At 70.5% G+C, this 444,404-nt stretch carries 408 protein-coding genes, 8 tRNA genes, 1 other RNA gene and 2 pseudogenes; 237 read left to right on the forward strand and 182 right to left on the reverse strand.

The features are described 5' to 3' along the window. Nucleotides 1-396: 396 nt before the first annotated feature. Nucleotides 397-1,017 carry a TetR/AcrR family transcriptional regulator gene (locus MK786_RS04005; RefSeq protein ID WP_241110957.1) on the reverse strand — a complete coding sequence of 207 codons (621 nt, stop codon included), beginning with the start codon at nucleotides 1,015-1,017 and terminating at the stop codon, nucleotides 397-399. A 182-nt stretch (nucleotides 1,018-1,199) separates the two neighbouring features. Here MK786_RS04005 and MK786_RS04010 point away from each other — a divergent pair, with 182 nt between their 5' ends. The 11 genes from MK786_RS04010 to MK786_RS04060 all read left to right on the forward strand — a co-directional run bounded on the left by MK786_RS04010 (nucleotide 1,200) and on the right by MK786_RS04060 (nucleotide 11,898). Then, nucleotides 1,200-1,937 (forward strand): enoyl-CoA hydratase/isomerase family protein, encoded by a 738-nt coding sequence (locus MK786_RS04010; RefSeq protein ID WP_241110958.1) that lies wholly within the window; start codon nucleotides 1,200-1,202, stop codon nucleotides 1,935-1,937. Beyond that, nucleotides 1,934-2,812, forward strand: a complete 879-nt coding sequence (locus MK786_RS04015) for a 3-hydroxyacyl-CoA dehydrogenase family protein (protein WP_241110959.1) — start codon at nucleotides 1,934-1,936, stop codon at nucleotides 2,810-2,812. Before MK786_RS04010 ends, MK786_RS04015 begins: the two co-directional genes overlap by 4 nt. Then, the gene (gene paaZ, locus MK786_RS04020; RefSeq protein WP_241110960.1) at nucleotides 2,812-4,920 is read left to right on the forward strand and encodes a phenylacetic acid degradation bifunctional protein PaaZ; all 2,109 of its coding nucleotides are present in this window, start codon (nucleotides 2,812-2,814) and stop codon (nucleotides 4,918-4,920) included. Before MK786_RS04015 ends, paaZ begins: the two co-directional genes overlap by 1 nt. A gap of 229 nt (nucleotides 4,921-5,149) precedes the next feature. After that, nucleotides 5,150-5,536, forward strand: coding sequence for a hydroxyphenylacetyl-CoA thioesterase PaaI (gene paaI, locus MK786_RS04025; RefSeq protein WP_241111331.1), 387 nt, complete (start codon nucleotides 5,150-5,152; stop codon nucleotides 5,534-5,536). Nucleotides 5,537-5,580: 44 nt separating this feature from the next. Continuing rightward, the gene (gene paaA, locus MK786_RS04030; protein ID WP_374200416.1) at nucleotides 5,581-6,573 is read left to right on the forward strand and encodes a 1,2-phenylacetyl-CoA epoxidase subunit PaaA; all 993 of its coding nucleotides are present in this window, start codon (nucleotides 5,581-5,583) and stop codon (nucleotides 6,571-6,573) included. Continuing rightward, a complete protein-coding gene (paaB, locus tag MK786_RS04035; RefSeq protein ID WP_191765915.1) occupies nucleotides 6,573-6,878 on the forward strand; it encodes a 1,2-phenylacetyl-CoA epoxidase subunit PaaB in 306 nt (101 codons plus the stop codon). The genes paaA and paaB overlap by 1 nt, the downstream gene beginning before the upstream one ends. After that, nucleotides 6,875-7,711, forward strand: a complete 837-nt coding sequence (gene paaC / locus MK786_RS04040) for a 1,2-phenylacetyl-CoA epoxidase subunit PaaC (RefSeq protein ID WP_241110962.1) — start codon at nucleotides 6,875-6,877, stop codon at nucleotides 7,709-7,711. Before paaB ends, paaC begins: the two co-directional genes overlap by 4 nt. Further along, the gene (paaD, locus tag MK786_RS04045; RefSeq protein WP_241110963.1) at nucleotides 7,705-8,226 is read left to right on the forward strand and encodes a 1,2-phenylacetyl-CoA epoxidase subunit PaaD; all 522 of its coding nucleotides are present in this window, start codon (nucleotides 7,705-7,707) and stop codon (nucleotides 8,224-8,226) included. The genes paaC and paaD overlap by 7 nt, the downstream gene beginning before the upstream one ends. Then, entirely contained in the window at nucleotides 8,226-9,422 is a 1,197-nt protein-coding gene (paaE, locus tag MK786_RS04050) for a 1,2-phenylacetyl-CoA epoxidase subunit PaaE (protein WP_241110964.1), read from the forward strand. Before paaD ends, paaE begins: the two co-directional genes overlap by 1 nt. Nucleotides 9,423-9,433: 11 nt before the next feature. Further along, nucleotides 9,434-10,195 (forward strand): enoyl-CoA hydratase/isomerase family protein, encoded by a 762-nt coding sequence (locus tag MK786_RS04055; RefSeq protein ID WP_241110965.1) that lies wholly within the window; start codon nucleotides 9,434-9,436, stop codon nucleotides 10,193-10,195. Nucleotides 10,196-10,506: 311 nt separating this feature from the next. Continuing rightward, the gene (locus MK786_RS04060) at nucleotides 10,507-11,898 is read left to right on the forward strand and encodes a glyceraldehyde-3-phosphate dehydrogenase (protein WP_241111332.1); all 1,392 of its coding nucleotides are present in this window, start codon (nucleotides 10,507-10,509) and stop codon (nucleotides 11,896-11,898) included. A gap of 445 nt (nucleotides 11,899-12,343) precedes the next feature. Here the strand turns inward: MK786_RS04060 and MK786_RS04065 are convergent, their stop codons facing one another. Continuing rightward, nucleotides 12,344-13,996, reverse strand: coding sequence for a thiamine pyrophosphate-binding protein (locus tag MK786_RS04065; RefSeq protein WP_241110966.1), 1,653 nt, complete (start codon nucleotides 13,994-13,996; stop codon nucleotides 12,344-12,346). Nucleotides 13,997-14,140: 144 nt separating this feature from the next. Between MK786_RS04065 and MK786_RS04070 the strand changes: the two genes are divergently transcribed. Next, nucleotides 14,141-14,443, forward strand: coding sequence for a hypothetical protein (locus MK786_RS04070; protein WP_241110967.1), 303 nt, complete (start codon nucleotides 14,141-14,143; stop codon nucleotides 14,441-14,443). Nucleotides 14,444-14,562: 119 nt separating this feature from the next. On the opposite strand, the gene MK786_RS04075 is transcribed toward MK786_RS04070, so the two are convergent. Next, nucleotides 14,563-15,273: an IclR family transcriptional regulator gene (locus MK786_RS04075; RefSeq protein ID WP_241110968.1), complete on the reverse strand. Its 711-nt coding sequence runs from the start codon at nucleotides 15,271-15,273 to the stop codon at nucleotides 14,563-14,565. Nucleotides 15,274-15,414: 141 nt separating this feature from the next. Here MK786_RS04075 and MK786_RS04080 point away from each other — a divergent pair, with 141 nt between their 5' ends. The 5 genes from MK786_RS04080 to rplL all read left to right on the forward strand — a co-directional run bounded on the left by MK786_RS04080 (nucleotide 15,415) and on the right by rplL (nucleotide 21,272). Continuing rightward, entirely contained in the window at nucleotides 15,415-17,325 is a 1,911-nt protein-coding gene (locus MK786_RS04080; RefSeq protein ID WP_241110969.1) for an FAD-binding monooxygenase, read from the forward strand. Nucleotides 17,326-17,478: 153 nt separating this feature from the next. Then, nucleotides 17,479-18,951 carry an NAD-dependent succinate-semialdehyde dehydrogenase gene (locus MK786_RS04085; RefSeq protein WP_241110970.1) on the forward strand — a complete coding sequence of 491 codons (1,473 nt, stop codon included), beginning with the start codon at nucleotides 17,479-17,481 and terminating at the stop codon, nucleotides 18,949-18,951. 35 nt (nucleotides 18,952-18,986) lie between these two features. Further along, entirely contained in the window at nucleotides 18,987-20,066 is a 1,080-nt protein-coding gene (locus tag MK786_RS04090) for a winged helix DNA-binding domain-containing protein (RefSeq protein WP_241110971.1), read from the forward strand. 255 nt (nucleotides 20,067-20,321) lie between these two features. Further along, a complete protein-coding gene (gene rplJ / locus MK786_RS04095) occupies nucleotides 20,322-20,837 on the forward strand; it encodes a 50S ribosomal protein L10 (protein WP_241110972.1) in 516 nt (171 codons plus the stop codon). 42 nt (nucleotides 20,838-20,879) lie between these two features. Further along, nucleotides 20,880-21,272 carry a 50S ribosomal protein L7/L12 gene (gene rplL / locus MK786_RS04100; RefSeq protein ID WP_183533632.1) on the forward strand — a complete coding sequence of 131 codons (393 nt, stop codon included), beginning with the start codon at nucleotides 20,880-20,882 and terminating at the stop codon, nucleotides 21,270-21,272. A gap of 117 nt (nucleotides 21,273-21,389) precedes the next feature. On the opposite strand, the gene MK786_RS04105 is transcribed toward rplL, so the two are convergent. Continuing rightward, a complete protein-coding gene (locus MK786_RS04105; protein WP_241110973.1) occupies nucleotides 21,390-22,427 on the reverse strand; it encodes a LacI family DNA-binding transcriptional regulator in 1,038 nt (345 codons plus the stop codon). Between the two features lie 248 nt (nucleotides 22,428-22,675). On the opposite strand from MK786_RS04105, the gene MK786_RS04110 reads away from it, so the two are divergent. The 3 genes from MK786_RS04110 (at nucleotide 22,676) to MK786_RS04120 (ending at nucleotide 26,462) form a co-directional block, all read left to right on the forward strand. Further along, entirely contained in the window at nucleotides 22,676-24,007 is a 1,332-nt protein-coding gene (locus MK786_RS04110; protein WP_241111333.1) for an ABC transporter substrate-binding protein, read from the forward strand. Between the two features lie 125 nt (nucleotides 24,008-24,132). Beyond that, complete coding sequence (locus tag MK786_RS04115) at nucleotides 24,133-25,488, forward strand: carbohydrate ABC transporter permease (protein WP_241110974.1); 1,356 nt, start codon at nucleotides 24,133-24,135, stop codon at nucleotides 25,486-25,488. Then, entirely contained in the window at nucleotides 25,485-26,462 is a 978-nt protein-coding gene (locus MK786_RS04120) for a carbohydrate ABC transporter permease (protein WP_241110975.1), read from the forward strand. Before MK786_RS04115 ends, MK786_RS04120 begins: the two co-directional genes overlap by 4 nt. A gap of 61 nt (nucleotides 26,463-26,523) precedes the next feature. On the opposite strand, the gene MK786_RS04125 is transcribed toward MK786_RS04120, so the two are convergent. Further along, complete coding sequence (locus MK786_RS04125) at nucleotides 26,524-27,201, reverse strand: DUF305 domain-containing protein (RefSeq protein WP_241110976.1); 678 nt, start codon at nucleotides 27,199-27,201, stop codon at nucleotides 26,524-26,526. Nucleotides 27,202-27,209: 8 nt separating this feature from the next. Further along, entirely contained in the window at nucleotides 27,210-27,926 is a 717-nt protein-coding gene (locus tag MK786_RS04130; RefSeq protein ID WP_241110977.1) for a DUF3105 domain-containing protein, read from the reverse strand. A gap of 304 nt (nucleotides 27,927-28,230) precedes the next feature. Here MK786_RS04130 and MK786_RS04135 point away from each other — a divergent pair, with 304 nt between their 5' ends. Then, nucleotides 28,231-29,580 carry a multidrug effflux MFS transporter gene (locus MK786_RS04135; RefSeq protein ID WP_241111334.1) on the forward strand — a complete coding sequence of 450 codons (1,350 nt, stop codon included), beginning with the start codon at nucleotides 28,231-28,233 and terminating at the stop codon, nucleotides 29,578-29,580. A 1-nt stretch (nucleotide 29,581) separates the two neighbouring features. On the opposite strand, the gene MK786_RS04140 is transcribed toward MK786_RS04135, so the two are convergent. Next, nucleotides 29,582-30,085 (reverse strand): nitroreductase family deazaflavin-dependent oxidoreductase, encoded by a 504-nt coding sequence (locus MK786_RS04140; RefSeq protein WP_241110978.1) that lies wholly within the window; start codon nucleotides 30,083-30,085, stop codon nucleotides 29,582-29,584. A 90-nt stretch (nucleotides 30,086-30,175) separates the two neighbouring features. On the opposite strand from MK786_RS04140, the gene MK786_RS04145 reads away from it, so the two are divergent. The 5 genes from MK786_RS04145 to MK786_RS04165 all read left to right on the forward strand — a co-directional run bounded on the left by MK786_RS04145 (nucleotide 30,176) and on the right by MK786_RS04165 (nucleotide 36,840). Beyond that, the gene (locus MK786_RS04145) at nucleotides 30,176-30,850 is read left to right on the forward strand and encodes a phosphatase PAP2 family protein (RefSeq protein ID WP_241110979.1); all 675 of its coding nucleotides are present in this window, start codon (nucleotides 30,176-30,178) and stop codon (nucleotides 30,848-30,850) included. After that, nucleotides 30,847-32,919 (forward strand): helicase HerA-like domain-containing protein, encoded by a 2,073-nt coding sequence (locus tag MK786_RS04150; protein WP_241110980.1) that lies wholly within the window; start codon nucleotides 30,847-30,849, stop codon nucleotides 32,917-32,919. Before MK786_RS04145 ends, MK786_RS04150 begins: the two co-directional genes overlap by 4 nt. Nucleotides 32,920-33,333: 414 nt before the next feature. Beyond that, a complete protein-coding gene (locus tag MK786_RS04155) occupies nucleotides 33,334-35,913 on the forward strand; it encodes an FdhF/YdeP family oxidoreductase (RefSeq protein WP_241110981.1) in 2,580 nt (859 codons plus the stop codon). 19 nt (nucleotides 35,914-35,932) lie between these two features. Beyond that, on the forward strand, nucleotides 35,933-36,412 hold the full coding sequence (locus MK786_RS04160) for a molybdenum cofactor biosynthesis protein B (protein ID WP_241110982.1): 480 nt from the start codon (nucleotides 35,933-35,935) through the stop codon (nucleotides 36,410-36,412). Then, nucleotides 36,412-36,840 carry a molybdenum cofactor biosynthesis protein MoaE gene (locus MK786_RS04165; RefSeq protein WP_241110983.1) on the forward strand — a complete coding sequence of 143 codons (429 nt, stop codon included), beginning with the start codon at nucleotides 36,412-36,414 and terminating at the stop codon, nucleotides 36,838-36,840. The genes MK786_RS04160 and MK786_RS04165 overlap by 1 nt, the downstream gene beginning before the upstream one ends. Nucleotides 36,841-36,896: 56 nt before the next feature. On the opposite strand, the gene MK786_RS04170 is transcribed toward MK786_RS04165, so the two are convergent. From MK786_RS04170 to MK786_RS04195, 6 genes are read right to left on the reverse strand one after another with little or no spacing between them, the layout of a single operon-like run. After that, nucleotides 36,897-37,130, reverse strand: a complete 234-nt coding sequence (locus MK786_RS04170; RefSeq protein WP_241110984.1) for a MoaD/ThiS family protein — start codon at nucleotides 37,128-37,130, stop codon at nucleotides 36,897-36,899. Further along, on the reverse strand, nucleotides 37,130-37,402 hold the full coding sequence (locus tag MK786_RS04175; protein WP_241110985.1) for a DUF6457 domain-containing protein: 273 nt from the start codon (nucleotides 37,400-37,402) through the stop codon (nucleotides 37,130-37,132). The genes MK786_RS04170 and MK786_RS04175 overlap by 1 nt, the downstream gene beginning before the upstream one ends. Next, nucleotides 37,399-38,016: a molybdenum cofactor guanylyltransferase gene (locus MK786_RS04180; RefSeq protein WP_241110986.1), complete on the reverse strand. Its 618-nt coding sequence runs from the start codon at nucleotides 38,014-38,016 to the stop codon at nucleotides 37,399-37,401. The genes MK786_RS04175 and MK786_RS04180 overlap by 4 nt, the downstream gene beginning before the upstream one ends. Nucleotide 38,017: 1 nt before the next feature. Continuing rightward, nucleotides 38,018-38,494, reverse strand: a complete 477-nt coding sequence (gene moaC, locus MK786_RS04185; protein WP_241110987.1) for a cyclic pyranopterin monophosphate synthase MoaC — start codon at nucleotides 38,492-38,494, stop codon at nucleotides 38,018-38,020. Further along, nucleotides 38,491-39,738: a gephyrin-like molybdotransferase Glp gene (gene glp, locus MK786_RS04190; protein WP_374200419.1), complete on the reverse strand. Its 1,248-nt coding sequence runs from the start codon at nucleotides 39,736-39,738 to the stop codon at nucleotides 38,491-38,493. Before glp ends, moaC begins: the two co-directional genes overlap by 4 nt. Then, nucleotides 39,735-40,853 carry a HesA/MoeB/ThiF family protein gene (locus MK786_RS04195; protein ID WP_241110988.1) on the reverse strand — a complete coding sequence of 373 codons (1,119 nt, stop codon included), beginning with the start codon at nucleotides 40,851-40,853 and terminating at the stop codon, nucleotides 39,735-39,737. The genes glp and MK786_RS04195 overlap by 4 nt, the downstream gene beginning before the upstream one ends. A 120-nt stretch (nucleotides 40,854-40,973) precedes the next feature. Between MK786_RS04195 and MK786_RS04200 the strand changes: the two genes are divergently transcribed. The 6 genes from MK786_RS04200 (at nucleotide 40,974) to MK786_RS04225 (ending at nucleotide 46,448) form a co-directional block, all read left to right on the forward strand. Next, nucleotides 40,974-41,366, forward strand: a complete 393-nt coding sequence (locus MK786_RS04200) for a molybdopterin-binding protein (protein WP_241110989.1) — start codon at nucleotides 40,974-40,976, stop codon at nucleotides 41,364-41,366. A 2-nt stretch (nucleotides 41,367-41,368) separates the two neighbouring features. Beyond that, complete coding sequence (modA, locus tag MK786_RS04205) at nucleotides 41,369-42,181, forward strand: molybdate ABC transporter substrate-binding protein (protein WP_241110990.1); 813 nt, start codon at nucleotides 41,369-41,371, stop codon at nucleotides 42,179-42,181. Then, complete coding sequence (locus MK786_RS04210) at nucleotides 42,178-42,996, forward strand: ABC transporter permease (protein WP_241110991.1); 819 nt, start codon at nucleotides 42,178-42,180, stop codon at nucleotides 42,994-42,996. The genes modA and MK786_RS04210 overlap by 4 nt, the downstream gene beginning before the upstream one ends. Continuing rightward, a complete protein-coding gene (locus MK786_RS04215) occupies nucleotides 42,993-44,093 on the forward strand; it encodes a sulfate/molybdate ABC transporter ATP-binding protein (RefSeq protein ID WP_241110992.1) in 1,101 nt (366 codons plus the stop codon). Before MK786_RS04210 ends, MK786_RS04215 begins: the two co-directional genes overlap by 4 nt. Before the next feature lie 59 nt (nucleotides 44,094-44,152). Next, on the forward strand, nucleotides 44,153-44,752 hold the full coding sequence (locus MK786_RS04220) for a GNAT family N-acetyltransferase (RefSeq protein ID WP_241110993.1): 600 nt from the start codon (nucleotides 44,153-44,155) through the stop codon (nucleotides 44,750-44,752). 73 nt (nucleotides 44,753-44,825) lie between these two features. After that, entirely contained in the window at nucleotides 44,826-46,448 is a 1,623-nt protein-coding gene (locus tag MK786_RS04225) for an SDR family oxidoreductase (protein ID WP_241110994.1), read from the forward strand. On the opposite strand, the gene MK786_RS04230 is transcribed toward MK786_RS04225, so the two are convergent. Genes MK786_RS04230 through MK786_RS04250 form a run of 5 tightly spaced genes read right to left on the reverse strand, consistent with a single transcriptional unit; the run spans nucleotide 46,423 to nucleotide 52,909 of the window. Continuing rightward, nucleotides 46,423-46,974 carry a GNAT family N-acetyltransferase gene (locus MK786_RS04230; RefSeq protein ID WP_241110995.1) on the reverse strand — a complete coding sequence of 184 codons (552 nt, stop codon included), beginning with the start codon at nucleotides 46,972-46,974 and terminating at the stop codon, nucleotides 46,423-46,425. The two genes, MK786_RS04225 and MK786_RS04230, sit on opposite strands and share 26 nt — an antisense overlap. A gap of 49 nt (nucleotides 46,975-47,023) precedes the next feature. Next, complete coding sequence (cydC, locus tag MK786_RS04235) at nucleotides 47,024-48,697, reverse strand: thiol reductant ABC exporter subunit CydC (protein ID WP_241110996.1); 1,674 nt, start codon at nucleotides 48,695-48,697, stop codon at nucleotides 47,024-47,026. Continuing rightward, nucleotides 48,694-50,391 (reverse strand): thiol reductant ABC exporter subunit CydD, encoded by a 1,698-nt coding sequence (gene cydD, locus MK786_RS04240; RefSeq protein ID WP_241110997.1) that lies wholly within the window; start codon nucleotides 50,389-50,391, stop codon nucleotides 48,694-48,696. The genes cydC and cydD overlap by 4 nt, the downstream gene beginning before the upstream one ends. A 30-nt stretch (nucleotides 50,392-50,421) precedes the next feature. Next, the gene (gene cydB, locus MK786_RS04245; protein ID WP_241110998.1) at nucleotides 50,422-51,453 is read right to left on the reverse strand and encodes a cytochrome d ubiquinol oxidase subunit II; all 1,032 of its coding nucleotides are present in this window, start codon (nucleotides 51,451-51,453) and stop codon (nucleotides 50,422-50,424) included. Nucleotides 51,454-51,463: 10 nt separating this feature from the next. Beyond that, a complete protein-coding gene (locus tag MK786_RS04250; RefSeq protein WP_241110999.1) occupies nucleotides 51,464-52,909 on the reverse strand; it encodes a cytochrome ubiquinol oxidase subunit I in 1,446 nt (481 codons plus the stop codon). 263 nt (nucleotides 52,910-53,172) lie between these two features. Between MK786_RS04250 and moaA the strand changes: the two genes are divergently transcribed. Next, nucleotides 53,173-54,228, forward strand: a complete 1,056-nt coding sequence (gene moaA / locus MK786_RS04255) for a GTP 3',8-cyclase MoaA (RefSeq protein ID WP_241111336.1) — start codon at nucleotides 53,173-53,175, stop codon at nucleotides 54,226-54,228. 4 nt (nucleotides 54,229-54,232) lie between these two features. Then, entirely contained in the window at nucleotides 54,233-55,105 is an 873-nt protein-coding gene (gene fdhD, locus MK786_RS04260; protein WP_241111000.1) for a formate dehydrogenase accessory sulfurtransferase FdhD, read from the forward strand. A gap of 170 nt (nucleotides 55,106-55,275) precedes the next feature. Here the strand turns inward: fdhD and MK786_RS04265 are convergent, their stop codons facing one another. The 3 genes from MK786_RS04265 to MK786_RS04275 form a co-directional block, all read right to left on the reverse strand. Continuing rightward, on the reverse strand, nucleotides 55,276-56,685 hold the full coding sequence (locus tag MK786_RS04265; RefSeq protein WP_241111001.1) for an HNH endonuclease signature motif containing protein: 1,410 nt from the start codon (nucleotides 56,683-56,685) through the stop codon (nucleotides 55,276-55,278). Nucleotides 56,686-56,808: 123 nt separating this feature from the next. Next, complete coding sequence (locus tag MK786_RS04270; protein ID WP_241111002.1) at nucleotides 56,809-57,426, reverse strand: winged helix-turn-helix transcriptional regulator; 618 nt, start codon at nucleotides 57,424-57,426, stop codon at nucleotides 56,809-56,811. Nucleotides 57,427-57,475: 49 nt separating this feature from the next. Further along, the gene (locus MK786_RS04275; RefSeq protein ID WP_241111003.1) at nucleotides 57,476-57,844 is read right to left on the reverse strand and encodes a hypothetical protein; all 369 of its coding nucleotides are present in this window, start codon (nucleotides 57,842-57,844) and stop codon (nucleotides 57,476-57,478) included. A gap of 69 nt (nucleotides 57,845-57,913) precedes the next feature. On the opposite strand from MK786_RS04275, the gene MK786_RS04280 reads away from it, so the two are divergent. Beyond that, nucleotides 57,914-59,206 (forward strand): MFS transporter, encoded by a 1,293-nt coding sequence (locus MK786_RS04280; RefSeq protein ID WP_241111004.1) that lies wholly within the window; start codon nucleotides 57,914-57,916, stop codon nucleotides 59,204-59,206. 27 nt (nucleotides 59,207-59,233) lie between these two features. Here MK786_RS04280 and MK786_RS04285 read toward each other — a convergent pair whose 3' ends face one another. The 3 genes from MK786_RS04285 to MK786_RS04295 all read right to left on the reverse strand — a co-directional run bounded on the left by MK786_RS04285 (nucleotide 59,234) and on the right by MK786_RS04295 (nucleotide 65,381). Next, nucleotides 59,234-60,181, reverse strand: coding sequence for a phosphotransferase family protein (locus tag MK786_RS04285; protein ID WP_241111005.1), 948 nt, complete (start codon nucleotides 60,179-60,181; stop codon nucleotides 59,234-59,236). A 70-nt stretch (nucleotides 60,182-60,251) separates the two neighbouring features. Next, nucleotides 60,252-64,607: a family 43 glycosylhydrolase gene (locus MK786_RS04290; RefSeq protein ID WP_241111006.1), complete on the reverse strand. Its 4,356-nt coding sequence runs from the start codon at nucleotides 64,605-64,607 to the stop codon at nucleotides 60,252-60,254. A gap of 189 nt (nucleotides 64,608-64,796) precedes the next feature. After that, complete coding sequence (locus MK786_RS04295) at nucleotides 64,797-65,381, reverse strand: Dps family protein (protein ID WP_374200422.1); 585 nt, start codon at nucleotides 65,379-65,381, stop codon at nucleotides 64,797-64,799. 227 nt (nucleotides 65,382-65,608) lie between these two features. On the opposite strand from MK786_RS04295, the gene MK786_RS04300 reads away from it, so the two are divergent. After that, entirely contained in the window at nucleotides 65,609-66,169 is a 561-nt protein-coding gene (locus MK786_RS04300; protein WP_241111007.1) for an NYN domain-containing protein, read from the forward strand. Nucleotides 66,170-66,257: 88 nt separating this feature from the next. Continuing rightward, the gene (locus MK786_RS04305; protein ID WP_241111008.1) at nucleotides 66,258-66,731 is read left to right on the forward strand and encodes a VanZ family protein; all 474 of its coding nucleotides are present in this window, start codon (nucleotides 66,258-66,260) and stop codon (nucleotides 66,729-66,731) included. An 8-nt stretch (nucleotides 66,732-66,739) separates the two neighbouring features. Here the strand turns inward: MK786_RS04305 and MK786_RS04310 are convergent, their stop codons facing one another. Both MK786_RS04310 and MK786_RS04315 read right to left on the reverse strand, forming a co-directional pair. Then, on the reverse strand, nucleotides 66,740-67,870 hold the full coding sequence (locus MK786_RS04310; protein ID WP_241111009.1) for a HAMP domain-containing sensor histidine kinase: 1,131 nt from the start codon (nucleotides 67,868-67,870) through the stop codon (nucleotides 66,740-66,742). Then, entirely contained in the window at nucleotides 67,857-68,534 is a 678-nt protein-coding gene (locus tag MK786_RS04315) for a response regulator transcription factor (protein WP_241111010.1), read from the reverse strand. Before MK786_RS04315 ends, MK786_RS04310 begins: the two co-directional genes overlap by 14 nt. Nucleotides 68,535-68,621: 87 nt before the next feature. On the opposite strand from MK786_RS04315, the gene MK786_RS04320 reads away from it, so the two are divergent. Further along, nucleotides 68,622-69,215, forward strand: a complete 594-nt coding sequence (locus tag MK786_RS04320; RefSeq protein WP_241111011.1) for a M15 family metallopeptidase — start codon at nucleotides 68,622-68,624, stop codon at nucleotides 69,213-69,215. Between the two features lie 50 nt (nucleotides 69,216-69,265). On the opposite strand, the gene MK786_RS04325 is transcribed toward MK786_RS04320, so the two are convergent. Continuing rightward, the gene (locus MK786_RS04325) at nucleotides 69,266-70,777 is read right to left on the reverse strand and encodes a SulP family inorganic anion transporter (protein ID WP_241111012.1); all 1,512 of its coding nucleotides are present in this window, start codon (nucleotides 70,775-70,777) and stop codon (nucleotides 69,266-69,268) included. Between the two features lie 155 nt (nucleotides 70,778-70,932). On the opposite strand from MK786_RS04325, the gene MK786_RS04330 reads away from it, so the two are divergent. Further along, nucleotides 70,933-71,679 carry a sulfurtransferase gene (locus tag MK786_RS04330; protein ID WP_241111013.1) on the forward strand — a complete coding sequence of 249 codons (747 nt, stop codon included), beginning with the start codon at nucleotides 70,933-70,935 and terminating at the stop codon, nucleotides 71,677-71,679. A 14-nt stretch (nucleotides 71,680-71,693) separates the two neighbouring features. Continuing rightward, nucleotides 71,694-72,086, forward strand: coding sequence for a DUF3054 domain-containing protein (locus MK786_RS04335; RefSeq protein ID WP_241111014.1), 393 nt, complete (start codon nucleotides 71,694-71,696; stop codon nucleotides 72,084-72,086). Nucleotides 72,087-72,196: 110 nt separating this feature from the next. On the opposite strand, the gene MK786_RS04340 is transcribed toward MK786_RS04335, so the two are convergent. The 4 genes from MK786_RS04340 to MK786_RS04355 are packed head-to-tail and all read right to left on the reverse strand — an operon-like array spanning nucleotide 72,197 to nucleotide 75,360. Next, entirely contained in the window at nucleotides 72,197-73,111 is a 915-nt protein-coding gene (locus MK786_RS04340; protein WP_241111015.1) for an ABC transporter substrate-binding protein, read from the reverse strand. A 25-nt stretch (nucleotides 73,112-73,136) separates the two neighbouring features. Next, the gene (locus MK786_RS04345; protein WP_241111016.1) at nucleotides 73,137-73,868 is read right to left on the reverse strand and encodes an ABC transporter permease; all 732 of its coding nucleotides are present in this window, start codon (nucleotides 73,866-73,868) and stop codon (nucleotides 73,137-73,139) included. After that, complete coding sequence (locus tag MK786_RS04350) at nucleotides 73,865-74,539, reverse strand: ABC transporter permease (protein ID WP_241111017.1); 675 nt, start codon at nucleotides 74,537-74,539, stop codon at nucleotides 73,865-73,867. Before MK786_RS04350 ends, MK786_RS04345 begins: the two co-directional genes overlap by 4 nt. Continuing rightward, the gene (locus MK786_RS04355) at nucleotides 74,536-75,360 is read right to left on the reverse strand and encodes an ABC transporter ATP-binding protein (RefSeq protein ID WP_241111018.1); all 825 of its coding nucleotides are present in this window, start codon (nucleotides 75,358-75,360) and stop codon (nucleotides 74,536-74,538) included. Before MK786_RS04355 ends, MK786_RS04350 begins: the two co-directional genes overlap by 4 nt. A gap of 180 nt (nucleotides 75,361-75,540) precedes the next feature. On the opposite strand from MK786_RS04355, the gene MK786_RS04360 reads away from it, so the two are divergent. Beyond that, nucleotides 75,541-76,977, forward strand: a complete 1,437-nt coding sequence (locus MK786_RS04360) for an NAD(P)/FAD-dependent oxidoreductase (RefSeq protein WP_241111019.1) — start codon at nucleotides 75,541-75,543, stop codon at nucleotides 76,975-76,977. Here MK786_RS04360 and MK786_RS04365 read toward each other — a convergent pair. After that, nucleotides 76,962-77,564: a flavodoxin family protein gene (locus MK786_RS04365; protein WP_241111020.1), complete on the reverse strand. Its 603-nt coding sequence runs from the start codon at nucleotides 77,562-77,564 to the stop codon at nucleotides 76,962-76,964. The genes MK786_RS04360 and MK786_RS04365 overlap by 16 nt on opposite strands. A 111-nt stretch (nucleotides 77,565-77,675) precedes the next feature. Between MK786_RS04365 and MK786_RS04370 the strand changes: the two genes are divergently transcribed. From MK786_RS04370 to MK786_RS04380, 3 genes are read left to right on the forward strand one after another with little or no spacing between them, the layout of a single operon-like run. After that, complete coding sequence (locus MK786_RS04370) at nucleotides 77,676-78,176, forward strand: DUF427 domain-containing protein (RefSeq protein ID WP_241111021.1); 501 nt, start codon at nucleotides 77,676-77,678, stop codon at nucleotides 78,174-78,176. A 34-nt stretch (nucleotides 78,177-78,210) separates the two neighbouring features. Further along, nucleotides 78,211-78,825, forward strand: coding sequence for a GyrI-like domain-containing protein (locus MK786_RS04375; RefSeq protein ID WP_241111022.1), 615 nt, complete (start codon nucleotides 78,211-78,213; stop codon nucleotides 78,823-78,825). Next, nucleotides 78,822-79,316 (forward strand): metallophosphoesterase family protein, encoded by a 495-nt coding sequence (locus MK786_RS04380; protein WP_241111023.1) that lies wholly within the window; start codon nucleotides 78,822-78,824, stop codon nucleotides 79,314-79,316. The genes MK786_RS04375 and MK786_RS04380 overlap by 4 nt, the downstream gene beginning before the upstream one ends. A 29-nt stretch (nucleotides 79,317-79,345) precedes the next feature. Here MK786_RS04380 and MK786_RS04385 read toward each other — a convergent pair whose 3' ends face one another. After that, a complete protein-coding gene (locus MK786_RS04385; RefSeq protein ID WP_241111024.1) occupies nucleotides 79,346-79,756 on the reverse strand; it encodes a gamma-glutamylcyclotransferase in 411 nt (136 codons plus the stop codon). A 171-nt stretch (nucleotides 79,757-79,927) separates the two neighbouring features. Between MK786_RS04385 and MK786_RS04390 the strand changes: the two genes are divergently transcribed. Next, nucleotides 79,928-81,541: a molybdopterin-dependent oxidoreductase gene (locus tag MK786_RS04390; protein WP_241111025.1), complete on the forward strand. Its 1,614-nt coding sequence runs from the start codon at nucleotides 79,928-79,930 to the stop codon at nucleotides 81,539-81,541. Between the two features lie 28 nt (nucleotides 81,542-81,569). Here MK786_RS04390 and MK786_RS04395 read toward each other — a convergent pair whose 3' ends face one another. The 3 genes from MK786_RS04395 to MK786_RS04405 all read right to left on the reverse strand — a co-directional run bounded on the left by MK786_RS04395 (nucleotide 81,570) and on the right by MK786_RS04405 (nucleotide 83,576). Beyond that, a complete protein-coding gene (locus MK786_RS04395) occupies nucleotides 81,570-82,052 on the reverse strand; it encodes a DUF2510 domain-containing protein (protein ID WP_241111026.1) in 483 nt (160 codons plus the stop codon). Nucleotides 82,053-82,186: 134 nt separating this feature from the next. After that, on the reverse strand, nucleotides 82,187-83,266 hold the full coding sequence (locus MK786_RS04400) for a DNA polymerase IV (protein ID WP_241111027.1): 1,080 nt from the start codon (nucleotides 83,264-83,266) through the stop codon (nucleotides 82,187-82,189). Nucleotides 83,267-83,372: 106 nt separating this feature from the next. After that, the gene (locus MK786_RS04405) at nucleotides 83,373-83,576 is read right to left on the reverse strand and encodes a cold-shock protein (protein ID WP_241111028.1); all 204 of its coding nucleotides are present in this window, start codon (nucleotides 83,574-83,576) and stop codon (nucleotides 83,373-83,375) included. A gap of 386 nt (nucleotides 83,577-83,962) precedes the next feature. Between MK786_RS04405 and MK786_RS04410 the strand changes: the two genes are divergently transcribed. Beyond that, on the forward strand, nucleotides 83,963-84,532 hold the full coding sequence (locus MK786_RS04410; protein ID WP_241111029.1) for a PadR family transcriptional regulator: 570 nt from the start codon (nucleotides 83,963-83,965) through the stop codon (nucleotides 84,530-84,532). A 52-nt stretch (nucleotides 84,533-84,584) separates the two neighbouring features. Further along, a complete protein-coding gene (locus MK786_RS04415; protein WP_241111030.1) occupies nucleotides 84,585-86,258 on the forward strand; it encodes an AarF/ABC1/UbiB kinase family protein in 1,674 nt (557 codons plus the stop codon). Here MK786_RS04415 and MK786_RS04420 read toward each other — a convergent pair. The 3 genes from MK786_RS04420 to MK786_RS04430 form a co-directional block, all read right to left on the reverse strand. Continuing rightward, nucleotides 86,255-86,875 (reverse strand): LON peptidase substrate-binding domain-containing protein, encoded by a 621-nt coding sequence (locus MK786_RS04420; RefSeq protein WP_241111031.1) that lies wholly within the window; start codon nucleotides 86,873-86,875, stop codon nucleotides 86,255-86,257. The two genes, MK786_RS04415 and MK786_RS04420, sit on opposite strands and share 4 nt — an antisense overlap. A gap of 60 nt (nucleotides 86,876-86,935) precedes the next feature. Continuing rightward, nucleotides 86,936-87,508: a DUF2510 domain-containing protein gene (locus MK786_RS04425; RefSeq protein ID WP_241111032.1), complete on the reverse strand. Its 573-nt coding sequence runs from the start codon at nucleotides 87,506-87,508 to the stop codon at nucleotides 86,936-86,938. Nucleotides 87,509-87,575: 67 nt separating this feature from the next. Beyond that, nucleotides 87,576-88,079 carry a helix-turn-helix domain-containing protein gene (locus MK786_RS04430; protein WP_241111033.1) on the reverse strand — a complete coding sequence of 168 codons (504 nt, stop codon included), beginning with the start codon at nucleotides 88,077-88,079 and terminating at the stop codon, nucleotides 87,576-87,578. A 74-nt stretch (nucleotides 88,080-88,153) separates the two neighbouring features. On the opposite strand from MK786_RS04430, the gene MK786_RS04435 reads away from it, so the two are divergent. Continuing rightward, nucleotides 88,154-88,765, forward strand: coding sequence for a dihydrofolate reductase family protein (locus MK786_RS04435; protein WP_241111034.1), 612 nt, complete (start codon nucleotides 88,154-88,156; stop codon nucleotides 88,763-88,765). A 66-nt stretch (nucleotides 88,766-88,831) separates the two neighbouring features. Here MK786_RS04435 and msrA read toward each other — a convergent pair whose 3' ends face one another. After that, nucleotides 88,832-89,386, reverse strand: a complete 555-nt coding sequence (gene msrA / locus MK786_RS04440) for a peptide-methionine (S)-S-oxide reductase MsrA (RefSeq protein WP_241111035.1) — start codon at nucleotides 89,384-89,386, stop codon at nucleotides 88,832-88,834. Between the two features lie 194 nt (nucleotides 89,387-89,580). Between msrA and MK786_RS04445 the strand changes: the two genes are divergently transcribed. After that, a complete protein-coding gene (locus MK786_RS04445; protein ID WP_241111036.1) occupies nucleotides 89,581-90,540 on the forward strand; it encodes an NAD(P)-dependent alcohol dehydrogenase in 960 nt (319 codons plus the stop codon). Between the two features lie 67 nt (nucleotides 90,541-90,607). Here MK786_RS04445 and msrB (MK786_RS04450) read toward each other — a convergent pair whose 3' ends face one another. Together msrB (MK786_RS04450) and MK786_RS04455 are read right to left on the reverse strand one after the other, a co-directional pair. Further along, nucleotides 90,608-91,075: a peptide-methionine (R)-S-oxide reductase MsrB gene (msrB, locus tag MK786_RS04450; protein WP_241111037.1), complete on the reverse strand. Its 468-nt coding sequence runs from the start codon at nucleotides 91,073-91,075 to the stop codon at nucleotides 90,608-90,610. A gap of 125 nt (nucleotides 91,076-91,200) precedes the next feature. Further along, nucleotides 91,201-91,350: a hypothetical protein gene (locus MK786_RS04455; RefSeq protein ID WP_241111038.1), complete on the reverse strand. Its 150-nt coding sequence runs from the start codon at nucleotides 91,348-91,350 to the stop codon at nucleotides 91,201-91,203. Between the two features lie 104 nt (nucleotides 91,351-91,454). Between MK786_RS04455 and MK786_RS04460 the strand changes: the two genes are divergently transcribed. Beyond that, nucleotides 91,455-92,276 (forward strand): SDR family NAD(P)-dependent oxidoreductase, encoded by an 822-nt coding sequence (locus tag MK786_RS04460; RefSeq protein WP_241111039.1) that lies wholly within the window; start codon nucleotides 91,455-91,457, stop codon nucleotides 92,274-92,276. Between the two features lie 41 nt (nucleotides 92,277-92,317). Further along, complete coding sequence (locus tag MK786_RS04465) at nucleotides 92,318-92,794, forward strand: hypothetical protein (RefSeq protein WP_241111040.1); 477 nt, start codon at nucleotides 92,318-92,320, stop codon at nucleotides 92,792-92,794. Nucleotides 92,795-92,888: 94 nt separating this feature from the next. Here MK786_RS04465 and MK786_RS04470 read toward each other — a convergent pair whose 3' ends face one another. After that, entirely contained in the window at nucleotides 92,889-94,160 is a 1,272-nt protein-coding gene (locus tag MK786_RS04470) for an HNH endonuclease signature motif containing protein (RefSeq protein WP_241111041.1), read from the reverse strand. A gap of 129 nt (nucleotides 94,161-94,289) precedes the next feature. Here MK786_RS04470 and MK786_RS04475 point away from each other — a divergent pair, with 129 nt between their 5' ends. Then, nucleotides 94,290-94,553: a GNAT family N-acetyltransferase gene (locus MK786_RS04475; RefSeq protein ID WP_308220021.1), complete on the forward strand. Its 264-nt coding sequence runs from the start codon at nucleotides 94,290-94,292 to the stop codon at nucleotides 94,551-94,553. 65 nt (nucleotides 94,554-94,618) lie between these two features. On the opposite strand, the gene MK786_RS04480 is transcribed toward MK786_RS04475, so the two are convergent. Continuing rightward, nucleotides 94,619-95,602 carry a lytic transglycosylase domain-containing protein gene (locus MK786_RS04480; protein ID WP_241111042.1) on the reverse strand — a complete coding sequence of 328 codons (984 nt, stop codon included), beginning with the start codon at nucleotides 95,600-95,602 and terminating at the stop codon, nucleotides 94,619-94,621. 177 nt (nucleotides 95,603-95,779) lie between these two features. On the opposite strand from MK786_RS04480, the gene MK786_RS04485 reads away from it, so the two are divergent. The 3 genes from MK786_RS04485 to MK786_RS04495 are packed head-to-tail and all read left to right on the forward strand — an operon-like array spanning nucleotide 95,780 to nucleotide 97,999. Continuing rightward, a complete protein-coding gene (locus MK786_RS04485) occupies nucleotides 95,780-96,529 on the forward strand; it encodes a CoA pyrophosphatase (RefSeq protein ID WP_241111043.1) in 750 nt (249 codons plus the stop codon). A gap of 22 nt (nucleotides 96,530-96,551) precedes the next feature. After that, nucleotides 96,552-96,902, forward strand: coding sequence for a DUF2200 domain-containing protein (locus tag MK786_RS04490; protein ID WP_241111044.1), 351 nt, complete (start codon nucleotides 96,552-96,554; stop codon nucleotides 96,900-96,902). Next, nucleotides 96,902-97,999, forward strand: coding sequence for a DNA glycosylase AlkZ-like family protein (locus MK786_RS04495; protein ID WP_241111045.1), 1,098 nt, complete (start codon nucleotides 96,902-96,904; stop codon nucleotides 97,997-97,999). The genes MK786_RS04490 and MK786_RS04495 overlap by 1 nt, the downstream gene beginning before the upstream one ends. A gap of 41 nt (nucleotides 98,000-98,040) precedes the next feature. Here the strand turns inward: MK786_RS04495 and MK786_RS04500 are convergent, their stop codons facing one another. Further along, the gene (locus MK786_RS04500; RefSeq protein ID WP_241111046.1) at nucleotides 98,041-100,809 is read right to left on the reverse strand and encodes an AAA family ATPase; all 2,769 of its coding nucleotides are present in this window, start codon (nucleotides 100,807-100,809) and stop codon (nucleotides 98,041-98,043) included. Nucleotides 100,810-100,928: 119 nt separating this feature from the next. Here MK786_RS04500 and MK786_RS04505 point away from each other — a divergent pair, with 119 nt between their 5' ends. The 4 genes from MK786_RS04505 to MK786_RS04520 are packed head-to-tail and all read left to right on the forward strand — an operon-like array spanning nucleotide 100,929 to nucleotide 104,550. After that, a complete protein-coding gene (locus MK786_RS04505; protein WP_241111047.1) occupies nucleotides 100,929-102,005 on the forward strand; it encodes a class I SAM-dependent methyltransferase in 1,077 nt (358 codons plus the stop codon). A 32-nt stretch (nucleotides 102,006-102,037) separates the two neighbouring features. Then, nucleotides 102,038-103,288 (forward strand): glycosyltransferase, encoded by a 1,251-nt coding sequence (locus MK786_RS04510; protein ID WP_241111048.1) that lies wholly within the window; start codon nucleotides 102,038-102,040, stop codon nucleotides 103,286-103,288. Continuing rightward, nucleotides 103,288-104,172, forward strand: coding sequence for an alpha/beta fold hydrolase (locus MK786_RS04515; RefSeq protein ID WP_241111049.1), 885 nt, complete (start codon nucleotides 103,288-103,290; stop codon nucleotides 104,170-104,172). The genes MK786_RS04510 and MK786_RS04515 overlap by 1 nt, the downstream gene beginning before the upstream one ends. A 9-nt stretch (nucleotides 104,173-104,181) precedes the next feature. Next, entirely contained in the window at nucleotides 104,182-104,550 is a 369-nt protein-coding gene (locus tag MK786_RS04520) for a VOC family protein (protein ID WP_241111050.1), read from the forward strand. Here the strand turns inward: MK786_RS04520 and MK786_RS04525 are convergent. Further along, nucleotides 104,547-105,578, reverse strand: a complete 1,032-nt coding sequence (locus MK786_RS04525) for an LLM class flavin-dependent oxidoreductase (protein ID WP_241111051.1) — start codon at nucleotides 105,576-105,578, stop codon at nucleotides 104,547-104,549. The two genes, MK786_RS04520 and MK786_RS04525, sit on opposite strands and share 4 nt — an antisense overlap. A 155-nt stretch (nucleotides 105,579-105,733) precedes the next feature. Between MK786_RS04525 and MK786_RS04530 the strand changes: the two genes are divergently transcribed. Together MK786_RS04530 and MK786_RS04535 are read left to right on the forward strand one after the other, a co-directional pair. Then, nucleotides 105,734-106,225, forward strand: coding sequence for a bifunctional nuclease family protein (locus tag MK786_RS04530; protein WP_241111052.1), 492 nt, complete (start codon nucleotides 105,734-105,736; stop codon nucleotides 106,223-106,225). 92 nt (nucleotides 106,226-106,317) lie between these two features. Then, nucleotides 106,318-106,731, forward strand: a complete 414-nt coding sequence (locus MK786_RS04535; RefSeq protein ID WP_241111053.1) for a CBS domain-containing protein — start codon at nucleotides 106,318-106,320, stop codon at nucleotides 106,729-106,731. Between the two features lie 8 nt (nucleotides 106,732-106,739). On the opposite strand, the gene MK786_RS16270 is transcribed toward MK786_RS04535, so the two are convergent. Further along, the gene (locus tag MK786_RS16270; protein WP_277397268.1) at nucleotides 106,740-106,871 is read right to left on the reverse strand and encodes a hypothetical protein; all 132 of its coding nucleotides are present in this window, start codon (nucleotides 106,869-106,871) and stop codon (nucleotides 106,740-106,742) included. 91 nt (nucleotides 106,872-106,962) lie between these two features. Between MK786_RS16270 and MK786_RS04540 the strand changes: the two genes are divergently transcribed. The 6 genes from MK786_RS04540 to MK786_RS04565 all read left to right on the forward strand — a co-directional run bounded on the left by MK786_RS04540 (nucleotide 106,963) and on the right by MK786_RS04565 (nucleotide 111,435). Further along, on the forward strand, nucleotides 106,963-107,793 hold the full coding sequence (locus MK786_RS04540; protein WP_241111054.1) for a hypothetical protein: 831 nt from the start codon (nucleotides 106,963-106,965) through the stop codon (nucleotides 107,791-107,793). Further along, a complete protein-coding gene (locus tag MK786_RS04545; protein ID WP_241111055.1) occupies nucleotides 107,771-108,184 on the forward strand; it encodes a phage holin family protein in 414 nt (137 codons plus the stop codon). Before MK786_RS04540 ends, MK786_RS04545 begins: the two co-directional genes overlap by 23 nt. Continuing rightward, nucleotides 108,181-108,744 (forward strand): DUF3618 domain-containing protein, encoded by a 564-nt coding sequence (locus MK786_RS04550; RefSeq protein WP_241111056.1) that lies wholly within the window; start codon nucleotides 108,181-108,183, stop codon nucleotides 108,742-108,744. Before MK786_RS04545 ends, MK786_RS04550 begins: the two co-directional genes overlap by 4 nt. A gap of 71 nt (nucleotides 108,745-108,815) precedes the next feature. Continuing rightward, nucleotides 108,816-109,310 carry an SRPBCC family protein gene (locus MK786_RS04555; protein WP_241111057.1) on the forward strand — a complete coding sequence of 165 codons (495 nt, stop codon included), beginning with the start codon at nucleotides 108,816-108,818 and terminating at the stop codon, nucleotides 109,308-109,310. Further along, the gene (locus MK786_RS04560) at nucleotides 109,307-110,791 is read left to right on the forward strand and encodes an NAD(P)/FAD-dependent oxidoreductase (protein WP_241111058.1); all 1,485 of its coding nucleotides are present in this window, start codon (nucleotides 109,307-109,309) and stop codon (nucleotides 110,789-110,791) included. Before MK786_RS04555 ends, MK786_RS04560 begins: the two co-directional genes overlap by 4 nt. Then, on the forward strand, nucleotides 110,788-111,435 hold the full coding sequence (locus tag MK786_RS04565; RefSeq protein WP_241111059.1) for an SDR family NAD(P)-dependent oxidoreductase: 648 nt from the start codon (nucleotides 110,788-110,790) through the stop codon (nucleotides 111,433-111,435). The genes MK786_RS04560 and MK786_RS04565 overlap by 4 nt, the downstream gene beginning before the upstream one ends. Here MK786_RS04565 and MK786_RS04570 read toward each other — a convergent pair. Next, nucleotides 111,425-111,913 (reverse strand): MarR family winged helix-turn-helix transcriptional regulator, encoded by a 489-nt coding sequence (locus tag MK786_RS04570; protein WP_241111060.1) that lies wholly within the window; start codon nucleotides 111,911-111,913, stop codon nucleotides 111,425-111,427. The two genes, MK786_RS04565 and MK786_RS04570, sit on opposite strands and share 11 nt — an antisense overlap. Before the next feature lie 131 nt (nucleotides 111,914-112,044). Between MK786_RS04570 and MK786_RS04575 the strand changes: the two genes are divergently transcribed. From MK786_RS04575 to MK786_RS16420, 4 genes are all read left to right on the forward strand, one after another. Next, nucleotides 112,045-112,407 carry a hypothetical protein gene (locus tag MK786_RS04575; RefSeq protein WP_241111061.1) on the forward strand — a complete coding sequence of 121 codons (363 nt, stop codon included), beginning with the start codon at nucleotides 112,045-112,047 and terminating at the stop codon, nucleotides 112,405-112,407. Nucleotides 112,408-112,603: 196 nt separating this feature from the next. Beyond that, nucleotides 112,604-113,779, forward strand: a complete 1,176-nt coding sequence (locus MK786_RS04580; RefSeq protein WP_241111338.1) for an alcohol dehydrogenase catalytic domain-containing protein — start codon at nucleotides 112,604-112,606, stop codon at nucleotides 113,777-113,779. A gap of 28 nt (nucleotides 113,780-113,807) precedes the next feature. Continuing rightward, the gene (locus MK786_RS04585; protein ID WP_241111062.1) at nucleotides 113,808-114,533 is read left to right on the forward strand and encodes a DUF72 domain-containing protein; all 726 of its coding nucleotides are present in this window, start codon (nucleotides 113,808-113,810) and stop codon (nucleotides 114,531-114,533) included. Nucleotides 114,534-114,741: 208 nt separating this feature from the next. After that, a complete protein-coding gene (locus MK786_RS16420; protein WP_241111063.1) occupies nucleotides 114,742-116,400 on the forward strand; it encodes a VWA domain-containing protein in 1,659 nt (552 codons plus the stop codon). A gap of 58 nt (nucleotides 116,401-116,458) precedes the next feature. Here MK786_RS16420 and MK786_RS04595 read toward each other — a convergent pair whose 3' ends face one another. From MK786_RS04595 to MK786_RS04605, 3 genes are read right to left on the reverse strand one after another with little or no spacing between them, the layout of a single operon-like run. Beyond that, the gene (locus tag MK786_RS04595; RefSeq protein ID WP_241111064.1) at nucleotides 116,459-117,610 is read right to left on the reverse strand and encodes an MFS transporter; all 1,152 of its coding nucleotides are present in this window, start codon (nucleotides 117,608-117,610) and stop codon (nucleotides 116,459-116,461) included. Beyond that, entirely contained in the window at nucleotides 117,610-118,293 is a 684-nt protein-coding gene (locus MK786_RS04600; protein WP_241111065.1) for an MIP/aquaporin family protein, read from the reverse strand. The genes MK786_RS04595 and MK786_RS04600 overlap by 1 nt, the downstream gene beginning before the upstream one ends. Then, nucleotides 118,290-118,634 (reverse strand): metalloregulator ArsR/SmtB family transcription factor, encoded by a 345-nt coding sequence (locus tag MK786_RS04605; RefSeq protein ID WP_241111066.1) that lies wholly within the window; start codon nucleotides 118,632-118,634, stop codon nucleotides 118,290-118,292. The genes MK786_RS04600 and MK786_RS04605 overlap by 4 nt, the downstream gene beginning before the upstream one ends. Before the next feature lie 86 nt (nucleotides 118,635-118,720). On the opposite strand from MK786_RS04605, the gene MK786_RS04610 reads away from it, so the two are divergent. The 6 genes from MK786_RS04610 (at nucleotide 118,721) to arsA (ending at nucleotide 124,436) form a co-directional block, all read left to right on the forward strand. Next, complete coding sequence (locus MK786_RS04610) at nucleotides 118,721-120,037, forward strand: FAD-dependent oxidoreductase (protein ID WP_241111067.1); 1,317 nt, start codon at nucleotides 118,721-118,723, stop codon at nucleotides 120,035-120,037. Nucleotides 120,038-120,051: 14 nt separating this feature from the next. After that, nucleotides 120,052-120,546, forward strand: coding sequence for a GNAT family N-acetyltransferase (locus MK786_RS04615; protein WP_241111339.1), 495 nt, complete (start codon nucleotides 120,052-120,054; stop codon nucleotides 120,544-120,546). Between the two features lie 26 nt (nucleotides 120,547-120,572). Then, complete coding sequence (locus tag MK786_RS04620) at nucleotides 120,573-121,451, forward strand: metalloregulator ArsR/SmtB family transcription factor (RefSeq protein WP_241111068.1); 879 nt, start codon at nucleotides 120,573-120,575, stop codon at nucleotides 121,449-121,451. 72 nt (nucleotides 121,452-121,523) lie between these two features. After that, nucleotides 121,524-121,940, forward strand: a complete 417-nt coding sequence (locus tag MK786_RS04625) for an arsenate reductase ArsC (protein ID WP_241111340.1) — start codon at nucleotides 121,524-121,526, stop codon at nucleotides 121,938-121,940. Next, nucleotides 121,937-122,638: an arsenate reductase ArsC gene (locus MK786_RS04630; protein ID WP_241111069.1), complete on the forward strand. Its 702-nt coding sequence runs from the start codon at nucleotides 121,937-121,939 to the stop codon at nucleotides 122,636-122,638. The genes MK786_RS04625 and MK786_RS04630 overlap by 4 nt, the downstream gene beginning before the upstream one ends. Before the next feature lie 34 nt (nucleotides 122,639-122,672). Then, nucleotides 122,673-124,436, forward strand: a complete 1,764-nt coding sequence (arsA, locus tag MK786_RS04635) for an arsenical pump-driving ATPase (RefSeq protein WP_241111070.1) — start codon at nucleotides 122,673-122,675, stop codon at nucleotides 124,434-124,436. Nucleotides 124,437-124,516: 80 nt separating this feature from the next. Here arsA and MK786_RS04640 read toward each other — a convergent pair. From MK786_RS04640 to MK786_RS04655, 4 genes are all read right to left on the reverse strand, one after another. Continuing rightward, nucleotides 124,517-124,604 (reverse strand) — tRNA-Ser (locus MK786_RS04640). Nucleotides 124,605-124,630: 26 nt separating this feature from the next. Then, the gene (locus tag MK786_RS04645; protein WP_241111071.1) at nucleotides 124,631-126,901 is read right to left on the reverse strand and encodes a DUF3488 and transglutaminase-like domain-containing protein; all 2,271 of its coding nucleotides are present in this window, start codon (nucleotides 126,899-126,901) and stop codon (nucleotides 124,631-124,633) included. Beyond that, nucleotides 126,888-128,135, reverse strand: coding sequence for a DUF58 domain-containing protein (locus MK786_RS04650; RefSeq protein ID WP_241111072.1), 1,248 nt, complete (start codon nucleotides 128,133-128,135; stop codon nucleotides 126,888-126,890). Before MK786_RS04650 ends, MK786_RS04645 begins: the two co-directional genes overlap by 14 nt. Nucleotides 128,136-128,142: 7 nt before the next feature. Beyond that, nucleotides 128,143-129,156 (reverse strand): AAA family ATPase, encoded by a 1,014-nt coding sequence (locus MK786_RS04655; protein ID WP_374200424.1) that lies wholly within the window; start codon nucleotides 129,154-129,156, stop codon nucleotides 128,143-128,145. 175 nt (nucleotides 129,157-129,331) lie between these two features. On the opposite strand from MK786_RS04655, the gene MK786_RS04660 reads away from it, so the two are divergent. The 11 genes from MK786_RS04660 (at nucleotide 129,332) to MK786_RS04710 (ending at nucleotide 143,651) form a co-directional block, all read left to right on the forward strand. Then, nucleotides 129,332-129,793: a hypothetical protein gene (locus MK786_RS04660; protein ID WP_241111073.1), complete on the forward strand. Its 462-nt coding sequence runs from the start codon at nucleotides 129,332-129,334 to the stop codon at nucleotides 129,791-129,793. Beyond that, a complete protein-coding gene (locus tag MK786_RS16425) occupies nucleotides 129,790-131,430 on the forward strand; it encodes a DUF5671 domain-containing protein (protein ID WP_241111074.1) in 1,641 nt (546 codons plus the stop codon). The genes MK786_RS04660 and MK786_RS16425 overlap by 4 nt, the downstream gene beginning before the upstream one ends. 47 nt (nucleotides 131,431-131,477) lie before the next feature. Then, nucleotides 131,478-131,574, forward strand: an RNA gene (gene ffs / locus MK786_RS04670) — signal recognition particle sRNA small type. A 77-nt stretch (nucleotides 131,575-131,651) separates the two neighbouring features. After that, a complete protein-coding gene (gene pta / locus MK786_RS04675; RefSeq protein WP_241111075.1) occupies nucleotides 131,652-133,784 on the forward strand; it encodes a phosphate acetyltransferase in 2,133 nt (710 codons plus the stop codon). A 2-nt stretch (nucleotides 133,785-133,786) separates the two neighbouring features. Then, nucleotides 133,787-135,013, forward strand: a complete 1,227-nt coding sequence (locus MK786_RS04680) for an acetate/propionate family kinase (RefSeq protein WP_241111076.1) — start codon at nucleotides 133,787-133,789, stop codon at nucleotides 135,011-135,013. Between the two features lie 20 nt (nucleotides 135,014-135,033). Continuing rightward, complete coding sequence (locus MK786_RS04685) at nucleotides 135,034-135,807, forward strand: HAD-IA family hydrolase (RefSeq protein ID WP_277397294.1); 774 nt, start codon at nucleotides 135,034-135,036, stop codon at nucleotides 135,805-135,807. Continuing rightward, nucleotides 135,804-138,320 (forward strand): glycoside hydrolase family 65 protein, encoded by a 2,517-nt coding sequence (locus MK786_RS04690; RefSeq protein WP_241111078.1) that lies wholly within the window; start codon nucleotides 135,804-135,806, stop codon nucleotides 138,318-138,320. The genes MK786_RS04685 and MK786_RS04690 overlap by 4 nt, the downstream gene beginning before the upstream one ends. 43 nt (nucleotides 138,321-138,363) lie before the next feature. After that, nucleotides 138,364-140,556, forward strand: coding sequence for a DNA polymerase III subunit gamma and tau (locus MK786_RS04695; RefSeq protein ID WP_241111079.1), 2,193 nt, complete (start codon nucleotides 138,364-138,366; stop codon nucleotides 140,554-140,556). Nucleotides 140,557-140,559: 3 nt separating this feature from the next. Next, a complete protein-coding gene (gene recR, locus MK786_RS04700) occupies nucleotides 140,560-141,153 on the forward strand; it encodes a recombination mediator RecR (protein ID WP_241111080.1) in 594 nt (197 codons plus the stop codon). A 137-nt stretch (nucleotides 141,154-141,290) separates the two neighbouring features. Continuing rightward, the gene (locus tag MK786_RS04705; RefSeq protein WP_241111081.1) at nucleotides 141,291-142,241 is read left to right on the forward strand and encodes a DMT family transporter; all 951 of its coding nucleotides are present in this window, start codon (nucleotides 141,291-141,293) and stop codon (nucleotides 142,239-142,241) included. Between the two features lie 123 nt (nucleotides 142,242-142,364). Next, nucleotides 142,365-143,651 (forward strand): aspartate kinase, encoded by a 1,287-nt coding sequence (locus MK786_RS04710; RefSeq protein ID WP_241111082.1) that lies wholly within the window; start codon nucleotides 142,365-142,367, stop codon nucleotides 143,649-143,651. Nucleotides 143,652-143,666: 15 nt separating this feature from the next. Here the strand turns inward: MK786_RS04710 and MK786_RS04715 are convergent, their stop codons facing one another. Next, nucleotides 143,667-144,248, reverse strand: coding sequence for a TetR/AcrR family transcriptional regulator (locus MK786_RS04715; RefSeq protein ID WP_241111083.1), 582 nt, complete (start codon nucleotides 144,246-144,248; stop codon nucleotides 143,667-143,669). A gap of 72 nt (nucleotides 144,249-144,320) precedes the next feature. Here MK786_RS04715 and MK786_RS04720 point away from each other — a divergent pair, with 72 nt between their 5' ends. The 6 genes from MK786_RS04720 to galE all read left to right on the forward strand — a co-directional run bounded on the left by MK786_RS04720 (nucleotide 144,321) and on the right by galE (nucleotide 151,563). After that, on the forward strand, nucleotides 144,321-144,920 hold the full coding sequence (locus MK786_RS04720) for a dihydrofolate reductase family protein (protein ID WP_241111084.1): 600 nt from the start codon (nucleotides 144,321-144,323) through the stop codon (nucleotides 144,918-144,920). A gap of 118 nt (nucleotides 144,921-145,038) precedes the next feature. Then, nucleotides 145,039-146,109 carry an aspartate-semialdehyde dehydrogenase gene (locus MK786_RS04725; RefSeq protein ID WP_241111085.1) on the forward strand — a complete coding sequence of 357 codons (1,071 nt, stop codon included), beginning with the start codon at nucleotides 145,039-145,041 and terminating at the stop codon, nucleotides 146,107-146,109. Between the two features lie 150 nt (nucleotides 146,110-146,259). After that, complete coding sequence (locus MK786_RS04730) at nucleotides 146,260-147,735, forward strand: malate:quinone oxidoreductase (protein WP_241111342.1); 1,476 nt, start codon at nucleotides 146,260-146,262, stop codon at nucleotides 147,733-147,735. A gap of 70 nt (nucleotides 147,736-147,805) precedes the next feature. Next, nucleotides 147,806-149,845, forward strand: a complete 2,040-nt coding sequence (locus MK786_RS04735) for a DUF2207 domain-containing protein (protein ID WP_241111086.1) — start codon at nucleotides 147,806-147,808, stop codon at nucleotides 149,843-149,845. 18 nt (nucleotides 149,846-149,863) lie between these two features. Then, nucleotides 149,864-150,523, forward strand: coding sequence for a thymidine kinase (locus MK786_RS04740; protein ID WP_241111087.1), 660 nt, complete (start codon nucleotides 149,864-149,866; stop codon nucleotides 150,521-150,523). Between the two features lie 20 nt (nucleotides 150,524-150,543). Further along, a complete protein-coding gene (gene galE / locus MK786_RS04745; RefSeq protein WP_241111088.1) occupies nucleotides 150,544-151,563 on the forward strand; it encodes a UDP-glucose 4-epimerase GalE in 1,020 nt (339 codons plus the stop codon). A 21-nt stretch (nucleotides 151,564-151,584) separates the two neighbouring features. Here galE and MK786_RS04750 read toward each other — a convergent pair whose 3' ends face one another. Further along, complete coding sequence (locus MK786_RS04750; RefSeq protein ID WP_241111089.1) at nucleotides 151,585-152,436, reverse strand: DUF1295 domain-containing protein; 852 nt, start codon at nucleotides 152,434-152,436, stop codon at nucleotides 151,585-151,587. A 67-nt stretch (nucleotides 152,437-152,503) separates the two neighbouring features. Between MK786_RS04750 and MK786_RS04755 the strand changes: the two genes are divergently transcribed. Both MK786_RS04755 and MK786_RS04760 read left to right on the forward strand, forming a co-directional pair. Further along, on the forward strand, nucleotides 152,504-153,211 hold the full coding sequence (locus MK786_RS04755; protein WP_241111090.1) for a FadR/GntR family transcriptional regulator: 708 nt from the start codon (nucleotides 152,504-152,506) through the stop codon (nucleotides 153,209-153,211). 36 nt (nucleotides 153,212-153,247) lie between these two features. Further along, nucleotides 153,248-154,609, forward strand: a complete 1,362-nt coding sequence (locus MK786_RS04760; RefSeq protein ID WP_241111091.1) for an alpha-hydroxy acid oxidase — start codon at nucleotides 153,248-153,250, stop codon at nucleotides 154,607-154,609. 46 nt (nucleotides 154,610-154,655) lie between these two features. On the opposite strand, the gene MK786_RS04765 is transcribed toward MK786_RS04760, so the two are convergent. The 5 genes from MK786_RS04765 to MK786_RS04785 form a co-directional block, all read right to left on the reverse strand. Then, nucleotides 154,656-155,438 carry an HAD-IIB family hydrolase gene (locus MK786_RS04765; RefSeq protein ID WP_241111092.1) on the reverse strand — a complete coding sequence of 261 codons (783 nt, stop codon included), beginning with the start codon at nucleotides 155,436-155,438 and terminating at the stop codon, nucleotides 154,656-154,658. A 60-nt stretch (nucleotides 155,439-155,498) separates the two neighbouring features. Continuing rightward, nucleotides 155,499-155,572, reverse strand: a tRNA-Pro gene (locus MK786_RS04770). An 18-nt stretch (nucleotides 155,573-155,590) separates the two neighbouring features. Further along, nucleotides 155,591-157,546 carry a hypothetical protein gene (locus tag MK786_RS04775; protein ID WP_241111093.1) on the reverse strand — a complete coding sequence of 652 codons (1,956 nt, stop codon included), beginning with the start codon at nucleotides 157,544-157,546 and terminating at the stop codon, nucleotides 155,591-155,593. A gap of 195 nt (nucleotides 157,547-157,741) precedes the next feature. Continuing rightward, a complete protein-coding gene (locus MK786_RS04780) occupies nucleotides 157,742-158,683 on the reverse strand; it encodes a metallophosphoesterase (protein WP_241111094.1) in 942 nt (313 codons plus the stop codon). After that, on the reverse strand, nucleotides 158,683-161,448 hold the full coding sequence (locus MK786_RS04785; protein ID WP_241111095.1) for a transglycosylase domain-containing protein: 2,766 nt from the start codon (nucleotides 161,446-161,448) through the stop codon (nucleotides 158,683-158,685). The genes MK786_RS04780 and MK786_RS04785 overlap by 1 nt, the downstream gene beginning before the upstream one ends. A gap of 111 nt (nucleotides 161,449-161,559) precedes the next feature. Here MK786_RS04785 and MK786_RS04790 point away from each other — a divergent pair, with 111 nt between their 5' ends. Together MK786_RS04790 and MK786_RS04795 are read left to right on the forward strand one after the other, a co-directional pair. Next, nucleotides 161,560-161,775, forward strand: a complete 216-nt coding sequence (locus tag MK786_RS04790) for a DUF4177 domain-containing protein (protein WP_241111096.1) — start codon at nucleotides 161,560-161,562, stop codon at nucleotides 161,773-161,775. 4 nt (nucleotides 161,776-161,779) lie between these two features. Continuing rightward, nucleotides 161,780-162,247 carry a RidA family protein gene (locus tag MK786_RS04795; RefSeq protein WP_241111097.1) on the forward strand — a complete coding sequence of 156 codons (468 nt, stop codon included), beginning with the start codon at nucleotides 161,780-161,782 and terminating at the stop codon, nucleotides 162,245-162,247. Nucleotides 162,248-162,409: 162 nt separating this feature from the next. Here MK786_RS04795 and MK786_RS04800 read toward each other — a convergent pair whose 3' ends face one another. Beyond that, entirely contained in the window at nucleotides 162,410-163,075 is a 666-nt protein-coding gene (locus MK786_RS04800; protein ID WP_241111098.1) for a TOPRIM nucleotidyl transferase/hydrolase domain-containing protein, read from the reverse strand. Continuing rightward, nucleotides 163,075-165,039 carry an acetate--CoA ligase gene (gene acs / locus MK786_RS04805; protein WP_241111099.1) on the reverse strand — a complete coding sequence of 655 codons (1,965 nt, stop codon included), beginning with the start codon at nucleotides 165,037-165,039 and terminating at the stop codon, nucleotides 163,075-163,077. The genes MK786_RS04800 and acs overlap by 1 nt, the downstream gene beginning before the upstream one ends. Nucleotides 165,040-165,447: 408 nt before the next feature. On the opposite strand from acs, the gene MK786_RS04810 reads away from it, so the two are divergent. The 9 genes from MK786_RS04810 to MK786_RS04850 all read left to right on the forward strand — a co-directional run bounded on the left by MK786_RS04810 (nucleotide 165,448) and on the right by MK786_RS04850 (nucleotide 174,790). Beyond that, a complete protein-coding gene (locus MK786_RS04810) occupies nucleotides 165,448-166,524 on the forward strand; it encodes a TadA family conjugal transfer-associated ATPase (RefSeq protein ID WP_241111100.1) in 1,077 nt (358 codons plus the stop codon). After that, a complete protein-coding gene (locus MK786_RS04815; protein WP_277397269.1) occupies nucleotides 166,509-167,627 on the forward strand; it encodes a type II secretion system F family protein in 1,119 nt (372 codons plus the stop codon). The genes MK786_RS04810 and MK786_RS04815 overlap by 16 nt, the downstream gene beginning before the upstream one ends. A gap of 130 nt (nucleotides 167,628-167,757) precedes the next feature. Then, nucleotides 167,758-167,964 carry a DUF4244 domain-containing protein gene (locus tag MK786_RS04820; protein WP_241111101.1) on the forward strand — a complete coding sequence of 69 codons (207 nt, stop codon included), beginning with the start codon at nucleotides 167,758-167,760 and terminating at the stop codon, nucleotides 167,962-167,964. After that, a complete protein-coding gene (locus MK786_RS04825; protein WP_241111102.1) occupies nucleotides 167,961-168,296 on the forward strand; it encodes a TadE family type IV pilus minor pilin in 336 nt (111 codons plus the stop codon). Before MK786_RS04820 ends, MK786_RS04825 begins: the two co-directional genes overlap by 4 nt. Beyond that, nucleotides 168,296-168,613, forward strand: coding sequence for a helicase (locus MK786_RS04830; protein ID WP_241111103.1), 318 nt, complete (start codon nucleotides 168,296-168,298; stop codon nucleotides 168,611-168,613). The genes MK786_RS04825 and MK786_RS04830 overlap by 1 nt, the downstream gene beginning before the upstream one ends. 67 nt (nucleotides 168,614-168,680) lie before the next feature. Continuing rightward, a complete protein-coding gene (topA, locus tag MK786_RS04835) occupies nucleotides 168,681-171,383 on the forward strand; it encodes a type I DNA topoisomerase (protein WP_241111104.1) in 2,703 nt (900 codons plus the stop codon). Next, the gene (tmk, locus tag MK786_RS04840) at nucleotides 171,380-172,015 is read left to right on the forward strand and encodes a dTMP kinase (RefSeq protein ID WP_241111105.1); all 636 of its coding nucleotides are present in this window, start codon (nucleotides 171,380-171,382) and stop codon (nucleotides 172,013-172,015) included. Before topA ends, tmk begins: the two co-directional genes overlap by 4 nt. A 49-nt stretch (nucleotides 172,016-172,064) precedes the next feature. After that, complete coding sequence (locus MK786_RS04845; protein ID WP_241111106.1) at nucleotides 172,065-173,240, forward strand: DNA polymerase III subunit delta'; 1,176 nt, start codon at nucleotides 172,065-172,067, stop codon at nucleotides 173,238-173,240. Beyond that, on the forward strand, nucleotides 173,237-174,790 hold the full coding sequence (locus MK786_RS04850; protein WP_241111107.1) for an alpha/beta hydrolase: 1,554 nt from the start codon (nucleotides 173,237-173,239) through the stop codon (nucleotides 174,788-174,790). Before MK786_RS04845 ends, MK786_RS04850 begins: the two co-directional genes overlap by 4 nt. 24 nt (nucleotides 174,791-174,814) lie before the next feature. Here MK786_RS04850 and MK786_RS04855 read toward each other — a convergent pair whose 3' ends face one another. From MK786_RS04855 to MK786_RS04865, 3 genes are all read right to left on the reverse strand, one after another. Then, on the reverse strand, nucleotides 174,815-175,474 hold the full coding sequence (locus MK786_RS04855) for an ABC transporter permease subunit (protein ID WP_241111108.1): 660 nt from the start codon (nucleotides 175,472-175,474) through the stop codon (nucleotides 174,815-174,817). Then, entirely contained in the window at nucleotides 175,467-176,504 is a 1,038-nt protein-coding gene (locus MK786_RS04860) for a methionine ABC transporter ATP-binding protein (RefSeq protein WP_241111109.1), read from the reverse strand. Before MK786_RS04860 ends, MK786_RS04855 begins: the two co-directional genes overlap by 8 nt. Nucleotides 176,505-176,569: 65 nt before the next feature. Next, entirely contained in the window at nucleotides 176,570-177,469 is a 900-nt protein-coding gene (locus MK786_RS04865; RefSeq protein ID WP_241111110.1) for a MetQ/NlpA family ABC transporter substrate-binding protein, read from the reverse strand. 217 nt (nucleotides 177,470-177,686) lie between these two features. Between MK786_RS04865 and MK786_RS04870 the strand changes: the two genes are divergently transcribed. Further along, nucleotides 177,687-177,759, forward strand: a tRNA-Thr gene (locus MK786_RS04870). Nucleotides 177,760-177,821: 62 nt separating this feature from the next. Continuing rightward, nucleotides 177,822-178,217: a hypothetical protein gene (locus MK786_RS04875; RefSeq protein WP_241111111.1), complete on the forward strand. Its 396-nt coding sequence runs from the start codon at nucleotides 177,822-177,824 to the stop codon at nucleotides 178,215-178,217. Nucleotides 178,218-178,241: 24 nt separating this feature from the next. Here the strand turns inward: MK786_RS04875 and MK786_RS04880 are convergent, their stop codons facing one another. Then, a complete protein-coding gene (locus tag MK786_RS04880) occupies nucleotides 178,242-179,207 on the reverse strand; it encodes an EamA family transporter (RefSeq protein ID WP_241111112.1) in 966 nt (321 codons plus the stop codon). Nucleotides 179,208-179,263: 56 nt separating this feature from the next. Here MK786_RS04880 and MK786_RS04885 point away from each other — a divergent pair, with 56 nt between their 5' ends. Genes MK786_RS04885 through MK786_RS04895 form a run of 3 tightly spaced genes read left to right on the forward strand, consistent with a single transcriptional unit; the run spans nucleotide 179,264 to nucleotide 182,716 of the window. Further along, nucleotides 179,264-181,612 (forward strand): efflux RND transporter permease subunit, encoded by a 2,349-nt coding sequence (locus MK786_RS04885; protein ID WP_241111113.1) that lies wholly within the window; start codon nucleotides 179,264-179,266, stop codon nucleotides 181,610-181,612. Then, a complete protein-coding gene (locus tag MK786_RS04890) occupies nucleotides 181,609-182,187 on the forward strand; it encodes an isochorismatase family protein (protein ID WP_241111114.1) in 579 nt (192 codons plus the stop codon). The genes MK786_RS04885 and MK786_RS04890 overlap by 4 nt, the downstream gene beginning before the upstream one ends. Further along, nucleotides 182,180-182,716 carry a GNAT family N-acetyltransferase gene (locus MK786_RS04895; protein ID WP_241111115.1) on the forward strand — a complete coding sequence of 179 codons (537 nt, stop codon included), beginning with the start codon at nucleotides 182,180-182,182 and terminating at the stop codon, nucleotides 182,714-182,716. The genes MK786_RS04890 and MK786_RS04895 overlap by 8 nt, the downstream gene beginning before the upstream one ends. Nucleotides 182,717-182,825: 109 nt before the next feature. Here the strand turns inward: MK786_RS04895 and MK786_RS04900 are convergent. The 3 genes from MK786_RS04900 to MK786_RS04910 form a co-directional block, all read right to left on the reverse strand. Then, nucleotides 182,826-182,898 (reverse strand) — tRNA-Lys (locus MK786_RS04900). Between the two features lie 46 nt (nucleotides 182,899-182,944). Next, nucleotides 182,945-184,396 carry a serine/threonine-protein kinase gene (locus tag MK786_RS04905; RefSeq protein ID WP_241111116.1) on the reverse strand — a complete coding sequence of 484 codons (1,452 nt, stop codon included), beginning with the start codon at nucleotides 184,394-184,396 and terminating at the stop codon, nucleotides 182,945-182,947. A gap of 195 nt (nucleotides 184,397-184,591) precedes the next feature. Next, complete coding sequence (locus MK786_RS04910; RefSeq protein WP_241111117.1) at nucleotides 184,592-185,257, reverse strand: fasciclin domain-containing protein; 666 nt, start codon at nucleotides 185,255-185,257, stop codon at nucleotides 184,592-184,594. Nucleotides 185,258-185,516: 259 nt separating this feature from the next. Between MK786_RS04910 and sigK the strand changes: the two genes are divergently transcribed. The 6 genes from sigK (at nucleotide 185,517) to MK786_RS04940 (ending at nucleotide 189,928) form a co-directional block, all read left to right on the forward strand. Next, on the forward strand, nucleotides 185,517-186,119 hold the full coding sequence (gene sigK, locus MK786_RS04915) for an ECF RNA polymerase sigma factor SigK (RefSeq protein WP_241111118.1): 603 nt from the start codon (nucleotides 185,517-185,519) through the stop codon (nucleotides 186,117-186,119). Then, complete coding sequence (locus MK786_RS04920) at nucleotides 186,119-187,021, forward strand: anti-sigma factor domain-containing protein (RefSeq protein ID WP_241111344.1); 903 nt, start codon at nucleotides 186,119-186,121, stop codon at nucleotides 187,019-187,021. The genes sigK and MK786_RS04920 overlap by 1 nt, the downstream gene beginning before the upstream one ends. A gap of 73 nt (nucleotides 187,022-187,094) precedes the next feature. Next, entirely contained in the window at nucleotides 187,095-187,442 is a 348-nt protein-coding gene (locus MK786_RS04925) for a helix-turn-helix transcriptional regulator (RefSeq protein ID WP_241111345.1), read from the forward strand. A 78-nt stretch (nucleotides 187,443-187,520) separates the two neighbouring features. Next, the gene (locus MK786_RS04930) at nucleotides 187,521-187,928 is read left to right on the forward strand and encodes a VOC family protein (RefSeq protein ID WP_241111119.1); all 408 of its coding nucleotides are present in this window, start codon (nucleotides 187,521-187,523) and stop codon (nucleotides 187,926-187,928) included. A gap of 258 nt (nucleotides 187,929-188,186) precedes the next feature. Next, nucleotides 188,187-188,825, forward strand: coding sequence for a DNA-directed RNA polymerase subunit beta (locus MK786_RS04935; RefSeq protein WP_241111120.1), 639 nt, complete (start codon nucleotides 188,187-188,189; stop codon nucleotides 188,823-188,825). A gap of 215 nt (nucleotides 188,826-189,040) precedes the next feature. Next, nucleotides 189,041-189,928 carry an aminodeoxychorismate lyase gene (locus MK786_RS04940; protein ID WP_241111121.1) on the forward strand — a complete coding sequence of 296 codons (888 nt, stop codon included), beginning with the start codon at nucleotides 189,041-189,043 and terminating at the stop codon, nucleotides 189,926-189,928. 53 nt (nucleotides 189,929-189,981) lie between these two features. On the opposite strand, the gene MK786_RS04945 is transcribed toward MK786_RS04940, so the two are convergent. Then, nucleotides 189,982-190,434 (reverse strand): DUF2867 domain-containing protein, encoded by a 453-nt coding sequence (locus MK786_RS04945; RefSeq protein ID WP_241111122.1) that lies wholly within the window; start codon nucleotides 190,432-190,434, stop codon nucleotides 189,982-189,984. Between the two features lie 76 nt (nucleotides 190,435-190,510). On the opposite strand from MK786_RS04945, the gene MK786_RS04950 reads away from it, so the two are divergent. Then, entirely contained in the window at nucleotides 190,511-191,083 is a 573-nt protein-coding gene (locus MK786_RS04950; RefSeq protein WP_241111123.1) for a TetR/AcrR family transcriptional regulator, read from the forward strand. Nucleotides 191,084-191,321: 238 nt separating this feature from the next. On the opposite strand, the gene MK786_RS04955 is transcribed toward MK786_RS04950, so the two are convergent. The 8 genes from MK786_RS04955 to MK786_RS04990 form a co-directional block, all read right to left on the reverse strand. Continuing rightward, complete coding sequence (locus MK786_RS04955) at nucleotides 191,322-192,149, reverse strand: endonuclease domain-containing protein (RefSeq protein WP_241111124.1); 828 nt, start codon at nucleotides 192,147-192,149, stop codon at nucleotides 191,322-191,324. Nucleotides 192,150-192,372: 223 nt separating this feature from the next. After that, nucleotides 192,373-193,152 carry a phosphate ABC transporter ATP-binding protein PstB gene (gene pstB, locus MK786_RS04960; protein ID WP_241111125.1) on the reverse strand — a complete coding sequence of 260 codons (780 nt, stop codon included), beginning with the start codon at nucleotides 193,150-193,152 and terminating at the stop codon, nucleotides 192,373-192,375. 36 nt (nucleotides 193,153-193,188) lie between these two features. Continuing rightward, nucleotides 193,189-194,304 carry a phosphate ABC transporter permease PstA gene (gene pstA / locus MK786_RS04965; protein WP_241111126.1) on the reverse strand — a complete coding sequence of 372 codons (1,116 nt, stop codon included), beginning with the start codon at nucleotides 194,302-194,304 and terminating at the stop codon, nucleotides 193,189-193,191. A 1-nt stretch (nucleotide 194,305) separates the two neighbouring features. Beyond that, nucleotides 194,306-195,250 (reverse strand): phosphate ABC transporter permease subunit PstC, encoded by a 945-nt coding sequence (gene pstC, locus MK786_RS04970; RefSeq protein ID WP_241111127.1) that lies wholly within the window; start codon nucleotides 195,248-195,250, stop codon nucleotides 194,306-194,308. 73 nt (nucleotides 195,251-195,323) lie between these two features. Then, nucleotides 195,324-196,436 carry a phosphate ABC transporter substrate-binding protein PstS gene (gene pstS, locus MK786_RS04975; protein ID WP_241111128.1) on the reverse strand — a complete coding sequence of 371 codons (1,113 nt, stop codon included), beginning with the start codon at nucleotides 196,434-196,436 and terminating at the stop codon, nucleotides 195,324-195,326. Nucleotides 196,437-196,603: 167 nt separating this feature from the next. Beyond that, nucleotides 196,604-197,542 (reverse strand): NUDIX domain-containing protein, encoded by a 939-nt coding sequence (locus tag MK786_RS04980; protein ID WP_241111129.1) that lies wholly within the window; start codon nucleotides 197,540-197,542, stop codon nucleotides 196,604-196,606. Next, nucleotides 197,539-199,701 carry an RNA degradosome polyphosphate kinase gene (locus MK786_RS04985; protein WP_241111130.1) on the reverse strand — a complete coding sequence of 721 codons (2,163 nt, stop codon included), beginning with the start codon at nucleotides 199,699-199,701 and terminating at the stop codon, nucleotides 197,539-197,541. Before MK786_RS04985 ends, MK786_RS04980 begins: the two co-directional genes overlap by 4 nt. A gap of 45 nt (nucleotides 199,702-199,746) precedes the next feature. Then, nucleotides 199,747-200,445, reverse strand: coding sequence for a response regulator transcription factor (locus MK786_RS04990; protein WP_241111131.1), 699 nt, complete (start codon nucleotides 200,443-200,445; stop codon nucleotides 199,747-199,749). Nucleotides 200,446-200,592: 147 nt separating this feature from the next. On the opposite strand from MK786_RS04990, the gene MK786_RS04995 reads away from it, so the two are divergent. From MK786_RS04995 to MK786_RS05010, 4 genes are all read left to right on the forward strand, one after another. Then, nucleotides 200,593-200,883, forward strand: coding sequence for a hypothetical protein (locus tag MK786_RS04995; RefSeq protein ID WP_241111132.1), 291 nt, complete (start codon nucleotides 200,593-200,595; stop codon nucleotides 200,881-200,883). A 168-nt stretch (nucleotides 200,884-201,051) separates the two neighbouring features. Then, nucleotides 201,052-201,648 carry an FABP family protein gene (locus tag MK786_RS05000; protein ID WP_241111133.1) on the forward strand — a complete coding sequence of 199 codons (597 nt, stop codon included), beginning with the start codon at nucleotides 201,052-201,054 and terminating at the stop codon, nucleotides 201,646-201,648. Beyond that, nucleotides 201,645-202,754 (forward strand): folate-binding protein YgfZ, encoded by a 1,110-nt coding sequence (locus MK786_RS05005; protein WP_241111134.1) that lies wholly within the window; start codon nucleotides 201,645-201,647, stop codon nucleotides 202,752-202,754. Before MK786_RS05000 ends, MK786_RS05005 begins: the two co-directional genes overlap by 4 nt. A gap of 25 nt (nucleotides 202,755-202,779) precedes the next feature. Continuing rightward, nucleotides 202,780-203,880, forward strand: a complete 1,101-nt coding sequence (locus MK786_RS05010) for an FUSC family protein (protein WP_241111135.1) — start codon at nucleotides 202,780-202,782, stop codon at nucleotides 203,878-203,880. Between the two features lie 13 nt (nucleotides 203,881-203,893). Here MK786_RS05010 and MK786_RS05015 read toward each other — a convergent pair whose 3' ends face one another. After that, on the reverse strand, nucleotides 203,894-204,736 hold the full coding sequence (locus MK786_RS05015) for a class I SAM-dependent methyltransferase (protein WP_374200427.1): 843 nt from the start codon (nucleotides 204,734-204,736) through the stop codon (nucleotides 203,894-203,896). A 95-nt stretch (nucleotides 204,737-204,831) separates the two neighbouring features. Here MK786_RS05015 and MK786_RS05020 point away from each other — a divergent pair, with 95 nt between their 5' ends. Further along, nucleotides 204,832-205,581, forward strand: coding sequence for a phosphoglyceromutase (locus tag MK786_RS05020; protein WP_241111137.1), 750 nt, complete (start codon nucleotides 204,832-204,834; stop codon nucleotides 205,579-205,581). A gap of 74 nt (nucleotides 205,582-205,655) precedes the next feature. On the opposite strand, the gene phoU is transcribed toward MK786_RS05020, so the two are convergent. Further along, the gene (gene phoU, locus MK786_RS05025) at nucleotides 205,656-206,333 is read right to left on the reverse strand and encodes a phosphate signaling complex protein PhoU (protein WP_241111138.1); all 678 of its coding nucleotides are present in this window, start codon (nucleotides 206,331-206,333) and stop codon (nucleotides 205,656-205,658) included. 165 nt (nucleotides 206,334-206,498) lie between these two features. Here phoU and MK786_RS05030 point away from each other — a divergent pair, with 165 nt between their 5' ends. Further along, the gene (locus MK786_RS05030) at nucleotides 206,499-207,722 is read left to right on the forward strand and encodes a cell wall metabolism sensor histidine kinase WalK (RefSeq protein WP_241111139.1); all 1,224 of its coding nucleotides are present in this window, start codon (nucleotides 206,499-206,501) and stop codon (nucleotides 207,720-207,722) included. After that, nucleotides 207,719-208,402, forward strand: a complete 684-nt coding sequence (locus MK786_RS05035) for a response regulator transcription factor (protein WP_241111140.1) — start codon at nucleotides 207,719-207,721, stop codon at nucleotides 208,400-208,402. Before MK786_RS05030 ends, MK786_RS05035 begins: the two co-directional genes overlap by 4 nt. Before the next feature lie 73 nt (nucleotides 208,403-208,475). Here the strand turns inward: MK786_RS05035 and MK786_RS05040 are convergent, their stop codons facing one another. After that, nucleotides 208,476-208,976 carry a DNA modification methylase gene (locus tag MK786_RS05040; RefSeq protein WP_241111141.1) on the reverse strand — a complete coding sequence of 167 codons (501 nt, stop codon included), beginning with the start codon at nucleotides 208,974-208,976 and terminating at the stop codon, nucleotides 208,476-208,478. A 146-nt stretch (nucleotides 208,977-209,122) separates the two neighbouring features. Here MK786_RS05040 and MK786_RS05045 point away from each other — a divergent pair, with 146 nt between their 5' ends. Together MK786_RS05045 and ispD are read left to right on the forward strand one after the other, a co-directional pair. Further along, nucleotides 209,123-209,605, forward strand: coding sequence for a CarD family transcriptional regulator (locus tag MK786_RS05045; RefSeq protein WP_191765721.1), 483 nt, complete (start codon nucleotides 209,123-209,125; stop codon nucleotides 209,603-209,605). Between the two features lie 56 nt (nucleotides 209,606-209,661). Further along, entirely contained in the window at nucleotides 209,662-210,867 is a 1,206-nt protein-coding gene (gene ispD, locus MK786_RS05050) for a 2-C-methyl-D-erythritol 4-phosphate cytidylyltransferase (RefSeq protein ID WP_241111142.1), read from the forward strand. Between the two features lie 19 nt (nucleotides 210,868-210,886). On the opposite strand, the gene MK786_RS05055 is transcribed toward ispD, so the two are convergent. Both MK786_RS05055 and MK786_RS05060 read right to left on the reverse strand, forming a co-directional pair. Then, the gene (locus tag MK786_RS05055; RefSeq protein ID WP_241111143.1) at nucleotides 210,887-211,354 is read right to left on the reverse strand and encodes a GNAT family N-acetyltransferase; all 468 of its coding nucleotides are present in this window, start codon (nucleotides 211,352-211,354) and stop codon (nucleotides 210,887-210,889) included. Between the two features lie 43 nt (nucleotides 211,355-211,397). Continuing rightward, a complete protein-coding gene (locus tag MK786_RS05060; RefSeq protein ID WP_241111144.1) occupies nucleotides 211,398-212,330 on the reverse strand; it encodes a DMT family transporter in 933 nt (310 codons plus the stop codon). 42 nt (nucleotides 212,331-212,372) lie between these two features. Here MK786_RS05060 and cysS point away from each other — a divergent pair, with 42 nt between their 5' ends. The 3 genes from cysS to MK786_RS05075 all read left to right on the forward strand — a co-directional run bounded on the left by cysS (nucleotide 212,373) and on the right by MK786_RS05075 (nucleotide 215,680). Next, the gene (cysS, locus tag MK786_RS05065; RefSeq protein ID WP_241111145.1) at nucleotides 212,373-213,905 is read left to right on the forward strand and encodes a cysteine--tRNA ligase; all 1,533 of its coding nucleotides are present in this window, start codon (nucleotides 212,373-212,375) and stop codon (nucleotides 213,903-213,905) included. A 39-nt stretch (nucleotides 213,906-213,944) separates the two neighbouring features. Next, entirely contained in the window at nucleotides 213,945-214,934 is a 990-nt protein-coding gene (gene rlmB / locus MK786_RS05070) for a 23S rRNA (guanosine(2251)-2'-O)-methyltransferase RlmB (RefSeq protein WP_241111146.1), read from the forward strand. Nucleotides 214,935-215,038: 104 nt separating this feature from the next. Continuing rightward, the gene (locus MK786_RS05075) at nucleotides 215,039-215,680 is read left to right on the forward strand and encodes an NAD(P)-dependent oxidoreductase (RefSeq protein WP_241111147.1); all 642 of its coding nucleotides are present in this window, start codon (nucleotides 215,039-215,041) and stop codon (nucleotides 215,678-215,680) included. A 179-nt stretch (nucleotides 215,681-215,859) separates the two neighbouring features. On the opposite strand, the gene MK786_RS05080 is transcribed toward MK786_RS05075, so the two are convergent. Both MK786_RS05080 and MK786_RS05085 read right to left on the reverse strand, forming a co-directional pair. Further along, nucleotides 215,860-217,170, reverse strand: a complete 1,311-nt coding sequence (locus tag MK786_RS05080; RefSeq protein ID WP_241111148.1) for a DUF4032 domain-containing protein — start codon at nucleotides 217,168-217,170, stop codon at nucleotides 215,860-215,862. A gap of 72 nt (nucleotides 217,171-217,242) precedes the next feature. Then, the gene (locus MK786_RS05085) at nucleotides 217,243-218,346 is read right to left on the reverse strand and encodes a sn-glycerol-3-phosphate ABC transporter ATP-binding protein UgpC (protein ID WP_241111149.1); all 1,104 of its coding nucleotides are present in this window, start codon (nucleotides 218,344-218,346) and stop codon (nucleotides 217,243-217,245) included. A 224-nt stretch (nucleotides 218,347-218,570) separates the two neighbouring features. Between MK786_RS05085 and MK786_RS05090 the strand changes: the two genes are divergently transcribed. From MK786_RS05090 to MK786_RS05100, 3 genes are all read left to right on the forward strand, one after another. Then, nucleotides 218,571-219,518, forward strand: coding sequence for a thioredoxin domain-containing protein (locus tag MK786_RS05090; RefSeq protein WP_241111150.1), 948 nt, complete (start codon nucleotides 218,571-218,573; stop codon nucleotides 219,516-219,518). Nucleotides 219,519-219,564: 46 nt separating this feature from the next. Then, a tRNA-Thr gene (locus MK786_RS05095) sits at nucleotides 219,565-219,637 on the forward strand. Between the two features lie 2 nt (nucleotides 219,638-219,639). Continuing rightward, nucleotides 219,640-220,599 (forward strand): DMT family transporter, encoded by a 960-nt coding sequence (locus tag MK786_RS05100; RefSeq protein ID WP_241111151.1) that lies wholly within the window; start codon nucleotides 219,640-219,642, stop codon nucleotides 220,597-220,599. 202 nt (nucleotides 220,600-220,801) lie between these two features. On the opposite strand, the gene MK786_RS05105 is transcribed toward MK786_RS05100, so the two are convergent. Together MK786_RS05105 and msrB (MK786_RS05110) are read right to left on the reverse strand one after the other, a co-directional pair. Beyond that, on the reverse strand, nucleotides 220,802-221,359 hold the full coding sequence (locus tag MK786_RS05105) for a nitroreductase family protein (protein WP_241111346.1): 558 nt from the start codon (nucleotides 221,357-221,359) through the stop codon (nucleotides 220,802-220,804). Nucleotides 221,360-221,361: 2 nt separating this feature from the next. After that, on the reverse strand, nucleotides 221,362-221,772 hold the full coding sequence (msrB, locus tag MK786_RS05110) for a peptide-methionine (R)-S-oxide reductase MsrB (protein ID WP_241111152.1): 411 nt from the start codon (nucleotides 221,770-221,772) through the stop codon (nucleotides 221,362-221,364). A 99-nt stretch (nucleotides 221,773-221,871) separates the two neighbouring features. On the opposite strand from msrB (MK786_RS05110), the gene MK786_RS05115 reads away from it, so the two are divergent. From MK786_RS05115 to groL, 5 genes are all read left to right on the forward strand, one after another. Further along, the gene (locus tag MK786_RS05115) at nucleotides 221,872-222,861 is read left to right on the forward strand and encodes a DUF2332 domain-containing protein (RefSeq protein ID WP_241111153.1); all 990 of its coding nucleotides are present in this window, start codon (nucleotides 221,872-221,874) and stop codon (nucleotides 222,859-222,861) included. A 9-nt stretch (nucleotides 222,862-222,870) separates the two neighbouring features. Continuing rightward, nucleotides 222,871-223,122 (forward strand): DUF3263 domain-containing protein, encoded by a 252-nt coding sequence (locus MK786_RS05120; RefSeq protein ID WP_241111154.1) that lies wholly within the window; start codon nucleotides 222,871-222,873, stop codon nucleotides 223,120-223,122. 57 nt (nucleotides 223,123-223,179) lie between these two features. Next, a complete protein-coding gene (locus tag MK786_RS05125) occupies nucleotides 223,180-223,749 on the forward strand; it encodes a LytR C-terminal domain-containing protein (protein WP_241111155.1) in 570 nt (189 codons plus the stop codon). Nucleotides 223,750-223,895: 146 nt separating this feature from the next. Continuing rightward, on the forward strand, nucleotides 223,896-224,093 hold the full coding sequence (locus MK786_RS05130) for a cold-shock protein (protein ID WP_191765706.1): 198 nt from the start codon (nucleotides 223,896-223,898) through the stop codon (nucleotides 224,091-224,093). Between the two features lie 172 nt (nucleotides 224,094-224,265). Next, complete coding sequence (gene groL, locus MK786_RS05135) at nucleotides 224,266-225,885, forward strand: chaperonin GroEL (protein WP_241111156.1); 1,620 nt, start codon at nucleotides 224,266-224,268, stop codon at nucleotides 225,883-225,885. 147 nt (nucleotides 225,886-226,032) lie between these two features. Here groL and MK786_RS05140 read toward each other — a convergent pair whose 3' ends face one another. The 4 genes from MK786_RS05140 to MK786_RS05155 form a co-directional block, all read right to left on the reverse strand. After that, entirely contained in the window at nucleotides 226,033-226,320 is a 288-nt protein-coding gene (locus MK786_RS05140; protein ID WP_241111157.1) for a WXG100 family type VII secretion target, read from the reverse strand. 140 nt (nucleotides 226,321-226,460) lie between these two features. Beyond that, nucleotides 226,461-228,110, reverse strand: coding sequence for a cell wall metabolism sensor histidine kinase WalK (locus MK786_RS05145; RefSeq protein ID WP_241111158.1), 1,650 nt, complete (start codon nucleotides 228,108-228,110; stop codon nucleotides 226,461-226,463). 123 nt (nucleotides 228,111-228,233) lie between these two features. After that, nucleotides 228,234-228,926, reverse strand: a complete 693-nt coding sequence (locus MK786_RS05150) for a response regulator transcription factor (protein ID WP_191765703.1) — start codon at nucleotides 228,924-228,926, stop codon at nucleotides 228,234-228,236. A gap of 63 nt (nucleotides 228,927-228,989) precedes the next feature. Continuing rightward, nucleotides 228,990-229,646, reverse strand: a complete 657-nt coding sequence (locus MK786_RS05155) for a metalloregulator ArsR/SmtB family transcription factor (protein WP_241111159.1) — start codon at nucleotides 229,644-229,646, stop codon at nucleotides 228,990-228,992. Nucleotides 229,647-229,747: 101 nt separating this feature from the next. Here MK786_RS05155 and folE point away from each other — a divergent pair, with 101 nt between their 5' ends. The 5 genes from folE (at nucleotide 229,748) to MK786_RS05180 (ending at nucleotide 233,908) form a co-directional block, all read left to right on the forward strand. After that, the gene (gene folE, locus MK786_RS05160; protein WP_241111160.1) at nucleotides 229,748-230,350 is read left to right on the forward strand and encodes a GTP cyclohydrolase I; all 603 of its coding nucleotides are present in this window, start codon (nucleotides 229,748-229,750) and stop codon (nucleotides 230,348-230,350) included. Between the two features lie 26 nt (nucleotides 230,351-230,376). Further along, nucleotides 230,377-231,597, forward strand: coding sequence for an NAD(P)/FAD-dependent oxidoreductase (locus MK786_RS05165; RefSeq protein ID WP_241111161.1), 1,221 nt, complete (start codon nucleotides 230,377-230,379; stop codon nucleotides 231,595-231,597). Continuing rightward, entirely contained in the window at nucleotides 231,594-232,508 is a 915-nt protein-coding gene (gene folP / locus MK786_RS05170) for a dihydropteroate synthase (RefSeq protein ID WP_241111162.1), read from the forward strand. Before MK786_RS05165 ends, folP begins: the two co-directional genes overlap by 4 nt. After that, entirely contained in the window at nucleotides 232,508-233,227 is a 720-nt protein-coding gene (locus MK786_RS05175; RefSeq protein WP_241111163.1) for a pyrimidine reductase family protein, read from the forward strand. Before folP ends, MK786_RS05175 begins: the two co-directional genes overlap by 1 nt. A 195-nt stretch (nucleotides 233,228-233,422) precedes the next feature. Further along, nucleotides 233,423-233,908: an SRPBCC domain-containing protein gene (locus MK786_RS05180; RefSeq protein WP_241111164.1), complete on the forward strand. Its 486-nt coding sequence runs from the start codon at nucleotides 233,423-233,425 to the stop codon at nucleotides 233,906-233,908. Nucleotides 233,909-233,951: 43 nt separating this feature from the next. Here the strand turns inward: MK786_RS05180 and MK786_RS05185 are convergent, their stop codons facing one another. After that, nucleotides 233,952-234,500 (reverse strand): TetR/AcrR family transcriptional regulator, encoded by a 549-nt coding sequence (locus MK786_RS05185; RefSeq protein ID WP_241111165.1) that lies wholly within the window; start codon nucleotides 234,498-234,500, stop codon nucleotides 233,952-233,954. Between the two features lie 74 nt (nucleotides 234,501-234,574). Between MK786_RS05185 and MK786_RS05190 the strand changes: the two genes are divergently transcribed. Beyond that, on the forward strand, nucleotides 234,575-235,447 hold the full coding sequence (locus tag MK786_RS05190) for an alpha/beta fold hydrolase (RefSeq protein ID WP_241111166.1): 873 nt from the start codon (nucleotides 234,575-234,577) through the stop codon (nucleotides 235,445-235,447). 73 nt (nucleotides 235,448-235,520) lie between these two features. Here MK786_RS05190 and MK786_RS05195 read toward each other — a convergent pair whose 3' ends face one another. The 3 genes from MK786_RS05195 to MK786_RS05205 form a co-directional block, all read right to left on the reverse strand. Beyond that, a complete protein-coding gene (locus tag MK786_RS05195) occupies nucleotides 235,521-237,179 on the reverse strand; it encodes a DNA repair helicase XPB (RefSeq protein WP_241111167.1) in 1,659 nt (552 codons plus the stop codon). Between the two features lie 77 nt (nucleotides 237,180-237,256). Next, nucleotides 237,257-238,972: a helicase-associated domain-containing protein gene (locus tag MK786_RS05200; RefSeq protein ID WP_241111168.1), complete on the reverse strand. Its 1,716-nt coding sequence runs from the start codon at nucleotides 238,970-238,972 to the stop codon at nucleotides 237,257-237,259. Beyond that, nucleotides 238,973-239,239, reverse strand: a complete 267-nt coding sequence (locus MK786_RS05205; RefSeq protein WP_241111169.1) for a multidrug ABC transporter ATPase — start codon at nucleotides 239,237-239,239, stop codon at nucleotides 238,973-238,975. Nucleotides 239,240-239,374: 135 nt separating this feature from the next. On the opposite strand from MK786_RS05205, the gene MK786_RS05210 reads away from it, so the two are divergent. Beyond that, nucleotides 239,375-239,758: a cold-shock protein gene (locus tag MK786_RS05210; RefSeq protein WP_241111170.1), complete on the forward strand. Its 384-nt coding sequence runs from the start codon at nucleotides 239,375-239,377 to the stop codon at nucleotides 239,756-239,758. Then, nucleotides 239,742-240,674 carry a DUF3027 domain-containing protein gene (locus MK786_RS05215; RefSeq protein WP_241111171.1) on the forward strand — a complete coding sequence of 311 codons (933 nt, stop codon included), beginning with the start codon at nucleotides 239,742-239,744 and terminating at the stop codon, nucleotides 240,672-240,674. Before MK786_RS05210 ends, MK786_RS05215 begins: the two co-directional genes overlap by 17 nt. A gap of 25 nt (nucleotides 240,675-240,699) precedes the next feature. Here MK786_RS05215 and MK786_RS05220 read toward each other — a convergent pair whose 3' ends face one another. The 6 genes from MK786_RS05220 to MK786_RS05245 form a co-directional block, all read right to left on the reverse strand. Beyond that, the gene (locus tag MK786_RS05220; protein WP_241111172.1) at nucleotides 240,700-243,000 is read right to left on the reverse strand and encodes a glycoside hydrolase family 3 N-terminal domain-containing protein; all 2,301 of its coding nucleotides are present in this window, start codon (nucleotides 242,998-243,000) and stop codon (nucleotides 240,700-240,702) included. Further along, nucleotides 242,997-244,064, reverse strand: a complete 1,068-nt coding sequence (locus MK786_RS05225) for an ABC transporter permease (RefSeq protein ID WP_241111173.1) — start codon at nucleotides 244,062-244,064, stop codon at nucleotides 242,997-242,999. Before MK786_RS05225 ends, MK786_RS05220 begins: the two co-directional genes overlap by 4 nt. 2 nt (nucleotides 244,065-244,066) lie before the next feature. After that, entirely contained in the window at nucleotides 244,067-245,146 is a 1,080-nt protein-coding gene (locus MK786_RS05230; RefSeq protein ID WP_241111174.1) for an ABC transporter permease, read from the reverse strand. Beyond that, complete coding sequence (locus tag MK786_RS05235) at nucleotides 245,143-245,952, reverse strand: ABC transporter ATP-binding protein (protein WP_241111175.1); 810 nt, start codon at nucleotides 245,950-245,952, stop codon at nucleotides 245,143-245,145. The genes MK786_RS05230 and MK786_RS05235 overlap by 4 nt, the downstream gene beginning before the upstream one ends. After that, a complete protein-coding gene (locus tag MK786_RS05240; protein WP_241111176.1) occupies nucleotides 245,949-246,773 on the reverse strand; it encodes an ABC transporter ATP-binding protein in 825 nt (274 codons plus the stop codon). Before MK786_RS05240 ends, MK786_RS05235 begins: the two co-directional genes overlap by 4 nt. A 183-nt stretch (nucleotides 246,774-246,956) precedes the next feature. Then, entirely contained in the window at nucleotides 246,957-248,612 is a 1,656-nt protein-coding gene (locus MK786_RS05245; RefSeq protein ID WP_241111177.1) for an ABC transporter substrate-binding protein, read from the reverse strand. Nucleotides 248,613-248,790: 178 nt separating this feature from the next. Here MK786_RS05245 and MK786_RS05250 point away from each other — a divergent pair, with 178 nt between their 5' ends. Further along, entirely contained in the window at nucleotides 248,791-249,423 is a 633-nt protein-coding gene (locus tag MK786_RS05250; RefSeq protein ID WP_241111178.1) for a TetR/AcrR family transcriptional regulator, read from the forward strand. A gap of 8 nt (nucleotides 249,424-249,431) precedes the next feature. Here MK786_RS05250 and serC read toward each other — a convergent pair whose 3' ends face one another. Beyond that, nucleotides 249,432-250,544 carry a phosphoserine transaminase gene (serC, locus tag MK786_RS05255; RefSeq protein ID WP_241111179.1) on the reverse strand — a complete coding sequence of 371 codons (1,113 nt, stop codon included), beginning with the start codon at nucleotides 250,542-250,544 and terminating at the stop codon, nucleotides 249,432-249,434. Between the two features lie 137 nt (nucleotides 250,545-250,681). Here serC and MK786_RS05260 point away from each other — a divergent pair, with 137 nt between their 5' ends. The 7 genes from MK786_RS05260 (at nucleotide 250,682) to MK786_RS05290 (ending at nucleotide 260,087) form a co-directional block, all read left to right on the forward strand. Further along, on the forward strand, nucleotides 250,682-251,383 hold the full coding sequence (locus tag MK786_RS05260) for a metal-dependent transcriptional regulator (protein WP_241111180.1): 702 nt from the start codon (nucleotides 250,682-250,684) through the stop codon (nucleotides 251,381-251,383). Between the two features lie 293 nt (nucleotides 251,384-251,676). Continuing rightward, entirely contained in the window at nucleotides 251,677-252,573 is an 897-nt protein-coding gene (locus tag MK786_RS05265; RefSeq protein ID WP_241111181.1) for a M23 family metallopeptidase, read from the forward strand. 361 nt (nucleotides 252,574-252,934) lie between these two features. Continuing rightward, the gene (locus MK786_RS05270; protein ID WP_241111182.1) at nucleotides 252,935-253,432 is read left to right on the forward strand and encodes an HNH endonuclease; all 498 of its coding nucleotides are present in this window, start codon (nucleotides 252,935-252,937) and stop codon (nucleotides 253,430-253,432) included. A 138-nt stretch (nucleotides 253,433-253,570) separates the two neighbouring features. Then, nucleotides 253,571-254,344 (forward strand): hypothetical protein, encoded by a 774-nt coding sequence (locus tag MK786_RS05275; RefSeq protein WP_241111183.1) that lies wholly within the window; start codon nucleotides 253,571-253,573, stop codon nucleotides 254,342-254,344. Between the two features lies 1 nt (nucleotide 254,345). After that, nucleotides 254,346-256,001, forward strand: coding sequence for a DNA polymerase Y family protein (locus MK786_RS05280; RefSeq protein ID WP_241111184.1), 1,656 nt, complete (start codon nucleotides 254,346-254,348; stop codon nucleotides 255,999-256,001). 66 nt (nucleotides 256,002-256,067) lie between these two features. After that, entirely contained in the window at nucleotides 256,068-259,580 is a 3,513-nt protein-coding gene (locus MK786_RS05285; RefSeq protein ID WP_241111185.1) for an error-prone DNA polymerase, read from the forward strand. 120 nt (nucleotides 259,581-259,700) lie between these two features. Beyond that, nucleotides 259,701-260,087, forward strand: coding sequence for a glucose-6-phosphate dehydrogenase (locus tag MK786_RS05290; protein ID WP_241111186.1), 387 nt, complete (start codon nucleotides 259,701-259,703; stop codon nucleotides 260,085-260,087). A 126-nt stretch (nucleotides 260,088-260,213) separates the two neighbouring features. Here MK786_RS05290 and MK786_RS05295 read toward each other — a convergent pair whose 3' ends face one another. Further along, nucleotides 260,214-260,807, reverse strand: a complete 594-nt coding sequence (locus MK786_RS05295; RefSeq protein ID WP_241111187.1) for a fasciclin domain-containing protein — start codon at nucleotides 260,805-260,807, stop codon at nucleotides 260,214-260,216. Nucleotides 260,808-261,062: 255 nt separating this feature from the next. On the opposite strand from MK786_RS05295, the gene MK786_RS05300 reads away from it, so the two are divergent. From MK786_RS05300 to MK786_RS05310, 3 genes are read left to right on the forward strand one after another with little or no spacing between them, the layout of a single operon-like run. After that, nucleotides 261,063-261,626 (forward strand): sigma-70 family RNA polymerase sigma factor, encoded by a 564-nt coding sequence (locus MK786_RS05300; RefSeq protein WP_241111188.1) that lies wholly within the window; start codon nucleotides 261,063-261,065, stop codon nucleotides 261,624-261,626. Beyond that, a complete protein-coding gene (locus tag MK786_RS05305) occupies nucleotides 261,607-262,392 on the forward strand; it encodes an anti-sigma factor (RefSeq protein ID WP_241111189.1) in 786 nt (261 codons plus the stop codon). The genes MK786_RS05300 and MK786_RS05305 overlap by 20 nt, the downstream gene beginning before the upstream one ends. A 13-nt stretch (nucleotides 262,393-262,405) precedes the next feature. Beyond that, nucleotides 262,406-262,834, forward strand: coding sequence for a DUF6855 family protein (locus tag MK786_RS05310; protein WP_241111190.1), 429 nt, complete (start codon nucleotides 262,406-262,408; stop codon nucleotides 262,832-262,834). Between the two features lie 28 nt (nucleotides 262,835-262,862). On the opposite strand, the gene MK786_RS05315 is transcribed toward MK786_RS05310, so the two are convergent. The 4 genes from MK786_RS05315 to MK786_RS05330 all read right to left on the reverse strand — a co-directional run bounded on the left by MK786_RS05315 (nucleotide 262,863) and on the right by MK786_RS05330 (nucleotide 268,346). Then, entirely contained in the window at nucleotides 262,863-264,359 is a 1,497-nt protein-coding gene (locus MK786_RS05315) for an aminotransferase class I/II-fold pyridoxal phosphate-dependent enzyme (RefSeq protein ID WP_241111191.1), read from the reverse strand. Then, nucleotides 264,356-265,549, reverse strand: coding sequence for a M20/M25/M40 family metallo-hydrolase (locus tag MK786_RS05320; protein ID WP_241111192.1), 1,194 nt, complete (start codon nucleotides 265,547-265,549; stop codon nucleotides 264,356-264,358). Before MK786_RS05320 ends, MK786_RS05315 begins: the two co-directional genes overlap by 4 nt. 58 nt (nucleotides 265,550-265,607) lie before the next feature. Next, nucleotides 265,608-267,782: a heavy metal translocating P-type ATPase gene (locus MK786_RS05325; RefSeq protein ID WP_241111193.1), complete on the reverse strand. Its 2,175-nt coding sequence runs from the start codon at nucleotides 267,780-267,782 to the stop codon at nucleotides 265,608-265,610. Nucleotides 267,783-267,860: 78 nt separating this feature from the next. After that, a complete protein-coding gene (locus MK786_RS05330; RefSeq protein ID WP_241111194.1) occupies nucleotides 267,861-268,346 on the reverse strand; it encodes an ATP-binding protein in 486 nt (161 codons plus the stop codon). A 235-nt stretch (nucleotides 268,347-268,581) separates the two neighbouring features. On the opposite strand from MK786_RS05330, the gene MK786_RS05335 reads away from it, so the two are divergent. After that, nucleotides 268,582-269,166, forward strand: coding sequence for an alpha/beta fold hydrolase (locus MK786_RS05335; RefSeq protein WP_241111195.1), 585 nt, complete (start codon nucleotides 268,582-268,584; stop codon nucleotides 269,164-269,166). Then, nucleotides 269,142-269,306, forward strand: a complete 165-nt coding sequence (locus tag MK786_RS05340; RefSeq protein ID WP_241111196.1) for a hypothetical protein — start codon at nucleotides 269,142-269,144, stop codon at nucleotides 269,304-269,306. Before MK786_RS05335 ends, MK786_RS05340 begins: the two co-directional genes overlap by 25 nt. Before the next feature lie 10 nt (nucleotides 269,307-269,316). Here the strand turns inward: MK786_RS05340 and MK786_RS05345 are convergent, their stop codons facing one another. Beyond that, the gene (locus MK786_RS05345; RefSeq protein ID WP_241111197.1) at nucleotides 269,317-269,931 is read right to left on the reverse strand and encodes an HNH endonuclease; all 615 of its coding nucleotides are present in this window, start codon (nucleotides 269,929-269,931) and stop codon (nucleotides 269,317-269,319) included. Between the two features lie 109 nt (nucleotides 269,932-270,040). Further along, nucleotides 270,041-270,322 (reverse strand): hypothetical protein, encoded by a 282-nt coding sequence (locus tag MK786_RS05350; protein ID WP_241111198.1) that lies wholly within the window; start codon nucleotides 270,320-270,322, stop codon nucleotides 270,041-270,043. Nucleotides 270,323-270,382: 60 nt separating this feature from the next. Here MK786_RS05350 and MK786_RS05355 point away from each other — a divergent pair, with 60 nt between their 5' ends. Next, complete coding sequence (locus MK786_RS05355; protein ID WP_241111199.1) at nucleotides 270,383-271,153, forward strand: alpha/beta fold hydrolase; 771 nt, start codon at nucleotides 270,383-270,385, stop codon at nucleotides 271,151-271,153. Between the two features lie 372 nt (nucleotides 271,154-271,525). Here the strand turns inward: MK786_RS05355 and MK786_RS05360 are convergent, their stop codons facing one another. Beyond that, on the reverse strand, nucleotides 271,526-271,762 hold the full coding sequence (locus MK786_RS05360; protein WP_241111200.1) for a hypothetical protein: 237 nt from the start codon (nucleotides 271,760-271,762) through the stop codon (nucleotides 271,526-271,528). A 165-nt stretch (nucleotides 271,763-271,927) separates the two neighbouring features. Further along, nucleotides 271,928-272,944: a DUF6615 family protein gene (locus MK786_RS05365; RefSeq protein ID WP_241111201.1), complete on the reverse strand. Its 1,017-nt coding sequence runs from the start codon at nucleotides 272,942-272,944 to the stop codon at nucleotides 271,928-271,930. 296 nt (nucleotides 272,945-273,240) lie between these two features. Here MK786_RS05365 and MK786_RS05370 point away from each other — a divergent pair, with 296 nt between their 5' ends. From MK786_RS05370 to MK786_RS05385, 4 genes are all read left to right on the forward strand, one after another. Beyond that, the gene (locus tag MK786_RS05370; RefSeq protein WP_241111202.1) at nucleotides 273,241-274,491 is read left to right on the forward strand and encodes a hypothetical protein; all 1,251 of its coding nucleotides are present in this window, start codon (nucleotides 273,241-273,243) and stop codon (nucleotides 274,489-274,491) included. A 285-nt stretch (nucleotides 274,492-274,776) separates the two neighbouring features. Then, entirely contained in the window at nucleotides 274,777-274,965 is a 189-nt protein-coding gene (locus MK786_RS05375) for a hypothetical protein (RefSeq protein ID WP_241111203.1), read from the forward strand. A 458-nt stretch (nucleotides 274,966-275,423) separates the two neighbouring features. Next, nucleotides 275,424-276,227 (forward strand): hypothetical protein, encoded by an 804-nt coding sequence (locus MK786_RS05380; protein WP_241111204.1) that lies wholly within the window; start codon nucleotides 275,424-275,426, stop codon nucleotides 276,225-276,227. 3 nt (nucleotides 276,228-276,230) lie between these two features. Next, nucleotides 276,231-277,823 (forward strand): DUF262 domain-containing protein, encoded by a 1,593-nt coding sequence (locus MK786_RS05385; RefSeq protein ID WP_241111205.1) that lies wholly within the window; start codon nucleotides 276,231-276,233, stop codon nucleotides 277,821-277,823. 80 nt (nucleotides 277,824-277,903) lie between these two features. Here the strand turns inward: MK786_RS05385 and MK786_RS05390 are convergent, their stop codons facing one another. Continuing rightward, complete coding sequence (locus tag MK786_RS05390; protein ID WP_241111206.1) at nucleotides 277,904-278,128, reverse strand: hypothetical protein; 225 nt, start codon at nucleotides 278,126-278,128, stop codon at nucleotides 277,904-277,906. Nucleotides 278,129-278,286: 158 nt separating this feature from the next. After that, a complete protein-coding gene (locus MK786_RS05395; protein WP_241111207.1) occupies nucleotides 278,287-281,034 on the reverse strand; it encodes an AAA family ATPase in 2,748 nt (915 codons plus the stop codon). A gap of 290 nt (nucleotides 281,035-281,324) precedes the next feature. Here MK786_RS05395 and MK786_RS16520 point away from each other — a divergent pair, with 290 nt between their 5' ends. Beyond that, on the forward strand, nucleotides 281,325-282,011 hold the full coding sequence (locus tag MK786_RS16520; RefSeq protein ID WP_374200428.1) for an HD domain-containing protein: 687 nt from the start codon (nucleotides 281,325-281,327) through the stop codon (nucleotides 282,009-282,011). A gap of 85 nt (nucleotides 282,012-282,096) precedes the next feature. Here MK786_RS16520 and MK786_RS05400 read toward each other — a convergent pair whose 3' ends face one another. From MK786_RS05400 to MK786_RS05415, 4 genes are all read right to left on the reverse strand, one after another. Continuing rightward, nucleotides 282,097-284,283: a DGQHR domain-containing protein gene (locus MK786_RS05400; RefSeq protein WP_241111208.1), complete on the reverse strand. Its 2,187-nt coding sequence runs from the start codon at nucleotides 284,281-284,283 to the stop codon at nucleotides 282,097-282,099. Nucleotides 284,284-285,029: 746 nt separating this feature from the next. After that, the gene (locus MK786_RS05405) at nucleotides 285,030-286,658 is read right to left on the reverse strand and encodes an McrC family protein (protein WP_241111209.1); all 1,629 of its coding nucleotides are present in this window, start codon (nucleotides 286,656-286,658) and stop codon (nucleotides 285,030-285,032) included. After that, nucleotides 286,658-288,382 (reverse strand): AAA family ATPase, encoded by a 1,725-nt coding sequence (locus tag MK786_RS05410; protein WP_241111210.1) that lies wholly within the window; start codon nucleotides 288,380-288,382, stop codon nucleotides 286,658-286,660. The genes MK786_RS05405 and MK786_RS05410 overlap by 1 nt, the downstream gene beginning before the upstream one ends. A 3-nt stretch (nucleotides 288,383-288,385) precedes the next feature. Continuing rightward, nucleotides 288,386-289,321, reverse strand: coding sequence for a DNA adenine methylase (locus MK786_RS05415; protein ID WP_241111211.1), 936 nt, complete (start codon nucleotides 289,319-289,321; stop codon nucleotides 288,386-288,388). A gap of 52 nt (nucleotides 289,322-289,373) precedes the next feature. Between MK786_RS05415 and MK786_RS05420 the strand changes: the two genes are divergently transcribed. Beyond that, nucleotides 289,374-290,681: a site-specific DNA-methyltransferase gene (locus MK786_RS05420; RefSeq protein WP_241111212.1), complete on the forward strand. Its 1,308-nt coding sequence runs from the start codon at nucleotides 289,374-289,376 to the stop codon at nucleotides 290,679-290,681. A 220-nt stretch (nucleotides 290,682-290,901) separates the two neighbouring features. Next, nucleotides 290,902-292,032 (forward strand): site-specific integrase, encoded by a 1,131-nt coding sequence (locus MK786_RS05425; protein ID WP_241111213.1) that lies wholly within the window; start codon nucleotides 290,902-290,904, stop codon nucleotides 292,030-292,032. A gap of 219 nt (nucleotides 292,033-292,251) precedes the next feature. Here MK786_RS05425 and MK786_RS05430 read toward each other — a convergent pair. Continuing rightward, nucleotides 292,252-292,323 (reverse strand) — tRNA-Arg (locus tag MK786_RS05430). A 59-nt stretch (nucleotides 292,324-292,382) separates the two neighbouring features. On the opposite strand from MK786_RS05430, the gene MK786_RS05435 reads away from it, so the two are divergent. Next, nucleotides 292,383-293,192 (forward strand): endo alpha-1,4 polygalactosaminidase, encoded by an 810-nt coding sequence (locus MK786_RS05435; protein ID WP_241111214.1) that lies wholly within the window; start codon nucleotides 292,383-292,385, stop codon nucleotides 293,190-293,192. Between the two features lie 63 nt (nucleotides 293,193-293,255). Here the strand turns inward: MK786_RS05435 and MK786_RS05440 are convergent, their stop codons facing one another. After that, nucleotides 293,256-293,537, reverse strand: coding sequence for a Fe-S cluster assembly protein HesB (locus tag MK786_RS05440; protein ID WP_191767194.1), 282 nt, complete (start codon nucleotides 293,535-293,537; stop codon nucleotides 293,256-293,258). Between the two features lie 321 nt (nucleotides 293,538-293,858). On the opposite strand from MK786_RS05440, the gene MK786_RS05445 reads away from it, so the two are divergent. Then, on the forward strand, nucleotides 293,859-295,406 hold the full coding sequence (locus MK786_RS05445) for a Re/Si-specific NAD(P)(+) transhydrogenase subunit alpha (RefSeq protein WP_241111215.1): 1,548 nt from the start codon (nucleotides 293,859-293,861) through the stop codon (nucleotides 295,404-295,406). After that, a complete protein-coding gene (gene pntB / locus MK786_RS05450) occupies nucleotides 295,403-296,827 on the forward strand; it encodes a Re/Si-specific NAD(P)(+) transhydrogenase subunit beta (RefSeq protein WP_241111216.1) in 1,425 nt (474 codons plus the stop codon). The genes MK786_RS05445 and pntB overlap by 4 nt, the downstream gene beginning before the upstream one ends. A 20-nt stretch (nucleotides 296,828-296,847) precedes the next feature. Here the strand turns inward: pntB and MK786_RS05455 are convergent, their stop codons facing one another. Together MK786_RS05455 and MK786_RS05460 are read right to left on the reverse strand one after the other, a co-directional pair. Further along, nucleotides 296,848-297,204 carry an Lsr2 family protein gene (locus MK786_RS05455; protein ID WP_241111217.1) on the reverse strand — a complete coding sequence of 119 codons (357 nt, stop codon included), beginning with the start codon at nucleotides 297,202-297,204 and terminating at the stop codon, nucleotides 296,848-296,850. 141 nt (nucleotides 297,205-297,345) lie between these two features. After that, nucleotides 297,346-298,227 (reverse strand): LuxR C-terminal-related transcriptional regulator, encoded by an 882-nt coding sequence (locus MK786_RS05460; protein ID WP_241111218.1) that lies wholly within the window; start codon nucleotides 298,225-298,227, stop codon nucleotides 297,346-297,348. 141 nt (nucleotides 298,228-298,368) lie between these two features. Between MK786_RS05460 and MK786_RS05465 the strand changes: the two genes are divergently transcribed. Together MK786_RS05465 and MK786_RS05470 are read left to right on the forward strand one after the other, a co-directional pair. Continuing rightward, nucleotides 298,369-298,722 (forward strand): DUF485 domain-containing protein, encoded by a 354-nt coding sequence (locus tag MK786_RS05465; RefSeq protein WP_241111219.1) that lies wholly within the window; start codon nucleotides 298,369-298,371, stop codon nucleotides 298,720-298,722. Further along, the gene (locus tag MK786_RS05470; protein WP_241111220.1) at nucleotides 298,719-300,332 is read left to right on the forward strand and encodes a cation acetate symporter; all 1,614 of its coding nucleotides are present in this window, start codon (nucleotides 298,719-298,721) and stop codon (nucleotides 300,330-300,332) included. The genes MK786_RS05465 and MK786_RS05470 overlap by 4 nt, the downstream gene beginning before the upstream one ends. 124 nt (nucleotides 300,333-300,456) lie before the next feature. Here MK786_RS05470 and MK786_RS05475 read toward each other — a convergent pair whose 3' ends face one another. Further along, nucleotides 300,457-301,026 (reverse strand): methylated-DNA--[protein]-cysteine S-methyltransferase, encoded by a 570-nt coding sequence (locus MK786_RS05475; RefSeq protein WP_241111221.1) that lies wholly within the window; start codon nucleotides 301,024-301,026, stop codon nucleotides 300,457-300,459. 171 nt (nucleotides 301,027-301,197) lie between these two features. Here MK786_RS05475 and MK786_RS05480 point away from each other — a divergent pair, with 171 nt between their 5' ends. Together MK786_RS05480 and MK786_RS05485 are read left to right on the forward strand one after the other, a co-directional pair. After that, entirely contained in the window at nucleotides 301,198-304,926 is a 3,729-nt protein-coding gene (locus MK786_RS05480) for an AAA family ATPase (protein WP_241111222.1), read from the forward strand. Further along, entirely contained in the window at nucleotides 304,913-305,101 is a 189-nt protein-coding gene (locus MK786_RS05485) for a hypothetical protein (protein ID WP_241111223.1), read from the forward strand. Before MK786_RS05480 ends, MK786_RS05485 begins: the two co-directional genes overlap by 14 nt. A gap of 104 nt (nucleotides 305,102-305,205) precedes the next feature. On the opposite strand, the gene mscL is transcribed toward MK786_RS05485, so the two are convergent. The 3 genes from mscL to MK786_RS05500 are packed head-to-tail and all read right to left on the reverse strand — an operon-like array spanning nucleotide 305,206 to nucleotide 306,575. Next, nucleotides 305,206-305,619 (reverse strand): large conductance mechanosensitive channel protein MscL, encoded by a 414-nt coding sequence (gene mscL, locus MK786_RS05490; protein WP_241111224.1) that lies wholly within the window; start codon nucleotides 305,617-305,619, stop codon nucleotides 305,206-305,208. Between the two features lie 32 nt (nucleotides 305,620-305,651). Then, nucleotides 305,652-305,963, reverse strand: coding sequence for an FmdB family zinc ribbon protein (locus MK786_RS05495; RefSeq protein WP_241111225.1), 312 nt, complete (start codon nucleotides 305,961-305,963; stop codon nucleotides 305,652-305,654). A 15-nt stretch (nucleotides 305,964-305,978) separates the two neighbouring features. Next, nucleotides 305,979-306,575: a 5-formyltetrahydrofolate cyclo-ligase gene (locus MK786_RS05500; protein WP_241111226.1), complete on the reverse strand. Its 597-nt coding sequence runs from the start codon at nucleotides 306,573-306,575 to the stop codon at nucleotides 305,979-305,981. Between the two features lie 113 nt (nucleotides 306,576-306,688). Between MK786_RS05500 and galU the strand changes: the two genes are divergently transcribed. From galU to MK786_RS05515, 3 genes are read left to right on the forward strand one after another with little or no spacing between them, the layout of a single operon-like run. Next, the gene (gene galU, locus MK786_RS05505) at nucleotides 306,689-307,576 is read left to right on the forward strand and encodes a UTP--glucose-1-phosphate uridylyltransferase GalU (RefSeq protein WP_241111227.1); all 888 of its coding nucleotides are present in this window, start codon (nucleotides 306,689-306,691) and stop codon (nucleotides 307,574-307,576) included. Between the two features lie 23 nt (nucleotides 307,577-307,599). Further along, nucleotides 307,600-308,229: a GNAT family N-acetyltransferase gene (locus MK786_RS05510; RefSeq protein ID WP_241111228.1), complete on the forward strand. Its 630-nt coding sequence runs from the start codon at nucleotides 307,600-307,602 to the stop codon at nucleotides 308,227-308,229. A 56-nt stretch (nucleotides 308,230-308,285) separates the two neighbouring features. After that, nucleotides 308,286-309,329 (forward strand): large exoprotein, encoded by a 1,044-nt coding sequence (locus MK786_RS05515; protein WP_241111229.1) that lies wholly within the window; start codon nucleotides 308,286-308,288, stop codon nucleotides 309,327-309,329. Nucleotides 309,330-310,139: 810 nt separating this feature from the next. On the opposite strand, the gene MK786_RS05520 is transcribed toward MK786_RS05515, so the two are convergent. Next, entirely contained in the window at nucleotides 310,140-311,345 is a 1,206-nt protein-coding gene (locus MK786_RS05520) for an amidohydrolase family protein (protein WP_241111230.1), read from the reverse strand. 87 nt (nucleotides 311,346-311,432) lie between these two features. On the opposite strand from MK786_RS05520, the gene MK786_RS05525 reads away from it, so the two are divergent. Beyond that, nucleotides 311,433-311,505, forward strand: a tRNA-Ala gene (locus MK786_RS05525). Between the two features lie 465 nt (nucleotides 311,506-311,970). Here MK786_RS05525 and hemL read toward each other — a convergent pair. The 6 genes from hemL to hemE all read right to left on the reverse strand — a co-directional run bounded on the left by hemL (nucleotide 311,971) and on the right by hemE (nucleotide 318,397). Beyond that, nucleotides 311,971-313,311, reverse strand: a complete 1,341-nt coding sequence (gene hemL / locus MK786_RS05530) for a glutamate-1-semialdehyde 2,1-aminomutase (RefSeq protein WP_241111231.1) — start codon at nucleotides 313,309-313,311, stop codon at nucleotides 311,971-311,973. Further along, nucleotides 313,308-314,273: a porphobilinogen synthase gene (hemB, locus tag MK786_RS05535; RefSeq protein ID WP_241111232.1), complete on the reverse strand. Its 966-nt coding sequence runs from the start codon at nucleotides 314,271-314,273 to the stop codon at nucleotides 313,308-313,310. The genes hemL and hemB overlap by 4 nt, the downstream gene beginning before the upstream one ends. After that, complete coding sequence (hemC, locus tag MK786_RS05540) at nucleotides 314,270-315,187, reverse strand: hydroxymethylbilane synthase (RefSeq protein ID WP_241111233.1); 918 nt, start codon at nucleotides 315,185-315,187, stop codon at nucleotides 314,270-314,272. Before hemC ends, hemB begins: the two co-directional genes overlap by 4 nt. Then, entirely contained in the window at nucleotides 315,184-315,873 is a 690-nt protein-coding gene (hemQ, locus tag MK786_RS05545) for a hydrogen peroxide-dependent heme synthase (protein ID WP_241111234.1), read from the reverse strand. Before hemQ ends, hemC begins: the two co-directional genes overlap by 4 nt. A 270-nt stretch (nucleotides 315,874-316,143) precedes the next feature. Beyond that, nucleotides 316,144-317,346, reverse strand: coding sequence for an NAD(P)/FAD-dependent oxidoreductase (locus tag MK786_RS05550; protein ID WP_241111235.1), 1,203 nt, complete (start codon nucleotides 317,344-317,346; stop codon nucleotides 316,144-316,146). Further along, nucleotides 317,339-318,397 carry a uroporphyrinogen decarboxylase gene (gene hemE, locus MK786_RS05555; RefSeq protein ID WP_241111236.1) on the reverse strand — a complete coding sequence of 353 codons (1,059 nt, stop codon included), beginning with the start codon at nucleotides 318,395-318,397 and terminating at the stop codon, nucleotides 317,339-317,341. Before hemE ends, MK786_RS05550 begins: the two co-directional genes overlap by 8 nt. 80 nt (nucleotides 318,398-318,477) lie before the next feature. Between hemE and MK786_RS05560 the strand changes: the two genes are divergently transcribed. Further along, nucleotides 318,478-319,734 (forward strand): glutamyl-tRNA reductase, encoded by a 1,257-nt coding sequence (locus MK786_RS05560; protein ID WP_241111237.1) that lies wholly within the window; start codon nucleotides 318,478-318,480, stop codon nucleotides 319,732-319,734. Nucleotides 319,735-319,780: 46 nt separating this feature from the next. Next, nucleotides 319,781-320,614, forward strand: coding sequence for a MerR family transcriptional regulator (locus MK786_RS05565; RefSeq protein ID WP_241111238.1), 834 nt, complete (start codon nucleotides 319,781-319,783; stop codon nucleotides 320,612-320,614). Between the two features lie 22 nt (nucleotides 320,615-320,636). On the opposite strand, the gene MK786_RS05570 is transcribed toward MK786_RS05565, so the two are convergent. Beyond that, a complete protein-coding gene (locus MK786_RS05570) occupies nucleotides 320,637-321,398 on the reverse strand; it encodes a ZIP family zinc transporter (RefSeq protein ID WP_241111239.1) in 762 nt (253 codons plus the stop codon). Between the two features lie 159 nt (nucleotides 321,399-321,557). Beyond that, on the reverse strand, nucleotides 321,558-322,634 hold the full coding sequence (locus MK786_RS05575; RefSeq protein ID WP_241111240.1) for a Glu/Leu/Phe/Val dehydrogenase family protein: 1,077 nt from the start codon (nucleotides 322,632-322,634) through the stop codon (nucleotides 321,558-321,560). A gap of 190 nt (nucleotides 322,635-322,824) precedes the next feature. Here MK786_RS05575 and MK786_RS05580 point away from each other — a divergent pair. Together MK786_RS05580 and MK786_RS05585 are read left to right on the forward strand one after the other, a co-directional pair. Next, nucleotides 322,825-323,259: pseudogene (locus MK786_RS05580) on the forward strand (class I SAM-dependent methyltransferase); the annotation flags it as partial. A 14-nt stretch (nucleotides 323,260-323,273) separates the two neighbouring features. Further along, complete coding sequence (locus MK786_RS05585) at nucleotides 323,274-323,756, forward strand: YbaK/EbsC family protein (protein WP_241111241.1); 483 nt, start codon at nucleotides 323,274-323,276, stop codon at nucleotides 323,754-323,756. 27 nt (nucleotides 323,757-323,783) lie between these two features. Here the strand turns inward: MK786_RS05585 and MK786_RS05590 are convergent, their stop codons facing one another. The 4 genes from MK786_RS05590 to MK786_RS05605 are packed head-to-tail and all read right to left on the reverse strand — an operon-like array spanning nucleotide 323,784 to nucleotide 329,062. Continuing rightward, nucleotides 323,784-325,697 carry a glycogen debranching N-terminal domain-containing protein gene (locus tag MK786_RS05590; protein WP_241111242.1) on the reverse strand — a complete coding sequence of 638 codons (1,914 nt, stop codon included), beginning with the start codon at nucleotides 325,695-325,697 and terminating at the stop codon, nucleotides 323,784-323,786. After that, nucleotides 325,694-326,605, reverse strand: coding sequence for a carbohydrate ABC transporter permease (locus tag MK786_RS05595; RefSeq protein ID WP_241111243.1), 912 nt, complete (start codon nucleotides 326,603-326,605; stop codon nucleotides 325,694-325,696). The genes MK786_RS05590 and MK786_RS05595 overlap by 4 nt, the downstream gene beginning before the upstream one ends. Continuing rightward, nucleotides 326,602-327,786, reverse strand: a complete 1,185-nt coding sequence (locus tag MK786_RS05600; protein WP_241111244.1) for a carbohydrate ABC transporter permease — start codon at nucleotides 327,784-327,786, stop codon at nucleotides 326,602-326,604. The genes MK786_RS05595 and MK786_RS05600 overlap by 4 nt, the downstream gene beginning before the upstream one ends. A gap of 4 nt (nucleotides 327,787-327,790) precedes the next feature. After that, complete coding sequence (locus MK786_RS05605; protein ID WP_241111245.1) at nucleotides 327,791-329,062, reverse strand: extracellular solute-binding protein; 1,272 nt, start codon at nucleotides 329,060-329,062, stop codon at nucleotides 327,791-327,793. 193 nt (nucleotides 329,063-329,255) lie between these two features. Between MK786_RS05605 and MK786_RS05610 the strand changes: the two genes are divergently transcribed. Then, nucleotides 329,256-330,266, forward strand: a complete 1,011-nt coding sequence (locus tag MK786_RS05610) for a LacI family DNA-binding transcriptional regulator (RefSeq protein ID WP_241111246.1) — start codon at nucleotides 329,256-329,258, stop codon at nucleotides 330,264-330,266. Nucleotides 330,267-330,486: 220 nt separating this feature from the next. Here the strand turns inward: MK786_RS05610 and MK786_RS05615 are convergent, their stop codons facing one another. Further along, a complete protein-coding gene (locus MK786_RS05615; RefSeq protein WP_241111247.1) occupies nucleotides 330,487-331,257 on the reverse strand; it encodes an IclR family transcriptional regulator in 771 nt (256 codons plus the stop codon). 73 nt (nucleotides 331,258-331,330) lie between these two features. Here MK786_RS05615 and hutH point away from each other — a divergent pair, with 73 nt between their 5' ends. The 3 genes from hutH to hutI all read left to right on the forward strand — a co-directional run bounded on the left by hutH (nucleotide 331,331) and on the right by hutI (nucleotide 336,136). After that, nucleotides 331,331-332,986, forward strand: a complete 1,656-nt coding sequence (gene hutH / locus MK786_RS05620; protein ID WP_374200431.1) for a histidine ammonia-lyase — start codon at nucleotides 331,331-331,333, stop codon at nucleotides 332,984-332,986. A gap of 87 nt (nucleotides 332,987-333,073) precedes the next feature. Beyond that, on the forward strand, nucleotides 333,074-334,750 hold the full coding sequence (gene hutU, locus MK786_RS05625) for a urocanate hydratase (RefSeq protein WP_241111248.1): 1,677 nt from the start codon (nucleotides 333,074-333,076) through the stop codon (nucleotides 334,748-334,750). Between the two features lie 93 nt (nucleotides 334,751-334,843). Then, nucleotides 334,844-336,136, forward strand: a complete 1,293-nt coding sequence (hutI, locus tag MK786_RS05630; RefSeq protein ID WP_241111249.1) for an imidazolonepropionase — start codon at nucleotides 334,844-334,846, stop codon at nucleotides 336,134-336,136. A 10-nt stretch (nucleotides 336,137-336,146) separates the two neighbouring features. On the opposite strand, the gene MK786_RS05635 is transcribed toward hutI, so the two are convergent. The 4 genes from MK786_RS05635 to MK786_RS05650 are packed head-to-tail and all read right to left on the reverse strand — an operon-like array spanning nucleotide 336,147 to nucleotide 339,206. Further along, nucleotides 336,147-336,617 (reverse strand): histidine phosphatase family protein, encoded by a 471-nt coding sequence (locus MK786_RS05635; RefSeq protein WP_241111250.1) that lies wholly within the window; start codon nucleotides 336,615-336,617, stop codon nucleotides 336,147-336,149. Beyond that, nucleotides 336,614-337,504 (reverse strand): arginase family protein, encoded by an 891-nt coding sequence (locus MK786_RS05640; protein WP_241111251.1) that lies wholly within the window; start codon nucleotides 337,502-337,504, stop codon nucleotides 336,614-336,616. Before MK786_RS05640 ends, MK786_RS05635 begins: the two co-directional genes overlap by 4 nt. Before the next feature lie 27 nt (nucleotides 337,505-337,531). After that, nucleotides 337,532-337,882, reverse strand: coding sequence for a gamma-glutamylcyclotransferase family protein (locus tag MK786_RS05645; RefSeq protein WP_241111252.1), 351 nt, complete (start codon nucleotides 337,880-337,882; stop codon nucleotides 337,532-337,534). A gap of 52 nt (nucleotides 337,883-337,934) precedes the next feature. Next, nucleotides 337,935-339,206 (reverse strand): DUF445 domain-containing protein, encoded by a 1,272-nt coding sequence (locus tag MK786_RS05650; protein WP_241111253.1) that lies wholly within the window; start codon nucleotides 339,204-339,206, stop codon nucleotides 337,935-337,937. A gap of 91 nt (nucleotides 339,207-339,297) precedes the next feature. Between MK786_RS05650 and MK786_RS05655 the strand changes: the two genes are divergently transcribed. Next, complete coding sequence (locus MK786_RS05655; protein WP_241111254.1) at nucleotides 339,298-340,287, forward strand: AraC family transcriptional regulator; 990 nt, start codon at nucleotides 339,298-339,300, stop codon at nucleotides 340,285-340,287. 6 nt (nucleotides 340,288-340,293) lie between these two features. On the opposite strand, the gene MK786_RS05660 is transcribed toward MK786_RS05655, so the two are convergent. After that, the gene (locus MK786_RS05660; RefSeq protein WP_241111255.1) at nucleotides 340,294-341,466 is read right to left on the reverse strand and encodes an acyl-CoA dehydrogenase family protein; all 1,173 of its coding nucleotides are present in this window, start codon (nucleotides 341,464-341,466) and stop codon (nucleotides 340,294-340,296) included. A 73-nt stretch (nucleotides 341,467-341,539) separates the two neighbouring features. Between MK786_RS05660 and MK786_RS05665 the strand changes: the two genes are divergently transcribed. After that, nucleotides 341,540-342,538: a TIGR00341 family protein gene (locus tag MK786_RS05665; protein WP_241111256.1), complete on the forward strand. Its 999-nt coding sequence runs from the start codon at nucleotides 341,540-341,542 to the stop codon at nucleotides 342,536-342,538. Between the two features lie 73 nt (nucleotides 342,539-342,611). Here the strand turns inward: MK786_RS05665 and MK786_RS05670 are convergent, their stop codons facing one another. Next, a complete protein-coding gene (locus MK786_RS05670) occupies nucleotides 342,612-343,382 on the reverse strand; it encodes an alpha/beta fold hydrolase (protein WP_241111257.1) in 771 nt (256 codons plus the stop codon). A gap of 55 nt (nucleotides 343,383-343,437) precedes the next feature. Between MK786_RS05670 and MK786_RS05675 the strand changes: the two genes are divergently transcribed. Next, nucleotides 343,438-343,842, forward strand: coding sequence for a pilus assembly protein CpaE (locus tag MK786_RS05675; protein WP_241111258.1), 405 nt, complete (start codon nucleotides 343,438-343,440; stop codon nucleotides 343,840-343,842). A gap of 139 nt (nucleotides 343,843-343,981) precedes the next feature. Here the strand turns inward: MK786_RS05675 and MK786_RS05680 are convergent, their stop codons facing one another. After that, nucleotides 343,982-345,187, reverse strand: a complete 1,206-nt coding sequence (locus MK786_RS05680; RefSeq protein ID WP_241111259.1) for an MFS transporter — start codon at nucleotides 345,185-345,187, stop codon at nucleotides 343,982-343,984. A gap of 410 nt (nucleotides 345,188-345,597) precedes the next feature. Here MK786_RS05680 and nrdH point away from each other — a divergent pair, with 410 nt between their 5' ends. From nrdH to MK786_RS05710, 6 genes are all read left to right on the forward strand, one after another. Then, a complete protein-coding gene (nrdH, locus tag MK786_RS05685) occupies nucleotides 345,598-345,831 on the forward strand; it encodes a glutaredoxin-like protein NrdH (protein ID WP_019181042.1) in 234 nt (77 codons plus the stop codon). Nucleotides 345,832-345,835: 4 nt separating this feature from the next. Beyond that, the gene (nrdI, locus tag MK786_RS05690) at nucleotides 345,836-346,300 is read left to right on the forward strand and encodes a class Ib ribonucleoside-diphosphate reductase assembly flavoprotein NrdI (protein ID WP_241111260.1); all 465 of its coding nucleotides are present in this window, start codon (nucleotides 345,836-345,838) and stop codon (nucleotides 346,298-346,300) included. Beyond that, complete coding sequence (gene nrdE, locus MK786_RS05695; protein ID WP_241111261.1) at nucleotides 346,282-348,438, forward strand: class 1b ribonucleoside-diphosphate reductase subunit alpha; 2,157 nt, start codon at nucleotides 346,282-346,284, stop codon at nucleotides 348,436-348,438. Before nrdI ends, nrdE begins: the two co-directional genes overlap by 19 nt. Nucleotides 348,439-348,468: 30 nt before the next feature. Continuing rightward, nucleotides 348,469-349,443, forward strand: a complete 975-nt coding sequence (gene nrdF, locus MK786_RS05700) for a class 1b ribonucleoside-diphosphate reductase subunit beta (RefSeq protein ID WP_191767155.1) — start codon at nucleotides 348,469-348,471, stop codon at nucleotides 349,441-349,443. A 363-nt stretch (nucleotides 349,444-349,806) separates the two neighbouring features. Next, nucleotides 349,807-350,937: a site-specific integrase gene (locus MK786_RS05705; protein WP_241111262.1), complete on the forward strand. Its 1,131-nt coding sequence runs from the start codon at nucleotides 349,807-349,809 to the stop codon at nucleotides 350,935-350,937. Then, nucleotides 350,931-352,223 carry a hypothetical protein gene (locus MK786_RS05710; RefSeq protein ID WP_241111263.1) on the forward strand — a complete coding sequence of 431 codons (1,293 nt, stop codon included), beginning with the start codon at nucleotides 350,931-350,933 and terminating at the stop codon, nucleotides 352,221-352,223. The genes MK786_RS05705 and MK786_RS05710 overlap by 7 nt, the downstream gene beginning before the upstream one ends. Before the next feature lie 169 nt (nucleotides 352,224-352,392). Here MK786_RS05710 and MK786_RS05715 read toward each other — a convergent pair whose 3' ends face one another. Genes MK786_RS05715 through MK786_RS05735 form a run of 5 tightly spaced genes read right to left on the reverse strand, consistent with a single transcriptional unit; the run spans nucleotide 352,393 to nucleotide 358,432 of the window. Beyond that, a complete protein-coding gene (locus MK786_RS05715; protein WP_241111264.1) occupies nucleotides 352,393-353,202 on the reverse strand; it encodes a CPBP family intramembrane glutamic endopeptidase in 810 nt (269 codons plus the stop codon). Nucleotides 353,203-353,231: 29 nt separating this feature from the next. Then, complete coding sequence (locus tag MK786_RS05720; RefSeq protein ID WP_194397133.1) at nucleotides 353,232-354,683, reverse strand: MFS transporter; 1,452 nt, start codon at nucleotides 354,681-354,683, stop codon at nucleotides 353,232-353,234. Continuing rightward, nucleotides 354,676-357,192 (reverse strand): ABC transporter permease, encoded by a 2,517-nt coding sequence (locus MK786_RS05725; protein WP_241111265.1) that lies wholly within the window; start codon nucleotides 357,190-357,192, stop codon nucleotides 354,676-354,678. The genes MK786_RS05720 and MK786_RS05725 overlap by 8 nt, the downstream gene beginning before the upstream one ends. Continuing rightward, nucleotides 357,189-357,941 carry an ABC transporter ATP-binding protein gene (locus MK786_RS05730; RefSeq protein ID WP_194397131.1) on the reverse strand — a complete coding sequence of 251 codons (753 nt, stop codon included), beginning with the start codon at nucleotides 357,939-357,941 and terminating at the stop codon, nucleotides 357,189-357,191. Before MK786_RS05730 ends, MK786_RS05725 begins: the two co-directional genes overlap by 4 nt. Nucleotides 357,942-357,961: 20 nt before the next feature. Beyond that, nucleotides 357,962-358,432 carry a GNAT family N-acetyltransferase gene (locus MK786_RS05735; protein ID WP_241111266.1) on the reverse strand — a complete coding sequence of 157 codons (471 nt, stop codon included), beginning with the start codon at nucleotides 358,430-358,432 and terminating at the stop codon, nucleotides 357,962-357,964. A gap of 96 nt (nucleotides 358,433-358,528) precedes the next feature. On the opposite strand from MK786_RS05735, the gene MK786_RS05740 reads away from it, so the two are divergent. Next, the gene (locus MK786_RS05740; protein ID WP_194397129.1) at nucleotides 358,529-359,182 is read left to right on the forward strand and encodes a TetR/AcrR family transcriptional regulator; all 654 of its coding nucleotides are present in this window, start codon (nucleotides 358,529-358,531) and stop codon (nucleotides 359,180-359,182) included. Nucleotides 359,183-359,380: 198 nt separating this feature from the next. On the opposite strand, the gene MK786_RS05745 is transcribed toward MK786_RS05740, so the two are convergent. Continuing rightward, a complete protein-coding gene (locus tag MK786_RS05745) occupies nucleotides 359,381-359,809 on the reverse strand; it encodes a hypothetical protein (protein WP_241111267.1) in 429 nt (142 codons plus the stop codon). Nucleotides 359,810-360,762: 953 nt separating this feature from the next. On the opposite strand from MK786_RS05745, the gene MK786_RS05750 reads away from it, so the two are divergent. From MK786_RS05750 to MK786_RS05755, 3 genes are all read left to right on the forward strand, one after another. Next, a complete protein-coding gene (locus MK786_RS05750) occupies nucleotides 360,763-361,515 on the forward strand; it encodes an SDR family NAD(P)-dependent oxidoreductase (protein ID WP_241111268.1) in 753 nt (250 codons plus the stop codon). Between the two features lie 29 nt (nucleotides 361,516-361,544). After that, nucleotides 361,545-362,039 (forward strand): flavodoxin domain-containing protein, encoded by a 495-nt coding sequence (locus MK786_RS16525; RefSeq protein ID WP_374200429.1) that lies wholly within the window; start codon nucleotides 361,545-361,547, stop codon nucleotides 362,037-362,039. 102 nt (nucleotides 362,040-362,141) lie between these two features. Next, nucleotides 362,142-362,819 (forward strand): hypothetical protein, encoded by a 678-nt coding sequence (locus tag MK786_RS05755; protein ID WP_241111269.1) that lies wholly within the window; start codon nucleotides 362,142-362,144, stop codon nucleotides 362,817-362,819. Nucleotides 362,820-362,838: 19 nt separating this feature from the next. Here MK786_RS05755 and MK786_RS05760 read toward each other — a convergent pair whose 3' ends face one another. Further along, nucleotides 362,839-363,948, reverse strand: a complete 1,110-nt coding sequence (locus tag MK786_RS05760) for a class I SAM-dependent methyltransferase (protein ID WP_241111270.1) — start codon at nucleotides 363,946-363,948, stop codon at nucleotides 362,839-362,841. 111 nt (nucleotides 363,949-364,059) lie between these two features. Between MK786_RS05760 and MK786_RS05765 the strand changes: the two genes are divergently transcribed. Next, nucleotides 364,060-364,524, forward strand: coding sequence for a DUF3817 domain-containing protein (locus MK786_RS05765; RefSeq protein ID WP_241111271.1), 465 nt, complete (start codon nucleotides 364,060-364,062; stop codon nucleotides 364,522-364,524). Nucleotides 364,525-364,539: 15 nt separating this feature from the next. Here MK786_RS05765 and MK786_RS05770 read toward each other — a convergent pair whose 3' ends face one another. The 5 genes from MK786_RS05770 to MK786_RS05790 form a co-directional block, all read right to left on the reverse strand. Further along, nucleotides 364,540-367,470, reverse strand: coding sequence for an aminotransferase (locus tag MK786_RS05770; RefSeq protein ID WP_241111272.1), 2,931 nt, complete (start codon nucleotides 367,468-367,470; stop codon nucleotides 364,540-364,542). Between the two features lie 63 nt (nucleotides 367,471-367,533). Further along, on the reverse strand, nucleotides 367,534-367,905 hold the full coding sequence (locus tag MK786_RS05775; RefSeq protein ID WP_241111273.1) for a VOC family protein: 372 nt from the start codon (nucleotides 367,903-367,905) through the stop codon (nucleotides 367,534-367,536). A 92-nt stretch (nucleotides 367,906-367,997) separates the two neighbouring features. Then, nucleotides 367,998-370,310, reverse strand: coding sequence for a LuxR C-terminal-related transcriptional regulator (locus MK786_RS05780; protein ID WP_241111274.1), 2,313 nt, complete (start codon nucleotides 370,308-370,310; stop codon nucleotides 367,998-368,000). A 98-nt stretch (nucleotides 370,311-370,408) separates the two neighbouring features. Beyond that, nucleotides 370,409-370,588, reverse strand: coding sequence for a hypothetical protein (locus MK786_RS05785; RefSeq protein ID WP_241111275.1), 180 nt, complete (start codon nucleotides 370,586-370,588; stop codon nucleotides 370,409-370,411). 27 nt (nucleotides 370,589-370,615) lie between these two features. Then, nucleotides 370,616-371,452, reverse strand: coding sequence for a class I SAM-dependent methyltransferase (locus tag MK786_RS05790; protein ID WP_241111276.1), 837 nt, complete (start codon nucleotides 371,450-371,452; stop codon nucleotides 370,616-370,618). A gap of 216 nt (nucleotides 371,453-371,668) precedes the next feature. On the opposite strand from MK786_RS05790, the gene MK786_RS05795 reads away from it, so the two are divergent. From MK786_RS05795 to MK786_RS05845, 11 genes are all read left to right on the forward strand, one after another. Further along, complete coding sequence (locus MK786_RS05795; RefSeq protein ID WP_241111277.1) at nucleotides 371,669-374,239, forward strand: ATP-dependent Clp protease ATP-binding subunit; 2,571 nt, start codon at nucleotides 371,669-371,671, stop codon at nucleotides 374,237-374,239. A 307-nt stretch (nucleotides 374,240-374,546) separates the two neighbouring features. Next, the gene (locus tag MK786_RS05800) at nucleotides 374,547-375,422 is read left to right on the forward strand and encodes an LLM class flavin-dependent oxidoreductase (protein ID WP_241111278.1); all 876 of its coding nucleotides are present in this window, start codon (nucleotides 374,547-374,549) and stop codon (nucleotides 375,420-375,422) included. Further along, nucleotides 375,419-376,198, forward strand: a complete 780-nt coding sequence (locus MK786_RS05805) for an LLM class flavin-dependent oxidoreductase (protein WP_241111279.1) — start codon at nucleotides 375,419-375,421, stop codon at nucleotides 376,196-376,198. The genes MK786_RS05800 and MK786_RS05805 overlap by 4 nt, the downstream gene beginning before the upstream one ends. Before the next feature lie 78 nt (nucleotides 376,199-376,276). Then, entirely contained in the window at nucleotides 376,277-376,723 is a 447-nt protein-coding gene (locus MK786_RS05810) for a hypothetical protein (protein ID WP_241111280.1), read from the forward strand. After that, nucleotides 376,720-377,742, forward strand: coding sequence for an epimerase (locus tag MK786_RS05815; protein WP_241111281.1), 1,023 nt, complete (start codon nucleotides 376,720-376,722; stop codon nucleotides 377,740-377,742). The genes MK786_RS05810 and MK786_RS05815 overlap by 4 nt, the downstream gene beginning before the upstream one ends. A 26-nt stretch (nucleotides 377,743-377,768) precedes the next feature. Beyond that, complete coding sequence (locus MK786_RS05820) at nucleotides 377,769-380,450, forward strand: FtsX-like permease family protein (RefSeq protein ID WP_241111282.1); 2,682 nt, start codon at nucleotides 377,769-377,771, stop codon at nucleotides 380,448-380,450. Then, the gene (locus MK786_RS05825) at nucleotides 380,447-383,170 is read left to right on the forward strand and encodes an FtsX-like permease family protein (protein ID WP_241111283.1); all 2,724 of its coding nucleotides are present in this window, start codon (nucleotides 380,447-380,449) and stop codon (nucleotides 383,168-383,170) included. Before MK786_RS05820 ends, MK786_RS05825 begins: the two co-directional genes overlap by 4 nt. Continuing rightward, complete coding sequence (locus MK786_RS05830; RefSeq protein ID WP_241111284.1) at nucleotides 383,170-384,132, forward strand: ABC transporter ATP-binding protein; 963 nt, start codon at nucleotides 383,170-383,172, stop codon at nucleotides 384,130-384,132. Before MK786_RS05825 ends, MK786_RS05830 begins: the two co-directional genes overlap by 1 nt. After that, nucleotides 384,129-384,830 carry an ABC transporter ATP-binding protein gene (locus tag MK786_RS05835; RefSeq protein WP_241111285.1) on the forward strand — a complete coding sequence of 234 codons (702 nt, stop codon included), beginning with the start codon at nucleotides 384,129-384,131 and terminating at the stop codon, nucleotides 384,828-384,830. Before MK786_RS05830 ends, MK786_RS05835 begins: the two co-directional genes overlap by 4 nt. 276 nt (nucleotides 384,831-385,106) lie before the next feature. Next, the gene (locus MK786_RS05840; RefSeq protein WP_241111286.1) at nucleotides 385,107-386,633 is read left to right on the forward strand and encodes an ATP-dependent DNA ligase; all 1,527 of its coding nucleotides are present in this window, start codon (nucleotides 385,107-385,109) and stop codon (nucleotides 386,631-386,633) included. A 61-nt stretch (nucleotides 386,634-386,694) separates the two neighbouring features. Continuing rightward, entirely contained in the window at nucleotides 386,695-387,387 is a 693-nt protein-coding gene (locus MK786_RS05845) for an NAD-dependent deacylase (protein WP_241111287.1), read from the forward strand. Between the two features lie 70 nt (nucleotides 387,388-387,457). Here MK786_RS05845 and MK786_RS05850 read toward each other — a convergent pair whose 3' ends face one another. From MK786_RS05850 to MK786_RS05895, 10 genes are all read right to left on the reverse strand, one after another. Further along, nucleotides 387,458-388,729 carry an ABC transporter permease gene (locus tag MK786_RS05850; RefSeq protein ID WP_241111288.1) on the reverse strand — a complete coding sequence of 424 codons (1,272 nt, stop codon included), beginning with the start codon at nucleotides 388,727-388,729 and terminating at the stop codon, nucleotides 387,458-387,460. Beyond that, nucleotides 388,726-389,535: an ATP-binding cassette domain-containing protein gene (locus tag MK786_RS05855; RefSeq protein WP_241111289.1), complete on the reverse strand. Its 810-nt coding sequence runs from the start codon at nucleotides 389,533-389,535 to the stop codon at nucleotides 388,726-388,728. The genes MK786_RS05850 and MK786_RS05855 overlap by 4 nt, the downstream gene beginning before the upstream one ends. 88 nt (nucleotides 389,536-389,623) lie before the next feature. After that, on the reverse strand, nucleotides 389,624-390,709 hold the full coding sequence (locus MK786_RS05860; protein WP_241111290.1) for a sugar ABC transporter substrate-binding protein: 1,086 nt from the start codon (nucleotides 390,707-390,709) through the stop codon (nucleotides 389,624-389,626). Nucleotides 390,710-390,996: 287 nt separating this feature from the next. Continuing rightward, nucleotides 390,997-392,193 carry a sugar ABC transporter permease gene (locus MK786_RS05865; protein ID WP_241111348.1) on the reverse strand — a complete coding sequence of 399 codons (1,197 nt, stop codon included), beginning with the start codon at nucleotides 392,191-392,193 and terminating at the stop codon, nucleotides 390,997-390,999. 47 nt (nucleotides 392,194-392,240) lie between these two features. Further along, on the reverse strand, nucleotides 392,241-393,167 hold the full coding sequence (locus MK786_RS05870) for an ATP-binding cassette domain-containing protein (RefSeq protein WP_241111291.1): 927 nt from the start codon (nucleotides 393,165-393,167) through the stop codon (nucleotides 392,241-392,243). A 32-nt stretch (nucleotides 393,168-393,199) separates the two neighbouring features. Continuing rightward, nucleotides 393,200-394,291 carry a sugar ABC transporter substrate-binding protein gene (locus MK786_RS05875; RefSeq protein ID WP_241111292.1) on the reverse strand — a complete coding sequence of 364 codons (1,092 nt, stop codon included), beginning with the start codon at nucleotides 394,289-394,291 and terminating at the stop codon, nucleotides 393,200-393,202. Nucleotides 394,292-394,301: 10 nt separating this feature from the next. Then, nucleotides 394,302-395,489 carry an ROK family transcriptional regulator gene (locus MK786_RS05880; RefSeq protein WP_241111293.1) on the reverse strand — a complete coding sequence of 396 codons (1,188 nt, stop codon included), beginning with the start codon at nucleotides 395,487-395,489 and terminating at the stop codon, nucleotides 394,302-394,304. Nucleotides 395,490-395,612: 123 nt separating this feature from the next. Beyond that, nucleotides 395,613-396,971 (reverse strand): MFS transporter, encoded by a 1,359-nt coding sequence (locus MK786_RS05885; protein ID WP_241111294.1) that lies wholly within the window; start codon nucleotides 396,969-396,971, stop codon nucleotides 395,613-395,615. 121 nt (nucleotides 396,972-397,092) lie between these two features. Then, the gene (locus MK786_RS05890; protein WP_241111295.1) at nucleotides 397,093-397,968 is read right to left on the reverse strand and encodes an NYN domain-containing protein; all 876 of its coding nucleotides are present in this window, start codon (nucleotides 397,966-397,968) and stop codon (nucleotides 397,093-397,095) included. 1 nt (nucleotide 397,969) lies between these two features. Next, nucleotides 397,970-398,971: a Gfo/Idh/MocA family protein gene (locus MK786_RS05895; RefSeq protein WP_241111296.1), complete on the reverse strand. Its 1,002-nt coding sequence runs from the start codon at nucleotides 398,969-398,971 to the stop codon at nucleotides 397,970-397,972. 83 nt (nucleotides 398,972-399,054) lie between these two features. On the opposite strand from MK786_RS05895, the gene MK786_RS05900 reads away from it, so the two are divergent. Beyond that, nucleotides 399,055-400,383: a M20/M25/M40 family metallo-hydrolase gene (locus MK786_RS05900; protein WP_241111297.1), complete on the forward strand. Its 1,329-nt coding sequence runs from the start codon at nucleotides 399,055-399,057 to the stop codon at nucleotides 400,381-400,383. On the opposite strand, the gene MK786_RS05905 is transcribed toward MK786_RS05900, so the two are convergent. Then, entirely contained in the window at nucleotides 400,356-401,735 is a 1,380-nt protein-coding gene (locus tag MK786_RS05905; protein ID WP_241111298.1) for an O-acetylhomoserine aminocarboxypropyltransferase/cysteine synthase family protein, read from the reverse strand. The genes MK786_RS05900 and MK786_RS05905 overlap by 28 nt on opposite strands. Nucleotides 401,736-401,815: 80 nt before the next feature. Here MK786_RS05905 and MK786_RS05910 point away from each other — a divergent pair, with 80 nt between their 5' ends. Next, nucleotides 401,816-402,658, forward strand: a complete 843-nt coding sequence (locus tag MK786_RS05910; protein ID WP_241111299.1) for a sulfurtransferase — start codon at nucleotides 401,816-401,818, stop codon at nucleotides 402,656-402,658. 245 nt (nucleotides 402,659-402,903) lie between these two features. On the opposite strand, the gene MK786_RS05915 is transcribed toward MK786_RS05910, so the two are convergent. Both MK786_RS05915 and hrpA read right to left on the reverse strand, forming a co-directional pair. Beyond that, entirely contained in the window at nucleotides 402,904-403,845 is a 942-nt protein-coding gene (locus MK786_RS05915) for an NADP-dependent oxidoreductase (RefSeq protein WP_241111300.1), read from the reverse strand. Between the two features lie 29 nt (nucleotides 403,846-403,874). Next, on the reverse strand, nucleotides 403,875-407,789 hold the full coding sequence (hrpA, locus tag MK786_RS05920; protein ID WP_241111301.1) for an ATP-dependent RNA helicase HrpA: 3,915 nt from the start codon (nucleotides 407,787-407,789) through the stop codon (nucleotides 403,875-403,877). A 115-nt stretch (nucleotides 407,790-407,904) separates the two neighbouring features. Between hrpA and MK786_RS05925 the strand changes: the two genes are divergently transcribed. Beyond that, nucleotides 407,905-408,744 (forward strand): aldo/keto reductase, encoded by an 840-nt coding sequence (locus MK786_RS05925; protein WP_241111302.1) that lies wholly within the window; start codon nucleotides 407,905-407,907, stop codon nucleotides 408,742-408,744. Between the two features lie 10 nt (nucleotides 408,745-408,754). Then, entirely contained in the window at nucleotides 408,755-410,599 is a 1,845-nt protein-coding gene (locus tag MK786_RS05930) for a thioredoxin domain-containing protein (protein ID WP_241111303.1), read from the forward strand. A 4-nt stretch (nucleotides 410,600-410,603) separates the two neighbouring features. On the opposite strand, the gene MK786_RS05935 is transcribed toward MK786_RS05930, so the two are convergent. Further along, nucleotides 410,604-412,262, reverse strand: coding sequence for a dolichyl-phosphate-mannose--protein mannosyltransferase (locus MK786_RS05935; protein ID WP_241111304.1), 1,659 nt, complete (start codon nucleotides 412,260-412,262; stop codon nucleotides 410,604-410,606). A gap of 82 nt (nucleotides 412,263-412,344) precedes the next feature. Between MK786_RS05935 and MK786_RS05940 the strand changes: the two genes are divergently transcribed. The 6 genes from MK786_RS05940 (at nucleotide 412,345) to MK786_RS05965 (ending at nucleotide 417,440) form a co-directional block, all read left to right on the forward strand. Next, nucleotides 412,345-412,860: a MarR family winged helix-turn-helix transcriptional regulator gene (locus tag MK786_RS05940; RefSeq protein WP_241111305.1), complete on the forward strand. Its 516-nt coding sequence runs from the start codon at nucleotides 412,345-412,347 to the stop codon at nucleotides 412,858-412,860. Between the two features lie 9 nt (nucleotides 412,861-412,869). After that, nucleotides 412,870-413,688: a 16S rRNA (cytidine(1402)-2'-O)-methyltransferase gene (rsmI, locus tag MK786_RS05945; protein WP_241111306.1), complete on the forward strand. Its 819-nt coding sequence runs from the start codon at nucleotides 412,870-412,872 to the stop codon at nucleotides 413,686-413,688. A gap of 167 nt (nucleotides 413,689-413,855) precedes the next feature. Further along, the gene (gene metG / locus MK786_RS05950; RefSeq protein ID WP_241111307.1) at nucleotides 413,856-415,436 is read left to right on the forward strand and encodes a methionine--tRNA ligase; all 1,581 of its coding nucleotides are present in this window, start codon (nucleotides 413,856-413,858) and stop codon (nucleotides 415,434-415,436) included. Further along, nucleotides 415,436-416,347 (forward strand): TatD family hydrolase, encoded by a 912-nt coding sequence (locus tag MK786_RS05955; RefSeq protein WP_241111308.1) that lies wholly within the window; start codon nucleotides 415,436-415,438, stop codon nucleotides 416,345-416,347. Before metG ends, MK786_RS05955 begins: the two co-directional genes overlap by 1 nt. Before the next feature lie 3 nt (nucleotides 416,348-416,350). Next, complete coding sequence (locus MK786_RS05960) at nucleotides 416,351-416,866, forward strand: NUDIX domain-containing protein (protein WP_241111309.1); 516 nt, start codon at nucleotides 416,351-416,353, stop codon at nucleotides 416,864-416,866. A 211-nt stretch (nucleotides 416,867-417,077) separates the two neighbouring features. Continuing rightward, nucleotides 417,078-417,440, forward strand: coding sequence for a YciI family protein (locus tag MK786_RS05965; protein WP_241111310.1), 363 nt, complete (start codon nucleotides 417,078-417,080; stop codon nucleotides 417,438-417,440). A 153-nt stretch (nucleotides 417,441-417,593) separates the two neighbouring features. Here MK786_RS05965 and MK786_RS05970 read toward each other — a convergent pair whose 3' ends face one another. Together MK786_RS05970 and MK786_RS05975 are read right to left on the reverse strand one after the other, a co-directional pair. Beyond that, nucleotides 417,594-418,898: an MFS transporter gene (locus MK786_RS05970; RefSeq protein ID WP_241111311.1), complete on the reverse strand. Its 1,305-nt coding sequence runs from the start codon at nucleotides 418,896-418,898 to the stop codon at nucleotides 417,594-417,596. Nucleotides 418,899-418,984: 86 nt separating this feature from the next. After that, nucleotides 418,985-420,421, reverse strand: a complete 1,437-nt coding sequence (locus MK786_RS05975) for a sugar porter family MFS transporter (protein WP_241111312.1) — start codon at nucleotides 420,419-420,421, stop codon at nucleotides 418,985-418,987. A 174-nt stretch (nucleotides 420,422-420,595) separates the two neighbouring features. Here MK786_RS05975 and rsmA point away from each other — a divergent pair, with 174 nt between their 5' ends. Both rsmA and MK786_RS05985 read left to right on the forward strand, forming a co-directional pair. Next, on the forward strand, nucleotides 420,596-421,444 hold the full coding sequence (gene rsmA / locus MK786_RS05980) for a 16S rRNA (adenine(1518)-N(6)/adenine(1519)-N(6))-dimethyltransferase RsmA (protein WP_241111313.1): 849 nt from the start codon (nucleotides 420,596-420,598) through the stop codon (nucleotides 421,442-421,444). 101 nt (nucleotides 421,445-421,545) lie between these two features. Continuing rightward, nucleotides 421,546-422,463 (forward strand): phosphodiesterase, encoded by a 918-nt coding sequence (locus MK786_RS05985; RefSeq protein WP_241111314.1) that lies wholly within the window; start codon nucleotides 421,546-421,548, stop codon nucleotides 422,461-422,463. On the opposite strand, the gene MK786_RS05990 is transcribed toward MK786_RS05985, so the two are convergent. Further along, a complete protein-coding gene (locus MK786_RS05990; RefSeq protein WP_241111315.1) occupies nucleotides 422,411-423,997 on the reverse strand; it encodes a stealth family protein in 1,587 nt (528 codons plus the stop codon). The genes MK786_RS05985 and MK786_RS05990 overlap by 53 nt on opposite strands. 182 nt (nucleotides 423,998-424,179) lie before the next feature. Between MK786_RS05990 and MK786_RS05995 the strand changes: the two genes are divergently transcribed. From MK786_RS05995 to MK786_RS06010, 4 genes are all read left to right on the forward strand, one after another. Further along, the gene (locus MK786_RS05995; protein WP_308220022.1) at nucleotides 424,180-425,247 is read left to right on the forward strand and encodes an aldo/keto reductase; all 1,068 of its coding nucleotides are present in this window, start codon (nucleotides 424,180-424,182) and stop codon (nucleotides 425,245-425,247) included. After that, nucleotides 425,244-426,170: a 4-(cytidine 5'-diphospho)-2-C-methyl-D-erythritol kinase gene (locus tag MK786_RS06000; protein ID WP_241111316.1), complete on the forward strand. Its 927-nt coding sequence runs from the start codon at nucleotides 425,244-425,246 to the stop codon at nucleotides 426,168-426,170. The genes MK786_RS05995 and MK786_RS06000 overlap by 4 nt, the downstream gene beginning before the upstream one ends. 46 nt (nucleotides 426,171-426,216) lie before the next feature. Beyond that, a complete protein-coding gene (locus tag MK786_RS06005; RefSeq protein ID WP_241111317.1) occupies nucleotides 426,217-427,578 on the forward strand; it encodes a GNAT family N-acetyltransferase in 1,362 nt (453 codons plus the stop codon). Between the two features lie 103 nt (nucleotides 427,579-427,681). Next, the gene (locus MK786_RS06010) at nucleotides 427,682-429,511 is read left to right on the forward strand and encodes an ABC-F family ATP-binding cassette domain-containing protein (protein ID WP_241111318.1); all 1,830 of its coding nucleotides are present in this window, start codon (nucleotides 427,682-427,684) and stop codon (nucleotides 429,509-429,511) included. A 6-nt stretch (nucleotides 429,512-429,517) separates the two neighbouring features. Here the strand turns inward: MK786_RS06010 and MK786_RS06015 are convergent, their stop codons facing one another. After that, nucleotides 429,518-430,015 (reverse strand): MarR family winged helix-turn-helix transcriptional regulator, encoded by a 498-nt coding sequence (locus MK786_RS06015; protein WP_241111319.1) that lies wholly within the window; start codon nucleotides 430,013-430,015, stop codon nucleotides 429,518-429,520. Between the two features lie 114 nt (nucleotides 430,016-430,129). On the opposite strand from MK786_RS06015, the gene MK786_RS06020 reads away from it, so the two are divergent. From MK786_RS06020 to MK786_RS06055, 8 genes are all read left to right on the forward strand, one after another. Continuing rightward, nucleotides 430,130-430,201 (forward strand) — tRNA-Gln (locus tag MK786_RS06020). Between the two features lies 1 nt (nucleotide 430,202). Then, nucleotides 430,203-431,675: a bifunctional UDP-N-acetylglucosamine diphosphorylase/glucosamine-1-phosphate N-acetyltransferase GlmU gene (glmU, locus tag MK786_RS06025; RefSeq protein WP_241111320.1), complete on the forward strand. Its 1,473-nt coding sequence runs from the start codon at nucleotides 430,203-430,205 to the stop codon at nucleotides 431,673-431,675. Next, nucleotides 431,650-432,684 carry a ribose-phosphate diphosphokinase gene (locus MK786_RS06030; RefSeq protein ID WP_241111321.1) on the forward strand — a complete coding sequence of 345 codons (1,035 nt, stop codon included), beginning with the start codon at nucleotides 431,650-431,652 and terminating at the stop codon, nucleotides 432,682-432,684. The genes glmU and MK786_RS06030 overlap by 26 nt, the downstream gene beginning before the upstream one ends. An 8-nt stretch (nucleotides 432,685-432,692) precedes the next feature. Beyond that, nucleotides 432,693-435,404 carry an HAD-IC family P-type ATPase gene (locus MK786_RS06035; RefSeq protein ID WP_241111322.1) on the forward strand — a complete coding sequence of 904 codons (2,712 nt, stop codon included), beginning with the start codon at nucleotides 432,693-432,695 and terminating at the stop codon, nucleotides 435,402-435,404. An 88-nt stretch (nucleotides 435,405-435,492) separates the two neighbouring features. Next, entirely contained in the window at nucleotides 435,493-435,972 is a 480-nt protein-coding gene (locus tag MK786_RS06040; RefSeq protein ID WP_241111323.1) for a hypothetical protein, read from the forward strand. 1 nt (nucleotide 435,973) lies between these two features. Next, a complete protein-coding gene (locus MK786_RS06045) occupies nucleotides 435,974-436,879 on the forward strand; it encodes an FAD:protein FMN transferase (RefSeq protein WP_241111324.1) in 906 nt (301 codons plus the stop codon). Further along, nucleotides 436,876-437,433, forward strand: coding sequence for an MOSC domain-containing protein (locus MK786_RS06050; RefSeq protein WP_241111325.1), 558 nt, complete (start codon nucleotides 436,876-436,878; stop codon nucleotides 437,431-437,433). The genes MK786_RS06045 and MK786_RS06050 overlap by 4 nt, the downstream gene beginning before the upstream one ends. A gap of 4 nt (nucleotides 437,434-437,437) precedes the next feature. Continuing rightward, on the forward strand, nucleotides 437,438-439,006 hold the full coding sequence (locus MK786_RS06055; RefSeq protein WP_374200432.1) for an FAD-dependent oxidoreductase: 1,569 nt from the start codon (nucleotides 437,438-437,440) through the stop codon (nucleotides 439,004-439,006). Between the two features lie 183 nt (nucleotides 439,007-439,189). Here MK786_RS06055 and MK786_RS06060 read toward each other — a convergent pair whose 3' ends face one another. The 3 genes from MK786_RS06060 to MK786_RS06070 all read right to left on the reverse strand — a co-directional run bounded on the left by MK786_RS06060 (nucleotide 439,190) and on the right by MK786_RS06070 (nucleotide 442,637). Then, nucleotides 439,190-440,842, reverse strand: coding sequence for a cell wall metabolism sensor histidine kinase WalK (locus tag MK786_RS06060; RefSeq protein WP_241111327.1), 1,653 nt, complete (start codon nucleotides 440,840-440,842; stop codon nucleotides 439,190-439,192). Next, complete coding sequence (locus tag MK786_RS06065) at nucleotides 440,839-441,567, reverse strand: response regulator transcription factor (protein ID WP_241111328.1); 729 nt, start codon at nucleotides 441,565-441,567, stop codon at nucleotides 440,839-440,841. Before MK786_RS06065 ends, MK786_RS06060 begins: the two co-directional genes overlap by 4 nt. A gap of 74 nt (nucleotides 441,568-441,641) precedes the next feature. Continuing rightward, nucleotides 441,642-442,637, reverse strand: a complete 996-nt coding sequence (locus MK786_RS06070; protein ID WP_241111329.1) for an SDR family oxidoreductase — start codon at nucleotides 442,635-442,637, stop codon at nucleotides 441,642-441,644. 87 nt (nucleotides 442,638-442,724) lie between these two features. On the opposite strand from MK786_RS06070, the gene MK786_RS06075 reads away from it, so the two are divergent. Further along, nucleotides 442,725-444,050: an FAD-binding oxidoreductase gene (locus tag MK786_RS06075; RefSeq protein WP_241111330.1), complete on the forward strand. Its 1,326-nt coding sequence runs from the start codon at nucleotides 442,725-442,727 to the stop codon at nucleotides 444,048-444,050. 55 nt (nucleotides 444,051-444,105) lie between these two features. Here MK786_RS06075 and MK786_RS06080 read toward each other — a convergent pair. Further along, nucleotides 444,106-444,404, reverse strand: a pseudogene (locus tag MK786_RS06080) (NADP-dependent phosphogluconate dehydrogenase); the annotation flags it as partial.

Consider the following 444,404-nt stretch of genomic DNA (forward strand, 5'->3'; position numbering starts at 1 on the left):
GTCACGATGTGCTCGCCCAGGCGGCACTTTGTGACAGGTGAGCTTCTGTCGACTCAGACCCTCTGCTCGCCTGTCACGATGTGCTGGGCCAGGCGGCACTTTGTGACAGGTGAGCTTCTGTCGACTCAGACCCTCTGCTCGCCTGTCACGATGTGCTCGCCCAGGCGGCACTTTGTGACAGGTGAGCTTCTGTCGACTCAGACCCTCTGCTCGCCTGTCACGATGTGCTGGGCCAGGCGGCACTTTGTGACAGGTGAGCTTCTGTCGACTCGGACCCTCTGCTCGCCTGTCACGATGTGCTCGCCCAGCAGACACTTCGTGACAGTTGAGCGGTCGTCGGTGCAGATCAGCTCGGGGACCGAAGCTGGGGCCGGAATGCAGAGCGGATGCCGCGGCTCAGCGCGTGCGCATGCCGTCGAGCGCGACCGCCACGACGTCGTGCGCCAGGCGCTCGCCGTCGACCGGGCCGCCGGGGCGGTACCACTCCACGAGGGAGTTGACCATGCCGAAGATGAGGCGGGTCGCGACCGGGCCGTCGATGTCGTCGCGCACCTGGCCGGCGGCCTGCGCCGCTTCGACGAGCGCGGTCACGCGGTGGTCGAACGCCCGCCGACGCTCCAGGGCCGCGCGCTCGACGTCGCTGTTGCCGCGCACCCGCAGCAGCAGGGTCACGTAGGGGAGCCGGTCGACGAGCACCCGCACGGCCCCGCGCAGGACCGCGTCGAGGCGCTCGGCGGCAGATCCGTGCTGGGCGCCGGGCTCATCGAGCACGCCCTCGAGCGCGCTCAGCGCCTCGTCGAGGGCGAGCGACAGCAGCTGCTCCTTCGAATCGAAGTGGTGGTACAGCGCCGACTTCGTCAGGCCCAGTCGCGTCGCGAGATCGGCGACCGAGGTCGCGTCGTACCCCTGCTCGTTGAAGAGGGAGACAGCGATCTCGAGCACCTGTGCACGGTCGTAGCCGGGACGACCGCGGCGCGGGGGTGCGCTGTTCGCTGAGTCGACGTCGAGGGCGGGCACGGCTCCAGTGTCGCATGCGGGATTGGAATACTGAACGATCGGTTAGGTATCATCTGTACCGGTGCCGCGCCGATGCGGCCGCGGAGGGATGACGATGTCCGACGCCTACCTGGTCGGTGGAGTCCGCACGCCCGTGTGCGTCGGCGTGGGGCAGGGCACCGCGATGATCGTGGAGCGGGTGGATGCCTGAGCCGCTGCGCATCGAGAGCGCCGACGATCGCGTCGTCGCGACGCTGACGCGCCCCGAGGCGCGCAACGCGATCCACCAGGCGATGATCGACGCCCTGCACGATCTGTGCGCCGAGCTCGAGGCGACGCCGCGCACGCTCATCCTGATCGGCGCCGACGGGGTCTTCGCCTCGGGCGCCGACATCGCCCAGCTGCGCGAGCGCCGCGCCGCGGATGCCCGCCGGGGCATCAACACCCGCGCGTTCCAGCGCATCCGCGCGCTGCCGATGCCGGTGATCGCGGCGATCGACGGCTACGCACTGGGCGGAGGCGCCGAACTGGCCTACGCGGCCGACCTGCGGATCGGCACGCCACGGCTGAAGATCGGCAACCCCGAAACCGGACTCGGCATCATCGCCGCGGCGGGCGCGACCTGGCGGCTGCCGCAAATCGTGGGAGAGGCGCGCGCCGCCGAGCTGCTGCTCACCGGCCGCATCCTCGACGCCGGCGAGGCGCTCGCCTGGGGTGTGGTCTCCTCGCTGCACGAACCCGACGAACTGCTGGCCGCAGCCCACGCGATGGCCGACCGCATCGCCGCCAACGACCCCCTCGCCACGCGCCACACCAAGACGGCGCTCACCGCTGCGCCGGGCGCCCATCCCGCGCTCGAGCTCGAGCTGCAGGCCGAGCTCTTCGAGAGCCCCGAGAAGGAGCGACGCATGACCGAATTCCTCGAGAGGCGCACGCGATGACCGAGCACGATTCGCCCCGGAAGACGCCGGTCCCCGCGCGCGTCGGCGTGATCGGCGGCGGCCGGATGGGCGCGGGCATCGCGCACGCGTTCGCCCTCGCCGGGGCCGACGTGGTCATCGTCGAACGCGACGAGCACGCGGCGGGCGCGGCATCCGCCCGCGTTCTCGAGGCGGTACGGCGCAGCATCGACCGCGGCGCGACCTCGCGCCGATTCGAGGTCCTCGAGGCCGCGGTCGAGACGGCGACCGATGCTGCGGCCCTCACCGGCTGCGGACTCGTGGTCGAAGCTGTTCCCGAAGACCGCGAACTCAAGGCTGCCGCACTCGGGCGGGCCGAGCGCGTGCTCGACGCGAGCGCCGTCCTCGCGACGAACACGTCGTCCATCTCGATCGACGACCTCGCAGCCGGCCTCGAGCGCCCGGGCCGGTTCGTCGGCCTGCACTTCTTCAATCCCGTGCCGGCGTCGCAGCTGGTCGAGGTCGTCGTCGGACCGGCGAGCGACGACGACGTGGTCGCTGCGGCGAAGGACTGGGTGGCGGCGATCGGCAAGACGCCCGTCGTGGTGCGTGATTCCCCCGGCTTCGCGTCCAGCAGGCTCGGCGTCGCGCTCGGACTCGAGGCCATCCGCATGGTCGAGGAGGGCGTCGCCTCCGCGGCCGACATCGACGCGGCGATGGAGCTCGGGTACCGGCATCCCGTCGGTCCCCTGCGTACGACCGATCTGGTCGGCCTCGACGTGCGCCTCGGCATCGCCGAAGAGCTGCACGCGCGACTGGGCGATCGGTTCGCGCCCCCCGAACTGCTGAGGCGCATGGTGGCCGACGGACAGCTGGGCCGCAAGACCGGCCGCGGTTTCTACGAATGGAGCGAGTGATGACCGAGATCCTTCCGAGCTATGTGCGAGGCGAGTGGTGGACGCCGGCGGATGCCTCGTCCGCCGTGACCGTCGCCGACGCGTCGACCGGCGAGGCGATCGCACGGGTCAGCACCGAGGGCCTCGATCTTGCCGGCGTGCTCGACTACGCGCGCACCGTCGGGCAGCGGAGTCTGGGCGCGCTGACGTTCCATCAGCGTGCGCTGCTGCTGAAGCAGTTCGCCCTCGCGCTGACCGAGCGCAAGCAGGAGCTCTACGACCTCTCGAAGCGCGCGGGCGCTACCGCGCGCGACTCGGCCGGCGACATCGACGGCGGCATCGGAGTGCTCTTCGCCTACTCGTCGAAGGGGCGCCGCGAGCTGCCCAACGGGCAGGTCTACCTCGACGGCCCGGTCGAGCCGCTGTCGAAGGACGGTTCATTCCTCGGACGGCATGTGTACACGCGGCTGCCCGGTGTCGCAGTGCAGATCAACGCCTTCAACTTCCCGATGTGGGGTGCGCTCGAGAAGCTCGCGCCCGCGTTCCTGGCGGGCGTGCCCAGCGTGGTCAAGCCTGCGACGCCCACCGCGTACGTCGCCGAGGCGTGGGTGCGCATCCTCGTCGACACGGGGCTTCTGCCGGAGGGCTCGCTGCAGCTCGTGAGCGGCGGCGTGCCCGGGCTGTTCGACCACCTGCGTCTCGGCGACCTCGTCGGATTCACCGGCAGTGCGTCGACGGCGGAGCGCCTGCGCTCGCACGAGAGCGTGCAGACCGGCGGGGTGCGGTTCACGAACGAGACCGACTCGATCAACGCGAGCGTCCTCGGACCGGACGCCGTCGCCGGCACCCCCGAGTTCGACGCGTACGTGAAGCAGCTGATGGTCGAGCTGACCACGAAGGCCGGGCAGAAGTGCACGGCCATCCGACGGGCGATCGTGCCGGAGGGCGCGGTCGACGACCTCGTCGAGGCCGTTCGCGCGAAGGTGGCCGAGCGGGTCGTGCTCGGCGATCCGCACGCCCCCGATGTGACGATGGGTCCGCTGGTGTCGGTGGCGCAGCGCGATGAGGTGCTGCGCGCCGTGAGCGCGCTCGAAGCCGCAGGGGGCCGGCTGCTGCTCGGGTCGACCGGCGCGCCGCAGGTCGTGCGCGCCGACGGGTCGGTCGGCCCCGCACCGGACGGTGCATTCGTCGAGCCCCTGCTGATCGGGTTCGCGGATGCCTCGGCCGACGCCGTGCACGAGGTCGAGGCGTTCGGTCCGGTCGCCAGCGTGCTGACCTACCGCACCGTCGACGAGGCCGCCGACCTTGTCGCCCGCGGCGGGGGATCTCTGGTCACGAGCGTGGCGACGAACGACCCGGCGGTCGCGACGACGCTGCTGACGCGCGTCGCGGCGTTCAACGGGCGTCTCCTCTTCCTCGATCGCGCCGACGCGCGCACGTCGACGGGTCACGGCGCACCCGTGCCGCACCTCGTGCACGGCGGTCCGGGCCGTGCCGGCGGCGGCGAGGAGCTCGGCGGCATCCGCGCGGTGCTGCACCACATGCAGCGCACCGCCGTGCAGGGCTCGCCCGAGATGCTGACAGCGCTGACCGGCGTGTGGCATCAGGGCGCAGCATCCCGAACCGACCGTCATCCGTTCCGCAAGTCGCTCGCCGAACTCGCGATCGGCGACCAGCTCGTCTCGGCCACGCGCGTCGTGACGCTCGATGACATCGAGACATTCGCGAACTTCACCGGCGACCTGTTCTACGCCCACATGGACGAGGAGGCAGCGGCCGCCAACCCGTTCTTCCCCGGACGCGTCGCCCACGGCTACCTCCTCGTCTCATGGGCCGCGGGCCTGTTCGTCGATCCTGAGCCCGGTCCGGTGCTGGCGAACTACGGGCTGGAGAACCTCCGCTTCATGACGCCGGTGTCGCCGGGCGACGAGATCCGCGTCGTGCTCACGGCGAAGCAGATCACCCCGCGCGAGACCGACGACTACGGCGAGGTGCGGTGGGACGCCGTCATCCACAACCAGTCCGATGAGATCGTCGCGACCTACGACGTGCTGACCCTGGTGGCGAAGGAAGCGGAAGCCGCTGCCGACTCCTCAGGTCCGTCCGCGCCCGCCGAGGTCGGGGCATGACGCCCTCCGTCGCCGCGCGCGGTCGGAATCGGCATCCGCTGGCTCGGGGTTCTGCCGCGGATGCAGGTTTCGACCGCGTGGAGGGGACGCCGTGACCGAGCCCGCCGAGCCCGCCGAGCCCGCCGGGCACGCCGAGCCCGCCGGGCACGCCGAGCCCACCGAGCCCGCCGAGCCCGCCGGGCACGCCGAGCCCACCGAGCCCGCCGAGCACTTCGCCGGCCAGCGCCGCATGCTGCAGCGCGACCGCGCGTCGGCGGCGCTCGGCATGGTCGTCGAACGCGACGAGCCGGGGGAGGCCGTGGTGTCGATGCGCGTGCGCGACGACATGACGAACGGCTTCGCGATCACCCACGGCGGCATGGTGTTCGCGCTGGCCGACACCGCCTTCGCCATGGCGTGCAACGAGGACGACGGGGTGACGGTCGCCGCCGGCGCCGACATCGCCTTCCTCAAGGCGACGCGCGCGGGACAGACGCTGACCGCGCACGCGCGCCGGCGCGCGGCATGGGGTCGCAGCGGCCTGTACGACGTGACGGTCACCGACGAGTCCGGTGACGTGGTCGCCGAGTTCCGAGGGCGCTCGTTCACCACCCGCCGCGAGCACCTTGCGGACTGACCGTAGTAGACTTACTGAACGAATGGTCTGTAATTGAGGAGTCGATGATGACGACCGCACCCGAACCGACCGTGGTCGAGGCCGACGCGCCGGACGAGGCCGCCGAGCAGGCCGCGTTCGACGCGCTCATCGCGGCCGAGCAGCGCATCGAGCCGCGCGACTGGATGCCGGATGGGTACCGCAAGACGCTCATCCGGCAGATCTCGCAGCACGCCCACTCCGAGATCATCGGCATGCAGCCGGAGGGCAACTGGATCACCCGGGCACCGAGCCTGAAGCGCAAGGCGATCCTGATGGCGAAGGTGCAGGACGAGGCGGGCCACGGGCTCTACCTGTACTCGGCCGCCCAGACCCTCGGGATCACCCGCGACGAGATGACCGAGCAGCTCATCGCCGGGAAGGCGAAGTACTCGTCGATCTTCAACTACCCCACGCCGACGTGGGCAGACATGGGCGCGATCGGCTGGCTCGTCGACGGCGCTGCGATCTGCAACCAGGTGCCGCTGTGCCGCGCCTCCTACGGGCCCTACGGCCGGGCGATGGTGCGCATCTGCAAGGAGGAGTCGTTCCACCAGCGGCAGGGGTTCGAGATCCTGCTCGCGCTCATGCAGGGCACCGCGGCGCAGCGGGAGATGGCGCAGGATGCCGTGAACCGCTGGTACTGGCCGAGCCTCATGATGTTCGGCCCGCCCGACGACGAGTCGCCCAACTCCGCGCAGTCGATGGCGTGGAAGATCAAGCGCTTCTCGAACGACGAGCTCCGACAGCGATTCGTCGGGATGCTGGTGCCCCAGGCAGCGGTGCTGGGCGTTACGCTGCCCGATCCCGAACTGCGCTGGGATGAGGACTCCCAGCGCTGGCACATGAGCGACATCGACTGGACCGAGTTCCACGAGGTGCTGCGCGGGCGCGGGCCGATGAACGCGGAGCGTCTGCGCAGCCGCCGGAACGCGCACGAGGACGGCGCATGGGTGCGCGAGGCCGCGGCGCAATACGCCCGCACGCAGGCCGCCCGCGCGGAAGGGAAGGTGGCGTGATGGCTGCTCCGGGATACTCCGACCGCGAGACCTGGCCGCTGTGGGAGGTCTTCGTGCGCGCGAGCCGCGGGCTGAGCCACGTGCACGCCGGCTCGCTGCACGCGCCCGACGCCGAGCTCGCCCTGCGCAACGCGCGCGACCTGTACACGCGCCGCGGCGAGGGCACGTCGGTCTGGGTCGTGCCCGCCGACGCGATCACGACGAGCGACCCGGACTCGAAAGGCGCGTTCTTCGAGAGCCCGGCAGGCAAGAACTACCGGCACGCGGTGTACTACACGGCGTCGGAGGGGGTGCCGCACCTGTGAGCACGGAGACGATCCACGACGACCCGCACGGCGAGGTCAGCGTCGACCGCATCGAGCTCTCCGCCGAGCTCGCGGGCGAGGGCGGCCGTGCGGCGACCGCCGACATCGCCGAGTACGCGCTGCGCCTCGGCGACGACGCGCTGATCCTGTCGCAGCAGCTCGGCGCCTGGATCGCGCGCGCACCCGAGCTCGAGGAGGACGTCGCGCTGGGCAACATCGCGCTCGACCTGCTCGGGCATGCGCGCTCGTTCCTTCGCTACGCCGGCTCCTTCGACGGCCGCACCGAAGACGACCTCGCGTTCTGGCGCGACGAGCCCGAGTTCCGCTGTGCCTGGCTCTTCGAGCAGCCGAACGGCGACTTCGCACAGACGATCGCGCGGCAGTTCGCGGCATCCACCTACCAGTTCGAGCTCTACCGCGCGCTCGCCGGATCCAGCGATGCCACCTTCGCGGCGATCGCGGCCAAGGCCGTGAAAGAGGTCGAGTACCACCGCGACCACGCCGTGCAGTGGACCCTGCGCCTGGCAGGCGGCACCGAGGAGTCGCGCGCGCGCATGATCCGCGCCGTGGGCGACGTGTGGCCGTACGTCGACGAGCTCTTCCGCGACGACCCGCTGATCGAGCGGCTCGGGGCGGCTGCCGTGCGTCCTGCGGGCCTGCGCCCTGCCTTCGACGCCGTCGTCGGCGCGGTGTTCGCCGAGGCGGAGCTCGACGTGCCGCAGGGGTTCGTGAGCGCGGGCGGCGGCCGCGACGGCCGGCACTTCACGACGCTCGCCTACATCCTGGCCGAGATGCAAGTGCTCGCGCGGCAGCATCCGGGGGCGACATGGTGACGCTCAGCGACCTGCAGTCCCGCGATGCCGTGGCCGCGGAATCCGCGCGCGCCTGGCGCATCGCCGCGGCCGTGCCCGATCCGGAGGTGCCGGTGCTCACCGTCGAGGACCTCGGGGTGCTGCGCGACGTGTCGGTCGACGGCGACCGGGTGACGGTGACCATCACGCCGACGTACTCGGGGTGCCCGGCCGTCGACGCCATCCGCGACGACATCGTGCTCGCGCTCACCGAGGCCGGGTTCACCGACGTCGACGTGCGGCTGACCCTCACTCCCGCGTGGACCACCGACTGGATGAGCGACGAGGGCCGCGACAAGCTGCGGTCCTATGGCATCGCGCCGCCCACGGGGAAGGCGTCGGTCGGCGGACCGATCCGGCTGCAGCTCGCGGTGAAGTGCCCGCGCTGCGGCTCGCTCGACACGCGCGAGCTTGCGCGCTTCGGGTCGACCTCGTGCAAGGCGCTCTACGAGTGCCGGGAGTGCCTCGAGCCCTTCGACCACTTCAAGGTGCACTGATGGCCGCAGAGAACATCGGGGCCCGCGAGCGCGAGCGCATCGCCGAGGCCCTCCTGACGAGCGCCGTCGGCGGTCCGCGCGAGGCGAAGCGCCGTGCCCGCTTCCATACGCTGCGCGTCGCGGCGGTGCGGCCGCTGACCGACGCCGCGGTCGAGGTGACGTTCGCCGTGCCGGAAGAGGCGCGCGGCGACTTCGACTACCTCGCCGGCCAGCACGTCGCCCTGCGCACCACGCTCGACGGCCACGAGGTGCGGCGCTCGTACTCGCTGTGCCGCGCGGTCGACGCCGGCGGCGGAGGGGACGGCCCGCTCACGATCAGCGTGGCCATCAAGCGCGACCAGGGCGGGAGGTTCTCGACATGGGCGCACACCGAGCTGAAGCCCGGCGACCGCATCGACGTCATGAGCCCGCAGGGCACGTTCACGTCGTCACTCGCCGACCTCGACGGCGCGCATGTCGCGGGCATCGCCGCGGGTTCGGGGATCACTCCGCTCATGGCGCTCGCCGCGACGGTGCTCGCACGGTCCGAGACCTCGCGCTTCACCCTCGTCTACACGAACCGATCGACCTCCGATGTGATGTTCCTCGAGGACCTCGCCGATCTCAAGGACCGCTACCCCTCGCGACTTGCCCTGCACCACGTGCTCTCGCGCGAGCAGCGGGCAGCGCCGCTGCTCTCGGGACGCATCGACGAAGAGCGGCTCCGCCGCATCCTCGACGCGCTCGTGCTTCCCGACACAGTCGACGAGTGGTTCCTGTGCGGCCCGTTCGAGCTCGTGCAGCTGTGTCGCGACACGCTCGCCGACATCGGCGTGGCCCCCGAGCACGTCCGCTACGAGCTGTTCACGACGGGCGAGGGCGGCCGGGCGGAGGCGCCGTCCGGACGCCGGGTCGAGGTCAAGGCCGACGAGCCCGTGCGTCGGATCGAGGTCACGCTCGACGGCCAGTCGGCGACGATCGAGAGTCCGGTCTCCGCGCACGAATCGATCCTCAATGCCGCGTTGCGCGTGCGCCCCGACGCACCGTTCGCGTGTGCGGGCGGCGTCTGCGGCACGTGCCGGGCGCTGCTGCGCGAGGGGTCCGTCACGATGACCGAGAACTACGCGCTCGAGCCCGACGAGCTCGAGCGCGGCTACATCCTCACCTGCCAGTCCCACCCCACGACCGACCGCGTCGTGGTCGACTACGACGTCTGAGAGAGGTTCCCGTGATCACCAGCTCCGTCGACGAGGGCGTCGCCGAGATCGTGCTCGATGCCCCCGAGAAGCTCAACGCCCTGTCGTTGGAGGCGATCGGGGAGGTGGATGCCGCGTACGCCGAGGCCGAGGCATCCGGCGCCCGCGCTCTCGTCCTGCGCGGCGAAGGACGCGCGTTCTGCGCCGGGCGCGACATCGCCGGCGTCGATCCGGCGACCGACGACGTGGGGGAGTACCTCGGCGCGGTCGAGGCGCTGATGCGGCGGATGGCCGCGTTCCCGGCGCCGACGTTCGCGGCCGTGCAGGGGGCGTGCCTGGGCGTCGGACTCGGGCTCGCCATCGCGACGGACGTGGTGTACGTCGCCGAGACAGCCAAGGTCGGGTCGCCCTTCGCGAACCTCGGGGCGCTGCTCGACTCGGGCGGTCACGCGCTGCTCTACGAGCGCCTCGGGGCGCACCGCGCTCTCGACCTCATCTACACCGGCGAGCTTCTCACCGGAGCCGATGCCGTGGCGGCGGGCCTCTTCAGCCGCAGTGTTGCCGCCGACCAGCTGCTCGACTTCACGCGTGAGCGCGCCGCACGGGCCGCAGCCGGGCCCACGCAGGCGTTCCTCGCGTCGAAGCGCCTGATCGACAAGCTGAGGGACGAGCGGCTGTGGCGCGTCGTCGCCGACGAGACTCGCGGACAGGCCGAGCTGCGTGACACCGCCGACTACCGCGAGGGGTTCGCGGCGTTCCAGGAGAAGCGCAAGCCGACTTTCACCGGCGCCTGACCCGCACGACGCCCGGTCGCCGACGGTCGTCGAGCGGTTGCGGAGCGGTCGGGGAGCGGTCGGGGAGCGGTCGAGGTGAGCCGGAATGCGCCGCGTCGCGAGCAGATCTGCACGTCCGTTAAGAACCGCATTTCTTGACGCGCCGCGGCGGGGCAAGGACGGCGGATCACTGCACAGCGGCAGGTATTTTTGATCGTCGGTGTCACGAACACCCCGCACTCCCGCGACACGCGCTCCGCAACGAAAGGCACCACGTGGTCGACGCACAGCAGACCGAGGACTGGGCAACGCGAGAAGAGCTCGCGGAGCAGATGATCCCGATCATCGGCCGGCTCTACCGCAAGGGCGTGGTGACGTCGCTGCATGGACACCGCATCATCAACCTGTCGACCACGGGCCTCCTAGGCGTCCACGAGCGGGTGAGTCAGCTCGGCCACGACGAGCTCGACCCGGCCGAGACGCTCGCCGTGCTCACCGAGCTCGAGGCGCTCGCGCCGGGTGCGGCGTCGATCGACGTCGGCCGTCTCGCGACCATCGCCCGCGGGTGCTCCGAGTCGCTCGCCGAGCAGCTCGCGGCAGAGCTCGCCGACGTGGCGGGCGCCGGCGGCGCGATCCCGGCCGGTGCGGACGTCGTGCTCTACGGCTTCGGCCGTATCGGGCGCCTGCTCGCCCGCATCCTGATCTCCCACGCGGGCGGCGGCAGCGGCCTGCGCCTGCGTGCGATCGTGGTGCGCAAGGGCAGCGCGAACGACCTCCAGAAGCGCGCCAGCCTGCTGCAGCGCGACTCGGTCCACGGTCCGTTCGCCGGCTCCGTCTCGGTGGACGAGGACGCCCAGCAGATCATCGCCAACGGCACGCGGATCCAGGTCGTCTACGCGGACGACCCCGCAGCCGTCGACTACACCGCCTACGGCATCGACGACGCGATCGTCGTCGACAACACCGGCCGCTGGCGCGACGAGGCCGGGCTGTCACAGCACCTGCGGGCGAAGGGCGTGGCACGGGTGCTGCTCACGGCGCCCGGCAAGAGCCCGCTGAAGAACATCGTCCACGGCATCAACGACGACGCCATCGCACCCGACGACCGCATCCTGTCGGCGGCGTCGTGCACGACGAACGCCATCACCCCGGTTCTCGCTGCGATCGACGAGGCCTACGGAGTCGTGCGCGGCCACGTTGAGACGGTGCACTCGTTCACCAACGACCAGAACCTCATCGACAACTTCCACCGCGGCGATCGTCGCGGCCGGTCGGCGGTGCTCAACATGGTGATCACCGAGACCGGAGCCGCTACGGCGGTCGCCAAGGCGCTGCCGCAGCTGGAGGGCAAGCTGACCGGGAGCTCGATCCGGGTTCCGACGCCCGACGTGTCGCTGGCCGTGCTGCACCTGACGCTGGAGCGCCCGGCGTCGAAGGACGAGGCGAACGACTACCTGCGGCGGGTGTCGCTGCACTCGAAGCTGCGCCAGCAGATCGACTACGTCGAGTCGCCCGAGGTGGTCTCGACCGACTTCGTCGGATCGCATCGCGCCGGCATCGTCGACGGCCTGGCGACCATCGCCGCCGGCGACAACCTCATCCTGTACGTCTGGTACGACAACGAGTTCGGATACTCGTGCCAGGTGATCCGGGTACTCGAGAAGATGGCCGGCGCGCACCCGGTGGTCCGTCCCGCACGCCGCGAGGTCACGCTCGAGGCGTAGGCCCGAGCCGGCGCACTCCGCCCGGCCGGGGCCCGCGTACGTCGCAAGATCGGACATCTCGTCGGACATGCCGGTCGATCGATGCTGCGCCCCGGCGTGTCGCCAGGATCTCCGACGTTGTGGCGGTCATCCACCGTGGGAAACGACCGGGGCATCCCAGGGATCTCGATGCACGCGCTGCGCGCGCACTCGATCGGCGGTGTGGAGCGCCCGGGTGGTCAAACGGTCGGGCGAAACGCCGGCCGGAAGCTTTCCATCGCCCCATTGAGGGCGAAATCTCCCGACGCCTTGACGGAGCCGGGACGGGCTATGCCGGCGGCCGGGGTCGCGGTACGGTGCCGGCGCGCGCCTGCAGGCCTCCGAACAACGCGCCGGGCGGAGCTCACCGCGTTGGGTCTCGCTGTGCTCGCTCAACGACCGGGACGCGCCCGATCGACGGCCTTCGTCAGGAGTTCACGCGGATGATCTCCTGCTGGTAGGGCGCGATGACGGCGCCCGAGATGCGGCAGTCGAGCACCAGGAACCGGCGGGCTGCCGGGTCCTCGGCCGCCCACGAAGCGAGGCGCTCCAGGTCGGCCATGGTCCTCACGACCACGCCCTCGGCTCCGACGCCGGCGGCCAGCGCGGCGAAGTCGACCTCGGGGATGAGCATCGGCTCCTTCGCGAGGCCCTTGAGCCCGTAGAGGTTGACTTCGGCGCCGTAGGCGGCGTCGTTCCACACCACAGCCATGCCGCGGCCGCCTGCCACCCGCACCGCCGACTCCAGGTCGGACAGCGCCATGAGCCCGCCGCCGTCGCCAGTGGTGAGCACGACGGTCGCCTCGGGCCGGGCGAGCGCCGCACCGGGCACCGACGGCCAGCCGAGGCCGATCGACTGGAACGCCGTGCCGACCATCATCATGCGGTCGGGAGACGCGACCGGCCAGAACATGTTCGCCCAGCCGATGAAGTGCCCGCCGTCCGAGACGACGACGCGGTCCTCGGGCAGAAGCTTCGCGATGCGCGCGGCCACCGAGCGGGGATCCAGGTGTCCATCCGCGGCGACCCCCTCCCCCCTGTCGTAGCCGCGGGCCGCGGCGACATCGACCGATTCGCGCCACCCGCTGCCCTCGGTGCGCAGCTGGCGCACGGCCGTCACGAGCCGGCCGGCGACGGTCGCGGCATCCCCCCGCACGAATCCGCCGACGTGCGGATGCGTCGCCGCGGGCGTGACGTCGACCTGGAAGATGCGCGTCCCGGGGGCGAACAGGTCGCCGAACCGCATCGTGAACTGGTTGAGCGAGGCGCCGAAGACCACGGCCACGTCGGCCTCGCGCACGAGCTCCATCGCACCCTCGGCGCCGAATCCGCCCGTCACCCCGAGGTCGAACTCGGCGCGGGGGAAGATGCCTCGGCCGAGGGCCGTCGAGGCGGTGAGGGCTCCGGTGAGGTCGGCGAGCTCGCCGAGCGCGTCGCCCGCGCCGGAGATCCATGCCCCGCGCCCGGCGAGCAGGAAGGGGCGTTCCGCACCGGCGAGGGCCGCGGCGATGTCGGCGACGGCCCCCTCCGCGAACGGGCCGGTCGGCGTCAGCGGGCCGGGCAGGCGCGGTTCGGGCGCCTCGGGAACGGGTCCGGCATCGCGCGCCGCGACGTCGTACGGGATGGCGAGCACGGTGGGCACGCGGTAGGTCAGGGCGTGCTCGATCGCGATGACGGTCGTGGCTGCGGCATCCGCTCGTCCGACCGTGTACGTGCGCGCCCCCACGGCCGACGCCATGGCAATCTGGTCGACGTCCCACGGGCGCGGGCCCGAGGTGGGCTCGTCACCCACCACGAGCACCAGGGGCACGTGCGCCTGCACGGCCTCGGCCAGTGCGGTGAGGGTGTTGGTGAAGCCGGCGCCGTAGGTCGCCGTGGCGGCGGCGAGCCTGCCCGAGGCGCGGTGGAAGGCGTCGGCGGCGACGACCCCGCCGGCTTCGTGCCGCACGGCGGTGAACGAGACGGCGGTCGAGCTCTCGAGGGCATCGAGGAAATAGGCGTTGCCGTTGCCCATGACCCCGAAGACGTGGTCGATGTGGCGGGCGAGGGTGAGCGCGACGTGCGCGGAGACGGTCGGCATGAGGGAACTCCTGCAAGACGGGACGGTGGGAGGCCGTATATGTCTCGCGCGTTCGCGCTGCGTGCCCATTTTTCGAGCACCGGCGGACTCGTTCCCGCCGGACGACTTCGAGTATAGGACTCCGCGCCGGGCATGATGGAGGCCATGAGGACCATCCAGCTGCGCCGGTACACGCTCGTCGACGGAGAGTACGACGCCTTCGTCGCGTGGTGGGAGGGCTGCATGCCGCGCGTGCGTCCGGCCGCCGGGTTCCGGATCGAGTTCGCGTACGGCCTGCCCGCGTCGAACGAGTTCGTCTGGGCTGTCAGCGCCGAAGGCGACGAGGAGGCGTTCGTCGCCCTCGAGCAGGAGTACATGGCATCGGATGCCCGCGCCGAGGCGTTCGCCGGAGTGCCGCAGCGTGTCGCGGTGTACGACATCGCGTTCGTCGGGCAGCAGTTCGCCTGAGTCCGTGCGGCGCCGGAAGCGCCCGCGGCGAGCCGGAAGCGCCCGTGGCGCCGGAACCCCCGCGGCGCCGGAAGCGCCCGCGGCGAGCCGGATGCGCCCCACGGCGATGACCCGGGTCGTCAGGCGCCGAGCGCCTCGCGGATCGCGCTCGCGGAGCGATGCAGTCGCTGCGCGATAACCTCGGGCTCGACGGGGCTGGCGACGTAGACCGCCGCGATCGCCGCAGGACGCTGGCTGCCGCGCAGGCGGAGCGGCACCGACACCGACTGCACGGTCGGGATGACCTCGTCGTGGCTGGTCGCGTAGCCGCGCAGTGCGGTCTCGGCGATCTCGGCGCGCAGGCGATCGTCGACGGCGGTCGGCCACTCGGCCGGATCGAGGGTTGACAGGATCGCCTTGCTCGGCGCTCCGACGGTGATGGAGTGGCGAGCTCCCGGGCGCTGTGCCACCGCGGCCACCGCGTGCCGCGGTTCGACGCTCGCCAGCGTGATGCACTCGTCGCGATCGAGGACCGCGAGGAAGCACGTCATGCCGAGCTCGTTCGCGATCGCCGTCAGCTCCGGCAGCGCCTCGGCATGCAGGTCATGGGCGACCCCCGCGGCAAGGGCGGCGAGCCGCGCGCCGAGCTGCACGCGCCCGGCCGTGTCGCGGGTGATGAGTCCGTGGTCCTCGAGTGTGCGCAGCAGCCGGTAGACCACGGAACGATGCAGGTCGAGCCGGCGTGCGAGATCGTCGATCGAGAGCGGCTCGCGGGCATCGGCGAGGACTTCGAGCACCCGGATGCCGCGGCTCAGCGTCTGCGACGCGGGCGCTGTGGTCGTCGTGGTCATCGGGGTCCTCTCCGCACAGGGGGTTGTCGCGCGGCATCCGCTTCGTATACGATCTGTTCAATAGTAGAACTTTGTGTTCGAATATAGAACGCACCGGATGCGAGCACAACCCCGACGAAGTCGTCAGGAAGGACCAGGACGATGCAGTTCCACCACCACGGATACGTCTCCGGAGAGCCCCGCGTGCAGAACGCCGCGGGCACGGGCATCGATCGCCCGGCCGAGCTCCCTGACGAGATGGACGTGCTGATCGTCGGCTCCGGTCCTGCGGGCATGCTGCTGGCGGCGCAGATGTCGCAGTTCCCGAGCGTGACCACGCGTCTCATCGAACGGCGCGACGGCCGCCTGCCCCTGGGTCAGGCCGACGGCATCCAGCCGCGGAGCGTCGAGACCTTCCAGGCCTTCGGCTTCGCCGAGCGCATCATCGCCGAGGCCTACAACATCGGCTACATGAACTTCTGGAACCCCGACCCGGAGAACCCGCGCAACATCATCCGCACCACGCGCACCGAGGACTACGGGCTCAAGATCAGCGAGTTCCCACACCTGATCGTCAACCAGGCGCGCGTCCTCGACTACTTCGCCGAGGCCGCCGCCTACGGGCCCGCCCGCATCGCGCCCGACTACGGCATCGAGTTCCTCGGCCTCACCGTGCACGGCGACGGCGAGTACCCCGTCGAGGTCCGCGTGCGCTACGCGGCGGGGGAGCGCGCCGGCGAGGAGCGCACCGTGCGTGCGAAGTACGTCGTCGGCTGCGACGGCGCGCGCAGCGGCGTGCGCGAGGCTATCGGCCGCAAGCACGTCGGCAACTTCGCCGCCCATGCCTGGGGCGTGATGGACGTGCTCGTCAACACCGACTTCCCCGACTGGCGCACCAAGTGCGCGATCAACTCGGCGGCCGGCAACATCCTGCACATCCCGCGCGAAGGCGGCTACCTCAGCCGCGTCTACGTCGACCTCGGCGAGGTCGCCGCCGACGACAACCACCAGGTGCGCCAGACGCCGATCGAGGAGATCATCCGCAAGGCGAACGAGATCCTCCACCCCTACACGCTCGACGTGAAGGAGGTCGCCTGGTCCAGCGTCTACGAGGTCGGCCACCGGGTCACCGACAAGTTCGACGACGTCGACGTCGACCAGGGCCACGACCCGCGCGTGTTCCTCACGGGGGATGCGTGCCACACGCACAGTGCGAAGGCCGGCCAGGGCATGAACGTCTCGATGCAGGACGGCTTCAATCTCGGCTGGAAGCTCGGGCACGTGCTCACGGGCCTCAGCTCCGCGTCGCTGCTGTCGACGTACTCGGCCGAGCGTCAGCCCGTCGCGCAGCAGCTCATCGACTTCGACCGCCAGTGGTCGAGCCTCATGGCGCGCAAGCCCGAGGAGATCTCCGATCCGCAGGAGCTCGCGACCTTCTACCTCGGCACCGCCGAGTTCCCCTCGGGCTTCATGACCCAGTACGGGGCGTCGCCCATCGTGGGCGGCGCCGAGCACCAGGAGCTCGCGTCGGGCTTCCCGGTCGGCAAGCGATTCAAGTCATCCGAGGTGGTGCGGGTGTGCGACGGCAACGCCGTGCACCTCGGCCACCACGCCACGGCCGACGGTCGCTGGCGCATCTACGCTTTCGCCGACGCGCCGACGGCCGGCGAGCCGTCCGCCCTGACCGACTGGGCCGCGTTCGTGGCCTCGCCCGAGGGCCCGATCGCCCGGCACACGCCCGCCGGGACCGACATCGACGCCCTGTTCGACGTGAAGGTCGTGTACCAGCAGAGCTACGAGGACGTCGAGATCACGCGCGCGCCCGGTCTCTTCCTGCCGAAGGTCGGGCCGCTCGCCCTCACCGACTGGGAGAAGGTGTACGCCGCGCAGCCGAACGCGTGGACGCGCACCGACATCTTCGAAGAGCGCGGGCTGTCGCGTGACGGCGTCGTGATCGTGGTGCGTCCCGACCAGTACGTCGCCGCAGTGCTGCCGCTGACCGCCACCGAAGAGCTCGCCGAGTTCTTCTCGCAGGCGCTTCTCGATCAGCGCGCGGTCGCCGCCGCCCGCTGACCCTGTCCGCGTGGGCGATGCGAGCCCTCGTGGTGTACATCACGTATATCGGCCGCTCCGGCGGCTGCGGGCAGAATGGCCCGCAAGACCATGAACTGATCGGATGCCGCGGGGCCGCGGCATCCCGAACCGTCATCGACAAGGGGAGTCCCCGTGACCGACAACCGTGAGACCGAACTGCTGGCGTCCGTTCCGGACGGCCTGTTCATCGGGGGCGAGTGGCGTGGCGCCCAGGGCGGCAAGACGCTCAAGGTGTACGACCCGGCCACGGGCGAGGTCGTGAAGGTGATCGCCGACGCGTCGCCAGAAGACGGCAAGGCCGCTCTCGACGCCGCCGTCGACGCGTTCCCGGCGTGGGCCTCGACCCCCGCGCGGGAGCGGGCGGAGATCCTGCGGCGCGCGTTCGACCTGCTGCAGGAGCGCAAGGAGGACTTCGCGCTGCTGATGACGATCGAGATGGGCAAGCCGCTGGCCGAGGCGCGCGGCGAGGTCGCCTATGGCGGCGAGTTCCTGCGCTGGTTCAGCGAGGAGACCGCCCGGGTGCAGGGCCGCTACGGCGCGAACCCCGAGGGCACCGGTCGCATGATCGTCTCTCAGCACCCGGTCGGGCCGTGCTTCCTGATCACGCCGTGGAACTTCCCGCTCGCGATGGCGACCCGCAAGATCGCGCCGGCGCTGGCGGCCGGCTGCACCGTGGTCATCAAGCCCGCCGAGCTGACGCCGCTCACGACGCTGGCATTCGCGAAGCTGCTCGAAGACGCCGGGCTGCCGAAGGGCGTCGTGAACGTGTTCACGACCTCGACGTCGGGCAAGGTGTCCGAGCCGATCATCCGCGACCCGCGCCTGCGCAAGCTGTCGTTCACCGGCTCGACGTCGGTCGGCCAGCGCCTGATCGAGCAGTCGGCGCAGGGCGTGCTGCGCACGTCGATGGAGCTCGGCGGCAACGCCCCGTTCGTCGTGTTCGACGACGCCGACCTCGACAAGGCTGTGGACGGGGCGATGCTCGCGAAGTTCCGCAACATCGGCCAGGCGTGCACGGCGGCCAACCGCTTCATCGTGCAGCGCAGCGTGGCCGACGAGTTCGCCCGCCGGGTCACCGAGCGCGTGCAGGGGATGAAGATCGGGCGCGGCACCGAGGACGGCGTGGCGATCGGACCCCTCATCAACCAGGACGCCGTCGACAAGGCCGCCTCGCTCGTGGCCGACGCCGTCCAGCGCGGCGCTCAGGTGCGCACCGGCGGCAGCGAGGTCGAGGGTGCGGGCACGTTCTACGAGCCGACCGTCGTCACCGACGTGCAGCCGGGCAGCGAGATCCTCCGCGAGGAGATCTTCGGGCCGGTGCTCGCGATCATCCCGTTCGACACCGAAGACGACGCCGTGCGCATCGCCAACGACACCGAGTACGGCCTCGTCTCGTACGTCTTCACCGAGAGCCTCTCGCGCGGACAGCGCATGATCGACAAGCTCGAGACCGGCATGATGGGCCTCAACGTGGGCGTCGTATCGAACGCCGCCGCGCCGTTCGGCGGCTGGAAGATGTCGGGCCTGGGCCGCGAGGGCGGCGCGGAGGGCATCCACGAGTACCTCCAGACGAAGTACACCCTCACCGCCAACCCCTACGCCTGACGCCTCGCGTCCGCGGTGCACGCCATGATGGGGGCATGGATGCGGCATCCGTGCGTCACGAGCGGCTGCGGTCGCATCGGCTGAGCGCCCCGGCGGCGACCGTCCTCGAGGCCGCGACCCACATGCTCGCCACGCAGGCGCAGGAGTTCTGGGGTGGCCGGTGGGCGATCGCGGCGCGCACGCGCGGCCGCACGACCGTGCACGACGTCGACGCGGCGTTCGACCGCGGCGAGATCGTGCGGTCGTGGACGCAGCGCGGCACGATCCACCTGATCCCCGCCCGCGACCTCGCGTGGGTGCTCTCGATCACCGGCGAGCGCCAGGGGCGCCAGGCTGCGGCCGTGCGACGCGCCGAGTCGATCGACGACGATGAGCTCGGCAAGGCCGAGCGTCTCGCGCGTGCGGCGCTCCGCGGCGGCAACCGTCTCACCCGCAAAGAGCTCTTCGACGTGCTCGAGACCGGGGGAGTGAGCACCGCCCGCCAGCGCGGCTACCACCTGCTCGTCGCGCTGTCGCTGCGAGCGGCGGTCTGCCAGGGCCCGGTCGTGCCTCGTCCGGTCGGGCCGACGCGCGAGCAGTTCCTCGTGCTGACCGAGGAGTGGGTGACGGATGCCGCGTCCCCCGCCGATCCCCTTGCCGAGCTGTTCTTCCGCTACATCTCATCGCACGGTCCCGCCGGCGCGCGCGACTTCGCGTGGTGGACGGGGCTGCCGCTCGGGGTTTCGCGGAGCGCGGCGGATGCCGCATCCGATCGTCTCGTCGTCGTCGACGACCAGCCCGAGCCGCAGTACGTCGCCGCCGGCCCGGCGCCGCGGCGCAGTCCGGCGGCCCCCGCCGTACTCGCCCTGCCGCCGTTCGAGGAGTACTACCTGTCGTACGTCGACCGCACCGTGCCGTGCGCCCCCGAGTTCCTCGCGGCCATCGGCCCCAGCATGAACGGCATCGTGCGTCCGATCATCGTCGCGCAGGGGGAGGTGGTCGGCGTCTGGACCCACTCGATCGCCGTCGGCCGTCATGCCGACGCTCCGATCCCCGAGCTCTTCACTCCCGGCATGGCCGGCCGCGCCGACGTCGGCGCGGCGCTCGACCGGTACCGCGAGTTCATCACGGGCTGACCCGGGCTCGATTTGGCAGGTGCGGAGGGCTCACGTACACTGGGTGTCAACCGAAGACCGCCGGTCATCGACGTGCGCGCAAGCGAACGAAGATCGAAGCACTGCATCGCAGGGGCCCGCGCAGGTGACACGAACTTCTGAAGCTCCGTGCGCTTGCGCCGGAGCTTTTCTCTTTGCCGTGACGAGAGCAGATGAGCGGATGTCGAGGCCGACGTCCCGCCATCGCGGAGCGTCACGTACACACAAGGAGTGGCCATGGCGCAGAAGGAAGCATCGGTCGCCGAGCTCACGAAGCACTTCGAGGACTCGACCGCCGTTCTGCTGACCGAGTACCGCGGTCTGACGGTTGCCCAGCTCAAGGAGCTGCGCAACAGCATTCGTCAGGACGCGGAATACGCCGTGGTGAAGAACACGCTGACCAAGATCGCCGCGAACAACGCGGGGATCACCTCGATGGACGACGACCTCAAGGGTCCGTCGGCCATCGCGTTCGTGCACGGTGACCCGGTCTCCGTCGCGAAGGGTCTCCGTGCCTTCGCCAAGGCACACCCTCTTCTCGTGATCAAGGGCGGCTTCTTCGACGGAAAGCCCCTGACCGCGGATGAGGTCACCAAGCTCGCCGACCTCGAGAGCCGTGAAGTCCTGCTGGCGAAGCTCGCCGGCGCGATGAAGGCGACGATGACGAAGGCAGCCTACGTCTTCAACGCACTGCCGTCGAAGGCCGTTCGCACGGTCGACGCACTGCGCGAGAAGCAGGAGTCCGCGGCCTGAACCGGCCCCGGCTAAGCAAAACCCCAATCAAGGAGAATCATCATGGCAAAGCTCAGCACTGAGGAGCTGCTCGACGCGTTCAAGGAGCTCACGCTCATCGAGCTCAGCGAGTTCGTCAAGGCGTTCGAGGAGACCTTCGACGTCACCGCCGCCGCCCCGGTCGCGGTTGCCGCTGCGGGCGCCCCCGCCGGCGGTGCCGGCGACGCTGCCGCCGAGGAGGAGAAGGACTCGTTCGACGTCGTCCTCGAGGCCGCTGGCGACAAGAAGATCCAGGTCATCAAGGTCGTCCGCGAGCTCACCTCGCTCGGCCTCGGTGAGGCGAAGGCCGTCGTCGACGGTGCTCCCAAGGCTGTCCTCGAGGGCGCCAACAAGGAGACCGCCGACAAGGCGAAGGCCGCTCTCGAAGAGGCCGGCGCGACGGTTACCCTCAAGTAATCTCGCTCTTCCACGAAGGCCCCGGGTGCTCGCACCCGGGGCCTTCGTCATGCCCATGCGCACCGCGGGCCGACGCAGCGCGGACGTGCGCTGCGCGGGTCGACACAGCTCGGGCGGTCAGGTGCGGACGCCGACGATGGCCGAGGCCTCATCATCGATGGCCGCGGTCGAGCTGCGCACGATGAGGGGCGACGACTCGTAGATGCGATGCGTCGGCGCCTCGGGGTCGTCGAGCTGCCACATGAGCAGCTGAACCGCCGCGCGACCCTGCTGGTGCGGCTTCTGCTGGATCGTCGTGAGGGAGAACATGTCGGCGTACGAGTGGTCGTCGATTCCCACCACGCTCAGCGTGTCGGGGACGCGGATGCCGAGCCTTCGTGCGGCGATGATCGCGCCGACCGCCACCTCGTCGCACACCCCGACCAGTCCGGTCGGACGGGTGCGGCGGTCGCCCAGCAGGTCGGCCGCCGCGCTGTAGCCGCCGGGCATGGTCGCCTCGGAATGGGAGTGACGAGCGGATGCCTCGAGCCCCGCGGCCCGCATCGCTCCGAAGTATCCGTCGAGTCGCTGCCGGTCGCCGAAGCTCGTGCGCCGGCCGTCGGGATCACCGCCGATGAACGTGATGGAACGGTGCCCGAGGCCGATGAGGTGCTCGGTTGCAATGCGGCCCGCGGCGTGGTCATCGATCGACACGGCGTTCGTGCCCACGTCGTAGCCGCCGACGCTCACGACCGGCTTGCCGAAGGCCACGAGACGCTCGAGCTCGTGGGCGCTCGGCTCGATGCCCACCGCGATGAGGCCGTCGAACCGCTTGCGCGCGAGGAAGTGCTCGAACATCTCGCGCCGTGCCTCCGACTCGGGCGGTGCGCCGTAGAGGGCGAGGTCGTACCGACGCTCGAGGAGCGCGTCCTGGATCCCTTCCAGCACATGCGCGAAGAACCACCGGTCGAGGGTGGGCATGACGACGCCGATCGTCTGGGTGCGCCCGGTGACGAGGCTCACGGCGCTGGTCGTCGGCACGTAGCCGAGCGCCGTCGCCGCTGCCTGCACCCGCGCTCGAGTCTCGTCCGAGACATACCCGGCGCCGGTCAGCGCGCGGCTCGCGGTCGACTTCGACACGCCTGCGGCGCGAGCGACGTCGGCGATGCCCGCCATCGGCCCTCCTCGGCAGTCAGGCGGCTCCACCTGCATCGGCGAGGTTTGTGGAACCGGTTCCGTGCACATTGTGCCGTGCGCACGCGCAATCCGCCACCGTCGATCCCGGGTTATCGACTTGTGACCAACGATGATTGTGCGGCCCATCCCGCATCCCCTAGCGTGAGCATGGAATCGGTTCCCGACGTTCGTGCGGAATGCGTGACCGCGGTTCCGCAGAACTCAATGAGGAGGCACACATGACTGCAATGCGAACGCCGAGGCGGCGCCATCTGCTGGCCGCACTCGGAGTCACAGCCGTCGCGACCCTCGCCCTTGCCGGATGCGCCGAAGGCGGCGGCGACGAGGGTGACGACGGCAACATCGAAGGCGAGACGGTCACGATCGCCGGCGGCATCACCGGTATCGAAGCCGAGAACATGCAGAAGTCCTTCGACCAGTTCACCGAGGAGACGGGGGTCATCGTCGAGTACTCGGGTGACAAGGCGTTCGAGGGCAACATCGTCACGAAGGTGCAGGGCGGCGACGCCCCCGACATCGCGATCGTCCCCCAGCCGGGTCTGCTGCGCACGCTCGTCGGCACCGGGGAGGTCAAGGAGGCGCCGGAGGCGGTCGAGGCGAACGTCGACGAGAACTGGTCGCCCGACTGGAAGGCCTACGGCACCGTCGACGACGTGTTCTACGCCGCGCCGATGCTCGCGAACATCAAGGGCTACGTGTGGTACTCGCCCGCGAAGTTCGAGGAGTGGGGCGTCGAGGTGCCGACGACATGGGACGAGCTGATCGAGATCTCGGGCACGATCGCCGAGGCGACGGGCGGACCGTCGTGGTGCGCCGGCTTCTTCTCGGAGGCCGCGTCCGGTTGGCCTGGCACCGACTGGATCGAGGACCTCGTCCTGCGTCAGTCGGGACCGGAGGTCTACGACCAGTGGGTCGCGAACGAGGTCGAGTTCACCGACCCGCAGATCCGGGAGGCATTCGACGCCGTCGGCGAGATCCTCCTCAACCCCGAGTGGGTGAACGCCGGATTCGGCAACGTGGCGAGCATCAACGACGTCGCCTTCGCGGACGTCGCGGCGAAGGTCGCCGACGGCTCGTGCCCGATGACGCACCAGGCCTCGTTCCTGTCGGCGAACTTCCTCGACGTGCAGACGGCCGAAGGTGCGACGCCGGACGTGGCTCCCGATGGCGATGTCTACGCATTCGTCCTCCCGGGCTATGACGAGGGTGCCGCCACGATCGAGGTCGGCGGCGAGTTCGTCACGGCGTTCTCCGACGACGCGGCAACGCAGGCCGTGCTCGAGTACATGTCGACACCGGAGTGGGCCGACACCCGCGTCGAGCTGGGCGGCAACATCTCGGCCAACCTGAACGCCGACCCGAGCCTCGCGTCGAGCGAGTTCCTCACCGAGGCGATGACCCTGCTGCAGGACCCGAACACGACGGTGCGCTTCGACGCCTCCGACCTCATGCCGGCGACCGTCGGTGCGGGATCGTTCTGGCGCGGCATGGTCGACTGGGTCGATGGCAAGGACACCGAGACGGTGCTGAGCGACATCCAGGCCGGCTACGACGACTGATCGCCGGCTCCGAGGACAATGGGGCCGCTCGCGGCCGCGAGCGGCCCCATCGTCCCTCCGGCCAGGACGAGCGGTGTCCCGGCCACGGTTCCATCCCAGTTCGGTGAAGCGCTCGGAAGGCATCCATGACCGATACAACGAAGGTGTCGGAGGCGACTGAACCGCCCCTGACCGGCACCGCTCACTCTGATGCGAAGGAGGCCGGCATCGCCCGCCGACGCCGCCTCACCGTCATCGTCGTCACGATCGGGTTCATCCTCATCGCGGCGCTGGTCCTCCTCATGGTCACGCGACCGCCGGTGGAGGACGCCCGGCCCACGTCGCTGGGCTTCTCGTTCAACAGCTTCATGCGCTGGCTGGGCGACCTCAACCCGATCCTGCAGATCCCCATCGTCCTGGTGGTCTTCTTCGCAGTGGTCGGGATCATCCTGCTGCTGATCGAGTACGCGCCCCGTCCGGGGAAGTTCTACTTCTGGCTGCGCCTCGTGACCTGCTTCGCGATTCCCGTGGTGGCCTTCATGCTGCTGCGGCCGTACCAGAACGCGGTGATCTACGTCATCGGGATCGCGGTGCTCCTCGGCGCACTGCTGTTCTGGGCGGACTACCGGGCGCGGGAGGGCGCCGGTCACCTCTACCAGCTGATCCTGTTCGCTACCCCGGCACTCACGCTGCTGGTCGTGGGCCTCCTCTATCCGGCGGTGGCGACCTTCGTCCAGTCGTTCTTCGACAAGACCGGCGCGGAGTTCGTCGGCATGGAGAACTACGTCTGGGTGTTCACGAACCCTCAGGGCTTCTGGTCGGTGATCAACTCGATCATCTGGGTGATCGTCGCACCGACCTTCGCCACGATCATCGGGCTCGCCTACGCGGTGTTCATCGACCGCGCGCGGGGAGAGAAGGTGCTGAAGGTGCTGATCTTCATGCCCTTCGCGATCTCGTTCGTGGGCGCGGGCATCATCTGGGGCTTCATGTACGACTACCAGCAGGGCAACCAGCTCGGCCTGCTCAACGCGATCGTGACGGCGTTCGGGTTCGAGCCCGTCGCATGGCTGTCGATCACGCCGCTGGTGAACACGCTCCTGCTGCTCGTGGTCTTCATCTGGAGTCAGACCGGCTTGGCGATGGTGATCCTGTCGGCAGCAGTGAAGGCGGTGCCGACCGAGCAGATCGAGGCCGCCGCACTCGACGGCGCGAGCGCGTGGCAGCGCTTCCGCAACGTCACGGTTCCCGGCATCCGCTCGTCGATCGTCGTCGTCGTGACGACCATCGCCATCGGGGCGCTGAAGATCTACGACATCGTCGCGGTCATGACCGGCGGACGCAACGACTCCACGGTCCTCGCGTTCGAGATGGTCAATCAGCAGCAGCGGTTCCAGAGCTACGGCCATTCCGCGGCTCTCGCCGTCGTGCTGTTCATCTTCGTGGTCCCGTTGATCGTGTTCAACGTGATCCAGATCCGGAAGCAGAGGGAGATCCGATGACTGTCGGAGTGGAGGTCATCGAGCCGAACCCCGACGCGCGGACGGCTCGCGAAGTGGCGCGCGAGACGCGCAAGCACGAGAAGCTCGCGCAGAAGCGACTGTCGTCGAAGGGTGCGACGATCGCCGCGATCGTTATCGCGTTCTTCTGGACGATCCCGACCCTCGGACTGCTGGTCACCTCGTTCCGGCCGCCTGCCGATGTGCAGTCGACCGGCTGGTGGACGGTGTTCGTCGACCCGGCGTTCACGCTGTCGAACTACGAGGCGGCGCTGACCGCGGGCGGCACCACGCTCACGCTCGCGCAGTCCTTCGTCAACTCGCTGGCGATCACGATCCCGGTGGCGTTCTTCGCGATGACCGTGTCGTCGATGCTCGCCTACGCGTTCGCCTGGATCGACTTCAAGGGCAAGGGCTTCCTGTTCGTCGCGGTGTTCGCGTTGCAGATCGTCCCATTGCAGATGGCCCTGGTGCCGTTGCTGAGCCTGTTCTCGCGCGGTCTCACCATCAACGATGTGACGATCTTCCCGGGGCTCGATATGAGCGACGTCGATCGCAGCTTCGCCACGATCTGGATCGCGCACGTGATCTTCGCGATTCCGCTCGCCGTGTTCCTGCTGCACAACTTCATCGCGGAGATCCCGCACGAGGTGATCGAGGCGGCTCGGGTCGACGGTGCCGGGCACGGGCAGATCTTCTTCCGCATCATCCTCCCGCTGGCTACGCCCGCGCTGGCGTCGTACGCGGTGCTGCAGTTCATCTGGGTGTGGAACGACCTGCTCGTGGCGACGATCTTCGCGCCATCCTCGTCGTTGCCCATGACGCAGTCGCTCGCGTCGCTGTCGGGCACGTGGGGCAACCAGTGGTTCCTGCAGGCTGCAGGAACCTTCCTGACGATCCTGTTCCCGCTCGTCGTGTTCTTCGCGCTGCAGCGGTTCTTCGTGAGGGGCCTGCTGGCTGGAGCGACGAAGGGCTGAGATGGCCGAAGCGGCGTCCGTACCGGGGGGCACGGACGCCGCTTCGTCGTGAGAGGGGGCGTCAGCCGCAGCCGAGCCGCGCCTGCATCGACTGCATGGCGTCGATCTCGGCGGTCTGGCCGTCCTTCATGGCCTGGGCGACCTGCAGGGCACGCGGGTCGCTGCCGAGTTCGAGAAGGGCCTCGGTCATGGGGATCGCGCCCTCGTGATGCCGGATCATCAGGTCGAGGAACAGGCAGTCGGCCTCCTGGCCGGTGGCGTCCTGGAGGGCGGTCAGCTCGTCGGCCGACGCCATGCCCATCGCGGCGTGCGCCTCGTCGTCGGTCATCGGCTCGTCTGCGGTGCCGCCGTGGCCGTGGCCGGCCTCGGAGCCGCTCATCCAGCTCATCATCGGCTCGCCCGACTGGGGGAGCCCCCACTTCACGAGCCAATCGAACATCTCGCCGCGCTGCGCGGCCTGCCCGGTGGCGATGTCGTACGCGAGCACCCGCAGTTCGGCATCCTCTGTCTTGCGGTAGACCTCCATGGCCATCTCGATGGCCTGACCGTGATGAACCTGCATGTCGCGCGCGAAGCCCGCGTCAGGCGAAGTCTGCCCAGGCGCGGTGCTCGGGCTCTGTGCCCCGAACGTCGAGAAGCGGCCGATCGCGAACGCGAGGGCGGCGACGGCGAGCAGGACGAGCGCGATCGCCCACCAGGGCCGCGAGGGCGCGGCGCCGGGGGCTGATACGTCGCTCATCATCGGACTCAGCGCTGGCCGGGTGCGTCGAGCGCGCCGGAGCACGAGGCGCCCGGCTCGGGCACGTCGGCGCTGCGCCAGTACTCCTCGAAGAACTGCTCGATGCGCTCGTCATCGGCCGAGTCGACCTTGAGCTGGTGGTTCCAGTTCGTCACGGCGATCGGCGCGTCGAGGCCCTCGTACGGCGATAGGATGACGTAGGTCGACGGCAGGTGCGATTCCAGCGTCGCCAGGTCGTCGCCCGCGATGTCGTCGGGGTTGTAGGTTACCCAGACGGCACCGTGCTCGAGCGAGTGGACCGCGTTCTCGTTGGGAACGGGCTGATCGTAGAGGCCGCAGTTCAGCCAGACGGCGTTGTGCGGGCCACCGGCCGGCGGGGTCTGCTCGTAGTCGACCGTGCCCTCCACGTGCTGAGTGGCGTTCTCGTACGTCTCGACGCCCTCGATCTCGACGCCTTCGCCGCCCGGGGTGTACGCCTTGGGCGGCGCCGGGGCGAAGACGATGGAGGCCACGATCAGGCCGATGATCACCACCGCGGCGGTGGTGCCGACGACCCACCACACGAGCTTGCTGCGACGGCGCTTGGCGAGCTGCTTCTGGTACTCGGCGAGCTTCTCCTGCCGCTTCTGCTCGCGCTGCTGCTTCACGGTGAGGTTGATCTCGGCCTGCTTGGCAGGATTGCCGCTGCTGCGCTTGTCGGAGGGGCTCGGGGGTGTCGGGGTCATGTGCGTGATCTCGGCTCGGGCACCCGGCGTGGCGCGCGAGAAGCGCCGCGGGCAAGAAACAGGACACCGCAATCCTATGCGAGCGCATGTGCTGACTGCTGAGAGGGCGCCCACAGAGCGCCGAGATGACGCCGAGGGCGAGCCGACGCCTCACGCCCCGGTTGCGGGCCGGGGCGGAGCATCCGCTATCATGGGGTCTCGAATCGATTCGATATCTTCGCGATTCCCTCCTCCCTCTCTGCGCGCCTGAGCCGTTCCATCGGCGTCGACGCCTCCCGCATCGCCGCCGAAACGAAGTGTGACCGTGCTCGACACCGCCTCCATCCCCACCCAGCAGTCCGCCGACGCCGCTCCGCGCGTGCCCGCCGTCTCGCCCACCGGCGCCATCCGCACGCTCGGCGCCAACCCGGCGACTGCGCCGATCGTCCTGCACCCCGGCGACTCGATCCCGCACCGCAAGCGCGTCCTGTACATCGTGCTGCTCGGTGCTCTGACGGCCCTCGGACCGTTCACGATCGACCTCTATCTGCCGGCCTTCCCGGTGCTCGAGTCCGAGTTCCAGACGACGGCCGCGGCGATCCAGCTCACGCTCACCGGCACCATGGTCGGGTTCGCGCTCGGCCAGCTCGTCGTCGGCCCGCTCAGCGACAAGGTCGGCCGGCGGGTGCCGCTCCTCGTCGTGACCGCGCTGCATGTCGCAGCGAGCGTCGGTGCCGCCCTCGCCCCGAACCTCGAGCTGCTCTCGGTGGCGCGCGTCTTCATGGGCGCCGGTGCCGCGGCCGGCGGTGTCATCGCCGCCGCCGTCGTGCGCGACCTCTTCGGCGGCCGCCGTCTGGTCGTGATGCTCTCGCGTCTGGCCCTCGTCTCGGGCGTCGCGCCCGTGCTCGCCCCCCTCGTCGGTTCGGCGCTGCTCGTGGTCATGCCGTGGCGGGGGATCTTCGTGGTGCTCGGCGTGTACGGCAGCATCATGCTGATCGCCGCCGCGGTCTTCATCCCCGAGACCCTGCCCCCGGCGCGTCGACACGAGCGGGGAGCGACGACGGTGTGGCAGCGCTACCGGAGCGTCTTCTCGGACCGCGTGTTCATCGGGGTGCTGATCATCGGCGGCATGACGTTCAGCGGCCTGTTCTCGTACCTGTCGGCCTCGTCGTTCCTGTTCCAGCAGACGTACGCGTTCAACGCCCAGCAATACGGTCTGCTCTTCGCCGCGAACTCGCTCGGTGTCGTGCTGGGCGTGCAGGTCGCGGCGCGCCTCGCGGCCCGCTTCGGCCCGCAGTGGGTGATGGCGTGGTCGACCGCCGTGCTCGTGGTCGCGGCATCCGCCATCATCGTCACCGACCAGCTCGGCCTCGGCCTCTGGGGCACCGTCGTGCCGCTCTTCTTCTTCATGACCGCGTGCGGGTTCACATTCCCGTGCGTGCAGGTGCTCGCCCTCGACCGCCACGGCAAGGCGGCCGGCACCGCGCAGTCGATCATCGGCGCGACGAACTTCGGTGTTGCGGGCATCATCACCCCCATCGTCGGGTGGATCTCGGCCGGTTCGGGCATCACCGCCACCACGATGGCCTCGGTCATGGTCGGCTGCGCCGTCATCGGCGTGCTGTCGTTGTGGCTGATCGTGCGCCCGCGCACGGTGGAGCGCCTCGCGCCCTGATTCAGGCGAGGCCGTCAGCTCGTACCGGCTGCAGGCGGAACAGGCGCACCGTGCGGCCGGACTCGCGCTCGTAGTTGCGGTAGCCCGGCCACTGCGCCTCGATGCGCGCCCACACGGCGTCGCGTTCGTCGTCGGGCACGAGGCTCGCCCGCACCGGCATGCGCCGGCCACGGACCGTGATCGCCGCGTCGGGATGAGCGAGCAGGTTGGACGTCCATGCGGGATGCCGCTCGCCGGCGAAGTTCGTGCCGGCGACGATCGCCCGTCCTCGACCGTCGGGGCAGTACATCAGCGGAGCATCGCGCGGCTCGCCCGACTTCGCGCCGATCGTGTGGAGCACGAGCGACGGAACCAGGAGCGCGCTCACCTGCACGCGCCCGCGCGAGGCCCACGAGACGACGCGCTCGATCGGTGGGAGCAGCACCGGACCGAGGAATCTCCGGAACACGCGCGTACGCGTGAGGGGCGCGATGAGCGCGCGGACGGTGTCGACGACGCGGGGCATGCCGCCATCATCCACCGTCCGGGACTAGCAGGGGCGGCGCCCGGCCGCAATGCAATGCGGGCCGCGGATTCCGCCGGGCACAATGGGGCGATGACCGACCGGCGAACCGAAGGTGTCCGCCCGGCGATGGCCTACCTCGTCGCAGGGCTCGTCCTCATCACGCTCGCGTGCGGGCTCGGGTGGTGGATCCTCACCCACGGGGAACCGCCCTTCGCTGTGGATGTGTGGTGGAACACCACGACGGCGGAACTCTCGTCCGCGTTCCTCACGGGATTCTCGCGAGTCATGAACTGGGTGGGCGGCGGATGGTTCGGGGTGCTCGTCGTCCCCATCGGCGGGGCGATCGGGCTGATCCTGCTGCGTCGGCCGTGGGCCGCGGCCTACTTCCTCGCGGCGGAGGCGGTGTCGGCCGGGGGCGTTCAGGTGCTCAAGCACCTCTTCGGACGCGTGCGCCCTGAGGACATCATCGTAGTGTCGGACTACGGCTCATACCCGTCGGGGCATGTGGCGAACGCCGCAACCATCGCGGTCGCGGCGGCCGTGATCTTCCCGCGGGTCTGGGTGATGATCGTGGGCGCGTGCTGGGTGCTGCTCATGGCGTTCAGCCGCACCTATCTGCACGCGCACTGGCTCAGCGACACCGTCGGCGGCGTGCTGATCGGAGCCGGAGCCGCCCTCGTCGTCGCCGCCGCCTTCGCCGTCCCGATGGCCCGCGAGCACATCGCCGCCGACCGGGGAGAGGGCGTCGCTAGGCTGAGCGCATGATTGCGCCCGAGACGCCCGATCCCGCCGCCGCTGGCGCGTCGCCCGGAGCCTCCGGGCGCGTGGGCCCAGCGCCCGAGACGCCCGATCCCGCCGCAGCCGCCGCCGAGGCGGAGTTGGCACGATTGCGGGCCGAAGCTGAAGCGGCCGAGGCGCAGCTCAAGGCAGCCCAGGCCAAAGCGGCCCTTGCGGCCGCCGAGGCGGAGGCGGCCAAGGCCCGAGCCGCGGTCGGCAATGCGCGCGTTGCGACGGCAGAGGCGCCCGCGGCTCCCGAGCCCGAGCCCGAGCCCGAGCCCGAGCTGGCGCCCGAGCCGCCCACGGGGTCCGAGCCCGAGCCCCAGCCGGCGCCTGCCGCCGGGGCTGCGGCACCCGCCCCCGGACCCACCACGACCGACGCACCCGCTCCCGAGGTAGCGACCACCCCCGCCGCATCCGCCCCGTCCGACGGTCCGCTGTCGGCCGACGACGTGTCGAAGATCGTCGCAGGCTACACGTTCGAGTCCGAGACGCTCGACGTCGGCGCTCTCGTGAACGGCGATGCCGTGCCCGAGGCGCAGGTGCGCATTCCGCTCGGCATGATGAACCGCCACGGGCTCGTCGCCGGCGCGACCGGCACGGGCAAGACCCGCACTCTGCAGGGCCTGGCCGAGCAGCTCGCCGCCAAGGGGGTGCCGGTGTTCGCCGCCGACATCAAGGGCGACCTGTCGGGTGTCGCGACGCCGGGCGACGGCAACGAGAAGCTCCTGGCGCGCACGCGTGCCATCGGCCAGGACTGGAAGGCCGAGGCATCCGTCACCGAGTACTTCGCCCTGGGCGGGATCGGCAAGGGCGTCCCCGTGCGCGCCACGGTGTCGGGCTTCGGGCCGCTGCTGCTGAGCAAGGTGCTGGGCCTCAACGAGACGCAGGAGTCGAGCCTCGGACTCGTGTTCCACTATGCCGACCAGCAGGGCCTCGCGCTCGTCGACCTGTCCGACCTCCGGGCAGTGCTCACCTATCTCACGGGCGACGAGGGCAAGGCGGAGCTCAAGAACCTCGGCGGCCTCTCCGCCGCGACCGCGGGCGTGATCCTGCGTGAGCTGATCACCTTCGCCGACCAGGGTGCCGACGTCTTCTTCGGCGAGCCCGAGTTCGAAGTCACCGACTTCCTCCGGGTCGCAGCCGACGGTCGCGGCATCATCAGCCTGCTCGAGGTGCCCGGGGTGATCGACAAGCCCGCGCTGTTCTCGACGTTCCTGATGTACCTGCTCGCCGAGCTGTTCGAGCTGCTGCCCGAGGTCGGCGACCTCGACAAGCCCAAGCTCGTGTTCTTCTTCGACGAGGCGCACCTGCTGTTCAAGGATGCCTCGAAGGACTTCCTCGCCGCGATCGTGCAGACCGTGCGGCTCATCCGCTCGAAGGGCGTCGGTGTCTTCTTCGTGACCCAGACGCCGAAAGACGTGCCGTCCGACGTGCTCGCGCAGCTCGGGTCGCGCGTGCAGCACGCCCTCCGCGCGTTCACGCCCGACGACGCCAAGGCGCTGCGCGCGACCGTCGGCACGTACCCGAAGTCGGGGTACGACCTCGAGCGCGTGCTGCAGGAGCTCGGCACCGGCGAGGCGATCGTCACTGTGATGAGCGAGAAGGGCGCGCCCACCCCCGTGGCGTGGACCCGGCTGCGCGCTCCGCAGGGGCTCATGTCGCCGACGCCCGACCCGCAGATCGAGGCCGCGGTGAAGGCATCCCCGCTCCTGGCGAAGTACGGCACCGCGATCGACCGCGAGTCGGCCCGCGAGATCCTCACCGCGAAGATGAAGGCCGCCGACGACGCCGCCGCGGCGGAGGAGGCCGCGCTGGCGAAGGCCAAGGCCGACGCCGAGTACGCCAAGCAGAAGGCGGCGATCGACAAGGCGCAGGCGGCGGCTGACAAGAAGGCGCAGCAGGAGTACGAGCGGCTGCTCAAGAAGACGCAGGGGACGAGCCGCACGAAGCGCAGCACCGAGAAGTCGGCGATCGAGCAGGTGCTGGGTTCCAAGGCAACGCAGACCATCCTCGGGGGCGTCATCCGGGGGATGTTCGGCACCGGGCGCCGCTGACCGGCGCGGCGCCCCCGGCGCGAGCCCGGCGCGCTCTCGCGCGAGCCCGGCGCCGCGATGCTCTACCGCGACCTCGGTCGCGCTGTCGTTTCCTGCATGCGCGCCCGAAGTCGCCATGACGCTCACCGCCGACGCTCTCGATCGCGCTGTCGTTTCCTGCATGCGCCCCTGATCCGCCGACGACGCTCTCGATCGCGCTGTCGTTTCCTGCAAGTGCGCCCGTCGATTACTAGAGCGCGTGCAGGAATCGACAGCGCGAGGGAGCGATGGCAGGAATCGACAGCGCGAGGGAGCGATATGAGGAATCGACAGCGCGAGGGAGCTGAGGGGAGGAAACCGCGCCGACCGCGCCAAACGCCGCTCGAAGAAACCGCGCCTGACCCGGCGCGGCGCCGAGGGGCCTAGCCTGGACGTATGGCGACGAAGCCTCCGAAAGCCGACATCGACGAGTCCCGCGTGCGCGTCACGCAGACCAAGCGCGTGGCCGTCGGCGTGCCCGCGGTGCTGCACGCGCTGCAGATCGCGAACGAGCAGATGGGCGTCACCCGTTCGGTGCAGACCCTGCTGCGGGTGAACCAGAAGGACGGTTTCGACTGCCCCGGCTGCGCCTGGCCCGAGGAGGACAAGCGCCACATCGCCGAGTTCTGCGAGAACGGAGCGAAGGCGGTCGCCGAGGAGGCGACGCTGCGCCGCGTGGATCCCGAATTCTTCGCCGCCCACTCGATCGACGAGCTGCGCGCGCACGACGACTGGTGGCTGGGGCAGCAGGGGCGGCTGACGCACCCGATGATCCTCGACGAGGGAGCGACGCACTACCGGCCGATCTCGTGGGATGACGCGCTGCGCGAGATCGCCGGAGCCATCGCCCAGGTGGCCGACCCCGACGAGACGGTGTTCTACACCTCGGGGCGCACCTCGAACGAGGCGGCCTTCCTGTACCAGCTGCTCGTACGAGGGATCGGCACGAACAACCTGCCCGACTGCTCGAACATGTGCCACGAGTCGTCGGGCTCGGCACTCACAGAGACCATCGGCATCGGCAAGGGCACGGTGTCGATCGAGGACATCCACGAGGCCGACCTGCTGATCGTCGCAGGGCAGAACCCCGGCACCAACCACCCGCGCATGCTGTCGGCGCTCGAGAAGGCCAAGGCGCGCGGAGCCACCATCATCGCGGTGAACCCGCTGCCCGAGGCGGGTCTCATGCGGTTCGAGAACCCGCAGACCGTGAAGGGCGTCGCCTTCCGCGGAACGAAGCTCGCCGATCAGTTCGCGCAGATCCGCCTCGGCGGCGACCAGGCGCTCTTCCAGGCCATCGGCAAGCATCTGCTCGAGGCCGAGGAGCGTGACGGCGGCGTGCTCGACCACGACTTCATCGCGGAGCACACGAGCGGCTTCGAGGCGTATCGACAGGCGAGAGCGGATGCCTCGTGGCGCGAGCTCGTCGAAGCCACGGGCCTGCCCGAGAAGACGCTGCGCCGCGTCGGCGAGGCGGTGCGCACCTCGAAGGCGACGATCGTGTGCTGGGCGATGGGCCTCACGCAGCACAAGCACTCGGTGCCGACGCTGCGCGACATCGTCAACGTGCTCCTGCTGCAGGGCAACATCGGGCGCCCGGGAGCCGGCGTCTGCCCGGTGCGCGGCCACTCCAACGTGCAGGGCGACCGTACGGTCGGCATCTACGAGAAGCCGTCCGCTGCGTTCCTCGACGCCCTCGACGCCGAGTTCGGCTTCGCCGCACCGCGGGAGCACGGCTTCGACACCGTCGGAGCGATCCGCGCGATGCGTGACGGCGGGGTGCGGTTCTTCATGGGCATGGGCGGCAACTTCGTCTCGGCCACGCCCGACACCGCGGTCGTCGAGGCGGCGATGGCCCGAGTCGACCTCACCGTGCAGGTCTCGACCAAGCTGAACCGGTCGCACGTCGTCACCGGGCGGCGCGCGATCATCCTGCCGACGCTCGGCCGCACCGATCGCGATCAGCGCGGCGGGCGCGAGCAGCGGGTCACGGTCGAGGATTCGATGGGCGCCGTGCACGCGTCGCGCGGACGGCTCGCTCCGCCTTCGCAGGAGCTGCTCAGCGAGGTCGCGATCGTCGCGCGGCTATGCGGACTCCTCTTCGGGGACGCGGATGCCGCGGCATCCCCTCGCCTTCCGCTGTCGATCCCGCGAGGCGGGACGCCGCAGCAGGACGTCGATCGCGGGCAGGTCGAGCGCACCCCGGAGGAGGAGGCCGGCGGCTCCGACCCTGCCGAGGAGTCCGGCGCGGGCCCAGAACAGGTGGTCCGGCGAGCACAGGCCCCATCCGGCGTCGATCGTCCTGCCTACGCCGGAACACCTGTTCCGGGCAACGCGGGGTGGGGCAACGGGGAAGAGATGGCGGAGCTGCGGCATCCGCTCAACGTCCCCCGCGCCGACTGGACGGCACTCGAGGCCGATTACGCGCTGATCCGCACGCACATCGAGCGGGTCGTCCCGGGCTTCGACGACTACGAGGCGCGCATCGACAAGGGGCGCACGCTGCACCTGCCGAACGGTCCGCGCGACGCCCGACGGTTCGCCACGGCTGACGGCAAGGCCCGCTTCACGGTGAACCCGCTGGAGTACCCGCGCATCCCGCGCGGGCGCCTGCTGCTACAGACGCTGCGCTCGCACGACCAGTACAACACCACGATCTACGGCAAAGACGACCGCTACCGGGGCATCCACGGCGGGCGGCGGGTCGTGCTCGTCAACGCGAAGGACATCATGGCGCTCGGCTTCGCGCCGGACGAGATCGTCGACCTCGTGTCGGAGTGGACCGGCACCGACGGCCGGATCGAGGAGCGGCGCGCGGAGCGGTTCCGCATCGTGCCGTACCGGACACCGCGGGGCAACGCCGCCGCCTACTATCCCGAGACGAACGTGCTGGTGCCACTGGACTCCGTCGCCGACGTCAGCGGCACGCCGACCTCGAAGTCGGTGGTCGTCCGTCTCGAGCACCGCGACCGCTGACGCTCTCTAGGCTGGAGCAATGAGCCGAGCCGCCGTCATCACCGTCTCCGACCGGTCGTCCTCGGGCGAGCGGGGCGACGCGAGCGGTCCGGTCGCCGTCGCCGCTCTGCGCGAGGCCGGGTTCGATTGCGCGGACGCGGTCGTCGTGCCCGACGGCGCCGACAGCGTCGAGCGCGCGCTGGTGGCCGAGATCCTGGCGGGAGCGAAGCTCATCGTGACCTCCGGCGGAACGGGCGTGGGCCCGCGCGACGAAACCCCCGAGGGCACGCGCCGCGTGGTGACGCGCGAGGTCCCCGGCATCGTCGAGGAGCTCCGTCGCCGCGGTGCCGCCGAGATGCCCGCCGGCATGCTGTCACGCGGGGTCGCCGGCGTCGCCGATCCGCACGGGGCGCTCATCGTGAATCTGCCCGGCTCGCCGAAGGGAGTCGTGTCGGGGATACCCGTGGTGCTGTCCGTCGCGCGGCATGTGCTCGACCAGCTCGGCGGGAGCGACCACTGATGTCGGCTGTGCGGCTCGCCGTGATCAGCCCGGAGCCCCTCGACCTGGCGGCGCATCTCGACGCCGTCGGCGACCCCGCGATGGGCGCGCTCACGACTTTCGTCGGTCGCGTGCGCGACCATGATCCGGATGCCGCGACCTCGGTCGTCGCCCTCGAGTACTCCGCGCACCCCGATGCCGCGACCGCGCTGCAGCGCCTCGCCGAGGAGGCGATCGGCACGGGTGACGCGCTCGTCGCGGTGTCGCACCGCATCGGCACGCTCGCGGTGGGCGACGCCGCCGTGGTGATCGCGGTCGCCGCCCCGCATCGCGCCGAGGCCTTCGAGGTCTGTCGCGCGCTCATCGAGACGATCAAGACGGGGCTGCCGGTCTGGAAGCGCCAGGTCGAGGCGGATGGCACCGCCACCTGGCTCGGCCTCGGCGGCTGACCCATCGTCGTGACCCCGTCGTTCAGCGGGCGGGGGGTCAGCCGGCCGGGGGCGCGTCAGCCGCCCGCGAAGGGCGGCAGCACGTCGACCAGGTCGTCGTGGCCGAGCGTCGTCGCGTCATCGACGCGCGAGCCGCCGACGAGCACGGCGCAGCGCGGCAGGATCGTGCCGAGCCCGGGATGGTCGGCGGCAACGGCGCGTCTCAGGTCGCCGAGGGTCGCCTCGATCCGGCGCTCGGCGTCGCGGCCGGCGGCCTCCTGGGCCGCGGCGAAATAGCGGACGAGCGGCACTACTGCTCCTCCCACACCGCCGCGAGCGCAGCCACGGCGTCGAGAGCCTCACGCACCTGGGCGGGATCGTCACCTGCGCGGCCGGCGACCAGCCCGGCGACGAACGCGCCGAGCGGGGCGGCCGGCCGTGCGACGCCGTTCGCGACGTCGCGCGTGAGGTCGAGCACCGCGGAGACGGGCACGTCGGCTTCGGCGAGCCCGAACTGCTGGCGCAGGGTGGCGGCCCACGCGTCGAGGGCTTCGGGCGGAAGGGTGCGGGACTGCTCGGTCATGATGTCTCCTCGGCCTGGGCGGCCCGTGCCCGGGCCTCCTCCAGATCCTGCCATGTGTCGACGTCGCGGGTCAGGTCGTCGGGCGCGGCGACGACGACGATGGACAGCTCGTCCAAGAGGGCGCGGACCGGTGCGTCCCGGCCCGCGTCGGGGAGGGCGGATGCCGCCGCCCGCAGAGCCCGGGTGCGGTAGACACCGATCAGCCACTGCGGCCGGCTCGAGGCATCCGCCAAGCACATCCCGTCGCTCCCGGAGGGCACCAGCGGCAGATCCGTGACGAGCCGGCGCACCGCTGCTCCGACCGCCGGAAGGTCGCACGCGAGCAGGAGGGTCCACTCCGGGTCGGACGACGGGTCCCACGACGCGAGAGCCGCGACCACGCCCGCCGCCGGTCCGCCGAACGGCGGGCTCTCGCGGATCCAGCGGACGCGGAGCCCGGGATCGAGCACCGGTCCGACGACCGAGACGGGCTCGGCCCCGGCATCGGCGACAGCGGCCACGGCGGCGCCGATCAGGGTGGTGCCGCCCACGTCGAAGAGCGGCTTCACCGCGCCACCGACGCGCGATCCCCGGCCGCCCGCGAGCAGGATCGCGCCCAGCGAGCCCGTGCTCACGTCAGGCCTCGCCCGGACGATGCCAGGCGCCGCTCTTGCCGCCGGTCTTGGCGACGATGCGCACATCGTGGATCGCGGTGCCCTTGTCGATGCCCTTCACCATGTCGACGATCGCGAGGCCGGCGACGGACACCGCAGTGAGCGCCTCCATCTCGACGCCGGTGCGGTCGGCGGTGCGGACGGTCGCCTCGATCTCGACGCCGTCGTCGACGATGCGGAGGTCGACGGCCGCCCCGTGCACGCCGATGACGTGCGCGAGGGGGAGGAGCTCCGGGGTGCGCTTGGCCGCCTGGATGCCCGCGATGCGCGCGACGGCGAGGACGTCGCCCTTCGGCACGGTGCCGTCGCGCAGTGCTGAGACGACCTCGATCGAGCAGCGCACGAACCCGCGGGCGGTCGCCGATCGCACGGTCGGCTGCTTCTGGGTGACATCGACCATGCGCGCGCGGCCGGCGTCGTCGAGATGAGTGAAGCTCATGTGATCAGCATGACATCGACGGGGTCCCCGGCGTCGACCCGGCCGACCTCGGCGGGCACCACGGCGTAGGCCTCGGCCCGGCCGAGACCGCCCGCGAGGTGCGAGCCGCCGCTCGTGGCGGGCACCGCGCGCCACGAGCCCGGGTCGCTGCGGTCGATCGTGACGGGAAGGTACTGCGCCCGGCCGGGCGGCGTGCGCCACGCGGTCGCGGCGGGAAGCCGCAGGACCGGTCTCCGCAGGTCGCGGCGACCCTGCATGCGCAGGAGTGCCGGGCGCACGAACACTTCGAACGACACGGCGGCGCTCACCGGGTTGCCGGGGAGGCCGAACAGCAGCGTCCCCGACGGGGTGCGCCCGAAGCCCTGAGGCTTGCCGGGCTGCATGCGCACCCTGCGGAAGGCCATGCGGTCGCTCAGGGTGTTCTTGACGGGCTCGTACGCGCCGGCGCTGACGCCGCCGGTGAACACGACCAGGTCGGCGCCGAGGGCCTCCGCGGCGGTGATCGCCTCGCGTGGGCCGTCGCCTTCGTCGGACACGCTCGCGCGCAGCACGACCTCGGCGCCCGCGCCGGCGGCGAGCCCGGCCAGCAGCTCGCTGTTCGACTCGGGGATCTGGCCGCGCTCGAGCGGCGCCCCGGGCGCGACGAGCTCCGACCCGGTGGAGACGATCGCGACGCGCGGCATTCGCGCGACGGTGAGCCGTTCGACGCCCGCCGCGGCCGCGGCAGCCACCTGCAGCGCGCCGACGAGGATGCCCGCCGGCAGCACGACATCGCCGACCACGGCGTCTTCGCCGCGACGGCGGATGTGGGCTCCGGCTCGGGCGGGCGCGGCCAGGACCGTGATGTCGCCCAGCGAGTCGGCCAGGCCGCCCGCCGTGTCTTCGAAGGGCACGATGGCGGTGGCATCGGAGGGCACCGGCGCTCCCGTCATGATCCGCGCGGCTTCGCCGGGAGCGAGCGCGGGGTCGAGGGCCGTGCCGGCGGGGAGGTCGGCCACGACGCGGAGGCGTGCGGGAGACTTCGGGTACGCACCGGCGACGTCGTCGAAGCGCACGGCGAACCCGTCCATCGCCGAGTTGTCGAACACCGGGATGTCGACGGCGGCCCGTACGTCCTCGCACAGCGTCCGTCCGAGCGCGGCGGCAAGCGGCACGTCGGCCGTGTCGACGGCCGGCGTCGTCTCGAGCACCGTCGCCAGGTGCTCCTCGATGTCGATGAGCGCGTCGTCGGCGTTCCCGGTCACGCGTGCTCCCGCACGACGACGGCCTCGGGCCAGGCATCCATGCCTCCGCTGAGGACGGATGCCTCGATCCCCGCGTCGCGGAGCGCCCGCGCGGCGCGCTCGGCTCGCACGCCCACCTTGCACACGACCACGACGGGTCCGGCGCCCACGGATGCAGGGTCGGCGAGCACGTCGCCGAGCGGCCGCTCGACGACGCCGGGCAGCACGCCCAGCGCCGTCTCCGACGGCTCCCGCACGTCGAGCAGCACCGCGCCCGCCTCGTGTGCGGCGACCGCGGCGTCGAGGCTCACGTGGGGGATCGGAGCGGCGGCCGCGGGCTCGGTTGTGGCCGGCGCTGCCGCGCTCGCTCCGGCCGGTCGCAGGGGGATCTCGTCGGTGCGGCCCCGCAGCGCGTCGATCACCATCACGCGACCGAGCAGGGGGTCGCCGACGCCCGCGATGAGCTTGATCGCCTCGGTGGCGAGCAACGACCCGGTCTGCAGGCACAGCGACCCGAGCACGCCGACCTGGGAGCACGTCGGCACCTCGCCGACCGTCTCGGGCGGATACAGGTCGCTCAGCCGTACGGCGGCCACGCCCGCGGGCGGCGCCGTCCAGAACACGGTGGCCTGAGCGTGGAACTCCTGCACGACGCCCCACACGAGCGGCACGCCGAGCCGCTCGCAGGCGGCGGCGACGGCATCCCGCGTCTGGAACGTGTCGGTGCCGTCGATGACGACGTGCGCGCCTTCCAGCAGCCGGGCGGCGTTGTCGCGCGTGAGGTGTGCGGAGACCGGAAGCACGACGGTCGTGGGCGAGAGATCGGCCGCGATGCGCACGGCCGAGTCGACCTTGGGCCGGCCCACGTCGCCGACTCGGTGCATGACCTGACGCTGGAGATTGGATGCCTCGACCCCGTCGTCGTCGATGACGGTCAGGGTGCCGACTCCGGCGGCTGCGAGCGCGAGGACGACGGGCGACCCGAGTCCGCCTGCGCCGACGACGGCCACATGGGCGGCGGCGAGGCGGCGCTGAGCGATCTCGCCGAAGCCTGCCAGCACGCGGTGCCGCGCCGTGCGGATGCGCTCGTCGTCGTCGAGCTCCGCGACGGGCTCGACCAGCGGAGGAAAGGCCATGCCCTCAGGCTAGCCGTGCACAGGAAAGCTGGGGCGTCCCACCCGAGGAGCGACCGTAGCATCCGCGGATGCGGCGATGGAAGGCTTTCTCATCCGCAAGCGCGGTGATAGCGTTCGCGCATGCCCAGCTTCAAGATCGCTGACGCCGCGCGGCTGCTCGGCGTGAGCGACGACACCGTGCGTCGGTGGGTCGATGCAGGGACGCTGCCCACCACCGGAGCGACTCCGGCGGAGATCCCCGGTGACGCGCTCGCCGCCCGCGCCGTCGACCTCGCCGCCGCCGCGCCGGGCACGACCGACGTGCCGTCGAGTGCGCGCAACAGGTTCGTCGGCCTGGTGACGCGCGTACAGCGGGACGGACTCATGGCGCAGGTCGACATCCAGTCCGGGCCGCACCGGGTCGTCTCTCTGATGTCGTCGGAGGCGGTCGACGAACTGGGGCTCGAGGTGGGCTCGCTCGCCGCCGCTGTCGTGAAGGCCACGCACGTCATCGTCGAGACTCCGAGAGTGTGAGGATGCCTCGCCCCGGTCTCCGTCCCGTCGTGGCCTCCCTGCTCGTTGCCGCGCTGGCCCTCGTCGGCTGTGCCGGTGCGGCGCGCGACGCGGCGCCCGGCTCCTTGTCCGCTCCTGCGCCGGGCGTGGCCGCGCCCGAGCTGTCCGGCGAGCTCACCATCTTCGCGGCGGCTTCCCTCCGCGCCGCGTTCGACGAGCTGGCGATGAAGTTCGAGCAGCGGCATACGTCGGTCGAGGTCCTGCCCATCTCGTACGACGGCTCGAGCACGCTCGCCACGCAGCTCATCGAAGGGGCGCCCGCCGACGTCTTCGCCTCCGCCGATGAGGCGAACATGCAGAAGATCGTCGACGCCGGTCTCGCCGACGAGCCGCGGTTGTTCGCCTCGAACACACTCGTCATCGCGGTGCCGGCCGGCAACCCGGGCGGCGTGACCGAGATCGACGACCTCGCGGCTGACGCCCTCACGGTGGTGCTGTGCGCCCCCGAGGTGCCGTGCGGCGCGGTATCCGCCATTCTTCTGGAACGGAACGAGGTGGTCGTGACCCCCGCGAGTCTCGAGCAGAACGTCACCGGCGTGCTGACGAAGGTCGCAGCCGGCGAGGCCGACGCCGGTCTCGTCTACGTCACCGACGCCCGCGGGGAACCGCGGGTCGAGGCTGTCGACGCCGAGGGTGCGGCCGATGTCGTCAACCGGTACCCGGTCGCCGCGCTCACCGAGGCGGGGAACCCCCCTGCCGCGGCGGCGTTCGTGGAGTTCGTGCTGTCGGGCGAGGGCCGCGCGGTGCTCGACGAGCTCGGCTTCGGGGCGCCGTGACCGAGCTCCGAGCCGGACGCGATCGCGTGGGGTTCGCCCCGCGCGTGCTCGCGATCCCCGCCGTGATCGGGCTGGCGCTGCTCATCCTGCCGCTCACCGCACTCGTGCTGCGGGTGGAGTGGTCGACGCTGTGGCAGGACATCACCTCCCCGGAGGCGCTGTCGGCGCTCGGTCTCTCGCTGACGACCGGGCTCGCTGCGACCGTCGTCTGCGTGGTGCTGGGCGTGCCGCTCGCGCTCGTCATCGCCCGCAGCCGCGCGCGCCCGGCGGCGGTGCTGCGTGCGCTCGTGACCGTGCCGCTCGTGCTGCCGCCGATGGTCGGCGGTGTCGCCATGCTCTTCCTGTTCGGTCGCACCAGCTGGCTCGGGGGAGTGCTCGCCGAATGGGGGATCCGGGTGCCGTTCACGACCGGCGCGGTCGTGCTCGCCCAGACGTTCGTCGCTCTGCCGTTCCTGGTGCTGGCGCTCGAGGGATCGCTGCGCACGACGGGCGTCGGCTACGAACAGGCCGCGGCCGGTCTGGGCGCGGGCCGCTGGACGATCCTCGGCCGCGTGACGCTGCCGCTCGCGGCCCCCGGACTCATCGCGGGCATCGTGCTGTGCTTCGCCCGCGCGGTCGGCGAATTCGGCGCCACGGCCCTGTTCGCGGGGAACGCGCCCGGTGTGACGCAGACCATGCCGCTTGCGATCTACACCGCGTTCAACGGCGCCGGCGTGTCGCAGGGCTCGGCGGTCGCGCTCTCGCTGCTGCTGCTGGTGACGGCGATCGGCGTGCTTCTGCTCGTGCGCGCCTGGCGGCCGGAGGCGCCCCGATGACCGCCCTCGACGCGCATGTCGTCGTGGAGCGACCGGGTTTCCGTCTCGACGCGACTGTGCAGGCCGCGCCGGGCGAAGTGGTCGCCGTCATGGGCCCGAGCGGCGCGGGCAAGTCGACGCTCCTCGGCGTTCTCGCCGGGCTGGTGGCCCTCGACGCCGGCCACGTGCGGCTCGGCGACCGCGAACTCGACACGGCACCTCGGCCGCGCGTGCGCACGACGCCGTCGCGTCGCGGGATCGTCTTGCTGGGTCAGGAGCCGCGCCTTTTCCCGCACCTGTCCGCGCATGAGAACATCGCCTTCGGCCTGCGTGCGCACGGCGCGACGAAGCAGGTCGCGGCGTCGGAGGCCGACCAGTGGCTCTGGCGCGTGGGGCTCGACGGCATGGGGTCGCGCCGGCCGGCTCAGCTGTCGGGCGGGCAGCAGCAGCGGGTCGCGCTCGCGCGGGCCCTCGCGACGAGCCCGGACGCCCTGCTCCTCGACGAGCCGCTGACGTCCCTCGACGCCGAGACCGGCGGCGACGTGCGGGCGCTCCTGCACGATCAGCTCGCCGCGACGCGCTCCACCGCGATCGTCGCGACGCACGACGCCGTCGACGCGGTCGCACTGGCATCACGGCTGCTCGTGCTCGAGGAGGGCCGCGTGACCCAGACCGGTCTCGTGCGCGAAGTGCTCGCGGCGCCCGCGACGCGCTTCACTGCCGCCGTCGCAGGCCTGAACCGCGTCGAGGGAGAGGTGCGCGAGGGTCGCTGGCAACGCGATCACGTCGTGCTGGCTGCCGGGCAGGAGGCATCCGCTCATTCCGACGGCACGGCTGTCGCGGCGGTCTTCCGGCCGTCGGCGGTCGGGATCGAGCGCACCGAGGCCGACACCTGGACCGGCGCGCTGCGGCTCGCCCCGTCGATCGTCGAGGGCGAGTGGCTGGCGCGCGTGACGCGGCTCGAGCAGACGCCGGGCGGCGTGCGCGTGCGCACCGCCGACCCCGAGGTCGCCGTCGACCTCACCGCCGACCGCGCGGCCGAACTGGGCCTGACGTCGGGGCTCCCGGTGCGACTGCGCCTGGACGCCGGTGACGCGCGCTTCGTCCCGCTCGGCTGACGCGCGCGGCTGACGCCCTCGGCTCACGCGTGCTGCCGGGCCGCTCCTAGACTCGTCGGGTGACCCGCATCCGCCCCTTCCGACCCGGTGACGAGCCGGCGCTCGCCGACATCTGCCTCAAGACGGCGGATGCCGGCGCCGACGGGACGGGGGTTCTCGACGACGACGAGCTGTGGGCCGAGATCTTCGTCCTCCCCTATGTGGTCCGGCACCCCGAGCTGGCGTTCGTCGTCGAGACCGACGACGAACGTGTCGTCGGCTACATCGTCGGGGCGCCCGAGACCGCCGCGTTCGAGGAGTGGTTCCGCACCGAGTGGTGGCCGCGCCACGCCACGCGCTGGCCGCATCCCGAAGCCGAGACGTCGCGTCAGGACGGCATCGTGCGATACGCGTACGGCCGGCGCGGCGGAGCCGAGCCCTACGGAGACGCGTACCCCGCGCACCTGCACATCGACCTCCTCCCCGAAGCCCAGGGGCGCGGGATCGGGCGGCTGCTCATCGCGACGCTCGCCGACGCGCTGCGCGCGCAGGGCGTGACGGGCCTGCACCTGGTCACATCGGCCGACAACGCGGGGGCCATCGCGTTCTACCCGCGGGTGGGCTTCGCGCCGCTGCCGTCGCACGACGGCGCGCAGGCCTTCGGCATGAGCCTCGTCTGACGCGCGGGCGACCACAGCGTCCGCGCGAGCGCAACCCCTTCGGCATGCGCGACGGTCCGCGTAGCCTGCCGGGATGGACGACCTCTCCGCACCCACCGGACGCGAACCCGAGCTCGCCGCGGTGCCGCGCCCCGACGGTGCCCCGCCGCGGGCGCTCGTCATCGGGGCGACGGGCTACATCGGCGGCCGGCTCGTGCCGCGGCTGCTGGCCGCGGGCTACGCGGTCCGGGTGCTGGCCCGCGACCCCGCCCGCCTCGGCGCGTTCGAGTGGGGAGACCGCGTCGAGGTGAGGGCGGGAGATGCGACGGATGCCGCGGCCGTGGCATCCGCGGTCCCCGACGTCGACGTGCTGTACTACCTCGTCCATTCGATGTCGTCGGGCAAAGGCTTCGCCGACGCCGACCGGACGGCCGCCGAGACGGTGGCGAGGGAGTCGGCTGCGGCCGGGGTCGGGCGGATCGTCTACCTCGGCGGACTGCACCCCGACGGCGTGGAGCTGTCGCCCCACCTGCGCTCGCGCGTCGAGGTCGGCGAGGCGTTCCTCGGCAGCGGAGTGCCGACGCTGGTGCTGCAGGCCGGCGTCGTGATCGGGTCGGGGTCGGCGTCGTTCGAGATGGTGCGCCACCTCACCGAGGTGCTCCCGTACATGCCGGCGCCCAAGTGGGTGCGCAACCGCATCCAGCCGATCGCCGTGCGCGACGTGCTGCACTACCTCCTCGGCGCCGCGCGCGTGCCCGCCGACGTGAACCGTGCCGTCGACATCGGCGGGCCGGACGTGCTGCGCTACGGGCAGATGATGAACGGCTACGCCGTCCAGGCCGGCCTGCGTCAGCGGCCCATCGCGACGCTGCCCGTGCTCACGCCGCGCCTCGCGTCGCACTGGGTGAATCTCGTCACGCCGATCCCACGGTCGATCGCGCGGCCTCTCGTCGAGTCGCTGCAGAACGAGTGCGTGATGAAGGATCACGACGTCGACGCCCTTATTCCGCGTCCCGGCGACGGGCTGACCGGGTACCGCGCCGCCGTGCGACTGGCACTCGGCCGCGTCGAGGGCGATGCGGTCGAGACGAGCTGGCAGGACGCCGAGGTTCTCGGCGTTCCGAGCGACCCGCTGCCCAGTGACCCGGAGTGGGCGGGGCGCGTCGTGTTCACCGACCGCCGGTCCGCCGTCACCTCGGCGCCGCCGTCGGCGCTGTGGCGCGTGATCGAGGGCATCGGCGGCGAGAACGGCTGGTACTCCTCACCGGTGCTGTGGGCGATCCGGGGCTGGATGGACCGCATCGTCGGCGGGATCGGACTCGCTCGCGGCCGGCGTTCGAAGGGGCGGCTCGCCATCGGCGACGCGCTCGACTTCTGGCGCGTCGAGGCCCTCGAGCCAGGGACGTTCCTGCGACTGCGGGCCGAGATGAAGGTGCCGGGTCTCGCGTGGCTCGAGTTGCGGGCGGTCCCGGATGCTGCGGGCTCGCGCTACGAGCAGCGGGCGGTGTTCTTCCCGCTCGGGCTGGCGGGGCGGCTGTACTGGCTGGCGGTGCTGCCCTTCCACGGGTTCATCTTCGCGGGCATGGCGCGGCGCATCGCCGACGCGGCGGAGACGGTGGCGGGATCCGGGGCGCCGGCAGACGTCGTCGCCGGCGATCCGGAGGACGTCGGCTCGGCGGCGGGCCCCGCGGTCACGGCGTCGGCAGCGGCTCCCTGAGGTCGCGGATCCGGCGTCGCTCGAGCAGAGTGTGGCCGGTGCCCGCGATGCGCCGCTCGTCGGTCATGGTCGCGCCGTCCTCCCGCCAGCCGTGGCGCTCGTAGAACGCGGCCGCGCGCTCGTTGCCGTCGAGCACCCACAGGTGCGCCTTGCGGAACCCCGACGAGCGCAGCCGCCGCTCCGCCGTGACGAGAAGTGCATGGCCGACGCCGCGCGACCAGTGCTCGGGCCGCGCGTAGATCGCATACACCTGACCGTCGCGGGGACGATCGCTGTCGATCGACGGGCCGATCGATGCCCAGCCCGCGGCGACCCCGTCGATCTCGGCGAGCAGGTCGCACGCGTGCAGCTCCCCGTGCATCTCGTCCCACCGAGCCAGCCGTCGCTCGGTCTCGCGCTCGGAGTCCATCGCATCGAGGATCTCCTGCGCCATGAGCCCCGCGTACGCCGCTCGCCATGTGTCGATGCGCACCCGCGTGATGCTCGCAGCGTCGTCGCGCGTGGCGACGCGGACCCTCAGCGTCATGCCTCCGACGCTAGCCGAGTCGTCTGCCGGTCACAGGCGCGTTCGGGGTTCAGCCCGAGACGAGCCGCCCGTGCTCCAACCGCACCACGCGGTCGACCAGCCCGGACGGCACGGTGACGTGCGAGATGAGCACGACGGCCTGGTCGTCGCCGACCGCGCCGAGGAGGTCGGCGAGCAGGGCATCGGATGCCTCCGGGTCGACGCCCGCGGTCGGCTCGTCGAGCACCAGCACCGGAAAGCCGCGCAGCAGGGCACGGGCCAGGGCGATGCGCTGCGCCTGGCCGCCCGATACGAGCGCGCCGCGCTCGCCGACCCGTGCGTCGAGCCCGCCGCGCTCGCGCAGCCAGTCACCGAGACCGACGCGTGCGAGCGCGGACTCGAGGTCGGCATCGCTCGCGGTGTCGCGCGCGAACAGCAGATTCTGGCGGATGTCCTCGTCGAAGAGCATGGGCTGCTGCTCGCACAGCCCGACGGTGCGCCGCACGTCGTCGCCGGCGAGTTCGCGCACCGGTCGTCCGCCGATCTCAAAGCGGCCCTCCGTCTCGAGGAAGCGCACGAGGGCGTGAGCGAGCGTCGTCTTGCCGGCGCCGCTCGACCCGACGACGAGGACGCGCTCGCCGGGCCGGACGTCGAGGTCGACGTCGTGGAGGGAGGCCTCCGCTCCCTCCGGCCAGCGCACCGAAGCGCCGCGCAGCCGGATCCCGCGGCCGAGCGCCGGGCCTTGGCCGGTGGCCGCGGCGGTCTCGTCCACGAGCGCGTCGGGAAGCCGATTCGGCAGCACGCCGGCGATGCGATCAGCGGACGCCGCCACCTGTCGCCACGCAGCGGCCGCCAGCGGCACGGCGGTGAACACCTCGAATACGGCCATCGGCACGAGCACCACGACGGCGAGGGCCGGCCCGCCGAGCGCTCCGGACGCCACGCCGGGCAGGGCCGTGAGGACCGCCAGGATCGAGGCGCCGCCTGCGAGGAGCGAGACGATCGCCGTCGTGCCCGCCTGCGCACCGGCCCGCCGTACGACGGCGCGGCGCACCGCGGCGTCCGCCGCCGCGACGCGGGCGCGGCTCTCGGCTTCGGCGCCGAACGCGGTCAGCACGTCGAGGCTGCCGAGATGGTCGAGCACCGCATCGGCGAGGCGGGCGCGCAGCGGGGCGATGTCGCGCTCCGCGCGAGCGCCGGACGCCCAGCCCCACAGGGTCGCCGCCAGTCCGGCCGCGACGACGCACGCGAGGAGCACAAGACCGGCCGGCCACCATACGATCGACACGAGCACGACCGCCCCGACGGCGACCGCCGCCGACGCGACGAGCGGCTGCACCACGCGAAGCGGCAGGTTCTGCAGATCGTCCACGTCGTCGACCAGTGCGCCGAGCACCGAGCCGCGCGCGGTGCGCGCGAGGCCGTCGGGCGCGAGCGGGACGAGGCGGCGCACGAGCGTCGCGCGGGTCGTCGCGAGCTGGCGCAGGGCGGCGTCGTGGCCGGCCAGCCGCTCGAGATAGCGGAAGGTCGCGCGGGAGAGGGCGAAGAGGCGCACGCCCACGACCGCCGCCGAGAGGTAGAGCACCGGCGGCTGCTCGCTCGCCCGCACGATGAGCCACGCGCTCACGGCGAGGAGGGCGACCGCGGATGCCTCGGACGCGAAGCCCGCCGCGAGCGTGGGCCAGAAGCGGCGGACGGGCGGCATCGCACCGCGAAGCACATCGGTGCGGGTGACCGACGTCATACGACCACCCCCGCGGGCTCGAGGCGCACGACGGCGTCGGCGATCGCGCGTGCGCTCGTGCGGTGCGACACGAGCAGGACGGTCGCGCCCGCGTCGGCCAGTCTGCGCACGCTGCGCCACAGCTGCGCCTCCGTGTCGGGGTCGAGCGCGGCGCTGGGCTCGTCGAGGGCGATCACCCCGGCCCTGCCGCGGAGCCGCCGATAGAACGCTCGCGCGACGGCCACGCGCTGCGCCTGACCGCCCGACAGCCCGGCGCCCTGCACGCCGAGCGCACGGTCGGGCGCGAGTTCCTCCGCGCACGCCAGTGTCAGTGCGCGCCGCACCAGCGCGGCGTCGGGCTCGCTGTCGCCGAGGGTGATGTTGGCGGCGATCGAACCGGCGATCAGACCGGGCTGCTGTCCGGCCCAGGCCAGCCAGGTCGAGGGCGCCACCGCGCGCACATCCGCGCCGTCGTAGGTCGCGACGCCCTCGAACGCGGCGGCGCCGCGCAGCGCCGCGAGGACGCTGGACTTGCCGGCGCCGCTCGGTCCCTCGATCAGGGTCACGGTACCCGGTGTCGCGACGAGCGACATGGGCGGCAGCATCCGCTCGCCTCTTCGAACCCGGACGTCGTGCAATCGCAGCTCAGCGCCCGCCCGGACGTCCGCGGCCTGCTTCGCGGAATCAGGGTCGGCGAAGGCGGCGGGGGAGGGGAGGGCCGAGGCGGCGGCATCGAGAACCTCGAACACGTCGCGGGCCGCGGCCACGCCCTCGGAGGCCGCGTGGAACTGCACACCGACCTGCCGCAGCGGGAGGTAGGCCTCGGGTGCGAGCAGCAGGACGAACAGCCCGACGCCGAGGACGAGGGCGCCGTCGATCAGGCGGAAGCCGATCGAGACGGCGATGATCGCGACGGAGATGCTCGCAAGGAACTCGAGGGCGAAGCCCGAGAGGAACGACACGCGCAGCACCCGCATCGTCTCGCGGCGGTACTCGCCGGTGACCCGCTCGATGGATGCCGCTGCCCGGTGCTGCCGGCCGAACACCTTCAGCGTCGATAGTCCCTGCACGGTGTCGGCGAAGCGCGCTGCGAGGCGGTGCAGCGTGTTCCACTGCCGCTGCTGCACGGAGCGCGTCGCGAGCCCGATGAGCACCATGAAGATCGGGATGAGGGGGAGGGTCAGGACGACGGTCAGGCCCGAGATCCAGTCCTGCCACCACATGACGGCGATGATGATCGGCGTCGCGACGACCGTCTGCACGAGCTGCGGCAGATAGCGGCCGAAGTACGCCTCGAGCGCGTCGAGTCCGCGGCCGGCGGTGACGGCGAGCTGGGCGGAGTTGCGCCCGTCGAGCCATCCGGGACCGAGAGTGACGACGGCGTCGACGAGGGCCGACCGCAGCTGCGATTGGACGCGTGCGGCGGCGCGCGCGGCGGTCGCCTCGCGGGCCCAGAGCAGCACGGCGCGCAGGGCGACGACGACTGCGAGGGCGATGAGGGTCACGGCGAGGTCGGGCGGCGGCATCCCGTCGATCGCTCCCGTGATCGCGCGCGCGAGCAGCCACGCGAAAGCGACGATGACCGCCGTCTGCGCCACCGCGACGGCTCCGATCGCGACGAAGAACCCGCGCGAAGCGGAGGCGTACCGCAGGAGCCGGGGATCGACGGGCCCGCCCGACCGTCTGCCGGGCTCGGTGGGGTCGTCGTCGCTCATGGCCCTTCGACCCTACCTACCGCGCCCGGGTCAGTGGACGAGCGCGGCCGCCTTCTCGATGCGCGAGCGCGAGACGCGCTTGCGGAAGACCCAGTACGTCCACCCCTGGTAGAGCAGCACGAGCGGGAGGAAGATCGCGGCCGCCCAGGTCATGATCGTGAGGGTGTAGTCGGTGCTCGACGCGTTCTCGATCGTGAGGCTGTGCGTGATGTCGGTCGACGACGGCATGACGTACGGGAACAGCGCGAACCACAGGGTCAGCACGGCGGCCACGATCGTGGCCGCGCCGAATCCGAACGCCCAGCCCTCGCGGTCGCGCAAATTGAACACCAGCGACATGAGCAGCGTCACCGCGGCGACTCCGGCGCAGCCGATGACTGCCGCCATCAGCGGCGCCCCGTGACCGGCCGCGATGAAGATGGTCCAGATCAGGAACGCGGCGGCCACGACCACCGTCAGCAGACCCGCGCGGCGCGCGAGGCGCCGGGCGTCCTCGTGCACCTGGCCGTCGGTCTTCAACGCGACGAAGTACACGCCGTGCGTGAAGAACAGCAGCAGCGTCGTGAGGCCGCCGAGCAGGCCGTACGGGTTGAGAAGGGTGAGGAGCGACCCCGTGAACTCATGGTCGGCGTCCAGCGGCACGCCCTGCACGATGTTGGCCACCGCGACGCCCCACAGCAGCGCGGGCACAGCCGACCCGACCACGATCATCGTGTCGAAGCCGCGCTTCCACCGCAGACTGTCGCGCTGGTGGCGGTACTCGAACGAGACGCCGCGCAGGATGAGCGCGAGCAGGATCAGCAGCAGCGCGAGGTAGAAGCCGCTGAAGAGCGTGGCGTACCACTCGGGGAACGCCGCGAACAGGCACGCGCCGGCGACGATGACCCACGTCTCGTTGAGGTCCCAGACCGGACCGATGGTGTTGATGATCTGGCGGCGCCCGATGTCGTCCTTGCCGAGGAAGGGAAGCGACATGCCGACGCCGAAGTCGAAGCCGTCGAGCACGAAGTAGCCGACGAAGAGGAATCCGACGATCCAGAACCAGAGGTATGCGAGGTCCATGTCGATGCTCCTAGTAGACCGTCGTGGGGGTGTCTTCGACCGCGCGCTCCCGGGGGCCAGGATCGTCGGGTCCGGGCAGCGGCTCCGGCCCCTTCTTCGAGGTCTTGATGATCAGGCCGACCTCGACGACCGCCAGCGCGGCGTAGATCAGGGTGAAGGCGACGAGCGAGATGAGCACCGTCCAGCCGGGAACGCTGGGCGAGACGCCGTCCTCGGTCAGCATGAGGCCGAACACGATCCAGGGCTGCCGGCCCATCTCGGTGAAGACCCAGCCGACCAGGATCGCGAAGAGCGAGGCGGGCCACGCCCAGACCGCGAGCTTCCACGCCCACTGCGGCACGTCGCGCTTGGCCTTCTTGCGCGTGAGCCACAAGCCGACAACTGCGGTGAGGGCCGCGATGCCGCCGAGGCCGATCATCCAGCGGAACGACCAGTACGTCACCCACAGGATCGGGGCGAAGTTGCCGTCGACCTGGTCGGCGAACTGCGGGAACAACTCGGTCGTGTACTGCATGTTGAGGTCGTTGATGCCCTCGACGCAGCCGTCCAGCGTGTGGGTCGACAGGAACGCCAGCAGATACGGCACGCGGATCGAGAACAGCTCGGTCGAGCCGTCGGGTGTGCCCAGCGTGAAGATCGAGAAAGAGGCATCCGCTCCGCACGCGCTGTCGAACATCGCCTCGGCGGCCGCCATCTTCATCGGCTGCGTCGAGACCATCACGAGGCTGAGCTGGTCGCCCGAGATCGCGACGCCCGCGAAGGCGACGATCATGCCCCACAGCCCGTAGCGCAGCGAGGACCGCATCATCTCGACGTTCTGGCCGCGCATCAGGTGCCAGGCTGAGATCGAGATGATCACGCCGGCGGTCATCATGAACGCCGCGAACAGGGTGTGGGGGAGCGCGGCCAGCGCGACGGGGTTGGTGAGCACTGCGAAGAAGTCGGTCATCTCGGCGCGGGAGCCATCATCGGCCATCCGGAAGCCGACCGGGTTCTGCATGAATGCGTTCGCCGCGAGGATGAAGTACGCCGAGAACCAGGCGCCGATCGTCGCGATCCAGATGCTCGCGAGGTGCAGGGCGCGGGGCAGGCGGTCCCAGCCGAAGATCCACAGGCCGATGAACGTCGCCTCGAAGAAGAACGCCATGAGTCCTTCGAAGGCGAGCGGGGCACCGAACACGTCTCCGACGAAGCGGGAGTACGCCGACCAGTTCATGCCGAACTGGAACTCCTGCACGATGCCCGTGACCACGCCCATGGCGAAGTTGATCAGGAAGATCTTGCCGAAGAAGCGGGTGAGATGCAGCCACTTCACCTTGCCGGTGCGGTGCCACGCGGTCTGGAAGATGGCCACGGTGAGCGCCATTCCGAGCGTGAGGGGCACGAACAGGAAGTGGTACAGCGTCGTGAGGCCGAACTGCCAGCGGGCGAGCAGCAGAGGGTCCAGCAGATCCACGAGGCGTTCTCCGATCGCTCGAGCGGGAGGTGTGGTCTGACCACGTTAGCATGTGGTCAGACCACAGGGAGACATCGATCCGAAGCGTGATCCCGCCACCCAGCGTTCCAGGCGCGACGCAGTGCCGCTCGTGCGGGAGCCGTGAAAAAGACCGTCCCACCGCGGCCGGGCGTGCACGCCGCGGGCTACCCTCGAACCATGGAGGCCGGGCCGGAGCGAGGGAGGGCGTCGTGAGCGCGATTCCCGTCACCATCGCGCCCCGGATGCCTCGCCCCGACCCGCGCTCGTCGCATGCGCTCGCGGGCGGTCCGGGCGACCCGCTCGTCGACACGCACGGTCGCGTCCACCGCGACCTGCGCATCTCGCTCACCGACCGCTGCTCGCTGCGCTGCACGTACTGCATGCCCGAGCAGGGGAATGAGTGGCTCGCACGCTCGAGCATCCTGTCGACCGATGAGATCGTTCGCATCGCCACCGTCGCCGCGGCCGACGGCATCACGACGTTCCGGCTCACCGGCGGCGAGCCCCTGCTGCGCACCGACATCGGCGACGTCGTGCGGCGCCTCGCCGCGATCACCGCACCGGACGGGCGCCCGGTCGACATCGCGATGACGACGAACGGCATCCGACTGCGCGAGCTGCTCCCCGAACTCACGGACGCGGGCCTGCGCCGGCTCAACATCTCGATCGACACGCTGCGGCGCGCCCGCTTCCACGAGCTGACGCGCCGGGACCGCCTCGACGACGTCCTCGACGGGATCGCGGCGGCCGCGGCATCCGCTCTGCGCCCCTTGAAGCTGAACGCGGTCGCCATGCGCGATGTCAACGACGACGAGCTGGTCGACCTCGTCGAGTTCGCGGTCGCGCACGATGCGCAGATGCGGTTCATCGAGCAGATGCCGCTGGACGCCGGCCACACGTGGGATCGCGCGCGCATGGTCACGCAGGACGAGATCCTCGGGACGCTGTCGGCGCGCTGGTCGCTGACGCCGGTGCCCGGACGCGGCGGCGCCCCCGCCGCACGCTGGCTGCTCGACGGGGGACCGCACACGGTCGGCGTCATCGCGTCGGTGACGGCGCCCTTCTGCGGCGACTGCGACCGCCTGCGTCTCACCGCCGACGGCCAGCTGCGCAACTGCCTGTTCTCCACGACCGAGTACGACCTGCTGCCGATCCTGCGCAGGGCGGGGTCGGGTGACGGCGAGGAGGAGATCGACCGGATGCTGCGCTCCTGCGTGCACGGCAAGCTCCCGGGGCACGCGATCAACGATCCGAGCTTCCTCCAGCCAGCGCGCGGCATGAACGCGATCGGCGGCTGACGTCGTGGGTCGGCTCACCGTCCATCGCCCTATCGTCAAGCTCGTGAGCGCCGACGACGGTGTCGGTGAGCGTCGGCGCAGCGACACCCTCGCCGTCGAGGAGCCCCTGGAGATCCGTGTCGGTGGCACGCCGCTCGCGGTCACCATGCGCACGCCCGGTCACGACGTCGAACTCGCCGCAGGATTCCTGGTGTCGGAGGGTGTGATCGCGCGCGGCGATCAGTTCCGCTCGGCGATCCACTGCGGCGGGCCGGCCACCGGCGCCGTCGGCGTCGCCGGCAGCGCTGAGAACACCTACAACGTGCTCGACATCACCCTCGCCCCCGGCGTAGCGCCGCCGGACCCCGAGCTGGCGCGCAGCTTCTACACGACGAGCTCATGCGGGCTGTGCGGCAAGGCGTCGATCGATGCGGTCGAGACGGTCTCGTCCCATGAGGTGGGGTCGGATGCCGCGACCCTCGGCGCCGCGGACCTCCTGGGGCTGCCCGATCGGCTGCGCGCGGAGCAGGCGGTCTTCGGGAAGACGGGCGGTCTGCATGCCGCCGCACTCTTCGACGCCGGCACCGGCGAGCTGCTCGTCGTGCGGGAGGACGTGGGGCGCCACAACGCCGTCGACAAGGTCGTCGGGTGGGGTGTGCTGAACGACCGCCTGCCGCTGCGGGGGACCGTGCTGCAGGTCTCGGGGCGGGCGAGCTTCGAGCTCGTGCAGAAGGCCGTCATGGCCGGCATCCCGATCCTGTCGGCCGTGTCCGCGCCGTCCTCGCTCGCGGTGGAGCTGGCCGAGGCGTCGGGGCTGACGCTCGCGGGCTTCGTGCGCGGAAAGTCGCTGAACCTGTACACGCGCCCGGACCGCGTGCTGCGCGGTTCGTCGGACTGACGGCGACGGAACGGCGGCGCGTGTCCGGCGTCGCGCGCCGCTCGTGCGCAGTTGCGTGACACGCAAGCGTCTCGACGCGCCGCGTCTGCACGCGGCGCGTCTCCGCGCGCCGGCTCCGCGCGCCGGCTCACGAGCACCGCTCCGAGCGCCCCGCGCGGACATGACCACTGTCACGCCAGACGCCGCGAGTCCCGCCGATCGAGCAGCCGGGTCGGAGACTTCGTCGCGGGATGCCAGCGGGCTGAGGGATCCCACCACGACGGCCCGCGGATCTCGGGCACACCTCGACTCATCCGCACCTTCCACCCGCCGCTGTCGATCGTGCGGTGGTGGAACCAGCAGAGGAGGACTCCGTTGTCGGTGTGAGTGGGGCCGCCCCGCGCCGCCTCTTCCACGTGGTGGATCTCGCACCAGGCGGACGGCACGCTGCAGCCGGGAATGACGCAGCCGCCGTCGCGCAGCGCGATCGCCTTGCGTTGGTGGGCGGCGAACACGCGGTCCGCGATGCCGATGAAGAGGATGCGGCCCCGCTCGTCGACGCTCACCCGCTGCACGGCGCCCGTGCACGCGACCTGGCGCGCGACGGAGAGGCCGACCGGCTCGTCGCAGTCGTCGAGGTGCGCGTAGCCGCGATCCTGCGCCAGGTCATCGGACCGGACGGAGACGACGAGTGTCGGCGCGGAGCCTCCGATGGTCGGCAGCTCGCCCGAACGCGCGGCGACCGTCAAGGCGGTCGCGAGAGCATCGTGCTGCTTCTGCACGCGGCTGCGGCGGTCGTGGTCGTCCGGTGAGACCGTCTCGCTCTCCACGAAGACGGGCCCTGTCGCCGACGCGGTGACCTTCGGGTTCAGGAGGCTGTCGAAGATGCGGCTGAGTTGCCCCGCGACCTCGGGAAGCAGCGAGCCGTGGAGCGGGACCAGTCCGTCTCGGCACACGCCGAGGGTGAGCCCGCGATTGCGGAGCGCACGCGCCTCGCGTGGCTCGGCGCCGTCGGGGTCGAGGTACATCGCCCACACGCTCGCCTGGAGGCGCAGCTCATCGGCGCACGGCTGCGCACCCTTGTCGTCCCCGCGTGCGGCGATGGCCAGCTCGTCGTCGGCGCTGCGCAGTTCCGTCCCCTCGCAGTCAGCGGCGTCGAGGGTGTCGATGACGGCGAGAAGCGCATCGATCCCGACGACGCCGTCGGCGGCTGCCGTGCGCATGGCGGGGTAGGTCGCCTCGAGCACCGCGCCGGTCGTGTGCGCGGTTTCCTGCGCGATCCCGCGTCCGGCCCGGAGCAGTTCCCCGGCGGTGCGGCGCGAGACGAGCGTCACGCGCTGCACGAGCTCGTTGACCGATCGGCAGCCGTGAACCGTGGTGATGCGTTCGGCGTGGGGTGCGGCATCCGCTCGCTCATCGACCTGCGCCACGAGCTCGGCCAGCAGCGCGTCGGTCTGGCGGCGGAGGCGTGACAGGGTGGCGAGTGCTGCGAGGAGGTCGTCGTCTTGCAGGCGCGCGGCGGCGTGGGAGCTGAAGGCCGCGGTGACGAGGGCGCCGAGCTTGTGACAGATCGCACTGAGCGGTGCGGCAAGGTCTGTCATGACTCCATCCTGCCGACCCCCTTCGACATCGATGTCGACACGAATTCCCAGATCAGATAGCGAAATCGTTGTGGATGGCCGACCCCTCGACCTGCTTGTGGAGGAACCGGCAGCCCCCCGCGATCACTGCACGGAGAGGTGCACCACGCACTGCGAAGGATCGCACGACGGCGCGATGCCGTCGACCTTCAGTGGCCCGCCAGCCTGGGCGAGCACGGAATCCATCAGGCCGATGTGCACGTGGCAGAGGGTGCCGCGGTGGTCGGCGGCGGGCGCGTGCGGGCATGGAGTGAGGTCGACGGTGAGGGCGTCCTCGTCCACGAGCGGGTCGAACCCGGCCTCGGCGAGATCTTCGACAAGGGCGTCGAGCTGGTGCAGAGCGCCGGCCGGGAGCATCTCGCTCGCCTCGGTCGGGTAGACCCGGCGCAGCAGGTCGCCGCGACGCGCGGCATCCTTCGCCCTCCGGACGGCGACCGGACTGTACGCCGCAGCCTCGCCGGCCGCAGCCTCTCCGGTCGCCGCGGTGTAGAGCACGCGGGGGCGCCCCCGTGTGGTGCGGCGCTCGGTCTCGGCGATGACGTACCCGGCTTCGATCAGCCGCTGCAGGTGCTCGCGCACGGTGTTGGGATGGAGTCCGGTCGCCTCGACGAGTTCCGCGATCGGCCGCCGGGCGCGCTGCTGGATCAGATGCATGATCTCGACGCGTGAGTAGCTCGAGATCGCGCTGTATCCGGCGGTCATGTCTCCATTATTCCGGGGCGGCGGGGGATGCCGCCGCCCACCGCTCACGTCAGAAGACGAACAGCTGCCCCATGATCAGGATGGCGATGAAGAACGCCGCGAGGATCGCGCCGACGATGGCGAGCGTCTTGCCCGACAGCTTGGCGACGGCCCAGCCGACGAGGAACGGCAGCGCGAAGAGCAGGATCGCGACGATCCACCAGAAGGCCACGTAGCCGCCGGTGGTCGCCTCCGAGAGACGGCCGCCGAAGAGCTGCTGCGTGGCGGGGTGCGTGGCGAAGCGCACGGCCGCCGAGATCGGCACGGCGACGAACGCGAAGATGATGAGTCCGAGCAGCGCGCCCCAGAGCGCCGGGCTGCCGTTGCCGCTGAGCACACCGCCGTGCGGTGCCTCCTGCTGGTGATGTCCTGATGCCATGCGCACGACTTTATCGACAGGGATACGGGTGCGCGCGTCATCCGAACAGGATGAGACGGCGGGTCGTCGATGTCTCTTCGGACAGCCGCCGCGCCGTCTGACAGTCTGGACAGACGACGACGTACCGAGCGCGAGGAGGGACTCTTCCGCCGCCCGGCGTTCGCCCGCTACTTCTCCGCCGTCGCAATCGGCGCCTTCGGAACGGCGCTGACCGCTGTGGCGATGCCGGTGCTCGTCGTCGGCGTGCTCGAGGCCGATCCGTTCGAGGTGGGGATCGTCGCGGCAGCGCAGTTCGTCCCCTACGCGCTTCTGGGCCTGGTGGCCGGGGTGTATGTCGACCGGTGGCGTCGCCAGCGGGTCCTGGTGTGGGCGAGCATCGGCCGGGCCGTCAGCCTGGCGCTCATCCCGGTGCTGTGGCTGGCGGGGCTCCTGCACGTGTGGGTGCTCGTGGGGCTGCTCCTGCTCTTCGGTTCGTTCGCGGTGTTCGGGTTCGCCGCGACCCAGTCGCTTCTGCCGCAGATCGTCGAGCGGCGCGCGCTCCTCGCCGCCAACGCCCGGCTCGATCAAGCCGAGGCTGCCGCGCAGACCGCCGGACCCGCGCTCGGCGGTGGGCTCGTCGGCCTCATCGGCGCACCGCTCGCGATCGCGGTCGATGCCGTGACCTATATCGTCGATGCCGTGCTCATCGCCGGCGCGCGCATCTCCGAGAGCCTCGAGTGTGGCCGCGCCGAGCGCTCGCTGCGCCGCGAGATCGCCGAGGGACTGCGCTGGTCATATCGGCACCGCACACTGACGCCCCTCGCGTGGTCGACCCACGTCTGGTTCTTCGCGAACGCCGCGGGCCTCACGGTTCTCGCGGTCTTCGCACTGCGGGCTCTCGGACTGTCGCCGTTCGCCTACGGGCTGCTCTTCGCGGCCGGCGGTGCGGCGACTCTGCTCGGCGCGGCGATCGCGTCGAGCACCGGCAGTCGCTTCGGCGCCGGAGCGGTGGTCACGTGCGCCCGCGGTCTCTACCCGGTGGCGTGGGCGACGATCGCGCTCATCCCCGACACCGGGGCGGCCGGAACGGGTGCGCTGGTGGCGCTCTTCGCCGCATTCGCACTGCAGGGCTTCGCGGCGGGAGTGGAGAACGCGAACGAGATGAGCTTCCGGCAGATCGTGACGCCGGACGCCCTGCTCGGACGGGTGAACGGCACGCTGCGTTCCGCGAACCGCACGTTCGCCGCACTGGGCGCGATCGCGGGCGGGACGGCGGCGTCCTTGGCCGACCTGAACGCCGTGCTCTTCGGGATCGCCGCGGTCTTCGCGACCGCCTTCCTCATTGCGCTCCTGTCGCCGGTGCGCACCGCGACGGCGGAGTGAGACCCCGGACGCAGCGGTGACGCCACCTCAGCTGAGCCCGGCGTCGACGCGCTCGCGCAGCCAGGCGGCTGCGACGACACCCTGCTCCCGTTGGAAGTTGCGCAGGGCCGGCAGCTGGGGCACGACCGGGCGCACCGAGGAGCGCAGGAAGTAGGCCGCGACGGCGGCGACCATCGACGTGACGCCTGCCGCGGGCGCGGTGGCTGCGAGCGTCGACTCCGCGAACACCGAGTCGGGCGACGGCGTGCCGGGGAACAGGCACACGCTCGGCACTGCGAGCGCCCAGTCCAGCCACGGTGCGCCGACGCAGACCTCGGTCCAGTCGACGATCACCACGTCGTCGCCCGACATCAGCATGTTGTCGGCTCGAAGGTCGCCGTGCACGAGAGAGGCGCCGGCCGCGGCATCCCGCCATCCGTCTGCCAGGGTCCGCACGGCCTCGAGATTCGCGGAGATCCACGGGTCGATGCGCGCCGCCGGGTCGTCCGGTTCGGTCCTCGCCCAGCCGTCGAGGTCGTCGGGGGCCCTGGCCGCGAACGTCTCCGCCTCGATGGGGGACGGGGTGAGGGATGCCGCAGCCTCTTCGAACGCCCGGATCATCCGCGCGCGTTCGCCTGGGACGGAAGGATTCGGCGCCCGGCCGGTGACGTGCTCGAACACGACGGCGACCCAGTCGCCGTCGTCGCTCGACGCGATCATGCGCGAGGCGCACGGGAGCGGGCCGAGTCTCGCGAGGTTGTCGCGCTCGCGGCGCAGCAGATCGGCGCTGCCCGGTCCGGTCGCCGTGCCCACCGCCTTCACGAACACGGTACGTCCGTCGGAGAGCGCCGCGCTGGCGGCGAGGCCGGGGGAGAAGCCGCCGGCCGCAGTCGTCGTCGCGATCACCGACGCGCCGACGATCTCCTCGATGCGCGTGCGAACGAAGACCGGCACGTCGGTCCAGGCGAGGCGGCTCCCGCCGCCGTGCACGTCCATCGCAACAGAGTAGCGACGGGCCGGGTGCCGTCTCGACGACGGCACCCGGCCCGTGATCACCGCCGCGCGCTCAGCCGCAGGTCTGCAGTCCGTACGACGCCTCGGTCACCGAGGTGACCGGTTCGCCGTCGCGTGTCGCATCCGCCGTGACCGACACCGTGCCGGCCTCGATGTTGGCGAGGCGCGTGGTGAACGCCTGCGACGTCGTCTTGCCCGGCTGGACCACGACGGTCTTGCTGCCGTAGGTCGTCCGGACGGCGAGGGTCGCGGCGACGTCGTCGACGTTCTTCGCCTGCACGACGAGCGTCACCTTGCCCGCGATGCAGCGCGAGGTCGTGGTGACCTCGATCTGCGGTCCGGTCTCGGGCAGGTCGATCGTCTGCGGTGCGACGCTCTCGAGCGTCGGGACCACCGGCTTGATGAGGCCGTCGGCGCCGAACTCGAGCTTGTCGATCGTCGTCTCGCGATGGTTGCCGTCGCCGCCCGGGATCGCGAAGCGATGGTAGGCGATGTACCAGTCGTCGGTCCCCGGCACATTGATGATCGAGCTGTGGCCGGGTCCCTTGATGCCGAGCGACAGGTCCTTCTGCAGGATCACGCCGCGATAGGTCCACGGCCCGTTCATGCTCGTCGCCGTGGCGTACCCGACGCGGTAGTTCTCCGACCCGGTGTCGTCGATCGCGTACGTCAGGTGGTAGAGCCCCTGGCGGTAGTTGAAGAAGACACCCTCACGGAAGTTCGTGAGGCCGTTGATGCGCTGATACGTCCCGGTCTTGAGCGAGATCATGTCGTCGTTCAGCTCGGCGAGCACGGCCGCGTTGCCGCCGTTGCCCCAGCCGAGATACCAGGTGCCGGTCACCGGGTCGTGGAAGGCGGCCGGGTCGATGGCCTGGCCTGACGTGACCTCCTCGTTGTTGAGGATCATCGCGCTGGGCTGGGCCACGAACGGCCCCTCGGGGCTGTCACCCACGGCCACGCCGATCGTCTTGCGGTTCAGCGCGGCGTTGTGCCCGCTGAAGTAGAAGTAGTACTTCCCGTCCCGCTGGATGATCGTGGGCGCCCAGGCATTGCCGGTCGCCCACGGCACGTTGCCGTTGGCGCCGTCGAGCGTGAGGAAGGGCTCGTCCGAGCGCTCCCAGTCGACGAGGTTCTTCGAGCTCCACACGTAGAAGTCCTTGCCGCCCCAGCCGGCGTAGCCGTCCGTCGTGGCGTAGATGTAGTAGGTGTCGCCGAAGACCGCGATGTTCGGGTCGGCGTAGAGACCGGGCAGCACAGGGCTGTTGACGACCCGCGCCTCGATCGTCCACGTGGTCGTCCCGCCGTCCGGCTCGGACAGCGTGTAGGTGACCGGGCTGCTCAGGTCGACCACGGTGCCCGACGTGGGCGAGACGGTGACGCCCGGTGCCGTGCTGAAGGTCGGTGCCAGCGCGGTGAGGTCGGTTCCCTTCACGACGGGGATCACGGCCGTGTGCGCGGTGGAGTCGACGAACGGCGCGACCTTGAGCTTCGACGGGTCGGACAGCGACACCTCGAGCAGCTGGTCGGTGACGCCGGCGTTGGCGAGCACTTCGCCCGCCGACAGCGCCCGGTTGTAGACGCGCACGTTGTCGAACCAGCCCTGGAAGTACCCGTCCGCCGAGTAGAGCGACTTGCCGAGGTAGCCCACGAGGTTCTCGCCGAGGTCGGCCACCGTGGCACCGAGGGTCGCATTCTCGCCGAGCTTGACGCCGTCGGAGTACACCGTCATCTTCGCGCCGTCGAACACGACATCGATCCGGTGCCACTGGCCGCTGCTGACGGTTCCGGTGACGGCCGACTCGTTCTGCCACGACGTCTGCGTGATGGCGCTGCGCACGTCGCCGCCGCGGAGCCGCAGGAAGTAGTACTTGCTGGTGTCGGCGCCGAACGCGAAGGTGAAGAAGTTGCCGCTGGTCTTCTCGGACTTGACGTCCATCGACACGGTCATCGTGCTGCGGCCGTCGAAGAAGCCGGTCGGGAACGCGGCGAAGCCGTTGGTCGAGCCGTCCAGCTTGAGGGCCTGGCCCTGAACGGCGTCGGTCGCGACGGCGGCCGTGCCGCTCTTCGTCAGGTCGGCGTCGCCGATCGAGTCCGCCAGCGTCCCGTCGTCGAAGGTGTACTCGGCGATCGGCTGCTCCTGGGGCTCCTCCGGCTCCTCCGGGTCGACCGGCTCGTCGCCGTACGCCTCGAGCAGGCGCTCCTCCTCCGCGGCCGACAGGCGAAGCACGGAGCCGTGGCGGAACCGCTGGTCGAACGAGTACTGGTCGGCCCCGCTGCCCACGGTCAGCTGACGGAACTGCAGACTGTCGAGCGTGTCGGCGATGTGACCGTAGTACCCGCTCTGGTCGCCCATCGCGGCCCAGCGGCCGTCGGGCAGCTGGTAGACGGTGAGCCCTTCCATCGAAGCGCGCAGACCGTGAGCGGATGCCTCGCCCCGAGCGATCTCGCGGGTCCACGGGCCGTCCAGGCTGGGTGCCGTGTCGACGACCGTGTGCCAGTCGGAGGTGGAGAAGCGGTAGTAGGTGTCGCCCTCCTGCGCGATGGTGGAGTCGATGATGTTGGGCCCGGTGAGTCCGTCGCCCTTCTCGTTGAGCGACGTCCAGATCTCCGGCTCGGTGAACGTGACGAAATCGCGGGTCTTCGTGAGGTACATCCGCAGCGCCCAGTCAGGGGTGCCGTCGTCGGTGCGGTCGCGCGCTGCCCAGTACACGTAGTACTCGCCGGTCGCCTCGTTGTAGGTCGCCTCGGGCGCCCACACGCAGCCGGCCTGGTCGAAGCCGGCGAACACGATGCGCTGGTCGCTCCAGTTCACCAGGTCGGTCGACTCCCACACCACCAGGTTCTGGCTGGCGTTGAGCTGGTCCCACCCGGAGCCGCCGGGGCCGCCGCCCTCGGCGTGCAGGTCGGTCCCGATGATCCAGTACTTGTCGCCATCGGGGGAGCGCACGAGGTGCGGGTCGCGCACGCCGAGGTCGCCACCCAGGTTGGCGAGGATCGGCTTGTTGTCGTTGAGCTTCGACCAGTGCAGGCCGTCCTCGCTGTAGCCGTAGAAGATCTTCTCGTAACCGCCCTCGGCCGCGAAGTGCGTCCACAGGTAGCCGGCGGTGTAGTCGGTGTCGAGGTCGACGGGCGCGGCGGTGACGGTGACGGGGATGCTGCGGGTCGCGGCGGTGCCGGGGACGGAGGCGGTCAGCGTGACCGCCGTGTCGGTGGCCCCGCGCGTCACGACGCCGGCGGGTGTGCTGCCCTGCGCGCTCGTCGTGATGACGCCTGCGGGCGAGGCGCTCCAGGTCACGTCACTGCCGTTGACGGTGCCCGACGTGGGCAGCGTGATGTTGCCGCGGATGTCGTCGGCGTTCGGGATCACGATCGCATCCAGGTCGGCCTGGGCGAGCTGGTCACCGCCGGGGAGAGGCAGGACGGTCGCGGTGAAGGAACGGGTCGCGGATGCCGCACCCCGTGTGAGCGTGGCGGTCAGCGTGACCTCGGCCGGGGCCTGGCCGGCGGCGGGGCGGGTGACGGCGCCGGTGGCGGAGACGGTCGCCGAGTCGCTGGAGGCCCACGCGATCACGGCGCCGTTCGCGCCCTTGGCCGGCAGCGTGAGGTTCGCGGTGACGCCGCTCAGGTCACCGAGTGACAGAGCCGCAGCATCCCGCTGCAGGCGAGTGTCGTCGCTCGGAACCAGAGCCGACACCTCCGACGCGCTCAGCGCGGCGTCGTAGATGCGCACATCGCGCAGGCTGCCGGCGAGGCGCTTGTCGGCGTCGTAGACCGACCTGCCGAGGTAGTTCGCCGTCGTCACGCCGCCGCCGATCGATCCCGGTGTGATCGTGACCCCGGTGTTCTGGGCGACCTGCACACCGTCGAGGTACACGCGGGCCGTGTCGGTCGCGTCGTCCAGCGTGTAGGTGATCGTCTTCCACACGTCGCGCTCGAGGTTCGCGCTGCTGTTGGCGGTCTGCTCAGTGGACCAGTTGCCCGACGCGATCGAGGTCTTGTAGGTGTTGCCGGTCGAGTAGAGGTAGCCGTTGCCCACGCCGGCGGAATCGGTGTTGCCGAAGCCGTAGATGAAGTACGGCGTGCCCTGCGCAGCCCGCACGAGGACCTCGGCGCTGACGGTGATGGACGTGAGGCCGGCCAGCAGACTGTCGGGCAGCTTCACGTGGTCGTCTGCACCGTCGAGGCGCACCCCTTCGCCGCCGGTGAGGGCGGGCGAGCCCACGAAGGTGCCATCTCGCCCCGAGCCGCTGGCATCGACCGCGATCGTTCCGGTCGTCTCGGTCAGCGGGTAGTGGGCCACGAGCGTCGTGGCGGCGACCGCCGGCTGGGTCGCGGCGATCACGCCGGTCAGGCCGAGGGCGATCGCCGTGAGGCTCGTGAGCGTGCGTCGGACAAGGGGCTGCTTCATCGCACATCCTTCGTTCGCCGCGTCGGCGCGGCGTGTGGGGAAGAGGTTTCCGTGCGATGTTAGCGCTCACCACATGGATGGGCAAGGGTTGAGTTACCGCTCACACCGGCGTCGTGCGGCGAACGGCGTCGGAAATAGCGCTGCCCACCGTCCCGGAGGAGAGTGGGCAGCGTCGAGCGCCTGATGTGGTCACCGCTTCGGCGTGCGGTTCTCCGCGCTCACCATCCACGAGAGCTGCTCCACGCGCTCAAGGATCGCGTGGAGGATGTCAGCACTGGTGGGGTCTTCTTCGTCGACGTCGTCGTGGACGTCGCGACAGGTCATGGCGACGGCATCCAGTCGCTCGGTCATGAGGTCGACCACCTCGGTGGTCGCGATCTCGCCCTGGGGGAACTCGGGCAGCGTGGTGGTCTCGGCCACGACGTCGCTGCGCCCGTCGGGCAGGGCGTGCAGCGAGCGCATGCGCTCGGCGACGGTGTCGGCGAAGTCGCGGGCGGCCTCGATGATCTCGTCGAGCTGCAGGTGCGTGTCGCGGAAGTTGCGGCCGACGACGTTCCAGTGGGCCTGCTTGCCCTGGAGCGACAGCTCGATCAGATCGATGAGCACTTTCTGCAGGTTCTCGCTGAGGGATTCGGAGGCCGTGAACCCGTGCTCCGCGTTCTGCTCGCTCGTCAGCTCGGCGCCGACTCCGCCTCGGGCCGTGCGCCGCTTGTTCTTGGAGGTCGCTGCGGCGGTCTTCGTCGGGGCGGTCTTCTTCGCGGTGGTCGTGGCCACGATGTCTCTCCTTTTCGTCGGGACTCTTCGAAGCTAATGAGCCTGCTCGCTGCACGCCTGGGGATTGCACTGTCCGGGACGACGTGCTACCGCCGGGCGCAGCCGTCGTCGCGCCGGAGGTGGGCGCGCACGCGGGCCTCGACCCGGTCGCAGATGCAGCGGGCTGACCCCGCACGTAGGATCGTGCTCGGGTTCCCGACCGCTCGGACCCGGTGAGGGGGCCCGTGGTGGGCGACGACGGACGGACGACCTGGATCCTGGTCGACGGCGAGAACATCGACGCGACGCTCGGGGGCTCGATCCTCGGACGGCGTCCCCAGCCGGACGAGCGCCCCCGGTGGGACCGGCTCATGTCGTTCGCGTCGCGCACGTGGCGACAGCCCGCCCGTGGCCTGTTCTTCCTCAACGCGACGACCGGCATCCCGATGGCGTTCGTTCAAGCACTGAAGGCGATGGACTACCAGGTCGTGCCGCTGTCGGGCGCACCCGACGAGAAGGTCGTCGACATCGCGGTGCAGCGCACGCTGCGCGCGATCGTCGACCGGCCCGACGACGTCATGCTGGTGAGCCACGACGGCGACTTCCTCGATGACGTCGCCGCGCTGGTCGACGGTGAGCGGCGGGTCGGAGTGCTCGCGTTCACCGAGTTCCGCAACGCCGGATTCGCGACGCTGCCGGGCATCGAGAAGTTCGACCTCGAGTACGACGCCCGGGTCTTCGACGCGCCGCTGCCACGGGTGCGCGTCATCCCGATCGAGGAGTTCGACCCCGCGATGTTCCTGCGCTGACCGCAGCGGGCGCGGAGCATACGCTCCCGCAACATCGGTTCCGCTGGGCTGAACCTGTCGGCACATGAGCCGGCGGGAAGCAGGAACCGTGTCGAACACCGCTCCGACCGCGCCCACCCGCGCCGCCCGCGCCATCGCGGCGGCGCTCGCCGTCACGGCCGTCGGCATCCTCACGCTCGGCCCGCGCGCCCTGGTCGCGCCGGCGCGCGGCGCGTTCCTGAGCGCGGTGGATGCCGCCTCCGCGCCGCTGCTCGCCTGGTTCCCGTACGGCGATGCCGAGCGCGTGCTCAACACGATCATGTTCGTGCCGCTCGGTGCGACGATCGCCCTGCTGCTGGGGCGACGGTGGTGGCCGCTCGCCATCCTCGGCGGGTTCGCGCTGTCGGCGTGCGTCGAGTACGCGCAGCGGTCGATCCCCGGTCGCGTGCCCGACCCGGCGGACGTGCTGTGGAACACCGTCGGCGCGGCGATCGGTGTGATCGTCGTCACGGCTGTGCGGCTGGTGTGCGCGGCGGTGCGCGCCCTGGCACGGCCGGACCGGATGCCGCAGCCCACGCGCTGATCGCGGGGTCAGTCGCGGCGGGGCATTGAGCGGGGGAGTTCCACGCGCACGTGCAGCCCGCCGCCGGGACGGGCGGTGATGTCGAGCACACCGTCGTGGGCGCGCACGACGGCCGCGACGATCGCGAGTCCGAGGCCCGCGCCGCGCTCCGTCTCGGCGCCGCGCGCGCGTCCGGCGCCGCGGACGAACGGCTCGACGAGGGTGTCGGCGACGGCGGGATCGAGGACCGGGCCGGTATTGGCGACGATGAGCTCGGCCGACCGAGCGGTGCGCCCCGTCGTCACCGACACCCAGCCGCCCGGCTCGTTGTGCACGACGGCGTTGCGCACGAGGTTCGCGGCCAGCCGCCCGAGCAGAGTGCGGTCGCCCAGCGCGGTCGCCGGCGTGAGCGACGTGTCGATGCGGATGTCGGCGGCCGCGGCATCCGCTGTCTCCTCCTCCACCGCTCCGGCGACGATCGACGCGAGGTCCACCGCTTCACGCGTCCAGGTTCCGCCGCGTCCGGCGCGGGCCAGCGCGAGCAGGGCCTCGGTCGTCGCGATCGCGCGGTCGTTGGTGTCGCCGATGCGCCGGAGCACCTCGTGGACGTCGCGGCCGTCGGGGTCGGCCCGCGCGACCTCCACCATCGTGCGGATGATCGCATGCGGCGTGCGCAGCTCGTGCGAGGCGTTGGCAGCGAAGCGGCGCTCCTCATCGAGCGTCTGCTGCACGCGGCCGAGCATCGCGTCGAAGGCGTCGGCGAGCTCGGTCAGCTCGTCGCGGGCGCCGGGCAAGTCGATGCGGTGGTCGAGTGACCCGTCGCGCGCGCGGCGGGCGGCGTCGGTGACGCGGTCGAGCGGTCTGAGCATGCGTCCCGCGAGCAGCCAGCCGCCCACGAGCCCGAATGCGGCGAGCCCGGCGAGAGCCCACCACGCGTAGCGCACGAAGACCTCGACGAGGTTGGTGCGATTCGGCGCCCAGCCGCCGCCCACGACGTAGACGTTCCCCTCAGGCACGAAGCGCAGCAGCAGGAAGCCGACGGCGAACAGCGCCGCCCCCGCGACGACCAGGAAGCCGGCGTAGCTCAGCGTCAGCTTCACCCGCACCGACAGCCCGCGCGGACGCCCCGTGCGGGGAGCGGATGCCTCACCCCGCGGCATCCGTCACCTCACTCACCCGGTAGCCCACGCCGGCAACCGTCTCGATCGCCCACGGCTCGCCCAGGCGCTTGCGCAGTGTCGAGATCGTGATGCGCACGGCGTTGGTGAAGGGGTCGGCGTTCTCGTCCCACGCGCGCTCGAGCAGGTCCTCGGCGCTGACGACGCCGCCCTGCGCGGCCAGCAGCACCTCGAGCACCGCGAACTGCTTGCGGGTGAGCGAGACGTAGCGCCCGTCGCGGTAGACCTCTCGGCGGAACGGGTCCAGCCGCAGGGCGCCGAACTCGAGCACCGGCGGAGTCCCGGCGGCCGGCCGTCGCCCGAGCGCGCGAAGCCGCAGGACGAGTTCGCGCAGCGCGAAGGGCTTGGTGAGGTAGTCGTCGGCGCCGCTCTCGAAGCCGGTCGCCTTGTCGTCCAGCCGGTCGGCCGCGGTCAGCATGAGCACGCGCGGACCCGCCGGCAGGGCCGCCAGGTGGCGGGCGATCTCGTCGCCGTTCGGGCCAGGTATGTCGCGGTCGAGCACGACCACGTCGTACAGGTTGACGGCGAGCAGGTCGAACGCGGTGTCCCCGTCGCCCGCGAGGTCGGCGGCGATCGCCTCCAACCGGAGTCCGTCGCGGATGGCCTCGGCGAGGTACAGCTCGTCCTCGACGATCAGCACGCGCATGGCGACCAGCCTAGGTCGCCGCCTATATCGCGGGTGTATGCGAATCCGCGTACGCCGTCGCAACACACGCCCGCGTGGGATGGTCGCATGTCACTCCTCACCGCATCCCCCGTGCGTCCGCCCGCTCGTCGCGGCCGCGCGTCCTTCGTCGCGACCGGCGTGATCGCTGCCGTGCTGCTCGCCGCTGGCGCCGTGACCGCGGCCTACCTGTGGAGCCCCGCACAGGCGCTGTCCGCGCGGTTCGTGCCGAGTTCGGCCGCGGGCGAGCTCGCGTCCGCGGCCGCCATCGACGACGACTCGCTGCCCGCGATCGCCCACCTCGACCCCGTCCTGCGCGATGCGGTGCGCGGGGCCGCCGCCGCTGCGGCGGCTGACGGGGTGAGGTTCGAGATCACCGGCGGGTGGCGGAGCCGGGAGTACCAGCAGTGGCTGCTCGACGACGCCATCACGACGTACGGAAGCGAGGAGATCGCGCGGCAATTCGTCGCCACCCCCGACCGCTCGCACCACGTGACCGGCCACGCCGTCGATGTCGGCCCACTCGATGCCCAGTTCTGGCTCATCGAGCACGGCGCCGGGTGGGGGCTGTGCCAGATCTATGCCAATGAGCGCTGGCATTTCGAGATCGCGACCGACCCCGGCGGCGAATGCCCCGCGCTGCTTCCCGATGCGGAGGGGTGACGCCTCGCCCGCGCGTTCGTCGGAGCGACCAACCTGACGCCCACGCTGACTCAGCTGCTGGCGAGGCCACCGCTCAGCCGGCGGTGGAAGGCGGTGGTCGCCTCGTTCATGCCGACCAGCTCGACGGTGGTGCCGCGCTGCTCGTACTTCGTGACGATCGCGTCCAGGGCAGCGACCGTCGAGGCATCCCACACATGCGAACGCGTCATGTCGATGACCACGTCCGACGGATCGGACGCGTACTCGAACTGCGTCGTCAGGTCGTTGCTCGACGCGAAGAACAGCTCGCCGTCGACCCGGTAACGGGCGACGTCGCCGTCGACGGTGCGGGTGACGGTCGTGAAGTGGGCTACGCGGCGCGCGAAGAGCACCATCGCCGCGAGCACGCCGGCGATGACGCCGACCGCGAGGTTGTGCGTCCACACTGTGAGCGCGACGGTCACGACCATCACGAGCGTCTCGCTCAGCGGCATCCGCTTCAGCGTGGAGGGGCGGACGCTGTGCCAGTCGAACGTCGCGACGGAAACGGCGATCATCACGGCCACCAGCGCGGCCATCGGGATGATCGCGACGACGTCGCCGAGCGCGACCACCAGGACGAGCACGAAGACGCCGGCCATGAAGGTCGAGATGCGAGTGCGGGCGCCCGACGCCTTCACGCCGATCATGGTCTGGCCGATCATCGCGCAGCCCCCGGTGCCGCCGAAGAACGCGGAGGCCAGGTTCGCCACGCCGAGCCCCCACGCCTCGCGGGTCTTGCGCGAGTGCGTGTCGGTGATGTCGTCCACGAGCTTCGCCGTCATCAGCGACTCGAGCAGGCCGACGAGGGCGACCGCGAACGCGTAGGGCGCGATGATCTGCAGCGTCTCCCACGTCAGGGGCACATTCGGGATCAGCAGCTCCGGCAGGCTGCGCGGCAGGTCGCCCTGATCGCCCACGTCCGGCACGGAGATGCCGAACACCACGACCGCGGCGGTCAGCAGCACCACCGTGACGAGCGGGGCGGGCACCGCGCGGGTGATGCGCGGCCAGAGGACGAGGATGCCGAGCCCGACCGCGACGAGCACGTAGACCGCCCACGGCACGTCGATGAGCTGCGGCAGCTGCGACACGAAGATCAAGATCGCGAGCGCGTTGACGAAGCCGACCATGACGCTCCGGGGGATGAAGCGCATGAGCTTCGCGACGCCGAGCACGGCGAGGAGGATCTGCAGGATGCCCGCGAGGATGACGGTCGCGATGAAGTAGTCCATGCCGTACTCGCGCGAGACCGGCGCGATCACGAGGGCCACGGCGCCGGCGGCCGCCGTGATCATCGCCGGCCGGCCGCCCGTGAAGGCGATGACGACGGCGAGCACGAAGGACGAGAAGAGGCCGACGCGAGGATCGACGCCCGCGACGACCGAGAATGCGATGGCTTCGGGGATGAGCGCGATCGCGACGACGAGGCCGGCGAGCAGCTCGCGCGTGAGGATGCGCGGACTGCGCAGCGCCTGCAGCACCGTCGGCTCGATGCGGTAGCGGGACGGGCTGTCGGGCGTGGTGACGGGTGCAGCGGGCATGGCTATGCTCCGGGAGTCGGGGGCGGGCGCTCTCCGTTGCGCGCGGGAACCGGGCAGAACCGGCGGGAGGGGCCGCGAGCGCGACGTGGCGAGTCTACCCGCGCCCCCGCGGCTGCCCGGATCGTGCGGTGCCGGGCGGAACGTAGGCTTGTGGCGTGGCATCCGTCCTGAACATCTCGGCGTATCTGTTCACGCGGATCGACGACCGCGAGGCACTGCGCCCGGTGCTGCGTGCCGGTGCGGAGTCGGCCGGGCTCAAGGGCACGATCCTGCTCGCGGAGGAGGGCATCAACCTCTTCCTCGCGGGCGGCCCCGACGCCGTCCGCGGCTTCGTCGACGACCTGCGCGCCGACCCGCGCTTCGCGGCGTTGACGACCAAGGAGAGCTGGTCGGATGCCCAGCCGTTCCGACGCCTGCTCGTCAAGCTCAAGCGGGAGATCATCCGCATGGACCACCCGGCCATCCGGCCCGAGGCGGGGCGCGCGCCGGCGGTCACGCCCGACACGCTGCGCCGCTGGCTCGACGAGGGGCACGACGACACCGGCCGCGAGGTGGTGCTGCTCGACACGCGCAACGCCTTCGAGGTCGACTACGGCACGTTCGCGGGCGCCGTCGACTGGCGCATCGAGCGCTTCACCGAGTTCCCAGGAGCCGTCGCCGCGCACCGTGGGGATCTTGCGGGCAAGACCGTCGTGAGCTTCTGCACCGGGGGGATCCGCTGCGAGAAGGCGGCGATCCACCTGCGCGAGAACGGCGTCGACGCGCTGCAGCTCGAGGGCGGCATCCTCGGCTACTTCGAGAACGTGGGCGGCGCCCACTGGAACGGCGAGTGCTTCGTCTTCGACGAGCGTGAGGCGCTCACGCCCGACTTGCGTCCGCGGACGACCGCGATGGCTTCGTGATGACCGAGGATCGGATGCCGCAGCCGGCTTGGCGCGTCGTCGCCGGCTCTTTCGCGCTCGACGTGATGCTCGTGGTGGCGTTCGCCGCCATCGGGCGCGCGAGCCACGGCGAGGACTGGCTGATCGGCCTCGGCATCACCGCGTGGCCGTTCCTCGTCGGCCTGGTGGCCGGCTGGCTCATCACGCTCGCGTGGCGCGCCCCGGCGGCTCCGGTTCGCACCGGGCTCGGAGTCTGGGCGGCGACGGTCGTCGGAGGGATGCTGCTGCGCGCGGCCTCCGGCCAGGGGACCGCGGTGGCGTTCATCGTGGTCGCCACCCTGACGCTCTGTATGTTCCTCGTCGGATGGCGAGTGATCGCCGGGCTCGTGGCGCGCTCGCGGTCGCGCCGGCAGGTGACCGCGCGCTGACGCGTCCGCCGACGCGCCCTTCGCACCAGACGGGCGGGCCGGCGGCGCCCGACGGCTGGCGGCTGGCGGAAGGGCCGGGCGAATCCGCCCGACCCTTCCGCGTGGTCAGATCAGTCGAGCCCGTTCTCGGCGAGCCAGGCCGCCGCGATGTCGTCGGACGACATCTGGTCGACCGTCGACTGCACGTTGAGCGCGACCAGTCCCTCGGGGGTGAGAGCGGCGCTGACGGCGTTGATCACGTCGGCGATCTCGTCGGCGAGGTCGGCGCTCACGACCGGGACGACGTTCGACGCCAGGAACAGGCCCTCGGGGTCTTCGAGCGTGACGAGGTCCTGCGTCTCGATGAGCGGGTCGGCGCTGTAGACGTTCGCGACCTGGATGTTGCCGGCGACGAGCTCGTCGACGGTGGTGTCGCCGGTCGCCTGGAACGCGACGGTCACGCCGTAGACCTCCTCGAGGCCGGACGGACCGTAGGGGCGCTCCTCGAGCTCGGGAGCGCCGCCGAGCACGAGGCCGTCGATGCCGGCCAGGTCGGCGATCGAGACGAGGTCGTTCTCCTCGGCGAACGCCGCGGTCACGTTGTACGAGTCCTGGTCGGTCGCGGACGACTGGTCGAGCACGGTGATTCCCTCAGGCAGCGCCTCCTGCAGCGCGGCGTAGACGTCGTCCGACGTGGTGGCCGTCGTGTCGGGCTCGAAGAACTGCAGCAGATTGCCCGTGTACTCGGGGAACAGGTCGATCGACCCGTCCTCGATCGAAGGCATATAGGCGTCGCGCTGCCCGATGTTGAAGTTGCGCTCGACCTCGAAGCCCGCGCCTTCGAGCGCCTGCGCGTAGATCTCGGCGATGATCTCGTTCGAGTAGTACGCCTGCGAGCCGATGACGATCGGACCCGACGTGCCGGGCTCGTCGGTGGTGCCGTCGTCCCCCGTGAGGGGGTCGCTCGAGGCGCAGCCGGCCAGCGCGAGGGCGGCGATCGCCGTCGCGCTGAGGGCGAGCGCGAGGCGGGTGCGTGCTGTGGACATGTGGAACCTCCGGTTGTGGTGAGGGTCAGGCGGGCGTGCTCGCGACGGTGCGCGTGCGCATCCCAGGGGATTGCTGAGGGGACTGGAGTCGTGCGGCCACGCCGTGCGGCACGACGAGGCGCTGCACGACGGCGAAGACGCCGTCGAGCGCCAGCGCGAGGGCGATGACGACGATCGAGGCGCCGAGGATCTGCGGGAAGTCCCGCAGCGGGATGCCCTGGATGATGTAGTAGCCGAGGCCGCCGAGGCCCACGTACGCGGCGATCGTCACGGTCGCGACGACCTGGAGCGTGGCGGTGCGGAGACCTCCGATGAGGAGCGGCAGCCCGAGCGGCACCTCGATCTTCCAGAGGATCTGCCACGGCGTCATGCCCATCGCGCGGCCGGCGTCGATCACCGTGCGGTCGATCGCCTCGAAGCCCGCATACGCGCCGGCGAGGATGGACGGGATCGCGAGGAGCACGAAGGCCGTGACCGCGGCCTCGGTCTTGAGCGAGACCCCGAGAACCAGGTAGAGCAGCACGATCAGGCCGAGCGAAGGCAGTGCGCGGGCGGCGCCCGACAAGAACACCGCGATCTCGCGGCCCCGGCCGGTGTGGCCGATGATCCATCCGGCGGGGATCGCGATGACCGACGCGATGACGACCGACCCGAAGGTGAAGAGGAGATGCTGCATGATCGCGGTCGGCAGCGGCAGTCCGTTCGGCCACTCGGCCGGGGAGAGGATCCAGGCGAACGCTTCGAGGAAGTAGTTCACGCCGTCACCGCCCGCAGAGCGCGCTCGGCGCGGGTCGGCCGGCGCCGGTTCCAGGGCATGAGCAGCCGGCCAGCCACGACGAGCAGCAGGTCGATGAGCACCGCGATGACGACCACGGCCACGACACCGGCGAGCACCTCGGGGATGATGCGGCGCTGCGAGCCGTTCGTGAACAGGTAGCCGAGGTTCTGCACCCCGATGAGGATGCCGACGGTGGCCAGCGAGATGGTCGAAGAGGCCGTCACCCGGAGTCCCGCCAGCAGCACGGGACCGGCAAGCGGGAAGTCGACCGTCCAGAAGCGCCGCCACGCGCCGAATCCGACCGCGACGGCCGCTTCACGCGTGACCGGGTCCACCGATGCCAGACCGTCGGTGACCGAGCGCGTCATGATGGCTACCGCGTAGATCGTGAGCGCGACGACGAGGTTGGCTTCGGACAGGAGTGGGATGCCGAACACGGCGGCGAGGACGGCGAAGAGCCCGAGCGACGGGATCGTGTAGAGCAGGCCGACGGTGGCGAGAGTGGGGCCGCGCACCGCGGTGTAGCGGAACGCCGCCCAGCCGATCGGCACCGAGATGACGAATCCGAGTACGATCGCGATCAGGCTCTGCCGCAGGTGGTCGAGCGACAGGCCCCAGATGAGGTCCAGGTTGCCGAGCACCCAGCTCACGACGCGTCCTCCACCAGCACCCCCTGTGTGCGGCCGGACTCGTCGACCACGACCGCGCCGTGCGGCGTCTCCTTGCGACGCAGTGCCCTGGCCCCCTTCTCGGCCCCGATGAAGCTGGCCACGAAGTCGCTGGCAGGGTTCTCAATGATCTCGTCGGGCGTGCCGACCTGGGCGATCTTCGCGCCCTTCTGCAGGATGACGACCTGATCGCCGAGCAGGAACGCCTCGTCGATGTCGTGCGTCACGAACACGATCGTCTTGTCGAGCTCGCGCTGCAACCGCAGCGTCTCGGCCTGCAGCTCTTTGCGCACGATCGGGTCGACGGCGCCGAACGGCTCGTCCATCAGCAGGATGTTCGGATCGACGGCGAGCCCGCGGGCCACCCCGACGCGCTGCTGCTGACCGCCCGACAGCTGGCTCGGGTAGCGCTCCGCCAGCGTGCGGTCGAGACCGACGACATCCATCAGCTCGAGCGCGCGCTCGTGCGCCGTCTTGCGCGGGACGCCGCTGAGCACGGGCACCGTCGCGATGTTGTCGATCACCGTGAAGTGGGGGAGGAGGCCCGCGTTCTGCAGCACGTAGCCGATGCCGCGCCGCAGCTTCACGGGGTCGCGGCCCGAGATCGGCTCGTCGTCGATGGCGATCACGCCGCTCGTCGGCTCGACGAGGCGATTGATCATGCGCAGCAGCGTGGTCTTGCCGCACCCCGAGGATCCGACCAGCACGGTCGTCTTGTGCGCGGGCATGACGAGGCTGAAGTCGTCGACCGCCAGAGTGCCGTCGGCGAACCGCTTGGAGACGGATCGGAACTCGATCGCCATGCTGTCCTTTCCGCGGGTTTCCCAGCCAACCACAGGTCTGCGACATCGGGGGCGGAACCCGCGAAGCGTGATCCGGCCGTTGCCCTGCGCAATCTTCGGCGCCGAGCGGCCAGCGGATGGGTGCGACCGCGATTCCGACGAGTCGGCCCTGGCGCCACAGGGCGCCGCTAGCGTGGGCGCATGACCACTCGGGAGTTCGATCTGATCGTCATCGGTGCCGGACCCGTCGGCGAGAACGTCGCCGATCGTGCAAAGCAGGGCGGTCTCTCGGTCGTCGTCGTCGAGAGCGAGCTGGTGGGCGGGGAGTGCTCGTACTGGGCGTGCATGCCGTCGAAGACTTTGCTGCGCAGCGGGGCGGCTCTCCGCGCCGCGCGTGACGTCGACGGCGCGAAGCAGGCCGTCACGGGCGGTGTCGACGTCGCGGCGGCGCTGCGCCGACGCGACGCCATCGTCTACGACTGGAACGACTCGTCGCAGGTCGAGTGGCTGCAGGGCGCCGGCATCGAGCTCGTCCGGGGCCGCGGACGTCTCACGGGTGAGCGCGCCGTGACGGTCGATTCCGCCGACGGCACCACCGCCGACCTCGTCGCCCGGCATGCCGTGGTCGTCTCGACCGGTTCGGCCGCCCTGCTCCCCGACATTCCGGGACTCGTGGATGCCGCGCCCTGGACGAGCCGCGACGCGACCGGAGTGCGCGAGGTCCCTTCCTCGCTGGCGATCCTCGGCGGCGGGGTCGTGGGCAGCGAGATGGCCACGCTCTTCACGTCGTTCGGCACGCAGGTCACGATCCTCGCCCGCTCCGGGCTGCTGGGCGGCATGGAGCCGTTCGCCGGCGAGGCCGTCGCGGCCGCGCTGCGCGAAGCCGGAGCCGTCGTGCGCACCGGGGTCGAGGTCGAGAGGGTCGCTCGCGTCGACGGCGGAGACGTCGTGCTGAGCCTGTCGGACGGCTCGGAGGTGAGAGCCGCCGAGCTGCTCGTCGCCACCGGCCGGGTGCCGCGAACGGCTGACATCGGCCTCGAGACGGTCGGCCTCACACCGGGCGAGTGGCTCGACGTCGACGACACGCTCCGCGTGCGCGGCGTCGACTGGCTTTACGGCGTCGGCGACGTCAACCATCGCGCGCTGCTCACGCACCAGGGCAAGTACCAGGGCCGTGCCGCGGGCGACGTGATCGCCGCCCGCGCGCTCGGGCGCGCCGTCGACGATGCTCCGTGGGGGGCGCACGTCGCCACGGCCGACCACGACGCGGTTCCGCAGGTGACCTTCACCGACCCGGAGGTCGCGTCGGTCGGGCATACCGAGGCCTCCGCGAGGACGGCAGGGCTCGGCATCCGGGTCGTCGACTACGACCTGTCGTGGATCTCCGGCGCGAGCACCCACGCCGACCACTATCGCGGCCAGGCGCGAGCCGTGATCGACACCGACCGCCACGTTCTCGTGGGCGCGACGTTCGTCGGCCCGGATGTCGCGGAGCTGCTCCACTCCGCCACGATCGCGATCGTGGGGGAGGTGCCGTTGCACCGCCTGTGGCACGCGGTCCCGTCGTATCCGACGGTGAGCGAGGTGTGGCTCCGCTGGCTCGAGGAGTACCGTCGCGACACTCAGGGCGCGGGGTAGGGCTGCTCGGCGAGCACCTTCGCGAGGTGCGCCGCGTGCCGCGCGAGTGTCTGGGTGGTGCTCGCGACCTTCTCAGGCGTCTCCGGGAGGTCCTTGTAGTCGGTCGTGTGCATCGCCTCGCCGTTCCAGTAGACGCCGCCCTGTGACGGGATGCTGAAGCCGACGTCCCCGAGGCCCTGATAGGCGTCCGCGATGATGGCGTGGGCCCCGTCCTCGTTGCCGACGACGGCCACGACCGCCACCTTGCCCGCGAGGATGGGCCTGCCTTCGTCGTCCGTCTCCGACAGCTCCGCGTCGAGTCGCTCGAGGACCCGCTGCGCGACGCTCGACATGTGGCCCATCCAGGTCGGGGTCGCGAAGACCAGGATGTCGGCCGCCATGACCTTCTCACGGATGCCGGGCCATTCGTCGCCGTCGCCCATGTCGGCCTCGACGCCCGGCTTGACGTCGAAGTCCACGACACGGACGATCTCGCCCTCGACGCCGTAGGGCGCGAGGGCGTCGAGCACCTGCTGGGCGAGGAGGTCGCCGCTGGACTCCGAGGGAGAGGGCTTGAGTGTGCAGTTGAGCGCGAGCGCATGGAGCATGATGGTCCCTTCGTCGATCCGGGCAGGCTACGGGGGCCGCCGCAGCGGCGTCAGGGTCTTGACGTTCCCCGATCGCGCCCCTACCCCCGCGGGCGTGCTTACGCTGGGGCGATGAGCCGTCATCCTGTTCCCGACCCCGTCGCGCCAGGCCAGGAGTCGGTGTGGGACTACCCGCGTCCTCCTCGGGTCGAGCAGATCGACGCGCGCGTAGTGATCCGGCTGGGCGGCGAGGTGATCGTCGACACCGATGACGTGGTGCGCGTGCTCGAGACCAGCCACCCGCCCGTCTACTATCTGCCGATCGCGGAGTTCGCCGAGGGTGCGCTCGTGCCGGCGACCGGTGGGTCGTTCTGCGAGTTCAAAGGCAGCGCGCGGTATTTCGATGTGCAGGGAGGGGATGCCGCGGCCCAGCGCGCCGCCTGGAACTACCCCGATCCGTCGCCGGGCTTCGATCTGCTCGCCGATCGCGTCGCGGTGTACGCCCGGCCGATGGACGCGTGCGAGGTCGACGGCGAGCTCGTCGAGCCGCAGCCGGGTGGGTTCTACGGCGGCTGGATCACCTCGACGGTGGCCGGACCCTTCAAGGGCGTGCCGGGGTCGATGGGCTGGTGACCGCGTCCGTGACGCCCGCTAGCCTGGTCGCGCCATGAAGACCGACCTCAAGAGAGAGATTGCCGCCTATTCGGCGCGACGGGGCATCTTCGACGTCGTCGAGCTGCCGCTGCTGCGCTACCTGATGATCGACGGCCACGGCGATCCGAACGAGCAGGCCTATGCCGATGCGGTGTCGACGCTCTTCCCTGTCGCCTACAAGCTCAAGTTCATGAGCAGGAAGGAACTCGACCGCGACTACGTCGTGATGCCGCTCGAGGCGCTGTGGTGGTCTGACGACATGACGACGTTCACGTCCGATCGCGACAAGTCGCGCTGGGACTGGACCGCGATGATCCTCGTTCCCGACTGGACGCCCGCTGATCACCTCGAGCGCGCCCTCGCGGCGGCTTCCGGCGCCCCCGCGCTCGATCGGCTCCGGCTCGAGACGCTCGACGAAGGGCGCTGCGTGCAGACCCTCCACCTCGGCCCCTTCGACGAGGAGGGGCCGGTGCTGGCGCGCCTGCACGACGAGGTCATCCCTTCCCGGGGGCTGCGCATGACGGGCCGACACCACGAGATCTACCTGAGCGACATCCGCCGCACCGACCCCGCGAAGCTCCGCACGATCCTGCGGCAGCCCGTGACCGATGCGGTAGGCGACGCGTGACGACGCGCCTCCTGCTCGTCTCCGACACCCACATCCCGGGCCGGGCGCGTCGGCTGCCCGATGCGCTCCTGCGCGCGGCGGATGCCGCCGACCTCATCATCCACGCCGGCGACTGGGTCGCGGCATCCGTTCTCGACGATCTCGAGCAGCACGGCGAGGTGCTCGGCGTCTTCGGCAACAACGACGGGCCCGACCTCCGGGCGCGGCTGCCCGAGGTAGCCCGCCGAGACATCGAGGGCGTGCGGTTCGCGGTCGTGCACGAGACCGGCGATGCCCGTCGTCGTGAAGCACGCTTGGACGACGCGCACCCCGACGCCGACGTGCTCGTGTTCGGGCACAGCCATATCCCGTGGGACACCACGACGCCGCGCGGGCTCAGACTGCTCAACCCGGGCTCGCCGACCGACCGTCGCCGCCAGCCGCACCATACGATGATGACGGTCGTGGTGGACTCCGGTGCCCTGCGCGCGGTCGAGCTCGTCGTGCTCTGAGCGGGCTCAGGTCTGACTCCGAGCGGGAGTCAGGTCTGGGCGGCCGCCCGCTCGGCGGTTGCCCGCAGAAAGTCGCCGTGCGCGATCTCCGGCCCGAGTCCCTGGGGGCGGTTCCACACCAGCACGAGCGCGTCGTGCTCGCCCGCGTCGGTCGCGACCGGCAGCCAGCGGGCGTCGTAGCCGTAGAGCAGCTCCTCGTCGACGATCACCCGGTTGACCGCGTCGCCAGGCTGCAGCGAGAGCAGTTCGCCGCGCACGAGCCCGGCGGCGTCGTCGAGCACGAGCACCGGCCATTCGCCGCCGGCATCCCAGAACAGTCGCCCGCGCAGCGTGGCCGGACGCGAGCGGAGGACGTGCGCGCTGATCGCCTCCCACAGCGCCATCCCCGGTCGCAGGCTGCCGTAGACGAACAGGGGCACGGCGGACGGCGGGAAGGTCACGGCATCCACCGTAGTCAGATGAGCGGATGCCGCGCCGCGCGGTTTCGTCGCGAGCCCCGCCGCGGCGCGCCGCAATCCGTCCGGGTCGCCGCCCCGAACAAGCACGTCGGGGATGACCCCGGAGACCGGGGATGCCCCCGGGGATCGGGGATGACCCGGGGAGGAGTGGCCATGCCGGACCGAGGCCGTGCCGCGGGATTCATGGCGCTGAGCGCGCTCGCCGGTGTCGTGAGCGCGGGCGTGTTCCTCGCCGTCGCCGAAGTCGTGGCCCTCCTGGTCGCACGCGAGAGCAGCCCGATCCTGGCGGTCGGCTCCTTCGTGATCGACGTGGTGCCGCAGCCGCTCAAGGAGCTCGCCATCTCGACGTTCGGCGCGTACGACAAGATCGCGCTCCTCGTCGGGCTGGGGATCGCCGTCGTCATCGCCTCCGCTGTCGCCGGTGTGCTGCAGTTCCTCCGCCCGCCCCTCGGCGTGGTCGCGCTCGGCCTCGCGGCGGCACTGTCGACCGCTGCCATCGTCACGCGGCAGGGAGCGTCCGCCTGGGCCTGGCTGCCGCCGCTGGTCGGCGCGGGGGCCGGAGCTGCCCTGCTGGTGCTCGCCGTGGGACGCCTGCGTCGCTGGGCGGACGTGGAGGCGTGGACGGCGGCGCAGGGGTGGCTCGGCTCGACCGAAGACGTGGAGTCGGAGCGCGAGGCCACGGCGACCCGCTCTCCGCGGCTCGACCGCCGGCGCTTCTTCCAGATCGTCGGTGTGGCCGGAGCCGGCGCGCTGGTCGCCGGGGTCGCGGCACGCGCGACGAACGTCGCCGTCACGTCCATCGCGTCCGTGCGCAGGGCGCTGCGACTGCCCGAGCCTCGGACGAGGGTGACCGTGCCCGACGGTGCGGAGTTCGATATTCCCGGCCTCTCGCCTCTCTACACGCCGAACGCCGACTTCTACCGCGTCGACACCGCGCTGACGGTTCCCGCGATCGATCCTGCGACGTGGCGCCTGCGGGTGGGCGGTCGCGTGGACGAGCCCGTCGAGCTGAGCTTCGACGACCTCGTCGCCATGGGCCTCGACGAGTACTCGATCACGCTGACGTGCGTCTCGAACGAGGTCGGCGGCGACCTGCTCGGGACGGCGAAATGGCTCGGGGTGCCGGTGCGGGACGTGCTGGCGCTCGCCGGTCCGCGCGCCGGGGCCGACATGGTGCTGTCGCGCAGCGTCGACGGGTTCACGGCGAGCACCCCGCTCGAGGCGCTGACCGACGAGGGTCGCGACGCGATCCTCGCGGTCGGGATGAACGGCGAGGCGCTGCCGCTCGAGCATGGCTTCCCGGTGCGCATGGTGGTGCCGGGGCTCTACGGCTACGTGTCGGCGACGAAGTGGCTGACCGAGCTGAAGGTCACGACCTTCGCCGCGGACGAGGCCTACTGGACGCCGCGCGGCTACAGCGCCCGGGCGCCGATCAAGTTCTCGTCGCGCCTCGACACTCCGCGCACCGGGCAACCCGTGGCCGCCGGCACCGTGGTGCTCGCGGGTGTCGCCTGGGCGCAGACCGTGGGCATCGACAGCGTCGAGGTCAGGATCGACGACGGCGACTGGCAGCAGGCGACGCTTTCATCGGCCGTCAACGACGACACCTGGGTGCAGTGGTTCCTCGAGTGGGACGCCGCGCCCGGCAACCACGACGTCGTGGTCCGCGCCGTCGATCGTGCCGGGCAGCTGCAGATCGAGGAACGTGCCGCCATCGCACCCGACGGGTCGTCCGGCTGGCAGCGCACCCTCGTGCGCGTCGAGTAGCGAAGCGGATGCCGCCACCCGGCGTGTGTCAGGCGGAGAAGCCGTCGAGCAGGCGAAGCATCAGCAGGCTGAGCAGCAGCGACGACGCGACGAGGGCGACGATCGCGAGGATCTTGCCTGTCTGGCGCTGGATCGCGATGACGAGCGCCGCGATCGCCACCACGAACGCCACCGTCACGAGGAGTCTGGTGGCGACCGCGAGCACGGCGACCGCCGACGGGTCGAGGCTGCCGGTGAGCCAGTAGCCGGCCGCCAGTGCGAGCGCGGTCATCACGACCAACAGCACGGCGGCGGTGGAGGTGCCGTTCCGCGGCGACGAAGGATGGCCCGAGAAGGTCACCGCCGACCCCGGTACGCGCGCGTACGCCGTCGGGGTGCGGACGACGATGGGATCGAGCGGCTTCGCCAGGTCTGTCCATCGCACGCCGTCCCACCAGCGGGTGCGTCCCGTCTCGATGTCGTACAGCCAGCCAGGCGGCGGAACCTGCTCGCCGAAATCGCGGTCGCTCATCGTCTCCCCAGTACGAATGATCATGATCTCCCCAGTGCGAATGATCATGGCGGTTCCCCAACCGCTCTGAACGGGAGACTAGCGGATGCAGTCGACGCGGCACCACCCGAGATCCCGACGCCGCGGCGCGGCGTTCACCATCCGCTCCGGGTGGGCGTGTGGCCCTTCCTCGCGTGGTCGGGCATCTCCATCTCGGCGCGCACGCCGAGCAGTCGCAGCGGGCGACCAGGCTCGATGCGCTCGACCAGCGCGAGCACCTCGGCCACCACGGTCCCACGGTCGAACGTCGCCGGGATCTTGTGCACGAACGTCTTGGTGAGGAACGGCGCGTAGCGCACCTTCAAGCCCACACCCACGACGGGGCGGCCCTCGGCGACGACGTCCTCGAGCACCTGGGCCGCCAGTTCGCGGGCGGCGTTCTCGATCTCGGCGGGCTCGACGATGTTCTGCTGGAACGTGGTCTCGCGGCCATGGCCGCGCGCCACCCACGGCGAGTCGTCGACCACGGCGGAGCCGTCACCGCGTCCGAGCTGCCGGTACCACGGCCCCATCTTGGGGCCGAACTCCGCCGCGAGCACGGATTCATCGGCGCGTGCGAGGTCGTCGACCGTGACGATCCCGTGCGCCGCGAGCCGCCGGGATATCTTGCTGCCGACGCCCCAGAGCTCGATCGTGGGGCGCTGGCCCATCACCTCGAGCCAGTTGTCGGCGGTGAGGCGGAAGGTCCCACGTGGCTTGCCGAAGTCGGTGGCGTTCTTGGCGCGGACGAGGGTGTCGCCGATGCCGACGCTGCAGTGCAGTGACGTGCGCGCGAGCACGGCGCGCTGGACGTCCTGCGCGTACGCCTCGGGGTCGTCGCTCGTGATGCCGACGAAGGCTTCGTCCCAGCCGAGCACCTGCACGACGGCGCCGGGCCGCTCGCGCAGGGTGGCCATGACCTCGTCGGATGCCGCGGTGTAGGCGGGCGCGTCGACGGGAAGGATGATCGCGTCGGGGATCTTGCGGGCGGCGATGCGCAGCGGCATGCCGGAGCCCACTCCGAACTCACGCGCCTCATAGGACGCAGTGGAGACCACGGCGCGCTCGGAGGGATCGCCTCGGCCGCCGACGATGACCGGCTTGCCGGCGAGCTCGGGTCGCCGCAGCACCTCGACCGCAGCGATGAACTGGTCGAGGTCGACGTGCAGCACCCACGGGCGGGGCGGGTCGCTCATGCGCTCCAGTGTGGCGCGCACGTGCGACGTTCGGCGAGCCCTGATGTCGGTCGGGGCCGCCTGGCCGGCCGGGACGCGTTTCGCGCGCCCCGGCGGACCGGTGGGATCAGAGCGGGCGGATGTTGGCGGCCTGCATGCCCTTAGGGCCGCGCTCCGCCTCGAACTCGACCTTCTGGTCTTCGCGGAGCTCCTTGTAGCCCTCGCCGGCGATCGCGCTGAAGTGCGCGAACAGGTCGGCGCCGCCGTCATCGGGAGCGATGAAGCCGAAGCCCTTTTCGGAGTTGAACCATTTCACGGTGCCAGTGGCCATCGTGTCTTTCCTTCTATTCTGCGGGCCGCCAGAGGCGACCGGTGTGCCGCGCCAACGTGTTCGGTGCGGACGTCTGGGTGGTGGGTCGCTCCCGACCGAAGCGGGGAGCAAGTGATGAGGCGAGCGCTGGGTGCTCGCGAACGGGGAGGCCATCGGACGACGAGGTCGGTCCGGGCGTCAGGCTGTTGCTGCTGCGCAGTGAGGCAGAGTGGAAAACGACGCATGACCCGAGTGGGCGTCTCACCCTAGCACGGCAGATCTCCCCGAACCTGACGGTCGCCCCTCGTGTGTCGGTCGAATCAGCGCCAAGGGTGGCTTCATCGCGTTCAGCGATATATCGTTGACTATCGCCGGTATGTCGGTGATGCCATTCCAAGGAGGTCGTCATGAGCGATTCGTTCACGGGAGATTGGTTCGGTCCGCGCGACCGCGGCCAGGGCGGATCCCGCCCGGGCGGTGGCCTGTTCGATGCGATGGACCAGCTGCGTGAGATGTTCGAGCAGCGCGTCGGTCCGCGCATGGGGCGCGGCGATGTCCGCACGGCGGTGCTCGCCGTGCTCGCCGAGCGCCCGATGCACGGTTACCAGATCATCTACGAGATCGAGGAGCGCAGCGGCGGCACCTGGAAGCCCAGTCCGGGCTCGGTGTACCCGACGCTGCAGCTGCTCGCCGACGAGGGGCTCATCACCGCCGAGGAGGCGAACGGCAAGAAGACGTACTCGCTGACGGAGGCCGGCCGCGCCGAGGCCGCCGCGGCCGAGGGCACGTCACCGCCGTGGGAGAGTTCGAGCAGGCGGGATGCCGCGCGCGCGACGGTGCTGCCCAAGGCCGGGGCGAAGCTCGCGCAGGCCGCAGCCCAGGTGGCGACGAGCGGATCGCCCGAGCAGGTGCAGCAGGCCGTCGAGGTGCTCGACGAGGCCCGGCGTAAGCTCTACTCCATCCTCGCCCAGGACTGACCGGATGCCGACCGACCGTCGGCCCGGATCGATCCCGATTCAGGGAGCCCCGATGGCCGACGCCGGCAGTTCGCGCGCCCGCTACCGGCGCATCCTGCGCTTCGCCGCCCGCTACATGGTGCAGGCCTGGTGGTTCGAGCTCTTCCTGCCCCGGATCGGCCTCTCGCGCCTCGCCGCCCGCGGCCGAGCTGCCCGGCTGCAGCGGCTCGCCCGTCGCTTCCACGCCCTCGCGGTGTCGCTCGGCGGTCTCATGATCAAGGTCGGCCAGTTCATGTCGTCGCGCCTCGATGTGCTGCCCCCGGAGATCACGAAAGAGCTCGAGGGGCTGCAGGACGAGGTGCCGCCCGTCGAATTCGCCGCGATCCGCGCCCTCGCCGAGGCGGAGTTGGGTGCTCCGCTCGAGTCCGTGTTCGCGTCGGTCGATCCGGTGCCGGTGGCCGCGGCATCCCTGGGTCAAGCGCACCGCGGGCGGCTGTCGCCGGCCGATGCGGCCGACGCGGGGTTCGCCGACGTCGTGGTCAAGGTGCAGCGGCCGGGCATCGAGAAGATCGTCGACGTCGATCTGGCGGCACTGCGGCGGGTCGCGGGCTGGCTGGACCGTGTGACGGTGGTCGCCGCCCACGTCGATCTGCCGGTGCTCATCGAGGAGTTCGCGGCGACGAGCCTGGAGGAGATCGACTACTTCCACGAGTCGCGCAACGCCGCCCGGTTCGCCGAGAACTTCGCCGACGACCCGCGCGTCCGCGTCCCGGAGGTCGCGTGGGAGCGAACCACACGGCGAGTGCTGACGCTCGAAGACGTCACGGCCGTGAAGATCATCGACCTCGACGGCCTTCGCGCGGCCGGCATCGATCCCGCCGAGGTCGCGTCCGAGTTCGCGACCGTCATGTTCGACCAGCTCTTCCGCGACGGCTACTTCCATGCCGATCCTCACCCGGGCAACCTCTTCGTCACCCCGACGCCCGGCGGTCAGCGGCCGTGGCGGCTCACCTTCGTCGACTTCGGCATGATGGGCGAGGTGCCCGACCGGCTGAGGCGCGACCTGCAGGCTGTGATGATCGCCGTGGCGTCGCGCAACGGCAAGCAGCTGATCGACAGCATCCGCGATGTCGGCGTGCTGCTGCCGTCCGCCGACACGGCTGAACTCGAGCGGGCGATGACGGCGTTGTTCGCCCGCTTCGGCGGAATGGGCTTCGCCGAGCTGCAGAAGGTGGATCCGCGCGAGTTCCAGGCCTTCGCCACGGAGTTCGGCGACGTCATCCGCTCGCTCCCGTTCCAGCTCCCCGAGAACTTCCTGCTGATCGTGCGCGCCGTATCGCTCACCTCGGGGGTGTGCAGCTCGCTCGAACCGGACTTCAACATGTGGGATGCCGTCGAGCCTTACGCCGCGCAGCTGGTGCGCGACGAGCGCGGAAACGTGGTGCAGGGCTTCGCGCGCGAGGCGGTCACCGTAGCGGGCATCGCCGCACGGCTTCCGCGCCGGCTGGACGACGTCGTGACACGACTGGAGGAGGGGCGGCTGACGGCGGAGTCGCCGAAGGCGGAGCTGCGGATGCGCGCCCTGGAGCGCGTGGTGCGCCGCGCGGTGTCCGCCGTGCTCTTCGCCGGTCTCTTCATCGGCGGCGCAGTCCTGCGGCCCGACGAGCCGGTCGCGGGCACGACGCTGATGGTCGTCTCGGTGCTGCCGCTGCTGCATGCGGTGTTCTCGGGCTTCGGGCGGCGCTAGAAGTCCGGGTCCATCGGGGCGGTGAGCAGCCCCTCGATGTCGAGCGTCAGATCGATGGTCTCGCGCAGCAGCCCGCCCGCAGTGGTCGATTGCAGGAGGCGGTAGCGGTCGAAGTCGCCCAGAGGCGCGATGGCCGCCAGCTGCCACGCCGATTCGATCGGGTCGTCGGAGAGCTCGACGTCAGGCTGCCACCGGGTGTCCCCTCGCTCCGCCGCACGCCCGAGGACGCGTCGGACGACGCGCTCCGCCTCGGTGCGAAGCGGAGCGAGATCGTCGTTCCACGTCAGCGGCGGCACCGGTGTGACATCGGCGGCGGGGTGCGGATCCTCGTCGAGCCAGCGGTCGACGGAGAACCGCTCCGCCCCGACGGCGATGAGGTGAAGGTCGTCCGCGCCGACCTGAACCTGGGCGATCCGCGCCATGGTCCCGATCGTGTTGCGCTGGTCGCCGCCGCCGGCTTCGTGGCCCCGCGCGATGAGGACCACGCCGAAGTGGGGGTCGTCCTCATCGAGCAGCCGGCCGAGCATGACGAGGTAGCGCGGCTCGAAGATGCGCAGCACCAGCGGTGTGTGCGGGAACAGCACCGAGCCGAGCGGGAACATCGGAACCGCGTCCATCGCAACAGTCAACCACCGCCCGCAAGGGCAGGGACGCGGAGCGCGACCGTCGTCGTCGGCTCAGCGGTAGTGGTCCGAGACGGTGTTGATCCAGATCGCGAAGCGGCCGGCCGCGGCCTCCTGTCCGGCTGGGACGGTCGCCAGCCAGACCTCACCGGCGACCTGGACGACCAGGTACAGCGCGGTGGGTGCGACGGCGCGCTTCAGCAGGCGGGGCGTGATGGGGCCGAACGGGCCGAGCAGCGTGCGCGCGGTCGCGGGGGCTGCGAGAGTGCCGCGCTTGAGCAGCTCGGCGCCGGCGACGCACGCGGCGTTCGCTCCCGCGACCGGCTGACTCGACGCGCCGAAGTGCATCCAGCGCCCGTCGACCGTGACGCCCGCCAGCGTCTCCTCCTCGCCGCTGAATCGCGCGGCATCCGTCCAGCGCGTGCCGTCCCACCAGCGCAGGCGGCCGCGGCCGTCGTCGTACCAGCCCGGGGCGGACGCGATGCTCACGGGCGGTGTCGCGTCGGTGTGCAGCTCGATGTCGCGTTCGCCCAGATCGACGAAGTGCGCGGTCCAGCGCGTGCCGTCCCACCAGCGCTGTCTGCCCGTGCCGTCGTCGTACCAGCCCGGCTCCGCCTGCGTCGCCATGCGTCGAGCGTACGGCGGCGGCGGAACAGGTGCGAGGGCAGGGGACCGTGTCAGCGGCCGTCGCGGGTCAGACGGTCCGCCTCGCCTGCACTTCGGCGAGGTACGCGGCTGTCAGCTCGCCGAGCACCGAGCGCGCTTCGGGCTTCGGGGTGGCGCCCAGGTGCTGCACGCGCAGGTCGTCCATGAGCGCATCCCACATCTCGCTGCCGCCGCGCTCGAGCAGCTCGGCGCGGATGGACAGCTCGCGCGACGCCGGGCGGTGACGGCGGCCCCACGAGCCGAGGGCCGCCATGACCGGGACGAGCTGGATCGCGGGCTCGGTGAGCGAGTACACGACCTTCTGCTTGTGGGTCGGGTCGGGAGCGCGCGTCACGAGGCCGGCGTCGGAGAGCCGCTGCAGGCGGTCGGCGAGGATGTTCGAGGCGATGCCTTCTTCCGAACCGGCGAGCAGTTCGCGGAAGTGCCGACGGTTGCCGAACATCATGTCGCGCAGCACGAGCAGCGACCACTTGTCGCCGATCACCTCCACCGTGAGGTTGATCGGGCATCCGGAGCGCTGCATCTCGGCCATACTGCTTGCACTCTACAACCAGACGAGGCTAGGGTGAGGCACCAGTTGCAAATCGCAATCAGTTGGAGGTCGTCATGCAGCCTGTCATCGGCACCATGTCCATCTCGCTCGACGGCGTCGGCGCCGGGCGCAACCAGACCGAGGACCGCCCGTTCGGCGACGTTCCGGTCGGTGTCCTGCACCGCTGGATGTTCGAGGCGCCTGAAGAGAGTCGCCCGGAGATCGACCTCATCCTCGGTGCCGGGGCGTACGTGATGGGTCGCAACATGTTCGGTCCCGTCCGCGGCGAGTGGGATCTCGACTGGCGCGGGTGGTGGGGTCCGAATCCGCCGTACCACACCCCCGTCTTCGTGCTCACGCACCACCCCCATGAGCCCATCGAGATGGAGGGCGGCACCACGTTCCACTTCGTCACCGACGGCATCCACGCCGCGCTCGACCGGGCCCGCGATGCGGCCGGCGACCTGCCCGTGCACATCGCCGGCGGGGTCAGCACGCTCAACGCGTTTCTGCGCGCCGGGCTCGTCGATGAGCTCCGGCTGCAGATCGCGCCATGCATCCTCGGCGAGGGCCTCCGCCCGTTCGAAGGACTGAGCGATCTCGCGCTCGAGCCGATCGCGGCGAGGGGAGTCCCGCTCGCGACGCACGTGCGCTATCGGGTGCTGCAGTCGGGTCTCGAGGGCTGACGCCGGATGGTGAAGACAGTGGATGCCGCGACCCGTGGGGCCGCGGCATCCGCTGTTCTTCACTCTTTACGCCGTCGCGTCAGCGCGCTTTGGCAGCACCCACCCGGCGCGCGGGAAGTGGCACGTGTACCCGTTCGGGTAGGTGATCAGGTAGTCCTGGTGCTCGGGCTCGGCCTCCCAGAACGGGCCGGCCGGCTCGATCGTCGTGACCGCCTTGCCGGGCCAGAGACCCGACGCGTCGACGTCGGCGATCGTCTCGCGCGCGACGTGCTCCTGCTCGGGCGAGAGGGGGAAGATCGCGGAACGGTAGCTCGTGCCGATGTCGTTGCCCTGACGGTTCAGCGTCGACGGGTCGTGGATCTGGAAGAAGAACGCCAGGATGTCGCGGTACGTCGTCTCGGTCGGGTCGAAGACGATCTCGACGGCCTCGGCGTGACCGGGGTGCTTGCGGTAGGTCGCGTGGTCGTTCTCCCCGCCGGTGTAGCCGACGCGCGTGTCGAGAACGCCCGGCTGGCGGCGGATGAGGTCCTCCATGCCCCAGAAACAGCCGCCGGCGAGGACGGCGGTCTCGGTGCCCGGAGTGCGCGTGATCTCTCCGGAGTCGAAAGGTCCGCTGGTCATGTGAAGCTCCTTCGTGGAGTGGTTCGTGGCCCGGAGACCAGTGTCTCAGGGATCCGACGGACGCGGCTGGCTGCGGCGTCATAGAGGGACAACGGGCGAGCGGCGCGTTTTGGTCCCGCCAGCCTGGGAGCGGGCCGTGAGTTCGCGCTGCCGCGTGCTCGCGCCGGGCGTCGGCGCCTCTCTAGAGTGAGCGGATGCGGGCGATGGTCTACGAGCGGTACGGCGGACCCGAACGGCTCGAGCTGCGGGACGTGCCGCGGCCGGTGCCGTCGACCGGTCAGGTGCTCGTCGAGGTGGTCGCGACGGCGATCAACCTCTCCGACTGGGAAGGTCTGCGGGGGAATCCGGGCTACGCGCGGATCGGCGGCCTGTTCCGGCCGAAGCGCACCGTGCTGGGCTCCGACATCGCGGGAAGAGTCGCCGCGATCGGTGCGGGTGTGAGGCGGTTCGCCGTCGGCGACGAGGTGTTCGGTGACAACCTGGCGCTGATGGGCGGTTTCGCCGAGCACTGTGTGGCGCCCGAGGGTGCGCTCTCACCGAAGCCGGCCGCGCTGTCGTTCGCAGAAGCCGCCACGATCCCTCAGGCAGGCGCGATCGCGGCGCAGGCCGCGGCGCTCGCCGCACCAGGATCGCGGATGCTGGTGAACGGGGCCGGCGGCGGCTCGGGGTCGTTCTTGGTGCAGTTGGCGAGGTCCGCCGGAGTGCACGTCACGGCGGTCGACAACGCGGGCAAGCTCGGCTTCTTGCGTGCCCTCGGAGCGGACGAGGTCCTCGACTACCGGGAGGCCGACTTCACACGCACGGGGCCTTACGACCTCATCGTCGATCTGGTCGCCCGTCGCTCGATCTTCGCCTACCGGAGGGCGCTCGCCGCGGGCGGCCGCTGCGTCGTCGTCGGCGGGACCAGCCGCACCGTGCTGCGCATGGTCACGGTCGGCCCGCTGCTCGGGCGACTCACCGGGCGGCACCTCGGACTGCTCCTCGTGCGACAGGGGCCCGCCGGGTTCGCGCCGGTGGCGGACCTCTGCGCTCAGGGAAGGATCAACATCCACATCGATCGGACGTTCCCGCTCGATGAGGTCGGCGAGGCGCTCGCCTGGCACGGCGAAGGCCGCGCGAAGGGCAAGGTCGTCGTAATGGTCGGGAGCGAGTGAGGTTCTCCGCGGCGGCGAAGCCCGGCCGAGCTGAGGGACCGGGCTTCGCGTGCGGCGCCGATGTCCGTCAGGCGTTCGAGTCCTGCGCCCGCTCGAACAGGGGCAGGTACTCCGCGTAGCCCTGCTCGGCGAGCTCGGCCACCGGGACGAACCGGAGCGCGGCGGAGTTCATGCAGTAGCGCAGGCCACCGGCATCCCGCGGTCCGTCGTCGAAGACGTGGCCGAGGTGGCTGTCGGCGCCGGAGGACCTGGCCTCGGTGCGCGTCATCCACAGTGAGCGGTCGGTCTTCGTCGTCACGGCGTCGGGCTGGATGGGCCGAGTGAAGCTCGGCCAGCCGGTTCCGCTGTCGTACTTGTCGGTCGACGAGAAGAGCGGCTGACCCGAAACCACGTCGACGTAGATGCCGGGCTCGTGGTTGTTCCAGTAGGCGTTGCGGAACGGCGGCTCAGTCGCGTCGCTCTGCGTGACGCGGTACTGCGTGTCGGTGAGGCCGCTCAGGGCCTCGGGGGTCTTGCGGTAGTCATCGGGGCTCATGGGTGTTCCCTTCGCTTCGGCGTCGCTGGCTGCGGCGTCACAGGAGAGAACCGCGGCGGCGGCCGGTTTGGTCCCGTGAACCTGGGAGCGGGCTAGGAGTTCTGCCCCGGCGCTCGCCTGGGTCGTCAGGCCGGAGTCTCCTCGACCCGGTCTTCCTCGATCATCACCGGGGCGTCTTCGGGATCGAGCTCGTCGTCGATGTCGTCGGCCTCGGCGGCGTCGGTCGTGTCGGGCTCGGGGCCGGGTGCGTTGGGCGGCAGGCTGGCATCTGTCATGACTCCATCCGACGCGACCCTGGGAGTGTTGTGAAGGGGGTTGACCCGGTCGGCTACCACGCCGGGCCACGCGACTAGCCTGAACGGACGACCGAGGAGGCCACGTGCCACGCACCATCGTCATCACCGGCGCGAGCGACGGGATCGGCGCCGCCGCCGCGCGCCAGCTGCACGAAGCGGGGGAGCGGGTGGTGGTCGTCGGCCGCAATCCCGGCAAGACGCAGCGGATCGCCGACGAGCTGGGCGTCGAGCACCATGTCGCCGACTTCGCCGATCTCGGTCAGGTGCGCGCGCTCGCCGCGGCACTGCTCGAGACCTGCCCGAGGATCGACGTGCTTGCGAACAACGCCGGCGGCATCTTCGCCGAGCGGACGACGACGGTCGACGGCTTCGAGCAGACCTTCCAGGTCAATCACCTCGCCGGCTTCCTGCTGACGAATCTGCTGCTCGAGCGCTTGGTGGAGAGTGACGCATCGGTCATCCAGACCTCGAGCGAGGCGTCCCGCACCATGGCTCGATTCGACATCGACGACCTGCAGGCCGCGCGCCGCTACTCCGCGGGCGCCGCATACGGCAACGGCAAGCTGGAGAACGTGCTGTTCACGAAGGAGCTGCATCGCCGATACGGCGAAGCAGGCGTGAACGCCGTCGTGTTCCATCCCGGCGTGATCGGCAGCGGATTCGGCGGCACGGCGCGAGGCGCGGTCCGGTGGTTCTACACCAGCCGGCTCACGCGGCCATTGCTCGACTCCAACGACGTCGGCGGGTCGCGCCTCACCTGGCTCGCGCTCGGCAAGCCCGGCGTCGACTGGCAGCCGGGCGCGTACTACGTCCGCAATCGCGTCTCGCGGACGAACCGCCTCGCCGACGATCCGGCGCTCGCGAAGCGCCTGTGGGACGAGAGCGCAGAGATGGTGGGGCTGTAAAGCGGGCTCCTGTGCGCGATGCCGGTGGGTAGGGTCGGCGCATGGCAGCGATACCGGGCCCGGTCGGCGAAGGCGTCATCATGGGCTGGAACCCGAGCCTCTGGGATGAGTGGCCGGGATCGTACGCCGCTGTGGTGGCGGGCGTCGCCGGCGGAGAGCGGTTCGTCACGCAATGGTCGGTGGGGGCGCGCAAAGCGGTCGCCCCCGGAACCGACGCGTGGCTGCTGCGCCAGGGCGGGTCGTACGGCATCATCGGCCACGGTACTGTGCTCACCGACACCTACGAGGACGTGCACTTCGCCGATCCGCGCCGGATGGCGAACTTCGTCGATGTGGCCTTCGACTCGCTCGTGACCGAGGCCGATCGCATCCCCCGCGAACTGCTCGAAGTCGTCGTGCCCGAGATCGCGTGGCGGTTCCAGTTCCGCTCGGGCAACCGGGTGCCACGCGACGCCAACGCGCGGCTGCACGATCTGTGGAGCCACGCCGCGGGGCAGGACGAGCAGGGTCTCGACTGATCGCGTCAAGCGGTGGTGGTGGAGACGGTCGTCGGTCGACGCCGCCGTCGCTCTGACATGTGCGGACCTTCCGGTCACCCGTACTCACCCGGACTCAGAAGGGGGCGTCGGCGGCCGCCGAAGGATGGAACATCGGATAGCGGCGCTCAGGGTTCACCGTGTACTCACGCCCTGCGGGGGACGTCCACGCGACGGCGCCCCCGCCGTCGGGCACCTGTCTCACCCGCCAGCCGCCGTGATGTTTCACCCGATGGTGACCGCGGCAGATCGGGGCGAGGTTGTCGAGCCCGGTCGTGCCACCCTCGACCCACGCCAGCGTGTGGTCGATCTCGCACCGTGACGCCGGCATTCCGCACCCGGGAGCCATGCAGCGGTCGGCGCGCCACTTCACCAGCCTCGCCAGCGCCGCGGGAGGCCGGTACAGCTCGCGGCCGACCGACAGCACGGCACCGATCTCAGGATGGGTGAGGATGCGCATCCAGCCACCGTCGCCGCCACACAGTTCACGCGCGCGCTGGAGCGGAATCGGTCCGACGCCTTCGACCGATGCCGGAGCGAGGCCGGCATCGTCTCGCTCGCGGTCGTCGGCTGCGAGCAGCGCCAGGGCGGGAACGGTCACGACCACACTCGCACGGATCCCCCGAGCATCGCAGTCGAGTGACGCGGTGTCGCCGTCGATGAGCAGGTCGCACAGCACGTCGGCGCGCACCTGATCGAGCGTGCGCGTCTCCTCCTCGTTCGTGATCATCGCCTTCGCCATAGCGGTCGCGCGCCCGAAGAGCGCCTGCGCCTCGACGGCCGGGAGGTAGGCGTGCAGCCACGCCATCGCATCGTCTGCGGGTTCGACGACGATCCGACGACGCGCGAGGGCCTCCTCGTGTCGTTCGGCCAGCGTGACCGAGCGGACGGTGTCGATCAGACGCCGCAGATTGCGGCGGAACGAGCCGATCGGGTGATGCTCGGCGAGTCGAATCGCCTGCGGCACGAGGTCGGACCGCAGTTCGGGTTCGACCTGCTCGATGAGGTCGACGAGGATCTCGGCGTGCCGCTCGGTCATGCGGGCACCACCGAGGGAATCGAGCACTGCCGGATAGCGCTCCACGAGTGCCGCTGCCTGGGCGATCATCTCACCGGCGGCGTTCTCCGTGATGCGCAGCGCCGCCGCCAATTCGAGCCGCACCCCGCGCTCGATCACGTCGGTCAATGCGCGCCCATGCACGGCGGCATCTTCGAGTGCCTCGCGGCGCATCGCGTTGACCTGCAACAGCCGCTGCGCCGCGAAGACCGCGATCATGTCGGCGACCTCGACGACCCGGTCGAGCGCGTCCGGGATCGGAGCTCCCTCCCAATCGGCGTCGTCGTCCATACCCAGAAACTACCGGCAACCTCGGACATTCCAACGAGGGAGATGTCGCCCAGAAGGCAGTGAGTATCGAAACTATGCAGGACCGCGCGAGCAGCTCCGTCGTGACGGCGCGTTCGCTATCGTGCTGGGGTGCTTCCCCGTGACACGGCGAGACTCCGCTTCCGCCAGATGGCACCGACGGACTTCGAGGCGATGGCCGGACTGCTGGGCGATCCCGAGGTCGTGCGGCTCTACCCCGCCCCGAAGAATCGCGAAGAGGCGGCGGCATGGATCGCGTGGAACCAGCGGAACTACGCCGAGCACGGCTACGGGCTGTGGGTCATCGAGACGCACGGGGGTGAGTTCGTCGGTGACTGCGGCCTCACCTGGCAGGCGGTCAACGGGATGTGCTAGCGATCCGCCCCTTCATCCCGGCAGGGGAGGAGGGGGCGGACGGCGTCAGATCGTGCCGGGCTGGATCAGTACCAGCCGACCGACTGCGAGTGACCCCACGCGCCGCACGGAGTGCCGTAGCGACCTGAGATGTAGCCGAGGCCCCACGCGATCTGGGTCGCGGGGTTGGTCTGCCAGTCGGCGCCTGCGCTGCCCATCTTGCTGCCGGGCAGGGCCTGGGGGATTCCGTACGCACCGCTGCTCGCGTTGTACGCGCGGTAGTTCCAGCCGGACTCCTTGTTCCAGAGCGACACGAGGCAGCCGAACTGGTCGTCGCCCCAGCCGTAGCGGCTGAGCATCGATCGGGCCGTCGCCTGCGCATCGGCCGGACTGGTGCCGCCGACGGCGCCGCCGGTGGCGAACACCGGCGCCGGAGCGGACGGCTGGGACTGTGCCTGCTCGGCGGCCCGGGCAGCGGCTGCCTCGGCGGCCGCCTTCGCTGCAGCCGCGGCCTTCGCCTTCGCCTCTGCCTCCTGCTTGGCCTTGAGCGCCTTGGCGGCGTCGAGCTTGCCGCGCAGTTCGGCGACGCGCTCGTCGACGGCGTCGGCCAGGACGGTGACGTCCTCGATGATCGAGGGCAGCATCAGGGTCGGGAGCGCCTTGGCGCCGTCGAGCCGCTCGACCGCGGCCGCGAGCTCGGCGGTGTCGACGGTCGTCTCGGCGTCTCCGATGTCGAGCTTCGAGGCCGTGATGTCGGTCGTGACCTGCGATGCCGCGGCGATCGAGGCATCCGCCGACTCGACGGTCGCCCGAGCAGCGGAGAGCGCCTCAGACTCGGCCGGAGACAGGGCAGCAGCCAACGGCTGAGGCGCGGTGAACGAGGCGAGCGCGAAAGTGGGAGTCGAGCCGGATGCCTCGGCCAGGCTGGTCGGCGTCGTCACGGTCATCCCCGCGGCGACGATCATGCCGAGTGACAGTCCGGCGACGGCCAGGACCGGTCGGCGGCGGAGGCGTCGCGCGGCGGCGCGGGTGTTGCGGCGGGCGGAATGGGCTGACGTGATCGAACGCATGAAACCGGTTTCGTATGGGGCAGAGGCGTCGACAGCGCGACGCGAAAGGTCCGTTCGGGCGGACACAAGTCCCCGAGTCTGCCGAGGCACCCTGGACGGTTCCGGTGCGTTACCTGAACGTTACATGGGAGGCGCTGGGCCGGCCGGAGGGTCGGAGACCGCGGCTAACCTGGACGAATGCCCGCCGAGCCGACCCCTGAAAGCGCCCGTTCGCAGCTGGCCGCACTGGTCGCAGATGTCGCCGCCTCCGGCCCCGGTCATCAGGGATTTCGGCGGTTCGCCGGGCTCGAAACGACGCCGGATGCACGTCCCGCGGCCGTCCTCATCCTGTTCGGGATCCTCGACGGTCACCCCAGCGACCACGACGCCGACGCGCGCGCCGTCTCGCGCGACCTCGACGTGCTCCTCCTCTCGCGCGCCTCGACACTCCGCTCGCACGCCGGCCAGATCGCGTTCCCCGGCGGGCGCGTCGATCCCGCCGACGACGGGCCGATCGCCGCCGCCCTCCGCGAGGCGCGGGAAGAGACCGGCATCGACCCTGACGGCGTCGAGGTGCTCGGCGCCCTCGAGGACATCCCGCTCGCCTACTCGCAGCACCTCGTGACGCCCGTGCTGGGCTGGTGGCGGCATCCCTCGCCCATCCGCGTCGTCGACGAGGCTGAATCCTCCGCGGTGTTCCGTGCCCCCGTCGCTGACCTGCTCAACCCTGCCCACCGCGGCTCCACCGTCATCCGCCGCGACGGTCAGGTATGGCGCGGACCGGGGTTCCTCGTGCCGCACGCCGACGGGCACCACCTCGTGTGGGGCTTCACGGGCATGGTGCTCGAGGGACTCTTCGACCGCCTCGGCTGGACCGAGCCGTGGGATCGGAACCGCGAGCTGCCGCTCACCGGCCCGGGATTCGACGAATCCGAAGCGGCGTCCTGACGCGGGGTCTACGCTGACCCACGTGCATCAGATCTACGGCCTGAGCGTCGCCAAGCTCTATCCGCTCTATGTCGCGAAGGTCGAGCGGAAGGGGCGGACGACCGCCGAACTCGACGAGATCATCGAATGGCTCACGGGGTTCGACGACGCCGAGCTGCGCCGCCACATCGATGCGGGCACCCCGCTGGACGAGTTCTTCGCGGCGGCGCGGATGAACCCGAGCGCCTCGCTCATCACCGGCGTCATCTGCGGGGTGCGCGTCGAAGACATCGAGGAGCCGCTCATGCAGCAGATCCGCTATCTCGACAAGCTCGTCGACGAGCTCGCACGCGGCAAGGCGATGGAGAAGATCCTGCGGCAGCCGGTCGCGTGATGACCGCCCGCGCGCTGACGAGAGATGAAGCGCGCCGCATCATCGTGCGCGCGCAGCTCCTCGATGCCGATCGCCCAGGAGACGTCGTCGAGGTCGCGGAACAGCTCGGCTACATCAAGATCGACCCGACAGCGGTGATCACGCCGTGCGAGCACACCGTCCTGTGGTCGCGCATCGGGTGGTCCTACGAGGCCGGGCAGCTGCAGAAGGCGGTCGAGATCGACCGGCTGCTGTTCGAGTTCGACGGCGCGTTCCGCCCCATCAGCCTGCTGCCGCTCATGCTGCCCGCCATGCGCACATGGCCGCGACGCGAGAGCAGCCGGCAGTGGCTCGAGGCGAACGCGACCTTCCGAGCCGACGTCCTGGCTCGCCTGCGCGCCGAAGGCCCGCTGTTCACGAGCGACATCCCCGACACCGCGGAGGTGGATCGCGCTCCCGACGGCTGGTACGGCCGAAACCAGGTGCCGCATATGCTCGACTTCCTCACCCGGCAGGGCGAGGTGGCCATCGTCGGACGCGAGGGCCGGCACCGCCGCTGGGATCTCGCCGAGCGTGTCTACCCGGCGCACATGCCGGAGTACGACGCGAACGAGGCGGCCGAGATGCTCGCCGAGCGTCGCCTGCAGGCGGCCGGGCTCGCCAAGCAGAAGTCGCCATGGTCCCTCACCGACATGGCCGGCGAACCTGTGACCGTCGAGGGGAGCAAGTGGCGGTTCCGCGTGGACCCGGCAGCGCTCGCCGCCCTCGATGCCGCCGACGCCGACGACGGCGGCCGCGTCGCGTTCCTCAATCCGTACGACAGCATGCTGTTCGACCGTCCGCGCCTGAGCGAGGTGTTCGAGTTCGACTACGTACTGGAGCAGTTCAAGCCCGCCGCGCAGCGCCGGTACGGATACTTCGCGCATCCGATCCTGATGGGCGATCGATTCGTCGGGATGCTGGACGCTGAGGTCGACAGGAAGAACGGCGTGCTGCAGGTCAACGCCATCCACGAGTTCCTGCCGTTCGAGGCCGAGGAGCACGAGATGGTGCGGGCGGAACTCGACGAGCTGGGGGAGTGGGTGGGGCTGCCGGTCACCGGCGTGCCCGAGCGCTGAGCGCGTCCTGCAAGCGCCGGGTACGCCGGACCCCGCGACCGTCATGGCGGCGGAGCCTGCCCAGCCAGCGCTGCGGCGAGCTCTGCGCGTGAGCCGATACCGAGCTTGGCGTAGACCTTGCGGAGGTGGTATTCGATGGTCTTGGGACTGAGGAACAGCGCGGCCGCCGCCTCACGCGTCGTCCGTCCGTCGGCGAGGAGAAGGCACACCTGCAGCTCCTGGGGCGTGAGCTCGCGCGTCGCATCCTCACCGGGGGCGCGCACATGGACGCCGGTCGCGGTCAGCTCGACCGCGGCGTGATCGCGCCATAGCACCGCGCCGAGTTCCGCGAACGTGTCGAACGCCTCGCGCAGCCGTGGGCGCGCGTCCACCCGACGCCCGGCCCGCCGCAGCCGCGACCCGTAGGCGAGACGCGTGCGTGCGTCCTCGAACCGGTCGAGCGTCTGGGCGTGCCACTCGAGTGCGGACTCGAACCATGGCTCGAAGTCCTCGCCGGCGGCGAGCCCTCGCGCACGGCCGGCTCTCGCGCAGGCCCATGGCTGCCCCTTCGCCGCTGCCTGCGCGTGGAACCTCGCCGCGACGGCCAGGGCGCTGTCGCGGCGGCCGATACGCAGCAGGGCATCGGTGAGCTCCGGCGCGGGAGAGAGGTCGGCGTCGTCGAGATCCAGCTCGCCGAGCAGCGCCATGAGTCGCTCGAACCGCTCCGTCGCTCCGGCCGCGTTCCCGAGCGAGAGCTCCAGGTCGCCGAGCGCGTGCGCGACCCACACCTCGCCGACGTGGATGTCACGCGCAGCGCATAGGGCGATCGCCTCCTCGCCGTGCGCATGGCACGCGTCGGCCCGCCCGGCCCGGGCGTCCAGGCGAGCGAGACCTGCCAGCGACATCGCGCGCTCGGTGTCCTGCCCGGTCTCCGACGCCAGGCGGATCGACTCCGCGTAGTCCGCTTCCGCTCTCGCCCAGGCCGCGCCGGTCGTGGCCTCGTCGACCGCCACGTGGAAGAGCACGACGGGAAGCACGCCGACGTCGGCGGACCCCCGCACCTCGTCGACGAGCGCGCGCAGCCGTGCGCCGCTGGAGGCGTCGCGCAGGTACAGCGGAGCGAGCATCAGCCAGGCGAGCCGCCGCGGATCGCGTTGCAGCTCCGCGTCGGACTCGAGCAGCGGCACCGCCGCGCGGATGTCGTCCGCGCCGCCGCGTCCGGCGAGCGTCCGGGCCATGCCCGACGCCATCAGCCCCAGCGCTCGGGACGTCGGGGTCGTCGCTGCCGGCAGCAGATCGGCGATGCGGTCGGCGAGTGCCGATGCGGTGCGGGCGTCGCCCAGGTAGAACGTCGCGTGCACCGCGTCGGCCAGCGAGACGAGCGTCTCGTCGGGCGAGCGCCGACGGTCGGCGGCCGCCATCAGCAGCTCCAGTGCCGTACGCAGTGATCCCGTTCGCGCCGCGATGGCGGCACGCAGCCCGAGGTCATCCTCTCGCGGCGTCGCCGGGCCGTCCCGCATCCGTTCGTCCAGCAGACCGATCGCCCGCCCGCCGTCGCCCGCCGACCAGGCCGTGTCGGCCGCGCGGAGCAGCAGGGCCGCGCGCTCGTCGTCGCTCGGCGAGAGCTGCGCCGCGCGCTCGAACGCGCGCGAGGCGACGCCGTGGGCGCCGCGGGACACCGCGTTGCCGCCCGCCGCCGCCAGCAGCCCGGCGACCTCGGCGTCGGGGTGCCACGTCGCCTCCGCCAGATGCCACGCCCGGCGGTCGGCATCGGCCTCCGGGATGGCCGCAGCCGCGGCGCGGTGCGCGGCGTGGCGATCCTCTGCGGACGCCTCGGAGTACACGGCGGCGCGCAGCAGAGGATGCCGGAACTCGACGCGTCCCCCCTGCAGCGCGATGAATCCGCGATCCTCCGACTCCCCGAGCAGGGACGCGTCGACGCCGAGGCGGGCGCACGCGGCGGTGATGAGCCGGAGCTCGGCGCCGCAGACCGCAGCGACGAGCAGGACCATCCGGGGCGCGGCATCCAGTTCCGTCAGCTGCCGGCCGAACGCACGTGTCACCGCCCGAGGCACCCGCAGGGGGAGGCCCGCGTCGACGCTGTCGACGACGTCGGTGTCGGCGCTATGGAGCTCGAGCAGGGCGAGCGGGTTTCCCGCCGTCGCGCGGTGCAGCCGTCCGAGCTGCTCCTCGGTGATGCGGGGGCCGTCCGCGGCCCGCAGCAGCTCCTGCGCAGCCGCGAGGTCGAGGCCTCCGACGCGCAGCGAGGGGAGCCCCGAGACGACGTCGTCGCCCTCGGGGGAGCGCACGCCCAAGAGCACCACGACCGGATCGGCAGCGAGCCGGCGCGCGGCGAACACGAGAGCATTCGCCGAAGCTGCGTCGACGAGATGCAGGTCGTCGACGACGGCGGCGACGGGACCGTCCTCGGCATAGCGGCACAGCAGGCTCAGCACCGCGGCGCCGACGGCGAAGCGGTCGCTCGCGTCCCGCCGACCAGGACCGGCCGCACCCTCCGCATCGTCGTCGCCGTGCGGCAGCGCGAGCGCGCCCGCGAGTGCAGCGGCCTGCCGCGGCGGGATGCCGTCCAGCGAGCCCAGCGTCGGACGCAGCAGCTGCAGCAGTGCCGCGTAGGGGACCTCGCGCTCGGATTCGTGGCCGGTCGCGCGCAGCACGCGCGTTTCGGTCAGTCGCGAGACGGCGTCGTCGAGGAGGGCGGTCTTGCCGACGCCCGCCTCGCCGCAGATCGCGAGCACGCCGCTCGTCCCCAGGCGCGCGGCTGCCACGAGCCTGTCCAGCGCCTGCTGCTCGGCCTGCCGACCCACCAGCATGCCCCGATCCTACGAGGCCGCCGGACGACTAGGGGGGTCCCCGGATGCGGTCGCCGCGCGCTGGTTCATACCGTCGAGGCATCCGCTGGTATCCCATCTCGAACCGAAGGAGCAGGACCATGTCCACCCTCACCGAACCGGCCGCGATCGACACCGACAAGCTCATGAGCTTCGTCTTCCGTGCCGTCGACGAGGTCGGCGCGACACTCAACGCCGCGCTCGTCGTCATGGGCGACAAGCTCGGGTACTACCGCGACCTCGCCGCCCACGGGCCGACGACCCCGGCGCAGCTCGCCGAGCGCACCGAGACCGCCGAGCCGTACGCGCGGGAGTGGCTCAACGCGCAGGCCGCGGGCGGGTACGTCACCTACGACCCGCAGAGCAAGCGGTACACCCTGCCGCCCGAGCACGCGCTCGCGATGACCGATCCCGACAGTGCGGCATTCCTGCCGGGGTTCTTCCAGATCGCGCTGGGCACCGTGCACGACACCACGCACATCGTCGACGCGGCCCGCAGCGGCGCCGGCTACGGCTGGCATCAGCACGACACCGACGTGCACATCGGCTGCGAGCGATTCTTCCGGCCGAGCTATCACGCCAACCTCGTCGACGCCTGGATCCCCGCGCTCGACGGGGTTCGCGAGAAGCTCGAGACCGGCGCGCTCGTCGCCGACGTCGGCTGCGGTCACGGCGCCTCGACCATCCTGCTCGCGCAGGCGTTCCCGAACTCGACGTTCGTCGGTTCGGACTATCACGCCGAGTCGATCGAGACGGCGCGGGAACGAGCGGCCGCTGCGGGCGTGACGAACGTGCGATTCGAGGTCGCGTCGGCCCAGGAGTTCGGCGGAACCGGATACGACCTGGTCGCGATGTTCGACTGCCTCCACGACATGGGCGATCCGGTGGGTGCAGCCCGGCACGTGCGCGAGGCGATCGCCGACGACGGCACGTGGATGATCGTCGAGCCGATGGCCGGCGACCACGTCGAGGACAACCTCAACCCGGTCGGCCGCGCCTACTACGGGTTTTCGACGCTGCTGTGCACGCCGTCGTCACTGTCGCAGGACGTAGGGCTCGCGCTCGGAACGCAGGCCGGACCGGCGCGCATCCGCGACGTCGCGTCTGCGGGCGGATTCACCCGATTCCGCAGCGTCGCCGAGACGCCGTTCAACCGCGTCATCGAAGCACGGCCCTGACGACCGGGCACGGGCAGGAGCAGACTGGGGCCATGGCCATGCCGGGTCGCAGCCACACGTGGGTCCGGGCGCAGCGCCGTCCGCGGCGGGCGCTGTTCCTGTCCTCCCCGATCGGGCTCGGTCATGCCCGGCGTGATGTGGCGATCGCGCAGGAGTTGCGGCGCCTGCACCCCGACCTGCAGATCGACTGGCTGGCGCAGCATCCCGTCACACGCGTCCTGGCCAAGGCCGGAGAGCCGGTCCACCCGGCATCCGCCTTCCTGGCCAACGAGTCGGCCCACATCGAGGACGAGTCCGCAGACCACGATCTGCACGCGTTCCAGGCCATCCGGCGCATGGACGAGATCCTGGTGAACAACTTCATGGTCTTCAACGACGTGGTCGACGAGACCTACTACGACCTCGTCATCGGCGACGAGGCCTGGGACGTCGACTACTTCCTTCACGAGAACCCCGAGCTCAAGCGATTCGCGTTCGCGTGGCTGACCGACTTCGTGGGTTGGCTGCCGATGCCGGAGGGCGGGGACGCCGAGGCCGCCCTCACTGCGGACTACAACGCCGAGATGCTCGAGCAGCGCGCGCGCTACCGCCGGCTGCGGGATCGGTCGATCTTCGTGGGCAACCCCGACGACGTCGTCGACGAGCCGTTCGGCGCCGGGCTTCCCCGCATCCGCGAGTGGACCGAAGCGCAGTTCGACTTCGCCGGCTACGTGACGGGGTTCGAGCCGCCGTCCGCCGAGGAGCGTGTCGGCGCCCGGCGACGGCTCGGCGTCGGCGCCGACGAGCTCTTGTGCGTCGTCACGGTGGGCGGTTCCGGCGTGGGGCGCGCGTTGCTCCATCGCGTGATGGATTCGATCCCCGCGGCGCGCCGCCTCCGCCCTGAACTGCGGTTCCTCGTGGTGACCGGGCCGCGGATCGATCCCGCCGAGCTGCCACGCCGCCGGGGCGCGTCCGTGCGCGGCTTCGTTCCCGACCTCTACCTCGCGCTCGCCGCGTGCGACGTCGCCGTCGTGCAGGGCGGTCTGACGACCTGCATGGAGCTCACCGCCGCCCGGCGGCCGTTCCTCTACGTCCCGCTCGAGAACCACTTCGAGCAGAACTTCCACGTGCGCCGCCGACTCGACAACTACGGCGCCGGCCGGTGCGTGCGCTACGCCGAGGCGAGCGACCCTGAGACGCTCGCCGCCGCCCTCGTGGCGGAACTCGGCCGCGAGGTGGCGTACCGGCCCGTCGAGACCGACGGCGCCGCACGCGCCGCGGCGATGCTGGCGGAGCTGCTCTGATGCGTGCCCTCCAGCCCACGGCCACCGGATCCGTCGACAACGACGGCCTGGCGGTGCACTACGAGGTCTACGGCGACGGGTCGCCGACGGTGTACCTGCTGATGCCCGACGTCATCGTGCACAGCCGCGCGTGGAAGGCGCAGATCCCATTCCTGGCCCGCCACTTCCGCGTCGTGGTCAGCGACCCGCCGGGCAACGGCCGCAGCGGCACCCCCGTCGTGGCGCGGCAGATGGACGACACGGTGCAGCTCGCCGGCCAGTGGGTGGTGCTCGACGCCGTCGGCGCGGAGCGGGCGGTCCTCGTCGGGCTCTGCAGCGGCGCAGGTCATGCGCTGATCATGGCGGGGGAGCGCCCCGAGCGGGTGCTCGGGGCGTGCACCATCAATCCCGGTGTGCGGCTGACCGAGCCGCTGCCGCACCGGATCGAGTTCGACTTCGACGAGCCGCGTGAGTCGTACGAGGGGTGGCAGAAGCAGAACCGCCACTACTGGAAGCAGGACTGGCGCGGCTGGTCCGAGTTCTTCTTCCGCGAGATGTTCCCCGAGCCGCACTCCAGCAAGCAGGTCGAGGACTGCGTGGAGTGGTCGATGGGCGCCGGCGCCGACATGCTGCTGCTCGAGTACGCGTCGGTATACCGGGCGCAGGACATCCCGACCTCCCGCGCGATCTGCGAAGCGGTGCGCTGCCCGGTCCTGGTGATCACGGGTTCGCTCGACATGTGCCAGAACCCCCGGCGCGGCCCGCTCGTCGCCGAGCTCACCGGCGGCGACCTCGTCGTCATCGAGGGAGGCGGTCACCTCCCGCAGGCGCGCGATCCGGTGAAGGTCAACCTGCTGCTGCGCGACTTCGTGCGCAGGGTGGGCGGCGTCCCGGCGAAGTCGTAGGGTCGGGATATGGACAGGGCTGTTCCGAATCTCCCCTCCCGCGACTTCGATGCCACCGTCACGTTCTACGGCGGCTTCGGGTTCGAGGTGACCTATCGCGACGGCGGCTGGATGATCCTCGGCCGCAGCGGCATCGTGCTCGAGTTCTTCCTCGCGCCCGAGCACGACCCGTACGAGAGCTGGTTCATGACGAGCATCCGCGTGTCGGATCTCGACCGCCTCTACGCCGACGTCCGCGCGAGCGGCGTGCCCGAGAAGACCGTCGGCATCCCGCGGCTGATCCCGGTGTCGCTCCAGGAGTGGGGCCAGCGCGCCGGCTACCTGATCGATCCCGATGGCACGCAGCTCCACCTCATCGAGGACGACGGATCGCGCTAGGCGTGCGTGCCCACCCAGCCGAGCGCCGGGGCGACCTGCGTCGCGAACGTCTCCACGACCCGCAGGTTGAACTCGACGCCCAGCTGGCTCGGGATCGTGAGCATCAGGGTGTCCGCGGCCTGGACCGCGGCGTCGTCCTTCAGCTGCTCGATGAGCACGTCGGGCTCGGCCGCGTACGTCTTGCCGAACGTCGAGCGGATGCCGTCGATCACGCCGATCTGGTCGCCGTCCTGGCGCCCGCCGAAGTAGAGGTGGTCCTCAGCCGTGACGAGGGGGAAGATCGAGCGGCTCACCGACACCCGGGGCTCGCCGGCATGACCGGCCTCGCGCCAGGCTGCCCGGAACGCGTCGATCTGCTCGGCCTGCAGGATGTCGAAGGGGCGCCCGTCGGCCGACGTCAGCAGCGTCGACGACATGAGGTTCACGCCGACCCGACCCGCCCATTCGGCCGAGTCGCGGTTGCCCGCTCCCCACCACACCCGCGAGCGAAGCCCGGGGGAGTGCGGCTCGATGCGCTGCAGCCCCGTCGCTCCGGTGCCGAACGGCGACGAGGCATCCCGCTCCGCCAATCCCTCACCCTCGATGGCGCGCAGGAACAGGTCGAAGTGCTCACGCGCGAGGTCCGCACCGCGAGGGTCGTCGGACCCGGTGTAGCCGAACGCCTCGTAGCCGCGTACGACCGTCTCGGGTGAGCCTCTGCTCACGCCGAGGGCGAGACGGCCGCCGGAGATCAGATCGACGGATGCCGCTTCCTCAGCCAGATACAGCGGGTTCTCGTAACGCATATCGATGACCCCGGTGCCGACCTCGATGCGCTCGGTGCGGGCGGCGATGGCCGCGAGCAGCGGCATCGGCGACGACTGCTGGCGCGCGAAGTGGTGCACGCGGAAGTACGCGCCGTCGACGCCGAGATCGTCCATCCCCTGCGCCAGATCGATCGCCTGCAGCATCGAGTCGGCCGCGGTGAGCTGACGGCCGCCGCCGAGGGGGCCGTAGTGACCGAAGGAGAGGGTTCCGAAGCGCTTCATGCTTGCGTGCAACCGTACGCCCGCGACATCCATTCCGGTGAATGAACAGGCTTCGGAACCGACCTCTGGTGGTGCCGATGCGTTCCGTCTCCACCGGCCGCGGGCGCCGCGACGTGCCTACGATGGCAGGAGGGGATGCGATGGGAGGCGAAGCGATGGTGCAGGTCCGTGTGGCGGGTGTCGCCCTCGACGCCACGGGGCAGCATGTGGTGCTGCTCAAGCCCATCGACGAGATCCCCGGCGACGGCCAGGTGCTCCCGATCTGGATCGGGCAGCTCGAGGCGACCTCGATCCTCGTCGCGATCGAGCAGGCGCCCGTGCCGCGCCCGCTCGCGCACGACCTCATGCGCTCGCTGATCGAGACGCTCGGTGCGGAGGTCACACGCGTCGAGGTGACGCGCATCGACGACGGCACCTTCTACGCCGAGGTCACGCTGTCGACGGCGCTGGGCGACCGCGTGGTCGACGCCCGGCCCTCCGACGCCGTGGCGCTGGCCACCCGTGTCGGGGCGGGGATCTGGGTGGCCGACCAGGTGATGGAAGAGGCGGGCGTGCCCGACGTGCTCACCGAGACCGACGCCGCCGAGAGCCTGGACGAGTTCAAGCGCTTCCTCGACGACGTCGAGCCCGAGGACTTCGAAGGCTGACTCTCGCGACGGTCGCTCCGCGGCAGCCTGTCAAGCCCCTCCGTGCGCCCTGCCCCCTCGCCTAGATTCGGCGGCGGGGAGAGGAGTTTCACATGACCACTGCACGAGAGATCATGACGCCGGACCCGCGGTGCATCGGCGAGTCCGAGAGCCTGCAGGAGGCCGCACGGCTGATGGCCGAGTTGGACGTCGGAGCGCTGCCGATCTGCGGCGCGGACGGCAAGCTCCGGGGGATGCTCACCGACCGGGACATCGTCGTCAAGTGCGTCGCGCGCGGCGGCCGGCCCGCGATCGAGACCGCGGGCCTGCTCGCCGAGCGCACTCTGGTGCTGGCGAACGCCGACGACGACATCCGCGAGGTCCTGACGTCGATGGAGCGGCACCAGGTGCGTCGGGTGCCCGTGCTCGACGGCCACGAGCTCGTCGGCATCATCAGTCAGGCCGACATCGCCCTGACGCTGTCGGCGACGCAGACCGGCGAGGCCGTGGAGGCCATCTCCGAGTGACGGGGCCCTCAGCCCTTCAGCCCGCCGGCGCTGATCCCCCGGATGGTCTGCTTCTGGGCGACCAAGAAGATGAGGATCATCGGGATCGTCTCCCCTGCGCGCATCCATTCATCGCCCGCGCGAAGCACATGCCTCCTCATCGCACAACCCCCTCTGACGTGCGAACGAGGTTGCTTTCAATGGAGAACCTCCACCGGCCCCGCGGTGGAGGTCGAAGGGAAGGGAGACCCCATGTCACAGGGTTATGCAGCCGGAGGTGCCGACCCCTACGTCGCCGATTCCGGTCAGGAGTCGAGCACGGTGGACACCGCGAAGCACGAGGCCGGTGAGGTGAAGGATGCCGCGACCGGCGCTGTGAAGGACGTCGCCGCCACCGCGAAGCAGGAAGCCGGCGGGGTGGCCCGCGAGACGAAGCATCAGGCGCGCGCTCTCCTCGACCAGGGCCGCCAGGAGCTCCGCGACCAGGCGTCCAAGCAGCAGCAGCGACTGGCGTCCGGCCTCACCTCGGTCGGGGACCAGCTCGGATCGATGGCGGCGGGATCGCAGACCTCGGGCGTCGCGGCCGACTTGGTGCAGCAGGCGTCGGATCGCGTCGGCGCCGTGGGGTCGTGGTTCGCCGAGCGCGACCCGGCGATGGTCCTCAGCGAGGTGAAGGCGTTCGCACGCCGTCGCCCCGGCGTGTTCATCACGGCGGGTGTGGTCGCCGGAGTCGTCGTCGGACGACTGGCGCGCGCGCTCGCCTCGAACTCAGGCCAGGGATCGGGCAACGGCAGCGACTCCGGCGCGACGGGAACCGCACGACCGGCACTGCCGGCGTCCACCGGCTACGACACCGCAACAGGTCTGGGCGTATCGGGTGGAAACGGTGCGACCGGTGCGACGGGCATGACCGGCGCGACCAATGCGGGTACGGCCTCAGCCGGTGACGGTATGAACGACACCCCGATGGGCGATGCCTCGATGGACGCCACGGGAGCGGACGCGCCGATCTACTCGCAGTCGGCCGCGCGCTTCGACGGCAATGGAATGGAGGGCACCGATGAGCGATCAGACTCCCTCTGAGCAGCGCGCCGCGACGGCGTCGCTCGGCGAGCTGCTCGGCGAGGTGACGCGAGACCTGTCGACGCTGATGCGCCAGGAGATCGCGCTGGCCAAGGCGGAGCTGAAGGAGTCGGCGACAGCGACAGCGAAAGGCGCGGGCCTGCTCGGCGGGGCGGGATATGCCGCGGCGATGGCCGTGCTGTTCCTGTCGATCGCCGCGTGGGCGGGCCTCGCGAACCTCATCGGCGGCGGCTGGTCCGGGCTGGTCGTCGCGGTGGTGTGGGCCATCATCGCGGCCGTGCTCTACTCCGTAGGCCGTAAGCAGATGAAGCAGGTGAAGGGCGCCCCGCAGACGGTCGAGACGCTCGAGGAGATTCCGCAGGCATTCAAGAGAAACGAGGAGAACCGATGACTGATTCACCCGACGTGATCCGCGCCGACATCGAGCGGACGCGAGAAGAGCTGGGCGCCGACGTCGATGCGCTCGCCGACAAGGTGACGCCGTCCAAGATCGTGGGCCGCCAGACCGACAAGGTGCGCGGCGCCTTCGGCTCACTGCGTGACCGCGTCATGGGAGTCGCGGACGACGCCGGATCGTCGGCGTCCGACATGGCTCACGGTGCGGCGGGTGTCGCTCGCGACGTGAAGGCGAAAGCCGAGGGCAACCCGCTGGCAGTCGGACTCATCGCCTTCGGCGTCGGGCTGGTCGCAGCATCCCTCATCCCTGCGTCCGACCGTGAGAAGCAGCTCGCCGAATCCGTGAAGGAGCAGGCACAGCCGCTCGTCGACCAGGTGAGCTCGGTCGCCAAAGAGGTCGCCTCCGACCTGAAGGAGCCGGCCCGACAGGCCGCCACCGCCGTCAAGGACAGCGCCCAGGGCGCATTCGACACGGTCAAGGGCGAGGCGACGGATCAAGCCGGCACGGTCGCCGACCGTGCGAAGGACGCGCGAGACACCGTCTCCGGCGTCTGACGCGAGTCGATCGGGTGCGGGGCGGACGCCGAGTCCGCTCCGCACCCTCACCGCGAACGGAGGAATGACCGATGTCCCGCAACGTGAGAGAGCTGCGCTGCTCCCCGGAGGATGTGTTCCGGGTGCTGGGCGACGGCTGGCTGTATCCGTCGTGGGTGGTGGGGGCGTCGCGCATGCGTGATGTCGACGACGCCTGGCCTGCTGCAGGTGCGGAGCTGCACCACTCGTTCGGCACGTGGCCGCTGCTGATCGACGACAGGACGGTGGTAGAGGCGTGCGACCCGCCGCACACGCTCGCGCTTCGTGCGCGAGGCTGGCCCATCGGCGAGGCGCGCGTCACGATCGACGTCAAGCCTCGAGGCGACCGGAGCGTCGTGCGCATCCAGGAGGAGGCCGTCGCTGGCCCTGGCCGATTCGTGCCGGACGCGATCATGGACGTGCTGCTGCACTGGCGCAACACCGAGACGCTCCACCGGCTGGCGTACCTCGCCGAGGGCATCGCTGCCCGCACGCCGGGTGACACCACCGCGGAGCAGGAGATCGGCGCCGACGCCGCTTCGTCATGAGCGCAGCGGCCGTCGGCAGTACCGAGTGCGACGCCGTGGTGGTGGGCGCCGGCCCGAACGGTCTCGCCGCCGCCGTCACGCTCGCCCGTGCCGGCCTCAGTGTGCGCGTCTACGAACGCGCGGACAAGGCGGGCGGCGGCGCGTCGACGCGCGAGCTGACGCTCCCCGGACACCGACATGACGTGTGCTCGGCCGTGCACCCGATGGCCTTCGAGTCGCGCTTCTTCCGCGAGTTCGGCCTGCGGTCGCGCGTGCGCTTCGTCACTCCCGACCTGTCCTTCGCACATCCGCTCGACGGCGGCAGGGCGGCACTCGCCCACCGCGACCTGAGCCGCACGCGCGACGGCCTGGGCCGGGACGGACGAGTGTACGAGCGGCTGATGCGTCCGCTGGCCGAGAGGGCGACGAGCATCGCCGAGTTCACCGGGTCGTCTCTGCTCGCCGTTCCGGCGGACATCCCGACCGCTGCCGCCTTCGGCGTGCGCGCGCTGGAGCAGGGCTCGCCCGCATGGAGCGCCAGATTCCGGGAGGACGCGGCGCCGGCGATGCTCACCGGTGTCGCAGCGCACACGATCCTGCCGCAGCCGAGCATCGCCGCGGCGGGGGCGGGCCTCGCACTCACCGCGTACGCCCACGCCCGCGGCTGGCCGATCCCCGTCGGCGGCAGCCAGGCGATCGTCGACGCCATGGTGGACGATCTGCGCGCCCACGGCGGGGAGGTGGTGCTGGACCACGAGGTGCGGTCGCTGCGCGAACTGCCCCGCGCCCAGGCCACGCTGCTCGACGTCACGCCCCGCGCGTTCCTCCGCATGGCGGCAGAGGCGATGCCCGTCGGCTACCGCCACGCCCTCGAGGCGTTCCGCTACGGCGGCGGCGTTGCGAAGATCGACTTCGCCCTGAGCGGCCCGGTGCCCTGGTCCCACGCCGAGGTGCGCCATGCCGGAACCGTGCACGTCGGAGGAACCCGGGCCGAGGTGGCGGCGGCCGAGAACGCGGTCAACGCGGGGAGGCTGCCCGAGCGGCCGTATGTGCTCGTCTCGCAGCCGTCGGTGTTCGACGGGACGCGTGCACCGGCCGGCCATCACACGCTGTGGACCTACACCCACGTACCGGCGGGAAGCGTGGCTGATCGCCGCGAGGCGGTCATCGCGCAGATCGAGCGGTTCGCACCCGGATTCCGCGACCTCATCCTCGCGACCAGTTCCAGAACCGCCCTGGACGTGGAGCGCCACAACCCGAACTACCCGGGCGGCGACATCGCCGCGGGTGCGCCGACGCTCTGGCAGATCATCCGCCGGCCCGTGCTCACGCCCGACCCGTGGCGCACGCCGATTCCCGGGGTCTACCTCGCCGGTGCGTCGGCGGTGCCCGGCCCCGGCGTGCACGGCCTCGCAGGATGGTTCGCCGCCCGCAGTGCACTGCGCCATGAATTCGGCACTCGGACGCTGCCGGATCTCAGTCCGCCGAAGGGGATGACGTGACCGCTGAAGGACGGGTGGTCGTGATCACCGGGGCGTCGAGCGGGATCGGCCGCGCGACTGCCGGCGCCTACGCCAGGCGCGGCGCCCGGCTCGTGATCGCGTCGCGGAGCGCGGCCGCTCTGGAGACCGTGGCCGAGGAGTGCCGCGCGCACGGCGCCGAAGTGCTGGTCGTCCCGACGGACGTGACGGAAGAGGGCGAGGTTCGGGCGCTGGCTGCCGCGGCCGCAGGGGATTACGGCCGCATCGACGTCTGGGTCGGCAACGCGGGGCTGTTCAGCTACGGCGGATTCGAGGAGACGCCGGCGCGGCTGTTCCGCGAGGTCGTCGCCGCGGTCGCGCGGGCCATCGTGCGCGCACCGGCACGACGGCGCTTCGCGACGTCGGTCGGACTGCTGCAGCGCGTCGTCGTGCCCTTGCACCGCGCGTCGCCGTGGGCATACGACTTGCTGACCCGCTTCGTGAAGAAGAGGATCGAACTGCGGGGCGACGCGCCGCTGAGTGATGGCACGGTGTTCGACGCACCGCCTGGGGCTTCGCCGGTCACGGGGGGCTGGCGGTCTCGCGGTGCGCGGCTGCTGGTGTGGGGCGCGGGGGTGCTGCTCCTCACGGGCACCGTGCGAGGGCGGGGGAGTCTCAGGGGCTGACGGTGGTGGCGGTCGCCGTGTCGGACACCACAGCTCGCACGCTCTCGAGGAATGCTGCGATGATGCGCGCATCGTGATCGGTGAGGCGCGAAGCGAGTTCGCGCAATCGTGTCGTCAGCGGATCGAGGTGGTCCGGGTCGGCGCTGCGATCGAATGGCCGCACCAGCTTCTTCCGGCGGTCGCGAGGATGGGGCTCGACGTGGACCATCCCGCGCGCGACAAGCCGGTCGATGAGCGCCGTGCCCGCAGCCGGCGAGAGGTGCACTGCGTGGGCCACCATCGTCGGGGTGACCTCGTCGGCGTCGACGCGCCCGAGAAGAAACCGCATCGCGGCGCGATCCGTCTCGGCGAGGCCGGACTCGTGCTGACGGCGCCGCGCCAGACGCGCTTCGGCGAGGCGGAGCTGCTCCAGGACGCCGGCGACATCGGGCGCATCGGCGGCCACCATGTCGGCAGTTGCCCCGGTGGTCTGCGTCATGACGTCCCCAATCGATCGTGTCCTGGAGAGTATGCCCTATTGTCAGCGAATAATTCAGTGAGAGAGATATCTCACTATCTAAATATTTGGTCTCGAAGTATTATGAGTTCACCAGAACGGATGGTCGAACCATGGCGAAACTCTTCTACGGCGCCCAGCAGGAGCCGATCGAGATCCCGGATCTCCTGCTCGCCCACGTCAAAGTGGTCATCGCCACGAAGCTGCGGCGCAACGAGTGCTTCATGATGTCGTGGGCGCACGCCGACGGCTCCGGTCGCTCGTCGATCTGGGTGCAGCCCTCGATTCCGATGCGCTTCGTGTTCGAGTCGGCCGAAGCCCCTCAGCTCGATCGGGCGCTGCTCGCGTCGCTCGCGGTGGCCGCCAGTTCGAACAGCGGCCTCGTCCTGCGCCTCGACGACCTCGGGCTGACGGAGTCTTTCGCCTCCGCGCCCGCCCCGTCGCCTGACCGCGAGCGCGTGCTGACCGCGGCCTGACACCCCGCCGGCGGGTCAGAGCCTCCCGAAGGTCGCGTCTGCGGGGGCGAACTGCGAAGAGTTCATGTCTGCGCCAGCGCCCGCGGGATGTCAACCCCCGCGCGGTGACGTCCCTCCCCTGCCCAGAATCGAAGGGGTGCCCCACCTCGGGGATCTGCGAGCGACGCCCGCGGCGACGGGCCGGGAGGACGGGACGATGAAGGCGCTGACGTGGCAGGGACGACGCGAGGTCACCGTGGAGGATGTGCCCGATCCTCGGATCGAACAGCCCACCGATGCGATCGTCCGGATCACCTCGACGGCCATCTGCGGCTCCGACCTCCACCTCTACGAGCTCTTCGGGCCGTTCATCGACAAGGGGGACGTGCTCGGCCATGAGCCGATGGGGATCGTTGTCGAGGTGGGCGACGACGTCTCGCAGCTCGCCGTCGGCGACCGCGTCGTCATCCCCTTCAACATCGCGTGCGGGCAGTGCTTCATGTGCGTGCGCGGACTGCAGTCGCAGTGCGAGACCACACAGGTGCGGGAGTACGACAGCGGCGCCGCTCTGTTCGGCTACACCAAGCTCTACGGCCAGGTTCCCGGCGGTCAGGCCGAATACCTGCGTGTCCCGCTCGCCGACCACAACCACATCCGCGTCGGCGATGACCTTCCCGACGATCGCTACCTCTTCCTCAGCGACATCCTTCCCACGGCGTGGCAGGGGCTCCAGTACGCCCATGTCCCCGACGGCGGGACGGTGGCGGTCATGGGGCTGGGGCCGGTGGGCCAGTTCGTCGCCCGTGCCGGCGTGCACCTCGGCTACCGGGTGCTCGCGGTCGATCCGGTGCCCGAGCGTCGGGCGATGGCCGAGCGCCACGGTGCGTCGGCCTTCGACCTGACCGACGACATCGTCGCCGAGCTGCGTGATCTCACCGAGGGGCGGGGCGCCGACGCCGTCGTCGATGCGGTCGGTCTCGAGGCCCACGGCGATCCGATGATCGCGTTCGCCCAGCGCGCGGCGGGCATGCTGCCGGATCCACTCGCCCGGAAGGTGATGGACACCGCGGGCATGGACCGGCTCGCCGCCGTCTACGCCTCGATCGACCTCGTGCGCCGCGGCGGCACGGTGTCGATCAGCGGCGTCTATGCCGGTGACGCCGACATCCTGCCGATGAAGACCATGTTCGACAAGCAGATCTCGCTGCGCATGGGGCAGTGCAACGTGAAGCGGTGGGTGGATGCGCTCCTCCCGCTCGTCGAGGACCCGGGCGATCCGCTCGGGGTCATGGATCTGACGACGCATCGCGTGCCGCTGAGCGATGCGCCCCTGATGTACAAGACGTTCCAGAAGAAGGAGGACGGATGCATCAAGGTCGTGCTCCAGCCGTGAGCGGGCACGCGGCATCCGATTCCCCCTCATGGCACGCATCGGCACCTCGGGATGGAGCTACGACCACTGGAAGGACGTGCTCTATCCTCCGCGGCTGCCCGCCGGCGCACGGCTCGAGACGTACTTCCGGGAGTTCGACACCGTCGAGCTGAACGCCTCGTTCTATCGCTGGCCGCCGCCGGCGCGGTTCGCGTCGTGGCGTGAGCGGCTGCCGCACGGCTTCGAGATGGCGGTCAAGGCGCCGCGCGGACTGACCCACGCACGACGGCTGCTGCATCCGGAAGCGTGGATCGAGCGCATCGAGGCGGGCCTGCACGAATTGGGTGTTCGACGCGGTCCGCTTCTCATCCAGCTGCACCCGTCGCACCAGCGCGACGACGCCCGGCTCGACTGGCTCCTGCGGCACCTGCCCGCGTGGGTTCGGCCGGTGGTCGAGTTCCGCCACGACTCGTGGGCGACGGAGGAGGTATTCCGGCTGCTCGAGCACCGGGGCGCGGGCTACTGCGTCATGAGCGGTGCGCGGCTGCCGTGCATGCTTCGGGCCACGGCCCCGGTCGTGTACGTGCGGCTGCACGGACCGGATCAGGAGCACCTCTACGGCGGCTCCTACTCCGACGACGACCTGGCGTGGTGGGCGGCGCGCATCCGGGAGTGGGAGGGATCGGGTCACTCGGTCTACGCCTACTTCAACAACGACGGCGAGGGTCACGCGGTGCGCAACGCCCGCACTCTGCGCGGGATGCTCGGCACCTGACGTCGGTGAGGTGGCCTCCCTGCTGCGGTCGCGCGCATCAGGAGCCCTTTGACCTCTCAGGCCTGTCACCTAAACTCCACTGGAGTATTCCCCCCGAAGTACGGCGCAGTCTTCCCCCGGGACGACGCCGTATCCCCGATGCGGGCCCCACCCGCCGTTCATCGGAGTGCCATTGGTCCGAGTTCAGCCGTCTACGCCCTCCGGCACGGTGCCCACACGCGCCGCGGTCCGCGCGGCGCAGCAGAAGAAGCGCTCGCTGATCCTGGCGGGCGTGATCCTGCTCCTGGTCGTCGCCCTTGTCGCCGTGCTCGGCGTCATGTTCGTACGAGGATTCCCCGGCCCGTCCGCGCAGCAGCCCGCGCCCGAGGGCACGTGCCTCCCCGCGTCGCTGCGCATCACCGCCGACCCGGCCGTCGCCCAGGCGCTCGAGTCGATCGTCGCCGATCTCACCGGGCCGCGCACCGACTGCCCCCAGGTGTCGATCCGGGCCGAGGACAGCGCGGTCACCGCCGCAGCGATCACTGAGGGCACGGTGCCCGACTTCGACGTGTGGGTGCCCGACTCCGCGATGTGGCCCGCGCGGGCGACCGGCATGGCAGAGCTGCGGGAAGTGGATGCCGCGGACCTCGTCGTCACCGGCACGGTGGCCAGCACGCCGGTGGTCTTCGCGACGACGGAGGACACCGCGGCCGCGCTAGAGTCCGAGGGAGCCGGATTCGCGAGCCTCGCCGGCGGAACGGTGTCGGCGGTCGTGCCGGACCCCGCGGCGGTGGCCGGCAGTTCGGCGGCACTGCTCGCGCTGCAGACCGCGGTCGGCGGCGATGCGCGAGTCTTCACGGCGCTGGCGCTCGGCCTCGAGCGGGGTGTCGTCGCGACGGCCGCGGACGCGCTCGCCGCGGCATCCGCCGCTACCACTCCGACCATCGCGGTGACGACCGAGCAGGCCCTCCTCGCATACGGAACCGCCGCTGACGCTCCGCTCGTGCCGGTCTTCCCCACCGATGTGAAGCCCGCCGTGAGCATGCCGCTCGTGACGCTCGGCGACGCCACGGTCGACACGCTCGAGGCCGTCGACGTGCTGTCCGAGGCGGTGGCCGGCGCATCCGAGCGGCTCGCCGAGTACGGACTGCGGGATGCCGCCGGCCACGCGGCCGGTGCCACGGGCGGCGACGCCGCCGTGGTGGCGGCCGACCCCGCCGACGGCGCCAACCAGGCGGAGGCGCTGCGCACCTGGCAGATGCTCACCGCGCCGTCGCGCATGATCGCGCTCAACGACGTCTCGGGATCCATGAACCAGCCCGCGACCGCCGACATGCGCCGCATCGACCTGTTCGAGCAGGCCGCGGTCCGTGCCATCAACTCGCTCTCGGACGACTCCTCGATCGCGAACTGGGTCTTCTCCAGCCGTCGCATCGGCGGCCAGGACTGGCAGGAGATCGTGCCGTTCGGCGAGCTGGGCGACCCCGCGCACAAGCAGCGCATGATCGACTCGGCGAACGGTCTCGACAGCCTCGTCGGCGGGGGCACCGGCCTCTACGACAGTGTTCTGGCCGCCGTGACCTATCTGCGCGAGACGTACGTCGCGGGGCAGGTCAACCTCGTGCTGCTCAACACCGACGGCTTCAACGAGGACGATGAGGGTCTCGACCTGCCTGGTCTGCTCGTCGAGCTGGAGAAGCTGCGGGATCCGGCGAAGCCGGTCGCGGTGATCGCGATCGGCTACGGTCCCGACACCGACCAGGCCGCGCTGGAGCAGATCGCCGCAGCCACGGACGGCGCGGCGTATCAGGCGCTCAAACCGACGGACATCGGCACGGTGCTGATCGACGCGGTCACGCAGCGCGGCTGCCGCCCGAACTGCGGGTAGTGAACGAGCGGATGCCGCGACGGGATGGCATGCGGAGGGTTGCGTGCGCATGCACGGCTCATCGCCTGACAGCGAGGAGACCGCCCACGCCACAGAGCGCGGCCATCGCGAAGGCGAGCGCTTGGTACGAACCCATCGCGCCCGCGATCGCCGAGGCCGCTCCCGGCGCCAACGCGGTGAGCGCGATGACGGGCAGGGCGAGCGCGCCGTTGAGGCGTCCGTACTGCGCGTGGCCCCACCGGTCAGAGATCGCGGAGGCCTGCACCAGAGTGTGGACTCCTCGCAGTGCACCCGTGATCACCGCAGCGAGGAAGATCCCCACGGTGCCCTGTGCGGCACCGAAGCCGGCCAGCGCAACCGCCCCCGCGAGCCCGACGGCGACCGTTGCCACCCACGGCGCCGCGGCATGCGGGAGTGCGAGGTAAACGAGGCGGCCGAGCACCGAGCCGGCCCCGATGACGCCGAGGACCCACGCCGCCGCCTGGAGGTCGAGGCCCTTCTCCAAATACGCAGGCACAGCGGAGAGCGTGACCGCGTATAAGGCGAACGACATCGTCGCGAAGGAGAGGCCGAGCAGCCAGAACCTCGCCGACGACAGGACGCCGGTCGAATCCTCGGCCGACCGCGTCTCCACGATCGGCTCCCATCCGTCCTCGATGGCGATCGTGTAGATCGGCACCACGACCAGGGTGATGAGCCCGGCGAGAATCGCGAAGGTGATCCGCCATCCGAACACGTCCACGAGTGCTGCGGTCAGTGGTGCGAAGATCGTGGACGCGAGGCCGCCGGCCAGAGTCACGATCGTCAGCGGTCCGTGCCGAGCGCCGCGGTAGCGGTGCGTGATGACGGTGAAGACGGCCTGGTAGAGCACGGCCGACTGAGCGGCTCCCACGAGAAGCCATGCGGCGGCGAAGACCAGGACATCCTGCGCGGCGGCCGCGCACAAGAGGGCGCCCCCGGAGGCGACGGCTCCGACGACCATCACGACCCGGGGCCGGGCATCGAGCCAGCGTCCGACGACAACGCCGCACGCAGCGGAGACCATCAGCCCACCCGTCACAGCGAGGAAGATGCTCTGCTCATCCCAGCCGGTCTCCGTGGCGATCGCAGGCGCCGCCACCAGGACGGCGTAGTAGAGGGCGCCCCATGCGACGACCTGGGCCACGGCCAGCAGGGCGAGCGCGACCCGCGGTCGCGACCCGGCGAGCATCAGGCCTCGACGGTGACGCGCTTGCCCTCGATCCGGAACAGCGCGCGGACTGCGATCCAGCCCAGGGCCGCCCCGACGATCTGAGCGGCGATGAACGGGAGCGCTGACGCGGGGGAGATGCCGGCGAAGGTGTCGGTGAACATCCGGCCGACGGTGATCGCCGGGTTCGCGAAGCTCGACGATGACGTGAAGAAGTACGCCGCGCCGATGTAAGCGCCTACAGCGGGAGCGGCCAGGTGCGAGCGTCCGGTGCGCACCAGGGCGAAGATGACCACGACGAGCCCGGCGGTCGCCACCACCTCGCCGAGAAGCAGGGGCCATCCGGCTCGCTCGGTGGTGCTCCACGCGACGGCGGGCTCGTCGAACATCAGGTTGGCGAGGATGGCGCCGGCGATGCATCCGATCACTTGAGCAGGGATGTAGACGGCGGCGATCGACCACTTCTCGCGGTGGAGGGTGATGTCGGCGAGGGTGACGACCGGGTTGAAATGAGCGCCCGAGACCGTCGCGAACACGAGGATGAGGACCGTGAGGCCCAAGGCGGTCGCGAACGCGTTCTCGAACAGTTGCAGGCCGGTGTCGCCGGGGGAGAGCCGCTGTGCGGCGATTCCCGAACCGACCACCACGGTCGTCAGGCCCGCGCTTCCGAGGAACTCGCCCGCCACGGCGCGTGCGCTGCTCACGAGGTGACGAAGAGCTGTGCCACGCGGTCGAGCGCTCCCGGCACGAGTGCGTAGTACGCCCACGTGCCTCGCTTGGTCCGCGAGAGGAACCCGGCCTCGCTGAGCACCTTCAGGTGGTGGGATACCGTCGGCTGGCTGAGACCGACGGGCTCGATCAGGTCGCAGACGCATGCCTCGGCGTCTTCCGATGCAGCGACGATCGAGAGCAGCCGCAAGCGCGTCGGATCGGCGAGGGCCTTCATGGTGTGCGCCAGCTGCTCTGCATCCTCCGGCGAGAGCGTGTCGCGGACGAGCGGCGCACAACAGGTGGCGGTCACATCGGTCACCTCGAGCGTGATCATGCATCGACAATACTCGATATTGACACTCGTCGATAGATGGGTGCAGACTGCGATATCGAAAGTCATCGATATTACGGAGGCACACCGTGACCCTGCTCGATCTCACCCCCCGCGTCGCCACGAACGATCGCCTCTCGACGCTTCCCGTCGTCGTGGTCGGAGCCGGTCCGATCGGCCTCGCCGCTGCAGCGCATCTCATCGATCGCGGCATCGACGTCGTGGTCCTCGAATCCGGTGAGAGTGTCGGCGCCAGCATCCGCTCGTGGGGCCACACGCGGCTGTTCTCGCCGTGGAAGCATCTGGTCGACCCCGTAGCCCGCCGCATGCTCGAAGCATCCGGGTGGGAGCTTCGCGACCCCGAGCGAGCGCCGACGGGTGCCGAACTGGTCGAGCACTACCTGGAGCCGCTGGCCGCCCTCGCCCCGATGGCATCAGTGATCCGGACCGGCACCCGGGTCGTCGCCGTGACTCGCGAGGGGATGGACCGAACGCGTTCCCGGGCACGCGCGGCCACACCGTTCGTCGTCCGCGTCACGACCGACAACGGCCTCGAGGAACTCTCGGCACGGGCGGTGATCGATGCATCCGGTACCTACTCGACGCCCAACCCACTGTCCTCGAACGGGCTCGGGCTCCTCGGCTCCGAGGAGATCGCGGATGCCGTCACGCCGGCTCTTCCAGACGTGCTCGGTCGCGACCGTGCGCAGTTCGCCGGGCGGCACACCACGGTGGTCGGTGCGGGCCACTCAGCGGCGAACACGCTGCTGGGCCTTGCCGAGCTCGCGCGCCAGGAACCGGGCACCTCCGTGACCTGGTTGATCCGCAATGCCCAGGCCGTGCGGGTGTCCTCCGCTCCCGACGACGAACTCGCCGACCGCGCCAAGCTCGGCAGCCGCGTCGACCAAGCCGTCGCCGCGGGAACGGTCACGGTGGTCGACGGGTTCGAGATCCTTCGTGCACGGCGCATCGACGGTCATGTCGAGCTGGTCGGTCACCGCCGTGGCGAGGTCGTCACGCACGAGACCGATCTCGTGGTCAACGCCACCGGATTCCGCCCTGACCTCGAAATGCTGCGCGAGATCCGCCTGGAGCTGGACGACATCGTCGAAGCGCCCAAGCGGCTCGCACCTCTGATCGACCCGAACGTCCACTCCTGCGGCACCGTCGAGCCGCACGGCTTCCGCGAGCTCACGCACCCTGAGAACGGGTTCTTCATCGTCGGCATGAAGTCCTACGGCCGCGCCCCCACCTTCCTCCTCGCGACCGGGTACGAGCAGATTCGCTCGGTGGCCGCGTGGCTGGACGGCGACCTCGCCTCTGCCTCGCAGGTCGAGCTGGTGCTGCCGGCGACCGGCGTGTGCTCCACCGACCTGGCGGACGCAGCAGGAGGCTGCTGCTCGTGACACGGATCCGGCCGATGGTTCCCGAGGACTGGACCGACGTCGAGCGGATCTACGCGCAAGGCATCGAAGACGGCGAAGCCACGTTCGAGACGACGACCCCCACCTGGGAGGCCTTCCACGCCGGCAAGCTCCCCTACGCGCGCCTGGTGGCTGTGGGCGACGCCGGCCAGGTGCTCGGGTGGGCGGCAGCATCGGCCGTCTCAGGTCGGCCCGCGTACTCCGGGGTCGTCGAGCACTCGGTCTACATCGACCGCGATGCGCGTGGTGGCGGCATCGGGCGCGCTCTCCTCGACGCGTTCATCCAGGCGGCGGAGGATGCCGGCGTCTGGACGATCCAGTCCAGCGTCTTCCCCGAGAATTCCGCCAGCCTGCGCGTCCACGAGAGGGCGGGATTCCGAGTAGTGGGCCGTCGCGAACGGATCGCGCGATCCGGCCTCGGGCCGCACGCGGGCCGGTGGCGCGACACGGTGGTGATCGAACGACGCAGCGATCGCAACGGGACCGATTGAATCAGCCGGTCGATAGACTCCGATCTATGAGTTCGGACGGGTCACGGGGGATGGCTGCACTGGCCGATCCGACCCGGGCGAAGATCCTCCGGCTCATCCGCGATTCCCCCGATGGCCGTCAGCTCGTCGGGCGCCTGGCCGAGGCCCTCGCCCTCCGGCAGCCCACCGTCAGTCATCACATGAAGGCTCTGCTCGCCGAAGGTGTCGTCGTCCGCGAACCCGACGGGCGACGGGTCTGGTACTCGATCGCGCCCGATCAAGCCGCGCGCGTCGACGCACTCCTCGGCGGCGGGCCCCCGGTGCGCCCACCCGACCTCGAGCGCATCGTCGCCGACCTCTCGACGCGCTACCGCGGGACCTTCAGCCCTGAGACGGTCCGCGCACAGGTCTCCGAGAGCTACGAATTGCTCGCCGGGGTCACTGCTCCGCCTCTCGTGGCCTCGCGGACCGCGGGATTCGCCGCCACCCGGCTCGACGCGTTGAGCCGAGTCGCGGGTGATCGCACCGACCGACCGGAGGTGCTCTTCGTCTGTGTGCAGAACGCCGGGCGCTCGCAACTGGCGGCGGGGATCCTCCGGCAGCTGGCCGGGGACCGGGTGGCAGTCCGAACGGCAGGCTCCGCCCCCGGGCCGGAGGTGCGGTCGTCGATCGTCCACGCTCTCGATGAGATCGGCATCTCGCTCGGCGGCGAGTTCCCGAAACCGCTCACGGACGAGATGGTGCGCGCCGCGGACGTGGTCGTCACCATGGGCTGCGGCGATGCGTGCCCGATCTATCCGGGGCGCCGTTACCTGGATTGGGATCTGGAAGACCCCGTCGGAAAGCCGGCCGCGGTCGTGCGCGCCATCCGGGACGACATCGAGCGGCGCGTGCGCTCCCTCCTGATCGAGCTGCTCCCGACCTGACCGTTCATCGGCTGTTCATTGTCGACCAATAGATGAACATCTATGCTTTCCGTGAGAGAAAGCGAGACCTCGATGGCCGAGAAGCCCACCGTCCTCTTCGTCTGCGTCCACAACGCCGGTCGCTCCCAGATGGCCGCCGGCTACCTGCGCGCGCTCGGCGGCGACCGCGTCGAGGTGCTCTCTGCAGGCTCGGCGCCGAAGAGCGAAATCAACCCCGTCGCTGTCGCGGCGATGGCCGAGGAGGGCATCGACATCGCAGGGAACTCGCCGAAGGTGCTGACCGTGGAGGCCGTGAAGGAGTCCGACGTCGTCATCACCATGGGCTGCGGCGACGCGTGCCCCATCTTCCCGGGCAAGCGCTACGAGGACTGGGAGCTCGACGACCCTGCGGGGCAGGGAATCGACGCGGTGCGTCCCATCCGCGACGACATCCGGCGCCGGATCGAGACGCTGCTCGACGAGATCCTCCCGGATGGGCGGGCGGCGTGAGCATCCCGCCGGTCCAGGCTGCTCTGCTTTCGCCTGACTCAGTTCTCCGTCGCGCCGCGGAGCGCCTGGCACAGCGGTTCGCGGGCATGGTCGGGGAGGAGACCGTGGAACGCGTCGTCTTCGAGTCCTACGTCGCGCTCGGCCGGACTGCCAAGGTTCAGATGCACCTTCCCGCTCTCACCGAGCGCTTCGCCGAGGATCGTCTCACCGCGCTCGCGCAGACCAAGGGGCTCGTCGTCAAAGCGGTGCCCGAGGTGCTGTACATCTGCGTGCACAACTCCGGCCGCTCGCAGATGGCGGCCGCCCTCACCCGGCATCTCTCCGATGGCCGGGTGCACGTCCGCTCGGCGGGGTCGAAGCCGACCGGCGAGGGCATCCTCCCGTCGGTGATCACCGTCCTGGAGGAGATCGGCATCCACGTCGACCAGGAGTTCCCCAAGCCTCTCACCGACGAGGTCGTGCGCGCGGCCGACGCCGTCGTGACGATGGGCTGCGGCGACGCGTGCCCGCTGTACCCCGGCAAGCGCTACCTGGACTGGGAGCTCGCCGATCCGGCGACGCTCGACCTCGACGGAGTGCGGCAGGTGCGAGACAGCATCCGCGGCCGAGTCATCGACCTCTTGTCTGAACTCGCGCCGCCGTTCTCGATCTCCCCCAGGGGTGGGTCCACCCGGGAGCGGGGGACCTTCGGCCCGTAGCGTGGGGCGGGTTCCGCAGAAGATGGTTCGTGAGATGAGATTCCTCGACAACGTTCCACGGTTCCTGTTCTTCACCGGCAAGGGCGGCGTCGGCAAGACATCGGTCGCATGTGCCACAGCGGTCCGTCTCGCGGCCCTCGAGCGGCCCGTGTTGCTCGTGAGCACCGACCCGGCATCCAACTTGGGCCAGGTGTTCGGCCTCACGATCGGCAACCACGTGACGGCGATCCCTGCTGTGCCGGGATTGGCCGCGTTGGAGATCGACCCCGAGCAGGCGGTCGAGGCGTACCGGGAGCGCATCATAGGACCTGCGCGCGGCTTGGTGCCCGATGAGGAGCTCGCGAGCATCACCGAAGGGCTCTCGGGCTCGTGCACGACCGAGATCGCCTGCTTCGACGAGTTCACCCAGCTCCTCACGGACGACACCGCGTACGGGCAGTACGACCATGTCCTCTTCGACACCGCACCTACCGGCCACACCATTCGACTGCTGCAGCTGCCAGGGTCCTGGACCGAGTTCCTCTCCACCGGCGGCGAAGCGTCGTGTCTCGGCCCGCTGGCCGGACTCGACAAGCACCGTGCGACATACGCCGCCGCGGTGGAAGCCCTCACCGACCCCGCCCGAACCAGGCTCATTCTGGTCGCACGCCCGCAGCCATCGGCGCTGAAGGAGATCCAGCGGACGTTCTCCGAACTGGCGGCGATCGGCATGAGCAACGGATTCGTCGTGATCAACGGCGTTCTTCCCGAGAGTGCTGGTGAGGAGCCCATCGCGAGCGCGTTGCGCGCGAGGGAGGCATCCGCGATGTCGGACATGCCCACGGCGATTGCGAACCTGCCGCGCGACGTGCTGGACCTCAAGGCCGAGAATGTTGTCGGCCTCGACGCCCTTCTCGCGTTCTTCGTGTCGAGTTCTGCTGACATGACGGATCCCGGATCAACGGATCTCGCGGATGCGGGCGATGCACCCCTGGTGACGCTGATCGATGAGATCGAGCGAGACGGCCACGGACTCGTGATGTGCATGGGCAAGGGTGGCGTCGGCAAGACGACGATCGCGGCTGCCGTCGCACTCGCCCTGGCTGAGCGCGGCCATGAGGTGCTCCTCACGACGACCGATCCAGCCGCCCACCTCACAGACACGCTCGGTGCAGAAGTCGACGGGCTCACCGTGACGCGGATAGACCCCGACACTGCGCTCGAGCAGTACAGAGCTCGCGTCATGGCGACCAAGGGAAGGGACCTGGACGAGGCGGGCCGCGCGGCACTTGCCGAAGATCTGATGTCGCCGTGCACGGCGGAGGTCGCCGTCTTCCAGCAGTTCTCGCGGGCCGTGCACGACTCCCGCCGCACTTTCGTCGTCATGGACACAGCCCCCACCGGTCACACGCTGCTGCTGCTGGATGCCGCCGGCTCCTACCACCGTGAGATCGCACGACAGATGGGCGCCGCGAACCTGGCGTACTCCACGCCGTTGATGCGTCTGCAAGATCCCGCTCAGACGAAGGTCATTCTGGTCACCCTCGCTGAGACGACCCCGGTCCTCGAGTCGGCGAGTCTGCAAGACGACCTGCAGAGAGCCGGCATCCACCCCTGGGCGTGGGTGGTGAACAACTCGATCGCCGCCGCCCAGCCGGAATCGGCGTTTCTGCGCGTGCGCGCGCGCAACGAGGTGGCACAGATTGCCCGCGTTCGGGAGCTGGCGGACCGCGTGGCTATCGTCCCGCTGCTGGCGGAGGAGCCGATCGGAGTAGCCCGACTTTCTGCATTGACTGGTGGCATCGCCCAGTTCACGTGAGTCCTGACGCCGAATCAGCAGCACAGACGGCCGCCAGCACGGGCTGAGCGAGCGATCCCTTGAACACATCGGGATCGGGGTGGCGGAGGATAGGGGATTCGAACCCCTGAGAGCTTTCACTCAACACGCTTTCCAAGCGTGCGCCATAGGCCACTAGGCGAATCCTCCACGGCCCCGGAGGGCCACAGGCCATCCTACCTGGTCGCGGGAGCGCCTCCTGCGTACACGCTCCCGGGCCGCACGATGAGCGATCGCGGGGCGATGACGGCAAGGATGCGGCGCGCCGGAGGGGCCGCCGCCAGCAGCTGCGCGCGCACGGCGGTCGCAGCATCCATCGCCGCATCTCCCATCCAGTAGTCCCGCCCACCGGCGGGCGCATACGAGGCCCGCTCGATCGCGACCACCAGCGTGTACATCTCGTCGGCGGAGGCGCCGTGCTGGTCGATGAGCCGCTGCGCGAACGCGCGCGGGGTCTCGCTCGCCGGCACGGTGATGCCGGCGTCGATCGCGGCATCCTGCACGATCATCCACGCCGCTGCGGCGTCGCCGCCCCGCGCCGCGAGCGTGAGCTGCCGGCGCCGCAGCTCGCGTGCCAGGAACGGCAGGGAGAGGACGAACAGGATCAGCAGAACGACGCCGAGCATCGGCAGCGGGTTCGCGGTGCCGAGCGGGGTGCCGGGCAGGGCGTCGTCGCGCGGGTCGAGCGGGCCGTTGGGTCCCTGCTCGGAGCTGGGCGTGGGTGAGGGCGTCGCGCCGGGGGTGGGGGAGTTCGGATCGTCGGTCTCGCCCGGCAGCGACGCGGCGGGGGAGAAGGATGTCGGCACGCCGAGCCCTGCGGTCGGCTCGAACGGGATCCACCCGGCGTTGTCGAAGTATACCTCCGGCCACGCGTGCAGCAGCGAGCTCGAGACCGAGTAGACGACCTGGTCGCCGACGGAATCCGTGGTCGCGACGCCGGGCAGGTACCCGATCACGATGCGCGTCGGCATGTGGAGGGTGCGGGCCATGAGTGCGAACGCCGACGCGAAGTGGATGCAGTAGCCCTGTCGCCGCTCGAGGAACTCGGCGACCGCTTCGGCGCCGCTGCCGTCGAAGCCCTCTTCGACCGGGGCTTCGAGCGAGTAGCGGAACTCGCCGCCGCGGAACCAGCGCTGCATCGCGATGAGGCGGTCGTAGTCGTTCGTGGCGCCCGCGGTCACCTCAGCGGCCAGCTCCGTGACGATCGCGGGTGTCTCGGGCGGGACCTGGGTGGTTTCGTCGCGAAGCTCGGGTCCGCCCGCGTTGTACGACCGGATCTGCTCGAGCGTCGGACGCGCCTGGTTCGAGACGACCGTGTACGCCTGGCCCTGCGTCGTGCCCGACTGCGAGATGACGGTGCGGTTGTAGGGAACGGCCGCCCAGCGTCCGTCGAGGCCGGTGACGTCGACCGCCGGGTACGGGACAGGCAGCCACACCGAGGCGAGGCTCATCACCTCGACGTCGGTCGTGTACTCCGCCAGCCGCACGTCTTCGGCGACGCTCACCGAGCCCAGGCCGAACTCGCTGTCGAGTGGCACGGTGCGCACCCGGTCCGGCTCCCACACGCCGCCCTCGAACCGCGACAGCGTCGTCGCCCGAAGATACGGCGGCGACGGGGCGTTCGAGCGCACCCGCAGCACCTCGATCTGCTCCGGCCGGCGGAGGTCGTCACCGAGCTGCAGCGTCGCGTCGATCCCGGGGCCCCCGCCGAGGCCGGTCCCGGCGCGCATAAGGGGCTGGGGCAGGAGCGGCGTCGCGACGAGGGTGACCACAACCGCGATCGCACCGATCCCGAGCGCTGTCGCGGGCACGCCGGCGGTGCGTTCGGCGTCGCGTTCGAGCGGGCGCTCGCGCGATCGGGTCTCGGCCCGGATGAGGAAGAGGATCGCGACGGCCAGGAACACGAAGGCGACCACATCGACTTCGCGCGGCACCGCGATCGCCGGGATGAGCGATACCGCGACGATCCCGATCGACGCCAGCAGCGGCATCCGCGCGGTGAGCACGACGTGATCGACGATGATCGTGAGCAGTCCCATCGAGCCGACGATGAGGAACGCGAGCGGGACGGTGCCTTCGAGCGGCGCGGCGCCGAGGATGATCTCGTCCATCGCGTCGTCGAACAGGGGCGGCACCGCGCGGATCGTCTCGGGGGTCGGGATGACCCACAGCAGGGCTGTGTCGCGAAGGAAGACCGCGGTCATCACGGCTACCCAGACGCCCGCCTCGATGAGGCTCACGGCGACGGCCGGCAGGCGGAGACGCCGCGCGCCGTAGCCGGCGGCGAGCACGAGGGTCGCGATGGCGACCGAGCCGAGCAGCCAGCCGCCCGGCTTGACGACGCCGATGACCGGCATGAGCGCGGCCAGCAGCGCCACCAGCAGAGAGAGGGTGAGCAGCCACTCGCCGCCGCGCCGCGTGCGCGGGGAGTCGTCAGAGGACGGCATGGCTCACTCCTCGGCCGACCGCATTGCCCCACGCCGCCGCGAGATCGCCGTCCGGGTCGATCGCCGCGACCCTCCAGCCGTGGTCGGCCGCTCGGTCGAGCGCGTCGCCGAGCGGTCCGACCGCGAGCACCATCGGCAGCGTGCTGTGGTGCGCGACCGGTGCGATCGCGTCTGCGTCGGACGGATCGAACCGCCCCACGATGAGGATCACCGGCCCGGTCATGACGCCGGCGAACAGCCGGGTGAGCCGGGCGAGGCTGTCGTCCCGGCGCGCCGTGAGGGTCGCGAAGTGGCTGAGGAGCGCCTCGACCTCGACCATGTCGCCGCCGTCGATCCGCTCGGCCAGGACGGTGCCGTCGGAGTCGAGCACCTCGACCGCGTAGCCGTCGTGCACCAGGCGCGCCACCGCTGACACGCACGCCGACACCCCCATCTCGAACCCCGGGTCCGTGCCAGGTGCCTGCATCGCCTCGGCCGCCCAGCGCAGCACGCCCCGGTCGAGGACGACGCTCGCCTCGGGCGTCGACTCCTGCTCCTCCTGCCTCACCATGAGCTCGTCGCGGTGGGCCGTCGCGCGCCAGTGGATGCGGCGCATCGAGTCACCAGGGATGTACGGCCGGGCGACGAGGTTGTCCGCCCCCTGGCCCAGCTGGTTCGTCGTGGTGTGCAGCGTGCCGCCGGTCTCGCCGGCGAAGTCGGTCAGTGGCGGCAGGTCGATCAGCGCGGGGGCGACCGTCACCGCCGTGCGCTCGCCGAACAGGGTGCGGCGCCGCGCGAGTCCGAACGGATCGGTCGAGCGCACCGAGAGCGGTCCGATGGAGTGCACACCGCGCCTCACGCCGGTCACCGTGTAGGAGAGGTCGACCACCCTCTCGCCGCCGCGCAGCCCCGATCCGAGCGCGGGAAACACGCCCTCCGAACGGCCACGGAGTCCCTTCGGGAGCGCGTCGTGCCACGTGCCGGGCGGGGTGGGAACCGCAGTGCGCACGCCCACGCGCACGGCGACGGTCGACGTGCGGCCGACGGTCACGACGTCGGGCGTGAACGACCGCGTCACGACATCGGTGCGCCGGGTGAGATAGAGCGACGCGATGCTCGCGCCGGCCACCGCCAGCAGCAGGATGCCGAAGTACATGAGCTCTGTGATGCCGAACTCGTTCGCCATCACGAAGCACGTGATCGCCAGGATGAGCGCTCCGGTGCCTCGCACCGTCAGCGGCCACAGGCGTCTCATCGCGGACTCACTGACGTGGCGCGATGGGGACGCGCACGTTCGAGGCGATGCGCTCCAGAATCGTCGTGATGGCGTCGGCTGCCCCGCGCGCACGCGCGCCGCCGGCCGAGCGGGTCGGGATGAGACGGTGCGCGAACACCGGCGCGAGCAGGGCCGTGATGTCGTCGGGGATGACGAACCCGCGTCCGTCGAGCGCCGCCCACACCTTGGCCGCCCGCACGAGCTGCAGGGTCGCCCGGGGGCTCGCGCCGAGCCGCAGGTCGGAGTGGGTGCGTGTCGCGTGCGCCAGGGCGACCGCGTAATCCTCGATGGAGGGAGCGACATGCACCGCGCGCGCCCACGAGATGAGCTCCGTCACCTGGTCGGCCGAGACGACCGCCGACAGCTGGTCGAGGGGGTTCAGCGTGTCGCGCTGACGCAGCATGAGCGCCTCGGACCGCTCGTCGGGGTAGCCCATCGAGATGCGCATCATGAAGCGATCGCGCTGGGCCTCGGGAAGGGCATAGGTGCCTTCCATCTCGAGCGGGTTCTGCGTCGCCACGACGAGGAACGGCTCGGGCACGTAGTGCGTGTGACCGTCGACGGTCACCTGGCGCTCCTCCATGGCCTCGAGCAGCGCGGACTGGGTCTTGGGGGACGACCGGTTGATCTCGTCGGCGATGACGATGTTCGCGAAGATCGCTCCCTGCTTGAACTCGAACTCCCGCTCGACGGGATTGAACACGCTCACGCCGGTCACGTCACCGGGCAGCAGATCGGGAGTGAACTGGATGCGGCGCACCGTCGCGTCGACGGAAGCGGCCAGAGCCCGCGCGAGCATGGTCTTGCCGACGCCCGGCACGTCCTCGATGAGGAGGTGCCCCTCGGCCAAGAGGCACACCAGCGCGCTGCGCACCGCTTCCGGCTTGCCGTCGATCACGCTGCCCACGCCGCCGAGGATCGCGTCCGTCGTGCGGGCGAAGTCCTCTGCCGTCAGCGCCCCGCGCGCACGCGCCTGCTCCGTCATCGCGGTATCGACCATCGCAGACTCCTGTCGCGCCCTGGAACGAGCGTGTCGGGTGGTGCGGGCATCCTCGCCCCGCGACCGATCCTAACCGCGGGGAAATGGGAGCGGTATGGCCGCCGCTGGGAGAACGCTGGGCGCGCGGACCGCTCTCTTGCTGTGACGCGGGGCGCCCCGGTGCCATGATGTGGCCATGACCGACCACGACAAGCGCACGCGCGGCGTGCTGATCGCCCTGCTCGGCGGTGTCGCCCTGGTGATCGTGATCGCGCTGATCGCGGTCTTCACTCGCGGCGGAACCGCGACCCTCGATCCGGAGAGCCCCGAGGGCGTCGTGCAGCAGTACAGCCAGGCGGTGATCGAGGGCGACACGCGGGCGGCGATCGAGCTGCTCATCCCCGAGATCGCCGAGGACTGCAGCCGCACCGGCGGGGGTGACGGCGATCACCGCGTCACGCTGACCGAGACGACGGTGGACGGCGACTCCGCGCGCGTCGAGGTGGTCATCGCGACGGTGTACGGGTCGGGGCCGCTCGGCCCTGACGAGTACGAGACCGACGGCGTCTTCCAGCTCGAGCAGGTCGGCGGTCAGTGGCTGATCGCGACCTCCCCGTGGGAGCTCACGGTGTGCGACCAGAGCGGAGCCGGCCTGTGACTGCGCCGGCCGCATCCGGCGCGCCGGCCGCGCCCGGCCGGGCGCAGGGGGTCGTCCGCCGGGTCATCGTCTTCGTCATCCTGTTCGCGCTCGTCACCGTCGCCGCGATCGGGCTGAGCGGCCTGCTCGAGCGCGCGATCGGCGGCACGATCACCCTGGCGGGAGGCACCGCTGCCCTCGCTCAGTCGCTGGCCTTCACCTTCATCGGCGCCCCGCTCGCCGGCCTGCTGTGGTGGTGGGAACGGCGCCGGCTGCTCGATTCGGATGACCGGGCGTCGCTCGCATGGTCGCTCTACCTCGCGGCGATGTCGACCACGGCGCTCGTCACCGCGACGGTCGCTCTCAGCTCCGCCGTCGCGGCGGGCATCGATGGGGTGTGGCGCCCGGGGAGCCTCGCGACCGGCGTGGTGTGGACGGGCGTGTGGCTCTGGCACCGATCGCTGCGGCGCAGCGCGCGGCTGTCGCCCGCGCGACTGGCCGACCTCAGCGCGATCCTCGGCTGGGTGTACGGCGTCGGCGTCTTCGCGACCGGCGCGATCGCGGGGCTGGCCGCCCTCGTCGGGGAGGCTCTCGCCGTCGTGGCGGTGCCGCTGGCGAGTGCGCAGCAATGGTGGGTGCCGCTGCTCCAGTCGCTCGTGTGGACCGCGCTCGGCGGGCTGGTGTGGTGGTGGCACTGGCGGCGCGAGGGTGCGCGCACCGCGCCCGGTGCCTTCGCCGGTGTCGCGCTCGTGATCGTGGTGGGTGCGGCCGCTGCGGTGACGCTCTTCGCGATCGGCACGGTGCTCTTCGTGCTGCTGCGCCTGGCGCTCGACACCGTGCCGGCCGCCGAGGCGATCGCGCCACTGGACCGCGCGATCGCCGCCGCCCTCGTCGGCGGCATCGTCTGGGTGATCCACGCGCGGGTCGTCGTCGCCCGCGACGACGCGACGCGACGCGGCGCCCGGCTCGTCGTCTCGGCCGTCGCGCTCATCGGCGCGGCGAGCGGATTCGGGGTCGTGGTCAACGCGCTTCTGGCTGCGCTGACGCCGACGCTGGCGGGCGACAACGCCCGCACACTGCTGCTCGGCGGTCTCAGCGCGCTCGTGATCGGTCTGCCGGTGTGGTGGCTCGCCTGGCGGCCCGGGCGGCCAGTGCCGGTCGAAGATGCCGCGTCGACGGCGCGACGGGTGTACCTGGTCGCGGTGTTCGGGGCGAGCGCGATCACCGCCATCGTGACGTTGCTCATCATCGGCTACCGCATCTTCGAGTTCGTGCTCGACCCGGGCGGCGCCGGGGGGCTCATCGAGCGGATCCGCGGGCCGGTCGGCCTTCTGGCGGCCACCGCGATCGTGTTCGCGTACCACTTCGCCGTCTGGCGACGCGACCGAGCCCTCGCTCAGGAGGCCGCGCCCGAGCGGCCTCACACGGTGGGTCGCATCGTGCTCGTCGCAGCCGCCGCCACCGCCGACATCGCTGAGCGGGTCAAGGCCGCGACTGCGGCATCCGTGGTCCTCTGGCAGGCGACCGACGGAGCCGGGTCGGTAGACGAAGCCTGGGTTGCGCGCCTCCCGGCCGCACTCGAGGGGGTCTCGGCCCCCCGCGCGCTGGTCATCGCCGAGCCTGACGGGGGAGTGCGGGTGATCCCGCTCGCCGGGTGACCGGGTGGTCGAGGTCACGCCCCGCCGCGCGACCGGGTTAGACTGGTGTCAGCTCTCCGCGAGGCGGCATCCAGGCCAACTCCCCCAGGACGGAAACGTAGCAAGGGTAACCAGGCTCTGCCGGGTTCGCGGAGAGTCTTACTTTTCCCGCTCTTCCCCGGGGATCCGCGTGCAGCGGCGCACGCGCCCCGCGTGAGGCCCGTCGCCCATAGGCTGGTCGCGTGGCGCAGAGCATCTTCATCACGTCAGCAGAAGGCCACTCCGGCAAATCGACCGTCGCGTTGGGTGTTCTCGACGCGCTGAGTCACGCGACTCCTCGGGTCGGCGTCTTCCGGGCGATCGCCCGCTCCACCGCCGAGCCCGATTACGTCCTCGAGATGCTGCTCGACCATGACGGCGTCCAGCTGCCGTACGAGGACTGCATCGGAGTCACCTACGACGACGTGCGTCAGAATCCGGATGCCGCGCTCGCGACGATCGTCGAACGCTACAAGGCGGTCGAAGCGCAGTGCGACGCGGTCGTGATCCTCGGCAGCGACTACACCGACGTGGGCAGCCCGGCCGAGCTCGGCTACAACGCGCGCATCGCCGCGAACCTCGGCGCCCCCGTCCTCCTCGTGCTGGGCGGGCGGTCGGCGCAGACCCAGACGCGTCCCGAGCAGCTCGGCTCGTCGCTGCCGCGCACCGCAGCCGAGATGGGCAAGATCGCCGACCTCGCGCTCGCCGAACTCGCCCACGGCCGCGCGGAGCTCTTCGCCGTCGTGGCCAACCGCGCCGAGCAGTCCGAGGCCGAGGCGACGATCGCGGCCATCCGGCGGTCGGTCGAGACCGCGCTCGGTCCGGGCAAGCGCGTGCCCGTGTGGGCGATCCCCGAGGACCGGTTCCTCGTCGCCCCCTCGATGCGCGGCATCATGCGCTCCGTCGGCGGCGAGCTGCTCGCCGGGGACCCGGAGCGCCTCACGCGCGAGGCGCTCGCCGTCGTGGTCGCGGGCATGTCGATGGTCAACGTCCTGCCGCGACTGCTCGAAGGCGCCGTCCTGGTAATCGCGGCCGACCGCGCCGAGGTGCTGCTCGCCGCGCTCCTCGCGAACGCGTCCGGCACCTTCCCCTCCATCTCGGGCATCGTGCTCAACGGCGGTTTCGACCTGCCCGAGCCGGTCATGCGCCTGCTCGACGGACTCGGATCCAACGTGCCGATCGTGACGACCGAGCTCGGCACCTACGAGACGGCCGCGCGCATCATGAGCACCCGGGGCCGGCTGGCCGCCGACTCGCAACGACGCTACGACACCGCCCTCGCGCTCTTCGAGCAGAGCGTCGACACCGACGAGCTGCTCGAGGCGTTCGGCGTCGCGCGCGCGACCGTCGTCACGCCGCTCATGTTCGAGTTCCAGCTCATCGAGCGCGCCCGCGCCCGGCGCAAGCGCATCGTGCTCCCCGAGGGCGACGACGACCGCGTGCTGCGCGCGGCGGCCACGGTGCTCAAGCGGGGCATCGCCGACCTCACGATCCTGGGCGAGCCCTTCGAGGTGCGCGCCCGTGCGGTCGAGCTCGGCATCGACATCCAGGCGGCGGAGGTGCTGTCGCCGCTCGATGCCGTGCACGTCCAAAAGTTCGCCGCGGAGTACGCCCGGCTGCGCGCCCACAAGGGGGTCACGGTCGCGCAGGCGGCCGACACCGTGACGGATGTCTCGTACTTCGGCACGATGATGGTGCACTTCGGACTGGCCGACGGCATGGTCTCGGGCGCAGCGCACACGACCGCGCACACGATCCGGCCCGCCTTCGAGATCATCAAGACCGCACCGGGTGTCTCGGTGGTCTCGAGCGTGTTCCTGATGGCGCTCGCGGACCGCGTGCTGGTCTACGGCGACTGCGCCGTGATCCCCGATCCGACGTCGGGGCAGCTCGCCGACATCGCGATCTCATCGGCGGCCACTGCTGCGCAGTTCGGGATCGAGCCGCGCATCGCGATGCTGTCGTATTCGACGGGGGAGTCGGGCTCGGGCGCAGAGGTCGAGAAGGTGCGGGATGCCACGGCCATCGTCCGCTCGCGGGCTCCGGAGCTCCTCGTCGAGGGGCCGATCCAGTACGACGCAGCCGCAGACGCCGCCGTCGCGGCGGCCAAGATGCCGGGTTCCGATGTGGCGGGCCGCGCCACGGTGTTCATCTTCCCCGACCTCAATACGGGCAACAACACCTACAAGGCGGTTCAGCGCTCCGCCGGAGCCGTGGCGATCGGGCCGGTGCTGCAGGGCCTGAACAAGCCCATCAACGACCTGTCGCGCGGCGCGCTCGTCGACGACATCGTCAATACGATCGCGATCACCGCGATCCAGGCCCAGGGGGAGTGAGCATGTCTCCGGTGCTGGTCGTCAACTCCGGCTCGTCGTCGTTCAAGTACCAGCTCATCGACATCGACACCGAGACGACGCTCGCGTCTGGCCTCGTCGAGCGGATCGGCGAGCCGACCGGTCGCGCCACCCACACCGTCGTCGCGCCGCCGGCCGACGGGCCGGCGCCGACGATGCTGAACGCCACGCACACGCGCGAGCTGCCGATCCCGGACCACACCGCGGGCTTCCGCGTCATGCTCGACGCGTTCGCCTCCGATGGCCCCTCCCTCGACGAGCACGCGCCGATCGCGGTCGGTCACCGCGTCGTCCACGGGGGTGCGCGATTCTTCGAGCCGACCCTGATCACGCCGCTCGTCGAGATCAACATCGACGAGCTCTCCGTGCTCGCACCGCTCCACAATCCTGCGAACCTCGCCGGCATCACGGCGGCGAAGGCCGCGTTCCCCGATGTCCCGCACGTCGCGGTCTTCGACACCGCCTTCCATCAGACTCTCGAGCCGCACGTCTACACGTATGCGATCGACGCCCTGCTCGCGGCATCCCACCGCATCCGGCGCTACGGGTTCCACGGCACCTCCCACAAGTTCGTGAGCGAGGCGGCCGCGGCGTTCCTCGGCCGCCCGCTCGCCGACCTCCGGCAGATCGTGTTCCACCTGGGCAACGGCGCGTCAGTCACGGCCGTCGACGGCGGACGCTCGGTCGAGACCTCGATGGGCTTCACGCCACTCGAGGGGCTCGTGATGGGCACCCGGTCGGGGGACATCGACCCGGCAGTGCTGTTCCACCTCGCCCGCCGCGACGGGCTGTCGATCGACGACCTCGACGACCTGCTGAACAAGCGCAGCGGCATGCTCGGGCTCGCCGGGTCGTCCGACCTGCGCGACATCCGCGCCGCCGTCGAGCGCGGCGACCCGCAGGCGATCCTCGCGTACGAGGTGTACGTCCATCGGCTGCGCGCGTACGCGGGTGCGTATCTGGCCCAGCTCGGCGGCGTGGACGTCATCTCGTTCACCGCGGGGGTGGGTGAGAACGCCCCGCTCGTGCGGGCGGCGGCGCTCGAGACGCTCGGCTTCGCCGGGATCGAGGTCGACCACGAGCGCAATCAGGCGCCGGGCCGCGGCATCCGGATCATCTCGACGGATGCCTCGGCCGTGACCGTCCTCGTCGTGCCCACCGACGAGGAGCTCGAGATCGCCCGACAGACCGTGAGCGTGGCGCAGGGCTGAGCCGCCCTCGCTACCCTTGACTGGTGTCCACCGAAGCCCTGCCCGACCTGTCCGCCTACGACGCCGTGCTCTTCGATCTGGACGGCGTGCTGACCCCGACCGCCGAAGTCCACATGCACGCATGGCAGACCATGTTCGAGGCGCTGTTCGCCGCCTGGGACATCACGCCCGCGTACACCGAACGCGACTACTTCGATCACCTCGACGGCAAGAAGCGCTACGACGGCGTCGCGAGCCTGCTGCGCTCGCGCGACGTCGAGGTGCCCTGGGGCGACCCGTCCGATCCCGTGACGGCCGACACCGTGTGCGGCATCGGGAATCGCAAGAACGTCGTGTTCGAGACGGTCCTGCGCGATGAGGGCATCGCCCCCTACCCGGGCTCCCTCTCCCTGCTCGACGCGCTCGCCGCGGCCGGCACCCCGGTCGCCGTCGTGTCGAGCTCGAAGAACGCCGAGGAGGTGCTCGCCGTCGCCGGCATCCGCGACCGGTTCGCCGTCGTGATGGACGGCGTCATCGCCGAGCGCGACCACCTCGCCTCCAAGCCCGCTCCCGATGTCTTCGTCGAAGCCGCGCGCATGCTGGACGTCGACCCTGCGCGCAGCGCCGCCGTCGAGGACGCCCTCAGCGGCGTGGCCTCGGCTGCGGCGGGAGGGTTCTCGCTCGTCGTGGGCGTGGACCGTGGTGCAGGAGAGCAAGCCCTGACGGATGCCGGAGCCCACGTCGTCGTCGACGACCTGGCCGAGCTCGTGCCCGCCATCGCCACCCCGACCCGCCCCGAGGAGACCACGCCATGATGGATCGCGACCGGTTCCCCGTCGACCCCTGGCGTCTGGTCGAGACGGAGTGCGACTTCGAGGACAGCGGTGTCACCGAGACCCTGTTCGCAGTCGGCAACGGCTACCTCGGCATGCGCGGCAACCACCCCGAGGGGCGTCAGTCGCACGAGGACGGCACGTTCATCAACGGCTTCCACGAGACGTTCCCCATCCGCCACGCCGAGCAGGCGTACGGATTCGCCGAGGTCGGCCAGACGATCGTCAACGCCCCCGACGCGAAGGTGATGCGGGTCTACGTCGACGACGAGCCGCTGTCGCTCGACGTCGCCGACGTGCGCGAGTATGAGCGCGTGCTCGACATGCGGGACGGCGTGCTGCGCCGTCACGTGCTCTGGACGACGCCGTCCGGAAAGGACGTGCGCATCGAGTACTCCCGGCTGGTGTCGTTCGAGGAGAAGCACCTGTCGGTCATGACGGTGGACGTGACGGTCCTGAATGCCGACGCGCCGGTCACCGTCAGCTGCCAGCTGATCAATCGTCAGGACGGCGAGGACGTCTACGGGGGCACCCCGACCGCGCCCAAGAAGGCGGGCTTCGACCCGCGAAAGGCGGAGCGCATCCAGGAGCGCGTGCTGCAGCCGCAGGAGTACTGGCAGGACGGCCTGCGGTCGGCGCTGTCCTACCGCGTGACCGAATCCGGCATGACGCTCGCCGTCGTCGCAGACCACATCGTCGAGACCGACAACCCGTACTCGGCACGCACGCTCATCGAGCCCGACATCGCGAAGAACGTGTTCCGCGTGCAGGCGAAGGCCGGCGTCCCGATCCGCGTGACCAAGCTCGTGAGCTACCACACGTCGCGCGGCGTCCCGGCGCGCGAACTCGTCGACCGCTGCCGTCGCACTCTCGACCGCGCGCTCACGCTCGGCGTGGACACGGTGGCGACCCGGCAGCGCGAGTGGCTCGACGGGTTCTGGGAGCGCTCCGACGTGAAGATCGGCGGGCACGACGACCTCCAGCAGGCGACGCGCTGGTGCCTGTTCCAGCTGGCTCAGGCGTCCGCCCGGGCGGACGGCCAGGGCGTGCCCGCGAAGGGCATGACCGGGTCGGGGTACAGCGGCCACTACTTCTGGGACACCGAGATCTACGTGCTGCCGTTCCTGGCGTACACGACGCCGCTGTGGGCGCGCAACGCGCTGCGGATGCGGTATCTGATGCTGCCGGCCGCCCGCAAGCGGGCGTTCCAGCTCAACGAGCACGGCGCGCTGTTCCCCTGGCGCACCATCAACGGCGAAGAGGCGTCCGCGTACTACGCCGCGGGCACGGCGCAGTACCACATCAACGCCGACGTCTCGTATGCGCTGGCCAAGTACATCCGCGCCACCGGCGACACCGAGTTCCTCTACCGTGAGGGCGTCGACATCGCCGTCGAGACGGCGCGACTGTGGGCGACGCTCGGGTTCTGGCGCACCGTCGAAGGTGCGGGCGAGGAGACCTTCCACATCCACGGTGTGACGGGTCCCGACGAGTACACGACGGTCGTCAACGACAACCTGTTCACGAACGTCATGGCCCGCTTCAACCTGCGCTTCGCCGCGCGCACCGTGCGTGAGATGGCCGAGGTCGACGGCGAGGTGTACCGGCGGATGGCCGACCGACTGGGCCTCGACCCCGCCGAGCCCGAGGGGTGGGAGCGTGCCGCCGAGGCGATGCACATCCCGTTCAGCCCGGATCTCGGTATCCACCCCCAGGACCATGTCTTCCTGGAGCGCGAGATCTGGGACCTCGAGAACACGCCGCCCGACAAGCGGCCGCTGCTGCTGCACTTCCACCCGCTGGTCATCTACCGGTACCAGGTGCTCAAGCAGGCCGACGTCGTGCTGGCGCTGTTCCTGCAGGGCAACCACTTCTCCGACGAGGACAAGCTCGCCGACTTCGAGTACTACGACCCGCTGACGACGGGCGACTCGACCCTGTCGGCGGTGGTGCAGGCGATCCTGGCCGCAGAGGTCGGCTACCAGGACCTCGCGCTCGAGTACTTCCGGCAGTCGATCTTCGTCGACCTCGCCGACCTGCATCACAACGCGGCGGACGGCGTGCACGTGGCGTCGGCCGGCGGCGTGTGGACGGCGCTGGTGTCGGGCTTCGGCGGCATGCGCGACCACTTCGGCGAGCTCTCGTTCGATCCCCGCCTGCCCGCCGACTGGCCCGAGCTGTCGTTCGTGCTGCACTGGCACGGCACCCGGCTGCAGATCACCGTCACGCGCGACGAGCTGCGCGTCGCGGCATCCGAGGGCGATCCCGTCGGATTCAGCGTGCGGGGGACGGGATACGTCGTCGGAGCCGGCGAAGAAGTTTCCGTGCGGCTCGAGGGGCAGGGCCCGGTGATCCCCGGCAGACCCACCCTGGGCGAGCTGACCGAGGTGCAGCGCGAGGACGGCTCGTACCTGTCGGCGTCGGTGCCGACGGTGACGGCGTCGATCCCGATCGTCATCGGCGCGGCCGACATCGAGGAGGGCGCCGACGCGTGAGGACGCCTGCTTCGATGTCGTCGCCACGCCGTAGGCTGTCCTGGTGACCACCGCCCTCTATCGCCGCTACCGACCCGAGTCGTTCGGCGAGATGATCGGCCAGTCGCAGGTCACCGAGCCGCTCATGACTGCGCTGCGCGGTGACCGCGTCGGGCACGCCTATCTCTTCTCGGGGCCGCGCGGCTGCGGCAAGACCACGTCTGCGCGCATCCTCGCCCGATGCCTCAACTGCGCACAGGGGCCCACCGACACCCCGTGCGGAACCTGCGACAGCTGCGTCGAGCTGGGTCGCGGCGGCGGCGGGTCCCTCGACGTCGTGGAGATCGACGCGGCGAGCCACAACGGCGTCGACGACGCCCGTGACCTCCGCGAGCGGGCCGTCTTCGCTCCGGCGCGCGACCGCTTCAAGATCTTCATCCTCGACGAGGCGCACATGGTGACGCCGCAGGGCTTCAACGCTCTGCTCAAGCTCGTCGAAGAGCCGCCCGACCACGTCAAGTTCATCTTCGCCACGACCGAGCCCGAGAAGGTCATCGGCACGATCCGCTCGCGCACGCACCACTACCCGTTCCGGCTCGTGCCGCCGGGGGCCATGCTGTCGTACGTCGAAGAGCTGTGCGGGCAGGAAGGCGTCAAGGTCGAGCAGGGCGTGCTGCCGCTCGTCGTCCGCGCCGGTGGCGGCTCGCCGCGAGACACGCTGTCGCTGCTCGATCAGCTGATCGCCGGCTCCGAAGAGGGCAAGGTCCGCTACGAGCGTGCCGTGGCCCTCCTCGGCTACACGCATGCCGAGCTGCTCGACGAGGTGGTCGATGCGTTCGCCGCAGGCGACGCGCAGGCCGCGTTCTCGGCCGTCGACAGGGTCGTGCAGACGGGGCAGGATCCGCGCCGCTTCGTCGACGATCTGCTAGAGCGGCTGCGCGACCTCATCGTCGTCGACGCGACCGGCGATGGCGCGGCCGCGGTGCTGCGCGGAATCTCCACCGAAGACCTCGAGCGCATGAAGGGCCAGGCCGCCGCGTTCGGCACTGTGCGTCTCTCGCGCACGGCCGACCTCGTCATCGCCACGCTCGACGACATGACCGGCGCCACCTCGCCGCGGCTGCAGCTCGAACTCATGGTCGCACGAGTGCTGGCCAGGGGAGCTGATGCCGCGGCCCCGCCTGCTGCGGGCGCTGCGCCTGCGGCTGCGCCTGCGGCCGCTGCCGCCCCTGCGGCTGCTGCGCCGGTTGCTGCCGCGCCCGTGGTCGAGCCTGCGCGCCCTCCGGCTGAACCCGCCTCCGCTGGGCCGACGGTGGCCACGACCGCCCGCGGCACCGCCGCGGTGATCGAGCCTGCAGCCGCGCCCACGGCGCCCGCACCCGGGCCGGCTGCGCCACCTGCACCTGCCGCGGTCCCGGCGGCGCCGGCGGGCGCGTCCTCTCCCGAGCCGGTCGCCGCGCCGGCGCCGACCCCGGTGCCCGACGGCCCGGTCACGCTCGAGCGCATGCGCACCGCGTGGGCCGAGATCCTGAGTCGCCTCGAAGGCATCAGCCGCACGTCATGGCTGCTCGCCTCGAACGCCGAGGTCGCCGGTCTCGACGACGATGTGCTCACCCTCGCCTTCGCCAGCCAGTCCGACGTCGCCAAGTTCAAGCAGCGGGCGGCGGGCGGTGGGCCGAGCGAAGACCTGCGCCAGGCGATCCTGGCGGTGCTCGGCATCCGGGTGAAGTATCTGGCCAAGCACGACGGCGGCGGTTCGGCGCCGCGCGGGCAGGGGGCGGCTCCCGCCGCTCCGCCCGCCTCCTCGCGGCCCGCTCCGGTACGTGCCGCGGCCCCGGCGGCCGCCGCTCCGGTCACCGAGTGGGCTGTGGCCCCGATCCCGAGCGACGCCGACGCGCCGCCGCCCGACCCGGGTCCGCCGGCGGCGTTATCCGCAGGGCAGTTCGCGGTCGACGACGAGCCCGAAGACGCCGCCGCACGGTCGCGCATCGCGACGCTGGCTCCGGTCCGCGAGGGCGAGGTGCTCCGCGCCGCCGACGTCGAGCCGTCGATCGAGCCCGACGACGAAGAGGAAGACGTGCCGACGGATGCCGCGGCCGACGTCCCGGTTCCGCCGGTCGTCGCGCCGCCGCTGCCCCCGGTGGTGACGACGCGCAACGACGGCGTCCAGCGCTACGGCGAAGCGGTGGTGCGCCAGATGCTCGGCGCGACGTTCGTGCGCGAAGAGCCCTACGAGCCGCCGACGAGGTTCAGCTAGCCCATGTACGACGGGATCGTCCAAGACCTCATCGATGAATTCGGCCGTCTGCCGGGCATCGGCCCCAAGTCGGCGCAGCGCATCGCGTTCCACATCCTGCAGACGCCGAACTTCGATGTGTCGCACCTCGCGCAGCTGCTCGCCGAGGTGCGCGACAAGGTGCGCTTCTGCGAGGTGTGCGGCAACGTCTCCGAGCAGGAACGCTGCTCGATCTGCCGCGACCCGCGACGCAACCTCAGCCTCATCTGCGTCGTCGAAGACGCGAAGGACGTGGCGGCCATCGAGCGCACCCGCGAGTTCCGCGGTCTCTACCACGTGCTCGGCGGCGCGATCAGCCCGATCGCCGGCATCGGCCCCGATGACCTGCGCATCACCCAGCTGATGCAGCGCCTCGCCGACGGCACCGTGCAGGAGGTCATCCTGGCGACGAACCCCAACCTCGAGGGCGAGGCCACGGCCACCTACCTCAGTCGCCTGCTGAACACCCTCGAGATCAGCGTCACGCGCCTGGCGTCGGGTCTCCCCGTCGGCGGCGACCTCGAGTATGCCGACGAGGTCACGCTCGGCCGCGCCTTCGAGGGCCGGCGCTCGGTCTGAGCCGGGGGCACCTTCAGCAGCCCAGCGGTCGGGTGCGCCGGGCGAGGATCGGTGTCCGAAGTCCGCGGTACGTTGGCAGTCGCGTGCGTCGCGGTGCGACCGGGCGCCCTGCACTCTGGAGCGATGAAAGAGGCGACGTGAACGGCACCATTCAGCGATTCGACGCCCGGGCGTGGGTGCTCTTCGCGATCATGGCGGTGGTGTGGGGCGTCCCGTACCTGTTCATCAAGGTCGCGGTCGACTCGTATTCGCCCGCGGCGGTGGTCGCGGGGCGCACGCTCATCGGCGCGCTCATCCTGCTGCCGTTCGCCCTGCGTCAGAAGGCGCTGCGCCCGGCGTGGTCGAAGATCGGCTGGGTGCTCGCCTTCGGCGCGATCGAGATGGCCGGCCCGTTCCTGCTGCTCGGCCACGCCGAGCAGACCCTCCCGTCCGGACTCACCGGACTCCTCGTGGCGACGGTGCCGCTGTTCGCCGCGCTGATCGCGTTCGGCGGCGGCGACCGCTCGGTGCTGAAGCCCGCCCGCGCGATCGGGCTCGTCGTCGGCTTCGCCGGCGTCGCCGTGATCGTCGCCGGGCCCGGGCTGGCGATCGAGGGAGGAGGAGGGCTCGTCGCCGTCGGGGAGATCCTGCTCGTCGCGATCCTCTACGCGATCGCCCCGTTCATCATCGCGCTCAAGCTGAAAGACGTGCCGGCGCTCGGCACGATCACCCTCGCCCTGTTCGCGGTCGGCGTCTTCTATCTGCCGATCGGAATGCTCACGCAGCACGAAGTGCCCACGATCGACGCCACGCTCGCGCTGATCGCCCTCGGCGTCGTGTGCACGGCTGTCGCGTTCATCGTGTTCTTCGCGCTCATCGCGCGCGTCGGTCCGGTGCGCGCGCCGCTGTTCACCTACGTGAACCCTGTGGTGGCGATCCTCCTCGGCACGATCATCCTCGGCGAGAGCCTGACGCTGGGGCTGCTTCTCGGGTTCCCGCTCGTGATCCTCGGATGCTGGCTCGCCGCGACGGGCGGCACCGTCCGGCCCCGCGAGCGTGAACCCGAACCCGAGGTCGAGGCCGAGCTGCCTCCCGTCGCGCCCGGCTGACCGGCTCACCCGTCACATGGCCGGTCCGGAATCGGCGCGTCCGTAAGATGGAGGCTCGGGTGCGGCATCCGATCGCTCCTGTCAGGCTTGTGTGCCGCACGGCGGCACTTCGGGGAGTACCACGTGGCGCTGATCGTCCAGAAGTACGGCGGGTCGTCGGTCGCGGATGCCGAGAGCATCAAGCGCGTCGCCAAGCGCATCGTCGATGCGCGTCGTGCCGGGCACGACGTCGTCGTCGCGGTGAGCGCCATGGGCGACACCACCGACGAGCTGCTCGACCTGGCGGCGCAGGTCGCCCCGATCCCGGCTCCGCGTGAACTCGACATGCTGCTCTCCAGCGGCGAGCGCATCTCGATGGCGCTGCTGGCCATGGCGATCCACTCGATGGGCTTCGAGGCGCGGTCGTTCACCGGCTCGCAGGCCGGCATGATCACGACGGCCGACCACGGGTCGGCCCGCATCGTCGACGTCACCCCGATCCGCCTCCGCGAAGCGCTCGACGAGGGCGCGATCGTCATCGTCGCCGGCTTCCAGGGCTTCAACCGCGACACCCGCGACATCACCACGCTCGGCCGCGGCGGCTCCGACACCACCGCCGTCGCCCTCGCCGCGGCGCTCGACGCCGACGTGTGCGAGATCTACAGCGACGTCGACGGCATCTTCACGGCCGACCCGCGGGTCGTGCCGAAGGCCCGCAAGCTCGGCGTCGTCTCGGCGGAGGAGATGCTGGAGCTCGCCGCCAACGGTGCGAAGGTGCTGTACATCCGCGCCGTCGAGTACGCCCGCCGTCACGGCGTCCTGATCCACGCGCGTTCGACGTTCAGCTCGAGCGTCGGCACCTACGTTCTCGGCCCGGGGATGACGCTCCCCGACGGCGCAAAGGGAGAAGACATGGAAGAGCCGATCGTCGCCGGAGTCGCGACCGACCTGAGCCAGGCGAAGATCACGGTTATCGGCGTGCCCGACGTGCCGGGAAAGGCCGCCGAGATCTTCAAGGTGATCGCCAAGTCCGGCGCCAACGTCGACATGATCGTGCAGAACGTGTCGGCGGCGGCGACGGGTCGCACCGACATCTCCTTCACGCTCCCCAAGACCGACGCGGCCACCGCGCTGAAGGCGCTCGCCGGCGACCAGGCCGAGATCGGGTTCGAGAGCCTGGTGCACGACGACCAGATCGGCAAGCTGTCGGTCGTCGGCGCCGGCATGCGCACGCATTCGGGCGTGTCCGCGACGCTCTTCGAGGCGCTCAGCGTCTCGGGCATCAATATCGAGATGATCTCGACGTCCGAGATCCGCATCTCCGTGGTCGTGCGCGGCGATGATCTCACCGAAGCCGCGCGCGTGGTCCACACTGCGTACGGTCTCGACGGCGACATCGAGGCCGTCGTCCACGCCGGCACCGGCCGCTGACGCGATCGGCGCGCGTCAGGCCGTGGGGCGTTCGCTCAGCAGCCCTTGGACCAGCGCGTCCACCACATCATCGGTCGATCCCTCGGCCTCGATCGAGACCGTCAGCCGGTCGAGGATCAGTCCCTCGATCGCATAGTGGAACAGGGCGATCTCGAAAGCTCCGCCGGGGAGTCCCGCCGCGCGATTGAACGCGACGTCGGCAGCGAACCCACTGCGCATCCACTCGCCGAGCGCCTCGGCGATCCACGGCGAGCGGGCTGCTTCGATCCGCAGCGTCAGCAGCGCGAGGGTCACCTCGCGTTCGGAGATCAGGCGGCGGACGATGTCGCGCGTGTAATCGGCGAACAGTTCGCGATCGGGCGTTCTCCCCGCCCACTGGTCCTGCACCGCCGGGTCGGGAGCCAACCTCTCGCCGATGCGTTCCACGAGTGCGCCTATCAGCGACTCCTTGCTGCGGAAGTAGTTCGATGCGGTACCCATCGGCGCGCCGGCGCGAGCGTCGACCGCCCGATGCGTCAGCCCGCGCATTCCCTCGGTTGCAAGCACCGAGATGCTTGCGTCCGCGAGATCGCGGCGGCGGGCATCGTTTCTGGCCATGCCACGAGGGTAGCGCAACCACGACAGATGTTGTAGTTTCTAATCACTACATATGTCGTGAAAGGAATCTCAATGCGCGAACTGGTCTACTACGTGGCCACGACCCTCGACGGCCGCATCGCCTCGCCCAAGGGAGCTTTCGACGCGTTCGCCGTCGAGGGCGACCACATCGACGTCATCAACACGGACTGGGCCGACACCGTCCCGGACGCGATGTACCGCGCCCTGGGGCTGACAGCACCTCGGGGGAGGTTCACGACGGTGCTGATGGGATGGAACACGTTCGCCGCCGGGCTGGAGTTCACCGACGATCCCTATCCCCACCTCGAGCAGATCGTCTTCTCGCGCACGCGGACAGCACCCGAGGGCAGCAGCATCCGCGTGACCGACGATGACCCGCGTCGGGTCGTCGCGGATCTCCGATCGAAGCCGGGCGGCGACATCTGGCTCTGCGGCGGAGGGGATGTCGCCGCGCAGCTGCGGGACGAGATCGACCGGCTGGTGATCAAGGTGAACCCGCTCGTGTTCGGCGACGGCATCCCGCTGTTCGCGGGGGAGTACCGCCCCGCGGCGTTCGAACTGACCGCCTCGCGCGCATTCGCCTCCGGCGTCGTCGTGAACGAGTACCGACGTCGCGGACCCGCTGCCAGTGCTGATGGCGGGAATGCGTAGCGATTCGGCCGTCCGGCGCCGGGTAACACGGGCCGGGCGGCCCGGACCGGCCGGTAGACTCGCACGAATCCCGCGCTCCGATGGCGTCTGCGCGACCGCTTCGCTCCAAGGATCCCTCATGACCCGCATCTCCGATTCAGGACTCTCCGTCGCCGTCGTCGGCGCCACCGGCCAGGTCGGCACCGTGATGCGCGAGATCCTCGTCGATCGTGACTTCCCGATCCGCGAGCTGCGCCTGTTCGCGACGGCCCGATCCGCCGGCACGGCCGTCGAGTTCAAGGGCGAGACCATCATCATCGAGGACGTCGCCACCGCCGACCCTTCGGGCATCGACATCGCGCTCTTCTCGGCCGGCGCCACAGGCAGCCGCACCCACGCCCCGCGCTTCGCCGAGGCCGGCGCCCTCGTGATCGACAACTCGAGCGCCTGGCGGATGGACCCGGAGGTGCCGCTCGTCGTCAGCGAGGTCAACCCCCACGCGATCGCCGAGGCCAAGAAGGGCATCGTCGCCAACCCCAACTGCACCACGATGGCCGCGATGCCGGTGCTCAAGGTGCTCCACGCCGAGGCCGGACTCGAGCGCCTGATCGTGTCGACGTACCAGGCCGTCAGCGGCTCGGGCCTTGCGGGCGCCGAGGAGCTCCTCGGGCAGGTCGAGGGCGTGCTCGCCCAGGGCCACACGCTCGACCTCGTGCACGACGGTGCGGCGGTCGACTTCCCGCAGCCCGAGAAGTACGTCGCACCGATCGCCTTCGACGTCATACCGCTCGCCGGCAACCTCGTCGACGACGGCCTGAACGAGACCGACGAAGAGAAGAAGCTCCGCAACGAGAGCCGCAAGATCCTCGAGCTGCCCGGTCTCCGTGTCGCGGGCACGTGCGTGCGCGTGCCGGTCTTCACCGGGCACTCGCTGAGCATCCACGCCGAGTTCGCTCGCGACATCACGCCCGAGCGGGCGCGCGAGGTGCTGGCGACGGCGCCGGGCGTCGTGCTCGAGGAGGTCCCCACGCCGCTGCAGGCGGCCGGCAATGACCCGAGCTACGTGGGTCGGATCCGCGCCGACCAGTCGGCGCCCGAAGGCAAGGGGCTCGTGCTGTTCATCTCGAACGACAACCTGCGCAAGGGGGCCGCGCTCAACGCCGTGCAGATCGCCGAGGTGGTCGCGGCCTCGCTCGGCGCGAAGGCCTGAGCCGCGGCATCCGCTCGCTTGATGGTCGCGCAGGAACTGCCGTTCTTTCGCTGTGAGAGCCCACCAGCGGTCGGTGGTCCTTTCGGCGCGAACTAGAATCGTCGGGTGACCGAAACGCCCGACGCCCTGCCCAGCCCCGACGACAGCGACATGCCCGAAGGCACTGTCGATGTTCTGCTGATCGGTGGCGGGATCATGAGCGCGACGCTCGGCACCCTCCTGCAGGCGCTGCAGCCGACGTGGAAGATTGCGGTGTTCGAGCGGCTCCACGACGTTGCGCTCGAGAGCTCGAATGCGTGGAACAACGCCGGCACCGGCCACGCCGCGCTGTGCGAGCTGAACTACACGCCCGAGGGCAAGGACGGCTCGGTCGACCCCGCCAAGGCGATCGCCATCAATGAGCAGTTCCAGCAGAGCCGTCAGTTCTGGTCGAAGCTCGTCGACGAGGGCGTGCTCGATGCGCCGTCGACGTTCATCAACTCCACGCCGCACATGACCTTTGTCCGCGGCGAGAAGGATGTCGCCTTCCTCAAGAAGCGCTACGAGGCGCTTCGCGAGCAGCCGCTGTTCACCGGCATCGAGTACACCGAGGACTCCCGCGTCATCAACTCCTGGGCGCCGCTGCTGATGCAGAAGCGCCGCAAGGGCGAGCCGTTCGCGGCGACGCGCGTGCCGGCAGGCACCGACGTCGACTTCGGCGCCTTGACACGTCAGCTGTTCGACCACCTCGCCGAGAACGGCGCCGACGTGCGCACGAACACCGAGGTGCGTCGCCTCAAGCGCCTCGGCGACGGTTCGTGGCGCGTGAAGTACCGCCGCTCGATCGGCCGCACCCCGGGCGAGATCCGCGCGAAGTTCGTCTTCGTCGGCGCGGGCGGCTGGGCGCTCAAGCTGCTGCAGCGGTCGGGCATCCCCGAGATCTCGGGCTACGGCGTGTTCCCGATCGGCGGTCAGTTCCTCAAGACCACCAACCCGGCACTCGTCGCGCAGCACAAGGCGAAGGTGTACTCGCAGGCGTCGGTGGGCGCACCGCCGATGTCGGTGCCGCACCTCGACACGCGCGTCGTCGACGGCGAGGCATCCCTCCTCTTCGGGCCGTTCGCCACCTTCAGCCCCAAGTTCCTCAAGAACGGCTCGCTGTTCGACATCGTCGGCCAGGTGCGTCCGGGCAACATCGGACCGATGCTGAAGGTCGCGTGGGACAACCCGTCGCTGATCACGTACCTGGTCGGCGAATTGGTGAAGGACCACGCCAAGAAGGTCGACAGCCTGCGCACGTTCGTGCCCACCGCCAAGGACGAGGACTGGGAGCTCATTCAGGCCGGCCAGCGCGCCCAGGTCATGAAGAAGGATCCCGAGAAGGGCGGCGTGCTGCAGTTCGGCACCGAGGTCATCACCGGCGCCGACGGCTCGATCGCCGGCCTGCTGGGCGCGTCGCCGGGAGCGTCGACCGCTGTGTCGATCATGCTCGGCCTGCTGAAGACGTGCTTCCCCGACCGGATCGACGGCTGGGAGCCGCGCCTGCGCGAGCTCATCCCGAGCTTCGGCGAGACGCTCAACGCGCGTCCCGACGCCGCCGAAGAGGTGCTCAGCGAGACCGCCGAAGCGCTCGCGCTCACCGCCTAGGCATCCGCCCGCCCCGCGCGGGCGCGTCCTGGCGCGGGTGACCGAGCCTGCTGCCTCTATCGTGGGGGACATGGGGCATCGGGGACGCCTGACGTCGACGACGGTCGCGCTGACGATCATCGTCGTGGGGGCCGTCCTCGCCGCAGTGCTCGCGCTGGTCGTGACCCGTCCGGCCGGTGAGCCGGCCGCGATCGCAGGACGCGGGGGCGAGCGCGGTGCGGAGGCCGCCTTCCGCGCCCAGGCGGCCGGCTCGGTCGACGATTTCACCTTCGACTCGTTCGAGGCCGACTACTGGCTCGCCCGCGCCGCCGACGGAAGCAGCAGGCTCGTGACGACCGAGACGATCGTCGCCCGATTCCCCGGATTCGACCAGAACAAGGGCATCGTGCGGGCGCTGCCCCGCGCCGGCAACGGGGTCGACCTCGGCACCGCAGTAGTCGACGTCACCGCTGCCGACGGGGCCCCGATCCCGTGGTGGACGGAAGGCGACGAGGACTGGGTCTACGTGCTCACCGGCGACGACGACTACGTGCGCGGCGTGCAGACCTACGTGATCACCTACCTGCAGCACGACGTCGTGCTGCGCTATGACGACACCGAAGCCGACGAGTTCTACTGGGACACCGTGGGCACCGATCACGCGCAGCCCTTCGGCGAGGTGACGGCGCGGGTGCACATCGCCGGGGACGCGGCATCCGGTCTCCTCGAGGGCCGTGCCTTCTGCTACACCGGACCTGCCGGATCGACCGAGCAGTGCGACATGGCCGGCCCGACGTCCGACACCGACTGGCCCGATGTCGCGTCACTGTGGCTCGAACTGCCCATGACGGGCGAGTCGGATGCCGCGGCCGTCGCCTTCACCGCCGCCGACCAGAACCTCGGGCCGAACGAGAACGTGACCCTGGCCATCGGGTTCGCGCAGGGCACGTTCGCGGCGCCGTCGCCGCCTCCGCCCCCGCCGTACCCGTGGTGGCAGTGGATCCTCCCCGCGCTCGCCCTGCTGGCCGGTGTCGGCGGCCTCGTGTTCATCCTGGTGGTCGGCGTCGTGGCACGGCGCAATCCCGATGACTCGCCCGTCGTGGTGCAGTACACACCGCCGCCCGACGAGTCGGTCACGTTGTCGGCGGGCGTCCTCGATGTGCCCGAGCGCGCGCTCGCCGCCCACGTCGTCGACCTCGCCGTGCGCGACAGGATCGAGATCCGTGCGACCGGCGACCGCGACGATCCCGGGGACTTCCACCTCGTGCTGATCGAGCGCGAGGGCCTCCAGCAGGACGACCGTCGCGTGATCGACACGCTGTTCGGCAAGGGGGCCGCCGCCGGCGCCGACGTCGATCTCGGAGCATTCGCTCGCAAGCCCCCCAGCCGCGCGGTCACGTACGTGCGTCGCATCGACACGTTCACGACCCAGCGCGGCTATCGCGCACCGCTGCCGTCCTGGATCAGGACAGTCCGGGGCGCCGTGCAGACCAGCGGGTTGGTGCTCGCGCTGCTGCTCATCTTCGTCGGAGACGGCTCGTGGGAGGTGCTCGCGCCGCTCGGGGCCCTAGGCACCCTCATCTACATCGCTGCCATAGCCAGCGGATTCTTCGCCGGCTTCGCGCTGCCGCTCTTCTCGACGCCGAGCACGGTGCTCACGCGCGCCGGCGGCACGCACCGCACCTACCTCGACGGGATCCGTGCCTACCTGCGCCTGGCGGAAGAGGATCGCCTGCGGGCGGCCCAGTCGCCGCAGACCGCCGATCTCGTCTCAGCGGGGGCGCGCCCCTACGGCGACGCGCCCAACGGGCCGGGTGCCGACGTCGTGAACGTGTACGAGCGTCTCCTCCCGTACGCGGTGCTCTTCGGCATGGAACGCGAGTGGGTCGGGGTCATCCGCAACGCGGCGCCGGTCGCCGTCGGCGCCGTGCCGCTGTTCGACGCTGTGACGTCCGACGCGCTGTCCGATGCCTCGCGGTCGATCGGCCGACTGGCGGCCACCCCCGTCTCCAGCGGGCGCTCGAGCGGCGTCCGATCGTCGTCGGGGTCGAGTTGGTCGTCGTCGGGCGGCTCGTCGGGGGGCGGGTTCTCCGGCGGTGGCGGTGGCGGCGGCGGATTCGGCGGTCGCTGACTTCCGTAGACTCGCCGGGTGGCAAAACTGTACTTCCGCTACGGCGCGATGAACTCCGGCAAGTCGACGTCGCTGTTGCAGGCCGCCTACAACTACGAGGAGCGCGGGCAGCACGTCCTGCTCGCCAAGCCCGAGATCGACACCAAGGGCGCCGACCAGATCGACAGCCGATTGGGAGTCAAGCGCACGGTCGACTTCTTGATCACCCCTGACGCTGACCTGAGGGCGCTGTTCGCCGAGTACCGGGCGAAGGTGCGGTCGCGGGCCGAGGACGCCCTCATCCCGGAGTCGACCGCGACCGGCGCTGCCCCCGATGTCGCGTGCCTGCTCATCGATGAAGCGCAGTTCCTCACGCCGGCTCAGGTGGACGATCTGCTGCGCATCGTGGTGCTCGATCGCATCCCGGTCCTGGCATACGGCATCCGCACCGACTTCCAGACGCAGGCGTTCCCGGGCTCGCGCCGGCTGCTCGAGCTCGCCCACAGTCTCGAAGAGCTCAAGACGATCTGCCGGTGCGGCCGGAAGGCGCTGTTCAACGCGCGTCTCGTCGGCGGGCGCTTCGTCTTCGACGGCGATCAGGTCGCGATCGACGAGCTGTCGGCCGACCGTGTGACGTACGAGTCGATGTGCGCGGAGTGCTACCTGCGGGAGTCCGGCGGGCGCATCGCGGGCTCGTGACTCCCGCGTAGGCTGGGTTCATGCGCGCACTTCTCGCCGGCGGCGCCGGTTATGTCGGGGCCCACACGGCCGTCGCCCTGCTCGAGGCCCGCCACGAGGTCGTCCTCCTCGACGATCTCAGCAACGCCTCCGCTGCCGCCGCCGACCGCGTGGCCCAGATCACGGGTCGTGCGGCCCCGCTCGTGGTGGGAGACGCCGCCGACGACGACGTGCTCGCGTCCGTCTTCGACGCGCACGGCCCGTTCGACGCGATCGTTCACCTTGCGGCGTTCAAGGCCGTCGGAGAGTCGACGCAGAAGCCGCTCGAGTACTACGACAACAACCTCAACACGACGTTCGCCCTGCTGCGCGTGGGCATCGCGCGCGGCATCCGCTCGTTCCTCTTCTCGAGCACCGGAACGGTCTACTCCGACCCGGCCGACCTGCCGTTCACCGAGGAATCGAAGACGAGCGTCGACCTCTCGAACGCGTACAGCAAGTCCAAGCGCATGAACGAGGTGGTGCTCGCGGACGTCGCGCGGGTGAAGCCCGACCTCGACGTGACGGTGCTGCGCTACTTCAACCCGGTCGGCGCGCACCCGAGCGGGCTCATCGGCGAAGATCCCAAGGGCATCCCGAACAACCTCATGCCGTACGTCCAGCGTGTGGCGATCGGAGACCTCGACCGCGTCGGCGTGTTCGGCACCGACTACGACACGCCTGACGGCACCGGGCTGCGCGACTACATCCACGTCGTCGACCTGGCAGAGGGGCATGTCGCCGCCCTCGAGAAGGGCGCGCCCGGCTACGCGGTGTACAACCTCGGCACGGGGGAGCCCGTCAGCGTGCTGCAGCTCATCGCGTCGTTCGAGAAGGCCGTGGGACGCGAGTTCCGCAAGGAGATGCTCGCCCGTCGCCCCGGCGACGTCGCCGCGACCTACTGCGACCCGTCGAAGGCCGAGCGCGAGCTCGGCTGGAAGGCCAAGCTCACCATCGACGACGCATCGCGCGACGCGTGGAAATGGCAGTCGCAGAACCCGCGGGGGTTCGAGGGCGACTGACGCTCGAGGGCTGTCCGCACGTCAGGCCGTCTTGGGTGCCTCCGTCGTGCCGCGCCGCCGCGCGGGGAGCGGGATGAGCATCGACGTCGAGCGCTTGTAGTCGGCGTACGCGGGATACTTCGACGCCGTGATGGACTCGGTGAAGATCGTCGAGCCGATGAAGAGGACGGTCAGCAGCGCGGCGCCCGCGATCGTCCAGTTGAGCGCTCCGCCCCACACGCCGAGCCCCGCCGCGACGGCCGCCGTCGCGCCGATCGCGTAGAACACCCACCACTGCGCCTGCTCGAAGAAGAAGTTGGGGTGGCGGCTGTAGGCGAACATGCCCGTCGTGAGGAAGCCGGGCTCGAGCGTGCCGCCCGCGGCCTTCTTGGCCCGGTGGAAGTCCCACTGCTGCTGGTCCGCGACGAACTCGCCGATCAGGAACGCGGCGAAGAGCGCGGCGAACGCGGCATCCCATCCCGTGAAGGGGAGTGGATGCTGGAACGCGACGTACGCGGGAAGCGTGATGAGCACGAGCAGCGCGTTCTGGTAGAGCACGATGAAGAGCAGGTTGAAGACCTGGAACTGCCAGGGCTTCATGCGCGCTCGCAGGATCGCCCAGCGGTAGTCCTCCATGCCGGTGTAGCCGCCCTTGCGGGCGAAGTTGAACGTGAGGCGCGCACCCCACGCTGTGACGAGCACGGCCATGACGATGAGGCGGGTGGGGTCGACGCCGGCGGCGATGCCGGCGACCGCGAAGATCCAGACGTACACGACCGGGACGACCGACCACAGGCGGTCGACCCACGAGGTGTCCTTCGTGATGAGGGACGCGATCCAGCAGAAGGCGCAGGCCACGCCTGCGACGATGATGACGAGGAGGAGCGGATCCATGCGGTCAGGGTAGCGCTTGAACGTGGTCGGACCACAGGTTAGTGTGGTCTGACCATAGGAGGTGACCGTGACCGAGACCCGCGCATGGCAGCTGGTGCTCGAACGCATCGAGACCGATCTGCTCGACGGCAGACTCCGACCCGGCGATCGCCTCCCGCCCGAGCGGGAACTCGCCACGACGCTGGGCGTCGGGCGATCGAGTGTCCGCGAGGCGCTGCGGGTGCTCGAGGTCATGGGACTCATCCGCACCGGGACGGGCTCCGGCCCTTCGTCGGGCGCGATCATCATCGCCACGCCCCGGGGCGGCATGTCGGCGCTGCTGCGCCTGCAGGTGGCGGCACAGGGCTTCCCGCTCGACGACGTCGTGCGTACGCGCCTCGTGCTCGAGTCCGCCGTCGTCGAGACGCTCGCCTCCGACACGGCCCGCGACACGAGCGCTGCGCGCGCCGTGGCCGACGCCATGGACGCCGGCGACCTGACCCCCGCCGAGTTTCTCGCACTGGATGCCCAGCTGCACCTCGCACTGGCCGAGGCATCCGGCAACGTCGTCATCGCCGCGATGATGGCTGGCCTGCGGACGGCGATCGAGTCGTACGTGCAGGCGGGCGCGGAGCGGATCTCGGAGTGGGATGCCGCGGCCGCGCGCCTGCGCACCGAGCATCGCGCGATCATCGACGCGATCGACGCGGGCGACGCCGGCGCAGCCGGCACCCTCCTCCACGACCACATCACCGGGTACTACGCCGACGCCGGTCTGGCCCGCGTGAGCGACTGACGTCGTCACCCCTCGACTCAGATGGAAGGCACCCCCATGGTCCAGCGTCAGCTGCCCCGGCCCGCCGAGCTGCTCGAGTTGATGCAGTTCAAGAAGCCGGAGCTCAACGGGCGTACGCGTCGGCTGGAGTCGGCGCTGACGGTCTACGACCTGCGCGCGATCGCGAAGCGGCGTACGCCGAAGGCGGCGTTCGACTACACCGACGGGGCGGCGGAGGGGGAGCTGTCGTTGGCGCGGGCTCGTCAGGCGTTCGAGGACATCGAGTTCCACCCGGGCGTGCTGCGTCCGGCTCCCGAGCTCGACACGTCGGTGGAGATCCTGGGCGGGCCCAGTGCGCTGCCGTTCGGTATCGCCCCGACCGGGTTCACCCGGCTGATGCAGACCGAGGGTGAGGTCGCGGGAGCCTCCGCGGCGGGTGCCGCGGGCATCCCGTTCACCCTGTCCACGCTCGGCACCACGTCGATCGAGGGGGTGAGGGCGGCCAATCCGGACGGGCGGAACTGGTTCCAGCTGTACGTGATGCGCGACCGGGAGATCTCGTACGCGCTGGCGCAGCGTGCCGCGGCATCCGGTTTCGACACTCTGCTGTTCACCGTGGACACGCCTGTGGCGGGTGCGCGGCTGCGCGACAAGCGCAACGGGTTCTCGATTCCGCCGCAGCTCACCCTCGGCACGATCGTCAACGCGATCCCGCGGCCGTGGTGGTGGTTCGACTTCCTCACGACGCCGAAGCTGGAGTTCGCGTCGCTGTCGTCGACCGGCGGCACGGTGGGTGAGCTGCTCGACGCCGCGATGGACCCGACGATCAGCTACGACGACCTCGCGGTGATCCGCGACCTGTGGCCGGGCAAGATCGTCGTCAAGGGGGTGCAGACCGTCGAGGACTCGGTGCGGCTCATCGACGTGGGCGTGGACGGCATCGTGCTGTCCAACCACGGCGGCCGTCAGCTGGACCGCGCGCCGGTCCCGTTCCACCTGCTGCCGAAGGTCGTGAAGGAGGTCGGCAAGGACGCCACCGTGATGATCGACACCGGCATCATGAACGGCGCCGACATCGTCGCCTCCATCGCGCTCGGAGCGAAGTTCACCCTCATCGGCCGTGCCTACCTCTACGGACTCATGGCCGGCGGCCGCCAGGGCGTCGATCGCACCATCGCGATCCTCCGCAGCGAGATCGAACGCACCATGAAGTTGCTCGGCGTCGCGACCCTCGCCGAGCTCGAACCCCGGCACGTCACGCAGCTGCAGCGGCTGATTCCCGTCGGCTCGCCGGCGGTGCCTGCCCGCACGCCGCGGACGACGAAGACGGCGGCGAAGACATCCCCACGGGCGAGTGCGGCGAACGGGTCACGCGCGGCGAACCCTGCGCCGCCCGACATCGAGGTCACCGGCGGGTGATGCTTCCGGCAGCGGGTCAGCGCTGCTCGTCGAACCTCGTACTTCGTCAGACGGCGGGGCGCGCGGGGAGGGTCGGGATGAGCGCCTCGAGGAACCTCGCGGTGTCTTCCCAGCCGTCGACCGCCTGGCACGTCACGCCCATCGCGAGCACGGGGTAGTCGTTGCCGTCGGGGTCGAGACGATCGCCGACGAAGAGCATGTCGTCGAGCGAGATGCCCGTCTGCTCGGACAGCTGGCGCATGCCGTACGCCTTGTCGATGCCGCGGTGGGTGATGTCGACCGACGTCGAGCCGCCGGAGCGCACCTCGAGGTCGGGGATGCGCTCGGCCACGGCAGCGCGCAGGAGGCTCTTCTTCTCGCCGGTGGGGTCCCACGCCGTCTTGGCATGCAGCGGCGCGCGCTGGCCGAGCGCCGAGAAGGTGATCTGCGAGCCGCGGTCCTCGAGGATGTCACCCCAGGTCTCGGCCTCCCAGAGTCCGAGACGCCGCGCCTCGCCTTCGACGGCCGCGAGGGCGCGCGTCTTCTGGTCGTCGGTCAGGCTGTGGGCGTAGACCGTCGTCACGCCGTCCTCGGTGAGGCGGTAGTACTGCGTTCCGCAGGTGGGCAGCAGGTGCAGTCGTGAGATCGCGGCGGGGGAGGCATCCGGAAGCCGGTCGACGACCTGCGTCGTGAACTGCGCGAGCTGACCGCCCGAGATGATCGCGACCTCGACCCGCTCCGCGAGCGCGACGAGCAGTTCGCCGATGCGCGGGTCGATCTGGCTCTTGGAGGGGGCCAGGGTGTCGTCGAGGTCGAAGGCAACGAGGAGCGGCGAGCTTCCTTCGGTCACGTCGGTCTCCTTGCTGAACTCATGGAAGAGGCTCCGCCTTCCGGCGGAGCCTCTTGTCGGTCGGGGTGACAGGATTTGAACCTGCGGCCTCTTCGTCCCGAACGAAGCGCGCTACCAAGCTGCGCCACACCCCGATTTGCAACCCCCCGAGTCTACCCGATGGTGGAGGGTGCTCCGAACCGCCGTCGTCGAGGATACGCGAATGCGGTCGCCCCCAGGGTGAGTGCGGTGACTCCGGCACCCGCGATCGTGCGGAGTGCATCGGGCTGCATCCCCGTCAGCGCGAGTCCCGGGCCGCCCGACGGCGGCATCGGCGGCGACGCGGGCGGGGGAGCGGTCACCGGTGGGACGAGTGTCGGGGTGGGGGTCGGTTCCGGGCTGGGCGTGGGTTGCGGCGTGGCAGTCGCTTCAGGGGTCGGCGTGGGCTCGGGAGTGGGCTGCGGTGCGGGCGTCGGCGCGGGCACGATGGTCGAGGTCTCGTCGGGGATGCCGCAGGCGCCGAGGTGGACGACCGCACCCTCGGCGTCGAGCGCCCGCTCCTGCCAGTAGTAGGTGCCCGCTGCGGCGATCGGTGGTGAGGTCACGGTGACCTCACCCGGCGCGGTGACGCGCTGAAGCGGGGATTCCCACACCAGCCGCTCATCCGCGCACGTGTCACCCGCCACCACCCCTTCCTCCGCCCGATAGAGCGCCGAACCGACGTCGAGCCCCTCCGACGGCAGCGGATCACCCACGATGATCGTGTCGCTCACCGTCTCGCCGGCCGACGTCGATGCCTGGGCCCGCGAAGAGACATCCGGCACCATCGTCATCTGGGTGGCGACGCCGAACCGCTCCTCCCACAGATAGTCCTTCGGCAGCCGCAGCGCGTGGGCGTCGGGCTGAGCCGAGGCGGCGATCCTCCAGACGGCGACATAGAAGCCCGGTTCATCCGCCCTCCACGCGGACGTCACGCGGTAGGCCTTCCGCGGCCCGACCGAAGGGTCGGTGACGAGCTCGAGCTCGCCCACGGGCTCCGCGGAGGCAGGCGCTCTGGCGCCCTCCTTCGGCTCCGCCCGGGTGCGGTAGACGGTGGCCGTCGCCCGCAGCGGGAGAAACGACCCGCGCGCGCTGCGCGGCCACTCGCCGTCGGCGACGCGGACGGTGACGTCGTCGATGAACGGCCCGCCCGCGGTGAAGGCCGCGATCACCTGGGTCGAGATGACCGGGGTGAAGCCGGTTGCGCGCGGCGCGGCATCCCTCCCCGTCACCGTGAAAGACACGCGCCCGCCCGGTCCGGCGGTGTCCTGTCCGCCGGAGGTGGTGAAGTGCCGGACGGCGGCAGCGACGCCGGCCTCGAACCGCCCCGAGCCCGTCACGGTGTGCGGACGGCCCGGCTTGCCCGCCGCGGAGCGGACGGCATACGCGACGTCCGGCTTGGCGCCGGTCAGGGTGGCGGCACCGGTCTGGGCGAACACAGCGCCCTTCAGCGTGAGCGTGCCCCGAGCAGCGCTCGTTGGAGTGCGCACGGTCACGGTCCCGCGGGTCGGGTCGGCGGGATCGGTCGTGAACGCGAGCTCCCCGCTCGGCGCCGGGGGCACGCGCACGCGGCGTGCCTCTTCGTAGTACGCGACGGCACGCTTCTGGATCTCGGCGTTGTGGCGCGGCGACAGGGCCGAGAACGTCCAGTTGACGGCACCGGCGAGCGAGTTCCCGCGATACCCGTAGTGGTGCAGTGCGGCATCCCAGTCGGCGATCGCCTTCACGGCCCACGCGACCGACGCGGCCTGCACCGGGTCGTCGGTCTGACCGTAGACGGTGACGAGGTGATTGATGCCCGCGAGCTGCTGGGCGCTCAGACCGCTCACGGACGTGCGCACGCCGAGGTCGGTGGTCGGCCCGGTCGGCGCCGGAGCGCCGGGGAGGATGCAGTACGCGTGGACGCCGCCGACGATCATCGAGCCGTGCCAGCCGTACGCCGACACGGGCTGCCACGAGCCGAACCCCGCTCCGCGCGCCGCCGCCTGCGCCGGATTCGCTGGCAGGAGCACCATCGCCGCGATCATGGCCGCGACGATAGCCAGGATGAGAGGGGCACCGCGCAAGCGGGCGAGCGGGGGGTTGTCCATGTCGACTCCTCTTCTCGAGACGTCGACGATCCTCCGCGCTCAAGGCACCGTGCTGTCGGCCACGCGGCGTCACCGTGGTGAAGCACGCGCTCCGAGAGGCTGGGGAGGAGGCGACATCGCGCGCACGCCGGACCGGCCCGGAGCGCCCAGCCGGGCGGCAGACCCGACCGGGCGGAGCGTCGACCGGGCGGAGCGTCAGCCTGCGGCGGTGAGGGTGATGAGGGAGGCCTCGGGCCGGCACGCGAACCGCACCGGAGCGTAGATGGAGTGGCCGAGGCCGGCGCTCACGTTGAGGGGGACGGTGCGATCGAGCCGCGTCCATTCGCTGAGCCCCCGCGCCTGTCGCAGCGGGATGTCGCAGTTGGCGACGAGCGCCGCGGGGGAGCCCGGGATGCGCACCTGCCCGCCGTGCGTGTGCCCGGCGAAGATCATGTCGGCGCCGAGATCGACGAAGTCGTCGAGCACGCGGCGGTAGGGGGCGTGCGTGACGCCGATCATCGGCACGGTGGAGTCTTCGTCGCGCAGCCCGTCGATCAGCTCGGGGAGCACGTCCAGACGATCCCAGCCGCGATGGGCATCACTGACTCCGAAGGCGTCGATCCGCCGGCCCGCGACATCGAGCGAGCCGACCGAGTTGTTGAGGTCGACCCAGCCGAGCTCGTCCGCCAGGTAACCGTCGAGCGCTTCGGTGTCGAGCGGCTCCTCCTGCGACTTCACCCTGCCCGTGGAGGGGCCGACGAGGTACTTGAACGGGTTGCGCGGCGAGGGTGCGATGTGGTCATTCGATCCATGCACGAACGCGCCGGGGATGCCTCGCAGCGGGTCGAACGCGGCGCGCAGTCCGCGCAGCCCGTGCTCATGGCCGATGTTGTCACCCGTGTTGATGACGAGGTCGGGCTCCAGGTCCACGAGGGCGGCCATCCAGCGCTGCTTGCGACGCTGCCACGGCGCCATGTGCGCGTCGGACAGATGCAGCACACGCAGCGGGACGGAGCCGGCTGGAAGGATCGGCACTTCGTGGAACCGGACGGTGAAGAGGTATCGCTCGATGGCGATGCCCCAGATCGCCGCCGCCACGCCGACCGCCCCCACTGCGCCGAGCGCGGTGAGGGCGGTGCGTGGAGCGCGGGGCGTCACTAGTCGTTCCCGCGACCGTTCTTGCAGTCGGGGGCGCCGTAGTTCACGCTGATCGACGAGTTGCGGTTGATCACACTTCCGGCCTTCGGGTCGGTGTTGATCACACGACCTCCTCCGCCCGCGTCTGCGTCGGTCTTGCATCGACCGGCCTGCACGTTGCCGAATCCGGACTGGCGCAGCTCCGCGATCGCGCTGTCGAGACTCATGCCGCTCACGTCGGGCACACTGATGCCCTGTCCGTTGCTGGGGCTGATCGTGACGGTGGTTCCGCCGGCCACCTTGCCGGGGCCGGGGTTCTGTTCCGCAACCAGGCCCTTCTGGACATCGGAGCTGACCGCCTTGCCGACGACCGCATCGAACCCGGCATTCCTCAGCCTGGCGGTGGCCTCATCGACCGTCATGCCGCGCACGTCGGGCAGGTCGGTGAGCACGAAGCGCGTCAGCTCGGCGTCCGCCTGGGCGAACTGGCCGCCGCCGTACGCGGCGTTAGCAGCGGACTGCGTGCGCTTGACGAGCTGGTACCGGACGTCGGACAGGCGGTTCCCGTTCGGCCACGACTTGAAGACGTCACCGCCGCCGTCGGCGTTGCCGACCCACGCGAGGGTGGCGACCTTGGTGCTCGACTCGACGAGCCAGGTCTGGATCTCCTCGTGCGTTCCGGTCTTGCCGATGAGGGGTGTGCCGTCGTAGGGATTGCCGCCGGCGCCGGTACCGCCGTTCATGACGCCCTGCAGGGCGTAGGCGGCCGTCGCCGCGACCTTCGGCTCGAGCACCGGGGTGCAGCTGCGCTCCGGTTTCGGCAGATCGTTCCCGTCTGCGTCGGTCACACGGTCGATCGCCTGCGGCTGGCAGTAGACGCCGTTGTTGGCGACCGTGGCGTACGCGCTGGCCATCGCCAGCGGCGAGACCGGGTTCGTGCCGATGACCGAGTTGAGGTTGGTCATGGCGACCTCGTTGCCGTTCGCCTGCGTCACGCCCATGCGAGTGGCGACCTTCTTGATGTCGCAGAGGTCGAGCTTCTCGGCCATCGCGAAGAAGCCGGTGTTGGTCGACTGTGCGGTGAACCGCATCGGCGTCGACACCATGCCGCCCTGGCCGCCGAAGTTCTTCACGATGACGTTGCCCTCGTTGTACCAGTCGCCCTCGCACGAGTTCGTCATCTTCTTGAAGACGCGCGTCGTGCCGTTGAGCGTCTCGTTGACCGAGTGCCCCTTCTCGAGCCAGTCGATCAGCGTGAAGAGCTTGAACGTCGATCCGGCGGGGAAGCCGCCCGATCGGCCGTACGTGGTGTCGCCGGCGAAGACCAGAGAGGCATAGTTGGGGTCGCCCGCGACCGAGGCGTCCTCGCTGAACTTGGTGTTCTGGGCGATCGCCAGGATGCGACCCGTCGTCGCCTCCACGCTGACCACGGTCGACCCCAGGCGGCCCTTCGAAGGGACAGTGCGACCGGTGGGCATGTCGAAGGACGACGGGACCAGCTCGCCCATTGCGCTCTGCGCGGCAGACTGCACCCGCGAGTCGAGGGTCGTGTAGACGTTCAGCCCGCCCCGGGACAGGAGTTCCCGTCGCTCTTCCTCGGTCTCGCCGAACGCGGGGTCGTTGAGGATGACGTACTTGACGTACTGGCAGAAGTACGCGGCACCGCCGGCCGCCTGGCATCCGGGTTTGGTGGGCTTGATCGCCGGTGTGATCGGCCAGGCCGCGGCTTCGACGTACTGCTCGCGCGTGATCTTGCCGTCGTCCAGCATGCGGCTCAGCACGTAGAGCTGGCGCACCTTGGTCGAGGTGTAGCCGTCGGCGGCAGCGAGGCGCTGCTCTTCGGTGATCTCACCCGACTCCACGAGGGCGTCGAGCACGCGGATGTTCGCGCCCTCGTCGATGACGCCGTCGGGCGCCTTGTTGAAGGCGGTGCCGTCCGATCCGAAGATCGACCCGCCGGGCTTGTCGATGCGGTAGTTGTTCGGGTTCTGCACCATTCCGGCGAGCGTCGCCGCCTGCGCGATGGTCAGCTTCGCCGCGGTGGTGCTGAAGTAGTACCGAGCGGCAGCCTCGACGCCGTACGTCGTGCCGCCGAAGTTGGCGATGTTGAAGTAACCGAGGAGGATCTCCTCCTTCGAGTACTTCTGCTCGAGGGCGATCGCGTAGCGCATCTCCTGCAGCTTGCGCATGTAGCCTTCGTCGTCCTTCGCGGTGGTCGCAGCGACCCAGCAGTCCTGAAGGGCCTGCTCCCGCGTGATCTGGACGATCTCGCCGTTCTCGTCCTCTTCCTCGTGCGCTTCGGCGTTCTGCTCGCACTTCTGGATGAGGACGTTCTTGACGTACTGCTGGCTGATCGTCGATCCACCCTGCGTCTCGCCGCCGCCCTGCGCGTTCGACAGGATGGCGCGGGTGGTGCCGATGAGGTCGACGCCGCCGTGCTGGAAGTACCGCGGGTCCTCACTGGAGAGGATGGCGTCGTACATGACGGGGGAGACCTGGTCGTACGTGACCGGCGTGCGGTCCTGCTCGAGGAACTTGGCCAGCAGAACGGGCTTCTTGGTCTCGGGATCGGTCGCGTAGAAGTTGCTGGGCAGCATCAGATCATCGATCTCGAGGACGCTGGGGAGATTGTCGAACATCGTGATGGCGCTGGTCGCAGCGGCACCCGACAGAGCGATCGCGGGGGTCACCGTAGCGGCGACCAGAACACCCGCGACTGCGCTGAGGCCGACGACGCCCGTGATCCCACCGAGCACACCGCTAGCCGTTCGTTTGTTATCAGGCATAGGCTTGATCGTAAGGGAATTACCTGGGCGATTCCCTGACGGACGTGCGCCCACGCGGGTGTTTCCCAGCCTTCACCAGCCCGTTTCCGCTCGCCGACTCGAGGAGCCGCGATGACGACGTGGGAGTATCTCACCACGCCCCTTCTGATCCATAACACCGCCGCGATCCTCAACAACTGGGGCAAGCAGGGCTGGGAGCTCGTGCAGATCGTGCCGGGCCCCGAAGGAGGCCTCGTGGCGTATCTCAAGCGTCCGGTCGGCGGTGGTGCCCAGAATTCCGGATTGGATGCCGCGGCCCAGGCATCCCAGCAGTTCGAGGGGAACTGATCCCATGACCGTCTCCCAGAAGCTCGCCGACCTCGGCATCGATCTCCCCGACGTCGTGCCGCCGGTCGCCGCGTACGTGCCCGCCAAGGCGCACGGCGACCTCGTCTTCACCGCCGGCCAGCTGCCGATGGTCTCGGGCGCGCTGCCCGCGACCGGCAAGGTCGGCGACGGGCACGGTCTCGTGCCCGCAGGCGATGCGAAGGCCTACGCGCGCCAGTGCGCCCTCAACGCCATTGCCGCAGCCGCTGCCGCGGTCGGCGGGGTGGACCGCCTCACCGGAGTCGTGAAGGTCACCGGGTTCGTGGCATCCGTCCCCGAGTTCACCGGTCAGCCGGGCGTCATCAACGGCGCGAGCGAGCTGTTCGGCGAGGTCTTCGGCGAGGCCGGCCGCCACGCGCGGTCCGCGGTGGGAGTGCCGGTGCTGCCGCTCGACGCCCCCGTCGAGGTCGAGGTCGTCTTCTCCTTCGCCTGACCGCCGGCCCGCCGTCCGCCCGTCCCGGTACCCCGGCACCCCGCCGTTCCCGCGAGACTGCATCCGTGCACCGAGGCCGCGGTCAGTAGCCGCTGTCTCGGTGCACCAGTGAAGTCTCGCCAAAGGGTGGGGGCGGAGGGGGCGGGCCGGGCAAGGGCGGTGCTAGCGCGTCGCCGCGACGCGGTCCAGCGCCGCGAGCAGGGGCCGAGGCATCCGCTCCAGGGGCATCGCCTCGACCAGGATGCGGGCGTACCGCAGCTTGCGGCGTGCCCCGCCGGCCAGCCAGCGCCTGAGCTGCGCATGGAGATCCTGGTCGCGCCACTGCGGCTGCTGCTGCATGCGACGGAACGACGCCAGGTCACTCTGCGCCGCGAGGCAGTCCTCGACGTGGTCCAGGCCGACCCCGCGTAGGAGTTCATCCTCAAGATCGTCGACGCATGAGAAGAAGCCCGCCGACGCGGCGTCCGCCCCCGGCTCGAGCAGGCCGGCCGCGGCCAGCGCGTGCCTCACGACCGCCGATTCGGCGACGTCGTTGACGCCGGCGACCGTCACACCGGGGTGGCGGACGGCCAGGGTGCGCAGCATCCGCCCGATGCCCTGCGCGCCACCCGTGGGGACGACACCGATGCCCGAGAGGTCGGTGCCGCGGCGCCGGGCCACGGCCTCGACTGCGATCCGGTCGCTCACCCCCTCGACGAGCACGATCCCGTGGAGGGCGGCGATGGTGTCGAGTGACTCGAGCGCCGTGTGCGCGACGAGAGCGGCGGCGGGACCGTCCGGATAGCCCTCGAGGGCGTGCCGGGCGAGTTCGCGCCGCCGCTCGCGCATCACCTGACCTGGGCGGAGATGACGCTCATCACGGCGGTGTCGGCAAGGGTCGTGGTGTCGCCGACCTCGCGGCCTTCGGCGACGTCGCGCAGCAGGCGGCGCATGATCTTGCCCGACCTGGTCTTCGGCAGCTCGCCGACGATGTAGACGTCGCGGGGGCGGGCGATCGGCCCGATCTGCTCGCCGACCCACTGGCGCAGGGTCTGCGCGAGGCCGTCCGGAGCGTGCGTGGACAGGTACGACTGCTTGATGATGACGAACGCCACGACCGCCTGTCCGGTCGTCTCGTCGGAGGCACCGACGACCGCGGCCTCGGCGACCGCCTCGTTGCCGACCAGCGCCGACTCGATCTCGGTCGTCGACAGGCGGTGGCCCGACACATTCATCACGTCGTCGACGCGGCCGAGCAGCCACACGTCCCCGTCGTCGTCGAGACGCGCGCCGTCGCCGGCGAAGTAGAAGCCCTGCTTCTGGAACTTGTCCCAGTAGGTCTCCACGAAACGCTCCGGGTCGCCCCAGATTCCGCGCAGCATCGAGGGCCATGGCTCGGTGAGCACGAGCAGCCCGCCGTTGCCGTTGCCGACGTGCGAGCCGTCCTCGTCGACGACGTCGATCGAGATGCCGGGAAGCGGCACCTGCGCAGACCCCGGCTTGGTCTCGGTGACGCCCGGGAGCGCCGAGATCATGGCGGCGCCGGTCTCGGTCTGCCACCACGTGTCGACGATCGGAGCGGTCTTGCCGCCGATGATCTTGCGGTACCACATCCATGCCTCGGGGTTGATCGGCTCGCCCACCGAGCCGAGCAGACGCAGCGACGACAGGTCGAACTGCTTCGGCACCGAGCGGCCGATCTTCATGAAGGAGCGGATGGCCGTGGGCGCGGTGTAGAGGATGGTGACGCCGTACTTCTGCACGATCTCCCACCAGCGGCCGGGGTGCGGGGTGTCGGGGGTTCCTTCGTAAAGCACCTGCGTGGCGCCGTTGGCGAGCGGTCCGTACGTGACATACGTGTGGCCGGTGACCCAGCCGATGTCGGCCGTGCACCAGAACACGTCGGTCTCGGGGTGGATGTCGTGCACGACCCGGTTCGTGAACGCGGCCTGCGTGAGGTAGCCGCCGGACGTGTGCAGGATGCCCTTCGGCTTCCCGGTGGTACCCGACGTGTAGAGGATGAACAGCGGGTTCTCCGACGGGAACGGCTGCGCCTCGTGCTCGCCGGATGCCTGCGGCACGACGTCGTGCCACCACAGGTCGCGGCCGTCGGTCCAGTCCACGTCGTTGCCGCCGCGCTTCACGACGAGCACGTGCTCGACGGTCTCCTGCACCCCCTGACCGCGGTCGGCGAGGGCGAGGTCGACCGCCGGCTTCAGTGCCGAGACCTTGCCCTTGCGGTAGCCGCCGTCGGCGGTGATGACGAGCTTGGCGCCGGCGTCGTCGATGCGCGCCCGTAGGCTGTCGGCCGAGAAGCCGCCGAACACGACGGAGTGGATCGCGCCGATGCGCGCCACAGCGAGCATGGCGGCGACGGCCTCGGGGATCATCGGCATATAGATGGCGACGCGGTCACCGTGCCCGATGCCGAGCCCTTCGAGCACGTTCGCGAGGCGCTTGACCTCATCGGTGAGCTCGGCGTAGGTGACGCGGCGGTCGTCGCCGGGCTCGCCCTCCCAGAGCAGGGCGGTGCGGTCACCGTTGCCTGCCTCGACGTGACGGTCGAGGCAGTTGTACGCGACGTTGAGCTCGCCGTCGCCGAACCATTCGGCGAACGGCGGATTCGACCAGTCGAGCACCTTCGTGAAGGGGGTGTGCCAGTGCAGCTCGCGCGCCTGGTCTGCCCAGAAGCCCTCGCGGTCGGCGGAGGCCCGCTCGTAGAGGTCTGCGGTGGCGACGGCGTTCGCGGCGAAGTCCTCGGACGGCGCGAACCGGCGGTCCTCGTTCAGCAGGTGGTCGATCTGGCTGCTCATTGAGCACGCTCCTTTGCGCGAGTGGGCGATGCCGGGACTCCGGCGAGTCTGACGAGAAATGTAGTTCCGGTGCCACGGAGTGACTACCCCCGTTAGTAGGGGCCTCGAATTTTTCGACTCGACCGATATATGAGTGAGAAGGCTCTCATCAACTGTTTTGCACGGACCCCTTCCTCACATATGCTGTCCCACGGCCGAACATCGATTCTGGCATTGCGGCACCCCCATCACCCCCCGAAGTGGTGTGTCGCGCGTGGCGGCATCCCATTCCCCCCATGGGATGCCGCCCCTGTTTTCCGGGGAAGATCGCCGGGCGGCGCCTCCTCCCCAGCCGCTGCGCCGGAGCGCTCGTCCCCGGAGCGAGGACCGAGGCGTCCCCGCCGGGCAGGGCCCTCCTACCGTCGAGGCATGACCGAGCCCTTCGTCGTCCGACCACGGAGCACCGCGGTGCCCGTCCTGGACCGCGTCGTCCCGGCCCGGGCGATGGAGGCGGTGTCGGCTGCGCCCTGGGTGCCGGACGCGCCGGCCGGCCTGGTGCGGGTGAGGCCGTGGCATCCGTCGCTCGAACCGCTCGCCGGCCACCTCGACGATCCGGACGTCACCGATCTGTTCGTCAACGGTGCGTCGGGGCTGTTCGTCGACCGAGGCGCCGGCCCCATCCGCGATTCCGCCTGGCATGCCGATGAAGAGGAGGTGCGCGGGCTCGCCGTGGCGCTCATCGGGCTGGGCGACCGTCACATCGATGACGCGACGCCGTGCGTCGACGTGCGGCTCGAGGGCGGGATCCGCATCCACGCGGTCCTGCCTCCGGTCGCCGCCGACGGTACGGTCCTGTCGATCCGCGTGCCGAGGCTCGACCGGCCGAGTCTCGACGACCTCCGCACCGCCGGGATGTTCGGCGACGAGGCGCGCGCACGACTCGACGACCTGATCGCGCGCCGCGAGAACATCCTGGTGACAGGCGCGGCGGGCGCCGGCAAGACGACCCTCCTGGCGAGCCTGCTGAGCGCTGCTCCGCCGAACGAGCGCATCGTCACGATCGAGGACGTCGCCGAGCTGCGAGTCGACCATCCGCACCACGTCCGGCTGGAGGCGCGGCAGGCGAACCTCGAAGGGGCGGGGGCGATCGGTCTCGCGCGGCTCGTGCGCGAGGCGCTGCGGATGCGTCCCGACCGGCTTGTCGTCGGGGAGTGCCGGGGAGAAGAGGTGCGCGAGCTGCTGTCGGCGCTGAACACTGGCCACGATGGCGGTGCCGGCACCCTCCATGCGAACGGTCTCCACGATGTGCCGGCGCGACTTGAGGCGCTCGGTGCCCTCGCCGGCCTCGACGACCACGCGGTCGCACGCCAGGTCGCGAGCGCGATCGGGTTCGTGCTGCACGTCGAGCGGACGGGCAGCGGTCGCCATCTGGCGGGCATCGGACGCCCTCGGGTCGACTCTGCGGGCCGGCTGATGATCGAGGAGGTCGCATGGGACGCACGGTGAGTTCACGGGGCGGTGGTGCCGAGGCGGTGTCGCCTCGGCCGGCGGGATCGGGATCGGCGGGATCGGCGGGTCCGACGGGATCGGCGGGATCGGCGGGACCCGCGGGGTCGGCGGGTCCGGCGAATCCGGCGGGAGCGGCGGGTTCGGCTCGTCCGACGGGATCGGCGGGTCCGGATGCCGGGCCCCCTGCCACGCCCGACGCCGGGTGCGCCGTCGCCGAGTCGGTGCTGCGACTGGCCGTGCTGCTGCAGGCGGGGCTCTCGCCGGCGCGGGCCTGGGCGCATCTGGCCGACGCCGGCGACCCGGCAGCGGCTCGCGTCGTCCAAGGCTGCGAGAAGCGGATGCCGCTGGCCGACGCCATCGCGCGGGCCGCGCCGCCGCGCCCCCGGCCGAAGGCGCGGTGGCGCGAGCCGGCTCATGATCCTTGGCCCGAGGTCGCCGCGGCCTGGCGCGTGGCGACCACCGTGGGCGCGCCGCTCGCGGAGAGCCTGCGCGGGCTGGCCACCGCGCTGCGCGACGCGCAGGAGGCGGCCGACGACGTGCGCGTCGCCCTCGCCGAGCCCGCCGGCACAGCCCGGCTCATGGGGTGGCTGCCGCTCGTGGCCGTCGCCCTCGGCGCGGCGCTCGGATTCGACACCCTCGGGACGCTGCTCGGTCGGCCGCTGGGTGTCGCGTGTCTGCTCGGCGGTGGCGTCCTCATCATCGCCGCCCGCTGCTGGAGCGCCCACCTCGTGCGCCGGGCCCGCGCCGACGCAGGCATTCCCGGCCTCGACGCCGAGCTGTTCGCGATCGCGCTGAGCGGCGGCGTCTCCATCGAACGGGCGACGGCGATCGTCGCCGATGCCGGAGGGAGGGGAGCGGATGCGTCGACCGCCGCCGCCCTCGCCCTGTCGCGCTCAGCGGGTGTGCCGGCGGTCGAACTGCTGCGATCGACGGCGGAGCTCGCTCGTCACCGGTCGCGCATCGACGGCCGGCTGCGCGCAGCGCAGCTGTCGTCGCGCCTCCTCCTCCCGCTCGGGGTGTGCACGCTCCCCGCCTTTCTCCTCCTCGGCGTGGCGCCGATGCTCCTGAGCGTCATGTCCTCCATGCCCGCCGCGTTCTGATGCCTGGCCACCAGTGCCGGCATCGAGCCAGCACGCCGAGCCCGGCGAGCCGGCCGGCTCGTGCCCGCTGTCCCGTCCCCGACGACACCCGCCTGTGCCCACCCCACGCACACCCACGACAGGAGACCTCATGACCCTTCCTCTTCTCACTGCCCGCCGCGCGGCAAAGCTCTTCGCCGACACGCACGCCGACGACACCGGCGCGGCCACCGCCGAGTACGCGATCGCCACCATGGCGGCCGTGGCCTTCGCCGGACTGCTGGTCGTGATCATGCGCAGCGACGAGGTGCGCGGCATCCTCACCGAACTCATCCGCCGCGCTCTCACGGTCGCGTGATCCGCCGCAGACCCGACGACGATCGCGGGTCGGTCGTCGCCGAGTTCGCGGTCGCGCTGCCGGCGGTCATCGTCGTGCTGGTCGTCGGCGTAGGCGTCCTGGGGGCAGGTGCTCGGCAGGTGCGACTGCAGGACGCCGTCGCCGACGCGGCGCGTCTCGCGGCACGGGGCGAGCCGGCCGACCGCGTGCGCGCCGCGGTCGCGTCGGTCGCCCCCGGAGCCACGACCTCGATCGAGCCGCGCGGCGACCTCGTGTGCGTGACCGGCACGGTCGGCACCGCGCTCCCTCTCACGCTCGCCGCAACGAGCTGCGGGCTCGCCGGCGGTCTCTGATGCCCGGCACCGCGGCGGCGGCCGGCCTGATCGGTGCCGCAGCGGCGATCATGCTGGGGCTGGCATCTGTGGCATCGGCGTCGGTCGTCGGGCAGCGGGTCGCCGGCGCGGCCGACGCCGCCGCGCTCGCCGCGGCGGATGCCGCCTCCGGTGCGGCGGCCGGAGTGCCGTGCGACCGCGCGGCCGAGCTGGCCGCGGCTGCCGGTGTCGCGCTCGACGCCTGCGACCTGGACGGACTGGTCGCCACCGTCGCCGTCTCGGTCCGATTCGGCGTCCTCCGGGCCGGCGCGTCGGCGCGCGCGGGGCCGCCGCCCTGACGACGACTCACAGCGACCACTCCGGGAACTGGCGTGTATGGTTTGCGACGAAGAAAGGACGCCCCCGTTGGCAGAAGGCAAGAAGCTCGTCATCGTCGAGTCTCCGACGAAGATGAAGTCGATCCAGGGTTACCTCGGCGATGGTTACGAGGTGCTCAGCTCGGTCGGGCACATCCGCGATCTCGCGGACAAGAAGGACATCCCGGCCGACAAGAAGCAGGCGTACGGCAAGTACTCCATCGACGTCGACAACGGCTTCGACCCCTATTACGTCGAGAGCGATCGGGGACGCAAGACGGTCGCCGAGCTCAAGCGCGCGCTGAAGGGGGCGGACGAGCTCCTGCTCGCCACCGATGAAGACCGCGAGGGCGAAGCCATCGCGTGGCACCTGCTCGAGACCTTGAAGCCGAAGGTCCCGGTCAAGCGCATGGTCTTCCACGAGATCACCAAGGACGCGATCCAGGCCGCGGTGCAGAACACCCGCGAGCTCGATCTCGCGCTCGTCGACGCGCAGGAGACCCGGCGCATCCTCGACCGTCTCTACGGCTGGGACGTCAGCCCCGTGCTCTGGTTCAAGGTGCAGCAGGGGACATCCGCCGGACGCGTGCAGTCCGCCGCGACCCGCATGGTCGTCGAGCGTGAGCGCGAGCGGATGGCGTTCGTCTCGGCCTCCTACTGGGACATCGAGACGCAGGCCATGAAGGACGCAGAGTCCTTCGCCGCTCGCCTCGCCCGCGTCGATGGCGCCGGCCTCGCGCGCGGCACCGACTTCGACGACCGCGGCCAGCTGAAGAAGGCCGTCGTCGTCCTCGATGAGGAGGCCGCCCGTGAGCTCGCCGCCGCGATCGAGGCCGCGGCCGAGGCATCCGTCTCCGCTGTCGAGGCCAAGCCGGGCACCCGCAGCCCGCGGGCGCCCTTCACCACGTCGACCCTCCAGCAGGAGGCCGGCCGGAAGCTCTCGATGAGCGCCAAGCACGCGATGAGCGTCGCCCAGCGTCTCTACGAGAAGGGCTTCATCACCTATATGCGCACCGACTCGACGGCGCTCAGCACGCAGGCCGTGCAGGCGGCGCGCGAGCAGGCCGTCGCGATGTACGGCGAGAAGGCCGTGCCGCTCAACCCGCGGACCTACGCGAGCAAGAGCAAGAACGCGCAGGAGGCCCACGAGGCGATCCGCCCCTCGGGCGACACCTTCCGCACACCTGCGTCCGTCGCCTCCGAGCTCGACCGCGACGAGCTGCGCCTGTACGACCTCATCTGGAAGCGCACCATGGCCAGCCAGATGTCGGATGCGAAGTACGAGACCACCACGGTCACGCTCGCCGTCGACGCCGGCGGACGCCGTGCCGAGTTCACGGCGTCGGGCACGGTGTACACCTTCAAGGGCTTCCTCGAGGCGTACGAAGAGGGCAAGGACGAGAAGCGCGGCGATGCCGACAAGGCCGACGACCAGGCGCTGCCTGCGCTCGCGGTCGGCGACGTGCTGCGCCTGAAGGACGTCGAACCCAAGGGCCACTCCACCAGCCCCAAGCCCCGCTACACCGAGGCGAGCCTCGTCAAGGCACTCGAGGAGAAGGGGATCGGCCGTCCCTCGACGTTCGCGAGCATCATCGACGTGATCCTCAACCGCGGCTACGTCACCAAGCGCGGCCAGGCGCTGATCCCGAGCTGGCTGGCGTTCAGCGTCGTGCGGCTGCTCGAGCAGCACTTCGCCGACCTCGTCGACTACGACTTCACCGCGGCCCTGGAAGACGACCTCGACGCCATCGCCCGCGGCGAGCAGAAGCGTGAGGACTGGCTGAAGCAGTTCTACTTCGGCTCGGAAGAGCAGGTCGGTCTGCGCAACATCGTCGACAACCTCGGCGAGATCGACGCGCGCGCCCTCAACTCCACGCCCATCGGCGACGTGGCCACGCTCCGCTTCGGCAAGTACGGTCCGTACCTCGAGGTCGCCAACGCCGAGGAGCCCGACGGCGAACCCCGTCGCGTCAACATCCCCGAAGACCTCGCGCCCGACGAGCTCACACCCGTCAAGGCACAGGAGCTCATCGACGCCCCCGTGGCGGGCGACCGCGTGCTCGGTGAGAACCCCGCGAACGGCAAGCTCGTCATCGTGAAGGACGGACGCTTCGGCCCGTACGTGCAGGAGGCCGACCCGCCCGCGGCGGAGGAGGTCGACGAGGCCACCGGCGAGATCGTCGAGGCGCCCGAGCCCGAGCCGGCACCGAAGAAGCGCGGCGCGAAGAAGGAGGCGGCGCCCAAACCGCGCACGGCCTCGCTGTTCAAGTCGATGTCGGTCGACACGATCGACCTGGAGACCGCGCTGCGCCTGCTCGAGCTGCCGCGCGTCGTCGGCGTCGACCCCGAGTCCGGGGCCGAGATCACCGCCCAGAACGGCCGCTACGGCCCGTACCTCAAGAAGGGCACCGACTCGCGGACGCTGCAGAGCGAGCAGCAGATCTTCGACATCACTCTCGACGAGGCGCTCGCCGTCTACGCGCAGCCGAAGTACGGCTCCCGCGGCGCGAGCAGCGCACTGAAGGAGTTCGAGAACGACCCGGTCAGCGAGAAGCCGATCAAGGTCAAGGACGGCCGATTCGGCCCGTACGTCACCGACGGCGTGACGAACGTCACCATTCCGCGCGGCCAGACGCCCGACGACATCACCTACGAGATCGCCGTGCAGATGCTCGCCGACAAGCGCGCGAAGGGACCGGCGCCCAAGCGCGCGACCCGCAAGGCGACCAAGAAGGCCCCGGCGAAGAAGTGACCGCTGCAGGGCACCCCGGACTCTTCATCACGTTCGAGGGCGGGGACGGCGCGGGCAAGACCACGCAGGCGTCGCTGCTGGAGAAGTGGCTGACGGATGCCGGGCACGCGGTCGTGCGCACGCGCGAACCGGGAGGAACCGAGGTCGGCACGCTCATCCGCGACATCGTGCTCCACCACCGGGGCGAGGTCGCGCCGCGCGCCGAGGCGCTCCTCTACGCCGCCGACCGCGCGCATCACGTCGAGACCGTCGTGCGCCCCGCACTCGAGCGCGGCGACGTCGTCATCCAGGACCGCTACCTCGACTCGTCCATCGCCTACCAGGGCGCCGGCCGGGTGCTCGGCCGCGACGAGGTGCGCGACCTCTCGCTGTGGGCGACGGCGGGCCTGCTTCCCGACCTCACCGTGCTCCTCGATCTTGACCCCATGGTCGCCCGGCAGCGCCTCGACGCCGACGACAAGCCCTTCGACCGGCTGGAGGCGGAGCGCGAGACCTTCCACGTGCGCGTGCGCGAAGAGTTCCTCGCCCTCGCGGCCGCCGAGCCCGGCCGGTTCCTCGTGCTCGACGCGACGCTCCCGGCCGCCGAGCTGACGGCGGCCGTGCGCGACCGCGTCGCCGGACTCCTGGGCTGACCGGGCTGGCCGGGCGGCACCGTCGTTCCCCGCTACTAGGCTGACGAGCATGGAATCCACAGCGGGCACGGCGCCCTCGAGCGCCCTCGCGGAGGTTCCCTGGGGAGCCGTCTGGGGGCAGGACGCCGCGGTCGAGACGCTGAAGGAAGCGGCATCCGACCCCGCCTCGCTCACCCACGCCTGGCTGATCACCGGCCCGCCCGGCTCGGGCCGTTCGACGCTCGCCTACGCGTTCGCCGCGGTTCTCATCGCCGAGCCCGGCGATGAGAACGCGATGCGCCAGGTGCTCGCCGGCACCCACCCCGATCTCACGGCGCTGCGCACCGAGGGCGTGATCATCTCGATCAAGGACGCCCGCGCGCTCGTTGAGCGGTCGTACTTCTCGCCCTCGCTCGGCCGCTACCGCGTGATCGTGATGGAAGACGCCGACCGCATGGCCGAACGCACCTCGAACGTGCTGCTCAAGGCGCTCGAAGAGCCGCCCGAGCGCACCGTGTGGGTGCTCTGCGCTCCGAGCGACGCCGACCTGCTGCCGACGATCCGCTCCCGCGTGCGCACGCTGCGCCTGCGCGAGCCGGGCATCTCCGATGTCGCGCGCCTCATCGTCGAGCGCACCGGAGTCGACAGCGCGACCGCCGAGCAGTCCGCGCGGCACGCGCAGCGTCACATCGGCATGGCGCAGCGATTGGCGACGGATGCCGCGGCCCGCGCCCGCCGCGACGATACGCTGCGTGCCGTCCTGCACGTGCGCGGAGTCGGCGACGCGGTCGAGGTCGCCGGCCGCATCGTGCAGGCGGCGACCGAAGACGCCAAGGCCCTCACCGCCGAGCGCGACGAGGCCGAGCGCACCGCGCTGCTGCGCACGCTCGGCATCGCCGAGGGCGCCGCCGTGCCGCCGGCCGTCCGCTCGCAGCTCTCGGCGCTCGAAGACGACCAGAAGCGCCGGGCGACGCGCAGTCTGCGCGACGGCATCGACCGGGTGCTCACCGACCTCGAGTCGATGTTCCGCGACGTGCTGATGCTGCAGTTCGGGCGCGACGCCGACCTCATCAACCGCGAGCTCGAGCCCGACCTGCGGTCGCTCGCGGGCGCCTGGTCCGTCGACCGCACGCTCACGGTCGTCGACCGCATCGGCGTGACGCGCGAGAACGTCGAGCTCAACGCCGCGCCCACGCTCGCCCTCGAGAGCATGCTCGTGACTGTCGCGAGCGGAAGGACTCCGTGAACACTCCGCGCCGCGCTCGCCGCGTCATCGCCATCGTCGCCGGCCTGGCGGCGGCATCACTCGCTCTGAGCGGGTGCCTGTACACGATGATCCCCGACACCTCGGCTCCGCCGTCGACCGAGAGCCCTGCTCCCGACACCGAGGGCGTGGCAGCCGACCTCCTGCCCTATTACGGGCAGGAGCTCGACTGGAGCACGTGCGGCGACGGGTTCGACTGCACCACGGTCACCGCTCCCCTCGACTGGGAGGACCCGTCCGCCGGCGAGATCGAGCTGTCGGTCATCCGCAGCCGTGCGACCAACGGCCAGGCCATCGGCTCGCTCCTGACCAACCCGGGCGGCCCGGGCGCCAGCGGCGTCGGCCTCATCCGCGACTCGCTCGCCTACGCCGTCGGCGAGCCGGTGCGCGAGCAGTTCGACGTCATCGGCTTCGACCCGCGCGGCGTGGGAGAGTCCACCGCGGTCCGCTGCTTCGACGCTCCCGAGATGGACGCGTACCTGTTCGACATCCCCGAGAACGGGCGGGGGACGGATGCCTGGGCCGAAGAGCTGCGCGAGCGGCATGCGGCCTTCGCCGAGGCGTGCGACGCCAACAGTGACGGCATCATCCCGTTCATCACGACCGAGAACAGCGCGCGCGACATGGACCTGCTGCGCGCGGTCCTCGGCGACCGCGAGCTGAACTACCTCGGCTACAGCTACGGCACCTTCCTGGGCGCGACCTACGCGAAGCTGTTCCCCGAGAAGGTGGGCCGTCTCGTGCTCGACGGCGCGGTCGATCCGGCGATCTCGAACCTCGAGGTCGACATCGTGCAGGGGATCGGCTTCGAGTCGGCACTGCGGGCATACATGGCAGACTGCCTCGAGGGCAGCGACTGCCCGTTCCGGGGCACCGTCGACGGGGCGATGGCCGATCTCGGCACGCTGCTCGCCGGGGTCGATCGCGACCCGCTCCCGGCGGCCGATGGCCGCGAGCTCGGCGCCGACTCCCTGATGACCGGCATCGTCGCGGCGCTCTATGCCGAGGAGAGCTGGCCGTATCTGTCGCTCGCCCTGCAGGGTGCGCTCGAGGGCGACCCCGAGACCGCATTCCTCCTCGCCGACTTCTACTACGACCGTGAGGGCGGCGAGTACCTGAGCAACCAGACCGAGGCGTTCCGCACGTACAACTGCATGGACTACCCCACCGAGGCGACCCCGGACGAGATCACCGCGGCCCGCGCGCGGCTCGCCGAGGAGGCCCCCACGGTCGCGCCGTACTGGTTCGGCGCGAACCCGTGCGACGACTGGCCGTACCCGCCCACGGGCGTCCGTGAGCCCATAGCCGCCGAGGGCGCCGCGCCCATCCTGGTGATCGGCACCACGAACGACCCCGCCACGCCCTACGAGTGGTCGGTGTCGCTGGCCGACCAGCTGGCGTCCGGCGTGCTCATCACCCGCGAGGGCGAGGGTCACACGGGGTACAACAAGGGCAACGCCTGCGTCGACGAGGCCGTCGAGGCGTACCTGCTCGAGGGCACGGTCCCGCAGGGCGACGTCACCTGCGACTGACCGGGCGCCCCGGCATCCGCTCGGCTATCGGCGCAGCACTCGGCGGGCCAGGGCATTCCCCAGGAACTGCACGCCCTGCACGATGATAATGATGACCACCACGGCAGCCCACGTGACCCACGGGTTGAACTGCTTGAAGCCGTAGACGATCGCGAAGTCGCCGAGCCCGCCGGCCGCGACCGCGCCCGCCATCGCCGTCATGTCGACGAGGGCCACCACGATGAACGTGTAGCCGAGGATGAGCGGCCCCAGCGACTCACGCGGAATGAGCCGGAAGAGGATCCGCGACCGGCTGGCACCCGCTGCGCGGGCGGCCTCGATCACACCGGGACGCACGGTGAGCAGGTTCTGCTCGACGATGCGGCTGATGGCGAAGAGCGACGCGATCGAGATCACGAAAACGCCGAAGTTGGTGCCGATCCCGGGGATGCCGACGCTGCGGGCGAGCGGCTGCAGCGCTGTGAGCAGGATCACGAATGGGATCGGGCGGACCGTGTTGACGATCACGTTCAGGGTGCCGAACACGGCGCGGTTCGGGAACAGGCTGCCCGCACGGGTGGCGTAGAGGGCGACGCCGAGCACGAGACCGCCGAAGCCGCCCAGCACGAGGCTGACGGTGACCATGTACAGCGTCTCGGCGGTGGCCGCCCAGAGTTCGGGGAGGAGGTCGATGAGCCTATCCACGGATGTCCTCCTCGATGAGCGGCGCGAACGCCGACGCTGCGGCGATCGCGGCGTCGACGGCTGCCGGATCCCCATCGAGCGAAAGGGTCAGATGCCCGAACACACGGCCGCGGATGTCGTTGATCCCGCCGTGGATGAGCTCGAAGCGCACACCGTGCGCGGAGAGCGCGGCGAACACGTCGGCCTGCGTGACGTCGCCGTCGCGCACGGTGAAGGTGACGATCCGGCCGGGGTGGCGGTCGCGGAGGGTACGCAGCTGCGCACCGGCGGGGACGTCCTCGATGATGCTCGAGACGAATCGGCGGGTGGAGGGATGCTGCGGCGCCGAGAGCACGTCGAAGACCTCCCCGCTCTCGATGACGCGCCCTCCTTCCATCACGACGACGCGGTCGGCGAGGGTGCGGATGACGTCCATCTCGTGCGTGATCACGAGGATCGTGATCCCCAGCTCGCGGTTGACGCGCTGGAGGAGTCCGAGCACCTCCTGCGTCGTGTCAGGATCGAGCGCGCTCGTCGCCTCGTCGGCGAGCAGGATGCGCGGGCTCGTGGCCAGGGCGCGGGCGATGCCGACGCGCTGCTTCTGGCCGCCGGACAGCTGCTCGGGGTGATTGCGGGCCTTGTCGGCCAGGCCGACGAAGGCGAGTAGCTCGTCGACCCGCGCGGCGATCTCGGCGCGCGGCCGCCCCGCGATCTCGAGGGGGTAGGCGACATTCTTGGCGACCGTGCGGGAGTCGAAGAGGTTGAACTGCTGGAAGATCATGCCGATGTCGCCGCGGAGCTCGCGCAGTTCGCGCTCGCGCAGCCGCGTCACGTCGCGGCCGTCGATCGTGACGGTGCCGCTCGTCGGCGTCTCGAGTGCATTCACGAGGCGGAGCACGGTGCTCTTGCCGGCGCCGGAGTAGCCGATGATGCCGCACACCTCGCCCGCGGCGACCTCGAGGTCGACGGCGTCGACGGCGGTCACCGGTGGCGCGTCCTTGGCCGGGGGCGGGAAGGTCTTGGAGACGCCGCTCAGTCGGATGAGGCTCATGGTTCTTCCTGGAGACGTGCGTGTGCGGCCCGCTCGCATCGAACGGGCCGCACGACGCGACGGGCCTACTGGTTGGCGCGGATGTCTTCCTCGACGTCGCGGAGCGACGTCACGAGGTCCTCGGCGGGGGTGTCGAGCAGCACCGCGGTGCCGCCTGAGGCCTCCTGCACCCCGTCGAGCACGTCCTGCGTGGTCTGGTAGATCTCGACGAGCTTGAGATAGGTCGGGTTGTCGGCGTCCTCGGCCCGCGCGGCGAAGATGTTGACGTAGGGGAGGGCATTCGGGTCGGACGGGTCGTCGACCGCGATCGCGTCCTCGAAGCTGAGGCCGGCGTCGCCGACGAAGTCGTTGTTGATGATCGCCGCGGCGACGTCGGGCAGCGACGTGGCCGTGAGGGCGGCGTCCAGCGCCTCGACCTTCACCTTCGACGACGGCTCGACGTCGGCGACGGTCGAGAAGATCGATCCGCCGTCCTTCAGCTCGATGAGACCGGCCGACTGCAGCACGAGCAGGCCGCGGGCCTGGTTGCTCTCGTCGTTGGGCACAGCCACCGTGGCGCCTGCGGGGATGTCCTCGACCGAGTCGTACTGCGACGAATACAGGCCGAGCGGGTAGATGGCCGTGGCGCCGATGGGCTGCAGATCGTCGTCGCCGGCCACGTTGTAGGTCGCGAGGTAGATCACGTGCTGGAACTGGTTGAGGTCCAGCTCCCCGGCAGAGAGCGCGGGGTTCGGCTGCGTGTACTCGCTGAAGTCGACGAGCTCGATCGCGATGCCCTCGGCGGCCGCCGCCTCCTTGTACGTCTCCCAGTAGGGGTCGCCGGCGCCCACGACCCCGATGCGGACGACCTCGTCGGTGCCCGCGTCACCTGCGCCACCCGTCTCGGCGCTCGCGCCGGCGCAGCCGGCGAGGAGGAGGGCGAGAGGCAGGGCCGCGGCGGCTGCGATCGTGATCTTCTTGGACATGTCTGCTCCTGTGCGTCAAGGCCGCGACGGGGGTGGACCACAAGCACGATCGGCGGACCGCGCTCGCTGCGTCGCGGTACGCCATCGACGGTACGTCGGGCTCCATCGGGCGCCGAATCGCGTCGTAACACGTCGACACCCGCCGGCCGGGGGCGTGTTCGCGAGCGCCCCCCGGCTCCTGTAAGATCGTTGATCGTGCATCGCGCAAGCGAAGCGCGCCACCTTAGCTCAGTCGGCAGAGCGATTCACTCGTAATGAATAGGTCAAGGGTTCGATTCCCTTAGGTGGCTCACACGGGAGAGGCCCGCTTCTGGCGGGCCTTCTTCGTACCCTCACCACGCGAAGAGGACCGATGGACGCCACGATCGACGCCGTCGCTGAGATCTTCTCCTGGGTGGGGTTCGGGCTGGGTGCGGTCGTGGCCGGCGTCGCGCTGGTGATGTACCTCTTCGACGGCACCTGGCTGCCCACCCGCGGCGTGCTCGACGACGGTGAGCACGGCCGCGTGGTGCGCTGGTTCGACGAGGACGGCGGCGTCAACGAGGCGCGCCTCACGCATGAGCAGGAGCGAGCGCTGGCCGGCAAGAGCATGGCCGACATCTACTACCGTCGCGGTGGCCGCGGCCGGATGCGCCTGACCCAGGGATCGCCCGCGGTCCGTGCGGTCGCCTATCTCTCGCTGGGGTTGCTCGGCCTCGGCGTCGTGGCGCTCGCGACGTCGATGATCCTGCTGTTCACACGCGGCTGAGCCCAGGCGGCGGATCCGCCGCCGTCAGCCCAGCGCGAGCATCCCGCCCGCGACGAGCGCCAGGGCGAGCCCGAGCCACTGCACCCCGGCGACGCGCTCGCGCAGCACCAGCGCGGCGAGCAGGATCGTGCCCGCCGGGTACAGCGCCGTCAGCGCCGACACGATCGAGAGGTCTCCTTCGCGCAGCGCCACCAGCATGAGGGCGTTGGCGGCGGCATCCACCACTCCGCACACGATGGCCAGCCACCACGCCCGCGCGAGGGAAGACGTCGGCGAACCTACGGCGGTCGTCGATGTCGACGCGTGCTCGAGGTCGGCGTGACCGCTCGGGGTGACGCCGATGACCGGTGCGGACGCAGTGAGGACGGATGCCGCGGGCAGCCCACGGCGCACGGCGACGACCGCCATCGCCGCGACGATCGCGAGGGTCAGCACGGCCGAGGTGGCGCGGCTCATCACAAGCGGCACGAGCCCGCTGCCGGTGGAGGTCTGGTCGACGACGAGGAGGAATCCCCCGATGGCCGCGCCCGCGCCGACGGCCATGACCAGCCCGCGCGTGCTCGGACGCACGACCTTCTCGCCCGGGATGAAGCCCACGAGCACCACGGCGACGAGAGCCACGCCGAGCCCGGCGTAGGCGACGGGGGACAGCATCTCGCCGTCGACCAGCAGGCCCCACAGCATCGGTGCGATCGCCGAGACCACCGCGGTCAGCGGCGACAGGATGCTCATGGGCCCTATCGCAAGGCACGCGTACAGCAGGACCACGGCCACGACACCGAACACGCCCGCCAGTGCACCCCACGCGACATCGGCTGAACGCCAGGCTCCGCCGAGCAGCGGCTGGGCGATCGCGAGGGCGGCGAGCCCCGACAGGGCGGCGATCGCGGTCACGGCGATGGAGCGGAGGCGCCTCGCGGCGAGGCCTCCGCAGAAGTCCGCGGCACCGTAGATGAGGGCACCGAGAAGGGCGAGGACGGCCGAAATCATCGAACTCAGCATAAAGATGGTCGCCAGCATCCAATTTCACTAGATAAACTAGCGATATGTCGACCTCTCAGCGCACCGACCGACAGCCCACGCGGTGGCTTCGCGTCGGCATCCCTGCCGTTCTCGTCCTCGTCTGGATCGTCGTGGGGGCGCTCGGCGGTCCGTACTTCGGGAAAGTCGACGAGGTGTCGAGCAACGACCGCTCGTCGTTCCTCCCCGAGAGCGCCGACGCGACACAGGTGAACGAGCGTCTGCCCGAGTTCCTCGGCGGCGACAGCATCCCGGCGGTCGTGGTCGTGACGGGGGAGGGCGACCTCAGCGAGGACCAGCTCGCCGACGTCCAGACGCTCGCCGACGACATCGCCGCGCTCGACGGCGTGCTGGAGGACGTCTCGCCGCCCATTCCGTCGGAGGACGGCGAAGCGGCGCAGATCTTCGTCCCGATCGACGCGGAGGGCGAGGTAGGCGAGATCGTCGCCGAGATCCGCGCGCTGGTCGCGGAAGACCTTCCCGACGGCATGGAGGGATGGGTGACGGGCCCGGCGGGCTTCACCGCCGACCTCGTCGAGGGCTTCCTCGGCATCGACGGGCTGCTGCTGGCAGTCGCGCTCATCGCGGTCTTCATCATCCTCGTGATCGTCTACCGCTCGCCGGTGCTGCCCATCCTCGTGCTGATGACGTCGGTGTTCGCCCTGTGCGTCGCGCTCCTCACCGTGTGGTGGCTCGCGAAGGCCGGCATCGTCGTGCTGAACGGTCAGGTCCAGGGCATCCTGTTCATCCTCGTCATCGGCGCCGCCACCGACTACGCCCTGCTGTACGTCGCCCGGTTCCGCGAGGCGGTGGCCGAAGGCAGGAAACGGTGGGATGCCGTCGTCACGGCGTGGAAGGGCGCGTTCGAGCCGATTCTCGCCTCTGGCGGCACCGTGATCGCGGGCCTCCTGTGCCTGCTGCTGTCCGACCTCGCGACCAACCGCGCCCTCGGCCCGATCGCATCCATCGGCATCGCGTTCTCGGTGCTCTCGGCGCTGACGTTCCTGCCCGCGCTGCTCGCGCTGGTGGGCCGGGCGGCCTTCTGGCCCTTCATCCCGAAGGAGCCGATCGCGACGATCCCCGACGACCTGACCCAGCCGGTCAAGGGGGTGTGGCCGCGCCAGGCGCGCTTCATCTCCCGCCACCCGCGTGCCGTCTGGATCGTCAGCACGCTGGTGCTGCTGATCGGCGCGTTCGGCCTCACGCAGCTCAAGGCCGACGGCGTGCCGTCGAGCGATCTGGTGCTCGGCACGTCTGAGGCCCGTGACGGCCAGGACGTGCTCGCCGAGCACTTCCCGGCGGGTTCGGGCAGCCCGATGTACGTCATCGTGCCCGAGGAAGACCTCGCCGTGACCATCGAGACCCTGGAGGCGGCGGACGGCATCGAGTCCGTGGCCGTGGCATCCGACGACTCGCCCACCGGCCAGGCGGCAGTCGAGGTCGAGAACGGCGAGCCGGTGTTCACCGCCGTCGGCCCGCCCGGAACCCCCGCGCCCGAACCGACTGTCGCGGACGGCGACGTGCTCGTCATCGGCACGCTCAACGACGCCGCCGACTCCATCGCTGCCGAGGACGCCGTGCGCGAGATCCGCACCGACCTCGACGAGGTGCTGGGCGCAGGCACCGCGCTCGTCGGCGGCGAGACGGCGACCGACATCGACTCGAACGACACGTCGATCCGCGACCGCACCGTCATCATCCCGGTGATCCTCGTGGTGATCCTGCTGATCCTCATGCTGCTGCTGCGCTCGATCCTGGCGCCGGTCATTCTCATCGCGACGGTCATCCTGTCGTTCGCGACGGCCCTCGGCGTGAGCGCGCTCGTCTTCAACGGCCTGTTCGACTTCCCCGGAGCCGATCCCGCGGTGCCGCTCTACGGCTTCGTGTTCCTGGTCGCGCTCGGCGTCGACTACAACATCTTCCTGATGTCGAGGGTCCGCGAGGAGTCCCTCGTGCATGGCACGCGGCCGGGAATCCTGCGCGGGCTCGTCGCGACGGGCGGAGTGATCACATCGGCGGGACTCGTGCTCGCGGCGACGTTCGCCGCGCTGGGCGTCATCCCGATCCTCTTCCTGGCGCAGATCGCATTCATCGTCGCGTTCGGCGTGCTGCTCGACACGTTCGTCGTGCGGTCGCTGCTCGTGCCGGCTCTGTCGTACGACATCGGCCGCGCGATCTGGTGGCCGTCGAAGCTCTGGCGGAACGGCCCTGAGAAGCGCGAGCGGATGCCGCAGCCCGAACTCGTGGGAGCGGCGACGGCCGGGACGAGGGGATCGTCCGACGAGGCCGTGCCCGCCGAGACCTCGGCGGAGGTGCTCGCCGAGGACGGTCACCCGCTGACGCGCGAGGAGTACCGGCGTACGCTCGAGCCATGAGCAAAGCGCTGTTCATCGTCGACGTACAGAACGACTTCACCGAGGGCGGTGCGCTCGGAGTCGACGGCGGAGACGCCGTCGCCGAGCGCATCACCCGGTTCCTCGAAGCCCACGCGGGGGAGTACGCGGTGATCGTCGCGTCACGCGACTGGCATGACGGAGACAACGACAACGGCGGCCATTTCCACCCTGAGCCCGACTTCGTCGACACCTGGCCGGTGCATTGCGTGAGCGGCACCGAGGGCGCCGAGTACGACCCGGGGTTCGACACCGCCGCGGTGACGCATCACGTGAAGAAAGGCCAGGGGGTGCCCGCCTACTCGCTGTTCGAGGGGACCACCGATGACGGTCTGACCGTCGCGCATCTCCTCGAGGAGCACGGCGTGGTCGACGTCGACGTGGCGGGCCTTGCGACGGACTACTGCGTGCGCGCCTCGGCGCTCGACGCGATCGAGCACGGCCGCCACGTGCGCATCCTCACCGACCTCGTCGCGGGCGTCGCGCCCGAGAGCAGCGAGGCGTCGCTCGCCGAGCTCGCCCACGCGGGCGCCGAGCTCGTCGAGTCGGGTGTCTGACCCGCACGTCCGCCGCGTCCTCGCGACCGACGGCAACCGCCTGCGCGCCCTCCGGCTCGAGGCGCTGCAGGATCCGGCGGCGGGCATCGCGTTCCTCGAGTCGTACGACGAGGCCGTCGTGCGGCCGGCCGACTTCTGGGAGGCGCGAGCGATCGGGGCCGCGCTGTCGGGCTCGGCGGCGCAGTTCATCGCCGAGGCGGGACCGGCGTGGGTGGGAACCCTCACCATCCTCATCCCCGAGCCGTCCGTCCCCGACCACTTCGGCCGCGTGCGCGAGGAAGGCACCGCGCTCGCCGTCGCCGTTTACGTCAGTCCGTCGCATCGCGGGCACGGCGTCGTCGACGCGCTGATGACCGCCGGAGCGGAGTGGGCGCGCCACCAGGGGTGCGCCCGGCTCCTGCTCGACGTGCACCAGGACAACGCGAGAGCGCAGGCGGCGTATCGACGGCTCGGCTTCACGGCGACCGGGAGCACGATCGACGGCCAGAACGGCCGTGAGCTGGAGATGGCACGGGCTCTGTCCGACTGAGTCGATGGCGGCGGGCCGACGCGGCGCAGCGCGCTGACCGAAGTGAAGTGGGCCCCGTGCGGCTCGAACCCACGACCCGCGGATGAGAAGTGCGGATGTGCGCGTGCGGTGGGCCCCGTGGGGCTCGAACCCACGACCCGCGGATTAAAAGTCCGATGCTCTACCGACTGAGCTAGAGGCCCTCAGCGTCCCAGCCTACTTGCCGCACGGCACCCCTCGGTGCGGCGATCAGCCGTTGCCGTTGTTGTTGCCCGGACCGCGGTTGCCGTTGCCACCGCCGTTGCCGTTGCCGTTGCCGTTGCCGTTGTTGTTGCCGGGGCCGCTGTTGCCGTTGCCACCACCGCCGTTGTCGCCGCCGTTGCCCGGACCGCTGTTGTCGGTGTCGTCCCCGTCCTGATCGACGGGTGCGGGCTCCTGCTCCTCGGCCGGTGCGTCCGCCGGCTCCTCCGAAGGCTGGATCACGACGGGCGACGTCGGTTCGGGTGACGGCGGTCCGGCGAGCGACAGCGCCCACGCTCCCACCGCGACGGCGATGAGAAGCGCCATCACCGCGACGGCGACACCGACTGCGACACGGCGACGACGCGCGCGCTGCGCCCGGCTCGCCGCCGACCGCCCGAGCGGAAGCGGACCGCTCGGGTGCTCCGAAAGGGCGACCGTCGCCGCGGCCATGGGCGAGGTCGCGCGTGGCGTGAGGGGGTTCGCCGACGCGGGAACTGCCATCGTCGCGCCCGAGCCCGGTGCGGCCGACGCTGCGGGGAGGATCGCCGTCCGGTCCGTCGGCGGTGTCATGGCCATCGTCGGCTGGTCGGCCGGCTGGATCGCCGCATCGTCGCTCTCGGCGAGCCGTCGAGCCGCGAGGGCCACCTCCAGCGCGGTCGGCCGGTCTTGCGGCTGCGTCGATGTCATTCCGCGCAGCAGTCCCTGCCATGCCGGGTGGAGTGTCTCGGGGATGGTGGGCGGGGAGCTCAGACGGGCCATGACGGTGCCGATCCCCTCCGCGTCGGCGAACGGCCGCGTGCCGGTGAGCGCTTCGATCAGCATGATCCCGAACGCGTAGATGTCGGCCGGCGGCGCAGGAGTCTCGCCCCGCGCCTGCTCCGGCGCGATGTACGCGACGGTGCCGACCGCAATGCCCGGGCTGGTCATGCGCGGGGAGTCCAGCAGGTACGCGATGCCGAAGTCCGCGAGCTTCGCCCGCCACCGCAGGCCGGGCAGCGGCGACTCCCACAGCAGCACGTTGGACGGCTTGATGTCGCGGTGTACGACGCCCGCGGAGTGCGCGATGTGCAGGCCCTCCGCGATGTCGACGGTGATCGACGCCATCTGCGCAGCATCCACCGGCCCGTCCGCGATCAGATCGCGCATCGTGATGCCCTCGACGTACTCCATGACGAGGTAGCTCGGGTCATCCTCCGACACGTGGGCGTCGAAGAGTGTCACCAGCGAGTGATGGCTGAGCGAGGCGAGGAGCGTCGTCTCCGACAGCGCGCGCGCGACCGAGCCGACCTCGTCGACATGACCGCGCAGCACCTTGATCGCGACCGTGCGCCGCAGCGCGGCATCCTCCGCCCGGAAGACGCGCGCCATTCCGCCCTCGCCGATCCGCGCCTCGAGGCGATACCGCCCGCCGAGTATCGAACCCGTCGAGAGGTCGCTGGCTTCCCGCAGGTCAGTCATGGTCCTCCCGCGCCGGCGCCGCACCCCTCCGGCGCGCCCCAGCACTCCCCGCAAAGCTACGCCTGCGCGCGTTCGGTCCACATGCCTCTTGACGATCCGGGGTGCGAAGTGCAAGAGAGCGCGACGAAGCCGCCGGCGCACCTCGCATGCACCGGCGGCTCGCCTCCCCTGAACGCCGGACGAGCCGGCGCCCGGTCACTGAGTCGGAGGCATCAGGACCGAGTCGATGAGGTACACGGTCGCATTGGCGGTCTGCACGCCGCCGCAGATCACGTTGGCGCCGTTGACCATGAGTTCGTCGCCGCTTCCGGTGACCTCGAGGTCACCGCCCTGCACGGTCGTGTGCGTGCCGACGACGTCGGCCGGCGCTGCCTGTCCGGGTACCACGTGGTAGGTGAGGATCGACGTGAGCGTCTCGCTGTCGGTCTTGAGCGCCTCGATGGTGGCCGGGTCGATCGCGGCGAAGGCCTCGTCCACCGGGGCGAAGACGGTGAACTCGTCGCCGTTGAGGGTGTCGACGAGGTCCACATCGGGATTGAGCTGCCCGCTGACCGCCGCGACGAGCGTGGTCAGGAGGGGGTTGTTCGACGCGGCGGTCGCCACGGGGTCGGCGGCCATGCCCTCGACCGATCCGGCGCCGTCCGGCACGGCCTCCGCGTAGTCGGCGCAGCCGGGTCCGACCAGGTTCGCGGCCGGGTCCATCTCCTCCATGGGCTCCTCGGACTCCTCCATGGCGGGAGTCGAGGGCTCGTCGGCGGGCTCGGCGGTCGAGCTGCCCATCGAACAGGCAGAGAGCGCGAAGGTGGCGGCGAACGCGAGTGCCAGACCCGCTGAGACGCGCTTCCGGGTGATGCGTGACATGACTTCCTCCTCTGTGAGGTCCATGTGGACCGAGATCTGCAGGTCCCCGGTGTGGGGGAGCGAACCGTAGGAGCGGCTGCACGGGGTCTTCGGAAGCCCGTCGCGAATCGGATTGGAAGGAATCCCGAGAGCGGATGCCGCGGCCCTGCGCCGCGGCATCCGCTCACCGTCTTCCCACCCATCCGAAGACGGCGGCGCTGCGAATACGACGGCGGATACCACACCGCGCGGGCTGCGACGTGCACGAGGGGAGTAGGGCATGCTGGTGGACATGGTGATCGACGGGATCGACGTGCCGGAGGACGGCGCCGAGCCCATCGACCATGTCGGCGAACTGCTGCAGCGCATCGCCGGCGGCGACCAGACCGCGTTCGCCCGCCTCTACGACATGCTCTCGCCGCGCGCATTCGGGCTGATCCTGCGCGTGCTCGTCGACCGCTCGCAGAGCGAGGAAGTGCTGCAAGAGGTCTTCCTCGAGGTGTGGCAATCCGCCTCGCGCTTCGTTCCGAAGAGAGGGCAGGGCAGGTCCTGGGTGCTCACGATCGCGCACCGCCGGGCGGTCGATCGCGTGCGGTCGTCGCAGGCGAGCACGAACCGCGACATGCGGGCCGGTCTCCGCGACCTCGACGTGGCCCACGACGGCGTCGCAGAACAGGCCGAGCTGCGCATCGAGGGAGAGAGGGTCGCCACGGCACTCTCGACGTTGCCGGACGCGCAGCGAGAAGCCCTGACCCTCGCCTATTACGGCGGATACAGTCAGAGCGAGATCGCGGCGCTGATGGGAGCACCGCTGGGAACGATCAAGACGAGGATGCGGGACGGGCTGTCCCGCTTGAGAGCAGAGATGGGGGTGACCGCGTGATGAACGAGCAGGAGTTCGCCGAACTGTCGGCAGGCTATGCCCTTGACGCGCTGTCGCCCGAAGACCGCCGGGCGTTTCAGGCGGCGCTCGCCGAGCACCCCGAGTGGGTGCGGCTCGTCGACGCCGACGTGGAGACCGCCGGCGCGCTCGCTGAGAGCGTGCCCGATGCCGCGCCGCCGCTGACCCTGCGCTCCACGCTGCTCTCGCGGGTGGCGACCATGCCGCAATTGCCGGAGATGGATGCCGCAGCCGCAGCCGTCGCCGAGCCGGTGGCCTCTGCCCCGCCGCTGCCTCCCGTGCCGCCGGTGCCCCCGCTGCCGGGCGACGCGTCGGCGGGCGACGCGCCGGCGGGCGACGCGCTGCCTGGCGATGCCTCGATGAATGATGCGCCGTTCGTGGAACCGGCCCCGACGACCACGACGATCCAGGCGATCTCCCGTCGCAACTGGACCCGCGGACTGCTGACGCTCGCCGCCTCGCTCGTCATCCTCGTGGTCCTCGGCTTCGGCGCCGTCACCATCAACCAGTACGTCAACCGGCCGCCGGAAGTCGCGGCGCTCGCCGAGATCGAGGCCGCTCCCGACGCGCAGGCGGCGACGGTGGAACTGACGGACGGCGGGACCGCGACCGCGCACTGGGCGGAGTCGGTGGGCAAGGTCGTGCTCGTGTCGAACGGGCTGCCCGAGATCTCCGAGGACGAGAGCTTCGAGCTGTGGTTCGTGCGTGAAGACGGCACTCCGGTGGCGGCGGGTGTGTTCGAGCCCGCCGAAGGCCCGTCGACCGTGATCCTCGACGGAGAGATGCAGGCCGGCGACACGATCGCCGTGACGGTCGAGCCGCAGGGCGGGTCGCCGAACGGCGAGCCCTCGGGCGAGCCGATCGTAGCCATCCCGACGGCCTGAGCGCTAGCGTGAGGTGGTGGCCGCCTCGCAGACTCCGCAGACGCTCGCGCACCTCCGCCGCGCGCGCGACCTGATGGACCGCGACTACGCCGAACCGCTCGACGTGCCGACGATGGCCACGAAGGCACTCATGTCGCCCGCGCACTTCTCGCGCGAGTTCAAGGCCGCCTACGGCGAGACGCCGTACTCGTACCTGATGACCCGGCGCATCGAGCGGGCGATGGCTCTGCTGCGGAACGGGATGTCGGTGACGGATGCCTGCACCGCGGTCGGCGCGACCTCGCTGGGCTCGTTCAGCTCGACGTTCACCGAGATCGTCGGCGAGACGCCGAGCTCCTACCGCGCGCGGCCGCACGAAGCCGCCGAGGCCATGCCCCTCTGCGTCGCGAAGATCCTCACCCGTCCGGCGCGCTACGCCTGAGCGGCGTGTCGGATGGGCGGCGGGACTGAGCAGAATCGGAGAAGCGCCGCCCGGCCGGGCTGGCCTAGCGTGGCATCCATGACCACCACTGCACTCGCCTACTGCCCGATCACGGTCGACGACGTCGAGACCGCGATCCCGTTCTACCGCGACGGCCTCGGCCTCGAGATCGTCAACGACGTCTCGTACGACGGAACGCGCTGGCTCAGCTTCGGATTCGCGGGCCAGACGGGTCTCGCCGTCGTGCTATCGGATCCGGCTGCCGGCCGATCGCCCGAGGACGCCGACGCTCTGCTGCGCCTGGTCGTGAAGGGCTCCGGTCCCGGACCCTACGTCTTCACCACCGACGACCTCGACGCCACGTTCGAGCGGCTGCGCGCTCTGGGCGCCGAGGTGCTGCAGGAGCCGATCGCCCAGGACTGGGGTCCGCGCGACTGCGCCTTCCGTGATCCCGCCGGCAACCACGTCCGCATCAACCAGGCCTGAGCGGACGGCCGGACATGTGCCTGCCCTGGGAGGCCGCCCGGGCGGCCGCGGCACCGGAGGGCGTCGCACTCGCCCCCGCGCTCATGGGTGCGCGGTTCGACGGGCGCATCGGCGGAGATGCCGGCGACACGCCGGGTCGCGGCATCCGTCCCCCGGTGTGTCGGACAGGATCTCCGATCTTGCGACGAGACCGGTCGTGGTGGCCGGCGTTGCCCCTGCCCGGCCATCGGGTGACGGGCGGCCGGTAGCCTGGATCGGGTGAGCGACGAGTCCAGGGACTTCCACAAGCCCGTCAGGCGCCCCGCGGAACTCTTCGACCGGCTGTTCGCCGCCGAGGACCCGGCCGAGGTATCGCGGGTCGCCCACTCCACCGCGCATGCGCTCCTCGCGCGGGTGCGCGAGGATCCGGACGGGCAGGTCGTCGACCGGCTCGTCGCGTTCACCGACGAGCACGGCATCGACGACATCGCCGAGCTCTGGTCGCGGTCGCCGGCGAAGACGCTCCCCGGCGCGCTGTGGCGGCTGTACCTGCTGCAGCTGATGATCCACGACGATCCGCGCACCGCGGCGCTGCTGTACGAGCGCGGCCGCGCCGAACTCGCGTCGGCGGACGCCGTGGTCGCCGGGGCACCCACGCCAGCCGGTCCCGACGAGCTCGTGGCCCTCATCGACCAGATCCTGCGCGGACTGTTCGAGGGCGACTTCGCGGTGGCGCTCGACCGCGCGGCGGCGTTCTGCCGGGTGCAGGCGTCGGGGGCGACCCATCTCGCGGACGACTACGAACTCACCGAGCCCGACCGGGCGTCGGCGTTCACGACGCGCGCGCTGCGCCTGTCGGACTACGGCGCCGACCTGACGGCGTGCGCCGCGCTGTGGCGCCGCGACTCGCTGACCTGACCGCGTGCACCGCGCTGTGGCGCCGCGACTCGCTGACCTGACCGCGGGGCGCGATCGTCGAGCGATGCCGGACAGGAGAGTGCCGGGCCGCAGAACGCCTCTCGGCGCGAGGCCGCTCACAGCGGCAGAAGATGGAGCCCGGGGTTACTGCGGCCCGGCCGATCAAGTGTAACCGAGGGCGGCGTGCCCGCATTCCCACCTCTAGGCTCGAACGCATGGCCTTGAGTTTCGCGCTCGTGATCGACCCCGCGGCATCCGATGATCTCCGTACCGACTTCTCCGGCTCGTTCCGCGTGATCGACACGGCGGCCCCCGCGCTCAGTGTGGGCGAGCTCAGCACGCAGCGTGGCGACGGCATCTTCGAGTCGATCGGCGTCGTCGACCGCCACCCGCAGGAGCTCATCGCCCACCTCGATCGTCTCGCCCACTCGGCGCAGCTGTGTGCTCTTCCGGTTCCGAACCGCGAGCAGTGGCGGCAGGCGGTGTTCGCCGCCGCAGAGCATTGCCCTGCACGCGGCGAGGGCGTGATCAAGCTCATCCTCAGCCGGGGCATCGAGCACGGTCCCACCCCGACCGCGTGGGTCACGGCCGGTGCCGCACCGGACAACACGCGGGTGCGCGAGCAGGGGATCCGGGTCGTGACGCTCGACCGCGGCTACTCGATCGACACGCCCGCGCGCGCGCCCTGGCTCCTGCTCGGGGCGAAGACCCTGTCGTACGCCGTCAACATGGCGGCGATCCGCGAAGCGAAGCAGCGCGGCGCCGACGACGCGATCTTCGTCTCATCCGACGGGTTCGTGCTCGAAGCGCCGACCGCCTCGCTGGTGCTGAAGGAGGGCGGCCGGTTCGTCACGCCGGCGCCCAACGGCGGCATCCTGCACGGCACGACTCAGCTCGGGCTGTTCGAGCATCTCGGCAGCCTCGGCCACGAGACGGCGTACGAGACGATCCAGGCCGAGCGCCTCGCGACCGCGGAGGCCGCGTGGCTGCTGTCGAGCGTGCGCCTGGCCGTGCCGATCGTCGCGATCGACGACGTCGAACTGCCCGTCGACCACGAACTGACAGCATCCTTCAACCGCTTCCTGCTGAGCCCGCGCGCCTGATCGGCGTTGCCTCGACCCGGCCTGTCGGGCGGATCTCCGATTCTGCGGCGCGGTCAGCGGGTCACGCCTGACAATTCGCGGCGTGCGCGGGCGAGCATGCCCCGCATCAACAGCGCGAGCGACAGGCGCACCGGCAGCGATCGGAGGCGCGCGCCGCGGCCCTTGAACCGCATAGCGGTCACCACGCGCACGAGCGCGCGCTCCTCGTCGACGCCGACGCCCACACGCAGGTCGACGGTGCGGGCGTCCACCTTCACGAGCGCCTCCTCACCCTCGACGTGGCGCACGGTGAACATGTCGCATGCGCGCGCCCGCGGATGCAGCAGCGCGCCCAGCGCGACCGGCGCCGCGATCCAGCGGGGGAGCGCCGACCGCGAGAAGAGGTTGCGCGCCCACGCCGCAGGGTCGGCGGTCGCATGTGCGGGCAGCACGTCGATCCAGACCTGCGTGTAGTCGGGATCGGCGATGTCGGCGAGCGCAAGCGACCAGAATGCCGGCTCTCTCATGCGGTGCCTCCCCAGAGAACGACCCATACGCCGCCGTATGGACGGTGTCGCTGAGACTATACGGTACGGTACGGACATGGCAAGGCTTTCGCGTGACGACTGGGTCGATGCCGCCTACGAGCGATTCAGCACGGACGGCATCGCCGCCATCGCCGTGGAGCCCGTGGCCCGCTCGCTGGGCGCCACGAAGGGCTCGTTCTACTGGCACTTCACCGACCGGCGAGCGCTCGTCGACGCCGTGCTCGAGCGCTGGCGCGAGCTCGAGACCGAGCAGCTCATCGCCGAGGTCGAGCACATCGCCGACCCCCGGGCGAGGCTGGCGCAGCTGTTCGAGATCATCGGTCACCGCTCGACGCAGCGAAACGGCGAGCGCACCCTCTACGCCGACGCCGCGGCCGCGCACGTGCGTGAGCCGGTGTCGGCAGTCACCGAGCGCCGTGTCGGCTACCTCAGCGGCCTTTTGCAGCAGTGCGGTGTCTCGGCCGAGGAGGCCGACCGCCGCGCGGTGCTGCTCGTGTCGGCGATCATCGGCTTCCAGCAGCTCCTCGCGAGCGGATGGCTGCCGTCGCATCATCCCCGCACTCTCGTCGACACGCTGTACGGCGTGGCGATGATCCCCGAGGGCGTCACGCACCCTGACCGTCCCTGACCCTGCGGGTGGCTCGCGACCGAGCCGCCTGGTCGCAACATCGGAGATCGTGTCGGACTCGCCGGTGGAGGGATGCCGCGGCCCGGCGTGTCGGGCGGATCTCCGATTCTGCGGCGCGGGGTAGTGCGGGAGGCGCCGGGTGCGGGGCGACGAAAGGTGCGCGGTGACGAACGGCGCGGGGCGACGCACGGCGCCGGGGGACGAAAGGTGCACGGCGGCGAAAGGTGGGGCGCGAAGCTCAGGCGAGGTGCAGTCGGCGGTCGAGGGCGCCGAGGATCGCCAGCTCGACAGTCGCCCAGTCGTGGACGACCATGGCGTAGTCGAACCGCAAGGTGACGAACCCCCACGCCGCGGCGTTCGCGTCGCGCACGAGGTCCTTGTGCCGCTGCGAGTCGCCGTCGTGGTTCGCGACGCCGTCGACCTCGACGATCAGCCGCTCGCCGATCAGGAAGTCGACGACGCCCACCGAGGTGAGCCGCACCTGCGTGCGCAGGGCGAGGCCGTAGGGTCGAAGGCGCCATCGCAGGAGCGACTCGAGCCCGCTGTCGGCGTCGGACCGGGAGAAGGCGATCGCATCTCGGCCGGCGGCGTTCGTGTGAGACCGCAGCCATGCGAGGCCGGGCTGCGAGATGAGTCGCTGCCGACGGGCCGACTCGAGCGCGACGAAGAAGTCCTCGGCGCCGCGGCACAGCAGGATCTGCCGCAGCACGCGAGGCAACGAGGGGATGCCGAATGCGTTCTTCGCCGCGGCCGCGTCCCAGTGACGCACGCAGACGCAGTCGTCGTGGGCGTAAGCGCGTCCGTGGGCGCGCAGCGAGACGTGCAGCTCTTCCGCTTCGCCGCGGACCCACAGCCCGAGGTGCCGCGCAGCGCTGACGCAGGCCAGCGACCCGCCGTGCTGCGCGGCCCGGCGGATCTCGTCGCACGATCCGTCCGACGCGTACACCCCACGCCGCAGCCGCACCAGCGATCCGTCACCGAGACCTGCCGCGACGGCCGCGCGACCGAGCCCTGCCTCGCGCAGCTCGGCCAGCGAGCGCACGGCCTGCTGGGTCGTGGAGCACATCAGTCCAGCGTGCGCGGGTCGCGGCATCCGCTCGTCGCCGAAGGCGCCGCCCGTGGACAACCCGTCGCCACGGCATCCGCGGGAGGAGGCGCTGTCGTCGCAAGATCGGCAGGCAGGCACGCCGGTCGCAAGATCGGAGATCGTGCCCGACACGCCGGTGGAGGGATGCCGCGCCCGGCGAGTCGCCCAGGATCTCCGAGGTTGCGACGGCCGAGGACCCGGTCTACCCGAAGCGGCCGGAGACGTAGTCCTCGGTCGCCTGGACCGACGGGGTGGTGAAGATCGAACGGGTGTCGTCGTACTCGATGAGCTTGCCGGGCTTGCCGGTGCCGGCGATGTTGAAGAAGGCGGTCTTATCGCTCACGCGCGATGCCTGCTGCATGTTGTGCGTGACGATGACGACCGTGTACTCGTTCTTCAGCTCGCCGATGAGCTCCTCGATCGCGTACGTCGAGATAGGGTCGAGGGCCGAGCAGGGCTCGTCCATCAGGATGACATCGGGCGAGACGGCGATCGCGCGGGCGATGCACAGTCGCTGCTGCTGACCGCCGGAGAGGCCGGATCCCGGCTTGTCGAGGCGGTCCTTCACCTCGTTCCACAGGTTCGCACCGCGCAGCGACTTCTCGACGAGCGCGTCCGCGTCGGACTTCGCCATGCGCCTGTTGTTGAGCTTCACGCCCGCCAGCACGTTCTCCTTGATCGACATCGTGGGGAACGGGTTGGGGCGCTGGAACACCATGCCGACCTGCCGCCGCACGAGCACCGGGTCGACATTCGCGCCGTACAGGTCGTCGCCGTCGAGCAGCACCTGGCCCTCGACCCGCGCGCCGGGGATCACCTCGTGCATGCGGTTGAGCGTGCGCAGGAAGGTCGACTTGCCGCAGCCGGACGGGCCGATGAAGGCCGTCACGCTGCGCGGCTCGATGTCGAGCGAGACGCCCTCGACGGCCCGGAAGTCGCCGTAGTAGACGTTCAGATCGTTGACTTCGATGCTCTTGGACACGATTCCTCGGGTTTCGATTCGGGTTCGGGATGCCGCTCAGCGGCCGAGCTTGGGGGAGAAGACCTTCGCGACGAGGCGCGCGATCAGGTTGAGCAGCATGACGATGACGATCAGCACGAGCGCTGCAGCCCAGGCGCGGTCGTGGTAGGCCTGCACCGGGATTCCGGCGTTCATGTACTGCGTGTAGGCGAACACGGGCAGCGTCATCATGCGGCCCTCGAACAGGTTGTAGTTCATCGACGACGCGACGCCCGCGGTCAGCAGCAGCGGGGCGGTCTCGCCGATGACTCGCGAGATCGACAGCATGACGCCGGTCGTGATGCCCGCGATCGACGTCGGGAGGACGACCTTGGTGACGGTGAGCCACTTGGGCACCCCCAGCGCGTACGACGCCTCGCGCAGCTCGTTGGGCACGAGCCGCAGCATCTCCTCGCTCGAGCGCACCACGACGGGGATCATGAGGACCGAGAGCGCGATCGACCCCATGATGCCCATGCGGATGCCGGGTCCGAAGATCAGCGCGAACAGCGCGTAGGCGAACAGACCGGCGACGATCGACGGGATGCCGGTCATCACGTCGACGAGGAACGTGATGCCCTGCGCCAGACGCTTCCCGGCGCCGTACTCGACGAGGTAGATCGCGGTGAAGATGCCGATCGGGATCGAGATGACGGCTGCGGCGAGCGTGATCAGCAGGGTGCCGACGACGGCGTGCAGGGCGCCTCCGCCCTCGCCGACGACGTTGCGCATCGAGCTCGAGAAGAACTCGGCGCTGAGGCCCGCGATGCCGTTGACGAGCACCGTCCACGCGACCGAGACGAGCGGCACCATGGCGACGGCGAAGGCGGCCGTCACGACGCCCGTCACGAGGCGGTCGACGCCCTTGCGGCGCCCCTCGACGAGGCTCGAGATCGCGGTGATGAGCACCAGGTAGACCAACGCGGAGACGACGGCCCACCCGGCGATGCTGAAATCTGAGCCGCCGGCCATCGCGAGGACGCCGAAGACCAGCCCGGTGATCAGGGCGCTCGCGCCGAGGATCGCCCACGGCGCCCACTTCGGAAGCCGGCCGCTGGTGAGGCGCTGATGCTCGCGCACCGGCGCAGGCGGCAGCGTCGGGGTCGGGGTCGGGGGAGCGGTCACGGTGGTCATGTCAGTTGGCTCCCGAGAATTCCTTGCGCCGGCTGACGATCCAGCGTGCGATCGCGTTCACGGCGAAGGTGACGATGAAGAGGATCAGGCCCGTCGCGATCAGCACGTTGATGTTCGCGCCATAGGCCTCGGGGAACGTCAGGGCGATGTTCGCGGGGATGGTGCTGGGGTTCTCCGAGGTGAAGAGCCGGAGAGTGACGACTCCGGTCGCCGAGAGCACCATGGCGACGGCCATCGTCTCGCCGAGAGCGCGGCCGAGGCCGAGCATCGAGGCCGAGACGATGCCGCTGCGGCCGAAGGGGAACACAGCCATGCGCACCATCTCCCAGCGCGTCGCGCCGAGTGCGAGGGCCGCCTCTTCGTGGAGCACGGGGGTCTGCAGGAAGATCTCGCGGCAGATCGCCGTGATGATCGGCACCACCATCACGGCGAGCACGATCGCGGCGGTGAAGATCGTGCGGCCGGTGGCCGACACGGTGCCGCCGAACAGCGGGAACCACCCCATGTTCGTGTTGAGCCATGCGTAGACGGGCTGGACGGCGGGGGCGAGCACGATGATGCCCCACAGGCCGAAGACGACGGACGGTACCGCAGCCAGCAGGTCGACGACGTAGCCGAGCGCCTGCGCGAGGCGGCGCGGCGCGTAGTGCGAGATGAAGAGGGCCACCGAGACGGCCAGCGGCACGGCCATGAGCAGGGCGAGCAGCGATGCCCACACCGTGCCGAAGGCGAGCGGCCACACGTAATCCCAGAAGTTCGTAGACAGCAGCGAGGCGGTGTCGCCGGTGGCCGTCAGTCCGGGGATGGACTGGACGATGAGGAAGATCGCGACCGCGGCGAGCGTCACGAGGATCATGCTTCCCGCGGCGAGCGCGGTGCCCGAGAACCAGCGGTCTCCGGGCCGCTGCCTGACCTTGCCCATGGCGGGGGAGGTCGTGGTGGTCATGGTGTCCTTCTGGTTCGGGTGGCTTCGGGGTGAGACCCGGCCCGGCGGGAGAGCCGGGCCGGGTCTCGAGGTGTCACTCCGTGACGATCGAGTCGATCGCCGCGGTGACCTTCTCGCGCAGCGTGTCCGAGATGGGGGCGTTGCCCGCCGCGGCGGCCGCTGCATCCTGGCCCTCGGGGCTGGCGACGTACTCCAGGTAGCCCTTGACGATCGGTGCCACGGCGGCGTCGGCGTACTCCTGGCACGCGATCATGTAGCTCACGAGCACGATCGGGTAGACGCCGGCCGCATCCGAGGTGCGGTCCAGGGCGATGGCGAGGTCGCCCTCGCCGCGGCCGTCCTCGAACGGCGACGCGTCGACGATCGCCGCTGCGGCCTCCGGCGAGTACGCGACGAACTCTTCGCCGACCTTGACCGCGGCCGTCGACAGGCCCTCCTCGGCGGCGCGCGACGCGTCGGCGTAGCCGACCGTGCCGTTGCCGCCGGCGACGGCGGACACGACGCCCGACGTGCCCTGGGCGGCCTCGCCGCTGGAGAGGGGCCACACGCCGTCGGGCTCCGCGGTCCATTCCTCGGGTGCTGCCTGGAAGAGGTAGTCGGTGAAGTTCTCGGTCGTGCCCGAGTCGTCGGCGCGGTGGACCGGGGTCACGGCGAGGTCGGGAAGCTCCACGCCCTCGTTGAGGGCGGCGATCGCCGGGTCGTTCCAGTTGGCGATCTCGCCCGAGAACAGGCCCGCGATGGTCGCGGCGTCGAGGTTCAGCGAGTCAACGCCGTCGATGTTGAAGATGACGGCGATCGGAGAGATGTAGGTGGGAAGCTCGACGATGCCCGAGCCGTCGACGCAGCTGTCGAACGGACCGGCCTCGAGCTCCTCGATCTTGAAGGCACGGTCCGATCCCGCGAACGGGAAGGCGCCGGCCTGGAACGACTCGCGACCCGCGCCCGAGCCTGCCGGGTCGTACGTGATCGTGACGTCGGGGTTGGCGGTCTGGAAGCCGGCGGTCCACGCCGCGACCGCGACCTCCTGGGACGACGCGCCACCGCCGGCGATCTCGCCGGACAGGTCGGAGGTGGTGGGGGCATCGGTCGAGCCACCGGGGGTGGTCTCGTTGGAGGCGCAGCCGGCGAGGGCGAGGGCCGCGACTGCGGCGACAGCGCCCACCTGGGCGATGCGGGAGATCTTCACTGTGTGAATCCTTCACGTGTCAGGGAAAAGAGGCCCGTGTGGGCTTCGGGTGATGAGCCCGGTGCAGGGCTCGCCTGAAACGTAGGCGGGGACTCTTAAGAGAGTGCGCTCGCCGGGTGAACGGAAGGTGAACGGGATGCCGCGCGCGAGGCATCCCGAATCTCAGGTCAGACCTTGGGGGTGTGTGTCTCGATGGTGACGATGCCCGAGCCCGGGTTCTCCACCGACAGGTGCACGATCGAGAACGCCGCCGGCTCGAGCGCCGATGCGCTGCCGAGGTACGACCCGCGCAGAGTCCCGGTCGCCATCGCGATCTCCGAGAGGATCTCGGGGAGCACCGGTCCGTGGCTGCACAGCACCGCGGGCTTGCGTGCGCGCACACGCTCGCCGATGACGGTGCGCGCGTCGGAGGCGCCCTCTTCCCACGCGTCCTGGCTGATGAGCTTCGACTTGTCGATCTTCCGGCCGAGCGCGGCGGACAGTGGCGCGACGGTCTTCATGCAGCGGACGGCGGGGCTCGAGATCAGCTTGCGGGCGCCGAACGCCAGCAGCGGGCCGACGATCGAGTCGGCCTGTCTGCGGCCGCGAGTGGAGAGCGGGCGCGCGGCGTCCTCTCCGTCCCATTCCTCTCGGCCGATGGCCTTGGCGTGCCGGAGCGCGATGATCGGGAACGTGCGCAGCACGCCCTCGTCGACCAGGCTCATGAAGTTCTCGATGATCTCGACGTCGACCGGATAGCTCAGACGTGCCAGCGCCTTCTTCGGGGTGACCCACTCGAGGGCGGCGATCTCCTTGTTCGGCACGAACGCCGATGCCCGGATCGCTTCGTCCGTCGCCTCCGCCGCCCAGTAGTGCACGATCTTCTGGCGTTTGCTGGGCAGGCGGTAGCGCGAGACGCCGACGGGCACGCCGAGTGCGACGCGGATGCCGGTCTCTTCGAGGATCTCGCGTGCGGCGGTCTCGGCGAGCATCTCACCGGGGTCGACCTTGCCCTTGGGGAGCGTGACGTCGCGATACTTCGTGCGATGGATCAGCAGCACCCGCAGCTTCGCGTCGACGACGCGCCAGACGACGCCTCCGGCGGCGTAGACGGCGGTCTCGGTCATCGCACCGCGCGTGCCCGCCGACGGCGCTGCACGTTCGTCATGGTGCGGTCCTGCACGTCGACCAGGAGCTTGCCGTCCGCATTGATGTTGTGCCTCACCCACTCACCGTCGGGGCCGAGGTGCCAGGAACTCGATCCGTCGCTCATCGCGAGGTCGAAGAAGTCCGAGAGCTCCTTGATATGGGCGGGGGCCACCACGCGCACGAGCGCCTCGACACGGCGGTCGAGGTTGCGGTGCATCATGTCGGCGCTGCCGATGTACACCTGCGGGTCGCCGTCGTTGAGGAACGCGAAGATGCGCGAGTGCTCAAGATAGCGGCCCAGGATGCTGCGCACCGTGATGTTCTCGCTCATGCCGGGCACCCCCGGCTTGAGCGAGCAGATGCCGCGCACCCAAACCTCGACCTTCACACCGGCCTGGCTCGCCCGGTAGAGCGCATCGATGATCTGCTCGTCGACCATCGAATTGACCTTGATCCGCACGCTGGCGGGCTTGCCGGCGAGCGCGTTGCGGCGCTCCTTGTCGATGAGCCGCAGGAGGCCCTTGCGCAGGTGGAGCGGCGCGACCAGAAGGCGCTTGAACTTCTTCTCGATCGCGTAGCCGCTCAGCTCGTTGAACAGGCGCGTGAGGTCGCGGCCGACCTGGTCGTCGGCGGTGAAGAGCCCGAAGTCCTCGTAGATGCGGCTGGTCTTCGGGTTGTAGTTGCCGGTGCCGACATGGCTGTAGCTGCGCAGCTTGCCGCCTTCTTCGCGGATGACCAGAGCCAGCTTGCAGTGCGTCTTCAGACCCACGAGGCCGTAGACGACGTGCACGCCGGCCTTCTCGAGCTTGCGCGCCCAGAGGATGTTGTTCGCCTCGTCGAAGCGCGCCTTGATCTCGACGAGGGCGAGCACCTGCTTACCGGCCTCGGCGGCGTCGATCAGCGCCTCGACGATCGGGCTGTCGCCCGACGTGCGATACAGGGTCTGCTTGATGGCGAGCACGTGCGGATCCTTCGCCGCCTGCTCGAGGAACGCCTGCACACTCGTGGCGAAGGACTCGTACGGGTGATGCACGAGCACGTCGCCCTTGCGGATCGAGGCGAAGATGTCGGGTCGCTCGTTGTTGTCGCCCGGCTGGAACGCCATGGCGGTGGTCGGCAGGTGCGGCTTGAACCGCAGGTCGGGGCGATCGATGCGCAGGTCGAACAGGCCGCGCAGGTCGAGCGGACCGGGCAGCCGGTAGACCTCCTGCTCGGTGATGTCGAGCTCGCGGATCAGCAGCTCGAGGGTCACCTCGTCCATGTCGTCGGTGATCTCGAGGCGGATCGGCGGTCCGAAGCGGCGCCGCAGCAGCTCGGCCTCGAGCGCTTGGATCAGGTTCTCGGTCTCGTCCTCCTCGATCGCCACGTCCTCGTTGCGGGTCAGGCGAAAGGCGTGGTGGTCGAGCACCTCCATGCCGGGGAAGAGGTCGTCGAGGTGGTTCGAGATGAGGTCCTCGAGCGGCAGGTACCGCCCCGTGCCGTTGGTCGCCGGCACCTCCACGAAGCGGGGGAGCATCGGCGGCACCTTGAGGCGCGCGAACTCCTGGCGCCCGGTGCGGGCGTTGCGGATGCGGATCGCGAGGTTCAGCGAGAGCCCCGAGATGTAGGGGAACGGGTGCGCCGGGTCGACGGCGAGCGGCATCAGGACCGGGAACACCTGCGCCTGGAAGTACTCGTAGAGCGCGGCGCGGTCCTCGTCACCGAGCGAGTCGTACGTCACCATCTGGACGCCGGCGTCGGAGAGGGCGGGCATGACGAGCTTCGTCCACGCGTCGGCATGGCGCAGCTGCAGGCGGTGGGCTTCCTGCGAGATGTCGGCGAGCACCTCCGCGGGCGCCCGGCCGACGTTGGTCGGCACGGCGAGCCCGGTGACGATGCGGCGCTTCAGGCCGGCGACGCGCACCATGAAGAACTCGTCGAGGTTGCTCGCGAAGATCGCGAGGTAGTTCGCGCGTTCGAGGACCGGCAGAGCCGGATCCTCGGCGAGTTCGAGGACGCGCTGGTTGAACGCGAGCCAACTGAGCTCCCGGTCGAGATAGCGGTGTTCGGGCAGCTGCGCGTCGAGTTCCTCGTCCAGGTCGAAGTCGTCGTCGTCGGCGTCGCCGAGGCCGGCGTCGAGCACGTCGTGTTCGATCATCCCCTCATCATTGCAGGGACAGATGACGAGAGTGCGAATGCTTCCCTAGGCGTCGGTGCGCTCGCGGGGGGTCGGCAGCTGGTCGTCCTCGTAGACGTTGAACCGATAGCCGACGTTGCGCACCGTTCCGATGAGCTGCTCGAGGTCGCCGAGCTTGGCGCGCAGGCGTCGCACATGCACGTCGACGGTGCGGGTTCCGCCGAAGTAGTCGTAGCCCCACACCTCGCTGAGAAGCTGCTCTCGGGTGAAGACGCGCGACGGGTGGGTCGCGAAGAAGTGGAGGAGCTGGAACTCCTTGTACGTGAGGTCGAGCGGCTTGCCGTGCACCTTCGCGGAGTACGACGACTCGTCGATCGTGATGCCCGACGTCTGGATGCGGGTCGAGACCTGCTCCTTGGTCATGCGGCCGATGGCGAGGCGGATGCGTGCGTCGACCTCGGCGGGCCCGGCGGTGACGAGGATGACGTCGTCGATGCCCCAGTCGGTCGACACGGCGGTGAGTCCGCCTTCGGTCACGACGAGCAGCAGCGGCGCGTCGAGCCCGGTCGTGTTGAGGATCTTGCAGAGCGACTTGGCGCCCACGAGGTCGACTCGCGCGTCGACGAAGATGACGTCGGCGCTCGGCGCGTTGACCAGCTGGGCCGGCTCGGCGGGGATCTGGCGCACGCGGTGGCTCAGCAGTTCGAGCGACGGCAGGACAGGACCGCCTCCGTGTGTGGAGCTCAGAACCAGGAGCTGTGCCAAAGCGTCGCCTTTCCAGCGCGCGGGGTGCGCCGTGCACCCAGTGTAGGGCGTGAGCGGAAACAGCTTCCGCGCGGCGACATCACGCGACGTCGCACGACCTCGACTCCGGATCGTGCGCGCGGGAGCCGGTTGGGGAAGAATGGCACCGTGGCAGTTCCAGAACTCGCTCCGCGCCGGACCGTCGGCGGAATCATCGCCGTGTGGGTCGTGGCCGCCGTGATCGGCGTGCTCGTCGGACTCTTCGCCGGCGACGCCTGGCGTGCGCAGTGGCTGGCGGTCGGGCTCGGCGGATGCCTCATCCTCGCCTTCATCGTGCAGTTGTGGTCCGGTCGCTCGCAGGGCTTCACCGAGCGCGTCGCCGCCAGCGCCCTCGGCGCCCTCGTCGTACTGGGTGTCATCAGCCTCGGGTTCGGGCTGGCTGCGATCGTCCCGGGATGACACACGCCGCGCCGCGGATCGGATCCGGTTTAGGCTAGGAGCCATGGATCTCTTCGCGCTCGAGCTCTTCTTCGTGGGTCTCCTCGGTCTGGCATCGCTCGCGATCGCCTTCGTGTCCGTCGTCGTCCTCAAGAACCTGTACCGCGGCCAGCGCTGATCGGTCGCGCGATGCTGGATCTGCCGACCGACCTCCCCGCCGACCTCGCGCCGCTGTCGTGGCTCATCGGGGTGTGGGAGGGGACCGGCGTGATCGACTACGCCGACCACGCCTACGCGGGCGAGTTCACGCACCGCGTGAGCTTCAGCCATGACGGCGGCGACTACCTGAACTACTCCGCGAGCGCCTGGCTCCACGGCGAGGGCGACCAGCGCACGCCCCTCGTGGCCGAGATGGGCTACTGGCGCCTCTCGCGTCCTGCGACCGCCGCCGACGCGGGTCCCGGCCTGTTGCCGGCCCTCGAGAGCGCCGCGCCGCGCACCGTCGACGACGTCGAGCTCCTCCGCAACGGCGAGGGCGGCTTCGACATCGAGGTCGTGCTCGTGCACGCCGACGGGGTGAGCGAGCTGTACCTCGGCCAGATCCGCGGTCCGCGCATCGACATCGCCACCGACGCCGTCGTGCGCCCGGCCGGCGCGAAGACGTACGCCGCGGCGACCCGCATGTACGGTCTCGTCGACGGTCACCTGCTCTGGGCGTGGGACATGGCCGCCCTCGGCGAAGAGCTCGGCGCGCACGCGTCGGCCCGACTCGCGCGGGCGGAATGATGGACTCCCCGTTCACATCGCTTCCCGGTGCCGTCGTCGACGACGCCGGCCTCCAGCACGTCGGCAACCCGCTGGTCGAGCAGCGCGCGCTCTCGGAGGGCCGCGCAGTGGTTCCGCTCGGCGATCGTGCGGTGCTGGCCGTCCCCGGCGAGGACCGCCTGACCTGGCTCGACTCGCTGACGTCACAGGCGCTGGCGTCGCTGCCTCCGGGCGTGAGCACCGAGCTGCTGGTGCTCGACCCGCAAGGACACGTCGAGCACGCGGCATCCGTCCTCGACGACGGCGAGACCACATGGCTCATCGTCGACAAGCCCGACGCCGAGGGACTCCTCGCCTGGCTGCTCCGCATGCGGTTCCGCCTGCGGGTGGCCCCGCGCGACGCGAGCGACGAGTACGCGGTCTTCGGCGGCACCACCGCGGCCCTGTCCGCGCTCACCGTCGTGCAGCCGGGAGGCGTTCCGCTCGTGTGGACCGACCCGTGGCCCGCCGTCTCGACGGGCGGCTGGGGCTACGCCGCCGTCGACCCGCACCCGGGTGCGGCCCGCGACTGGGCCGAGGCGCTGGTCACCCGCGACGAGGAGAAGAGGATCGCGGATGCCGCGGCCGCGGGCGAACTCGCGGTCGTCGGACTTTCCGCCGCCGATGCCCTGCGCGTCGCCGCCTGGCGCCCCCGCTGGTCGGCCGACGTCGACGAGCGCGTCCTTCCGCACGAGCTCGACTGGCTGCGCACGGCCGTGCACCTCAGCAAGGGCTGCTACCGCGGTCAGGAGACGGTCGCCAAGGTGCACAATCTCGGTCACCCGCCCCGGCGCCTGGTCGCGCTGCAGCTCGACGGCAGCGGGAGCGTGCTCCCCGAGCGCGGTGCCGCGGTGCGCGTCGGAGACGACGCGGTCGGCGCCGTCACCTCGGTCGCCCTGCACTTCGAGGAGGGGCCGATCGCGCTCGCGATCGTCCGCCGCTCCACACCGGTCGACGCAACGCTGCTCGTCGACACCGAGGACGGCCCGGTCACCGCCGCGCAGGAGGTCGTCGTGCCGCCCGAGGCGGGAGCGACCGCCAACGTGCCGCGCCTGCCGAGACTCTCGCGCCGGGCTCCCGCGAAATGACCTTGCCCGGGGAGGGGCGGGCCGCATGAGCGGACCACCCACCACCACGGCGATCACGACAGGCTGGCGCTCGCGCCTGAACCCGCGACCCGCGCTCCTGCGGGTCCGCGACTCCGCCATCCCGATCCTGCAGATCGTCGTCGCGGCCACCGGCGCGTACGTGTTCGCGCACTACGTGCTGGGGCACCCCGCGCCGCTCCTCGCGGCGACCGTCACCGTGGGCAGCCTCGGGCTGGTGCGCGACGCCCGCCCGCGGCGCGTGCTCGAGACGGTGCTCGGGATGCTGGTCGGCATCCTCGTCGCCGAGGTGCTGCTCCTGCTCACCGGCGACGGCTGGTGGCAGCTCGGGCTGGCGCTGGGCATCACGCTCGTCATCGCGCGGCTGCTGTCGGCGAAGGCCGGCTTCGCGATCGCGGCCGCCATCCAGTCGCTCATCGTCATCATCATCCCGGCGACGGCGCCCTTCCTGCGGCTGATCGACGGGATCATCGGCGGCATCGCGGCCCTCGTCGTCACCGCACTCATCCCGCGCAACCCGCTGCGCGACGCCCTGCGCGAGGGGCGTGCGCTCTTCGCAGCGCTCGACCGGGTGTCGGGACTCCTGGTGCAGGCGCTGCGGCGAGGCGACCGGCTGCGGGCGGAGCGCGGGCTCGAGAAGGCGCGAGCCACCCAGCCGCTCCTCGACGACTGGACGCTCTCGCTCGAGTCCGGCCGTGCGATCGCCCGCATCTCGCCCTTCCTGCGGCGCCAGCGGGCCGAGCTGGAGCGTCAGGACGGCATCCGCGAGTCGGCCGAGCTCGCGTCGCGCAACCTGCGCGTCATCGCGCGCCGCGTCGTGTACCTGTGCGACGACGGCGTGCCCCGACCGGTGGCAGCCGATGTGCTCGCCGAGCTCATGCGCGGGGCGGTGCTGGTCGCCGAGTCGATCGACGACCGCTCGCGCGTGCCCGATGCACGTGCCGCCCTCTCGACCGTGGCCGCGCGCCTCGATCCGGCTGCGCTGCTCCCCGACGCCTCGCTGGGCGACCAGAACCTCATCGGCGCGCTGCGCCCGCTCGCGGTCGACCTGCTCACGGCGACCGGGATGCCCGCCGCGGAGGCGCGGGCGACGGTTCCCCGCATCTGAGCGGTCCGCGCGCTCAGCTCGCAGGTGCCACGGCCTCCCAGGGCAGCGTCAGTTCGCCGAGACGCCACCGCGAGCGGTCGAGGAGGGGCCAGCCGGATGCCGCGAGCCCCGCGAGCGCGGTGCGCCAGCGCTCGACGGGACCGAAGGGCGATACCCCCGCAGCACGCGCCCACTCGGTGTCGAGCTGCCGCAGCAGGTCGTGGATGCGCTCGCCCGGCACGTTGCGGTGGATGAGCGCCTTGGGCAGGCGCTCCGCCGCGATCGACGGCTGCTCGAGCTCTGCCAGCCGCAGCGAGATCGTGAACGAGCGGGGCATGCCGTCGTCGCTCAGCGCGACCCACGTCGCGATGCGGCCGATCTCGTCGCACGTGCCCTCGACGAGCACGCCGCCGGGGGCCAGCCGCGATGTCATCGACCGCCAGGCCGCCGGGACGTCGGCCTCGTCGTACTGACGCAGCACGTTCATCGCGCGGATGATCGCCGGGCGCCGGCCGCCGGCCACCGGCACCTCGAAGCCTCCGCGCGCGAACGAGACGTGCGCATGGGCGGCGAAGGGCGTCGCCCCCGCCCGAACCCGCTGCAGTTGGGCGCGCGCTCGCGTCACCCGGGCCGGGTCGATCTCGAGTCCCAGCACCTCCACGTCGGGCCGGGCGGCCGAGAGCCGGGCCCACTGCTCGAACGCCGTCACGCCGCTCGCGCCGTAGCCGAGGTCGACCACGAGCGGGTCAGCCGCATGGCGCAGCGCGGAGTGCCGCGCGATCCAGCGGTCGACGCGGCGCAGGCGATTGGTACCCGTGGTGCCGCGCGTGATCTGTCCGACCACCGGCCCAGCCGGGGGTCGGACGGAGCTCACCATTCCATCGTGCCATCGGCTGCCTGAGAGCCTCCGTGGAGCGCCACGGTCCGTCATCGGCCCGGAGGGGCCTTTGCCGCGCCGATATCATGGGGGCCATGACTGCGCCCTACACGCTGATCCTCCTCCGCCACGGCCAGAGCGAGTGGAACAAGACCAACCAGTTCACGGGATGGGTCGACGTCCGCCTCACCGACCAGGGCAAGGCCGAGGCTCAGCGAGGCGGCGAGCTGCTCGCCGAGTCCGGCATCCTTCCCGACGTCCTGCACACCTCGGTGCTGAGCCGCGCCATCCAGACCGCCGACATCGCCCTCGACGCGGCCGACCGCCTGTGGATCCCCGTCAAGCGCTCGTGGCGCCTCAACGAGCGCCACTACGGCGCGCTGCAGGGCAAGGACAAGGCCCAGACCCTCGAGGAGTTCGGCAACGAGCAGTTCATGCTGTGGCGCCGCTCGTTCGACGTGCCGCCGTCGCCCCTGCCCGCCGACGACCAGTACAGCCAGGTCGGTGACCCGCGCTACGTCGGCATCGACGGCGAGGTGCCCGACACCGAGTCGCTGAAGATCGTCATCGACCGCATGCTGCCGTACTGGCACAGCGACATCGTCCCCGACCTGAAGGCCGGCAAGACCGTGCTCGTCACGGCGCACGGCAACTCGCTGCGTGGTCTCGTGAAGCACCTCGACGGGATCAGCGACGCCGACATCGCCGAGCTGAACATCCCCACCGGCATCCCGTTGGTCTACCGGCTCGACGAAGACCTCAAGCCCATCGCACCGGGTGAGTACCTCGACCCCGAGGCCGCCGCGGCCGGCGCCGCCGCCGTCGCCGCGCAGGGCAAGAACTAGCCCGAACCGTTACATACGAAGAAGGGACCGGATGCCTCGCCCGCGGCATCCGGTCCCTTGTTCGATTCCCGGGCTCAGCCCTTCGTGATGATCTCGATCGCGTCGGTCGACGGCGTCCAGTCGCCGGTCGAGAGGTAGGCGACCTTCTTCGCCACCGACACCGCGTGGTCGCCGAACCGCTCGTGGTAGCGGCTCGCGAGCGTCGCGTCGACGGTCGCGGCCGCCTCGCCCTGCCAGCTGTCGCTGAGCACCTTCTCGAACACCGCGACATGCAGGTCGTCGAGCTCGTCGTCGGCGCTGCGGATCGCCTCGATGAGGTCGCCGTCCTGCGTGCGCAGCAGCTCGGTGAGGAGGCGGGCGGCCTCGACGTCGAGCCGTCCCATCTTGAGGAACGTGGACTTCAGTCCCTTCGGAATCGCGCGGTCGGGGAAGCGCATGCGCGTGAGCTGCGCGATGTGCTCGGCGATGTCGCCCATGCGCTCCAGTGACGCACTCATGCGCAGCGCGCTCACGACGATGCGCAGGTCGCGTGCGACGGGCTGCTGCCTGGCGAGGATCTCGATCGCGAGCTCGTCGAGCGCGACCGCCTTCTCGTCGATGACGTCGTCTGCCTCGATGACCTCCTCGGCGAGGCCGACGTCACTCGTGCCGAACGCCTGCGTCGCCTTGTCGATCGCCACCGTGACCAGCTCCGCGATCTCGACGAGCCGAGCCTGGACGTCCTCGAGTGACTGATGGAAGACTTCGCGCATTCCGACGCACCTTTCCTTTCGGGGCAGGCTTCCGCCTGCGCGATGGGGCGATCCTCGCCCGCGAAGGTTAACGGACGGTGCCGCCGCGGTGAATAGTATCCGGCGGCGCCTCGCACACGGCTACTAGGGACGAGAGCGCCCGGACGCGCCCTCTACGCTGGTGCCATGGACACGACGCAGCTCGCGCTGCTCGCCCTCCTCGCCGGCGTCGTCATCGGGGGCTCCGTCGCCGCGGTCATCGTCATCGCTCTGCGTGCACGCGACCGCGCGCGGGTCGAGACGTCGCTCGCCATCCCGGACGGGGTGCGCGAAGTGCTGCACGGCATGGACGAGGCGGCCGTCGTCGCCGATGCATCGTTCACCGTGCTGGCTGCCTCTGCGGCCGCCGCGCCGTTCCAGCTCGCCGAAGGGCGCGCGATGCCGGACGAGCAGCTTCGTGCGCTCGTGCGCACCGTCCGGGCGGGCACCACGTCGGAGACCGCGACACTGCGTCTGCACCGCGGCGCGCGACCCGCGGAGCCCCGCCTGGTCGTCGTGCGGGCCACGCCCATCTCGCCCCGGCTGACGCTCCTCGTGATCCGCGACATCACCGAGCGCGAGCGCGTCGAGCAGATGCGGCGGGACTTCGTGGCGAACACGAGCCACGAGCTGAAGACGCCGGTCGGCGCCGTGACGCTTCTCGCCGAGGCGATCGAGTCGGCCGCCGACGACCCGCCGCAGGTGCGGATCTTCGCGTCGCGGCTGACGGCCGAGGCGAACCGGCTGGCGCTGCTGACATCGCGCATCCTGAACCTGTCGCGCCTGCAGTCCGCCGACGAGCTCACCGAGGAACGCGACGTCTCGGTCGACGAGGTGGTGGCAGCCGCGGTCGACACCCACGCCATCCAGGCCGGCTCCGCCGGCGTCGACGTCGTGCGAGGCGGAACGCGCGGCCTGTGGGTGCGTGGCGACGCGCAGGTGCTGACCGAGGCGGTGGGCAACCTCGTGGCGAACGCGATCGCGTACTCGCCGCAGGGTTCGAGTGTCGGGGTGGGCGTGAAGTCGGTCGACGGCGTCGTCGAGATCGCCGTGACCGATCGGGGCATCGGCATCGCCGAGGGTGACCAGGACCGCGTCTTCGAGCGCTTCTACCGCGCCGACCCTGCGCGCGCCCGTCGCACCGGCGGGAGCGGGCTGGGGCTGTCGATCGTGAAGCACGCGGTCCAGCGCCACGGCGGGGAGGTGCGGCTCTGGTCGCGCCCCGGACGCGGCTCCACCTTCACCATCCGGCTGCCCGAGATCGCGCCGCCCGCCGACCAGGCGGATCCCAAGCGTGATCGCAGGAAGAGCAAGAAGCGCTCGCGCGCCGAAGCTTCCCGCCCCCTCTCTACGAACGGAGAACCTGTATGACCCGCGTCCTGATCGTCGAGGACGAGCCCGACCTCGCCGACCCGCTCGCCTACCTGCTCCGCCGCGAGGGCTTCGAGGTCGAGATCGCCGAGGACGGACCGGCGGCGCTCACCGCCTTCCGCGAGCACGGCGCCGACATCCTCCTGCTCGACCTCATGCTGCCGGGGATGCCGGGGACCGAGGTGGCCCGGCAGATCCGCAGCACGTCGACGGTGCCGATCATCATGCTGACGGCGAAGGACTCCGAGGTCGACATCGTCGTAGGGCTCGAACTCGGCGCGGACGACTACGTCACCAAGCCGTACTCGGCCCGTGAGCTGCTCGCGCGCATGCGAGCGGTGCTGCGCCGGTTCGCGCAGGTCGACGCCGACCTCGACGAGCGCGTCCTCGACGCCGGGCGCGTGGTGCTCGACATCGACCGGCACACGGTCGCGGTGGACGGCACGGAGATCAGCATGCCCCTCAGGGAATTCGAGCTGCTCGAGGTGCTGATGCGCAACGCGGGGCGGGTGCTGACCCGTGGCCAGCTCATCGACCGCGTCTGGGGGAGCGACTACTTCGGCGACACCAAGACGCTCGACGTGCACATCAAGCGCATCCGCTCGCGCATCGAGGTCGACCCGAGTGCACCCGTCATGCTGGTGACGGTGCGCGGTCTCGGCTACCGCTTCGAGGGCTGATCGAGGCAGACCCGGCACGACGAAGCCCGCCGCGCATCTGCGCCGGCGGGCTTCGGTGTCGTGGTGTGCGAGCTCAGCCCTCGGTGGCCTCGGCGACGCTCGGCACGAGCGGCGCGAGGTACGGAAGCTCCCCGTCGAGGACGGGAACCGGGATGAGCGTGCCTTCGGCGTCGCCCGACTGGAAGTAGCCCGGGATGTCGGCGCCCGCAGGCGTGTCGAGGTCTTCGACCAGGATGGGGTCTTCACCGTCGGCGCCGAGGCTGATCGTCGTCTTCGCGGGCACGCGCACCGTAAGGGGGATCGACGACGAGCCCTCGCCGAGCTCGATGCGCAGCGTGTGCGACTCGTCGGTGTCGTTGACGATGGCGGCGACGAAGTTGCCGGCGGAGCCGTCTTCGTTCGCGACGATGAACGCGTTGCGCACGTCGAGCGGGCCGTTGTCGTAGACGTTCACGCCCTCTGCCGCCGAGTACTCGATGGTCGTCGCCTGCGGCGAGATCATGCTGCAGCCGGTCGTTCCGAGAGCCAGAGCGGCCCCGACGGCGATCGACGCGATGAGGCGGCGCGAGTTCACAGATCCTCCCAGGACGGATGACGGCTTCTTCAGCATTCTAGGGGGTCGGCGCGACGGCTGTGGGGCGCCTCCCCGGCGCCCGGGGTGGAGAACCTTAGCGTATGTCGCCTGTGGTATCCTGGAGGTTGCCGAAAGGACATAACTCCATGCTTTTTGAGGTTGGCGAGACGGTCGTTTACCCCCACCACGGCGCGGCAACGATCATCGAGGTCAAAGACCGCATCATCAAGGGTGAGACCAAGAAATACCTGAAGCTCAACGTCACGCAGGGTGACCTGATCATCGAGGTCCCCGCTGAGAACGTCGATCTGGTCGGCGTACGCGATGTGATCGGCAAGGAAGGCCTCGACAAGGTCTTCGAGGTGCTGCGCGCTCCCTTCACGGAGGAGCCCACGAACTGGTCCCGCCGCTACAAGGCGAACCTCGAGAAGCTCGCCTCCGGCGACGTGATCAAGGTCAGCGAGGTCGTGCGCGACCTGTGGCGCCGCGATCAGGACCGTGGCCTTTCGGCCGGCGAGAAGCGGATGCTCGCGAAGGCGAAGCAGATCCTCGTGTCCGAGCTCGCGCTCGCTGAGAAGACCGACGAAGAGAAGGCCAGCGTCATCCTCGACGAGGTCCTCGCCTCCTGAGGGCCGCCCCTCCAGCGTTCCCCTGACCTCACGCGGCACCCGCTAGCGTGGATCGGGTGACCATCGCACCCGTTCCCCGCATCGGCATCATCGTGGTCGCGGCCGGATCCGGCACGCGGCTCGGCGCCGGAGCGCCGAAGGGGTTCGTCGGCATCGACGGGCACACGATCCTGCGCCACGCGCTGGAGCGCGTCCTCGACGCCCCCGCCGCGCAGGTCGTCGTCGTCGCCCCTCCCGGGCGTGAAGGCGATGCCCTGAGCGAGGCCCTCGAGGCCGCGGGCGATCGCCGCGACCTCGTGACGGTCGTTCCCGGTGGGGCGACGCGCCAGGCGTCGGTGCAGGCCGGGCTGTCGGCGCTGTGGGCCGACGTCGAGATCGTGCTCGTCCACGACGCCGCGCGGGCCCTCACGCCGCCCGAAGTATTCACGCGGGTGATCGAGGCGATCGAGTCGGGCCGGGCCGCGGCGATCCCCGTGCTGCCCGTCGTCGACACGATCAAGCGCGTCGACGGCGCCGAGATCGTCGGCGGGGTGGACAGGTCCGAGTTGTCCGCCGCGCAGACGCCCCAGGGGTTCCAGCGTGAGGTGCTCGACGCCGCCTATCGGGACGCGACCGGCGACTTCACCGACGACGCCGCGCTCGTGGCCGACGCCGGCCATGCCATCGCGGCCGTGCCGGGGCATCCGCTCGCCTTCAAGATCACGACCGCGGACGACCTCGACCGCGCGCGCAGCATCGTCGCCGACCGGCCGATCGCGACCACCTCGGCGCGCATCGAGCACGACGTCGCGATCCCGCGGGTCGGGCTCGGCACCGACGTGCATGCGTTCGGCGGCGAGGGCGCGCTCTGGCTGGCAGGCCTGGAATGGCCGGGGGAGCAGGCGCTGTCGGGGCACTCCGACGGCGACGCAGTCGCGCATGCCATCGTCGACGCGCTGCTGGCGGCCGCCGGACTGGGCGACATCGGCACTCACTTCGGCACCGACCACCCGGAGTACGCCGGCGCGCATGCGGATGTGTTCCTCGCGCGCACGCTCGGCCTGCTCGGCGAGGCCGGCTGGCGGGTCGGCAATGTCTCGGTGCAGGTGCAGGCGAACCGCCCACGCTTCGCGTCACGCCGATCCGAGGCCGAGGCGACCCTGTCGGCGGCGCTCGGCGGCGCACCGGTGTCGGTGTCGGCTACGACGACCGACGGGCTGGGGTTCACCGGCCGGGGTGAGGGAGTCGCGGCCTTCGCGGTGGCGCTGGTCGTCAAGGCCTGACTCGCCGCGCCCGTCGCGTTCAGAGCGTGCGGGTCATGAACATCGAGTAGGGATCCACGGCGTAGCCCCCGAACGGCCCGCACTTGGTGAACCCCTCGCTCTCGTAGAGACGCTGGGCGGGGAGGAACTCCTCGGTGCTTCCGGTCTCGAGCCACAGGCTCCTCATGCCGCGCGCACCGGCCTCGGCCACGATGTGCCGCAGCAGCGCGCGTCCGATGCCGTAGCCGCGGTAGCGGTCGTCGACCCGCATCGACTTCAGCTCGCCGCGCTCGGCGTCCATCGTCTTGAGCGCGCCGATGCCGGCGAGGTCGTCCTGGACCCACGCCGACCAGAACGCGACGGCGGGGTCGCGCAGCGCGTCGATGTCGAGCGCGTGGACGCTCTCGGGCGGCGAGGTCTCGAGCATGCCGGCGAGATGGAACGCGATGAGCCGCCGTGTGGCGTCGCCGCTCAGGTCGTCGGGCTGGATGCGGATCGTGGCGTGCATGTCGCAGGCCAGTGTGCCACCCGCGCGTTGCGGGCAGGTTTCGTCAGGCCTCGACCGCGTACGGCTTCGGGTCGCGGGGTGAGCGCGATCCCCAAGCGAGCAGTGCAAGGCCTGCAGCGAGCACCACGAGCCCGACGATCGCGAGCACCGAGAGCCGCTCACCGAGCACGCTGATGCCCAGGATGCTCGCGGTCAGCGGCTCGCCGAGCGTGAGCGTGGCGGCGGTCGCGGCGGTGAGTCCGCTGAGCCCCCACGTGAACAGCACGTACGCGATGGAGATAGTCCCGAGCCCGAGCCACAGCGCCATGACGACGCCGCTCGTGGTCCCGAGCCAGGCGAGATCGACGAACGGCAGCGCGAGCGCGCACAGCAGGGCCGAAGAGGCGCCCATGGCGCCGACGACGGTGAACGGATCCCAGCCGTCGTCGAGCAGACGGCGCTGTGCGTTGGCGATGACCGCGAACGAGGCCCCCGCGCCGATCGAGCCGAGCAGCCCGAGCGGGTCGGTGCCGCCGGCGCTTCCTGCCTCGCCGCCGAAGCCGAGCAGCACCACGCCGAGCGTCGCGAGGGCTGTCGCGCCCATCCACGTCGGTGACGGCATCCGTCGCGTCAGCGCCCACTCCAGCAGCCCGGCGAGGATCGGCGCGGATCCGAGCGCCACCACAGTGCCCACCGCGACGCCGTTGAGCCCGGTGCCGAGGAAGAACAGCGGCTGGTACACCGACAGGCAGGCCCCGGTCAGCACCATGAGCGACAGCGGCCGCAGCGTCAGCCGGGGCGCGGGAGCGGCGTCGGCCGGCCGGCGGCGCGCGTGGCGGGCGGCGAGCAGGAACGCGAGGACCGCGAGTCCGGTGCCGCCGATGACCATGCGCATCACGCCGATCGACAGCGGGGTGGTGCCCCCGGGTCCGAGCGCCTGCGACGTGCCCGTTGTTCCGAAGAGCATTGCGGCGGCGAGGACGGCGAGCACATGCATCACACTCAGTTCTAGCGGATACCCGGCCGGTAGGCTGATGCGGTGACGGTTCAGCTCTACGACAGCAAAGCTCAGGCTCTGCGCGACTTCGTTCCGCTCGACCCCTCGAATGTCACCATCTACGTCTGCGGCCCGACGGTGCAGTCCGGCCCGCACATCGGTCACCTCCGCGGCGCGCTGAGCTTCGACATCCTTCGTCGCTGGCTCGCCCACCGCCACGGTCGCGTGACGTTCGTGCGCAATGTCACCGACATCGACGACAAGGTGCTCGCTAACGCCTCCGACGGCGAGCCGTGGTGGGCGCTGGCCTACCGCATGGAGCTGGAGTTCACCCGCGCGTACACCGCGATCGGCATCCTTCCCCCCACCTACGAGCCGCGTGCGACCGCGTCCATCCCGCAGATGCAGGAGCTGATCGAGCGCCTGATCGAGGCGGGACACGCCTACTCCGCGAAGGAGGGGACGGATGCCGCAGGCGACGTGTACTTCGATGTCCGGTCGTGGCCGTCCTACGGCGACCTGACCCGCCAGAGCCTCGACGCGATGGAGCCGGCCGCCGACGCCGATCCGCGCGGCAAGCGCGACCCCCGCGACTTCGCCCTGTGGAAGGGTGCCAAGGCCGACGAGCCGTCCTCGGCGAGGTGGGACTCGCCCTGGGGGCCCGGCCGCCCCGGCTGGCACATCGAGTGCTCCGCCATGTCGCGCCGCTATCTCGGCCCCGAGTTCGACATCCACGGCGGAGGCCTCGACCTGCGCTTCCCGCATCACGAGAATGAGCTCGCCCAGTCCACCGCGGCCGGCGACCCGTTCGCCCGGTACTGGGTGCACAACGGCCTGGTGACGGTGAACGGCCAGAAGATGTCGAAGTCGCTGTTCAACTTCGTGCTCGCCGCCGATGCGCTCGAGGACTTCGACCCGCTGGTCATCCGCTACGCCCTGCTGGCCGCCCACTACCGCTCCAGCCTCGACGTCTCGCAGCGCGGTTTCGACGAGGCCAGCGCCGCCGTCGATCGCATCCGCACGTTCCTCGAACGGGTGCAGCGCATGCCGAGCCCGTTCGAATGGAGCGCCGAGCGACCCGAGGGTGTCGAGGCCGACGCCGACGCGGAGCATGCGGAGCCCGAGTCGGGCGGCCCGTGGTCCGACGAGGTGCCCGAGGCGTTCGCGGCGGCGATGGACGACGACCTCGGCGTTCCGCAGGCGCTCGCGGTCGTGCACGAGGCGGTCCGCGCGGGCAACTCCGCTCTCGACGCGGGCGACGACGCCGGCGCATGGGAGTGGGCGCTGCAGGTGAGGAAGATGACCGGCATCCTCGGCGTCGACCCGCTCGACGCGCAGTGGACGTCGACGGATGCCTCGGCCGAGGCATCCGCTCTCGACGCCCTGGTGCAGACGATGCTGGCCCAGCGCGCCGACGCGCGGGCAGCCAAGGACTGGGCGGCGGCCGACCGCATCCGCGATGCGATCGCGGCGGCCGGCATCGCCCTCGAAGACGGGCCGGACGGCACGCACTGGAGTCTCGCCGGAGCTGAATCCGGCGCGATGGCGGCCCGCGACAACTCTGACTCGCGCTAGCGAGACTGCCGGGCGGAGCCCGGATGGAAAGGAAGACTGATGGCCAAGCCAGGACGCCCCGGCGCCGCAAAGGGCAAGAAGGGCCCCACCAAGGGCACCGGCGGCAAGAACAAGCGCTCTCTCGAGGGTCGCGGACCGACCCCTAAGGCGGAGGACCGCGCGTGGCATCCCGCCGGCAAGCGCAAGGCCGCCGCTGAGCGCTACACCGCCGCGGGCGGCAAAGGAAAGCCGGGCGGCTCGGGCCAGAACCGCGCACCCCGTGGGAAGAAGGACGACGACACCGAGACGGTCACCGGCCGCAACTCGGTGCTCGAGGCGCTGCGGGCGAAGATCCCCGCGACGGCGTTCTATATCGCGCAGCGCGTCGAGATGGACGATCGCGTGAAGGAGATGCTCTCGATCGCCACGCACCGGGGCATCCCGGTGCTCGAGGTCACGCGGCCCGAGCTCGACCGCATGGCCGGCTTCGACGGCGTGCACCAGGGCGTCGCGCTCAAGGTGCCGCCGTACGAATACGCCCACCCGCAGGACCTCCTCGAGGAGGTCATCGACGCGGGCCAGACGCCGCTGTTCGTCGCCCTCGACGGCGTCACCGACCCCCGCAACCTCGGCGCGATCATCCGCTCGACGGCCGCCTTCGGCGGTCACGGCGTAATCGTGCCGCAGCGGCGCTCGGCGAGTGTGAACTCGGCCGCCTGGAAGACCAGCGCAGGTGCCGCGGCCCGCATCCCGGTGGCCATCGCCGCCAACCTCACGTCGATGCTCAAGGAGTTCAAGAAGCAGGGCGTGTTCATCCTCGGCCTCGACGGCGGGGGCGACGTCTCGCTGCCGAGCCTCGAGCTGGCCGACAGACCCGTCGTGATCGTCGTGGGCTCCGAGGGCAAGGGGCTGTCGCGCCTCGTCACCGAGACCTGCGATCAGATCGTGTCGATCCCGATCTCGGGCGCCACCGAGTCGCTGAACGCCGGGATCGCGGCATCCGTCTCGCTCTACCAGGTCGCGACCCTGCGCGCGCAGAAGCAGGATTGAGCGGATGCCGCGGCCCGGCGCATTCCTGGGAATGAACCCGGCCGCACCCCGCTTGTGATCCGAGAGCCGGCCGTCGCCGGCACCCACACGTCGAAAGGCAGGACATGGCACGCATCGCCGTCATCGGAGGCTCGGGATACGCCGGCCGTCACATCGTCGCCGAGGCCGTGAGCCGCGGTCACACCGTGCTGTCGATCGCGCGGCGCATCCCGAGCGAGCGGCATGAGGGCGCCCTGTACATCGAGGGCTCGCTCACCGATGTGCCCGACCTGCTGGCGCAGCTCGAGGGCGTCGACGTGGTCGTGTCGGCCGTGGCCGCGCGCGGCGAGATGGAGGGCCTCGTCCGCCCCAACGTCGCCGCGCTGGTCTCGCTGCTTCCGGACGACGTGCGCGTCGGCGTGATCGGCGGCGCGGGCGGCAGCCTCGTCACCGAGGGCGGCGAGCGGGTCGTCGATCTGCCGTCGTTCACCGAGGACTACAAGGCCGAGGCGCTCGAGGCGATCGGGATCCTGGAGGACCTGAAGGCCGGACCCGAGTCGCGCGACTGGTTCTACGTGCACCCAGCCGGTGGGTTCGGCGCCTGGAACCCGGGCGAGCGCACCGGCGCGTACCGCACCGGCGGCGACGTCATCGTCACCGACGCCGAGGGTGAGTCGTTCATCTCGGGCGCCGACCTGGCCGTCGCCGTCGTCGACGAGATCGAGCACCCGCAGCACCCGCGCAAGCGCTTCACCGTGGGCTACTGACGCCTCGCCCGGTCAATGCGTCGGGAGATCTGGGCGTCTCACACCCGCTAGGGCACGCGCGGGCGGCGTTTCTCCCGGCCGTTTGACGGGCTCCGGTCGTGTGAGCCAGCGAAGCGACGCGAGCCTGCCGACGGGCCCATCCTGATGCAGGAGCGGCGCGCGACTTGCGCCGGCTCGTGTCAGACGAGGTCGCGCCAGTCGATGTCGTCGTCCTCATCGTCGTCGACGACCGGCATGCTCGAGGTGACGACCGAGAGCGACACGGTCTCGGTCGGCGGCCCCATGAGGGTCGCCTCGTCGCGGCGGTGGCGCAGCACCTCGTCGATGTAGCTCGTGAGCACCTCGGCGAGGGGGACCGAGCGGCCCCGCGCCTGCGACATGTACCAGCGGTGCTCGAGCACCTGGTGGAACACCTCGGCGGGCTCGAGCTTGGCCCGCAGGTCCCAGGGGATCGCCTTCACGACAGGCTCGAAGACGCGGGTGAGCCACTCGTGCGCGACCATCTCCTCGTCGTCGCCGAGGCGCGAGATGCGCACGCGGAACTCGTCGAGGTCGTTCAGCAGGCGGCGCGCCTGGTTCTCCTCGACGTCGAGGCCGGTGAGTCGGATGAGCCGGCGCGTGTGGTGCCCGGCGTCGACCACCTTCGGCTGGATCGACACGCGCGTTCCGTCTGCCGTCGTCTGGATCGACATCTCGCCGATGTCGAAGCCGAGGTCGTTGAGGCGCTGCACCCGCTCGGTGAGCCGCCACGACTCGTCGACGCCGAACGACTCCTTGTCGTGCAGGGCCGCCCAGAGCGAGTGGTACGACGAGACGATGCCGTCGGCGATCGCGATCGCGTCGACACCGCCCTCGAGGCGGCCGCCCGCCTCGAGATCCATGATCTCGCCGGCGATGTTGGTGCGGGCGACGTCGAGGTCATGCGCGCGCTGCCCGGGCGTCAGCCCCGTCTCGTGCAGCTCGCCGGTCTCGGCGTCGACGAGGTAGGCCGCGAAGGCGCCTGCGTCGCGGCGGAAGAGCGTGTTCGACAGCGAGACGTCACCCCAGAAGAACCCGACGTTGTGCAGTCGCACGAGCAGGGCGGCGAGGGCGTCGACGAGGCGGGTGGCTGTGTCGGGGCGCAGCACCTGCGTGAACAGCGCGCGGTAGGGGAGTGAGAACTTCAGGTGGGCGGTCACCAGCGCCGCGGGGAGGGGCTTGCCCGCGGCATCCGTCCTCCCTGCGATCACCGCGATGCGCTGCACGCACGGCACGTCGAGGCGGTCGAGATTGCCGAGCATGTCGTACTCGCGCCGGGCCATCTGCTCGGTCGTCTCCTTGATGGCGACGACGCGCCCCGACAGGTTGGCGAAGCGGACGAGGTGCCGCGAGATGCCCTTCGGCAGGTAGACGATGCTGCTCGACGGCCAGTCCGCGAGTGTGGTCGACCACGGCAGCGTGAGCAGCCCCGGGTCGACGCTGCTGGCCGTGATGCTCAACGACTCCGGCACGATCACCCTCCTGGAAATGCGCAACGGCGCGGGGGGAATTCTCCCACCCGCGCCGTTACGACCGGTAATCGGTTACGCCGAGACGACCGGCTTGTCGTTGAGGCGCTCGCCGGTCTCGAGGTCGAAGGCGTGCACGTGGCCCGCCGTCGCCGCGAGGGTGACCGTCTCGCCCGCGTTGGGGTGGTTGCGGCCGTCCACACGGGCGACGAGGTCGGTGCGCTTGCCGTCGATGTCGGTGTGACCGTACAGGTAGCCGTCGGCGCCGAGCTCCTCGACGAGGTCGACGACGACCGAGAGGCCCTTGCCGTCGGACGGGCCGACGATGATGTCCTCGGGACGGACGCCGACGGTGACCTGGCTGCCGTGCGCGCGGCCGGCGGTGTCACGGTCCACCGGGACGACCTCGGTGCCGAACTGGATGCCGCCCTCGACCAGGTCGGCCGGGAACAGGTTCATGGCCGGCGAGCCGATGAAGCCGGCGACGAACACGTTGCTCGGGTTCTCGTACAGGTCGCGCGGGGTGCCGACCTGCTGGAGCAGGCCGTCCTTGAGCACCGCGATGCGGTCACCCATCGTGAGGGCCTCGGTCTGGTCGTGCGTGACGTAGACGGTGGTGACGCCCAGGCGGCGCTGCAGCGAAGCGATCTGGGTGCGGGTCTGCACGCGGAGCTTGGCGTCGAGGTTCGACAGCGGCTCGTCCATGAGGAACACCTGCGGCTGGCGCACGATCGCGCGGCCCATGGCGACACGCTGACGCTGGCCGCCCGAGAGCGCCTTCGGCTTGCGGGTCAGGTACGGCTCGAGGTCGAGCAGCTTGGCGGCCTCGAGGACGCGCGCGGCACGCTCTTCCTTGCCGACGCCGGCGATCTTCAGGGCGAAGCCCATGTTCTCGGCGACCGTCATGTGCGGGTACAGCGCGTAGTTCTGGAACACCATCGCGATGTCGCGGTCCTTCGGCGGGACGTCGGTGACGTCGCGGTCGCCGATGAGGATGCGGCCCGAGTTGACCTCTTCGAGGCCGGCCAGCATGCGCAGCGACGTGGACTTTCCGCAGCCCGAGGGGCCGACGAGGACCAGGAACTCGCCATCGGCGATCTCGAGGTCGAGCTTGTCCACAGCGGGGCGCGTGCCCCCGGGGTACAGGCGGGTTGCGTTGTCAAACGTGACGGACGCCATGTTCTCTTCTCCTTCACCGGCAGGTACGTGCCGGACGATCCGTAGTGAGGAATGAGCGGGGGCTTGGCCCGCACGCCCTTCTTCGGGCGCAAGGACAAGTATGACACGGCGCGCGTGGAGCCTCCGTCTGGGCATTTCACAGGGTGGCTGGCTAGCATCGTGAGCGGCCGTTCCCCCGGATGGTCACGCCCATCCCGGCACCCGCAACCGTCCCGAGAGGTTCCATGTCGAGCGACGAGTCATCGAACGCCGCTGCCCCCAGCGAGCGGCGTGACGCCGTGCGAGAGAAGGCGCAGCAGGTACAGGCGCGCCAGTCGCGCGCTCGCCTGATCCGCGTCGCCACGGTCTCGGCCGTCGCGATCGCCGTGGTCGCCGTCGCCGCCATCGTCGTCACGTGGGCCGTCTCGTCGGCCGCGTCGAAGCCCATGCTCAGCCCGCAGAACGTCAGCAACGGCGGCTTCGTCGTCACCGGCGTCACGGGTGCCGGCCTCACGACCGACGACCAGAACAAGGCCGGCACGATCGAGGGCACCGCGACGCCCACGCCGACGCCCACGGCCACCCCGACTCCCACGCCGACCCCGACCGAGCGGCCCGCCGCCGACATCCGCGTGTACGTCGACTATCTGTCCTCCGGCTCGCGCGACTTCCAGCTGGCCAACGTGCAGCAGCTGTCGAAGTGGGTCAGCGAAGACGCCGCGACGCTCACCTACTACCCGGTGGCGATGCTCACGTCGAAGTCGAACGGCACCAAGTACTCGCTGCGTGCCGCGGGAGCGGCGGCCTGCGTCGCCACGCATTCGCCGGACTACTTCTTCGCGTTCAACAACACCCTCCTCACGCAGCAGCCCGAGGTCGATTCCGACGGCTATACCGACAGCGAGCTCGCCGCCATGGCGATCGCGTCGGGTGCCGACGGCGCCAAGGTCGTCCGCGCGTGCATCGAGGATCAGGACTTCACGTCGTGGGCGAAGACCGCGACCGAGCGTGCGCTCGGCGGCCTTCCCGGCACCGACGGCCTGGCGCTGACGGGCACGCCCATGGTGCTCGTGAACGGGATGCCGTACGTCGGCGCCCTGAACGACCCCAAGGAGTTCGCGCAGTTCGTCCTCACCGTCGCGAGCGATGCGGCCGAAGAGACGCCGACTCCGACGCCCACGCCGACCCCGTGATCCCGCGCGGCGGGCACGGTGCGCCGTCGGTAGACTGAGGGGCACTGCCGGCTTGGCGCAATTGGTAGCGCACCTAACTTGTAATTAGGGGGTTACGGGTTCAAGTCCCGTAGCCGGCTCGATGTCCTCCGCTTCCTCGTCGCGGGCGCGCATACCCGCTTTGCTCGCGCTCGCGATCGCCGCGGCCATCGGCATGATGACCGCCGTGCAGGCCCGGGTGAACGGTCAGCTCGGCGTCCGCCTGGACGACGGCTTCGTCGCCGCAGCGATCTCGTTCGGCTCCGGACTGGTGATCGTGGTCGTGCTCTCCGTGCTGCTGCCCTCGGGCCGCGCGGGCGTCCGCCGCCTCGCATCCGGCGTGCGCGGACGGACGATTCCGTGGTGGATGCTGGCAGGCGGCGCCGCCGGAGCTCTCACGGTCGCGACGCAGGGCCTGGCCGTCGGTCTCATCGGCGTCTCGCTCTTCACGGTCGGCGTCGTCGCCGGGCAGACGGTGAGCGGGCTGCTCCTCGACCGGGTCGGATTCGGGCCCGCCGGCGTGGTCGCGGTCACGGTGCCGCGCCTTCTGGGCGGCGTGCTCGCGCTCGCCGCGGTCGCCCTCGCCCTCGTGGGCGACGGACTCGCCGGCGTGCCGGTGTGGATGCTGGTGCTCCCGTTCCTCGCCGGCATCGCGATCGCGTGGCAGCAGGCGACGAACGGCCGGCTGCGCCAGCGAGTCGGAACGCCGCTCACGGCCACCCTCGTGAACTTCACCGGCGGAACGATGATCCTTGGCGTCGCCGCTGCCGTGCACGTCGCTCTGGTCGGCGCGCCGCAGCCATTTCCCACCGACGCATGGCTCTACATCGGCGGCGCGCTCGGCGTCGTCTACATCTTCATGTCGGCCGCGATCGTGCAGTACACCGGCGTGCTGCTGCTCGGGCTGGGCGCCGTCGTCGGTCAGCTTGTGACGTCGTTCGTGCTCGACATGGCTTGGCCGGCGCCGGCGAGCCCGGGCCCTGCGCAGCAGCTCGCGATGGTCGTCGTCGCGCTGGCTTCCGTCGTCGTCGCGGCCGTGCCGTGGCGCCGCCGGCGACGCTGACCCGCACGTCGATCACCGAGACGCCACCTCGATCACCGAGCTGACCCGCACGATCACCGACACCGCACCTCGATCACCGAGACGCCACCTCGATCACCGAGACGGCACCCGCGCACCGAGACTGCGCCTACGAGCCGCAGTCTCGGTGCACCGGTGCAGTCTCGCGTGAGGGGGCGACGGGTGCCGACCGACGCGCGCCGCGTCAGTCCTTCTTCGACGTCGGCATGCGCGAGACGAGCTTGCGTGCCTCGACGGCCTTGCGGCGCCCGAGGCGCTCGCGAGGCGGCTTGCCGCCGACGTAGAGCCACCCGAGCAGCTGCTCGTTCTTGTCGAGTCCGTGCGCCTTGGCCACCGCCTTCGCGCGCGTGTAGCCGCCGGTGCGCCAGATGACGCCCCAGCCGGCCTCGTCGAGCAGGAGGCTCAGCACATGGGCGACGCCCGAGGCCACGGTCTCCTGCTCCCAGCGCGGCACCTTGTCGCTCTTCTTGTAGCTCGCGACGACGGCGATGAGCAGCGGCGCGCGCAGCGGCTTTGTGGAGGGACTCTTGTCGCCCTGGGCCTTGGCGATCGCGCGCCCGAGCCGCTCGCGGTCGGAACCGCGCAGCTCGATCAGCCGCCAGGGCTGCAGCGATGAGTGGTCGGCGACCCGACCCGCCGCCGCGACGAGCGTGAGCAGCTCGCCGTGCGTCGGAGCCTCGTCGGTGACCTTCGACCAGGACCGCCGGGCACGCACCGCCTCGAGCGCGGAGCCCGATGGCATGCTCACTCGGCGGATCCCTCCGGTGTGAAGGCGAGCGAGATCGAGTTCATGCAGTACCGGTCGCCGGTCGGGGTGCCGAACCCGTCGGGGAAGACATGCCCCAGGTGCGACCCGCACGCCGCGCAGCGCACCTCGGTGCGCACCATGCCGTGGCTGGTGTCCTCGATGAGCTCGACCGCCTCAGGACGGATCGACTCGTAGAAGCTCGGCCAGCCGCAGTGCGAGTCGAACTTCGTGCCGCTCTGGAACAGCTCCGCGCCGCAGGCTGCGCACGCGTACAGGCCGGCGCGGCTCTCGTCGAGCAGCTCTCCGGTCCACGCCCGCTCAGTGCCCGCCTCGCGGAGCACGGCGTATTGCTGCGGAGAGAGCTCCTCGCGCCACTGGTCGTCGCTCTTGTCGACGGTGTAGGTCATGACTCCTCCGGGCTTCGTACATGTGGAACCCATCCATTCAACCCCAGTCTCGGCGCGACGGCTCCGTGCTTCCTGCGAGCGGACGGTGAGAATGGGGGAGTGGAATCGGATGCCGCAGCCGTCGCCGAGCGCTACGACCGCTTCGCCCGTGTCGAGGCTCCGGGGCGCTCCGCGCTCTACGCCGAGTGGGCGGCCGGTGTGGCCTCCGACCCCGAGACCGCGGCCATCCTCGCCAGGATCGCGCCGACCCGCCGCCAGCCGCCGCTCGTCTTCGCGGTCACGCGCATGCTGGGCGCCCCCGAGGCCGGTTACCGGGCGTGGGCGGCGTGGCTCGCCGAGCATGCCGACGCGGTCGTGGCCGAGGCATCCCGTCGCCGTCTTCAGACCAACGAGCCGCAGCGCTGCGCTGCGCTGCTGCCTGCCCTGAGCACGCTCGACGGACCTCTCGCCCTGCTCGAGCTGGGCGCGAGCGCCGGGCTGTGCCTCTACCCGGACCGCTACTCCTACCGCTACCGGGGCGGACCGTCGCTCGACCCCGCGGCCGGGCCGTCGAGCGTCGTGCTCGAGTGCGACGTGAGCGGCGACCCCCCGCTGCGACTCCCCGACGTGGTGTGGCGCGCCGGGGTCGACCTCGACCCGCTCGACGCGGCCGACCCGCGGGACCGCGCGTTCCTGGCCTCGCTCGTGTGGCCGGGGGAGACCGGCCGGGTGGAGCGCATCCAGGCGGCGCTCGACATCGTCGCCGCCGAGCCGCCGGCCATGATCGCGGGCGACGCCTCCGATCCCGCGGTGCTCCAGGCTGCCGCAGCGCGGGCGCCGCGCGGGGTGACGCTCGTCGTCACGACGCCCGGCGTGCTGCCGCACATCCCGCGCGCGGGGAGGGAGCGACTGCTGGCCGCACTGCGGGAACTGGACGCCGTGTGGATCTCGATCGACCCTCCCGGCCTGCACGACGCGTGGCGCACGCCGGTGTCGGCGGAGTCGTGGGGCGGGTTCGTGCTCGGTCGCGACGGAGTTCCGCTGGCTGCGGTCGATCCGCTCGGCGCGTCCGTGGAGTGGCGCGGCGGGGAAGCGGTGCTCGGCCGTTAGCGTGAGATCGTGCCCCTCTCCGACCGCGACCGTGCCATCCTCGGCTTCGAGGCGGAGTGGCGGCGGCATGCAGGTGCGAAGGAGGAGGCGATCCGGGCGGAGCTCGGTCTGCCACCGGCCCGCTACTACCAGCTGCTCGGCCGCCTCATCGACACGGCCGACGCGCAGGCCCACGACCCGATGCTGGTGAAGCGCCTGCGCCGGCTGCGCGACGCCCGCGCGCGGGCCCGGATCGGCCGCGCCGCCGGCGATCACGGGTAAGCCCGCGCCGCGGCCAGCCTGGGCGGACGGACGGGCGCACCCTTGTAACATCGTGGAGTGCCGAAAACGACCTACCCGCGGGATCGCTTCGACGATCTTCCGGAAGAGGGCCGGGTCGGCGCCCACCGGGCGGAGAATCCCCGGATGCGCGGCTGGGTGGTGCTGCTGTGGGCGGCGCTCGCCACGATCGTGCTCGTCGCCGTGGGCATCTTCGGCACGCTGCTCGCCGCGGGCCGCATCGAGCTCTTCCCCACGCCTCAGTCCACGGTCGAGCCGACCGTCCAGGTGACCCCGGTGCTCGACACGAGCTACCAGGTGACCATCCTCAACGCGACGCCCGAGAAGGGCCTTGCGACGCAGATGAAGGACGTCGTGGTCGCGGCGGGCTGGCCCGACGGGCAGGTGCTGCCGAGCGATGCGAGTGCCGACGACTTCGCCGAGACGACGGTGTTCTACCTCGCCCCCGAGGACCAGGCCGCTGCCGCAGGCCTCGCCGACGTGATCGGCGGAGCGCGCATCGAGCAGAGCGAGGTCTATCAGCCCGCCGATCCCGACATCCGGCAGCTGACCGTGGTGATCGGACTGGACCGCACCGCCGCCGGGCAGAGCACCACCCCCACTCCCTGACGCCGCGCGACGCGCGGAAAGAAGGCCACTGTTACGCGGGGGTAAACAGTTGTGTCTCTGCGTGTCAACAAGTCCTCGAGCGGCCTCCGGGCGGTGGTGCCGCGTGCATACGATGAACCCTGTCGTACCAGCAACAGGAGATTCGCATGACTCAGGGCACCGTCAAGTGGTTCAACGCCGAGAAGGGCTTCGGCTTCATCACTGCCGAAGGGCAGGACGTCTTCGTCCACTATTCGAACATCGACATGACGGGATTCCGCGTGCTGGAAGAGGGCCAGACCGTCGAGTTCACCGTCGGCACCGGGCAGAAGGGGCCGCAGGCGGAGTCGGTGCGCGTGGTCTGAGCGCGCACGGGGCGAGATTCGACGGAACGGGATGCTGCGGCATCCCGTTCCTGCGTGTTGCGCCACCCTCCGCCGCGGCTTGCACTCACCAGGGGGGAGTGCCAGAATGGATTAGCACTCCGGTTCGTTGAGTGCTAATCCATAAGCCCCGTCCTGGGAGGACGAAACACACATGGCAAAGATCATCGCTTTCGATGAGGAGGCCCGTCGCGGTCTCGAGCGCGGCCTCAACATCCTGGCCGACGCCGTCAAGGTGACCCTGGGCCCGCGCGGTCGCAACGTCGTTCTCGAGAAGAAGTGGGGCGCTCCCACGATCACGAACGACGGCGTCTCCATCGCCAAGGAGATCGAGCTCGACGACCCGTACGAGAAGATCGGCGCGGAGCTCGTCAAGGAGGTCGCCAAGAAGACCGACGACGTCGCCGGTGACGGTACGACTACGGCCACCGTCCTCGCTCAGGCACTCGTCCGCGAGGGCCTGCGCAACGTCGCTGCCGGCGCCGACCCCATCTCGCTCAAGAAGGGCATCGAGAAGGCCGTCCAGGCCATCACGACCCAGCTGCTCTCCGACGCCAAGGAGGTCGAGACCAAGGAGGAGATCGCCGCCACCGCGTCCATCTCCGCCGGCGACCCGGAGATCGGCGCGCTCATCGCCGAGGCCATCGACAAGGTGGGCAAGGAGGGTGTCGTCACCGTCGAGGAGTCGCAGACCTTCGGCACCGAGCTCGAGCTGACCGAGGGCATGCGCTTCGACAAGGGCTACATCAACCCCTACTTCGTCACGGACCCGGAGCGCCAGGAGGCCGTCTTCGAGGACCCGTACATCCTCATCGCGAACCAGAAGATCTCGAACATCAAGGACCTTCTGCCCATCGTCGACAAGGTGATCCAGGACGGCAAGGAGCTCCTGATCATCGCTGAGGACGTCGAGGGCGAGGCGCTTGCGACTCTCGTGCTCAACAAGATCCGCGGCATCTTCAAGTCCGTCGCCGTCAAGGCTCCGGGCTTCGGCGACCGTCGCAAGGCTCAGCTGCAGGACATCGCGATCCTCACGGGTGGCCAGGTCATCACCGAGGAGGTCGGTCTCAAGCTCGAGAACGCCACCCTCGACCTGCTCGGCCGTGCACGCAAGGTCATCATCACCAAGGACGAGACCACCATCGTCGAGGGTGCCGGTGAGGCGTCGCAGATCGAGGGTCGCGTGACTCAGATCCGTCGCGAGATCGAGAACACCGACAGCGACTACGACCGCGAGAAGCTGCAGGAGCGCCTCGCCAAGCTCGCCGGCGGCGTGGCCGTCATCAAGGCGGGCGCGGCGACCGAGGTCGAGCTCAAGGAGCGCAAGCACCGCATCGAGGACGCCGTCCGCAACGCGAAGGCTGCTGTCGAGGAGGGCATCGTCCCCGGTGGTGGCGTCGCGCTCATCCAGGCCGGCAAGGCTGCCTTCGCCGGTCTCGAGCTCTCGGGTGACGAGGCGACCGGTGCGAACATCGTGCGCGTCGCGATCGAGGCTCCGCTGAAGCAGATCGCCCTCAACGCCGGCCTCGAGCCGGGCGTCGTGGCGAACAAGGTCGCCGAGCTCCCCGCGGGCCAGGGCCTCAACGCCGCCACGGGCGAGTACGTCGACATGCTGGCGGCCGGCATCAACGACCCGGTGAAGGTCACCCGCTCGGCGCTGCAGAACGCCGCGTCGATCGCCGGTCTGTTCCTCACCACCGAGGCCGTCGTCGCCGACAAGCCCGAGAAGGTCGCGGCTCCGGCCGGCGACCCGACGGGTGGCATGGACTTTTGATGCGGTGCGGGTCAGTGCGGCGAAGCCGCGTTGACGCGCGACGGATCAAGGTTGAGTAGCCCGCGAAGCGCGCGTATCGAAACCCCAGTCCAACCTGACTCAACGAAGGGCCCCTCCTCCGGGAGGGGCCCTTCGTCGTTCCGAGGCTCAGCGGAACAGGCTCGTCGTGGCGTGCTCGGCCTCGGCGTACTGGCGGCCGGCGGCCGCCAGCGCCACGCTGATGCCCGTCAGCGACTCCTCGACGTGGCGCTGCGTCGCGCGCCATTGATCGGCGACGGTGTGGAAGGCGAGGGAGGCCGAGCCTGTCCACGAGGACTGCAGCTGGGTGAGCTGGGTCATCATCGCGTTGGACTCGGCCTGCAGCCGCTCGATCGTGCCGCGGACGGACGCGGTGGTCGCGAGGACGGCGTCGCTGTCGACGGAGAAGACGGCCATGGGTGCTCCCTTCGTCGGGGCGACCGGATGCCGCGCCCTGGTGTGTCCCGCAACGCTAGAAGCATCAGCGCTCGGCGGGACGCGCCGCGGGCTTCCTGGGGAACAGCGCACGGCGAAGCCGCGCTGGGGAGGAGCGCCGATCAGGTCTCGTCGAGCTCGGGCCGCTCGAGCGGCTGTGTCTCGATGTGCAGGTGCTCCGCGGCATCCCGTTCCTCTGCCAAGGGGAACGAGACGCGGAACGTCGCACCGCCGCCGGGGGTGTCGCTGACGCCGACCGAGCCGTGCAGCGCCTCGACGATCGAGGCGACGATCGACAGGCCGAGACCGGAGCCGCCGGTCTCGCGCGTGCGCGACGTGTCGGCCCGCCAGAACCGCTGGAAGATCTTGTCCTTGATCTGGTCGGGCACGCCCTCGCCGTGGTCGACGATCTCGATCCAGCCCATGCGGGTGAGGGCGTCCGCTCCGATGCGCAACTCGATGGGCGAGTTCTCAGCGGTGAAACGGCGGGCGTTGCCGAGCAGGTTCGTGACGACCTGCCGGATGCGGTTCTCGTCGCCGAGCACCACGGGCAGCACCGCGCCGGGCGCGGTCGGCGGCTCGTCGACCGGGGCGAGCGGCGGCATGTCGCGTGAGGCGGTCGCGGTCGTCGCGGGGATCGGGCGGGGCTTGCGGCGCAGGAGCGAGAGCGTCGCGCCGGCCCGGGTGAGCGCGGTGACGGGAGCGCGCCGCTTCTCGGGCGAGTCCGGGCCGTCGTCGGCTGGGGCGGGGGCGGCCGGCGCAGGATGGCCGTCGGTGGTCGTGTCGATCACGGTCACCGGTCGCTGCGGCGCGGCGGCGCGCAGGTCGAGCGCTGCGTCGCGGGCGACGGGACGCAGGTCGACCGGCGTGATCACGACGTCACGCCGCTCGTCGAGGCGCGCGAGGGCGAGGAGGTCCTCGACGAGCACGCCCATCCGGATCGCCTCCTTCTCGATGCGGTCCATCGACTGGGCGATGTCGTCGTCGCCGCGGATCGCGCCCATCCGGTACAGCTCGGCGTAGCCGCGCACCGTCACGAGCGGAGTGCGCAGCTCGTGGCTGGCGTCGCCGACGAACCGGCGCATCTGCCGCACCGTCGAGTCGCGCTCCGACAGTGCGGCGTCGACCCGGTCGAGCATCGCGTTGATCGCCGTCTTGAGCCGGCCGACCTCGGTCGACGTCGGCTCGATGTCGGTCATGCGCAGGCTGAACTCGCCGCCTGCGATCGCGTCGGCGGTGGTCTCGACCTGGCCGAGACTGCGGAACGTGAGGGTGACCAGCCATCGTGTGGCGACGGCCCCGATCAGCAGCGTGATGATCGCGAGGATCGTGTAGATGCCGAGGAACGTCGCGACCACCTGGTTCACGGGGGCGACGGGCATGGCGACGAGCTGGGGGAGGAGCACGCCGCCTGAGACTTCGAGCGGGGCGACGCTCGCGCGGAAGCGGGCGCCGGTCTCCGCATCCGTCAACTCGAAAGCGGACACCCCGGCGGTGACCGCCTTCTCGAGCGGGTAGCTGACCGGGAAGTCGGGCTGCGGGTCGCTCCCGCCGGCGGAGATGATGAACTCCCCGTCGGGCTGGTACAGGGCGACGTGGTAATCGCTGCGCGGGACGTCGTCCTTCTCGGCGGCCGTCACCACGCCGTTGATGATCACGATGTCGAACAGTCCGGCGCCGATCTCGGTCGCGGCGACCTGCTCGACGGTGCTGTTCAGGTTGGCGATCAGCGCGTTGCGCAGGAACAGCGTGGCGCCCGCGCCGGTAGCCACCAGCCCCAGCGCGAGAACGGCGACGGTGACCCCGGTGACCTTTGCGCGCAGGCTGGTGCCACGCCACCACCGGGTGATCGCGTCCGTCTTCTGCGCCAGGGTGGCCCCCTCGGTATGCCGCGGCTAGGCGGTCTTGCCCGCCTTGAGCATGTAGCCGAAGCCGCGCTTGGTCTGGATGAGCGGCTCGGACGAGTGCGGGTCGATCTTCCGGCGAAGGTAGGAGATGTAGCTCTCGACGATGCCGGCATCGCCGTTGAAGTCGTACTCCCACACGTGGTCGAGGATCTGCGCCTTCGACAGCACGCGGTTGGGATTGAGCATCAGGTAGCGCAGCAGCTTGAACTCGGTCGGGCTGAGGTCGATGCTGGCGTCGCCGACCTGCACGTCGTGGGTGTCCTGGTCCATCGTGAGCTCGCCGGCCCGGATGACGGACTCCTCGTCGGCCTGCATGGTGCGGCGCAGGATGGCCTGGATGCGGGCGACGATCTCGTCGAGGCTGAACGGCTTCGTGACGTAGTCGTCGCCGCCCGCGTTGAGGCCCGTGATCTTGTCTTCGGTCTCGTCCTTGGCGGTGAGGAAAAGGATGGGCGCGGTGTAACCGGCGCCGCGCAGTCGCTTGGTGACGCTGAAGCCGTTCATGTCGGGGAGCATCACATCGAGGATGATGAGGTCGGGCTCCTCTTCGAGGACAGCCGAGATCGTCTGAGCCCCGTTGGACACGGCCCTCACCTGGAACCCCGCGAAGCGGAGGCTCGTGATGAGCAGGTCGCGGATGTTCGGCTCGTCGTCGACGACGAGGATGCGAGGTGCTGTCATGCCCTCATTATGTCGGCGGAACCGGCGCCGTGGCGGGAAATCGGCGACGTGGGCGCGAATTGCTCATCGGTCCTCCGTGCGGATCTCGACGCAGCAGCGACCGGCTGCGGGGGCGAGCACGGGCGTGCGCGCGTCGCCCGTCGAGGTCGCCGCGCCGCGCACGAGCTCGAGATTCGCGCCGCAGATGAGCGCCGTGTGACGCGTGGCCAGCGCATGGAACGGGCAGTTCTCGAGCACGAGGTCTCCCGACTCCGCGCTCGCCGGCGCATAGCCGCAGGCGACCAGCGCCTCCTCGAGGTTGTCGTGCGCGCCCCCGATCGCGGCACCGGCGGCGAAGGCTTCGGCGGCCAGTGCGTCGCGCACGCCGATGCCCTGCTCGTCGGCGGCGTGGGCGGCAGTGGCCAGCAGGTCGCCGACGAGCTCGTAGTGCCGCTCGGGGATGCTCGCTGCCACGTCCGCCGACGCGGCGCGATACAGCTTCGCGGGCCGGCCGGCGCCTGGTCCGCTGCGTCCGGAACGGCGGACGTGGGTGACGGCGAGCAGGCCGGCGTCCGCCAGGCGCTCCAGGTGCATGGCGGCGGTGCTGCGCGGCAGGCCGAGCGCCGCAGCGGCGTCGTCCCGGCTGATCTCCTGCGCGCTCGCCAGGCGGTACAGCTCGAGGCGCTGCGGATCGGCCAGCACGGCGACGGCCTCGGCGCGGTTCGGATTCAGAGCGCTCACGGCGCGAGTCTACTCTCTAAAATCAGAATTCTTGACAAAAGAATGGGACGGGCCTAGGTTCAGCCGTAGACGCACCACGTGCTGCTCGTGAAGGAGTGGGGATGATGTCGACCACCGTCGCTGCGACCGCGCTGCACGCCCTTCCCGTCGTGGCTCCGATCGACCGGGATGCGGCGATGGCGGCCGTCGCCGACCTGCTCGCCGCTCTCGGCCACGATCCCGACCACGGTGACCTGAGCGAGACGCCGCGTCGCGTCGCCGACGCCTTCCTCGAACTGCTCACGCCCGAACCCTTCGAGATGACGACGTTCCCCAACGAGGACGGCTACGACGAACCGGTCGTGGTGCGCGGCATCCCGTTCGTCTCGCTCTGTCGCCACCATCTCCTGCCGTTCCGCGGCACCGCGACCGTCGGCTACCTTCCGGGAGAGCGCCTCGTCGGCCTCTCGAAGCTGGCGCGGGTCGTCGACCATCACGCCCGCGGGCTCCAGGTGCAGGAGGCGCTCACTGCTCAGATCGCGCGGACGCTCGACGCGGCGCTCGAGCCGGACGGCGTGGGGGTCGTCGTCGAGGCGGAGCATCTCTGCATGTCGGTGCGCGGCGTCCGCAGCGCGGGCGCGACCACCTCGACGACCGCCTTCCGCGGCAGCTTCGCGCACGACCGGCGACTGCAGCGACATCTCCTGGGCGCGGGCGACGCGTGAGGACGGCATCGACGAGAGGAGTCGTCATGGACCACATGCTGATCGTCGGAGGCGGGCTCGCCGGCGGCACCGCCGCCGAAGCACTGCGCGACGAGGGCTTCGAGGGCGACGTCACGATCGTGGCCGCGGAGCCGCGTCCGCCCTACCAGCGGCCTCCGCTGTCGAAGGGCTATCTCGCCGGCAGCGAGGGGGCGGATGCCGTCTTCCTCCACCCGTCCGAGTGGTACGACGAGCACGGCATCCGCCTGCGCACGGGCGTCTCGGTGACGGCTCTGGACCCGGCGGCTCATCGGGTGGAGCTCGACGACGGCTCGCTGGAGCGCTACGACGCGGTGCTGCTCGCGACGGGGGCGACGCCGCGCATGATCCCGCTCCCGGGTCATGAGCTTCCCGGGGTCGTGACCCTGCGCCGGGTCGACGATTCCGACGCCCTCGCTGCGCGGCTGCGCGATGGTGGCACACGACTCGTCGTGATCGGGGCGGGCTGGATCGGCATGGAGGTCGCCGCGACGGCGCGGGGCTTCGGCAACGAAGTCGCGATCCTCGAGCGGGACGCGGTGCCGCTCGCCCTGGCGCTCGGCTCCGAGATGGGCGAGGTCTTCCGTGACCTGCATCTCGAGCACGGCGTCGATCTGCGCACGTCGGTGGGCGTCGAGCGCATCATCGGGCACGATCGCGCCGAAGGGGTCGTCGTCGACGGCGAGACCCTGCCTGCCGACCTCGTGCTCGTCGGCGTCGGGGCGACGCCGAACACTGCGCTCGCCGAGGACGCGGGCCTCGACATCCTGAACGGGATCCTCACCGATGCCGCGCTGCGCACGAGCGCCGCCGATGTGTACGCGGCAGGTGACGTCGCCAACGCGTTCCACCCGGTGCTGCAGCGGCACCTGCGCAGCGAGCACTGGGCGAATGCGCTGAATGCGGGCAAGGTCGCCGCGCGGTCGATGCTGGGGAAGCCGGCATCCTTCGACGACATCCCGTACTTCTACACCGACCAGTACGACCTCGGAATGGAGCTGTCGGGCTACGCACCCCTCATGGCGGAGGCCGAGGTGGTCGTGCGCGGCGATGTCGGCGCACGCGAGTTCATCGCCTTCTGGGTCGACGGCGGTCGCGTGGTCGCCGGCATGAACGTGAACGTCTGGAAGGTGAACAAGAAGGTCCAGGCGCTGATCCGCTCGGGCGAGCGGGTCGACCTCGACTTCCTGCGCGATCCGGACGTGCCGCTGGACAGCCTGCTGCCATGACCTTCGCGGCCGCCCCGAGCCTCGCGCTCGACACCCCGTCGTCGGTGCTCGATCTGCCCGGTGGGCGGCTCGACCTCACCCGGCACCTCGCGGTCATGGCGATCGTCAATCGCACGCCGGACTCGTTCTACGACCGTGGTGCGACGTTCGCGCTCGACGCGGCCGTCGCGGCCGGGGTCGCCGCGGTCGAGGCCGGCGCCGAGCTGGTCGACGTCGGGGGCGTGAAGTTCGCGCCCGGACCGCCGGTGCCCGTCGAGGAGGAGATCGCGCGCGTCGTGCCGGTCGTGCGCGAACTCGCGCATCTCACACGCGTGAGCGTCGACACCTTCCAGCCCAAGGTGGCCCGCGCGGCGATCGAGGCGGGCGCGTCCGTCGTCAACGACACGACGGGCCTGCACGACCCGGCCATGGCCACCGTGGTCGCGCAGGGGGGTGCCGGACTGGTGATCGCCCATAGCCTCGCGGCGCCGAGGACGCAGCATCCGCTCCCGCACTATGCCGACGTGATCGGCGACGTCGCACGGTTCCTGATGGCCCGCCGCGACCTCGCGCTCGATCACGGGGTTCCGGCGGAGCGCATCGTGCTCGACCCCGGGCACGACCTCAACAAGACGACCCGCCAGAGCCTCGAGCTGACCCGCCGGCTGGGCGAGCTCGCGGCTCTCGGCTCGCCGGTGCTGGTCGCGCTGTCGAACAAGGACTTCGTCGGCGAGGCGCTCGGGCGGGACCGCGGGGAACGGCTGTCCGGTTCGCTCGCCGCGGCGGTGTACTGCGCGCTGCGGGGCGCCCGCATCGTGCGGGTGCACAATGTGCGCGAGACGGTCGACGCGCTGCGCATGGTCGAGGCCATCCTCGGCTGGCGGGAGCCGGCGTACGAGCTGCACAACACGCGGCCGGAGGGGAATGCCTGATGCCTGCCTCGAAGCCCACCCGAGACGAACTGCTCGAAGCGTACGCGCTGCCCGATCGCGATGACCTCCGCGTGCGCATGAACTTCGTCTCGAGCGCCGACGGCGCGGTCACCCTCGACGGAACGAGCGGAGCGCTCGGCGGGCCCACCGACCGTGTCCTGATGCAGGTGCTGCGCACGATGGCCGACGTCGTGGTCGTGGGGGCCGGCACGGTGCGCGCGGAGGGGTACGGAGGCATCTGCGTCGACGACCGGGATGTCGACTGGCGCCGCGCCCGGGGTCTCGACGACCAGCCGGCGCTCGCCATGGTCAGCGGCGGCCTGCGGCTCGAACCCGGCGATGCGGTGTTCGCCGAGGCCGTGCGGCGGCCGGTGATCGTGACGACGGATGCCGCGGCCGACGCCCGCGGAGACGCCTTCGACGCGGTGGCCGACGTCCTGCCGTGCGGTCGCGACGATGTCGACCTCGCGATGATGCTCGACGGCTTCCGGCAGCGCGGCTGGACCCAGGTGCTGTGCGAGGGCGGCCCTCATCTCTTCGGCGCCCTGCTCGGTGCCGGGCTGGTCGACGAGGTGTGCCTCACGCTCGCGCCCCGGTTCGTCGGGGGAGGAGCGGGACGGATCGCGCAGGATGCGCCCGAGGGCGACCGCCGATTCGGGCTCCCGGGCGTGGTGACCGACGACGACGGGTTCGTCTTCCTCCGCTACCGCGCGCTCTGACGCAGCCCGGACTGCTCGGACGGGGGGCATGGCCGCGCGGACGGTGCGAGCTGTCCCCGTGCTCGCCGCACTATGTCCATAGTGGATGGACCACTATAAACATAGTAAAGTGGCCACTCCCGAAAGCGTTCGCGGACCGTGGGCGCAGCGGAACCGACAGCGATGCGGTTTCGCCGATTCGAAAGGAGCAGTGCCATGGCGCACACAGTCCCAGACCAGGCGATCAGCCTGCGGGTGACGCGAGAGATGCCCGCTGGCGCGGAGGAGGTGTTCACCGCCTACACCGAGCCGGAAGCGCAGCGCCTGTGGCTGACGCAGCTCGGCCCCGACGAGGGTGAGGTGCGCACGACCGTGGACTTGCGCGTCGGTGGCGTTTGGGAGGCGACGTTCCGCCCGAATCCGGCCGTGCTCGTCCACGACATCTTCACGTTCGTCGAGATTGATCGCCCGCGCCGCGTGGTCACGCGCTACACCGGGGAGTCGACGGTCGATGGGCGGGTCACCGCCTCGCCGGAGACGCTCATCGCGCTCACGTTCACGCCGACCGACGCGGGCACCCTCATCACCGTCGAGCAGACCGGATTCCCTGACACCCAGACGCGCGACTTCTTCGAGACCGTCGCCTGGCCCGGTGGCCTGGATCGCATCGCGGCGTACCTCGCCGGCCGGCGTTCCGCGTGAGGCCGTTGCAGAGGCGAGGACCCTCACGCCGCGGGGTGCGACGTCAGTCCAGCGCGGAGCGAACAGCCCGTTCGACGACCGGTCGGATCTCGGCATCCGGATCCACGGTGACCCGATGCAGCACGAGACCGTCGGCCGCCGCCATGAGGGCGCGAGCCGCCTCTTCCGGCGAACGGGCGCCGACGCGCTCGAGGAGTGCAACCGTCCACTCCACGAAGACGCGACGCTGCTCGAGGAGCGGGGCGAGGAGCCCCGCGTCTCCGGCACCTTCGAGGAAGAGCGCGTAGCGCGCCCGGGTGCGCCCGGCAAACGGCCCCGTCTGCAGCGCGATCAGCGCGCTGAGGGCCTCGATCATCTCCTCGGGCGTATCGACGGGCGGCGTCTCGGCCTCCGCGAACTCGGCACGCTCACTCTCGGCGAGCCACGCCACGACGCCCGCCACGAGTGCTTCGCGCGTGCGGAACCAGTTCGAGGTCGATCCCTTCGGCAATCCCGCCCGCTCGTCCACGCGGGCGTGGGTCAGCGCCCGGATGCCCTGCTTGCCCACGAGCGCGAGCGCAGCGTCGAGAGCCCGCTCACGCGTCGAAGCCATGCGCCCGACTCTAGGCGAAGCTCGGTTACTACGGAAGTAGTGACACGGCACTATGAAAGTAGTACCCTTCTCGCATGACGGATCTCACCGGCATCCGCTCCTCGTCGGTCACCGTGAACGGACTGCGGATGCATGTCACCGACGCCGGGGCGGGGACGCCCGTGCTCCTCCTGCACGGCTTCCCCGAGAGCTCGCGAGAATGGGCGCCGGTGATGACCGCGCTGTCGGACCGAGCGCGCCTTGTCGCTCCCGATCTGCGTGGGGCGGGGGAGACCGATGCGCCGAACGCCGGATATGACTCCGAGACCGTCCAGCGGGATCTCATCGCTCTTCTGGACGAACTGGGCCTCGCCCGTGTGGACCTCGTCGCGCACGACTGGGGTGCGATCGTGGGCTTCGATCTCTGCCTCTCGCACCCCGACCGCGTGCGGAACTACGTCGCCGTGGCCGTGCCGGCGCCGTATCTGCGCATGAACCGTGCTCTGGCGCTGGGGCTCATGAAGGCGCTCCCGCACCTCTGGTTCCAATGGGTCGTGGCCATGCCCGGACTCGGACCCGCCCTGCTGTCCCGTGGGCGCCAGCGACTCGCGCACTACATCCTCGACGCTTTCAAGACCCGCCCCCTTCCGGCAGCGGATGTGGCGGCGTACGTCGAGGCACTGCGCGATCCCGCACGGGCGCGCGCTGCGTCCAAACTGTACCGCGGCATCATCCTTTCAGGTTTCATGAAGGCGGTGAACGGCGCCTACCGTGGCCGGGTGCTGGAGACACGGACGCTGGTGCTCTTCGGCGCGGACGACCGGCTGCTCCCGAAGGATGCTCTCCATGTCGGTCGGGACGACGCACCGCACACGACGCTCGAATTCGTGCCCGGGGGCGGGCACTACCTGGTCGACGAGAATCCGGCCGAGGTCGCGCGGCGCATCGGCGACTTCCTCCGGCTCTGACCAGCGACTCGGGCTGCACGAGGCGCAGGCGACCACCGCGTACGCTGAGGCCGCGGCATCCTGCGTGGGATCCTCAGGCCGCGATGCCGTCCGCGTCGAGGATCGTGTACGCGTAGCCCTGCTCGGCGAGGAACCGCTGCCGGTTCTGCGCGAAGTCCTGGTCGACGGTGTCGCGCGCGATGAGCGTGTAGAAGCTGGCGGTGTTGCCCGACTCCTTGGGTCGCAGCAGGCGTCCGAGGCGCTGAGCTTCCTCCTGGCGCGAGCCGAACGACCCCGACACCTGGATGGCGACGGATGCCTCGGGCAGATCGATCGAGAAGTTCGCCACCTTCGACACGACGAGCAGCGAGATCTCGCCGACGCGGAACGCCTGATAGAGCTGCTCGCGCTCGTCGACCGGGGTCGCTCCCGTGATCTTCGGCGCGCCGAGCGACTCGGCGAGCAGGTCGATCTGGTCGAGGTACTGCCCGATCACGAGGATGCGCTCGCCCGCGTGCCTCTCGACGAGCCGCCGCACGACGCCGATCTTGGCGGGCGCGGTCGCAGCGAGGCGGTAGCGCTCGTCGTCGGCGGCCGCGGCGTACTCGAGGCGGTCGCCGGCCGGGAGGTCGACGCGCACCTCGTAGCAGACCGCCGGGGAGATGAAGCCCTGGGCCTCGATCTCCTTCCACGGGGCGTCGAACCGCTTCGGCCCGATGAGACTGAAGACGTCGCCCTCGCGGCCGTCCTCGCGCACGAGGGTGGCCGTGAGCCCGAGTCGCCGACGCGCCTGCAGGTCGGCGGTGAGCTTGAACACCGGCGCCGGCAGCAGGTGCACCTCGTCGTAGACGATCAGCCCCCAGTCGAGGGCATCGAGCAGCGCGAGGTGGGCGTACTGTCCCTTCCGCTTCGCGGTGAGGATCTGGTACGTCGCGATCGTGACCGGCTTGATCTCCTTGGACTGCCCGGAGTACTCGCCGATCTCCTCGGGCGTCAGCGATGTGCGCTTGAGCAGCTCGTCGCGCCACTGGCGGGCGCTGACGGTGTTGGTCACGAGGATCAGCGTCGTCGTCTTGGTCGCGGCCATCGCACCGGCGCCGACGAGCGTCTTGCCGGCGCCACAGGGGAGGACGACGACGCCCGACCCGCCGTCGGTGAAGATGTCGACGGCATGGCGCTGGTAGGGGCGCAGGTTCCAGCCGTCTTCAGCGAGGTCGATCGGATGCGGCGTCCCCGGCGTGTACCCGGCCAGGTCTTCGGCCGGCCAGCCGATCTTCAGCAGCTCCTGCTTGATGTGCCCGCGCGCCCACGCGTCGATCACGAACGAGTCGGGGGACGGCCGGCCGATGAGCAGCGGCTGGATGCGCTTGTTCTTCGACACCTCGGCCAGGACCGCGGCATCCGTCGACCGGAGGATCAGCTCGCCGCCCGAGCCGTCTTCTGCGACCGGCGCGCGCTCGATGACGAGGCGGCCGTAGCGGCCGACCGTCTCGGCGATGTCGATCGACACCGACGGCGGCACCGGGAAGCGCGACCACCGCTCGAGGGTCGCGAGCATGTCGGCCGCGTCGTGACCGGCGGCGCGGGCGTTCCACAGTCCGAGCCGCGTGATGCGGTACGTGTGGATGTGCTCGGGAGCGCGTTCGAGCTCGGCGAAGATGGCGAGCTCGTGCCGCGCGCTCTCCGCATCCGGATGGGCGACTTCGAGCAGCACCGTGCGGTCGCTCTGGACGATGAGTGGGCCGTCAGCCATAACGAGCCAGTCTACCGGGGGCCGCGACGACACGGACCCGGGGGCACGACCGCGTGACGCTGAGCGCACAGTGCGGATCAGACCGGCCGCACGCTCACGATGCTCGAGACGGGCAGCGTTCGTTCGATGTCGGCGGCCCGGTCGCGTCCGCGCAGGCGGCCGCCGCCGAGTCCCGACGCCTCGAGCGTCAGCGTGCGCTCCGCACCGTCGGGCATCCGCACGACCACGACGATCTCGGAGCGCGCGCGTACGGCCTGCTCGAGCTCGCGGCCGAGCCAGCCCTCTTCGCCGTCGGTGCCGTGACCGCTGCGCAGCGCGGCGATCAGCCGCGCGTACGTCTCCACCGGCGTCGATGCGGCGGCCTCGCGGATGCCGGTGGCGCGGCGGTGCACGGGCTCGGGCGCGCCGTCCTCGTCGAGCGCGACCACGGGGTAGCGGGCATCGGCGAGCGACCAGTACACCGCGTCACGTGTCACGCGCGAGACGAGCGCGTCGCCCTCGGGCAGCAGGCCGAGCGGCCGCAGCGCCTGGTCGATGGCGATCGTCTCGCGCAGCGCGGCATCCGTGCTCTCGATGCGCGTGCGAGCCGACGCCTCGTCGGCGCGCACCCGCACGAGGCCGTGGCGGGCGGCGGTGCTCTCGATCAGATACTCGAGCGGCTGCGGGATGCCGGTGAGCGACAGCTCCGTCAGGAAGGCGCGGATCGACCCGGCCGTCTCGCCCTCGGTCATGCCGGCGCCGAGTGACTCCGCGGTGAAGCGGTAGGTCGAGGCCTGGGCACGCGACTCCCGCATGGCGATCCCGCGCAGTCGCAGATCGAGCGACGGCGCGAGGGGTCCCGGGGCGATCGCGGTCAGGTCGGCCTGCAGGTACACCCGGTCGATCTCCGCGGGCAGGTGCGCCACGAGTGCGGAGGCGTCGGCGTCCTCGCCGCGGCGCAGCGACGCCGTCCACTCGAACTCGGTGCCGTCCTTGCCGAGGAGTCCCCAGTTCTGGCCCACGCGGTGCAGGCGCGCCGCGCGCGCCGGCCAGTCCGGGTCGAGTGGGTACGCCGCGGTCCAGGTCTCGGGGGAGGAGAACCCGCCCTCGGGAGTGTGCACACCGCTGGGAAGCGACGCGCGGAACCCGTTCGCGATCGTGGTCCAGCGCGTTGCGGTCGTCGCCTCGAGCCAGCGCTCGCCCTGAGTCGTGACCTCCCACTGGCGTTCCTGCGCGACGGCGAGCCCGGCCATCGCGGCCGCCGAGAGGAGATCCTCGAGGTCGTCTGACTCGCGAAGCGCTCCGATGTCGAGCAGGCGCTTGCGCTCCGCGGCGCTCACCGAGCCGGCGCCCGTGCGGGCGAACGGAGCGTGCAGGCAGGCCAGCAGCACATCTGCCAGCGAGCCGGCCGTCGTGAACGCGCGCTCGGCGGCGGCCGCGGTGTGGCGCTCGTCTGCGGGGACCGGCGCCGGTGCGACCGGGGCCGCGGTGAACGCGGCGGGCTCCCGTGACCGGAGCTCGGCGACCCGCTCCGAGACCGACGCATAGGGAATGCCGGCGTCGTCCACGAGGGCGAGCTGCGCGAGCCGCGCGTCGGCCGCCGACGGAGCAGCGACGAGGCCGGTGAGGGCGGAGCGGGGGAGCCGCACGAGAGCGCGATCGACGGATGCGGCATCCAGCAGCGACTCGGCCGCGTCGAAGAAGTCGTGCCAGGCGGCCGACGGCGCCACGCCGCGCGCGGCGAGCGTCTCAGCGAGCGCAGCGTCGGGACGACCCGCCAACCAGGTCGCCAGCGCCCGCTCGTCGGAGACCACTCAGCCGCCTCGGTTCGCCCGAGCCCTCCGCACGAAGCTCATGATGAGGACCGCGAGGATCATGGCGAAGGCGATGATCGGAGCGATGTAGACCAGCAGGCCGACGGCGGGCCAGATGCCCGTGCCCATGTCGGCGCCTGATGACGAGGCGATCATGATCGCGAAGAAGCTCACGATCGAGAGCACGAGGAGGCCCAGCGACATGAACGCCAGAATGCGGTCGATCCGGCGGACGGGGATGTCCTCACCGGGCGTGTTCGTACTCATCCGCTTCAGCCTAGCGGCTGTGCCCGGCGACGCGGACGAGGCGACGGCGGTGCCGTAGGCTGGGGGGCAGGGATCTGCGCATCTCTATTCCGTCATGCCCGCCGTCCATCCGGCGCCGTACACAGCGAGGTTTCGATGCCCACCGGCAAGGTCAGGTTCTACGACGAGGAGAAGGGGTTCGGCTTCATCGCCTCCGATGACGGCCAGGACGTCTTCCTGCACGCCACCGCCCTCCCCGCGGGCACGCCGGCGCCCAAGGCCGGCACGCGCCTCGAGTTCGGCGTCGCCGACGGCAAGCGCGGGCTCCAGGCTCTGTCGGTGCGCGTGCTCGAGGCGCCGGTCAGTCTCGCGAAGCGCGCACGCAAGCCCGCCGACGACATGGCGATCATCATCGAAGACCTCGTCAAGCTGCTCGACGGCACCGCCGACGACCTGCGCCGGGGGCGTTACCCCAGTGGCGCGCAGGCCAAGAAGGTGGCGGCCGTGCTGCGCAAGGTGGCGGATGAACTCGACGCCTGAGTCCGACCCGACGCCCGACGTCGACGTGTCGCCGCTGGGCGACACGCCCTCGGACGCACCCGAGACCGACGGCAACCTCGCGACCGAGTCATCGCCCGAGGCGGATGCGGTGACGGATGCCGCGGCCGACGTCGCTGCCGAGCCCGAGGCTGACGAACCTGCGGCCGACGTGGCGGATACCGAGGCTGTGGCGCCGGAGCTCGTCATCCCGGATCCCGACCCGGCCCTCCTCGAGGCGCACGACCTGGCGCTCGCCGCCCTGCGAGAGGTCACGCCGGCCACGACCATCGGCGACGCCGCGGACTACCGCGTGGAGCCCGACGGCGTCGTCTCGCTGCGCTTCCACAACCGGCTCGCGGGATACCCCGGGTGGTTGTGGACGGTGAGCCTCGCACGCGTCGAAGACGCCGAGCCGACGGTGCTCGAGGTCGAGCTTCTTCCCAGTGACGGTGCGCTCCTCGCTCCGGACTGGGTGCCGTGGGCCGTGCGTCTCGCCGAGTACCAGGCGGCTCAGGTCGCGCTCGCCGAGGCGCCGCACGCGGCCGACGACGAGTTGGCCCAGGATGCGGCGGACGACGACGACCTCGACGACGTCGACGACCTCGATGCGGCCGACTTCGACGACGACGGCTCGCCGATCCTGCACGCAGGCGACCTCGACGGCGTCGACATCGACGAGCTCGACGAGAGCGCGGACGACGACGATTCGGACGACGACGACTCGGACGAGGACGACTCGGATGACGACGACTCGGATGACGACGACTCGGATGACGACGACTCGGATGACGACTCCGACTCCGACTCGGACGACGACTCCGACTCGGATGACGACTCCGACGAGGACGACGACGACGAGGACGACGAGCAGTCCGACGAGGGCGACTCCGACGAGGGCGACGACGCGAAGGAGTGACTCGCCGCGCCGCCGCCCCCGGGGATCAAGGGGTGAGCGCCGCTGCCGTCAGCAGCTCGACCGCGCTCACGGCGTCGCCGGACGACACCGTGAAGCTCGCGCTGAGGAGCGCCTCGTCGCGTGACGACGGGCCCACCAGCAGCTCGAACTCGCCGGCCTCGACGACCCGGTTGCCCTGGGCGTCGACGATCGTGCAGTCGGCGACCGCGATCGCGAGCTCGACCGTCGCCTGTGCGCCCTGCTCGACGTCGACGACGGTGAACCCCTTGAGTTCCTTGTCGGCCCAGCTGACCGACGTCACGCTGTCGCGTACGTAGGCCTGCACGACCTCGCGCGCGGGCCGCGACCCGGTGTTGCGCACCGTCACCGTCGCGTGCACCGTGTCGGCCGCGCCCAGCACGGGCTCCGTGATCCGCAGGTCGGAGTACTCGACGCGCGTGTACGACAGGCCGTCGCCGAACGCGTGCGCAGGAGCCTGCGTCAGGTCGGCGTACCGCGATCCGTGCTGTCCGCGCACCTGGTTGTAGTACGTCGGCTGCTGGCCGACGTGGCGGGCGAACGAGATCGGCAGGCGGCCGGAGGGCTCGATGAGACCCAGCAGCAGCTCGGCGATCGCCCGGCCACCCTGCATGCCCGGGTTCGCGGTCCACACCAGGGCCGCGGCATCCGTCACCGACTGCGGAAGCACGAGCGGCTTCGACGCGAGCAGCACCACGATCAGCGGCTTGCCGGTCGCCGCCAGCGCCTCGAGGAGCGCCTGCTGACCGCCGAGCAGCTCGAGGGTCGCCGTGGACCGCCCTTCGCCCACGAGCTCGACCCGGTCGCCCACGACGGCGACCACGTAGTCGGCGTCCTGCGCCGCGGCGACGGCTTCGGCGATGAGGGCGGCGTCGGGGGCGACGGGCACCACGATCTGCGGGCGCGGCTGACCGTCGGGGAAGAAGGCGCCTTCCGGGTCCTCCTCGAGGGTCAGGATGTCGGCGCCCTGCGCGTGCGCGACGTCCCACGTCGACGGCGCGTGCGCTCGCAGCCCTTCGAGCACCGTCGTGATGAGCTCGCGCGGCTGACCGTCGGGCAGCCAGTCGACCTGGCCAGATGATCCGGCCCAGTCGCCGAGCTGCGTCTGCGCGTCGTCGGCGAGCGGCCCGACCACCGCGATGCGGCGGGGTGTGCCATCGTCGCCCAGCGGGAGCGTGCCGTCGTTCTGCAGCAGCACGAGCGAGCGCCTCGCGGTCTCGAGGTTGAGGGCGACGTGCTCGGGGCGGCCGATCACGGTCTCGATGCGCCCGGCGTCGGGAAGCCGCGGGTTCTCGAACAGGCCGAACTCGAACTTCAGGCGCAGGATGCGCGACACCGCGCGGTCGAGATCGCTCTCGGCCATCAGGCCGCGCTCGATCGCCAGCAGCGCACCGTGGAAGAAGCCCGGTGTGGTCATGACCATGTCGTTGCCGGCCTTGACCGCGGCGGCGGCGGCGTGCGCGTAGTCGGGCTGCACCTTCTGCTCCCACACCATGCGTCCGACGTTGTCCCAGTCGGTGATGAGGGTGCCGGTGTAGCCCCACTCGCCGCGCAGCACGTCGTTGAGCAGCCAGTCGTTGATCGTGATCGGCACGCCGTCGGTCGTCTGATAGCCGAGCATGAAGGTGCGGCATCCCTCCTTCGCCACTCTCTCGAACGGCGGGAGGAACCACGAGCGCAGCTTGCGGCGCGAGATGTCGGCCTCGCTCGCGTCGCGGCCGCCCTGGGTCTCCGAGTAGCCGGCGAAGTGCTTGGCCGTCGCGAGGATAGCGTCGGGGTCGCCGAGCCCGCCGCCCTGGTAGCCGCGCACCATCGCCGAGGCGAGTTCGCCGATCAGGTACGGGTCCTCGCCGAACGTCTCGTCGATGCGGCCCCAGCGGAGGTCGCGCGCGATGCACAGCACGGGAGAGAAGGTCCAGTGGATGCCGGTGGCCGCCACCTCCGCGGCGGTGGCGCGCGCGACCTGCTCGACGAGCGCGGCATCCCACGTCGCCGCCATGCCCAGCTGCGTCGGGAAGACGGTGCCGCCCTCCCAGAACGCGTGGCCGTGGATGCAGTCCTCGCCGACGAGCAGCGGGATCTGCAGGCGCGTGTGGAGCGTCAGGTCCCGCGCGCGCAGCACCCGGGCGGGCGAGGCGTGCAGGATCGAGCCGGCGTGCATCCGCAGGATCTGGTCGTCGAGGTCCTCGCGGGCGTCGAGCTGCAGCATCTGCCCGACCTTCTCCTCGAGGGTCATGCGGCCCAGCAGGTCGCCGATCCGCTCCTCGACCGGGAGCTCGGGGTCGAGGTAGGGGGCGTCGTAGGTCACGGATTCTCCTGTCGGGATGTCTCGGGCGCGGTGCGGACGGCCGTGACGGTGTCGTTGACGTTCATGCCCTTCTTCTTGAGGGCGCGGGCGCGCTCGCCGGCCGACCGCAGACGCGGGTTGACGTACTCGTCGATGCCGAAGTTGATGAGCGAGAGAGCGACGCCGATGGCGGCGATGCACAGGCCGGGAGGCAGGAACCACCACCACTGGCCCTGGCGGAACGCGCCCTGAGCGCTCGCCCAGTTGAGGATCGTGCCCCAGTTGTAGGTCGTCACCGGGATGATGCCGATGTACGACAGTGTGGTGAGGCCGATGATCGCGGCGGTCACCGTGCCCACGAAGCTCGCGGCGATGAGCGCCATGAGGTTCGGCAGCATCTCGACGGTGATGATGCGGCGCAGCGGCTCGCCGTTGGCGCGGGCGGCCTGCACGAAGTCGCGGCTGCGCAGCGACATCGTCTGCGCGCGCAGCACGCGGGCGCCCCACGCCCAGCCGATGAGACCGAGGACGGTGGCGATCAGGATCAGGGGCGGGTCCTCGACAATGGTCGCGACGATGATGATGAGCGGGATGCCGGGGATGACGAGGAACACGTTGGTCAGCGCCGACAGGCCCTCGCTGCGCCACCCCCGCAGGTAGCCCGACATCACGCCGATCACGATCGCGATGACGGTGGCGATGATCGCGGCGAGGAAGCCGACGACGATGACGCCGCGCGTGCCGTGGATGACCTGGCTCAGCACGTCCTCGCCGATATGGGTCGTGCCCAGCCAGTGCGCGGCCGACGGCGGCTGGAAGCGCGCGGTGTTGTCGACCTTGGTTGGCGAGTAGGGCGCGAGCACGTCGGCGAAGATCGCGACGAGCACGAAGAACCCGAGGATCGCCAGGCCCGTGACCGACTTCCGGTTGCGGAACATCGCGAAGGCCGATCCCAGCTTCGACCAGAAGGGCGGCTTCCTGCGCGGGGTGGCGCCGTTGCCGGGGGAGGGAGTGCGCACGGTGGCGGTCGCGGGCGTGTGCGCCGGACGCCGTGCGGGGCTCTCGTCGACGATGGTCGTGTCCATGCTCAGGCCTCCGTCTGGCGTGTGCGCGGGTCGAGGAATGCGTAGGCGACGTCGGCCAGGAGGTTGGCCAGCAGCACCGAGATCGTCAGCACGAGGAACACTCCCTGCATGAGGGCGTAGTCCTTGGCGTTGGTGGCGTCGAGCAGCAGCTTCCCGACGCCGGGGTAGCTGAACACCACCTCCATCACGATGGTGCCGCCGACGATGAACCCGAGCGCGAGCGCGAAGCTCTGGATCTGCGGCAGCACCGCATTGCGCGCGGCGTAGCGCCAGAGCACCCGGTCGTTCGGCATGCCCTTTGCCTGCGCGACCATGACGTAGTCCTCGTCGAGGACCGTCAGCATCATGTTGCGCATGCCGAGCATCCAGCCGCCGAGCGAGGCGATGATGATCGTCGCGGCCGGGAGGAAACCGTGGTGCACCACGTCGCCGATGAACTCCCACGACCACTCCGGCGTGACGCCGACGCCGTAGGCCTTGCCGATCGGGAACCAGCCGAGCGTCACCGAGAACACCGAGATCGCGACGAGCCCGAGCCAGAAGTAGGGGATCGTGCTCAGGAACGTCGTGATCGGGATGAGCGAGTCGAGCCGGCTGCCGCGGCGCCAGCCGACGATCGCGCCGCCGATGGTGCCGATCGCGAAGGCGATGAGGGTGGCGAAGCCGACGAGGCCGACGGTCCAGATGAGCGACTGCCCGACCACCTCGGTCACCGGGCGCATGCCGTGCAGCAGCGAGATGCCGAGGTCGCCGCGCAGCAGCAGGCCCCAGTAGTCCACGTACTGCTGCCAGAGCGACGTGTCGGTGTCGAGACCGAGCAGGGAGCGCAGCGCCTCGGCGGCTTCGGGCGAGACGTTCCGGTTGCGGGCGAGATACGCGTCCACCGCGTCGCCCTTCATCAGGCGGGGCAGGAAGAAGTTGATCGTGATCGCCGCCCACAGCGTGAACAGATAGAACAGCGCGCGATTGCCGAGGAACCGCCACGGGATGCGCGCGCGAGCCTTCACCGCGCCGGTCGCCGTGGTGCCGGCTTCGATCGCGTCGAAGCCGGGCGTCGGGAGCTGGGGAGCGACGGCGCTCACTTCTGACCTCCGAGGATGCCGGCTGCGTGCGCGAAGTAGGAGTCGGGATCGGGGGATGCCGCGCGCAGCTCTTGGGTGTACGGGTTCTGGGGGCGCAGGATCACGTCGTCGGCGGGGCCGCGCTCGACGACCCGGCCCTGGTTGAGCACGAGGATCTCGTCGCTGAAGTGCCGCGCGGTGGCGAGGTCGTGCGTGATGTAGAGCACGCCCAGGCCCTCCTCACGCTGCAGGTCGGCCAGCAGGTTGAGCACACCGAGCCGGATCGACACGTCGAGCATCGAGACGGGCTCGTCGGCGACGAGCAGCCGGGGGCGGGATGCCAGCGCCCGGGCGATCGCGACGCGCTGGCGCTGACCGCCCGAGAGCTCGTGGGGCCGGCGGTCGATGACTGCGTCGGCGTCGAGGCGCACGCGGCCGAGCAGCCGCCGCACCTCGTCGTCGAGCTGGTCGCCGGGCACGACGTCGTCGAGCTGGAGCGGTCGCTGGATCGCGTAGCGGATCGAGTGGTACGGGTTGAGCGACGCGAACGGGTCCTGGAACACCATGCGCAGCTGCTGCCGGTAGGCGCGCAGGCCCTTGCCACGGCGGGGGATCGGCTGCCCGTCGAGCCGCACTTCGCCGCTCGTGGGCGTCTCGAGCTGCGTGAGGATCTTCGCGATCGTGGATTTGCCGCTGCCGGACTGGCCGACGAGGCCGATGGTCTGGCCCGAGCTCAGCGTGAAGCTCACGTCGTCGAGGGCCTTCATCTGACCGGCGCCGCGCACCGAGTACACCTTCGTGACGGAATCGAACTCGAGGACGGTCATCGCAGGACCACCCCCCTCTCTCCGGTGAGGCGCGGGAACGAGGCGAGCAGCGTGCGCGTGTACTCGTCCTGCGGGTCGGTCCAGATGCGCTCGGCGGCGTCGAGCTCGATGATCTCGCCGTCGCGCATGATCGCGATGCGGTCGCTGATCTCGAGGAGCAGCGGAAGGTCGTGGGTGATGAAGATCACCGAGAACCCGAACTCGTGGCGCAGATGCGAGATCTGCCGCAGGATCTCGCGCTGGACGAGCACGTCGAGGGCGGTCGTCGGCTCGTCCATCACCATGAGCTGCGGGCGCAGCGCGAGCGCCATGGCGATCATCACGCGCTGGCGCATGCCGCCCGACAGCTCGTGCGGGTACGAGCGATAGCGCTGCGCGCCGACCTTGACGATCTCGAGCAGCTCGACGACGGCGGCGCGGCGCTCGCCGCGCGAGAGGTCGGGGCGGTGGACCTCGAAGACGTCCTCCAGCTGCGCGCCGACGGTGGCGACGGGGTTCAGCGAGTTCATCGCCCCCTGGAAGACCATCGAGACCTTGTCCCACCGGAAGCGGCGCATCTGCTCGGGCTCGAGGCCGTTGATGTCGACGTCTTCGCCGGACGCGTCGTGGAAGATGACGGAGCCGCTCGTGATGACGGCCGGCGGCTTGAGCAGCCGCTGGATGCCGTAGGCGAGCGTGGTCTTGCCGCATCCGCTCTCGCCGGCGAGTCCGAGGATCTCACCGCGCTCGAGTTCGAGGGTGACGTTCTTGACCGCGCGCACGGGGGGATCGACGTCGTAGACGACCGAGAAGTCGTCGACGGAGAGCAGCGAATCTCTCATGGGGCTGGTTCGCTTTCGTGAAGGCGGGCGGGGAAGGGCGGGACGGATGCCGCAGCAGCAGTGCTGATTCAGGGCGGGACGGATGCCGCAGCAGCAGTGCCCTTTCAGGGCGGGACGGATGCCGCAGCAGCAGTGCTGATTCAGGGCGGGACGGATGCCGCAGCATCCGTCCCGCCCAGGGGATCAGCCGGCGGGCTGCAGCTTCGTCAGGATCTGCACGATCGCGGGCTGCGTCGGGTCGGCCGAGGCGTACTGGTCGTCCTCCGACGGCCAGCCGACGTAGTTGCGCGTGTTGAACTCGCCCAGGAGCGGGTGCGCGCCGAGCGGGATGGCCGGCACGTTCTCGACGAACGCCGTCTGCATCACCGCGAGAGCGGCCTCACGGTCGGCGTCCGACGCGGCGTTCGCGTACGTGTTGAGCGCCTCGGTGACCGCCGGGTCGTCGAAGCGGCCGAAGTTGAAGGCCGCCTTGCCGTCGACGATCCACTTCGGGTCCATGGTCGACGTGTAGAGGCCGTAGGCGTTGCCGGTGTCCTCGAGCCAGTGGATGATCGCCTGGAAGGTGCCCTCCTGGCGCGCAGCATCCCATCCGCCCCAATCGGGCTGGTCGACCTTGACCTCGATGCCGAGGCCCTCCTTGAGCTCCTCGGCGATCAGCGCCTGCTCGGTGTTCCAGTCGCTCCAGCCCGCGGGGACCGAGATCGAGAAGGTGACCGCTTCGCCGTCCGGGTCGATGAGCGTCTCGCCGTCCCACGTGTAGCCGGCGTCGGTGAGGATCTCGCGCGCCTTGTCGACGTCGACCGAGTAGTTCTGGCCCTGGTATTCGGGGATGACCTCGTCCTCGAGCAGTGCGCCCAGACCGGTGACGCTCCAGACCGCCTCGCTCGCGCCCTCACGGGCGATGTCGACGTACGCCTGGCGGTCGATCGTCCACGCGAGCGCCTGACGCAGCGCCGGGTCGTTGAACGGCTTCGTCTGCAGGTTCATGAACAGCGTGCCCGCACCCGCGGTGGGGGATACCAGGAACTTGTTGTCGGGGTCGGCCGACAGGTAGCTGTCCTGGATCTGGGGGATGAAGGCCTGTGCCCAGTCGGCCTCGCCCGTCGCCAGTGCAGTGGTGAGCGCCGCGTTGTCGCCGTACGAAACGTAGTGCAGCTCGGGCACGGCCAGTTCGCCGCCCCAGTAGTCCGGGTTCGCGGCGAGGGTGACCGACTCGGTCGTCCACGAGTCGAGCACGTACGGGCCGGTGCCCACCGCCTGGCCCTCGCCGGTGACGGGGTCGGTGTTGGGGTCTTCGATGTCCTTCCAGATGTGCTCGGGCACGATCTGGAAGTGCAGGACGCGGCCCTGCTGGGTGAACTTCGAGCTGTTGAAGTCGATGGTGACGGTGTTGCCGTCCACGCTCACGCTCTTGAGGTCGAGGGCGTTGGTGTCGTTGAGCCTGCCCTCGAGCACCTGGTTGAAGGAGAACGCGATGTCGTCGGCGGTGAACTCCTCGCCGTCGCTCCAGGACACGCCTTCGCGGGCCACCGCGGTGAGCTGCGTGTAGTCCTCGTTCCACTCGACCGATTCGGCGAGCCAGGGCGTCGTGCCGAGGTCGCCGGTCGGGTTGACGAGCGCGAGCGACTCGAAGATGACTTTGCCGTAGCCGTACTTCGCGGCGGACGAATCGCCCAGATACGGGTTGTTCGACTCAGTGGTGATGGCGCCGTCGGGCTTGGCGATCGTGAGCGCCGCACCGGGTTCGTTGTCGCCGGAGTCCGTGCTGCCGGCCGCGCAGCCGGTCAGCACGAGCGCTGCTGCCATGCCGACGGCGACGAGGGAGGACTTAAGCCTCATTGCTTCTCCTTCGTGAGATGACGTCGGCGTACTCACGGAGGAGACCGCGACGTCGCGGGGGTGATTGCGCGACTAACTTACAATCAAGTAAGTAACTATTGCAACCGTGTCTGCCGCCGAGCATCCGCGACTCGTGCGTAGACTCTTGATCCGCCGGAATGACGAGGGGCGGAAGCCAGTGACCGAGCAGCGCAGACAGCCGCGTTCGCGACCCGAGACCCTTGCGCGCCGACGCGACATCCTCGACGCCGCGACGGAGATCTTCGGGGCGAAGGGCTTCACCGGCGGCACTCTTCAGGAGATCGCCGACCAGGTGGGCATGACCCACGCCGGCATCCTCCATCACTTCGGCTCGAAGGATGCCCTGCTGCTCCAGGTGCTGCAGCACCGTGACGAGACGGACGTCGCCGACCTCGAGGAGCAGCACATCCCCGACGGGATGGACCTGTTCCGCCACCTCGTGCGCACCGCGTTCGCGAACGCCGAGCGACCCGGGATCGTGCAGGCCTACGCCGTGCTGTCGGCCGAGTCCGTCACCGACGATCACCCGGGTCGCGAGTTCTTCCAGAAGCGGTACGCGACCCTGCGGAGCGAAGTCGCGGCGGCGTTCGCGCGGGTGTGCGCCGAGCGCGGCATCCGCGAACCCGAGACCGTCGCCTATGCGTCGACGGCGATCCTCGCCGTCATGGACGGCCTCCAGGTGCAGTGGCTGCTCGACCCGACCGCGCTCGACCTGGGCCGCGCGTCCGAGTTCGCTATCGAGGCGATCGTGGCCTCGGTGCTCGCCCCCGCGCCGTCACCGCTCGCCTGACGCAGCCCTCAGAGGTGCTCGATCGTGTAGTCGATCGCCTTGATGAGCTGACGCACGTCGTCGGGGTCGATCGACACGAACGTCGCGACGCGCAGCTGGTTGCGGCCGAGCTTGCGGTAGGGCTCGGTGTCGACGATGCCGTTGGCGCGCAGGCTCTTCGCGATGGCCGCGGCGTCGATGCTGTCGTCGAAGTCGATCGTCGCGACGACGGGGGAGCGGTCGGCGGGGTCGGTCACGAACGGAGTGGCTGCCGCGGATGCCTCGGCCCACGCATACAGCGCGTTCGACGACTCCCGCGTGCGGGCGTCGGCCCACTGCAGGCCGCCGCTGTCGCGGATCCAGTCGAGCTGCTGGTCGAGCAGGAACAGCGTCGCGAGCGCCGGGGTGTTGAGTGTCTGGTTGAGGCGCGAGTTGTCCAGGGCGTTCTTGAGACTCAGGAACTCGGGGATGTAGCGGCCCGACGCGGCGATGCGCTCGATGCGCTCGATCGCTGCCGGTGAGACGAGCGCGAACCACAGCCCGCCGTCCGATCCGAGGTTCTTCTGCGGGGCGAAATAGTACACGTCGGCCTGGGAGGCGGAGAAGTCGATGCCGCCCGCGGCGCTGGTGGCGTCGATCACCGTGAGCGCCCCGTCGTCGCCCGTCACGCGCTCGACCGGCGCCGAGACGCCGGTGGAGGTCTCGTTGTGGGGCCACGCGTACACGTCGACGCCCTCGACCGCCTCGGCGGTGGTGCGGGTGCCGGCGGCGACCTCGCGCACGTCCGGGGTCTCCAGCCACGGCGCCTTCGCGGCCTTCGCGAACTTGCCGCCGAACTCGCCGAACACGAGGTTCTGGCTGCGCTTCTCGATGAGACCGAAGGCCGCGGCATCCCAGAATGCCGTCGAACCGCCGTTGCCCAGGATCACCTCGTAGCCCGCGGGGAGCCGGAACAGCTCGGCGAGGCCGGCGCGCACCTGACCCACGAGGTGCTTCACGGGAGCCTGGCGGTGCGACGTGCCCATCAGGGCGCCGCCCGGGCCGGCGAGGGCCGCGAGGTGGGCCGGGTGGATCTTCGACGGACCGCAGCCGAAGCGTCCGTCGGCGGGCAGGATCTCACGGGGGAGCACGACGTGGGCCATGGGTCGATTCTAGGTCGGCGGCCCTCCCGGCCGTGGCCGCATGACAGGCCGTGACGGCTCCCGTCGGGCGCCCCGGTGTCCGGCCGCCAAGATAGGGTGGCCTTACCCGTCTTCTCCGACTCGAGGACCCTCGCGACATGACAGATCTCATCGACACCACCGAGATGTACCTGCGCACGATCCTCGAACTCGAGGAGGAGAACATCGTTCCTCTGCGCGCCCGCATCTCCGAGCGCCTCGGCCACTCCGGGCCTACGGTGTCGCAGACGGTCGGTCGCATGGAGCGCGACGGCCTCGTCGTGGTCTCCGAAGACCGCAGCCTCGAGCTCACCGACGCCGGCCGTCAGAAGGCCGTCGACGTCATGCGCAAGCACCGCCTCGCCGAGCGCCTCCTCTCCGACGTCATCGGCCTCGACTGGGCCTACGTCCACGAAGAGGCGTGCCGGTGGGAGCACGTCATGAGCGAGCAGGTCGAGCGTCGCCTCGTCGAGCTGCTGGGTCACCCCACCGAGTCGCCCTACGGCAACCCGATCCCCGGCCTCGACCAGCTCGGCGACGTGCCCGCGACCGGGTTCGAGCAGGGCGTGGTGGGTCTTGTGCGCCGCCTCAACGACGCGGGCGAGCCCATCTCGGGCACGGTCCGGCGCCTCGCCGAGCCCGCCCAGGTCGACCCCGAGCTGCTCCAGCAGCTGAAGGCCGCCGGCGTGCTCCCGGGCGCCACCGGCGACTACCAGTACAGCGAGGGCTACGTGCTCGTGCAGATGCACGGCAGCGACGAGGGGCTCGAGCTTCCGGTCGAGGTCGCGTCGCACATCTTCCTCGTCGACGACCGCCGCTGAGCTCCCCGGGAATCCCGCGGCGAGATTCCCCGTGATTCCGCGGGAAGACGGAAAGCGGATGCCGCATCCCGGCGATTGCTGACGGGCCGGTCAGCGAACTGCCAGGCGCTGAGCGTGACAGATTCGTTACCTTCGGGTAGCCTCGAACGGTCCACTAGGCGAGAAGCCCGCCGACGGATCCCGCGTAGATTGCCTCTCTGGCTCGTCGTCCACGCGGTGTAGCCCGCATATCGTGCCCCGACACCGAATGCCGACGAGCCAGCGCCACCGGCGCGGAGGCGCCGGAGGACAGTTTGGCTGAACAGAACGATTCGCTCGCGAACGAGCCCGAGAACGACGCGACGAGTCTGACCCGTCGCACGCGCGTGCGCCGCCCGGTCGGCCGTCGCCCTCAGGCCGTCGCGAAGGTCGCCCCGACCGCTGCAGTGGCCCGACCCGCCTCGGCCCCCAAGGGCCCGAACCGCGTGGTCAAGCCGCTGAAGAGCCTGGTGATCCTGAGCATGGTCGGTGGGCTCATCGCCACCGTCGCGCTCCCGGCCTTCGGCGCCGCCCTTCCCGTGGAAGAGGCCAAGACGATCCAGCAGCTCGCGATCGACGACGCCCAGTCGCTCGTCATCGCGTCGGATGCGGCATCCACTCAGATCACCCGCGACAGCTACTCGGCCACCACCGCCGAGGAGATCGCCAAGAAGAAGGCCGAAGAGGCCGCCGCAGAGCGCGCCCGCCAGGCCGCCAAGGTCGCGGCGTCGCAGGCCCGCGTCCAGGTCGACCTCAGCATGGTCGCCGCCGGATCGGGCGCCGTCCGCTGGCCGCTCGCGAACTACACCCTCGGCCAGGGCTTCGGCACCCGTGGCGGCGCGCACATGGGCGTCGACATGCTCGCTCCCGCAGGCACTCCGATCTTCGCCGCCGCCGCCGGTGTCGTGAAGGTCTCGCAGGAGAGCTACGGCGGCTACGGCGTCGCGGTCACGATCGACCACGTCATCAACGGGCAGCGCGTCGGCACGCTCTACGGGCACATGATCTACGGCAGCCGCCAGGTCGTCCCCGGTCAGACCGTCCAGGCCGGGCAGGTCATCGGCCTCGTCGGCAGCACAGGCCGCTCGACTGCGAACCACCTGCACTTCGAGACGTACATCAACGGCTCGAACGTCGACCCGTACGCCTGGCTGCAGCAGAACGCCGGCTGACCGGCTCGCACACGACTCACCGATCCCCCCGGCGCCACGGCGCCGGGGGGATCGTCCGTTCGCCGACACGCCATGCGGCGTTCACCCCGCGGCTCGACCCTCGTCCTCCGTGCGTGCGTTAGCCTGAAACCCGACGCTGAGAGAAGCGGAGGGAGCCGATGGGCATCACACCACGCATTCGAACCACGGATGCGCTCGGACGCCTCGTCCTTCGGCATTGCACGAGCGGATGCCACGGCCAGACCGTGGCGCCATGGCGCTGTCTATAAGACAGCGCCTTTTTTCATGCCCCTGCGCCCCTCGATCGTCACCGGAAAGTCGAATACCGAGAAGCCGTCCCGGCCATTCGAGAGGATGATCAATGCGCACTCTGGTGCTGAACGCGGGCTATGAGCCGCTCGCCGTGGTGTCGTTCAAACGGGCCCTCGTGCTCGTGATGAATGAGAAGGCCACGGTCATCGAGCACACCGATGGGGATCCGGTGTGGGGAACCCGACGAGCGTACGACCGTCCGGCGGTGATCATCCTGACGAGATATGTCCGGGTGCCCGGCGGGCGGCGGGTGCCGGTGACGCGGCGAGGAGTGCTGCGTCGCGACTCGCACCGGTGCGCCTACTGCGGAGCGGCGGCATCGACGATCGACCACGTGCTGCCGCGGTCGCGCGGGGGAGGGGACTCCTGGGAGAACCTCGTCGCGTGCTGCCTGCGCTGCAACAACCTCAAAGGCGATCGCACGCCGCAGGAGATGCACTGGGAGCTGCGCTTCACGCCCCACCCGCCGCGGGGCGGGCAGTGGACGGTGCGCGGCACGGAGCGCTCCGATCCGCGGTGGGAGCCGTATCTCGCGCTCGCTGCCTGAGCGCATCCGGGCGGCGCGGTGAGCCGCCCTGCCGGCTGCGCGCAGTGCTGTCGGTGAGTGGTTGGCGGATGTCGGCGGTTAGAGTTATCTTCGATTCCTGCGATTGAGAAACTAGAACATCTGTTCTAGTCTGTGGGAATGAGGGCGACCGTGCAACTCACGGCGGTGCACGCGCAAGAGCAGGCCCGAACCGGGCCGCAGAGCGAGGTGGCACGACTCCGCGCTCAGCTCGAGCGGGTGCAGGGGCGCAAGCTCGACGCCCCGGTGCTGCCGGTCCATTCCGCTCTCGCCTCGCTGCTTCCCGGCGGGGGCCTGCGGCCCGGCTCGGCGTATTCGCTCCCCCGCTCCACGTCGCTGCTGCTGGCGCTGCTGTCGCAGCCGTCGCAATCGGGATCGTGGTGTGCGGCGGTGGGCATACCGCGGCTCGGTGCCGAAGCCGCCGAGGGGCTCGGGGTCGATCTCTCGCGCCTCGTGCTCATCCCCGATCCCGGCGCCCGGTGGCTCACCGTCACGGCGACCATCGCCGAGGTCCTTCCCGTCGTCGCGGTGCGTCCCGCCGGCCGCGCCGCCGACGGCGAGATCGCGCGTCTGGCCGCCCGCCTGCGCGATCGTGGTGCCGTGCTGCTCGTGCAGGGGCCATGGCCGCAGGCCGAGGCCGTGCTCGAGATCGCCGACCCGGCATGGACGGGGCTGGGTCGCGGCCACGGCTACCTCGCCACGCGAGAGCTGACCGTCACGTCGTCGAGCAGGCGGTGGCCGCGATCGCGTCGGGCGAGGGTGATGCTTCCGGATGCCTCGGGCCAGGTGTCCGTCGCACCCGAGACGATGCGCGGCGTCGAGCCGCTGCGGTCGGGCGACGAGTTGCGGTCCGATGAGCGGTTCGTCCCCTTCGAAGCGAGGGCGGTGGGCTGACATGGCGGTGTCGTCTCCCGTGCGCAGCCTCGTGCTGTGGTTTCCCGACTGGCCCGTCACCGCGCTGACGCGCGACGGCGGCGGCCGTGGCGGCGGCGTGCCGCTCGATCCCCGCCGCGCTGTCGCGGTCATCGAGCGCAACCTCGTCGTGGCCTGCTCGGCGTCGGCGCGCGCCGAAGGGGTGCGCCGAGGGCAGCGCCGGCGCGACGCGCAGGCACGGTGCCCGGGCCTCACGGTCGTGCCGGCCGATCCAGCACGCGATCATCGGGCCTTCGCGCCCCTCGTGGCTCGAATCGAAGAGCGCGCTCCGGGTGTGCAGCTGGTGCGTCCCGGGCTGTGCGCGCTGCGTGCGCGCGGACCGTCGCGCTACTACGGCGGCGAGATCGAGGCGGCGCGCGTGCTGGTCGACGGGATGCACGGGCTCGGGCTCGGTGACGTCCGTGCGGGCATCGCCGATGGTCCGTTCACGGCCGAGCAGGCGGCACAGGCGGGGGCGAGCGCGGCCGAGCCGATCTTCTCCGTGCCGGCGGGCGGTGCCGCCGGGTTCCTGGCGCCTTTGCCGGTGGCCGTGCTCGACGCCTCCTCGCTCGGGGCCGGTCCGCCGGCGTCGTCGGCAGCGGCGTCGGCCGACCTGGTCGGGCTGCTGGCTCGCCTCGGAGTGCAGACGCTCGGTGAGTTCGCGGCGATGCATCCCGATCGCGTGCGCGAGCGGTTCGGTGAGCGCGGCATCCGTCTTCACGCTCTGTCGGGCGGCCTCGATTCGCGCCCCGTCGAACCCCGCACCCCGCCGCCCGAGTTCCACCGTGAGATCGCGTTCGAGCCGCCGCTCGAGATCGCCGACCAGGTCGCGTTCGGCATGCGCGTCACCGCCGACGACTTCATCGCCGGCCTCGGTGCGGTCGACCTCGTCTGCACCGAGCTGCGGGTCGAGCTCGTCGGCGATCGGGGCGAGCGCAGCGAGCGGGTCTGGCTGCATCCGGGTTCGTTCGACGCCGCGGCGGTGGTCGACCGCGTGCGGTGGCAGTTGGCCGAAGACGTCGGCAAGCCCGGCGAAGGCGGAGCTGAGGGCGGTCTGCTGCGCAGCGGCGTCGCTCTGGTGCGCATCTCGCCCGAGGCGGTGGATGCGGCATCCCATCACGCCCCCGCGATCTTCGGCGGCGGGCCCGAGGAGCGCGTGCACCATGCCCTGTCGCGCGTGCAGGCGATGCTCGGGCACCGGGGTGTGCTCACGCCCGAGATCGGCGGCGGCCGATGGCTGGTCGAGCGGCAGGTGCTCGTGCCCTGGGGCGACCGGCATGCCACGGGCAAAGACGGCCTCGCGGCGCAGCGCGCGCGACCGTGGCCGGGCAGCCTTCCCGACCCGCTGCCGACGACGGTGTTCGCCGAGCCAGTGCCGGTCGACGTGCGGGCGCTCGGCGGCGAGACGATCGACGTCGACGAGCGGGGCGTCGTGTCGGCCGTGCCGGCGGTGCTGGTCGAGAGCGGACGCCGCCGGGTGATCGAGGCGTGGGCGGGGCCGTGGCCGGTGGTCGAGCGCACGTGGGATCCGATGCGCGCCCGGCGGGCGCACCGGTTCCAGGTGGTCGACGCCGACGGCGCGGCCTGGCTGCTGGTGTGCGAGGGCGACGTCTGGACGGCGGAGGCCTCCTATGACTGAGCCCCGGCCGCTGAGCGGGCGCCGGTCGTCGCAACGCCCTTCCCCGATGACGGCCGGGGGTCCCTGATGGGCTTCAACAACCCCTCCGTCCCGTGGTCCGAGATCGAGCGCGTGCTCAGCGACCGCCGGCGTCCCACCGGGCGCCCGGCGGGCGCCGACGGCGGCGACAGCCCGGCGTGGTCGCACAAGCGCGGACCCTACGTCGCCCCGGGCATCGAGCGTCCGGCCGAGGCCATCCCGTACGCCGAGCTGCACGCGCATTCGTCGTTCTCGTTCCTCGACGGCGCGTCGTCTCCCGAAGAGCTCGCCGAAGAGGCCGAGCGCCTGGGTCTGCATGCCCTCGCGATCACCGACCACGACGGGTTCTACGGCATCGTGCGCTTCGCCGAGGCCGCCGAGTCGCTGCAACTGAAGACGGTGTTCGGCGCCGAGCTGTCGCTCGACCTGCCGAAGCCTCAGAACGGCGAGCCCGATCCCGTCGGATCGCATCTGCTCGTGCTCGCGCGCGGCGAAGAGGGCTATCACCGGCTCGCCGGCGCCATCACCCACGCGCAGCTTCAGGGGATGGAAAAAGGGAGACCGAGCTACGACCTCGATGAGCTCGCCGCGCAGGCGGGCGGCGAGTGGGCCGTGCTCACCGGTTGCCGCAAGGGTGCGGTGCGCCGCGCGCTCGCCGAGGGAGGAGCGGATGCCGCGGCCAGCGAGCTCGATCTGCTCGTGAGCCTCTTCGGGCGCGACGCCGTGAACGTCGAGCTGATCGATCACGGCAACCCGCTCGACACGCGCGACAACGACATCCTCGCCGGGCTCGCGCGCGAGCGCGGGCTTCCGCTGCTCGCGACGAACAACGTGCACTACGCGGTGCCCCAGCGCCAGCTGCTCGCCGCCGCGGTCGCCGCGGTGCGCGCCAACCGTGGGCTCGACGAGCTCGACGGCTGGCTGCCCTCTCACGCCGGCGCGCATCTGCGCTCGGGTGCCGAGATGGTGGAGCGGTTCGTGCGGCATCCCGATGCCGTCGCCCGCACCGTGACACTCGCCGACGAGCTCGCGTTCCCGCTGCGCCGCGCCAAGCCCGCCCTGCCCAAGCAGGAGGTGCCCGACGGGCACACGCCGATGTCGTGGCTGCGGCATCTGGTGTGGGAGGCGGTGCCCCGCAAGTACCCCGACCTGAGCGAGAAGGACCGGGCCCGCATCGAGAAAGAGCTCGGGGTCATCGAGCTGAAGGACTTCCCCGGCTACTTCCTGATCGTCTACGGCATCGTGCAGGAGGCGCGGCGTCGCGGCATCCTGTGTCAAGGCCGCGGCTCCGCGGCCAACAGCGCCATCTGCTATCTGCTCGACATCACCGCCGTCGACGCGATCGCCTACGACCTGCCGTTCGAGCGCTTCCTGTCGAGCCTGCGCGACGAAGAGCCCGACATAGACGTCGACTTCGACTCCGACCGCCGGGAAGAGATCATCCAATGGGTCTACGGGCAGTACGGACGCGAGCGCGCCGCCCAGGTCGCGAACGTGATCCAGTACCGGCCCAAGAACGCGGTGCGCGACATGGCGAAGGCGCTCGGGCATTCCCCCGGCCAGCAGGATGCCTGGTCCAAGCAGGTCGAGGGCTGGGGTGCGCATCTCGAGACGGGGCCGGGTCACGACATCCCGAATCGCGTGCTCGAGTTCGCGGGCGAGCTGCTCAAGGCGCCGCGGCACCTCGGCATCCACTCCGGCGGCATGGTGCTCACCGACCGTCCCGTCGGCGAGGTGGTGCCGATCGAGCACGCCCGCATGGAGAACCGCACCGTCATCCAGTGGGACAAAGACGACGCCGCGTGGATGGGGCTCGTGAAGTTCGATCTGCTCGGGCTCGGCATGCTCGCCGCCCTGCAGTACTGCTTCGACATGATCCGCGCATCGACGGGGGAGGACTGGGAGCTCGCGACGCTGCCGAAGGAGGAGAAGGCGGTCTACGACATGCTGTGCCGCGCCGACTCGATCGGGGTGTTCCAGGTCGAGTCGCGGGCGCAGATGGGACTCCTGCCGCGCCTGCAGCCTCGCCGGTTCTACGACCTCGTGATCGAGATCGCGCTGATCCGGCCGGGGCCGATCCAGGGTGGCGCGGTGCACCCGTTCGTCAAGCGCAAGCTCGGGATGGAGAAGGTGACGTACGCCCACCCCAAGCTGAAGCCGGTGCTCGAGCGCACGCTCGGTATCCCGGTGTTCCAGGAGCAGCTCATGCAGATGGGCATGGCCGTCGGCGGCCTGAGCGGTGAAGACGCCGACCTGCTGCGGCGGGCGATGGGCTCCAAGCGCGGGGTCGAGCGCATCGAATCGCTGAAAGAGAAGCTCTATGCCGGGATGGCCGAGAACGGGCTGGTCGGCGAGGAAGCCGACGCGATCTACGCCAAGATCCAGGCGTTCGCGAACTTCGGGTTCGCCGAGTCGCACTCGCTGTCGTTCGGGCTGCTCGTCTATGCGAGCTCGTGGATCAAGCTGCACTACCCCGCGGCCTTCCTCGCCGGGTTGCTGCGCGCGCAGCCGATGGGGTTCTACTCGCCGGCATCGCTGGTGAACGACGCCCGCCGGCACGGGGTGGAGGTCCGTCGCCCCGACGTGCACCTGTCCGGCGTCGAGGCCCTGCTCGAGCCCGTCGCAGGGGTTTCGCCGTCGGGGCCGCTGATCCAGGATGTCTCGCGAATCGATGATGCTCCGGATGCTTCCGGTCCTCGGTTCGCGGAATCTCCTCGTTTAGCGACCCCCTCTCCGGACCCCGCCACACTCGCCCCCACCGGCCTCGACTCCTGCACGCACCGCCACCAGCCGCCGGTCGGGCTCTTCGATCTCCACGCGCCCGACGAGTCCGCCGCCCACCGGCGCGACGGGCGCTTCGCGGTGCGGCTCGGCTTGGCAGGGGTCAAGGGCATCGGCGCGAAGGTCGCGGAGCGCATCGTCGCCGCCCGCGACGCCGAAGGGCCGTTCCGCGACCTGCGCGACCTCGTCCGCCGCACCAGCCTCACCGCCGCCCAGCTCGAGGCGCTCGCGACGGCGGGCGCGTTCGACGGGCTCGGCCTCACCCGCCGCGAGGCGATCTGGCTCGCCGGCTCGGCGGCGCTCGACCGTCCCGAGTTTCTCCCCGACTCGCTCGTCGCGGTGCAGCCGCCGCTGTTCGCCGACCCCACCAGCTACGAGCGGCTCGCCGCCGATCTGTGGGCAACGGGCGTCTCGACCGACGACCACCCGATGACCCACTACCGCTCCGGGCTCGATGCGCGGGGCGTGCTCACCTCGCGCGAGCTGCGCGGCCACGAGACCGGCCGTCGCGTCGAGGTCGCCGGACTCGTGACCCACCGGCAGCGGCCGGCCACAGCATCCGGTGTCACCTTCATCAATCTCGAAGACGAGCACGGGCTCGTGAACATCATCTGCTCGGTGGGAGTCTGGAACCGCTACCGCCGGGTGGTGCGCGACTCGCCGGCATTGATCGTGAGAGGGATGCTGGAGCGCTCGGTCGAAGGCGTCACGAACCTCCTCGCCGACGGGTTCGAAGATCTGCGCGTGGGCGTCCACCACCAGTCCCGGGACTTCCGATGAGGGCGGCCGCGGCATCCGCTCGTGCATCCCGTGCTCAGCCGCGGCGGGTACCCTCGATAGGTCGCTCCGTTCGAGCGGTGACGTCGTGTCATCGATCCGGAGCCTGTCGAAGGGAATGTCATGAAGGTCGTCGCGTCCTCCGACTGGCGAGACGACCTCGCATTCGAAACCCCGACGCTCGTCGCCGAGGTCTCGCCCGGCGAGCCCACGCGCTGCTCGGTCTGCGGCGGCTCGTCCGAGCCCCTGCCCCGCACCGAGCTGTGGGCCGTGAAGCACCGCCACCCCAAGCAGCACGGCGGGTTCGTGCGGTTCTACTGCCAGACGCACCTGCCCGTGATCCAGCGGGCGCCGGCCGCCCCCGCGCGCCCGACTGCCGCGAAGCCCGCGCGCCGTGCGGCTCCGCGCCGCAGCACCCCGGCCGAAGAGCGCCCCCGTGCGCTGTGCCCGAACTGCTTCGTGGAGGTGCCGCCCACCGGCGTCTGCGGCATGTGCGGCACGGAAGTCTGACCGCACGCACCGAGAACGTCTGGCAACGCGCGAGAGCGTCCGGCCCCACGCGAATGCACCCCCGGACCAAGAGCGTCCGGCCCCGCCGGAGAACGAGCGGGACCGGACGTGCGTCCTGGTTGGGGGTCAGGACGCGGGGACGAGCACCCGATCGATGGTGTGGATGACCCCGTTCGATGCGGGGATGTTGATCTTCCACAGCACCAGCCGCGGGTCGGCCAATGCGGGCGTCTCGTCACGAAGAGTGATGCCGCGAGGCTTGACGACGCCACCATTGGCCATCGTCAACGACTTCGATGTCAGCACCTTGATCGCGCCGAGCTTCTTGCCTGCCACCGCGTGGTACAGCAGGATGTTCGCGATCTGGTCGGTGGTGAACGCCGTGGTGATGGTCGTCAGCGCCTCGCTCTCCGACGCCGGCCACGAACCCGTGAGGTCGCGCACCAGACGCAGGAATGCGCGGTCGTTCGGCGCGAACACCGTGTAGGAGGTCGAGCGGTCGGCGAGGGCGGCGTCGAGTCCGGTGGCCAGTACGGCCTGCACGAGCAGGTCGTAATCCCACGGGTTCTTGTCGGGCGTTCCGCCGCCCGACGCGGCGACCGCGACGTCGACGATCGATCCTCGCGGAGCCGACCCGCCGGTGGCATGTGCGGGAACGGCGGCGAAGGTGAGGGCGGCCGCGGCTGCGACCGCGACGAGGGTGCGGATGTGCTTGTTCATCGTTCAGCTCCTTCGATGATGACGACGCGGCATCGGAAGATGGCGCTACCGGTTGTTCCCCTCGGGCGCTCGATACGGATGCAGTTGCTGTCGAATTCGTGTCGAACGAATCGGGTGCATCCGAATCGGGTGCATCTGCGGAATGAACTGTCGGAGGCTCAGCGAGATCGCCCTGCGCCACACCGCCCAAGCGGGCAGGTGCAGGGGTAGCGTGATGCTGCCGGCCACCGAAGACCGGTGACGAAGCGGAATGACATGGATCAGGACCAAGCGGCGGAAGCAGCCCTCAATGGGCGCTTCATCGCGGGTGACGAGGCTGCCCTCGCCGAGATCTACCGTCGCTGGTCGCCCGTGGTCTTCACACTCGCCTTGAGGTCTCTGGGCGATCGCACCGACGCCGAGGACGTCACCCAGCGCGTCTTCGTGTCGGCGTGGACCTCGCGCGCGTCGTACTCACCAGCGAAGGGCAAGCTGTCGACCTGGCTGATCGCCATCACGCGGCGGCGGATCGCCGACATGCACGAGTCGCGGGCGAAGATCCGTGCGCTTCACGAGGAGCTCACGCGCAACACACGCCCCGAAGACCTGGTGCGCGAACCCACGGATGTGGCGGACGCCGTTCTGCTCGCCAACGAGATCGACCGTCTCGAGCCGGATGCCCGCCAGGTGGTGCGGCTCGCGTTCTACGACGACCTCACCCACGAGCAGATCTCCCGCAAGCTCGACATGCCACTGGGTACCGTGAAGAGCCACCTGAGGCGAAGTCTCCTGCGAATGCGCGACAGATTGGAGGTCTCCCGTGTCGCACCTCGATCCTGATCAGCTCACGCTGCTCGCCCTCGGTGAACCTGTCGTCAGCGACGCCGACACCGAGCACCTCACCGGCTGCCCCGCGTGCGCGGCCGAGCTCGCCGAGCTCCGCCGGACGGCGACCATCGCGCGTGCCACGATCGCCGACGGACAGGTGCTCGAGGCACCGCCGGCTCGCGTGTGGGCACGGATCGCAGACGAGATCGGGATGACGGATGCCTCGGCGGGCCCGGCGGCGCCGGAGTCAGCCCTCGTCGGCGACATCGCGGCAAGCGCGGCCGCTCCCGCTTCCGTGGCCGCTCCCGCTTCCGCTTCCGCTCCGGAGCCCGCGATGCCGCCCCGCCGCCGCCGCGCAGCGGTGGCCTGGGTGCTGGCCGCGTCACTGGTGCTGATCTCCGCGGTCGGTGCGGGCGCATGGCTCGTGAACTCGTCGCTGCGTCCGACCGTCGTCGCCGGGGCAGAACTCGAACCGTTCCCGGCTCACCCCGGCGCCAGCGGCACCGCCGATGTCGAGGCGGCGCGTGACGGGTCTCGCACCCTGACCGTGAGTCTCGCCGCGGATGCCGCAGACGATGGCTATCGCGAGGTCTGGCTCATCCGCAACGACGCCGCCGCGCTCATCAGCCTCGGCGTGCTCGACGGCGATTCGGGGAGCTTCGTCATTCCCGACGGCGTCGATCTCGACGAGTACAGCATCGTCGACATCTCCGTCGAGCCCGTCGATGGCGACCCCGCCCACTCGGGCGATTCGATCGTGCGCGGCCAGCTCACCTGAGCGGAGGAACCCCATGAACGAGGACTGGTCCGGGAGCGGCATGCCCGACGATCCGTGGCACCTCAAGACACCGCCGCTGACGTCGGAGTACACGATCCACCGTGATGACGACGCCGATCCGCCGCTGCTGATCTGCCAGGTCGGCTCGACGAAGCTCACGTACCTGTCGCGGGCGGTCGACGACCTGCACGAGATGCTGATCGCGCACGGAGACTGGATGCCGCTCGGCGCCGCCGACGAGCAGAAGGAGCCCGCCGCCGGCACCGTCGAGGCGTGGGGGCGGTCGCACGACAACCCGGTCGGCGGCTGGTACGGCCAGCGCAAGGGCTATCGCGGGCGGTTCGCGATGTACCTGCCGCCGCTGCTCGAGGCGCTCGGCCTCGTCGAACTGGAGCACAACGCGCGCAACAACCGCGTGCGGGCGATCGTCCAGCCGGGGTAGCGCACGGCCCGGGCGCCGGAGGACTCCGCTACGCCTCCGCCACGACCTGCACCGTCGCCAGCGTCGCGTCGGCCGCATACGCGATGCGGCCGCCGTCGGCCCGGGTCGCGCGCAGCGCGTCGAGCGCCTCCACCGTGACGATCTCGCCCGGCGCCAGCACCGGCACGCCCGGGGGATAGGGGGCGATCAGCTCGGCGCAGATGCGGCCGGCCGCGGCATCCGCCCGCACTGTCTCATGTGGGGCGAAGAACGCATCGCGGGGCGGAATCGCCGTCTCGGCACGCACGCTCCAGGCGGCCGATGCGGTGATGCGCCGTGGTTGGCCGCGGTGGCGCTCGATCGCAGCCGTCAGGGCGTCGATCAGCCGGGCGACGGTCGAGTCGTCGTCGGCGAGGGTGATGATCGGCACGAGCACGTCGCGGTCGGCCATCTCGAGCGTCATGCCGTGAGCGAGCAGGTCGGCTTCGATCGCGTGCCCGTGCGCTCCCGTGCCGGCGAGCAGCACGACGAGCTTCGCGGGATCGACGGCGAGCGGTCCGTCCGGATGCGACGCAGGCCGGTCGACGAGCACCTCGACACCGTTGATCGCCGACAGCGCCGACCGGGCCCGAGCGACGAGTTCGATGAGCCGCCCGATGAGCTCGGCGCCGTCCCGCTGCAGCAGCGCGCGTGAGGCGTCGGCGCTCGCGAGGATCGCGCCTGCGGCGCTGGTGGTGGCGGATGCCTCGAACCCGCGCTCCAGCCGGTCGGGGTCGAGCAGTCCGCCTGCCCGGGTGGTGCGAGCGAGCAGGAGCGCGGACTGGCTCCACGCGGGGAGCGTCTTGTGGGCGCTCGTGATGAGCGCGTCGGCGCCCCGGGCGAGCGCGTGATCGGGCACGCTCGGCGAGAAGCCGAAGTATGCCGCCCAGGCGGCGTCGACGACGAGCGGTACCCCGGCGGCATGGGCCGCGTCGGCGAGGCCGGCGATGTCCGACATCGTGCCGACGTACGACGGGTCTCCGACGAGCACCCCGCGCGCGTCGGGGGTCGCCGCCAGTGCCGCCTCGACCGCGGCAACGGGCACCGCGCCGGGCAGACCGGTCGCCGCGTCGATCGTCGGGTGCACCCACACCGGACGCAGCCCTGCCAGCACCAGACCCAGCAGCACCGAGCGGTGCAGGGTGCGCGAGACGATCACGCTCTGCCCGGGCTGCCCGAGCGCGAGCACCGAGGCCTGATTCGCGTGCGTCGAGCCACCGACCGAGAAGCGGCACCAGTCCACGCCCCATGCCTGGGCCGCGCGCGCCTCGGCGGTCGCGAGCAGCGCGTGGTCCTGCTTCATCGTGTCGAGCCCGGCGAGCATGGGCACGTCGCCGGCGATCACGTCGCCGACGAGGTCGCGGCGATGCTTGTGCCCCGGGATGCTGAAGGGTAACGCGCGCCCGTCGCGCACATCGCCCGTGAACCGCAGCCACGCCTCGAGCAGCGGGGCGTCGGCGGCGTACCCGCGGGGATCGCGCGGGTCGGTCGGGTCGGTCGCGGTCATGCGGGCACCTCCAGGAATCGGCCGACGGCTTCGGTCACCGCGACGGCGTACCGCTCGACCTGGGCGATCTCGACCCACTCGTCGATCGCGTGCAGTCCGCCGCCCGCGGGTCCGCACACCACGGTCGGCACGCCCGCCGCCTGCCAGAGGGCCGACTCCATCCAGTACGGCGCGCCGATGGACTCCGGATGCCGCGACCCGGCGTCGGTGAGCGCCTCACCCAACAGCGTCGTGAACTCGGCGGCGCTGCCCGCGGCATCCGCTTCCCATGCTTCGCGCGCATGCGTGAGCCTGACCTCGGCGGTGAGGCCGGGCGTGCGGGCGGTGACGGCGTCGACCAAATCGCGCACCTCGTCCAGCGCGTCGGCGGCCGCTTCGCCCGGCAGGGTACGGCGCTCGACCGTGACCTCGCCCGCCGCTGCGACGGCGAACGGTGCAGACCCCGCCCGCACGACCGTCGCCATGAGCGAGCCGGAGGGGAGGAGCGGATGCCGCGGCCGCCGCCGCAGGTCGGCATCGGTCGCGGCGATCGAGGCGAGCAGCTCGCCCGTCGCCCGGGCGGCGTCGACGCCCTCGTCGGGCTGCGACGAGTGCGCCGCCTTGCCGTGGAAGGCGACCTCGACTACCGCATAGCCGCGGTGCGCGGCGGCGATGTCGAGCCAGGTGGGCTCGCCTATAAGGCAGACGTCCATGTGCACATCCCGCGCGGCGAGGTACTGCAGCACCGCCTCGGCCCCGACGCTGGCGTCCTCCTCGTCGGCGACGAGCGCGACGATCACCATGCCGGGTGCGTCGAGCTCGGCCAGTCGCTCGGCCGCCACGACGAGCCCCGCGACCCCGCCCTTCATGTCACTCGCGCCGCGCCCGGTGAGGCGGCCGTCGGCGATGCGGGGTGCGAAGGGCTGCGGCATCCCTTCCACACCCACGGTGTCGAGGTGGCCGTTGAGCACGACGGTGCGGCCGGGGCGCGAGCCCGTGCGCAGAGCAAGGACGCTCACGCGGCGCGGATCGGAAGGGGCCGCGATCAGCTCGACGGCGTAGCCCGCGGCGCCGAGCCGCTCGGCGAGGACGGACGCGATGCGCGCCTCGCCCTCGGCCGAGGGCACAAGGCTGGGGCTCACGCTGTCGATCGCGACGAGCGCGGCGGTGAGGTCGACGGCGGCGCCGCCGAGATCGGTCGGGGAGGGCACGATCCGACGATAGCGCGGGGCCGGAGGCCGCCCGTCAGCGCCTGACCGAGGCCGCCCGTCAGCGCGCGAGGATGGTGTCGGGCCGGAGGTCGAGCCGGCGCAGCAGCTGGGCGTTCAGGGCGACCACGATGGTCGACAGTGACATCAGGATCGCGCCGACCGACATCGGCAGCACGAAGCCGATGGGGGCGAGGATGCCCGCCGCGAGGGGGACCGAGATGAGGTTGTAGCCGGCGGCCCACCACAGGTTCTGCTTCATCTTGCGGTAGCTCGCGCGCGAGAGCTCGATCACCGACAGCACCGAGCGCGGGTCGTCGCTGGCGAGGATCACGCCGGCCGAGGCGATGGCGACGTCGGTTCCGGCGCCGATCGCGATGCCGACGTCTGCCTGCGCGAGCGCGGGGGCGTCGTTGACGCCATCGCCGACCATCGCGACCTTGCGTCCCTCGTGCTGCAGCTGCGCGACCTTCGACGCCTTGTCTTCGGGCCGCACGCCGGCGAAGTAGCGGTCGATGCCCAGCTCGGCGGCGACCGACGCGGCCACGGCTTCGGCGTCGCCGGTGATCATGACGACCTGCACGCCGCGGTCCTGCAGCGCGCGCACCGCCTGGCGCGACTCCGGCCGGATCTCGTCGGCCAGCCGCAGCGCACCCGCCACCTCGCCGTCGACGAGCACGTGAAGGATGATCGCGCCCTCGCTCCGCCACGCGTCGGCGACGGCGAGCTCGGTCGAGCCGGTCTCGTCGAGCAGGTGCGGGCCGCCGACCTGCACGCGGTGCCCGTCGACCAGGGCCGAGACGCCGACCGCGGGGGCCGAGGTGAAGTCCGTCGCGCGCGGGGTCGCGAGGTCGCGATCGCGCGCGGCGGTCACGATGGCACGGGCGAGCGGATGCTCCGAATCAGTCTCCGCCGCGGCAGCCAGCGCCAGCACACGGTCGGCGTCGTGACCGTCGGCCGGCTCGATCGCCGTCACGGCGGGAGCGCCCTTGGTGAGCGTGCCGGTCTTGTCGAACAGCACCGAGTCGACCGTGCGCATGCTCTCGAGGGCGAGGCGGTCCTTGATCAGCACGCCGCTGCGAGCCGCGCGCTCGGTCGCGATCGACACGACGAGCGGGATCGCGAGGCCCAGCGCGTGGGGGCACGCGATCACGAGCACGGTGATCGTCCGGATCACAGCCTCATCGGGATTCCCGAGCAGCGACCACACGATCGCCGTGATCGCCGCCGCGCCGAGCGCGAACCAGAACAGCCAGCCCGCCGCGCGGTCGGCCAGGCGCTGCGCGCGCGACGACGAGTTCTGCGCCTCGGTGACGAGGCGACGGATGCCGGCCAGCGCGGTGTCCTCACCGACCGCGGTGATGCGCACACGCAGCCCGGAGTCGGTGGCGACGGTGCCGGCGACGACCGGGTCGCCGTCGCCGCGGCGCACGGGGCGGGACTCGCCGGTGATCATGGACTCGTCCATGCTCGCCGAGCCCTCCACGACGGTGCCGTCGGCGGGCACCCGCCCGCCCGGACGCACTACGACGACGTCGCCGAGCTCGAGGTCGGCCGGAGCGACCGTGACCGTCGAGTCGCCGACGATCCTCTCGGCCTCGTCGGGCAGGAGGGCCGCGAGCGAGTCGAGGGCGTTGGTGGTCTGCGCGAGCGAGCGCATCTCGATCCAGTGCCCGAGCAGCATGATGACGATGAGCAGGGCGAGCTCCCACCAGAAGTCGAGCTCGTGGTGCAGCATCCCGAGACTCGCTCCCCACGACGCGACGAACGCGACCGTGATCGCGAGCCCGATCAGCAGCATCATGCCGGGCTTGCGGGCGCGCAGCTCGCTGACGGCGCCGGCGAGGAAGGGCGCGCCGCCCCAGACGTACATGACGGTGCCGAGCACGGGCGAGACCCACGGCACCCAGGCCGCGTCGGGCAGCGAATAGCCGAGGATCATCGCGAACATCGCCGAGAACCCGACCACCGGGATGGCGAGGAGCAGGTTCCACCAGAAGAGCGTGCGGAAGCGGGCGACGTGGTCGCCGTGACCGGCGTGGCCTTGGTGGCCGGCGTGGCCGGCGCGGTCCTGGTGGACGGCGTGGTCGTGGTGGCCGGCGTCGTGGTGAGCGTGCCCGCTGTGATCGGAGGGGGAGTGGGATGCGGCGACCGGCGCCCCGACGGCGGAAGCGGCGTGATGGTGGTCGTGCTCACCCGTGGTGTGGCGGTGCGGGCGAATGTCGTGCTCGTCCATGAGGCTCTCCTCCGTGCTGTCAGCGTCTGGAGTCACCAACGAGGGTACCCCCCTAGGGTATTCCTGAATCGCGCAGATTCAAGACGCCAGTTCGTCAGCGGTCGACGGCTCGAAGACGAGCATCCACTCCCTGAGGCTGGCCTCCGGAATGTGGAACGTGGTGCCCTCGGGCAGACGCGCGTTCCTCGCTGTAATGCGTTCGAGGAGCTGCTCGGCCGAGGCATCCGCGAAGTGAATTCTGACTTCCGCGCCGAGCTCGTGCGCTCGCCCGCGGAACTCGTCGCGCTCCTGTCTGGTCCAGAAGCCGAAGTCGAGGACGACGTCCACGCCGAGTTCGAGGGCGCGCGCCGCCGTCTGCCACAGACGCGCCTCGATCGCCGTGTGCCGGGCGTCGTGCACCGCCCAGTCCGCGTCGCTGCTGTCGTCGTGGACGTCGTTCCCGAACAACTCGACGTGCCATTCGTCGACGGTCAGCCGCAGCGCGGAGTGTTCCCGCTCGAGGCTGCGGGCGAGGGTGGTCTTGCCACTGCCCGGGAGGCCGACCATGAGGTGGAGCGTTGCCATGGGGACATCCAAGTCGGTGGTGAGGCGTCCGCCAAGCCGGGCTGGCGCGGGGCGCACCCTTTCTTCACGAGCCCGGGGCGTCGGACTGCGTTTCGTTCAACGGCGACGCGACGCTGTTCGCTCTGGCGGAGCGGCGATGTGAGCCCTATCGTGCTGTGTGCGTCGGGCACCTGGGCGCATCCCTCATCGCCGGTAGCGTCGCCCGCCGCGGCGGCGCCATGTGATTGGAGCCGCAATGCCTGAAACCCCCACGATCGTCCTCGTCCACGGCGCCTGGGCCGACTCATCGAGCTGGAACGCCGTGATCCCCACCCTCCAGGCGGAGGGCTTCACCGTGCTCGCGCCGCCGAACGAGCTGCGCGGACTCACGAGCGACTCTGCGTATGTCGCATCCTTCCTCGCGCAGCGCACGTCGGGCCCGGTGGTGCTCGTCGGCCACTCGTACGGGGGAGCGGTCATCACGAACGCCGGGCTGTCGGGCGACGTGCGCGCGCTCGTCTACGTCGACGCGTTCATCCCCGACGAGGGCGAGACCGTGCTCGGCATCCTCGACGGCTCCGGCTCGGCGCTGGCCGTGGCCGATCCCACGACGGTGCTGGATCTCGCGGGCTACCCTGGAGCGCCGGAGGGAGCAGCGGATGCCTGGCTCAAGCCCGAGGTCGTGCACAACTCGTTCGCGCAGGACCTGCCGAGCAGGATCGCTGGCTCATCGCGGCGACGCAGCGGCCGGCATCCATCGTCGCGAATGTCACGCCGTCCGGGCCTGCCGCGTGGAAGACGATCCCGAGCTGGGCCGTGCTCGGCACCGAGGACCGGGTGATCCCGATCGAGACGAAGCGCCGCATGGCGGCGCGAGCCGGGTCGACCGTGACCGAGGTCGAGGCATCCCACGTCTCGATGATCTCGCACCCCGATGTCACGCTGGCGGCGATTCGGGCGGCTGTGGCCTCGGTGGGGTGAAGGCGGGCGGCTACTGAGTTGGTGTCTCTGTCGCATCGTTCGACATCGGAGTGGGCGGCGCCACAGCCGAATGGGACTCCGCGATACGACGACGTATCTTGTCGGCGGTGCCCTCAGCCTCGCGCATGAGGCGGAGAATCGCTCTGTGGTTTTCCCAGTGGGCCGCCCATAGCTCGCCGCCGACCAGCTCCTCGAAGTTCACCGTTGACGGGTTGCCCCAGCGTTCGAACGCCTCGAGCCGCGCGATGCGTTGTTCGATGTCGGCGATGCCTCGCGTCTGAGGCGAGAGCCGAGCACCGCTGCGCATCCAGTCGAGCCAGTTCTTGTTGCCCTTGCTCTGGTTGCACTTCCCACAGGAAGGGACGAGATTGTGGATCTCAGAGATGTATCCCGTCGGTTTCTGCGCGACCACGAGCGGACGGAAATGGTCCCATTCGGTTGCCGTGTCGCCACAGTAGGCGCAGACGGGTTCTTCCATCCCCAGGACATAGAGTGCCTCGTCGACCTCGGATTCGGTTGGCCAGATCACTGGTATGATGCCGTTGACGAACGAGTTCGTGATGCTCGAACTGGAACCGGTGATTCGGACTGGCTTTGGCATCGCGAAGCGAGGGTGTGCAGGCATGGAATGACGCTATCGGCCGGCGGTCAGCGAGCGGCCCTCACAATCCTCATCTCGATGTTGATGCGCTGGCCGCACTGCGACGATCCCCAGTGCTGTGGACCGCGTGCGGTCAGCGCTGATGAGCAGACGGCCCTTGCGAAGCGGTGATCAGGATGCCGGCGGCGACCACGATCAGCACGAGCGAACCGATCCACAGCCAGAGGTTGCTCTCGTAGCCGAGCAGCGTATCGGTGGCAGTGTCTCCGCAGTACCGTCCGTCGCCAGGTACATCGACCGAGAAGCAGTTGCGCGACACCATCGCCGGCGCGAGCAGCAGCGACGCGACGATCGTTGCGACCAAGGCGCCGACCAGAACGATCGCGACGCGCGCGCGGCGGCGACGGGATGACACCCGCACAGGCTAGCCGCGAGGGGCCTTGTCGGTGTCGGTGGGCCGTGGTTTCGTGACGGAATGGAGACCACGACGTCAGCAGATGGAACCACGATTGCGTTCGAGCAGTACGGTGACGGCCCCACGGTCGTGATCGTGGGCGGTGCGTTCTCGGTGGCGGCTGACGGCGCGCTGCTGGCGAGGGCATTGGCGGATGCCGGCTACCGCGCCGTCACCGTCGACAGACGCGGGCGCGGCTCGAGCGGCGACAAGCGCGGCTCGACTCCCGAGGATGAGGCGGCCGACCTGGCGGCGGTGATCGAGGCGGTCGGGGGAGACGTGGCAGTGCTCGGCCATTCGTCGGGTGCCGTGCTCGCGCTGTTCGCGGCGTCGCTGGGTGTGCCGGTTCGGGCGCTGTTCCTGTCGGAGCCGCCGTTCCGCTTCGGCGTGGACGAGCCCGACCCGCGGCTGCCCGAGCGCCTGCAGGCGTTGGTCGACGATGGCCGCAGCGAGGACGCGGTCGTGACGTTCCAGCTCGTGGGCGTCGGACTGCCGAAGGAGATGGTGGACGGGATCCGCCAGAGCGACCAGTTCGCGGGGCTCGTCGCTGTCGCTCAGTCGACGGTCTACGACGCGGCGCTGACGCGGCAGGTGTCCATGCCGACGCCGGAGATGCTCGCGGTGTCGCGCGTGACCATTCTGCGCGGTGAACAGACGTTCCCGATGCTGGTGACGGCGGCTGACCGGTTGGCGAAGGAGATCGACGGCGCGGAGCTGGTCGTTGTGCCGGAGTCGGTGGGGCACCGCCCGGATCCTGAGGCCACGGCAAGGGTGGTGGGGGAGCGGATCTGACGACCTGACCGGCGTCGTGACTTGGCGGTGTTGTGCGAAGCCGCGCCGTCTTGAGACCCCTGGAGGGACTCGAACAGGTCTTGAGCACATTGCATAGCGACGTCGATCGACAGAATCCGCGGAATTACGGTAGCTGTCGAGACTGCTGCGACATCCGGCGACGTCCGAAAACAGCCAGTGGCGAATGAAATGCGGCCAAAATATGGCCACGAGTTCGCAGTGTGGAAGCGGCTATCCGACTCGCGCCAGAGATGAATGCGGCCAAGACTGTGTTCGCTAGGATCGTGAGGGGTTGATTTTGGGCGATCTGCGCGCACGGGCACGCATTGCTTGGCAATGTGCACCGATGCAGTTTGATGCGTTTCCTTGACGTCAGCGCCCTAGCGAGGGGCCTGACGGAGAGCCCGGGAGCTGGTGCGGGCGGGTCTGCTGCTCTTCGTCGGCGTGCATTCGGTTGTACGTCTCGCGGGTGATGAGATCCTCCGCGAGCCCGGCTTCGCGAGCCCGCGCCATCATCCGCGTGGCCGTGCTGACGCTCACGCCGAGCTGATCCGAGACGAGCTTGAGCGGCGCGATGTTCACCGTGGTCGCGATCCGGTACAGCCTCACCGCCTCAAGGACCGTCTCGCCGTATCCTTGTGCGCGCGTTGCGCGCTGAGCGCAGGCTCGCGTACACGGCTGCCGCTGTGCGGTTGCGGTTGGCATGGGTGCAGATCAACCTGATCAACGAGAGCGCTACCACGAGCGGAGTCGCTGGGGCGCGAACTCGCTTGCTCAGTCTGAGGACGAACCCACACGGTCAATATCGATGACGGATACGAAACTCGGAAGCGAAGCCTGGTCGCGATCGTGATCAGACGGCTCCAGTACGACTGACCGGGACGGCAGGAGCGCCGATGAGTCATCGTCGCCAAACCTTCGCACAAGCATGGCTTCCAAGCGTTCAAGGTCAGTGATCGGAGCGACGCTGCGCACTCTGTCGCGGCCTCGTGCAGCCGTGTTGACCTCGAGGCGCGCCAGCGGCGCGAGATCGAAGTCGTCGTCATCCCGTCGAACGATCTGGCGCACATATGAAGGCAGTTCCCTGTTGCAGGTACCGTCTGCGATGTTCAGGTCCCAGAACTCGTCGATGTGATCGATCTGTGCCGGGAGGGGGCGATTTGCGAGGGCTGCCACGATCTCAGCCAGTGACCTTCCAGACCGCAGCTGCGAGACGAGGCCGTCGAAGACGCTCGCCCAAGGAATGCTCCCTCGGAGGTGGGTCGACCCCTTGAGCGTGGCGCGGCCGGCCGGCGGCTTCCCATAGGTTTCGCGGACGCGACTGGCGAGCTGCGCGCTGCAACCCGCGTTGCGTGGCACCGCGATTCCAGCAGACGGTTCCGCCGAGTAGAAGACATAGAGCGGCAGCCATCGACAAAGGACGTCAGCAGGATCGGGATTGACGAGCCGGTCTAGCTGCTGCCCGGTGCTATGAGGATGGCCGAGCTCAGCGAATCGTCCGTTCCGATTAAGAATCTTGGCCTGCACACGAATCTGGATCCAGTTGTTGCCGTGCCCGATGAGCCACTCCCAGTCCGCTCCTGTGGCGAGCTCATCGGGCTCGTTAGTCACGATGTAGACGCGTTTCGTCCAGAACTCTCGCAGGCGAAAGAAGCTGTGCTCGGTCGCGGTCACCTCGCCCAGGCGCAGTCGATATCCGAGTGCGCGCGAATGATGCACCATTTCCCACACGTCCTCGGCCTGCGCGGCCATCGCCTCCTGCATGCGTTCAAAGAACTGAAGTTCGGTCACGACGTCAGCTTGTCAGAAGGGAGTTTGGCGGTATCGAGGGTTCGCGCGGGCGGGCCCCGCCGTGGATCTCCAGCAGCGGCGACAGTTTGGGGGTGAACGCTCAGCGCTGGCCCGTCGGATGACGTCACGAGCCCTCAGGATGAGCTCTCCGCCATCCGAATACGGGCGGCGCGCGAAAGCGGTAGGGACGCGTGCGTTGACCGCCGTCATCACTCTGCAGGTTCTGCCAAGATCGGCAGCCATGCGGCGCTGCCGGGGGCCGGCCTCGCACACGGTCGACCTGGCATTCTTGAGACGTGCGCCCTTTCTCTGGTACCGGAATCGAGGTCGATTCCGAGTTCGCCGTAGAGTCCCAGAATGATCTGCTGGCGGTGATCCTTGAGAGCCGTGGAGGCACTTCCCCTGGGTCAGCGCAACGCAATCCCGACTACAACGTCGCGCTCGACCTCCTCCTGAGCCGGCTCGCTCAGTTGCGAGCAACGGTGGTCGACGCCTTCGTCGACTCCGTGACGACTCGGCAGCTTCCTTTAGAGAGGCGCAGGATCGTGGCGGCGCAGATCACTCTGGACAGCGATACAGACGTACCCCTAGTTCGAGCTGAGCTGGGTAGGGCCGCTGCGGCTGTGAACCGGGCGCCCAACGCGTCCGGTGAAGGCAACCGAACGAGGCGGATCAAGCTCTTGGTCGCGGTTCCGGGCTACGCGGCAAGCGATCATGCCACGCTCGCTGCGGCACTTGCCCGACCATCTCTAGCGTTAGACGTATCGCCGACAGCAGTCAGGGGATTCCTCCGATCGATGATCGGGACCGCGATCCCGACGGTGTCCGGCTCGCGACACAACACGATCCTCGCCGTCGATTCGCGGAACGTGACCGTCGCAACGGACCGAGCCCCCACTGGGCAACCTGTCCCGATCAGCGAGGTCGCCGCGGCGATGGAGCTAATAAAGGAGCAGTCCGTCGTCGACGTTAGCGTCGGTGTTCTTGGATACCGCAGCGCGTTCATTGGCGCCGTGCTGCTCCAGCTCCCGGGGGCACGAGTCGTTGGCGCCTCGCCGGCGCGCGTTGCGATCGGTGATCTCTTCGCCCGAGATTCGAACCCCCCGAACGAGTTGGCCACCGTGGAGGTCGGCCCCTTCCAAGGCGCGTTGGACCGCCCAGCCACCGTAAGACAGCGCCGAGAACAACAGCAACTTCGCGCTGCCCTACTTCTCGGACGAACGGAGGCGGAGTGCGCGCTCTGTGGCGAGAAGTATCCTGCTCGCTTCCTATGGGCATCCCACATCAAGAAGCGAGCCGCGGCAACCGACCAGGAGGCGCGAGATATTCCACGAGTCGCAATGCTCGCATGCCTCTTTGGCTGCGACGCCCTGTTCGAGGACGGGTATGTGAGCGTAGAGAACGGGACCATCGTCGGTGCTACAAGCGTCCCTGGCAGTACCGCTATCGGACGTCGGATCGGTCAACTCCGAGGCCGTAGCGTCGACCGATACGCCGACGCTGCCGCATACTTCGACTGGCACCGAGCGCACGTATTCATGAACTGAACCGCAAGACTCTCCCGATCCACAATCGTGCATTGCGCGGTGAGGGGACGCTGCCGAACACTCATCACCGTCGTTGTCGACCGGTGTCACGTCCGCAGCCCAGGATCGACGAATGCCCCGCGACCGCGAAGCGGCAGTATGCCATTGTCGGATCCCGACCGATTTTGCGTTAATCCCCCCGCGCCGCGCTAGCCTTCGCGCAAATCGAGGGTCACTGCGCATACATAGATTGCGAATTCCTACGCCATCGGGCCAGCGCGACCCGGTTTCACTACCATCAGTCCTATGAAACGACGCGTGCAGATCGCGACGGTGCCTGAAGTGGGCGGAGTCGCCGCGACTATCGGCTACGTAGTCCGTGCCGACGGAACCGAGGTGAACCACATGCTGGCTGGAGCTGTCTATGCGGACACTCGCCGACCATTGTCGAACGAGCACCTCGAAACCGTCCGTCGATTTCTCGACGTCGGTTGACGACCCGGTCAAGAGCGAAACCGCAGGGCGGCCTACAAGGCTTCCTCACCTCAGAACTTGATCACGGACTGAGGACCTTGATGGCGATCGTGCCTAATGCTGTCGTGCGTGCCGACCCCGTGTGGTCATCCGCCAGTGACATCAGTGTGTGGGCTGCTTGCCAGCGTTGAGGATTGAGATCGCTGGTGAGCTGGCACGCTGCCCGCGACGCACCCCGCACTCTGTGTTCCGGCAGTTGAGCCGACCCGCGATCTTACAGCGACTCGTCAGGCATATAGGCTCTGGATGTATTCGGGAGTCAGGGGAACTTTTGAGGAACACAGGTCACATCGGTGCCTAGGACCAAATCGCGCGTAATCGTCATCGCACTCGCCAGTTTGATCGTCGGCGTCGTACTGATTTGGATATCAACAGGCTTGGAGACACCGGCGTCACAGATTCTTGCGACGCTCGGGACGGTGATCCCCACCATCGGCATAGTGAATCTTGTTTCGGATCTGGTCCTACAGAAGTCGGTGTCGGATGATCTGGTCGACCTGATCGGCCTTGAGCGTCGACTGGTCGAGTCAGGTCTGGACGATGTTCGCTCAGCGGCGGATGTCGACTGGTCGTATCTAGTGCGAGGGGATCGGGAACTGACGTGCTTCGTGCTCAATCCAGAACAGTTTCGAATGCTGATCTGGCCGAGAATCCTCGAGGCATCCAAGGATCGTCTTGAGAAGATCGAAATCATCCTGCCCGAACTACCAGACTCAGCACCGGTGGCTCCTGTGCCCGACGGACCGGATGAGCGCGCACCGGAGCTCGAACCGGGCTCAGTCGGGAGCGATCTGGTAAGCCCTCCGATGGAAGCCAACGCCGCCTCAGCACCGTCAGTCGTAGTCGCCACGCTCGCCTCTCGTGTGGGGTACGACGAAGTGCGCTACCGAGGCGCTGTGAGAGATCTCGCTGCCCAAATTGAGAGTGAGTGGAAAGCAACTAGGGCGCGGTGGCCAAGCGATTGCTCCCTCACCCTCCGGCGCGGGGCGGAGTACCCGCGTCACGCGTTCCTCCGCACACCGCCGCGGATCGCGCTGGTCGTCGACCCGATTGCCCAAGCAAGTGACCACGTTGGTGGACGAGTCTTCATCTTCAAGACGGACGGGCGACACACAGGAACCGAGTCTTGGTTGACTGATTCGCTTGAAGCCCTCCGGCCAACGTACTCGGCACCCCTGTTCTCGGACGATCGCTCCAAGGGCCGAAACACCGAAAGAATCTGAGCAATGGGCATTGAGAAGACCCACGGTCGAAACTACGACCTATACCGCCTGCTAGCTGCGATCGATGCCGGCCAGGTGGTGCTTCCGGAGTTCCAGAGAAACTTCAAGTGGGACACAACCGCGGTTCGACAGCTGCTCGCCACCTGTTTGACGGGATGGCCAGTTGGCAGCCTCCTGCTCCTGCCGGGCACTACCGACGTATTCTTTCGGGTCCGATCGATCGAAGGAGCACCGCCTGCGAGCGATGAGTTTCAAATCGTCGTGCTGGATGGCCAGCAGCGGCTGACGTCTCTTTACCAGGCGCTCTTCGGACGCGGCGACTTCCGCTACGCAGTGAAATTTGAGGACCTTAGACCCGGTCAAACGATCGAGGAGCTAGAGGACGCTCTAGAGGCTGTTCCTGCCGCTCGATGGGTCAAGCGCTACAGCGATGAAGCCGCCCAGTATAACGCCGGCCGGGTTCCCGTCACAGCCCTACGAAGCGCCGCTGACTTCTTCGCCTGGCGCGATCGTGCGCTTCCGGACGGTTCTGCTGCTGAGCGGGAGCGTCTGACGAACCTGTACATCAGTATGCTCTCGGGGCTTGACCGATACGAGGTGCCAGCAGTTGTTATCGACGACACGGTTCACCCCGAGGCGATCGCGCGCATCTTCGAGCGGGTGAATCGGCTTGGCCAGCCGCTTGGAACGTTCGACCTAATGGTCGCGAAGTCCTATAAGGAAGGATTTAACCTCCGGGATGAATGGGAAGCAGCGGAGATCGAGTTCCCGCTCGTGAAGAGCTTCCTGCGTGGCGACGGGTTGCCGGTCCTCGGGGTTATTGCATTGCACGTCCGTGATAGCGTCCGCCAGCAGGATGTCCTCGCGCTGACGGGTGCTGCGGTGCGGGACTATTGGGGGCGCGCGGTCAGTGCGCTCAACGATGCAATTAATTTCGCAATGCAGCACCTAAGCGTGGTCCAATCCGATTGGTTGCCTTACCGCTCTCAACTCACGATTCTCGGCTGCCTCGCCATGAACGGTTCGCTGGCAGTAAACGCTCCGGCGGTGAAGAGTTGGTTCTGGACTTCCGTGTTTCGAGCACGATACGACGTCGCTTCAAACACGCGTTCCGTGGAGGACTATGCCCGCCTCCTTGCGGGTGAGCCGGTGTTCTCCGGCGAGACCCTGCTCGACGCCGAGACCATGTTCGCCGTGAACAGACGCCAGTACGGCGCCCTCCACCGCGGCCTGCTTTGCCTTTTCGCGAGCGATCGCCCCTTGGGGATAATTACCGGCGCGGACCTCCGACGGGAAGCCTCGAATGGGGAGGAACTCGACGCGATAAGCCTCGTTGACTCTGCGGTACGAATTGCGGACCAGCCTGGTGCCCTACTCACATTGGGCATGGTTCTGGACACGAAGGCGGCGCTTCGCCCGGTCGAGAAGGTGCAGCCGGGCCTGATCCAAGACAATTCGCTGGAGTCGCAGGTTGCGCCCGTCAGTTCACACGTTTGGGACGAGCGAGCGGTCGAAGACAGGCTGGAACTTGTCCGTCAACGACTCGCCGAATTGAGTGCGCTCGCCGTACGGGTGGGAGCTTCCGACTCGCTGTAGTCTTCGCAGACGTCACCTTCGCTAGCGACGCCTTCGGTTGACGGAGCATCCTGGAGTAGACGATCCGGCGAACAGCGACCCTACTTGTGCGGAAGCGCTCGGCGAATGGCCTCCTTAACGAGAGCGCGCCCGGTCGCATCGTTTTCCATGTCCCGTTCGAACTCGACCACCTCATGCGCAACGGCCCGGCGCTCGTCGGGCGACAGCGACTCGATACGCCGGCGAAGTGCAACATCATCGCCCGCGACGCGGTCGAACACCTGAAGGAAGTAGTAGACCTCGCTGGAGGACGTGCTATCAGCCATGCCGCAAGGCTAGCGACCCTGACTGGAAACGTGGCCGAAAGCGGGTCGTTCATAGCAGCAGGCGAGGAGATTCTGCGAGCGAAGCTGGGGCCCCGACGAGAGTGACCGTCTGGCCCATCCGAACGCTCTCGCGCTAGGCGCCCGCCATTCGAGCGCCTCTACATCCCCATCCCGCGCCCCGCACTCGGCGCCCCAAGCACCGGCCCCGTAGCCATCGCCGCGAAATCCGGCTTCCTCGCCGCGCGCCGCACCTCCGCCTGAGCCGCGCGCACAGCATCCTGCATCGTCAACTCCGGAGTGCCGCGCTGCATCGAGTCCGCGAGACACTCGCGCGCCGCGGCATCCGTCCTCGCGACGACGATCGCCACGTTGTGCGCCCTCCCGCGCGTGAGGCCGACATAGAGGCCCGCGGCATCCACATCCGGACCGACCACCGACGCGTCGGCGGTGTCGCCCTGCACGCCGTGCACGGTGGACGCGTAGGCGAGCTGCAGGTGCTCGCGGGCGTACTCGATGGACACTCGCGCCACCTCGCCGCTGTCGCTCACGGAGGCAAGCGACAGGTACTCGTCCCGGATACCGCGCACGATCCACTGCGCACGATTCTCGACTCCCGTGAGCCGGTCGTTGCGACGGGTCTGGACGGTGTCGCCGACGAGGATGCGCTGCTGCCCGATTCCCCACGCGGCGAGGCGCACGTCGAGCTCGCCCTGGTCGACTCGCCGTTGCTGGATAGCGTCGTTGATCGCATCCGCCTCAGCATTCGTGCCGGATACCAACGTCACGCGCTTGCCGCGCGCGTGCCAGTCGAAGTACGCGTCGATCATCCGCTCACGCGCCGCGTCGTGATGATCGACCCGGTCGACGTGACCGTGTTCGGCAAGCTCGCCCGCAACCACCAGCGCATGCTCGCGATCACCCGCATCACGGAGCCGCAGCGTGAGCGCCGCGTAATCGGGATCGCGGAACCGATGCACCGTGTCGAGCTCGACCGCCGCGTTCGCGTGCCGGATCGCAGAGCCCATCGCGCCCGCATGCCCGACCGGCAACGCCTGATGCGTGTCACCCACGAACGCTAGCCCGACCCTATGCTCGATCGCGAGGTCGACGAGGACGTTCGCCGTCTGCAGGTCAACCATGCCGGCTTCGTCGACGACGATCCGATCGCGAGCACACAACACGTACTGGGTCGGTCCGCCGTATGCGACCCCCGTGCTGGGATCGACGTCTCCCGCTCGAAGCCTGGTCCACACCTGCGCGCCGGCCGCGTCGGTGCCCCATCGGTAGCCATGGTCCCAGAGCAAGGCATGGACACTGGATGCCGCGGCCCCGACCTCGCGCGACGCCACCGATGCCGCTTTTCGCGTGGGGGCAATGACGAGCATCCGTCGCCGTTGCGCCGTGAGCGCCGCGGACGCAACGCGGAGCATCGTCGTCTTGCCCGCACCGGCGGGGCCGGTCACCGTCACGAGCCCGTCCGTGCCGGCGATGGCGCACGCGGCCACGCCTTGCGACGCATCCAGTTTCGACAGATCCTCGTTCGGAGCAAACCGGAGCAACTCGCCCGGCAGCAGGGGCCGTCCAGGTCGGGCGAGCACGTCCAAGCGGCCGGCGAGACGCACCTTGGCGCGCACGGTCTCGGTCGCCATGAACGCCTTGACGTGCGGGGGCGGGTCATCCGCAATCAGCCGGTAGACGGAACGCGTGGCATGCTCCGTGACCTCCGCGATCACGCCATCGAGCCGATCGCGCTCCGCAACGACGCCCGTGCGCGAGAGTGCGCGTATTGCTCCCGCGCGGATGTCGAAGCGGCTGAACCTCCCGCCGCATGATGTGGACCGTTCGTCCGCGTCGACGACGGCCTGTGCAGCGAGCAGATCCAGATCGACGGCATGCAAGTCCGTTGCAGCGACGGGAACTGCTGCGCGCGTGGCGATCAGCCTTGGATCGATCGCAGCGACCTCGTCGCGGACGTGCACCTCCCAAGACGCCTCATCGAGATCGGCCGGCTTGTTCGGACGCGACACCGCCCACGCGCGCCGGTCGATCTGCTGCAGCACCTCCACGCTCGGCGCCGATCCTCCGTGCGCCGCGGACCACTCCGCGATCAGGCGGACGCGGTTGGTCTCGATCTGTGCCGACCGACGAGAGAGGGGGCGGACGGCGCCGGCCAGTTCGGCGATCTCGCCGGTGTCGTCGAGCGTGTATCCGTGGCGGGCGAGCGCGGCGATCCAGGCGGGATCGGTGCGGGTGGCGAGCTCGCCCTCAGCGTTGACGACGGTGTGCAGTTTCATCGCGACGCGCGAGTCGAGGTTCGACCACTGGCCATCCGCGCCGAGCACCTTGATGTTCAGCCAGAGATGACGGTGGATGTGCGGGTCGAGCGCGCGCGAGCGCCGATGCTGCAGCTCGACGACCTCGATGCGAGTGATCTCCTCGCGGATGAGCCCTCCGTGCCCGCGCCGCGCGTTGAGCTCCGTCTGCCACGTGACCAGGATGCGGTCACGCAGCCGGTCCTGGAGCGCTTCGAACTCGGCGGCGAGCTCGGGATGCAGCAGCGCGGCGATGCTGTACGACTTCGGATGGTTGAGCGTTCCGTCGAGCAGCAGGTCAGCGTCAGGGCTCAGCCGCTGATGGCCGCGCTCCTCCCCGGTGATGGGGTTGTGTCCGGTGAGCCAGACACGAAGGCCGCCGGCGGTGAGCTCGTCGGAGGTGATGACGCCGTTCGCGACGACGAACCGCGCGACGGTCGAATCGGATGTGGCGCTGTACGCCTCGAGCGCGTCAACGCCGGGGGAGTGGTCCACGTGGGCGGCGTCGCAGGTGCCCTCGAGCGCATAGCCGATCGCCTGTCCGACCCCTCGGGATCCGACACCTCGCTTCCACCGCTCGAGGCCTCCGCGCATGCCGCCAGAATAGGACTCGTTTTCGCCGTTATCCAGGCATTTTTCCGGTGTGTAGGTGCATGTAGGGGAGTGCTTCTAAACGGTGGCGCCCACCTACGGTGCCTGCGTGCATTGCTCTCCAACTCGCCATCGAAAGCAGGGGTAGTCCGAGCGGCTTTCGGCCGCGGGAGGGAGCTTGGAACTCGAAAGCTTGCCGTGGCAGGACGGCGCTTCACTGGCGGGAGCAGATTGGAACGAAGGTGTGACCGCCGGCGCCGAGCATGCCGCCGCGGGCCTGGGAGGATGGGCCCATGCATCCATCCGGCGAAGCAGAGTTAGCGACTACTCTGCGTAGCGTTTGCAGGCGGTCGCAAGTCCCCTCGCGACCACTTCTGGCTTTGGGGGTAGTGGAACAGCTAGCCGAGCTGAGAGCACTTCGAGGGGTTCCGCAAGATCCCACCCGCCACCCCGAGGGAGACGTACTCGTGCATTCTCTCGGGGCCGCTGACGCGGCAGCTCGGATGGCAGCCGAGAGAGGGCTGCCAGCCAGTCAAACGGAAACGCTCGTACTGGCATCACTCTTTCACGATGTCGGTAAGCCCGCGACGACAACGATCATGCGTGGCAAGATCACATCCCATGGTCACGCCGGCGCAGGGGCCACGATAGTGACCAAACTTGGTAATCGTCACCACTGGCCGCCGAGTCTCACCTCGGCTGTGAGTGTGCTGGTCGACACGCACATGGCGCACGTCTCCGTTGAGGGGACGCCCTCTCGCCGCGCGGTAGCACGACTTGTGGCGAAGCTCACGGCCGGAGGATGCAGCCTCGAGGACTGGGCAATCGTAGTAAAGGCGGACGTTCAGTCCCGAGGGCTGTCGGTGCAAAGAGATCCTGCGGAGCCCTGGATAGCGGTGGGGGGCGATCTATCGAACTGGCCCAAACCCATCGCTCCTCGACACACGCCTGACCAACTCTCGGGCGAGCAGCCGATATGAGCGTGTGCCAGTGCCCGCCAAGCTGCGACGGCGCGGCATGCTGTATCGCGCCATGCGCAATCCAGCGCACAGGAACCGAGAGTTCCTAGAGCCCGAAGTGCGAGTTCAAAACATGAAGAAAGTCATACTCGTCCTCTGTCACCGTGCCGTTGTGGGAGACTTTGTTCCGAATATCATTCAGCCGCACTAGCCAACCAGACTTATCCTTCCAGCTCGTCTTTTTCTCGTCGCTGGGCAATGTGTAGTCCGCATCGTAAATCTCGTTCCACAGTGCCATGTTGCCGTGCTGAAGAATTTCTCGGTAGTTGATCAGATACAGGCAGTCCCACCAGTCGATGGTCGTCCCCGGAGCAGCATCGTATTGCTTCGCGGCCGCCTGGGCCTGTGCGTCTTGATAGACCTTCTTCGGTACTCCATTCTTGACCCACTCCGTACCGAAACGGTCCTCCAGGCGCCGTCGGATGTCGCTGTTCAAATGCGCCTCGATCGCGTGCACCATCGTGAACGACTCAACGTTGAATTGCTTCTCCTGGTCGGCAATCCACTCAGCCAATCCGTCGGGTTGGAATTCGGCGTGGGAGTCTGCGATCGCCGACTGAAAGCGCCGCAGGTATTTCGTAGGTGCGCCACCGCCGAGCCAACCCCGAAATTCAGAGACCTCATCTAGCGGCAGCGACCCCAAGTGCTCGGCAAGCGTCTTCAGCATCGGCCGGGTCTGCGTAAAGGTGGATGAGGGAGAATTCTCGCGGGGGTCAATCAAGCCTGCTGCGTCTAGGTGATCAACGACGTCGCCGATAACTCGGATCAGAGCCTCCACGCCCGCATTGGTGAACACGAAGCCACCTTCGCCGCGACCGATGTTCCACTGCGTGGGCAGTTGATCGCGAAGGTAACCAAAACACAACTCGAGGAATTCAACCAGTGGCGAGCAAGTGTCATCGTTCGACGTCCTGTAGAAAGACCCGAACGACTTGACCGCGTTCGCGGTAAATTCGCCGATGAAACGACCTCGATCAATTCCGCGCTGGACGGCGTCGAGGCTCACACATCGAGTGGTGTCCGATTGCTCCTCCCCAATGATGATGCGCCCGCGCAACGGAGACGACTTCACCTCACCGAGAAGCTGAGCAATTTTCAACTTCAGTGCGTGCGCCTGCTTCCGCTTGTCGGGACTCGACCACAGGAGGTCCGCGTTCAACGTATTCTGTAGATTCTTTGGGACCGCTTGCTGATTCTCGTTAATCTGCATGAAAAGTTCGAGCTGCTTCTCGGACGGCAGGTCGACAAATGCGACCACGGGGATCAACTCAGTCGCAGCGCGATCCGAGTGCGCAAAACCGTACAGGCGGTGCTGCCCGTCAATGATGTAAGCCGACCTGTACTTCCGGGGCAGATGCAGGACTCCGAGCGTCGTCGAGCCAGCATGTTTGCCGGACCGATCAAACTTGAGCGGCTTACCGCCGTTATCGATGTTGACGATGAGTGAGTTGGGGAAGAACCCGCCCGAATCCACAAACTGCGACACTTTCTTCAACCGTGAACGCTTGATGATCCTTTGGTAGGTGGGCATCCAGCGGACGTTGGCGCTGTTTCGGTGCAGCACATAGGAGATCTTCAACAGCCGTGCTGGTTCAATTGCAAAGGAGTAGTAGGTGAATCCACCCATCCTTCCTTTGATAGCAGGGACTTCGGCCTCGATGGCGGCGATCTGCTGGCCATGAAAGAGATTTCCGAGGAGCTGGAACTTGGCAGCCGTGCCCAAGTGGTTAGCGAGCTCGTGATAGTAGGAGACCGCTTCCTCATCAAGGATCGAGATGTCAGCGTTTTGGACACGGTCAAGCGTGTCTTTGCTCGCATGAATGTTATTGATTGCGAGAATGAAGCGGATCTTGTGCTTGGGGAAATGTGAGCGAATGCTGGCGATAACGCCGGCTCGGTAACCCTTGATGCTTTCAGTTTCGGTCTTGAACGCTTGTGTCGGAGGATACTCTGCGCCGGAGGACTTGCACTCTATTACGAGCACGACCTCGTCGTCGGCGGCGAGGATGTCGATCTGCTTACTTTCGTTCGAGCCCTTGCCATACGGAATTTTCATTGATCGATCGCGGTTAAGCGTCTCGAAGCCGAGTCGCGCGCACATCGCCCAGACGAGATCTTCAAACTGCACATCGTGGCGCTTGATTCGACGCATCCAAACGCTGGTCTTAAGTGTCTTGTCAACGATCCAGCCCTCATCCTCATACTGCTTCTGAAGGGCTGGCGACACCTTCACGCGGTCATAGTGAGCCACTCGACGCCGAGTTTCGGACCGAATGGCGCTGACCGGCAACAGTGCAGACTCGTCGAACACGTGACCCCCGGTTTGATCGGATGCGGTTGCTCGCTGGGTTCACCCATGGAGGGCATCAGCCTGGACTTGGGCTCGTTCGGTCACCAGCGGCGCTTCGAGCCTATCGACGCGTGAACGTGGAGACGTGCAGGGACGCGGGTGTACGTAGCTCCCGTGCGCTCTCGCGGGTATTCCCATTCCAGGCTGTTGGTCGGGACGGCATCCTTGGCCACGTCCGATTGCTCAGCAGTGACCGAAGCTCTGACGCCGCCGTGACGGCAACGTCCGCCGCCTGCGCGAGGCAAGGAACTGGAATCAGGCCGCGCGGACCGGAATGCTCGACACTGGCGGACGCGAGAGCAGGCGATTCCGGCACCGACCCGCTGAACCGCGGCTAGATCGCTGGCTCACGCGCGTCGTCTCGACATACCTTGGTTGGGTTCCAATTCCAAGCAGTTTCCCGAGCCGCCCGCGTACGTATCTATACGGAGTTCCGTCGAGCGACCTTCCAGGAATCCGAGTAAGTCGTCGGTCGAAGCCAAGGCTCTATCATCGTCAGGGCATGGCAGAACGAAGCTTCCTCATTGAGCGAGTCCGTCGGAGATCGCCACCCACCTCGAACGGTTGAGCGAATCGCCGCTGGAGCGATGCTCCATGGACTTCTCCAGAGCTAGGGCCACCACAAGCTGCTAACCGGGTGCCGATGTGCTCGCAGACAAGGCCTCACGCACCTGGTCTACAACTTCCGCGAGCACATAGTTTGGACGAACTTCGATGAGACGGATGCCGTTCTTTCTGCGGACAGGTTGCTCGCTGACATCGCGTTCCTGTAGCCCCCCAACCAAGGCAGATCCACCCGAGAGCTCCACCGGCTGCGAGTCTCGTTCCCCGTGATACTCGACGGCAATGTCTCGCGCGCTGAACACTATGTCGACAAGTTGTGGCGCCAACCACCCGGGTCGAGCCCGGTGCTCAAGACGCTCATCCGGGAATGCCTCGCGCAGCTCACGCAGAAGGCGTATCTCCGGCTCGAGCCCTTCGTCAACCCGAGGTAGCTCGGCATCGCCGCGGGCGCGGATTGGCACCGCACCGGCAATAGCTCGCTCGAGTGCGTCGGCTCGCTCGGTGTCCCCCGAGCCGACGCGGTAAGCGAACATGTCGATGCCGAGCGCGACCAGCCGAACCGGGCGCCCATGGAATCCGACAACGTCGAATGTCGACTCGGCAAACTTGCCGGGATAGACCAGCAGTGAGAGAGGTGAATCGAGCGCGGCGGCAGTGGTGAGCGCTTGGAACACATGGTCGCGCTTGGGAGTCTCCCCGCCGGAGTACTTGGCCTCAAAGGCGGCAGCTACGCGACCGTCCGACCACCGCAGTACGCCGTCGGGCTCGACCCCTTGGGCGACGCCACCAGTGCTCGAGGCGAGCAGTAGCGGGTGCGTCCTCTTCGGTTCGAGCGACAGGCCGGGCGTACGGTCAGCGACCACTCGAAGCGCACGCTCCAACAGCGTCTCAAGGAGAGGCCACGGCTCGACTGCAACCTCAAGTCCCGTTGCGTGTCCAGGGTCGCCGACTACGGACCGGTTCCTGAGGAGGGGGGCTGCGATGTCCCAAGCCGGCGCGTAGGCCGCCCACTGTGCGGGAAGGCGACGCCGCGCGACCGACGGGTTCACAAAGGATGGGATGGGCTGACCGGGCACGACGTCCGCCTGCAACCGCCGCAGCCGCGAGGCGAGCTCGCCACCGGCGGCCGAGCGGCTCAGGAGCCCGGCGATTACCGAGAGCCCGCGCGTGAAGTCGTTCGAGACACTCAGCTCGTCGCGGCTCATCGGGAACCGCGCAGGATCCAGCGCGACCGTCCGCATCCAGCGCGTGACGTCGAGACGACCGCTCCATCGGCGCGCAGTGTCGTGCTTGCGCTCGTACACCTGCAGAGGCCCCTCGCGACGCAACGCGCGCTCGAGGCGACGTGCGTACTCCAGCGCGAGCGCAGCGGAGAGGTCGTCGCGGCGCTGGGAGGAACGGGAGCGTTGCGAGCCCGCGACCGCGAGGCGGGTCTCGCTTGAGAGCAGGTGGATGACAGCCGTCGTCCAGTCGTCCGTGCGAATCTTCGGCGCGACTTCTGCGATGCCTCCGCCCGGCAGTGTGAAAGAGCCGACCAGGTTGCTCAGCGTGACGCTGTCTCCATCGACGCGGTACTGGCGCAGTCGAGGCGCGAGCTGCTCGTTGAGTGCAGGCATGGCGGCGAGCAGCTCGTTGCGTTCGCCGCGATCGAGGCGAGCAGGCTCGAACTCGCGGAACGTGAGCCGCTCGGACACTACAACTTCGCTTGGTGCCGGAGCTCCGCGGCCGCACGCTCGGGTGTGAGGTCGGAGAGCGAGTGGACGTGAAGGCGCGCAGACCGGTAGGTGCCGAGTTCCTGATCGCCGGCCTTCCATGTCGCGACGGCGTCCGCTCGCGGGGCCGGCGTCTCAGCGGTGCCCGCACGAAGCACAGCCGCTAGGGCGCCATCATCGTCCTGCATCGCGAGCCGCAGCGTTGAGACCACCCGGAAGTCGAACGCAGCTGCCAGGCTCGCCACAGCCTCATTTGTGGTGGCCCCGTTCACCGCCCAGAAGTTGGACTGCCCAAGCCGGAAGTCCGGGCCGAGCACTGTGTCGATGCGCTCATTCAGTGCGTGCAGGAGCTTGACGGCCAGCGCGGCAACGATGCCAGGAGTCCATTCGTCGTAGGCAGCCGCAAAGTCCACGTCTTCGGGGGCTCCGAGGTGCTGGGTGAGCACGTCGTAGTTCGGCGGCATCTCGACGATGGAGAACCGGCGGCGAAGGGCCGCGTCGAGCGGCGCAACGGAACGGTCGGAGGAGTTCATGGCCGCAACGACCCACAGGCTGCGAGGGAGCGTGAAATTGCTCGGCACTTCCCGGTCGCCGTCGTGGGCGAACTCCAGCGGAACCTTAATGCCGAGGTCGGCGAACGGTAGGTTCACGAAGGCCCGCTCACGCTTGTCCTTGTCGAGCAGCGCAATTGTGTCGCCGAGCACTGCAGCCGCGTTGCCGCGGTTGAACTCGTCAAGAACGATCAGAGCTCGAGTGTCCGCGGTCTTCGCGTACTGAGCGAGGTTCACGAGCGGGCCAGGGTGCGGCTTCACCGAGACGCCGCCACCGTCCGTCGGCTCGGGAAGGAGGCCGACGACTAGATTCTCGTAGGTGTAGGCCGGGTGCAGCACGACGACGCGCGTCTTTCCCGGCTCCCCTCCCGGGCCCTCGGTGAGCGCGTCATGATTCAGGCCTGAGTCGAAGTGGAGTCCGCCCGCGCTGTTCTCGACGAAGTGGACGAGCTTCTCGAGGAGAACGGTCTTGCCGGTGCCGGGCGGACCGACGAGCAGAATGTTCGGATTGTCGTCAAGCAGGTCGATGAGCTTCGCGACCTCGGGCTCGGCGGTCACGCCACCAGCCACCTCGAGCGAGGCACACGACTTCTTGGAATGCGTGGACCGTGCGGCCTCCTGCACAACTTCAGGAAGCCGGTTCAGCGCGGCCCACTCCATGCCGGCGGGTGGGTTGCCCACATACGCGCGCAGATGGAGACGGTTGGTCTCGCCCTGCAGCTTCACCGCTACGAGGAAGGGCTGCAAGTCACGCCCTTCGAGCTGCGCCCACTCTGCGTCGGCGCTGTGCGGGTTGTCATGCGAGGGGTCGCCAGGGATGGTTGCGATCGTCTGGTCCGTCGGCGCAGGCGTGACTTTCCACACCGGCGGTTCATTCTCGCGGGGCCACGCGAGGTGGAACCGGTCGGACGAATACGAGACGAAGCCAGGGCCCTCTCCGCCGGGCCACACAAGCGTGATGTCCGTACGGCCCCCGCGCCGCTCAGGAACGTGGAAGAGCGTCGAGAGCAGGCGTCCGCACTCTCCGCTGACCTGGAGGTAGTCCTTCGTGTACGAGTCGTCGCCGCTCGATGTCTCGAAGCGACCATAGGTGGCCTTGAACGCGGCAACGGAGAATTGCCAAACCCACACGGCTTCGACGGCTTGTGCGACCACGCTTCACCTTCCGATGACGATAGCCTCCGGCGACATGTGCGATTCGACTTCGCGCTTGCTTTGGGCGGCCAGCGAACGATGTGTTCTGAAAGTCACGATATCGGCGAAGTCGAAGAGCTCGCGGACACCCGGTGTGTCACGGTTCGACATGACCCATCGAACACCTTGCTCCGACATGTTCCGGCAGTGCACGGCGAGGTCGAGGAGGTCGGGCAGCTCGAACGTCTTCGCCGTGTACTTGTTGAACTTCGCGGTCGGCTCCTTTTCCACACCGGGCTGGGTGAAGAGCGGGAGGTATGGCGGGTCGAGGTAAACGAAGTCTCCGGGCCGCACGCGGTTGAGCGCATCCCTAAAATCCTCTTCGCGGATGGCTGTCGCGCGAAGGGACTCGGCGATGGCGGCGTACGTTTCGTCGCTGAAGCCCTTGAACGCACGGTCGCCCCACGGTGCGTTCATCGCGCCCGTCCGAGAGTTCTCGCGCCAAAGATGATTCCATGACGTGCCGTTGAGATAGAGGAAACGAGCCGCGCTCTCTAGGGAGTTCGTCGGCACCTGCGCGCGAACCTCGTAGTAGTACTCCTTTGAGTCACGCTCCTGGTGTGCATCCAGGAGCGTTCGGAGCGCCGTCTGCTCGTCTCGCATCGCGACCCACGCGTTGACCAGATGTCCGTTCAGGTCAGCGAGGTTGGCACGGCCCTCGACACGCGGCTCGACCGCGAGGAAGACCGCGCCTCCGCCGAGGAACGGCTCGTGGTAGTTCGCGATGCGCTCCGGGATGTGCGGCAGGATGCGGGGCAGCAGCTTCGTCTTGCCACCGGCCCAACGGATGAATGGCTTGGTCGGCCTGGGTAGCGCAGGCGCATCGAGCACGGGTCGCCTCCGTCGTGTTGGCATTGTCGTTGGGTGATGCCATCGTAATCTGGTCGGAGCCACCGACATCGGCGGCGCGGGCGTATGGCTCGAGAAGGGGTGGGGCGTGATGAGCGGGAGTGTGGAGCTCGTCTGGCCGAACAAGGGGCTCCCGCTGCACGCATCCGGGGCCACCTCGTACACCTGGGTCCAGCCCGATGACGCTGCGCTGCGGAACCCGCTCCGTGTCGAAACGTTCGGCTCAGCGCTCCGTTCGACGTCGAACGTCCTGGCGGTCGGTGACGGCTTCGACGCGCTCGAAATTCTCCGCGACACTAACGTGCTGTCGGACGGCATCCGGGCGGTCTACATCGACCCACCGTTCAATACCCAGAAGACCTTCAACCACTACGGCGACAGTTTGGCCACGCCGATGTGGTTGAGCATGATGCGCGACCGTCTCGCTGCCCTCAGGCCGCTGCTCCGGGAAGACGCGTCCGTATGGCTTCACCTCGACGACAGTGAGGTTCACCGTGCTCGCGTCGTCATGGACGAGGTATTCGGCGAGGCGGCATTCGTCGCGTCCGTAGTCTGGCAGAAGCGCACAACCCGGGACTCGCGAGCCGCGTTCAGCAGCAACCACGACACTATCCTCGTCTACGCGCCGTCGGGCCCCCGGACATGGAAGCTCAGCCGAAATCTGCTCGCGAAGGATGAGGCGCTGCTGCGCAATCGGGATGACGACCCACGGGGCCCGTGGAGCGACGCGCCGTTCACCGCACCCGGCTATCGCAAGGCACAGCAGTACGACATCGTCACTCCGTCTGGCTCCATCGTTCAACCACCGCGTGGACGAAGCTGGTACGCCACAGAGAAGACGTACCTTGACCTGCTGGCGGAGGATCGTATTTGGTTCCCCAAGGGCGGTGCAGGCATGCCGCGCATCAAGCTTTTCGCGCACCAGCTTCGCGGTCTAGTGCCGTTCACCGTGTGGGGCTCCGCTGACGTCGGAACCAATGACGACGCGAAGCGCCACCTCCTCGAGCTTTTCCCCGACCGACCGGTGTTCGACACACCAAAGCCGGAGGAGTTGCTCGAGCGCATCATTCACGTCGCGAGCAACCCAGGCGAACTCGTGGTCGACCTCTTCGCTGGATCGGGAACGACCGCGGCTACGGCCCACAAGATGCGCCGCCGGTGGGTGACAGTGGAGCGGAACACCCAGACCGTGCTTGACTTCACCCTTCCTCGCCTGCAGCGGGTTGTGAACGGTGAAGACCGCGGCGGTATCACGGGACAAGTTGCGTGGACAGGCGGCGGGAGCTTTGAGGTGCTCCATGTCACACCGCGCTTCGGCACGCTTGCCGGTGTGCACCGTCCGTCCGTCCTCGGAAAGTGGCTCAAAGGGTCCGCGTTTGGGACCAAGGAGAATCAGGCGCGAACCGCGTAGACGCGCGAGCACGTAGACAAGAGGATAGAGCGGCCAGGACGGAGCGCGGCCGATCGCTACGCTCTCGGCGTCGGAGGGACGCGCCTCTTCGATCCATCGCCAGTTGAGGACGTCTTCCGACATCTGTCCACATCTGTCATCTGCCGCGTTGACGAGGCGCGACCAGTGTCCGACACTGGCCAGATACTGACCATCGAGCCGGCACCGAGCGGAGGTCGAGATGGGCAGCATAACCCCGTACGAATCGGCGAAGGGACGCCGCTACCGCGTGCGCTACCGCAAGCCTGATCGGACCGAAACGCAGAAGCGCGGCTTCACGACGATGCGCGAGGCGAAGCTCTACCTGTCCATGGTCACCGTGTCGAAGTCGAAGGGGGAGTACATCGATCCCGTGGCATCGCGGGTGCCGGTCCGGATGTTCGCGGACAGCTGGCTGCGGTCGAAGCAGCCGCCTATGTCGAAGCCTTCGTACTACATGACGCTCGAGCGGGCGTGGAAGAACCACGTCGCTCCAGTCTGGGCAGACAGGGAGATCTGGTCGATCCGGCGGTCTGAAGTTCAGGACTGGGTGTCGGACCTTGCGACGCAGAAGTCGCGCACGGTCGTTCTTCGCGCGCTGGGAGTCCTCGCGGGCATCCTCGATGTCGCCATCGATGATCGTCGCCTTGCGAACAACCCGGCGCGACACATCCGCAATCTCCCTCGGAGCGGACCGGGCAAGCGCCGCGTCTATCTCTCGCATGACCAGGTGGCGACGCTGGCGGCATGCTCGGCGCATCCGACGATGGTCCTGACCTTGGCCTACACCGGCCTGCGCTGGGGTGAGGCGACGGGGCTGCGCGTGCGGAGTGTGAATCGACTGCGTCGACGCTTCGTGATCGAGGAGAACGCGGTGATGATCGCGTACGAGATCCACGTCGGCACGCCGAAGACGCACGAGAAGCGCTCGGTCCCCTACCCGGAGCGCCTCGCTCCGATGATCGAACAGGCTTGCGCCGGCAAGGGCCCGGAAGGGCTGCTCTTCGGCGACGGCGTCAACCACATGCGCAACTCAGGCGCACAGGGATGGTTTGCGAACGCGGTCCGCCGCGCGCAGGCTGTGGACCCATCGATCCCGCGGCTGACGCCTCACGACCTCCGCCACACCGCCGCATCGCTCGCGATCAGCTCCGGCGCCAACGTGAAGGCCGTGCAGCGGATGCTGGGGCACGCGTCGGCGGCCATGACGCTCGACACCTACGCCGACCTCTTCGACGACGATCTGGATGCCGTCGCATCGCGCCTCAACGACGCAATGCCGCTCGTGGCGCTGCCCGCGGGTCCGCAGACCCGCTACGCCCGACCGCAGTAGCCGCAGAGAGCAGATTGCTCAGCTTTTCGACGAGGCTCGAGACGCCCGAAACGCTCGATTTCGTCGTTCCGCGACGTCCAACGGAGCGCGCTGAAGGGGCTTGTCGGCGCCCTCCGAGCGGTCTCGAGATTTTCAAAATGCGGCCAAAATGCGGCCAAAAACGTGATCTCGGCGGTCTGACTGAAAGAGGAATACCTGGTCAGATACAAAAAAAGACTGTGCCCCTGGAGGGACTCGAACCCCCAACCGTTTCCTTAGGACGGAACTGCTCTTCCATTGAGCTACAGAGGCTGGCCCCGAAAGTCTACCCTCGACGCCGGCACCGCCCGGGAAGCGGTAGCGTCGCTGCGGTGAGAGCATCCAGGGCCGCGGCATCCGCTCTCTTCGTTGTCATCGCGACCACAGCGCTCGCCGGCTGCACGACGAATCCGCCGACCGAGATCACGCTGCCTCCGGCCGGTGCAGCGCCCGACTATCAGCTCGGCGGGGCCTACCCTCCGCCGGCCGACGTCGGGATCGTCGTCCGTGACCGCGCCGAGCCTCCCGCCGACGACGTGTACTCGATCTGCTACGTCAATGCGTTCCAGACCCAGCCGGCCGAGCTCGCCGACTGGCCCGACGAGCTGCTCCTGAAAGACGCCGAGGGCGACATCGTCTTCGACCCGGCGTGGCCCGACGAGGCGCTGCTGGATGCGGCATCCGATCGCAACCGCAAAGCGATCGCCGAGGTCGTGCGTCCGTGGATCGAGCGATGCGCGGCCGCGGGCTACGACGCAGTCGAGTTCGACAACCTCGACACCTACGCCCGCAGCGATGGCGCGCTCACGTTCGACGACAATCTCGCGCTCGCCGAAGTGCTCGTCGCGATCGCGCACGACGCGGGCCTCGCCGCCGGCCAGAAGAACGCCGCCGAGCACGCGGCCGCACTGCGCAACGGGGCGGGCTTCGACTTCGCGATCGCCGAGGAATGCGCCGCCTTCGACGAGTGCGACGCCTACACCGACGTCTATGGCGACCTCGTGATCGCCGTCGAGTACTCCGGCGTGGGCGAGTTCCGCGCAGCGTGCGAAGACGAGCGGATGCCTCCCTCCACGGTGCTGCGTGACCGCGAACTCGTCGCGCCCGGGGAGCCGGGGTACGTGTTCGAGCTCTGCCCCTGACGCCGGGAAACGGCAGCGGCCCCGACGCCGAAGCGCCGGGGCCGCCGAAAAGCCGAGAGGAACTCAGTCCTGGAGGCCGAGCGCGAAGCGCACCGAGCCGTCCTCTGACAGTTCGGCATCGAGCACGCGGTCGTCGAGCGCCGTGGCGGCGGTCTCGTCGAGGAACACTCGCGCGCCGTCGGTGACGACCACCGTGTCGAGCGGCTGCGGGTCGCCCGCGACGCTCAGCTCGAAACCGGTGTCGTTGCCCGCGTCGCGGATGCGCACGCCTCCGTCTTCTACCTGCGGAACCCGCGCGACGATCTGCTTGACGGCCTCAGCGGCTGTCTGGGTCATCGTGAGCATGACGTTCTTCCTTCCGTAGCGGACTGCGGACCGGCCACGATTCCGAGAATCGGCGCGAGGGGCAAGGTGAGAGCGGCATTTGGAGGGGAATGCCAGGTTCGGGATGCTGCGCGGTCGGGGTTCGCGAGGGCGCGAGGGGTTTCGATGCGGCGCTTCGCGCCTACGCAACCGGCGGAGGGGAGGAGTCCGCGGCGGGGCATCCCGGTTTCGCGATCCGCAAAGATCCGCAATTCTTGCCGCGGCGCGGGGTGAAATGCGAGGCTGATCGTCCCTGGCCTCTGCCAGGGTGGACGCGAACCAGCACCTGATCCAGAGGAACGCATGACCCGCATCGGCATCGTCGCCGAGGCCCCCGGTGAGAACCGGGTGGCCGCGACTCCCACCACCGTCCCCAAGCTCATCGCGCTCGGCTACGACGTCGTCGTCGAATCCGGCGCGGGCGCGGCATCCTCGTTCCCCGACGCGGCCTACCAAGAGGCCGGGGCATCCGTCGTCGACGGCGCCGAAGCCTGGGCGAGCCCGATCATCCTCAAAGTCAACGCGCCGACGCCCGGCGAGATCGACCGCCTCGCCGACGGAGCGACTCTCGTCGCGACCCTGAGCCCGGCGCTGCGTCCCGATCTTGTCGAGGCGCTGGCCACGCGCAGCATCACGGCGATCGCGCTCGACGCCGTGCCGCGCATCTCGCGCGCGCAGTCGATGGACGTGCTCAGCTCGATGGCCAACATCTCCGGCTACCGCGCCGTGGTCGAGGCGGCGCACGAGTTCGGCCGGTTCTTCACCGGACAGGTCACGGCGGCCGGCAAGGTCCCCCCGGCGAAGGTGCTCGTCGCAGGCGCCGGCGTCGCCGGTCTCGCGGCGATCGGCGCGGCGTCGAGCCTCGGCGCGATCGTGCGGGCGACCGACCCGCGCCCCGAGGTCGCCGACCAGGTCGCGTCGATCGGCGGCGAGTACCTCGAGGTCGTCGTGCCCGACGAGCAGAAGGAGGTCTCGTCCGACGGCTACGCCAAGGCCACCAGCGAGGCCTACAACCGTCGCGCCGCCGAGCTGTACTCCGAGCAGGCCGCCGACGTCGACATCATCATCACCACGGCGCTCATCCCGGGCCGCGCGGCGCCGCGCCTCATCACGGCCGCCGACGTCGCGAGCATGCGTCCGGGCAGCGTCATCGTCGATATGGCGGCCGGCCAGGGCGGCAACGTCGAGGGTTCGGTCGCGGGGGAGCGGGTCGTCACCGACAACGGCGTCATCATCCTCGGCTACACCGACCTTCCGGGGCGCCTGCCGCAGCAGGCATCCCAGCTCTTCGCCACCAACCTGGTCAACCTGCTCAAGCTGCTCACCCCCGGCAAGGACGGCGAGCTCACCCTCGACTTCGACGACGTCGTGCAGCGTACGGTCACGGTCGTGCAGGACGGCGCGGTCACGTGGCCGCCGCCGCCTGTGCAGGTCTCGGCGGCGCCCGCGAAGGCCGCAGCTGCACCGCCCGCACCGGTCCCAGAGAAGAAGACCATGTCGCGCGGCACGAAGACGGGCCTGGTCGTTGCCGGCATTGCCGCGCTCTTCGCGATCTGCGCGTTCGCGCCACCACCGCTGCCACAGCATTTCCTCGTGCTGACGCTCGCGGTCGTGGTCGGCTTCTACGTCATCGGCCACGTCGCCCACGCGCTGCACACGCCCCTCATGAGCGTGACGAACGCGATCTCGGGCATCATCGTCGTCGGCGCCATGGTGCAGATCACCGCGCCCGACCTGACGGTGCAGATCCTGGCCGCGGTCGCCGTGCTGGTGGCATCCATCAACATCTTCGGCGGCTTCGCCGTCACGCGCCGCATGCTCGCGATGTTCCAGAAGGGTGAGACCCGATGATCGCCGTCGCAGGTCAGGTGGCCGGAGCGGCCTACATCGTCGCCGCACTCCTCTTCATCCTGAGCCTCGCCGGACTCAGCAAGCACGAGACCAGCCGCCGCGGCGTCACCTACGGCATCGTCGGCATGACGATCGCGCTGCTCGCGACGGTGTGGCTGGTCGCCGCAGACGCGTGGGCAGACCCGGCGGCGACCCTCGGACTCGTGCTGCTGGTCGCGGCTGTTCTCATCGGCGGCGCGATCGGTCTGTGGCGCGCACGCATCGTCGAGATGACCGGGATGCCGGAGCTCATCGCCCTGCTGCACTCCTTCGTCGGTCTGGCCGCCGTGCTCGTCGGCTGGAACGGCGCGCTGTACGACACCGGCCTGGAGGGGGCGCTCGCCGACATCCACCACGCCGAGGTCTTCATCGGTGTCTTCATCGGCGGTGTGACCTTCACCGGATCGATCGTCGCGTTCCTCAAGCTGTCGGCGCGCATCTCGTCGAAGCCGCTCATGCTGCCGGGCAAGAACGCGCTCAACCTCGGCGCGCTCGCGCTCTTCCTCGTGCTGACGGTCTGGTACGTCATCACCCCCGAGCTGTGGCTGCTCGTCGCGGTCACGGCGCTCGCCCTCGCACTCGGCTGGCACCTCGTCGCCTCGATCGGCGGCGGCGACATGCCCGTCGTCGTCTCGATGCTCAACAGCTACTCGGGCTGGGCGGCCGCAGCCGCGGGCTTCCTGCTCAACAACGATCTGCTCATCGTGACCGGCGCGCTCGTCGGCTCGTCGGGTGCGTACCTGAGCTACATCATGTGCAAGGCCATGAACCGCTCGTTCCTCTCGGTCATCGCGGGCGGCTTCGGAATCGAGGCGCCGAGCGGTCCTGAGACGGAGTACGGCGATCACCGCGAGATCGACGCCGAGAGCGCGGCCGACATGCTGACCAGCGCATCGTCGGTCGTCATCACCCCCGGCTACGGCATGGCCGTCGCACAGGCGCAGCACGGGGTCGCCGACCTCGTGCAGCGACTGCGCGACCGGGGGATCGACGTGCGATTCGGCATCCACCCCGTCGCCGGACGCCTGCCGGGACACATGAACGTCCTCCTGGCCGAGGCGAAGGTGCCCTACGACATCGTGCTCGAGATGGACGAGATCAACGACGACCTCTCGCGCACCGACGTCGTGCTCGTCATCGGCGCGAACGACACCGTCAACCCCGCCGCGGCCGAAGACCCGGGCAGCCCGATCGCCGGCATGCCGGTGCTGCGCGTGTGGGAGGCGTCGAACGTGATCGTGTTCAAGCGCTCCATGGCGTCGGGATACGCGGGCGTGCAGAACCCGCTGTTCTACCGCGAGAACGCGCAGATGCTGTTCGGCGACGCGAAAGACAAGGTCGACGAGATCCTCGGGCTGCTTTCACGCGCGCCCGCGTCATGACGTCCGCGAGGCGGCGTGCGTCAGTGCGCCGCCTCGTAGGCTTCGAGAACGGATGCCGGCACCCGGCCCCGCTCCGACACCTGGTGGCCGTTCTTCTTGGCCCACTCGCGGATGGCGCCGTAGTCCTGCTGGCCGGTGCGGCGCCGCTTGCGCGCGGTGCCTCCGCCGCTGCCAGCGCCGCCGCGCGATGAGCCGACGCTGCGTCCGGCGGCGACGTAGGGGGCGAGCGCGTCGCGGAGCGCCGCGGCGTTGCCTTCGGTGAGGTCGATCTCGTAGGCGACCCCGTCGAGAGAGAACAGGACGGTCTCACCCTCTCCGACTTCGAGGACGGACCCGTCGAGATCGTCGACGAGCTGATGCACAATTCTGCGAGCCATGAAGGGCACATTACGCGCGTTCAATCCCTCTTCGCACGCGAATTGTGAAGCTGGGGAAATCGGATACCCTGCGCAATTCGGTCCGATTAGTCCGACTCGGCGCGAATTCCGCCCGAACCTCCGAGTTTCCCGGGCTCTGCGCTAGGGCAGAAGGCCGGCGCGGCGGGCCTTGGCCACCGCGGCGTGGCGGGTCGAGGCATCCAATTTCGCCATCGCCGACTGAAGATACGACTTGACCGTTCCCTCGCGCAGGGAAAGGGTCGCGGCGATCTCGGAATTCGTCGCCCCGAGAGCACAGCACGCGAGCACGTCGATTTCGCGCGGCGAAAGGCGCACGTCGAGTTCGAGCGTCGGCTCCTTTTCGGACTGCGACAATGCCGCCAGCCGCTTCTCGAGACGCGCGAGCCGTTCGCGCAGCGACGCGTCTTCGACGACGGCCGCGATGCTGCGCAGTTCCGCGTAGGTCTGGCGCAGTTCTTCTCGGGCGGCAGGAGCGAGAGCGGATGCCTCGGCCGGCGCGGCCGGGGGAGCCAGAGCGAGCCGGCGGTCGACCTCTTCGCGGATGCGCAGCTCGCTGGAGAGCTCTTCGGCGACCGCGAACGCGGGACGCGCCGCGACATCGCCGACGGGGAAGGACGACCACGAGCCGCAGTAGATGACGCCGCGCGCCCGCGCGCCGACGAGCACCGGGATCGCGAACAGCGTCGAGATGCCCTCGCCCAGCACGGCGCGGTCGTAGTCGTGCGTGATGCTGCGCGACGAGCGGTAGTCGAGGGCAAGCCGGGGGCGCTTCTCGACGAGGGCGCGTCCGCCGAGTCCGCGGGACGCCTGCACCACGAGTCCCTCGAGACTGCGCGTGCGAGCGCCGGCGATCGAGGTGACGTGGATCGCGTCGCCGCGTTCGAGGCCGCCGAAGGCGACGGGGAAATGGGTGCGCCGCACCAGGTCGTTCACCGCACGGGCGAGCAGCTGCGTGTCACCGTCGGTGCGGTTCGACTTCTCGCCTGCGGGGGAGCCGCTCACGCGGTACCTACTTCCGGGGGTGACGGCGTCCTCGCCGCTTTTCGTAGCGTCGACCCTACCACCCGGGTTGAACGCTCGTCCCGCCGCCCGGGACCCCCACCCGGCGCGAAGATGCGCCCGTTCATGAGGCAAGGAGGCCACATGTCCGATCCCCGGACAGACACCGCCCCACCCGGCGGAATCGACTACATCGAGGTCGAGGAGTCGCCCCGGTTCACAGAGCTCAAGCGCAAGCAGCGCGGCTTCGTGTTCCCGATGGCGGTCGCGTTCCTCGTCTGGTACTTCGCGTACGTGCTCCTCTCGTCGTTCGCGCCGGAGTTCATGGCGCAGCGCGTGTGGGGCGACATCACCGTGGGCCTGATCTTCGGCCTCGGCCAGTTCGTGACGACGTTCGCCATCACGATGACGTACGTCTGGTACGCCAACCGCAAGCTCGACCCCATCGCCGAGGAGATCCGCGAGGACCTCGAGGCACGTCAGGAGGCCTCCGTATGAACGACGTCTTCGCTGCGATCTCGGCCGCCGTCGACACGGTCGAGAACAACCCCGTCCTGAACATCTCGATCTTCGGGGCGTTCGTGGCGGTGACCCTGTTCATCGTCATCCGCGCGAGCCGCAACAACAAGACGGCGGCCGACTACTACGCCGCCGGGCGCTCGTTCACCGGCCCGCAGAACGGCTTCGCCATCTCGGGCGACTATCTATCGGCGGCATCCTTCCTCGGCATCTGCGGTGCGATCGCGATCAACGGCTACGACGGCTTCCTGTACTCGATCGGCTTCCTCGTCGCGTGGCTCGTCGCACTGCTGCTCGTGGCCGAGCTCATGCGCAACACGGGCAAGTTCACGATGGCCGACGTGCTCTCGTTCCGCCTGAAGGAGCGTCCGGTGCGCATGGCCGCGGCCATCACGACGCTGGCGGTGTGCTTCTTCTATCTGCTGGCGCAGATGGCCGGCGCGGGCGGTCTGGTCTCGCTGCTGCTCGGCATCACCGAGACGCTCGGGCAGTCGATCGTCGTCGCCGTGGTCGGCGTGCTGATGATCGTGTACGTGCTCATCGGCGGCATGAAGGGCACGACGTGGGTGCAGATCGTGAAGGCGTTCCTGCTCATCGGCGGTGCGCTCGTCATGACGATCTGGGTGCTGGCGATCAACGGCTTCAGCCTGAACACGCTGCTCGAGAGCGCGGTGGCGGCGTCGCCGCAGGGTGAGGCGGTCCTCGGGCCGGGCCTGCAGTACGGCGCGAACCCGTGGGACTTCATCTCGCTGGCGATCGCCCTGGTGCTCGGCACCGCGGGTCTGCCGCACGTGCTGATGCGCTTCTACACGGTGCCGACGGCCAAGGAGGCGCGTCGCTCAGTCGTGTGGGCGATCTGGCTGATCGGCCTCTTCTACCTGCTGACGCTCGTGCTCGGCTACGGAGCCGGCGCCATGGTCGGCCCGGAGGTCATCGCGGCGGCGCCGGGTGGCGTCAACTCGGCTGCACCGCTCCTCGCGCTCGAACTCGGCGGGCCCCTTCTGCTCGGGTTCATCTCGGCGGTCGCGTTCGCGACGATCCTCGCGGTCGTCGCCGGACTCACGATCACCGCCGCTGCATCGTTCGCGCACGACATCTACGCGAACGTCGTGAAGAAGGGCGACGTGCCGCCGGACGGTGAGGTCAAGGTCGCCCGTCGTACGGTCATCGTGATCGGCATCCTCGCAATCATCGGCGGCATCGGCGTGCAGGGACAGAACGTGGCGTTCCTCGTCGCCCTCGCCTTCGCGGTGGCGGCGTCGGCGAACCTGCCGACGATCCTGTACTCGCTCTTCTGGCGAAAGTTCACCACGCGCGGGGCGGTGTGGAGCATGTACGGCGGTCTGGCCGCCGCGATCATCCTCATCTTCCTGTCGCCGGTGTTCTGGGGCACGGAGACGAGCGTGTTCAAGGTGGGCACGGCGATCTGGCCGCTCAACAACCCGGGCATCGTCTCGATCCCGCTCGGGTTCTTCCTGGGCTGGCTCGGCTCGGTGACCTCCACCAGGGCGGAGGACCGGCGCAAGGCGGCCGAGATGGAGGTGCGGTCGCTCACCGGCTTCGGCGCCGAGAAGGCGACGCACCACTAGCCGCGACTCAGCGCGGTGGATCGGCACGGCCCGGGCGGGAACGCCCGGGCCGTGCTTCGCGCGGACGGGGAAGGTCTGCGCGGATGCGCCGCGGGCGGCCTACACGCTCGCGGGGCGTTCGGGGCTACAAGGGTGAGGGGCGTTCGAACGCCGCCACGCCCGAGGGGCGTTCGAGGTCGATGAGGTACTTCTTCACGTCGGGCCGGCCGCCGTACTCGCCGAGCGAGCCGTCGGCCCGGACGACCCGGTGCACCGGCACCACGATCGAAAACGGCGTCGTCGCGCACGCGGTGCCCACGGCCCGCGCTGCGCGGGGGCTGCCCGCCGCGATCGCGACCTCGCCGTACCCGGCCGTCTCGCCGTAGGGGATCTCGCGCACGGCCTCGAGCGCATCGCGCGTGAAGCCGCGCACCAGCCGCCAGTCGAGGTCGAGGTCGAACGACCGGCGATCGCCGTCGAAGTACTCATCGAGCTGGGTGATCGCCGCATCGAGCAGGGCGCTCGCCGCGGCGTCCGCCCCGTCGTCATCGGGCACCGGCACAGCCCGGAGGGCGAGGGACACCCGCTCGAGCTCCGCGCCGAGCGGACCGTCGAAGGGGTGGAGCGTCACGATGCCCTCGTGGGTGGTGACGATGAGAACGTCGCCCACGGGGGAGGGATGGACGCGGAAGCGAGGCGAGTCCGGGGAGGTCATGGGACCATCCTGGCCCCGACCCTTCCCACTCCACCTTTACGAGCGCCGGCTGTGTACGCCCGGCCCAGAAGCGAACGTGGGGAGGAAGGGCTGATGACCCGGCGTGTCCAATACCGCGAAACTCGGCTCCGTTGCAAGTGGCATCCGGACACGCCGCTTAGTGTGGCTTGCGTGTGGCGAGCAGAAGGCAGCGTCGTGGCCGGCGCAGAGGACGCCGTGCCCGGGAGCGTCGTGACGCCGGGCGATCTCGGCCTCGCCGAGCCCGATGTGGTCGTGGCGCACATCGCCGACCCCGAGCGCGAGCGCCTGCGCGCGCAGTCCGCAGACCTGGGCGGCCGCTCCACTCTGCTGCACTTCACCGACGCCGGCGACTCGTCGATCGAGATCACCAAGGCGCACCCCGGCAGCCTTCCGCAGTTCATCACCGGCCGCTCGACGCTGCTCTCGAACCTCTTCCGCGATGAGGTCGCGCTGCGCAACGCGCGCCTGGCCGCCGAGCGGATCACCGCGAAGAACACCGAGCTGCGCACCACACGCGGCCTCGAGCCGGTGCACCTCGCCGTCGGACTGGCGAACTGGCGCATCGGCGGCATGGAGTGCTCGGCGCCGATCCTGCTGCGTCCGCTGGCGATCCGGCGTCACCACTCCGACTTCGAGCTCAAGCTCCACGGCTCGTTCAGCGTCAACCCCGAACTCGTCCGCGCGATGCTCACGCACTTCGGGATCGAGCTCGACGGCGCAGGGCTCGCCGCGCTCGCCTATGACGGCGGCGTCTTCAAGCCCCAGCCGGTCATCGACCACCTGCGTGCCCTCACGTCGTGGGTCGAGTCCTACGTCGTCAAGCCCCGCCTGCTGGTGTCGAGCTTCGCCGATGTCGGCGATGCGATGGCTCGGGATGCCGCAGACCTCGACCACCCCGTACTGAATGCGCTCGCCGGCCATCCCGCCGACCGCGAGGCGCTCACGCTGCGTCGCGCAGCACCCGAGCCGACCAGCCCCGATGAGCGTCCGCCCGCAGCCGACACGCTGCTGCTCGACGCCGACTCCGAGCAGGAGCGCGTCCTCGCGCGCATCACGGCCGGCCAGTCCCTGGCCGTGCACACGCTGCCCGGCACCGGCGGGACCCAGACGGTCATCAACGCCGTCGGCGCCCTCGTGCGCGACGGCAAGCGCGTGCTCGTCGTGAGCGCCCGCAGCTCGACGCTCGACGGCATCCGTCACCGCCTCGCCGGCATCGGCCTGCCCGGACTCGCCGTCTCGCCGCGCAAGCTCCAGCGTGACCTCATCCGCGCCATCGGCCGGAACGAGAAGGCGGAGGCGCCGAAGATCGCCGACATCGATGACGCGCTCGTGAGGCTGCGCGGCGTGCTGCGCGACTATCGCGGAGCCGTGACGGCGCAGCATCCGTCGCTCGGTGTCTCTGTTCTCGAGATCCTGCGCGCGCTCGCGACCCTCGCCGCACACGATCCGGCGCCGTCGACCGCGGCTCGCTTCGACGCCCTCACGCTCGAGCGGCTGGCCGACGGACGCGCCGAGGCCGCCGAGAAGCTCGCCGCGGCGGCGCGGCTCGGCGAGTTCCGCTTCGGACCCGACGACTCGCCCTGGTACGGTGTCTCGTTCGCGAAGCCCGAGCATGCCCGCGCCGCGCACGCGCTCGCCGGCAAGCTGCACCGCAGCGACGTGCCGAGCCTGCTCGAGCGCGGATACGAGCTGATCGCGCAGACGCGCATGCGGCCGTTCCAGACGATCGCCGAACTGGGCGCGTACCTGCGGCTGCTGCAGGGCATCCGCGACTCGCTCGACCGCTTCAGCCTCACCGTCTTCGAGCGTCCGCTGGGCGAGCTCATCCAGGCGCACGCGCCGCGGCGCGACGCACCGAACATGAGCGGCCCCAACCGCCGCCGGCTCAAGCGCCTGTCGCGCGAGTACGTGCGCCCGGGAGTGCACGTGCCCGACATGTACGAGGCGCTCGTTCGCATCCAGCAGCAGCGCACCGAGTGGCAGCGTTTCGTCGATTCGGGCGTGACCCCCGAGGTGCCGCTCGGCCTGGCCGACGTGCACGTCGCGTGGGCGCGCGTCGAGGCGGAGCTCGCTGAGCTCGACGGCGTGCTCGGACGCACCGGCGCCGACAGGCTCGCGACGCTTCCGGTGAAGCACCTCGTGCGTACCCTCGCCGGCCTCGCCGCCGACTCCGACGTGTTCGACAACCTCAAGGAGCGCGCGACCCTGCGCACCGACCTCGCCCGCCTCGGCCTCGAGCCGCTGCTCACCGAGCTCTCGGTGCGCCACGTGCCCGAGTCGCAGGTCGCCGACGAGCTCGAGTACGCGTGGTGGCAGTCGGCGCTCGAGATGCTGCTGCGCACCGACCGCGCGGTGCTCGGCGCGAACACCGCCGTGGTCGACCGCCTGGAGCGCGACTTCCGGCTCGTCGACGAGGCGCATGCCGCGGCATCCGGTCCTCTTCTCGCCGCTCAACTGGCCACGCAGTGGCGCATCGGCATCGTCGACCACCCCGACGAGGCGGCGGCCCTGAAGACCGCGCTCAAGAACGGCGCGGTCACCGCGGCCGACCTCGTGCACGCCGCCCCGCACCTGTCGCGCGTGCTGGCGCCGGTGTGGCTGTCGTCGCCCTACGACGTGCCCGAGATTCCGGCATCGCCCGAGTTCGATGTGGTGATCATCGCGGATGCCGCGGCCCTGTGCATCGCCGAAGCCGCTCCCGCTCTGCGGCGCGGCCGGCAGGTGGTCGTGTTCGGCGATCCGGTGACGCAGAAGCCCACGCCGTTCCGCGTCGCTGCCGGCGCGCCCGACGACGACCCCGCCGGGTCGGAGGAGCCGTTCGACCAGACGAGCGTGTTCGAGCGACTCGCCGAGCTGCTGCCGGTCGAGACGCTGACCCGCAGCTACCGGGCAGGCGGCGAGGATCTCGCCGAGCTCGTGAACGACGCGTTCTACGGCGGCGAGCTCGTGTCGCTGCCGTGGGCCGGCTCGTACCTCGGCCGCGGAAGCCTCGGCGTCGACTACGTCGAGGGCGGCACGGGCGCGCCCGACCCGATCACCGGCGCGGTCGAGAGCCCCGACGCCGAGGTCAACCGCGTCGTCACGCTCGTCGTCGAGCACGCCGTCAACCGCGGCACCGAATCTCTCATGGTCGTGACGGCCAGCGTGCGGCACGCCGAGCGCATCCGCGCCGCGGTCGAGCGCGCCTTCTCGGGACGCTCCGACGTCGCCGACTTCGTCTCGCGCGACACGGCCGAGCCGTTCGCGGTGCTGACGCTCGAGGAGTCGGTCGCCGAGAGCCGTGACCGCGTGATCTTCTCGCTCGGCTTCGGCCTGACCAAGCACGGCCGCGTGCTAAGCGACTTCGGCGACCTCTCGACGCCCGACGGCGAACGGCTGCTGACGGTCGGGATGACGCGTGCCCGCCGCTCGATGGTGATCGTGTCGTCCATCCGCCCGTCGGCGTTCGATGACGGACGGCTCGAGCACGGAGCCGCGACGCTCATGTCGATCCTCGGCGGGATCGCCGCGAAGGCGCGCGAGGCCCGCCTCGAAGACCTGGCCGATCCGCTGACACTCGCGCTCGCCCGCGAACTGCGCCGCCTCGGCCTCTCGGTGGACGTGCACTACCGCGGGCTCCTGCCGCTGGTCGCGCAGTACGACGGCAAGGCGGTCGTGGTCGAAAGCGACCCCGAGACGATCGGGGAGTCGCTGCGCGAGTCGCTGCGGCTGCGCCCGCAGATCCTCCGCCGCCTCGGCTGGCACTATGTGCGCGTGCACTCGTTCGACCTCTACAGCGACCCGGCGGGCGTCGCGCAGCGGATCGCCGCGATGCTCGGCGTGCCGCCCGAGGCGCCGCGCGTCGAGGCCGACACGCAGCCGATCGATGTCACCGACTGACCGTCAGCGCATCGAGCGGATCCCCGGCTCGCGCCGCGTCAAGCTGACGCCCGCGCCCGGAACCGACCTCGAGCCGGTTGTGGGGGATGAGGACCCGGATGCCGCGGCCGTCGCCGACGCTGCGTCAGGGCCGAACGACGAGCGCCTGAAGCGCGACGTCCCCCCGCATTACTGACGCGCCGGCGCCTCGCTCAACCGTGCCGAACTGCGGTATGCGGTTCGGTGCGAGAGCACTTCGGCGCGGTCGAACGTGGGGCAGCGCGAGACGAGGCCGCGCCGCTATGCCTTGGGCTGCGACGCCAGGAGGTCGCGGATCTGCACCAGGAGCTCCTGCTCGGTGGGAAGCTCGGCGGCTTCCTCCTCCGCGATGCCGGCACGAGCGGCAGCGCGCTCCTTCCACTTGTTCATCGGGTAGACGAACACGAAGTACACGACCACCGCGACGGCGAGGAAGTTGATGATCGCGCCGAGGATCATGCCGAAGCCGAAGAACACCGGATCACCGTTGAGGTTGGTCACCGTCCAGCCGACGGCGTCGAGACTGCTCGCGTTGAACACGAGCGCGATGAGCGGGTTGATGAGCCCGGCGACGATCGCGTTGACGATCAGCGTGAACGCCGCGCCGATGACGACCGCGACCGCCAGGTCGATGACGTTTCCGCGGAGGATGAACTCCTTGAAGCCCTTGATCATGTGATGCTCCTCACTGTCTCCGCTTCCGCCGGTCACGACCCGGACGAGGCGGGGGAGGACTTCGCCTCCGACTTCGATGATGTCGAAGGGGTGGACGCCCCGCCAGTAGACGAGGCCGAAGATGTGGAAGTCGCGGGGGCCGCGGCATCCGTCCCCTTCTTCTCTCCTGCGCGGGAATCGGTGCGGTAGAAGCCGGACCCGTTGAAGGTCACGCCGATCGAGCCGTACTCCTTGCGCAGCGGGCCGCCGCACTCCGGGCACTCGGTGAGCGCGGGATCGGCGAAGGACTGGACCGCGTCGAAGCGGTGTCCGCACTGCTTGCAGGCGTAGGCGTAGGTGGGCATTTCTCTCTCGGTCGTTCAGCGTCGGGCGGGCGCGAGGACGATGGTCTGCGTCGGTGTCACGACGCCGCTGACGGGCTGGTCGTGGAGGTCGCTCGGAACCTCGTCGAGCACCTCGGAGTCGAAGACCACGGCGTACACGGGCGGGCAGCGCTCCATCGACCCGATCGTCTTGTCGAAGTAGCCGCGGCCCCATCCCAGGCGCATGCCCGCGCGGTCGACGGCAGCGGCAGGGATCACGAGCAGGTCGACGTCGTTGACGGCGATGGGTCCGAGCAGCTCGCCGACGGGCTCGGGGAGCCCGAACATGCCCTCGGCGATGTCGAGGTCGGGCGTCGCGACCGACCAGTCGAGCAGGCCGTCCGTGCGCGTGACGGGAAGGAGGACCCGGATGCCGCGTGCCACGGCCCCGGCGACGAACTCACGCGTGCCCGGCTCGGTCGTGGTCGAGAGGAAGCACGAGATCGACGTCGCGCCGTGGGTCGCGATCAGCGCATCGAGCTGTTCGGTGATGCCTGCGGCTGCGACCTCGCGGGCCTGCGGGGTCAGCAGCTGCCGTCGCTCCCGCAACTCTGCTCGGAGCGCGCGCTTCGCGTCGGCGATGGCGTCGGACATGCCCTCGATTCTAGGCGTCGCCGGGTGCGCCGATCGCCGCTGTCGTGCAATATCGGCGCCCGACCGGGTGTCAAGCGGCGGGAGCCCGTCGGTGAGGACCCTAGAATGCTCGCATGCCTCAATCCTCCATCAAGGCCGTGATTCCTGCGGCCGGACTCGGAACACGCTTCCTTCCTGCGACGAAAGCGATGCCCAAGGAGATGCTGCCGGTCGTCGACAAGCCGGCCATCCAGTACGTCGTGGAGGAGGCGGCGCAAGCGGGGATCGACGACATCCTCGTCATCATCGGTCGCAACAAGAACGCGATCTCCAACCACTTCGACTCGGTGCCAGAGCTCGAAGAGAAGCTCAAGGACAAGGGCGACACCGATCGCCTGCACCGGGTGCTCGAGTCGAGCGACCTCGCCGACATCCACTTCGTCCGCCAGGGCGAGCCGAAGGGTCTCGGTCACGCGGTGCTGCGCGCCAAGGCGCATGTGGGCGACTCCTCGTTCGCGGTGCTGCTCGGCGACGACCTCATCGACGAGCGCGACGAGCTGCTTACGACCATGATCGCCGAGCACGAGCGCCGCGGTGCGACCGTCATCGCCCTGATGGAGGTCGACCCCGAGCACATCCACATGTACGGCGCCGCCGCCGTCGAGGAGACAGACTCCGAGGGCATCGTCAAGGTGACCGGACTGGTCGAGAAGCCGAAGAAGGAGGACGCGCCGTCCAACCTCGCGATCATCGGCCGGTACGTCTTGAGCCCTGACGTGTTCGAGATCCTCGAGCGCACCGAGCCGGGCAAGGGCGGCGAGATCCAGCTGACCGACGCCCTCCAGGAACTTGCGGCGGACGCCGACGGACCGGGCGTCTACGGCGTGGTCTTCCGGGGTCGCCGATACGACACCGGCGATAGGGTGGACTACATCAAGGCCATCGTGCAGCTCGCCGCCGATCGTGACGATCTCGGACCCGATCTGCGTCCCTGGTTCAAGGAGTTCGCGGCGACGCTGTAGCGCCGCCCGTACGAGGGGGTCACGTGGACCTGACGGCTCCCCGCAGACACGGACCGGTATCCATCCGGCTCGTGCGACAGCGCGATGCCCGGCAGCTGCAGACCGAGCTGCTGTCGAACCGCGACTGGCTGCGGCCATGGGAGGCGACGAGCCCCGACGGCCCCGTCTCGTTCGACATGCGCCTCGGCGTGCGGCGCCTGCTGCAGCAGTACCGCGATGGTGCCGGCGTGCCCTTCGTGATGGAGCACGACGGCAACATCGCGGGCCAGCTGAACGTGTGGGGGATCGCGCGGGGATCCCTCGCCTCGGCCACGATCGGCTACTGGGTGAGCAAGCGGTTCGCCGGTCGCAACATCACCCCGACGGCGGTCGCGATGGCGACCGACATCTGCTTCACCGAGCTGCGCCTGCACCGCATGGAGATCTGCATCCGCCCCGAGAACCAGGCGAGCCTGCGCGTGGTCGAGAAGCTCGGCTTCCGGTACGAGGGCCTGCGCCGCCGCTACATCCACATCGACGGCGACTGGCGCGACCACTATGCCTTCGCGCTCGTGCGCGAGGACGTGCCCGAAGGCGTGCTGCAGCGCTGGGTGTCAGGGAACGCGCCGCACGACGCAGCGACGGTGCCGCCCGCCGATCGTCTGCACGCCTAGAGCGACACGCGACGGGATGCCTCGGCCGAGGCATCCGCTCACATACCGTTATGCACATGGGCGGGCAAGTGTTGGGTGGCGGGGTCATCGTGCTCGTCTCCGTGCTGTTGTGGCTCGTCTATCTGCTTCCGTCTTGGCACAGCCGTCGGCAGTTCGACGCGGCCGAGCGGAACGCGGTGCGGCTGAACCAGGCGCTGCGCGTGCTCGCCGAGACGAGCGAGATGCCGCAGGAGGTTCACCTCGAGCTCAACGCGCGCACGGCGATGGCGCAGCAGCGCCTCGCCCGGCAGGCACTGGCGCAGCGCGAGTCGGCCGCCCTCGAACAGGCGAAGGTCGACCTCGAGCGCGCGCGCACCGAGCGCGAGCTCGCCGAGGCGACCGCGCGGGTCGAGCGGGAACGGGAGCGCGCCGAGCGCGAGCTCGCCGAAGCCGCCGCCCGCGTCGAACTGGAGCGTGCGCGCGCGCAGCGCGCCGCCGCACAGGCACAGGCTCGGGCCGAGATCGAGGCCGCGGAGGCTGCCGCTCGCGCGGAGGTCTCCGCTGCGCGGTCGGCCCCTGCTGCGCGGCGTGCGCGGGCTCGGCGCCGGTTCCGGCTGACGGCCACTCTGCTGTGCGTGCTGGGGCTCGCGGTGTCGGGCTTCGGCGTGTTCGAGGTCGTGACGACCGGCGTGCAGACGTGGCTCTGGGCGGGCGTGGCTGTGGCCGCGGCATCCGCTCTCGTACTTCACCGTCTTGCCCGGGTGGCGGGACGGGCCACCGTGCAGGTAGAGGTTCCGGTGGCGCGTCCCGACGTGCGCGTGCAGGACGTGCCTCTCGAGCCGGCGTCGCGCGAATGGGCGCCGCGCGAGCTGCCCCGGCCGCTCACCGCGTCGGCGGGGTCGCGGGCCGCGGCGATGCTCGACGTCGAGGCAGCTCGGGAGTCGATGCGCCAGGCGGCGCTCGAGGAGGCCATGCGCGAGCGGGCAGAGGCGCAGCGTCCGCCGTCGATCGACACGGCGCGCGTCGCCCGGGCGGACTTCGCCGGAATGGGATACGTCGACGACGCCGAGATCGAGGCCCACGTGCGCGGGCTGCTGGCCCGGCGAGCGTCCGGGCAGTAGGGGGTCGGCGGGGGTCTCGGGGCTCGGGGGCTCGGTGCCGATTCGGTGCGGGCCTGGTGTCGGTTTCGGTGCCGGTGCGGTGCCCGCGGGGCGGCGGGGAGGTGCCCGTACTGACGTGCTGGGCGGCCGGGGACCCACCGTCAGCGGCGACTCGGCGGGCTTGAGCTCGGGGTGGGGCTTAGGCGCGATGCGCCCGGGCGCAAGATCGGAGATCGTGCGCGGCGCGCCGGGGCGCGGCATCCGGAACCCGGCGTGTCGGACGCGCGGGCCGATGTTGCGACGCAGCGCCTCGCGCCGGTCGGCCTGTCGGCCGCGGGCCCGGTGGCGCCGGCGCCCCGGGCGCAAGATCGGAGATCGTGCGCGGCGTGCCGGGTCGCGGCATCCGGAACCCGGTGTGTCGGGCGCGCGGTCCGATGTTGCGACGCAGCGCCTCGCGCGCTCGGCCTGTCGGCCGGGGGCCCGGTGGCGCCGGCGCCCCGGGCGCAAGATCGGAGATCGTGCGCGGCGCGCCGGGGCGCGGCATCCGGAACCCGGTGTGTCGGGCGCGCGGTCCGATGTTGCGACGCAGTGCCTCGCGCGCTCGGCCTGTCGGCCGGGGGCCCGGTGGCGCCGGCGCCCCGGGCGCAAGATCGGAGATCCTGCGCGGCGCGCCGGGTCGCGGCATCCGGAACCCGGTGTGTCGGGCGCGCGGTCCGATGTTGCGACGCAGCGCCTCGCGCCGGGCACTGGCTCGGCGCGCCGAAGGTTCGAGTTGCCGCTCCTCTCGGGCTGGGCCGCCGTCAACCCACTGTCAGTGGCAACTCGGCGACCTCATGCCTGGTGGAGGACCCGCCCGGCGCCGAGCACGAGCTCGCGCGGGGGCATCCGGACCAGGGCGTCCATCGCGTTCTCGGCGTCGATCAGCACGAGGTCGGCTCGGTCTCCGGGGCTGAGCGCGTTGTGTCCGATGCCGGCGAAGGGGCCGCCATCGGTCGTGGCGAGCTCGACGACGCGGCGCAGATCCTCGTCGCGCACGAGGCTCGACGAGCGCGCGTACTGCCACGCGATGCCGAGCAGGTCGCCGGTGCCGTACGGGCTCCACAGGTCGCGGATCCCGTCGGTGCCCAAGCCGAACCGCACGCCCGCGGCGTCGAGCTCGTGCAGCGGCAGCTGCGGCAGCCGCAGCGGAGCGACGGTCGTGAGGGTGACGTCGAGCTGCGACATCCGCTGCAGGAGATCCCGGCGGCGCGCCGCGTCGACCTGCGCGAGTGCGAAGCCGTGGGCGATATTGACGCGTCCGGCGAGTCCGAGGGCCTCGGTGCGGTCGAGGATGAGGTCGAACTGGAAGGCGCCCAGCTCGGCGGGATCGTGGAGATGGATGTCGATGCCGACGCCCGTGTCGGCGGCGATGTCGAACAGCCCGTCGAGCTGTCCGACGGGGTCGCGGTCGATGCTCGCAGGGTCGAGGCCGCCGATGTGCTCGGCGCCAGCCTCGGCGGCCGCGCGCAGGAGGGCGAGCACGCCGGGGCGGCGGAGCACGCCGTCCTGCGGGAACGCGACGATCTCGGCCGTGATAGCGCCGTCGTACTCGGCGACGGCTTCGCGCACGATCTCGATGCCTCGCAGGCCGAGTCCGAGGTCGACGTCGACGTGCGTGCGGAGGGCGGTCGTGCCGAAGCGCACGAACTCGGCGAGCACGCGACGGGTGATGCCGAGGCTCGGGATGCCGAGCTCGTCGCGTCGCGCACGCTCATGGCGGATGCGGCCGTCGGTGCCGCCTTCACCGCCGTAGGACTGCCAGGGGTGGCCGATCCACGACTTGTCGATGTGCGCGTGGGTGTTCACGAGGCCGGGCAGGGCGAGGTGGTCGCGTCCATCGACCTCGCCGGGCCCGGCCGGGATCCCGGTGGTCGGTTCGACTGCCGTGATGAGCCCCTGCGCGTCGATGAAGACGTCGTATGCGGAGCCGCCGCGGCCTCCCGTCTCGAGCCGGACGCCGCGGAGGACGGACACGCGATTCGGTGTGACGGGGAGCATGCTTCCATCCTCTCGCGGGTGCGGTTCGAGGGGCTCGCAGCCGGTCCGAGAGGCCTATCGGGGCGTGATAACCTAACTGAGGTTCACGGGCCTGTAGCGCAGTTGGTAGCGCGCCTCGTTCGCATCGAGGAGGTCAGGGGTTCGATTCCCCTCAGGTCCACCGAAGCAGAAGAGCCCCCGCTTGCGGGGGCTCTTCTGCTTTCATCGTCGCGGCGGAACGACCCCCTGGGTGGCCTCACCCCGCCGCGCCGCCGGGGCGCGGCCCGAACCTGGCGGCGTGGGTGTGCGCAAGATCGGAGATCCTGCGCAACACGCCGCGACGAGCCGCGGGCGGGCGGCGTGTCGGCCAGGATCTCCGACGTTGTGCACGTCGGAGGCCGGGTGCGTCACCCCGGCGCGCCGCCGGGGCGCGGGCCGAACCCGGCGGCGTGGGTGTGCGCAAGATCGGAGATCCTGCGCGACACGCCGCGACGAGCCGCCGGCGGGCGGCGTGTCGGCGAGGATCTCCGACGTTGGGCTTCCGAGAGAGTGGATGCCGCGGCATCCGCCATCCGTGCCGCGGCACAGTCCATGCGGGCGTAGGCGTCCGCAAGGAGGACGTCGGGCACCCCGGAGGTCGGGAACGTCAGCCCGGCGCGGCCTCGGCCGCGGCCCGGGCGGCGGCAGGAAGCGCGTCGATGATCTGCCCGACGGCCGCGTCGTCGTGCGCGGCCGATACGAACCACGCCTCGAACACCGACGGCGGCAGCGAGACGCCCTGGTCGAGCATCGCGCGGAAGAACGGAGGGTACCGGAACGCCTCCTGCGCCTTCACCGTCTCGTAGTCCGTCGGCGGCTCGGCCGCGAACTGGATCGAGAACAGGTTCCCCGAGCGCTGGACGACATGCGTCACCCCCGCTTCGGAGAGAGCGGATGCCGCGGCGTCCGCGATCTGCGCGGCGGCACGGTCGATGCGGGCGTAGGCGTCCGCGTCGAGGTGGTCGAGGGTCGCGCGCCCGGCGGCGACGGCCAGCGGGTTCCCGCTGAGGGTGCCGGCCTGGTAGACGGGGCCGAGGGGGGCGAGCAGCTCCATGAGCGCCGCCGATCCGCCGATCGCGGCGAGCGGGAGCCCGCCGCCGACGACCTTGCCGAACGTGATGAGGTCGGGGGAGAAGTGCACCGGGTCGATGCCGTACCAGCCCGCCGTGCCGACGCGGAAGCCGGTGAGCACCTCGTCGAGGATGAGCAGCGCGCCGTGCGCGTGCGCCAGGTCGGCGATCGCGGCGTTGAAGCCGTGCGCCGGCGGCACGATGCCCATGTTGGCGGGGGCGGCCTCGACGATGATCGCGGCGATGTCGTCGCCGCGCGCGTCGAAGACCTCGCGCAGCGCGTCGAGGTCGTTGTAGGGCACGACGAGCGTCTGCGCGGCGATCGGCGCCGGAACGCCCGCCGAGCCCGGCATCGCGAGTGTCGCGACGCCCGAGCCGGCTTCGGCCAGCAGACCGTCGGAGTGGCCGTGGTAGTGCCCGGCGAACTTCACGATCAGGTCGCGGCCGGTCGCGCCACGGGCGAGGCGGATCGCGGTCATCGTCGCCTCGGTGCCCGTCGACACGAGGCGCACGCGCTCGACCGGTCGAGCGCCGTCGCGGGTCACTCGCGCCTCGATGAGCTCGGCCAGAGCGGTCTCGCCGGGGGTCGACGCGCCGAAGCCGAGGCCGTGGGCCGCGGCATCCTGCACCGCCTTCACGACGGCGGGATGCGCATGCCCCAGAATCGCGGGACCCCACGAGCCGACGAGGTCGACGTACTCGCGGCCTTCGACGTCGGTCACGCGCGGTCCTGAGGCCGAGACGAAGAAGCGGGGCGTGGTGCCGACCGAGCCGAAGGCGCGCACGGGGGAGTTCACGCCGCCCGGCATGGCTGCGCGGGCGCGCGCGAACTCCTCGGCGTTGGAGGTCTGCGAAGTATGCGAGGTCTGCGTGGTCATCGGATCCACCCCGCCAGCTCGACCGCCCAGTAGGTCAGCACCGCATCGGCCCCGGCGCGGCGGATTCCGACCACCGACTCCTCGATCGCACGGCGGCGGTCGATCCAGCCGTGGGCCGCAGCGGCCTCGATCATCGCGTACTCGCCCGACACCTGGTACGCCCAGACGGGGACGGGGCTGGATGCCGCGGCATCCGCCAGCACGTCGAGATAGCTCATCGCGGGCTTGACCATCACGATGTCGGCGCCCTCGGCCAGGTCGAGCTCGACCTCGCGCAGGCCCTCGCGGCGGTTCGCGGGGTCCTGCTGGTAGGTGCGGCGGTCGCCCTCGAGCGAGGACTGCACGGCCTCGCGGAACGGTCCGTAGAAGGCTGACGCGTATTTCGCCGCGTAGGCCAGTATCGGGGTGTTGCCGAACCCGGTGGCGTCGAGCGCATCGCGCACGGCGGCCACCTGGCCGTCCATCATGCCGCTGAGGCCGAGCAGCTGCGACCCCGCCTCGGCCTGAGCCACGCCCATGTCGCGGTAGCGCTCGAGCGTGGCGTCGTTGTCGACGTACCCGTTCGCATCGAGCGCGCCGCAGTGGCCGTGGTCGGTGAACTCGTCGAGGCACAGGTCGGTCTGCACGACGAGCGCATCCCCGGCCTCCGCGACGGCGATGCGCGTCGCGACGTTGAGGATGCCCTCGGGGTCGGTCGCGCCGGAGCCGATCGCGTCCTTGTGCTCGGGCACGCCGAACAGCATGATCCCGCCGATGCCGGCGGCCGCGGCATCCGTCACCGCCTTCTTGAGGCTGTCGGTCGTGTGCTGCACGACGCCCGGCATGGACGAGATCGGCACGGGGTCACCCGCGCCCTCGCGTACGAAGACAGGCAGGATCAGGTCGGCGGGATGCAGGCGCGTCTCGGCGACGAGCCGGCGCATCGCAGGCGTCGCGCGCAGCCGGCGGGGACGTTCTCTCATGGGCGCTCTCCGGTCAGGCCGGCGGCACCGGCGTCGAGCAGTTCACGGGCGACGGATGCCGCGACCTCGCGCGACGGATCGCCGTCGTCGTCCGGCCAGGCGGTCGCATGCGACGACGTCAGAGTCGTGGCGCCGTCGAGGCTGTAGACGCTCACCGACAGCAGCAGCAGGCCGGCGTCGACCACGGCGCGGGCGCCAACGGGAGCCGAGCAGCCGGCTTCCAGCAGAGCGAGCACCTCGCGCTCGGCCTCGACGGCGGCGCGGGTCTCGGCATGGTCGAGTGCCTCGACCAGGTACTCCTCGCCGCGGCGGACCTCGACGCCCAGCGCGCCCTGGCCGGGCGCGGTCGGCCAGCGGTCGGCGTCGAGGTGCTCGGTGACGACGTCGGTGCGGCCGATGCGGTTGAGTCCGGCGGCGGCCAGGATGACGGCATCCAATTCACCGCTCGTGACCTTGCCGAGACGGGTCTCGACGTTCCCGCGGATGTCGACAACCTCGATGTCGGGCCGCTTCGCACGCAGCTGCGCCATGCGGCGCGGCGAGCCGGTGCCGACGCGCGCGCCGGCGGGAAGCTGCTCGAGCGTGAGGCCGTCGCGCGCGCACAGCGCGTCGCGCGGGTCTTCGCGTGCCGGGATCGCCGCGATGACGATGCGATCATGGGGCGCGGTGGGGAGGTCCTTGAGCGAGTGCACGATGACGTCGCACTCGTCGGCCAGGAGCGCATCGCGCAGCGCGCCGGTGAAGAGCCCGGTGCCGCCGGCGCGCGACAGCGGCTCGTTCGTGCGATCGCCGTGCGTGGTGATGCGGACGATCTCGGTCTTCACCCCGGTCGCGTCGGCGAGGTCATCGGCGACCATCCCCGTCTGCGTGAGGGCGAGCGTGCTGGCACGCGTGCCGATGCGCAGGCTGGTCACGCCAGCACCTCGGCGATCTCGTCGAGGCCGATGCGTCGCCCGGTGAAGAACGGCACCTCCTCGCGCACGTGACGGCGGGCCTCGGTCTGGCGCAGGTGACGCATGAGATCGACGAGGTCGACGAGCTCGGGGGCCTCGAGCGCGAGGATCCACTCGTAGTCGCCGAGTGCGAACGACGCGACCGTGTTGGCGAGCACCTGGCGGTACTCGGCGCCCTTGCGACCGTGGTCGGCGAGCATCTGGCGGCGCTCGTCCTCGGGAAGGATGTACCAGTCGTACGACCGCACGAACGGATACACGGTGAGCCAGGCCTCGGGCTCCTTGTCGCGCATGAACGCCGGCAGGTGGCTGGCGGTGAACTCGGCGTCGCGGTGCACGCCCATCGCGTTCCACACCGGCACGAGCGAGGCGAGCGGCTCGGCGCGGCGCAGCGTGCGCAGCGCGGCCTGGAGGGACTCGGGAGCCACGCCCGTGCCGTGCAGCCACACCATCAGGTCGGCGTCGGCCCGCAGGCCCGAGACGTCGTAGAAGCCGCGGACGGTGACTCCGGATGTCTCGACCTCGGCGACGGCCGGAGCCAGATCGCCGGCGGGGGCGGGGCGGTGCGGGTCACGGCGGAACACGGCCCACAGGGTGTAGCCGAGCGTCTCGCTCTCGGACGGGGGGACAGCCGAGGAATCGCTCATGGCCTCTATTCTTTCACCCGCCCGGAGCTGGGCCGGCGCTGGGTGCCGTTGTCGGGGAGCACGCCGGTGGAGCGGGCGCGCAGCGCCGTCCCAGCCCGCGGGTTCGGGGACTCAGTGCGGGGCGGTGGTCGGGCGCCGGGGCCCGGCGTCAAACGGTCGGGAGAAACGCCGCGGGGGGCCGACCGGGCCGGCGTGTCGCGCCGGTTCGTCCCGACCGTTTGACGGGGAGGCGTGGAGCCGCCGCGTGGGGTGCCAGTGTCAGGAGCGGCGTCAGCGGGCGAGGAGCTCGGCGGCGGTGCGGTCGGCGTGGGCGATGATCCCGGCGAGCCCCGAGCCCGCGACCGTCTCGCCCACCACGAGGAGGTCGGATGCCTCGGCCGGGGCGGGCCGGGTCCACGTGACGACTGCCGCATCGACCACCACCGGCAGCTCGACGCCGAGCAGCATCTCGGCATCCTGCCGCGCGGTCTCGACGGGGCCGGACGGCGTCACGTCGTACGACAACCGCAGCACGTGCCGGTCTCCGGCGGCCTCGCGCAGCCAGTCCCACTTCGCCGTGGCGTGGGTGAGCGCGCGGGCGGCGACCGGGGCTCCGGCGGCGACGAGCAGTCCGGAGCCGCGGGGTGCGGCATCCAATTCCCGCTGCTCCACCACCAGGGTGACGAGGTCGATCCGGCGCCCGGTGCCGGCGGGGGACGCCAGACCGGGCGCCGCGGTCACGACGGTGCCGCCCAGCGCCGCGGGGTCGTCGACGCGCGCGCCGAGACGCACCACACCGCCGTGACGCTCGAGGTCGGCAGCGAGGGCCGGCACGATGCGGTTGATGCCGCCGCGGATCCCGGCGACCGCCGCCCCCGGAGGAGCATCCGCACGCAGCCGCGCGACCGCGGCCCCGAGGGACCCTGCCGACACGAGCGCGCCGGGCAGCCCCGGATGCGCCCGCGCGACGGGAAGGTCGTCCGGATGGATCGAGTGCACGCCGTGCACCACGGGTGCCACGAGCCGCTCGAGCACCGCATCGCCGTACCGCTCGCGCACGAGCGCTCCGAGTGACTCCGGCACCGGAGTGACCGGGCCGCGTTCGTCCAGCGCCGAGGCCCGCCGTGCCGCGTCGTCCCCGACCACGCGCACGACGTCATCCGCGAGCGGGTCGGCCGGGATGCCGAGCAGAGCCGTCGCGGGCAGGGGCACCGCCGGTCCGGTCACGGGCTGCAGCCACGCGGGCCCGGGCCGAGGTTCGACGATGTCGTCGGCGAGCCCGAGCTCGGCGAGCAGGGCGGCGACGACGCCGCCGCGCACAGCGAAGCTCTCGGCGCCGGCATCCAGTCCGATCCCCGCGACATCATGGCGCGCGACCGTGCCGCCGAGGCGATCGGATGCCTCGTACACGACCACCTCCGCACCCGACAGCGCGAGCCGCCGCGCGACGGCGAGTCCTGCGACGCCGCCGCCGACGACGGAGAAGTCAGCCATGCGCGTGGGCGAACTCCACGACGCGCGTCAGCACCGTCGGGTCGGTCTCGGGCGGCACCCCGTGCCCGAGGTTGACGACGTGGGCCTTCGCCGCACGGCCGCGCTCGAGCACATCGAGGATGTGCGCCTCCAGCACCGGCCAGGGCGCGGCCAGGAGCGCAGGGTCGATATTGCCCTGCAGGGGCACGTCGGCTCCGAGGCGGCGGGATGCCTCGTCCAGCGGGATCCGCCAGTCCACGCCCATCACATCGACGCCCACGCCGTGCATCGCCGCGAGCAGCTCGCCGGTGCCGACGCCGAAGTGGACGAGCGGCACGCCGAGGGCCTTCGCGCGCTCGAGAGCGCGTGCGGAGTGTGGTGCGACGTGAGCGGTGTAGTCGGAGAGGCTCAGCGACCCGGCCCACGAATCGAACAGCTGACCGGCCGATGCGCCCGCCTCGAGCTGGGCCTCGAGGAACGCGCCGGTGATGTCGGCGCACCACGACAGCAGCGCCGCCCATGTCTCGGGGTCGGAGTGCATGAGGGCGCGCGTGCGCAGCTGCTCTTTCGACGGACCGCCTTCGACGAGGTACGAGGCGAGCGTGTACGGGGCGCCGGCGAAGCCGATGAGCGGAGTGACGCCGAGTCCAGCGACCGTGAGTCGCACCGCCTCGCGGACGGGCTCGAGCGCCGCAGGATCGAGCGGGGGGAGGGCCGCGACATCCGCCGCCGTCCGCACCGGCTGCTCGAGCACCGGACCGCGACCCGGCACGATCCGCACGTCCACGCCGGCGAGCTTCACCGGGATGACGATGTCGCTGAAGAAGATCCCCGCGTCGACGCCGTGACGGCGGACGGGCTGCAGCGTGATCTCGCTCGCGAGCTCGGGATCGAGGCACGCGTCGAGCATGTCGGTGCCCACGCGCAGCTCGCGATACTCCGGGAGCGACCGCCCGGCCTGCCGCATGAACCACACCGGGGTCGTCTCGGGACGCTCGCCGCGATAGGCGCGGATCAGCGGCGGAACAGCGTAACTGTCGGCAAGAGCGGGGTGGGACGATTCCAGCGGCACGCAGTCAACCTTAGGCTCCCCTTCCGCGGCCTATCGGCCTCGCTTCGCTGAAGGTCTGCGTGGTGCCTTAAGATGGACCAGTGCTCCTCTGTCTGACCGCGAACCATCGGAACGCGAGTCTCGACGTCTTGGAGCGGCTGTCGCAGGGTGCTCCCGCAGCCACCCGGACCCTCGTGGACGACGAGATCTTCGTCGCCGGAGCGGTCGTCCTCGCGACGTGCAACCGGTTCGAGGCCTACCTCGACATCGACGAGCCGCTCACGGGCGGCGAGGCCGTCGCGGTGGAATCCGTCGTCGAAGCCATGGCCGAGGCATCCGATATTCCGGTCGAGAGTCTGCGCACCTCGGTGACCGTGCATTCGGGAGCGGATGCCGCGGCCCACCTCTTCGCGGTGACCAGCGGACTCGAGTCGATGGTCGTCGGTGAAGACGAGATCTCGGGTCAGGTGCGGCGCGCACTCGACGCCGCTCGCGAAGAAGGCACCACGAGCGGAGAGCTCGAGCGCCTCTTCCAGAAGGCCACCCACACCAGCCGCGGGATCCGCAACAACACGGGTCTGCGCGGCACGCACCGCTCCCTGGTGCGGTTCGCCCTCGAGCTCGCGTCCAGCCGCATCGCCGACTGGGCCGCATCGCGCGTCGTGATCGTCGGCACCGGCCGCTACGCCTCACGCACCGTCGAGGCCGTGCGCGCGCGCGGTGCCGCCGACATCCGGGTGTTCTCGCCGTCCGGTCGCGCCGCCGCCTTCGCGGTGAAGCACGGCCTGCAGCCGGCGGAGGATTTCGCGGATGCCGCGGCCGCCGCCGACGTCGTCATCACGTGCACCGCCGATGCCGTCGTGCACGCCGACGCATTCGTATCGGGGCGCCGCGTGCTCGTCATCGACCTCGGGCTCCCGCGCAATGTCGACCCCGCCGTGGGTCGCGTCGACGGCGTCGAGCTGCTCGACCTCGAGACGATCCGCCTGCACGCCCCGCTCGAGGAGTTCAGCGCCCACGCCGACGCGCGCATCATCGTCGGAGACGCGGCGGCCGAATTCACGGCCGACCGTGCCGCGGCCCCCGCGATCACGGCGCTGCGCAGCGACGTGCTCGCGATCGTCGACGCCGAGATCGCCCGCGCGCGCGCCCGCGGCGCCGGCGAAGAGACCGAGGCCGCGCTGCGGCACCTCGCGGGCGTGCTGCTGCACCGTCCGTCTGTACGCATCCGCGAGCTCGCCGTCGAGGGCCGCATCGACGAGGTCAACGCCGCGCTCGAGACACTGCACGGGCTGTCGCTCGATGGAGCGGCGGATGCGGCGGGCGACGACGAGCAGGACTGGACAGCCTCGGCCTGAGCCCGCGGCTCTTCCGCTTGACTCTCACGCTGTGTCAGGGTCGAACGTGGTCTCCACCATGTACACCATCGGAGAGTTCGCCGCCCACGGGCGGGTGAGCGTGCGGATGCTGCGGCATTACGACGAGATCGGCATCCTGCAGCCTGCGCGGGTCGACCCCCGCACCGGCTACCGCAGCTACGCCGACGCACAGCTCGGGGCGCTGCTGCGGCTGGTCGAGCTTCGCGACCTCGGCTGCGGGCTGGACGAGATCGGCGCCGTGCTGGCTGCGGAGGATCAGGATGCCGCGCTGCACGAGCTGCTCGTACGCCGCCGTGCCGCGCTCGAGGCATCGATCGACGCGGACCGCGCGCGGCTCGATCGCCTCGACGAACGTCTCCGTCGTCTGGAAGGAGCCGACGTCATGTCGGATGTGGAGTATCGCCCTCTCGAGTCTGTGACCGTCTACGCCGTCGAGGGACGCGCAGCCGGGATGGGGCCGGAGAACGTCTCGCCCGTGATCGATCCGCTGCTGGAGCGACTGGTCGGCGCGATCGAGGCTGCGGGAAGGGAACCGCGGGAGCCGGGCGTGTTCTGGTACCACGCGGTGCCCGACAGCGAGGACCTCGCTGTGCACGTGTCGTTCACGGCGGACGAGACGCCCGTGGCGGCGGAGGGCTACGCCGTCGTCGAGCTGCCCGCGATCGAGAGGGCGGCGGTGCTCACGCATCGCGGCGACATGCCCTCGATCGGACGGTCGTGGATGACGCTCATGGCGCAGGTCGTCGAGGACGGGTATCGCATCGCAGGTCCGACCCGCGAGGTCTACGTGCACGCCCCCGATGACCGCCCGCAGTCCGAGTGGGTGACGGAGCTCGTGGCCCCGGTCGAGCGGGCCTGAAGCGCCCACTCACCCGGCGGCGTCACCCCGCGAGCTCGTGCAGGAGGAAGGCCGCCAGGAAGCCGACCGTCGCGTACAGGCCCGTCAGGGCGCGCTGCTCCTCGAACGCCTCGGGGATCATCGTGCTGCACACCATCGCCAGCAGTCCGCCGGCCGCGACCGTCGTGATGAGGGCGACCAGCTCCGCCGGCGCGCTCTGGAAGGCGGCATAGCCGAGCACGGCCGCCATCACTGACACCGCGGCGATCCCGCCCCACAGCAGGGCGACCCTGCGGCCGCTGGAACCGCTGGCCTTGAGTGCGGCCGTCGAGCCGAGACCCTCGGGGAAGTTGCTGATCGCGATCGCCGCGACGATCGGGATGCTGATCCCGCCCTGCAGCACCGACAGCCCCATCACGATGGACTCCGGGATGCCGTCGATCAGCGCGCCGATCGCGATCGCGGCTCCCGTGCCGCCTGCGAGCTTGGCGCTCTGGCGACGCGCCACGATGTTCGCCGGCAACGACGACGGCGACACCTTCGGCCGAGACACCAGCCAGTCCGCGACGATGTAGATGACCGCGCCGGCGAGGAATCCGATCGACGTCGGGATCAGCCCGCCGACGCTCGCGGCCTCTTCGACCAGCTCGAACGCGAGGGTCGAGATCAGCACGCCCGCGCCGAGCGCCATGATGCCCGCCACGACCCGCTGCGGGATGTCGACGAACCACGCGACGGCGGCGCCCACGAGCAGGGTTCCCCCGCCGATGAGTCCGCTGATCGCGGCGAGCCACACCCCAGCCATGGCGCAAACCTAGCCGTGCGGGACCGGATTCACGCCACCCACTCCGGCCGACGCCGATGCGCGCAAGTCCGGCCGGGCCCCCGGCCGAAGAGAAGAGCCCCGGAGAGGTCCCGCGACCTCCCCGGAGCCCCACCCCGAACTGAGCGACCTGCGGACGCGTCAGACCGCGAGTGCGTGCCCGCGCTCGCCGGCGGCGAGACGCTCGGCCGCGAGGCCCTCGGCGGCCTCGAGCGGCGTGATGCCACGCGACTCGGCCTCGTCGAAGATGCGGCGAACGGTGTCGCCGATCTGGGCGACGCGCCCCATCACCTCGGCGCGCGTGCCGATCTTCTTCGCCTCGAGGTCGAGGTAGATGACGCCGCCCGCGTTCACGACGAAGTCGGGCGCGTACAGGATGCCGCGCGAGGCGAGGCGGTCGGCGCCGGAACGGGCCGCGAGCGGGTTGTTCGCGGGGCCGCACACCGCCCGCGAGTCGAGGGCGTCGATGACGTCGTCGGTGAGGAGTCCGCCGATACCCGCGGGCACGAACACGTCGGACGGCACGAGGTGTTCCTCGCCCGGCGGGGTCCAGTCGGCACCGAGCTCGCGCGCGAGATCGCGCTTGGCCGGGTTCACGTCGGTCACGGTGAGCGTCGCGCCCTCGGCCGCGAGTCGCACGGCGAGGCGGCTGCCGACCTGGCCGAGGCCGGAGATGGTGATGCGGCGGCCCGCGATGTCGCTCGACCCGGCGACACGCTCGAGCGTCGCGCGCAGCGACTCGTACACGCCGAGGCTGGTCGGGCCGGCGGGCTCTCCCGAACCGCCGACGGCGTCGGGGAGACCGACCACGTGCTCGGTGCGCTCGCTCACGACGAGCATGTCCTCGGTCGTCGAGCCGACGTCCTCCGCGGTGCGGTACAGGCCGTGCAGGGACTCGACGGCGTCGCCGAGGTCGAGGAAGGCCGCGCGGCGACGCTCGTCATCGAGCACCGTCCCCTCGGGAAGCGCGATGACCGACTTGCCGCCGCCGGCGTCGAGCCCGGCGGCCGCGTTCTTGAGCGTCATGGCCGCCGACAGGCGCAGGGCGTCGCCCAGCGCGTCGCTCCAGTGCGGGTACGTCCACAGGCGCGCGCCGCCGAGGGCGGAGCCGAGCACGGAGGAGTGAAGCGCGACGGTGATGAACAGACCGCTGCGTCGTCCGGTGATCACCTCCACGCGTTCGTGCGTGAAGTCGGGCAGGGGCAGGGTGTGCGTCATCGCGTTCTTCCTTCGGCGGGCCTTGTGGGCAGTGCGCTGCGGACGCCGCGGCGTTGCGGCATCCGCCTCTATTGCACCATCACCTCGCGAAGTGTTCAACCACCGCGCGCACAATGACGCAGATTGCGCCACCTGCCCGAGGCTTCGTCATTTTCCTGCGGCACACTGCACAGCCGAGTACGTTCGATCCATGCCCGATGCGTACACCCACGGCCACCACGAGAGCGTCCTGCGCTCCCACCGCTGGCGCACCGCCGAGAACTCCGCCGGCTATCTGCTGCCGCACCTGCGTCCGGGCCTGTCGGTGCTCGACGTCGGCAGCGGTCCTGGCACGATCACGGCGGACCTCGCGGCCGTCGTTGCGCCGGGCGGAGTGGTGGGGGTGGATGCCTCGGCCGACATCATCCGCGAGGCCGAGGCCGATCACCCTGCGCTGAACCTGACCTTCCGCACGGCCGACGCCTACGCGCTCGAGTACGCCGACGGAGAGTTCGACGTGGTCCATGCCCACCAGGTGCTGCAGCATCTCGTGCGACCGGTCGACGCGCTGCGCGAGTTCGGCCGCGTCGCCGGACCCGGCGGCCTCGTCGCCGCGCGCGACGTCGACTACGAGGTCCCGCATCCTTCTAGGCTGGGCGGATGACCGCGCCTCATGAGCTGCCCGCGCGCAGCCGCCTCGTCCACGACTCGCTGCGCGCCGTCGGCATCTCCGGCGAGATCGTCGTTCTCCCGGATGCCGCGCACACCGCCCCGCTCGCCGCGGCCGCCCTCGGCATCGAGGTCGGCGCCATCGCGAACAGCCTCGTGTTCTGGTCCGACGGTGAGCCGCTCCTCGTCATGACCAGTGGCGCTCATCGGGTCGACACCGCCGCCCTCGCCGAGCGCCTCGGGCGTGAACGCATGCAGCGCGCAACGCCCGAGCAGGTACGGGACGCGACCGGTCAGGCCATCGGGGGAGTGGCGCCCACCGGGCATCCCTCCGCCCTCCTCACGATCATCGACGAAGACCTCGCCGGTTTCGACGAGATCTGGGCCGCGGGCGGCACGCCCCACACCGTCTTCCCGCTGACGTTCGACGAGCTGGTGCGCCTCACCGGCGGCACGATCGCGAAGGTCGACTGACCCGCAGCCGCCACTCGACGCGGTCGCTCAGTCCTCGAGGATCTCGAGGCACACCACCGCCGCCGCGGCAGACCACGCCTGCGGCCGGCACGCCGCGGGGTACGGCGTCGGAACCGACGTCTCGGTCGCCGGGTCGCCCGCGTGCAACTCGGGTACTCGGTAGCCGAACCCCTCCGCTGCGGCGAGCAGCCCTTCGGCGACGACGCGGGCGGCGTCGTCGAGCCCGGCGCGATGAAGTCCCTGCGCCACGATCGCGGTGTCGTGCACCCACACGCTCCCGCCGTGGTACGACAGCGGCCAGTACCCGTCCGCGCCCGTCGACATGGTCCGGATGCCGTACCCCGACGACATCGAGCCGCCCAGCAGCAGCTCGGCCACGGACCGCTCCTCGTCGGGGTCGAGGATGCCGGTTCCGAGCAGATGTCCGATGTTGCTCGTCAGGGTGTCGACGGGCCGCTTGTGCCGGTCGAGGGCGATGCCGGGGTAGCGGCCCTCGGGCGTATTCACCCAGTACGCCTCGCGGAACCGCGCCCGCAGCGCCGCCGCCCACTCGCGCAGTGCCGGCGGATCGAGCGCGCCCTCGTCGGCGCCGCCGAACGCTTCCAGCAGGTCCGCTCCGGCGAGCGCCGCCTCGTATGCGTACCCCTGCACCTCGCACAGCGCGATCGGTCCCTCGGCGAGGCGCCCGTCGCGCCACTGGATGGAGTCGCCCGAGTCCTTCCAGCCCTGGTTCGCGAGGCCGCGTCCGCTGCGGTCGATGTAATCGAGGAAGCCATCGCCGTCGCTGTCGCCGAAGTCGAGGATCCAGTGCAGCGCACGCCGCAGCGCCGGCATCAGCTCCCGCACCTCCGGCTCGGGCATTCCGGCCCGCCACGCGTCGGCGAGCAGGCACACCCACAGCGGTGTCGAATCGACGCTGCCGTAGTACCGCGGCGGCAGCACGACGCCCTCGTTGGGCAGCTCGAGCGCCGAGGACCGCAGCTCGTGCAGGATCTTGCCCGGCTCCTGCGCGGTCGCGGGATCGTGCTGGTCGCCTTGGAGGGCGGCGAGCACACGGAGCGTGGATGCCGCGACCCCGGCGCCCAGCGGGAGCACGAGCCGCGCCGCCCAGATCGAATCGCGCCCGAAGAGAGTGAAGAACCAGGGTGCGCCCGCGGCGAAGAAGACGTCGTCGTCACCCGCCAGGGTGAGCCGCAGTGCGTCGAGGTCGCCAAGCGCGACGTCGAGCCAGCGGTCCAGTCGTGGATGCGACGTGGCGCCGGGTCGAGCCCCGGCGCCCGACCACTGTTCGGCGGCGCCGTGGACCACGAGCGTCGGGTCGTGCAGCTCGAGCGTGAACGAGATCTCGGCCGCGCCGCCCGGCTCGACGCGCACTGACCACTGCGCGGTGAGCGGGCCTCCGCTTGCGCCACCTGCGACGGTGGCTCCGTGCGCCCTCAGCGTGAACTCCTGGTCTTCGGAGCGCGCGGTGGCCGCGGCATCCGTCGTCGTCATCTCAGTCGGCTGCGAGGCCGCCGTACCGGCTTTCACATCGTGCAGCGAGGCGAAATCGGGCTCGAGTGTCAGCGTCAGCACGGTGTCGAACGGCTCGGTCAGGCGTGAGAGCACCGTCCATGTCTCGGTCACGGCCCCGTCCATGACTGCGCGCTCGCGCAGCAGTCTCACCTTGGGGTCGGGCGTCGCGTCGTCGAGCCCCCGCAGCAGCCCGCCGAACACCGCTCGCGATGGGCCGTGCGCGGCCGCCGAGATCCACTCGACGTCGGAGTCGCGGCATGAGAGCCGGAGAGAGCGGACATGACGCACGTCACCGTGGTAGACGCCGTCGATCGGCTGCGCGCCCAGTTCGCCGTCGCGTCCCGACCAGACCTGGGTGGGCGCGCGCAGCACGATGAGGGCATCGTCGAGCAGCGGCTGGAGGGGTGTGTCGTCGGTGGGGCTCATCCCTTGACGGCTCCTTCGGAGGTGTTCATGATCTGCCGCTGGAAGATGAAGAACATCACCGCGACGGGAATGGTCATGATCGCCGCGGCGGCGAGCTTGATCGGATACTGCTGGCCCTGGCCGAGCTGGTTGGCCGCCAGCGACGCGACCCCCTTGGTCAGCGTCGTCAGCTCGGGCGACTGCGTCGACACGATGAAGTGGGTCAGCTCGTTCCACGACCCCTGGAACGACAGGATCACGATGGTGATGAGTGCGGGCCGGGCCATCGGCAACACCACCGACCAGAAGATGCGGAACGTGCCGGCGCCGTCGATCCGGGCCTGCTCCTCGACCGACACGGGGATCGACTCGAAGAAGTTCTTCATGATGAAGACGCCCGCCGCATCCACGAGCAGAGGCACGATCATGCCCGCGTACGAGTCGTACATGCCCAGCTGGTTGATCACGAGGAACTTGGGGATGAGGAGCACCACCCCGGGCACCGCCATGACGGCGATGACGGCGGCGAACACGATGCCGCGGCCCCGGAAGTGCAGCCGGGCCAGCGCGTACCCGGCGAGGGAGACGAAGAAGACCCGGCCGAGCGTCACGCAGATCGTGACGATCGCGGAGTTGGCGAACCACACCGGGTAGTCGCTGTTGCCGAACAGCCGCTCGTACGCCGCGAAGGTGATGGTCTGCGGAATGAGCGCGATGGGGTCGGCGGCGGCCTCGGCCTCCGTCTTGAACGACGTCGCCACCTGCACCAGGAACGGATAGATGTAGATCAGTGCCAGGATGACGAGCAGCACGTAGAGCAGGATCTGCCACACGATCCGCCTGGACAGGATCCGCTGACGTGTGGGCGTGGAACCTCGCGGCTGCTCCTGGTTGAGCACCAGCGACTCGGACAGCGTCGTACCGGTCATCGCCCGTCCTCCTCATCGGTCTTGCCGGTCGGATCCGGGACTGTGGGAACGCGAGTGGATGCCGCGACGGCGGGCGTCGCGGTTGCGGGGCGCGTCGGCAGCTGGTACTGCCGCGCGCGCCGCTTGGAGACGGGTCGCTCGCGGAGGACCCAGCGCTGGAAGACGGTGAACACGACGATGATCGCGAACAGGATGAACGAGATCGCGGCGCCGATGCCCCAGTTCTGGTCGAGGAATGCAGAGGTGTATGAGAGGTACGCGGGGGTGATGGTGGTCTTGCCGGGCGTGCCCTGTGTGCCGGTGTAGATCTGCTCGTACACCTGCCAGCATCCGATGAGGCCGAGGGTGATCACCGTGAAAAGCGTGGGTCGCAGCTGCGGCAGGGTGACCCGCCAGAAGCGCTGCCAGCCGTTGGCGCCGTCCATCATCGCCGCTTCCTGGATCTCGCCTCCGATGTTCTGGAGCGCCGCGATGAACAGCAGCATGAAGGTCCCGCTCGTCGTGAAGACCGCCATGAAGATGAGCGCGGTCATCGCGACGGAGGGTCCCGCGAACCACTGCCACCAGGAGAGCCCCAGGAAGTCGTTCTCGGTGAGCAGCGCCGGTCCCTGTGTGATGCCGACCGACGCGAGAGCGTTGTGGACGATGCCCGTGGGGTCGCTGAACCAGTTGGGGCCGTTGATGCCGATCCACGACAGGATCTCGTTGACGACACCCGTCGCGGAGAAGAGGAACAGCCACAGCACCGTGATCGCGACTGTGCTCGTCACCGACGGGAAGTAGAAGGCCGTGCGGAAGAAGCCGCGGCCGCGGAGGATCGCGCGGTTGACGAGGATCGCGAGGAACAGCGAGAGTGCGGTCTGCAGCGGGACGACGAGCAGCACGTACCACGCGTTGTTGCGCAGCGCGATGCCGAAGTCGCGCGTGGGCAGCCCGCCGTCGACGGTGACGGCGGCGTAGTTCTCGAGCCCGATGAAGCTCACATCGCTGGAGAACGGGCTGCCGCGCCCGCCCCAGTCGGACAGGCTGACCCACAGTGCCATGAGCACCGGGATCAGGAGGAAGACGCCCAGGATGGCGAGCACGGGACCCGTGAACAGCCATCCGGCGAGCGCCTCCCCGCGCCGGAGCCCCTGGCGGGGGCTCCGGGCACGGGAAGGCGCCGTCGCTGTCGCGGTCATGGGGTCAGCCCACGACTGCTTCGGTGTTGGTTTGAACAGTGTCGAGGATCTGCTGCGGGTCGCCGGTCTTGAGGCCCTCGAGCGAGGCGTTGAAGTCCGTGATGACCGCCGCGATCCCGTCGTTCGTCGGCACGCCCTGGGCGTACTCGGCGCCGGCGAGGAAGGCCGCGAGTTCGGGGTTGTCCTCCGTCCACTGGTCGGCGGCGGACTGCACGGACGGCATCGGCCCGAATGCGGCCGAGAATGCGAGCTGCTGCTCGGCGCTGGTCAGGTACTCGACGAGATCCAGGGCGGCCTGCTGGTTCGGGCTGTCGGCGGCCATGCCCCAGCAGTTGGTGAACTGCATCGTTCCCTCGCCCGCCGGACCCGCCGGGAGCTCGGCGACCAGGTACTCGACGTCGGGGTAGTCGTTGGACATCGCACCGGTGATCCAGTTGCCTTCGATCGTCATCGCGGTCTTCTCCGTGCCGAACGCCTCACCGCCCCAGCCCGCGCCGAGGTCGATCGTGGCATACGCGAACGATCCGGCATTCATCTGCTCCTGGACGTAGGTGAGCGCCTCGACGTTCTCGGGGCTGTTCGCGACTGCTTCGGCGCCGTCGTCGCTCACGAGCTGGCCGCCCGCCTGCGCCATGAAGGCCCCGAGCCGCTGGTACTCGGCGCCGAACGCCAGGCCCGTGACGCCGTCGGTGGTGAGGGTCGCCGCCACGTCGGCGAGCTCGTCCCACGTCGTCGGGACGTCGTCCTCGGTCAGGCCGGCCTCCTCCCACAGCCGGGTGTTGATGATCAGCTGCAGCGTCGAGAAGTCCTTGGGGGCGCAGTAGAACTGATCGTCGACCGTGAAGTTCTGCACGAGTGACGGGTAGAAGTCGTCCTTGTTCTCGAGCATGTCGCCGTAGGCGATGACCGAGCCGTTTCCGGCGTAGCCGGCGAGCGCCTCGGACGCGAGGTAGAACAGGTCCGGCGGCGATCCCGCTGCGAAGCCCTGCGAAAGCTGCTGGGGCAGGTCGTTGGCGACCTGGACGGATGCCTCGACCCCCGAGTCCTCGGACCACGCCGCTACAGCCTCTTCGACGGCGGCTGTCTCAGCATCGCCGGACGACCCGATCAGGATCGTCAGGGCATCGTCGGACGACGTGAGCTCGGTCGCGTCTCCGTTGTCCGTGCCACCGCCGCCGCCGTCGTCGAATCCCGAGCCGCAGGCGGTGAGCGCCAGCACCCCCGTGATGAGCAGCGCCCCGGTGCCGAGCAGCGCGCGCGTCGTGTGCCGTGTCATGTCTCTTCTCCTTCGATGAGCAGTGACGAGTCGTCGATGACCCCGATCGTCCATCGTCGCGGGAGCGAATTTGAACGATCAAACTATGGATGCGAGACACACGGTAGAAAGCCGGCGGCCATCCTGTCAAGGGGGTCGACCGGCGCATAGGATGACGTCTCGTATCGCGAAAGAACCGGCGAGGAGGGTCCGGATGGCGAAATTGCCGACCGTCGACGACGTCGCCGCCGTTGCCGGGGTCTCTCGCCAGACGGTGTCGAACGTGCTGAACACGCCGGGCATCGTGCGTCCTGCGACGAGGGAGCGCGTCGAGCGAGCGATCGCCGACCTCGGCTACCGCCCCCATGCTGCGGCGCGCCGCCTGCGCACCCGCCGCAGCTCGACCATCGGCATCCATCTCGACCCGTACGCGGGCGGAATCTCGGGGGTGGTGCTCGACCGCTTCGTGCACGCGCTCGCCGAGCGGGCGAGTGAGCGCGGCATGCGTCTCCAGCTCTACGCCGCGCGCAGCCCCGCCGAGGAGATCGCCCGTATGGGCGAGCTCACCGACGGCGGCGAGATCGACGCGGTCGTGATCACCGGCACGTTCCACGGCGATCCGCGCACGCGCTGGCTCGACGACCACGGCATCCCGTTCGTCTCGTTCGGGCGGCCCTGGGGTGAGGACGACGTCTCGTCACCGGCCCACCTGTGGGTCGACGTCGACGGAGCGGCCGGCACACGCTCCGCCACGGAGCACGTCCTCGGCATCGCCGGTCCTCGCGTCGCGTTCCTCGGCTGGCCGAGCGGCTCGGGCACCGGCGACGACCGCGAACGCGGCTGGATCGAGGCGATGGCCGCGGCCGGCGCGACCGGGCGGCGCCTTGCGTGCGAGGAGAGCGTCGGGCTCGCTCGCGCCGATGTGGCGGCGCTGCTCGCCGATCACGGCGACGTCGACGGCATCGTGTGCGTGAGCGACTCGCTTGCGATCGGCGCACACCTGGCGGCGGCCGCAGCGGGTCGTGCCGACCTGCCCATCGTCGGCTTCGACAACACCCCGGCAGTCGAGGCGATCGGGCTCAGCAGCGTCGAGCAGCTTCCCGAGCGCGTCGCGGCCGGCGTGCTCGAACTGCTGATGGGGCCGACAGGGAGTGTGGTCGACCCGCGACCGGCGGCTGCCGGCGCCGCGCACGTGCTCGTCGAGCCCCGGCTCGTCGTGCGCTGAGCCGCCTTGCTGCGCCGAGCCGCGGCCATGGGGGACCGAGCCGCGGCCATAGGGGGTGAGCCGCGGCCTCGGTGTGCCGAGCCGCGGCCATGGGGGCTGAGCCTTCGCGTCGGCGGTGCCGGACCCCGGCCGCCGGGCAGGCCGACGCGCCGGCGGCTAGGTCCGCCCGATCCGGCGCTAGGCCCGCCCGATTCGGCGCTAGGCCCGCCCGGGCCGGCGGCTAGGCCCGCCCGATCCGGCGCTCCAGCTCGGCAGCGGCGTCGGAGACGAGCCCTCCGAGCGCGGCTTCGTCGCGCGCGTCGTCGGCCGGCCACGTCAGGGCGATCGCGGCCGCGGGCCAGCCGGCGTGGTCGCGCACGGCGACTCCGACGGAGCGGAGACCCAGCGTGACCTCGCCGTCCTCGACCGCCCAGCCGCGCGTGCGCACCTCGCGCAGCACGTCGCGCAGCTCGCTCGGGCGCGACGGACCCCGCCCCGTGCGGTCGGCGAAGGCCGAGGCATCCGGATACAGGGCTCGCACCTGCTCGCGGGGGAGCGCCGCGAGCATCGCCCGGCCGGTCGCGGTGAGGTGGGCCGGCAGTCGCACGCCGACGTCGGTGACGAGTGCCGGGCGACGGGGTGCGCGCTCCTCGACGATGTAGAGCACGTCGCGTCCGGTCATGACGGCGAGGTGCGCGCTCTCGCCCGCCCGGTCGGCCAGCGCTGCGATGAGCGGGCGGCCGAGCCGGGCGAGGGGCTGCTGGCGCGAGTAGCCGCCGGCGAGCTCGAAGGCCGCCGTGCCGAGCCCCCACCGGCGCTCCGTCGGCAGATGGATGACGAAGCCGTGCGCCTCGAGCGCCGCGAGCAGGTGGTAGGTGCTCGACCGCGGGATGCCGAGCGTCGTCGCGACCGTGCTCGCGGCCACAGGCCCGCGCTGGCGTGCGAGGAACGACAGGATGCGCAGCGTCTGGTCGGCGGCGGGCACCTGAGGAGGGCGGGAGTTGTCTGGCATGCCAGACACAGGATCCCACCTCGGCCTGTCGCACGCCACCCCGTCGGTGTGGAATCGACGCATGACCACCGGCATGACCACCGTCTCCGACCGCCGTTCCGGCGTCGTCACCGTGGGCGCGGCACCCCTGCGCCCCGAGGACGTCGTCGCCGTCGCCCGCCATGGCGCGCTCGTCGAGATCGCCCCGGAGGCGCTCGCGCGCGTCGGGGCCACGCGCACCCTCGTCGAGAGCCTGGCCGACGACATCGACCCGCATTACGGCATCTCGACCGGATTCGGCGCTCTCGCGACGACGTTCATCGCTCCCGAGCGCCGCATGCAGCTGCAGGCGAGCCTCATCCGCTCGCACGCCGCGGGCACCGGACCGGAGGTCGAGCGCGAGGTCGTGCGGGCGCTCCAGCTGCTGCGTCTGCAGACGCTGGCCACGGGCCACACCGGCGTGCGCCCGATGGTCGTCGAGATGTACGCCGGGATGCTCAACGCCGGCATCACGCCGATCGTCCGCGAGTACGGCTCGCTCGGCTGCTCGGGCGACCTCGCCCCGCTCTCGCATGTCGCGCTCGCCGCGATGGGCGAGGGGCGCGTGCGAGGCGCCGACGGCGTCGAGGTCGACGCGGCGGACGCGCTGGGCGCAGCATCCCTCACCCCTCTCGTCCTGCGCGAGAAGGAGGGACTGGCGCTCATCAACGGCACCGACGGCATGCTCGGGATGCTGCTGCTCGCGCTGCACGACCTGTCGGTGCTGCTCGACACGGCCGACGTCGCCGCCGCGATGTCGGTGGAGTCGCAGCTGGGCACCGACGCCGTGTTCGCCGCCGACCTGCAGGCGCTGCGTCCGCAGGCAGGTCAGGCGGTCTCGGCCGCGAACCTGCGCGCGGTGCTCGCCGGATCGCCGATCGTCGCGTCGCACAAGGATCCCGCCGTCTGCACGCGCGTGCAGGACGCGTACTCGCTGCGCTGCTCGCCGCAGGTGCATGGCGCCGCCCGCGACACCGTCGAGCACGCCCGGCTGATCGCCGCACGCGAGCTGGCCGCCGCCGTCGACAACCCCGTCATCACGGACGACGGCCGCGTCGAGTCCAACGGCAACTTCCACGGCGCACCCGTCGCGTACGTGCTCGACTTCCTCGCGATCGCCGTGGCTGACGTCGCGTCGATCTCGGAGCGCCGCACCGACCGCGCGCTCGACAAGGCGCGCAGCAACGGCCTGCCGCCGTTCCTCGCGCACGAGGTCGGCGTGGACTCGGGGCTCATGATCGCGCAGTATGCCGCTGCGGGCATCGTCTCGGAGCTGAAGCGCCTCGCGGTGCCGGCATCCGTCGACTCGATCCCCTCGAGCGCGATGCAGGAGGACCACGTCTCGATGGGCTGGGCGGCCGCACGCAAGCTGCGCCGGGGCATCGACGGACTCGGTCGCGTGCTCGCGATCGAGGTGCTCACCGGCGCGCGCGCCCTCGACCTGCGCGCGCCGCTCCAGCCCGGCGCGGCGACCGGCGCGGTGCGCGACCTGGTGCGCGGCGCCGGCGTCGACGGCCCCGGCGCCGACCGCTTCCTGTCGCCCGACGTGGAGACCGTGACCGAGCTCGTCGCCTCGGGCGCCGTCGCCGCGGCGGCCTACGGGGCCGCTGCATCCACCCCCGCCCCTTCCGCCCCGTCCACCCACACCCCTTCCACCCCGTCCACCCCTCGCACCCACACCCCTTCCACCTCCCCAGAACAGGTGATCTGAGCCACACAGGACGATCCGACGCGGAATCTCCTGTCCTCGCCAGAACTCCTCATCCGGGCAACTGCAGACCACCGAAAGAGAGCGATCATGACGACGACCGACACCGCCCGCACCGTGCGCGCCGCGCGCGGCGGCGAGCGCACCGCGAAGAGCTGGGGCGCCGAAGCCGCGAAGCGCATGCTCATGAACAACCTCGACCCCGAGGTGGCGGAGCATCCCGAAGATCTCGTCGTCTACGGCGGCACCGGCAAGGCGGCGCGCAGCTGGGAGGCGTTCGACGCGATCGTGCGCACGCTCGACGAACTCGAGCCCGACGAGACGCTGCTCGTGCAGTCCGGCAAGCCGGTCGGCGTCTTCCGCACCCACGAGTGGGCGCCTCGCGTGCTCATCGCCAACTCGAACCTCGTCGGCGACTGGGCGACGTGGCCCGAGTTCCGCAAGCTCGAGGAGCTCGGCCTCACGATGTACGGCCAGATGACCGCCGGCTCGTGGATCTACATCGGCACGCAGGGCATCCTGCAGGGCACCTACGAGACGTTCGCCGCCGTCGCCCGCTCGCTCGGCCGGGACGACCTCAGCGGCACGCTCACCCTCACCGGCGGCGCCGGCGGCATGGGCGGTGCGCAGCCGCTCGCCGTCACCCTCAACGGGGGAGCGGTGCTCATCGTCGACGTCGACGAGTCGCGCCTCGCCCGCCGCGTCGAGCACGGCTACCTCGACGAGTACACGACCGATCTCGACGCCGCCCTCGCGCGCGTCGTCGCCGCCAGGGCCGCGGGCGAGGCGCTCAGCGTCGGCGTCGTCGGCAACGCGGCCGAGGTCTTCGGCGACGTGCTGCTGCGCCACCAGGCGGGCGAGCTCACCGTCGATATCGTGACCGACCAGACGAGCGCGCACGATCCGCTCGCCTACCTGCCCGTGGGCATCGCCTTCGAGGACTGGAAGGCCGAGGCATCCCGCGATCCCGAAGGATTCACGGCACGTGCCCGCGGAAGCATGGCGAAGCACGTGGCGGCGATGGTGGGATTCCAGGATGCCGGCGCCGAGGTCTTCGACTACGGCAACTCCATCCGCGCCGAGGCGCAGCTGGGCGGATTCGACCGCGCGTTCGACTTCCCCGGGTTCGTGCCGGCGTACATCCGCCCGCAGTTCGCCGAGGGGCGCGGGCCGTTCCGCTGGGTCGCGCTCTCGGGCGACCCCGAGGACATCCGCAGGACCGACGAGGCCGTGAAGGCGCTGTTCCCCGACAACGCCGGGCTCGTGCGCTGGCTCGACAAGGCCGGCGACGCCGTGCACTTCGAGGGACTGCCCGCCCGCATCTGCTGGCTCGGCTACCAGGAGCGCCACCTCGCGGGGCTGAAGTTCAACGAGATGGTCGCCTCGGGGGAGCTGTCCGGCCCGATCGTCATCGGCCGCGACCACCTCGACTCGGGCTCGGTCGCGAGCCCGTACCGCGAGACCGAGGCCATGGCCGACGGCTCCGATGCGATCGCCGACTGGCCGCTGCTCAACGCCCTGCTCAACACCGCGAGCGGCGCCGCATGGGTGTCGATCCACCACGGCGGCGGTGTCGGCATCGGGCGCAGCATCCACGCCGGTCAGGTCACGGTCGCCGACGGCACCGCTCTGGCCGCCGCGAAGCTCGAGCGCGTGCTCACCAACGACCCCGGAACCGGCGTCATGCGTCACGTCGACGCCGGGTACGACCGCGCCAAGGAGGTCGCCCGCGCGCGCGGCCTCCAGGTGCCCATGCTCGACGCCTGACGGCTGGTCATCTGGGTTTCAGTCTGCATAGACGCCGCATGGGGCTGCCGGCCCCGCACGGTGGAGACTGAACGACAGGGAGAGAGGGATGCTGTGACCGCGACGCTCATCACCAACATCGGCGAGCTGACCACCAACGTCGAGCGCGACGGCGACCCCACGGGGCTCCTGCGCGATGCGGCGGTGCTGGTGGAGGGCTCGCGCATCGCGTGGGTCGGCCCGGCCGCCGACGCACCGGCCGTCGTCTCGCACACCACGACTCTCGGGACCCCCACCACCGGCGAGACTTCACCCGTGCACCGAGACAGCGGCCACCGACGGCAGTCTCGGGGCGCCGATGCAGTCTCGCGGGAGGACGACGGGGGTGCAACGCGCGTCGTCGATGCGGGCGGGCGGGCCGTCATCCCGGGGTTCGTCGACAGTCACACGCACCTCGTGTTCGGCGGCGACCGGGCCGACGAGTTCGAGGCGCGCATGACCGGAACGCCCTATGCCGCCGGCGGCATACGGCGCACCGTCGCCGCGACGCGGGCCGCGAGCGACGAGGAGCTGCGGATCCGGCTCGCCGGGTTCGTCGCCGAGCTGCACGACCAGGGCACGACGACGTTCGAGGTCAAGACCGGCTACGGGCTCTCGGTGCACGACGAGGCCCGCCTTGCCCGGCTCGCCGCGGAAGTCACGCCCGAGGTCACGTTCCTCGGGGCGCATGTCGTGCCGTCCGACTACGCCGAGCGCCGCGACGAGTACGTCGACCTCGTCGTGGGGGAGATGCTGCGCGCGTGCGCTCCGCACAGCCGCTGGATCGACGTGTTCTGCGAGCGAGGCGCCTTCGCCGCCGATGAGAGCCGGCGCATCCTCGCCGCCGGCGTCGCGCACGGCCTTCTGCCGCGCGTGCACGGCAACCAGCTCGGACCGGGCGACGGCGTGCGACTCGCGGTCGCCGCGGGTGCGGCATCCGTCGACCACTGCACCTACCTCGACGACGCCGACGTCGCGGCGCTCGCCGGGTCGGACACCGTCGCGACGCTCCTGCCGGGTGTCGAGTTCTCGACGCGGCAGCCCTACCCCGACGCGCGCCGGCTGATCGACGCGGGGGTCACGGTCGCCCTCGCGAGCGACTGCAACCCGGGCTCGAGCTTCACCTCGTCGATGCCGCTCATGATCGCGCTGGCCGTGCGCGAGATGGGCATGACGCCGGCCGAGGCGGTGTGGGCGGCGACCGCCGGCGGCGCGCGCGCCCTCCGCCGGGACGACGTCGGCGTGATCGAGCCAGGTCGCCGCGCGGACCTCGTGCTGCTCGGCGCGCCGACGCGCGTGCACCTGGCCTACCGGCCCGGAGTCCCGCTCATCGACCGCGTGTTCAAGGACGGCGTCGCGCGGGCCTGAGAGGCAGCGCTCAGCGCGGCGTGTCGATCGTCCACTCGTCGGGATCCAGCGACGTCGCGACGTCCCAGTCGTCGGTCGCCCACGTGAACGTCGCGACCGAGCACGTCGGCATCGCCGCGATGCCGCCGCCGGACAGACGCTCAGCGAGGGTGGTCATGCCCGGGTCGTGCGCCACGACCATGACCCACGACGCGCGGGACTCGACGGCCGCACGAAGGATCCGCGACGCCGGCGCCCCGTAGAGCTCCTCCTGCTGCTCGACGGCGACCTTCGTGCGCTCGCTGAAGAACTGCGCGGTCGTGCGCGCACGCAGCGCGGTGCTCGACAGGATGACCGCCGGACGCCAGCCGCCCGCCGCGAACCGCTCGGCCATGCGCGGCGCGTCGCGCAGGCCGCGCTCGTTGAGCGGGCGGTCGTGGTCGTCGAGCGACGCATCGCCCCAGTCGGACTTCGCGTGGCGCACGAGTGCGAGCCGGATCATGCTGCGACCGCCTTTCCGGCGAGGAGCTCGAGCACGCAGAGCGCGGCGAGGCGCACGGTGCGTCCGTCCGGGGCGTCCGCCGTCGCGTCGACCTCCACGATGTCGGCGCTGCGAAGACGCGGATCGGATGCTGCGTCCCGCACGAGCGCGCGCAGCTCCCACGCCGCGAGACCACCGGGCACCGAGGCCGGGCAGCCGGGCGCGACTGATCGGTCGCACACGTCCACGTCGATGTCGAGGTGGATCCCGCCATCACCCCCACCGGCGATCTCGAGCGCCTCGGCCACGACGTCGGCGGCGCCGCGGCGGCGCACCTCGTCGAGCGTGACGACGGTGATCCCGAGGTCGGTCGCGCGCTGCGCGTAGGCCGCCGAGTTGGCGAAGTCGGCGATGCCGAGCTGCACGATGCGCCGGGGATCGAGGCCGTCCTCGACGAGGCGGCGCACCGGCGAGCCGTTCGAGACGCCGTCGCGCAGGTCGTAGTGGGCGTCGATCGTGATGAGTCCGGCCGCCCCCGCGCCCTGCGCGACCGCATACGTCGCGGAGTTGTCGCCGCCGAGTGCGATGACGAGTCCCGCGTCGGCGATCAGCTCGCTGACCGCGGTGCGCACGGATGCCTCGCCCTCCGGTCCGTCGGGCGAAGCGATGTCGCCCGCGTCGGCGATGCGCAGCGCCTCGGAGAGGTCGACCGGTGGCGGCCCGATCAGCGTGGGGCTGTAGCGGCGGAGCGCCTCACGCACCGCCGCGGGCGTCGCGTGGGCGCCCGTCGGCGAGAGCGACGTGCGCCAGGCGGGCACGCCGAGGATCGCGGCATCCCACCCGTCCGCCTCGTCGGGAGAAGACCAGCCGCCGGCACGCGGCCACAGCGGATCGTGCGAAAGCGTCACAGGGTCGACGGTACTCCGAAGCGCGGCTCACACCGAGACGTACGCCCAGGCGCGTCGTCCGCTCGCGAGCACGACGGACACGCGTCGGTACAGCGCGACCTCGTACTGGTCGGCCGCGTCGAGCTCGTCGGCCGTGACGCGCAGGGTCTTGCCGACGACCTTGTCGAGCGGGCTGCCCGTCTCGCGCACGATCGGGTGCACCGTCTGCTTCGAGAGGTCGACGACGCGGTGGTCCTCGATCTCGGCGTAGTCCACCGTGTACCCGGGGAGGACGTCGTCCTCGGCGTCGAGCCGGCGGCCGAACGTGTCGAGCTGCACCTGCGGATGCTGGAGGGTCCCGTAGCTGAAGAGGAGCTCGGTCGACGGAGCACTGGCCACGGGATCAGGCTAGCGCCCGCGGCGCCGGACGGCACCCGAGGACCGACGCTGCTCAGCCGAGCAGCGCGTGGGCGATGGTGAAGATCACGAGGCCGGCGAGGGCGCCGACGATCGTTCCGTTGAGTCGGATGTACTGCAGATCCCGACCCACCATGAGCTCGATCTTCTCCGTCGTCTCGGCGGGATCCCAGCGCTCGACCGTGTCGGTGATGATCGACGCGATGTCGTGGCGGTAGCGCTCCACGAGGAAGACGGCGGCATCCGTGACCCACACGTCCACGCGGCGCTGGAGCGCGGCATCCGTCGTCAGTCTCTCCCCGATCTCGGCGAGCGCCGCCGCCGCCCGGATCCGTAGGCCGCTCTGCGGGTCGGCCAGCGATGCGAGGAGCCCGGCCTTCGCGGTGTTCCACGCCTCGGCCGCGAGCTCGCGCACGCGCGGGCTGTCGAACACGCCGGACTTGGCGTCTTCGAGCCGGCCGATTGTGCCGGGGTCGTGCTGGAGGTTGTCGGCCAGCCGGTCGAGATAGCCGTCGATCGCGTGGCGGGCGGGATGCTGCGCGTCGAGCCGGATCGCGGCGACGAGCTTGACGGCCTCGCTGTACACGGTGTCGTCGACGAGCCGGTGGGCGACACCAGGCAGCCAGGACGGCAGGCGACGCGAGACGAGGCCCGTGAAGGCCGGCTTGTTGGCGTCGAGCCAGGCTGCGACGGTGTCGAACGCGAGGTCGACGGCCCCGTGGTGGGCGCCCGACTCGACGATGCGCCCGAGCCAGGCGCCGAGCGGCGGCCCCCACTCCGGCGCGATGAGGTGCTCGCGCGCGAGATCCTCGATCACGCTCTGCACGTCGTCATCGCTGAGCGCCTGCAGCACGCCGGAGGCCAGAGCGGATGCCTCGGCCGACACCCGCTCGGCGTGTGCGGGCTCGGCCAGCCACTCGCCGAGGCGCGCCGCGATCGCGGTCGCCTCGAGCTTCGTGCGCACGACGTCGCCGCGCAGGAACTCGGTCTCGACGAACTCGCCCAGGTTCTGGCCGATCTCGTCCTTGCGGTTCGGGATGATCGCGGTGTGCGGGATGGGGATGCCGAGCGGATGCCGGAACAGGGCCGTCACCGCGAACCAGTCCGCCAGCGCGCCCACCATGCCGCCTTCGGCGAACGCGCGGAGATAGGCGAGAGCAGGGATCTGCTGCTGGAACGCGAACGCGAACGCGAAGAGCACGGCCATGAACAGGAGGGCCCCGAGGGCGACGCCCTTCATGAGCCGCAAGCCGCGCCGGCGCTCCTGGTCCGCCGGACTGAGGAGGGCCGTCGGCGTCGGGGACATGCGCTCATCCTCGCACGCGGGGTCGGTGCGGTCCGGGGTCTTGCGCTGGGAGTCCGGATCACCGCGCCCTCGCTTACTATCTACTACGTCAGTGGGCCCGACGGTGATGTCGGGCGCAGGGGGAGGTGGATTCGTGGTCGAAGTGCTGAGCCTGCGCGCCAGCGGCTTCGACGCGGTCGAGCAGACCTGGCGCGAGTTCGTGCCGTCGGCCCGGCTGCGCGAACCGGGTCCCGACGTCAGTGCGGAGCTCGCGTGGCAGTCCGCGGCGGTCGAGGGACTGTCGGCGGTCGCGTATCAGCTGTCCGGCAGCGTGCGCTCGTCGATCGAGCCCCACGGCCAGCTCATGGCCTGCCGCGTCGCGACTGACGACGGCTGGGTGGGCGCGCCTCGGCGCCAATTCGACACGCGTCTGCCGTGGGCGTCGTCGGGTGCGGCAGCCGAGGCCGCGTGGGACGGCACCGCCACCGTGCGCGCCCTCATCTTCGACCTCGAGAGCGCGCAGCACACTGCCCGGCTCATGTCGGGCGACGACGGCCTCGTGCTCGACGTGCTCGATCCCGCGCCGCGCAGCGCGGCACTCGGCGCCCACTGGGAGAGGACCCAGTCGTACGTGCTCTCGGCGCTCGTCGCCGCGTCACGGTCGAACGACTCCGAGCCGCTGCTGGAGGCGGAGCTGAGCCGACATGCGCTCCATGCCACGCTCAGCGCCTTCTCCACGACGTTCGCCGAGGCGCTCGAGCGGTCCGCTCAGCCCGGACCGGCACCGCGGAGGGTGCGCCGAGCGATCTCGTTCATGGAGTCCCGCGTGGCAGACCCGATCACGATCGACGACGTGGCGGCCGCCGCCGGCATGTCGACGCGCGGACTACAGGCCGCCTTCCGCCGCGCGCTCGAAACGACGCCGACGGAGTACCTGCGCGGCCTCCGCCTCGCCGGCGCGCACGAACAGCTGCGAGCAGGGGGTCCCGAGACGGTCGCGGAAGTGGCCCGCACGTGGGGCTTCGCACACCCGTCGCGGTTCGCGGCGTTCTATCGGGAGCGCTACGGCCGCAGTCCCAGCGAGACGGTGCGCCGCGGCTGATTCGGGTCAGTCCTCGAGCGGGCCGAGCCAGGCCGTCGCGACGGTCGAGTGCGCCGACTCGGGATCGCTCGGGTGGAACAGGCCCGCGAGCACGTCGCGGTACAGCCTGCCGAGCTCGTTCGAGGCGAAGTACGACGAGCCGCCCGCGACCAGGACGGCGTCGTCGACGATGGCCTTCGCGGCCGTGGCCGCGCGGTGCTTCACGCCCGCGAGCAGGGAGAACCAGCGGGGGCCGTGGTCGGCGAACCCGTCGACGTCGCGCGCGAGCGTGTCGAGCTGCGGCGGCAGGGCGTCGTAGGAGAGGGCCATGTCGGCGATCCGCCAGCGGATGTCGGGGTCCTGGCTGTAGGGCCTGCCGGTGCGCTTCGACGTGCGCTCGGCCGCCGCCGCGACCGCCAGGTCGAGCGCTCGCCGGGCGATCCCGGTGTAGACCGAGGCGAGCAGCAGCTCGAAGACGCTGAAGATGCCGAAGACCAGCGGATCGGGGTTCGGGCCCGGGTCGATGCGCCGCGCGACGCGCTCGGGCGGTGCGACCGCGCCGTGCAGCTCGGTGGTGCGCGACTGCGTGCCCCGCATGCCGAGCGTGTCCCAGTCGTCGCGGGTCACGATCCGCCCGGCGGGCTCCTCCGACCGCGGGACGAACGCGTAGACCATCTTCGGGCCGTCGGGAGACGTCGTGTCGAGTCCGTGCAGGCCGAGCTGCGTCCATACGGGGGCGAGTGACGTGAAGATCTTCGTGCCGGTGAACGCGTAGCCGCCGTCGGCCTGCGGCGCGGCATCCGTCCCACTCCCGAACAGCACGAGGTCGTTCCCCGCCTCGCTGATCCCGAACGCGAACACCTCGCCGGCCACGGCGCCCTCCTGCACGAACCGCAGCACGTCGACGCCGCGATCGGACAGCACCTTCGCGACGCCCGTCCACACGAGGTGCATGTTGATCGCGAGGGCCGTGGCCGGTGCGGCGCCCGCGAGCCTCTGCTGGAGAGCGGATGCCTCGGCCAGCCCGAGACCTCCGCCGCCGAGCTCTGCGGGCACGAGGATCGCGAGGTAGCCGGCATCCCGCAGCTCGTCGAGGTCGGCCGCGGGGAACGTGTTCTCGCGGTCGTGCCGCGGCGCCCGCTCACGGATGCGCTCGAGCAGATCGTCGGGGAGGTACGCGGTCGGGTCGAAGTCGGTCACCCGGCCATTCTCCCGCCTCTCTCCGCTCGCGGGCGCGACGTGCCACGATGATCGCAGACAGCGAGGAGTCGATATGTCGCGGCTAACCCAGACCCTCATCCCCACCGCTCAGCGGCAGTCCGTCGAGGAGCTCACCGAGGCCCTCGACCTCGGCCACGGCGACACCCTCGCCAAACGCAGCGGCTTCCTCATCATGCTCACCCTCGCGGGTCTGATCGCGATCGCGGGCGTGCTGACCGACTCGACCGCGACGGTGATCGGCGCCATGATCATCGCGCCGCTCGGCACGCCGATCCTCGGCATCGGGCTCGGCATCGTCACGGGACACCTCAGCCTCGTGATCCGCTCGATTCTATGGGTGCTCGTCGGGCTCGTGATCGTGGTGGCGCTCGGCCTCGTCTTCGCGCTCTTCGTCGCGACGCCGGAGAGCCTGGCCGCCAATTCGCAGGTGGAGGGGCGCACATCGCCCAGCCTCATGGACCTGGTCGCCGCGCTCGCCACCGGGTTCGCCGGGGGATTCGCGATGTGCCGAAAGGACCTCAGCGCCGTGCTGCCGGGCGTCGCGATCGCGATCTCGCTCGTACCGCCGCTGGGCGTTGTGGGCGTGTGCGCGGGGCAGGGGCTCTGGGGCGACGCGCTCGGGGCGCTCGTGCTGTTCCTCTCGAATGTCCTCGCGCTCGTGATTGCCGGCACGATCGTCTTCACGATGGGCGGCTACGCGCGCGACCCCGGATCGTCGACAACAGCGAACCGCCGCCGGGCATATCTCGTCGTGACGGTGCTGGCCCTCGTGGTGACCGTGCCGCTGGCGGCGAACTCGATCGTCGCGGTCGCACTCGCGCGCTGGACCGCGACGATCCAGGCCGTCACCACCACGTGGCTCGCGGACGAGCCCGGCGCGCGTGTCTACGACGTCTCCTGGAGCGGCGCGGATGCCACGGTCGACGTGACCACCGACGACGGCCAGGTGTCCGACATCGGCGATCTGCGGACCGCGCTGTCGACGGCGATCCCGAGCTGGGTGGGCGTCGTGGTCGACGTCGGCCAGGGGAGCGAGTACGTCGTGCAGTGAGCCGGGTGGGCCGGGGTGGCTCGGCGCAGGTCGGACCGGGCCGGCCAGGTGGGCCGGCGGGTCGGCGTACGGCTCAGGCGTCGAGTGCTTCGAGTGCCTCGAGGAACTGTGCGATCGTGGCCTCGGGCTCGTCGCGGTGCGGCGAGTGACCGGCGCCGGCGACCACCGACATCGTGATGCGCGGGTTGGCATCGACGACCGACTCGGCAGGCTTGCCGCGGAAGATGCTGTACACCGCGGGGTCGGACGCGACCACATGGGTCGGCACGGCGAGGGCGGCCGCGGCATCCGTCACATCCCACACCGCGTTCTGCACGCTCGTCTGCTCGACCGCCCAGCGGCTCGCCTGCTGCGCAGACTGGGCCTTGAGTTCGACGTCGTGCTCGTGCCAGTGCGGGTGCGCCTCGCGCACCGCGCGCTGCGAGGGGTCGGCGAAGGACTCCTCCTGGCTCGTGCGCACGATCTCGCGGTCGCGGTCGGTGAGGGCGATCGCGGGGTCGATGAGCACGAGCCGGCGCGTCCACGCGGGATCAGCGGCGACCGCCACGGTCGATGCGGCCGCGCCGAGCGAGTGGCCGACGACCAGGTCCCACGCCGCGCCGTCGACAGGACGCGTGGCCGCGAGATCCGCGGCGTAGGCGGCGATCGTGTAGTCGAGCGCGCGCGGGGCGGTGCCGTGGCCGCGCAGGTCGACGGCGTCGGCGCGCCAGCCGGCATCGGCGAGCGCGACGCCGTACCGCCACATCAGCGGACCGTTCGACCCGAGGCCGTGGACGAGCAGGGCGCGGCGCGCGGCATCGGGTGCACCCCAGGACAGACGCGGAAGGACGACGGGTGACGGCATGCTCTCCAGCCTAGAAGCGGCCCGGGGGTGTGCCGTGCCACGGCAGGATGGTGGCATGATCTCGACGGAACTGGCAGTCGCCCTGCGCGACGCCGGGCTGGTGTGGCATCCGCGATCGGGCGACAGGTTCCAGCTCGACGAGCCCGAGTTCGAGGCCGACGTCTTCACGGTGAGCGAGATGACCATCGAGCCGCGCGAGTATCCGACCGGGCGCATCCTCGCCTTCAACGGCACGACGGAGTGGGCGCTGGACTCCGTCGCGCTCGAGGACGCCCTGTGGCTGCCGCACGAGAGCCAGCTGCGCGACATGCTCGGCGCCGCGTTCCGGGCGCTGCGCCGCCTGCCCGACACCTACGAGGTCGAGATCGTGCTCGCGGGGGAGAAGCGCGTGGTCGAGTACCCCGATCCCGCCGACGCGTACGCGCTGGCGCTGCTGGAGGTGCTGCGTCGGATCGCCTGATCCCCTCGCGCGCCTGGGCGGGTGCGCCGGGGCTCGGGTGCGTGCCGGACGTGCGCCGGGGGTTCCGGTGCGGGTTGCCCGGGTCCGGCGGGTTGCCCGGGGTTGCCCGGGTCAGGTGGGTTGCCCGGGGTCGCCCGGGTCAGGTGATGGTCGGAACCGGCTCGGTGTCGGGGATCGGGCTCGCGTCGCGGCCGCGCAGGTCGGGGAAGCCGCGCACGAAGGCGACCGCCACGAGGAGGCCCGCCGCGGCGAAGGCGGTCGCGGCGACGTAGGCGCCGGTCGGGCCCAGGTCGTCGATCAGGAAGCCGGCGATGGCCGAGCCGGCCGCCGCGCCGATGAGCTGGCCCGTGCCGACCCAGCCGAACGCCTCTGCGGTGTCGCTGAACTTCACGCTCGCCGACGTCATGGCGAACAGCACTGCCAGGGCGGGTGCGATGCCGATGCCGGCCAGCACGAGGGTGCCGCCCAGCCAGAACACGTTGAGCGAGACGATCGTGAGTGCGAGGCCGACAGTGACGATCGCGAGACGGCGGGCCATCGCCCACGGCCCGATCGGGATGTGCCCGAACCCCAAGCCGCCGGCGAGACTGCCGACCGAGAAGAGGGCGAGCACGATTCCGGCCTCGAGGCCGCCGTGGTCGAACGTCGCCACGACGCCGGCTTCCACCGCCGAGCAGGCGCCGATGAGGAGGAACCCGACGACGGTCGCGAGCAGCACCGGGGTCTTGGTGAGCACCTTGCCGATGCTGCGGCGACTGCGCGGGATGCGGACGCGCCCGACCTCGGGGGAGAGGATGAACCACGATCCGCCGCCGATGAGGATCACGACGATGAGCAGCAGCGCCTGCACGGTGCCGACCTGCGTCGCGACGAGCGTGATGACCACGGGCGCGATGATCCAGATGATCTCCTGGAGCGACGCGTCGAGGGAGAAGAGCGGCGTCAGCTGCTTGGAGGTGACGAGCTTCGGGTAGATGGTGCGGGCCGCGGACTGGATCGGCGGCGTCGACAGGCCACTGACGAACCCGAGGGCCATGTAGCCGGGCAGCGGCAGCGCGAGCAGGGCGATCGCGGTGATCGACAGCGCGCACACGATCATCGTCGACGCGATGACGGGGCGCATACCCCACCGGCCCATCCAGCGGCTGGTCACCGGCCCGGCGATCGCCTGCCCGATCGAGGCCGCCGCGAGCACGAGGCCCGCCGCGCCGTATGAGCCGGTGACGTGCTCGATGTGCAGCAGGATCGCGAGGCTCGTCATCCCGTTCGGGAAGCGCGCCGTCAGCTGAGCGGCGATGATACGGCCGACGCCCGGAGTGCGAAGAAGATCCCGGTAGCCCGCCACAGAACAACGTTAGCGCGGCCCCTGGCGCCGGCGAGATCGGTTCGGTGGGCCGCTTCGACGGCGGCGCCCGCGCGACACGCCGGGACGCGCCGCGACACGCCGAAGAAGTCTCTCCACAGGCAGATCCGGTGTCGGAGGGGCGATCTAGCGTCAGACCTGTGGACAGCGGCGGCCGCCGCATCCGAAACGCCCGTGATTCAGGCTTTTTCCAGATTCAAGACCGGAGGTCGACCTGTGGATGAAACGGTGGACAACCTGTGTTGTATATGGGGAGAGCGGTGGAAAATCACACGGATGTAACTACTAGCCCTTGTGGTGCTATCCAATGTCGGTACCCATATGTAGTATGGGACTCCCGGCGGGGGGCCTGCCGGAAAATGAGCGGATTTGAGGGGAAAGACACGATCAACATGGCGATCACCGTCTACACGAAGCCCGCGTGCGTGCAGTGCACGGCGACCTACCGAGCCCTTGACTCGAAGGGCATCGAATACGAGATCCACGACCTCTCGGAGGACCCTTCGGCCCTCGAGCAGGTCAAGGCGCTGGGCTACCTCCAGGCGCCCGTCGTCATCACCGATGAAGACCACTGGTCGGGCTTCCGTCCCGACAAGATCGACGAGCTCGCCTCGCGACTCGCGTGACGCCATGGCAACCGCGATCGCACAGCGAAGCGCGGTTGCCGGGCGGGCGACCGCGGCACCTCTCCTCGTCTACTTCTCGAGCGTTTCGGGCAACACCGCACGCTTCATCGAGAAGCTCGGGGCGAGGGCGGTCCGGATCCCGCTGCATCCGACGGATCCGGCCCTCGTGGTCGACGAGCCCTTCATCCTCGTCACACCGACGTATGGCGGAGGCCAGGGCCGAGGCGAGGAGAAGGGCGCCGTTCCCAAACAGGTGATCCGGTTCCTCAACGACGAGCGCAACCGCAGCCTGATCCGCGGAGTCATCTCCGCGGGCAACACCAACTTCGGCGAGCACTTCTGCATCGCCGGCGACATCATCAGCCGCAAGTGTCATGTGCCGCACTTGTACCGGCTAGAGGTTTTCGGCACGCCTGAAGACGTGGAACGCGTAAGCGAGGGATTGGAACGATGGCAGACGCTGCAGTGACAGAGAAGGACTTGAAGACAGAGGCGCGCTTCGAGGGCATGGACTACCACGCCCTCAACGCGATGCTCAACCTCTACGACGCCGACGGGAAGATCCAGTTCGACGCCGACAAGCGCGCCGCGCGGGAGTACTTCCTGCAGCACGTGAACCAGAACACCGTCTTCTTCCACTCGCTGAAGGAGCGCCTCGACTACCTCGTCGAGAAGGAGTACTACGAGCCCGAGGTGCTCGCGAAGTACCCGTTCGAGTTCATCCAGCAGCTCAACGACTTCGCCTATGGCAAGAAGTTCCGCTTCGAGACCTTCCTCGGCGCGTTCAAGTACTACACGAGCTACACGCTCAAGACCTTCGACGGCAAGCGCTACCTCGAGCGCTTCGAGGACCGTGTCGTCATGACAGCCCTCGCGCTCGCCGACGGCGACCAGGAGCTCGCGACCTCCCTCGTGGACGAGATCATCAGCGGCCGCTTCCAGCCCGCCACGCCGACCTTCCTCAACGCAGGCAAGGCGCAGCGGGGCGAGCTCGTCTCGTGCTTCCTGCTGCGCATCGAAGACAACATGGAGTCGATCGCCCGCGGCATCAACTCCGCGCTGCAGCTCTCCAAGCGCGGCGGCGGCGTCGCGCTCCTGCTGTCGAACGTTCGTGAGTCTGGCGCGCCGATCAAGCAGATCGAGAACCAGTCGTCGGGCATCATCCCCGTCATGAAGCTCCTGGAAGACAGCTTCAGCTACGCCAACCAGCTCGGCGCGCGTCAGGGCGCCGGCGCGGTGTACCTCAGCGCTCACCACCCCGACATCATGCGCTTCCTCGACACCAAGCGCGAGAACGCCGACGAGAAGATCCGGATCAAGACCCTGTCGCTGGGCGTCGTGGTGCCCGACATCACGTTCGAGCTCGCCAAGAACGACGAAGACATGTACCTCTTCTCGCCGTACGACGTCGAGCGCGTCTACGGCGTTCCTTTCGGCGACATCTCGGTCACCGAGAAGTACCGCGAGATGGTCGACGACCCGCGCATCAAGAAGACGAAGATCAACGCGCGCGAGTTCTTCCAGACGCTCGCCGAGATCCAGTTCGAGTCGGGCTACCCGTACATCATGTTCGAGGACACGGTGAACAAGGCCAACCCGATCAAGGGCCGGATCAACATGTCCAACCTGTGCTCCGAGATCCTGCAGGTCAACACTCCGACCACGTACAACGAAGACCTCTCGTACGCGCAGATCGGCAAGGACATCTCGTGCAACCTGGGCTCGCTCAACATCGCCCTCGCGATGGACGGCGGCAACCTCGCCAAGACGGTCGAGGCGAGCATCCGCGCTCTCACGGCCGTCAGCCAGCAGAGCCACATCGCCTCGGTGCGCTCCATCGAGGACGGCAACGACCGCTCGCACGCGATCGGGCTCGGCCAGATGAACCTGCACGGCTACCTCGCCCGCGAGCACGTCTACTACGGCTCGGAAGAGGGTGTCGACTTCACGAACATCTACTTCTACACGGTCCTGTTCCACGCGCTGCGGGCCTCGAACAAGATCGCGATCGAGCGCGGCGAGACGTTCGACGGGTTCGAGGACTCGAAGTACGCGTCGGGCGAGTTCTTCGACAAGTACATCGACCAGGAGTGGGTCCCTGCCACCGAGAAGGTCGCCGAGCTGTTCGCCGGCCACCACATCCCGACGCAGGACGACTGGCGCGAGCTGAAGGCCTCGATCCAGCAGTACGGCATCTACAACCAGAACCTGCAGGCCGTGCCGCCGACCGGCTCGATCTCCTACATCAACAACTCCACGTCGTCGATCCACCCGATCGCGGCGAAGGTCGAGATCCGCAAGGAAGGCAAGCTCGGCCGCGTCTACTACCCGGCGGCGTTCATGACGAACGACAACCTGGAGTACTACCAGGACGCATACGAGATCGGCTACGAGAAGGTCATCGACACCTACGCCGCCGCGACCCAGCACGTCGACCAGGGTCTGTCGCTCACGCTGTTCTTCAAGGACACCGCGACCACGCGCGACATCAACAAGGCCCAGATCTACGCCTGGCGTAAGGGCATCAAGACGATCTACTACATCCGCCTGCGTCAGATGGCGCTGGAGGGCACCGACATGTCCGAGTGCGTCTCCTGCACGCTGTGACGGCCACGGAACTCTGAGAGAAGAAGGACGATGAGCGAGAAGCTCCAGCTCCTGGACCACGTCCAGGCCATCAACTGGAACCGCATCCAGGACGACAAGGACCTCGAGGTGTGGAACCGCCTCGTGAACAACTTCTGGCTGCCCGAGAAGGTGCCGCTGTCGAACGACATCCAGTCGTGGAACACGCTCACCCCCGAGGAGCAGACCCTCACGATGCGGGTGTTCACGGGCCTGACGCTGCTCGACACGATCCAGGGCACCGTCGGCGCCGTGTCGCTCATCCCCGATGCGCTCACCCCGCACGAGGAGGCCGTCTACACGAACATCGCGTTCATGGAGTCGGTGCACGCGAAGTCGTACTCGTCGATCTTCTCGACGCTGTGCTCGACGAAGGAGATCGACGAGGCGTTCCGCTGGTCGGTCGAGAACCCGAACCTTCAGAAGAAGGCGCAGATCGTCATGGAGTACTACCGTGGCGACGAGCCGCTCAAGCGCAAGGTCGCCTCGACCCTGCTCGAGAGCTTCCTCTTCTACTCGGGCTTCTACCTGCCGATGCACTGGTCGAGCCGCGCCAAGCTCACCAACACGGCTGACCTCATCCGCCTCATCATCCGCGACGAGGCCGTGCACGGGTACTACATCGGCTACAAGTTCCAGCGCGGACTCGAGAAGGTCGACGAGGCCACGCGCAACGACATCAAGGACTACACGTTCTCGCTGCTCTACGAGCTCTATGACAACGAGGTGCAGTACACGCAGGACCTCTACGACGGCGTCGGTCTGACCGAAGACGTCAAGAAGTTCCTCCACTACAACGCCAACAAGGCCCTGATGAACCTCGGCTACGAGGCGATGTTCCCGGCGTCGGTCACCGACGTGAACCCGGCGATCCTGTCGGCGCTCTCGCCGAACGCCGACGAGAACCACGACTTCTTCTCGGGGTCGGGCTCGTCGTACGTGATCGGCAAGGCCGAGGCGACCGAAGACGAGGACTGGGACTTCTAGTCTCCCGATTCTGACTCCGGCCCGAAACGGCTGGTGAGAGGCCCGGATTCGCAGGATTCTGCGGATTCGGGCCTCTCTTGTGCCTTCTCTCGAGAGACAGAGGAGGACAGCAATGAACAGGAATGACCGTTCGGTGTGGCACGGGGGTGGCACGCGCCCACCTTCTGGGGGAGAGCGGGGTGGCTCAGGATCCGGATTTCGGCTTCGACGTGCCATCGGGCTCGTGCCATATCGTGCCACTTCACGTGCTGGCGATTCGGGGAAATACCCGATCAGTAGGTGTTCTAAGGGTCCCACGTTGCGCAGTGGCACGGAGTGGCACGGGTGTCCACGTGAGTCCGCTCGTGACCACGGGAGGCCATGATGGAGACCGCACGTAGCGAGACGTCGTCGGGTCGGAGAGAGGCCTGGGGGAGTCTTCGCAAGCTTCCATCCGGCCGCTGGCAGGCGCGTTATCCCGCCCCGGACGGCGAGACGTACACCGCGCGTACCGAGGACGACAAGCCTCTGACGTTTCTGACGAAGACGGACGCGCGCACTTGGCTCGCCAGCATGCACACCAGGATCGCGCGACACGAGTGGGAGCAGCCGGCCGTGCTTGCGGCTCGGCGGCGAGCAGAGGCGGAGGTGGAGCGAGCTCGTTCGATCGGGTTCACCGAGTACGCGGGTCGCTGGATCGCCCACATCCGCGTCGAACCCAACCGCAGTGGAAAGCGCCGAGCCGTTGGGACGATCCGCTCGTACAAGAGCAAGGTCGACGGGTACCTGATCCCGGAGTTCGGAAACACCCCCATTCGTCAGATCGACAAGGACCGAATCCGGGTAATGACCGATCGGCTCGACAGGATTCCGTCTCCGCTCAACCCGAAGTCCAAGTTCAACGGGATCACTCGCCCGGTGCTGATCGTCCTCATGATGATCCTCCGGCAGGCGGCACGAGACGGCATCATTGCCGCGGCACCGGCTGTGTCGGTTCCGAAGCAGGAGACGGTTCGTCGCGATGAAGACAACGAGGATGGCGAGTATGTGGCCACGCCGCATCAGGTGGAGGCGCTCTACGAGGCGGTGCCTGATCAGTGGGCGATCATGGTGTTGCTGGCGGCATGGTGCCAATTGCGGCGCGCCGAGTGCCTGGGCCTGCAGCGCCGTGACGTCGAGTGGCACCAGTACGGGAGCGCGACGCTTCACGTGCGCCGCCAGCTGAATGCGAACACCGGTGACTACTCGAATGATCTGAAGAGTGCCGCAGGCCGAAGGTCACTCAGCATTCCGACGCTCATGCGCGGGCGGCTCGAGGCACACCTCCGCGACAACGTAGCGCCTGAGGCGAAGGCGCCACTGATTCCGGCCAGTGTGCGGAGCAGCGTACCGCTGTCGAACACCCGATGGGGCTTCGTCTGGGCCGACGTTCGAGAAGCCGTCGACGGGCTTCCACCACGATTTCGCTTCCACGACCTGCGCCACACGGGGCTGACGACGAGGTGGCGGTGGTGATCTCCGCTACGGGCAAGAGCGAGTACGAACCGTACAAGCTCACCGACGGCGAAGAGGAAGTGCTGCTGGACCGGTTCCGGGACGTGAACGACCCGTTGAAGTTTCTCATCGTCACCGCGAAGCTCGGGACCGGGTTCAATGCCCCCATCGAGGGTGTCCTGTACCTCGACAAGCCGATGAAGCTGCACACCCTGTTCCAGACGATCACGCGCACGAACCGGCCGTGGCGGCACCCGGACACCGGGTTCGTGAAGGCATACGGCACGATCGTCGACTACGTCGGCCTCGGCGACGGGTTCGCTCGCGCGATAGCGCCCTCGAACCCCGAACACGCGCATCGCCAGATCGACTCTGAAACGCTGCTCGCGACGCTCGGCGCCGCGCTGAACGAGATGCGGCGCCGTTTCGTCGGCATCGGGCGTGACGGGTCCATGGACTCCCTTCAAGCCGCGCTCGAACGTGTGCCAGCGGACACGGAGGACCGCGCGGAGTTCCGTGCCGAGTTCGCTCTCGCGCAGGGGCTGTGGGAGACGATCGCCCCGGACGCCGCACTCGACCACTGGGCGGACCACTACCGCTGGTACGCGCAGGTCTACGCCGCGATCCCCGCCGAGTCCGACGATGACGACCTGCTGTGGGGGCGTCTCGGCCCGAAAACCCGCCAGCTTGTTCACGAGCACATGCGGAACGTGCGCGTCACTGATCGGAACATCGCGGTCGTGATCGCAGATGCGGAGACGATCCGCACCATGTCGGAGAAGGGTCAGCTGCCGCCGGTGCCGACCGAGTACGAGGGGAAGACCGCGCAGGAGATCCTCGATTCTCTCAACGCACGAATCCAGAGGAAGCTTGACGGTGGGGGGAAGGAGGCGCTCCGCTACTCCTCGATCGCGGAACGTCTCGACCAGCTTCGTCAGAAGGTGATAGCGACTGCGGAGGACTCGATCGAATTCCTCACCACCCTGTTCGGCGTCGCCAACGATCTGAAGACGACGGAAGTCGAAGAGGACGGCGGTGTTCTGTCGGACTTGCCCGACCCGAACGTCGGTATGCTCACTCGCATCTTCGAGGAACACCGCCCCGAAGGCATGACCGTTCTCGTTTCCCAGGTCGTCACTGAAGTGGATGCCCTCGTCAAGCAGGCGGTCCACCCGAACTGGGCGTCGAAGGACGCGTCCAAGAAGGAGATTCGCCGGCAACTTCGCCAGCTGTTCCGGAAGTACAAGCTGCCCCTCACCGGCGAGCCCCTCGACGCCGCCTGGGCGTACATCCTCAAGCACTATTGACGCCGGAACTGACGCGAAGGGGCGATGACGCGCGTGGAAGTGACACGAGACCGCCGTAACCGGCTCTAGGCAGAGCCTCGTCGGCGCGGCCTGCCGGGAAGGGAGCCGCGGTGCACGATGAGGCGCGCTCAGCGTGCGCCGCCCGCATAAGGATCGCACTGACGGCCTGTCACGTCGACGCTTTTGAACGGCTGAGCGAGGTGTTGCACTGCTCTTCCACAAGTGCGGCACGCCGCAATGCGATCAAGGCGTAGATAAGCCAGCCCACTCCGTGCAGCATCTGGATGGCGCTGTGGAAGGGGGTGCCCGCTTCCAACGCCGTGACTCGGAAGGTGAGATCGAACAGCGCGTGCAGCACGACGGGCGGCCAGAGTGAGCCGGTGCGCATACGCATGGCGGCGTAGCCGGTGCCCGCCATCGCCGCGAACGTCACTTGGAGCAGAACGGTCTGCCAGGGCGAGCCGAGGAACAGGTTGGCAACGTGCAGCAACCCGAAGAGGGCGGAGGAGAGCAGCACCGCCGTCCACGGTCCGCGTGGCAGGAGCCGGGTGAGCAGGATCCCGCGGAACGTCGTCTCCTCAACCACGCCTGCAAGCACTACCGACGTGAACGCGAGGGTCAGTGTCGAAACCTCCACGTGTCGGAAGCCGGCGAAGAAGCCGACGACCACAGTGAGGGTCGGAAACATCAGCACGAGCCGATCGCGCGACGCCGGCAGTCGCCGAAGGCCCAGCACATCCCATCCGACGCGGACGGCGAACGGGAGAATCATGAGCAGCATCCCGAGCTGCAATGCGACCTGGACCAGGCCGACGCCGCCAGGGCCTGGTCGGAGGGTGGGCGTCAGCCACTTGGCGAGGATCCCTATCGCCGTGATCGTCACGAGAAACAGCGCCCACAGCAGCACCGGGCGGGCGAGGAGCCCGTCCCGAACTGAATGCCGTCTAGTCGGCCCAAGTGTCTTGATTTCTGAGGGCATGTTGTCCTCATCCTGAGCAGGACGGTGCATCAACTGGCCACTGTCGTTCCGCTCCGGTGGCCCGCGAAGTTCGACACCGCAGCGAGCAGCCACCGCGGCCTGACGGACGGGAAGGCGGCGATGGCGACCAGTACTGCTACGGCCGCCGCGGTGGCTGCGGCCAGGTGAGCGGCGGAGAGGCCCGCCTCCGCTGCGGCCAGCTCGCTTCCCCCTGCGGCGAGGACGGCTACGCGTGGGTACGCGTCGATGGCGCCGAATGCGGCGATGCCGAGGGCTCCGCCGATCTGGGCGGTGGAAGATGCGAGTCCTGACCCGACGCCTGCGTTGCTTGCGGTCATGCCGCTTGCGATGACGAGGGTGGTGGGGGTGAAGCTGAACGCCACGCCCGCGGCTGCGAGCAGGAGGACGGGGAGCACCCGTGCGAGGTACGGCATCCCGTGGTCGAGGGAGGCGAACATCAGGTGGGCGGTGACGAGGAGGATGAGCCCCAGCACCGCGACCTTCTCGGGACCGAACCGTGCGAGCGCGCGCGGCAGCAGCAGTGTGCTGACGGCGAAGCCGGCCACCGATGTTGGCAGCATGGCCAGCCCAGCGGCCGCCGGGTCGTACTCGAGTACCTGCTGAATGAGCAGGGCAACCAGCACGAAGCACGCGACTCGGGCGGCGCCACCGAGCACGTTGACGACGATGCCACCTGCGACGCGCGGCTCCCGCAGTGCCGGAAGCGGCAGAACAGCGTCCCGGCTGCGCTGCTCGACCAGAACGAAGCCGGTCCCGGCGGCCACGGCGACGGCCGCCGCGATGAGCACCTCGACCGAGGCCACCCCAGCATGCGGAAGGCTCAGCACGGCAAAGACCACCGCACCCGCCGCCGTGGTCACGAGCGCCGCACCCGCAGCATCGAATGGTCGGCGGGTGGTGGGGTGGTCAAGCTTCAGCTGAGCCCAGCCGGCGATGCCGACAAGCACGGCTGCGGCGGCGGTGACGAACATGACGCTCTGCCAGCCGAGTGCGCTGGTGATGATGCCTCCGACGCTCACGCCGAGCGCGCCGCCGACGGTGGACGCCGCACCCCACCAGGCCATCGTGCGGGTCCGGGCGGTGCCGGTGAATGTGGCGAGGATCACCGCCATGGCGGCGGGGCTGAGCATCGCAGCGCCGCCGCCCTGGATCAGGCGGGCGGTCACCAGCACGGCGTCCGTGCTGGCGAAGCCGCCCAGGAGTGAGCCGGCGACGAGAACCGTCGCCCCGGTGAGGAACATCCGGCGGCGGCCGACGATGTCAGCGGCCCGACCGGAGACCAGCAGCAGCCCGCCGAAGGTCAGGAAGTAGGCGTTGAGCACCCACGCTGTCCCGACTGCGGTGAGATCTAGATCTTCGGCGATGGAAGGCAGCGCGACGATGAGGATGCTGGAGTCGAGCATCACGACCAGCTGAGCGGCCACCAGTGTGAGCACCAGTGGCAGGGTCCGGTCACGCATGCGCAATCGCCTCCAGGACCGGCAGCTTCGCGGCGCGAGCGGCCGGCGCGATCCCGGCGAGCAGGCCCGCCACGGCGACGACTCCCGCGAGTACTGCCAACTGCGCGACCGGCACTTCCATGCGCAGCGGGGCGATGGTGGACAGCGCGCCGATGGCGGCGACGCTGGCGGCGACACCGAGGAGCAGCCCGGTGACCACGGCGACGACCGACACGATGACCGCCTCGGCTTGCACCATCAGCGCCACCGACCGGCGTGACATGCCGACCGAGCGGAGGACACCGATCTCGCGGGTGCGTTCGACGATGGACAGCGCGAGGGTGTTCGCGATGCCGAGCACGGCGATGACCATGGCGAACGCGAGGAGCACCGTGACTAATCCGAAGATTTGGTCGACGGTCTGTGTGCGTCCCGCGATGACCGCCGCCTGGTCTCGCACCTGTACTGTCGGGTGGTCCTCGAGCGCGGTCTCCAGGGCGGTGGAGAGCTCCGCAGGAGAGGTGCCGGCCGCTGCCAGCACAAAGATGCTGGCATCCATGTCCTCGGTGAAGAGGGCACCGTAGGTGTCCAGGGAGACGAAGAAGTCGGTCTGCAGCGCCTGCGCGGGACCGTCGGCGATGATGCCGACGATGGGCAGGATGGTCTCACCCAGCCGCGCGAACGTCATCGGCAGCTCGTCGCCCACCGCTAGCTCACGCTCGGTGGCGACGCGTTCGGCGATGACGACGCCTCCGGCGCTCAGTGCGGCGATGTCCCCGTCCACCATCCGGATCTGCGCGACCTCGGTGATGAGCTCAGGGTCCAGACCGGTCAGCGCGCTGGTCGTCCCGCCGTCCTTCCAATGCCCGTACTTCAGCCGGGTGGCAACGCCGACAGCGGAGACCGCCCGGACCTCGTCGTAGACGGCCGCGTGCACCCCGCCGAGCATCTCCTGCCCTGCGCTTTCGATGACGACGTCCGCGGCGATGACCTCGCGGTACTGCTCACCGGTGGCCGCTTTCACCGAGCCGCCGACGATGGACACGAAGCTCATCAGCGCGAGCCCGAACGCCAGCGCCATCACCGTCGCGGAGGTGCGACGCGGTGCGCGAAGCGCTGCTTCCCGGGCCAGCTGCCCGGGCACTGTCCGCGCGGAGGCCGCGCCGACGAGAGAGACCAGCGGACGCAGCGCGGACGGCGCGATCAGCACGACACCGACGAGGGCGAGCACCAATCCCGCGCCGAGCAGCAGGATCGGGCCCGCGGCCAACCCTGGAAGGGCGGCGACGGCGGAGCCTGCCACCAGCAGAACCGTGCCGGTGATGAGGCGCCCGCGACCGAGACCGCGCGTCTCGGCGGCGCTGCTGCGCATCGCGGCAAGCGGAGAGACCGCCGCGGCACGGCGAGCCGGGCCGACAGCCGAGACAAGGGTGACCAGGACACCGACGGTGAGGGCGATGATGACGGTTCGGGTCTCGATGACGAGCTCACCGGAGGGGATGCTGACCCCGAAGACTCCGGCCAGTGCGCGCAGGCCGTAGGTGCTCACGATGCCCAGCAGCACGCCGACGGTCGAGGCGAGGGCGCCCACGAGCAGCGCCTCGACGAGCACCGACGCAAGAACCTGCTTCCCGGTCGCGCCGGTCGCACGGATCACCGCGAGCTCACGGGTGCGCTGCGAGATGACGATGGTGAAGGTGTTGGCGATGAGGAACGCGCCGATGATGAGCGCCGCGACGCTCATCGCGATGAGCACGACCTGGAGCATCTCGAGGTTCGCGGCAGCCTGCTCGGCGCCGGCTGCGGCGAGGTCTTGCGCCGTAGCGACCTGCACGTCGTCAGCGAGTACATCAGCGAGCAGCGGCTGCAGTTCACCGGCGGTCAGTTCCGAGGTGACGAGGATCTCGGACAGGCCGTCGCCGAGGCCGAGGACGCTCTGCGCGGTGGTGAGGGTCGAAAGCGCGACCGCCCCCACCGGCGGACCGTCACCGTCACCGAACCCGACGAGCCCGACGACACGAGCATCGACCCGGGTGTCGCCGACGACGGTGACAGCGTCGCCGATGCGCAGGCCGAGCGCGTCGGCGGTGTTCTTGTCGATGACGATCTCGCCGTCGCTGGTGGGTGCCGCGCCGTCGCGGAGCGGGTATGCGCCGACGGGCTCGTCGACCCAGGTGCTCAGCTGGACGCTGCCCAGATCGGTGGTGCCCTGCTCGAGGCGGGCGGCGCCCTTGGCGACCGGGACCGCATCTGTGACAGCGTCCACGTCGCGGACGGAGTCCAGCGTTGCGGCGGGAAGCGGGTCCCGTTCGACCTCGACGCCCATTCCGGAGTCGAATGCGGTGGCGGTGCGGACGGTCACGTCGGCGCCGGCGGAGGCGGTGGCGAACTGGTCGTCGAACAGCTTCTGGGCCGTGTCGTTGAGGACGAGGCTGCCGGTGACGAAGGCGACGCCGAGCATGACGGCGACCACCGTGAGAGCCAGTCGCAGGCGGTGGGCGAGGACCTGGGCGAACGCGAACCGGATCATGCCGCCACCCCCTGACGCTCGGCGTCGAAGCGCGCCATGCGCTCAAGGACGGTTGCGGCGGTCGGGTTGTCGTGACCGTCGATCACCTCGCCGTCGGAGAGGAACTCGACCCGGTCCGCGTATGCCGCGGCCGACGGGTCGTGCGTGACCATCACGATGGTCTGCCACAGCTCGCTGGCAGCGCGGCGCAGGAAGGCCAGCAGCGCCTGGCTGGAGCGGGAGTCCAGTGCTCCGGTGGGCTCGTCGGCGAAGACGACCTCGGGGCGGGAGATGAGGGCGCGGGCGACGGCGACGCGCTGCTGCTGGCCGCCGGAGAGCTCGGAGGGGCGGTGGGTGAGCCGGTCGGCGATGCCGAGCGTCGCGGCTAGCTCCAGCATCCAGTCCTTGTCGACCTTCTGACCTGCCAGGCGCAGCGGGAGGGCGATGTTCTCCTCCGCGGTGAGGGCGGGCACGAGGTTGTACTGCTGGAAGATGAAGCCGACGTGGGTGCGGCGAAGCAAGGTGCGCTGCTTCTCGCTCATGCCGACGAGCTCTGTTTCTCCGAGGCGGATGCTGCCGGAGTCGACGGTGTCCAGCCCCGCCATGGCGTGCATCATCGTGGACTTGCCGGACCCGGACGGGCCCATGATGGCGGTGAACCGGCCACGGCGGATGCTGAGGCTGGCGTGGTCGAGGGCCCGGACGGTGGTGTCGCCGGTGCCGTACGTCTTCACGAGGTCGGTGGCCTCGATGGCGAATGTGGTGCTCATGGTGTGTGTCCTTTAGCAGTTCAGCGGGCAGCGGCGAGGTGTCGGCGGTACTGCGCCGGCGTCCAGGACGCGGTCATCTTGGTGTTGAGGGTGGCGCCCAGGCGCGCGTAGAAGCGCTGCCCGGCGTGGTTGTTCAGGCGGACGCCCCACTGCACGAGCAGGTCGTCTTCGGCGGCGAGTCGGGCCACGGCGGTCATCAGCTGGCTGCCGATGCCCTTGTCGCGGTGTCCCGGTCGGACGTACAGGTCGTCCAGCGCGAGCAGGTCGCCGCCGGTCCAGAGATGGATGCGGCGCACGGTGCTGGTGAAGCCGACCGCACCGGCGTCATCCTCGGCGATCAGGACGCGCACGTCGGGGCGCGCGAGCAGCTCCCGCCACGCCTCCGCGTCCACGTGAACGTGCTCCAGGTCGCCCTCGTGCGCGGCGAGCTCTCGCACCATCTCGTCCAGGGCCACGGCATCCCCAGGGCCGGCCTGTCGGATGTGGATCATGATGCTCCTTACGGTGTCAGTTGTTGCCTTTACGGTGTACGGATACGTCGTACAGATTGCACCGTACGATGTAAGCTGTCAAGCAGGGAGGCCGCAATGGCAGAAAAACTCACACAGATGGGCATTGCACAGGCGGCCCTGGCCGCTATCGACGCGGACGGTATCGAGGGGCTCAGCATGCGCAAGCTCGCGAAGAGTCTCGGCTCGTCGCCGATGGCGGTGTACACGTACTTCCCGGACAAGGACGCGTTGCTCGACGGCGTCGCTCAACTCCTGCTCGCCGAGGTCGACACGCCGCCTGAGGACATCCACTGGCGCGACGCCATGCGCTTCATCATGCGGTCCGTGCGACACGTCGCCATGCGCCACCCGAACGCCTCGCGACTCATCAACCAGTTCCCACCGCATACACCCGACGCTCTGGCCTTCGTGGAAGCGGGGTTCCGCAGCTTCCGCCGCGCCGGCTTCGACGAGCTCAGCACCGCACGCTGCTACCGCGCTCTGGCTGCGTATTCGCTGGGCACACTCGACATCGAATTGGGCGGATACTTCTCGCCCGAGACGCGCACGATCACATCGGAGACGCGCGACAGCATGGACACGCCCACGGCAGCCAAGCTCCTCCCGCTTGTAACGGAGATCACGCCAACCCTTCTCGCACAGGATGACGCGGCAGAGTTCGAGTACGGCCTCGAGCTCCTGCTGGACGGGTTCGCCGACGCTATGTCAAGATCCGGCCGCACCGCCTAAAGGTTTCGCGGCCTGTTCACCGGCCACACTGACGGAGCCTCGCCGCAGCTTTTGAACACGTCGTGCGCCAACCGTCCTCCTGGGGCCGAGGTCAAGTCAGCTCATTCGATCCGCCGGTCCTCCGCCGGGTGCACGTCGGGGTCCCGCTTTCGCGCGCCGCCCGCAAAGGGATGCTTGCGTGCTGCCCGTGGGAAAATCCTAGAGTCGGAGTCCGGCAGAGCGGCGTGCGCTCCGCTGTCTATCGAATCCGAACCGAGCTGGCGGTGCCACGGACTCCCGGGCGTCCTCGACGACCGGATCGAAGTGGCGCAGGAGCGACGCGTACCCGAAGTGATGGTTGTAGGTGAGCCCGTACCCTGCGGAGTCGTCGCGGACTACGCGGTCAGTCGGGCTCTGGGGGATCTCGTCGTAGACGTATCCATTGACCAACGCGGCATCCCGCGTCTCGTCGCCGTAGTCCCACTCCGACAGATGGCGGATTGCGGCCTCGGGTCCGTTCTTGTCGATCATGTCGAGCACGCCGTCGGCATCCTCACCCTGCATGAAGACGACACTCATCCAGCGACGCTCGACAGCGGCGCTGGAGTCGTGAGTGGAGGCTACTGCTCCGGTGGTGCGAATGCTCATCGTGAGCTCCCTTCTCCACCTATCAGGTACGCAGGGGGTACACGCTCCAGAGCAGGGATGTCGCGCCGGTGCCCGGTCAATTATGCTGATGCTGCGTGGATAACCCGCTCGACGCCGCGATTTCGGCCCGAGTGGCACGCAGATGGCACGAGGATCGCGCCGACGTAGATTCCTGCATGATTCCGCGGGTCGCGACGAGAACTGGGACTTCTAGACGCTCCGACCATGAGCCGAAACGGCGAGATCGGCTGAACAGAACTGAGCCCCTGCGGGCAGCTCGCGAGAGCGGCCCGCAGGGGCCTTGCCCATGTCGTGCCCGCATCTGTTCGTCGCCGCGCGCCGGGCTGCGGGTAACACTTGAACGCGTTGTTGCCGATCAGCCGGCTTATCGTTCATCTCCTGCATTGATGCCTTCCCCAGGGCATGGGCCGTAGGGTGGGATCGACGTTCGCGTTCACCATGGCCGTCCCCAGCGGCCGCAAAGGGTTCGCCCTGTCCCCAGCAGGGCGTGAGCCGGACCTGTCCCCACAGGCCCGGCGTCGCGATCCGTCCGGTCCCCCTCGGGCCGCTCGGCTGGTTTGCGTTCGGCTCGAGGGGGCTGCTCCCCAGCCCCGAGCGTGCCCGTCGGCTTGGTGATTATTCCCCAGCGTGGTGGCGGGTGCGGGACAAGATCCCCAGATCTCCCCAGTGCCCCTCACAGCGCCTCCATCGACTACGGTAGCTGTCCCCCATTCGGGGGACAAACTGTGACGCTGAACGTTTCCGCAAGGAATGCGCAAGACGCACCCACCTGAACGTGATCGTCAGCCGTTCGACTTCGAACGGCCTCCCCGCCTCACCGGGAATGGTGATGGTCGTCGAACTGGATGAGGACGGGACTATCGTCCCGGCGCCTCGGCACCTCTCGCACTCACTCTGGATGTGTGCACTCCGGGCGCAGAAGGAGGATCGGGATGAACACGAACACGGGCCTCTTCGAAGGCCGCACCGTCATCGTGACGGGAGCTGGATCTGGCATCGGGCGGGCCACGGCGCAGCGCATCTCCGCAGAGGGCGGTCGCGTGATCGCCGTCGACATGTCCGCGGAGCGACTGGAGGCACTGGCGGCCGCTCTGGGATCAGTCGTCGAATGCGTCACCGGCGATCTCTGCGACGACGCCGTCATCGACGCCGTCATGGCGGCGGCCGGCGACCGCATCGACGGACTGGCGAACGTCGCTGGCATCATGGACGGCTTCGAGCCCACCGCCGAGATCACCGATGCCACCTGGGATCGGGTGATGGCGGTGAATCTCACCGCCATGATGAAGCTGACTCGCGCTGCACTCGGACGGATGCTGCGTACCGGGGCCGGATCGATCGTCAACGTCGGCTCGGAGGCAGGTCAGCGAGGCTCCGCTGCGGGCACCCCGTACACGACCTCCAAGCACGCGGTGAACGGCTTCACTCTGAGCACCGCCTTCTTCTACACGCCGAAAGGCATCCGCTGCAATGCGGTCGCTCCCGGACCGGTCGCCACGAACATCGAGGCTCCTTTCCGCTCCGAGTGGGCCGGGCAGCGTCTCGGCCCGTTCTTCCAGACCAACCTCCCGCCCGTAGCGCAACCTGACCAGCTCGCCGCTGCGATCACATGGCTTCTCAGCGACGATGCCTCGAACGTGTCCGGTGCGATCCTCGCGGTAGACGGCGGCTGGGCGGCGGTCTGAGCGTCCACGCTTGACCGAGCACGAGGACCTTGTGCCCGTTCGCGCGCCGACGTCACCTCCCATCGTGCAGAAGTTCCACCCAGGAGATCGCCGACGCCATCGCAGACGAGTTGATGGCTCACGGGCTCGACGTCGTCTGCGCGTCCGCAGCGGACGACGCCGATGCCGCCGATTTCGACGCGGTGGTGATCGGCAGCGCGGTCTACGTGGGCTCGAGGGGGGTCAGCCGCCGTGGACTCACAGGCGCGACACGCCACGTGAACACCCCCGGTGATACGTCCCGACGACGGGTGCAGAGCGATAATGTCAGGGACGCGGATGTCCCCAGCATCCGCTGGACGACGGGTGTCCCCACACCCACGTCTTTACATCGCCGGGGCTCGTGGCCTTGGGTGCACGAACCGATACTCGCGATGGCCGGGCTTCGGGTGTCCCCAGCACCCGAAGCCCGGTTGCGTGTCGGCGACCGGGCCATCGATGCTGAGCGGATGCCGCGCCCGGCCTGCGCCGGCGGATCATCCTGACCGGGTGAGGCCCGCCGCGTCGGCGCTTCCCTACAGTGGGCACCACACCGTCCGGCGTGGCCCCCGCCGACGCCCTGGGGGACGGCGAATGGAGACGCGCCCATGAGCAGCGACAGCACACCTCCGATCACCAAGCCGTCGGCCGCTGTGCCGGCGAGCCCACCGCCGTCCGCCGGCGTGACCAGCCGGACGCTCATGTGGTTCGGTCTCGCGATCGTCGTGCTGGCCTTCTTCGCCGCGTTCCTCGGCTCGTGGCTGGCACGGTCCGTCGACACGGCCGATCAGGCGCCGGCAGCGGCATCCACTCCCGAACCTTCCGCCACACCCGACGAGACGCCGACGGTCGAGGACTACGAGGCCGCACTCGAGGACATCCTCCCGGCGGGGTCCGCGGTGCGCGCCGGAACCGGCGCGCCCGAGTCGGGCAAGGGCAGCGAGGGCGACGTTTACATCGACATCGCCACCGCCGACGTCTACCTGTTCGAAGACGACTGGACGCACGTCGGCAACATCCGCGAGTCGGCTGCCGCGAATCTCACCGGCGCGACGGGCGCGACCGGAGCCACGGGCGCACAGGGCCAGCAGGGCGAACAGGGCGAAGAAGGGGAGCAGGGTGAGGCGGGGGCGCCCGGCACGCAGGTGACCCTCGGCTCGGGGGAGCCCGTCGACTCGGCATGCGAGAGCGACGACATCTTCATCGATACGACGACGCCGATGTTCTACCAGTGCAGCGACGGCGCGTGGGTCGCGTTCTCGCCGCCGCCGGCGACCGAGGAGTGACCCGTCGACCAGAGGAGAGTCAGCGCCGCGTCGAGGCGGTCAGCGTGAACTTCGCGTTGCGCGCGATCTGACGCGTCGGTCCGACGAGCCGCTCGAGCGCGGGTCGGTACTGCAGCGCGGAGTTCCACACCGTCCACAGCTCGCCGCCCGGCTGAAGAACCCGCGCGGCGTCGGCGAACATGCGCGGCGCCACACCGTCGTTCACCGCTGCTCCCACATGGAAGGGCGGATTGAGCGCGATGAACGAGGCCGTGGCGTCGCCCTGCGAGCGCAGCATGTCGTCCCGCACGACCTCGACGCGATCGCCGACGCCATTCGCCTCGGCGGTGGCACGCGCAGACGCGACGGCTGTCGCCGACTGATCGCACGCGATGACGTGAAGCTCGGGATGCCGCAGCGCGAGGGTCGTCGCCACGACACCCGTCCCGCACGCGAGGTCGATCACGGAGCCCGCCGGCGCGCCCCGCTCAGGCAGGTGCTCCCGCAGCAGCCGGGTGCCGATGTCGATCGACGTGCCGGCGAACGCGCCGCCGAAGGCGCACACGGCGAGGTCGCCGTGCGTCTCGATGCGAGGCTCCGGCTCGCGCCCGTCATGGGGGCCGCGCGCGATCAGCACGCGTGACTTCTGCCGGGCGTGGCTCACATCGACACGCGAGAAGTGCTCGCGCAGCACGTCGTTCATCGCGGGCGTCATGTGCTTGATCCGGCCGCCGGCGTACACGACCACGTCGGCGCCGGCGTGCGCGGCGATCAGCCCGGACAGGTCGCGCAGCGCGTCGAGCGACCGGGGGAGCCTCAGGAGCACCACTCGCGCGCCCGCGACGAGGTCGGCGCAGAGGGGCTGCGACGCGAACGTTCCGTCCAGGCCGAACCGCTCGGCGTTCGCCGCGAGCGCCTGTTCACCGGTGAGCGCGTCCTGATGCACACGGATGCCGCGCGCGCCCTCGCTCGCCGCGCCAAGTGCGAGCGCGCCGTAGCCGTCGCCGATGACCACGACGGCACCGTCGCCGGCGTCGCGCCGCGCGTCGGCGGACTCATCGAGGATCAGCCGGTCCGCGGCATCCGCGGCCGGCAGATCGGGACCTTCGAGGTCGGGCCAGCGTCGCAGCGCGGCGGGGGAGTACTCCACCGTCCCACGCTAGCGCCGTCGGCCGCGCACCGTCCGCCGTGCGTGAAGGGCCGCGGCGGGCCCGGCCTCTCGGCGAACCTAAGCTGGAAGCATCCCACCCGAAGGAGACCTGTGTTCCGCACGCCCTTGAACCTCTTCCGTGTGCTCGCCGTCGCGGAGGCCATCTCGTGGACGCTGCTGATCGTCGGGCTGATCCTCCGCGCCACGAGCGATTTCGCGATCGGAGTCACGGTGGGCGGCGCGATCCACGGCTTCGTGTTCCTGTCCTACGGCGCCACGGCGATCCTGGTCGCCCTGAACCAGCGCTGGGGCGTGTGGCCGACGGTCGTCGCGGTCGTGAGCGCCGTGATCCCGTACGCGACGATCCCGACCGAGCTGTGGCTGCACCGCTCGGGTCGCCTGGCCGGCGCATGGCGGCTCACCGCCACGGATGATCCGCGGGATGCCGCGTGGCACGACCGCCTGATGCGCTGGTTCCTGGGCCGCGCGTGGCTGCTCGTGGCGCTGATCGCTGCGGCCGTCGTCGTCCTCTATGCGACGCTGCTCGTGATCGGCCCTCCCGGCGGCCGCCACTGACGCCCATCCGTGCGCTCACCAGCCTGTCGTGAGCACCCGGTCGAGCGCCGCGACCACGGCGTCTGCGCTCTCGCGTGAGAAGCACATCGGCGGCTTGAGCTTCAGGATGTTCTGGTGGTCGCCCGTCGGCTGGGCGATCACGCCGAGCTCGCGCAGCCGGGCGCAGATCGCGGCGGTCTCGGCCGTCGCGGGCTCCCACGTGGCCCGGTCGCGCACGAACTCCGGGCCGAGGTAGAAGCCCGAGCCGTGGACGGCGGCGAGGAGCGGATGCCGCTGCCCGAGCTCTTCGAGTCGTGCCTTGAGGTACCCGCCGACTTCGCGCGCGTTCTCCTGCAGTCGCTCGTCGCGAATGATGTCGAGCACCGCGAGCCCGACCGCGCTCGACACCGGACTGCCGCCCGCCGACGAGAAGAAGTAGCCGCCCTCGCGGTAGCGCTCGGCGATCTCGCGGGTGGTGACGACGGCGCCGAGCGGATGCCCGCTCCCCATCGCCTTGGCGACGGTCACGATGTCGGGCACCACGCCCTGCTGCTCGAAGCCCCAGAACCAGGTGCCCATACGTCCGTAGCCCACTTGAACCTCGTCGGCGATCGCGAGCCCGCCGTGCGCCCGCACCGCTGCGTAGACGGCGTCGAGGTAGCCGTCGGGAAGCGCGACGCCGCCGGCGTTGCCGAAGATCGGCTCGGCGATGAACGCGCCGACCGGGGTGCCCTCGGCTGCGAGCCGCTCAACCTCGGCGACGGCGCCGTCCGCGTACCGCGCCGGCGAGGCACCGCGGTGGCCGTAGGGCGCCGGCACGGTGTGCACCCACTCCGGGCGGGTCTCGAGCGCGGCGGGGTTGTCGGCGACCGACGTCGACACCGCATCCGACAGATAGGTCCACCCGTGGTACGCCTCGCGCACTGCCAGCACGTCGCGTCGCCCCGACCACGCCTGCCCCAGACGCAGCGCGAGATCGACGGCCTCGGACCCGCTGTTCACGAGGAAGACGGTGTCGAGCGGCTCGGGCAGCAGCGCCGCCAGCCGCTCCGAGAACTCGACCACGGCGGGGTAGTGGAACCGCGAGTTCGTGTTCAGCAGCCGCCACTGCGAGGCGACGGCATCGACGAGTCTCGGGTGCGCGTGCCCGACCGACGTGACGTTGTTGAGCGTGTCGAGGTAGACGCGGCCGTCGGCGTCGACGAGGTGCTCGCGCCAGCCGCGCACCATCACGGGCGGGTCGTCGAAATAGTGCTCCTGCACGTCGGCGAAGACGGCGTCGCGGCGAGCGAGCAGCGCGGCCGCATCGGCGGCGCCGGAAGAAGAAGATGCGGGATGCCCCGGCACGAGCGGGCTCGGATCGGCGACCACCGCCCGCCAGGCGCCGGCGAGGCCGCGAGGCGCGAAGCGCGGTGCGTCGGCGCCGACGCCGGCGCGCACGATCTGCACCCACAGCGTCTCGTCCGCCTCGCCGAGCAGGTCGCCGGCCTCGACGGCGGTGCCGTCGGCGAGCGCGGTGCGCATGCCGTCCAGCCGGAGGGTCCAGTCGCCGGTGCCGACGAGCACGCCGGTCGACGTCAGTGCGACGACGCCGGCCCAGGGCGCCGCGAGCGGCTGCCGGTCGGCGAACCGCAGCTCGACGCCGAGTGCGACGTTGTGCGGCTCATCGGGATCGAGGGGCCGGGAGCGGGTGAGCCGGGCCTCGCCGAACCTCGCCGCGACGACGCGGGCATGGCCGAGGCATCCGCTCATCACGTCGTGCTCGGCGGATGCCGTCAGCCAGCGCCCCTCGTGCAGGTGAGGGCTCGTCGGCGACAGGTCGGCCACGACGACGTCGTCGGCGGTCAGCCACGGCAGGAGCGGCTGCGCCGGCGGGAGCACAGGCTCGGGGGCGGCCTGCCCGAGCGCCTGCAGGACGAGGGCGCTCGCGACGTCGAGCGGCACCGACGTCGCCGCGTCGAAGATCGCACGCTCGTGCAGGAGGTTTCCGGCCGCGTAGGCGTTGGCGGGGTCGGTCGCGAGCACGTGATGGGCACTCGCGACGAGCGTCGCCGCGCGCACGACGACCAGTGGCCACAGCGCACGGAGTTCCTGCGGGCTGAGCGGCCGGACGTGGTGGTAGGCCGTCACCGTGCGCATCGCGGCGGGGAGGTCGACGCCGTCGTGATGGAGCAGCGACGAGACGGTGATGGCCAGCTCGCCGACGGCCCAGGTGCGGTTGAGGTCGCCCAGGTCGATCACGCCGTCGGGCAGGCCGGTGACGCGGTCGGCGGTCACCACGTTGTCGTCGGTGAGGTCGCCGTGAATGAACTGCACCGGCAGTTCCGCTGCGACGGCATCGACCTCGGCCCACGCCGCAGCGGAGGCTTCCGCGAGCCGTTCGCGGAGCGCGGCGTCGCCGACGAACGGCAGCAGCTCGGCGAGCGCGCCCGGCGCCTGTCGGAGGTCCCACTGGTGACTGCGCTCCGCGGCGGGGGCGTCGAGGTCTTCCAGGGCGAGGGCGACGCGCGCGGCCAACGTGCCCAGTGCGGCGACGGCCGCGCGCGAGAGATGGCCGGTGAGGGTCGCGCCCTCGAGGAACTCGAGCACGCGCGCCTGCATCTCGACGCCGCCGACCGTCACAGGCCGGACCGTCGCCCCGCCCGCGACGAGCGCACGGGGGGCGCGGCATCCTGCCCGCTCCGCGATGCGCAAAGCAGCCGCCGACTGCGCCTCCAGCTCGACCGCGGTCACGCTGGGATTCGCGATCTTCAGCAGCAGCGGGGGCGCATCGACGCGCTCGAGAAGGAAGTTGCGATCCTGGTGGCTGCCCAATGCGCGCGCAGACGCCTCGATGTCCCAGACGTCGCGCGCCAGCCGCGCGGCGAGCGCGTCGGAGATGTCGGGCGGAGCGGGCTGGGTCAGGGTGCCCGGGCTGTGGTCGGGGCCTGGTCTCTTGTCAGGGCTCGCGCTCGGGTCGGCGCTCATCTCGTGCTCCTCGCTGGGATCTGGCACGAGGCTACCCGTGGAGCGCGAGCCGTGACGAGCAGATCAGGAGCGGCTCGGCAGCTGCTGCAGCGTCCAGGCGTTGCCATCGGGGTCGGCGAACGTCACGAACCTGCCCCACGCCTGCTCGTCCACGCCCTGCGCGTCGACACCCCGTTCGCGGAGGTGTGCGAGCGCCTCGTCGGCGTCGGGCACGACCACCTGGATCGTGTCTTGCTGACCGGGCTGAAGTGTGCCGCCCAGGCCGGTGCCGAACGCGATCGAGCACGCCGAGCCCGGCGGCGTCAGCTGCACGAACCGCAGCCCTTCGAAAGGGGTCTGGTCGTGATCGAGGTGGAACCCGATGCCGACATAGAAGTCGCGGGCCCGGTCGACGTCGGAGACGGGCACGTGGATGAGTTCGATCTTCCAGTCCATGCTGGATCCTCTCTCTCCGCCGGAAGGCGCGGCGCCCGCCGACTGCCCTCACGCTACGCCCGGGTTCGGACACGCCCGCGGCGCCCGCGGCGTCAGGCGCGAGCGCTCTCCCCGAGGAAGGCGCCCAGCTGATCAGGCGGGCACGCGGCGACCGCGGCGCTGCGTCCGGCGAGGCCGGCGAGCGTGTCGAGCGCAGCCAGCACCGCGCCGTCGTCACCGGCGTCGCGGTGCGCCGTGACGAGTCCCTCGACGGCCGCGATCTGCCGTGCCCGGTCGCCGGCCGCGGTCGCGATCGCCGAGGCCTCACGCAGCGCGGCCACGCGACCGGCCGGATCGGCGGCGCGGTTGGCGCGCAGCATCAGGACGCGGTGGACGCACCGCAGATCGCCCAAGTGGCGGAACGACGCCAGCAGCTCGTCGAGTTCGCCGCTCTCGTCCAGTCCGAGAGTCGCCTGCACCAGCCGGCCGTGCGCAAGTTCGTGCTCGTTCGCGGTCGATTCGGAGTAGGCGACGCACTCGGCGGCCCAGCGGGCGGCGCGCTCGGAATCGTAGCCGGACTCGGCGGCGGTCAGGGCCATCATGAACCGCACATTGTTCACGTGGGTCTCGTCGCCTGCGCGCGCGTACGCTCGCATCGCGCCTTCGAAAGCCTCGACGGCGTCGGCGACGTCGCTGCCCCGCCCCTCCTGCACGGCGATGCTGCGGAGCGCGACACCGCGGAACTGGCGTGCGGCCGCGGCATCCCACGGGTTATCGTGCTCGATCGCGAGACGCTCGGCGGTGTCGAGGTGAGGGAGGGCGGCGGCGGGGTCCGACCCGTAGGCTGCAGCGAGCCCGGCGAGCTGGTGGGCGGCGCGCAGCTCGTGCGGATCGGCGGGATCGGCGGCGGCGAGAGCGCGCCCGGCGAGCCTGCCCACCACCTCGATGTCGAAGAACGCGAGGGCGTTGCCCAGCACGAGCAGCTGCGACGGCGTGGCGCGTTCGAGCAGCCAGTCGTCGTGCGCGCCGAGCGCCAGAGCCTCGACGCTGTCGGCATCCGATCCGTACTGCTCCACGCCGACGGCGAGCAGCGCCGACAGCCGGACGGCCACCGGGTCGCGCTCCGCGAGCGACCAGCGCAGTGCGGCGTTCACCTCGGGGCACAGCATGACCGAGAGTCCCATCGCCTCTTTGCTCGCATCGGTGCGTGCCCGCGCGATGAAGCCCTCCGACACGATCGTCACCATCTCGGCGTGCCGCTGGAGCACATCGCGCACCACCTCCGGATCGGTGCGCGCGAGCACGAACTCGCGCATCACCGCGAGCAGGCGCCAGCGACCGCCGTCGCCGAAGGCGGGAACGAGCAGCGACCGGTCGAGCAGGCGCAGCACGACGCGTTCGGCGCCTTCGTGGCTGACCGCGACCGCGAGGTCGATGTCGAAGGTGCGGGGGAGCGCGGCGAGCCGTTGCAGCACTTCGCGCTCCTCGTCGTCGAGCAGGTGCCAGGTCCACTCGAACGCCGTCTCGAGACTGCGGTGCCGACCCTCCGGCGTCGCACGGTCGAGCATCGCGAAGTCGCGGTCGAGGCGTGCGGACAGTTCGGCGAGGGGCAGGTGGCGTGCGGCGGAGGCGGCGAGCTCCAGCGCGAGCGGGAGTCCGTCGAGTCGGGTCGCGATGTGGTCGACGAACGGCTCGTCCTCCACTGAGGGCGAGTGCCCGTGGGCCGACAGCCGGTCGCGCAGGAGTGCGCTCGCGGGCGCGTCGACGCCGTCGGCGGCCAGCGGGGGCACCAGGTGGACGTGCTCGTCTTCACCCCCGAGCGGGGTCTGCGAGGTGACGAGCACCTTGAGCCCGGGCGCGAGCGGGCGCAGCCGGGCGATCATCGAGCGCGTCGCCGGCCCGACATGGTCGGCGTTGTCGAGCACGAGCAGGTAGGGCTGCGCGGCCAGGGCGATGCCGACCGAGGCGAGGAGGTCCTCGTGGGGGGATGCCTCCAGCCCGAGCACCCTCGAGATGCGGTTGACGACGTCGCCCGCGGTGGCGTGCTCGAACTCGACGATGACGGGGGTGCGCGCATCCTGCGCCTTGGCGAACTCGAGCGCGAGGCGGGTCTTGCCCACGCCGCCCGGGCCGACGAGGGTCAGCAGGTCGCCTGCTCGGACGGCCCCCTCCAGCTCGGCGATGTCGCGGCCCCGACCGCGGAACGGATTCGCGGGCACGCGCACGGAGGCATCCCGCAGCTCTCGCGCGGCCGCGACCAGGTCGCCGCGGCTCTCGGCCTCGAGCTTGCGGCGCAGGCTTGCGATGTGGCTCTCGACGGTGCGCACCGAGATGAACAACTCCGAGGCGATCTCGGGGTTGGTGAGCCGTCGCTCCACGGCGGCGAGGACCGCGCTCTCGCGCGGCGTCAGGGGCGGCCCCAGCACGCGCCCAGTGTACTCACGGGCGGGCGCTCGCGGCACCGATCGGAGGGAGCGCTCCGCCGGCAGCGCGCGGAGACGTGCTGCCGGCGGAGCAGGTGCGCTCACGCGCGACGCGGGAGGAGTCGGAACAGGATGCCGCCGGGCGCCTTCGAGGTGCGCGCCGAGACGACCGGAGGCTCGATGTCGGCGCGCTCGCGGGCGCGACGCAGGAGTTCGAGCTCGCGGATCAGCTCGTTCTGGGCCATCCCATGCAGGGCATAGGCATCGTGGGCGTGCACCACAGCCGCCTCCTCTCGGTCGTGCGGCGGTCAGCGGACCGTCGCGGTGAACAGCAGGAACTCGGAGTCGATGACTCCATCGCGCGCGATGGCGCGGTCGCCGAGGCCGCGCAGGGCCTCGTCGATCGCCGCAACCGCGGCCGCATCGTCGGCATTGCGGTTGTAGACCGCGATCGTCGGTCCGTAGTGCGACGCGAAGTAGGCGCGGAACTCCTCGCCCGTCGCGAATCGGTCGAACCGCACGCTCTCGCGCACCGCGCGCACGTCGGTGACGCGATCGCCGAAAAGCTCGCGCACGTGCGCCTCGTCGCCCCACAGCGGCGCCGGCTGTGCGCCCGCGGGAAGCGGTGCGTTGAACGGCTTGAGCGCGGCGAAGAGCTGGCCGATGAAGCCCTGCGGCGTCCAGCTGATGAGCCCGATCCGCCCGCCGGGCCGAACGACGCGGGTGATCTCGCCGGCGCTGCGCTCGTGGTGCGGCGCGAACATCACGCCGACCGTCGAGATCGCGACGTCGAACTCGTCCTCGCCGAAGGGCAGCACCTCGGCGTCCGCCGGCCGCCACTCGAGCTCTACGCCCGCCTCCTGCGCGCGGCGGTGGCCGTCGCCGAACAGCTCGGGCGTGAGGTCGGTCGCGACGACGTCGGCCCCGCGCTGTGCGGCGGGGATCGCCGCGTTGCCGCTTCCGGCCGCGATGTCGATCACGCGCTCTCCGGGGCGCACGTCCACGGCCTCGACCACTCGTGGGCCGAGCGACCAGATGAGGTCGTGGGCGAGCGTCGGGTAATCGCCCGACGCCCACATCGCGCGGTGCTTGGCCTTGAGGGCCTGATCGGCCTCGTCGATCGCGATCGTGTTCAGATCCGTCATGATGTGTCCTTCTCCTTCTGGTTCTGTGGACGCATCCCAGGGTTCTCGGGATGCGCCTCAGCCACATCCGTGCCGTGCACGGAAATCGGCACCGGGACTGAAGAGCGAGGACGGCGTCGGGGAATACACGACCCCTGCATGCCCTTGAAGTTGATACGACTGTGCTCAAGTTCGTAAACTTGACAGCACTTCCCTCAACTTTCAGGAGATACCGGAATGCCCGAAGACTTCACCCCGTCCACCGGCGCCGACGACAACAGCAGCTCGTTCGACGAGTTCCTGGCGCGGTACCTGGCAGGGGAGCGCGCCCGCGCTGAGCGGTCCATCGACCTCAGCCGGTTCCTCGGCGCACGCACCCAGGAGCTGCTCCAGCGCGCTGGCCGGTTCGCGCTCGGACGCGGCCAGCGCGAGCTCGACGCGCTGCATGTGCTTCGCGTCCTCATCGACGAGGCGCCCGCGCGTGACGCCGTCCAGCAGATCGGGGCGGACCCGCGCGCGATCCTCCGCGCGACCGAGGAGCGCCTGCCCGCCGCGAGCACCCCGGCCGACGTCGACGGCGCCGTCATTACGCCGTCGGTGCAGCGCGCGCTGTTCCACGCCTTCCAGGTGGCCCGCTCGTCGGGCTCGACCTACGTCGATCCCGAGCACCTGTTCTTCGCCCTCGTGCTCGCTCAGGACACGCCCGCGGGGCAGGTGCTGGCTGGCGCCGGCGTCACCGCCGAGGCCCTCACGCAGGGCCTGCGCGAGACCGTGACCACGGGCGCGGCGCCGCTGACGGACGATGAGACGGATGCCGCGGCATCCGACACTCCGATGCTCGACACGTACGGCACGGACCTCACCGCGCAGGCTGCGGCCGGAGAACTCGATCCCGTCATCGGGCGCGCCGACGAGATCGAGCAGACCATCGAGATCCTGAGCCGGCGCACCAAGAACAACCCGGTGCTCGTCGGCGAGGCCGGCGTCGGCAAGACCGCCATCGTCGAGGGCCTCGCGCAGGCGATCGTTCAAGGCGGAGTGCCCGAGCAGCTGCTCGGCAAGCGCGTTCTCGCGCTCGACCTGCCCGCGATGCTCGCCGGCACGCGCTACCGCGGCGACTTCGAGGAGCGCCTCACCAAGACCATGGATGAGATCGCCGCCCACAAGGGCGAGCTCATCGTGTTCATCGACGAGGTGCACACGGTCGTCGGCGCGGGCGGCGCGGGCGACGGTGGCATGGACGCCGGCAACATCCTCAAGCCCCGCCTCGCGCGCGGCGAGCTGCACCTCGTCGGCGCGACCACGCTCAAGGAGTACCGCGTGATCGAGAAGGATCCCGCGCTCGAGCGCCGGTTCCAGCCTGTGCGCGTCGGCGAGCCCTCGATCGAGGACGCCGTGCTCATCCTGCGCGGCCTGCAGCCGGCGTACGAGGAGCACCACGGCATCGCGTACACCGACGAGGCGATCCGCGCGGCCGTCGAGCTCAGCGACCGGTACCTCACCGAGCGGGTGCTGCCCGACAAGGCGATCGACCTGATCGATCAGGCCGGCGCGCGGCTTCGCCTGCGCCTGGGGGCGAAGGTCGACGTCAGCGCGCTGATGACCGAGCTGGCCACCCTCGAGGCCGACAAGAACGCGGCGGTGTCGGCCGAGCACTACGAGGAGGCCTCGCGCATCCGCGACCGCATCGCGGCTGTGCAGGCCAGGCTCGACGACGTCACGGCCACCGGAGCCGCTGCTCGCGACGAGGCTGTGGTCGGCGAGCCCGAGATCGCCGCGGTGATCAGCCGTGCCACCGGCATCCCGGTCAACCGCCTCACCGAGTCCGAGCGCGAGCGTCTCGCCGTGCTCGAGGACGAGCTGCACGATCGCGTGATCGGCCAGGACGACGCCGTCGCCGCGGTCGCCAAGGCGGTGCGCCGCAACCGCACCGGCATGGGCGACGCCCGGCGGCCCGTGGGCTCGTTCCTCTTCCTCGGTCCGACCGGCGTCGGCAAGACCGAGCTCGCGAAGGCGCTCGCCGCGTCGCTGTTCGACGACGAGGGAGCGGTGATCCGCTTCGACATGAGCGAGTTCGGCGAGCGGCACACCGTGTCGCGCCTGGTGGGAGCCCCTCCGGGATACGTCGGCTACGACGAGGCGGGCCAGCTCACCGAGCGCGTGCGCCGCAATCCGTACGCGATCGTGCTGTTCGACGAGATCGAGAAGGCGCACCCCGACGTGTTCAACCTGCTGCTGCAGGTGCTCGACGACGGCCGCCTGACCGACGGCCAGGGGCGCACGGTCGACTTCCGCAACACGGTAGTCGTGATGACGTCGAACCTGGGCTCGGAGTTTCTCGCCTCGCGTGGCGGCGCGATCGGCTTCATCGCCGACGGCGGGGGATCGACGGGCTTCGGCTCGGAGAAGGACCTGCGCGACCGCGTCATGGGGCGTCTGCGCGAGGCCATGCGGCCGGAGTTCCTCAACCGCATCGACGAGATCGTGCTGTTCCGCAAGCTCGACCAGCCGCGGCTGCGCCAGATCGTCGGGCTCCTGCTCCGCGCGTCGGAGGCCCGGCTCGCCAAGCGCGAGGTGGGGCTGGTCGTCACGGACGCGGCGACCGACTGGATCGCCGAGCACGGATACGAGCCCGAGTACGGCGCGCGTCCGCTGCGCCGCCTGATCCAGCGCGAGGTCGACGACCGCATCGCCGACCTGTTCGTGACGGGTGCGCTCGTCGACGGCGGATCGGTGACGGTGGATGCCGCGGCCGGCGAGCTCACCGTGCGCGCCGAGGCTCCCGCGGCCATCGCTGCCGCGGCCTGACGCACACCCATCCTTCGATGGCCGCGGGCCCGAGCCCCTCTGTTCACCTGGTGCCCCCGACCCCCTTTGCTCACCTGTCGCGAAGTGCCGGGTTCGCCCGCACTTCGTGACAGGTGAGTGTCCCCCGCTGACGGGCGCCATCTCCACCTCTGCTCGCCTGTCGCGAAGTGCCGGGCTCCATGGCACTTCGTGACGGGCGAGCATCACCACCGACGGGCGAGCATCACCACCGACGGGCGAGCATCACCACCGACGGGCGAGCGGCCCGCGACAGGAGAGCGTCGCCGGGGCATGCCAGGGTGGAGGAATGGCACGCATCGGCGCGATCTTCAACCCGTACACGCACGCACCCGAGGAGTTCCGCGAGGCGGTGGCCGTCGCCGAGCGCGAAGGGCTGCCCGAACTGTGGATCTGGGAGGACTGCTTCCGCACCTCGGCGTTCGCGACGGCCGCCGCCGCCCTCGCCTGGACCAAGCAGCTGCGCCTCGGCATCGGCATCTCGCCCATGCCGCTGCGCAACGTCGCCGCCACGGCGATGGAGATCGCGACCGTCGAGCGACTCTTCCCCGGCCGTCTCCTTCCCGGCGTCGGGCACGGCGTGCTGCCGTGGATGGGCCAGGTGGGCGCGCGCGTCGCCTCGCCCCTGACCCTCATGCGCGAGTACGTGCCTGCCCTGCGGTCCCTGCTGGCGGGCGAGCAGGTCGACACCGCGGGCCGCTATGTCACCCTCGACGCCGTCCGGCTCGACACGCCGCCCGCGACGGCGCCGCTCGTGTACGCGGCGGCCGAAGGGCCCAAGACGCTGCAGCTGTGCGGCGAGGTGGCCGACGGCGTCGTGCTGGACAGCAACCACACGCCGACCGAGGTGCGCGCCTCGGTCGACACGATCCGCGGTGCGCGCGTCGCCGCGGGTCGGGAGGGCGACCACGACGTCGTCGCCTTCGTGATCGCCGCCTTCGGCCCCGACGCCGAGTCACGGGCGCTCGCCGACGTCGGCGACAAGCCCGATCCGCACCAGCGCGCGGTGTGGGGCGATCCGGCCGAGGTCGCCACGGCGCTCGACCCGTTCTTCGACGCGGGGGTCGACGACGTCGTGCTGCTTCCGGCCTCGCGCGTCGATGCGGCCGCGTACTATGCGTCGGCTGCCGAGGTGTCGCGCCTCGTCGCGGAGCGCACGGCATGACCGGCACCGGCGCTCTGTCGATCGGCGTCGCCGCCGCCATCGGACCCGAGCTCGCCGCACGCCTGGCCCCGGCGATCGAGGCCGCCGGGTTCCATGCCCTGTGGGTCAACGACACCCCGGGCAGCGATGCGCTCGCGGTGCTCGCGGCCGCCGCGCGCCAGACCGAGTCCCTCGTGCTCGCGACCGGTGTCGTCCCGGTCGACCGGCGTCCGCCGGCCGAGATCCTCGATCGCGTGTCGGCGCTCGCGCTGCCGGAAGACAGGCTCCTGCTCGGCATCGGCTCCGGCGGTCGCCGCGAAGGAGCGCTGGCGCTGGTGGCGGATGCCGCTGCTGCACTCCGGGCGGGATCGTCGGCGCGCGTCGTGGTCGGCGCGCTCGGCCCGAAGATGCGGCGGCTCGGGGCCGCGGCATCCGATGGTCTTCTTCTGAGCTGGCTGACGCCCGACGTCGCCGCACGGCAGACCGACGCCGCCCATGAGGTCGCCGCCGACGCCCACGTCGCGGTCTATGTGCGCACCGCGCTCGACGCCGATGCCGTGCCGCGGCTCGAGCGCGAGGCTGCCGCTTATGCGTCGTACCCGGCGTACGCCGCGAACTTCGCCCGACTGGGCATCGGGGCGATCGACACCGTGATCCGACCCGATCAGGGCGCGCGGATCGCCGCGTACCAGGCGTCGGCCGACGAGGTCGTGCTGCGCGCGATCACCGCCGGCGAGACCGCCGACGACTACCTGCGCTTCGTCGACGCGGCGCGGGCGGCCGCCGCGGCCCCATGACCGCGGCGCCCGCCCGCTGACGGGTCAGCGACCGAAGAACCGCGGTCGTCGAGGCGACGGGATGCCAGACTGGGCGCGATGACCGCTCGATCCGCGACCCGCACCGACTCCGTACCGAAAGGCGTGGCGCGCGCCGTGCTCGCGGCTCTGCTGCTCATCGCCGGCGCTTCCCACCTCACCTGGGGGCGCCGCGGCTACCGCATCGTGGTGCCCGACTGGGCGACGGCGCTGCTGCGCACCGACAAGGACGCGATCGTGGTGGCATCCGGCGCGGTCGAACTGATGCTGGGGGGCGCGCTTCTCGCACTTCCGCGCGCGCGCGGGCGCATCGGCTGGACCGTCGCGGTCTTCTTCATCGCCGTCTTCCCGGGGAACGTGCATCAGTGGCGAACGCGCCGCGATGCCCCTCTGATGCGCACCGACCGGGCGCGGTTCGTACGCCTGCTCCTTCAGCCCGTTCTCGTGGCCTGGGCGCTGTGGAGCACGTGGCCGGAGCGTCGAGCGGGAAGGACGGCCGCGCGGTGACCCGCCCCGTCGCCGTGATCGCCGGCGCCTCCGGCTTCGTGGGCGGTGCGCTGCGGACCGCGCTCGCCGACGAGGGCTACGACATCCGGCTGGTCGGCCGCAGCGGACCGGATGGGCGCTGGTCGGATCCTGAGAGCCTGCGGCAGGTCGTCGACGGAGCCGACCTGCTGGTCAATCTCGCCGGCAAGTCGGTGAACTGCCGCTACACCGATGCGAACCGCGACGAGATCCTGCGATCCCGTGTCGAGACGACCCGCCTCCTGCGGGAAGCGGTGACGGATGCCGCGGCCCCGCCTGCGCTGTGGCTGAACGCGAGCACCGCCACCATCTACCGCTACGCGATGGACCGCCCGCAGACGGAGGCGGAGGGCGAGCTCGGGTCGGGCTTCTCGGTCGACGTCGCCCGCACGTGGGAGGAGGAGTTCTTCGCCGGCGACCTTCCCGCCACGCGACGCGCGTCGTTGCGCATGGCCATCGTCCTCGGCGACGGACCCGCGACCCGGCTGCTCGTGGGGCTGGCCCGCCTCGGCCTGGGCGGCCCGCAGTACGACGGGCGCTGGTTCCCGCACCGCCGCTATCGCGGCATCGGCCCGCACCCGACGGGCGACGGCCGGGCGCCGTCGCATCGCTCGCATGGGCGACAGCGCTTCAGCTGGATCCACATCGACGACGTCATCGGGAGTGTGCGCTTCATCCGCGACCACCCCGAGATCGCGGGGCCGGTGAATCTCGCGGCACCCGATCCGATCGACAACACCACGCTGATGGAGACGCTGCGTCGCCTGGTCGGCGCGCCCGTCGGCCTGCCCGCCTGGCGCTTCATGATCGAACCCGCGATGTGGGTGCTGCGCACCGAACCGGAGCTCGTGCTGAAGAGCCGCTGGGTGCTTCCGGGCGTGCTGGAGGATGTCGGATACCGCTTCGCGCATGCCGAGGCCGGTCTCGCCCTCGCGGACGTCGTCGGGCGCCTCTCCCCGACCCGTGACGGCGCCGCGGAAGCCGCCGCCCGCCTGGGCTAGAGTGCCAGAATGCAAAGGCCGGCCGCGTGATCGGAGGACTCCGCTTCGCCCTGGCCAGGGCGCGCGCCGCAGCGACGCCGCTCCTCACCCTCGGGGTCGTCTCCGCGCTCGCCGCGCTGCTCCTCGTGGCGGTCGTCGCCCTCATCGGCACGGTGGAGACCCGCGAGGCGCGCTCGGCCCTCGCCGCGGCGACGGGTGACCGCGGTCGCATCGTCTTGACCATCGACGCCGGGGTCTCGGCCGACGAGGTCGCCGACGCCGCCGCAGAAGCGGTCGCGGATGCGGGCGCCGCCGGAGCCCTCGTGATCGCCGCCGACGACGGCGCCGTCGTGCTCACGCCCGACCTCGACAGGATCACCGGGGCGCAGGCGGTCGCCCTCGTCGACGGGCTCGCGGGTCTGCGTGACGCCGTCGAGGAAGCGACCGGCGACCGCCCTCAGGAGTCGGGCGGCCTGCGCGACACGCTCGCCGGCGTCGGCGACGGCCTCGAGGCGCGCCGCGGGCCGACCGCGGTCGCACTGGGTCTGCTCGGTCTGCTGACGGCCGTCGTCGTCGGCGCCGTCGCGCTCGAGTCGGTGCGCGCGCGCGAGTCCGAGACCCGGCTGCTGCGCGCGCGTGGTGCGCGCAGGCGCGACCTCGTGTGGCTGGCGGCGCTCGAGTCGGCGATCGTCGCCGTGGCGGGCGGTCTGGCCGGCGCGTTCCTCGGTGTGGTCGTGGCGGGGATCTGGGGTGCCGCGCCCGCGGGTGCACTCGTGCCCCCGGTCGTCGCTGCGACCATCGCAGCGGTGGTCGCGGTAGTCGTGGCGGTGGCCACGGCACGCGGCGCCGAGCGCGGATCGGCACGGGCCCGCGCCGTGGCCGACATCGGGCTCATCGTGCTGCTGGCGGTCGTCACCGCTCTCGCAGTCTGGCAGTTCGTGCAGTCCGGAACCCCGGTCGTCGAGCGAGGCGACGGCGGCTCGACGCTCGATCCGCTCGTGGCGGTCGCTCCCGCGCTGGCTCTCGGACTCGCAGCGCTGATATCCGTGGCCCTCGCGACCCCGATCGCGCGGGCGATCGGCGCGGCCTTCGCGCCCGGTCGGGCGGTGTCGCCGACGACACCGTTGCGGCTCGCGTCCCGCCGCCCGGCGCGCCACGCCCTGTCCATCACGGTCGTCGCGTTCGCGATCGGGACGATCACGGTCGCAGGCGCCTACCACGCCAGCCTCACCGCCCTCGGCGACGCCCCCGAGGCCCTGCGCGTGGGCGCGGACCTCAAGGTCGGCACGATCCCCGAGGACGTGGTGGCAGCGGATGTCGCGGCCGTCGGCGCGCCCGATGCGGCGATGCTCGCACGCCCCATGAGCGCGCAGGGCACCGATCAGCGCATCCCCATCCTCGCTGTCCAGGCGCCACAGCTCGGTGCGGTCATGCTCGACGCGGACGGCACGATCGACCCTGCCGCACTCGGCGCGGAGCTCACGCTCCCCGAGACGAGCGCGGTGCTCGACGGCGACACGTTCACCCTCACTCTCGCGGCGCCCGCAGGTGAGCCCATCGAGTTCGACGGCGAGCTCATCCCGCAGGGGTCTCCGGCCTTCAACGGCCGGGCGACGGTGGTCTCTTCCGCGGGAGCCGTCGCGACGTTCGGCTTCAGCAACGCCGAACTCTCGGTGATCGAGGACGACGACGGCAGCACGTTCACCGACCTGGAAGTGCGCGACGAGGAGACGTACACATTCGAGCTGCCTTCCGGCGACGAGTGGTCGCTCGCGGCCCTCGCGATCGGCTACCACCCGCTCGGCCACGTGCCGGGCGGCGGCGAGATCTCCGAGGTCTCCAGCGGTGGGGTCGCCGTCGACCTGACGGAGTTCCGCCCGGCGGCGGGCACGCCCGGAGTCGTCGACGTCACCGACGCGGGCATCGGGTTCGCACCCGAGGCGAGCGAGGGCCAGCCCTACAGCCAGGCCGTGGCCGCCGGCGTCCCTCCCGCGGTTCCGACGGTCATCACCGCGCAGCTGGCTGCCTCGCTGAGCCTCGAGGTGGGTGACTCGATCGCGCTCGAGGTGATCAAGCCCGAGTTCGAGGCGGACTTCGAGATCGTCGACGTGATCCCGGTGCTCCCCGGATCGACCACCGGCGAGGGCATGCTCGTCGACCTCGGCACCGTCTCGACGGCCAGCCCGTTCGACGTCGTCCCGACGCAGGTGTGGCTGTCCACCGATGACCCCGGGGCGATCGCGGCGGCCGTCTCGGCGGAGTTCCCGCAGACCGTGACGATCGTGGCCGATCCGCGTTCGGCCGAGAACGCCGCGGGCACGGCCGCGGCGTTCTTCCTCGCTGCCGCAGGTGCGGTGGTGCTCGCCGTCGTCGTGCTGGTGCTCCGGCGCACGCGCAGCCGCGCCGATTCGCGCGAGCTCGCCCTCTTCGCCGTGATGGGCCTCGGCCGTCGACGTGCGTCGCGGCTGCGCGCGCAGGAGGACCTGTTCGCGGTGGCGATGGGCGCAGTGGGGGGCATCGCGGCGGGTGCGGCCACGGCATGGCTCATCGTGGCGCCGCTCGTGCGCGCCGCGTACGGCAGCGTGCCGGAGTCCTATCCCATCGTGCTGCGCGCCGACCCGCTCGTGCTGCTCCTGGTGGTCCTCGCCGCCGTCGGCGTCTTCGCGGTCATCGTCGCGACCGTGCGGGCCCCCGCCCGCCTCGCGCCGCTCATGAGGGAGGACGAGTGACCAGGTCGCCCGGACTCTCCGCCCTCACCCGTCGCCGCTTCGCGACGCCTCGCAGCGCAGCCCTCGTCATCATCGCGCTCACCGCCTTCGCGGCCTTCGTGATCGCGGCCGCTCCGCGTGCCCTCGTCGGAGTCGTCCGCGCCGAGGTCGCCCACCAGGTCTCCGACATGCCGGCGATCTCGCGCGACCTGTCGGCGAGTCTCATCGGCTCGCCGGCCCTCGGTTCCGCGAACGATCCCGAGGTGATCGGCGGCTGGGACGAGGGCGCGGAGGACGTGTTCGGCGCGGTCGGCCAGCTGCTCGCCGACAACCGGGGCTCGCTCGAGCCCGCCCTCGCACCGCTCGTCGGCGAGGCACAGTTCGCCGCGTACGCACAGGATCTGCGCGTCGACCCCGAGAACCTTCCCGCGCAGGCGCCCATCTCGATCGTGCAGCTGTTCGCCGAGCCGGCGATGCAGTCGAGTGTCGAGCTGGTCGACGGCGCCTGGCCTGAGCCGTGGACCGGCACGGGGCCCGTGGAGATCGTGCTGAGCGATGCCGCGGCGTCGACGATGCAGTGGCCGGTCGGCGAGGTGCGCAGCGCACCGCCGTCGACCCGGGTCACGTCGGTCGATGACTGGCTCGAGGGAGCGGTCGAGGTCCAGCTCGTCGGCACCGTCACGGCCATCGATCCCGACGCTGATCGATGGGTTCACCTGCCCACCTCGCTCATCGCCACCGTGTTCGACGACGGCAACCGGCGGCCCACCGCCACGTCGGTCGCCTGGGTGCATCCGGAGTCCTGGGCGCAGATCGTCCCCGCCCTGCGCGCGGAGCTTCAGGCGTGGTACCCGGTGGACGGCGGCGCGGCACTCGGGGCCGAGCCGGTCGAGCTGCTCTCCGCGCTGCGTGCGGCGACGTCGACGAGCGTCCCCGTCGACGAGACGGGTCAGCTGCGGGTGCGCTTCCAGAGCGAGGTCGTCGACGTGCTCTCGACCGCGCTCTCGCGGGCGAACTCCGCGAGCGCGATCCTCGCCGTTGCGGCGGTCGGCCCGCTCGCGGTGAGCGTCTCGCTGGTCGTCCTCGCCGCCGCCCTCATGATCCGTCGCCGGCGCGCGGATCTGTCACTCATGTCCGCCCGCGGGGCGCCGCTCGCCCGGCTGCGTCGGCTGCTGTTCGGCGAGGGGCTCATCCTCGGCATCCCCGCTGCGATCCTCGCGGCGGTCGTCGCGATCGCCGTCACCCCCAACGACGCCGGGCCGCTGCCGACGCTCCTCGCTGTCGCCGTCGGCGTGGTGCCGGGCGTCGCGCTCGCCTTCACCCTGCGGCCCGCGCTGCTCGAGCGCGGACGCGCCGACCTCGACGCCCCGGTGCGCAGCAAGGCGGTGCGCATCGCCGAGGCGGTCGTGCTGCTGCTCGCGGCTGTGGCCGTCGTGCAGCTGTTCCTGCGCGGGATCGGATCGGCCACCGACGGGATCGATCCCCTCGTCGTCGCGGCACCGCTTCTGGCCACGGTCGCCGTCGCGCTCGTCGTCGTCCGGCTTCACCCGATCCCGATCGCGGCGGCACTCCGCGTCGCGCGCCGTGGCCGGGGCGTCGTCGGCCTCGTCGGCGCGGCGCGCAACCTGCGCGACTCCGCGGCGGGCACCACGGCCGTCCTCGCGATGCTCGTCGCCGTCGCCATCGCCGTGTTCTCGTCCCTCGTGCTCGCCACCGTCGACCGCGGTGCCGTGGTGGCCGCGCAGCGCGACGTCGGTGGCGACATCCGACTCGCCGGCCCCTACTTCGACGACGACATGATCGACTCCATGCGCGCGGTGGAGGGGGTCGACGATGCCGTCGGCGTCCTGCGTGGCGACTACATCACCGTTGCGGGCCCGGACGGTCGTGAGAGCGTGCAGGTCACGGTGACCGATGTCGACACGCTCGCCGCCGTGCAGCGCGGCATGGTCGGGGCGCTGCCCGCCGGGCTCATCACGCCCGTTTCCGACCCCGTGCAGATCGTCGAGTCGAGCGTGCTCGCCGCCGATCTGGGGGAGGGGCAGACCACGTTCGTGACCTCGCCGGTCGACGTCGTCGGAACGCTCGACCGCGTGCTGGGCGTCACCGGGTCCGAGAAGTTCGTGCTGATGGATCGGGCCGACTACGCAGCCCTCACCGGATTCGGGTTCTTCCCGCGCACGGTGATGATCGACGTGGCACCGGGAGCGGACGCTGCGGCCATTGCCGACGAGCTCGGCGACCTCATCGGGTCGGCGCACTCGACGCGCATCCTCGAGGAGTCGACGGCCGAGATCCAGGCATCCCCGGCGGTCTCCGCCCTGCGGTTCGTGCTGCTGTCGGCGCTCGCCGTCGCGGTGGCGCTGTCGGTCGTCGCTCTCCTGCTCGTCGCAGGGGTCTCGCGTGATGCGCGCTCCCGCGTGATCGCGCTGCTGCGCAGCATGGGTCTCGACCGACCCCGGTCCCGCGGCGTCGTCGCCTGGGAGTTCGTACCGCTCGGCGTCACTGCGCTCGTGGGCGGCGTGGTGCTCGGCGCCGTGCTCCCGCTGCTCGTCGTGACCTCGATCGACCTGCGGCCGTTCACCGGCGGCGGCGGTCAGCCCAGCATCGCCGTCGACCCCGTCCTGAGCGGCACCCTCATCGCCGTCGTGGTGGTCGCGCTCGCCCTCGCCGTGGTCGGCGGTGTGGCGAGCGCGCGCACGACGTCCATGGCGACCGTGCTCCGAACCGAGGAGGACTGATGACCGAACCCGACATCGTGTGCGAAGGACTCGTGAGGATCTTCGCCGTCGCCGACATCGAGGTGCAGGCGCTGCAGGGCCTCGACCTGGTCGTCGACCGCGGCGAGCTCGTCGCCCTCGTCGGCGCGTCCGGCTCGGGGAAGTCGACGCTGCTGTCGATCCTCTCCGCGCTCGATGCTCCCACCGCCGGCTCCGCACGCGTGGCCGGGCGCGACCTGCCGTCGCTCTCGGCGCGCGACCGCGTGACGTACCGGCGCGAGGTGGTCGGCTTCGTCTGGCAGCAGACCGCACGCAACCTCCTGCCCTACCTGTCCGCCCGCGAGAATGTGCAGCTCGCGCGGGCGATCGGCGGCGATCGCAAGCATCCCGAGCGTGCGACCGAGCTGCTCGAGCTCGCCGGCGTGGCCGATGTCGCCGACCGGCGTCCGGCCGAGCTGTCGGGCGGTCAGCAGCAGCGTGTCGCGATCGCCGTCGCTCTGGCCAACGCCCCACGCGTGCTCCTCGCCGATGAGCCGACCGGCGACCTCGACGAGCATGCGTCGGCGGAGGTTCTGTCGACGTTCGAGACGGTCAACCGCGAGCTCGGAACGACCGCGCTCATCGTGACGCACGATCCCGCGGTCTCGGAGCACGTGCAGCGTACGGTGCAGATCCGCGACGGCCGCACGTCCACCGAGGTGCTGCGGTGGACGCACACCGACGACGAGGGCCGGCAGCACGACATGGCCGAGGAATTCGTCGTGCTCGACAAGGTCGGGCGGCTGCAGCTGCCGACCGAGTACATGCACCAGCTGTCGCTGCGCGAGAGGGTGCGCCTCAAGCTCAATCCCGACCACGTCGGCGTGTGGCCGGGCGATGGCCGGCAGACGCCACCCGCGGCGACCCCGGGACCCGCTGACGGCGAGGCGCCCGCGACGCGCCGGAGTCGTCGCGAGGGATCACATCAGGAGGAGGGATCATGAGCGAGCCTGTGCTCGAGGCATCCGATCTGTCGGTCGTGCACCGCACCCCCGCCGGCGACGTGCGCGCGCTGTCGGACGCGTCGCTCGAACTGCATCCGGGTGAGCTCGTCGTGCTCGTGGGACCCTCGGGTGCCGGCAAGACGACTCTGCTCCACGTCCTGGGCGGGATCCAGCCGCCGACCACCGGCCGGGTGCGGGTCGGCGACGTCGTGCTCACGGAGGCACCCGAGAAGCAGGTCGATGCGGTGCGGCGCGACGACATCGGCTACGTCTTCCAATCGTTCGGGCTGATCGGCGCGCTGTCGGCCGAAGAGAACGTCGAGCTGCCGATGCGCATCCGCGGCACCGAGCCGGCCGAGCGGTCGGAGCGTGTCACTCGGCTGCTGGAGCGCGTCGGCCTGGCCGACCACGCCACGCAGCGACCGGCGGAGCTCTCGGGCGGCCAGCAGCAGCGCGTCGGCATCGCGCGCGCCCTGGCCGGCTCTCCGCGCATCGTGCTCGCTGACGAGCCCACCGGTCAGCTCGACTCGCACACCGCGGCGACGATGATCGACCTCATCGCCTCGATCGCGCACGAGGACGGCGTCGCCGTGCTCCTGTCGACCCACGACCCGTCGATCATGCTCCGGGCCGACCGCGTGCTCGAGCTGCACGACGGCGTGCTGCGCGCAGGAGTGGTTCCGGCCGCTGTCGTCTAGGCCGGTCCGCCGGCCGCGGCACCACCGTTGATCGCCGTCGACCGACCGTCGTCGTGCCGGCAACAGAAGATCTGGCGCACGCAGGACATTTCGCGCTCAACTCTCCTGTCTCCGCCAGATCTCCTGTTCTGGGCAACGACGACGGCACCGCCGACATGGTGAAGGGCGGGCGGATGCCTCGGCGGGTCGCCCAGTCGCCGACCGGGCCTCCTAGCGGGTCGGCCGCGGGTGCGCCAGGGCGTCCGCGGTGTCGTGACCGGGTGCGAGAATTCCCGCATGCTGCTCACCGAGGTCGTCGCCGCGGCCGAAGCCGTCGCTGCGACGTCATCGCGCCTCGCGAAGATCGCGGCGCTCGCCGACGTGCTCCGTGGCGTCGCTGCCGACGAGGTGGCGCCGGCGATCGGGTTCCTCACCGCGAACCCGCGCCAGGGCCGCCTCGGCGTCGGGTGGCGCAGTCTGTCGGCGCTCGGGACGAGGCACGCCCTCCAGCCGTCGCTCACGGTCCTCGACGTCGACGCAGCGCTCGATCGCCTCGCAGCCACCGACGGGCCGGGGTCGGTCGCGGCCCGCCGCGGCGAGCTCACCGCGCTCAGCGAGCGCGCGACGGCGGCCGAGTGGGGCTTCATCGCCCGGGTCATGCTCGGCGAGCTGCGCACCGGCGCGCTCGAGGGCGTGCTGCTCGACGCGGTCGCCAAGGCATCGGGGAAGGATGCCGCGGCCGTACGCCGCGCGGCGATGCTGTCGGGCGATCTCGGGGCCACCGCCGACCTCGCCCTGACGGGGTCGGCCGAGGCGCTGGATGCCGTCGGACTGCAGGTGGGGCGTCCGGTGATGCCGATGCTCGCTTCGACGGCGGGATCAGCGGCTGAGGCGCTCGGGGCGCTCGGGGGAGCGGCATCCGTCGAATACAAGCTCGACGGCGCGCGCATCCAGGTGCACCGCGACGGCGACGACGTGCGCGTCTACACCCGCAGCCTCGCCGACATCACCCATCGCGTGCCCGAGATCGTCAAGGCCGTGCGTGAACTGCCCGCCGAGCGCGTGATCCTCGACGGCGAGACGCTGTCGCTCGACGAGGACGGCGGCCCGCGCCCCTTCCAGGACACGATGGCACGGTTCGGCTCCGAGAGCGGCGCCGCGGCGGTGCTGCGGCCCTGGTTCTTCGACATTCTCCACCTCGACGGACGAGACCTGCTCGACGAGCCGCTCGCCACGCGGCTCGATGTCCTCGAGCGGGTCGCGGGGCCGTCGCGCATACCGGGCATCGTCACCGACGACCCTGCCCGCGCCGAGGAATTCTCGCGCGAGGCGCTCGCCGCGGGGCACGAGGGCGTGATGGTCAAGGGCATCGATTCGGCGTACGCGGCGGGGCGCCGCGGCAAGAGCTGGCTCAAGGTCAAACCCGTGCTCACCTTCGACCTCGTCGTGCTCGCGGTGGAGTGGGGCTCGGGCCGTCGCACCGGGCAGCTGTCGAACCTCCACCTCGGCGCGCGCGATCCCGACGGCGCCTACGGCGATCCGGGCGGCTTCGTGATGGTCGGCAAGACGTTCAAAGGACTCACCGACGCCCTCCTGCGCTGGCAGACGGATCATTTCCCGACGATCGAGACGCATCGGTCCGCGTACGCCGTGCACGTGCGGCCCGAGACCGTCGTCGAGATCGCGATCGACGGTGTGCAGCGATCGACGAGGTATCCGGGCGGAGTCGCCCTTCGCTTCGCGCGGGTGAAGGGCTATCGGCCCGACAAGGGTCCCGGCGAAACCGACACGATCGCGTCGCTGCGCGCGCTCCTGCGCGGCTGAGCCGATCCTGAACGCGCGTCGCCCCGGGCCCTCCACGCCCGGAGCCGGGCACACTGGATCCATGCGCATCGTCGTCCTCACCGGCGCCGGGATCTCGGCCGAGAGCGGCGTGCCCACCTTCCGCGACGCCGACGGGCTGTGGGAGGGACACCGGATCGAGGACGTCGCGACTCCCGAGGCCTTCGAGCGTGACCCCGGCACCGTGCAGGCGTTCTACGACGCGCGACGGCGTGCCGTGGCATCCGTCCACCCCAATGCCGCCCACCTCGCTCTGGCCCGCCTCGAAGCCGCGGTCGGGGAGGCGCTCCTGGTCGTCACGCAGAACGTCGACGACCTCCACGAGCGGGCGGGCACGCGCAACCTCGTGCACATGCACGGTGAGCTGCGGCGCGCCCTGTGCCTGGCCTGCGGGGCTCGACCGATGTGGGACGCCGATCTCTCGCCGCGACCGCCGTGCCCGGTCTGCGGCGAGCGGATGCTGCGCCCCGACGTCGTCTGGTTCGGCGAACAGCCCTACGGTCTCGACCGGATCGAGCAGGCCGTCGTCGCCTGCGACGTGTTCGCGTCGATCGGCACCTCCGGTGCCGTGTACCCGGCGGCCGGGTATGTCGCGCTCGCGGCGGCGTTCGGAGCGCGCACCGTCGAGCTGAACCTCGTGGCGAGCGACGCGGTCGTCCCGTTCGACGACGCCCGCGCCGGCCGCGCGGGCGACCTCGTGCCGGCGTGGGTGGACGAGATCATCGCAGCGTCCTGACACGGCTCCGCGAACGACGGAAGGCGCCGGGGCGGATGCCGCGCCCGACGCCTTCCGACGGTGAGACCCGCTAGGTGCGCACGCCGTTGCCCCGCAGGCGGGAAACGGCGTCGACGGTGGCTGCGAGGATCAGCACGCCACCCGTGACGAGCAGGTTGACGCCCGCAGGCAGGTTCAGCAGCGCCAGGCCGTTCGTGATGGTCGCGATCACGAGCGCACCGATGGCGGCGTGCATCAGGCGCCCCTTGCCTCCGAAGAGGCTCACGCCGCCGACCACGGCCGCCGCGACGCCGCTCAGCACGATGTCGCGACCGACCGTGGCATCGACCGTTCCCACGCGCGAGACGCTGAGCAGAGCCGAGAAGACCGCGAGGCTCGAGCAGATCACGAACGCCCACCACTTGATCCAGCGGACCTTGACACCCGACCGGCGTGCCGCCTCGGCGTTGCCGCCGATCGCGTAGATGTACCGGCCGAACTTCGTGCGGTCCAGCGCGAACGTGCCGACCCAGAGGATCACGAGCACGATCGGCACGACGTTCGGCACGCCCTGCACCGCGTTGACGGACTGGCCGCGGTCCTGGTTCAGGATGTACACGACGGTGCCGCCGAGAACGGCGATGACGGCGAGCTTGATGAACACCAGCGAGATCGCCCGATTCGGCACGCCGGCGCGGGTGCGGCGCGCGCGGTCCCAGAGCGATGTCGCAGCCGAGATGATCAGCATGATCGCGAGCATCGCCCAGCCGCCCCACACCGGGAGATTGCCGTTCTGCAGCGCGATGAGCTCGGGCACCTCCACCCGGAACAGACCGCCCGGCCCGATGATCACGAGCGCGAGCCCCTGCAGACCGAGGAACAGGCCCAACGTGACGACGAACGACGGGATCCCGACCCTCGCCACGAAGAAGCCGATGAAGGCCCCGATCAGGAAGCCGAACCCGAAGCCCAGCAGAAGGGCCAGGGGCCACGGGACGTCGAACTGCGAGTTCAGCACGACGAACAGCGCCATCCCGACTCCGCCGGCGACACCCGCCGAGAGGTCGATCTCGCCGAGCAGCAGCACGAAGACGAGTGCCATGCCCAGCACGACCAGCGTCGCCGCCTGATTCAGGAGGTTGGCGAAGTTGCGCTCGGTGAGGAAGAACGGGCTCAGCGCCGTGAAGAGGATGCCGAGGACGACGAGCCCGCCGATGGCGGGCAGCGCGCCCATGTCGCCGCTGCGCACGCGCTGCCACCAGGCTCGTGCCTGGTCGACGACGCCGCCCTCGACGCCACTCCCGATCAGGTCGCTCGCGAGCGGATCGGGAGCGGCCTCCGTGCGTGTCGCATTGCTGCTCATAGCGCCCCCTCCTCGGTGCGAAGCGTGGACGTGTCGACGATGCTGACGCCGCCCAGGGTCTTGGTGCCGGTGATGTACCCGACGACATCGTCGCGGGTGGTCTCGCTGACCGGGATCTGCGCCACCATCTGGCCCAGATACAGGACGGCGATGTCGTCGGCCACTTCGAACACATCGGCGAGGTTGTGGCTGATGAGGATCACCGCGACCCCCTGTTCGCTGAGCCGCTTGACCAGATTCAGCACCTGCTCCGTCTGGGCCACGCCGAGGGCGGCCGTAGGCTCGTCGAGGATGACGACCCGGGCCTTCTTCAGCACCGCCCGAGCGATCGCGACGGTCTGCCGCTGTCCGCCCGAGAGGCTCGACACCTTCTGCCGCACCGACTTGACCGTGCGCACCGAGAGGGAGCGCAGCGTGTCGGACGCCTCCTTCTCCATGCGCCCCTCGTCGAACGTGCCGATCGAGGTCTCTTCGCGGCCGAGGAACATGTTCTGGACGATGTCGAGGTTGTCGCACAGGGCGAGGTCCTGGTAGACGACCTCGATTCCGAGTCCGGAGGCGTCCCTCGGCGCGTGCAGGTCGCGGTGGGTGCCGTCGATGAGGACTTCGCCCTCGTCGTACGGCTGCACCCCGGCGAGGCCCTTGATGAGCGTGGACTTGCCGGCGCCGTTGTCGCCGACCAGGGCGGTCACCTTGCCGGGGTAGACCTTGAGGTCGACGCCCTTGAGAACGCTGACAGGGCCGAAGGACTTCTTGACGCCGACCAATTCGATGATCGGCTCTGTGGCTGTGATCGTGTCTGACATACTCGCTTCCTTGCAGAGTGTCGGTGCGAGCGCGCAAGGGCGTCGCGTCCGTGATGACGCGACGCCCTCGCGGCTCTTGCCCGACAGATTACTCGGCGGTGACCCCGAACTCCTCGCATGCGGCCATGACTTCCGGCGTGCACACGTCGTCGTAGGCGGCGTCGCCTGCGGCGATGACGTCCTTGACCTCGTTCGGGCCGACGAGCACCGGCGTCACCTGGATGTACGGCGTGCCGTCCTCCAGTTCGGCGTCGGTCTCGACGGTCTCTCCGTTGAGCAGGGCGATGGCGGTGTCGACGGCGGCGCTGGCCTCGTCGGCGACCGGCTTGTAGACCGTGGCCGTCTGCCAGCCGAGCAGGATGTTCTGCAGACCCGCGACGTTCGCGTCCTGACCCGACACGGCGACGCCTTCGAGGTTGTTGTCCTGCAGCACCTTGATGACACCGGCGGCGTTGGTGTCATTGGCGGCCCAGACGCCGTCGACCTGGCCGTTCAGGCTGGTGAGGGCCTGCTCGAAGTTGGTCTGCGACTTCGCCTGGTCCCACGCCCCCGGTGGCTCGGCCGCCGGCTCGATCCCCGCGGCCTCCATGACCTCGACCGCTCCGTCGTGGAACATCTTCGCGTTGCCGTCGGTGGGGTCGCCGCCGATGTACACGACGGTCGCCGCGGCCGGGTCCACACCCGCGGCTTCCAGGCCGTTGAGCACCGTCTGCCCCTGCAGGCGGCCGACCTCGACGTTGTCGAACGAGACGTAGTAGTCGGCGCCCGCGAACGGGCGGTCGTAGGCGATCACCGGGATTCCCTCGGCCTTGGCCTTGGTGGCGACGGCCTCGGCCGCACCCTGGTAGTCGACGAGCAGCATGACGCCACAGCCCTGAGTGAGCTGCTGGTCCGCGATGGTCGCGAACTTGGCGACATCACCCTGCGCGTTCTGGATGTCGACCTCGAAGCCCGCGCCCTCCAGACCCTCCTGAAGGTACTTGCGGTCGAAGTTCTCCCAGCGGGGCGAGGATGCCGCGTCGGGGAGGATCACACATGCGCGGCCGCCGGTGGCCTTGCCGCCGTCGTCGCCGCCGTCGGTCGGGGTCCCACCGGAGCCGCCGGCACAGCCCGCGAGCATCACCGCGGCGGCGCCCGTGAGGGCGGCCACGGTGAGGAGTGAAGACTTCTTCATCATTCGCCTTTCGTCATTGAAGTGCGCGAGCCCCAGGATCGTCCCTGACGCACTTCGCGCTTGAAGCGATCATTTCGGGGAGGGTTCTTGGCGTCAAGTCTTGAACGTAACGCTTTGGCAACGCCGCGCCTTCGATGGGTTGAGAAAGCGTTCGCCAACGGACGGTTCGAAAACTTTCGTGCACAATGCTCGTGGGAACGGTTGCACCGAGACATTTCGCGCAGCATTTCGCGCACGAGGATCGAAACGATACGACGACGGCTTTGTGCTCTGAAGGCAGGCGGGCTTCAAGCCAGACCCGTCGCGGCGCGCGTGCGCCGCGAGATCGAGTCGACGATGACCGCCAGCACGAGCACGACGCCGGTGATCATGAACTGCACCGAGGAGTCGAGGGTCAGCAGCGTGAGGCCCGACGAGATGGACTGGATGACGATGATCCCGAGCAGTGCGGAGAAGGCCGACCCGCGGCCGCCGAAGAGGCTCGCACCGCCGATGACGGCCGCGGCGATCGCGTTGAGATTGACATCGCCGGTTCCCGAACTCTGACCGGCCGAAGCCAGCCGCGCCGCGGCGAGTATGCCTCCGACGGCGGCGAGCATCGAGCACATCGCGAACACCGAGAGGTAGATGCGGTCGACGCGGATGCCGGCGCGCCGCGCGGCCTCGACGGAGCCGCCGACCGCGTACACGGCGCGGCCCCAGCGCGTGCGCGTGAGCACCAGGTTCATGACCACGACGAGCGCGATGAAGAAGACGAACATCACGCCGACACCGCGGTGGAGGTTCAGGTACCACGCGGTCGACAGCAGGAACACCAGCAGCCCCCCGCTGCGCAAGCCGATGTCGAGGTTGCTCTGGCTCACGAGGTTGGCGGCCGCGCGCCGCCGCGCGCGGCGCAGCAGCACCCAGGCGTAGGCGCCCACCGAGAGGACCACAAGCAGGTAGGCCGCCCAGTGGGGCAGGAACCAGTCCTGCGCGAACTCGACGATCCATGAATCGAATGGGAGCCCGATCGTGCCGGTGTCGCCGAGCACCCACAGCTGGAGCCCGAGGAACCCCAGGAGCCCCGCGAGTGTGATCACGAAGCTGGGCAGCCCGAAGCGGGTGTACAGGAAGCCGTACAGGAGACCGACGAGGCATCCGATGCCGATGGCGGCCACGAGTGCGGGCACAAGGGGCCAGTTCAGCTGCACGAAGCTGACGGCCAGGACCGCTGCCGCGAGGCCCGACACCGACCCCACGGACAGGTCGATCTCGCCCAGCAGCAGAACGAGCACCACCCCGAGCGCGATCGTGCCGATCGCAGCGCATTGCATCGTGAGATTGACGAGGTTCTCGCTCGAGAGGAACACCGGATTGAGCGCTTGGAAGATCAGCCAGATGACGATGAGCCCGCCCACCACGGGCGCAGCCCCGAGGTCGCCTCCGCGGATTCGCGCGAACAGGGACTCGACCGCTCCGCGCAGGCCTGCGACGCTCAGCAGGCGCGGGTCGGCGTCGGCGCCCGGTGCGAGCGGATGCTGATCGCGGCTCACGGACGCCCGTCCTTCGGCGGCGACGGACGACGCGGCCGCGAGCGCGGCATGCGGATGATCTCGGCGGCCGGACCGTCGTCGTCGGCGGGCGCGCTTTCGACGGGCGCCTCCGTGGGCGACGCGCTGGTCACGCTCCGCTCGGCGGCCGTGCGCGCCGCCGAATTGTCGGCGGCGCCGGTGATCGCGGCGATGAGCATCTCGCTGGTGACCTCGGCGACGTTGTAGACCCCGTTGTTGCGGCCCAGGCGCAGCACGACCACGCGATCCGCCACGGCCATGACGTCGGCCATGTTGTGACTGATCAGGATCACCCCGTGCCCGCGCTCGCGCAGACGCTCGATGAGGTTCAGCACCTCGGCGGTCTGCGCGACGCCGAGCGCGGCCGTCGGCTCATCGAGGATCACGATGCGCGGATCGCCGATGAGCGACCGGGCGATCGCGACGGTCTGGCGCTGGCCGCCCGACAGCGACGCCACCGGGATGCGCACGGAGGGGATCTTGGCGGACAGCTCCCGCAGAAGCGCCCACGTGCGCTGCTCCATGTCGACCTCGTCGAGTCCCAGGCCGTCGCGCAGTTCGCGCCCGAGCCACAGGTTGGCCACGACGTCGAGGTTGTCGCACAGGGCGAGGTCCTGGAAGATCGTGGCGATCCCGAGATCCTGCGCGTCGGCGGGGCTCGGGATGTCGACGAGCGCACCGTCGAACTCGATCGTGCCGGTGTCGGGCGCGTGCACACCGGCGAGCACCTTCACGAGCGTCGACTTGCCGGCGCCGTTGTCGCCGACGAGCGCGACCACCTCGCCCTCATTGACCCAGAAGTCCACGTCGGTGAGCGCTTTGACCGCGCCGAAGTGCTTCCCGATGCCGCGCATGGTGAGCACGCGCTCGCGCGAGCGTCCCGCCCGCGACTGTGTCGTCGACATCCGCTCATGCCCTCCTCGCCAAGGTCAGGACCTTACCCGATGCCCGCTGCTTCGCACGCATCGGCGTACTGCGGGGTGCAGATGTCCGCCACCGTCCAGAACCCGTCGGCGACGACGGTCTCGAGGATGTTGTCGACGGTCACCGCCACGGGGTCGAGCAGGGTCGTCGGCACACCGTCGACCCGCATCGGCGCCGTCACCTCTTCGCCGTTCAGCAGAGCGACCGCGACCTCGGCGGCCAGCTCCGCCTGCGGCTTGATCGCCTTGTAGACGGTCATGTGCTGGTCGCCCGTGATGATCCGCTGCAGCGCCGACAGCTCGGCGTCCTGACCGGTCACGACGGGGAACGGTTCGACGTTCGCTGCTTTCAGCGCCGCCACCGCGCCACCCGCTGTGCCGTCGTTGGCCGCGTAGACGCCGACGATCTCGTCGCCATACTGCGCGATCTGCGCCGCGACCCACGCCTGCGCCTTGTCTGGGCTCCAGTCGGGGGTGTCGTACTCGGCCAGGACGTCGAGCCCGCTCGCGTCGATGAGCCGGTGCGCGCCCTCGCGGAACTGGGCCGCGTTGCTGTCGGTCGGCGACCCGTTGACCATCAGGATGCCGCCGCCCCCGGCATCCTCGACCGCGTCGACGAACTCCGCGGCCTGCAGCTCGCCGACCTTCTCGTTGTCGAACGAGACGTAGTACGCGAGGTCGCCGCCGGCGATGAGCCGGTCGTACGAGATGACGGGCACGCCCTTGGCGTTCGCGGAGCGCACGATGCTGACGGCGGCGTTGGCGTCGACGGCGTCGAGCACGAGCACGCCGGCGCCCGCTGTGAGCGCGGACTCCGCCTGCTGCTGCTGCTTCGCGGCGTCCTGGTCGGCGTTGGAGTACAGCACGTCGTAGTCGCCGAGCTCGGCGACGCGCGCTTCGAAGAACGGCCGGTCGAACGTCTCGTAGCGCGCCGTCTTGGCGTCGGGGAGCAGGAGCGCGATGGAGTCGGATCCGCTGCTCGACGAAGGTCCGGGGCGGGAGCCTGAGCACCCGGCGGCGCCTCCCGTGATCGCGAGCAGGAGCGCCGTCATCGCCGCCGCGCGCCCAAGCGCCTTCCTCAGAACCTCGCGTCCTGATCTCGACATCGCCACGCCCCTACGCCGAATGGGGGAGTGCTTGCGCGTCCACCGTCACGTGGTCGAGGGCGATGGCGATGGCGCCGCGGGTCTCGGCCCATTCGCCGAACGAGGCGCCGACGATCTCGGGCAGTCCGCCGGCAGAGGGCAGCGCGGTGCGCTCGAGCGAATGCCGCATGGGCGCCATGAGGATCTCGCCCGCCTGGGCCAGCTCGCCGCCCATGACGATCAGCTCGGGGTCGAAGAGATTGCACAGGCTCGCCGCGGCGATGCCGATGTGGCGTCCGGCGTCGGCGATGACCCGGCGCGAGCTGCCGTCGCCCGCCTCGGCGGCCTGGAGCAGATCGCCGAGCCGCTGCATGCCTTCACCGGCGGGGAACAGCGACAGCAGTGCGGGACCGCCCGCGTAGGTCTCGAGGCAGCCGCGATTGCTGCACCGGCAGATCGGGCCGTTCTCGTCGATCGTGACGTGGCCGATCTGGCCGGCCTTGCCGTTGACGCCGCGGAAGAGGTCGCCGCCCACGATGAGGCCGGCGCTGATGGTGTGCCCGACTCGGATGAACACCGACGAGGATGCCTCGCGCCCGCTGCCTTCGCGGGCCTCGGCGAGGCCACCGAGGTTGGCCTCGCTGTCGACGTAGACGGGCCGCCCGATGCGCGCGGAGAGGCTCTCCGCGACGTCGACGCCCTCCCAGCCGCGCAGCAGCCCGGGGGTCGACACCATGCCGGTGCGGGGATCGATGGGGGCGGGGAGGGCCAGGCCGACCGCGAGCAGGTCGGACAGCGAGCCCCCGAGCGACTCCATCATGTCGCCCAGCAGCAGGCTGAGGCGATCCAGCTCTGCGTCGTGGCGATGATCGAGGGCGAGCGGGAGCGACGACTGCGTCACGATCGCGCGCGCCGTGTCGGCGATCGCGATGTGCAGCTGGCGCGAGCTGAAGTGCACGCCGGCGACGAGTCCGAGCTGGCGGGCCAGCGACACCAGCGTCGCGCGGCGACCGCTGCGCGACGTGAACGAGGTGTGGAGCAGGCCGGAGGCGGCGAGCTCCTTGACGATGTTCGACACCGTGGCGGGGGACAGGCCCGTCGAGCCGGCGAGCTCGACCTGGGTCAGGCGGCCGTGGCGCTTGAGCGACTCGACCAGGCGCGCGCGATTGGCCTCGCGGAGCGAGGTCTGCGAGCCGGGAGGCGGGTTGCGGCGTGCCACGACCACACTGTACCCGACGCGTGATTCCCCAGATCAGGGCTGGCTCCGGGCATTCCTCGGGGGCCTTTCGGGCAGAGAGGAGCGGATGCCTCGTCGCAAGGGAACGAGGCATCCGCCCGGTCCTCACACCGCGGCGCGGTCGGCGGTCAGCCGTTCCTCGTCGATGCGGTCGAGGTCGTGGAGCGACGATCCCTTCGTCTCGCGCATGGAGACGACGGCGACGAGCGTGATCGCCGCGGCGATCGCGAGGTAGACCGCCACGGGCTGCCACGTGCCGTACTGCTGCAGCAGCGCGGTCGCGATGATCGGCGCGAGCGAGCCCGCCACGATCGACGTGACCTGGTAGCCCAGCGAGACTCCGGAGTAGCGCATGCGTGTCGGGAACATCTCCGACATGATGGCCGGCTGCGGGGCGTACATGAGCGCGTGGATCATCAGGCCGAGGCAGATCGCCACGATGATGATGATCGGGTCGCGCGTGTCGAACATCGGGAACGCGATGAAGCCCCACGCCGCCGCCAGGACGGTTCCGGCGAAGTACACCGGCTTGCGGCCGACGCGGTCGGCGAGTGCGCCGACCAGCGGGATCACGACCATGTGCACGATGTGCGCTATGACGAGGTAGCCGAGGATCGCGGCGACGTCGAGCTGCAGCGCAGTGCGCAGGTAGACGATCGAGAACGTCACGACGAGGTAGTACATGATGTTCTCGGCGAAGCGCAGGCCCATCGCGGTGAGCACGCCGCGGGGGTAGCGCTTGATGACCTCGACCACGCCGTAGCGCGTGTGCTTCGACTCCTCGGCCTGCTTCTGCGCCTCCGTGAAGATCGGGGCGTCGGTCACCCGCGTGCGGATGTAGTACCCGACGGCGACGATCACGACGGAGAGCCAGAAGGCCACGCGCCAGCCCCACGAGAGGAACGCCTCGGGCGAGAGCGTGTTGCTCAGGACCAGCAGCACCACGGTCGCGAGCAGATTGCCGAGCGGCACCGCGGCCTGGGGGAACGACGCCCAGAAGCCGCGTGAGCGGTCGGGGGAGTGCTCGGAGACCAGCAGCACAGCGCCGCCCCACTCGCCGCCGACGGCGAAGCCCTGGGCGAAGCGCAGGAAGAGCAGGAGCCCGACGGCCCAGTAGCCGACCTGGTCGAACGTCGGGAGGCAGCCCATCAGGAACGTCGCGACGCCCACGAGGACGATCGCGAGCTGCAGGAGCTTCTTGCGGCCGTACTTGTCGCCGAAGTGCCCGAACACGATGCCGCCGAGCGGTCGCGCGACGAAGCCGATGGCATACGTCGTCAGCGCGGCGATGATCGGTGTGTAGGGGTCGTCCGACGGCGGGAACATGACGACGTTGAAGACGAGTGTCGCCGCTGTCGCGTACAGGAAGAACTCGTACCACTCGACGACGGTGCCCGCCATCGATGCGGTGACGACCCGGCGCAGACTGGACTGCTTGTCGGGGGATGCCGTGGCTGATGCCATGCGCTGATACCTCCTCGTAGAGCGCGATGCGGCCGGAGAGGCCGCCGGAGCGACGCTACATGAAGGAGGATTCAGGTTTCAAGGATGCCCGGTGAGAATGTCCTCACGTGCGGCCGAGAGACTACGCGCGGTCGGCGGCGAGGCGGATGAGCACGATGTTGCCCGAGTCGTCCATCTCGGCGACAGCGGGGTGCGCGCGCACGAACTCCGTGAAGCTCTTGTGGCCCAGCGCCTTCTCGCTGAACGCGGGATCGAGCCGCTTGATGAGACTCTTCACCTCCGACGCGTGCTGCCACTCGACGTCTTCCTTGTCGCTCTCCAGCCGCAGCGCACGCTCGAGGAGCGCCTCGACCGGGTCGGGCGCGGAGGCCTTGCGGGACCGCCGGCGCGACGGCGTCGCGTCGTCCTTGTCCTTCTTGACCGGCTCGGGCGCGGCGACGCCGGGCAGGGCGTCGTACGAGTCGAACTGGTCGCACGCCGCGGCGAGCGACTTCGCCGTGGACCCCGCGACGCCGACGCCCACCACGAAGCGGCCGAGGCGCTTGCAGCGCTGGGCGAGCGGCACGTAGTCCGAGTCGCCGGCGACGATCACCACGTGGGTGAGGTCGGGGAGCCGGAACATGTCTTCCACGGCGTCGACGGCGAGCCGGATGTCGGCGCCGTTCTTCGCGTACGCCGCTGCGGGGAACAGCTGCACGAGGTCCACCGCGCGGGCGACGAGCTGCGAACGGTAGACCGCGTTCACGGGCGACGACCAGTCGGCGTACGCGCGGGTGAGCACGAGTGTGCCGAACGACGTGGCGTAGTCGATGATCGCGCCGACGTCGATCATGGCGGCGGCGAGGCGCTCGGCGATGGCCGGGTCCTCGGCATCCGACATGATCTTCTGCCGGTCGCGCGAGTAGGAATTCTTGCCATGCACGCGGTCGTACCAGCTCATGACGATGTTGTCGAAGTCCAGGTAGACGGCGACGCGGGCGTTCTGCAGGTCGGTCATGTCACTCCTCGCCGGGGTAGCGCACGCCGATGAGCTCGCGGATCTCGTCGAGCGTCGACATGATCGCCACGGTCTCGTCGATCGGCAGCACGTCGCTGTCGGTCAGCCCGGCCGACACGAGGCGTTCCGCGGCGAGCGCCTGGAACTGCATGCCGCGGCCCGTGATCGCGGACGCGTACTCCTCGAGCACTCTCCCGTCGGGCGCGACGAGACGGAACGACGTCGCGTTGTACCAGACCGACGCGATGTCGATGCGGGCCTCGGTGCCGATGATCGAGGCGGTGTTCGGGCCTGCCGAGCGCGATCCCGAGATCGAGGTCGACAGAGCGCCCGAGGCGTGCGACATGATCGTCGCCACCTCGGTGTCGGCGCCGGTCTCGCCGAGTCGCGCCGACGCGGTGATGGCGAGCGGCTCGCCCAGGATGTCCCACGCGAAGGAGATCGGGTAGATGCCGAGGTCGAGCAGCGCTCCGCCGCCGAGCTCCAGCGCGTTCAGGCGATGGGCCGGATCCGTCGAGATCTTCTGGGTGTGGTCGGCCATCACGATCCGGACGTCGCCGAGCGCGCCCGAGGCGACGATCTCGCGGATGCGTGCCATATGCGGCAGATACCGCGTCCACATCGCCTCCATGGCAAGCAGACCCCGCTCCGCGGCCACGTCGCGCACGCGGGCCGCTTCGACGCCGGTGAGGGTGAACGGCTTCTCGACGAGCACGTGCTTTCCGTGCTCCAGCGCCAGGATCGCCTGCTCCGCGTGGAACGGGTGCGGCGTCGCGATGTACACGATGTCGACGTCCGGGTCCGAGACGAGGGCGTCGTACGACCCGTGCACATGGGCGACCTCGAAGTCGGCGGCGAAGGCGCCGGCCGAGTCGGCGCTGCGGGATCCGACCGCGACGAGGTCGAGGCCGGCGGTGCGCAGATCGGAGGCGAACGCGCGTGCGATGCCGCCAGGTCCGAGGATGCCCCAGCGCAGGCCGGTCGAGGGGGAGGAAGAGGTCATGGTCCCGAGCGTAGCGACCGTCCGGGCGGCGCGGGGCACGCCCCCGCCCCGGGCCGCGCCCGCGGCCGGATTAGGCTCGGGGCGTGGCATCCCCCGTCGACCGCTTCCGCGAGCTCCTGCGCATTCCCACCGTGTCGCACGCCGACGAGTCCGAGATCGACTGGGAGGCCTTCGACGCCTTCCAGGAGACGCTCGCGCGGCTGTACCCGGCGGTGCACGCGTCGCTCGAGCGCGAGGTCGTCGACGGGCACTCGCTGCTGTTCCGGTGGCCGGGCGCCGCTGCCGCCGATCCGCTCGTGCTCATGGCACACATCGACGTCGTGCCCGTCGTCGAGTCGGAGTGGGACACCGCCCCGTTCGCGGCAGAGATCGCGGGCGAGGGAGCGGAGGCGGCGATCCACGCGCGCGGCGCGATCGACGACAAGGGCTCCCTCGTGGCGATCCTCGAGGCGGTCGAGCAGCTGGCGGCCGAGGGCTTCGCGCCCGCGCGCGACGTATATCTCGCGTTCGGCCATAACGAGGAGACCGCCGGGGGCGGGGCCCAGGCGATGGTCGACGTGCTGCGCCGGCGCGGCATCCGTCCCGCTCTCGTGCTCGACGAGGGCGGCGCCGTGGTGGAGGGCGTGATCCCGGGTGTGACCGCGCCGACCGCCATGGTCGGGGTCGCCGAGCGCGGGGTGATGACGCTGCTGCTCACCGCCCGCGAGGGCGGCGGGCATGCGTCGACGCCGCCCGCGGTGCCGGCGACGGCGCGCCTCGCGCGGGCCATCGACCGGCTGCACCGCCATCCGTTCCCGACGCGTCTGGCCCCGCCGGTGCGCGCGATGCTCTCGACGATCGCCCCGCACGCTCCCCAGCCTCTGCGCTCGCTGTTCCGCAGCCTCGCCGTCACCGGGCCGCTGGTCGCGACGGCGTTCGCGCGGCTGGGGCCGGAGATGAACGCGATCGTGCGGACGACGGCCGTCGCGACCGAGCTCAGCGGCGCGCCGGGCGAGAACGTGCTCGCGACCACGGCGAAGGCGTCGATCAACATCCGGCTGCTCACGGGCGACACCGTGTCAGGCGCCGCCGAGCGCGTGCGTCGCGTCGTCGGCGACCCCGAGGTCGAGATCGAGGTGCGGCACGGGTCCGACCCGTCGCCGGTGTCCCCGTGGCAGGGCGACGCGTGGCGGCGCCTCGCGACCGCCGTCGCGTCGTCGCTCGGCGAGGACGTGGTGACGACCCCTTACCTGCAGCTCGGGGCGAGCGACAGCCGGTGGTTCACCGCGATCTCGGAGCACGTGTACCGCTTCACGCCGTTCCACCTGACGCGCGGCGAGCGCGACGCGCTGCACTCGCACAACGAGCGCATCCGCGTGGACGTGTGGCTGCGCGGGATCGGGTTCTATCGGGCGCTGCTCGCCGCGAGCTGAGGCTCGGATGCGTCGGCCGCAGTCCGCGTGGCCGGGGATGCCGTCAGGGCGGCGAGCGCCTGCGCGAGGTCGGCGACGATGTCGGCCGGATCCTCGAGGCCGATCGAGAGACGGATCGTCGTGGGGGTGATCCCGGCGTCGGCCAGCTGCGCGGGCGACAGGTGGCTGTGCGTCATCGACGACGGGTGCGCGACGAGGCTGCGCGCGTCGCCGATGTTGGCGACGAGCTTCACCAGCCGCAGGCGCGCGATGAACGCCTCGACGCACGCGAAGTCGGCCCCGGCGTCACCGGTTCCCGGCAGATCGAATGCGAACACCGAGCTCGCGCCGCGCGGCAGATACTCGCTCGCGAGGGCATGCCACGGGCTGGACTCCAGCCCCGGGTGGTGCACGCGGGCGACGGCCGCGTGGCCCTCGAGGAACCGCGCGACCTCGAGCGCGCTGGCGGAGTGGCGCGCGATGCGCAGGTCGAGCGTCTCGAGGCCCTGCAGCAGCTGGAACGCGTTGAACGCCGACAGCGACGGGCCGAGGTCATGCACGTACTTGGTCTTCACCAGCGCGATGTAGGGCGACCCGGTCGCTCCGAAGCGCTCGACGAGGCTGCCGCTCGGCACCCGCGCGTATGTCTGTGTGAGCTGGGGCCAGCGCCCGGGCTCGGCTGTGAAGTCGAACGTGCCGAGGTCGACCACGACGCCGCCGAGCGACGTGCCGTGCCCGCCGAGGAACTTCGTGGCCGAGTGCACGGTGATGTCCGCCCCGAGGTCCTTGACCCGCTGCAGGTACGGCGTCGCTACGGTGGCGTCGATCACCAGCGGCACACCGGCGCGATGCGCGAGCTCAGCGACGGCGCGCACGTCGAGCACCTGCGCGATCGGGTTGGTGATCGACTCGGCGAAGAACGCGCGCGTGGTGGGACGCACGGCCGCAGCCCAGGCATCCGTGTCGTCCTGATCGACGAAGGTGACCGCGATGCCCCAGTCGGCGAAGGTGTCCTGCAGCAGATCGACGGTGCCGCCGTACAGCTGGCGCGCGGCGACGATGTGCTCGCCCTGCTTGGCGAGCGCGAGGAGTGCGATGGCCACGGCGGCCTGCCCCGACGCGACACCGGCCGCGGCCACCCCGCCCTCGAGCTCGGCGACGCGCTTCTCGAAGACCAGCACGGTCGGGTTCGCGGCGCGACTGTAGATGTTGCCGTCGCGGCGCAGCGCGAAGAGGTCGCGGGCCTCGCTCAGGGACCGGAACTCGAACGCGTTCGACTGGTGGATCGACGGCACGGCGGTGTGCTCGGCGATGCCGGCGTCGTAACCCGCCTGCACCTGTGCCGTCGCGAACGCGCGAGAGGACGGGGACATGCGATCCATTGTCGGGTCGTGAGGCCCCCGTGACCCGCCTGTGTCGAACTGTTGCACGCCGCATGGGTGAGGATGGAGGCGTGGCCCAGCTGATCACCCCCGCAGAACTCGACCACCTCCTCTCTTCGCGCGAAGACGTGCGCGTCCTCGACGTCCGGTATTCGCTCGACAAGCCGGACGGCCGCGCCGACCACCTGGCCGGTCACATCCCCGGCGCCGTCTACGTCGACCTGGAGTCCGAGCTGTCGCGTCACGGTCGCGCCGAGGACGGCCGGCACCCGCTTCCCGCGCTCGACGACCTCCAGGCGGCGGCCCGTCGCTGGGGTCTGCGCGCCGGCGACACCGTGGTCGTCTACGACGACGCGCGTTCGCTCGGCGCGTCGCGCGCGTGGTGGCTCCTCACGCGGACCGGCGTGACCGACGTGCGCCTGCTCGACGGCGGGTTCGGCGCGTGGAGGGCGGCCGGGCTCCAGGTCGAGGAGGGCGCGGTCGAGCCCGAACCGGGCGACGTCGTGCTGCAGCCGCTCTCCGAGCCCGTGCTGTCGATCGACGAGGCTGCGGTGCTGCCGTCGGAGGGAGTGCTGCTCGACGTGCGCGCGCCCGAACGCTATCGCGGCGAGGTCGAGCCGATCGACCCCGTCGCCGGGCACATCCCCGGTGCCGTGAACCTGCCGACGACCGACTACGTCGTGGAGGATCGATTCCGGGATGCCGCGGCCCTCCGCACCCTGTTCGCCGAGGCCGGCGTCGCGCCCGGCATCCCTGCGGCGGCGTACTGCGGGTCCGGCGTCACGGCCGCGCAGGCCGTGTTCGCCGCCGAACTCGCAGGGCTCGACCTGCGCATCTACCCCGGCTCGTGGAGCCAGTGGTCGAACACCCCGGGCCGTCCGATCGCGACCGGAGCCGAGCCGGGAGGCGCCTGACCCGGTCCGACACATCGCGACGGGCGAGCCCCGCTCGCGGCACCCGGCCCGGCTCGCCTGTCACGAAGTGCCGCTGGCGTCGGCACATCGCGACAGGTGAGCCCAGCTCGTGGCACCAGGGGGCCTGGCTCGCCCGTCACGAAGTGCCGCTGGCGTCGGCACATCGCGACGGGTGAGCCCCGCGCGACCGCGCGCGGGAGGGTCGCCACGCTGCCGGCCAACCCGGGGTCGCTGAGCGGTCGAGACTAAGGGACGAGCGTGATCTTGCCGTCGACCCCGGCCTCGACCGCCCGGTGCGCGTCCACGGCGTCGGCGAGCGGGAACGACGGGCCGAGTTCGACGGCGAAGCGTCCGGCGGCGAGCAGCGCGAGCACGACGGGCACGGCTTCTCCCCGCCACGCCTGCTGCTGAGCGGTGAGGGGCACGGGCGAGCCGCCCGAGAAGGCGCGGATGCCGAGGGACGCGGCATCCCGTCCTCTCACGAGCGTCGCGATGCGGGTCTTGTCGGAGACCAGCTCGATCGAGGTCTGCAGCGCCTCATCGGTGCCGGCGGCGTCGATCGCGACCGTGACGCCCTGGGGTGCGAGCTCGCGGACGCGGTCGGCGAGTCCATCCCCGTATGGCACGGGTGTGGCGCCGAGCGCGCGCACCGAGTCAGCCCGCCGAGGCGACGAGGTGGCGATGACGGTCGCGCCCCACAGCACGGCGAGCTGGATCGCGGCCTGCCCCACGGAGCCCGAGCCGGCGTGCAGCAGGAGCGTGTCGCCCGTGCCCACCGAGAGCGACCGGAGGGTCTGGTACGCGGTGCCGACCGGGATGCCGAGCGCGGCGCCGGTCGCGGCGTCGACCTGCGGCGGGCGGGAGTGCACGCGGTCGGCGCGCACGACGAGGTCGGAGGCGTACGCGCCGGACGCGCCGGAGAACACCACGGCGTCGCCCGGCCGGAACCCGTCGACGTCGTCGCCCACGGCCGTGACGATGCCGGCGCCGTCGTTGCCGACGCGACGCGGCTCGACGATCTCGGCCGAGGCGCGCTTGCCGGCGCGGAGCTTGGCGTCGATCGGGTTCACCCCCGCCGCTTCGACGCGGATCGCGACCTCGTCGGCGGCCGGAACGGGCGCGGGGATCTCGACGGCATGGAGGACCTTGGGTCCGCCGAACTCGGTGTAGACGATCGCAGTGGCCATGGCTGGGGCAACCTCCTCGTTCTGGAACCCTATTCCCGCAGCGCCTTCTGGATGCGCTGCAACGACACCGGCTCGGCGGTGCCGAGCTGCTGGGCGAACAGGCTGACGCGGTACTCCTCGAGCAGCCACCGGGCCCGGGTCAGCGCCGCAGCCTGGCCGTTAGGCACCGGGATCGCCCCGCCGGCTTCGGCGAACGCGGCTGCCGCCCGCTCGAACTCCGACATGCGCTGGCGGTCGCGTCCCGGGTTGTCGGCGAGGGCCTTCACACGGTCGAGTGCACCGCGCAGATACCGCGGGAGGTGGGCGAGCCGGGTGGTGCCGGTGCGCGAGATGAAGCCGGGGAACACCAGGCCCGCCACCTGGCTCTTCACGTCGTTCAGAGCGCCGAGCAGGGTGAGCGAGTTCTGGCCGCGCACGGCGCGTTCGACGTCCCGCGCCGTGGTCAGGATCCTCGCCGTCAGCGACACGGTCTGAAAGAGCTCGTCCACGACGACCGCCGAGAGCGCGTCGCGCACCGCGTCGAAGCCGGCGCGCGTGCGCACGACGCCGTCGGGCGCGGTGCGCGCGATGACGGCATCGGCCACCGCCACGCGCGCGTCCTCGACGAGCGCCTTCGCGGACGGGTAGGGGGATGCAGCGAGCGCGAGCTTCTCCGCCGACGTGAGGTGGTCGAGCACGTAGGCCGAAGGGGAGGGCACCGCGAGCAGGAGCAATCGCCGGGCGCCGGCGAGGGTCGCCGTCGCCGCGGCCTCGGGCGTCGCCTCGATGCGGAGGGCGACCGTCGCCGCCTCGTCGACGATGGCGGGGTAGCCGCGCACGACGCCGCCGGCGACGCGGGTGTCGACGACGTCCGGGAGGTCGCCGAACGTCCACTCGGTGAGGCCGGTGCGCTCGGTGAAGGTCGAGGCGGCGCCTGGCGCCGCCGGTGCCGACGGCGACGGCGCGGCCGGCGCGCGGCGGTTCGGCGCGCCGCGCTCGCTCAGCGACCGGGACACGGCTGTCCGCGCCCGGTCGGCGAGGCGGCGCTGGAGCGCCGCGAGGTCGCGGTCGGAGCCGACGGTCCGGCCGCGCTCGTCGACCGCGCGGAACGACACGAGAAGGTGGCCCGGCACACGGTCGAGCTCGAAGTCCGCGGCCGTCACGGGCTGGTTGGCGACGCGCTGGATACGGGCGGCGAGCGCCTCGCGCAGACCCGTCGGCGGGAGTCCCTCGTGCGACTCGGGGCCGTGACCCGCGAGCTCCGCGCCGAAGGTGGCCGCCCAGTCGGCGGCCGGCACCACGTGCCGGCGGATCGCCTTGGGAAGCGCGCGCAGCAGCGCCGTGATGAGCTCGTCGCGCATCCCGGGCACCTGCCAGTCGAACCCGTCGGGGCGCAGCTGGGCGAGCAGGGCGAGCGGCACCACCGCGGTCACGCCGTCGTCGGGCGCGCCCGGCTCGAACCGGTAGGCGAGCGAGAGCACCTGGTCGCCCTGCTGCCAGCGCGCGGGAAAGTCGCGCTCGTCGCCGCGCGACGCCTCGTCGACGAGGTCGGCCTCGGTCATGTCGAGCAGCCGCGGAGTGCGCTCCGCCGTGTCGCGCCACCACGCCTCGAACGAGCGGACGTCGAAGACGTCGCGGGGGATGCGGGCGTCGTAGAAGCGGTACACGGCCTCGTCGCCGACGAGGATGTCGCGACGCCGCTCGCGCTCCTCGATCTTCTCGAGGCGGCGGCGCAGTTCGAGGTTGCGCCGCTCGAACGCCGTCAGCCGCTTGTCGAGGGCCGAGGCATCCCACTCGCCCTCTACCAGCGCGTGCCGCAGGAACAGCTCGCGGGCGAACGGCCGATCGAAGCGCGCCAGCTGCACGCGGCGTCGCGGCACGATGTCGACGCCGAAGAGCGTCACCTTCTCGTAGGCGGATGCCGCACCCGAGGCCTTCGACCAGTGCGGCTCGCTCAACTGGCGCTTGGCAAGGTCGCCTGCGAGCGGCTCTGCCCATTCCGGGTCGATCGCCGCGACGGTCCGCGCGAACAGGCGGGACGTCTCGACCACCTCGGCCGCCATGACGGCGGTGGGCCGCTGCTTTTTGAGACCCGAGCCGGGGAAGATCGCGAAGCGGGTGCCGCGGGCGCCGAGGTATTCGGCGGACCGTCGTTCGGGGCGCTCGGTGCCGCGCCCGCCGCGCTGGGCGGTCTTGGCGGGGGTGCGGTCGTCGAGGATGCCGATCTGCGACAGCAGCCCGGAGAGGATCGCGCGGTGGATGTCAGCGGGATCGGCGGTCGGGCCGGTGGCGGCGGACGCCTTGCGCGAAACGCCGAGGATGGCGCTGAGCTGGCGGTGCACATCGGCCCACTCGCGCACGCGGACGTAGTTGAGGTGCTCCTGACGGCAGAGACGCCGGAACGCGCTCGAGCCGAGCTCGGCCTGCCGCTCCTGCAGGTGGTTCCAGAGGTTCAGGAGGCTCAGGAAGTCGCTCGTCGGGTCGGTGAAGCGGGCATGCAGCCGGTCGGCCTCGTCGCGGCGCTCCTCGGGGCGTTCGCGCACGTCCTGGATCGAGAGGCCGGCGACGATCACCAGCACGTCGCGCAGCACGTTCGTGCGACGGGCCTCGATGAGCATGCGCGCGAAGCGCGGGTCGATCGGAAGGCGCGCGATCTCGCGACCCAGGTCGGTAAGGGCGGGGGAACCGCCGCCGCGACCGGCGCGCACGGCGCCGAGTTCGACGAGCAGGTCGAACGCCGCCTTCACGCCTCGGGAATCGGGCGGCATGAGGAAAGGAAACGACGAGATGTCGCCGAAGCCCAGCGCCAGCATCTGCAGGATGACCGAGGCCAGGCTGGTGCGCAGGATCTCGGGCTCGGTGAACTCGTCGCGGGCGGCGAAGTCGTCTTCGGCGTAGAGGCGGATGGCGACACCCGGGCTCGTGCGCCCGGCGCGCCCGGACCGCTGCTGCGCCGACGCCTGAGAGATGGGCTCGATGGGCAGGCGCTGGATCTTGCTGCGGTTGCTGTATCGCGAGATGCGCGCGGTGCCGGTGTCGACGACATAGCGGATGCCGGGCACGGTGAGGCTCGTCTCGGCGACGTTCGTCGCGAGGATCACGCGGCGGCGCACGCCGGCGACGGCCGACCGCTCGAACACGCGGTGCTGCTCCGCGGCGCTCAGTCGTCCGTAGAGGGGCAGCACCTCGGTGGGAGCGGCATCCTTCGCATACATGCCGCGCACGGCATCCATCGCGTCGCGGATCTCGGCCTCGCCCGGCAGGAACACCAGCACGTCGCCGGCGGGCTCGCGATCGAGCTCGCGCAGCGCGGCCGTGATGCCGTCGACATCGTCGGACTCGCCCGTGCCGGACGGCGACGGCGGGCGGTAGCGCACCTCGACGGGATACGTGCGGCCCGAGACCTCGATGATCGGGGCGGGCGTGCCGTCGGCTGCGGCGAAGTGCTGGGCGAAGCTCTCGGGATCGATCGTCGCGCTGGTGATGACGACCTTGAGGTCGGGGCGGCGCGGAAGCACCCGCTTGAGGTATCCGATGAGGAAGTCGACGTTGAGCGACCGCTCGTGCGCCTCGTCGACGATGATCGTGTCGTAGCGAGAGAGCACCCGGTCGCGGTGGATCTCGTTGAGCAGGATGCCGTCGGTCATCAGCGCGATGCGCGTGTCTTCGGACACCTTGTCGGTGAAGCGCACCTTGTAGCCGACGGTCGTGCCGAGAGGGACCTGGAGCTCCTCGGCGACGCGTTCGGCGATCGTGCGTGCCGCGATGCGCCGCGGCTGCGTGTGGGCGATCCGGGTGCGGCCGAGCTCCAGGCAGATCTTCGGCAGCTGGGTCGTCTTTCCCGACCCGGTCGCGCCCGCGACGATCACGACCTGGTGCTCGCGGATCGCACGCGCGATCTCGTCGCGCGCGGCGCTGACGGGCAGCTCCGGCGGGTACGAGATGACGGGTTCGGGCGCAGACATAGCCCTCCATCGTATGACGGACGTGCCACGACGGCCGACGGAGACGGTCAGGCGTTCCTGGGGTGGAGCCGCCGATTCGCGACCCGGGGGCTCCGCCGCTCGTAGGCTGGACGTCATGGCATCGACCCCCACTGTGAAGCTCAACGACGGCAACGAGATCCCGCAGCTCGGCTACGGCGTGTTCAAAGTTCCGGCGGACGACACCGAGCGAGCCGTCTCCGAGGCTCTCGAGGTCGGCTACCGGCACATCGACACCGCCGCCATCTACGGCAACGAGGAGGGCGTGGGTGCGGCGATCGCCGCCAGTGGTCTCGCGCGCGACGAGCTCTTCATCACGACGAAGCTCTGGAACGACCGCCACGAGGGCGACCAGCCGCACGCCGCGATCCGCGAGAGCCTCGGCAAGCTCGGCCTGGAGAAGGTCGACCTGTACCTCGTCCACTGGCCGACGCCCGCCGCCGACAACTACCTGCACGCCTGGGAGAAGATGATCGAGATCCGCGACGCGGGGCTCACGCGCTCCATCGGCGTCTCGAACCACCTCGTTCCCCACCTCGAGAGGATCGTCGGCGCGACCGGTGTGGTTCCCGCTGTCAACCAGATCGAGCTGCATCCCGCCTACCAGCAGCGCGAGATCACCGACTGGGCTGCCGCGAACGGCGTGAAGATCGAGTCGTGGGGGCCGCTGGGTCAGGGCAAGTACGACCTGTTCGGCGCAGAGCCCGTCGCGTCCGCCGCCGCGGCGCACGGCAAGACCCCCGCCCAGGCGGTGCTGCGCTGGCACCTGCAGAAGGGGTTCATCGTGTTCCCCAAGTCGGTGCGCCGCGAGCGCCTCGTCGAGAACCTCGACGTGTTCGACTTCGAGCTCACCGACGCCGAGATCGCGGCGATCGACGCGATGGAGCAGCCCGGTGGCGCGGGGCGCGTGAGCGCCCACCCCGACGAGGTGAACTGACCGGAACGCCATGAACCCCCGTCTCGCGGAATCCACGAGCCCGTATCTGCGCGCCCATGCGGGCAATCCGGTCTCGTGGTTCCCGTGGGGCGAGGACGCGTTCGCCGAGGCGCGCGCCCGCGACGTGCCGGTGATGGTGTCGATCGGCTACTCGACCTGCCACTGGTGCCACGTCATGGCGCGTGAGTCGTTCGACGACCCGACCGCCGCGGCCGAGGTCAACGCCGGCTTCGTGGCCGTCAAGGTCGACCGCGAGGAGCATCCCGAGGTCGACGCCGCCTACATGGCGGCCGCCGGCGCCTTCACCGCGAACCTCGGCTGGCCGCTGACCGTCTTCGCGACGCCGGAGGGCCGCCCGTTCTTCGCCGGCACATACTTCCCGCCGCAGCCTCGCGGCGGCATGCCCGCGTTCCGGCAGGTGCTCGCCGCCGTGCGCGAGGCGTGGGAGGAGCGTCGCGATCAGATCGACGGCACCGCGGATGCCGTGGTGTCGGCGCTCGCCGAGGTCAGAGCAGGCGGCGGGGGCGCAGCATCCGCTCTCCCCTCGATCGAACAGCTGGCAGACGCCGCCCGCGTGCTGGCCTCGCGGGAGGACCGCGAGTTCGGCGGGTTCGGCGGTGCGGATCCGAACGCTCCGAAGTTCCCCGTCGCGACGGCGCTGCGGTTCCTGCAGGCCCGCGCTGTGCGCGAGGCGTCGGCCGAGGCATCCGCAGTCGCTGATCGGGCGCTCGCCGCGATGGCGGCCTCACCCCTGCGCGACCACGTCGAGGGCGGGTTCTTCCGCTATGCCACGCGTCGCGACTGGTCGGTGCCGCACTACGAGCGGATGCTGACCGACAACGCGCAGCTGCTCGACGTGGCGCTGGACGCCGGCGACGACGAGACGGCGCGCGGCGTCGCGGGATTCCTGCTCGACGTGCTGCAGCAGCCGAGCGGCGGATTCGGCGCCGCGCAGGACTCGGAGTCCTGGATCGACGGCGCCCGCAGCGAGGGCGGCTATTACGCGAGGGATGCCGCGGCCCGCAGCGACCTCGAGCCTCCCGCGGTCGACGGCAAGGTCGTCACCGGCTGGAACGGACTCGCGATCGGCGCGCTGGCCCGGGCCGGCGCTCGCCTGGGCGAGCCGCGCTGGATCGAAGCGGCGCGGTGGGCCGCCGACGCCGTGCTCGAGACGAACACCACCGCGGACGGACGTCTCGTGCGCGCGTCGCTCGACGAGATCCCGTCGCGTGCGTCGGCGACCCTGGCCGACTACGGGCAGCTCGCCGGCGGCCTCGTGCGGCTGGCGCTCGCGACCGGCGACGTGGTCTACGCCGTGCGGGCGCGGAAGCTGGTCGCCGCGTGCGTCGCCCCTGATGGCGCCCTCGCCGTGCCCGGCGGGGGAGACCCCGTGCTCGCCGCACAGGGAGTCGGGGCACCGGATGGCGCGTCCGACGGCGACGAGCCGTCGGGGCCTGCGGCGCTGGCCGATGCCGCGCTCGCGCTGTGGGTGCTGGGCGCCGGCGCCGAGTGGCGCGAGACCGCCGAGCGGGTCGTCGGTACGTACGCGTCCGCCGGGCTCGGCCAGCCGCTCGCCTACGGTGCGCTGCTGCGCACGGCCGCGTCGCTCGCCGTGGCGCCGCGCCAAGTGGTGGTCGTGAGCGAGGAGCCGGCCGGGCGGCTCGCAACGGCGGCTCGCCGCATCCCTGCCGATGTCGTCACCGTGGTCGCTCCGGGGCAGGCCGACGCGTTCGCCTCGGCTGGATTCTCGCTCTTCGAGGGCAAGGTGGCGCAAGGGGGCGTCGCCACGGCCTATGACTGCCGCGACTTCGCGTGCCGGCTGCCGGTGACCGACCCGGCCGACCTCTCCTGCTGAGCCGTCAGACCCAGGTCGGCAGCCAGTTGTGCAGCCGCCAGAAGTCGTACGGCACCGACATCGCCGTGACGACCGGGTACCAGAACGCCGACAGCGCGAGGGCGACCACCAGGAAGACCATGACGAGCCGCTGCCCGGTGAGGCGGCGGTAGGCGTCGGCGTGCTGCGGACCGGCGATGTCGCGCAACGCGAAGGTGAGCGCGAGCAGCACGAACGGCAGCACCAGCACCGTGTAGAACTGGAAGATCGTGCGTTCGGGGTAGAACAGCCATGGCACGTAGGTGACGCCGACGCCGGTGAGCACGAGAGCGTGGCGCCAGTCGCGCGCCACGACGAAACGGTAGGCGAGGTAGATCACCGCGGCGACGCCGGCGTACCAGATGAGCGGGTTCGGGATGCTGGCCACGACCTCCGAGCAGCCGTTCGTGGCCGCGCAGCCGTCCACCCCCAGCGCGTCGTGGTGGTAGTACATGCCGGTCGGGCGCACGAGCAGCGGCCACTGCCACGCCGGGCTCGCGTACGAGTGGCCGGACGTGATCTGTGACGCCGAGTTGAGCATCGTGACATGGTCGAGCCACAGGCTCTGCAGCGACAGCGGCACCCACGACCACAGGCCGGTCGCGGGGTTCGCGTCGGCGGCGTGACGGCTGTAGCCGCCGTCGCTGAGCAGCCAGCCCGACCACGAGGCGATGTACACCGCGAAGGCGACCGGGACGAGCAGAACGAAGGTCGCGACGCCCTGCCGGATCGCGTCGGTCGGCCAGAACAGCACGCCGGCCCGACGACGCGCGAGGGCGTCGGTGACCACGAGGTACACGCCGAGTCCGGCGAGCACCCACACACCCGACCATTTGACAGCGGATGCCGCGCCCAGCGCCGCGCCCGCGGCGAGGATCCACGGCCGGTTCCACAGGATCGCGCCCCACGCGGGCGGTTCGTCGCCGTCATAGCGCGCGGCGACCGTCTGCGCGATGCGGGTCATCGTTCGTTCTCGATCGAGCAGCACGAAGAGGAATCCGAGCAGCACGAAGAACATGAGCGGCGTGTCGAGGAGGGCGACCCGGCTCATCGAGATGGCGAGGCCGTCGACGGCCATGAGGAGCCCCGCGACGACGGCGAACGTCGTCGAGCGGGTCAGCTTCTTCGCGATCAGCATGAGCACGAGCACGGCCGCCGTGCCGAGGAGCGCGGTCGTGATGCGCCAGCCCCACCCGTTCTCGGGGCCGAGCACCATCATCCCGAGCGCGATGATCCATTTGCCGAGAGGGGGATGGATCACGAACGCGGGATCGGTCGTGAAGATGTTCACGTCACCGGCGAGGAAGCGGGCGTTCGCCTCGGAGGGCCACGCTGCTTCGTATCCCAGCTGCGAGAGGGTCCACGCGTCCTTCACGTAGTACGTCTCGTCGAACTGGTTCATCAGGTCGTGCGCAGCCGCGAGGTTCCACAGCCGAAGGACGGCGGCGAGGAGCACGACGAGCGCAGGACCGAGCCAGGCGTACAGGCGCCGCGCGCGCGGGTCGTCGGCGAGGCGCGAGGTGAAGCGCTCGTACAGGCTCGGCCGCACGGAGGGGAGCAGCGGCTCGGTGTGCGCGACGGGGCGCTCGGACCCGGCCGTCGGCTCGGCGGGCGGGTCGGCGTCCAGCCGGGCAAGGTGCGTCACCCGCACATTCTAAGAGCGCGCCACCTGGGGCTTTCGTGCACGGCATGCGCGCGGTGGACAGCACCGCTCGTATGATTCCTGCGTGGAGCACAACAGCGGTTACTGGTACGGCGACGACGCCGACGACCGCCGCCGTCGCGCGATCGAGCTGCTGCAGGCGTTCCGTCTCTACCGGGCGGCCGAGGTGGCGATGCGCCGCCGCACCAGGGATTCGATGGCGATGGGTGAGAACGACCTGCTCACTCTCCGGTACCTGCTCAAGGCGCAGCGCGAGGACCGCGTCGTGTCGCCCGCCGAGCTGGCGCGGTACCTCGCCGTATCGACGGCATCCGTGACGGCGATCATCGACCGGCTGGAGAAGTCCGACCACGTGCGTCGCGGCCCGCACCCGAGCGACCAGCGCCGGATCGTGGTCACGCCGACCGTCGAGACGGACGAGGAGGTGCGCCGCACGCTGGGGGCGATGCACAGCCGCATGCTCGAGGCGGTCATCGACCTGTCGCCCGAAGAGACCCGGATCGTGATCGACACGCTGGGCCGCCTGCAGTCCGCCGTGGACCAGGTGGAGCCCGTGCCCGCAGACGGGCCCGCGCCGTAGGCTGAGGGCGTGATCATCCTCGCGGCCACGCCGATCGGAAATCTCGGGGATGCCTCGCGACGTCTCATCGAGGCCCTCCAGACCGCGACCGTCGTCGCCGCCGAAGACACCCGCACGACCCAGCGGCTGCTCGCAGCGCTCGGCGTCGAGAATCGTCCGCGCCTCATCGCACTGCACGATCACAACGAGAAGGAGCGCGCGCCCGAGCTGGTCGAGCTGGCTCGCGATCGCGATGTGCTGGTGCTGAGCGATGCCGGCATGCCGACGGTGAGCGACCCGGGCTACGGTCTCGTCGCGGCGGCCGCGGCGGCGGGAGTCGTCGTCACCGCAATCCCCGGTCCGAGTGCCGTGCTCACGGCGCTCGCCGTCTCCGGGCTGCCGACGGATCGCTTCACGTTCGAGGGCTTCGTGGCGCGCAAGCCCGGTGAGCGCGCCGGCGCGCTGCGCGCCCTCGCGAACGAGCCGCGCACGATGGTGTTCTTCGATGCGCCGACGCGCGTGGCTGCGACGCTCGCCGACATGGCGGCCGCGTTCGGCGCCGACCGTCGCGCGGCGGTCTGCCGTGAGCTCACCAAGCTGCACGAGGAGGTCGCGCGCGGCACGCTGGACGAGCTGGCCGCGTGGGCGGCGGACGGCGTGCGCGGTGAGCTGGTGATCGTCGTCGCGGGTGCGGCGCCGCGTGAGGTCGCGTTCCCCGACGCCGTGACCCAGGTTCTCGAGTTGGTGCGGTCCGGGACGAGATTGAAGGATGCCGCGGGTGAGGTGTCTGCGCACACCGGTCACTCCTCGCGCGAGCTGTATCAGGCCGCGCTCGCCGTCCGGGGATGACCGCTCGCCCCGCGGGCCGCGCCGCCGCGGGATCCCGATACGCGCGCTTCCGCGCATTCGATCGGCGGTGGACGCGTCATATGACGATGGCCGTTCCACGCACACCCGAGGACGGCCCCGATGTCACGACGGCCGGTGCCGGCATCCCGCCCGACTAGAATCCTCGGGTGACTTCCGGCCGCCAGTCCTTCTACATCACGACGCCGATCTACTATCCCAGCGACGTGCCCCACATCGGCCACGGCTACACGACCGTGGCCGTCGACACGCTCGCGCGCTGGCACCGCCAGGCGGGCGACGACACCTGGATGCTCACGGGCACCGACGAGCACGGCCAGAAGATGATGCGTGCGGCCTCGGCCAACGGCGTCACTCCGCAGGAGTGGGTCGACAAGCTCGTCACCGAGGCGTGGTTCCCGCTCCTCGAGACGCTCGACGTCGCCAACGACGACTTCATCCGCACGACGCAGCCGCGTCACGAGGAGCGCGTGCAGCAGTTCGTGCAGGCGATCTACGACCGGGGCTACATCTACGCGGGCGAGTACGAGGCGCTCTACTGCGTCGGCTGCGAGGAGTTCAAGCCCGAGTCCGAGATCGTCGACGGCACCGGCCCCTTCGAGGGGCTGAAGGTCTGCGCCATCCACTCCAAGCCGCTCGAGCTGCTGCAGGAGAAGAACTACTTCTTCAAGCTCAGCGAGTTCCAGGACAAGCTCCTCGAGCTCTACTCGAGCGTGCCCGATTTCGTGCGTCCCGAGTCGGCCCGCAACGAGGTCGTCTCGTTCGTGAAGAACGGTCTGAAGGACCTGTCGATCTCGCGTTCGGCGTTCGACTGGGGCATCCCGCTTCCGTGGGACGAGTCCCACGTCATCTACGTGTGGGTCGACGCCCTCCTGAACTACGCCACGGCGATCGGCTACGGCACGGACCCCGAGCAGTTCGCCCGCCGCTGGCCGGCGTACCACATCGTCGGCAAGGACATCCTGCGCTTCCACGCGGTGATCTGGCCCGCGATGCTGATGGCTGCGGGACTCGAGGTGCCGCGCGGAGTGTTCGCGCACGGCTGGCTGCTGGTCGGCGGCGAGAAGATGTCGAAGTCGAAGCTCACCGGCATCGCGCCGACCGAGATCACCGACGTCTTCGGCTCGGACGCCTACCGGTTCTACTTCCTGTCGGCGATCGCGTTCGGCCAGGACGGATCGTTCTCATGGGAGGACCTGTCGGCCCGGTACCAGGCCGAGCTCGCGAACGGCTTCGGCAACCTCGCGTCGCGCACGACGGCGATGGTCGAGCGCTACTTCGAGGGCGTCGTGCCTCCGGCGACCGAGTACTCCGAGGCCGATCTGCACGTGCAGAAGACGGTGGCGGATGCCGCAGCCGCGGCCGATGCGGCGATGGAGCGGTTCCGCATCGACGAGGCGATCACCTCGATCTGGACGATCGTCGACGCGCTGAACCTGTACATCACCGAGAACGAGCCGTGGGCGCTCGCCAAGGACGAGGCGCAGCGCACTCGCCTCGGCACCGTGCTGTACACGGCCGCCGAGGGTCTGCGTGCGCTCGCGGTGCTGCTGTCGCCGGTGATGCCCGAGTCGACGGAGAAGCTCTGGATCGCGCTCGGCGCCGCGGAGACGATCGGTCGTCTGCACGACCAGCCGATCCGCGAGGCGGGTGTCTGGGGCGTGCTGAAGCCCGGCACGTCGGTGAACGGGCTCGCCCCGCTGTTCCCGCGTGTGGAGCAGTCGGTCTGATGTCGTCGCCTGCGGTGCCGTACCCGGCCGAGGGCGCGGATCCGTCGCAGTACGTCCGCACGCGCGAGAAGGGCACGCGCGACGTGAGCTATCCCGAGGCACCCGAGCCGCTCGCCGTGCCGGCGTACGACAACCACGCGCACCTCGAGATCGAGGACGGCGTCGGGCTGTCGCTCGACGAGCAGCTCGCGCGGGCCGACGAGGTGGGTGTGATCGGCGTCGTGCAGGCCGGTGGTGACATCGAGTCGAGCCGATGGTCGGCGTGGGCCGCGGCATCCCACCCCCGTGTCCTCGCCGCGGTCGCGATCCATCCGAACGAGGCGCCCGCGTACGAGGCGGCCGGTCGGCTGGATGAGGCGATCGCCGTCATCGACGAACTGGCCGCGCAGCCCCGCGTGCGTGCGATCGGAGAGACCGGGCTGGATTTCTTCCGCACGGCGGAGGACGGCGTGCCTGCGCAGTTCCGTTCGTTCGAGGCGCACATCGCGTTGGCGAAGAAGCACGGTCTCGCGATGCAGATCCACGACCGTGACGCGCACGACGCCGTGCTCGAGACGCTGGAGCGGGTGGGGGCGCCGGAGCGCACGGTGTTCCACTGCTTCTCGGGCGACGAGGCGATGGCGCGCATCGCGGGGGAGTGCGGCTACTACCTGTCGTTCGCCGGCAACGTGACGTTCAAGAACGCGCAGAATCTCCGGGATGCGCTGGCGGTCATCCCGCGGGATCGGATCCTGGTGGAGACGGATGCCCCGTTCCTCACGCCCGTGCCGCATCGGGGACGCCCGAATGCGCCGTACCTGATCCCCGTGACGCTGCGGTTCATGGCCGCGGAGCTCGGCATCGACGTCGACGAGCTGGGCGCGCAGGTCGCCGCGAACACGCTCGAGGTGTACGGCCCGTTCGAGGACTGATCCGTGGACGGCGAGCTGTGGGATCTGACGGATGCCGCCGGCAACCCCACCGGTGAGCTGTTCCGTCGCGGTGATCCGGACTTCCCCGCGGGCGTCTTTCACATCGTGGCGTCGGTGTGCGTCGTGCGCGCTGATGGTCTGGTGCTGATGACGCGGCGGGCCGCGGTGAAGGACTGGCCGCTGTGCTGGGAGTTCCCGGCGGGCAGTGCGCTCGCGGGCGAGTCGAGCGCCGAGGGTGCCGTGCGGGAACTCGAGGAGGAGGCGGGCGTGCGCGTCGGCGTCGACGAGCTGGAGTTCGTCGGTCGTCTGGTCGAGCGGCAGGCGCTGTTCGATCTGTACGTCGCACGTGTGCCGGGCGATCCCGCGCTGACGCTGGATCCGGATGAGGTGTGCGAGAGCGCGTGGGTCCCGTTCGCGGAGGCGCTGCGCCGGGGCGAGGCGGGCGGCGACATGGCGGGTCCATGGGTGCCGCGCCTGACGCGGCTCGGCGCGCGGCTCGGCGAGCTGGTGGGCGGCTGACCCCTCGCGACCGCTGCTGTTTCCAGCACGCGCTGCGGTGATCGGCGCTGACGCAGGAAACAGCAGCGTTCGCCTCAGCCGCCGATGCGCACGCCGACCCCGGCGGGGATCGACAGGAGGAGCTCGCTCAGGTCAGTCCAGAAGGCGTGCCGGTGCGCTGCCCGCGTGCGGCGGCGCTCGCGCCGTGCCTCGCGGATCCGTTCGGCGCACCATGACCACTCAGCGGTACCTCGTGCTTCACCTCACCGACGCCGGCGGCTCGACCCTCGACGAGGGCGACGACCGTAGCATGCTCGAGTCGTGGGTGGACGAGGGGGTCGAGGCCGGCACCGTGGGGCTCGGAAGCCCGGTCGCCGGGCGGGACCGTGCCAAGTCGGTCGTCGTCCGCGAGGGGCGCACGATCGTGACGGATGGGCCGTTCCCCGAGTTCAAGGAGTGGTTCGCCGGCTACGACATCCTCGAGGCGGAGTCCATCGAGCAGGCGGCGGCGTACATGGCGAAGCATCCCACCGCCGTCGCAGGGCGGGTCCTCATCCTGCCCACCGTCGAGCACTCCTGGGAGACGGACGACTGAGCTGTGGTTGCGCAAGCTGCGGCGTCCCCCGAGTCAGTCAGGCAGCGGCATCCCACCGCCGTCGCAGGGCGGGTCCTCATCCTGCCCACCGTCGAACACTCCTGGGAGTCGGACGACTGAGCTGTGGTTGCGCAAGCTGCGGCGTCCCCCGAGTCAGTCAGGCAGCCGCATCCCACCCGCACCCGGCTCACCTTCGGCCTCGACCACGGCGACGGATCCCTCATCGAGCACCGGCTTGGCGGCGGCGATGTGCGAGATGGAGCGCCAGACCAGCGCGAGCGTGATCAGCGACCCTGCGAAGGCGAACCACCAGGGCGCCGTCAGCCCGAAGAGCTGAGCCAGGATGCCGCCGATGAACTGCCCGATCACCAGCCCGCCGAAGACGCCGACCATGTTGACCGACGCGATGCGTCCCTGCAGCTCGATGGGCACGAGTCGCTGGCGCACCGTGGTCGAGATCGTCGCCCAGATGAACGCGTAGAGCCCGAAGCCGAACATGATGACGAAGGCGACCACCGGCGACGTCGTCAGGGCGAACCCGAGGTGCATGAGCACTTCCAGCGAGAGACAGACCCGCATGAGCGTCGAGAACGAGACCCGCTTCTCGAGCCAGCCGAACGCGAAGATCGCGATGAACCCGCCGAGGGCGGACGCCGTGGTGAGCGCTCCGTAGCCGACCGGGCCCATGCCGAGGTACTCCGTGGCGTACAGCACGAGGATGCCCCACGGCGCCGCCCACGTGATGTTGAACACCAGGATGATCACGATGAGGGTGCGGACAGGCGCGTTGTTGCGGAGCCATCGCAGCCCCTCGCGGATCGCGTGCACCTTCGACTCGGAATCGGATTCCGGATGCTCGGGAATCGGCGTGCGCGCGATGCGTGAGATGAGCAGCACCGCCAGCCCCACGCACAGCACCTGCAGGACGAACGGCCAGAACGAGCCGACGGCGAACAGGAAGGCGCCCAGCGGTGGACCGGCGAGCTGGTTGGCCACGAGGAAGCCCGCCTGCATGCGCGCGTTGCCGATGCCGAGGTCGGCGGGCTTGACGAGCATCGGGAGCAGCGTGCTTCCCGCAGAATCGGCGAACACCTCCGCGGTGCCGTAGAGGAAAGCGGTGGCCAGCACGATCCATACGTTCGCGTACCCGGTCACCAGGAACGCCACGAGCCCGGCGACGATGACGGCGCGCGTCGCGTTGGCGATGATGACCAGGCGCCGGCGATCGTGGTGGTCGGCGACGGCCCCCGCGAGCAGGCCGAAGAGGAGCCACGGCAGGTACTGCAGCATGGCTCCCGCGGCGACGAGGATCGGCGACGAGGTGAGTGACGCGATCAGCAGCGGCGCGGCCGCGAGCGCGATGCCGTCGCCGAGGTTGCTGGTCCACGAGGACGCGAGGAGCCAGCGGAAGTCGCGGCCCATGCGGCGGGGTGCGACGAGGTCGCCGAGCGAAGGCATCCCACGATCCTACGAGCGCCTCCGCAGGCATGCGACCTCACACTACGGCCGCCTGGTGACGGCCGCCGCGGCGCTGACGCCGCGGCTCAGGTCCGCACTTCGCTGCGGCCGTCGTCCGACATCGACTCGAGCGTGCGCCCTTTGGTCTCGCGCACGTACCTGATGACGAAGAAGATCGCGACGAATGCGAAGAACGTGTACACGCCGTAGGCCAGGCCGAGTCCGACGGCCGCCAGCGCCGGGAACGTCGTCGAGATGACGAAGTTCGCCGCCCACTGCGCTGCGGCGGCGACCGACAGTGCCACGGCGCGGATGCGGTTGCTGAACATCTCGCCGAGCAGCACCCAGACCACCGGTCCCCACGAGGCTCCGAAGAACACCACGTACAGGTTCGCGGCCAGCAGTGCGGTGGTGCCCGCAGCCCCCTCCAGAACGGGTTCGCCGTTCACGATGGGCGCCGTCGCGAACACCACGGTGAGTACGGCCAGGCAGACGAACTGGCCCATCGCCCCGACGAGGAGCAGCGGCCGGCGTCCGATGCGGTCGATCAGCAGGATCGCCACGATCGTGGTGACGATGTTCGTCACGGAAGTGATGACGGTGATCGTGAGGGAGTCCTGCTCGGTGAAGCCGACCGCCTGCCACAGCGTCGACGAGTAGTAGAAGATCACGTTGATGCCGGTGAACTGCTGCAGCACGGACAGCCCGATCCCGATCCACACGATGGGAAGCAGCCCGAACTTCGAGCCGCGCAGGATGGAGAAGCGCGGGCGGTCCGGCTTGCCCTCGACCGTCTTCAGGATGTCGGTCGAAGTCTTCTCCACGTTGCCGCCGACGTAACGGGTGAGCACCTCCTTCGCCTTCTTCATCTCGCCGCGTGCGATGAGGTAGCGAGGCGACTCGGGGATCGTGAGGGCGAGGAGTCCGTAGATGACGGCGGGGACGAGCTCGGACAGGAACATCCAGCGCCAGGCCTCGAGCCCCAGCAGCCACGGAGCCGTCGCGCTGCCCGCGGCGGCGACGATCGCGGCGTCCGTCAGAAGGGCGACGAAGATGCCGATCACGATCGCCATCTGCTGAAGCGACCCGAGACGTCCACGATGTTCGGGCGGTGACACCTCGGCGATGTACGCCGGCGCGATCACGGACGCCGCGCCGACGCCCAGCCCGCCCACGATGCGCCAGAACGAGAGGTCCCAGATGCCGAAGGCGAATCCGCATCCGAGCGCGCTGATCACGAAGAGCGCGGCGGCCAGGAGCATCACGCGCACACGGCCGAAGCGGTCGGCGATGCGCCCGGCGAACCACGCTCCGATCGCGCAGCCGATGAGGGCGGAGGCGACCGAGAAGCCGAGCAGGAACGGACCGGCCGCGAACTGCTCGCCGATCGCGCTCACCGCGCCGTTGATCACCGCCGTATCGAAGCCGAAGAGGAAGCCGCCGAGCGCCGCCGTCGCCGCCACGAGGACGACACGTGCGATCGGTACGGAGATGTCGGAACCGGATGCTGGGGCTGAGCTCATGTCGAACCTCCTCGTTCGAGCAGCCCGACAGGAGAACCGCCCGTGTCCGCCCACCCTCGCGCGCCGCGCGCAGGGCTGTCAAGGACGTGCGCCGTGCGCTCCCGTGCGCTATCGCGCCGCTCGCAGCACCTCCGCGCGGCACGTCCCGCACCGCGGCCTGGGTACAGTGAATCCATGCCCGTGTCCCTGCTCGGAGCCGCCGAGATCCGCGCGCTCGCCGCCGACCTCGACGTCACCCCGACCAAGAAGCTGGGCCAGAACTTCGTCGTCGACGCCAACACGGTTCGCAAGATCGTCCACGTCGCGGAGGTCGCGCCCGGCGACCGGGTGGTCGAGGTAGGGCCCGGGCTCGGGTCCCTCACGCTCGCGATCCTCGAGGCCGGTGCCACGGTGACGGCGGTCGAGATCGACCACCGGCTCGCCGAGCGGCTGCCGGCCACGGCCGCCGCGCACGGCGTCACCGACGGCGCGCTCACCGTGGTCGACGCCGATGCGCTGCGTGTCCGCGAACTGCCGGGCGACCCCACGGTGCTCGTGGCCAATCTCCCCTACAACGTGAGCGTTCCCGTGCTGCTGCACTTCCTCGAGACCTTCCCCGGCCTCGAGCGCGGTGTGGTCATGGTGCAGGCCGAGGTCGGCGAGCGGCTCGCCGCCCCTCCCGGGTCGAAGATCTACGGCGCGCCGAGCGTCAAGGCGGCCTGGTACGGACCGTGGCGACTGGCCGGAACGGTGTCGCGTCAGGTCTTCTGGCCCGTGCCGAACGTCGACAGCGTCCTGGTGGGCTTCCGTCGCGACGCCGCCCCTCGCGGCGACGAGGACGAGCGCCGGCGCACGTTCTCGATCGTGGACGCCGCGTTCCAGCAGCGCCGGAAGATGCTCCGGCAGGCGCTGGCCGGAGTGCTCGGCGGCTCGGCGGCCGAGGCATCCGCGGTCCTGGAAACCGCCGGGGTGGCGCCCACCGCGCGCGGCGAGGAGCTGTCGATCGACGACTTCGTGCGCATCGCGCGCGTGCTGCGAGCTTAGATTTCCCTCAGCGTTCACCGCGCCTTACCCAGGTGCTCGAAACACGCCGGTAACATTCCCGCCAAGTCCTGACTCGACCGCAGGGCGGGGGAGATGACCCGATGCGCACCGCGGAGTATCCGGCACCCGAGCGGATCCTGCTGCACCTCAGCGACACCCACCTGCGTGCCGGGGGGTCCCGGCTGTTCGACCTGGTCGACGCCGCAGAGCGCCTGTCCCGCGCGCTCGCCGTCATCGAGGCGAGCGGTGTCCGCCCCGACGCCGTGGTCTTCACGGGCGACCTCGCCGATCTGGGGGAGCGGGATGCCTACGCCGAGCTGCGCGCGCTGGTCGAGCCCTTCGCGGCCCGCGTCGGCGCCCGGGTGATCTGGGTGATGGGAAACCACGACGACCGAGCGACCTTCCGCCGCGCGCTGTGGGACGAGCTGGGCGATGCCGAGCCCGTCGATCGCGTCGACGAGCTCGACGGGCTGCGGATCGTCACGCTGGACTCGACCGTTCCCGGGCACCACCACGGCGAGCTCGCGGACGAGCAGCTCGTATGGCTCGCCGACGTGCTGAAGACCCCGGCGCCGCTCGGCACGATCCTCGCGATGCACCACCCGCCCGTGCCGAGCGTGCTCCCGCTGGCGGCGAGCGTCGAGCTTCGCGACCAGTCACGGCTGGCGAACGTGCTGCGCGGTGCCGATGTGCGGGCGATCATCGCCGGCCACCTGCACTACTCGACGTTCGGCACGTTCGCAGGCATCCCGGTGTCGGTCGCCTCCTCCACCTGCTACGCGCAGGACCTCACGGTGCCGACCGGTGGCACCCGTCCGCAGGACGGCGCGCAGGCGTTCAACCTCGTGCACCTCTACGACGACACCGTGGTGCACTCCGTCGTGCCGGTGGACGCGATGCGCACGCTCGAGCACATCGACGCCGACGAGGCGCAGCGGCGCCTTATGCTGGCCGGCGTCGGCCCGTTCAGCGACGTGCGGAGGGATGCGCCGACCGAGCCGATCGCTCTGCCGCGCTGAGCTCGTCGCGCTCCCACGGCGCGCGGACCGGGAACATCCGGTCGAGGGACTCGCGCACCACGCGGGTGCGCAGCTGCTCGGGCACCTCGGTCTCGCCGCCGTCGTTCAGGCAGAACATGTCCACGTCGGTGCGCTTGGCGAGCCGCTCCATGCGCCGCAGCGACGCCGTCAGCGTGGTCTGCACGTAACGGGTGCGGGGCTCCCTGGTCGCCACCGCGCGCCCGGTCATGAGCGCGAAGTAGTGGTACAGGCTGTTGGTCACCGAGATGTCGGTGGCGGAGCGGAACCGGGATGCCGCGGTGCGCGCGAAGTCGTCGGGGAACGCCTCCTCGAGCTCGGCCATCACGCTGCGCCGCAGCGGCGTGGCGCAGTGCTCCAGATCGCGCACGATCCGGCGGCCGAAGCGGTCCTGAAGCAGCGCCCGGTTCACGCGCAGTCCGTTGTCGTGCCCGCTGCGGTGCGCGGCGGGGTCGCCGGAGCCGATGCGCACCTCGCACTCGACGAACTTCGTCACGCCCGCCGGGGTGAAGAACAGCTCGGGCTCGACGAGGCGGCCGAAGAACATGTCGTCGTTCGAGTAGAGGAAGTGCTCGGCGAGGCCGGGGATGCGGTGCAGCTGCGCCTCGACCGCGTGCGAGTTGTGCGTGGGCAGCGATGACGGGTCGGCGAAGAACTCCTCGCTGCGCACGACAGTCACCTTGGGGTGATCGAGCAGCCATGCGGGCGTGGGCGAGTCGGTGGCGATGAAGATGCGCCGCACCCACGGCGCGTACATGTGCACGCTGCGCAGGGCGTAGCGCAGTTCGTCGATGTGACGGTAGCGTGCGGGCCCGTCGTCGCCCTCGCCGACGACGTACTCGGCCATGCGCGCCGCGCGCTGGCGCTGGAAGTCGCTGGATGAGCCGTCGACCCAGGAGAAGACGATGTCGACGTCCTGCGAGAACTCGTGGGGCTGAAGGTCGAACATTCCCGAGATCGTGCGCCAGCTGCGGCCGAAGCGCTCGACCCGGGTGAACGAGAGGTCGTCAGCCGGCGTCAGCCGGCGGGTGTACGCGTTGTCATGCGGCGCCTCGACGAGGTCCGCGCCGAATCGCCAGAACTCGACGCGGGCTCCGAGGGCGGAGCCGTAGCGCAGTCCGCCGGTGCGTGCGATGCGCGGCCGGTACACGCGCAGGGCGGAGGGTCCGCCGCGGGGCACGTCCACCTCGGTCGCGCGCTGCAGGGGGCGGCCCTTCTGCTTGACGTAGAGCGGCTCGATCCCACCGAGCCCGGCGAGCGCCGCCAGCGCGGCGTCGCGCGCGGCGAGATCGACGACGATGGCCGGCACGGAGCGGCCGTGCCGGATGAGCATCACCCCGATGCCCGCTCCCTCGAGCGTGTCGGCGACGAGGAGCAGGTCGGCCGTGCGGGCCTCCACAGGCGTGACGTCGTCATGGACGACATGCAGGATGCCGTCGTGGAGTGCGATGTCGGTGCGGCCGAGGAGTGTCGACCACGTGTCCTGAGGGGTGGGCACGACGGACAGCTGGGGCAAGGGGATCCTCCTTCTTCGAGACCGGGCGCACGGGTCCCGAGTCTCACAGTAAGCACAGTCCGTTACGGTCACGTTTCCGCGCACGCCCCTTGACACGCGGCGTCTCGATGTGCCTCTGCGAGCCGCCCGCGTCGATGCCTCCGACACCTGCGGTCGAGGCGATGCGCCGCTAGCCTTGACCGGTGACCGAAGAGCAGCGATACCGCGCCAACGGCGGAGACCTCCACCGCCCCTACACCGCCGCCGACGACCGCTACGACGGCGCCGCCTACCGTCCCGTCGGCACCTCCGGCCTGACGCTCCCCCCGATCTCGCTCGGCCTGTGGTGGAACTTCGGCGACAACATCCCGTTCGACAACCAGCGGGCTCTGCTGCGTCACGCGTTCGACCGGGGGATCACGCACTTCGACCTGGCGAACAACTACGGCCCGCCCTACGGCTCGGCCGAGACGAACTTCGGCCGCATGATGCGCGAGGATCTCGGCCGCTACCGCGACGAGCTCATCATCTCGTCGAAGGCGGGCTACGACATGTGGCACGGCCCGTACGGGAACGGCGGTGCGCGCAAGTACGTCCTGGCCAGCGCCGAGCAGTCGCTCCGGCGGATGAGCGTGGACTACGTCGACATCTTCTACTCGCACCGCGTCGACCCGGACGTGCCGATCGAGGAGACCGTCGGAGCGCTGGACACACTGGTGCGCCAGGGCAAGGCGCTCTACGTCGGCATCTCGTCCTACAGCGCCGAGCGCACGGCGGTCGCGGCATCCGTCGCCCGCTCTCTCGGCACGCCCCTCATCATCCATCAGCCGGCGTACTCGATCCTCAATCGCTGGGTCGAGGACGGGCTGACCGGCGTGCTGAAGCAGGAGGGCATGGGGGCGATCGCCTTCACGCCGCTCGCGCAGGGCCTCCTCACCGACAAGTACCTCGGCGACGGGCCGGCCCAGCGCGCGCAGCAGCGCTCGTCGATGCCCGTCGGCGCCCTCTCCGAGAACGGGCTGGCGAAGCTGCGCGGTCTCGACGTGATCGCGAAGGAGCGCGGCCAGACGCTGGCCCAGATGGCGATCCAGTGGGTGCTGCGCGACCCCGTGGTCACGTCTGCGCTGATCGGGGCGTCGCGTCCCGCGCAGCTCGACGAGAACCTTGCGGCGCTCAACGGGCCCGGCTTCACGACGGAGGAGCTCGAGCAGATCGATGCGCTCTCCGACGGCATCGACGTCGACCTGTGGGCGAGGTCGGCGACCTCGTGAGCGAAGCCGTCGTCACCGACCGCGTCCATGTGCGCGCGCCCGGGAAGCTCAACCTGTTCTTGCAGGTGGGCGGCGTGCAGGAGGACGGCTACCACGACGTCGCCTCGGCATACCAGGCGGTCTCGCTGTACGAGAACGTCTGGGCGTCGCCCGGCGACGACTTCACGGCGACGGTCTCGGGCACGGTCGACGTCGAGGGCGTGCCCGCCGACGATCGCAACCTCGCGGTGCGTGCGGCGCGCATGGTCGCGCAGCGCATCGGCCGCCGCGGGGGCGTGCACCTCGACATCGTGAAGAACGTGCCGGTGGCAGGCGGCATGGGCGGCGGATCAGCGGATGCCGCGGCTGCGCTCGTCGCGTGCGACGCGCTCTGGGGTGCCGAGCTCGGCACCGCCGAGCTGCACAAGCTCGCCGCCCGGCTCGGGGCCGACGTGCCTTTCGCGCTGATGGGCGGAACGGCGATCGGCACGGGTCGGGGCGATCAGCTGAGCCCCGCCCTCGCGCAGGGCCGGTTCGACTGGGTCGTCGTGCCGTCGTCGGAGGGCCTGTCGACTCCCGAGGTGTATGCGCATCTCGACACCCTGCGCGCGGAGAACGACATCAATGTGAGCGGGCGCGCGCCCGATGTCGACACGGGCGTGCTCCACGCGCTCCGGGCAGGCGACCCGGCCGCGCTCGCGGAGCAGATCCGCAACGACCTGCAGGCCGCGGCCCTCTCGCTCCGGCCCGAGCTGCGCGCCGCGCTCGAGCTGGGGGAGCGCTCGGGCGCCCTTGCGGGACTCGTGTCGGGGTCGGGGCCTACGCTGGCTTTCCTGACCGGCGATCCCGAGTCGGCGCTCGAGCTGCAGGTGACGCTCTCGGCCGCCGGCCTCGAGGCGCTGCACGTGCACGGGCCCGTCGCCGGCGCCCGTGTCATCGGCTGAGCGTGCCGCGCACGCACCCCAGACGACTTCGACGGAAGGAACGACGATGACGTTCGACACCGACACCCGGCGCGATGCCGACGCGACGACGGTGGATGCCGCCGCCTACCCGGTGGCGCCCGTGAACGAGCGCTCGCGCGCCCGGCTCGCCGAGCACGGGCTCGAGTACCGCCTCGTGCCCGTGGCGGGCGACGACTATCCGCAGTGGCTCCAGTCGGCGGCGCGCGGGTTCCAGGACGGCGAGCGCAGCGACGAACAGGTCGCGTCGAGCCGGGAGCGCAGCGCCTACCGGCGCGTGACGGGCGTGTACGACTCCGCTGCGCCCGTCGCCGACGCCCCGGTCGGCACGATCGCCTCGTGGATCGGGCAGCTCACGGTGCCGGGCGGCTCCGCCCTGCCGTCCTGCGCGATCTCGGCGGTCACCGTGGCACCCACGCACCGCCGCCGCGGCATCGCGCGCGCGATGCTCGAGGGTGAGCTCGGTGTCGCGGTCTCCGCAGGCGCGCCGCTGGCCATGCTCACCGTCAGCGAATCGACGCTCTACGGCCGTTACGGCTTCGCCTCGGCGGCGGCCAGCGCGTCGTGGCGCATCGAGACGAAGCGGGCGACATGGATCGGCCCGCGCCCCGACGGCCGCGTCGACTTCATCCCGCGCCAGCGGTTCCGCGAGCTCGTGGCGCCGCTGCACGAGCGCGTGCGGCTGCGCGTCGCCGGTGAGATCGACGTGCAGGGCGGCTTCTGGGACGGCTTCGCGGGCACCACCCCCACCGCCGAGAAGGCGGGCGAGAAGCGCGCCGTGCAGTACACCGACGCGTCCGGAGAGGTGCGCGGGGTCGCGGTGTACACCGTCAAGGAGAATCACGACGACTTCACGAAGGCGAGCGTGCACGTCGGGTATCTGCTTGCCGAGACCGACGACGCGTACGCGGCGCTGTGGCGCTTCCTGCTCGAGCTCGACCTGGTGGGGGAGGTGAACGCCGGCGAGCTGTCGGTCGACGAGCCGCTGCGGTGGATGATCGCCGACCAGCGGGCGGCGACGGTCACCCTGCGCGACCATCAGTACGTCCGCATCCTCGACGTTCCGGCCGCACTCGAGGCGCGCCGCTACGGGGCACCCGGCTCGCTCGCCCTCGACGTGACCGACGTGCTGGGGCTTGCGGGCGGCCGCTTCCTCGTGATGGTCGACGACGACGGTCGCGGCACGGTGAGCACCTGGCCCGACGGGGCTGCGGCGCCCGACGGCGTCGTCGAGGTGTCGCTCGGCATCGAGGAGCTCTCGGCGGCGTACCTCGGTGGAGTGTCGCTCGTGACGCTGGCCGCCGCAGGCCGGGTGCGGTCGACGGATGCGGCGGCTGCCGCGCGCGTGTTCTCGTGGCACGTCGCACCACGGCTGAGCATCTGGTACTGAACGCCCACCCGCGGCGCCGACTGCAGGTGCTGACGCCCGCCCGGGGCGGCGTCGCGGGACCGCGTGCTGGGAGACGCCGGCGCTCGCCTAGCCTTGAGGAGACATGGCACATCTTCTGGGGGCTGAGGCCCTGCACCTGGAGTTCCCGACCAAGGTCGTCTTCGACGGCGTCTCGCTGGGCGTCGACGAGGGCGACCGCATCGGCATCGTCGGCCGCAACGGCGACGGCAAGTCGAGCCTGCTGGCGATGCTCGCGGGACGCCTCGAGCCCGACTCCGGACGCGTCACGGTGCGCAGCGGCGTGCGGGTCGGCGTGCTCGATCAGGCCGACACGCTCGACGACTCGCTGACCATCGCGCAGGCGGTGGTGGGCGATCGCGCCGAGCACGACTGGGCGGGCGATGCGCGCACGCGCGACGTGATCGCGGGGCTGCTGGAGGGCCTCGACTGGGACGGCCCGGTCACCAGCCTCTCGGGCGGTCAGCGCCGGCGGGTCGCCCTCGCCGCGCTCCTCACCGGCGATCACGACGTCATCTTCCTCGACGAGCCGACGAACCACCTCGACGTCGAGGCGATCGCCTGGCTGGCCGAGCATCTCAAGCGCCGGTGGTCGTCGAACCAGGGCGGACTGCTGGTCGTGACGCACGACCGGTGGTTCCTCGACGAGGTCTGCACCCGCACGTGGGAGGTGCACGACCGCGTCGTCGAGCCCTTCGAGGGCGGCTATGCGGCCTACATCCTGCAGCGCGTCGAGCGCGACCGGCAGGCAGCGGCGATCGAGGCGCGCCGGCAGAACCTCGCGCGCAAGGAGCTCGCGTGGCTGCGTCGCGGAGCGCCGGCGCGCACGTCGAAGCCGAAGTTCCGCATCGACGCGGCCAATGCCCTCATCGCGGACGTGCCCGAGATCCGCGACAAGACCGAACTCCAATCCCTCGCCGTCACCCGGCTCGGCAAGGACGTCGTCGACCTGCTCGACGCGTCGGTCAGCTACCCGGCGCTCGACGGCGGGCCAGCCCGCGAAGTGCTCCACCCCGTCGAGTGGCGCATCGCGCCCGGCGAGCGCACGGGCATCCTCGGCGTCAACGGCGCGGGCAAGTCCACGCTCCTCGGCCTCGTCTCGGGCGACGTCGAGCCCACGTCGGGTCGCGTCAAGCGCGGCAAGACCGTGCAGGTCGCCACCCTGACGCAGCGCCTGGACGAGCTCGAAGAGCACCTCGACGACCCGGTGCGCGTCGTGATCGCCCGCCTGCGCACGACCTACAGCTTCGGCAGCGGATCCAAGGCGCAGGAGCTCACCCCCGGTCAGCTCCTCGAGCGCATGGGTTTCGCGAGCGCACAGCTCTCCACGCCGGTGAAGGACCTCTCGGGCGGCCAGAAGCGCCGTCTGCAGCTGCTGCTGATCCTGCTCGAGCAGCCGAACGTGCTGATCCTCGACGAGCCGACCAACGACCTCGACACCGACATGCTCGCCGCGATGGAGGATCTCCTCGACACATGGCCGGGCACGCTCCTCGTCGTCTCGCACGACCGCTACTTCATCGAGCGCGTCACCGACCAGCAGTACGCCATCCTCGGCGGTCACCTGCGCCACCTGCCCGGCGGGGTCGACGAGTACCTGCGACTGCGAGAGCGCGAGCGTGCAGCCGCGTCGAGCGCGGGAAGGGCGACGACGGATGCCGCGCCCGTCGCGGCACCGTCCACCCCGGCGCTCAGTGGGGCCGAGCTGCGCGCCGCGCAGAAGGAGATCACGGCGCTCGAGCGCCGGCTCGAGAAGCTCGAGGCGCAGATCACGAAGGCGCGCACGGCGCTGGCCGACCACGACCCGTCAGACTACGTCGGGCTCGGCACCGAGATGGCGAAGATCGGCGAGCTGGAGTCCGAGCGGGACGACGTCGAACTGCGCTGGTTCGAGCTCACCGAGCAGCTCGGCTGACCGGGCTCAGACGTCGAAGCCGAGGCTCAGTTTGCGCAGCAGGCCGGCGAGCCGGTCGCGGTCGCCGCGCGACAGCGTGGCCAGGAGCAGCGCTTCGGCGTCGACGAGCCGCGTGATCGCGGCATCCACCCGCGTCTTGCCTTCACCGGTGAGGGTGACCAGGATGCTGCGCCCGTCGTCGGGGTCCGCCACGCGGTGCACGAGACGGCGCCCGACGAGGCGGTCGATCCGGTTGGTCATCGTGCCGCTCGACACCAGCGTCTGCTGCAGGAGCTGCTTCGGGCTCAGCTGGAACGGCTCGCCGGCGCGGCGCAGCGCCGACAGCACGTCCCACTCCCACGGCTCGAGGTCGCTGCGGCGGAACGCGTCGCGTCGCGCGCGGTCGAGGTGTCGCGACAGGCGGTCGACGCGCGAGAGCACCTCGAGCGGCGAGAAGTCGAGGTCGGGTCGCTGTGCGACCCACGCCTGCACGATGCGATCGACCTCGTCGGTCTCCTTGGCCATCCCCCCATTATCGAGGTCCCGCGGGGCGCGCCCGTGACGCCCCGGCGCAGACACCTGGGGCGGGCGCGCGCGGGCGGGTCTGGCAGACTTGACGACGGCCGCGGAGCGCGGCGATCCGCCGTGGTGTAACGGCAGCACGACAGCCTTTGGAGCTGTGAGGCCCAGGTTCGAATCCTGGCGGCGGAGCATGACCCACAACAACGACGACCGCAGTCTCGCCGTGATCGTGCTCGCCGCCGGCCAGGGCACGCGCATGAAGTCGAGCACGCCCAAGGTGCTGCACCGCATCGGCGGACGCCCGCTCGTGGGTCACGTGATCGACACGGCCCTCGCACTCGGCCCGGAGCGGGTGGTCGTCGTCGTGCGCCACGAGCGCGACCTCGTCGCGGGCGCGGTCGTCGACGCGGCGCCCGGCATCGTCGTCGTCGATCAGGACGAGGTGCCGGGCACCGGCCGCGCCGTCGAGCTGGCGCTCGACGCGCTCGACGACTTCACGGGTGACGTGCTCGTGCTGAGCGGCGACGTGCCGCTGCTGGAGGCCGACACGCTCGCCTCCCTCGTCGCCGCGCACCGCTCGGGTGCGGCCGCTGCCACGGTGCTCAGCGCCGTGCTCGACGACGCCACCGGGTACGGCCGGATCATCCGCGACGCCGACGGCTCGGTCACGCGCATCGTCGAGCAGAAGGACGCCACCGAGGACGAGGCATCCGTTCACGAGATCAACGCGGGCGTCTATGTGTTCGAGGCCGAGGCGCTGCGCGCCCACCTGTCGCTCGTGGGCACCGCCAACGCTCAGGGCGAGAAGTACCTCACCGACGTCGTCGCGCTGCTGCGCGACTCGCGCCTCGTCGTCGCCGCCGCGGCCGCGCCCGACGCCGCGGCGGCGCTCGGCGTGAACGACCGCGTCCAGCTCTCGGAGGCGGCGCGGCTGCTCAATGCGCGCACGGTGCGCCGCTGGCAGCTCGAGGGCGTGACGATCCTCGACCCGGCCACGACCTGGATCGACGTCGACGTGACGCTGGCCGCCGACGTGACGGTGCTGCCGAACACCCACCTGCTGCGGGCGACCTCGGTGGGCGCAGGCGCGATGATCGGCCCGGACACGAGCCTCGTGACGTGCGAGGTCGGCGAGAACGCCGTCGTCACGCGCACCGATGCGACGCTCGCGGTGATCGGCGCGGGCGCCACCGTCGGGCCGTTCGCGTACCTGCGCCCGGGCACGTACCTCGGCGACAAGGGGAAGATCGGCACCTTCGTCGAGACGAAGAACTCCACGATCGGCGAGCGCAGCAAGGTGCCCCACCTGTCGTACATCGGCGACACGACCATCGGGACGGGGGTCAACCTGGGCGCCGGCGCGATCACCGCGAACTACGACGATCTGACCAAGCACCGCACCGAGATCGGCGACGAGGTGCACACCGGCTCGCACAACGTCTTCGTCGCGCCCGTTAGGATCGGAGATGGCGCGAAGACCGGGGCCGGGGCGGTCATCCGCAAGGATGTTCCCGCCGGTGCCCTTGCTCTCAGCGTTGCCCCTCAGCGCAACGTCGAGGGGTGGGTCGAGAAGAACAGACCGGGAACCGGAGCGGCGGATGTCGCCGCCAAGGCTCGGTCCGCACAGAAGGCGGACGATGGGGCGCAAGAAGAAGACCGTTGAGCTCGACCGCGAGAAGGACATCGCGCCCGGACTGGTCGCCAAGACCAAGAAGCGCCTCGTCGTCGCGCGCGGCAGCTCGCACCCCGCCCTGGCGACCGACGTCGCCGCACAGCTCGGCACCGAGCTGGTCCCCACCGAGTACCGCACCTTCGCCTCGGGTGAGATCCTCACCCGCTTCGAGGTCTCGATCCGCGGATGCGACTTCTTCCTGATCCAGAGCTTCGGCCCACCGGTCAACGAGTGGCTCATGGAGACGCTCATCATGCTCGACGCCGCCAAGCGGGCGAGCGCGAAGCGCATCACCGTCGTGGCGCCGTACTACCCGTACTCGCGCCAGGACAAGAAGGGCCGCGGTCGCGAGCCGATCAGCGCGCGGCTGGTCGCCGACCTGCTCAAGACCGCCGGCGCCGACCGCGTGATGAGCGTCGACCTGCATGCCGCCCAGATCCAGGGCTTCTTCGACGGCCCGGTCGACCACCTCTTCGCCAAGCCGGTGCTGCTCGAGTACTTCCAGGAGACGCTCTCGCCGGAGGACCGCGAGAAGCTGACCGTGGTCTCGCCCGACACCGGACGGGTGCGGGTCGCCGACACGTGGTCTGACAGCCTCGGCGCCCCGCTGGCGATCATCCACAAGCGTCGCGACCCCAACGTCGCCAATCAGGTCACGGTCAATGAGATCGTCGGTGACGTCGATGGCCGGGTCTGCCTGCTCGTCGACGACATGATCGACACCGGCGGCACGATCGTGAAGGCCGCCGAGGCCCTCAAGGCGAACGGCGCGGTGCGCGTCATCGTTGCCGCGACGCACCCCATCTTCAGCGATCCCGCAGCGCAGCGCCTGCAGAGCGACGCCATCGACGAGGTCGTCGTCACCGACACGATCCCCATCCCCGACGAGAAGCGCTTCCCGAGCCTGACGGTTCTTCCGATCGCACCGCTGCTCGCGCGGGCGATCCACGAGGTCTTCGAGGACGGCTCCGTCACGAGCATGTTCGACGGGGCGGCCTGAGCCGACCCATGGGCGAGCCGCGAGCGGTCGGCGAGTACCGCGTCGAGCGCCCGCACTCGCTGCCGGTCGGCGAGGTCGAGACGGCACTCGCGACCAGGACCGCAGGACTCTCGTCGGATGCCGCGGCCGACCGACTGCGTGAGGTCGGGCCGAACCTCCTGCCCGAGCCCCGGCGCACGCATCCGATCCTGCGCTTCCTCGCGCACTTCAACGACACGCTGATCTACATCCTGCTCGGCGCCGCAGTGATCAAGGCGATCATGGCGGACTGGCTCGAGTTCTGGGTCATCATGGCCGTCGCCATCATCAATGCCGTGATCGGCTTCGTGCAGGAGGGTCGCGCCGAGAAGGCCCTCGCAGGCATCCGCGGGATGCTGTCCGCCGAAGCCCGCGTGCGCCGCGACGGCGCGTGGGCGACGGCACCCGCCGCCGACCTCGTGCCGGGAGACGTCGTGCGGCTCATGCCCGGCGACAAGGTTCCCGCCGATGTCCGCCTCTTCGAGGCCTTCCAGCTGCGCGTCGAGGAAGCCGCGCTCACCGGCGAGTCGGTGCCGTCGTCGAAGAACACGGATCCTGTCGCGGTCGACGCCGGCGTGGGGGATCGCGCGTCGATGGCGTTCTCGGGGACCATCGTCTCGGCAGGTCAGGGCCGTGGCATCGTGACGGCGACCGGCGAGCGCACCGAGATCGGCAGGATCCAGACCCTCGTCGGCGAGGCGGGGTCGCTCGACACCCCGCTGACGAAGCAGCTCGACTCGTTCGGCCGTGTCCTCACCCTCGTGATCCTGGGCATGGCCGCGATCATGCTCGCGATCGGCCGGTTCCTGCATGCTATGCCGTTCGACGAGCTGATCTCCGCGGCGATCGGCTTCGCGGTCGCCGCGATCCCCGAGGGGCTGCCCGCGCTCGTGACGATCACCCTCGCGATCGGCGTGCAGCAGATGGCGCGGCGCAATGCGATCACCCGCAAGCTCCCCGCCGTCGAGACGCTGGGCTCGGTCACGACGATCTGCTCCGACAAGACCGGCACCCTCACGAAGAACGAGATGACGGTGGAGCGCATCGTCACGCCACTGGGCTCCTACGACGTCACCGGGCTCGGATACGACCCGGAGGGCGAGATCCGGCCGCGCGGGGAAGTCGGCGACGGCCGCGACCTCGCGGCCATCCTCGGGGTGGCGACGCTCTGCAACGACGCACACATCGTCGCCGACGAGTCGACTCCGGGCGCGCGCCGCTGGACACTCGTCGGCGAGCCGACGGAGGGCGCGCTCAAGGTGGTCGCGATGAAGGGCGGTGTGAAGTCCGCCGGCAGCGCCCGCGTCGCCGTCGTGCCGTTCGACTCGGCGAACAAGTTCATGGCCAGCCTCAACGAGGGCGCCGAGGGGTCGCGCGCCATCCTGGTGAAGGGCGCCCCCGACCGACTGCTCGACCGCTCGACGCGTCAGCGCGGTGCAGCGGGCCCGGAGGCCCTCGACATCCGGCTGTGGGAGTCCGTGATCGACGACCTCGGCCGAAGCGGCCTGCGCGTGCTTGCGGCAGCCCGCCGTCCGGTGCCGGCGGACATGGGCACCCTGGCGGTCGACGACCTGGACGACCTGGAGTTCCTCGGGGTGTGGGGCATCCTCGATCCGCCTCGCCCCGAAGCGGTGGAGGCGATCGCCGACTGCCACGCCGCGGGCATCAGCGTGAAGATGATCACCGGCGACCACGCGGGCACCGCGGTCGCGATCAGCCGCGACCTCGGCCTCGCCCACGACGACGAGGTCTCCGTGCTCACCGGCGCGGAGCTCGAGGCCATGACCCAGGAGCAGCTCAAGGAGGTGGTGCGCGACGTCGACGTGTACGCGCGGGCCAGCCCCGAGCACAAGATCCGCATCGTGCGCGCGCTGCAGGCGCACGACGAAGTCGTAGCGATGACGGGCGACGGCGTCAACGACGCGCCCGCCCTCACGCGGGCGAACGTCGGCATCGCGATGGGGATCAAGGGCACCGAGGCCACCAAGGAGGCCGCCGAGATCGTCCTCGCCGACGACAACTTCGCCACGATCCGCTCCGCGGTGCGCGAGGGGCGCCGGATCTACGACAACCTGCGCAAGTCGGTCGTCTTCCTGCTTCCGACGAACGGCGCGCAGTCGCTGGTGATCCTCGTCGCCGTGGTGTTCGGCTTCACCCTCCCGCTCACGCCGGTGCAGGTGCTGTGGATCAACATGGTCACCGCGATCACGCTGTCGCTCGCCCTGGCGTACGAGCCTGCCGAGAAGGGGATCATGACCCGCCCGCCCAGGACTCCCGGCGGTCCCCTCATCGACCGGCGCGAGATCGGACTTGTGCTCGCGGTCTCGCTGCTGATCGGCGGGGTGACGCTGGGCGTGTTCGCCGCCGCGCTCGCCGGCGGCGCAGATCTCGCCTACGCCCGCACCGAGGCCGTCGCCATGCTCGCGCTCGGTCAGCTCGCCTACCTGCTCAACTGCCGATTCCTCCGGACGTCGAGCCTCACGACTGACGTGCTGCGCGGCAACCGCGTCGTCTGGTGGTCCGCTTTCGCGCTCGTCGCGCTGCAGCTGTTCTACACGTACGTTCCGTTCATGAACGACCTGTTCGGGTCGCGACCTCTCGCGGCCTCGTCGTGGGTGCTCCCGGTGGTGCTGTCGATCGCCGTCTTCCTGGCCGTGGAGTGCATCAAGGCACTGCGGCGCCGCACCCTTCCTCGGAGGTGACTCATAGCGAACGCCGCGACGATGCAGGGACGCAGCCGCTAGCGTTCTAGGTGCACCCCCGCCCGAGGCCCGGCAGAAGAAGGACACCATGATCCGTCCCCCCGCATCCCGACAGACCGCCCCCGTCCGGGTCGCGGCGGCTCTCGTGGGGATCGCCGGCGCCGTCGTCCTCGCTGGGTGCGCTCCGGCCGCCACGACCGGCCAGAACGGCGACACCGCCGACACGGGGAACGGGTCGAACGGCTCGGTCGGCGGTACCGGTGGCGGAGGCACGTACGCCGACGGCACCTACACCGCGGTGGGGGCATACCCGACCCCCGAGAGCGTTGAGCAGATCTCGGTCACCGTGACGCTCGAGGACGACGTGATCACCGCCGTCGATGTCGTGGGGGATCCGCAGAAGTCGGAGTCCGAGAAGTACCAGAGCGAGTTCATCGGCGGCATCTCCGATGTCGTGGTCGGCAAGGACATCGACGAGATCTCGGTCAGCCGCATCGCCGGGTCGTCCCTCACGAGCGGCGGGTTCAACCAGGCGATCGAGACGATCAAGGCCGAAGCGGCCGCCTGACATGTCCGGCTCGAAGCCGGCACATCCGGCCGTCGTCCCGTGGCGGTTCGACGCGATCGGCACGGGGTGGGAGGTCGTCACCGAGGAGCCGCTCGGCGGTGCCGTGCGCCGCGACGTGCTCGCTGTCATCGAGCGCTTCGACGCGGAGTGGTCGCGGTTCCGCCCCGATTCGATCGTCTCGGAACTCGGTGCAGCCGGCGGCTCGGCCACCGCGCCGGCGGATGCTGCGGCGATGCTCGACGCCTATGCCGAGCTGTCGGCGGCCACCTCGGGAGCAGTGAACCCGCTCGTTGGCCGGTCGCTCGAGCGGCTCGGCTACGGCGCGGACTACGCCCTCACGGCGAGTGAGCCGGTCGCCGCCCCGGCGGACTGGACAGAGGCGCTGACCTGGGACCGCGGCATCCTCACCCTCCATCGCCCCGCGGTGATCGACGTGGGCGCCCTCGGCAAGGGTCGGCTCGTCGACCTCGTGGCCGCCGAGCTGGCGGATGCCGTCGACGGATCGATCGTCGTCGACGCCGGGGGAGACATCGCGGTCCGCGGTGCACCGCAGCGCATCGGGCTCGAGCACCCATTCGACGACCGGCGCGCGATCGGCGTGTGGCAGGTGGCGGATGCCGCACTCTGCGCATCGGCGGTCAACCGGCGCGCGTGGGGCGACGGCCTTCATCACGTGCTGGACGCGCGCACGGGCGCTCCCGTGCGGACGTTCGCGGCGACGTGGGCGGTAGCGCCGACAGCGATGCGGGCGGATGCCATCGCGACGGCGCTCTTCTTCGACGGCGGCCCGCGGCTCGCGCACGCATGGGGCGTCGAGTGGGTGCGCATGACCACCGACGGGCGCGCGGAGTGGTCGCCCGGGTGCGGTGCCGACCTGTTCACGCGAGAGGCTAGCGTGGAGTGGTGACCCCGTCGCCAGCCTCCGCACAGGTCCTCGCCGTCGCGCGCGACGATGCCCATCGGTTCAGCAAGCCCACCCGCGACGAGATCACCCTCATCGCCGGCTACGGCGTGGAAGGCGACGCGCATGCGGGGGCGACGGTGCAGCACCTCTCGCGGGTGAGACGCGACCCCTCGAGCCCGAATCTGCGTCAGGTGCACCTGATCCACTCCGAGCTGTTCGACCTCATGGCCGAGCGCGGGCACGGGGTCGAGCCGGGCGCGCTGGGCGAGAACATCACGACCGTCGGCGTCGACCTGCTGGGACTCCCGCGCGGCACGCGCCTCGAGATCGGCGAGGGCGCGGTGGTCGAGATCACCGGGCTGCGCAATCCGTGCTCGCAGATCAACGGTCTCTCGAAGGGCCTGATGAAGGAGCTCGTATACGTGGACGACGAGGGTGAGACCGTGCGCCTGACGGGCGTCATGTCGGTCGTCGTGTCCGGCGGCGTGGTGAGGCCGGGAGACGGCATCCGCGTCATCCTGCCGTCCGGTGCCCACGAGCGCCTCCCGGTGGTGTGACGTGATCACCTCGCTCACCTCCCTCTGGAACCGCGTCTTCGCCCTCCTCGGGCGCGTCTCGATGTACCGCGTCGTGTACGTCGCCCTCGCGACCCTCGCCGTCATCGCGTTCGCGCTGTCGTTCTTCGACCTCGTCGGCCCGGATCCCCTGGAGCTGATCGCGACGCTCGCGGTGCTCTCGATCGTGTGCGGGGGAGTGGATGCCACGGCCCAGCGCCTCCTGCACCTCCCGTGGCGTATCGAGTCGTCGCTGATCACCGCGCACATCCTGCTGTTCGTCCTGCGCCCGACACTCGAGGTGGCCGGCCTCGCCGGCATCGCGATCGCGGGGGCCGCGGCATCCCTCTCCAAGTACGTCCTCGCGTGGCGCGGCCGGCACATCTTCAACCCCGCGGCGGTGGGCGCGACCGTGCTCACGCTGCTGAGCCTCGCGTGGCCCGACCTGGGCGCGTCATCGTGGTGGGTCGGCACGCCGGCCCTCGCCGGCCCCGTGATCGTCCTCGGACTCGCGGTGCTGTGGCGCACCGAGAAGCTGCGCGTGGTCGCGGTGTTCCTCGTGGCCGCCGTCGCGATCGCCGTGCTGCGCACCGCCGCCCAATCGCAGGCGGCGGGGCTCGACGTCGACTCGATGGCCGTGTTCTGGCAGATCCTGTGGTCGTCGCCGTTCCTTTTCCTCGGGGCGTTCATGCTGTCCGAGCCGCTGACCCTCCCGCCGCGCCGCTGGCAGCAGTTCACCGTCGCCGGCATCGTCGGAGTGCTCGCGGGCTGGCCGATCCCGCTCGGCGAGATCTCGCTCGGACAGGAGCGCGCGCTCCTCATCGGCAACGCCATCGCGTTCGCCTTCGCGGTGCGCACGGCGGTGCGCCTCACCCTCGCGTCTCGCGCCGACCGGACGCCGACCGTCCGGGAGCTGACGTTCCGCGTGCACGACCGGCTCTCGTTCGTGCCGGGTCAGTACCTCGAGCTCGAGGTGCCGCATGCGCACCCCGACGCGCGCGGCACGCGACGCGAGTTCAGCATCGCATCGGCGCCCGACGACCTCCCCGAGCTGCGCGTGGCGTTCAAGGAGAACACCGCCGCGTCGGCCAAGCCGCAGAGCTCGTACAAGAAGGCCCTCGCGCAGGTCGCCGAAGGACAGCGTCTGGCGATCACCGGCGTGTGGGGCGACTTCGTGCTGCCCAAGCGCGCGGCGGCTCCCATCCTGATGGTGGCGGCGGGCATCGGCGTCACCCCGTTCGTGTCGCAGCTGCGCCACGTGCGGGCGGCGGGCGAGGAGCGCGACATCATCCTCGTCTACGTCGCCTCGGACGCGTCGGAGCTCGCGTACCGCGAAGACATCGAGGCATCCGGCATCCCCGTGATCGTCTTCACCCGCGACCGGCCCGCCGATCTTCCCGCGAACTGGATGTGGGCGCGCGGCGTGCGGCTCGATGCCGAGGGCCTCATGCGCGTCGTGCCCGACATCGCGTCCCGCCACGCGTACATCTCGGGTCCGGCAGGGCTGATCGCGGACCTCTCGCCCGCCCTCGAGCGCGCCCGCTCGATCACGACCGACGCCTTCAGCGGGTACTGAGCCGGCGGCACCCGCTTCAGCCGCGGCATTCGGCCCTGCCGGCGCCTGCCGACGCGCACTTCGGTGCGGTTGAGGTTCGAGGGTGCTCACCGAACCGCGCCGATTTGCGGTGGGGGTCGCCGGCAACCGCGCATACGGCGCGGCTGAAGGGGGAGCACGGGTGGGGGATGCTGCGAGCCGGGGCTACGCGCCGCCCGCGGCGGCCCCGGGGTCGCGGGGGCGCGCGGGAAGGCGCACCTCGAAGGTCGTCGAACCGGGTGCGCTCTCGACGGTGATCGAGCCGCCGTGGGCGTCGACGATCGCGCGGGCGATCGACAGCCCCAAGCCGGTGCCGCCGGTCTGGCGTGCGCGCGACCGGTCGGCGCGCGAGAAGCGCTCGAAGAGCTCGTCGCGGAGCGCGGGGTCGATGCCCGGCCCGTCGTCGTGCACGCGCAGCACCGCCATACCGCCGTCGCGCTCCACGGCGACGGTGACCGTCGTGCCCTCGGGCGTATGGGTGCGGGCGTTGGCGAGCAGGTTAGCGACCACCTGGTGCAGGCGTCCGGCGTCGCCGGCCACGTGGACCGGCTCATCCGCGAGCTCGAGCACCCAGGTGTGGTCGGGACCCGCCGGCCGCGCGTCGCCGACGGCCTCGAGCGCGAGCCGCGTGAGGTCGACGGCGCCGTAGACGAGCTCCTGGCCCTCGTCCAGGCGGGCCAGGAGCAGCAGGTCCTCGACGAGGCGGGTCATGCGCAGCGACTGCGCCTGGATCCGCTCGAGCGAGGACTCGGTCGTCTCGATCGTCGCGGCTCCGTGGTCCTTCGACAGGGCGCGCAGCGAGAGCTCCGAGTATCCCCGGATCGAGGCGAGCGGCGTGCGCAGCTCGTGGCTGGCGTCGGCGACGAAGGTGCGCATGCGCTCCTCGTTGCGCTGACGGGCGGTGAGCGACGTGCCGACGTGATCGAGCAGGGTGTTCAGTGCCTCGCCGACCCGCCCGACCTCGGTGCGCGGGTCCGCCTGGTGGGCGGGCACGCGCTCGGGGATCGACACCTCACCCTGATCGAGCGGGAGCGCCGACACGCGCTCGGCGGTCGCCGCCACGGCGCGCAGCGGAGCGAGACCGGCGCGGATCGTCCAGGCCGTCGCGAGGGCGAGCAGGATGAGGCCGCCTGCGGTGAGGAGCCCGATCGTGGTGAGCATCCGGCCGATCGAGCTCGCGACCTCGTCACGGGAGATGCCGACGACGACCACCGACGCACCGCTCGGCTGCCCTTCGACGCGGAAGCTGCCGAGCCCGTCGATCGTCACGACCGAGGGCGTCTCGCTGCGCAGGCCGTCGGCGAGGTCGCCGATCTGGTCTTGGGTGAGCTCCGTCACGGTGGTGTCGGACTCCACCACGGCCGCCGTCGGGGCGTCCGGCGGCGTCTGGATCGCGAGCAGGAACCCGGGCTGCTGGGGCTGCTCCTCGAGGATCTCCTGCGCCGTCCAGCCCTGGGCGATGTAGCCGCGCACCAGCACGGCGGTGCGCTCGGCGGCACTGGTGACCCTGCTGTTGAGGCCGTCCTCGAGCACGCCGCCGAGGATCGCGCTCGTCGCGACGCCGACGAGCACCATGATGAACGAGGTGATCGCGACGACGGTCACGATCAGCTTGCGCTGCAGAGTCCAGGGGCGACGAGCGGATGCCGCGGCCGAGGCGTCCGCCACGGTCTTGTCGTCGACAGCGGCACCGGCAGCGGCAGCGGCGTCGGCGTCGGCGGCAGCGTCGCTCGGGTCCGGCTCGGCCCCGGCGGCGAGCGCCGGCGCGGCGACCGGCGCCGACGGCTGCGCGGACGCGTCGCCCCGCGGGTCCGTCATGACGGCGCCTTGATCATGTAGCCGACTCCCCGCACCGTGTGGATGAGCGGCTCGCGACCCTGATCGATCTTCTTGCGCAGGTACGAGATGTACAGCTCCACGACGCTCGACCGGCCGCCGAAGTCGTAGTTCCACACGCGGTCGAGGATCTGCGCCTTCGACACGACGCGGCGCTGATTGCGCATGAGGTAGCGGAGCAGTTCGAACTCGGTCGCGGTGAGGTCGATCTCGTCACCGCCGCGCTCGACCTCGTGGCTGTCCTCGTTGAGCGTGAGGTCGGCGACGCGCAGAATCGGCTCGGCGCCGGACGCGTGAGCGGTGCCTGCGCGGCGCATGAGTCCCCGCAGTCGCGCCACCACCTCTTCGAGCGAGAACGGCTTCGTGACGTAGTCGTCGCCACCCGCCGTGAGCCCGGCGACCCGGTCGCTCACGGCGTCCTTCGCGGTGAGGAAGAGCACGGGCACGTCGTCGCCCGACTGGCGCAGCCGTTGCAGCACCGCCATGCCGTCGAGGTCGGGCATCATGACGTCGAGCACCATCGCGTCGGGTGAGAACTCGCGCGCCGCCTGCAGCGCTTCGAAGCCCGAGCCCGCGGCCCGCACCTCCCAGCCCTCCATGCGCAGGGCCATCGACAGCAGGTCGGTGAGCATCTGCTCGTCGTCGACGACGAGCACGCGCAGCGGCGACCCGTCGGGGCGCAGGAGGGCAGGCGAGGCGTTGGTCATGCGTCCATTGTGCTCGCGTTCCTATGTGCTTCCTATGGAGCGGGCTATGCGCGTGCTGTGAGTGCGCCGCGCCCTCAGCCGGCCGAGCGGGCGTGGGCGGCGATGCGATCGAACAGCGCATCGTGGTCCGCGTCCACCCGCTGCTCCTCGGGGTGCGCGTCGTAGTGCGCGACGATGCGGCGCGCGCCCTCATCGAACGTGATGGTCGTGCGGAAGTCCGGCACCAGCTCGGTGACCTTTCGGTTGTCGAAGACCATCGAGTGGGCCTTGTCTCCGAGGAGCGTGGGGCCGAGCTCGGGATCGAACGCGGCGATCGTCTCGGAGGCGACGTGGACGAAGTCGGGATGCCGCACCCCGGCCGCATCGGCCAGCCAGGCGTAGATCTGATTCCAGGTGGGCGCGTGCGAGCCCGTGATCGTGAACGCGTCGCCGATCGCCGCGGGATTGCCGAGGAGGCCGGCGAACGCCACGGCGAAGTCGTCGCTGTGCGTGATGGTCCACAGGCTCGTGCCGTCGCCGTGGATCACGACGGGCCGGCCCTCTCGCATGCGGGCGATGTCCGTCCAGCCGCCGAGGGTGGGGAGGAGCCGCTCGTCGTAGGTGTGCGACGGGCGGATGATCGTCACGGGCAGACCGCGCTCGCGGTGCGCGGCGACGAGCAGGTCCTCGCACGCGATCTTGTCGCGCGAGTAGCGCCAGTACGGGTTGCGCAGCGGCGTCGACTCGGTCACCGGCAGGCGGCGCGGCGGCTTTTCGTAGGCGGAGGCCGAGCTGATGAAGACGTACTGCCCGGTGCGCCCCTCGAAGAGGTCGAGGTCCTGCTGCACGTGCTCCGGCGTGAACGCGAGGAACTCGGCGATCACATCGAACTCGGCGCCGCCGACGGCATCGCGCACCGACTGCGGGTCGCGGACATCGCCGACCACCTCGCGGACGCCGTCCGGGAGGACACGCCTCGCCGAGCCGCGGTTGAGGACTGTGACGTCGTGACCGGCGGCGAGGCTGCGCTTCACGCACGACGCGCTGATCGTTCCGGTTCCGCCGATGTAGAGGACTCGCGTGGGGGTCATCGTCCGACCCTAGCCTGGCGGGCACGCTGCGCTCCGTGGCAGGAACGGGCCTACCGGATGTCGGCGCTGCGCGTTACCGTGACGCGGGTGACTGATCTCTCTCTGACAGATCTGGCGGCCGGAACGGTCGTCAAGCCCGGCGACGCCGATTGGGATGCCGCCCGTTCCTTCCACTCCGGTGTGGGAGAGCCCACCATCATCGTCCGTGCCTCGACCGTCGACGACGTCCGCGCCGGCGTGCGCTACGCCGCCTCCGAACGTCTCGACGTCATGATCCGGTGCGGTGGCCACAGCGTGTGGGGTGCCGTCCCCGGCGGGCTCACGCTCGACCTCAGCGGAGTGGATGACATCCGCGTCGACGGCACGCTCGTGCAAGTCGGCGGCGGCGCCACGTGGGGCGCGGTCGCGGCCGAACTCGCCCGGCACGGGCTGGGCGTCAGCTCCGGCGACACCGCGTCCGTCGGTGTCGGGGGCCTCACCCTCGGCGGCGGCATCGGCTGGATGGTGCGGGCGTGGGGGCTTGCCGCCGATCAGCTCGTCGGCGCCCAGGTCGTGACCGCGCGCGGCGACGTGCTCGAGGTGAACGAGGCATCCCACGCCGACCTGCTGTGGGCGCTGCGCGGCGGCGGCGGCAACTTCGGCGTCGTGACGCGGTTCGATTTCCGCGCGCACCCGCTGCCGGGGGTCGTCTTCGCGACCCTCGGGGTCGACGGCGACGCGCGGCCGGTGCTGCGTGCGCTGCGCGACACGATGAGCACGGCCCCGCGCGATCTCACCGTCACCTACATGGACGTCCCGGCGATGGACCCGAATGCTCCGGCCGGGGCGACGATCACGGCGTGCTGGATCGGCGACGACGAAGACGCGGCCCGCGCCGCGCTCGCGCCGCTCCTCGCGCTCGACGGTGTCACCGTGACCGAGCTGGGCGCGCGGAGCTACCCCGACATCCTGATGGACGCACCGCCCGCCGACCCCGACCAGCCCATGCCGGGCTTCGTCGGCGGCAACACCCTGCTCGACGCGCTGACCGACGACGCCATCGACCGGCTCGTGTCGTTCCGCGAGGCGAACCAGGCGTCCGTGCTCTTCCTCCGCTCGCTGGGCGGCGCCTTCGGCGACGTCGCCCAGGAAGACACCCCGTTCCCGGCTCGCACCGCGACGTGGTTCGCGATGGCCGGCGCCTTTGACATCCCGGGGCTCATCCATGACGGCAACCGCCCGCTCATCCAGGCCGAGTGGGACGCGATCGAGGCGCTGGGGGCGGGGCTCTATGGCAACTTCACCGTCACGACCGATCCCGCGATCGTGACGCGGATGTACTCACCTGAGACGATCGCGCGCCTGGCCGAGATCAAGCGCCGGTTCGACCCGCAGAACCGCTTCTGCCGCAACCACAACATCGCACCGAGCTGACGCAGCCGACGACGAAGCCCTCGCCGGATCGGCGAGGGCCTTCGTCGTCACGCGGTCAGTGGGTGTCTTGGGCTTCGATCTCGGTGCGGTCGCCGGACCAGAGGGTGTGGAAGGTGCCGGGTTTGTCGGTGCGCTGGTAGGTGTGGGCGCCGAAGAAGTCGCGTTGTCCTTGGATGAGGGCGGCGGGGAGGCGTTCGGCGCGGAGGCCGTCGTAGTAGGCGAGGGAGGAGGAGAAGGCGGGGGCGGGGATGCCGGCTGCCGCGGCGGTGGCGACGATGCGGCGCCAGGCGTCCTGGGCGCGGCCGAGTGCCTCGACGAAGTAGGGGGCGGTGAGCAGCACGGGCAGGTCGGGGG

The sequence above is a fragment of the Microbacterium sp. CFH 31415 genome (genome assembly GCF_022538185.1).
In the GTDB taxonomy this organism is placed as follows: Bacteria; Actinomycetota; Actinomycetes; order Actinomycetales; family Microbacteriaceae; genus Microbacterium.

What these genes read in the sequence shown, in the direction of transcription:
- MK786_RS05390 (WP_241111206.1), bottom strand. Translation starts at nt 278,128, where the DNA reads ATGGCTGATAGCACGTCCTCCAGCGAGGTCTACTACTTCCTTCAGGTG.
- paaZ (WP_241110960.1), top strand. Translation starts at nt 2,812, where the DNA reads ATGACCGAGATCCTTCCGAGCTATGTGCGAGGCGAGTGGTGGACGCCG.
- MK786_RS04290 (WP_241111006.1), bottom strand. Translation starts at nt 64,607, where the DNA reads ATGAAGCAGCCCCTTGTCCGACGCACGCTCACGAGCCTCACGGCGATC.
- MK786_RS05240 (WP_241111176.1), bottom strand. Translation starts at nt 246,773, where the DNA reads ATGAGAGATTCGCTGCTCTCCGTCGACGACTTCTCGGTCGTCTACGAC.
- MK786_RS04230 (WP_241110995.1), bottom strand. Translation starts at nt 46,974, where the DNA reads ATGACGCTGAGGGTCCGCGTCGCCACGCGCGACGACGCTGCGAGCATC.
- MK786_RS05465 (WP_241111219.1), top strand. Translation starts at nt 298,369, where the DNA reads ATGTCCGATCCCCGGACAGACACCGCCCCACCCGGCGGAATCGACTAC.
- MK786_RS05165 (WP_241111161.1), top strand. Translation starts at nt 230,377, where the DNA reads ATGGACCACATGCTGATCGTCGGAGGCGGGCTCGCCGGCGGCACCGCC.
- MK786_RS05085 (WP_241111149.1), bottom strand. Translation starts at nt 218,346, where the DNA reads ATGGCGTCCGTCACGTTTGACAACGCAACCCGCCTGTACCCCGGGGGC.
- MK786_RS04355 (WP_241111018.1), bottom strand. Translation starts at nt 75,360, where the DNA reads ATGGCGATCGAGTTCCGATCCGTCTCCAAGCGGTTCGCCGACGGCACT.
- arsA (WP_241111070.1), top strand. Translation starts at nt 122,673, where the DNA reads ATGAGATTCCTCGACAACGTTCCACGGTTCCTGTTCTTCACCGGCAAG.
- MK786_RS04720 (WP_241111084.1), top strand. Translation starts at nt 144,321, where the DNA reads ATGCGCGAACTGGTCTACTACGTGGCCACGACCCTCGACGGCCGCATC.
- MK786_RS04120 (WP_241110975.1), top strand. Translation starts at nt 25,485, where the DNA reads ATGACTGTCGGAGTGGAGGTCATCGAGCCGAACCCCGACGCGCGGACG.
- MK786_RS04880 (WP_241111112.1), bottom strand. Translation starts at nt 179,207, where the DNA reads ATGATTTCGGCCGTCCTCGCCCTTCTCGGTGCCCTCATCTACGGTGCC.
- MK786_RS05885 (WP_241111294.1), bottom strand. Translation starts at nt 396,971, where the DNA reads ATGGCATCAGCCACGGCATCCCCCGACAAGCAGTCCAGTCTGCGCCGG.
- MK786_RS04080 (WP_241110969.1), top strand. Translation starts at nt 15,415, where the DNA reads ATGCAGTTCCACCACCACGGATACGTCTCCGGAGAGCCCCGCGTGCAG.
- MK786_RS04715 (WP_241111083.1), bottom strand. Translation starts at nt 144,248, where the DNA reads ATGGCCAGAAACGATGCCCGCCGCCGCGATCTCGCGGACGCAAGCATC.
- rsmA (WP_241111313.1), top strand. Translation starts at nt 420,596, where the DNA reads ATGCCCGTGTCCCTGCTCGGAGCCGCCGAGATCCGCGCGCTCGCCGCC.
- MK786_RS05670 (WP_241111257.1), bottom strand. Translation starts at nt 343,382, where the DNA reads ATGCCGTCACCCGTCGTCCTTCCGCGTCTGTCCTGGGGTGCACCCGAT.
- MK786_RS04150 (WP_241110980.1), top strand. Translation starts at nt 30,847, where the DNA reads ATGATTGCGCCCGAGACGCCCGATCCCGCCGCCGCTGGCGCGTCGCCC.
- MK786_RS04420 (WP_241111031.1), bottom strand. Translation starts at nt 86,875, where the DNA reads ATGGACGCGGTTCCGATGTTCCCGCTCGGCTCGGTGCTGTTCCCGCAC.
- MK786_RS05330 (WP_241111194.1), bottom strand. Translation starts at nt 268,346, where the DNA reads ATGGCAACGCTCCACCTCATGGTCGGCCTCCCGGGCAGTGGCAAGACC.
- MK786_RS04730 (WP_241111342.1), top strand. Translation starts at nt 146,260, where the DNA reads ATGCCCGAAGGCACTGTCGATGTTCTGCTGATCGGTGGCGGGATCATG.
- MK786_RS04810 (WP_241111100.1), top strand. Translation starts at nt 165,448, where the DNA reads ATGACCGAGCCCTTCGTCGTCCGACCACGGAGCACCGCGGTGCCCGTC.
- MK786_RS05300 (WP_241111188.1), top strand. Translation starts at nt 261,063, where the DNA reads ATGGATCAGGACCAAGCGGCGGAAGCAGCCCTCAATGGGCGCTTCATC.
- MK786_RS04605 (WP_241111066.1), bottom strand. Translation starts at nt 118,634, where the DNA reads ATGATCACGCTCGAGGTGACCGATGTGACCGCCACCTGTTGTGCGCCG.
- galU (WP_241111227.1), top strand. Translation starts at nt 306,689, where the DNA reads ATGCCTCAATCCTCCATCAAGGCCGTGATTCCTGCGGCCGGACTCGGA.
- mscL (WP_241111224.1), bottom strand. Translation starts at nt 305,619, where the DNA reads ATGATCAAGGGCTTCAAGGAGTTCATCCTCCGCGGAAACGTCATCGAC.
- MK786_RS04540 (WP_241111054.1), top strand. Translation starts at nt 106,963, where the DNA reads ATGTCACAGGGTTATGCAGCCGGAGGTGCCGACCCCTACGTCGCCGAT.
- MK786_RS05805 (WP_241111279.1), top strand. Translation starts at nt 375,419, where the DNA reads ATGACCGGCACCGGCGCTCTGTCGATCGGCGTCGCCGCCGCCATCGGA.
- MK786_RS05550 (WP_241111235.1), bottom strand. Translation starts at nt 317,346, where the DNA reads ATGGCTGACTTCTCCGTCGTCGGCGGCGGCGTCGCAGGACTCGCCGTC.
- MK786_RS04560 (WP_241111058.1), top strand. Translation starts at nt 109,307, where the DNA reads ATGAGCGCAGCGGCCGTCGGCAGTACCGAGTGCGACGCCGTGGTGGTG.
- MK786_RS04865 (WP_241111110.1), bottom strand. Translation starts at nt 177,469, where the DNA reads ATGTCCAAGAAGATCACGATCGCAGCCGCCGCGGCCCTGCCTCTCGCC.
- MK786_RS04925 (WP_241111345.1), top strand. Translation starts at nt 187,095, where the DNA reads ATGGACCGCGACTACGCCGAACCGCTCGACGTGCCGACGATGGCCACG.
- MK786_RS06035 (WP_241111322.1), top strand. Translation starts at nt 432,693, where the DNA reads ATGGGCGAGCCGCGAGCGGTCGGCGAGTACCGCGTCGAGCGCCCGCAC.
- MK786_RS05105 (WP_241111346.1), bottom strand. Translation starts at nt 221,359, where the DNA reads ATGCCATCGGGCTCCGCGCTCGAGGCGGTGCGTGCCCGGCGGTCCTGG.
- MK786_RS05315 (WP_241111191.1), bottom strand. Translation starts at nt 264,359, where the DNA reads ATGACCGCGACCGACCCGACCGACCCGCGCGATCCCCGCGGGTACGCC.
- cydB (WP_241110998.1), bottom strand. Translation starts at nt 51,453, where the DNA reads ATGGACCTCGCATACCTCTGGTTCTGGATCGTCGGATTCCTCTTCGTC.
- MK786_RS05575 (WP_241111240.1), bottom strand. Translation starts at nt 322,634, where the DNA reads ATGACGCACACCCTGCCCCTGCCCGACTTCACGCACGAACGCGTGGAG.
- MK786_RS04650 (WP_241111072.1), bottom strand. Translation starts at nt 128,135, where the DNA reads ATGAGACGCCTGTGGCCGCTGACGGTGCGAGGCACCGGAGCGCTCATC.
- MK786_RS04285 (WP_241111005.1), bottom strand. Translation starts at nt 60,181, where the DNA reads ATGGACGTGCACGGCGGCGGGAGCCGCCTCGCCTGGACCGACGTGCCG.
- MK786_RS05150 (WP_191765703.1), bottom strand. Translation starts at nt 228,926, where the DNA reads ATGACAGCACCTCGCATCCTCGTCGTCGACGACGAGCCGAACATCCGC.
- MK786_RS05665 (WP_241111256.1), top strand. Translation starts at nt 341,540, where the DNA reads ATGTCGCGGCTAACCCAGACCCTCATCCCCACCGCTCAGCGGCAGTCC.
- MK786_RS05725 (WP_241111265.1), bottom strand. Translation starts at nt 357,192, where the DNA reads ATGATCCGGTTCGCGTTCGCCCAGGTCCTCGCCCACCGCCTGCGACTG.
- MK786_RS04930 (WP_241111119.1), top strand. Translation starts at nt 187,521, where the DNA reads ATGACCACCACTGCACTCGCCTACTGCCCGATCACGGTCGACGACGTC.
- MK786_RS05975 (WP_241111312.1), bottom strand. Translation starts at nt 420,421, where the DNA reads ATGAGCTCAGCCCCAGCATCCGGTTCCGACATCTCCGTACCGATCGCA.
- MK786_RS05185 (WP_241111165.1), bottom strand. Translation starts at nt 234,500, where the DNA reads ATGGCTTCGACGCGTGAGCGGGCTCTCGACGCTGCGCTCGCGCTCGTG.
- nrdH (WP_019181042.1), top strand. Translation starts at nt 345,598, where the DNA reads ATGGCGATCACCGTCTACACGAAGCCCGCGTGCGTGCAGTGCACGGCG.
- MK786_RS04620 (WP_241111068.1), top strand. Translation starts at nt 120,573, where the DNA reads ATGAGTTCGGACGGGTCACGGGGGATGGCTGCACTGGCCGATCCGACC.
- MK786_RS06040 (WP_241111323.1), top strand. Translation starts at nt 435,493, where the DNA reads ATGATCCGTCCCCCCGCATCCCGACAGACCGCCCCCGTCCGGGTCGCG.
- MK786_RS05355 (WP_241111199.1), top strand. Translation starts at nt 270,383, where the DNA reads ATGGAGACCACGACGTCAGCAGATGGAACCACGATTGCGTTCGAGCAG.
- MK786_RS05045 (WP_191765721.1), top strand. Translation starts at nt 209,123, where the DNA reads ATGCTTTTTGAGGTTGGCGAGACGGTCGTTTACCCCCACCACGGCGCG.
- recR (WP_241111080.1), top strand. Translation starts at nt 140,560, where the DNA reads ATGTACGACGGGATCGTCCAAGACCTCATCGATGAATTCGGCCGTCTG.
- MK786_RS05705 (WP_241111262.1), top strand. Translation starts at nt 349,807, where the DNA reads ATGGAGACCGCACGTAGCGAGACGTCGTCGGGTCGGAGAGAGGCCTGG.
- MK786_RS05395 (WP_241111207.1), bottom strand. Translation starts at nt 281,034, where the DNA reads ATGCGCGGAGGCCTCGAGCGGTGGAAGCGAGGTGTCGGATCCCGAGGG.
- MK786_RS05100 (WP_241111151.1), top strand. Translation starts at nt 219,640, where the DNA reads ATGTCCTCCGCTTCCTCGTCGCGGGCGCGCATACCCGCTTTGCTCGCG.
- MK786_RS04660 (WP_241111073.1), top strand. Translation starts at nt 129,332, where the DNA reads ATGACCGACCACGACAAGCGCACGCGCGGCGTGCTGATCGCCCTGCTC.
- MK786_RS05965 (WP_241111310.1), top strand. Translation starts at nt 417,078, where the DNA reads ATGACCACTCAGCGGTACCTCGTGCTTCACCTCACCGACGCCGGCGGC.
- MK786_RS04435 (WP_241111034.1), top strand. Translation starts at nt 88,154, where the DNA reads ATGCAGCCTGTCATCGGCACCATGTCCATCTCGCTCGACGGCGTCGGC.
- rplL (WP_183533632.1), top strand. Translation starts at nt 20,880, where the DNA reads ATGGCAAAGCTCAGCACTGAGGAGCTGCTCGACGCGTTCAAGGAGCTC.
- MK786_RS04515 (WP_241111049.1), top strand. Translation starts at nt 103,288, where the DNA reads ATGCGTGCCCTCCAGCCCACGGCCACCGGATCCGTCGACAACGACGGC.
- MK786_RS05775 (WP_241111273.1), bottom strand. Translation starts at nt 367,905, where the DNA reads ATGGACTGGAAGATCGAACTCATCCACGTGCCCGTCTCCGACGTCGAC.
- MK786_RS04585 (WP_241111062.1), top strand. Translation starts at nt 113,808, where the DNA reads ATGGCACGCATCGGCACCTCGGGATGGAGCTACGACCACTGGAAGGAC.
- MK786_RS05730 (WP_194397131.1), bottom strand. Translation starts at nt 357,941, where the DNA reads ATGAGCACCACATTCGCCATCGAGGCCACCGACCTCGTGAAGACGTAC.
- MK786_RS04485 (WP_241111043.1), top strand. Translation starts at nt 95,780, where the DNA reads ATGCCCGCCGAGCCGACCCCTGAAAGCGCCCGTTCGCAGCTGGCCGCA.
- MK786_RS05970 (WP_241111311.1), bottom strand. Translation starts at nt 418,898, where the DNA reads ATGCCTTCGCTCGGCGACCTCGTCGCACCCCGCCGCATGGGCCGCGAC.
- MK786_RS06070 (WP_241111329.1), bottom strand. Translation starts at nt 442,637, where the DNA reads ATGACCCCCACGCGAGTCCTCTACATCGGCGGAACCGGAACGATCAGC.
- MK786_RS05140 (WP_241111157.1), bottom strand. Translation starts at nt 226,320, where the DNA reads ATGGCCGTCTTCTCCGTCGACAGCGACGCCGTCCTCGCGACCACCGCG.
- MK786_RS05675 (WP_241111258.1), top strand. Translation starts at nt 343,438, where the DNA reads ATGATCTCGACGGAACTGGCAGTCGCCCTGCGCGACGCCGGGCTGGTG.
- MK786_RS05225 (WP_241111173.1), bottom strand. Translation starts at nt 244,064, where the DNA reads ATGGACACGACCATCGTCGACGAGAGCCCCGCACGGCGTCCGGCGCAC.
- pstA (WP_241111126.1), bottom strand. Translation starts at nt 194,304, where the DNA reads ATGACCACCGTGACCGCTCCCCCGACCCCGACCCCGACGCTGCCGCCT.
- MK786_RS06045 (WP_241111324.1), top strand. Translation starts at nt 435,974, where the DNA reads ATGTCCGGCTCGAAGCCGGCACATCCGGCCGTCGTCCCGTGGCGGTTC.
- MK786_RS04165 (WP_241110983.1), top strand. Translation starts at nt 36,412, where the DNA reads ATGTCGGCTGTGCGGCTCGCCGTGATCAGCCCGGAGCCCCTCGACCTG.
- serC (WP_241111179.1), bottom strand. Translation starts at nt 250,544, where the DNA reads ATGGCCCACGTCGTGCTCCCCCGTGAGATCCTGCCCGCCGACGGACGC.
- glmU (WP_241111320.1), top strand. Translation starts at nt 430,203, where the DNA reads ATGACCCACAACAACGACGACCGCAGTCTCGCCGTGATCGTGCTCGCC.
- MK786_RS04015 (WP_241110959.1), top strand. Translation starts at nt 1,934, where the DNA reads ATGACCGAGCACGATTCGCCCCGGAAGACGCCGGTCCCCGCGCGCGTC.
- MK786_RS05280 (WP_241111184.1), top strand. Translation starts at nt 254,346, where the DNA reads ATGGCGGTGTCGTCTCCCGTGCGCAGCCTCGTGCTGTGGTTTCCCGAC.
- paaD (WP_241110963.1), top strand. Translation starts at nt 7,705, where the DNA reads ATGGTGACGCTCAGCGACCTGCAGTCCCGCGATGCCGTGGCCGCGGAA.
- MK786_RS04800 (WP_241111098.1), bottom strand. Translation starts at nt 163,075, where the DNA reads ATGCGCGAGCGGCGGCGCGAACTCGCCCGGCACGCCCTCGAGGGCTAT.
- MK786_RS05635 (WP_241111250.1), bottom strand. Translation starts at nt 336,617, where the DNA reads ATGATCCGGCTCGCACTCGTGCGCCACGCGAAGTCCGACTGGGGCGAT.
- MK786_RS04820 (WP_241111101.1), top strand. Translation starts at nt 167,758, where the DNA reads ATGACCCTTCCTCTTCTCACTGCCCGCCGCGCGGCAAAGCTCTTCGCC.
- MK786_RS04105 (WP_241110973.1), bottom strand. Translation starts at nt 22,427, where the DNA reads ATGGCGGGCATCGCCGACGTCGCTCGCGCCGCAGGCGTGTCGAAGTCG.
- MK786_RS04725 (WP_241111085.1), top strand. Translation starts at nt 145,039, where the DNA reads ATGACCCGCATCTCCGATTCAGGACTCTCCGTCGCCGTCGTCGGCGCC.
- MK786_RS04910 (WP_241111117.1), bottom strand. Translation starts at nt 185,257, where the DNA reads ATGTCACGCATCACCCGGAAGCGCGTCTCAGCGGGTCTGGCACTCGCG.
- MK786_RS04335 (WP_241111014.1), top strand. Translation starts at nt 71,694, where the DNA reads ATGCCGCAGCCGGCTTGGCGCGTCGTCGCCGGCTCTTTCGCGCTCGAC.
- MK786_RS04520 (WP_241111050.1), top strand. Translation starts at nt 104,182, where the DNA reads ATGGACAGGGCTGTTCCGAATCTCCCCTCCCGCGACTTCGATGCCACC.
- MK786_RS04495 (WP_241111045.1), top strand. Translation starts at nt 96,902, where the DNA reads ATGACCGCCCGCGCGCTGACGAGAGATGAAGCGCGCCGCATCATCGTG.
- MK786_RS05955 (WP_241111308.1), top strand. Translation starts at nt 415,436, where the DNA reads ATGTCGTCGCCTGCGGTGCCGTACCCGGCCGAGGGCGCGGATCCGTCG.
- MK786_RS05215 (WP_241111171.1), top strand. Translation starts at nt 239,742, where the DNA reads ATGAACTCGACGCCTGAGTCCGACCCGACGCCCGACGTCGACGTGTCG.
- MK786_RS04410 (WP_241111029.1), top strand. Translation starts at nt 83,963, where the DNA reads ATGAGCGATTCGTTCACGGGAGATTGGTTCGGTCCGCGCGACCGCGGC.
- MK786_RS05715 (WP_241111264.1), bottom strand. Translation starts at nt 353,202, where the DNA reads ATGCCCTCAGAAATCAAGACACTTGGGCCGACTAGACGGCATTCAGTT.
- MK786_RS04340 (WP_241111015.1), bottom strand. Translation starts at nt 73,111, where the DNA reads ATGTCCACAGCACGCACCCGCCTCGCGCTCGCCCTCAGCGCGACGGCG.
- MK786_RS05870 (WP_241111291.1), bottom strand. Translation starts at nt 393,167, where the DNA reads ATGTCGACGACACAGTCGCGGGCGGGACGCTCGCGCGAGCGCGTGCTC.
- MK786_RS04115 (WP_241110974.1), top strand. Translation starts at nt 24,133, where the DNA reads ATGACCGATACAACGAAGGTGTCGGAGGCGACTGAACCGCCCCTGACC.
- MK786_RS04860 (WP_241111109.1), bottom strand. Translation starts at nt 176,504, where the DNA reads ATGAGCCTCATCCGACTGAGCGGCGTCTCCAAGACCTTCCCGCCCCCG.
- folP (WP_241111162.1), top strand. Translation starts at nt 231,594, where the DNA reads ATGACCTTCGCGGCCGCCCCGAGCCTCGCGCTCGACACCCCGTCGTCG.
- folE (WP_241111160.1), top strand. Translation starts at nt 229,748, where the DNA reads ATGATGTCGACCACCGTCGCTGCGACCGCGCTGCACGCCCTTCCCGTC.
- modA (WP_241110990.1), top strand. Translation starts at nt 41,369, where the DNA reads ATGCCTCGCCCCGGTCTCCGTCCCGTCGTGGCCTCCCTGCTCGTTGCC.
- MK786_RS04155 (WP_241110981.1), top strand. Translation starts at nt 33,334, where the DNA reads ATGGCGACGAAGCCTCCGAAAGCCGACATCGACGAGTCCCGCGTGCGC.
- MK786_RS04065 (WP_241110966.1), bottom strand. Translation starts at nt 13,996, where the DNA reads ATGCCGACCGTCTCCGCGCACGTCGCGCTCACCCTCGCCCGCCACATC.
- MK786_RS04980 (WP_241111129.1), bottom strand. Translation starts at nt 197,542, where the DNA reads ATGACCGAGACCGCCGTCTACGCCGCCGGAGGCGTCGTCTGGCGCGTC.
- MK786_RS04325 (WP_241111012.1), bottom strand. Translation starts at nt 70,777, where the DNA reads ATGCCCGCTGCACCCGTCACCACGCCCGACAGCCCGTCCCGCTACCGC.
- cydC (WP_241110996.1), bottom strand. Translation starts at nt 48,697, where the DNA reads ATGACGTCGGTCACCCGCACCGATGTGCTTCGCGGTGCGATGCCGCCC.
- MK786_RS05930 (WP_241111303.1), top strand. Translation starts at nt 408,755, where the DNA reads ATGAACCCCCGTCTCGCGGAATCCACGAGCCCGTATCTGCGCGCCCAT.
- MK786_RS04090 (WP_241110971.1), top strand. Translation starts at nt 18,987, where the DNA reads ATGGATGCGGCATCCGTGCGTCACGAGCGGCTGCGGTCGCATCGGCTG.
- MK786_RS04415 (WP_241111030.1), top strand. Translation starts at nt 84,585, where the DNA reads ATGGCCGACGCCGGCAGTTCGCGCGCCCGCTACCGGCGCATCCTGCGC.
- MK786_RS04760 (WP_241111091.1), top strand. Translation starts at nt 153,248, where the DNA reads ATGGTCCAGCGTCAGCTGCCCCGGCCCGCCGAGCTGCTCGAGTTGATG.
- MK786_RS04955 (WP_241111124.1), bottom strand. Translation starts at nt 192,149, where the DNA reads ATGTGCTCCACGACCCAGCAGGCCGTGCGCTCGCTGGCCGAGCTGCGC.
- MK786_RS04360 (WP_241111019.1), top strand. Translation starts at nt 75,541, where the DNA reads ATGACCACTCGGGAGTTCGATCTGATCGTCATCGGTGCCGGACCCGTC.
- MK786_RS04010 (WP_241110958.1), top strand. Translation starts at nt 1,200, where the DNA reads ATGCCTGAGCCGCTGCGCATCGAGAGCGCCGACGATCGCGTCGTCGCG.
- rlmB (WP_241111146.1), top strand. Translation starts at nt 213,945, where the DNA reads ATGGCCAAGCCAGGACGCCCCGGCGCCGCAAAGGGCAAGAAGGGCCCC.
- MK786_RS04790 (WP_241111096.1), top strand. Translation starts at nt 161,560, where the DNA reads ATGACGACGTGGGAGTATCTCACCACGCCCCTTCTGATCCATAACACC.
- MK786_RS05455 (WP_241111217.1), bottom strand. Translation starts at nt 297,204, where the DNA reads ATGGCTCGCAGAATTGTGCATCAGCTCGTCGACGATCTCGACGGGTCC.
- MK786_RS05030 (WP_241111139.1), top strand. Translation starts at nt 206,499, where the DNA reads ATGGACACGACGCAGCTCGCGCTGCTCGCCCTCCTCGCCGGCGTCGTC.
- MK786_RS05210 (WP_241111170.1), top strand. Translation starts at nt 239,375, where the DNA reads ATGCCCACCGGCAAGGTCAGGTTCTACGACGAGGAGAAGGGGTTCGGC.
- MK786_RS05130 (WP_191765706.1), top strand. Translation starts at nt 223,896, where the DNA reads ATGACTCAGGGCACCGTCAAGTGGTTCAACGCCGAGAAGGGCTTCGGC.
- MK786_RS05875 (WP_241111292.1), bottom strand. Translation starts at nt 394,291, where the DNA reads ATGTCGAGATCAGGACGCGAGGTTCTGAGGAAGGCGCTTGGGCGCGCG.
- MK786_RS04680 (WP_241111076.1), top strand. Translation starts at nt 133,787, where the DNA reads ATGTCTCCGGTGCTGGTCGTCAACTCCGGCTCGTCGTCGTTCAAGTAC.
- hemL (WP_241111231.1), bottom strand. Translation starts at nt 313,311, where the DNA reads ATGACCACGCAGACCTCGCATACTTCGCAGACCTCCAACGCCGAGGAG.
- MK786_RS05855 (WP_241111289.1), bottom strand. Translation starts at nt 389,535, where the DNA reads ATGTCAGACACGATCACAGCCACAGAGCCGATCATCGAATTGGTCGGC.
- MK786_RS05520 (WP_241111230.1), bottom strand. Translation starts at nt 311,345, where the DNA reads ATGCTCCCCGTCACACCGAATCGCGTGTCCGTCCTCCGCGGCGTCCGG.
- MK786_RS05015 (WP_374200427.1), bottom strand. Translation starts at nt 204,736, where the DNA reads ATGGTGAGCTCCGTCCGACCCCCGGCTGGGCCGGTGGTCGGACAGATC.
- paaE (WP_241110964.1), top strand. Translation starts at nt 8,226, where the DNA reads ATGGCCGCAGAGAACATCGGGGCCCGCGAGCGCGAGCGCATCGCCGAG.
- MK786_RS04470 (WP_241111041.1), bottom strand. Translation starts at nt 94,160, where the DNA reads ATGGACGACGACGCCGATTGGGAGGGAGCTCCGATCCCGGACGCGCTC.
- MK786_RS04690 (WP_241111078.1), top strand. Translation starts at nt 135,804, where the DNA reads ATGATGGATCGCGACCGGTTCCCCGTCGACCCCTGGCGTCTGGTCGAG.
- MK786_RS04265 (WP_241111001.1), bottom strand. Translation starts at nt 56,685, where the DNA reads ATGACAGACCTTGCCGCACCGCTCAGTGCGATCTGTCACAAGCTCGGC.
- MK786_RS04140 (WP_241110978.1), bottom strand. Translation starts at nt 30,085, where the DNA reads ATGCCCCGCGTCGTCGACACCGTCCGCGCGCTCATCGCGCCCCTCACG.
- MK786_RS05615 (WP_241111247.1), bottom strand. Translation starts at nt 331,257, where the DNA reads ATGCCAGACAACTCCCGCCCTCCTCAGGTGCCCGCCGCCGACCAGACG.
- MK786_RS06030 (WP_241111321.1), top strand. Translation starts at nt 431,650, where the DNA reads ATGGGGCGCAAGAAGAAGACCGTTGAGCTCGACCGCGAGAAGGACATC.
- MK786_RS05790 (WP_241111276.1), bottom strand. Translation starts at nt 371,452, where the DNA reads ATGACGGATCTGAACACGATCGCGATCGACGAGGCCGATCAGGCCCTC.
- MK786_RS04175 (WP_241110985.1), bottom strand. Translation starts at nt 37,402, where the DNA reads ATGACCGAGCAGTCCCGCACCCTTCCGCCCGAAGCCCTCGACGCGTGG.
- cydD (WP_241110997.1), bottom strand. Translation starts at nt 50,391, where the DNA reads ATGAGCGACGACGACCCCACCGAGCCCGGCAGACGGTCGGGCGGGCCC.
- MK786_RS04405 (WP_241111028.1), bottom strand. Translation starts at nt 83,576, where the DNA reads ATGGCCACTGGCACCGTGAAATGGTTCAACTCCGAAAAGGGCTTCGGC.
- MK786_RS04815 (WP_277397269.1), top strand. Translation starts at nt 166,509, where the DNA reads ATGGGACGCACGGTGAGTTCACGGGGCGGTGGTGCCGAGGCGGTGTCG.
- MK786_RS05600 (WP_241111244.1), bottom strand. Translation starts at nt 327,786, where the DNA reads ATGACCGCGACAGCGACGGCGCCTTCCCGTGCCCGGAGCCCCCGCCAG.
- MK786_RS04890 (WP_241111114.1), top strand. Translation starts at nt 181,609, where the DNA reads ATGAGCAAAGCGCTGTTCATCGTCGACGTACAGAACGACTTCACCGAG.
- MK786_RS05650 (WP_241111253.1), bottom strand. Translation starts at nt 339,206, where the DNA reads ATGTCCCCGACGCCGACGGCCCTCCTCAGTCCGGCGGACCAGGAGCGC.
- MK786_RS05180 (WP_241111164.1), top strand. Translation starts at nt 233,423, where the DNA reads ATGGCGCACACAGTCCCAGACCAGGCGATCAGCCTGCGGGTGACGCGA.
- MK786_RS05595 (WP_241111243.1), bottom strand. Translation starts at nt 326,605, where the DNA reads ATGACCGGTACGACGCTGTCCGAGTCGCTGGTGCTCAACCAGGAGCAG.
- MK786_RS04580 (WP_241111338.1), top strand. Translation starts at nt 112,604, where the DNA reads ATGAAGGCGCTGACGTGGCAGGGACGACGCGAGGTCACCGTGGAGGAT.
- hutU (WP_241111248.1), top strand. Translation starts at nt 333,074, where the DNA reads ATGACGACGACCGACACCGCCCGCACCGTGCGCGCCGCGCGCGGCGGC.
- msrB (WP_241111152.1), bottom strand. Translation starts at nt 221,772, where the DNA reads ATGACCTACACCGTCGACAAGAGCGACGACCAGTGGCGCGAGGAGCTC.
- MK786_RS04655 (WP_374200424.1), bottom strand. Translation starts at nt 129,156, where the DNA reads ATGGTCGATACCGCGATGACGGAGCAGGCGCGTGCGCGCGGGGCGCTG.
- MK786_RS05895 (WP_241111296.1), bottom strand. Translation starts at nt 398,971, where the DNA reads ATGACCTCTTCCTCCCCCTCGACCGGCCTGCGCTGGGGCATCCTCGGA.
- MK786_RS05290 (WP_241111186.1), top strand. Translation starts at nt 259,701, where the DNA reads ATGAAGGTCGTCGCGTCCTCCGACTGGCGAGACGACCTCGCATTCGAA.
- MK786_RS04950 (WP_241111123.1), top strand. Translation starts at nt 190,511, where the DNA reads ATGGCAAGGCTTTCGCGTGACGACTGGGTCGATGCCGCCTACGAGCGA.
- MK786_RS04645 (WP_241111071.1), bottom strand. Translation starts at nt 126,901, where the DNA reads ATGCCGTCCTCTGACGACTCCCCGCGCACGCGGCGCGGCGGCGAGTGG.
- MK786_RS04375 (WP_241111022.1), top strand. Translation starts at nt 78,211, where the DNA reads ATGAAGACCGACCTCAAGAGAGAGATTGCCGCCTATTCGGCGCGACGG.
- MK786_RS05445 (WP_241111215.1), top strand. Translation starts at nt 293,859, where the DNA reads ATGACCCGCATCGGCATCGTCGCCGAGGCCCCCGGTGAGAACCGGGTG.
- MK786_RS05605 (WP_241111245.1), bottom strand. Translation starts at nt 329,062, where the DNA reads ATGACACGGCACACGACGCGCGCGCTGCTCGGCACCGGGGCGCTGCTC.
- MK786_RS04130 (WP_241110977.1), bottom strand. Translation starts at nt 27,926, where the DNA reads ATGACCCCGACACCCCCGAGCCCCTCCGACAAGCGCAGCAGCGGCAAT.
- MK786_RS05925 (WP_241111302.1), top strand. Translation starts at nt 407,905, where the DNA reads ATGGCATCGACCCCCACTGTGAAGCTCAACGACGGCAACGAGATCCCG.
- MK786_RS04200 (WP_241110989.1), top strand. Translation starts at nt 40,974, where the DNA reads ATGCCCAGCTTCAAGATCGCTGACGCCGCGCGGCTGCTCGGCGTGAGC.
- MK786_RS04215 (WP_241110992.1), top strand. Translation starts at nt 42,993, where the DNA reads ATGACCGCCCTCGACGCGCATGTCGTCGTGGAGCGACCGGGTTTCCGT.
- MK786_RS05770 (WP_241111272.1), bottom strand. Translation starts at nt 367,470, where the DNA reads ATGAGCGCCGACCCGAGCGCGAGCCCTGACAAGAGACCAGGCCCCGAC.
- MK786_RS05470 (WP_241111220.1), top strand. Translation starts at nt 298,719, where the DNA reads ATGAACGACGTCTTCGCTGCGATCTCGGCCGCCGTCGACACGGTCGAG.
- MK786_RS05890 (WP_241111295.1), bottom strand. Translation starts at nt 397,968, where the DNA reads ATGACCGACCTGCAGAACGCCCGCGTCGCCGTCTACCTGGACTTCGAC.
- moaA (WP_241111336.1), top strand. Translation starts at nt 53,173, where the DNA reads ATGCCTCGCCCCGACCCGCGCTCGTCGCATGCGCTCGCGGGCGGTCCG.
- groL (WP_241111156.1), top strand. Translation starts at nt 224,266, where the DNA reads ATGGCAAAGATCATCGCTTTCGATGAGGAGGCCCGTCGCGGTCTCGAG.
- MK786_RS04310 (WP_241111009.1), bottom strand. Translation starts at nt 67,870, where the DNA reads ATGCCGCGGGGTGAGGCATCCGCTCCCCGCACGGGGCGTCCGCGCGGG.
- MK786_RS06015 (WP_241111319.1), bottom strand. Translation starts at nt 430,015, where the DNA reads ATGGCCAAGGAGACCGACGAGGTCGATCGCATCGTGCAGGCGTGGGTC.
- MK786_RS05860 (WP_241111290.1), bottom strand. Translation starts at nt 390,709, where the DNA reads ATGAAGAAGTCTTCACTCCTCACCGTGGCCGCCCTCACGGGCGCCGCC.
- MK786_RS04945 (WP_241111122.1), bottom strand. Translation starts at nt 190,434, where the DNA reads ATGAGAGAGCCGGCATTCTGGTCGCTTGCGCTCGCCGACATCGCCGAT.
- MK786_RS05905 (WP_241111298.1), bottom strand. Translation starts at nt 401,735, where the DNA reads ATGTCCCCGTCCTCTCGCGCGTTCGCGACGGCACAGGTGCAGGCGGGT.
- MK786_RS04920 (WP_241111344.1), top strand. Translation starts at nt 186,119, where the DNA reads ATGAACGAGCAGGAGTTCGCCGAACTGTCGGCAGGCTATGCCCTTGAC.
- MK786_RS05795 (WP_241111277.1), top strand. Translation starts at nt 371,669, where the DNA reads ATGCCCGAAGACTTCACCCCGTCCACCGGCGCCGACGACAACAGCAGC.
- MK786_RS04445 (WP_241111036.1), top strand. Translation starts at nt 89,581, where the DNA reads ATGCGGGCGATGGTCTACGAGCGGTACGGCGGACCCGAACGGCTCGAG.
- MK786_RS04505 (WP_241111047.1), top strand. Translation starts at nt 100,929, where the DNA reads ATGTCCACCCTCACCGAACCGGCCGCGATCGACACCGACAAGCTCATG.
- MK786_RS06005 (WP_241111317.1), top strand. Translation starts at nt 426,217, where the DNA reads ATGACGTTCGACACCGACACCCGGCGCGATGCCGACGCGACGACGGTG.
- MK786_RS05830 (WP_241111284.1), top strand. Translation starts at nt 383,170, where the DNA reads ATGACCGAACCCGACATCGTGTGCGAAGGACTCGTGAGGATCTTCGCC.
- MK786_RS04940 (WP_241111121.1), top strand. Translation starts at nt 189,041, where the DNA reads ATGGCCTTGAGTTTCGCGCTCGTGATCGACCCCGCGGCATCCGATGAT.
- paaA (WP_374200416.1), top strand. Translation starts at nt 5,581, where the DNA reads ATGATGACGACCGCACCCGAACCGACCGTGGTCGAGGCCGACGCGCCG.
- MK786_RS05570 (WP_241111239.1), bottom strand. Translation starts at nt 321,398, where the DNA reads ATGGCTGGGGTGTGGCTCGCCGCGATCAGCGGACTCATCGGCGGGGGA.
- MK786_RS04370 (WP_241111021.1), top strand. Translation starts at nt 77,676, where the DNA reads ATGAGCCGTCATCCTGTTCCCGACCCCGTCGCGCCAGGCCAGGAGTCG.
- MK786_RS06060 (WP_241111327.1), bottom strand. Translation starts at nt 440,842, where the DNA reads ATGACGGACCCGCGGGGCGACGCGTCCGCGCAGCCGTCGGCGCCGGTC.
- MK786_RS04060 (WP_241111332.1), top strand. Translation starts at nt 10,507, where the DNA reads ATGATCCCGATCATCGGCCGGCTCTACCGCAAGGGCGTGGTGACGTCG.
- MK786_RS06065 (WP_241111328.1), bottom strand. Translation starts at nt 441,567, where the DNA reads ATGACCAACGCCTCGCCTGCCCTCCTGCGCCCCGACGGGTCGCCGCTG.
- MK786_RS04985 (WP_241111130.1), bottom strand. Translation starts at nt 199,701, where the DNA reads ATGATCGAACACGACGTGCTCGACGCCGGCCTCGGCGACGCCGACGAC.
- MK786_RS05175 (WP_241111163.1), top strand. Translation starts at nt 232,508, where the DNA reads ATGCCTGCCTCGAAGCCCACCCGAGACGAACTGCTCGAAGCGTACGCG.
- MK786_RS05610 (WP_241111246.1), top strand. Translation starts at nt 329,256, where the DNA reads ATGGCGAAATTGCCGACCGTCGACGACGTCGCCGCCGTTGCCGGGGTC.
- MK786_RS05590 (WP_241111242.1), bottom strand. Translation starts at nt 325,697, where the DNA reads ATGAGCCCCACCGACGACACACCCCTCCAGCCGCTGCTCGACGATGCC.
- MK786_RS04465 (WP_241111040.1), top strand. Translation starts at nt 92,318, where the DNA reads ATGGCAGCGATACCGGGCCCGGTCGGCGAAGGCGTCATCATGGGCTGG.
- MK786_RS05745 (WP_241111267.1), bottom strand. Translation starts at nt 359,809, where the DNA reads ATGAGCATTCGCACCACCGGAGCAGTAGCCTCCACTCACGACTCCAGC.
- acs (WP_241111099.1), bottom strand. Translation starts at nt 165,039, where the DNA reads ATGAGCAGCCAGATCGACCACCTGCTGAACGAGGACCGCCGGTTCGCG.
- MK786_RS04510 (WP_241111048.1), top strand. Translation starts at nt 102,038, where the DNA reads ATGGCCATGCCGGGTCGCAGCCACACGTGGGTCCGGGCGCAGCGCCGT.
- MK786_RS04735 (WP_241111086.1), top strand. Translation starts at nt 147,806, where the DNA reads ATGGGGCATCGGGGACGCCTGACGTCGACGACGGTCGCGCTGACGATC.
- MK786_RS05335 (WP_241111195.1), top strand. Translation starts at nt 268,582, where the DNA reads ATGCCTGAAACCCCCACGATCGTCCTCGTCCACGGCGCCTGGGCCGAC.
- MK786_RS04320 (WP_241111011.1), top strand. Translation starts at nt 68,622, where the DNA reads ATGTCACTCCTCACCGCATCCCCCGTGCGTCCGCCCGCTCGTCGCGGC.
- MK786_RS05190 (WP_241111166.1), top strand. Translation starts at nt 234,575, where the DNA reads ATGACGGATCTCACCGGCATCCGCTCCTCGTCGGTCACCGTGAACGGA.
- MK786_RS05055 (WP_241111143.1), bottom strand. Translation starts at nt 211,354, where the DNA reads ATGCACGCCACGATCCGCATCCAGCCCGACGACCTGAGCGGCGACGCC.
- MK786_RS04425 (WP_241111032.1), bottom strand. Translation starts at nt 87,508, where the DNA reads ATGGCGACGCAGGCGGAGCCGGGCTGGTACGACGACGGCACGGGCAGA.
- MK786_RS04315 (WP_241111010.1), bottom strand. Translation starts at nt 68,534, where the DNA reads ATGCGCGTGCTGATCGTCGAGGACGAGCTGTACCTCGCCGAGGCCATC.
- MK786_RS05800 (WP_241111278.1), top strand. Translation starts at nt 374,547, where the DNA reads ATGGCACGCATCGGCGCGATCTTCAACCCGTACACGCACGCACCCGAG.
- MK786_RS04550 (WP_241111056.1), top strand. Translation starts at nt 108,181, where the DNA reads ATGACTGATTCACCCGACGTGATCCGCGCCGACATCGAGCGGACGCGA.
- MK786_RS05385 (WP_241111205.1), top strand. Translation starts at nt 276,231, where the DNA reads ATGGGCATTGAGAAGACCCACGGTCGAAACTACGACCTATACCGCCTG.
- MK786_RS05060 (WP_241111144.1), bottom strand. Translation starts at nt 212,330, where the DNA reads ATGCATGTGCTCGCCGTCCTCGCCGCCGCAATGCTCTTCGGAACAACG.
- MK786_RS05735 (WP_241111266.1), bottom strand. Translation starts at nt 358,432, where the DNA reads ATGATCCACATCCGACAGGCCGGCCCTGGGGATGCCGTGGCCCTGGAC.
- MK786_RS05845 (WP_241111287.1), top strand. Translation starts at nt 386,695, where the DNA reads ATGCGCATCGTCGTCCTCACCGGCGCCGGGATCTCGGCCGAGAGCGGC.
- moaC (WP_241110987.1), bottom strand. Translation starts at nt 38,494, where the DNA reads ATGAGCTTCACTCATCTCGACGACGCCGGCCGCGCGCGCATGGTCGAT.
- MK786_RS05035 (WP_241111140.1), top strand. Translation starts at nt 207,719, where the DNA reads ATGACCCGCGTCCTGATCGTCGAGGACGAGCCCGACCTCGCCGACCCG.
- MK786_RS05010 (WP_241111135.1), top strand. Translation starts at nt 202,780, where the DNA reads ATGAGCGGACCACCCACCACCACGGCGATCACGACAGGCTGGCGCTCG.
- MK786_RS05500 (WP_241111226.1), bottom strand. Translation starts at nt 306,575, where the DNA reads ATGTCCGACGCCATCGCCGACGCGAAGCGCGCGCTCCGAGCAGAGTTG.
- MK786_RS05000 (WP_241111133.1), top strand. Translation starts at nt 201,052, where the DNA reads ATGCTGGATCTGCCGACCGACCTCCCCGCCGACCTCGCGCCGCTGTCG.
- MK786_RS05270 (WP_241111182.1), top strand. Translation starts at nt 252,935, where the DNA reads ATGCGCACTCTGGTGCTGAACGCGGGCTATGAGCCGCTCGCCGTGGTG.
- MK786_RS04125 (WP_241110976.1), bottom strand. Translation starts at nt 27,201, where the DNA reads ATGAGCGACGTATCAGCCCCCGGCGCCGCGCCCTCGCGGCCCTGGTGG.
- nrdI (WP_241111260.1), top strand. Translation starts at nt 345,836, where the DNA reads ATGGCAACCGCGATCGCACAGCGAAGCGCGGTTGCCGGGCGGGCGACC.
- MK786_RS05475 (WP_241111221.1), bottom strand. Translation starts at nt 301,026, where the DNA reads ATGACCTCCCCGGACTCGCCTCGCTTCCGCGTCCATCCCTCCCCCGTG.
- MK786_RS04280 (WP_241111004.1), top strand. Translation starts at nt 57,914, where the DNA reads ATGTCTCTTCGGACAGCCGCCGCGCCGTCTGACAGTCTGGACAGACGA.
- msrB (WP_241111037.1), bottom strand. Translation starts at nt 91,075, where the DNA reads ATGAGCCCCGATGACTACCGCAAGACCCCCGAGGCCCTGAGCGGCCTC.
- MK786_RS04545 (WP_241111055.1), top strand. Translation starts at nt 107,771, where the DNA reads ATGAGCGATCAGACTCCCTCTGAGCAGCGCGCCGCGACGGCGTCGCTC.
- MK786_RS05915 (WP_241111300.1), bottom strand. Translation starts at nt 403,845, where the DNA reads ATGGCCACTGCGATCGTCTACACCGAGTTCGGCGGACCCAAGGTCCTC.
- MK786_RS05835 (WP_241111285.1), top strand. Translation starts at nt 384,129, where the DNA reads ATGAGCGAGCCTGTGCTCGAGGCATCCGATCTGTCGGTCGTGCACCGC.
- MK786_RS05485 (WP_241111223.1), top strand. Translation starts at nt 304,913, where the DNA reads ATGTCACCGACTGACCGTCAGCGCATCGAGCGGATCCCCGGCTCGCGC.
- MK786_RS04905 (WP_241111116.1), bottom strand. Translation starts at nt 184,396, where the DNA reads ATGACTGACCTGCGGGAAGCCAGCGACCTCTCGACGGGTTCGATACTC.
- MK786_RS04455 (WP_241111038.1), bottom strand. Translation starts at nt 91,350, where the DNA reads ATGACAGATGCCAGCCTGCCGCCCAACGCACCCGGCCCCGAGCCCGAC.
- MK786_RS05005 (WP_241111134.1), top strand. Translation starts at nt 201,645, where the DNA reads ATGATGGACTCCCCGTTCACATCGCTTCCCGGTGCCGTCGTCGACGAC.
- MK786_RS04575 (WP_241111061.1), top strand. Translation starts at nt 112,045, where the DNA reads ATGGCGAAACTCTTCTACGGCGCCCAGCAGGAGCCGATCGAGATCCCG.
- MK786_RS04555 (WP_241111057.1), top strand. Translation starts at nt 108,816, where the DNA reads ATGTCCCGCAACGTGAGAGAGCTGCGCTGCTCCCCGGAGGATGTGTTC.
- MK786_RS05850 (WP_241111288.1), bottom strand. Translation starts at nt 388,729, where the DNA reads ATGAGCAGCAATGCGACACGCACGGAGGCCGCTCCCGATCCGCTCGCG.
- MK786_RS04400 (WP_241111027.1), bottom strand. Translation starts at nt 83,266, where the DNA reads ATGAGCGACCCGCCCCGCCCGTGGGTGCTGCACGTCGACCTCGACCAG.
- MK786_RS05585 (WP_241111241.1), top strand. Translation starts at nt 323,274, where the DNA reads ATGACCGCGCCTCATGAGCTGCCCGCGCGCAGCCGCCTCGTCCACGAC.
- MK786_RS05740 (WP_194397129.1), top strand. Translation starts at nt 358,529, where the DNA reads ATGGCAGAAAAACTCACACAGATGGGCATTGCACAGGCGGCCCTGGCC.
- MK786_RS16520 (WP_374200428.1), top strand. Translation starts at nt 281,325, where the DNA reads ATGCATCCATCCGGCGAAGCAGAGTTAGCGACTACTCTGCGTAGCGTT.
- paaB (WP_191765915.1), top strand. Translation starts at nt 6,573, where the DNA reads ATGGCTGCTCCGGGATACTCCGACCGCGAGACCTGGCCGCTGTGGGAG.
- MK786_RS04775 (WP_241111093.1), bottom strand. Translation starts at nt 157,546, where the DNA reads ATGGACAACCCCCCGCTCGCCCGCTTGCGCGGTGCCCCTCTCATCCTG.
- MK786_RS04480 (WP_241111042.1), bottom strand. Translation starts at nt 95,602, where the DNA reads ATGCGTTCGATCACGTCAGCCCATTCCGCCCGCCGCAACACCCGCGCC.
- MK786_RS04395 (WP_241111026.1), bottom strand. Translation starts at nt 82,052, where the DNA reads ATGAGCGACCGCGATTTCGGCGAGCAGGTTCCGCCGCCTGGCTGGCTG.
- pstC (WP_241111127.1), bottom strand. Translation starts at nt 195,250, where the DNA reads ATGACCACCACGACCTCCCCCGCCATGGGCAAGGTCAGGCAGCGGCCC.
- MK786_RS05310 (WP_241111190.1), top strand. Translation starts at nt 262,406, where the DNA reads ATGAACGAGGACTGGTCCGGGAGCGGCATGCCCGACGATCCGTGGCAC.
- MK786_RS04785 (WP_241111095.1), bottom strand. Translation starts at nt 161,448, where the DNA reads ATGCCTGATAACAAACGAACGGCTAGCGGTGTGCTCGGTGGGATCACG.
- MK786_RS04160 (WP_241110982.1), top strand. Translation starts at nt 35,933, where the DNA reads ATGAGCCGAGCCGCCGTCATCACCGTCTCCGACCGGTCGTCCTCGGGC.
- MK786_RS05285 (WP_241111185.1), top strand. Translation starts at nt 256,068, where the DNA reads ATGGGCTTCAACAACCCCTCCGTCCCGTGGTCCGAGATCGAGCGCGTG.
- MK786_RS04390 (WP_241111025.1), top strand. Translation starts at nt 79,928, where the DNA reads ATGCCGGACCGAGGCCGTGCCGCGGGATTCATGGCGCTGAGCGCGCTC.
- MK786_RS04195 (WP_241110988.1), bottom strand. Translation starts at nt 40,853, where the DNA reads ATGGCCTTTCCTCCGCTGGTCGAGCCCGTCGCGGAGCTCGACGACGAC.
- MK786_RS04570 (WP_241111060.1), bottom strand. Translation starts at nt 111,913, where the DNA reads ATGACGCAGACCACCGGGGCAACTGCCGACATGGTGGCCGCCGATGCG.
- MK786_RS05425 (WP_241111213.1), top strand. Translation starts at nt 290,902, where the DNA reads ATGGGCAGCATAACCCCGTACGAATCGGCGAAGGGACGCCGCTACCGC.
- sigK (WP_241111118.1), top strand. Translation starts at nt 185,517, where the DNA reads ATGCTGGTGGACATGGTGATCGACGGGATCGACGTGCCGGAGGACGGC.
- MK786_RS04875 (WP_241111111.1), top strand. Translation starts at nt 177,822, where the DNA reads ATGGACGCCACGATCGACGCCGTCGCTGAGATCTTCTCCTGGGTGGGG.
- MK786_RS04615 (WP_241111339.1), top strand. Translation starts at nt 120,052, where the DNA reads ATGGTTCCCGAGGACTGGACCGACGTCGAGCGGATCTACGCGCAAGGC.
- MK786_RS05275 (WP_241111183.1), top strand. Translation starts at nt 253,571, where the DNA reads ATGAGGGCGACCGTGCAACTCACGGCGGTGCACGCGCAAGAGCAGGCC.
- MK786_RS04500 (WP_241111046.1), bottom strand. Translation starts at nt 100,809, where the DNA reads ATGCTGGTGGGTCGGCAGGCCGAGCAGCAGGCGCTGGACAGGCTCGTG.
- MK786_RS04530 (WP_241111052.1), top strand. Translation starts at nt 105,734, where the DNA reads ATGGTGCAGGTCCGTGTGGCGGGTGTCGCCCTCGACGCCACGGGGCAG.
- MK786_RS05205 (WP_241111169.1), bottom strand. Translation starts at nt 239,239, where the DNA reads ATGAGTACGAACACGCCCGGTGAGGACATCCCCGTCCGCCGGATCGAC.
- MK786_RS05235 (WP_241111175.1), bottom strand. Translation starts at nt 245,952, where the DNA reads ATGACCGTCCTCGAGTTCGATTCCGTCACGAAGGTGTACTCGGTGCGC.
- MK786_RS05495 (WP_241111225.1), bottom strand. Translation starts at nt 305,963, where the DNA reads ATGCCCACCTACGCCTACGCCTGCAAGCAGTGCGGACACCGCTTCGAC.
- MK786_RS05345 (WP_241111197.1), bottom strand. Translation starts at nt 269,931, where the DNA reads ATGCCTGCACACCCTCGCTTCGCGATGCCAAAGCCAGTCCGAATCACC.
- MK786_RS05840 (WP_241111286.1), top strand. Translation starts at nt 385,107, where the DNA reads ATGCTGCTCACCGAGGTCGTCGCCGCGGCCGAAGCCGTCGCTGCGACG.
- nrdF (WP_191767155.1), top strand. Translation starts at nt 348,469, where the DNA reads ATGAGCGAGAAGCTCCAGCTCCTGGACCACGTCCAGGCCATCAACTGG.
- MK786_RS05375 (WP_241111203.1), top strand. Translation starts at nt 274,777, where the DNA reads ATGAAACGACGCGTGCAGATCGCGACGGTGCCTGAAGTGGGCGGAGTC.
- MK786_RS05750 (WP_241111268.1), top strand. Translation starts at nt 360,763, where the DNA reads ATGAACACGAACACGGGCCTCTTCGAAGGCCGCACCGTCATCGTGACG.
- MK786_RS05260 (WP_241111180.1), top strand. Translation starts at nt 250,682, where the DNA reads ATGACAGATCTCATCGACACCACCGAGATGTACCTGCGCACGATCCTC.
- MK786_RS16270 (WP_277397268.1), bottom strand. Translation starts at nt 106,871, where the DNA reads ATGAGGAGGCATGTGCTTCGCGCGGGCGATGAATGGATGCGCGCAGGG.
- MK786_RS05020 (WP_241111137.1), top strand. Translation starts at nt 204,832, where the DNA reads ATGACTGCGCCCTACACGCTGATCCTCCTCCGCCACGGCCAGAGCGAG.
- MK786_RS05090 (WP_241111150.1), top strand. Translation starts at nt 218,571, where the DNA reads ATGTCGAGCGACGAGTCATCGAACGCCGCTGCCCCCAGCGAGCGGCGT.
- hutH (WP_374200431.1), top strand. Translation starts at nt 331,331, where the DNA reads ATGACCACCGTCTCCGACCGCCGTTCCGGCGTCGTCACCGTGGGCGCG.
- nrdE (WP_241111261.1), top strand. Translation starts at nt 346,282, where the DNA reads ATGGCAGACGCTGCAGTGACAGAGAAGGACTTGAAGACAGAGGCGCGC.
- MK786_RS04795 (WP_241111097.1), top strand. Translation starts at nt 161,780, where the DNA reads ATGACCGTCTCCCAGAAGCTCGCCGACCTCGGCATCGATCTCCCCGAC.
- MK786_RS04595 (WP_241111064.1), bottom strand. Translation starts at nt 117,610, where the DNA reads ATGCTCGCCGGGTCGCGACCGCGGGTCGCGCTCGCCCTGCTGGCCGTG.
- galE (WP_241111088.1), top strand. Translation starts at nt 150,544, where the DNA reads ATGCGCGCACTTCTCGCCGGCGGCGCCGGTTATGTCGGGGCCCACACG.
- msrA (WP_241111035.1), bottom strand. Translation starts at nt 89,386, where the DNA reads ATGACCAGCGGACCTTTCGACTCCGGAGAGATCACGCGCACTCCGGGC.
- MK786_RS05440 (WP_191767194.1), bottom strand. Translation starts at nt 293,537, where the DNA reads ATGCTCACGATGACCCAGACAGCCGCTGAGGCCGTCAAGCAGATCGTC.
- MK786_RS04225 (WP_241110994.1), top strand. Translation starts at nt 44,826, where the DNA reads ATGGACGACCTCTCCGCACCCACCGGACGCGAACCCGAGCTCGCCGCG.
- MK786_RS05295 (WP_241111187.1), bottom strand. Translation starts at nt 260,807, where the DNA reads ATGAACAAGCACATCCGCACCCTCGTCGCGGTCGCAGCCGCGGCCGCC.
- MK786_RS04145 (WP_241110979.1), top strand. Translation starts at nt 30,176, where the DNA reads ATGACCGACCGGCGAACCGAAGGTGTCCGCCCGGCGATGGCCTACCTC.
- MK786_RS04535 (WP_241111053.1), top strand. Translation starts at nt 106,318, where the DNA reads ATGACCACTGCACGAGAGATCATGACGCCGGACCCGCGGTGCATCGGC.
- MK786_RS05195 (WP_241111167.1), bottom strand. Translation starts at nt 237,179, where the DNA reads ATGGCTGACGGCCCACTCATCGTCCAGAGCGACCGCACGGTGCTGCTC.
- MK786_RS06010 (WP_241111318.1), top strand. Translation starts at nt 427,682, where the DNA reads ATGGCACATCTTCTGGGGGCTGAGGCCCTGCACCTGGAGTTCCCGACC.
- MK786_RS04365 (WP_241111020.1), bottom strand. Translation starts at nt 77,564, where the DNA reads ATGCTCCATGCGCTCGCGCTCAACTGCACACTCAAGCCCTCTCCCTCG.
- MK786_RS04845 (WP_241111106.1), top strand. Translation starts at nt 172,065, where the DNA reads ATGGAATCCACAGCGGGCACGGCGCCCTCGAGCGCCCTCGCGGAGGTT.
- MK786_RS05985 (WP_241111314.1), top strand. Translation starts at nt 421,546, where the DNA reads ATGCGCACCGCGGAGTATCCGGCACCCGAGCGGATCCTGCTGCACCTC.
- MK786_RS04075 (WP_241110968.1), bottom strand. Translation starts at nt 15,273, where the DNA reads ATGACCACGACGACCACAGCGCCCGCGTCGCAGACGCTGAGCCGCGGC.
- MK786_RS04830 (WP_241111103.1), top strand. Translation starts at nt 168,296, where the DNA reads ATGCCCGGCACCGCGGCGGCGGCCGGCCTGATCGGTGCCGCAGCGGCG.
- MK786_RS05415 (WP_241111211.1), bottom strand. Translation starts at nt 289,321, where the DNA reads ATGTCGGTGGCTCCGACCAGATTACGATGGCATCACCCAACGACAATG.
- MK786_RS05755 (WP_241111269.1), top strand. Translation starts at nt 362,142, where the DNA reads ATGAGCAGCGACAGCACACCTCCGATCACCAAGCCGTCGGCCGCTGTG.
- MK786_RS05810 (WP_241111280.1), top strand. Translation starts at nt 376,277, where the DNA reads ATGACCGCTCGATCCGCGACCCGCACCGACTCCGTACCGAAAGGCGTG.
- MK786_RS04525 (WP_241111051.1), bottom strand. Translation starts at nt 105,578, where the DNA reads ATGAAGCGCTTCGGAACCCTCTCCTTCGGTCACTACGGCCCCCTCGGC.
- hrpA (WP_241111301.1), bottom strand. Translation starts at nt 407,789, where the DNA reads ATGTCTGCGCCCGAACCCGTCATCTCGTACCCGCCGGAGCTGCCCGTC.
- pntB (WP_241111216.1), top strand. Translation starts at nt 295,403, where the DNA reads ATGATCGCCGTCGCAGGTCAGGTGGCCGGAGCGGCCTACATCGTCGCC.
- MK786_RS04275 (WP_241111003.1), bottom strand. Translation starts at nt 57,844, where the DNA reads ATGGCATCAGGACATCACCAGCAGGAGGCACCGCACGGCGGTGTGCTC.
- MK786_RS04625 (WP_241111340.1), top strand. Translation starts at nt 121,524, where the DNA reads ATGGCCGAGAAGCCCACCGTCCTCTTCGTCTGCGTCCACAACGCCGGT.
- MK786_RS04885 (WP_241111113.1), top strand. Translation starts at nt 179,264, where the DNA reads ATGTCGACCTCTCAGCGCACCGACCGACAGCCCACGCGGTGGCTTCGC.
- hemQ (WP_241111234.1), bottom strand. Translation starts at nt 315,873, where the DNA reads ATGAGCGATTCCTCGGCTGTCCCCCCGTCCGAGAGCGAGACGCTCGGC.
- MK786_RS04430 (WP_241111033.1), bottom strand. Translation starts at nt 88,079, where the DNA reads ATGGCCGAGATGCAGCGCTCCGGATGCCCGATCAACCTCACGGTGGAG.
- phoU (WP_241111138.1), bottom strand. Translation starts at nt 206,333, where the DNA reads ATGCGCGAAGTCTTCCATCAGTCACTCGAGGACGTCCAGGCTCGGCTC.
- MK786_RS04110 (WP_241111333.1), top strand. Translation starts at nt 22,676, where the DNA reads ATGCGAACGCCGAGGCGGCGCCATCTGCTGGCCGCACTCGGAGTCACA.
- hemB (WP_241111232.1), bottom strand. Translation starts at nt 314,273, where the DNA reads ATGAGAGAACGTCCCCGCCGGCTGCGCGCGACGCCTGCGATGCGCCGG.
- MK786_RS05325 (WP_241111193.1), bottom strand. Translation starts at nt 267,782, where the DNA reads ATGGACGAGCACGACATTCGCCCGCACCGCCACACCACGGGTGAGCAC.
- MK786_RS04270 (WP_241111002.1), bottom strand. Translation starts at nt 57,426, where the DNA reads ATGACCGCCGGATACAGCGCGATCTCGAGCTACTCACGCGTCGAGATC.
- MK786_RS04750 (WP_241111089.1), bottom strand. Translation starts at nt 152,436, where the DNA reads ATGGATCCGCTCCTCCTCGTCATCATCGTCGCAGGCGTGGCCTGCGCC.
- MK786_RS05075 (WP_241111147.1), top strand. Translation starts at nt 215,039, where the DNA reads ATGGCACGCATCGCCGTCATCGGAGGCTCGGGATACGCCGGCCGTCAC.
- MK786_RS05245 (WP_241111177.1), bottom strand. Translation starts at nt 248,612, where the DNA reads ATGAGGCTTAAGTCCTCCCTCGTCGCCGTCGGCATGGCAGCAGCGCTC.
- rplJ (WP_241110972.1), top strand. Translation starts at nt 20,322, where the DNA reads ATGGCGCAGAAGGAAGCATCGGTCGCCGAGCTCACGAAGCACTTCGAG.
- paaI (WP_241111331.1), top strand. Translation starts at nt 5,150, where the DNA reads ATGCTGCAGCGCGACCGCGCGTCGGCGGCGCTCGGCATGGTCGTCGAA.
- MK786_RS05515 (WP_241111229.1), top strand. Translation starts at nt 308,286, where the DNA reads ATGGGCGGGCAAGTGTTGGGTGGCGGGGTCATCGTGCTCGTCTCCGTG.
- MK786_RS05720 (WP_194397133.1), bottom strand. Translation starts at nt 354,683, where the DNA reads ATGCGTGACCGGACCCTGCCACTGGTGCTCACACTGGTGGCCGCTCAG.
- MK786_RS04070 (WP_241110967.1), top strand. Translation starts at nt 14,141, where the DNA reads ATGAGGACCATCCAGCTGCGCCGGTACACGCTCGTCGACGGAGAGTAC.